The sequence below is a fragment of the Streptomyces pyxinicus genome (assembly GCF_024753135.1).
GTDB lineage: Bacteria > Actinomycetota > Actinomycetes > Streptomycetales > Streptomycetaceae > Streptomyces > Streptomyces pyxinicus.
In genome coordinates, this window is record NZ_JANUGP010000002.1 from 1 (window position 1) to 457,097 (window position 457,097).

General features: G+C 72.4%; 402 protein-coding genes, 7 tRNA genes, 7 pseudogenes and 3 riboswitches (1 of these 419 running past the window's edge). Of the genes and pseudogenes, 173 read left to right on the forward strand and 243 right to left on the reverse strand.

From position 1 onward, the window contains the following. The coding region (locus NX794_RS02570) for a cell division protein PerM (RefSeq protein ID WP_428985838.1) at positions 1–1,562 on the reverse strand (1,562 nt) is incomplete at its 3' end. Between the two features lie 107 nt (positions 1,563–1,669). On the opposite strand from NX794_RS02570, the gene NX794_RS02575 reads away from it, so the two are divergent. Continuing rightward, positions 1,670–2,734 carry a transcriptional regulator gene (locus NX794_RS02575; RefSeq protein ID WP_258776415.1) on the forward strand — a complete coding sequence of 355 codons (1,065 nt, stop codon included), beginning with the start codon at positions 1,670–1,672 and terminating at the stop codon, positions 2,732–2,734. Positions 2,735–3,003: 269 nt separating this feature from the next. On the opposite strand, the gene sucD is transcribed toward NX794_RS02575, so the two are convergent. The 5 genes from sucD to NX794_RS02600 form a co-directional block, all read right to left on the reverse strand. Next, entirely contained in the window at positions 3,004–3,888 is an 885-nt protein-coding gene (gene sucD / locus NX794_RS02580) for a succinate--CoA ligase subunit alpha (protein WP_258776416.1), read from the reverse strand. A gap of 26 nt (positions 3,889–3,914) precedes the next feature. Next, a complete protein-coding gene (gene sucC, locus NX794_RS02585) occupies positions 3,915–5,093 on the reverse strand; it encodes an ADP-forming succinate--CoA ligase subunit beta (protein WP_258776417.1) in 1,179 nt (392 codons plus the stop codon). A gap of 908 nt (positions 5,094–6,001) precedes the next feature. Continuing rightward, entirely contained in the window at positions 6,002–7,180 is a 1,179-nt protein-coding gene (locus NX794_RS02590) for a VWA domain-containing protein (RefSeq protein WP_258776418.1), read from the reverse strand. Further along, on the reverse strand, positions 7,177–9,708 hold the full coding sequence (locus tag NX794_RS02595; protein WP_258776420.1) for a DUF5682 family protein: 2,532 nt from the start codon (positions 9,706–9,708) through the stop codon (positions 7,177–7,179). The genes NX794_RS02590 and NX794_RS02595 overlap by 4 nt, the downstream gene beginning before the upstream one ends. Further along, the gene (locus NX794_RS02600) at positions 9,705–10,835 is read right to left on the reverse strand and encodes an ATP-binding protein (RefSeq protein WP_258776421.1); all 1,131 of its coding nucleotides are present in this window, start codon (positions 10,833–10,835) and stop codon (positions 9,705–9,707) included. Before NX794_RS02600 ends, NX794_RS02595 begins: the two co-directional genes overlap by 4 nt. Positions 10,836–10,967: 132 nt before the next feature. Here NX794_RS02600 and NX794_RS02605 point away from each other — a divergent pair, with 132 nt between their 5' ends. Together NX794_RS02605 and NX794_RS02610 are read left to right on the forward strand one after the other, a co-directional pair. Next, positions 10,968–12,323 carry an SWIM zinc finger family protein gene (locus NX794_RS02605; protein ID WP_258776423.1) on the forward strand — a complete coding sequence of 452 codons (1,356 nt, stop codon included), beginning with the start codon at positions 10,968–10,970 and terminating at the stop codon, positions 12,321–12,323. 250 nt (positions 12,324–12,573) lie between these two features. Beyond that, a complete protein-coding gene (locus tag NX794_RS02610) occupies positions 12,574–14,331 on the forward strand; it encodes a DUF5691 domain-containing protein (RefSeq protein ID WP_258776424.1) in 1,758 nt (585 codons plus the stop codon). Here NX794_RS02610 and icmB read toward each other — a convergent pair. Next, positions 14,307–14,729, reverse strand: coding sequence for a coenzyme B12-dependent isobutyryl CoA mutase small subunit (icmB, locus tag NX794_RS02615; RefSeq protein ID WP_258776426.1), 423 nt, complete (start codon positions 14,727–14,729; stop codon positions 14,307–14,309). The two genes, NX794_RS02610 and icmB, sit on opposite strands and share 25 nt — an antisense overlap. 224 nt (positions 14,730–14,953) lie before the next feature. On the opposite strand from icmB, the gene NX794_RS02620 reads away from it, so the two are divergent. After that, positions 14,954–15,835, forward strand: a complete 882-nt coding sequence (locus tag NX794_RS02620; RefSeq protein WP_258776427.1) for an esterase/lipase family protein — start codon at positions 14,954–14,956, stop codon at positions 15,833–15,835. A gap of 211 nt (positions 15,836–16,046) precedes the next feature. Next, positions 16,047–17,585 (forward strand): M23 family metallopeptidase, encoded by a 1,539-nt coding sequence (locus tag NX794_RS02625; RefSeq protein ID WP_258776428.1) that lies wholly within the window; start codon positions 16,047–16,049, stop codon positions 17,583–17,585. Positions 17,586–17,711: 126 nt separating this feature from the next. Here the strand turns inward: NX794_RS02625 and pcrA are convergent, their stop codons facing one another. Beyond that, the gene (gene pcrA / locus NX794_RS02630) at positions 17,712–20,201 is read right to left on the reverse strand and encodes a DNA helicase PcrA (RefSeq protein ID WP_258776429.1); all 2,490 of its coding nucleotides are present in this window, start codon (positions 20,199–20,201) and stop codon (positions 17,712–17,714) included. A 263-nt stretch (positions 20,202–20,464) separates the two neighbouring features. Next, positions 20,465–20,634, forward strand: a riboswitch (cyclic di-AMP (ydaO/yuaA leader). Positions 20,635–21,731: 1,097 nt separating this feature from the next. Between pcrA and NX794_RS02635 the strand changes: the two are divergent. Together NX794_RS02635 and NX794_RS02640 are read left to right on the forward strand one after the other, a co-directional pair. After that, positions 21,732–22,256, forward strand: a pseudogene (locus tag NX794_RS02635) (C40 family peptidase); the annotation flags it as partial. A gap of 112 nt (positions 22,257–22,368) precedes the next feature. Continuing rightward, positions 22,369–23,334 carry a tellurite resistance/C4-dicarboxylate transporter family protein gene (locus NX794_RS02640; protein WP_258776430.1) on the forward strand — a complete coding sequence of 322 codons (966 nt, stop codon included), beginning with the start codon at positions 22,369–22,371 and terminating at the stop codon, positions 23,332–23,334. Positions 23,335–23,337: 3 nt separating this feature from the next. Here NX794_RS02640 and NX794_RS02645 read toward each other — a convergent pair whose 3' ends face one another. Next, positions 23,338–23,691, reverse strand: coding sequence for a hypothetical protein (locus tag NX794_RS02645; RefSeq protein WP_258776431.1), 354 nt, complete (start codon positions 23,689–23,691; stop codon positions 23,338–23,340). A gap of 438 nt (positions 23,692–24,129) precedes the next feature. Here NX794_RS02645 and NX794_RS02650 point away from each other — a divergent pair, with 438 nt between their 5' ends. Further along, positions 24,130–25,188: a C40 family peptidase gene (locus tag NX794_RS02650; RefSeq protein WP_258776432.1), complete on the forward strand. Its 1,059-nt coding sequence runs from the start codon at positions 24,130–24,132 to the stop codon at positions 25,186–25,188. A gap of 7 nt (positions 25,189–25,195) precedes the next feature. Here NX794_RS02650 and NX794_RS02655 read toward each other — a convergent pair whose 3' ends face one another. Beyond that, a complete protein-coding gene (locus NX794_RS02655) occupies positions 25,196–26,194 on the reverse strand; it encodes a GlxA family transcriptional regulator (protein WP_258776433.1) in 999 nt (332 codons plus the stop codon). Positions 26,195–26,344: 150 nt separating this feature from the next. On the opposite strand from NX794_RS02655, the gene NX794_RS02660 reads away from it, so the two are divergent. Next, positions 26,345–26,932, forward strand: coding sequence for an isochorismatase family protein (locus NX794_RS02660; RefSeq protein ID WP_258776434.1), 588 nt, complete (start codon positions 26,345–26,347; stop codon positions 26,930–26,932). A 258-nt stretch (positions 26,933–27,190) separates the two neighbouring features. Here NX794_RS02660 and NX794_RS02665 read toward each other — a convergent pair whose 3' ends face one another. Both NX794_RS02665 and NX794_RS02670 read right to left on the reverse strand, forming a co-directional pair. Then, positions 27,191–27,904: a LuxR C-terminal-related transcriptional regulator gene (locus tag NX794_RS02665; protein ID WP_258776436.1), complete on the reverse strand. Its 714-nt coding sequence runs from the start codon at positions 27,902–27,904 to the stop codon at positions 27,191–27,193. Next, positions 27,901–29,193, reverse strand: a complete 1,293-nt coding sequence (locus NX794_RS02670; RefSeq protein WP_258776437.1) for an ATP-binding protein — start codon at positions 29,191–29,193, stop codon at positions 27,901–27,903. The genes NX794_RS02665 and NX794_RS02670 overlap by 4 nt, the downstream gene beginning before the upstream one ends. Positions 29,194–29,405: 212 nt before the next feature. On the opposite strand from NX794_RS02670, the gene NX794_RS02675 reads away from it, so the two are divergent. Both NX794_RS02675 and NX794_RS02680 read left to right on the forward strand, forming a co-directional pair. Next, the gene (locus tag NX794_RS02675; RefSeq protein ID WP_258776438.1) at positions 29,406–30,881 is read left to right on the forward strand and encodes a PspC domain-containing protein; all 1,476 of its coding nucleotides are present in this window, start codon (positions 29,406–29,408) and stop codon (positions 30,879–30,881) included. Continuing rightward, entirely contained in the window at positions 30,868–31,068 is a 201-nt protein-coding gene (locus NX794_RS02680; RefSeq protein ID WP_258776439.1) for a hypothetical protein, read from the forward strand. Before NX794_RS02675 ends, NX794_RS02680 begins: the two co-directional genes overlap by 14 nt. A gap of 54 nt (positions 31,069–31,122) precedes the next feature. Here the strand turns inward: NX794_RS02680 and NX794_RS02685 are convergent, their stop codons facing one another. From NX794_RS02685 to NX794_RS02695, 3 genes are all read right to left on the reverse strand, one after another. Then, a complete protein-coding gene (locus tag NX794_RS02685) occupies positions 31,123–31,653 on the reverse strand; it encodes a DoxX family protein (RefSeq protein WP_258776440.1) in 531 nt (176 codons plus the stop codon). 318 nt (positions 31,654–31,971) lie between these two features. Beyond that, a complete protein-coding gene (locus tag NX794_RS02690; RefSeq protein ID WP_258776441.1) occupies positions 31,972–33,252 on the reverse strand; it encodes a hypothetical protein in 1,281 nt (426 codons plus the stop codon). Positions 33,253–33,771: 519 nt separating this feature from the next. After that, the gene (locus NX794_RS02695) at positions 33,772–34,566 is read right to left on the reverse strand and encodes a class II aldolase/adducin family protein (protein ID WP_258776442.1); all 795 of its coding nucleotides are present in this window, start codon (positions 34,564–34,566) and stop codon (positions 33,772–33,774) included. 161 nt (positions 34,567–34,727) lie between these two features. Between NX794_RS02695 and NX794_RS02700 the strand changes: the two genes are divergently transcribed. Continuing rightward, entirely contained in the window at positions 34,728–35,195 is a 468-nt protein-coding gene (locus NX794_RS02700; protein WP_258776443.1) for a pyridoxamine 5'-phosphate oxidase family protein, read from the forward strand. 10 nt (positions 35,196–35,205) lie between these two features. Here the strand turns inward: NX794_RS02700 and guaA are convergent, their stop codons facing one another. Continuing rightward, on the reverse strand, positions 35,206–36,786 hold the full coding sequence (gene guaA / locus NX794_RS02705) for a glutamine-hydrolyzing GMP synthase (protein WP_258776444.1): 1,581 nt from the start codon (positions 36,784–36,786) through the stop codon (positions 35,206–35,208). A gap of 289 nt (positions 36,787–37,075) precedes the next feature. Between guaA and NX794_RS02710 the strand changes: the two genes are divergently transcribed. Then, complete coding sequence (locus tag NX794_RS02710) at positions 37,076–37,387, forward strand: chorismate mutase (RefSeq protein ID WP_258776445.1); 312 nt, start codon at positions 37,076–37,078, stop codon at positions 37,385–37,387. Positions 37,388–38,119: 732 nt separating this feature from the next. On the opposite strand, the gene NX794_RS02715 is transcribed toward NX794_RS02710, so the two are convergent. From NX794_RS02715 to NX794_RS02750, 8 genes are all read right to left on the reverse strand, one after another. Beyond that, complete coding sequence (locus tag NX794_RS02715) at positions 38,120–39,967, reverse strand: GMC oxidoreductase (RefSeq protein WP_428985839.1); 1,848 nt, start codon at positions 39,965–39,967, stop codon at positions 38,120–38,122. Between the two features lie 64 nt (positions 39,968–40,031). Next, a complete protein-coding gene (locus tag NX794_RS02720) occupies positions 40,032–41,645 on the reverse strand; it encodes a succinic semialdehyde dehydrogenase (RefSeq protein WP_258776446.1) in 1,614 nt (537 codons plus the stop codon). A gap of 136 nt (positions 41,646–41,781) precedes the next feature. Beyond that, entirely contained in the window at positions 41,782–42,732 is a 951-nt protein-coding gene (locus NX794_RS02725; RefSeq protein ID WP_258776447.1) for a serine/threonine-protein kinase, read from the reverse strand. 67 nt (positions 42,733–42,799) lie between these two features. Further along, entirely contained in the window at positions 42,800–44,515 is a 1,716-nt protein-coding gene (locus tag NX794_RS02730) for a serine/threonine-protein kinase (protein WP_258776448.1), read from the reverse strand. Positions 44,516–44,669: 154 nt separating this feature from the next. Continuing rightward, entirely contained in the window at positions 44,670–46,430 is a 1,761-nt protein-coding gene (locus NX794_RS02735; RefSeq protein WP_258776449.1) for a serine/threonine-protein kinase, read from the reverse strand. A 129-nt stretch (positions 46,431–46,559) separates the two neighbouring features. Next, entirely contained in the window at positions 46,560–49,067 is a 2,508-nt protein-coding gene (locus NX794_RS02740; protein WP_258776450.1) for a protein kinase, read from the reverse strand. A gap of 163 nt (positions 49,068–49,230) precedes the next feature. Continuing rightward, entirely contained in the window at positions 49,231–51,294 is a 2,064-nt protein-coding gene (locus NX794_RS02745) for a serine/threonine-protein kinase (protein WP_258776451.1), read from the reverse strand. Between the two features lie 220 nt (positions 51,295–51,514). Next, positions 51,515–53,221 (reverse strand): glycerol-3-phosphate dehydrogenase/oxidase, encoded by a 1,707-nt coding sequence (locus NX794_RS02750; protein WP_258776452.1) that lies wholly within the window; start codon positions 53,219–53,221, stop codon positions 51,515–51,517. Positions 53,222–53,503: 282 nt separating this feature from the next. Between NX794_RS02750 and NX794_RS02755 the strand changes: the two genes are divergently transcribed. Together NX794_RS02755 and NX794_RS02760 are read left to right on the forward strand one after the other, a co-directional pair. Beyond that, complete coding sequence (locus NX794_RS02755; protein WP_258776453.1) at positions 53,504–54,712, forward strand: nucleotide sugar dehydrogenase; 1,209 nt, start codon at positions 53,504–53,506, stop codon at positions 54,710–54,712. Between the two features lie 209 nt (positions 54,713–54,921). Further along, positions 54,922–55,479, forward strand: a complete 558-nt coding sequence (locus NX794_RS02760) for a hypothetical protein (RefSeq protein ID WP_258776454.1) — start codon at positions 54,922–54,924, stop codon at positions 55,477–55,479. A gap of 67 nt (positions 55,480–55,546) precedes the next feature. Here the strand turns inward: NX794_RS02760 and NX794_RS02765 are convergent, their stop codons facing one another. From NX794_RS02765 to NX794_RS02780, 4 genes are all read right to left on the reverse strand, one after another. Then, positions 55,547–56,671: a GuaB3 family IMP dehydrogenase-related protein gene (locus tag NX794_RS02765; RefSeq protein WP_258776455.1), complete on the reverse strand. Its 1,125-nt coding sequence runs from the start codon at positions 56,669–56,671 to the stop codon at positions 55,547–55,549. A gap of 115 nt (positions 56,672–56,786) precedes the next feature. Continuing rightward, complete coding sequence (guaB, locus tag NX794_RS02770; RefSeq protein WP_258776457.1) at positions 56,787–58,292, reverse strand: IMP dehydrogenase; 1,506 nt, start codon at positions 58,290–58,292, stop codon at positions 56,787–56,789. 155 nt (positions 58,293–58,447) lie between these two features. Next, the gene (locus tag NX794_RS02775; RefSeq protein ID WP_258776458.1) at positions 58,448–59,035 is read right to left on the reverse strand and encodes a sigma-70 family RNA polymerase sigma factor; all 588 of its coding nucleotides are present in this window, start codon (positions 59,033–59,035) and stop codon (positions 58,448–58,450) included. Positions 59,036–59,668: 633 nt separating this feature from the next. Then, complete coding sequence (locus NX794_RS02780) at positions 59,669–60,280, reverse strand: response regulator transcription factor (protein ID WP_003948568.1); 612 nt, start codon at positions 60,278–60,280, stop codon at positions 59,669–59,671. Positions 60,281–60,661: 381 nt separating this feature from the next. On the opposite strand from NX794_RS02780, the gene NX794_RS02785 reads away from it, so the two are divergent. Beyond that, positions 60,662–60,991, forward strand: a complete 330-nt coding sequence (locus tag NX794_RS02785) for a WhiB family transcriptional regulator (RefSeq protein ID WP_258776459.1) — start codon at positions 60,662–60,664, stop codon at positions 60,989–60,991. Positions 60,992–61,058: 67 nt separating this feature from the next. On the opposite strand, the gene NX794_RS02790 is transcribed toward NX794_RS02785, so the two are convergent. Continuing rightward, a complete protein-coding gene (locus tag NX794_RS02790; protein ID WP_258776460.1) occupies positions 61,059–61,958 on the reverse strand; it encodes a LysR family transcriptional regulator in 900 nt (299 codons plus the stop codon). An 80-nt stretch (positions 61,959–62,038) separates the two neighbouring features. Here NX794_RS02790 and NX794_RS02795 point away from each other — a divergent pair, with 80 nt between their 5' ends. After that, positions 62,039–62,707: an MOSC domain-containing protein gene (locus NX794_RS02795; protein ID WP_258776461.1), complete on the forward strand. Its 669-nt coding sequence runs from the start codon at positions 62,039–62,041 to the stop codon at positions 62,705–62,707. A gap of 63 nt (positions 62,708–62,770) precedes the next feature. Then, a complete protein-coding gene (locus tag NX794_RS02800; RefSeq protein WP_258776462.1) occupies positions 62,771–63,544 on the forward strand; it encodes an SDR family NAD(P)-dependent oxidoreductase in 774 nt (257 codons plus the stop codon). A gap of 437 nt (positions 63,545–63,981) precedes the next feature. Here the strand turns inward: NX794_RS02800 and groL (NX794_RS02805) are convergent, their stop codons facing one another. From groL (NX794_RS02805) to NX794_RS02820, 4 genes are all read right to left on the reverse strand, one after another. After that, the gene (gene groL / locus NX794_RS02805) at positions 63,982–65,610 is read right to left on the reverse strand and encodes a chaperonin GroEL (RefSeq protein WP_258776463.1); all 1,629 of its coding nucleotides are present in this window, start codon (positions 65,608–65,610) and stop codon (positions 63,982–63,984) included. A gap of 123 nt (positions 65,611–65,733) precedes the next feature. Further along, entirely contained in the window at positions 65,734–66,042 is a 309-nt protein-coding gene (gene groES / locus NX794_RS02810) for a co-chaperone GroES (RefSeq protein ID WP_004955293.1), read from the reverse strand. A 255-nt stretch (positions 66,043–66,297) separates the two neighbouring features. Continuing rightward, positions 66,298–67,056 (reverse strand): polysaccharide deacetylase family protein, encoded by a 759-nt coding sequence (locus NX794_RS02815; RefSeq protein ID WP_258776465.1) that lies wholly within the window; start codon positions 67,054–67,056, stop codon positions 66,298–66,300. After that, a complete protein-coding gene (locus NX794_RS02820) occupies positions 67,053–67,982 on the reverse strand; it encodes a polysaccharide deacetylase family protein (RefSeq protein ID WP_258776466.1) in 930 nt (309 codons plus the stop codon). Before NX794_RS02820 ends, NX794_RS02815 begins: the two co-directional genes overlap by 4 nt. Positions 67,983–68,073: 91 nt before the next feature. On the opposite strand from NX794_RS02820, the gene NX794_RS02825 reads away from it, so the two are divergent. Then, on the forward strand, positions 68,074–69,246 hold the full coding sequence (locus NX794_RS02825; RefSeq protein ID WP_258776468.1) for a class I SAM-dependent methyltransferase: 1,173 nt from the start codon (positions 68,074–68,076) through the stop codon (positions 69,244–69,246). A gap of 416 nt (positions 69,247–69,662) precedes the next feature. Here NX794_RS02825 and NX794_RS02830 read toward each other — a convergent pair whose 3' ends face one another. The 6 genes from NX794_RS02830 to tsaB all read right to left on the reverse strand — a co-directional run bounded on the left by NX794_RS02830 (position 69,663) and on the right by tsaB (position 73,517). Next, a complete protein-coding gene (locus NX794_RS02830; protein ID WP_258776469.1) occupies positions 69,663–70,730 on the reverse strand; it encodes an LCP family protein in 1,068 nt (355 codons plus the stop codon). A gap of 136 nt (positions 70,731–70,866) precedes the next feature. Then, positions 70,867–70,939: transfer RNA gene (locus tag NX794_RS02835), tRNA-Arg, on the reverse strand. Between the two features lie 74 nt (positions 70,940–71,013). Further along, positions 71,014–71,271 (reverse strand): hypothetical protein, encoded by a 258-nt coding sequence (locus NX794_RS02840; RefSeq protein ID WP_258776470.1) that lies wholly within the window; start codon positions 71,269–71,271, stop codon positions 71,014–71,016. After that, positions 71,268–72,377, reverse strand: coding sequence for a tRNA (adenosine(37)-N6)-threonylcarbamoyltransferase complex transferase subunit TsaD (gene tsaD, locus NX794_RS02845; RefSeq protein WP_258776471.1), 1,110 nt, complete (start codon positions 72,375–72,377; stop codon positions 71,268–71,270). The genes NX794_RS02840 and tsaD overlap by 4 nt, the downstream gene beginning before the upstream one ends. Next, a complete protein-coding gene (gene rimI, locus NX794_RS02850; RefSeq protein ID WP_258776963.1) occupies positions 72,370–72,843 on the reverse strand; it encodes a ribosomal protein S18-alanine N-acetyltransferase in 474 nt (157 codons plus the stop codon). The genes tsaD and rimI overlap by 8 nt, the downstream gene beginning before the upstream one ends. A 17-nt stretch (positions 72,844–72,860) precedes the next feature. After that, on the reverse strand, positions 72,861–73,517 hold the full coding sequence (gene tsaB, locus NX794_RS02855; protein ID WP_258776472.1) for a tRNA (adenosine(37)-N6)-threonylcarbamoyltransferase complex dimerization subunit type 1 TsaB: 657 nt from the start codon (positions 73,515–73,517) through the stop codon (positions 72,861–72,863). Between the two features lie 148 nt (positions 73,518–73,665). Here tsaB and NX794_RS02860 point away from each other — a divergent pair, with 148 nt between their 5' ends. Further along, positions 73,666–74,220: a hypothetical protein gene (locus NX794_RS02860; protein WP_258776473.1), complete on the forward strand. Its 555-nt coding sequence runs from the start codon at positions 73,666–73,668 to the stop codon at positions 74,218–74,220. Positions 74,221–74,243: 23 nt separating this feature from the next. On the opposite strand, the gene NX794_RS02865 is transcribed toward NX794_RS02860, so the two are convergent. From NX794_RS02865 to NX794_RS02890, 6 genes are all read right to left on the reverse strand, one after another. Beyond that, positions 74,244–74,414: a hypothetical protein gene (locus NX794_RS02865; protein ID WP_258776474.1), complete on the reverse strand. Its 171-nt coding sequence runs from the start codon at positions 74,412–74,414 to the stop codon at positions 74,244–74,246. Positions 74,415–74,581: 167 nt separating this feature from the next. After that, complete coding sequence (gene tsaE / locus NX794_RS02870) at positions 74,582–75,112, reverse strand: tRNA (adenosine(37)-N6)-threonylcarbamoyltransferase complex ATPase subunit type 1 TsaE (RefSeq protein ID WP_258776475.1); 531 nt, start codon at positions 75,110–75,112, stop codon at positions 74,582–74,584. Next, positions 75,069–76,331, reverse strand: a complete 1,263-nt coding sequence (locus NX794_RS02875; RefSeq protein WP_258776476.1) for an alpha/beta fold hydrolase — start codon at positions 76,329–76,331, stop codon at positions 75,069–75,071. Before NX794_RS02875 ends, tsaE begins: the two co-directional genes overlap by 44 nt. A 174-nt stretch (positions 76,332–76,505) precedes the next feature. Then, positions 76,506–77,672: an alanine racemase gene (alr, locus tag NX794_RS02880; RefSeq protein WP_258776477.1), complete on the reverse strand. Its 1,167-nt coding sequence runs from the start codon at positions 77,670–77,672 to the stop codon at positions 76,506–76,508. Positions 77,673–78,023: 351 nt separating this feature from the next. After that, entirely contained in the window at positions 78,024–79,463 is a 1,440-nt protein-coding gene (locus NX794_RS02885) for an NAD(P)H-hydrate dehydratase (RefSeq protein ID WP_258776478.1), read from the reverse strand. 100 nt (positions 79,464–79,563) lie between these two features. Beyond that, entirely contained in the window at positions 79,564–79,935 is a 372-nt protein-coding gene (locus NX794_RS02890) for a holo-ACP synthase (RefSeq protein ID WP_258776479.1), read from the reverse strand. A 40-nt stretch (positions 79,936–79,975) separates the two neighbouring features. Here NX794_RS02890 and NX794_RS02895 point away from each other — a divergent pair, with 40 nt between their 5' ends. Further along, positions 79,976–80,755 (forward strand): SDR family NAD(P)-dependent oxidoreductase, encoded by a 780-nt coding sequence (locus NX794_RS02895; protein ID WP_258776480.1) that lies wholly within the window; start codon positions 79,976–79,978, stop codon positions 80,753–80,755. A 340-nt stretch (positions 80,756–81,095) separates the two neighbouring features. Here the strand turns inward: NX794_RS02895 and NX794_RS02900 are convergent, their stop codons facing one another. Then, positions 81,096–82,487 (reverse strand): cystathionine beta-synthase, encoded by a 1,392-nt coding sequence (locus NX794_RS02900; protein ID WP_258776481.1) that lies wholly within the window; start codon positions 82,485–82,487, stop codon positions 81,096–81,098. A 161-nt stretch (positions 82,488–82,648) separates the two neighbouring features. Here NX794_RS02900 and NX794_RS02905 point away from each other — a divergent pair, with 161 nt between their 5' ends. The 3 genes from NX794_RS02905 (at position 82,649) to NX794_RS02915 (ending at position 86,155) form a co-directional block, all read left to right on the forward strand. Next, entirely contained in the window at positions 82,649–83,671 is a 1,023-nt protein-coding gene (locus NX794_RS02905) for an SGNH/GDSL hydrolase family protein (RefSeq protein WP_258776482.1), read from the forward strand. A gap of 193 nt (positions 83,672–83,864) precedes the next feature. Beyond that, positions 83,865–85,085, forward strand: a complete 1,221-nt coding sequence (locus tag NX794_RS02910; RefSeq protein WP_258776484.1) for an acetyl-CoA C-acetyltransferase — start codon at positions 83,865–83,867, stop codon at positions 85,083–85,085. Positions 85,086–85,372: 287 nt separating this feature from the next. Then, the gene (locus NX794_RS02915) at positions 85,373–86,155 is read left to right on the forward strand and encodes a hypothetical protein (RefSeq protein ID WP_258776485.1); all 783 of its coding nucleotides are present in this window, start codon (positions 85,373–85,375) and stop codon (positions 86,153–86,155) included. An 18-nt stretch (positions 86,156–86,173) separates the two neighbouring features. Here the strand turns inward: NX794_RS02915 and NX794_RS02920 are convergent, their stop codons facing one another. Then, on the reverse strand, positions 86,174–86,485 hold the full coding sequence (locus NX794_RS02920; protein ID WP_258776487.1) for a hypothetical protein: 312 nt from the start codon (positions 86,483–86,485) through the stop codon (positions 86,174–86,176). A 99-nt stretch (positions 86,486–86,584) separates the two neighbouring features. Here NX794_RS02920 and NX794_RS02925 point away from each other — a divergent pair, with 99 nt between their 5' ends. Then, positions 86,585–86,815 (forward strand): DUF4287 domain-containing protein, encoded by a 231-nt coding sequence (locus tag NX794_RS02925; protein ID WP_258776488.1) that lies wholly within the window; start codon positions 86,585–86,587, stop codon positions 86,813–86,815. A gap of 118 nt (positions 86,816–86,933) precedes the next feature. Here NX794_RS02925 and NX794_RS02930 read toward each other — a convergent pair whose 3' ends face one another. Beyond that, positions 86,934–87,794 carry a Bax inhibitor-1/YccA family protein gene (locus NX794_RS02930; protein ID WP_258776489.1) on the reverse strand — a complete coding sequence of 287 codons (861 nt, stop codon included), beginning with the start codon at positions 87,792–87,794 and terminating at the stop codon, positions 86,934–86,936. A gap of 307 nt (positions 87,795–88,101) precedes the next feature. Then, positions 88,102–88,185: transfer RNA gene (locus NX794_RS02935), tRNA-Leu, on the reverse strand. A 392-nt stretch (positions 88,186–88,577) separates the two neighbouring features. Here NX794_RS02935 and NX794_RS02940 point away from each other — a divergent pair. Together NX794_RS02940 and NX794_RS02945 are read left to right on the forward strand one after the other, a co-directional pair. Beyond that, positions 88,578–89,348: an ABC transporter ATP-binding protein gene (locus tag NX794_RS02940; RefSeq protein WP_258776495.1), complete on the forward strand. Its 771-nt coding sequence runs from the start codon at positions 88,578–88,580 to the stop codon at positions 89,346–89,348. Further along, positions 89,348–91,876 carry an ABC transporter permease gene (locus tag NX794_RS02945; protein WP_258776497.1) on the forward strand — a complete coding sequence of 843 codons (2,529 nt, stop codon included), beginning with the start codon at positions 89,348–89,350 and terminating at the stop codon, positions 91,874–91,876. Before NX794_RS02940 ends, NX794_RS02945 begins: the two co-directional genes overlap by 1 nt. A 71-nt stretch (positions 91,877–91,947) precedes the next feature. Here NX794_RS02945 and NX794_RS02950 read toward each other — a convergent pair whose 3' ends face one another. Both NX794_RS02950 and NX794_RS02955 read right to left on the reverse strand, forming a co-directional pair. After that, positions 91,948–93,240, reverse strand: coding sequence for a class I SAM-dependent methyltransferase (locus NX794_RS02950; RefSeq protein ID WP_258776498.1), 1,293 nt, complete (start codon positions 93,238–93,240; stop codon positions 91,948–91,950). Between the two features lie 204 nt (positions 93,241–93,444). After that, positions 93,445–94,827 (reverse strand): NAD(P)/FAD-dependent oxidoreductase, encoded by a 1,383-nt coding sequence (locus tag NX794_RS02955; RefSeq protein WP_258776500.1) that lies wholly within the window; start codon positions 94,825–94,827, stop codon positions 93,445–93,447. Positions 94,828–95,318: 491 nt separating this feature from the next. On the opposite strand from NX794_RS02955, the gene NX794_RS02960 reads away from it, so the two are divergent. Then, positions 95,319–95,591: a type II toxin-antitoxin system Phd/YefM family antitoxin gene (locus NX794_RS02960; protein ID WP_258776501.1), complete on the forward strand. Its 273-nt coding sequence runs from the start codon at positions 95,319–95,321 to the stop codon at positions 95,589–95,591. Continuing rightward, entirely contained in the window at positions 95,588–95,857 is a 270-nt protein-coding gene (locus tag NX794_RS02965; RefSeq protein WP_258776503.1) for a type II toxin-antitoxin system RelE family toxin, read from the forward strand. The genes NX794_RS02960 and NX794_RS02965 overlap by 4 nt, the downstream gene beginning before the upstream one ends. 4 nt (positions 95,858–95,861) lie before the next feature. Here the strand turns inward: NX794_RS02965 and NX794_RS02970 are convergent, their stop codons facing one another. The 12 genes from NX794_RS02970 to NX794_RS03025 form a co-directional block, all read right to left on the reverse strand. Continuing rightward, positions 95,862–96,803 carry a Ppx/GppA phosphatase family protein gene (locus NX794_RS02970; RefSeq protein ID WP_258776504.1) on the reverse strand — a complete coding sequence of 314 codons (942 nt, stop codon included), beginning with the start codon at positions 96,801–96,803 and terminating at the stop codon, positions 95,862–95,864. Then, positions 96,800–97,330, reverse strand: coding sequence for a DUF501 domain-containing protein (locus tag NX794_RS02975; RefSeq protein ID WP_258776505.1), 531 nt, complete (start codon positions 97,328–97,330; stop codon positions 96,800–96,802). The genes NX794_RS02970 and NX794_RS02975 overlap by 4 nt, the downstream gene beginning before the upstream one ends. A 47-nt stretch (positions 97,331–97,377) precedes the next feature. Beyond that, positions 97,378–97,854: an FtsB family cell division protein gene (locus NX794_RS02980; RefSeq protein WP_258776506.1), complete on the reverse strand. Its 477-nt coding sequence runs from the start codon at positions 97,852–97,854 to the stop codon at positions 97,378–97,380. 122 nt (positions 97,855–97,976) lie between these two features. After that, positions 97,977–99,257 (reverse strand): phosphopyruvate hydratase, encoded by a 1,281-nt coding sequence (gene eno, locus NX794_RS02985; RefSeq protein ID WP_258776507.1) that lies wholly within the window; start codon positions 99,255–99,257, stop codon positions 97,977–97,979. 343 nt (positions 99,258–99,600) lie between these two features. Next, a complete protein-coding gene (locus NX794_RS02990) occupies positions 99,601–100,320 on the reverse strand; it encodes a LysM peptidoglycan-binding domain-containing protein (RefSeq protein WP_258776508.1) in 720 nt (239 codons plus the stop codon). Positions 100,321–100,324: 4 nt separating this feature from the next. Continuing rightward, positions 100,325–100,498: riboswitch (cyclic di-AMP (ydaO/yuaA leader) on the reverse strand. A gap of 182 nt (positions 100,499–100,680) precedes the next feature. After that, entirely contained in the window at positions 100,681–101,742 is a 1,062-nt protein-coding gene (locus tag NX794_RS02995) for a LysM peptidoglycan-binding domain-containing protein (protein WP_258776509.1), read from the reverse strand. Between the two features lie 157 nt (positions 101,743–101,899). Then, positions 101,900–103,270 carry a cytochrome P450 family protein gene (locus NX794_RS03000; RefSeq protein ID WP_258776510.1) on the reverse strand — a complete coding sequence of 457 codons (1,371 nt, stop codon included), beginning with the start codon at positions 103,268–103,270 and terminating at the stop codon, positions 101,900–101,902. 154 nt (positions 103,271–103,424) lie between these two features. Then, positions 103,425–104,447 (reverse strand): nucleoside triphosphate pyrophosphohydrolase, encoded by a 1,023-nt coding sequence (locus tag NX794_RS03005; protein ID WP_258776511.1) that lies wholly within the window; start codon positions 104,445–104,447, stop codon positions 103,425–103,427. A 107-nt stretch (positions 104,448–104,554) separates the two neighbouring features. Further along, positions 104,555–105,208: a SurA N-terminal domain-containing protein gene (locus tag NX794_RS03010; protein WP_258776512.1), complete on the reverse strand. Its 654-nt coding sequence runs from the start codon at positions 105,206–105,208 to the stop codon at positions 104,555–104,557. 219 nt (positions 105,209–105,427) lie between these two features. Continuing rightward, positions 105,428–106,051 (reverse strand): hypothetical protein, encoded by a 624-nt coding sequence (locus tag NX794_RS03015; RefSeq protein ID WP_258776513.1) that lies wholly within the window; start codon positions 106,049–106,051, stop codon positions 105,428–105,430. A 57-nt stretch (positions 106,052–106,108) separates the two neighbouring features. Beyond that, entirely contained in the window at positions 106,109–106,435 is a 327-nt protein-coding gene (locus NX794_RS03020; protein WP_258776515.1) for a hypothetical protein, read from the reverse strand. Between the two features lie 53 nt (positions 106,436–106,488). Next, on the reverse strand, positions 106,489–107,319 hold the full coding sequence (locus NX794_RS03025; RefSeq protein ID WP_258776518.1) for a glycoside hydrolase domain-containing protein: 831 nt from the start codon (positions 107,317–107,319) through the stop codon (positions 106,489–106,491). Between the two features lie 396 nt (positions 107,320–107,715). Between NX794_RS03025 and NX794_RS03030 the strand changes: the two genes are divergently transcribed. Further along, positions 107,716–108,084, forward strand: a complete 369-nt coding sequence (locus NX794_RS03030) for a hypothetical protein (RefSeq protein ID WP_258776519.1) — start codon at positions 107,716–107,718, stop codon at positions 108,082–108,084. A gap of 91 nt (positions 108,085–108,175) precedes the next feature. On the opposite strand, the gene NX794_RS03035 is transcribed toward NX794_RS03030, so the two are convergent. From NX794_RS03035 to NX794_RS03075, 9 genes are all read right to left on the reverse strand, one after another. After that, positions 108,176–109,270, reverse strand: coding sequence for a hypothetical protein (locus NX794_RS03035; protein ID WP_258776520.1), 1,095 nt, complete (start codon positions 109,268–109,270; stop codon positions 108,176–108,178). A gap of 416 nt (positions 109,271–109,686) precedes the next feature. Next, complete coding sequence (locus NX794_RS03040) at positions 109,687–110,124, reverse strand: SUKH-3 domain-containing protein (protein ID WP_258776521.1); 438 nt, start codon at positions 110,122–110,124, stop codon at positions 109,687–109,689. A gap of 132 nt (positions 110,125–110,256) precedes the next feature. Continuing rightward, complete coding sequence (locus NX794_RS03045) at positions 110,257–110,421, reverse strand: hypothetical protein (protein WP_258776522.1); 165 nt, start codon at positions 110,419–110,421, stop codon at positions 110,257–110,259. A 62-nt stretch (positions 110,422–110,483) separates the two neighbouring features. Next, complete coding sequence (locus NX794_RS03050) at positions 110,484–121,406, reverse strand: LamG-like jellyroll fold domain-containing protein (protein WP_258776523.1); 10,923 nt, start codon at positions 121,404–121,406, stop codon at positions 110,484–110,486. Between the two features lie 237 nt (positions 121,407–121,643). After that, complete coding sequence (locus NX794_RS03055; RefSeq protein WP_428985840.1) at positions 121,644–122,393, reverse strand: HNH endonuclease family protein; 750 nt, start codon at positions 122,391–122,393, stop codon at positions 121,644–121,646. Positions 122,394–122,691: 298 nt separating this feature from the next. Continuing rightward, on the reverse strand, positions 122,692–122,871 hold the full coding sequence (locus tag NX794_RS03060) for a hypothetical protein (RefSeq protein ID WP_258776524.1): 180 nt from the start codon (positions 122,869–122,871) through the stop codon (positions 122,692–122,694). Positions 122,872–122,927: 56 nt separating this feature from the next. Beyond that, positions 122,928–126,461 carry a transcription-repair coupling factor gene (gene mfd / locus NX794_RS03065; protein ID WP_258776525.1) on the reverse strand — a complete coding sequence of 1,178 codons (3,534 nt, stop codon included), beginning with the start codon at positions 126,459–126,461 and terminating at the stop codon, positions 122,928–122,930. A gap of 334 nt (positions 126,462–126,795) precedes the next feature. Continuing rightward, complete coding sequence (locus NX794_RS03070) at positions 126,796–129,378, reverse strand: ABC transporter permease (protein ID WP_258776526.1); 2,583 nt, start codon at positions 129,376–129,378, stop codon at positions 126,796–126,798. After that, positions 129,375–130,163: an ABC transporter ATP-binding protein gene (locus NX794_RS03075; protein WP_258776527.1), complete on the reverse strand. Its 789-nt coding sequence runs from the start codon at positions 130,161–130,163 to the stop codon at positions 129,375–129,377. The genes NX794_RS03070 and NX794_RS03075 overlap by 4 nt, the downstream gene beginning before the upstream one ends. A gap of 515 nt (positions 130,164–130,678) precedes the next feature. On the opposite strand from NX794_RS03075, the gene NX794_RS03080 reads away from it, so the two are divergent. The 3 genes from NX794_RS03080 to NX794_RS03090 all read left to right on the forward strand — a co-directional run bounded on the left by NX794_RS03080 (position 130,679) and on the right by NX794_RS03090 (position 134,452). Beyond that, complete coding sequence (locus tag NX794_RS03080) at positions 130,679–132,184, forward strand: MFS transporter (RefSeq protein WP_258776528.1); 1,506 nt, start codon at positions 130,679–130,681, stop codon at positions 132,182–132,184. Between the two features lie 196 nt (positions 132,185–132,380). Further along, positions 132,381–132,833, forward strand: coding sequence for a DUF485 domain-containing protein (locus NX794_RS03085; RefSeq protein ID WP_258776529.1), 453 nt, complete (start codon positions 132,381–132,383; stop codon positions 132,831–132,833). A 44-nt stretch (positions 132,834–132,877) separates the two neighbouring features. Next, positions 132,878–134,452, forward strand: coding sequence for a sodium/solute symporter (locus NX794_RS03090; RefSeq protein WP_258776965.1), 1,575 nt, complete (start codon positions 132,878–132,880; stop codon positions 134,450–134,452). Between the two features lie 18 nt (positions 134,453–134,470). Here the strand turns inward: NX794_RS03090 and NX794_RS03095 are convergent, their stop codons facing one another. The 3 genes from NX794_RS03095 to NX794_RS03105 all read right to left on the reverse strand — a co-directional run bounded on the left by NX794_RS03095 (position 134,471) and on the right by NX794_RS03105 (position 139,155). Continuing rightward, positions 134,471–135,355 carry a DivIVA domain-containing protein gene (locus tag NX794_RS03095; RefSeq protein WP_258776530.1) on the reverse strand — a complete coding sequence of 295 codons (885 nt, stop codon included), beginning with the start codon at positions 135,353–135,355 and terminating at the stop codon, positions 134,471–134,473. A 166-nt stretch (positions 135,356–135,521) separates the two neighbouring features. Beyond that, on the reverse strand, positions 135,522–138,146 hold the full coding sequence (locus NX794_RS03100) for an SUKH-4 family immunity protein (RefSeq protein ID WP_258776531.1): 2,625 nt from the start codon (positions 138,144–138,146) through the stop codon (positions 135,522–135,524). 10 nt (positions 138,147–138,156) lie between these two features. Further along, on the reverse strand, positions 138,157–139,155 hold the full coding sequence (locus NX794_RS03105; RefSeq protein WP_258776532.1) for an SMI1/KNR4 family protein: 999 nt from the start codon (positions 139,153–139,155) through the stop codon (positions 138,157–138,159). Positions 139,156–139,417: 262 nt separating this feature from the next. Here NX794_RS03105 and NX794_RS03110 point away from each other — a divergent pair, with 262 nt between their 5' ends. Continuing rightward, positions 139,418–139,933 carry a YwqJ-related putative deaminase gene (locus NX794_RS03110; RefSeq protein WP_258776533.1) on the forward strand — a complete coding sequence of 172 codons (516 nt, stop codon included), beginning with the start codon at positions 139,418–139,420 and terminating at the stop codon, positions 139,931–139,933. 48 nt (positions 139,934–139,981) lie between these two features. Next, a complete protein-coding gene (locus NX794_RS03115) occupies positions 139,982–140,476 on the forward strand; it encodes an SUKH-3 domain-containing protein (RefSeq protein WP_258776534.1) in 495 nt (164 codons plus the stop codon). A gap of 13 nt (positions 140,477–140,489) precedes the next feature. Here the strand turns inward: NX794_RS03115 and NX794_RS03120 are convergent, their stop codons facing one another. Continuing rightward, positions 140,490–141,803, reverse strand: coding sequence for a sensor histidine kinase (locus NX794_RS03120; protein ID WP_258776536.1), 1,314 nt, complete (start codon positions 141,801–141,803; stop codon positions 140,490–140,492). 166 nt (positions 141,804–141,969) lie between these two features. Between NX794_RS03120 and NX794_RS03125 the strand changes: the two genes are divergently transcribed. The 7 genes from NX794_RS03125 (at position 141,970) to NX794_RS03155 (ending at position 147,661) form a co-directional block, all read left to right on the forward strand. Continuing rightward, positions 141,970–142,842, forward strand: coding sequence for a terminase gpP N-terminus-related DNA-binding protein (locus NX794_RS03125; RefSeq protein WP_258776537.1), 873 nt, complete (start codon positions 141,970–141,972; stop codon positions 142,840–142,842). 12 nt (positions 142,843–142,854) lie between these two features. Next, positions 142,855–142,926, forward strand: a tRNA-Gln gene (locus NX794_RS03130). Positions 142,927–143,048: 122 nt separating this feature from the next. Then, on the forward strand, positions 143,049–144,497 hold the full coding sequence (gene glmU / locus NX794_RS03135) for a bifunctional UDP-N-acetylglucosamine diphosphorylase/glucosamine-1-phosphate N-acetyltransferase GlmU (RefSeq protein ID WP_258776538.1): 1,449 nt from the start codon (positions 143,049–143,051) through the stop codon (positions 144,495–144,497). A 152-nt stretch (positions 144,498–144,649) separates the two neighbouring features. Further along, complete coding sequence (locus tag NX794_RS03140) at positions 144,650–145,630, forward strand: ribose-phosphate diphosphokinase (protein ID WP_258776539.1); 981 nt, start codon at positions 144,650–144,652, stop codon at positions 145,628–145,630. Between the two features lie 198 nt (positions 145,631–145,828). Next, positions 145,829–146,428 carry a 50S ribosomal protein L25/general stress protein Ctc gene (locus NX794_RS03145; RefSeq protein ID WP_258776540.1) on the forward strand — a complete coding sequence of 200 codons (600 nt, stop codon included), beginning with the start codon at positions 145,829–145,831 and terminating at the stop codon, positions 146,426–146,428. 71 nt (positions 146,429–146,499) lie between these two features. Beyond that, positions 146,500–147,102: an aminoacyl-tRNA hydrolase gene (pth, locus tag NX794_RS03150; protein WP_258776541.1), complete on the forward strand. Its 603-nt coding sequence runs from the start codon at positions 146,500–146,502 to the stop codon at positions 147,100–147,102. A 52-nt stretch (positions 147,103–147,154) separates the two neighbouring features. Then, positions 147,155–147,661 carry a hypothetical protein gene (locus NX794_RS03155; protein WP_258776543.1) on the forward strand — a complete coding sequence of 169 codons (507 nt, stop codon included), beginning with the start codon at positions 147,155–147,157 and terminating at the stop codon, positions 147,659–147,661. 63 nt (positions 147,662–147,724) lie between these two features. Here NX794_RS03155 and ppc read toward each other — a convergent pair whose 3' ends face one another. After that, positions 147,725–150,469 carry a phosphoenolpyruvate carboxylase gene (gene ppc / locus NX794_RS03160; RefSeq protein ID WP_258776544.1) on the reverse strand — a complete coding sequence of 915 codons (2,745 nt, stop codon included), beginning with the start codon at positions 150,467–150,469 and terminating at the stop codon, positions 147,725–147,727. Between the two features lie 301 nt (positions 150,470–150,770). Here ppc and NX794_RS03165 point away from each other — a divergent pair, with 301 nt between their 5' ends. Genes NX794_RS03165 through NX794_RS03180 form a run of 4 tightly spaced genes read left to right on the forward strand, consistent with a single transcriptional unit; the run spans position 150,771 to position 153,009 of the window. Beyond that, a complete protein-coding gene (locus NX794_RS03165) occupies positions 150,771–151,778 on the forward strand; it encodes an acyl-CoA desaturase (RefSeq protein ID WP_258776546.1) in 1,008 nt (335 codons plus the stop codon). Beyond that, on the forward strand, positions 151,775–152,452 hold the full coding sequence (locus NX794_RS03170; protein ID WP_258776547.1) for a TetR/AcrR family transcriptional regulator: 678 nt from the start codon (positions 151,775–151,777) through the stop codon (positions 152,450–152,452). Before NX794_RS03165 ends, NX794_RS03170 begins: the two co-directional genes overlap by 4 nt. Positions 152,453–152,506: 54 nt before the next feature. Further along, a complete protein-coding gene (locus NX794_RS03175; protein WP_258776548.1) occupies positions 152,507–152,761 on the forward strand; it encodes a type II toxin-antitoxin system Phd/YefM family antitoxin in 255 nt (84 codons plus the stop codon). Then, complete coding sequence (locus NX794_RS03180; protein WP_258776549.1) at positions 152,758–153,009, forward strand: type II toxin-antitoxin system RelE family toxin; 252 nt, start codon at positions 152,758–152,760, stop codon at positions 153,007–153,009. Before NX794_RS03175 ends, NX794_RS03180 begins: the two co-directional genes overlap by 4 nt. A gap of 1 nt (position 153,010) precedes the next feature. Here the strand turns inward: NX794_RS03180 and NX794_RS03185 are convergent, their stop codons facing one another. After that, a complete protein-coding gene (locus NX794_RS03185; protein ID WP_258776550.1) occupies positions 153,011–153,823 on the reverse strand; it encodes a trans-aconitate 2-methyltransferase in 813 nt (270 codons plus the stop codon). A gap of 89 nt (positions 153,824–153,912) precedes the next feature. On the opposite strand from NX794_RS03185, the gene tamR reads away from it, so the two are divergent. Beyond that, positions 153,913–154,410, forward strand: coding sequence for a MarR family transcriptional regulator TamR (gene tamR, locus NX794_RS03190; protein ID WP_258776551.1), 498 nt, complete (start codon positions 153,913–153,915; stop codon positions 154,408–154,410). On the opposite strand, the gene NX794_RS03195 is transcribed toward tamR, so the two are convergent. From NX794_RS03195 to galT, 5 genes are all read right to left on the reverse strand, one after another. Next, positions 154,369–155,136, reverse strand: a complete 768-nt coding sequence (locus NX794_RS03195) for a helix-turn-helix transcriptional regulator (RefSeq protein WP_258776552.1) — start codon at positions 155,134–155,136, stop codon at positions 154,369–154,371. The two genes, tamR and NX794_RS03195, sit on opposite strands and share 42 nt — an antisense overlap. Positions 155,137–155,438: 302 nt before the next feature. Further along, positions 155,439–155,867 (reverse strand): hypothetical protein, encoded by a 429-nt coding sequence (locus NX794_RS03200; RefSeq protein WP_258776553.1) that lies wholly within the window; start codon positions 155,865–155,867, stop codon positions 155,439–155,441. 28 nt (positions 155,868–155,895) lie between these two features. Continuing rightward, the gene (galK, locus tag NX794_RS03205; RefSeq protein WP_258776554.1) at positions 155,896–157,050 is read right to left on the reverse strand and encodes a galactokinase; all 1,155 of its coding nucleotides are present in this window, start codon (positions 157,048–157,050) and stop codon (positions 155,896–155,898) included. Beyond that, positions 157,050–158,012, reverse strand: coding sequence for a UDP-glucose 4-epimerase GalE (galE, locus tag NX794_RS03210; protein WP_258776555.1), 963 nt, complete (start codon positions 158,010–158,012; stop codon positions 157,050–157,052). Before galE ends, galK begins: the two co-directional genes overlap by 1 nt. Then, entirely contained in the window at positions 158,012–159,070 is a 1,059-nt protein-coding gene (gene galT, locus NX794_RS03215; RefSeq protein WP_258776557.1) for a galactose-1-phosphate uridylyltransferase, read from the reverse strand. The genes galE and galT overlap by 1 nt, the downstream gene beginning before the upstream one ends. 177 nt (positions 159,071–159,247) lie before the next feature. Here galT and NX794_RS03220 point away from each other — a divergent pair, with 177 nt between their 5' ends. Both NX794_RS03220 and NX794_RS03225 read left to right on the forward strand, forming a co-directional pair. Continuing rightward, complete coding sequence (locus NX794_RS03220; RefSeq protein ID WP_258776558.1) at positions 159,248–160,939, forward strand: sodium:solute symporter family protein; 1,692 nt, start codon at positions 159,248–159,250, stop codon at positions 160,937–160,939. Between the two features lie 21 nt (positions 160,940–160,960). After that, on the forward strand, positions 160,961–161,287 hold the full coding sequence (locus NX794_RS03225; RefSeq protein ID WP_258776559.1) for a hypothetical protein: 327 nt from the start codon (positions 160,961–160,963) through the stop codon (positions 161,285–161,287). A 222-nt stretch (positions 161,288–161,509) separates the two neighbouring features. On the opposite strand, the gene NX794_RS03230 is transcribed toward NX794_RS03225, so the two are convergent. The 4 genes from NX794_RS03230 to NX794_RS03245 form a co-directional block, all read right to left on the reverse strand. After that, the gene (locus tag NX794_RS03230; RefSeq protein ID WP_258776561.1) at positions 161,510–162,187 is read right to left on the reverse strand and encodes a helix-turn-helix transcriptional regulator; all 678 of its coding nucleotides are present in this window, start codon (positions 162,185–162,187) and stop codon (positions 161,510–161,512) included. Positions 162,188–162,365: 178 nt separating this feature from the next. Further along, positions 162,366–164,135 carry an outer membrane protein assembly factor BamB family protein gene (locus tag NX794_RS03235; protein ID WP_258776562.1) on the reverse strand — a complete coding sequence of 590 codons (1,770 nt, stop codon included), beginning with the start codon at positions 164,133–164,135 and terminating at the stop codon, positions 162,366–162,368. A 77-nt stretch (positions 164,136–164,212) separates the two neighbouring features. Beyond that, entirely contained in the window at positions 164,213–165,955 is a 1,743-nt protein-coding gene (locus NX794_RS03240; protein WP_258776563.1) for an outer membrane protein assembly factor BamB family protein, read from the reverse strand. Positions 165,956–166,179: 224 nt separating this feature from the next. Then, a complete protein-coding gene (locus tag NX794_RS03245; RefSeq protein ID WP_258776564.1) occupies positions 166,180–167,988 on the reverse strand; it encodes an ABC-F family ATP-binding cassette domain-containing protein in 1,809 nt (602 codons plus the stop codon). A gap of 149 nt (positions 167,989–168,137) precedes the next feature. Between NX794_RS03245 and NX794_RS03250 the strand changes: the two are divergent. After that, a pseudogene (locus tag NX794_RS03250) lies at positions 168,138–168,494 on the forward strand (Uma2 family endonuclease); the annotation flags it as partial. A gap of 39 nt (positions 168,495–168,533) precedes the next feature. Here the strand turns inward: NX794_RS03250 and NX794_RS03255 are convergent. The 6 genes from NX794_RS03255 to rsmI form a co-directional block, all read right to left on the reverse strand. Beyond that, positions 168,534–169,427, reverse strand: a complete 894-nt coding sequence (locus tag NX794_RS03255) for a 4-(cytidine 5'-diphospho)-2-C-methyl-D-erythritol kinase (protein WP_258776565.1) — start codon at positions 169,425–169,427, stop codon at positions 168,534–168,536. 109 nt (positions 169,428–169,536) lie between these two features. Beyond that, entirely contained in the window at positions 169,537–170,403 is an 867-nt protein-coding gene (rsmA, locus tag NX794_RS03260; protein WP_258776566.1) for a 16S rRNA (adenine(1518)-N(6)/adenine(1519)-N(6))-dimethyltransferase RsmA, read from the reverse strand. Between the two features lie 82 nt (positions 170,404–170,485). Next, complete coding sequence (locus NX794_RS03265) at positions 170,486–171,922, reverse strand: resuscitation-promoting factor (protein ID WP_428985841.1); 1,437 nt, start codon at positions 171,920–171,922, stop codon at positions 170,486–170,488. Positions 171,923–172,068: 146 nt separating this feature from the next. After that, the gene (locus tag NX794_RS03270; protein WP_258776567.1) at positions 172,069–172,971 is read right to left on the reverse strand and encodes a TatD family hydrolase; all 903 of its coding nucleotides are present in this window, start codon (positions 172,969–172,971) and stop codon (positions 172,069–172,071) included. 58 nt (positions 172,972–173,029) lie between these two features. Further along, a complete protein-coding gene (locus NX794_RS03275) occupies positions 173,030–173,461 on the reverse strand; it encodes a hypothetical protein (RefSeq protein ID WP_258776568.1) in 432 nt (143 codons plus the stop codon). 290 nt (positions 173,462–173,751) lie between these two features. Continuing rightward, positions 173,752–174,600 carry a 16S rRNA (cytidine(1402)-2'-O)-methyltransferase gene (rsmI, locus tag NX794_RS03280; RefSeq protein ID WP_258776569.1) on the reverse strand — a complete coding sequence of 283 codons (849 nt, stop codon included), beginning with the start codon at positions 174,598–174,600 and terminating at the stop codon, positions 173,752–173,754. Between the two features lie 207 nt (positions 174,601–174,807). Here rsmI and NX794_RS03285 point away from each other — a divergent pair, with 207 nt between their 5' ends. The 3 genes from NX794_RS03285 (at position 174,808) to NX794_RS03295 (ending at position 180,111) form a co-directional block, all read left to right on the forward strand. Further along, complete coding sequence (locus NX794_RS03285; protein WP_258776570.1) at positions 174,808–176,565, forward strand: dolichyl-phosphate-mannose--protein mannosyltransferase; 1,758 nt, start codon at positions 174,808–174,810, stop codon at positions 176,563–176,565. 153 nt (positions 176,566–176,718) lie between these two features. Further along, positions 176,719–178,356 carry a penicillin-binding transpeptidase domain-containing protein gene (locus NX794_RS03290; RefSeq protein ID WP_258776571.1) on the forward strand — a complete coding sequence of 546 codons (1,638 nt, stop codon included), beginning with the start codon at positions 176,719–176,721 and terminating at the stop codon, positions 178,354–178,356. A gap of 96 nt (positions 178,357–178,452) precedes the next feature. Next, positions 178,453–180,111, forward strand: coding sequence for a penicillin-binding transpeptidase domain-containing protein (locus NX794_RS03295; RefSeq protein WP_258776572.1), 1,659 nt, complete (start codon positions 178,453–178,455; stop codon positions 180,109–180,111). A 15-nt stretch (positions 180,112–180,126) separates the two neighbouring features. Here NX794_RS03295 and NX794_RS03300 read toward each other — a convergent pair whose 3' ends face one another. After that, the gene (locus tag NX794_RS03300; protein ID WP_258776573.1) at positions 180,127–180,465 is read right to left on the reverse strand and encodes an SsgA family sporulation/cell division regulator; all 339 of its coding nucleotides are present in this window, start codon (positions 180,463–180,465) and stop codon (positions 180,127–180,129) included. 148 nt (positions 180,466–180,613) lie between these two features. Here NX794_RS03300 and NX794_RS03305 point away from each other — a divergent pair, with 148 nt between their 5' ends. From NX794_RS03305 to NX794_RS03320, 4 genes are all read left to right on the forward strand, one after another. Next, on the forward strand, positions 180,614–181,663 hold the full coding sequence (locus NX794_RS03305; RefSeq protein WP_258776574.1) for an energy-coupling factor ABC transporter permease: 1,050 nt from the start codon (positions 180,614–180,616) through the stop codon (positions 181,661–181,663). A 1-nt stretch (position 181,664) separates the two neighbouring features. Beyond that, complete coding sequence (cbiQ, locus tag NX794_RS03310) at positions 181,665–182,426, forward strand: cobalt ECF transporter T component CbiQ (RefSeq protein WP_258776575.1); 762 nt, start codon at positions 181,665–181,667, stop codon at positions 182,424–182,426. After that, complete coding sequence (locus NX794_RS03315; RefSeq protein ID WP_258776576.1) at positions 182,414–183,199, forward strand: energy-coupling factor ABC transporter ATP-binding protein; 786 nt, start codon at positions 182,414–182,416, stop codon at positions 183,197–183,199. Before cbiQ ends, NX794_RS03315 begins: the two co-directional genes overlap by 13 nt. Positions 183,200–183,304: 105 nt before the next feature. Beyond that, positions 183,305–184,465, forward strand: coding sequence for a serine hydrolase domain-containing protein (locus NX794_RS03320; RefSeq protein ID WP_258776577.1), 1,161 nt, complete (start codon positions 183,305–183,307; stop codon positions 184,463–184,465). A gap of 12 nt (positions 184,466–184,477) precedes the next feature. Here NX794_RS03320 and NX794_RS03325 read toward each other — a convergent pair whose 3' ends face one another. From NX794_RS03325 to NX794_RS03355, 7 genes are all read right to left on the reverse strand, one after another. After that, a complete protein-coding gene (locus NX794_RS03325; RefSeq protein ID WP_258776967.1) occupies positions 184,478–184,753 on the reverse strand; it encodes a DUF1876 domain-containing protein in 276 nt (91 codons plus the stop codon). A gap of 95 nt (positions 184,754–184,848) precedes the next feature. After that, on the reverse strand, positions 184,849–185,724 hold the full coding sequence (locus tag NX794_RS03330; protein WP_258776578.1) for an NAD(P)-dependent oxidoreductase: 876 nt from the start codon (positions 185,722–185,724) through the stop codon (positions 184,849–184,851). 88 nt (positions 185,725–185,812) lie between these two features. Then, positions 185,813–186,658 (reverse strand): DMT family transporter, encoded by an 846-nt coding sequence (locus tag NX794_RS03335; protein ID WP_258776580.1) that lies wholly within the window; start codon positions 186,656–186,658, stop codon positions 185,813–185,815. Next, on the reverse strand, positions 186,655–186,858 hold the full coding sequence (locus NX794_RS03340; protein ID WP_258776581.1) for a DUF397 domain-containing protein: 204 nt from the start codon (positions 186,856–186,858) through the stop codon (positions 186,655–186,657). Before NX794_RS03340 ends, NX794_RS03335 begins: the two co-directional genes overlap by 4 nt. Beyond that, positions 186,855–187,703, reverse strand: coding sequence for a helix-turn-helix domain-containing protein (locus tag NX794_RS03345; protein ID WP_258776582.1), 849 nt, complete (start codon positions 187,701–187,703; stop codon positions 186,855–186,857). Before NX794_RS03345 ends, NX794_RS03340 begins: the two co-directional genes overlap by 4 nt. A gap of 146 nt (positions 187,704–187,849) precedes the next feature. After that, positions 187,850–190,066 (reverse strand): MMPL family transporter, encoded by a 2,217-nt coding sequence (locus NX794_RS03350; RefSeq protein ID WP_258776583.1) that lies wholly within the window; start codon positions 190,064–190,066, stop codon positions 187,850–187,852. Positions 190,067–190,199: 133 nt separating this feature from the next. Beyond that, positions 190,200–190,802 carry a TetR/AcrR family transcriptional regulator gene (locus NX794_RS03355; RefSeq protein ID WP_258776584.1) on the reverse strand — a complete coding sequence of 201 codons (603 nt, stop codon included), beginning with the start codon at positions 190,800–190,802 and terminating at the stop codon, positions 190,200–190,202. A 268-nt stretch (positions 190,803–191,070) separates the two neighbouring features. On the opposite strand from NX794_RS03355, the gene NX794_RS03360 reads away from it, so the two are divergent. Then, positions 191,071–194,361: a S41 family peptidase gene (locus NX794_RS03360; protein WP_258776585.1), complete on the forward strand. Its 3,291-nt coding sequence runs from the start codon at positions 191,071–191,073 to the stop codon at positions 194,359–194,361. 152 nt (positions 194,362–194,513) lie between these two features. Here NX794_RS03360 and NX794_RS03365 read toward each other — a convergent pair whose 3' ends face one another. The 4 genes from NX794_RS03365 to NX794_RS03380 all read right to left on the reverse strand — a co-directional run bounded on the left by NX794_RS03365 (position 194,514) and on the right by NX794_RS03380 (position 198,273). Beyond that, positions 194,514–194,762 carry a hypothetical protein gene (locus tag NX794_RS03365; RefSeq protein ID WP_258776586.1) on the reverse strand — a complete coding sequence of 83 codons (249 nt, stop codon included), beginning with the start codon at positions 194,760–194,762 and terminating at the stop codon, positions 194,514–194,516. 87 nt (positions 194,763–194,849) lie between these two features. Beyond that, a complete protein-coding gene (locus tag NX794_RS03370) occupies positions 194,850–195,734 on the reverse strand; it encodes an SDR family oxidoreductase (RefSeq protein ID WP_258776587.1) in 885 nt (294 codons plus the stop codon). After that, on the reverse strand, positions 195,731–196,696 hold the full coding sequence (locus NX794_RS03375; RefSeq protein ID WP_258776588.1) for an alpha/beta fold hydrolase: 966 nt from the start codon (positions 196,694–196,696) through the stop codon (positions 195,731–195,733). The genes NX794_RS03370 and NX794_RS03375 overlap by 4 nt, the downstream gene beginning before the upstream one ends. Beyond that, positions 196,693–198,273 (reverse strand): flavin-containing monooxygenase, encoded by a 1,581-nt coding sequence (locus NX794_RS03380; RefSeq protein WP_258776589.1) that lies wholly within the window; start codon positions 198,271–198,273, stop codon positions 196,693–196,695. Before NX794_RS03380 ends, NX794_RS03375 begins: the two co-directional genes overlap by 4 nt. Positions 198,274–198,463: 190 nt before the next feature. Between NX794_RS03380 and NX794_RS03385 the strand changes: the two genes are divergently transcribed. Beyond that, the gene (locus NX794_RS03385; RefSeq protein ID WP_258776968.1) at positions 198,464–199,093 is read left to right on the forward strand and encodes a MerR family transcriptional regulator; all 630 of its coding nucleotides are present in this window, start codon (positions 198,464–198,466) and stop codon (positions 199,091–199,093) included. Position 199,094: 1 nt separating this feature from the next. Here the strand turns inward: NX794_RS03385 and NX794_RS03390 are convergent, their stop codons facing one another. Then, complete coding sequence (locus NX794_RS03390) at positions 199,095–199,898, reverse strand: exodeoxyribonuclease III (RefSeq protein ID WP_258776590.1); 804 nt, start codon at positions 199,896–199,898, stop codon at positions 199,095–199,097. Positions 199,899–199,976: 78 nt separating this feature from the next. On the opposite strand from NX794_RS03390, the gene NX794_RS03395 reads away from it, so the two are divergent. Further along, positions 199,977–200,453, forward strand: coding sequence for a GNAT family N-acetyltransferase (locus NX794_RS03395; protein ID WP_258776591.1), 477 nt, complete (start codon positions 199,977–199,979; stop codon positions 200,451–200,453). A gap of 54 nt (positions 200,454–200,507) precedes the next feature. On the opposite strand, the gene NX794_RS03400 is transcribed toward NX794_RS03395, so the two are convergent. From NX794_RS03400 to galU, 7 genes are all read right to left on the reverse strand, one after another. After that, positions 200,508–200,581, reverse strand: a tRNA-Ala gene (locus NX794_RS03400). Positions 200,582–200,671: 90 nt separating this feature from the next. Further along, positions 200,672–201,910, reverse strand: a complete 1,239-nt coding sequence (gene sepX / locus NX794_RS03405; protein ID WP_258776592.1) for a divisome protein SepX/GlpR — start codon at positions 201,908–201,910, stop codon at positions 200,672–200,674. Between the two features lie 198 nt (positions 201,911–202,108). Continuing rightward, positions 202,109–202,726 (reverse strand): GNAT family N-acetyltransferase, encoded by a 618-nt coding sequence (locus NX794_RS03410; RefSeq protein WP_258776593.1) that lies wholly within the window; start codon positions 202,724–202,726, stop codon positions 202,109–202,111. Positions 202,727–202,746: 20 nt separating this feature from the next. Beyond that, positions 202,747–203,247: a MogA/MoaB family molybdenum cofactor biosynthesis protein gene (locus NX794_RS03415; protein ID WP_258776594.1), complete on the reverse strand. Its 501-nt coding sequence runs from the start codon at positions 203,245–203,247 to the stop codon at positions 202,747–202,749. Next, complete coding sequence (gene moaC / locus NX794_RS03420) at positions 203,244–203,723, reverse strand: cyclic pyranopterin monophosphate synthase MoaC (RefSeq protein WP_258776595.1); 480 nt, start codon at positions 203,721–203,723, stop codon at positions 203,244–203,246. The genes NX794_RS03415 and moaC overlap by 4 nt, the downstream gene beginning before the upstream one ends. A gap of 124 nt (positions 203,724–203,847) precedes the next feature. Further along, complete coding sequence (gene glp, locus NX794_RS03425; RefSeq protein ID WP_258776596.1) at positions 203,848–205,170, reverse strand: molybdotransferase-like divisome protein Glp; 1,323 nt, start codon at positions 205,168–205,170, stop codon at positions 203,848–203,850. After that, complete coding sequence (gene galU / locus NX794_RS03430) at positions 205,167–206,078, reverse strand: UTP--glucose-1-phosphate uridylyltransferase GalU (protein ID WP_258776597.1); 912 nt, start codon at positions 206,076–206,078, stop codon at positions 205,167–205,169. Before galU ends, glp begins: the two co-directional genes overlap by 4 nt. 161 nt (positions 206,079–206,239) lie before the next feature. Between galU and NX794_RS03435 the strand changes: the two genes are divergently transcribed. Further along, on the forward strand, positions 206,240–206,797 hold the full coding sequence (locus tag NX794_RS03435; protein WP_428985842.1) for a 5-formyltetrahydrofolate cyclo-ligase: 558 nt from the start codon (positions 206,240–206,242) through the stop codon (positions 206,795–206,797). Positions 206,798–206,890: 93 nt separating this feature from the next. Here the strand turns inward: NX794_RS03435 and NX794_RS03440 are convergent, their stop codons facing one another. Next, positions 206,891–209,719 (reverse strand): penicillin acylase family protein, encoded by a 2,829-nt coding sequence (locus NX794_RS03440; RefSeq protein WP_258776599.1) that lies wholly within the window; start codon positions 209,717–209,719, stop codon positions 206,891–206,893. Between the two features lie 214 nt (positions 209,720–209,933). Between NX794_RS03440 and NX794_RS03445 the strand changes: the two genes are divergently transcribed. The 6 genes from NX794_RS03445 (at position 209,934) to NX794_RS03470 (ending at position 215,816) form a co-directional block, all read left to right on the forward strand. Beyond that, positions 209,934–211,493, forward strand: a complete 1,560-nt coding sequence (locus NX794_RS03445) for a potassium/proton antiporter (protein ID WP_258776600.1) — start codon at positions 209,934–209,936, stop codon at positions 211,491–211,493. A 293-nt stretch (positions 211,494–211,786) separates the two neighbouring features. Next, the gene (locus tag NX794_RS03450) at positions 211,787–213,082 is read left to right on the forward strand and encodes an MFS transporter (protein ID WP_258776601.1); all 1,296 of its coding nucleotides are present in this window, start codon (positions 211,787–211,789) and stop codon (positions 213,080–213,082) included. Between the two features lie 67 nt (positions 213,083–213,149). Further along, a complete protein-coding gene (locus tag NX794_RS03455; protein WP_258776602.1) occupies positions 213,150–213,461 on the forward strand; it encodes an FmdB family zinc ribbon protein in 312 nt (103 codons plus the stop codon). Positions 213,462–213,561: 100 nt separating this feature from the next. Then, the gene (locus tag NX794_RS03460) at positions 213,562–214,395 is read left to right on the forward strand and encodes an S-methyl-5'-thioadenosine phosphorylase (RefSeq protein WP_258776603.1); all 834 of its coding nucleotides are present in this window, start codon (positions 213,562–213,564) and stop codon (positions 214,393–214,395) included. Between the two features lie 191 nt (positions 214,396–214,586). Further along, positions 214,587–215,201 carry a hypothetical protein gene (locus NX794_RS03465; RefSeq protein ID WP_258776604.1) on the forward strand — a complete coding sequence of 205 codons (615 nt, stop codon included), beginning with the start codon at positions 214,587–214,589 and terminating at the stop codon, positions 215,199–215,201. Between the two features lie 138 nt (positions 215,202–215,339). Then, positions 215,340–215,816: an MscL family protein gene (locus NX794_RS03470; protein WP_258776605.1), complete on the forward strand. Its 477-nt coding sequence runs from the start codon at positions 215,340–215,342 to the stop codon at positions 215,814–215,816. 19 nt (positions 215,817–215,835) lie between these two features. Here the strand turns inward: NX794_RS03470 and NX794_RS03475 are convergent, their stop codons facing one another. Further along, positions 215,836–216,012 carry a hypothetical protein gene (locus NX794_RS03475; protein WP_258776606.1) on the reverse strand — a complete coding sequence of 59 codons (177 nt, stop codon included), beginning with the start codon at positions 216,010–216,012 and terminating at the stop codon, positions 215,836–215,838. 124 nt (positions 216,013–216,136) lie between these two features. Here NX794_RS03475 and NX794_RS03480 point away from each other — a divergent pair. The 4 genes and pseudogenes from NX794_RS03480 to NX794_RS03495 all read left to right on the forward strand — a co-directional run bounded on the left by NX794_RS03480 (position 216,137) and on the right by NX794_RS03495 (position 220,158). Next, positions 216,137–216,708: pseudogene (locus tag NX794_RS03480) on the forward strand (low temperature requirement protein A). Between the two features lie 101 nt (positions 216,709–216,809). Next, on the forward strand, positions 216,810–217,835 hold the full coding sequence (locus NX794_RS03485; protein WP_258776607.1) for a P1 family peptidase: 1,026 nt from the start codon (positions 216,810–216,812) through the stop codon (positions 217,833–217,835). Positions 217,836–218,033: 198 nt separating this feature from the next. After that, positions 218,034–219,254: a L,D-transpeptidase gene (locus NX794_RS03490; protein WP_258776608.1), complete on the forward strand. Its 1,221-nt coding sequence runs from the start codon at positions 218,034–218,036 to the stop codon at positions 219,252–219,254. A 157-nt stretch (positions 219,255–219,411) separates the two neighbouring features. Beyond that, on the forward strand, positions 219,412–220,158 hold the full coding sequence (locus NX794_RS03495) for a DUF6227 family protein (protein WP_258776609.1): 747 nt from the start codon (positions 219,412–219,414) through the stop codon (positions 220,156–220,158). 52 nt (positions 220,159–220,210) lie between these two features. Here the strand turns inward: NX794_RS03495 and NX794_RS03500 are convergent, their stop codons facing one another. The 5 genes from NX794_RS03500 to NX794_RS03520 all read right to left on the reverse strand — a co-directional run bounded on the left by NX794_RS03500 (position 220,211) and on the right by NX794_RS03520 (position 226,455). Beyond that, positions 220,211–220,462 carry a hypothetical protein gene (locus NX794_RS03500; RefSeq protein WP_258776611.1) on the reverse strand — a complete coding sequence of 84 codons (252 nt, stop codon included), beginning with the start codon at positions 220,460–220,462 and terminating at the stop codon, positions 220,211–220,213. Between the two features lie 122 nt (positions 220,463–220,584). Continuing rightward, complete coding sequence (locus tag NX794_RS03505; protein ID WP_258776614.1) at positions 220,585–222,813, reverse strand: PTS fructose transporter subunit IIABC; 2,229 nt, start codon at positions 222,811–222,813, stop codon at positions 220,585–220,587. 209 nt (positions 222,814–223,022) lie between these two features. Beyond that, positions 223,023–223,970, reverse strand: coding sequence for a 1-phosphofructokinase (gene pfkB, locus NX794_RS03510; protein WP_258776615.1), 948 nt, complete (start codon positions 223,968–223,970; stop codon positions 223,023–223,025). Beyond that, a complete protein-coding gene (locus tag NX794_RS03515) occupies positions 223,967–224,728 on the reverse strand; it encodes a DeoR/GlpR family DNA-binding transcription regulator (protein ID WP_258776617.1) in 762 nt (253 codons plus the stop codon). The genes pfkB and NX794_RS03515 overlap by 4 nt, the downstream gene beginning before the upstream one ends. A 176-nt stretch (positions 224,729–224,904) precedes the next feature. Further along, complete coding sequence (locus tag NX794_RS03520) at positions 224,905–226,455, reverse strand: MFS transporter (protein WP_258776618.1); 1,551 nt, start codon at positions 226,453–226,455, stop codon at positions 224,905–224,907. A gap of 62 nt (positions 226,456–226,517) precedes the next feature. Here NX794_RS03520 and NX794_RS03525 point away from each other — a divergent pair, with 62 nt between their 5' ends. Further along, positions 226,518–227,504 carry a helix-turn-helix transcriptional regulator gene (locus NX794_RS03525; RefSeq protein WP_258776619.1) on the forward strand — a complete coding sequence of 329 codons (987 nt, stop codon included), beginning with the start codon at positions 226,518–226,520 and terminating at the stop codon, positions 227,502–227,504. Between the two features lie 574 nt (positions 227,505–228,078). On the opposite strand, the pseudogene NX794_RS03535 reads toward NX794_RS03525, so the two are convergent. From NX794_RS03535 to NX794_RS03550, 3 genes and pseudogenes are all read right to left on the reverse strand, one after another. Then, positions 228,079–228,478, reverse strand: a pseudogene (locus NX794_RS03535) (TetR/AcrR family transcriptional regulator); the annotation flags it as partial. 615 nt (positions 228,479–229,093) lie between these two features. Continuing rightward, positions 229,094–230,092, reverse strand: coding sequence for a sigma-70 family RNA polymerase sigma factor (locus tag NX794_RS03540; RefSeq protein WP_258776622.1), 999 nt, complete (start codon positions 230,090–230,092; stop codon positions 229,094–229,096). Positions 230,093–230,565: 473 nt separating this feature from the next. Further along, positions 230,566–231,333: a dioxygenase family protein gene (locus NX794_RS03550; protein WP_258776969.1), complete on the reverse strand. Its 768-nt coding sequence runs from the start codon at positions 231,331–231,333 to the stop codon at positions 230,566–230,568. A 240-nt stretch (positions 231,334–231,573) separates the two neighbouring features. Here NX794_RS03550 and NX794_RS03555 point away from each other — a divergent pair, with 240 nt between their 5' ends. After that, positions 231,574–232,083, forward strand: a complete 510-nt coding sequence (locus NX794_RS03555; protein ID WP_258776624.1) for a MarR family winged helix-turn-helix transcriptional regulator — start codon at positions 231,574–231,576, stop codon at positions 232,081–232,083. A gap of 205 nt (positions 232,084–232,288) precedes the next feature. Here NX794_RS03555 and NX794_RS03560 read toward each other — a convergent pair whose 3' ends face one another. Further along, entirely contained in the window at positions 232,289–233,833 is a 1,545-nt protein-coding gene (locus tag NX794_RS03560; RefSeq protein WP_258776625.1) for an MFS transporter, read from the reverse strand. A gap of 149 nt (positions 233,834–233,982) precedes the next feature. Next, positions 233,983–234,630 carry a TetR/AcrR family transcriptional regulator gene (locus NX794_RS03565; protein ID WP_258776626.1) on the reverse strand — a complete coding sequence of 216 codons (648 nt, stop codon included), beginning with the start codon at positions 234,628–234,630 and terminating at the stop codon, positions 233,983–233,985. A gap of 382 nt (positions 234,631–235,012) precedes the next feature. On the opposite strand from NX794_RS03565, the gene NX794_RS03570 reads away from it, so the two are divergent. The 6 genes from NX794_RS03570 (at position 235,013) to NX794_RS03595 (ending at position 239,137) form a co-directional block, all read left to right on the forward strand. After that, positions 235,013–236,248, forward strand: coding sequence for a M6 family metalloprotease domain-containing protein (locus tag NX794_RS03570; RefSeq protein ID WP_258776628.1), 1,236 nt, complete (start codon positions 235,013–235,015; stop codon positions 236,246–236,248). A 626-nt stretch (positions 236,249–236,874) separates the two neighbouring features. Next, a tRNA-Arg gene (locus tag NX794_RS03575) sits at positions 236,875–236,950 on the forward strand. Between the two features lie 215 nt (positions 236,951–237,165). Next, the gene (locus NX794_RS03580; RefSeq protein WP_258776631.1) at positions 237,166–237,456 is read left to right on the forward strand and encodes a hypothetical protein; all 291 of its coding nucleotides are present in this window, start codon (positions 237,166–237,168) and stop codon (positions 237,454–237,456) included. An 81-nt stretch (positions 237,457–237,537) separates the two neighbouring features. Continuing rightward, positions 237,538–237,610 (forward strand) — tRNA-Arg (locus NX794_RS03585). 73 nt (positions 237,611–237,683) lie between these two features. Then, the gene (locus tag NX794_RS03590) at positions 237,684–238,193 is read left to right on the forward strand and encodes a glutathione peroxidase (protein WP_258776632.1); all 510 of its coding nucleotides are present in this window, start codon (positions 237,684–237,686) and stop codon (positions 238,191–238,193) included. A gap of 62 nt (positions 238,194–238,255) precedes the next feature. Further along, entirely contained in the window at positions 238,256–239,137 is an 882-nt protein-coding gene (locus NX794_RS03595; RefSeq protein WP_258776633.1) for a MerR family transcriptional regulator, read from the forward strand. 123 nt (positions 239,138–239,260) lie between these two features. Here the strand turns inward: NX794_RS03595 and NX794_RS03600 are convergent, their stop codons facing one another. The 3 genes from NX794_RS03600 to NX794_RS03610 form a co-directional block, all read right to left on the reverse strand. Next, positions 239,261–239,452 carry a DUF397 domain-containing protein gene (locus NX794_RS03600; protein ID WP_258776634.1) on the reverse strand — a complete coding sequence of 64 codons (192 nt, stop codon included), beginning with the start codon at positions 239,450–239,452 and terminating at the stop codon, positions 239,261–239,263. A gap of 190 nt (positions 239,453–239,642) precedes the next feature. Then, positions 239,643–240,500, reverse strand: a complete 858-nt coding sequence (locus NX794_RS03605) for a helix-turn-helix domain-containing protein (protein WP_258776635.1) — start codon at positions 240,498–240,500, stop codon at positions 239,643–239,645. A 265-nt stretch (positions 240,501–240,765) separates the two neighbouring features. Continuing rightward, a complete protein-coding gene (locus NX794_RS03610) occupies positions 240,766–241,521 on the reverse strand; it encodes a GOLPH3/VPS74 family protein (RefSeq protein ID WP_258776636.1) in 756 nt (251 codons plus the stop codon). Positions 241,522–241,702: 181 nt separating this feature from the next. On the opposite strand from NX794_RS03610, the gene NX794_RS03615 reads away from it, so the two are divergent. The 5 genes from NX794_RS03615 (at position 241,703) to NX794_RS03635 (ending at position 248,991) form a co-directional block, all read left to right on the forward strand. Further along, complete coding sequence (locus NX794_RS03615; RefSeq protein WP_258776637.1) at positions 241,703–244,459, forward strand: D-alanyl-D-alanine carboxypeptidase; 2,757 nt, start codon at positions 241,703–241,705, stop codon at positions 244,457–244,459. A 187-nt stretch (positions 244,460–244,646) separates the two neighbouring features. Continuing rightward, complete coding sequence (locus NX794_RS03620) at positions 244,647–246,515, forward strand: MFS transporter (RefSeq protein ID WP_258776638.1); 1,869 nt, start codon at positions 244,647–244,649, stop codon at positions 246,513–246,515. Positions 246,516–246,673: 158 nt separating this feature from the next. Continuing rightward, the gene (locus NX794_RS03625) at positions 246,674–248,245 is read left to right on the forward strand and encodes a sodium:solute symporter family protein (RefSeq protein ID WP_258776639.1); all 1,572 of its coding nucleotides are present in this window, start codon (positions 246,674–246,676) and stop codon (positions 248,243–248,245) included. 55 nt (positions 248,246–248,300) lie between these two features. Beyond that, entirely contained in the window at positions 248,301–248,684 is a 384-nt protein-coding gene (locus NX794_RS03630) for a hypothetical protein (RefSeq protein ID WP_258776640.1), read from the forward strand. A gap of 142 nt (positions 248,685–248,826) precedes the next feature. Continuing rightward, on the forward strand, positions 248,827–248,991 hold the full coding sequence (locus NX794_RS03635; RefSeq protein WP_258776642.1) for a hypothetical protein: 165 nt from the start codon (positions 248,827–248,829) through the stop codon (positions 248,989–248,991). Positions 248,992–249,002: 11 nt separating this feature from the next. Here NX794_RS03635 and NX794_RS03640 read toward each other — a convergent pair whose 3' ends face one another. Further along, positions 249,003–250,115, reverse strand: coding sequence for an ADP-ribosylglycohydrolase family protein (locus NX794_RS03640; RefSeq protein WP_258776643.1), 1,113 nt, complete (start codon positions 250,113–250,115; stop codon positions 249,003–249,005). Positions 250,116–250,285: 170 nt separating this feature from the next. On the opposite strand from NX794_RS03640, the gene NX794_RS03645 reads away from it, so the two are divergent. Next, positions 250,286–250,798, forward strand: a complete 513-nt coding sequence (locus tag NX794_RS03645) for a DUF2165 domain-containing protein (protein WP_258776645.1) — start codon at positions 250,286–250,288, stop codon at positions 250,796–250,798. On the opposite strand, the gene NX794_RS03650 is transcribed toward NX794_RS03645, so the two are convergent. The 3 genes from NX794_RS03650 to NX794_RS03660 all read right to left on the reverse strand — a co-directional run bounded on the left by NX794_RS03650 (position 250,791) and on the right by NX794_RS03660 (position 255,186). After that, a complete protein-coding gene (locus NX794_RS03650) occupies positions 250,791–251,357 on the reverse strand; it encodes a hypothetical protein (RefSeq protein WP_258776648.1) in 567 nt (188 codons plus the stop codon). The genes NX794_RS03645 and NX794_RS03650 overlap by 8 nt on opposite strands. An 83-nt stretch (positions 251,358–251,440) precedes the next feature. Next, entirely contained in the window at positions 251,441–254,026 is a 2,586-nt protein-coding gene (locus NX794_RS03655) for a bifunctional FO biosynthesis protein CofGH (RefSeq protein WP_258776649.1), read from the reverse strand. Between the two features lie 314 nt (positions 254,027–254,340). After that, complete coding sequence (locus NX794_RS03660) at positions 254,341–255,186, reverse strand: TIGR03619 family F420-dependent LLM class oxidoreductase (RefSeq protein ID WP_258776650.1); 846 nt, start codon at positions 255,184–255,186, stop codon at positions 254,341–254,343. A gap of 140 nt (positions 255,187–255,326) precedes the next feature. Between NX794_RS03660 and NX794_RS03665 the strand changes: the two genes are divergently transcribed. From NX794_RS03665 to NX794_RS03680, 4 genes are all read left to right on the forward strand, one after another. Continuing rightward, positions 255,327–256,709, forward strand: a complete 1,383-nt coding sequence (locus NX794_RS03665) for a CehA/McbA family metallohydrolase (protein WP_258776970.1) — start codon at positions 255,327–255,329, stop codon at positions 256,707–256,709. 267 nt (positions 256,710–256,976) lie between these two features. Further along, positions 256,977–257,387, forward strand: coding sequence for a hypothetical protein (locus NX794_RS03670; RefSeq protein WP_258776653.1), 411 nt, complete (start codon positions 256,977–256,979; stop codon positions 257,385–257,387). A gap of 222 nt (positions 257,388–257,609) precedes the next feature. After that, positions 257,610–260,576, forward strand: coding sequence for an SARP-family global regulator AfsR (afsR, locus tag NX794_RS03675; RefSeq protein ID WP_258776654.1), 2,967 nt, complete (start codon positions 257,610–257,612; stop codon positions 260,574–260,576). Positions 260,577–260,781: 205 nt separating this feature from the next. Further along, positions 260,782–260,949: a hypothetical protein gene (locus NX794_RS03680; protein ID WP_258776655.1), complete on the forward strand. Its 168-nt coding sequence runs from the start codon at positions 260,782–260,784 to the stop codon at positions 260,947–260,949. A gap of 86 nt (positions 260,950–261,035) precedes the next feature. Here the strand turns inward: NX794_RS03680 and NX794_RS03685 are convergent, their stop codons facing one another. From NX794_RS03685 to kbpA, 3 genes are all read right to left on the reverse strand, one after another. Beyond that, positions 261,036–261,569 (reverse strand): hypothetical protein, encoded by a 534-nt coding sequence (locus tag NX794_RS03685; protein ID WP_258776656.1) that lies wholly within the window; start codon positions 261,567–261,569, stop codon positions 261,036–261,038. A gap of 45 nt (positions 261,570–261,614) precedes the next feature. Beyond that, positions 261,615–263,972 carry a protein serine/threonine kinase AfsK gene (gene afsK, locus NX794_RS03690; RefSeq protein WP_258776657.1) on the reverse strand — a complete coding sequence of 786 codons (2,358 nt, stop codon included), beginning with the start codon at positions 263,970–263,972 and terminating at the stop codon, positions 261,615–261,617. Between the two features lie 169 nt (positions 263,973–264,141). Continuing rightward, positions 264,142–264,816 (reverse strand): AfsK-binding protein KbpA, encoded by a 675-nt coding sequence (gene kbpA / locus NX794_RS03695; protein WP_258776658.1) that lies wholly within the window; start codon positions 264,814–264,816, stop codon positions 264,142–264,144. A 266-nt stretch (positions 264,817–265,082) separates the two neighbouring features. Here kbpA and NX794_RS03700 point away from each other — a divergent pair, with 266 nt between their 5' ends. After that, positions 265,083–265,718, forward strand: a complete 636-nt coding sequence (locus NX794_RS03700) for a TetR/AcrR family transcriptional regulator (RefSeq protein ID WP_258776971.1) — start codon at positions 265,083–265,085, stop codon at positions 265,716–265,718. 95 nt (positions 265,719–265,813) lie between these two features. Here the strand turns inward: NX794_RS03700 and NX794_RS03705 are convergent, their stop codons facing one another. Next, positions 265,814–266,272, reverse strand: a complete 459-nt coding sequence (locus NX794_RS03705; RefSeq protein ID WP_258776659.1) for an Lrp/AsnC family transcriptional regulator — start codon at positions 266,270–266,272, stop codon at positions 265,814–265,816. Between the two features lie 82 nt (positions 266,273–266,354). Between NX794_RS03705 and NX794_RS03710 the strand changes: the two genes are divergently transcribed. The 3 genes from NX794_RS03710 to NX794_RS03720 all read left to right on the forward strand — a co-directional run bounded on the left by NX794_RS03710 (position 266,355) and on the right by NX794_RS03720 (position 269,044). Continuing rightward, positions 266,355–266,990, forward strand: a complete 636-nt coding sequence (locus NX794_RS03710) for a LysE family translocator (protein ID WP_258776660.1) — start codon at positions 266,355–266,357, stop codon at positions 266,988–266,990. Between the two features lie 79 nt (positions 266,991–267,069). After that, positions 267,070–267,738: a pyridoxine/pyridoxamine 5'-phosphate oxidase gene (locus NX794_RS03715; RefSeq protein ID WP_258776661.1), complete on the forward strand. Its 669-nt coding sequence runs from the start codon at positions 267,070–267,072 to the stop codon at positions 267,736–267,738. 127 nt (positions 267,739–267,865) lie between these two features. Then, entirely contained in the window at positions 267,866–269,044 is a 1,179-nt protein-coding gene (locus NX794_RS03720; protein WP_258776663.1) for a flavin-containing monooxygenase, read from the forward strand. Positions 269,045–269,092: 48 nt separating this feature from the next. Here NX794_RS03720 and NX794_RS03725 read toward each other — a convergent pair whose 3' ends face one another. Both NX794_RS03725 and NX794_RS03730 read right to left on the reverse strand, forming a co-directional pair. Next, on the reverse strand, positions 269,093–270,052 hold the full coding sequence (locus tag NX794_RS03725; RefSeq protein ID WP_258776664.1) for an SDR family NAD(P)-dependent oxidoreductase: 960 nt from the start codon (positions 270,050–270,052) through the stop codon (positions 269,093–269,095). Between the two features lie 47 nt (positions 270,053–270,099). Continuing rightward, entirely contained in the window at positions 270,100–271,404 is a 1,305-nt protein-coding gene (locus NX794_RS03730) for an MFS transporter (protein WP_258776665.1), read from the reverse strand. 71 nt (positions 271,405–271,475) lie between these two features. Here NX794_RS03730 and NX794_RS03735 point away from each other — a divergent pair, with 71 nt between their 5' ends. Continuing rightward, complete coding sequence (locus NX794_RS03735; RefSeq protein ID WP_258776666.1) at positions 271,476–272,522, forward strand: GlxA family transcriptional regulator; 1,047 nt, start codon at positions 271,476–271,478, stop codon at positions 272,520–272,522. A 264-nt stretch (positions 272,523–272,786) separates the two neighbouring features. Here the strand turns inward: NX794_RS03735 and NX794_RS03740 are convergent, their stop codons facing one another. The 3 genes from NX794_RS03740 to NX794_RS03750 all read right to left on the reverse strand — a co-directional run bounded on the left by NX794_RS03740 (position 272,787) and on the right by NX794_RS03750 (position 274,902). Then, on the reverse strand, positions 272,787–273,260 hold the full coding sequence (locus NX794_RS03740; RefSeq protein WP_258776667.1) for an ATP-binding protein: 474 nt from the start codon (positions 273,258–273,260) through the stop codon (positions 272,787–272,789). 565 nt (positions 273,261–273,825) lie between these two features. Further along, complete coding sequence (locus NX794_RS03745) at positions 273,826–274,338, reverse strand: EF-hand domain-containing protein (protein ID WP_258776668.1); 513 nt, start codon at positions 274,336–274,338, stop codon at positions 273,826–273,828. Between the two features lie 183 nt (positions 274,339–274,521). Further along, the gene (locus NX794_RS03750) at positions 274,522–274,902 is read right to left on the reverse strand and encodes an STAS domain-containing protein (protein WP_258776669.1); all 381 of its coding nucleotides are present in this window, start codon (positions 274,900–274,902) and stop codon (positions 274,522–274,524) included. Positions 274,903–275,300: 398 nt separating this feature from the next. Between NX794_RS03750 and NX794_RS03755 the strand changes: the two genes are divergently transcribed. Continuing rightward, positions 275,301–275,873 carry a sigma-70 family RNA polymerase sigma factor gene (locus tag NX794_RS03755; protein ID WP_258776670.1) on the forward strand — a complete coding sequence of 191 codons (573 nt, stop codon included), beginning with the start codon at positions 275,301–275,303 and terminating at the stop codon, positions 275,871–275,873. Then, a complete protein-coding gene (locus NX794_RS03760; protein ID WP_428985843.1) occupies positions 275,870–277,174 on the forward strand; it encodes a maleylpyruvate isomerase N-terminal domain-containing protein in 1,305 nt (434 codons plus the stop codon). Before NX794_RS03755 ends, NX794_RS03760 begins: the two co-directional genes overlap by 4 nt. Before the next feature lie 206 nt (positions 277,175–277,380). Here NX794_RS03760 and purU read toward each other — a convergent pair whose 3' ends face one another. After that, positions 277,381–278,262 carry a formyltetrahydrofolate deformylase gene (purU, locus tag NX794_RS03765; protein ID WP_258776671.1) on the reverse strand — a complete coding sequence of 294 codons (882 nt, stop codon included), beginning with the start codon at positions 278,260–278,262 and terminating at the stop codon, positions 277,381–277,383. A gap of 46 nt (positions 278,263–278,308) precedes the next feature. Next, the gene (locus NX794_RS03770; protein ID WP_258776672.1) at positions 278,309–278,809 is read right to left on the reverse strand and encodes an SCO4402 family protein; all 501 of its coding nucleotides are present in this window, start codon (positions 278,807–278,809) and stop codon (positions 278,309–278,311) included. Positions 278,810–278,926: 117 nt separating this feature from the next. On the opposite strand from NX794_RS03770, the gene NX794_RS03775 reads away from it, so the two are divergent. After that, a complete protein-coding gene (locus tag NX794_RS03775; RefSeq protein WP_258776673.1) occupies positions 278,927–280,246 on the forward strand; it encodes an ABC transporter substrate-binding protein in 1,320 nt (439 codons plus the stop codon). Positions 280,247–280,264: 18 nt separating this feature from the next. On the opposite strand, the gene NX794_RS03780 is transcribed toward NX794_RS03775, so the two are convergent. Together NX794_RS03780 and NX794_RS03785 are read right to left on the reverse strand one after the other, a co-directional pair. Continuing rightward, positions 280,265–281,965, reverse strand: coding sequence for a hypothetical protein (locus NX794_RS03780; RefSeq protein ID WP_258776674.1), 1,701 nt, complete (start codon positions 281,963–281,965; stop codon positions 280,265–280,267). A 200-nt stretch (positions 281,966–282,165) separates the two neighbouring features. After that, positions 282,166–283,551 carry an NsdA family TPR-like regulatory protein gene (locus NX794_RS03785; RefSeq protein ID WP_258776675.1) on the reverse strand — a complete coding sequence of 462 codons (1,386 nt, stop codon included), beginning with the start codon at positions 283,549–283,551 and terminating at the stop codon, positions 282,166–282,168. A gap of 257 nt (positions 283,552–283,808) precedes the next feature. Here NX794_RS03785 and NX794_RS03790 point away from each other — a divergent pair, with 257 nt between their 5' ends. The 3 genes from NX794_RS03790 to NX794_RS03800 are packed head-to-tail and all read left to right on the forward strand — an operon-like array spanning position 283,809 to position 286,867. Beyond that, a complete protein-coding gene (locus tag NX794_RS03790; protein ID WP_258776676.1) occupies positions 283,809–284,474 on the forward strand; it encodes a bifunctional DNA primase/polymerase in 666 nt (221 codons plus the stop codon). A 30-nt stretch (positions 284,475–284,504) separates the two neighbouring features. Further along, positions 284,505–285,281, forward strand: a complete 777-nt coding sequence (locus tag NX794_RS03795) for an ABC transporter ATP-binding protein (RefSeq protein ID WP_258776678.1) — start codon at positions 284,505–284,507, stop codon at positions 285,279–285,281. Beyond that, complete coding sequence (locus NX794_RS03800; protein ID WP_258776679.1) at positions 285,278–286,867, forward strand: transporter; 1,590 nt, start codon at positions 285,278–285,280, stop codon at positions 286,865–286,867. The genes NX794_RS03795 and NX794_RS03800 overlap by 4 nt, the downstream gene beginning before the upstream one ends. 421 nt (positions 286,868–287,288) lie before the next feature. On the opposite strand, the gene NX794_RS03805 is transcribed toward NX794_RS03800, so the two are convergent. After that, on the reverse strand, positions 287,289–288,611 hold the full coding sequence (locus NX794_RS03805) for a UDP-glucose dehydrogenase family protein (RefSeq protein WP_258776680.1): 1,323 nt from the start codon (positions 288,609–288,611) through the stop codon (positions 287,289–287,291). A 254-nt stretch (positions 288,612–288,865) separates the two neighbouring features. Between NX794_RS03805 and NX794_RS03810 the strand changes: the two are divergent. After that, positions 288,866–289,483: pseudogene (locus NX794_RS03810) on the forward strand (transcriptional regulator); the annotation flags it as partial. 224 nt (positions 289,484–289,707) lie between these two features. Here NX794_RS03810 and NX794_RS03815 read toward each other — a convergent pair. The 3 genes from NX794_RS03815 to NX794_RS03825 form a co-directional block, all read right to left on the reverse strand. Then, positions 289,708–290,541 carry a class I SAM-dependent methyltransferase gene (locus NX794_RS03815; RefSeq protein WP_258776681.1) on the reverse strand — a complete coding sequence of 278 codons (834 nt, stop codon included), beginning with the start codon at positions 290,539–290,541 and terminating at the stop codon, positions 289,708–289,710. Next, on the reverse strand, positions 290,538–291,407 hold the full coding sequence (locus NX794_RS03820) for an alpha/beta fold hydrolase (protein ID WP_258776682.1): 870 nt from the start codon (positions 291,405–291,407) through the stop codon (positions 290,538–290,540). The genes NX794_RS03815 and NX794_RS03820 overlap by 4 nt, the downstream gene beginning before the upstream one ends. A 285-nt stretch (positions 291,408–291,692) precedes the next feature. After that, positions 291,693–292,385: an iron-dependent transcriptional repressor DtxR gene (locus NX794_RS03825; RefSeq protein ID WP_258776683.1), complete on the reverse strand. Its 693-nt coding sequence runs from the start codon at positions 292,383–292,385 to the stop codon at positions 291,693–291,695. A 230-nt stretch (positions 292,386–292,615) separates the two neighbouring features. Here NX794_RS03825 and NX794_RS03830 point away from each other — a divergent pair, with 230 nt between their 5' ends. Continuing rightward, positions 292,616–293,371, forward strand: a complete 756-nt coding sequence (locus NX794_RS03830; RefSeq protein WP_258776684.1) for an SIS domain-containing protein — start codon at positions 292,616–292,618, stop codon at positions 293,369–293,371. Between the two features lie 20 nt (positions 293,372–293,391). Here NX794_RS03830 and NX794_RS03835 read toward each other — a convergent pair whose 3' ends face one another. The 3 genes from NX794_RS03835 to pdxH all read right to left on the reverse strand — a co-directional run bounded on the left by NX794_RS03835 (position 293,392) and on the right by pdxH (position 296,196). Next, positions 293,392–294,801, reverse strand: coding sequence for a PAS domain-containing protein (locus NX794_RS03835; RefSeq protein ID WP_258776685.1), 1,410 nt, complete (start codon positions 294,799–294,801; stop codon positions 293,392–293,394). Positions 294,802–294,891: 90 nt separating this feature from the next. Further along, complete coding sequence (locus tag NX794_RS03840) at positions 294,892–295,173, reverse strand: GNAT family N-acetyltransferase (protein WP_258776686.1); 282 nt, start codon at positions 295,171–295,173, stop codon at positions 294,892–294,894. A 384-nt stretch (positions 295,174–295,557) separates the two neighbouring features. Further along, positions 295,558–296,196 (reverse strand): pyridoxamine 5'-phosphate oxidase, encoded by a 639-nt coding sequence (gene pdxH / locus NX794_RS03845; RefSeq protein ID WP_258776687.1) that lies wholly within the window; start codon positions 296,194–296,196, stop codon positions 295,558–295,560. A gap of 227 nt (positions 296,197–296,423) precedes the next feature. Between pdxH and NX794_RS03850 the strand changes: the two genes are divergently transcribed. After that, entirely contained in the window at positions 296,424–297,518 is a 1,095-nt protein-coding gene (locus NX794_RS03850) for a citrate synthase 2 (protein WP_258776688.1), read from the forward strand. A gap of 53 nt (positions 297,519–297,571) precedes the next feature. Here the strand turns inward: NX794_RS03850 and NX794_RS03855 are convergent, their stop codons facing one another. The 14 genes from NX794_RS03855 to NX794_RS03920 all read right to left on the reverse strand — a co-directional run bounded on the left by NX794_RS03855 (position 297,572) and on the right by NX794_RS03920 (position 317,062). Further along, positions 297,572–298,597: an isopenicillin N synthase family dioxygenase gene (locus NX794_RS03855; RefSeq protein WP_258776689.1), complete on the reverse strand. Its 1,026-nt coding sequence runs from the start codon at positions 298,595–298,597 to the stop codon at positions 297,572–297,574. A gap of 250 nt (positions 298,598–298,847) precedes the next feature. After that, positions 298,848–299,468, reverse strand: coding sequence for a TetR/AcrR family transcriptional regulator (locus tag NX794_RS03860; protein WP_258776690.1), 621 nt, complete (start codon positions 299,466–299,468; stop codon positions 298,848–298,850). Positions 299,469–299,472: 4 nt separating this feature from the next. Continuing rightward, complete coding sequence (locus tag NX794_RS03865; protein ID WP_258776691.1) at positions 299,473–300,240, reverse strand: enoyl-CoA hydratase family protein; 768 nt, start codon at positions 300,238–300,240, stop codon at positions 299,473–299,475. After that, on the reverse strand, positions 300,237–301,805 hold the full coding sequence (locus NX794_RS03870; protein WP_258776692.1) for a 4-coumarate--CoA ligase family protein: 1,569 nt from the start codon (positions 301,803–301,805) through the stop codon (positions 300,237–300,239). The genes NX794_RS03865 and NX794_RS03870 overlap by 4 nt, the downstream gene beginning before the upstream one ends. Before the next feature lie 22 nt (positions 301,806–301,827). Further along, positions 301,828–302,988: an acyl-CoA dehydrogenase family protein gene (locus NX794_RS03875; RefSeq protein WP_258776693.1), complete on the reverse strand. Its 1,161-nt coding sequence runs from the start codon at positions 302,986–302,988 to the stop codon at positions 301,828–301,830. Between the two features lie 82 nt (positions 302,989–303,070). Continuing rightward, positions 303,071–304,912, reverse strand: a complete 1,842-nt coding sequence (locus tag NX794_RS03880; protein ID WP_258776694.1) for an ATP-binding protein — start codon at positions 304,910–304,912, stop codon at positions 303,071–303,073. 5 nt (positions 304,913–304,917) lie between these two features. After that, entirely contained in the window at positions 304,918–306,516 is a 1,599-nt protein-coding gene (locus tag NX794_RS03885; RefSeq protein ID WP_258776695.1) for an acyl-CoA carboxylase subunit beta, read from the reverse strand. Then, positions 306,513–308,192: an acyclic terpene utilization AtuA family protein gene (locus NX794_RS03890; RefSeq protein WP_258776696.1), complete on the reverse strand. Its 1,680-nt coding sequence runs from the start codon at positions 308,190–308,192 to the stop codon at positions 306,513–306,515. Before NX794_RS03890 ends, NX794_RS03885 begins: the two co-directional genes overlap by 4 nt. Then, entirely contained in the window at positions 308,189–308,983 is a 795-nt protein-coding gene (locus tag NX794_RS03895; RefSeq protein WP_258776698.1) for a TIGR03084 family metal-binding protein, read from the reverse strand. Before NX794_RS03895 ends, NX794_RS03890 begins: the two co-directional genes overlap by 4 nt. 95 nt (positions 308,984–309,078) lie before the next feature. Further along, complete coding sequence (locus NX794_RS03900; protein WP_258776699.1) at positions 309,079–310,800, reverse strand: NAD-dependent malic enzyme; 1,722 nt, start codon at positions 310,798–310,800, stop codon at positions 309,079–309,081. Positions 310,801–310,948: 148 nt separating this feature from the next. Continuing rightward, positions 310,949–311,893 carry an EamA family transporter gene (locus tag NX794_RS03905; RefSeq protein ID WP_258776700.1) on the reverse strand — a complete coding sequence of 315 codons (945 nt, stop codon included), beginning with the start codon at positions 311,891–311,893 and terminating at the stop codon, positions 310,949–310,951. A gap of 150 nt (positions 311,894–312,043) precedes the next feature. Next, positions 312,044–313,165: a lipid II:glycine glycyltransferase FemX gene (locus NX794_RS03910; RefSeq protein ID WP_258776702.1), complete on the reverse strand. Its 1,122-nt coding sequence runs from the start codon at positions 313,163–313,165 to the stop codon at positions 312,044–312,046. Positions 313,166–313,379: 214 nt separating this feature from the next. Beyond that, a complete protein-coding gene (locus tag NX794_RS03915) occupies positions 313,380–314,156 on the reverse strand; it encodes a metallophosphoesterase family protein (RefSeq protein ID WP_258776703.1) in 777 nt (258 codons plus the stop codon). Positions 314,157–314,161: 5 nt separating this feature from the next. After that, positions 314,162–317,062, reverse strand: a complete 2,901-nt coding sequence (locus tag NX794_RS03920) for an FAD-binding and (Fe-S)-binding domain-containing protein (protein WP_258776704.1) — start codon at positions 317,060–317,062, stop codon at positions 314,162–314,164. 170 nt (positions 317,063–317,232) lie between these two features. Between NX794_RS03920 and serC the strand changes: the two genes are divergently transcribed. Further along, positions 317,233–318,351, forward strand: coding sequence for a phosphoserine transaminase (gene serC / locus NX794_RS03925; RefSeq protein ID WP_258776705.1), 1,119 nt, complete (start codon positions 317,233–317,235; stop codon positions 318,349–318,351). A 58-nt stretch (positions 318,352–318,409) separates the two neighbouring features. Here serC and NX794_RS03930 read toward each other — a convergent pair whose 3' ends face one another. Both NX794_RS03930 and NX794_RS03935 read right to left on the reverse strand, forming a co-directional pair. Continuing rightward, the gene (locus NX794_RS03930; RefSeq protein WP_258776706.1) at positions 318,410–318,691 is read right to left on the reverse strand and encodes a hypothetical protein; all 282 of its coding nucleotides are present in this window, start codon (positions 318,689–318,691) and stop codon (positions 318,410–318,412) included. A 36-nt stretch (positions 318,692–318,727) separates the two neighbouring features. Beyond that, positions 318,728–318,979, reverse strand: a complete 252-nt coding sequence (locus NX794_RS03935) for a DUF4351 domain-containing protein (RefSeq protein ID WP_258776708.1) — start codon at positions 318,977–318,979, stop codon at positions 318,728–318,730. A gap of 456 nt (positions 318,980–319,435) precedes the next feature. On the opposite strand from NX794_RS03935, the gene NX794_RS03940 reads away from it, so the two are divergent. Next, positions 319,436–319,918, forward strand: coding sequence for a hypothetical protein (locus NX794_RS03940; RefSeq protein ID WP_258776709.1), 483 nt, complete (start codon positions 319,436–319,438; stop codon positions 319,916–319,918). On the opposite strand, the gene NX794_RS03945 is transcribed toward NX794_RS03940, so the two are convergent. After that, complete coding sequence (locus tag NX794_RS03945) at positions 319,915–320,094, reverse strand: DUF397 domain-containing protein (protein ID WP_258776710.1); 180 nt, start codon at positions 320,092–320,094, stop codon at positions 319,915–319,917. The genes NX794_RS03940 and NX794_RS03945 overlap by 4 nt on opposite strands. After that, entirely contained in the window at positions 320,091–320,960 is an 870-nt protein-coding gene (locus tag NX794_RS03950; RefSeq protein ID WP_258776711.1) for a helix-turn-helix domain-containing protein, read from the reverse strand. The genes NX794_RS03945 and NX794_RS03950 overlap by 4 nt, the downstream gene beginning before the upstream one ends. Positions 320,961–321,136: 176 nt before the next feature. On the opposite strand from NX794_RS03950, the gene NX794_RS03955 reads away from it, so the two are divergent. Continuing rightward, a complete protein-coding gene (locus NX794_RS03955; RefSeq protein ID WP_258776713.1) occupies positions 321,137–321,559 on the forward strand; it encodes an ATP-binding protein in 423 nt (140 codons plus the stop codon). Positions 321,560–321,801: 242 nt separating this feature from the next. On the opposite strand, the gene NX794_RS03960 is transcribed toward NX794_RS03955, so the two are convergent. Beyond that, positions 321,802–322,650: a helix-turn-helix domain-containing protein gene (locus NX794_RS03960; protein WP_258776714.1), complete on the reverse strand. Its 849-nt coding sequence runs from the start codon at positions 322,648–322,650 to the stop codon at positions 321,802–321,804. Between the two features lie 18 nt (positions 322,651–322,668). Continuing rightward, entirely contained in the window at positions 322,669–323,436 is a 768-nt protein-coding gene (locus tag NX794_RS03965) for a DUF6879 family protein (RefSeq protein ID WP_258776715.1), read from the reverse strand. Positions 323,437–323,631: 195 nt separating this feature from the next. Between NX794_RS03965 and NX794_RS03970 the strand changes: the two genes are divergently transcribed. Continuing rightward, positions 323,632–323,856: a DUF397 domain-containing protein gene (locus tag NX794_RS03970; protein WP_258776716.1), complete on the forward strand. Its 225-nt coding sequence runs from the start codon at positions 323,632–323,634 to the stop codon at positions 323,854–323,856. An 81-nt stretch (positions 323,857–323,937) separates the two neighbouring features. Beyond that, entirely contained in the window at positions 323,938–324,426 is a 489-nt protein-coding gene (locus NX794_RS03975) for a hypothetical protein (RefSeq protein ID WP_258776717.1), read from the forward strand. Here NX794_RS03975 and NX794_RS03980 read toward each other — a convergent pair. Further along, on the reverse strand, positions 324,409–325,371 hold the full coding sequence (locus tag NX794_RS03980; protein WP_258776718.1) for a TolB-like translocation protein: 963 nt from the start codon (positions 325,369–325,371) through the stop codon (positions 324,409–324,411). The two genes, NX794_RS03975 and NX794_RS03980, sit on opposite strands and share 18 nt — an antisense overlap. 98 nt (positions 325,372–325,469) lie before the next feature. Between NX794_RS03980 and NX794_RS03985 the strand changes: the two genes are divergently transcribed. Further along, positions 325,470–326,144: a GDSL-type esterase/lipase family protein gene (locus tag NX794_RS03985; RefSeq protein WP_258776719.1), complete on the forward strand. Its 675-nt coding sequence runs from the start codon at positions 325,470–325,472 to the stop codon at positions 326,142–326,144. A 122-nt stretch (positions 326,145–326,266) separates the two neighbouring features. Then, positions 326,267–326,866 carry a Uma2 family endonuclease gene (locus NX794_RS03990; RefSeq protein WP_258776720.1) on the forward strand — a complete coding sequence of 200 codons (600 nt, stop codon included), beginning with the start codon at positions 326,267–326,269 and terminating at the stop codon, positions 326,864–326,866. On the opposite strand, the gene NX794_RS03995 is transcribed toward NX794_RS03990, so the two are convergent. Continuing rightward, positions 326,835–327,782, reverse strand: a complete 948-nt coding sequence (locus NX794_RS03995) for a pyridoxamine 5'-phosphate oxidase family protein (protein ID WP_258776721.1) — start codon at positions 327,780–327,782, stop codon at positions 326,835–326,837. The genes NX794_RS03990 and NX794_RS03995 overlap by 32 nt on opposite strands. Before the next feature lie 77 nt (positions 327,783–327,859). Beyond that, a complete protein-coding gene (locus NX794_RS04000; RefSeq protein WP_258776722.1) occupies positions 327,860–328,582 on the reverse strand; it encodes a hemerythrin domain-containing protein in 723 nt (240 codons plus the stop codon). A 252-nt stretch (positions 328,583–328,834) separates the two neighbouring features. Here NX794_RS04000 and NX794_RS04005 point away from each other — a divergent pair, with 252 nt between their 5' ends. After that, positions 328,835–329,041, forward strand: a complete 207-nt coding sequence (locus NX794_RS04005) for a hypothetical protein (protein WP_258776723.1) — start codon at positions 328,835–328,837, stop codon at positions 329,039–329,041. Between the two features lie 9 nt (positions 329,042–329,050). On the opposite strand, the gene NX794_RS04010 is transcribed toward NX794_RS04005, so the two are convergent. After that, complete coding sequence (locus NX794_RS04010) at positions 329,051–332,113, reverse strand: AfsR/SARP family transcriptional regulator (RefSeq protein WP_258776724.1); 3,063 nt, start codon at positions 332,111–332,113, stop codon at positions 329,051–329,053. 167 nt (positions 332,114–332,280) lie between these two features. Between NX794_RS04010 and NX794_RS04015 the strand changes: the two genes are divergently transcribed. Further along, positions 332,281–333,273 carry an aldo/keto reductase gene (locus NX794_RS04015; RefSeq protein ID WP_258776725.1) on the forward strand — a complete coding sequence of 331 codons (993 nt, stop codon included), beginning with the start codon at positions 332,281–332,283 and terminating at the stop codon, positions 333,271–333,273. 195 nt (positions 333,274–333,468) lie between these two features. Here NX794_RS04015 and thpR read toward each other — a convergent pair whose 3' ends face one another. Continuing rightward, the gene (gene thpR / locus NX794_RS04020; protein WP_258776726.1) at positions 333,469–334,041 is read right to left on the reverse strand and encodes an RNA 2',3'-cyclic phosphodiesterase; all 573 of its coding nucleotides are present in this window, start codon (positions 334,039–334,041) and stop codon (positions 333,469–333,471) included. Positions 334,042–334,087: 46 nt separating this feature from the next. On the opposite strand from thpR, the gene NX794_RS04025 reads away from it, so the two are divergent. Beyond that, a complete protein-coding gene (locus NX794_RS04025; RefSeq protein ID WP_258776727.1) occupies positions 334,088–334,240 on the forward strand; it encodes a hypothetical protein in 153 nt (50 codons plus the stop codon). Positions 334,241–334,465: 225 nt separating this feature from the next. Here the strand turns inward: NX794_RS04025 and NX794_RS04030 are convergent, their stop codons facing one another. Next, on the reverse strand, positions 334,466–335,815 hold the full coding sequence (locus tag NX794_RS04030) for an MFS transporter (RefSeq protein ID WP_309505958.1): 1,350 nt from the start codon (positions 335,813–335,815) through the stop codon (positions 334,466–334,468). 73 nt (positions 335,816–335,888) lie between these two features. Next, the gene (locus tag NX794_RS04035) at positions 335,889–336,326 is read right to left on the reverse strand and encodes a MarR family winged helix-turn-helix transcriptional regulator (RefSeq protein WP_258776728.1); all 438 of its coding nucleotides are present in this window, start codon (positions 336,324–336,326) and stop codon (positions 335,889–335,891) included. 154 nt (positions 336,327–336,480) lie between these two features. Between NX794_RS04035 and NX794_RS04040 the strand changes: the two genes are divergently transcribed. Beyond that, complete coding sequence (locus NX794_RS04040; protein WP_258776729.1) at positions 336,481–336,663, forward strand: BrnA antitoxin family protein; 183 nt, start codon at positions 336,481–336,483, stop codon at positions 336,661–336,663. A 14-nt stretch (positions 336,664–336,677) separates the two neighbouring features. On the opposite strand, the gene NX794_RS04045 is transcribed toward NX794_RS04040, so the two are convergent. Next, complete coding sequence (locus tag NX794_RS04045) at positions 336,678–338,129, reverse strand: NCS2 family permease (protein WP_258776730.1); 1,452 nt, start codon at positions 338,127–338,129, stop codon at positions 336,678–336,680. Positions 338,130–338,307: 178 nt separating this feature from the next. On the opposite strand from NX794_RS04045, the gene NX794_RS04050 reads away from it, so the two are divergent. After that, complete coding sequence (locus NX794_RS04050) at positions 338,308–338,592, forward strand: DUF2530 domain-containing protein (RefSeq protein WP_258776731.1); 285 nt, start codon at positions 338,308–338,310, stop codon at positions 338,590–338,592. Between the two features lie 71 nt (positions 338,593–338,663). Continuing rightward, a complete protein-coding gene (locus tag NX794_RS04055) occupies positions 338,664–341,060 on the forward strand; it encodes a cation-translocating P-type ATPase (protein ID WP_258776732.1) in 2,397 nt (798 codons plus the stop codon). Between the two features lie 10 nt (positions 341,061–341,070). Here the strand turns inward: NX794_RS04055 and NX794_RS04060 are convergent, their stop codons facing one another. The 5 genes from NX794_RS04060 to NX794_RS04080 all read right to left on the reverse strand — a co-directional run bounded on the left by NX794_RS04060 (position 341,071) and on the right by NX794_RS04080 (position 347,584). Continuing rightward, positions 341,071–341,850, reverse strand: a complete 780-nt coding sequence (locus NX794_RS04060; RefSeq protein WP_258776733.1) for a hypothetical protein — start codon at positions 341,848–341,850, stop codon at positions 341,071–341,073. Between the two features lie 157 nt (positions 341,851–342,007). After that, a complete protein-coding gene (locus NX794_RS04065) occupies positions 342,008–342,766 on the reverse strand; it encodes a calcium-binding protein (RefSeq protein ID WP_258776734.1) in 759 nt (252 codons plus the stop codon). A gap of 113 nt (positions 342,767–342,879) precedes the next feature. Beyond that, positions 342,880–346,017: a sacsin N-terminal ATP-binding-like domain-containing protein gene (locus NX794_RS04070; protein ID WP_428985844.1), complete on the reverse strand. Its 3,138-nt coding sequence runs from the start codon at positions 346,015–346,017 to the stop codon at positions 342,880–342,882. 173 nt (positions 346,018–346,190) lie between these two features. Next, positions 346,191–346,661, reverse strand: coding sequence for a GNAT family protein (locus tag NX794_RS04075; protein WP_258776737.1), 471 nt, complete (start codon positions 346,659–346,661; stop codon positions 346,191–346,193). After that, the gene (locus NX794_RS04080; protein ID WP_258776738.1) at positions 346,658–347,584 is read right to left on the reverse strand and encodes a DUF3027 domain-containing protein; all 927 of its coding nucleotides are present in this window, start codon (positions 347,582–347,584) and stop codon (positions 346,658–346,660) included. Before NX794_RS04080 ends, NX794_RS04075 begins: the two co-directional genes overlap by 4 nt. 288 nt (positions 347,585–347,872) lie before the next feature. Between NX794_RS04080 and NX794_RS04085 the strand changes: the two genes are divergently transcribed. From NX794_RS04085 to NX794_RS04100, 4 genes are all read left to right on the forward strand, one after another. Beyond that, positions 347,873–349,273: an MFS transporter gene (locus NX794_RS04085; RefSeq protein WP_258776739.1), complete on the forward strand. Its 1,401-nt coding sequence runs from the start codon at positions 347,873–347,875 to the stop codon at positions 349,271–349,273. Positions 349,274–349,379: 106 nt separating this feature from the next. Beyond that, complete coding sequence (locus NX794_RS04090; RefSeq protein WP_258776740.1) at positions 349,380–349,853, forward strand: DUF2771 domain-containing protein; 474 nt, start codon at positions 349,380–349,382, stop codon at positions 349,851–349,853. Further along, positions 349,826–350,596: a futalosine hydrolase gene (locus NX794_RS04095; RefSeq protein WP_258776741.1), complete on the forward strand. Its 771-nt coding sequence runs from the start codon at positions 349,826–349,828 to the stop codon at positions 350,594–350,596. Before NX794_RS04090 ends, NX794_RS04095 begins: the two co-directional genes overlap by 28 nt. Continuing rightward, positions 350,586–351,464 carry a 1,4-dihydroxy-6-naphtoate synthase gene (locus NX794_RS04100; RefSeq protein WP_258776742.1) on the forward strand — a complete coding sequence of 293 codons (879 nt, stop codon included), beginning with the start codon at positions 350,586–350,588 and terminating at the stop codon, positions 351,462–351,464. The genes NX794_RS04095 and NX794_RS04100 overlap by 11 nt, the downstream gene beginning before the upstream one ends. A gap of 24 nt (positions 351,465–351,488) precedes the next feature. Here the strand turns inward: NX794_RS04100 and NX794_RS35865 are convergent, their stop codons facing one another. Beyond that, on the reverse strand, positions 351,489–351,872 hold the full coding sequence (locus tag NX794_RS35865; protein WP_309505959.1) for a cold-shock protein: 384 nt from the start codon (positions 351,870–351,872) through the stop codon (positions 351,489–351,491). Between the two features lie 172 nt (positions 351,873–352,044). On the opposite strand from NX794_RS35865, the gene NX794_RS04110 reads away from it, so the two are divergent. Next, a complete protein-coding gene (locus NX794_RS04110) occupies positions 352,045–352,299 on the forward strand; it encodes a hypothetical protein (protein WP_258776743.1) in 255 nt (84 codons plus the stop codon). Here NX794_RS04110 and NX794_RS04115 read toward each other — a convergent pair. Further along, complete coding sequence (locus tag NX794_RS04115; RefSeq protein WP_258776745.1) at positions 352,275–352,919, reverse strand: HAD family hydrolase; 645 nt, start codon at positions 352,917–352,919, stop codon at positions 352,275–352,277. The genes NX794_RS04110 and NX794_RS04115 overlap by 25 nt on opposite strands. Positions 352,920–353,185: 266 nt before the next feature. Next, positions 353,186–354,229, reverse strand: a complete 1,044-nt coding sequence (locus NX794_RS04120; protein ID WP_258776746.1) for a hypothetical protein — start codon at positions 354,227–354,229, stop codon at positions 353,186–353,188. An 87-nt stretch (positions 354,230–354,316) separates the two neighbouring features. Here NX794_RS04120 and NX794_RS04125 point away from each other — a divergent pair, with 87 nt between their 5' ends. Further along, positions 354,317–356,869, forward strand: a complete 2,553-nt coding sequence (locus NX794_RS04125) for a helicase C-terminal domain-containing protein (RefSeq protein ID WP_258776747.1) — start codon at positions 354,317–354,319, stop codon at positions 356,867–356,869. A gap of 16 nt (positions 356,870–356,885) precedes the next feature. On the opposite strand, the gene NX794_RS04130 is transcribed toward NX794_RS04125, so the two are convergent. After that, positions 356,886–357,443, reverse strand: coding sequence for a hypothetical protein (locus NX794_RS04130; RefSeq protein ID WP_258776748.1), 558 nt, complete (start codon positions 357,441–357,443; stop codon positions 356,886–356,888). A 152-nt stretch (positions 357,444–357,595) separates the two neighbouring features. Between NX794_RS04130 and NX794_RS04135 the strand changes: the two genes are divergently transcribed. Beyond that, positions 357,596–359,245, forward strand: a complete 1,650-nt coding sequence (locus NX794_RS04135; protein ID WP_258776749.1) for a DNA repair helicase XPB — start codon at positions 357,596–357,598, stop codon at positions 359,243–359,245. Here NX794_RS04135 and NX794_RS04140 read toward each other — a convergent pair. Further along, a complete protein-coding gene (locus tag NX794_RS04140; RefSeq protein ID WP_428985850.1) occupies positions 359,197–360,312 on the reverse strand; it encodes a glycosyltransferase 87 family protein in 1,116 nt (371 codons plus the stop codon). The two genes, NX794_RS04135 and NX794_RS04140, sit on opposite strands and share 49 nt — an antisense overlap. A gap of 129 nt (positions 360,313–360,441) precedes the next feature. After that, the gene (locus NX794_RS04145; RefSeq protein WP_258776750.1) at positions 360,442–360,624 is read right to left on the reverse strand and encodes a hypothetical protein; all 183 of its coding nucleotides are present in this window, start codon (positions 360,622–360,624) and stop codon (positions 360,442–360,444) included. Between the two features lie 295 nt (positions 360,625–360,919). Here NX794_RS04145 and NX794_RS04150 point away from each other — a divergent pair, with 295 nt between their 5' ends. Both NX794_RS04150 and NX794_RS04155 read left to right on the forward strand, forming a co-directional pair. Then, positions 360,920–363,019 carry a HelD family protein gene (locus NX794_RS04150; protein WP_428985845.1) on the forward strand — a complete coding sequence of 700 codons (2,100 nt, stop codon included), beginning with the start codon at positions 360,920–360,922 and terminating at the stop codon, positions 363,017–363,019. A gap of 206 nt (positions 363,020–363,225) precedes the next feature. Beyond that, a complete protein-coding gene (locus tag NX794_RS04155; RefSeq protein ID WP_258776751.1) occupies positions 363,226–363,885 on the forward strand; it encodes an LppU/SCO3897 family protein in 660 nt (219 codons plus the stop codon). A gap of 6 nt (positions 363,886–363,891) precedes the next feature. Here NX794_RS04155 and NX794_RS04160 read toward each other — a convergent pair whose 3' ends face one another. Both NX794_RS04160 and NX794_RS04165 read right to left on the reverse strand, forming a co-directional pair. Then, entirely contained in the window at positions 363,892–364,257 is a 366-nt protein-coding gene (locus tag NX794_RS04160) for a darcynin family protein (RefSeq protein ID WP_258776752.1), read from the reverse strand. 78 nt (positions 364,258–364,335) lie between these two features. Next, positions 364,336–365,229 (reverse strand): NAD(P)H-binding protein, encoded by an 894-nt coding sequence (locus tag NX794_RS04165; protein WP_258776753.1) that lies wholly within the window; start codon positions 365,227–365,229, stop codon positions 364,336–364,338. Positions 365,230–365,333: 104 nt separating this feature from the next. Here NX794_RS04165 and NX794_RS04170 point away from each other — a divergent pair, with 104 nt between their 5' ends. Then, positions 365,334–366,296, forward strand: coding sequence for a LysR family transcriptional regulator (locus tag NX794_RS04170; protein WP_428985851.1), 963 nt, complete (start codon positions 365,334–365,336; stop codon positions 366,294–366,296). A gap of 283 nt (positions 366,297–366,579) precedes the next feature. Here NX794_RS04170 and NX794_RS04175 read toward each other — a convergent pair whose 3' ends face one another. Further along, positions 366,580–367,299: a copper homeostasis protein CutC gene (locus NX794_RS04175; protein WP_258776756.1), complete on the reverse strand. Its 720-nt coding sequence runs from the start codon at positions 367,297–367,299 to the stop codon at positions 366,580–366,582. Positions 367,300–367,392: 93 nt separating this feature from the next. Further along, on the reverse strand, positions 367,393–368,064 hold the full coding sequence (locus NX794_RS04180; protein ID WP_258776757.1) for a maleylpyruvate isomerase family mycothiol-dependent enzyme: 672 nt from the start codon (positions 368,062–368,064) through the stop codon (positions 367,393–367,395). 94 nt (positions 368,065–368,158) lie between these two features. Between NX794_RS04180 and NX794_RS04185 the strand changes: the two genes are divergently transcribed. Beyond that, complete coding sequence (locus NX794_RS04185) at positions 368,159–368,803, forward strand: HD domain-containing protein (protein ID WP_258776758.1); 645 nt, start codon at positions 368,159–368,161, stop codon at positions 368,801–368,803. A 26-nt stretch (positions 368,804–368,829) separates the two neighbouring features. Next, on the forward strand, positions 368,830–369,906 hold the full coding sequence (locus NX794_RS04190) for a GNAT family N-acetyltransferase (protein ID WP_258776759.1): 1,077 nt from the start codon (positions 368,830–368,832) through the stop codon (positions 369,904–369,906). Positions 369,907–369,961: 55 nt separating this feature from the next. On the opposite strand, the gene NX794_RS04195 is transcribed toward NX794_RS04190, so the two are convergent. Both NX794_RS04195 and NX794_RS04200 read right to left on the reverse strand, forming a co-directional pair. Beyond that, entirely contained in the window at positions 369,962–370,240 is a 279-nt protein-coding gene (locus NX794_RS04195) for a DUF4031 domain-containing protein (RefSeq protein WP_258776760.1), read from the reverse strand. Further along, positions 370,237–370,620 carry a hypothetical protein gene (locus tag NX794_RS04200; protein ID WP_258776761.1) on the reverse strand — a complete coding sequence of 128 codons (384 nt, stop codon included), beginning with the start codon at positions 370,618–370,620 and terminating at the stop codon, positions 370,237–370,239. Before NX794_RS04200 ends, NX794_RS04195 begins: the two co-directional genes overlap by 4 nt. 56 nt (positions 370,621–370,676) lie before the next feature. Here NX794_RS04200 and NX794_RS04205 point away from each other — a divergent pair, with 56 nt between their 5' ends. The 4 genes from NX794_RS04205 (at position 370,677) to NX794_RS04220 (ending at position 374,576) form a co-directional block, all read left to right on the forward strand. Next, positions 370,677–371,582 (forward strand): MurR/RpiR family transcriptional regulator, encoded by a 906-nt coding sequence (locus NX794_RS04205; protein WP_428985846.1) that lies wholly within the window; start codon positions 370,677–370,679, stop codon positions 371,580–371,582. 54 nt (positions 371,583–371,636) lie between these two features. After that, positions 371,637–372,560, forward strand: coding sequence for an N-acetylmuramic acid 6-phosphate etherase (gene murQ / locus NX794_RS04210; protein WP_258776762.1), 924 nt, complete (start codon positions 371,637–371,639; stop codon positions 372,558–372,560). A 16-nt stretch (positions 372,561–372,576) separates the two neighbouring features. Next, positions 372,577–373,992: a PTS transporter subunit EIIC gene (locus NX794_RS04215; RefSeq protein WP_258776763.1), complete on the forward strand. Its 1,416-nt coding sequence runs from the start codon at positions 372,577–372,579 to the stop codon at positions 373,990–373,992. Positions 373,993–374,072: 80 nt separating this feature from the next. Further along, the gene (locus NX794_RS04220; RefSeq protein WP_258776764.1) at positions 374,073–374,576 is read left to right on the forward strand and encodes a tetratricopeptide repeat protein; all 504 of its coding nucleotides are present in this window, start codon (positions 374,073–374,075) and stop codon (positions 374,574–374,576) included. Between the two features lie 92 nt (positions 374,577–374,668). Here NX794_RS04220 and NX794_RS04225 read toward each other — a convergent pair whose 3' ends face one another. The 6 genes from NX794_RS04225 to NX794_RS04250 all read right to left on the reverse strand — a co-directional run bounded on the left by NX794_RS04225 (position 374,669) and on the right by NX794_RS04250 (position 379,474). Continuing rightward, complete coding sequence (locus tag NX794_RS04225) at positions 374,669–376,003, reverse strand: MFS transporter (RefSeq protein ID WP_258776765.1); 1,335 nt, start codon at positions 376,001–376,003, stop codon at positions 374,669–374,671. Positions 376,004–376,091: 88 nt separating this feature from the next. Next, positions 376,092–377,381, reverse strand: coding sequence for a dTDP-4-dehydrorhamnose 3,5-epimerase family protein (locus NX794_RS04230; protein WP_258776766.1), 1,290 nt, complete (start codon positions 377,379–377,381; stop codon positions 376,092–376,094). 111 nt (positions 377,382–377,492) lie between these two features. Further along, entirely contained in the window at positions 377,493–377,828 is a 336-nt protein-coding gene (locus NX794_RS04235; protein WP_258776768.1) for a hypothetical protein, read from the reverse strand. A 160-nt stretch (positions 377,829–377,988) separates the two neighbouring features. Next, the gene (locus tag NX794_RS04240; protein WP_309505962.1) at positions 377,989–378,882 is read right to left on the reverse strand and encodes a LysR family transcriptional regulator; all 894 of its coding nucleotides are present in this window, start codon (positions 378,880–378,882) and stop codon (positions 377,989–377,991) included. 143 nt (positions 378,883–379,025) lie between these two features. Next, complete coding sequence (locus tag NX794_RS04245) at positions 379,026–379,187, reverse strand: hypothetical protein (protein WP_258776770.1); 162 nt, start codon at positions 379,185–379,187, stop codon at positions 379,026–379,028. A 149-nt stretch (positions 379,188–379,336) separates the two neighbouring features. Continuing rightward, complete coding sequence (locus tag NX794_RS04250) at positions 379,337–379,474, reverse strand: hypothetical protein (protein WP_258776771.1); 138 nt, start codon at positions 379,472–379,474, stop codon at positions 379,337–379,339. A gap of 277 nt (positions 379,475–379,751) precedes the next feature. On the opposite strand from NX794_RS04250, the gene NX794_RS04255 reads away from it, so the two are divergent. Continuing rightward, complete coding sequence (locus tag NX794_RS04255; protein WP_258776977.1) at positions 379,752–380,321, forward strand: hypothetical protein; 570 nt, start codon at positions 379,752–379,754, stop codon at positions 380,319–380,321. 3 nt (positions 380,322–380,324) lie between these two features. On the opposite strand, the gene NX794_RS04260 is transcribed toward NX794_RS04255, so the two are convergent. The 3 genes from NX794_RS04260 to NX794_RS04270 form a co-directional block, all read right to left on the reverse strand. Continuing rightward, positions 380,325–381,449 (reverse strand): NADH:flavin oxidoreductase, encoded by a 1,125-nt coding sequence (locus tag NX794_RS04260; RefSeq protein ID WP_258776774.1) that lies wholly within the window; start codon positions 381,447–381,449, stop codon positions 380,325–380,327. A 234-nt stretch (positions 381,450–381,683) separates the two neighbouring features. Continuing rightward, the gene (locus NX794_RS04265; RefSeq protein WP_258776985.1) at positions 381,684–381,899 is read right to left on the reverse strand and encodes a hypothetical protein; all 216 of its coding nucleotides are present in this window, start codon (positions 381,897–381,899) and stop codon (positions 381,684–381,686) included. Next, positions 381,896–382,093 carry a hypothetical protein gene (locus tag NX794_RS04270; RefSeq protein ID WP_258776775.1) on the reverse strand — a complete coding sequence of 66 codons (198 nt, stop codon included), beginning with the start codon at positions 382,091–382,093 and terminating at the stop codon, positions 381,896–381,898. The genes NX794_RS04265 and NX794_RS04270 overlap by 4 nt, the downstream gene beginning before the upstream one ends. A 114-nt stretch (positions 382,094–382,207) precedes the next feature. Between NX794_RS04270 and NX794_RS04275 the strand changes: the two genes are divergently transcribed. The 4 genes from NX794_RS04275 (at position 382,208) to NX794_RS04290 (ending at position 385,111) form a co-directional block, all read left to right on the forward strand. After that, the gene (locus NX794_RS04275; RefSeq protein ID WP_258776776.1) at positions 382,208–383,047 is read left to right on the forward strand and encodes a helix-turn-helix domain-containing protein; all 840 of its coding nucleotides are present in this window, start codon (positions 382,208–382,210) and stop codon (positions 383,045–383,047) included. Beyond that, entirely contained in the window at positions 383,031–383,288 is a 258-nt protein-coding gene (locus tag NX794_RS04280) for a DUF397 domain-containing protein (RefSeq protein WP_258776777.1), read from the forward strand. Before NX794_RS04275 ends, NX794_RS04280 begins: the two co-directional genes overlap by 17 nt. A gap of 264 nt (positions 383,289–383,552) precedes the next feature. Beyond that, positions 383,553–384,371: a hypothetical protein gene (locus NX794_RS04285; RefSeq protein ID WP_258776779.1), complete on the forward strand. Its 819-nt coding sequence runs from the start codon at positions 383,553–383,555 to the stop codon at positions 384,369–384,371. Positions 384,372–384,430: 59 nt separating this feature from the next. Further along, on the forward strand, positions 384,431–385,111 hold the full coding sequence (locus NX794_RS04290; RefSeq protein ID WP_258776780.1) for a Uma2 family endonuclease: 681 nt from the start codon (positions 384,431–384,433) through the stop codon (positions 385,109–385,111). Positions 385,112–385,195: 84 nt separating this feature from the next. Here the strand turns inward: NX794_RS04290 and groL (NX794_RS04295) are convergent, their stop codons facing one another. From groL (NX794_RS04295) to thrC, 4 genes are all read right to left on the reverse strand, one after another. Beyond that, on the reverse strand, positions 385,196–386,818 hold the full coding sequence (gene groL, locus NX794_RS04295) for a chaperonin GroEL (protein ID WP_258776781.1): 1,623 nt from the start codon (positions 386,816–386,818) through the stop codon (positions 385,196–385,198). Between the two features lie 319 nt (positions 386,819–387,137). Next, on the reverse strand, positions 387,138–387,341 hold the full coding sequence (locus NX794_RS04300; RefSeq protein WP_004929928.1) for a cold-shock protein: 204 nt from the start codon (positions 387,339–387,341) through the stop codon (positions 387,138–387,140). 450 nt (positions 387,342–387,791) lie between these two features. Next, a complete protein-coding gene (locus tag NX794_RS04305; RefSeq protein WP_258776783.1) occupies positions 387,792–388,070 on the reverse strand; it encodes a MoaD/ThiS family protein in 279 nt (92 codons plus the stop codon). After that, positions 388,067–389,350 (reverse strand): threonine synthase, encoded by a 1,284-nt coding sequence (thrC, locus tag NX794_RS04310; RefSeq protein WP_258776784.1) that lies wholly within the window; start codon positions 389,348–389,350, stop codon positions 388,067–388,069. The genes NX794_RS04305 and thrC overlap by 4 nt, the downstream gene beginning before the upstream one ends. Before the next feature lie 17 nt (positions 389,351–389,367). Further along, positions 389,368–389,524, reverse strand: a riboswitch (SAM riboswitch). 155 nt (positions 389,525–389,679) lie between these two features. Here thrC and NX794_RS04315 point away from each other — a divergent pair. Continuing rightward, positions 389,680–390,624, forward strand: a complete 945-nt coding sequence (locus NX794_RS04315; protein ID WP_258776785.1) for a glucosyl-3-phosphoglycerate synthase — start codon at positions 389,680–389,682, stop codon at positions 390,622–390,624. 104 nt (positions 390,625–390,728) lie between these two features. Continuing rightward, positions 390,729–392,156, forward strand: a complete 1,428-nt coding sequence (locus NX794_RS04320) for an alpha,alpha-trehalose-phosphate synthase (UDP-forming) (RefSeq protein ID WP_258776786.1) — start codon at positions 390,729–390,731, stop codon at positions 392,154–392,156. 645 nt (positions 392,157–392,801) lie between these two features. Here NX794_RS04320 and otsB read toward each other — a convergent pair. The 3 genes from otsB to NX794_RS04335 form a co-directional block, all read right to left on the reverse strand. Next, positions 392,802–393,635 (reverse strand): trehalose-phosphatase, encoded by an 834-nt coding sequence (gene otsB / locus NX794_RS04325; RefSeq protein ID WP_428985847.1) that lies wholly within the window; start codon positions 393,633–393,635, stop codon positions 392,802–392,804. 78 nt (positions 393,636–393,713) lie between these two features. Next, positions 393,714–393,938 (reverse strand): DUF3263 domain-containing protein, encoded by a 225-nt coding sequence (locus NX794_RS04330; RefSeq protein WP_258776788.1) that lies wholly within the window; start codon positions 393,936–393,938, stop codon positions 393,714–393,716. Positions 393,939–393,972: 34 nt separating this feature from the next. Continuing rightward, positions 393,973–395,256: an extracellular solute-binding protein gene (locus tag NX794_RS04335; protein ID WP_487416671.1), complete on the reverse strand. Its 1,284-nt coding sequence runs from the start codon at positions 395,254–395,256 to the stop codon at positions 393,973–393,975. 112 nt (positions 395,257–395,368) lie between these two features. On the opposite strand from NX794_RS04335, the gene NX794_RS04340 reads away from it, so the two are divergent. From NX794_RS04340 to NX794_RS04350, 3 genes are all read left to right on the forward strand, one after another. Continuing rightward, on the forward strand, positions 395,369–396,361 hold the full coding sequence (locus NX794_RS04340) for an ROK family protein (protein ID WP_258776978.1): 993 nt from the start codon (positions 395,369–395,371) through the stop codon (positions 396,359–396,361). Continuing rightward, positions 396,361–397,503 (forward strand): N-acetylglucosamine-6-phosphate deacetylase, encoded by a 1,143-nt coding sequence (gene nagA, locus NX794_RS04345; protein ID WP_258776790.1) that lies wholly within the window; start codon positions 396,361–396,363, stop codon positions 397,501–397,503. The genes NX794_RS04340 and nagA overlap by 1 nt, the downstream gene beginning before the upstream one ends. Positions 397,504–397,624: 121 nt before the next feature. After that, complete coding sequence (locus NX794_RS04350; RefSeq protein WP_258776791.1) at positions 397,625–398,554, forward strand: 1-phosphofructokinase family hexose kinase; 930 nt, start codon at positions 397,625–397,627, stop codon at positions 398,552–398,554. 12 nt (positions 398,555–398,566) lie between these two features. Here the strand turns inward: NX794_RS04350 and NX794_RS04355 are convergent, their stop codons facing one another. Then, entirely contained in the window at positions 398,567–399,484 is a 918-nt protein-coding gene (locus NX794_RS04355; RefSeq protein WP_258776792.1) for a carbohydrate-binding protein, read from the reverse strand. Positions 399,485–399,597: 113 nt separating this feature from the next. Next, positions 399,598–401,256 carry a diguanylate cyclase CdgB gene (gene cdgB, locus NX794_RS04360; RefSeq protein ID WP_258776793.1) on the reverse strand — a complete coding sequence of 553 codons (1,659 nt, stop codon included), beginning with the start codon at positions 401,254–401,256 and terminating at the stop codon, positions 399,598–399,600. A 335-nt stretch (positions 401,257–401,591) separates the two neighbouring features. Here cdgB and NX794_RS04365 point away from each other — a divergent pair, with 335 nt between their 5' ends. Both NX794_RS04365 and NX794_RS04370 read left to right on the forward strand, forming a co-directional pair. Then, the gene (locus tag NX794_RS04365; RefSeq protein WP_258776795.1) at positions 401,592–402,164 is read left to right on the forward strand and encodes a flavin reductase family protein; all 573 of its coding nucleotides are present in this window, start codon (positions 401,592–401,594) and stop codon (positions 402,162–402,164) included. A gap of 231 nt (positions 402,165–402,395) precedes the next feature. Then, positions 402,396–402,854 (forward strand): GNAT family N-acetyltransferase, encoded by a 459-nt coding sequence (locus NX794_RS04370; RefSeq protein WP_258776796.1) that lies wholly within the window; start codon positions 402,396–402,398, stop codon positions 402,852–402,854. Positions 402,855–402,872: 18 nt separating this feature from the next. Here the strand turns inward: NX794_RS04370 and NX794_RS04375 are convergent, their stop codons facing one another. Next, a complete protein-coding gene (locus NX794_RS04375) occupies positions 402,873–403,331 on the reverse strand; it encodes a MarR family winged helix-turn-helix transcriptional regulator (protein WP_258776797.1) in 459 nt (152 codons plus the stop codon). A gap of 122 nt (positions 403,332–403,453) precedes the next feature. On the opposite strand from NX794_RS04375, the gene NX794_RS04380 reads away from it, so the two are divergent. Next, the gene (locus NX794_RS04380) at positions 403,454–403,846 is read left to right on the forward strand and encodes a nuclear transport factor 2 family protein (RefSeq protein ID WP_258776798.1); all 393 of its coding nucleotides are present in this window, start codon (positions 403,454–403,456) and stop codon (positions 403,844–403,846) included. Between the two features lie 12 nt (positions 403,847–403,858). On the opposite strand, the gene arfB is transcribed toward NX794_RS04380, so the two are convergent. After that, positions 403,859–404,296 carry an alternative ribosome rescue aminoacyl-tRNA hydrolase ArfB gene (arfB, locus tag NX794_RS04385; RefSeq protein WP_258776979.1) on the reverse strand — a complete coding sequence of 146 codons (438 nt, stop codon included), beginning with the start codon at positions 404,294–404,296 and terminating at the stop codon, positions 403,859–403,861. A 184-nt stretch (positions 404,297–404,480) separates the two neighbouring features. Here arfB and NX794_RS04390 point away from each other — a divergent pair, with 184 nt between their 5' ends. Further along, the gene (locus NX794_RS04390) at positions 404,481–405,056 is read left to right on the forward strand and encodes a TerD family protein (protein ID WP_258776799.1); all 576 of its coding nucleotides are present in this window, start codon (positions 404,481–404,483) and stop codon (positions 405,054–405,056) included. A 106-nt stretch (positions 405,057–405,162) separates the two neighbouring features. Here NX794_RS04390 and NX794_RS04395 read toward each other — a convergent pair whose 3' ends face one another. After that, the gene (locus NX794_RS04395; RefSeq protein WP_428985852.1) at positions 405,163–406,449 is read right to left on the reverse strand and encodes a M1 family metallopeptidase; all 1,287 of its coding nucleotides are present in this window, start codon (positions 406,447–406,449) and stop codon (positions 405,163–405,165) included. Positions 406,450–406,659: 210 nt separating this feature from the next. Here NX794_RS04395 and NX794_RS04400 point away from each other — a divergent pair, with 210 nt between their 5' ends. After that, positions 406,660–407,160 carry a hypothetical protein gene (locus tag NX794_RS04400; RefSeq protein WP_258776800.1) on the forward strand — a complete coding sequence of 167 codons (501 nt, stop codon included), beginning with the start codon at positions 406,660–406,662 and terminating at the stop codon, positions 407,158–407,160. A 13-nt stretch (positions 407,161–407,173) separates the two neighbouring features. Here NX794_RS04400 and NX794_RS04405 read toward each other — a convergent pair whose 3' ends face one another. From NX794_RS04405 to NX794_RS04415, 3 genes are all read right to left on the reverse strand, one after another. Then, on the reverse strand, positions 407,174–407,872 hold the full coding sequence (locus NX794_RS04405; protein WP_258776801.1) for a pentapeptide repeat-containing protein: 699 nt from the start codon (positions 407,870–407,872) through the stop codon (positions 407,174–407,176). A 148-nt stretch (positions 407,873–408,020) separates the two neighbouring features. After that, positions 408,021–409,427 carry an NAD(P)/FAD-dependent oxidoreductase gene (locus tag NX794_RS04410; protein WP_258776802.1) on the reverse strand — a complete coding sequence of 469 codons (1,407 nt, stop codon included), beginning with the start codon at positions 409,425–409,427 and terminating at the stop codon, positions 408,021–408,023. A gap of 10 nt (positions 409,428–409,437) precedes the next feature. After that, complete coding sequence (locus NX794_RS04415) at positions 409,438–410,091, reverse strand: rhomboid-like protein (protein ID WP_258776804.1); 654 nt, start codon at positions 410,089–410,091, stop codon at positions 409,438–409,440. Here NX794_RS04415 and NX794_RS04420 point away from each other — a divergent pair. Further along, positions 410,090–411,013 carry an aminoglycoside phosphotransferase family protein gene (locus NX794_RS04420; RefSeq protein WP_428985848.1) on the forward strand — a complete coding sequence of 308 codons (924 nt, stop codon included), beginning with the start codon at positions 410,090–410,092 and terminating at the stop codon, positions 411,011–411,013. The two genes, NX794_RS04415 and NX794_RS04420, sit on opposite strands and share 2 nt — an antisense overlap. A 148-nt stretch (positions 411,014–411,161) precedes the next feature. Further along, positions 411,162–412,073, forward strand: a complete 912-nt coding sequence (locus NX794_RS04425; RefSeq protein ID WP_258776807.1) for a hypothetical protein — start codon at positions 411,162–411,164, stop codon at positions 412,071–412,073. Positions 412,074–412,227: 154 nt separating this feature from the next. Here the strand turns inward: NX794_RS04425 and NX794_RS04430 are convergent, their stop codons facing one another. Next, complete coding sequence (locus tag NX794_RS04430) at positions 412,228–414,855, reverse strand: P-loop NTPase family protein (RefSeq protein WP_309505960.1); 2,628 nt, start codon at positions 414,853–414,855, stop codon at positions 412,228–412,230. 730 nt (positions 414,856–415,585) lie between these two features. Between NX794_RS04430 and NX794_RS04435 the strand changes: the two genes are divergently transcribed. After that, positions 415,586–415,870: a hypothetical protein gene (locus NX794_RS04435; RefSeq protein WP_258776809.1), complete on the forward strand. Its 285-nt coding sequence runs from the start codon at positions 415,586–415,588 to the stop codon at positions 415,868–415,870. Between the two features lie 32 nt (positions 415,871–415,902). On the opposite strand, the gene NX794_RS04440 is transcribed toward NX794_RS04435, so the two are convergent. Beyond that, positions 415,903–417,648: a zeta toxin family protein gene (locus NX794_RS04440; RefSeq protein ID WP_258776810.1), complete on the reverse strand. Its 1,746-nt coding sequence runs from the start codon at positions 417,646–417,648 to the stop codon at positions 415,903–415,905. Between the two features lie 149 nt (positions 417,649–417,797). Here NX794_RS04440 and NX794_RS04445 point away from each other — a divergent pair, with 149 nt between their 5' ends. Together NX794_RS04445 and NX794_RS04450 are read left to right on the forward strand one after the other, a co-directional pair. Beyond that, complete coding sequence (locus NX794_RS04445) at positions 417,798–419,591, forward strand: Scr1 family TA system antitoxin-like transcriptional regulator (protein WP_258776811.1); 1,794 nt, start codon at positions 417,798–417,800, stop codon at positions 419,589–419,591. A 334-nt stretch (positions 419,592–419,925) separates the two neighbouring features. Continuing rightward, positions 419,926–420,864, forward strand: a complete 939-nt coding sequence (locus tag NX794_RS04450) for a helix-turn-helix domain-containing protein (protein ID WP_258776812.1) — start codon at positions 419,926–419,928, stop codon at positions 420,862–420,864. 67 nt (positions 420,865–420,931) lie between these two features. Here the strand turns inward: NX794_RS04450 and NX794_RS04455 are convergent, their stop codons facing one another. Next, positions 420,932–421,741 carry an SAM-dependent methyltransferase gene (locus NX794_RS04455; RefSeq protein WP_258776813.1) on the reverse strand — a complete coding sequence of 270 codons (810 nt, stop codon included), beginning with the start codon at positions 421,739–421,741 and terminating at the stop codon, positions 420,932–420,934. A gap of 276 nt (positions 421,742–422,017) precedes the next feature. Then, on the reverse strand, positions 422,018–422,242 hold the full coding sequence (locus NX794_RS04460) for a DUF397 domain-containing protein (protein ID WP_258776815.1): 225 nt from the start codon (positions 422,240–422,242) through the stop codon (positions 422,018–422,020). 457 nt (positions 422,243–422,699) lie between these two features. Between NX794_RS04460 and NX794_RS36015 the strand changes: the two are divergent. Both NX794_RS36015 and NX794_RS36020 read left to right on the forward strand, forming a co-directional pair. Continuing rightward, a pseudogene (locus NX794_RS36015) lies at positions 422,700–423,002 on the forward strand (ATP-binding protein); the annotation flags it as partial. A gap of 33 nt (positions 423,003–423,035) precedes the next feature. Beyond that, a pseudogene (locus NX794_RS36020) lies at positions 423,036–423,548 on the forward strand (tyrosine-type recombinase/integrase); the annotation flags it as partial. Positions 423,549–423,629: 81 nt separating this feature from the next. On the opposite strand, the gene NX794_RS04475 reads toward NX794_RS36020, so the two are convergent. Beyond that, positions 423,630–423,703: transfer RNA gene (locus tag NX794_RS04475), tRNA-Thr, on the reverse strand. Between the two features lie 217 nt (positions 423,704–423,920). Here NX794_RS04475 and NX794_RS04480 point away from each other — a divergent pair. The 3 genes from NX794_RS04480 to NX794_RS04490 all read left to right on the forward strand — a co-directional run bounded on the left by NX794_RS04480 (position 423,921) and on the right by NX794_RS04490 (position 426,592). Beyond that, a complete protein-coding gene (locus tag NX794_RS04480) occupies positions 423,921–425,060 on the forward strand; it encodes an ABC transporter ATP-binding protein (RefSeq protein WP_258776817.1) in 1,140 nt (379 codons plus the stop codon). Positions 425,061–425,261: 201 nt separating this feature from the next. Next, positions 425,262–425,750, forward strand: a complete 489-nt coding sequence (locus NX794_RS04485) for a hypothetical protein (RefSeq protein WP_258776818.1) — start codon at positions 425,262–425,264, stop codon at positions 425,748–425,750. A 110-nt stretch (positions 425,751–425,860) separates the two neighbouring features. Then, entirely contained in the window at positions 425,861–426,592 is a 732-nt protein-coding gene (locus NX794_RS04490) for a nucleotidyltransferase family protein (RefSeq protein ID WP_258776819.1), read from the forward strand. 79 nt (positions 426,593–426,671) lie between these two features. Here NX794_RS04490 and NX794_RS04495 read toward each other — a convergent pair whose 3' ends face one another. The 7 genes from NX794_RS04495 to NX794_RS04525 all read right to left on the reverse strand — a co-directional run bounded on the left by NX794_RS04495 (position 426,672) and on the right by NX794_RS04525 (position 433,777). Beyond that, positions 426,672–428,366 carry a DoxX family membrane protein gene (locus tag NX794_RS04495; RefSeq protein WP_258776820.1) on the reverse strand — a complete coding sequence of 565 codons (1,695 nt, stop codon included), beginning with the start codon at positions 428,364–428,366 and terminating at the stop codon, positions 426,672–426,674. Positions 428,367–428,494: 128 nt separating this feature from the next. Next, the gene (gene rlmB, locus NX794_RS04500) at positions 428,495–429,433 is read right to left on the reverse strand and encodes a 23S rRNA (guanosine(2251)-2'-O)-methyltransferase RlmB (protein WP_258776821.1); all 939 of its coding nucleotides are present in this window, start codon (positions 429,431–429,433) and stop codon (positions 428,495–428,497) included. Between the two features lie 138 nt (positions 429,434–429,571). Beyond that, a complete protein-coding gene (gene cysS, locus NX794_RS04505; protein ID WP_258776824.1) occupies positions 429,572–430,972 on the reverse strand; it encodes a cysteine--tRNA ligase in 1,401 nt (466 codons plus the stop codon). 60 nt (positions 430,973–431,032) lie between these two features. Next, positions 431,033–431,437 (reverse strand): PPOX class F420-dependent oxidoreductase, encoded by a 405-nt coding sequence (locus NX794_RS04510; RefSeq protein ID WP_258776825.1) that lies wholly within the window; start codon positions 431,435–431,437, stop codon positions 431,033–431,035. A 105-nt stretch (positions 431,438–431,542) separates the two neighbouring features. After that, a complete protein-coding gene (gene ispF / locus NX794_RS04515; RefSeq protein WP_258776826.1) occupies positions 431,543–432,091 on the reverse strand; it encodes a 2-C-methyl-D-erythritol 2,4-cyclodiphosphate synthase in 549 nt (182 codons plus the stop codon). Continuing rightward, a complete protein-coding gene (ispD, locus tag NX794_RS04520) occupies positions 432,081–432,854 on the reverse strand; it encodes a 2-C-methyl-D-erythritol 4-phosphate cytidylyltransferase (protein ID WP_258776827.1) in 774 nt (257 codons plus the stop codon). The genes ispF and ispD overlap by 11 nt, the downstream gene beginning before the upstream one ends. Positions 432,855–433,294: 440 nt before the next feature. After that, entirely contained in the window at positions 433,295–433,777 is a 483-nt protein-coding gene (locus tag NX794_RS04525; RefSeq protein ID WP_003953493.1) for a CarD family transcriptional regulator, read from the reverse strand. Positions 433,778–434,391: 614 nt separating this feature from the next. On the opposite strand from NX794_RS04525, the gene NX794_RS04530 reads away from it, so the two are divergent. After that, positions 434,392–435,069 carry a DUF461 domain-containing protein gene (locus tag NX794_RS04530; RefSeq protein ID WP_258776830.1) on the forward strand — a complete coding sequence of 226 codons (678 nt, stop codon included), beginning with the start codon at positions 434,392–434,394 and terminating at the stop codon, positions 435,067–435,069. 253 nt (positions 435,070–435,322) lie between these two features. On the opposite strand, the gene phoP is transcribed toward NX794_RS04530, so the two are convergent. Then, entirely contained in the window at positions 435,323–436,003 is a 681-nt protein-coding gene (gene phoP, locus NX794_RS04535; RefSeq protein ID WP_014673455.1) for a two-component system response regulator PhoP, read from the reverse strand. After that, on the reverse strand, positions 436,000–437,250 hold the full coding sequence (gene phoR / locus NX794_RS04540; RefSeq protein ID WP_258776831.1) for a two-component system sensor histidine kinase PhoR: 1,251 nt from the start codon (positions 437,248–437,250) through the stop codon (positions 436,000–436,002). The genes phoP and phoR overlap by 4 nt, the downstream gene beginning before the upstream one ends. 190 nt (positions 437,251–437,440) lie before the next feature. On the opposite strand from phoR, the gene phoU reads away from it, so the two are divergent. From phoU to NX794_RS04555, 3 genes are all read left to right on the forward strand, one after another. Next, positions 437,441–438,130 (forward strand): phosphate signaling complex protein PhoU, encoded by a 690-nt coding sequence (gene phoU, locus NX794_RS04545; RefSeq protein WP_258776832.1) that lies wholly within the window; start codon positions 437,441–437,443, stop codon positions 438,128–438,130. A gap of 230 nt (positions 438,131–438,360) precedes the next feature. After that, positions 438,361–438,516 (forward strand): hypothetical protein, encoded by a 156-nt coding sequence (locus tag NX794_RS04550; protein ID WP_258776833.1) that lies wholly within the window; start codon positions 438,361–438,363, stop codon positions 438,514–438,516. Positions 438,517–438,593: 77 nt separating this feature from the next. Then, complete coding sequence (locus tag NX794_RS04555; protein WP_258776834.1) at positions 438,594–439,130, forward strand: hypothetical protein; 537 nt, start codon at positions 438,594–438,596, stop codon at positions 439,128–439,130. Between the two features lie 30 nt (positions 439,131–439,160). Here the strand turns inward: NX794_RS04555 and NX794_RS04560 are convergent, their stop codons facing one another. Beyond that, positions 439,161–439,886: a TetR/AcrR family transcriptional regulator gene (locus NX794_RS04560; RefSeq protein ID WP_258776835.1), complete on the reverse strand. Its 726-nt coding sequence runs from the start codon at positions 439,884–439,886 to the stop codon at positions 439,161–439,163. A 140-nt stretch (positions 439,887–440,026) separates the two neighbouring features. On the opposite strand from NX794_RS04560, the gene NX794_RS04565 reads away from it, so the two are divergent. Further along, positions 440,027–441,481, forward strand: coding sequence for a serine hydrolase domain-containing protein (locus NX794_RS04565; protein WP_258776836.1), 1,455 nt, complete (start codon positions 440,027–440,029; stop codon positions 441,479–441,481). 96 nt (positions 441,482–441,577) lie between these two features. On the opposite strand, the gene NX794_RS04570 is transcribed toward NX794_RS04565, so the two are convergent. After that, complete coding sequence (locus NX794_RS04570) at positions 441,578–442,339, reverse strand: phosphoglyceromutase (protein WP_258776837.1); 762 nt, start codon at positions 442,337–442,339, stop codon at positions 441,578–441,580. Positions 442,340–442,482: 143 nt separating this feature from the next. Between NX794_RS04570 and NX794_RS04575 the strand changes: the two genes are divergently transcribed. Continuing rightward, positions 442,483–443,760, forward strand: a complete 1,278-nt coding sequence (locus tag NX794_RS04575) for an MDR family MFS transporter (RefSeq protein WP_258776838.1) — start codon at positions 442,483–442,485, stop codon at positions 443,758–443,760. Positions 443,761–443,778: 18 nt separating this feature from the next. On the opposite strand, the gene NX794_RS04580 is transcribed toward NX794_RS04575, so the two are convergent. Next, positions 443,779–444,222: a DUF2000 domain-containing protein gene (locus NX794_RS04580; protein ID WP_258776839.1), complete on the reverse strand. Its 444-nt coding sequence runs from the start codon at positions 444,220–444,222 to the stop codon at positions 443,779–443,781. A 49-nt stretch (positions 444,223–444,271) separates the two neighbouring features. Between NX794_RS04580 and NX794_RS04585 the strand changes: the two genes are divergently transcribed. Together NX794_RS04585 and NX794_RS04590 are read left to right on the forward strand one after the other, a co-directional pair. Further along, positions 444,272–445,069 carry a helix-turn-helix transcriptional regulator gene (locus tag NX794_RS04585; protein WP_258776840.1) on the forward strand — a complete coding sequence of 266 codons (798 nt, stop codon included), beginning with the start codon at positions 444,272–444,274 and terminating at the stop codon, positions 445,067–445,069. A 131-nt stretch (positions 445,070–445,200) separates the two neighbouring features. Next, positions 445,201–445,803, forward strand: a complete 603-nt coding sequence (locus NX794_RS04590; RefSeq protein WP_258776841.1) for a hypothetical protein — start codon at positions 445,201–445,203, stop codon at positions 445,801–445,803. 21 nt (positions 445,804–445,824) lie between these two features. Here NX794_RS04590 and NX794_RS04595 read toward each other — a convergent pair whose 3' ends face one another. Together NX794_RS04595 and mshA are read right to left on the reverse strand one after the other, a co-directional pair. Continuing rightward, positions 445,825–446,334, reverse strand: a complete 510-nt coding sequence (locus NX794_RS04595; protein WP_258776842.1) for a type III secretion system chaperone family protein — start codon at positions 446,332–446,334, stop codon at positions 445,825–445,827. After that, a complete protein-coding gene (gene mshA / locus NX794_RS04600; RefSeq protein ID WP_258776843.1) occupies positions 446,327–447,664 on the reverse strand; it encodes a D-inositol-3-phosphate glycosyltransferase in 1,338 nt (445 codons plus the stop codon). Before mshA ends, NX794_RS04595 begins: the two co-directional genes overlap by 8 nt. Positions 447,665–447,904: 240 nt before the next feature. Between mshA and NX794_RS04605 the strand changes: the two genes are divergently transcribed. The 3 genes from NX794_RS04605 to NX794_RS04615 all read left to right on the forward strand — a co-directional run bounded on the left by NX794_RS04605 (position 447,905) and on the right by NX794_RS04615 (position 451,775). Further along, positions 447,905–448,717, forward strand: coding sequence for a class I SAM-dependent methyltransferase (locus tag NX794_RS04605; RefSeq protein ID WP_258776844.1), 813 nt, complete (start codon positions 447,905–447,907; stop codon positions 448,715–448,717). Between the two features lie 307 nt (positions 448,718–449,024). Further along, a complete protein-coding gene (locus tag NX794_RS04610; RefSeq protein WP_258776845.1) occupies positions 449,025–450,122 on the forward strand; it encodes a C40 family peptidase in 1,098 nt (365 codons plus the stop codon). A gap of 360 nt (positions 450,123–450,482) precedes the next feature. Next, positions 450,483–451,775 carry a PP2C family protein-serine/threonine phosphatase gene (locus NX794_RS04615; RefSeq protein ID WP_258776846.1) on the forward strand — a complete coding sequence of 431 codons (1,293 nt, stop codon included), beginning with the start codon at positions 450,483–450,485 and terminating at the stop codon, positions 451,773–451,775. A gap of 31 nt (positions 451,776–451,806) precedes the next feature. Here NX794_RS04615 and NX794_RS04620 read toward each other — a convergent pair whose 3' ends face one another. From NX794_RS04620 to NX794_RS04630, 3 genes are all read right to left on the reverse strand, one after another. Beyond that, a complete protein-coding gene (locus tag NX794_RS04620) occupies positions 451,807–452,151 on the reverse strand; it encodes a DUF2516 family protein (RefSeq protein WP_258776847.1) in 345 nt (114 codons plus the stop codon). A 104-nt stretch (positions 452,152–452,255) separates the two neighbouring features. Continuing rightward, complete coding sequence (locus NX794_RS04625) at positions 452,256–452,843, reverse strand: hypothetical protein (RefSeq protein WP_258776848.1); 588 nt, start codon at positions 452,841–452,843, stop codon at positions 452,256–452,258. 98 nt (positions 452,844–452,941) lie between these two features. Further along, positions 452,942–453,400, reverse strand: a complete 459-nt coding sequence (locus tag NX794_RS04630) for a helix-turn-helix domain-containing protein (RefSeq protein ID WP_258776849.1) — start codon at positions 453,398–453,400, stop codon at positions 452,942–452,944. Between the two features lie 260 nt (positions 453,401–453,660). Here NX794_RS04630 and NX794_RS04635 point away from each other — a divergent pair, with 260 nt between their 5' ends. The 5 genes in view from NX794_RS04635 to NX794_RS04655 are tightly spaced (at most 18 nt apart) and all read left to right on the forward strand, a layout consistent with a single transcriptional unit that may run on beyond the window. Beyond that, positions 453,661–454,443: a TnsA-like heteromeric transposase endonuclease subunit gene (locus NX794_RS04635; RefSeq protein ID WP_428985853.1), complete on the forward strand. Its 783-nt coding sequence runs from the start codon at positions 453,661–453,663 to the stop codon at positions 454,441–454,443. Then, positions 454,409–455,176: a hypothetical protein gene (locus tag NX794_RS04640; protein WP_258776851.1), complete on the forward strand. Its 768-nt coding sequence runs from the start codon at positions 454,409–454,411 to the stop codon at positions 455,174–455,176. Before NX794_RS04635 ends, NX794_RS04640 begins: the two co-directional genes overlap by 35 nt. After that, positions 455,161–456,495, forward strand: a complete 1,335-nt coding sequence (locus tag NX794_RS04645; RefSeq protein ID WP_258776852.1) for a Mu transposase C-terminal domain-containing protein — start codon at positions 455,161–455,163, stop codon at positions 456,493–456,495. The genes NX794_RS04640 and NX794_RS04645 overlap by 16 nt, the downstream gene beginning before the upstream one ends. Beyond that, positions 456,486–456,632: a hypothetical protein gene (locus NX794_RS04650; RefSeq protein WP_258776853.1), complete on the forward strand. Its 147-nt coding sequence runs from the start codon at positions 456,486–456,488 to the stop codon at positions 456,630–456,632. The genes NX794_RS04645 and NX794_RS04650 overlap by 10 nt, the downstream gene beginning before the upstream one ends. An 18-nt stretch (positions 456,633–456,650) precedes the next feature. Then, positions 456,651–457,097, forward strand: the 5' portion of a protein-coding gene (locus NX794_RS04655) for a TniB family NTP-binding protein (RefSeq protein ID WP_258776854.1). The gene runs 444 nt beyond the window's last position; the window shows 447 of its 891 coding nt (coding positions 1–447); it begins with the start codon at positions 456,651–456,653; the stop codon falls past the right edge of the window.

Consider the following 457,097-nt stretch of genomic DNA (forward strand, 5'->3'; position numbering starts at 1 on the left):
CAGTCGGGGGCGGGGAACGGATTCTCGGCGGGCAGGATGTCGTACCGGTCCTCCTCGGCGGGCTCGACCGCGTCCCGTACGACGTCGGGGCGGGCGGCCGTGAGGGGCTTCGGCGACCTCGGTGCGGGTGCGTCGGTGCGGCCGGCACCCGTCCCGTGCGCCCCGCGCTCCCCGTGGTCTCCTTGGTGCCGGCCGCGCAGCCGCCAGACCCGTACCACCAGCGCCACCGGCAGCGCGCACACCGCCGTCCACACCCCGGCCGCCGGCCCGGTCTGCCACCACACCGGGCCGAAGCGGGCCAGCGCCGCCACGCCCAGCGGGCCGCCCGCCAGGCCGGCGAGGAGGGCGAGGGCCGCCGCACAGACCGCCCCCGTCAGCAGGACGACGCCGGCGGTGCGGGCCGCCGTCCAGCGGGCCCGGGGCGGGTGTCCCGTCTCCCGCCGGACCGCCGCCCGGGCCACGAACCAGCCCGCCGTCATCCCGGCGGCCACCGGCACCAGTACCGCCAGCTTGTTGGTCAGCGTCCCGGTCCCGGCGTCCGGCACCGCCGCCAGCAGCGGGAAGGGCGGCAGCATCGGGGCCGGGTCGGAGGCGAGCGGATGCACCAGGTGCCCGGTGCCGAGGACGAAGCCGGGGCCGAGGGCGTAGGAGGCCGCCCACACCGCCGCGTTGGGGATCAGCGCGATGCCGAGCAGCAGGACGGCGAACCGCCCGGTCCAGCCCTCCGTCAGCTGGAGGAAGGACGCCCGCGCCAGGTCGCCGTGCCACACCAGCGAGGTGCCGAGCAGCAGGGCTCCGCCGCCGAAGAGGACGGCCGTAGCGGCACCGGCGGCGCGCACGGCAGCGGCGAGCCGGGCGCGGGCCTCGGCGTCCGCCGGCACCAGCCGCCCCACCGGACTCAGCAGACCCACCGCACTCAGCAGACCCAGCGGACCCGGCGGACTCAGCAGGTTCATGGTCCCGGGCGCCTGCTCCGTTCGGGCCGTGGTCTGTCCCCCGGGCGGGCGGCCCTGCGCCGACCACACCCCGGCTCCCGCGGTGACCGCCGCCACCAGCGGCAGACACACCGTCACCCAGGGCCATGACGGGCGCAGTTCACCGCCCGCGCAGTACACGACCGCGGCGGCGGCGACACCCAGATAGCCGAGGACGACACCCGTCCAGACGGTGGCGGCCGGCACCGGCGGCGGCGCGTCGGGCTCGGCGGAGACGTCGGCGGCGTCGCGCGCGGCCCGGTAGAGCAGCCACACCGGCAGCGCGAGCAGCAGTAGCGGGGTCACCCCGACGGGCAGCGGCGCGCCCGACAGCGTGTCCGTGCGCACCAGTTGGACCCCGTGCGCCAGCAGCCAGAGCGCGGCGGCGACATGCAGCGCGCCACCCGGACCGCTGTCCGGATAGGGCGAGCTGATCCACATCGCGAGGACGAGCACGGCGAGCGAACCGAGGCCGAGCCCGGCCGCGACCGCACCGCCGAACAGGCAGGCGGCCAGCCCTGGCGAACGGTCGCGCACCCGCGTGAGCAGCGGCGGGGACGGCGGTCGGCGAGCGGTCATCTGGGTCACGCGGCCATGGTCCCAACGACACGCGCCTTCCCGCCGTAACAGGCGAACCCCCGCTGTGTCGCTCAATATACGTTTATGTTCTTTTTCGTACGAAAGGGTGCATGGTGATGACGCAGAGTACTGCCACCCCGCTGCCACCACCGAGGGAACGCCGACGCCTGCGCGAGGCCCACGCGCTGACGCGGGATCAGGTCGCCGAGCGGCTCGGCGTGAGCCGGTCCACGGTGCGCGCCTGGGAGTCCGGGCACCGGGTCCCCGAGGGCGAGGAGGGCGCCGCGTACGCCGGACTGCTGGCGGCGCTCACCCGGCCGGCCGACACCACCACCGGTCCTGGCCCGGGTCCCGGTCCCGGTCCCGGCCTCCTGGGGGCGCAGCCGCTGACGCCCGCTCAGGCCTTCGACGCGCTGTACGCGTTCTGCGCGCCCGCCCTCGTACGGCAGACCTATCTGCTCACCGGACGCCGGGACCTGGCCCGCGAGGTCGTGGAACGGGCCTTCCAGCTGGCCTGGCAGCGCTGGCCCGAGATCGCGCAGGACCGTGACCCGGCGAGCTGGGTGCGGGCGATGGCGTACGACTGCGCGCTTTCGCCCTGGCACCGGTTCCGCCCCCGCTACCGGCATCCGGAACCGCCGCCGGCCGACCCGGCGGACCGCGCGCTGCTGCACGCGCTGCTGGAGCTGCCGCCGGCGTACCGGCGCACGGTCGTGCTCTACGACGGGGTGGGCCTCGACCTGCCGGAGACGGCGGCGGAGACGGAGGCCAGCACACCGGCGGCGGCCAGCCGGCTCACCCACGCGCGCGAGGCCCTGGCCGCGTGCCTGCCGGAACTGGCCGACCCCGCCGAGCTGCACCGCCGGCTGCTCGGGCTGGCCTCGGCGGAGCGGCTGCGGGCGGAGCGGCCGACGGTGGTGCGCGTGTGCGGCGAGCGGCGAAACGTTTTTTGGACGCGGGCCGCCATCGCCTTCACGGTGACGATCATCGGCGCGACGACCCTGACCCTGCGGACGGCACCCACCCACTACGAGCCCCCGGTCGCCCCCGCCCAGGCGGTCCAAGGCGTCCCGCCCCGAGCGGCCCTCGGCCCCCTCTCCCACGAGGAACAGGCCCTCCAGGCCAAGCTCCGGCAGGAGGCGGCGAGCGGACCGGAGCGCCTGGCCCCGGACGACCGGTGAGCGCCCCCGAAGGGGCGCGGGGAACTGCGCGACCAGCCACGACGGGCCCGCAGCCGCCAACGGACCACGCCCCTAGGGCGAGGCGGCGCGGCCTTTAGGGGCGCGGGGAACTGCGCGACCAGCCACAACGGGCCCGCAGCCGACGTAGAACGACGGCAGGCCCGCGCAGCCGGCGTAGAACGACGGCAGGCCCGCGCAGCCGGCGTAGAACGACGGCAGGCCCGCCCCGGAAGTACGCGGGGCGGGCCTGCCGACAGGTGGCTGAGAGGTCAGCCGGCCAGGATCTCGCGGGCGAGCTTGGCCGTCTCGGTCGGCGTCTTGCCGACCTTGACGCCCGCGGCCTCCAGGGCCTCCTTCTTCGCCTGGGCGGTGCCGGACGAACCGGAGACGATGGCGCCGGCGTGGCCCATGGTCTTGCCCTCGGGCGCGGTGAAGCCCGCGACGTAGCCGACGACCGGCTTGGTCACGTTCTCCTTGATGAACGCGGCGGCCCGCTCCTCGGCGTCGCCACCGATCTCACCGATCATCACGATCAGGTCGGTCTCGGGGTCCGCCTGGAACGCGGCGAGCGCGTCGATGTGCGTGGTGCCGATGATCGGGTCGCCACCGATGCCGACGGCGGTCGAGAAGCCGATGTCACGCAGCTCGTACATCATCTGGTACGTCAGCGTGCCGGACTTCGACACCAGGCCGATACGGCCCGGCTTGGTGATGTCGCCCGGGATGATGCCGACGTTCGACTGGCCCGGGGTGATGATGCCGGGGCAGTTCGGGCCGATGATCCGGGTCTTGTTGCCCTTCTTGCCGGCGTACGCCCAGAAGGCCGCCGAGTCGTGCACGGCGATGCCCTCGGTGATCACGACGGCCAGCGGGATCTCGGCGTCGATCGCCTCGTCGACCGCGGCCTTGGTGAACTTCTCCGGCACGAAGATGACGGAGACGTCGGCGCCGGTCTTCTCGATGGCCTCCTTGACGGTACCGAAGACCGGTACCTCGGTGCCGTCGAAGTCCACGGTCTGACCCGCCTTGCGCGGGTTCACGCCGCCCACGACGTTCGTGCCGTCACCGAGCATGAGCTTGGTGTGCTTCATGCCGGTGGCGCCGGTCATGCCCTGGACGATGACCTTGCTGTCCTTGTTGAGCCAGATAGCCATGGTGGTGTGAGTCCTCGTCCTCGTGCTTACTTGGCGGCGGCCAGCTCGGCGGCCTTGTCGGCCGCGCCGTCCATGGTGTCGACGCGCTGCACCAGCGGGTGGTTGGCGTCGGTGAGGATCTGCCGGCCCAGCTCGGCGTTGTTGCCGTCGAGCCGGACGACCAGCGGCTTGGAGACGTTCTCGCCGCGGTCCTCCAGCAGCTTCAGGGCCTGCACGATGCCGTTGGCGACCTCGTCGCAGGCGGTGATGCCGCCGAAGACGTTCACGAAGACGGACTTGACGTCCGGGTCGCCCAGGATGATCTCCAGGCCGTTCGCCATGACCTGGGCGGAGGCGCCACCGCCGATGTCCAGGAAGTTGGCGGGCTTGACGTTGCCGTGCTTCTCACCGGCGTACGCGACGACGTCCAGGGTGCTCATGACGAGACCGGCGCCGTTGCCGATGATGCCGACCTCACCGTCGAGCTTGACGTAGTTGAGGTTCTTCTCCTTGGCGGCGGCCTCCAGCGGGTTGGCCGCGGCCTTGTCGTGGAGTTCCTCGAAGTCGGGGTGGCGGAACTCGGCGTTGTCGTCGAGCGACACCTTGCCGTCCAGGGCGATGACCTGGCCGGAGGCGACCTTGGCCAGCGGGTTGACCTCGACCAGGAGGGCGTCCTCCTTGATGAAGGTGTCCCACAGCTTGACCAGGACGTCGGCGACCTGGTCGGCGACCTCGGCCGGGAACTTGGCGGCCTCGACGATCTCGCGGGCCTTCTCCGGGGTCACACCGTCGATGGCGTCGATCGGCGTCTTGGCGACGGCCTCCGGACGGGTGGCCGCCACCTCCTCGATCTCCATGCCGCCCTCGACGGACGCGATGGAGAGGAAGGTGCGGTTGGCACGGTCGAGGAGGAAGGAGACGTAGTACTCCTCGACGATCTCCGGAGCGGTCTCGGCGATCATGACCTTGTGGACCGTGTGGCCCTTGATGTCCATGCCGAGGATGTCCGTCGCCCGGGCGACGGCCTCGTCCGCGGAGGCGGCCAGCTTGACGCCACCGGCCTTGCCGCGACCACCGACCTTCACCTGCGCCTTGACGACGGACTTGCCGCCCAGGCGCTCGGTGATCTCGCGCGCCGCCTCAGGCGTGTCGATGACTTCACCGGCCAGCACCGGTACATCGTGCTTGGCGAAGAGGTCCCTCGCCTGGTACTCGAACAGGTCCACGCGCTTCCGTCCCTATCAGTGATCTCGCGGTTCGTTGGATGCGTGGGCGTGCCGCGAAGGGCAACGTGACGTCCGCTTGTCACTAGGGGGGCGCACACGGTGTCCGAGCGCGCGGCATGTCCGTCTCGCAGGTTATCGCCGCTTGCGGGGCCTCCCTAAATCGAGGGTCGCACGCGAGCGGTGATACCTGTCACATGATGCCGGTTTCCCTGGCACGCCGTGCCGCGAAGCGGCGGTCGCCGGGCGCCGTGTGAAGCTCCACCGGGCTGGGGTGCGCCCGGTGGAGCCCCTGAGCGGCTCCGGTGCGATCCGGAGCCCGGGCGGGCGGCCACCACCCCGACGGCGGCCGTCCCGCCCCTGTCCCGCGGGTACCGGACCGGACGCACCGACGGCGTTCGACCGACCGACCCGACAGCCCGCGGAATCTTGTCGCGCCCCTGTCACTTACCTCGCCGCCGGGGGCGTACGCCGGGCACCTGGGATGTTTTGGTGGGCTAGAGCGCCGGGACGGGCTAGTGGGGGAAGAGCGGGACGAAGGTGCCGACGTACGCCGGGGCTCCGACAGGCGCGGAGTGCGCGGGGGTGGAGTGCGCGGCAAGGACTCCGACGGGAGTGGAGTGCGCGGAAGGTGGGAACGCCGCGGGCCGGCCCGGGTGCGGCGCGGGGGCCGCCGCTGCCCCGAGGCGTGCGGGTACGGCCGTACGCCCGCCCGCGTGACCCTCGGCGGAACGGCTCCCCGCGCGCGCCGGCAAGGCGAGTCGCAGCGGGGTGGCAGGCAGGGGCACGTGGGGCAGGGGCACGTGGGGGCTCCCTCGGGTCGGTGCGGGAGGCGTTGATCCTCGCACGGTGGGCCCGAGGTGGCGCAAGACCCTGTTACCGAAGGGTAGCCATTTCCCTCTCCTGGCGCGTCACGCGGTGTCCGGTATCGGCAGGGGCCGCTTCTCCAGTGCCGCCGCCATCACCTCCGGGAACAGGTCGGGCGTGCAGGCGAAGGCGGGTGCGCCGAGCGCGGCCAGCGCCGCCGCGTGCTCCCGGTCGTAGGCCGGTGCTCCCTCGTCGGACAGGGCGAGCAGCGTCACGAACTGCACCCCGGACGCCTTCATCGCGGCCACCCGCTTGAGCATCTCGTCCCGGATGCCGCCCTCGTAGAGGTCGCTGATCAGCACGACCACGGTCTCCGCCGGCCGGGTGATCTGGGACTGGCAGTAGGCGAGCGCCCGGTTGATGTCGGTGCCGCCGCCGAGCTGGGTGCCGAAGAGCACGTCGACGGGATCGTCCAGCTGGTCGGTGAGGTCGACGACCGCCGTGTCGAACACGACCAGCCGGGTGCTGATCGACCGCATGGAGGCGAGCACCGCGCCGAACACGGACGCGTAGACCACGGACGCGGCCATCGAGCCGGACTGGTCGACGCAGAGCACGACCTCCTTCTTCACCGACCGCGCGGCCCGCCCGTATCCGATCAGCCGCTCCGGCACCACCGTGCGGTACTCGGGCAGGTAGTGCTTGAGGTTGGCCGCGATGGTGCGGTTCCAGTCGATGTCGTGGTGGCGGGGCCGGCTGACCCGGGCGCTGCGGTCGAGGGCGCCGGTGAGGGTGGCCCGGGTGCGGGTCGCGAGCCGCTTCTCCAGGTCCTCGACCACCTTGCGCACCACCGCGCGCGCCGTCTCCTTCGTCGTCTCCGGCATCGCCTGGTTGAGGGAGAGCAGCGTGCCGACCAGGTGCACGTCGGCCTCCACCGCCGCCAGCATCTCCGGCTCCAGCAGCAGCGCGGAGAGCCCGAGCCGCTCGATGGCGTCGCGCTGCATGACCTGGACGACGGAGGTCGGGAAGTAGGTGCGGATGTCCCCGAGCCAGCGTGCCACCGAGGGCGCCGACGCCCCGAGCCCCGCCGAACGCTCCCGTCCCGTCCGCTGCTTGTCGCCCTTGCCGTAGAGCGCGGCGAGCGTGCCGTCCATCGCCGCGTCCCGGCCGGACAGCGCGCATCCGGTGCCGTCGGCCTGGTCGCCGCCGAGGACCAGCCGCCAGCGCCGCAGCCGCTCCGCCGCCGGGTCCCGGGGTTTTGTCGGTGCCGAGCCGTTCGTCATGCGCCCACCCCCGCGAGGTTGTCGTGTCCGGTCGTCTCCCGCCCGTCACCGTCGGGCAGGCCCAGCAGCAGTCGCAGCACCGGCAGTACGGCGTCGGCGCGCGCGGTGTCCGGTTCGGTGCCGAAACCGGGCGTCGCGGGGGCATGGCCACCAGGTCCGGTGCCCTGGCCCGGTCCGCGCCGGACCAGCTCGCCGAGGGTTCTGCGCACCCCCGGCTCGTACGCCGAGAACGTGCGCCGCAGCAGCGGCAGTACGTCCGTGAACGCCTCCGCCGGCACCGACGTCAGCCACGCGTCGACCAGGCCGAGCAGCCGTTCGTCGTGGACCAGCAGCAGGCCGCCCCCGCCGCCGACGAAGCCCTCGATCCAGGCCGCCGCGGCGGCCGGCGGGGTCCCCGGCGACAGCGCGAGCCCCATCAGTCGCGCCGCCTCCGCCGCGTCCAGGGCGCCCTCGTCGAGCAGCAGCCGCGCGGACCGCCCCCGGATCACGCCGGGCGCGGTGTCCCGCAGCGACAGGGCCCGCAGCACGCCCCGCCAGCGATCCCGCAGGTCACCGCGCCGGCGGCCCCGCAGGTCACCGCGGCCGATCGCGCCATCGGAACCCCCGGCCGCTCCGCCCCCACCGGAACCGGCCGCCTCCCCGGCGCCTGGGACCGCCCCGCCCGCCGGTGTCTCCGCCAGCAGGTTCACCGCCTGGTGCACGGCGTCCACATGGCCGCGCATCTCGTCGGCCGCGTCCGTGTCGAGCCCGGTGCAGGCCGGGGGCAGACCGACGAAGACGCGCTCGGCGAGGCCCGCCGCGACCTCGGACAGCGCTCCGGTGTCGGTGCCGCGCACGTCGCCGTAGCGCAGGGAGCGGACCAGCGCGGGCAGCGCCTGGGTGAGCCGGCCGACGTCCGTGTCCAGGGCCGCGCGGTCGGCGAGCACCCGCATGACCACGGGCAGCGAGTCCGGCAACCCCGCCAGCAGGCACTGTTCGGCGAGCGCGGTCACCTCGGCCAGGGCGGTCGCGGCGGTCGCGTCCGCCTCGGCCTTGGCCTGCGCGGCGGCGAGCACGGTCGTCCCCCACACGCCCGCCTCGGCGACCCGCACCGACAGCTCGGGCTCCCAGCGCAGCCGCCAGGTCTCCCGGAACGTACCGGTGCTCCCCCGGGACTCGGCCGGCTCCCCCCAGTGGACGCCGAGCAGCCGCAGCCGGTGCAGCAGTCTCCCGCGGCCCGCGTCGGTGGGGCCGCGCAGGTCCAGCTCCAGCTCGCGTTCCAAGGCCTCCGGCTTGAGCCGCAGCGAGCGCTGCTGCCGGGCGAGATCGCGCTGCAGGGGCACCGCGGGGGCCGACTCCGGGACCTCGCCCAGGACGTCCCCGACCACGAGCCGGTCGTGCACCAGCGCCAGCGGCACGTCGGAGCCGTCGCACATCACCGCCCGCACCGCGTCGGTGGTCTCACCGAGGCCCGGCAGCGGGCGCCCGCGCATCGCGGCCAGCGTGTCCGCGAGCCGTACCGCCTCGATGACGTGCGCGGAGGACACGATCCGGTCCTCCTCGCGCAGCAGTCCGGCCACCTTGGTCAGCCAGCGCTCGACCGGCCGGTCGGGGGCACAGAACAGATGCCCGTACCAGCCCGGCGAGTCGACGCCGGCGCCGTAACCGCTGGACCGGGCCAGCCTGCGGTGCGTCCAGGGCACCCAGGTCAGGTCGGCCTTGACCTTGGGCAGCCCCTTGAGCAGCGCCCGGTCGGCGCTGACGGTGGTCCGCTCGCGCAGCGCCGGCACGTGCCAGGCCCCGCACACCACCGCCACCGCGTCCCCGAACTCCTTGCGGGCGTCGCGCAGCCGCAGCCGCATGTGCGCCTCCCGCACGGCGTACCGGGTGTGCCCGCCGTCGCCGAACCGCTCACGCAGCGCCCCCATGGCCTCCGCCAGGGCCGCGAAGGGCGCGAAGGGGTCGCGCTCGCCGGGTCCCCGGTGCTCCACGACGTCCTCCCACCACCGCTCGGGGTCGTCGTATCCGGCGGTCTCCGCGAGCACGGCGAGGGGATCGACCCGGACCCGCTCGCCCTCGCCGCCGTCCGCCCCCTCGCCGGCGTCCGTGTCCTCACCGGCGTGCTTGCTTTCGGCGGCGCCGGTGGGCTCGGCGTCGCCGGTGGGCTCGGCGGGCTCCGCCGTGTCCGTCCGCTTGTCCCAGGCCAGCGAGTGCGTGGCCGGCAGGTCGATGAAGCGGGCCGGGACGCCGTGCTCCAGGGCCCAGCGGATCGCGACCCATTCGGGGCTGAACTCGGCGAACGGCCAGAACGCCGAGCGGCCGGGCTCGTCCACGGCGTGGGCGAGCAGCGCGACCGGGGGCCGCAGCTCCGGGTCGGCGGCCAGCGGGATCAACGGGTCGGCCTCGGGCGGCCCTTCGATCAGCACGGCGGCGGGCCGGGCGGCGTCCAGGGCGGCCCGCACCGCGCGTGCCGAGCCGGGCCCGTGGTGCCGTACGCCCAGGAGCAGCGGCCCGGAGTCGTGGGCCCCGCTCCGGGCGGCCGCTGTCATGCGGTCACCTCCCGGCAGGCGCGGTAGAAGTCCGTCCAGCCCTCGCGCTCGCGCACGACCGTCTCCAGGTACTCCTGCCAGACGACCCGGTCGGCCGCCGGGTCACGGACGACGGCGCCGAGGATGCCGGCGGCGATGTCGCCCGGCCGCAGCACGCCGTCCCCGAAGTGGGCGGCGAGAGCCAGGCCGTTGGTGACGACGGAGATCGCCTCGGCCGTGGACAGGGTGCCGCTCGGCGACTTCACCTTGGTGCGCCCGTCGGCCGTGATGCCGTCGCGCAGCTCGCGGAACACGGTCACGACCCGGCGGATCTCCGCGATGCCGTCGGGCGCGGCCGGCAGGTCGAGGGAGCGGCCGAGCTGGTCGACGCGGCGGCTGACGATGTCGACCTCGGCCTCGGCGCTTTCCGGCAGCGGCAGCACGACGGTGTTGAAGCGGCGGCGCAGCGCGCTGGAGAGGTCGTTGACGCCCCGGTCGCGGTCGTTGGCGGTGGCGATGAGGTTGAAGCCGCGCACCGCCTGGACCTCCTCGCCCAGTTCGGGGACGGGCAGGGTCTTCTCGGACAGGATCGTGATCAGCGTGTCCTGCACGTCGGCCGGGATACGGGTCAGTTCCTCGACGCGGGCCGTCATGCCCTCGGCCATGGCGCGCATGACGGGGCTGGGCACGAGGGCGTCCCGGCTCGGGCCGTGGGCGAGCAGCCGCGCGTAGTTCCAGCCGTACCGGATCGCCTCCTCCGGGGTGCCGGCGGTGCCCTGCACGAGCAGGGTCGAGTCGCCGCTGACGGCGGCGGCGAGGTGCTCGGACACCCAGGTCTTGGCGGTGCCGGGCACGCCGAGCAGCAGCAGGGCGCGGTCGGTGGCGAGGGTGGTGACGGCGACCTCGACGATGCGGCGCGGGCCCACGTACTTCGGTGTGATCACCGTGCCGTCCGGCAGGGTGCCGCCGAGCAGGTACGTCGCCACCGCCCACGGCGAGAGCTTCCAGCGGGCCGGGCGCGGGCGGTCGTCCTGCGCGGCCAGCGCGGCGAGTTCGGCCGCGAAGGCCTGCTCGGCGTGCGGCCGCAACGCCTCGCTCTCGGCGTCGAGGCTCGGTTCGGCGATCGTCGGTTGCACGGACACAGACATGGCTGAGGCCCCCTCCAGCTCGGCCGGTTCGGATCTGTGCACTACGGTGCACCACGCCACTGACAATCGCTCTGACCTGCACGAACGCGCTCGCCGGGCCGATTGTCAGTGGCGGGACCTACCGTCGTTGGCATGACTGAGCAGGGGGTGCGCTGGACCGCGGACCAGGTGCTGTCACTGGCGCCTGACGCCGCGTCACGCAAAGCGGGAGGCAAACTCGGCACGGCCGGGCCGTGGTCTGGGGCGGGCAGTGGAGAGGGGGCGGTGTGGGGCCTGTGCAAGGGCAGCGGAAGCAAGCCGTACCAGACGGTGGTGGACCTGGCCGGCGGTGCCGGTCCGGCGTGCAAGTGCAGTTGCCCGAGCCGTAAGTTCCCGTGCAAACACGCCCTCGGCCTGCTGCTGTTGTGGGCTGGCGGCGACGGCTCGGTGCCGGAGCCCGAGCAGCCGCCGGACTGGGCGGAGCAGTGGCTCGGGGGCCGGCGCAGACGCGCCGAGAGCGAACAGGCACCGGCATCGGCGGACACGGCGAGCGGCGGCGCGGATCCGGAGGCGGCGCGGCGCCGGGCCGAGCGCCGCGCCGAGCGGGTCACGGCGGGCGCGACGGAGCTTGAGCAGCGCCTCGCCGACCTGCTGCGCGGCGGCCTGGCCGGTGCCGAGCAGGCGGGGTACGGGCTGTGGGACGAGACCGCCGCCCGCATGGTCGACGCCCAGGCTTCCGGACTGGCCGCTCGGGTGCGGGAGTTGGGGGCGATACCGGCGTCGGGGCCGGGCTGGCCGGCGCGGTTGCTGGAGGAGTGCGCGCTGCTGCACCTGCTCGACCAGGGCTGGCTGCGCCGCGCCGACCTGCCGGAGGCCCTCGTGGTCACCGTCCGCTCCCGGCTCGGCCTGTCCGCCACGCCGGAGAGCCCGCCGGTGCGCGACCGCTGGCTGGTCCTCGCCCAGTACGACACGGCCGACCCGAAACTGACGACACGGCGGATATGGGTCCACGGCGCCGAGTCGGGCGGCACCCGGCTGCTGCTGTCCTACGGCGCGGCCGGTCGGGCACCCGAGCTGGCGCTGCCGGTCGGCCTGGCCCTGGACGCGGAGCTGTCCGCCCACCCGGGGGCCGCCCAGTTCCGGTCGGCGCTCGGCGAGCGGTTCGCACCACCGGCCCCGGCGGACTTCCGGCCGCCGGGCGTGACGACGGCCGAGGCGGCGGCCCGCTACGGCGACGCCCTGCGCGACGACCCATGGCTGGAGTCGGTCCCGGTGACCCTGGGACGGGTGACACCGGTGCCGGACGGCGACGGCTGGCAACTGGCCGACGCCGACGCGGACTCGGCCCTCCCGCTGAGCCGCGCGGCCCGTTCCCGTCCCGGCCTGTGGCGTCTGGTGGCCGTGTCCGGCGGCGCCCCGGTCACGGTCTTCGGCGAACACGGCCACCGCGGTTTCACCCCGCTCACGGCCTGGCCGGTGGCCCCGGGCGAGGCGGTGCCGCTGTGCTGACCCGAGCGAGTACGAGGGGCGGCCCGGCAGCGGCGGTGACCACGCTCGGCAGCCACCGGGCCACGCCAGCCGAACCGGTGCGGCCCGATCAGCCCGGTCAGCCCGCTCAACCGCGTCAGCACGGGCAACCCGGTCAACCAAGTCAGCCCGTGCGGCCCGGCCAACCCGTCCAGTCCCCCGGCACCCGTATCGCCCGGCCCCGAACCGCTGCCCCGCACCCCCTCGGCCACCGCACCCGGAAGGAACGGTCATGAACGTCAGTCCGGCCCCGCCACCCGCACCCGCCACCATCCCTCCGTCCGGCACCGCCGCACCCTCCTGGGAGGACCTGGTCACCCACGCCCTGCTGGGCACCGACCGACGGCCCTCGGGATACGGGACGGCAGACCGGCCGGCACCCCTCGCGCTGCTGGACGCCGCCGCCGTGGCGACCGTACGGCGGCGGGCCGGACTGCGGCCCGCGCCCGCGGCCCGGCGCCCGGAACCCGCGCCCGGGGATCCGCGCCCGGCACTGCCCGCCGCGGCGGCCCGCAGACTCGCCCTGCTGCTGGCCGACCGTTCCGGCGGCACCGGCGGCGGCCGGCGGGGCAGCGCCCCGGACCTCACGGAGTTGCTCCCGCAGTGGCTCGCGGCGGCCAACGCGCACGGCTACGCGGCGCCCTCGCACACGCTCCCGGCGCTACTGGACGCGGCCCGGGGCCGTACGGACCTGCGCCCGGCGGCGCTGGCGTTCGCCGGTCCGCGCGCGCTGTGGCTGGCCCGGCTGAACCCGGACTGGCGGTTCGCCCTGCGCGCGGCCCCCGGCGGCGGCACGGCCCTGCCCGGCCCCGAGGACGGCGAGGCGGTGCGCCGGCTGTGGCAGGAGGGCCTGTTCGCCGAGCGGGTCGCGCTGCTGGGCGCGCTGCGCGGCCGTACCCCCGCCCTCACGCGTGACCTGCTGCTCTCGACCTGGTCGACGGAGCGGGCGGAGGACCGGCTGATGTTCCTGGACTCGCTGCGCGCGGGCCTGTCCGGTGCCGACGAGCCGTTCCTTGAACAGGCCCTCGGCGACCGCAGCCGCAACGTGCGGGCGACGGCGGCCGAGCTGCTGGCGGCGCTGCCGGACTCGGCACTCGCCGCGCGCATGGCCGTACGGGCGGCGGCGTGTGTGGCCCTGGACCGGACGGGGAACTCGCCGGCCATCGTGGTCGAGCCGCCGCCCGAGTGCGACTCCGGTATGGAGCGCGACGGTGTGGTGGTCACGCCGCCCACGGGCAGAGGAGAACGGTCATGGTGGCTGGGTCAGTTGGTGGAGGCCGCACCACTCGGCACCTGGTCGCGGCGGCTCGGCGGGCGGACCGTACCGGAGATCGTGGCGCTGCCGGTGGCCGACGGCTGGCAGGGCGAGCTGCACGCGGCCTGGTGCCGGGCGGCCGTACGGCAGAAGGACCCCGTCTGGTCGAGAGCACTGCTCGGCTCGCCCTCGGCACCGGAGGCGGGCGGCCCGGGAGCGGTCTCGCTGGCGGAGCGGGCCAAGCTGCTGGCCGCGCTGGAGCCGGCCGAACGCGCCGCCTGGGTCGCCGGGTTCATCGCGGCGCACGGCCTGTCGGAGGCGTTCCAGCTGCTCGGCAGCTGCGCGGTGCCCTGGGCCGCGCCGCTCGGCCGCGCGGTCGTGGACGCTCTCAACATCGCGCGGGACGCGGGGAGTTATCCATGGAGCTTCAGTGGCGTGATGGGACTCGCGGAGCGCTGTCTGGACCCGGCGGAGACGGCCCGGCTGGAAGCGCTGCTGGCGATACCCGACGAGCGCGAGGACGCGGCCCCCGGCGCCGGCGGCTACTGGGCGGAGGCCTTCCAGCGTCTGGTCACCACACTGCGCCTGCGCGCGGAGATGACCGCCGAACTCACACCCGCGCCACCGCGACCCGATGCGCCACCGCGACCCGATGCTTCACCGCGGCCCGTCGCGCCACCGCGGCCCGGTGATCAGTCGCGGCCCGGGGATCAGCCGCCCGAGGCGGCCGGCTGACGGACGTTGCCGCGGACCCATTCCACGATGGACGTGGTGGTCGCCCCGGGCGTGAAGATCTCCGCGACGCCCTTCTCCTTCAGCGGCGCGATGTCCTCCTCGGGGATGATCCCGCCGCCGAAGACCAGGATGTCGGCGGCGTCGCGCTCCTTGAGCAGCTCGATGACCGCGGCGAACAGCGTGTTGTGCGCGCCGGAGAGGATGGAAAGGCCGATCGCGTCGGCGTCCTCCTGGATGGCGGTGCCGACGATCTGCTCCGGCGTCTGGTGGAGACCGGTGTAGATGACCTCCATACCGGCGTCGCGCAGGGCGCGCGCGATGACCTTGGCCCCGCGATCGTGGCCGTCGAGCCCCGGCTTGGCGACCACCACGCGGATCGGACCGGCTGCCACACCCATCACTGCCTCCAACAAGCGACCACGGAAGCGTCCGCTTCCGTCCGTAACGACAAGTACCGCACTTCCGGTGCGACCCGCCACCCGTCGCGAAGTGAACGAACGTTATCTCCAGCATCCCGCAACCGGCGGTTTTACGGTGCGCGGCGAGGGGGAAATCACATGGTGGGACATCAAGGCACACGGGGGACAGAGCCGTCCTTCCGCGTGCCGACAGGAGGTCGGCCATGAAGGTCACCGGAGTGCTGCCGCCGCTCTTCCTCCCGCTCTGCCGCCGTCTGTGGCCCGGCAGACTGGCCGGACTCTCCCTGACGCTGCTGAAGGCGACCGCCCTGGAAGCCGCGATCCTCACCGGTCACCTGCTGCTGTACCCGACGGGCCTGGTGCAGGAGCGGCGCGGTCCCGGCGACCCGCCCGCACCGGCCGAGCGATCAGGCGACGGGCCCGTCCCGCTGCCGGTCAGGCCCGGTCCCCCGGTGGTGCTGCTGCACGGGTTCATCGACAACCGTTCGGTGTTCGTGCTGCTGCGCCGCAGTCTGGCCCAGCACGGCAGGTGCCGGGTGGAGTCGCTCAACTACTCCCCGCTCACCTGTGACATCCGCTCCGCCGCCGAACTGCTCGCCCGGCACGTCGAGGAGATCTGCGAGCGCACCGGCAGCACCCGGATCGACATCGTCGGGCACAGCCTCGGCGGCCTGATCGCCCGGTACTACGTGCAGTGTCTCGGCGGTGACCTGCGGGTGCGCACCCTGGTCACGCTGGGCACCCCGCATTCCGGGACCCGGGTGGCACGCCTGGCGGACGCGCACCCGATCGTGCGCCAGATGCGGCCCGGCTCCGAGGTGATCGCGGAGCTGGCTCGCCCGGCGCCCGGCTGCCGTACCCGGTTCGTCAGCTTCTGGAGCGACCTGGACTCGGTGATGGTCCCGCTGGAGACGGCCTGCCTTGAGCACCCCGACCTCGACGCGCGCAACGTCCGCGTGACCGGTATCGGCCACCTCGCCCTGCCCGTGCACCCCGCCGTGGCGGCCGGGATACGCGAGGTTCTCGACGCCGAGGAGCCAGCCGGGCCCGCCGAGCGGCGTTCCGGAGGCTTGACGGTCGCCTGACGGGGCACCCGAACGGCGTCTCTGACGCCTCTCACAATCAAACAGTCTTCGAACACAAGGCCAAACTCGCGCCCGCCGTTCCCCGAAACACGGCCGAATGCCCGTTTACGGGCCGCGCGGAACCGGTCGAAGATTGTCGCGCCCGCATACCGCCGGGTACAGTCGCCGCACTGCTCTCGCAGCCCCTGTTGTCGAGGCGAAAGAGAAGTTGGTGAACGACCGTCACCCGTCGGGGACCCTGACCACCCCGGCTCCGGCTTCCGACGCCTCCGCTCCCTACGCGCAGTACGGCGTGGCCCCGGAAGTCTCGTACGACGACCTCACCACCCAGGGCGGCCACGACGCCACCGGTTTCCCTGGCGGCGCCGCCGACGCCACGGCCTTCCACGCCGACCCGCTCTTCGGCAGCCTCCCGGACAACGGCCCGGCCACCGGCACGTACGAGACCACGCAGTGGCAGACCGGAACCGGTCAATTCCCGCCGCACGACCCGTACGCGGCCCAGCACCAGGCCGCCTACGGCACCGGCGCGTACGACACCGGCGCCTGGACGGTTCCGGCCCAGGCGACCGCGAACGACACCAGCGGCCAGTGGGACACGGGCACCTGGAGCCAGGCCGGCCAGGCCGCCGCGCCGGATGCCACCCAGCAGTGGGAGTGGGGCACCCAGGCCTTCGACACGGGCGCGTACGACGCCACGCAGTGGAACTCCGCCGGGCACCCGGTGACCGCGGAGACCGAGGCCGTTCCGTTCGACCAGCAGGCCACCGCCACCTTCGAGCAGGTGTCGTACGAGGAAGCCGGCTTCGGGCAGGCGCCGTACGAGGAGACCGGCTTCGCGGGAACCGGCCTTGAGGAGACCGGCTTCGAGGGCTTCGACTTCGAGGCGGGCCAGGGTGATATCGAGGGCGGGCCCGGTGACACCGGTGAACTTCCCGTCGTGACCGAGCTGTTGGACGGCCAGGAGGAAGTGGTCCCGGCCCCGGTGCCTCGCGCGGGCGCACGCGGTGGGGCGCGCTCCCGGCGCCGTACGCCCGCCAAACGCTCCGCGCTGCTGACCGTCGCGGTGCCCTCGGTCTGTGTGATGGGGGTCGCCGGGATCGCGGCGGCCTCGGTCAGCGCGCTGACCAACGACTCCCCGGAGACCACCGCCAGCGCCTCGGAGGCCCACGCGGTGCAGCCGTCGGCCGCCAACAGCAGGCTGGACTCCCAGCTCAAGACGCTGTCCGCCGGGGCCGACGACTTCGCCGACCGGGCCAGCCGCACCCAGGAACGAATCGACCTCAAGACGCAGAAGGCGCAGGAGGCGAAGAAGGCGGCGGCGGAGGCCGCGCGGAAGGAGCGGCTGCGCCCCAAGTTCGCGCTGCCGGTCACCCAGCGCGGGCTCAGCGCCTACTTCGGCCAGGCGGGCGTGAACTGGATGTCGGTGCACACCGGCATCGACTTCCCGGTCTCCTACGGCACCACGGTGATGGCCGCCACCGACGGCACCGTCACCACCAAGTGGAACAGCGCCTACGGCAACATGCTGATCGTGACGGCCAAGGACGGCACGGAGACCTGGTACTGCCACCTCTCCAGCTACCGGGTGGCCTCCGGTACGACCGTCAAGGCGGGCCAGCCGGTCGCCTACTCCGGCAACTCCGGCAACTCCACCGGTCCGCACCTGCACTTCGAGGTGCGGCCGGCGGGCGGTGCGGCCATAGACCCGCTGCCGTGGTTGCGCAGCCACGGGCTCGACCCGACCTGAGCCCGCTCTCCCCTCGTGCGTGACGAGTGAGCCCCGCCGGTTCCGCTTCCGGCGGGGCTCGTCGCGTTCACTCTCCGGCGTCTCGGCTGGCCACAGCCTCGCGGTCGGCCACAGCTTCTCGGCCGGCTACAGCTTCTCGACCGGCGCGTACCGCAGCAGCAGGCGCTTCGGCTTGGTGTCGCCGAAGTCGACCGTCGCCTCCGTGTTCGCGCCCGTGCCCTTCACGCCGACGACCGTGCCGAGCCCGAACTGGTCGTGCGTGACCCGGTCCCCGACGGCCAGCGAGACCACCGGCTTCTCCGAGGTGCGCCGGGTGGCGAACCCGGAGGCGCCCGAAGCCGAGGAACGCGAGCGGGACGAGGACAGCGAGGCCGCGATCCCCGAGGCCGGCCCGGAGGACACCGGCGCCGCCGCACCCGTGCGCTTCCAGTCCACATGGGTGGCCGGGATCTCCTCCAGGAAACGGGAGGGCGGGTTGTACGACGGCTGCCCCCAGGCACTGCGCATCGCGGACCGGGTGAGGTACAGCCGCTCCCGCGCGCGGGTGATGCCGACGTAGGCCAGGCGCCGCTCCTCCTCCAGTTCCTTGGTCTGGCCGAGGGCGCGCATGTGCGGGAAGACGCCGTCCTCCATGCCGGTGAGGAACACCACCGGGAACTCCAGGCCCTTGGCGGTGTGCAGGGTCATCAGCGTGATGACGCCGTCGCCGTCCTCCTCGTCCGGGATCTGGTCGGAGTCGGCGACCAGGGCGACCTGCTCCAGGAAGTCGGCCAGCGTGCCCGACTCCCCCTCCGCGCGCTCCTGTTCGAACTCCAGGGCGACGGCCGCGAGTTCCTGGAGGTTCTCGATGCGGGTCTCGTCCTGCGGGTCGGTGGAGTTCTGCAACTCGGCCAGGTACCCGGTGCGTTCGAGTATGGCCTCCAGCACGGTCGCCGGTCCGGCACCGGACTCCACGACCGTGCGCAGGTCCTCCATCAGCGTGTTGAAGCGCTTGACGGCGTTGGTGGAGCGCGCGGCCATGCCGTACGCCTCGTCGACCCGCCTGAGCGCCTGCGGGAAACTGATCTTCTCGCGCTGGGCGAGGGCGTCGATCATCGCCTCCGCGCGGTCGCCGATGCCCCGCTTGGGCACGTTGAGGATGCGGCGCAGCGGCACCGAGTCCTCCGGGTTGGCGAGGACCCGCAGGTAGGCGAGGACGTCCCGGACCTCCTTGCGCTCGTAGAAGCGGACGCCGCCGACGACCTTGTAGGGCAGGCCGACGCGGATGAAGATCTCTTCGAAGACACGGGACTGGGCGTTGGTGCGGTAGAAGACGGCGACGTCGCCGGCCTTCGCGTCGCCCGCATCGGTGAGGCGGTCTATCTCGTCCGCGACGAACTGGGCCTCGTCGTGCTCGGTGTCGGCGACGTAGCCGGTGATCCGGGCGCCGTGGCCGGCGTTGGTCCACAGGTTCTTCGGACGGCGGGACTCGTTGCGCTCGATGACCGCGTTGGCGGCGCTGAGGATGGTCTGCGTGGAGCGGTAGTTCTGCTCCAGCAGGATCGTCGTCGCGTTCGGGTAGTCCTCCTCGAACTGGAGGATGTTGCGGATCGTCGCGCCGCGGAAGGCGTAGATCGACTGGTCCGCGTCACCGACCACGCACAGCTCGGCGGGCGGCAGGTCGGCCTCGCCCGGGGGCACGTCGGCGTCCTCGGGGGCGCGCTCGCCGGTGCCGACCAGCTCGCGCACCAGCGCGTACTGGGCGTGGTTGGTGTCCTGGTACTCGTCGACCATGACGTGCCGGAAGCGGCGGCGGTAGTGCTCGGCGACGTCCGGGAAGGCGCGCAGCAGGTTGACCGTCGTCATGATCAGGTCGTCGAAGTCGAGGGCGTTGGCCTCGCGCAGTCGTGACTGGTAGAGCGCGTAGGCCTGGGCGAGGGTCTTCTCGAAGCCGTCGGTGGCCTGGGCGGCGAAGTCCTCCTCGTCGATCAGCTCGTTCTTCAGGTTGCTGACCTTGGCGCTGAAGGACTTCGGCGGGTAGCGCTTGGGGTCGAGGTCCAGATCGCGGCAGACCAGGGCCATCAGGCGCTTGCTGTCGGCGGCGTCGTAGATCGAGAAGGACGAGGTGAAGCCGAGCTTCTTGCTCTCCCGGCGCAGGATGCGCACGCACGCGCTGTGGAAGGTCATCACCCACATCGCGCCCGCGCGCGGGCCGACCAGCTGCTCGACGCGCTCCCTCATCTCGCCCGCGGCCTTGTTGGTGAAGGTGATCGCGAGGATCTGGCCCGGGTGCACATGGCGCTCGGCCAGCAGGTGGGCGATGCGGTGGGTGAGCACCCGGGTCTTGCCGGAGCCGGCGCCGGCCACGATGAGCAGCGGGGAGCCGGCGTGCACGACCGCCGCGCGCTGGTTCTCGTTGAGCCCCTCCAGCAGCGCCGCCGCGTCGATCACGGGGCGGGGCGCGCCGTCGCGGTAGTGGGTGTCCCGGTCCGGCGGCGTGTCGAACTTCCCGCCGAACAGATCGTCCGGAAGCGGCTCCGGGGTGTGATCGTCCTCGGGCGGCGGCGGGTGCTCGTCCTCCTGCCCGCGCGGGGGCTGGAGGTCCGCCAGGAAGCTGTCGTCAAAGAGGCTGCTCATCGCTCTCCGAGTCTAGGGGGCCCCACCGACAACCGGTCGCCGTCCACCCAACCCGGCCGGTTCGCACGGCGTTCGATGTCCGCCCCGCGCGACCCGATCAGGCCCTCACGCTGCGAAAGCATCCGCTCACGAGGAGGGGAAACCTCCCGCAGGTCACGGAAATGTATCGGACAAAGCGCGCACCAACCTTCACAGAAGACACACGAGTTGGCTAGGTTTCCCTCCAGGCCGCACGACCCCCTACCGGCGAACGTCGCCGGGCCGCACGGCCTCCGCCGAGTCCGGCGCGCCCGCGCGGTGCCCGGAGCCGGGGACCCACCGATCCTGGGGTGAATCGGCCGACTCCCGCCCGGGACGACGCCGTAGGGCAACCCTTCCGAACCACCCGCCCGAACCCGACAGCTAACCCGGTAGGCGGCACGTTGGAAGGAGTCGCCTCCCTTGGCGTCGCACCGCAAGCACCCCGCCGGCACCCGAGGACCGGGTCTGCGCGGCCCCGCCCTCGCCACCGCCGCCTTCACCTCCGTGGCGGTCCTGTCCCAGTCCTCCGCCGCCCAGGCGGCCGAGGCCGCGCCCGCCGACGACGGCCGGCCGAGCCTGGAGGAGATCGAGCGGAAGATCGACGAGCTGTACCGCCAGGCCGACGCGGCACCGGACGAGGAACCCGCCGCCCGGCAGCGGGCGCGCGTCCAGCACCAGGCCCAAGAGGAGGCCCGGCGCGCGCGACAGCTGGCCAAGGCGCGCGAAGGCCAGGAGGGGCGCGCGCCGCTCACGGCCGACCCGGACTCGGCCGCCTCCCTGCTCGCCGAGTTCCCGCGCGACCACTTCGCCCCCAGCAGCGTGCTGAACCGCCTGGCCTCCCGCGTGAAGGACGCGGCGGAACGCGGCGAGCGGGGCAGGACGGCGGGGAGGACGCAGGACACGCCGCCGGCCGGCGCGGCGTACGGCGGGGGCGCGGGGTCGGTTCCGCGGTACGCCGGGGACACCGGGGCGGTTACCCGGTACGACGGGGACGCCGGGGACACCGGGGCGGTTAGCCGGTACGGCGGCTACCCGGTCGCGTCCTCGCGGTACGACGGCGGCGCGGGGGCGCCCGAGGCAGCGCGCGGTGCCCGGGTGGGGATTCCCGCGCCGCGTGACGGCGCGACGGACGCGGGCGCCCTGCCGGCGGGCGCCGTCGGCGCGTCGTACGACGCCCGTGCCGGGGTACGGCGTGCGGGCGTGGGCTCCGTCTCACGCGAGGGCGGCCCGGTTGCCGGTACGTCCCCCGAAGCCGTCGGCTCGCCCCACGGCCGTACGGTCGGCTCGCCCTACGGCGGCACGGTCGGCTCGCCCTACGGCGGCACGGTCGACTCGTCCCACGGCCGTACGGTCGGCTCGTCCCACGACGCCACGGTCGGCTCGCCCCACGGCCGCACAGTCGGCTCGCCCTACGGCGGCACGGTCGGCCCATCTCAAGGCGGCACAGTCGGCTCGTCCCACGCGGTGGACGGCTTCTCCCCTGCCGCGACGATCGGCTCGTCCTCCTACGACGTGCGGGCGGCGAAGGCCACCGTGCAGCGCAAGCTCGGCACCGCGCGGGAGCTGCTTTCCCGGCTCCCGGCCGCCGAGGAGGCCCCGTCGGCCGGGCGGGGCGGGCCCCGGCACGCGGCGCCCGCTTCGGCGCCGTACGCCGCCGCATCGCCCGCCCGGCCGGTCACCAAGGCCGCGAAGGCGATCGCCTTCGCCCGCGCCCAGCTCGGCAGACCGTACGTGAGCGGTGCCAGCGGGCCCGGCTCCTACGACGCCTCCGGTCTCACCCAGGCCGCCTGGAAGGCCGCCGGGGTCACGCTCCCGCGCGCCGCCCGGGACCAGGCCTTCGCCGGCACCCCGGTGCCAGTGGCCGACGCCCGCCCCGGTGACCTGGTCTTCTTCGGGGAGGACGACGGCCATGTCGGACTGTGCACGGGTGACGGGACGATGATCCACGCTCCGGGGCCGGGCGCGTACGTCCGGGAGGCGCTCGTGGACCGCGGCGGCGAGTCGGCCGTCCACCGGGTGGTCAGGCCGGTCTGACGGACGGGCGACGGCTCCCCGTTCCGCCCGGCACGCGCGCGTAGGGCGTTTTTGTGCTCCACGCGCGCGTGCCCTGACCGTTCCGGTGCGGCCGGCTGCCTAGCATCGGCGCATGCCCGGCATCTCAGCTCTGCGCGCGTGGTGGGCGGGGCGCTCTCCCGTGGCCGGGTCCGCCGTCATGGCGACCGGCATCGTGTCGGTGGGCCTGCGGTCGGCCGGCGCCGAGACGCTCTCTCTGGTGGTGCTGGCGGTGGCCTGCGGTGCCTGGGTGGTACTGGCCGCCGGCTTCGTCCTGCGGTTGGTCGGTGAGCGGTCGCGCTGGCTGGCCGAGGCGCGCGGTCCGGGCGCGCTGACCGCCGTCGCCGCGACGACCGTACTGGGCACGGCCCTCTCCCTGGCGGGCGGGCAGACCGCGGCCGGGGTCCTGCTGGCGCTGGCCGCGCTGCTCTGGCCGGGGCTGCTCGTCCTCGCCGTACGGCATGCCGGGGCCCTCATGCCGGGCTCGGTGTTCCTGTGCTGCGTGGCCACGCAGGGGCTCGCGGTGCTGGGGGCGACCCTGGCCGCGGCGGTGCAGACGGCGTGGCTCGCGCACACCGCGCTGGTGCTGTTCTGGCTGGGCCTGCTGCTCTACGGCTTCGCTCTGACCCGTTTCGACCGGCGGCAGGTGCTGGAGGGCCCCGGGGACCACTGGGTGGCGGGCGGGGCGCTGGCGATCTCGGCGCTGGCCGGGTCGAAGCTGCTCGCCGCCGCCGACGGGAGCATGTACCTGTGGGACGCCGACGACCGCGGCGTCCTGCGCCTCGTGACGAGCGCGCTGCTCGTGCTGTCCCTGGCCGGCTATGTCCTGCTGCTGGCGGCCGAGGCGTTCCGGCCGCGCCCCGGTTACGACTTCCGGCGGTGGTCGACGGTGTTCCCGATGGGGATGACGGCGGCGGCGACCCTGTCCGCCGCGGCCGTGCTGCCCGTGCCCTGGCTCAGAGTGCCGGGAGAGGTGCTGGTGTGGGTGGCGGTGGCGGCGTGGCTCGTGGTGGCCGCCGGTGCGGTGCGCGCGGTCCGCGCGGGCGAAAACGCCGGGTGACCGTCAGGTCCACAGGACGGCGATGAAGATGTTGACCGTCGTCAGCAGGCCGACCAGCCCGAAGAGGCTCTTGTCGACGTGCTCGTCGTCCCGCTTGACGTAGACCAGTCCCAGGATCACGATCAGCAGCGCCAGCTTGACGCCGATCTTGACGGTGTTGACCGGGTAGTCCTGGGCCTGGTTGAGGCCGACCAGGACCACGCCGGTGACCAGCATCGTCGCGGCACCGTGCAGCATGGCCGGGACGAAGCGGGCGGTGCCCTGTCCTATGGCCTTCATCTGGGTGAGGAAACCACCGAGCAACGCGGCGATGCCGACGATGTGCAGGCCGACGAAGAGGTGGATGAGTACGTCCATGGGGCTGGAGCCTAACGAGGGGCGCCCGAGCCCCTGTGCGAGGGTCCGAACGCTCCTCGTTTCGGCAGGCCGGAGTCACGGAGCGTGAGGCTCTCGCGCACATGCGGTCCATAGCAGCCCACGACTCCCAGTGGTCCCGATTTCCGTGCTTCGGTCAGCACGCTACGTGAAGACGGCGGTCCAGCGTGATCAAGCCGATCGCACCCGGACACGACTCGACACGCCACAGCCAGTTGTGGACACCGCGTTACCGAACCGTCACAGTCCGTTCTAGCGTCCTCCCCCAGGTGACCGGCTCCCCAACGCCGCCCGGACCAGGGGCTGCGGTCGGCCACCTCCGCCGAGAACGGCCCGGCGGCGGCCCCGCTCCCCCGTGCGGGCCGCCGCCGGGCTCCGCACCGCTCGGCCGTAGGAGTCCCGGAAGGACGGACGATCCAGGTGGCAGCGCACCGCAAGCCCCGGCAACGCTCGCTCGGCGGCCATACGGCCCGTACGGCCGCCACGCTCGCCCTGGCCGGCGCGGCCACCGCGACGGTCTTCGACGGGACGGGGCAGGCGGCGCCGCGGCTCACGGCGGCGCAGGTGAAGGCCAAGGTCGAGACGCTGTACCGGCAGGCGGAGGCGGCCACCGAGAAGTACGACGGGGCCAAGGAGCAGGCGGACGCGGGCGAGCGGCGGGTGAGCGCGCTGCAGGACCAGGCCGCCCGCAAGCAGCAGCGGCTGAACTCGGCCCGGGACGCGCTCGGTTCCGTGGCGACGGCGCAGTACCGCGCGGGTGGCATCGACCCGGCCTGGCAACTGGCCCTGTCCAGCGACCCGGACCGGTATCTGGACGGCGCCGCGTTCGCCGAGCGGGCCGGTGACCGGCAGGCCGCCGCCGTGTCCCGGGTGCGCGGGCAGCTCCGGGAGATCGAGCGGCTACGCGGTGCGGCGCGCGTCGAGCTGACGTCCCTGCGCGCCCGGCAGGCCGAACTGCGGCGGCAGAAGAAGACCGTCACCGGCAAGCTCGCCGAGGCCCGGCGGCTGCTGGCCCGGCTCACTCCCCGGCAGCGGGCCGCGGTCACCGGCGACGGCAGCCCGGCCGCGCACGCCTCCCGCTCGGCCGCCGGCGCCCGGCAGACGCTGGACGCGTCCACGGTGGCCCCGAACTCCCGCGCGGCGGCGGCCGTCTCCTACGCCTACGCCAAGCTGGGCAGCCCCTACGTGTGGGGCGCCACCGGCCCCGACGCCTTCGACTGCTCGGGCCTCGTCCAGGCCGCCTACCGCTCGGCCGGCGTCTCCCTGCCGCGCACCACCTACGCCCAGATCAACGTGGGCCGCCGGGTCGCCCGCTCCGCGCTCCAGCCCGGTGACCTGGTGTTCTTCTACTCCGGGATCAGCCATGTCGGCCTCTACGTCGGGCACGGCCAGATGATCCACGCCCCCAACCCGTCGGCCCCGGTGCGGCTGGCGCCGGTCGACGAGATGCCGTTCGCCGGCGCGGCCCGGGTCGCGTGAGGTGCCGTCAGCCCATCCGCGGGGTCCGGAACCTGCGGCGGTACTCCGTCGGCGTGGTGTCCAGGCGCCGGCGGAACGCTCGTACCAGGGTGTCCGTCGTGCCGAACCCGCACACGGCGGCGACCCGTTCGAGAGTGGCGTCGGTGGTCTCCAGTTCGCCGCGCGCCTTCTCGACGCGGACGGACTCGATGTAGGCGTACGGGGTCATGCCCAGCTCGGACTTGAACAGCCGGGTCAGATGCCGGTCGCTGACGTGGGCGTGTGCGGCGATGGCGGCGATGGTGAGCGGTTCGGCGATGTGGCACAGGATGTACTGCCGCAGGTCCTCGATGCGCCGGGTGGCGGAGACCTGCTCCAGCGGCACACTGAACTGGCTCTGCCCGCTGGGTCGTTTGAGGTACATCACCAGTTGCCGGGCCACCCGCAGGGCCACGGCCTCACCGAGGTCCTCGGCGACGAGGGCGAGGGACAGGTCGAGACAGGCGCTGATCCCCGCGCCGGTCCAGATGTTGCCCTCGCGGATGAAGATCGGGTCCGCGTCGACCTCGACGGCCGGGTGGTCGGCGGCCAGTCGGGGCGCGGTCGACCAGTGGGTGGTGGCGCGCTTGCCGTCCAGCAGGCCGGCGGCGGCGAGGACATGGGCGCCGACACACACCGAGGCGATCCGGTCCGTGGTGCCGGCCAGGGTCTTCACCCAGGTGACGACCACGGGATCGACCAGCGGGTGCACGCGGCGCTCACTGTCGACCTCGACCGCCCCGGGGACGACGAGCGTGTCGATACGGCGTCTGGCGGCCTGCTCGAAGGTGACGTCCGGCAGGACGCGGACGCCCGCGCCGGTGGTGACCGGGTCCGTGGACTCGGCCGCCAGCAGGACCTCGTACCCCGCGGCGTCGTTCGTCTCCCGCCGGGCCAGGGCGAACACCTCCGGCGGCCCGGTGACGTCGAGGAGGTCCACGCCGTCGAAGAGGACGATGACGATGAGCCGTCTGATGCTGCCCGGCACGCTTCCCCCTCACGCCAACGGCATGTCTGTATCTGCATGTTAGCCGTCATTGCCGACACGAGGCGGGGTGCATAGCGTGGTGATCCGCAGCCCGGCCCACCGCACCGGCCGGGCAGCGGAACCCACCCCACCTCCGAAGGCGGCACACCCATGTCCCGTACGACCCTGCGCCGGCTCAACGGCTTCGACGAGACCCCGGCCACGCTCACCGGCTCGACACTGCTCCTGATCGACTTCCAGAACACCTACACCCGGGGCGTGATGGAGCTGGACGGCTGGGAGGCCTCCCTCGACGCCGCGGCCGAACTGCTGGCTCGGGCCCGCGCGGCCGGCACGAAGGTCGTGCACGTGATCAACGACGGCGGCGCGGGCACCCCGTACGACATCCGGGCCGAGATCGGCCGGATCCATTCCCGCGTCGCCCCCGCCGACGGCGAGCCCGTCGTCGTCAAACAGACCCCGGACGCCTTCCACGGCACCGACCTGGACACCCATGTCCCGGAGGGGCAGGACGTCATCATCGCCGGCTGGATGACCCACATGTGCGTGGCGTTCACGGCGCAGGGCGCGTTCCTGCGCGGCAACCGGCCCACCGTCGTCGCCGACGCCACCGCGACCCGGTCGCTGCCGATGGCGGGCACCGACCTGGACGCCCGCCAGGTGCACTACAGCGCCCTCGCCACCATCGCCGACCTCTTCGGTGTCGTCGTCGGGTCGCAGCAGGAGATCGCCCGCTGAGCCCACGCCGTCGGACGGCCACACGCTCGACGGCGACGAGCCGCCCGTGGTGGCCGACGCCTCCACCCTCCAGCCCGGCCGCTGACGGACAACCCGGGGGCACTCCGCCGCGAAGCAGGTCGACGAGGCCGCTCTCGCCACGATCCGGGACCCGGTCCGCACAGGATCGGCACCGCCGGACGCGCTGGTCCCGGTCGCTCCCCCTCCAGGCCGCGAGGGCCCTGGCCGGCACGTGCCCACCGAGTCGCGGACGAGGCGTCAGACCAGACGGCGCGCGGTCGCCCAGCGCGTCAGCTCGTGACGGTTCGACAGCTGGAGCTTGCGCAGCACCGCCGAGACATGGGACTCGACCGTCTTCACCGAGATGAACAGCTGCTTGGCGATCTCCTTGTAGGCATAGCCCCGGGCGATCAGCCGCAGCACCTCGCGCTCGCGCTGGGTGAGACGGTCCAGGTCCTCGTCCACGGGCGGGGCGTCGGTGGAGGCGAAGGCGTCCAGGACGAACCCCGCCAGCCGGGGGGAGAAGACGGCGTCGCCCTCCTGCACCCGGAAGATCGAGTCCACCAGGTCGGCGCCCGTGATCGTCTTGGTGACGTAACCGCGCGCACCGCCCCGGATCACCCCGATCACGTCCTCGGCCGCGTCCGACACGGACAACGCGAGGAAGCGCACCGGCCGCTCGGCGTCGGCGGTCAGCGCGGCGCACCGGCGCAGCACCTCGACCCCGCCGCCGCCCGGCAGATGCACGTCCAGGAGGACCACCTCGGGCCGGGTCGCGGTGATGACCGTGACGGCCTGGTCGACGTCCGCCGCCTCTCCGACCACCTCGACACCGGTCTGCGCGGTCTGGCCGATCTCGGCCTGGACGCCGGTCCGGAACATCCGGTGGTCGTCCACAAGCACCACCCTGACGTGCCGCCCGGCCGTCTCCGCCGCTGCCGGCGTGCCGTTCCCCTCGGTCGCGTCGCTCATGACGTCTTCTCCGCCCTCTCCATCTCCAGCTCGACCTCCGTGCCGCCGCCCGGCACCGCCCGCAGCCGGGCCGTGCCGCCGTTGCGCTCCATGCGGCCGATGATCGATTCTCTGACGCCCATGCGGTCGGCGGGTATGGAATCGAGGTCAAAGCCCGGCCCGCGGTCGCGCACGGACACGAACACCGCCCTCCCCTCGACCTCGGCGTAGACCTGCACGGCGCCGCCCTCGCCACCGTACTTGGCGGCGTTCACCATCGCCTCGCGCGCCGCCTGCATCTGCGCCGCGGTCCCCTCGTCCAAGGGGCAGTCGCCGACTATGACGACCTCGATGGGCACACCGTGCTTGTCCTCCACCTCCGCGGCGTTGCGCCGCACCGCCTCCGCGACGGTGTCCGGCTCGTCGGCCTCGGCCTTGCCGGTGCCCTCCGGTTTGTACAGCCAGGTGCGCAGGTCCCGCTCCTGGGCGCGGGCGAGGCGGCGAACCTCGCCCGCGTTCTCCGCGTTGCGCTGGATCAGGGTGAGGGTGTGCAGCACCGAGTCGTGGACGTGCGCGGCGACCTCCGCCCGCTCCTGGGCGCGGATACGCATCAGGCGCTCCTCGGACAGGTCCTGCGTCATACGGACCAGATAGGGGCCGGCGAGCAGCGTGATACCGACGAGGACCGCGAGGGCGGCCTGCAGCACCGCGCCGAGATGAGCGGCCGACCCTTGCAGGACGAAGATCGCGGTGGCACCGGCCGTTACCAGCAGGACACCGCCGGCCGCGCGGACCAGGGTGAGCGTGCGGCGGCGCCGGCCGACCTCGACCCAGCGTGCCCGGCGGGCGTTGTCCGCCTGCCGCCAGACCAGGGCGACACCGGCCGCGACCAGGACGGTGGGCAGCAGGTAGGCCTTGGCCGCGCTGCCCAGGTTGACGCTGCTCACGAAGACGACCGACACGACGACCATGAGGAGCAGCGCGACGATCTGTCCCCGGTCCGGTTTGCGGGCCACCAGTCTGCGGCGGCCGTCCGGGAAGGTCTCCGTGCCGACCAGCGTCGGCGGCTTCTGGTCGCCCACACCGCCGATGCCGAGGGGCACGAAGAACCAGAACGCGGCGTACAGCAGCGCTCCGAGGCCGTCCGCCATGAACAGGCCGACGAAGACGAGCCGCACCCAGACGACGGGCAGCCCGAGGTGCCCGGCGAGGCCCCGCGCCACCCCGCCGAGCCAGCGTCCGTCGCTGCTGCGGTAGAGCTTGCGCGGCGGCCGCGGGTCTTCGAGTGGCAGGCTTGCGGCTTCCGGCATGCCAACGATGGTCACACGGCCGGAGGGGCCGGGCATCAGGGTCGGTCCCGGAGACGCCCCTGATCTTCGCCAGGGTCGGCTCGGGGAGCCCCGGAACCCGGCGGTCCGCGGAGGCTCGAACACTTCCCCGCTCCCTGTCAGGGCCGATTTCAGGGTTCGCCCAGGGTCGTCCCGACTGCCGCGGCGAGGGCCGGGCCGTCACCATGGAACGCATGACGGATCACGAGCACGCCGCGACGGGTCCGGGATCCGGCACCGGCCCCCGCCCGGCACCGGGCACCGGGCCGACGGATGCCGGGCCCGCCGCGACACCGGGGACGGGGGCGGCCGGCACGGACACCCACGCCCACCGGCACGAGCGAGAACAGAGCGGGGAGTCCGAGCACGAGCCGACACTCGGCACCGCCGGGGCACCGGCACCGCATCGGTTCCGGCGCGACCGCCGGCACAAGCTGATCGCGGGTGTGTGCGCGGGACTCGGCCGGCAGACCGACATGGACCCGGTGATCTTCCGGATCACCCTGGCCGTGCTGTCGGCGACCGGCGGCATCGGCCTCATCTTCTACGGCTTCGTCTGGCTCCTCGTGCCGTACGCGGACGAGGAGGAGAACGAGGTCCGCAGGCTGCTGACCGGCCGGGTCGACGGCCAAGCCTTGGCCGCGGTGCTGTTCGCCCTGGTCGGCTGCGGGATCTTCCTGACCATGCTGAGAAACGGCGGGATGCTGACCTTCGCCGTGGTGCTCTCCCTGCTGCTGGCGGGCGCCGGGTACTGGTCGCGCCGGCGCGGTGCCCCGGATCCCGACCCGCTCGCCGCGCAGGCCGCCGCCGACGCCCCGCCGGAGGCCCAGGCGCCGCCGGTCTCCACGTACTTCCCGTCGTGGTGGCGGGACCCCATAGTCAAGGACGGCACCCATGTCGGCGACACCGGTTATCTGTGGGGTCCCGGCGACGCCCGGCAGCCGGACCTGGTCTCGGCCCTCGATGTCGGCATCGCCACTCCTTGGACGCACCCGGGCGCCGTGCCGCCGCCGAAGGCCCCGCCGGCGAGACCGCCCGGCCCGCGCTGGATCGGCGGCTGGGTGTTCCTGCTGGCGCTGGTGGCGGGCGGACTGGGCACCGGACTGACCTGGAGCACACACCCGCTGGGCACCAGCCTCCAGGCCGGACTGGCGTGTGCGCTCGCGGTGTTCGGACTGGGCGTCGCCGTCAGCGCGTTCCTGGGCCGCACCGGCGCCGGGACGGTGTTCCTCGCCCTCGTCACGGCGGCCCTGTTGGCCGGGGCGTCGGCCATGCCGAAGGACATCACCACGCACTGGCGGGACACGTCGTGGCGGCCGGCGGCGACGGCGCAACTGCGGCCCACGTACGAACTGGGCACCGGCCGGGGCACCCTGGACCTGTCCCGGGTGCGGCCGGCCGAGGGCCGGGAGATAGCCACGAGCGCCCATGTGGGCGCGGGCAGTCTGAAGGTCGTCGTGCCGCCGGACCTGACCGTGCGGATGAGCATCGACGTGGGAGTGGGCGACATCCGGTTGCCCGGTGACAACAGAAAGGACGTGGACGTGCAGCCGGGCAAGCACAAGGAGGTGACCCTGACACCGGCCAAGGGTGCCGAGGCCTCGGGCACACTGGACCTCACCCTAGGGGTCGGCGCGGGGCAGGTGGAGGTCAGCCGTGCTGCGTCATGAGTTCCAGCCCGGGAAGCTGGTCGCCGGGCTCTTCCTGACCGCCGCCGGTGCCGTGTACGCGGGCGACTCGGGCGGCCTGTGGGACACCCCGTGGTTCGTGGGAGCCCCTTTGGTGGTGGGCGGTCTCTGTCTCTCCGGGGTCGTGGCGGCGGTGGCCCGCGCGGTCCGGGACCGGGGCGGCACCTGAGGCGTCACCGCCTCCGGGCGCCCGGCGCATGTGGCGTCACAGCTCTTTGACACCTCAATAGTGGTAGCCGACCGAGTGCCGGCGGCGTGAGCGCCAGGCGGCGTCCAGGGACAGGTAGGGGGTGCCGGCGAGGATCAGGGGGAGCCACGCCATCAGGTAGGCGAGGTCGTTGCCGTAGTAGTAGGGGCTCGTCGCCCAGCTGACCGTCAGCCACAGGCTGAGGGAGATCAGCGCGCCGCCGAGCGCGGCCAGCCGGCCCAGCAGCCCGACCAGGATGCCGACACCGACGGCCAGTTCGCCCAGGGCGATGGCGTAGCCGAAGCCGACCGGGCTCTTGAGGGCCAGGTCGATCAGGGCGGGGATGGCGGCGGACTCCTTGGCCGCGCGCATGGTCTCGCCGATGGAGCCGGCGCCGGAGGCCTTCATGAAGGCGCTGTCGGTCAGCTTGTCCAGGCCGGCGTAGCCGAAGGTGACGCCGAGGAAGAGGCGCAGCGGCAGCAGGGCGTAGTGGGCGGCGGTGTCGCGCAGGCCTCGGTGGCCGTCCAGCCGGGTGGTGCGGGTGTCCGTCCGAATGCCGTGAGTCATCGCTGCCAGCCGCCTCTCGCCCGCGCCATGCCGCCTCGTCAGTCCATACGTATGGCGTGACGGCCCCGTTCAATCCTCTCCCGAATGATTTTCCGGATTTCGGGTCTTCCTGCCAGCGGCGCGACGGCCGCGAGTCACCTGCACGGGTCACCTGGCCCTGGGTCTCATGTCCCTGCGTGGGTCACCTGTCCCGCCATCCCGGCCGGTGCGTCACCTGCCCGGCCCGCCCGCCGAGTTCGCCGAGGCTCCGCGCCGCCCCTCCGCCTCCACCCCACCCCTGCCCCGGAGCCTCGCCCCTGCCCCGGAGTCTCGCCCCCTTCACTCGGTCACCGTGACGATGCACCGATTGGTGGCCACCCCCGCCGCCGTCACCACCTGGACCTCCGCCGAGCCGGGTTCGACCTCGGCCGGTACCGGCACCGTCAGGACCGTGTCGGTGGGGTTGCGGAAGCCGCCCGGGACGGGGACGAGCGGGACGTGCACGTCGACCGTGCCGATGCGGACGACCAGGCGGGAGAGCCGGTCGGCACCATGGGCGCCGGGCGGCACGAAGCCGGAACCCCGGATCTCGATGTCGTCACCGGTGCGGATCGGCCCGTCCAGGTCGCCGGGTTCCCGGGCGCGGACCACGGAGAGGACAACCGGACGGCCGCCCTCGGCGTACTTGCCGGCCAGGTAGGTCGCGGACGAGATCAGGACGATGACGGCCAGACCCCAGGGCAGGTCGGGCAGTTGGTAGGGCCGGCGGGCGAGCCGGACAGCGGCGAAGACGAGGGCGACGGCGCTGACGACGACGTACTGGATGTCGGTGAAGGCGCCCCGGCCGGAGTCGTCGGTGAGCAGGTCGGCGGCGTGCGGCCGGTGCGCGGGCACCTTCTGCAGCCGCTGGGCGAGGACACGCAGGCCCACCACCCTGCGGACGAGGACGGCGATGCCGCTCACCACGAACAGCACGGTCACCACGCCGGCGCCGCGCGCGAGGTCGAGCCCGGCGATCAGCGCGTCACGTTCGGTATGGCCGGAGGCGGCGGCGAGACGGGCGGCCAACAGCAGGACCGCGTAGGCGACGAACAGCACCCAGCAGGCGGCGACGGTGCGCGAGGTGGACATGCGGTTGTCCTCGCCGATGACCGGCGCGAGCACTCCACCGCGCGTCCGGTGCAGCCGGCCGGCGGCGGTCAGCGCGCCGGCGACGGCCAGCGCGGCGAGCAGGGCCGCCGTGCGGGCGTCGGTCCATCCGGTGCCGATCGCGGTGAGCGCCTCGGCCAGCAGCAGCGCGGTGACCGCGCCCCACACCACGCACACCGTCCGGGGCCACAGCCGGGCGAACCAGGCGACGCCCTCCGTCCGGCCGCGCTCGGCGACGGCCTCCGCGTGCTGGGTCAGTTCCTCGGACACCCACTGGCGGGACGCCGAGGCCGAGTGCGCCACGGCCGTCGGCAGTCCCTCCCCGGCGGCGAACTCGTCCCGTCGGCGCAGGAACGCGGCGACGGCCCGCCGATGTCCCTCACGGGCGCCGTGCGGACAGTCCCCGCAGGTGCAGCCGCCCTCGTGGACCCCGTCCGGGCCCACGCCCCCTCTCGCTTCCTGCACCGCCACGCCCGACGCCCGCCTTCCCGCGACCTTTCGGCACGGCGGCCGGCACCGCACCCGGGACGGGCGGGCCGGAGCCGTGCAACTCCCCTGCGACGAGAGCGCATTGTGCCCTACATGGGGGCCTGGCGGACGCCGGTCCGGGTCATCGGGGGTGAAGCGGGGGCCGCGCGGTTGACCGGGCCCTCCGGCACCGGCGCACGCGAGACCGTGTGCGGGCGGGACCTGCCCGCCACGGAAGCCGGCCCACCACCCGACACCCACCGGCCCGGCACACCCCGCACCCCGCACCCGGCACCCGGCACCCGGCACCCGGCACCCGGCACCCGGCACCCGGCACCCGGCACCCGGTACACGCTGCCCCGGCATACCCCCGCCCGGGACCCATCGGTCGGCACACCCCACCCGGCACCCACCGGCCCGGCACGCCCCGCCCGATACCCACTACCCATGGACCGGCACGCCCCGGCTCCGCACCCAACACCGGCCCGTCGCACCCCGACGACCCCGGTCCGGCCGAAAGGCTCAGCTCAGCAGGTCCGGTTCGCTGCGGCTGATGTCCTGCCACAGGGGCTGGTAGTTGATCCAGGCCACCAGGTCGCCGCCGAGTTGTTCCCGGGTGGTGACGGCCTGGCGGTGGTCGATGAGGACCGGTCGGCCGGCCGCCTTGGCCATCAGCTGGACCTGGCAGGACCGCTCCAGGGACAGGAACCACCAGGCCGCCGCGTCCACCGAGTCCCCGACGGTGAGCAGGCCGTGGTTGCGCAGGACGAGCGCCTTGCGGGAGCCGAGCTGCGCCGCGATCCGGCGGCCCTCCTCGGCGTTGATGGTGACTCCGCTGTAGGCGTCGTAGAGGGCCAGGTCCTCGTAGAAGGCGCAGCTCTCCTGGGTGATGGGGTCGATGAGGTCGCCGAGCGCGGCGAGGGCGCGGCCGTGCACGGAGTGGCAGTGGGCGACGGCGACGACGTCGGGGCGGGCGGCGTGCACCTGGGCGTGCACGGCGAAGGCGGCCTGGTTGACGTGGTAGCGGCCCTCGACGACCTGCCCGTCCTGGTTGGCGAGGACGAGGTCGCTGACGGTGACGTGCCGGAACGGCATGCCGAAGGGGTTGACCCAGAAGCAGTCGGAGAACTCCGGGTCGCGGGCGGTGATGTGCCCGGAGACCCCCTCCTCGAAGCCGTTGCGCCCGAAGATCCGCAGGGCACCGGCGAGACGTTCCTTGCGGTGCCGGCGTTCGTCCTCGACCGAGTCGTGCATCGGCGGCATGGCGAACCGCAGCTGATCGGTGGGCAACGGCAGGGGCGGGGTCGGCCCGTGCATAGGTCCTCCAGCGTGCAGATGGTCGTACCTGGCGGAAGTTACCGCCGGTCCAGCGGGAAAGGGCAGTCCTGATCCGTACAGCGGTCCTGATTTCCGTGAAGATGACCTCCGTTCCGCATACCCGACAGAGGATGTCGGTATTGGCCGCGAGGCTGGTGGGCATGAACTGGGCAGCTTTCACCATCGCCGCACCCGAGCTGGCGGCGTTCACCGAGGAGCGCTTCGGCGCCCACCGGCACCACGTCCTCGCGACCCTGCGCGCGGACGGTTCGCCGCGCACCAGCGGCCTGGAGGTGCAGTTCCGGGACGGGGAGCTGTGGCTCGGCATGATGCCGGACTCCCACAAGGCCCGGGACCTGCTGCGCGACCCGCGCTTCACGCTCCAGGCCAACCCGGGGGCGGGGACGGACATGAGCGGTGGGGACGTACGGATCGCCGGGCGCGCGTACGAGGTCGAGGACGGCGCGGTGAAGGCCGCGTACGCCGAAGAGGTGGAACCGCCGGGGCCGTTCCACCTCTTCCGCACCGAGCTGACGGAGGTCGTGCGGACCTTCGTCGAGGACGAGACCTACCTCGTCGTCCAGTTCTGGAGGCCCGGAGAGCCGGTGCGCACTCTCCGGCGGACCTGAGCGGGCGGGACTACTCCCACTCGATGGTGCCCGGCGGCTTCGAGGTGACGTCGAGCACGACGCGGTTGACGTCGCGGACCTCGTTGGTGATGCGGGTGGAGATCCGGGCGAGGACGTCGTAGGGCAGCCGGGACCAGTCGGCGGTCATGGCGTCCTCGGAGGAGACCGGGCGCAGCACGATGGGGTGGCCGTAGGTGCGGCCGTCGCCCTGGACGCCCACGCTGCGGACGTCGGCGAGCAGGACCACCGGGCACTGCCAGATGTCGCGGTCCAGGCCGGCCGCGGTCAGTTCCTCGCGGGCGATGGCGTCGGCGTCGCGCAGCAGGTCGAGGCGCTCCTTGGTGACCTCGCCGACGATGCGGATGCCGAGGCCGGGGCCGGGGAAGGGCTGGCGCTGGACGATCTCCTCCGGCAGGCCCAGTTCCTGGCCGACCATGCGGACCTCGTCCTTGAACAGCTGGCGCAGCGGCTCGATCAGCCGGAACTCAAGGTCCTCGGGCAGACCGCCGACGTTGTGGTGCGACTTGATGTTGGCGGTGCCGGTGCCGCCGCCGGACTCGACCACGTCCGGGTAGAGGGTGCCCTGGACCAGGAACTCCACGGCGGGGCCCGCGTCGGCGATGATCTCGACCTGCGCCTGCTCGAAGACGCGGATGAACTCACGGCCGATGATCTTGCGCTTCTCCTCGGGGTCCGAGACGCCCTTGAGGGCGTCCAGGAAGCGCTGCTCGGCGTCGACGACCTTCAGCTGCACGCCGGTGGCGGCGACGAAGTCCTTCTCGACCTGCTCGGTCTCGCCCTTGCGCATCAGGCCGTGGTCGACGTAGACGCAGGTGAGCTGGGAGCCGATGGCCTTCTGGACGAGGGCGGCGGCGACGGCGGAGTCCACGCCGCCGGACAGACCGCAGATCGCGCGCTTGTCGCCGACCAGCTCACGGATCGCGGTGACCTGCTCCTCGATCACGTTGCCGGTGGTCCAGGTGGGCTCCAGGCCGGCACCACGGTAGAGGAAGTGCTCCAGCACCTGCTGGCCGTGCGTGGAGTGCATGACCTCGGGGTGGTACTGGACGCCGTAGAGCTTCCGCTCGTCGTTCTCGAAGGCGGCGACCGGGACGACGTCCGTGGACGCGGTGACGGTGAAGCCCTCGGGGGCGGCGGAACAGGCGTCGCCGTGCGACATCCACACGTGCTGCTCGGCCGGGGTGCCCTCGAAGAGGGTGGAGGAGTTCCGGGAGACGTGCAGGTCGGTGCGGCCGTACTCACGGGCGCCGGAGTTGTCGACGGTGCCGCCGAGGATCTGCGCCATCAGCTGGAAGCCGTAGCACATGCCGAAGACGGGGACGCCGGCCTCGAAGAGCGCGCGGTCGAGGCGGGGGGCGCCCTCCTCGTACACGGACGAGGGGCCGCCGGAGAGGATGATCGCCGCGGGGTTCTTGGCGAGCATCTCCGGGACCGGCATGGTGCTCGGCACGATCTCGCTGTAGACCCGCGCCTCGCGGACGCGACGGGCGATGAGCTGGGCGTACTGCGCGCCGAAGTCCACGACCAGAACGGTGTCGGGGGTGGCGGCAGTGGAAGTCGCTGATGACACGGGGTGCCTTCTGGTGGTCGGGCGGGGGTCTGTGCTACCGAGTCTAACGGTGCGGGTGGCCGCGCTTCCTCCGTCGGCGGCAGCGGGCCGTGGCATACTGGCGGCATGCTCGCGCACTCGACCTTCCTCTTTACCTATGGCACCCGGCCCGCCGGCTGCCATGGTCGTGCCGCTTGAGCTGAGCCAAGCGACTTCCCAGGCGCCCCGGGCCGACAAGGCCCGGGGCGCCTGTCGTACTCCCGGGTTCCGCCGTCCCAGGGCCTCCACCTTCCCGAGCAAGGAGCCCGACGTGACCACCACCACCCCGGAAGCGACCGCCGCCCCGCACGCGACCACCGCACCAGACGCGACCACCGCCCCGGACGGGGCCATCGCCGAAGCCAGGGAGCGCATCGACGTGCTCGACGACCGGATCATCGGTCTCATCCAGGAGCGGATGGCCGTGTCCGCCGTCGTCCAGCAGACCCGGATCGCCTCCGGCGGCCGGCGCGTGCACCTCTCGCGCGAGATGGAGATCCTCGGCCGCTACCGCGACGCGCTCGGCCGGCCGGGCACCCCGCTCGCCATGACGCTGCTGGAGCTGTGCCGGGGCCGTATCTGAGTTCGGTGCCGCTCTCACCCGTACGGGCGCGTGACCGGCTCGCGCACCGCTTCGTTGAGGGGAATGTCCGTGCCAGCCAGGGGCGGGCCCGACAGAACCACGCGTGGCTCGCTGGAGCGATGAGGCGTACGGGTCGTGCCGCACGCCGTGGGACCTCGTTCCAGGAAAGTGACCGGACGGCAGGGGACAGCAGCCCGGTCACCCAAGAGAACGGCCGGCTCCGGGGACGCCCGGGGCCGGCCGGCGGGACAACCGCACAGGTGCACCACTGCCGGCCGGACAGGTGCGGACGCCCGCACCGCATCCGGCACACTGCGCAGCCGTCCCGGGTCCCGGCGCAGATCAGCAGGCCAGTAGCCGATAGCCAGTAGGCCGACGGGCCAGTGGCGCACACCGCACGGCAGCACGCATCGGGCGGCACACGAGCAAGCGGCGCGACCCCTCGGCGCCGTTCCCCGGGCACCGGCGCCGCCCTGACGCCGGTGCCGGTCGGAAGAAGGGCCCCGCGGTCTCTCCGTCCCGCGGGGTCCTTCGCCGTGTCCGGTGACCGGCGGCGCACGCCCGGAACGAACGCCACCGGTGTGACCCATTCCACATCGCGGACCGGGGTGTCGAGGGCAACCCTTCGGGCTTTTCGCTGATCAAACCTGCAGATCAAGGAAACGGCGAGAGGGAGCTGCCTTCGGAGGGGGAGGCAGCTCCCTCTTCGCCGTCAGGGTCCCGGCCCCCGGTCTACTTCTTCGCCGGCACCGTCGGCATCCCCAGGAACGGCAGCCGCAGCGCGCCGAAGGCGTCCGCCGGCACCGCCGGGGACACCGGTTCCACCGGCTTCAGCCGCTCGTAGACCGCGCCCGCGGCCGGACGCGGGTCCTCCTCGCCCTTGTTCGGCCAGAAGGACATGGCCCGCTCGGCCTGCGCGGTGATGGTCAGCGAAGGGTTGACGCCCAGGTTCGCGGTGACCGCGGCGCCGTCCACGACCGAGATGCCGGGATGGCCGTACAGCCGGTGGTACGGGTCGATCACGCCGGTGTCCGGGGAGTCGCCGATGGGGCAGCCGCCGAGGAAGTGCGCGGTGAGCGGGGTGCCCATCAGCTCGCCGACGTTGCTGCCGGCGAAGCCGTTGATCTCGGCGGCGAGTACGGAGGCGGCCTCGGTGGCGGCACGGATCTGCTTCGGATTCGGGGCGCCGTGGCCCTGCCGGGCGGTCAGCAGGCCCTTGCCGACGCCGCCGGGCTTCAGGTAGGTGGTCAGGGAGTTGTCCAGCGACTGCATCACCAGGCCGATGATGGTCCGCTCCGACCAGCGCCGGTTGGACAGTGAGCGGGCGACCAGCATCGGGTGCCGGGCCGCGTTCGCCAGCCAGCCCAGCACCCGGGAAGAACCCTCGGTGTACGGCACCTGGAGGATGGAGAGGCCGCCCATGGAGTTGGAGCCCTTGCCGTAGCGGACGGGCTCGATGTGGGTGTTCTCGTCCGGGTGGATCGAGGACGTGATGGCGACACCGCGCGTGAAGTCGGCCCGGGGCTCGCCGGTGGCCTTGCGGTAACGGCGGTTGTCGGTCTGCGCGCCGACCAGCGCCTCGGAGTTGGTGCGGGTCAGGTCGCCCAGCCGGGCCGACAGGTAGGGCAGATGACCGGCCGCCTTCATCCGGTGCAGCAGGGTCTGGGTGCCGTAGGTGCCGGCGGCGAGCACGACCCGGCGGGCGGTGAACAGGCGGCCCGCGCCCTTTTTCCGGCGGTCCGTCGGCAGGGTCGCGACCGCGTACCCGCCGCGCGAGTCGTCCGTGACGGACACGACCGTCGTCAGGGGGTGGACCACCGCGCCGGCCCGCTCGGCGAGGTAGAGGTAGTTCTCGTTCAGGGTGTTCTTCGCGCCGTGCCGGCAGCCGGTCATGCACTCGCCGCACTCGGTGCACGCGGTGCGGGCGGGTCCGGCGCCGCCGAAGTACGGGTCGTTGACCTCGCCGCCGGGCCGGGCCGTCGCCTTGCCGTCGGCGTCCGCGTCCTTGCCGTCGCCGAAGAAGACGCCGACCGGGGCGAGATGGAAGGTGTCGCCGACGCCCATCCGCTCGGCCGCCGCCTTCAGGTGCACGTCGGAGGGGGTCATGGTGGGGTTGAGCCGCACCCCGAGCATGCGCCGGGCCTGGTCGTAGTACGGCTTCAGCTCCTCCTGCCAGTCGGTGATGTCCTTCCACTGCGGGTCCTCGAAGAAGGGCGCAGGCGGCACATAGAGGGTGTTGGCGTAGTTGAGCGAGCCGCCGCCGACGCCCGCGCCGGCCAGCACCATGACGTTGCCCAGCAGGTGGATGCGCTGGATGCCGAACATGCCGAGCTTCGGGGCCCAGAGGTAGTTCTTCAGGTCCCAGGAGTTCTTCGGCAGGGTGGCGCGGGTGAAGCGGCGGCCGGCTTCGAGCACGCCGACCCGGTAGCCCTTCTCGGTCAGGCGGAGGGCGGACACCGAGCCGCCGAATCCCGATCCGACCACGATGACGTCGTAGTCGTACCCGTCCCCGTGGGCGTACCCGTCCCCGTGGCCGTACCCGTCCTCGTCCCGGGTCTGGACAGACTTCTCCTGCGACACGTGCTCTCCTCGTCGAGAACGGGTGTTCCCCGTGCGATGCGGTAAGGCCCCCAACGGGGGGTGTCTAGCGGAAGCGGAACGTCTTCATCAGGCGCAGGCTCGTGCTCATGAACCGGGCGTACGCCTCGTCGTCCATGCCCAGCGAGGGCGCCATCGGCAGCAACCGCTGCCGGGCCACCGTCTGGACCTCGGTGTACTTGAGGATGCCCTCGGAGCCGTGGCGGCGGCCCAGGCCGGAGTCCTTCATGCCGCCCATCGGGGACTGGACGCTGCCGTAGGCGGGCGCGTAGCCCTCGTTGACGTTGACCGTGCCGGTGCGCAGCCGGGCGGCGACGGCCAGGCCGCGCCGGGCGTCACGCGTCCACACGGAGGAGTTGAGCCCGTACGGCGTGGCGTTGGCGCGCTCGATCACCTCGTCCTCGTCGCGGAAGCGGTAGACCGAGACGACCGGGCCGAAGGTCTCCTCCGCGCACACCGCCATGGAGTCCCCGACGCCGTCGAGGATGGTGGGCTCGAAGAAGTAGGGGCCGATGTCCGGGCGGGCCACCCCGCCCGCGACCAGCGTCGCGCCCTTGGCGACGGCCTCGCGCACATGGCGTTCGACGGTCTCCAGCTGGCGTGCGCCGACCAGGGAGCCCATGTCGGCGCCGTACGCGAGGGAGGTGCCGAGCCGCAGGGCGCGGGTGCGGGCGGCGAAGCGCTCCAGGAAGGTGTCGGCGACCGACTCGTGGACGTAGAGCCGCTCGATGGAGATGCAGAGCTGTCCGGCCGAGGAGAAGCAGGCGCGGACGGCGCCGGCGGCGGCCTTCTCGACGTCGGCGTCCGCCAGCACCAGCATGGCGTTCTTGCCGCCGAGTTCGAGGGACACCCCGACCAGCCGGGCGGCGGCGCCCTGGGCGACCTCGCGGCCGGTGCGGGTGGAGCCGGTGAAGGAGACGTAGTCGGCGTGCCGGACCAGTTCGGGGCCGACGACCGGGCCCTCGCCGAGCACGACCTGGAAGACACCTTCGGGCAGCCCGGCCTCGATCAGCAGGTCACGGGCCCACAGGGCGGTGAGGCAGGTCTCGGTGTCCGGCTTCATCACCACCGCGTTGCCGGCGGCGAAGGCGGGCAGCGCGTCGCCGACGGACAGCTCCAGCGGGTAGTTCCAGGGGGCGATCTGGCCCACCACCCCGCGCGCGTGGCGCAGTTCGGTGACCCGGGTCAGGGCCGGCACGGCGCCCGCGTGCCGCTTGGGGCGCAGGTAGGCGGCGGCCCGGCGGCCGTAGTGGCGGGCCGCGACGGCGACGGCCTGCACCTCCTCGTGCGCGTGCAGCCGGGCCTTGCCGGTCTCCAGCTGCACCAGGTCGAGCACCTCGGCCTGCCGCTCCAGGAGCAGGTCGTGGAAGCGCAGCAGGACGGCGGCGCGCCGCCGGACCGGGGTCCGCTCCCAGGCGCCCTGCGCGGCACGGGCCGCCTCGAAGGCGCGCCGGACGTCCTCGGGGGTGGACTCGGGCAGGTCGGCCAGCTTCTCGCCGGTGAACGGGGTGTGGTTGGCGGTGCGGCCGGAGCCGACGACGCCCTTGGTCAGCTGGGCCACCAGTTCCGGGGTGACCACGTGGGCGGCGGTACGAGCGCCCTCGGGAGCGGGCGCGAGGGGGTTGGTACCGGCGATGTCCGGGGCCTGCGTGTCCGTCATGACGCGCAGGGTATTCCGGTGGGCAGCCTTTGTGTACCCGTCGGTAACGGGGTTTCACGGCCCGTCCACACGCTGCCAGTGATCACTGGCAGCGAATGCGCTGATCAGGGGCTTGACGGGCGGACGGCGCGGTTGATCACTCGGCGCCGGGTTTTTTCGCCAGCAGCAGGGCGAGGGCGGCGAGAGGGGTACGGCGACGGGGATCGGCCTCCGGTTCCGGCATCGCCTCCGACTCACCGGCCAGGTCACCAGCCCTCTCACGAACCGGTGCGTCCGGCACCTCACGCCCCAAACGCTCCGGCTCCGGCTCACCCGGCACCTCATGCCCCAGCGCGTCCGGTACGGCCTCCGGCCCCGCGCACGCGCGCAGCTCCGCCTCCGCCTCCTCCGCGCCCGGGCGGGCCTCCGGTTCGTCCGCGAGGAGCCGGTGCAGCAGGGGGCCGAGCCGGCCGGGGTCCGTGTCGCCGAGGGCGGTGCGGAGCAGGGCGCCGAGGGACCACAGGTCGGAGGCCGGTCCGGCACCGGGTCCGGCCGCCCGCTCCGGGGCCGTGAAGCCGGCCGGCGTCCCCTCCGCGTGCCCGTCGCCGATGCCGAAGTCGGTGAGGACGACCCGCCCGGTGCCGGACTCCAGCAGGACGTTGGCCGGCTTGAGGTCCCGGTGCACGATGCCGACGGCGTGGGCGGCGCGCAGGGCACCGAGGACGGCGAGCCCGATCCGGGCGGCCTCGGCGGGCGGCAGCGGACCGCGCCGCAGCGCCTCGCGCAGGGATTCGCCCGCCACCAGCTCCATGACGATCCACGGGACCCCGGCCTCGGTGACGACGTCGTACACCGTGACGGCGGAAGGGTGCCGCACCCGGGTGGCGGCGCGCGCCTCCCGGTAGCGACGGTGGGCGAGCCGGCCGCTCTCCTCGTCGTCGGCCGGATCGCCGGGCAGCGAGGGCTCCTTGACGGCGACCTCCCGCCGCTCCTGCCGGTCCAGCGCCCGCCAGACCGTGCCGCCCGGGCCGGACCCGATCCGCTCGCGCAGCAGGTACCGGCCGCCGATCAGACGTGCGTCGGGCGGGTGTTCGCCGTCTTCGGTCATGTCACATGAGTACCGTGCGCACCGCGCCGTTGTCGAAGCGGGCGGTCAGACGGCCCGGCCGAAGCGGTCAGGGACCCGTGACCGAGAAGGTGCCGACCGCCACGTCGAAGTACTCGCGTGCCGCCCGCAGTTCCCCGACCGGCGCGGACACCCACACGTCGTACAGCCGCCCGGCCTCCTCCCAGCACAGGTCGTAGGTGTGCCGGGGTCCCTCGGCCGCGCTGAAGCCGTCCCAGGTGAACTCCCAGAGCGCGGCGGGCCGGCCCCGGTGCGTGGTCGGCACGACCCGGCCGCCGCGGTAACCGGGGTTCGTGGCGGGCCCCCTGGCGGCCGAGCGGTCCAGCACCCCCTGCGGGCCGCCCGGTTGGGGCAGGGTGACCTTGACCCCGAGCCGGAAGGTGTCCCCCGGCGAGAGGTAGTAGACGCGCTCACCCCGGAGGCTGCGGGTGAACCCCACCGGGACGGCGAGCGAGTACCCGGACGGGTCCCGGGTGGTGCGGTAGCCCGACGGCGCGGGCAGGGTCTTCGGGGTGAGGGTGAGCGTGGGGACCGGGTCGGTACTCGTGCCGGTTCCGGGTGCCGTGTCGGTGCCGGGGGCCGGCCCGGTGCCGGGGGCCGGGGTCGACGTACCGCCCGGGGTGCCGCCGCCCCCGTCCCCGTCGCCGTGCAGCAGCAGCGCGGCGGTCGACACCCCGGCCCCGGCCAGTGCGGCGACCAGCAGGGCCGCGACGATCAGCCCGCGCGGGGAGCCACGCCCCGGCACCTGCGCCGCCGTCACGGAGCCGGCGGGCGGGAACGGCCCGTACGGGGTGCTCCGTTCGGCCGTCGGGTACGGCACCCCTGCCGACCCGGCCACCCGGTGTGCCAGGCCGCCGAGCAGTGGGGGGCGGGGCTCCGGATACCCGTAGGGGCCCGGGGTGCCCGGAGCCCCGCCGGGGCCGGGCGGGGTACGGCCGGTCTCCAGATAGGTCCGCAGCATCCGCTCGGCGTCGGTCGCGTCGAGCCGCCGGTCGGGGTCGCGGTCCAGCAGGCCCCGTACGACGGGCAGCAGCGGCTCGGCCTCCACAGGCGGCCGGATGTCGTCGGAGACGACGGCGTGCAGGATGCCGCCCAGCGAGTCGCGCCGGAACGGGGACTCGCCGCTGAGCACCGTGCACAGCAGCGCGCCCACCGACCACAGGTCGGACTCCGGGCCGGTGCGCAGCCCGGACATCCGCTCCGGCGCGGTGTACTCGGGCGAGCCCACGAAGGACCCGGTCTCGGTGAGCGTGGTGGCGCCCTCGACCTGCGCGATGCCGAAGTCGGTGAGCACCACCCGGTCGGTACCGGACTCGATCAGGACGTTCGCGGGCTTGATGTCCCGGTGCAGCACCCCCGCCGCGTGCGCGGTGCGTACCGCGCTCAGCAGGGCGACGCCGATCCGCGCGGCCTCGGCGGCGTCGACCGGGCCCCGCCGGGCCACCCGGTCGGCGAGGGAGCCGCCGTCCACCAGCTCCATGACGAGGTAGGGCCGACCGTCCCGCTCCACCACGTCGTGGACGACGATGATGTGCGGGTGCCGCAACTGGGCGACCGCGCGGGCCTCACGGAAGGTGCGGTCCCGGCGCCGGCGCGCGTCGTCGTCCGGGAGCGCGTCGTCCGGCAGGAGTTCCTTGACCGCGACCATGCGGCCCAGCACCAGGTCGGTGGCCCGCCACACGACGCCCATGCCGCCGCGCCCGATGCGGGCCTCCAGCCGGTACCGGCCGGCGATCACCCGGAAGTCGGCGCCCTCGGTCCCCATGAGGGCCATCATGCCGCACCGGACCCGCGCACTCCGGGACACCGATCGGCCAAGCGGGCGGCTCAGCCTGCCATTTTCAGCCGACTGTGCGTCACGGTCCCGGCCCGCCGCGCCGCGTGGGACCGGCCGACCGCACCGCGCGGAACCGGCCGGCTCAGCCCGCGTCGGGCTGCCGCCAGCTCTGCAGCACCTGCTTGAACTGCCGGGCGGTCGTGGCCCAGTCGGCGGCCGGCGAGGACATGTAGATGACGTATTCGGTGCCCCCGCGCGAGAAGTACGTCTCCTCGATGGCGTGCCGGGGCCCGTCGACGTACGGCGCGTCCTTCTTCAGCGCGTGCCAGGTGTACTCCCACACCGCGCCCTCGCGGTCGCGGTAGATGTTCTGCTTCAACTGCACGCGTCGGTAGTCGACGAGGCGCTGCTGGAGCTGCTGCTCCAGATCCTTCTGGTGGGAGATCGGGTCGGGGAAGTCCGGCGAGGCGTCCATGGCGACGCGCACGAAGTGCAGGCCGTTGTCGGGCGAGTAGTCGATCTGCTTCAGGTCGCCCTTGATGCCGTAGACCGTGCGCTTCCAGCCCTTGGGCAGGGCGATGCCGAAGCCGAGCGGATCGTCGTACTTCTGCCAGCCCTCGGGGGTGGTGCCCTGCGCAGCGCTGCCGGAGGGGTCGGGTGCCGGGCCCGCGCCGCCGGAGCCGCTGCTGTCCCGCGTCCGGTGGTCCCACTGCTGGTATCCCACGGCCGCGCCGGCGCCGAGCACCACGGCGACGGCGACGACCAGCGCGAGGGTGCGCAGCCGGCGCCGGGGCCGGGCGGCACCGGGCGCGACGGCGGTCGGACCGGTTCCGGTACGGCCCGGACCGTAGCCCTGGGCCGAGGTCCCGGGGCCGTAGCCCTGGACCGGTGTGCCGGAACCGTAGCCGTGAACCGGCGTCCCGGAAGCGTAGCCCTGAACCGGCGTGCCCGAGCCGTAGCCGGAGGCACCCGTCACCGGACCGGTGCCCGGCGTCCCCGTGCCGTACCCGGCGTCACCGGCCCCCGGTCCGCCGTGCGAGTGCAGGCCCGAGCCCTGCGTCGGCACGAACGCCTGGGCGGCGCTGGGCCGGCGGCCCTCCGCGGCTTCGGCGAGCAGTTGCTCCGCCTCCTCCGCGCTCGGCCGCCGCTCGGGCTCCTTGCGCAGCAGCGCGGCGATGACCGGTCCGAGCGCGCCGGCGTGCCGCGGTTCGGCCGCCTCCTCCTCGACGACCGCCTGCATGGTGCCCAGCGGCGAGGTGCGGCGGAACGGGGACCGGCCCTCGACCGCCGTGTAGAGGGTGGCGCCGAGCGCCCACAGGTCCGAGGACGGGCCGGGGTCGTGGCCGCGCACCCGCTCGGGCGCGAGGTAGTCGACCGAGCCGACGACCTCGCCGGTGCGGGTGATGGTGGTGTCGCCCTCGATCTGGGCGATGCCGAAGTCGGTGAGCAGGACCCGGCCGTCGCGGCCGAGAAGGACGTTGCCGGGCTTGACGTCGCGGTGCAGGACGCCCGCGGAGTGCGCGGCGCGCAGGGCCCGCAGCACCCACATCCCGATCCGGGCGGCCTCCCGGGGCTCGACCCGGCCGCGCTCCTTGACCGCGTCCGCCAGCGAGTTGCCCTCGACCAGCTCCATCACGATCCACGGCCGGCCGTCGTGCTCCAGCACGTCGTGCACGGTGACGACGGCGGAGTGGTTGATGCGCGCGGCGGCCCGCGCCTCGGCGCGGGTGCGGGCGAGCAGGACCGCCTGGTCGCTGTCGGAGACGTAGAGCGCGGCGGTCAACTCCTTGACGGCGACCTTCCGGTGCAGCACCTCGTCGTGGGCGCGCCACACCCGGCCCATGCCGCCGCTGCCGATGGAGTCGGCGAGCCGGTAGCGGCCCGCTATGAGCAGGCCCTGCATCTGATTCACGTTGCCCCGCAATGCTCTTGACAGGGTCAGACTAAGGACCGCCCCGCACCCTGGGAACACGCGGGGTCCCAAGGTGACAGTCCTGTGACGGTTGCCGCCGCGGCCTGGCGCCCGGGACGCTCAACCCGGGTAGCGGTACGTCGTGGTGGCCTCCTCGTACAGCCGGGTGACCTCGTCCCGGTCGGACTCGGGGCCGCGCACCTGGACGATGTGGTAACGGCCGTTCAGCAGGATCGCCATGTTGCGCACGAACAGGTCGCGTCCCTGTCCGTCGGTCCAGGTGTACTGCCCCTCGGCCATGGTGCGTCCGCCGACCTGGATGGTCTTGAGGCCGGTGGCGGTGGACCAGCTGGAGTCGCGGTAGGGCTGGAGTTCGCGCTCCTTGTCCTGCTGGTAGGCCATGGGGTCGTCGCCGCCCGCGGAGGCGGAGTCCCGGCCGGGTACGACGATCAGCTCGAAGTCGCCGTGGGCGTAGACGACCTGGCCGCTGCCGTTCTTCGGGGTGCGGGTCCAGCCCTTGGCCACGGCGACCCGGAAGCCGTCCGGGTCCTTGCGCAGCGTGAAACCGTCGGGGACGGACGGGCCGCCGCCGGTCTGCGTCTCGGTGGCGGGCGCGGAGGCGGAGGGGTCGCCGCCGGGTGTGCCCTGCCCCGTCGAGGGCCCGTCGGACGGTTCGGCGGACCGGGAGGGCACCGGGTTCGCCTGGCCGGCGTTGTCGCTGTCGCCGTCGGTCTGCTTCGGCATGAACAGCATCGCGTAGGCGATCGCCCCGGCCAGCAGGAGCAGCACCAGCACGAGCAGGACCCGGCCGAGGCTGTGCGGCGAACGGCCGCCGTCCCGGCCGCGTTTGTGCCGGCCGTGCGGGTGATTCGCGGGCACTCGGGCACGGCGCCGTCGCACCAGCTCGCCGCGTCGCCGCACGATCGGCAGCCGGCGCGGATCGGCGGGCGGTACGGGGACGACATGCGCGCCGGCGTCGGGTTCGGGCGCGGACCGCACCAGCGAGCGCAGCCAGCCGCTCAGTTCCTCGAAGTCGAGCCGGTCGGTGGGGTCCTGACGCAGCAACGACTCGACGACCGGGCGCAGCGGGCCGCACTCCTCGGCGAACGCGGGCGGCTCGGCGCACACCAGCTGCACCAGCTCCGCCGTGGACTCCTCGGGGTACGGCGCGTGTCCCTGCACCGACCGGAACAGCAGCGCGCCGAGGGCCCACAGGTCGGTGGCGGGCCCGACCGGCGCCGCCAACTGCCAGTTCTCGTGCATCGGTCCGGCCTGCTCCGGCGCCCACCGCTCGGTCACCGGCCCGACCACGGTCATCCGCACCTGCCGCGCCCGCTCGGCCGCGAGCGCGGTCCCGGGCCCACGCCGCCCACCACCGCCGTGCCCGCCGTCGTCCCAACGGCCGGTGCCCTGCGCGGGCAGGGCGGGGGGCGGGGTGCCGCGCGTCGGGTCCCCGGCGGCGGGCCCCCCGGGGAGGGGCAGGCGGTGCCCGGTGGCCGCCGGCGGCAGGCCCGGGCGCTCGGTGCCGGACGGTTCGGCGGAGTCGGGGCGTGGTGCGGCGCCGTGCCAGGGAGCGCCCTGGACGCCGTACGGCTCGGCGATCCGGCCGGAGGGCGGCGTGCCGTACGGCGGCTGCCCCGCTCCGGTGTCGCCCTCGGCGGGGGTGCGCGCCCCGGGCAGGGCGGCCCGGCCGTCCCGCCCGGCCTCCTGCACCCGGGCGGCGGCGCGGGCGCCCGCGCGGTAGGCGGCGATGGCACCGGCCCGGGCGGCCCGGACGTCCGCGCCGCTCTCCAGGGCGCGGGGCCCCGCCGGAGCCGGCGCGCCGGCCGCTCCCGGTGCCGGCAGGCCACCGGCCGCCCGCGCCTGGATCGCGGCCCGCCGCGCGGTCTCGGGGTCGACGGCGGCGTCCGGGGCGCCGCCCTCCGCTCCCGACGCCTGCGGAACCTCCGTGTCCCGGTACCGGGGAGACCCTTCCCCGGCACTGTCCCCCGCTTCCTCCGCGTCTTCCGGGGCCGGCACCGGGTCGTACCCGCACAGTGCCTCCTGGGCCGCGCCGACCGCCAGGCCCGTCAGCAGGACGCGGCCGTCCTCGCAGACCAGCACCGTGCGAGCGGTGATGTTGCGGTGGACCCAGCCGTGGGCGTGCAGCACCCGCAGGGCCATGAGGACGTCGGCGGCGACCTCGGCCGCCCGGTACGGCGTCAGGGGGTGCTCGGTGAGCAGCGCGCTGAGCGGGCGGGCGGCGACCAGTTCGCTGACGATCCACAGCGAGCCGCCCTCGGCGAACACGTCGAAGACCTGGTCGAGACGCGGGTGGTCGGGTATGCGGGCCGCCGCCTGCACGGCCTCCACGGCGCGTCGCACCGCGGGGTCGGCGGGGCGCCGGGACGCGCCGGGGGCCGCCGGGACCGCCCGGGTACCGCGCCCGCGGGCCGTGAACCCGTCGGGCAGGCCCTCCGCGTCGAGCACCTCCGCCTCGACGACCTCCGGCAACGGCACCTGCCGTACCAGCACTTCCTGACCGCTGTAGGTGTCGAAGGCCGGGGTCTCGGTGAGTTCGTACTCGTCGGAGGGCGGCAGCGGCAGCCGGTAGCGGTCGGCGAGCACCCGACCCGCGTACTCCTCCACGTTGCCTCCCCCGGCCGCCCGGTCGCTCACTTCCGCTCGCCCCGCGACCCGTTTCGCACCCGCTTCCGGCCGCGTACGGTCCGCAACCATTCACGATACGTGCCGGAGGCAACCCGCATTGAGAGGATGACGGATTCTCAGGCGCCAAACCGGCGGCGTACGCCTAGGACTTGGGCTTGAAGGACTCCGTCAGCGTCTTCCAGGTGTCCTTGCGCAGGGCGCTGTCCCAGTTCGCGGCCTTCGCGCTGTACATCAGGCCGTAACCCTGGTGCCCGTTGACCACGAACCCCCGGTCGATGCTGCGGTATCCGGTACCCCCGTCGGTGTAGGTGAACTCCCAGTCGGCGGTGTTCCAGTCGCGGTAGTCCACCTTCTCTATGCGGATCTTCCGGTAGTGGGGGCGTCGCATGTCGCGCTCCTGGTTCCGCCAGTCCGCCACCGGGTCGGACTTGGGCGTGCTCGTCCACCCGATGAGCAGCCGCTGTCCGTCCGGACCGGTGTAGCGGTCGCCGGCGCCGCCGGACGACTTGAACGACCACCCCTTCGGCAGCCCGATCGAGTAGCCCTGGCCGCCCTTGCGGGTCGAGACGGCCGGCGCGGCGGACTTGTCCTCGTCGCCGGACGACGTGGCGGACTTCTCGGGGGTGCCGGTGCTCGCGTCCGTCGCGTCGTCCGTGCCCGAGCCGGTGCTCGCCGTGGCGGTGCTCGCTCCGTCGGTGCGCGTGCCGCCGCCCGCGCCCTTGGTCTTCTCGTCGTGCTTCGTCGTCGCCTTGCCGCCGGCCACCGCCTTGCCGCCGTCGCTCGTGCCGCCGGCGTTGTCGTCACCGCCGCCGAGCGTGAGGGCCAGCACGGTGCCGAGCACCGCGAGGACGACCACCACGGCGATGACCAGCAGCGTCCGCTTGGACACCACATCGGTCAGCGGCGCCTTCGGCACCGGCCGGGGCCGGATGTCGAGGTCCGGCGGCGGTACCACGGGCCACCCGGAACTCTGCTTCCGCGCGGCCGGGTCCGGCGTGCCGGGGGCAGCCGGGGCGGAACCGGCGGGCCGGCCCGCTCCGGACGCGGCGGAGGACGCGGGCCGCGCTCCACCGGCCGCCGCTGCCGACGCGCCGCTGCCGGAGTCGGTGCCGGTACGTGTGCCGCTGCCGGTTCCGGCGCGCGTGCCGCTGTCGCTCGCGGTGCCGGTGCCGTTCTTCGTGCGCGCCGTCGCCGCGGCCGAGGCCGCCCCGGCCGCCTTGCGCACCGAGCGCAGCGCGCCGCGCAGCTTCTCCCCGGCCTCCTCGCCCCGCCGGCTCTCGGGCGGGCCGGGCTGGGCGGGCAGCGGCACCACACGCGTGGCGTCCAGCGCCTCCCGCTCGGGCGCGTGGATGACCGCGTTGAGCATGCGCCGGGCCCCGGCGTCGTCGAGCCGCTGGGCCGGGTCCTTGGTGAGCAGGCCGTAGATGACGTCCCGCAGCGGGCCCGCGTTCTTGGGCTCCTCCAGTTGCTCGGTCATCACGGCGGTGAGGGTGGCGATCGCCGAGCCCCTGTCGTACGGCGGCGCGCCCTCGACCGCCGCGTACAGCAGGCCGCCGAGCGACCACAGGTCGGCCGCCGGGCCGGGCTTGTGGCCGCGGGCCCGCTCGGGCGAGATGTAGGAGGGCGCGCCGACGAGCATGCCGGTGGAGGTGATGGACGGGTCGCCCTCGACCTGTGCGATGCCGAAGTCGGTGAGGACGACCCGGCCGTCCTCGGCGATGAGCACGTTGGACGGCTTCACGTCGCGGTGCAGGATGCCCTCGCGGTGCGCGGAGCGCAGCACGTCGAGGACGGCGAGCCCGACCTCGGCGGCGCGCTTCGGCTCCAGCAGGCCGTCCTCGCGGATGACCTCGGCGAGGGACTTGCCCTCGACCAACTCCATGACGATCCAGGGCCGGTCGTCCTCGTCGACCACATCGAAGACCGTCACCGCGCTGTTGTTGCGGATCCGGGCGATCGCCTTGGCCTCACGCAGGGTGCGCGTGATCAGACGCCGCTTCTCCTCCTCGTCGATGTTGGTCGGGAACCGCAGCTCCTTGACCGCCACCGTGCGGCCCAGGGTCTCGTCCTCGGCGCGCCAGACCGTGCCCATGCCGCCCCGGCCCAGCACGTCTCCCAGCCGGTACCGACCGGCGAGGAGACGCCGCTCGCCCTTGCCCTGCCGAGTCTCCTGACGGGAAGTGCCCGCCCGCTCCGCCTCCGACATGCGTCCCCTCAAACAACCCGCCCTGACCGAGGCTCCATTGTCCCTCACCCCGCAAGTGCCCGGCGCCCAGGGGGCCCCTGCCCTCCGGGCGCCCCCGACCTGTCGGAAGTGTCTGTTCCGCTTACCGGGATGAGGGGCCGTAAGAGGGGAGGAACCGGTCGATGCCGCACCGGATCCGCCTGTTCCACAGTCGCCTTGACCCTTTTTCAGGCGCCCGGCCCTACCGCTGCACGATGTCCGGCGCCCCCAGCCGGGCCGCGTCCGCCGTCAGGTCGTCGGGCTGGAGCTGGGACTCCCGCTCGGCCTCCACCCGCTTCTCGTAGTGCTCGACCTCGCGCTCGACGCGGTCCTTGTCCCAGCCGAGGACCGGGGCCATCAGCTCGGCCGCCTCACGGGCGCTGCGGGTGCCCCGGTCGAAGGTCTCGATGGAGATGCGGGTGCGGCGGGTGAGCACGTCGTCCAGGTGCCGGGCGCCCTCGTGGGAAGCGGCGTAGACGACCTCGGCGCGCAGGTAGTCGTCGGCCGCGGCCAGCGGCTCGCCGAGGGAGGGGTCGGCGGTGATGAGGTCAAGGAGTTCCTCGGCCATCGAGCCGTAGCGGTTGAGCAGGTGCTCCACGCGGACCACGTGCAGTCCGGTGCGGGCGGCTATCCGCGCCCGCGCGTTCCACAGCGCCTGGTAGCCCTCGGCGCCGAGCAGCGGGGTCTCCTCCGTCACGCAGTCGGCGACGCGGGTGTCGAGGCCGTGCACCGCCTCGTCCACGGCGTCCTTGGCCATCACCCGGTAGGTCGTGTACTTGCCGCCCGCCACGACCACCAGACCCGGCGCCGGGTGGGCGACCGTGTGCTCGCGGGACAGCTTGCTGGTGGCGTCCGACTCGCCGGCCAGCAGGGGCCGCAGGCCCGCGTAGACCCCCTGCACGTCGTCGCGGCCGAGTGGGACCGCGAGCACCGAGTTGACGTGTTCCAGCAGGTAGTCGATGTCGGCGCTGGACGCGGCCGGGTGGGCCTTGTCGAGGTCCCACTCGGTGTCGGTGGTGCCGATGATCCAGTGCCGGCCCCAGGGGATGACGAAGAGGACGGACTTCTCGGTGCGCAGGATCAGACCGGTGGTGGAGTGGATCCGGTCCTTGGGCACGACGAGGTGGATGCCCTTGGAGGCGCGGACGTGGAACTGGCCGCGCTCGCCCACCATGGCCTGGGTGTCGTCGGTCCACACACCGGTGGCGTTGACGATCTGCTTCGCGCGGATCTCGTACTCCCCGCCGCCCTCGACATCCCGCACCCGGGCGCCGACCACCCGCTCGCCCTCGCGCAGGAAGCCGGTCACCCGCGCCTGGTTGGCCACCCGCGCGCCGTAGGACGCCGCCGTGCGTACCAGGGTGGCGACGAAGCGGGCGTCGTCCATCTGGGCGTCGTAGTACTGCAGGGCGCCGACCAGGGCGTCCTTGCGCAGGCAGGGGGCGACGCGCAGGGCGTGACGGCGGCTCAGGTGCCGGTGCGCGGGCAGGCCCCGGCCGTGTCCGCGGGCCATGGACATCGCGTCGTAGAGCGCGACGCCCGAGCCGGCGTAGAACCGCTCCCAGGCCTTGTGCTGGAGCGGGTAGAGGAACGCCACCGGTTTGACCAGGTGCGGGGCGAGCCGCTCCAGCAGCAGGCCGCGCTCCTTGAGGGCCTCGCGCACCAGGGCGAAGTCGAGCATCTCCAGATAGCGCAGGCCGCCGTGGATCAGCTTGCTGGACCGGCTGGAGGTGCCGGACGCCCAGTCGCGGGCCTCGACCAGGCCGGTGGACAGGCCCCGGGTGACCGCGTCGAGCGCGGTGCCGGCGCCGACCACTCCGCCGCCGACCACCAGCACGTCCAGCTCGCGTTCCGCCATCGCCGCCAGTGCCTCGGCCCGCTGGACCGGCCCCAGAGTCGCTGTCCTCACCGCTGCCTCCCGCTGTCGCTGACCCGCTCACGTCGGCCGCACCCCGTGGGTGACGCCCGGTTCATCCACTCCTCATGCCCAAATTCTGACCGGGCTGCCCGGCTTCGGCCACCACGGCCTCCCGAGCCTGTGGACAACTCGCGCACAACCCTTGCAAGACACACGAACACAATCACACATAACGGTCATATAGGTACCTAGTCTGACATTGCGCTCGCTCATCCTGTCCACAGCGGTTGCGCACCTGTCCCGCTTCGGTTACTGGGAAGGACGGCTCACGCCATGCCCGCAGACCTCGCCGTCATCGGACTCGGTCCCTACGGCTCGCCGCTCGCCCAGGCCGCCGTAGCCGCCGGCGTCCACACCATCGGCTTCGCCACCGGCCCGGAGGCGTCCTCGCTCAGCCCCGCCGAGCTGCGCCGGATGCACGCCACCGGCTTCCGGCCGGGCACCGACCCGGCACAGCTGGGCCGGGTGCGCACGGCGGTGATCTGCGTGCCGACCCCGCGCGGCGCCGACGGGGCGCCCGACCTGGGCCAGGTCGAGGCCGCCGCCCGCGCCCTCGCCGAGCACCTGCGCCCGCACACCACGGTCATCCTGGAGTCGCCGGTACTGCCCGGCACCACCGAGGAGTTCCTGCGCCCGCTGCTGGAGAAGGGCTCGGGGCTCCGGGCCGGCCGCGACTTCCACCTCGCCTACTCCCCCAGCCGGGTCGACCCCGGCAACCGCGAGCACACCCCGGCCAACACCCCGAAGGTCATCGGGGGCCTCACCCCCGCGTGCACCGAGTCGGCCGCCGCGTTCTACGGCCGGCTCACCGACAAGGTCGTCCGCGCGCGCGGGCTGCGCGAGGCGGAGACCGTGCAGTTGCTGGAGGCCAACTTCCGGCACGTCAACATCGCGCTGGTCAACGAGATGGCGGTGCTCTGCCACGAGCTGGGTGTGGACCTGTGGGACGTCATCCGGTGCGCGGAGACCAAGCCGTTCGGCTTCCAGGCGTTCCGGCCGGGCCCCGGCGTCGGCGGCCACGGCGTCCCGCACGACCTGACCGGCCACGCCACCCGCACCCTGCGGATGGTGGAGCTGGCCCAGCAGGTCAACCACCGCATGCCCCGCTACGTCGTCCAGCGCGCCGCCGCCCTGCTCAACGAGCACGGCAAGTCCGCCCGCGGCGCCCGCGTCCTGCTCCTCGGCGTCACCTACAAGCCCGACCTCGCCGACCAGCAGGGCACCCCGGCGCAGGAGATCGCGGTCCGGCTGATGGAACTGGGCGCCTCCGTCAGCTACCACGACCCCTACGTGCCCGCCTGGAACGTCCTGGACCGCCCGGTCCCGCGCGCCGACTCCCTGTACGAGGCCGCCGCCGACGCCGACCTGACGATCCTGCTCCAGCAGCACCGCACCTACGACCTCCAGGGCCTGTCGGTGAAGGCCCAGCTCCTGCTGGACACCCGCGGCGCGGCCCCGACCGGGGCGGCCCACCGGCTCTGACCGGGACACGGACCGGGACACGGACCGGGACACGGACCGGGTCACGAACGAAAAACAGCCGGGGGCGTTGTCGCCCCCGGCTGTTAGTCTCCCCCGGACTCGTCGCACCGGTGTGCGCGAGCCTCTTCCGTTTCTCTTTTCGCGATCCAGCTGTGCCATATCCGGTTGTGCCCCATCCGGTGGTGCCACAGCACGGGGGGTTTTCTGTCATGAGCCAGTCAGTTCCACCAGCGCAGCCGCCGCAGCCGGCCCCGGTCGACGGCAATCCGTACGCCCAGCAGGCGCCCGCCCCGGCCGCCCCCGGCGTGCCCCTCCCGCCGGGGCCCGGCGCCTTCGCCGCCCCGCCGGCGCCGCCCGCGCCGGTCCGGAACAACGTGGTGCTCGGTCTGCTGGCCGCCCTGGCCGCCGCCGTCGTGGCGGGCGCCCTCTACGGCCTCGTCATCGGCGCCACCAAGCACGAGATCGGCTGGGCGGCCGTCGGCGTCGGCTTCGTCGTCGGCCTCGCGGCCGGCAAGACCGGCGGCCGCAACCCCGCCCTGCCGGTCCTCGCCGCCGCCCTGGCGCTCGGCTCCGTCTACCTCGGCCAGCTGGTCGGCGAGGCGATGATCGTCGCCGACCACTTCCACGTGGGCTTCGGCGAGGTCTTCTTCCACCACCTGGACACGGTCCAGAAGATCTGGAAGGAGGACGCCGACCCGCTCACCTTCCTCTTCTTCGCCATCGCCGCGTTCGCCGCGTTCTCCGGCAGCAAGAAGGCCGCCCTGTAAGGCGCCCCACGGGACGCGAAGGGCCCGGCCACCGATGCGGTGGCCGGGCCCTTCGCGTCGTACGGCGTCAGCGGCGGTGCTGGCTGTCCGCGACCGTCACCTCGACGCGCTGGAACTCCTTCAGCTCGCTGTAGCCGGTGGTGGCCATCGCGCGGCGCAGGGCACCGAAGAAGTTCATCGAGCCGTCGGGGAAGTGGGACGGGCCGGTGAGGATCTCCTCGATGGTGCCGACCGTGCCGAGGTCGACCTTCTTGCCGCGCGGCAGCTCCTCGTTCACCGCCTCCATGCCCCAGTGGTGGCCCTTGCCCGGCGCGTCCGTGGCCCGGGCGAGCGGGGAGCCCATCATCACCGAGTCGGCACCGCAGGCGATCGCCTTCGGCAGGTCGCCGGACCAGCCGACGCCGCCGTCCGCGATCACGTGCACGTACCGGCCGCCGGACTCGTCCATGTAGTCCCGGCGGGCCGCCGCCACGTCGGCCACCGCGGTGGCCATCGGGACCTGGATGCCCAGCACGTTGCGCGTGGTGTGCGCGGCGCCGCCGCCGAAGCCGACGAGGACACCGGCCGCGCCGGTGCGCATCAGGTGCAGGGCGGCGGTGTAGGTGGCGCAGCCGCCGACGATCACCGGGACGTCCAGCTCGTAGATGAACTGCTTCAGGTTCAGCGGCTCGTGCGAGGACGAGACGTGCTCCGCCGAGACCGTCGTACCGCGGATGACGAAGATGTCCACGCCCGCGTCGACGACCGCCTTGGAGAACTGGGCGGTGCGCTGCGGGGAGAGCGCCGCGGCGGTGACCACGCCGGAGTCGCGCACCTCCTTGATGCGGGCGCCGATCAGCTCCTCCTTGATGGGCGCCGCGTAGATCTCCTGGAGCCGGCGGGTGGCCCGCTCGGCGGGCAGGGCAGCGATCTCGTCCAGCAGCGGCTGCGGGTCCTCGTGCCGCGTCCACAGACCTTCGAGGTTGAGCACGCCGAGGCCGCCCAGCTCGCCGATGCGGATCGCGGTGGCCGGGGAGACCACCGAGTCCATGGGAGCGGCCAGGAACGGCAGCTCGAAGCGGTAGGCGTCGATCTGCCAGGCGATCGAGACCTCCTTCGGGTCCCGCGTACGGCGGCTGGGGACGACGGCGATGTCGTCGAAGGCGTACGCCCTGCGCCCGCGCTTGCCGCGCCCGATCTCGATCTCAGTCACGTCTTGGCCTTTCCCTGATGCGTTTCAGCGCCTTCCAGTATCCCCGACGGGTACGACAACGGCGGCCCCGGATGCTCCGGGGCCGCCGTCGGGCACGCTCACGCGCGCGGGGACGTCACTTCTTGCTGCTGTAGTTCGGCGCCTCGACCGTCATCTGGATGTCGTGCGGGTGGCTCTCCTTGAGGCCGGCGGAGGTGATCCGCACGAACCGGCCCTTGGACTCCATCTCCGCGACGGTGGCGGCGCCGACGTAGCCCATGGTCTGGCGCAGGCCGCCGACCAGCTGGTGCAGGACGTTGGCGAGCGGGCCGCGGTAGGGCACCTGGCCCTCGACGCCCTCGGGCACCAGCTTCTCGTCGGTGGTCACCTCGGCCTGGAAGTAGCGGTCCTTCGAGTACGACTTGGCCTGTCCGCGCGACTGCATGGCGCCGAGCGAGCCCATGCCCCGGTACGACTTGAACTGCTTGCCGTTGATGAACAGCAGCTCGCCCGGGGACTCCTCGCAGCCGGCCAGCAGGCTGCCCAGCATCACGGTGTCGGCGCCGGCGGCGAGCGCCTTGCCGATGTCACCGGAGTACTGCAGGCCGCCGTCGCCGATCAGCGGGATGCCGGCCGGACGGGCCGCGAGGGACGCCTCGTAGATGGCGGTGACCTGCGGGACACCGATACCGGCGACGACGCGGGTGGTGCAGATGGAGCCGGGCCCGACACCCACCTTGATGCCGTCCACGCCGGCGTCGATCAACGCCTGGGCGCCGTCGCGGGTGGCGACGTTGCCGCCGACCACGTCGACGTTCACGCTCGACTTGATCTTCGACATCCAGCTCAGGGCGTTGCTGTTGTGGCCGTGCGAGGTGTCGACGACCAGGAAGTCCGCACCGGCCTCGGCGAGCGCCTGGGCGCGCTCCAGCGCCTCGGGGCTGGCGCCGACCGCGGCACCGACGAGCAGCCGGCCCTCGGCGTCCTTCGCGGCGTTGGGGTACTTCTCGGCCTTGACGAAGTCCTTGACCGTGATCAGGCCCTTGAGGACGCCGTCGGCGTCCACCAGCGGCAGCTTCTCGATCTTGTGCTTGCGCAGCAGCTCCATGGCCTCGGGCCCGGAGATGCCCACCTTGCCGGTGACCAGCGGCATCGGGGTCATGACCTCGTGCACGCGCCGGGTGCGGTCGCTCTCGAAGGCCATGTCACGGTTGGTCACGATGCCGAGCAGCTTGCCGGCCGGGTCGGTGACCGGGACGCCGCTGATGCGGAACTTCGCGCACAGCGCGTCCGCCTCGGCGAGCGTCGCCTCCGGGTGCACCGTGATCGGGTCGGTGACCATGCCGGACTCGGACCGCTTGACCAGGTCGACCTGGTTGACCTGGTCCTCGATGGAGAGGTTGCGGTGCAGCACGCCGACACCGCCGAGACGGGCCATGGCGATGGCCATCCGGGATTCGGTCACCTTGTCCATCGCCGCCGACAGCATCGGGATGTTCACCCGGACGTTGCGGGAGATACGGGACGAGGTGTCGGCCGCGTTGGGGAGCACCTCGGATGCGCCCGGCAGCAGCAGCACGTCGTCGTAGGTCAGCCCGAGTGTCGCGAATTTTCCGGGCACTCCGTCGACGTTCGCAGTCATGACACCTTCCCCAAACGGCCTTGATCGGTGCGGATGTCCATGCTAACGGGAAGCGTCGCTAGCAAATTCCACGGTACGGGGCGCTCCCGGCTTCGTACGTTCGTACAGAACCGTGGGCGGACTTGTACGGATACGGGAGGCGGGGAAGGGGTTCGTCACTGCTCCGCGAGGGCCCTGAGACGGCTCAGGGCGCGGTGCTGGGCGACCCGGACCGCACCTGGTGACATTCCCAACATCTGCCCCGTCTCCTCTGCGGTCAAGCCCACGGCGATCCGCAGCAGCAGCAGCTCGCGCTGGTTCTCCGGCAGGTTGGCCAGCAGCTTCTTGGCCCACGCGGCGTCACTGCTGAGCAGGGCGCGCTCCTCGGGGCCGAGGGAGTCGTCGGGGCGCTCGGGCATCTCGTCCGAGGGCACGGCCGTCGACCCGGGGTGGCGCATCGCGGCGCGCTGGAGGTCGGCGACCTTGTGGGAGGCGATGGCGAACACGAACGCCTCGAAGGGCCGGCCGGTGTCGCGGTAGCGGGGCAGCGCGAGCAGGACGGCCACGCAGACCTCCTGGGCGAGGTCCTCGACGAAGTGCCGCGCGTCGCCCGGGAGCCGGGACAGCCGGGTCCGGCAGTAGCGCAGCGCCAAGGGGTGGACGTGGGCGAGCAGATCGTGCGTGGCCTGCGCGTCGCCGTCGACCGCGCGGTGGACGAGGCCGCCGATCGCCCCCTGGGCCTTGCCCGCCTCGTCGTCGCGCATCGGACCATGGTGCCCTGCGGCCGTCCGGTCCGTCGCATCGTGTCCGTGGTTGTGCACCGAAGCGTTATGAGCAGGTGCGCCGGCACTCATCCCCTGCGCCCTCCCCTTCCGCTCGACCGACTCGTCCCCGAGAGACTCCACACCTCAAGGATGCGGCATCCGCGCCGAAACGAGCAGCGCGCGTCCGGCGGGTCGCCTTGCACCCCGCCCACCAGCCCGTCCGGCGGGATCGTGCGCCCGGCGCGCGGCCGACTGTCGCGCACGCTCCCCGGCGCCCGGGAAGCGCTCGCCACCCGGGCGTCTCCGGCGGTGCCGGACACGGCAGTTGACCAGCACCGCACCGGCGACGGCAGGCGACGGCGCGGTGCCGCAGGGCGGCGGACGGCACCGGGTGCGAACTGTCCGCCAACTCCCGGAGCGCCCCACTCGACACCATGTGACGCACACCTCCCGGAAAACGCCCGGGAAGACGCACACGTTCATGCGGGGCGCGCCCACCTGAGGAGGACGTACGGCCCATCAGTGAGAGACGCACGGCCCGTCCGTGGCAGACCTACGGCGAGGCGGGGCCGTCCCCGGTGCCGGGAACGGCGGCCCGTGCGGGACGAGACCCGCGCCTCGCGGGGCCCGCGGTCAGCGGACCAGGCCCCAGCGGAAGCCCAGCGCCACCGCGTGGGCGCGGTCCGAGGCGCCGAGCTTCTTGAACAGGCGTCGGGCGTGCGTCTTGACGGTGTCCTCGGAGAGGAACAGCTCGCGGCCGATCTCGGCGTTGGAGCGGCCGTGGCTCATGCCCTCCAGCACCTGGATCTCCCGCGCGGTGAGCGTGGGCGCGGCGCCCATCTCCGCCGAGCGGAGCCGGCGCGGGGCCAGCCGCCAGGTGGGGTCGGCGAGCGCCTGCGTCACCGTGGCCCGCAGTTCGGCGCGCGAGGCGTCCTTGTGCAGATAGCCCCGGGCACCGGCGGCGACCGCCAGGGCCACGCCGTCGAGGTCCTCGGCGACGGTGAGCATGATGATGCGGGCACCCGGGTCGGCGGACAGCAGCCGGCGGACGGTCTCCACGCCGCCCAGGCCGGGCATGCGCACGTCCATCAGGATGAGGTCGGAGCGGTCGGCGCCCCAGCGGCGGAGGACTTCCTCGCCGTTGGCCGCCGTCGTCACACGCTCGACGCCGGGCACGGTCGCTACCGCGCGGCGGAGCGCCTCTCGGGCAAGCGGGGAGTCGTCGCAGACGAGGACGGAAGTCATGACCGCCCTCCGCAGCTGATGCGCGTCACCTTGAGCCTCCAGGCTGGTACGGAATCGTCACCTGTGCGGTCGACCGTCTCGGACGCCTGCCCGAGCTCTTGTGTTTTCAACCGCCTCCGCACTCTCAACGACGGTCACTCGAAAGAGTTACGGGGCCGTGTGCCGTCTTCGGCACTCTATGTGAGGGCCTCGACACGGCACAGACATGCCCGTCGGACCCACAACTTTTCATCACAACCTATGCCCCATTCAGCCCTTTTTCTTCCCGTTTCGCAGTGTCCGGGGCTAGATTCGCAATGAGTCATATTTTCATCTCCTTAGACCGGAGATGTACGGTCGTTGGCACCGTATCCGCCCAGAACGGCTACAAGGGGTCACGTAATGGCAGATTTCTCCCGCCTTCCCGGACCGAACGCGGACCTGTGGGACTGGCAGCTGCTGGCAGCCTGCCGCGGGGTGGACAGCTCGCTCTTCTTCCACCCGGAAGGCGAGCGCGGGGCGGCTCGGAGCGCTCGTGAGAACTCGGCCAAGGAGGTCTGCATGAGGTGCCCGGTCCGCGCGGAGTGCGCGGCACACGCCCTGGCGGTGCGCGAACCGTACGGCGTCTGGGGCGGCCTCACCGAGGACGAGCGCGAGGAGCTGATGGGACGGGCCCGCAACCGGCTGGTCTCGGCATCGGCCGGTGGCGGGGACTCCGCCCCGCATCACTGAAGGAACGTTTCTTCATATCGGGCACGCACGCGCGTGCCCGCGACTTCGCCGGTCTCCGCCGGGCCCGCTACGGCCGCCGGGCGGCCCGGGCCAGTTGTTCCAGCGTCGCCGCCACCGTCGGCACGGGTGCCAGGTCGGGCAGGGTGAGGGCGACGATCTTCCGCCGTACCGCCGGTTCCAGGCGCACCGCGCGCACCCCCCTCGGCCGTACCGACTCCACGGCGAGCTGCGGCAGTACGGCGACTCCGAGTCCGGCGCCGACCAGGCCGACCACCGCCGGGTAGTCGTCGGTCGCGAAGTCGATGCGCGGGGTGAAGCCGGCACCCTCGCAGACCTGCACCAACTGGCCGCGGCAGCGCGGGCAGCCGGCGATCCACGGTTCGCCGGCCAGCTCCCCGATGGCGACGCTCTCCGCGCGCGCGAGCGGGTGCCGCTCGGGCACCAGGGCCACCAGACGGTCGGTGAGCAAGGGCCGTACGACCAGGTCGTCCCAGTCCTCCGCGGTCGCCGCGCCCTCGTAGCGGAAGGCCAGGGCCAGATCGCAGTCGCCCTCGCGGAGCAGTTCGACGGACCTCGGCGGCTCGGCCTCCTCCAGGGAGACGCGGGTGCCGGGGTGGGCGGCGCGCAGGGCGGCGAGGGCGGCGGGGACCAGGGTGGAGCTGCCGCTCGGGAAGGAGACCAGCCGGACCCGGCCGGCCCGCAGGCCCGCGATGGCGGCGACCTCCTCCTCGGCGGCGGTGAGTCCGGCGAGGATGCCGGACGCGTGTCTGACCAGGGCCTCCCCGGCCTGCGTGAGGCGCATCTCGCGGCCGGCGCGGACCAGCAGCGGGGTGCCGACCGAGGTTTCGAGGGCCTTCATCTGCTGGCTGACGGCGGGCTGGGTGCAGCCCAGTTCGCGCCCCGCCGCCGAGAAGGACCCGGTGGTGGCGACGGCGCGCAGGACGCGGAGATGACGGGCCTCGATCACCCTTCGAGCATAAGCCATCCTTGGAGTGATCTCTAAAAATTCGCTCGACGCTTTGAGGGCGGCTCCCGTACCGTGCGGTCATGAAGCTTCTCTCGGTCAATCTGGGCACCGCGCGGCCCGTGCCGTTCACGGACCACCCGGACGGCGTGACGGGCATCGACAAGCGGCCGGCCGACGGGCCGGTGCGGGTGGCGGCGCCGGGCCCGAAGGGGACGGGCGGCAGCGGGCTGGCCGGGGACACGGTGTGCGACCTGCGGCATCACGGTGGAGCGGACCAGGCGGTGTACGCGTTCGCGCGCGAGGATCTCGACGCGTGGGAGCGCGAACTCGGCCGGCCGTTGGCCAACGGCTGCTTCGGGGAGAACCTGACCACGGACGGCCTCGACGTCTCGGGCGCGCTGATCGGCGAGCGCTGGCGGGTCGGTTCCGAGGTGGTGCTGGAGGTGACGTCCGGGCGGATTCCGTGCCGGACGTTCCAGGGCCATCTGGGCGAGCCGGGGTGGGTGAAGAGATTCACCCGGAAGGGCGTGACGGGTGCCTACCTGCGGGTGATCGCACCGGGGGCCGTCCAGGCGGGCGATCCGATCGAGATCGTGCACCGGCCGGGGCACGGGGTGACGGCGGCGACGCAGTTCCGCGCGGTCACCACCGAGCGGGAACTGCTGCCGGGGCTGCTCGCCGCGGGCGACGCGCTGCATCCGGAGGCGCTGGCTGCGGCCCGTAAGCACGTGGCGCGGTACGGCGGCTGAGGGGGCGTCGGCGGGCCCGCGCGGCCGACGGGCGCTGTCGGCCGGGGTCACTACGCTTGGTCCATGACAACGGCTCTGATTACGGGATCGACCGCGGGGATCGGCGCCGCGTTCGCGCGGCGGCTCGCGGCTGACGGGCACGACCTCGTCCTGGTGGCGCGGGACACCAGGCGCCTGCGCGAGCAGGCGACCGAACTGCACGACCGGCACGGTGTCGAGGTCGAGGTGCTGACCGCCGACCTGGCCGAGGACAAGGGGATCGAGGCGGTCGCCGACCGGCTCGGCGACCGGCGCAACCCGGTCGACCTGCTGATCAACAACGCCGGTTTCGGCAACAAGGGCCGCTATCTGGACGTGCCCATGGCCGACGAGCTGCGGATGCTCAAGGTGCACTGCGAGGCGGTGCTCCGACTGACCTCGGCGGCGACGGCGGCGATGCGCGAGCGCGGCCGGGGCGGGGTCGTCAACGTCGCCTCGGTGGCCGCGTTCGTCCCGCGCGGTACCTACGGGGCGTCCAAGGCGTGGGTCGTGCAGTTCACCCAGGGCGTGGCCAAGGACCTGGCCGGCACCGGGGTGCGGCTGATGGCCCTGTGCCCGGGTTTCGTGCGCACCGAGTTCCACGAGCGGGCCGGGATGGGCACGGAGAGCATCCCCGGCTGGATGTGGCTGGACGCCGACAAACTCGTCGCGGCGGCCCTCGCGGACCTGGCCCGCGGCAAGTCCCTCTCTATCCCGGACCCCCGCTACAAGGCCCTGATGGGCCTGGTGAAGATCACCCCGCGCGGCTTGCTGGGCGGCGTCACGTCCCGGACCGGGCGCAAGTACGGGCCGCAGTAGGGGGGCGAGGGCGAGATATGGGCGGGGCCCGGTGGGCCGTTGCCGGACGGGGCATCGCCGGGCGGGAGCGCAGACGGACGGGACCGTTGACGGGGGCGCGCGGCCGGCGCTTCCGGTGCGGCCTGGCCGCGTTCGTGGTGCCCGGCGGTGGCCGACCCCGCCTGACGGCGTTCACCGCCGGTCATGACCTCGGCACCAGAGCTGCCGCGCACGCCGTCGCGGCCACCGATTCCCGCACCGGGGCATGGGCGCGGGTGACTTCCGAGGACGCCGACCGGGGTAGCGACCTGCGGTTGCGGGTGCGGGGCGGCTCGGGCAGGCAGGTCTGCCGGACGGGGGCCACTGGGGCACAAAACACGGCCGGACCGCCGCCGACCCCGGACACGGCAAGGGCCCGGCGCCCCCGAGGGGTGCCGGGCCCTTGGCCGAATGGTGGGTCAGTGGGCGTGGCCGTGGCTGTGGCCGTGGCCCGCCTCGGCCGGCTCCTCTTCCTTCTTCTCGACGACCAGGGTCTCGGTCGTGAGCAGCAGGGAGGCGATGGAGGCGGCGTTCTCCAGGGCGGAGCGGGTGACCTTGACCGGGTCGATGACGCCGGCCTTGATCAGGTCGCCGTACTCGCCGGTGGCGGCGTTGTAGCCCTGCCCCTTGTCCAGGTCCTTGACCTTGGACACGATGACGTAGCCCTCCTGGCCGGCGTTCTCGCCGATCCAGCGCAGCGGCTCGACCACGGCGTTGCGGACCACGGCGACACCGGTGGCCTCGTCGCCCGACTTGTCGAGGTTGCCGTCCAGCACCTTGGAGGCGTGGACCAGGGCGGAGCCACCACCGGAGACGATGCCCTCCTCGACCGCGGCGCGGGTCGCGGAGATGGCGTCCTCCAGACGGTGCTTCTTCTCCTTCAGCTCCACCTCGGTGGCGGCGCCGACCTTGATGACGCACACGCCGCCGGCCAGCTTCGCGAGGCGCTCCTGGAGCTTCTCGCGGTCCCAGTCGGAGTCGGTGGTGTCGATCTCGGCCTTGATCTGCGCGACGCGGCCGTGCACGTCCTCGGAGTTGCCGGCGCCGTCGACGATCGTGGTGTCGTCCTTGGTGACGGTGACGCGGCGGGCGGAGCCGAGCACGTCGAGACCGACCTGGTCGAGCTTGAGGCCGACCTCCTCGGAGATGACGGTGGCGCCGGTGAGGACGGCCATGTCCTGGAGCATCGCCTTGCGGCGGTCGCCGAAGCCGGGGGCCTTCACCGCGACGGCGTTGAAGGTGCCGCGGATCTTGTTGACGACCAGGGTGGACAGGGCCTCGCCGTCGACGTCCTCGGCGATGATCAGCAGCGGCTTGGAGGCGCCGGCCTGGATGACCTTCTCCAGCAGCGGCAGCAGGTCCGTGATGGCGGAGATCTTGCCCTGGTTGATCAGGATGTACGGGTCGTCGAGGACGGCCTCCATACGCTCCTGGTCGGTCACGAAGTACGGCGACAGGTAGCCCTTGTCGAAGGCCATGCCCTCGGTGAAGTCCAGCTCCAGACCGAAGGTGTTGGACTCCTCGACGGTGATGACACCGTCCTTGCCGACCTTGTCCATGGCCTCGGCGATCAGCTCGCCGACCTGCTGGTCCTGGGCGGACAGCGCGGCCACGGCGGCGATGTCGGACTTCTCGTCGATCGGGCGGGCCGTGGCGAGCAGGTCCTCGGAGACGGCCTTGACGGCGGCGTCGATGCCCTTCTTCAGGGCGGCCGGGGAGGCACCCGCGGCGACGTTCCTCAGACCCTCGCGCACCAGGGCCTGGGCGAGCACGGTGGCGGTGGTGGTGCCGTCACCCGCGATGTCGTTGGTCTTGGTCGCCACCTCCTTCACGAGCTGCGCGCCGAGGTTCTCGTACGGGTCCTCGATCTCGACCTCGCGGGCGATCGTGACACCGTCGTTGGTGATGGTGGGGGCGCCGAACTTCTTGTCGATGACGACGTTGCGGCCACGGGGACCGATCGTCACCTTCACCGTGTCGGCAAGCTTGTTGACGCCGCGCTCGAGGGCGCGACGGGCGTCCTCGTCGAACTTCAGGATCTTCGCCATGACAGCGGGAGCCCTCTCGAAATCTGTGGGTGTAAAAGACGAACTGCGCCCCGGACGCCCGGCTTCGTTATCGGTCGCGGGGGCCAGGGGCGCAGCTCAAAGCAAAGGTTTGCTCGGGGTGAACTACTTCTCGATGATCGCGAGCACGTCGCGAGCCGAGAGGACGAGGTACTCGTCGCCGTTGTACTTCACCTCGGTGCCGCCGTACTTGCTGTACAGAACGACGTCGCCGACCTTGACGTCGAGCGGCAGGCGCTCGCCGTTCTCGAATCGGCCCGGGCCCACGGCGAGGACGGCGCCCTCCTGGGGCTTCTCCTTCGCGGTGTCCGGGATGACCAGGCCAGAGGCCGTGGTCTGCTCGGCGTCCAGCGGCTGGACCACGATGCGGTCCTCGAGCGGCTTGATGGCAACCTTGGAGCTGGCGGTCGTCACGATCCGACCTCCCCCTTCGGAGATCTCACGGGGTTAACTGTCTGAGGTGGCGACCAGGTCGATCCGTCGTCGCGGGTGCCGGACCTGCCCGTCGCGTTGTTGGCACTCTCCTGGGGGGAGTGCCAGAGCCGAGACTATGACCGCGATTAGCACTCGGTCAAGCGGAGTGCCAATGCCGTGCGGCGCGTCGGCGATCTTTCGGGTGCGGGGAGCTGTGCCGGTACCCGGTGTTCACCCCTCCGTGACCGGAGGTCCCTACAGGTAGTCCTCCAGGTGGGCCGGTGTCAGGCCCTCCCCCTGCGCTCCGCGGAGGACGGCGGCCGTGCGGTCCGGCAGAGGCGGGGCGGAGTCGATCTGGACGATGTCGCCGGGGCGGAGCCGGTGGGGGCCGTGGGTGTAGGTCAGGGCGCCGGCGGGGGTGAGGGTGGCGCGGGACAGGACGAGTGCCGTGATGCCGCAGTCGGCCGCCGCGCGCAGGGCGCTCGGGTCGTACCCGCCGCCGAGCGGGCGCAGGAGGCGGGGGCGGGTGCCGAGGCGGGCGGTGAGGTGGCGCTGTCTGCCGCAGATCTCGGCGCGCCGGCCGGCGGGGGCGCCGTTCTGGAGGCCGGCGCCCAGGCGGTGCAGGCGGGCGGGGTCGCCGTGGCCGGGGGCGGCGAGGAACAGGGTGACGGGCAGCCGGAGTTCGCGGACCATGTCGGCGAAGCGGGGGTCGCGCCCGGCGCCGTCGTCGTAGGTGAGGAAGACGACCCGATCGCGGGTGGGGACGCGGTCCACGACCCGGGGCGGGGTGCCGAGGGCGAGGGTGCGGGCGGCCGGGTGGGGCGGGGCGGGCAGGGGCGCGGTCAGGCCCCAGTGGCGGTAGGCGGTGGGGAGGGCGGGGCGGTGGGGTCGTACTCCTTCGGCCGCCTTCTTGCCGAGGCGTTCGATGGGGTCCACGGACTGCGCGCAGCCCGTGAGGAGGAGGGCCGAGGCGAGGACCGCCCCGGCCAGGCCCCGCGCCCGCGCCCGCCTCACAGGTAGTCTTCCAGGCGGGCCACGGCGTAGCCCTCGCGCGTGACCTTGTTCAGGAAGCGGCGCATGTCGTCGACCATGGTGCCGTTCCAGTCGTCGCGCCCGCGGAAGTGGGTGAGCACGATGTCGCCTCGGCGCAGTTGCTGGTCGTCCTCGCGGAACTCCCAGTGGTCGACGAAGACCTCCTCGTTCCAGATCGGCGCGTATTTGATGCCGCAGGACTTGGCGGCGACCAGGGTGTCCTGGTTGTAGTTGCCGTACGGCGGCCGCATGACGGTGGGCGCCTTGCCGAACTGCTTCTTCATGATGTCCTGCATGCCGCAGATCTCGGCCTTCTGCTCCTCGTAGGACAGGCCCGGCAGGTACGGGTGGTGCAGGGTGTGGTTGTTGAGGGTGTTGCCGTAGGACTTCATCCTGCGGAAGTAGGCGTAGTCGTCCTTCACCAGGTAGTTGCTGAGGAAGGCGGTGTACGGGATCTTCAGGTCCCGCATCATCTCCAGGAACTTCGGGTCCTTCTCGGCGCCGTCGTCGATGGTGAGGAAGACGACCTTCTGCTCGGTGGGCACGGTCGTGAAGACCGGCGGCAGGCCCCAGTCCTCCTGGTGGTCCACCTCGAAGCCGTCACGCGCCGTGATCCTGGGCTTCACGGCGGGCGGCGGCGGGGCCGTCAGCGGGGGTTCCGCCAGGTTCCAGCGCCGGGCGGCGGCGACCAGGCGCTCGTGCTCGGCGGCCTGGCGGGCCTCGGGGGTCAGCGGGCGGGCGGGGGCGGGGGCACCCGGGGCGCTCGTGGCGCGGGTGCCGTCGGGACCGGCGCAGCCGGAGAGCAGGGCGGCGGTGGCCAGCGTGGCGGCGCCGCAGCAGCGGACCAGGCGTCGGGCGCGGGCACCGGAACGTGTCCTGTTTTTGTCATTTTGTACTACTGCTCGCATGGAGCCGGATCCTCGCAGGCCGGGGCCCCGATCCCGGCCCGACAGCACCGCCGTGACGCGCACCATCCACCGACTGGCCCACAATGTCCCGGTGAACGACCTCGACCTCCTCCTCACCCCCGAAGGCCGCGCCCTCCTCGACGAGGTGCGCGACACCGCGCCCGCGCGCGAGCTGGCCGTGGCCACCCGGCTGCGTCGCGACCATCCGGCCGAGCTGGTGTCGGCGGCGCTCGGTCAGGCCCGGCTGCGGCAGCGGGCGGCGGCGAAGTTCGGTGCCGAGGACGCCGGGCGGATGTTCTTCACGCCCAACGGGGTCGAGCAGTCGACGCGGAGCAGCGTGGCGGCGTACCGGGCGGGGCGGATGGCGGAGCTGGGCGTGACCTCGGTCGCCGACCTGTGCTGCGGGATCGGCGGGGACGCGATCGCGCTGGCCCGCGCCGGGATCCGGGTGCTCGCCGTGGACCGGGACCCGCTGACGGCGGCGGTGGCGCGGGCCAACGCCGAGGCGCTGGGCCTGGCGGAGCTGATCGAGGTGCGCGAGGCCGACGTCACGGAGGTGGACACCGCCGGGTACGACGCGGTGTTCGTGGACCCGGCCCGGCGCGGCGGACGGGGCCGGATCTTCGACCCGGAGGCCTACTCGCCGCCGCTGTCCTGGGCGGTCGGCGCGGCCCTCGCGGCACCCCGCGCGGCCCTGAAGATCGCCCCGGGCATCCCGCACGAGGCGGTGCCCGCCGAGGCCGAGGCCGAGTGGATCTCCGACGGCGGTGACGTGAAGGAGGCGGTGCTGTGGTTCGGCACCGGCGCGCCGGGCGCCGTCCGGGCCACGCTGCTGCCCGGCCCGCGCCGCCTGCTCGGCCGGGGGCTGCCCGATCCCGCCGCACGGCCGGTGGGGCGGTACCTGTACGAGCCGGACGGTGCCGTGATCCGGGCGCATCTGGTCGCGGAGGTGGCCGAGGAGGTCGAGGGCGGCCTGATCGACCCGACGATCGCCTACGTCACCGCCGATGAACTCCGCCGCACGCCCTACGCCTCCGCCTACGAGATCACCGACCGGCTGCCCTTCAACGTCAAGAAGCTGAAGGCGCTGCTGCGCGAGCGCGAGGTCGGCGTCCTGACCGTCAAGAAGCGGGGCTCCGCCGTCGAACCGGAGGAACTGCGCCGCAAGGTCAGACCGCAGGGCCCGAACGCGGCGACGGTGTTCCTCACCCGGGTCGCCGGCGCACCGACGATGCTGATCGGGGCTCCGGCGACGGCGGGCTGACGCCCCCGCGCCGGCGGAAGCCGGTAGCCGGTAACCGGTCGGCGCCGGGCGGTGGCTGGGGCAGGTCACGGCTGTCCGTCGAGAGACGGCCGGCGGGGGCGCAGGCGGCCGGCGGATGCCCCGCAGCGGGCGGCACCGGGCGGGCTCCGGCGACCGAGGACCGGCGGCTCCGCGCCGCCCGGCGTGCCCTGGCAGGTGCCGCTCCCCTTCGGCGCGGGTCGGTTCCGTCGCCCGCTCCGGCTCGGCCCGCCTCTCTGCCGTGCGGCCGGGACGGGAACGCGGACGGGCGGGAGCGGGGGTGGTCGCGGCGGGCGGGTCGGCGGCCAGGGTGCCGTCCGGCGGCGCGGGCTCTCGGCGGGGCCGCCGGCCCGCGACCTGGCGGACGCGCGGTTCAGTTCGGCCACCGGGGACGAGGCCTACCGCAGCGACGCCCACAGGTCGCCGGCCGCCGGTTCCTTCGCGATCACGCGGTTGGGGTCGGAGGGTGCGGTGACGACCGGCATCATCACCGTCTTCACCCGGTCGGCCGAGAGGTCCCGGAGACTGCGGCCGAGGTCCGTCAGCCCGGTCAGGGAGTCGAGGCCCGTGTCGGTGGTCAGGCTGGCGGTGACCGCGTCGGCGACCCGGTACAGCCGGGTCGGGTCGGTGAGCAGGTCGGTGTCGCCGATGCGCTCCAGCAGCGCCTTGACCAGCTTCTGCTGCAGTCCTATGCGGCCGAGGTCGCTGCCGTCGCCTATACCGTGCCGGGTGCGGGCGAGCGCGAGGGCCTTCTTGCCGTCGAGGTGGTGGGCGCCGGCCTTCAGGTGGAGGTGGCTCCGGTCGTCGTCGATGTCCTGGTCGGTGGTGACGTCGACGCCGCCGAGCGCGTCCACCAGCTTGGCGAAGCCGGAGAAGTCGATCTCGATGTAGTGGTCCATGCGGACGCCGGTGAGCGACTCGACGGTCTTCACCGCGCACACCGGCCCGCCCAGCGAGTAGGCGCTGTTGAACATCGCGCTGTACGCCACCGCCGTCGAGCCGCCCGAGGCGAGCGGGCAGGACGGGCGGGTGACGAGGGTGTCGCGCGGGATGCTGACGACGGTGGCCGTGGTGCGGCCCGCGTCGACGTGCACCACCATCGCCGTGTCGGAGCGGGCGCCCGAACTGTCCCCGCCGCCGAGCGCCTTGTTGGCCTTGCCGCTGCGCGAGTCGGAGCCCAGGACCAGGATGTTCAGGGCGCCGGTCGGCAGCGGGGCGGCGGACGCGGTCGGGCTCGGCACCGCGCGGGCGGGCCGGTTGTCGCCGAGCGCGCTGTCGATGTCGACGCTGTGGATGTTGTCGTTGAGATGCCAGTACGCCCAGCTCGCGCCGGCCGCGCACAGCACCAGGGCACCGGCCAGGGCGATACCGGCGATCTTCAGCGTCCTCGATCGCCGCACCGGCCGTCCGCCGGCGTCGACTTGCTCCTCGTGTCGCGTCACGGCAGGAACATAAGTCCGAATCATCAGGGACTTGTCAGCGGAAGCGGTGCGAGTCGGTTTTCTTGGGGAATTCTCATCCGGAACCGTCGTTTGCCGTGCGCGCCGGGGAGGGCCCCGAAACGACGAATCCCGCCCCCGGAGACCGGGGGCGGGATTCGAGTGGAGCGCCGGGCAGGCCTTGCACCTGCATCTCCCCGCAGGAAGCGGGACGTCTTTCCTTGGACCACCAACGCACTGCGTCCGGGCCGGTGTTCCGGCCGTTCGCTGTGTGATGATCATAGCCCATGCGGGGCGGGTACGCGCAAGTTCAGTGCTCCGGCAGCGCCTCGAAGCGCCACCGGTGCACCGCCCGGGTCACCAACTCGGCATCCGGCTCGGGGAGTTCGGGGAGGTCGGCGTCGTACGGCGCGTCCCACCAGGTGATCACCAGCACCCGGTCCTGCGGCGCCCGCAGGACGTCCCGCCGCAACGGCTCGTCGGCGAGCGGCTGTTGCCGTACCCAGGCGAGCAGGTCCGCGCCGCGGCCCTCGACGGCGCGGGCCTCCCACATCAGCGCGACCGTCACGAGTACAGGTTCTCCTTGCTGACCTCGTGCACATGATCGTGGTCATGGCTGTGGCCGTGACCGCGTCCGGGGACGTGCGGGTCGGTCACCGGCAGGGACGAGTCAGCCGACAGGTCCCAGTCGGAGGCGGCGCGGTTGCGGGCGACCATCTCGGCACCGAGCGCGGCCACCATGGCGCCGTTGTCCGTGCACAGCTTGGGGCGCGGCACGCGCAGCCGGATGCCGGCCGCCTCGCAGCGCTCCTGGGCGAGGGCGCGCAGCCGGGAGTTGGCGGCCACGCCGCCGCCGATCATCAGGTGGTCGACGCCCTGGTCCTTGCAGGCCCGGACGGCCTTGCGGGTCAGCACGTCGACCACGGCCTCCTGGAAGGACGCGGCCACGTCCCGCACCGGCACCTCCTCGCCGGCCGCCCGCCTGGCCTCGATCCAGCGGGCCACGGCGGTCTTCAGACCGGAGAAGGAGAAGTCGTACGCCGGGTCGCGCGGGCCGGTCAGACCGCGCGGGAAGCTGATTGCCGCCGGGTCGCCCTCGCGCGCGTACCGGTCGATGACCGGGCCGCCGGGGAAGCCCAGGTTCAGCACCCGGGCGATCTTGTCGAAGGCCTCGCCGGCCGCGTCGTCGATGGTCGCGCCCATCGGACGGACGTCGGAGGTGATGTCCGCCGACAGCAGCAGCGAGGAGTGGCCGCCGGACACCAGCAGCGCCATCGTCGGCTCGGGCAGCGGGCCGTGCTCCAGTTGGTCCACGCAGATGTGGGAGGCGAGGTGGTTGACGCCGTACAGGGGCTTGCCGAGGGCGTAGGCGTACGACTTCGCGGCCGAGACGCCGACCAGCAGGGCGCCCGCGAGGCCGGGGCCCGCGGTGACCGCGATGCCGTCGAGGTCGCGCGCCGAGACGCCCGCCTCCTTCAGCGCGCGGTCGATGGTCGGGACCATGGCCTCCAGGTGCGCGCGGGACGCCACCTCCGGGACGACGCCGCCGAAGCGGGCGTGCTCGTCCACGCTGGAGGCGATGGCGTCGGCCAGCAGGGTGGTGCCGCGCACGATGCCGACGCCGGTCTCGTCGCAGGAGGTCTCGATGCCGAGGACGAGCGGTTCGTCAGCCATTGATCTCGGTTCCTTGTACGGATGATGAGGGGTCGGTGAGGCGCATGACCAGGGCGTCGACGTTGCCCGGCTGGTAGTAGCCGCGCCGGAAGCCGATGGGCTCGAAGCCGAAGCGCTCGTAGAGCTTCTGGGCGCGGATGTTGTCGACCCGGCACTCCAGCAGCACCTCGCGGGCCTCGAAGGCGGTCGCCGCGCCCAGCAGCTCGGTCAGCAGCCGGCCGCCGAGGCCGGTGCCCTGCTGGTCCCGGGCGACGGCGATGGTCTGCACGTCGGCCTGGTCACCGGAGGCGACGAGGCCCGCGTAGCCCACGACCCGGCCGCCGGACTCGGCGACCAGGTAGCGCCGGCTGGCCTCGGCGCCGCGGGCGTGGGCCAGCTCGGACCAGAACATGCCCCGCGACCAGGCGTCCTCGGGGAACAGGTCCCGCTCCAGCTCCAGGACCGGGTCGATGTCCCACCAGCGCATCTCACGCAGTCGTGCGGTCACTTCGGCGTGACCACCTTGTAGTTCTTGGGCACCTGGGCATCCGGGCGGCGCAGGTACAGCGGCCGGGGCGCGGGCAGTTCCTCGCCCGCGGCCAGCCGCTCGGCGGCCAGGGCGGCGAGGGCGGCGGCCGACACGTGCTCCGGCTCGTGGGCGCTCGGGAAGGTGTCCGGGTAGAGCAGGGCGCCGGCTCCGACGGCCGGGAGCCCGGCGACCCGCTCGGCGATGTCCGCGGGGCGGTCCACGGCGGGGTCGGTGAGGCGGGTGCGGGAGTCGGCGTAGGTGGCCCAGTAGACCTCCTTGCGCCGGGCGTCGGTCGCGACGACGAAGGGGCCCTCGGCGATGTCGGCGGCGTAGGCGAGGCCGTCCAGGGTGCACAGGCCGTGCACCGGGACGCCGAGGGCGAGGCCGAAGGTGTCGGCGGTCATCAGGCCGACCCGCAGACCGGTGTAGGGGCCGGGGCCGATGCCGACGACGACGCCGGTGACCGCCTCCAGCTTCAGTCCGGCCTCGGCGAGGACCCGGTCGACGGCCGGCAGCAGCAGCTCTCCGTGCCGGCGCGCGTCCACCTGGCTCGACGAGGCGATGACGTCCGTACCGTCGTGCAGGGCGACGGTGACGGCGGGCGTTGCGGTATCCAGAGCGAGCAAGAGCACGCGAACAGCCTACGGCGCCCGCGCCGCCCGCATCGCCGTACCGGCCGGGCGGTCACCGGCTGCTACGGTCTGTACGAAGTACGACATATCAGTACGACATATCGCGCGGGGCGATCGCGCGGGACATCCGGGACAGAGGAGGGCGCAGGTGGCAGGGACCAGCTCGGGAATCGTGGCCGGCCTCACCGCCGCCGCCGTCGGAGCGGTCGGCTTCCTCGCCTTCCAGGCCCGGGCGACCGTCCCGGCGGGGCTGGGCGGCAAGCCGTCGGCCAGTGCGTCGGCCGCCTCCAAGGCGCCCCGGGACCGGCGCAATCCCACCGCTCTGCCGCACGGTTCCGGCACGGGAGAACGGGTCGTGTACTCGCTGGACGACGACCGGGTCTGGCTGGTGTCCGCGCGCGACCGGGTGCAGCGCACCTTCCGGGTACGGCCCGGCAACCTGGACCCGCTGCCGGGCACCTACTGGGTGTCGTCCCGCTCGAACGCGGTCACCGGCTCCGACGGGGTGCCGATCGAGCACGTCGTGCGGTTCACCACCACCGCGGACGGCATCGCGATCGGCTTCAGCGCGGCGGTCGGCGACGGCTCACCGGTGGCCGCCGACCCGGGCGTGAAGACGGGCGGCATCCGCGAGAGCCGATCGGACGGCGACGCGATGTGGTTGTTCGCGACGATCGGGGTGCCGGTGGTGGTGATCCGCTAGGCACTGTCGCCGGCCGCCTCCGCCTATGCGGCCGCGCGCTGCTGGGGGGCCGGTTCGGTTGCCGTGCGTGGCCGGGGTTCGGGGGCCCGCGGCGGCAGGGAGACGGCGGCGGCAGCGGCGCACGCCGCCAGCAGGTCTCGCATCGACGGCGCGGCCGGGCGGCGGAGCTCTTCCCGGGAATCGGCAGCACTCATGAACGCCTCCTGAAGTGCGGGGGCGGCGAAGTTAGGTTCACCTAACCAGGCTCTGACCTCCATGTCACCATGCCGGGCCCGTCCGGCGCAATATCGTGCCGACGGCTTGTCGGAAAAACGCGGGCTGGGCCGGGGCGGAGGCCAGGCCGGCAGTCCCGGGGGGGGGTTCAGCCCGTCAGGTCGGTCAAGGAGGGGAGGTCCGCTGTGGACCAGCGGGAACCCAGGCCTGTCAGGGTGACGTGGCGGAGTTCGTCCGTGGTGTCGCCCACCGCGCGGTGGATGGTGATCTGGAGGCGGTCGTCGGTGAGCTCCTCGACCTTGCCCTCGCCCCACTCCACGACGATCACGGAGTCGGGCAGCGAGACGTCCAGGTCCAGGTCCTCCATCTCGTCCAGGCCGCCGCCGAGCCGGTAGGCGTCCACGTGGACCAGGGGCGGGCCGTCGCCGAGGGAGGGGTGCACCCGGGCGATGACGAAGGTGGGGGACGTGACCGCGCCGCGCACGTTCAGGCCCTCGCCGAGGCCCCGGGTCAGTGTCGTCTTGCCCGCGCCCAGCTCCCCGGAGAGCATCACCAGGTCGCCCGCGCGCAGCAGCCCGGCCAGCCGCCGGCCCAGCTCGCGCATCCGCTCGGGCGAGGTGATCGTCAGACGCGTCTCAACGGGGTCCTGCGCTGTCACTGGTGCTGCCGGATGTTCCATAGCCACTTACGGTAGCCCCTGCCGGCACCGCGCCCGCGCGGGTGAGCAGGTCGGCGAGGCGGTCGGTGACCACTTCCGGGTGCTCCAGCATCACCAGGTGCCCGGCGTCCGGCACCAGCACCAGCTCGGCCTCCGGCAGCAGGTCGGCGATGGCCTCGCTGTGCTCGCTCGGCGTCACCAGGTCCCGCACCCCGGCCAGCACCAGCACCGGCATGTCCCGGAAGCAGGGCAGCGCCTCGGTCTTGTCGTGGTCGGTGAAGGCCGGATAGAACTCGGCGACCACGTCGATCGGCGTGGACTCGATCATCCGCTCCGCGAACCGCTCTATGGCCGGGTCCACGTCCCGCCCCGCGAACGAGTACCGCTTGATGATCCCGGCGAACAGGTCGGCGGTGGCCCGGCGCCCCTTCTCCACCAGCTCGGCCTGCTGTCCGAGCGCCCTGAGCACCCCCGGCAGGATCCGGCGCACCGCGTTGACCCCGGCCACCGGCAACCCGAAGTTGACCTCGCCGAGCCGCCCGGACGAGGTGCCGACGAACGCGGCGGCGACGACCCGGTCCCGGATCAGCTCCGGGTACTGGGCGGCCAGCGCCATCATCGTCATCCCGCCCATGGAGTGCCCGACCAGGACGACGGGCCCCTCCGGTACGGCGGCGTCCAGTACGGCCTTCAGATCGCGGCCGAGCTGGTCGATGGTGAGCGGCACCCGGTCCCGGCTCTGGGCCACGCCCCGCCCGGAGCGGCCGTGGCTGCGCTGGTCCCAGTGCACGGTCCGCACGACCCCGCGCAGGGCGGCCCGCTGGAAGTGCCAGGAGTCCTGGCCGAGGCAGTAGCCGTGGCAGAAGACGACGGTGACGGGGGCGGGCGCCTTGCGGCCGAAGAGCCGTCGCCGGCGCGGGGAGACCTGGGCGCCGGTGTCCGGTTCGGTCTCGTCCACCTCGTAGTACAGCTCGGTGCCGTCGTCGGCGTACGCCTTGCCCGGGGTGCCGCGCAGGGTGCCGTAGGGGCCGGCCGCGTCCAGCGCCAGCCGGGCCTTGCGGCGCACCCCGCGCCCCACCGTCATGCGCTCGACGGCGACGCCGGCCGCCGCGCCGGCGGCCAGCACGCCTATCGCGGCACCGGCGATACCGGTGGCCCGGCGCCAGGCCCCGGCCGCCTCCGCGGCGGAGGTGGCGGAGGCGACGACGCCCGCCACGGCCTCCGCGCTGCTCTCGCTCACGTACCGCTCCTCTTCGCCTTACTGCAGTTCGCTGGGTGGGCTGAATCCGGGTGAGTCCGGAGGAACTCAGGTGCTACCGGGTGGTGCCGGGTCGTGCCGTTGCGGCCGGGGCGGGTGCCGGACGGACACGGGTATGGCGCGCGTCGGCGGCCGGTTACCCGTGATCGCGTCCGTTCACCCGGCTTCTTCCTCGTTGACGTGGACGCGGGGCACCCGGGTTCCGATGCGCGTGACGATCTCGTACGCGATGGTGCCGCAGGCCCCCGCCCAGTCCTCGGCGGTGGGCTCACCGCGGTCGCCGGGCCCGAACAGGACGGCCTCGGTGCCGACCGGGAGTTCGTCGCCGCCGAGGTCGACCACGAACTGGTCCATGGCGACGCGTCCGGCGACCGTACGCCACTTGCCGCCGATCAGCACCGGGCCGGTGCCGGAGGCGTGTCGCGGGATGCCGTCCGCGTAGCCGACCGGCACCAGGCCGAGGGTGGTCTCGCCGGGGGTGACGTAGTGGTGGCCGTAGCTGACGCCGTGTCCGCCCGGCACCTGCTTGACCTGCGCCAGCGAGGCGCTCAGCGTCATCACCGGGCGCAGCCCGAAGTCGGCCGGGGTGCCCAGTTCGGGGCTGGGCGAGATGCCGTACATCGCGATGCCGGTGCGGACCAGGTCGAAGTGGGTCTCGGGCAGGGTGAGCGTGGCCGGGGAGTTGGCGATGTGCCGTACCTCGGGGCGCACTCCCCGCTCCTCGGCGTAGGCGACCAGGTCCCGGAACAGGTCGAGCTGGGCGGCGATGGAGGGGTGGCCGGGCTCGTCGGCGCAGGCGAAGTGGGACCAGAGGCCGGTGATCCGGACCAGCCCCTCGGCCTGCGCGCGCAGGGACTCGGCGACCAGTTCGGGCCAGTCGGCGGGCTGGCAGCCGTTGCGGCCGAGGCCGGTGTCGGCCTTGAGGTGAACGCGTGCGGTGCGGCCGGCGGCGCGGGCCGCACCGACGGCCTCGCGCAGCGCCCACACGCCGCTCAGGGAGACGTCGATGTCGGCCTCGATCGCCTGCCGCCAGGGGCCGCCCGGTACCCACAGCCAGCACAGCAGCCGTCCCGGCAGGCCGGCCGCGCGCAGCGCGAGGGCCTCCTCGGGCGTGGCCGTGCCGAGCCAGGTCGCCCCGGCGGCGCGGGCCGCGCGGGCGCACGGTACCGCCCCGTGGCCGTAGGCGTCGGACTTGACTACGGCCATCAGGGCCGCGCCTCGTGCACGGGCGCGGAGGGCATGCACGTTGGCGCGCAGTGCGGCCAGGTCGATCTCGGCGCGGGCGCGCAGGGGGGCGGTCGGCACAGTTGAAGTCTCACTCATGGCGCCCTCAGTCTCTCAGAGGCCGGTACGGGGGCCTCCGGCTGCCGGGCGGGAGAGGTTCCGTTGTTATACGGCTGCGGGCACGCCGTGGCTGGTCGCGCAGTTCCCCGCGCCCCCAGGGAACTGCCGTGCCGTCGGCTTCCACGGCAAGGTCCCCCGGGGCGGCCGGGCAGCCCCCCGCGTCCACGATGACACGGAACCCCGGCCCACCGAGGGTGGCGGGTGGGTCCGTCGTCATGCGGCCGCGAGCACGCCGTGGCCGGGCGCGCAGTTCCCCGCGCCCCTGGGGAACTGCCGTGCCGTCGGCTTCCACGGCTGGGGTTGCGCGAGTGCCCCGCCGGGGTGCGCCGCTCACTCGCACACGTCTTGCCAAGCCTGCGGGATGTGGGCCGCGATGTCGTGGGCGCCGGTTGGGGCGCCGTGTGCTGCGAAGCGGCCCGCGAGGCCGTGGAGGTAGGCGCCCGCGCTGCCCGCGTCCAGTGCGGACAGGCCGGCTGCCAGCAGGGAGCCGGCGAGGCCCGACAGCACGTCGCCGCTGCCGGCCGTGGCCAGCCAGGAGGTGCCGGTCGGGTTGACCCGGACCGGGCCGCCCGCGCTGTCCGCGACCAGCGTCGTCGAGCCCTTGAGCAGCACCGTCGCCCGGTACGCCGCCGCCAGTTCCCGCACCGCCGCCAGCCGGGCCCCCTGGACCTCCTCGCGGGCCACCCCCAACAGCGCGGCGGCCTCGCCCGCGTGAGGTGTCATCAGGGTCGGCGCCGTCCGCCCCCGTACCGTGTCCCGCTCGGCCAGCCGCAGGCCGTCCGCGTCCAGCAGCACCGGCACGTCCGAGGCGAGCACCTCCGCGACGGTCGCCGCGTCCTCCCCCGCGCCCGGACCCGTCACCCAGGCCTGCACCCGCCCCGCCTTGGCCGGCCCGGCGTCGGACACGAGCGTCTCCGGGAAGCGGGCGAGGACCGTGTCCCCGGCCGGACCGACGTACCGCACGGCACCCGCGCCGCCGCGCAGCGCGCCGGAGACGGCCAGCACGGCGGCGCCCGGATAGCGCGCCGACCCGGCGGCGATCCCGACCACACCCCGCCGGTACTTGTCGCTCTCGGCCGCCGGCACCGGCAGCAGCCGCGCCACCTCCGCGTGCTGCAGGGCCTCCAGCTCGCCCTCGGCGGCCAGTTCGAGCCCGATGTCCACGAGCCGGACCACCCCGGCGTACTCCCGCGCGGGATCGACCAGCAGGCCGGGCTTGTACGTGCCGAAGGTGACCGTCAGGTCCGCCCGCACCGCCGCCCCGCGCACCTCACCGGTGTCCGCCTCGACCCCGCTGGGCAGGTCGACCGCGACCACGGCGGCCCGGGACCGCCCGGCGACGGCCGCGAGCCGCTCGGCGTCCGGCCGCAGCCCGCCCGTGCCGCCGATCCCGACGACGCCGTCCACCACGAGGTCGGCCCGCTCGATCAGCTCCTCGGCGGTGCCGGCCGTGCCGTCGGCGGCCACCGTACCGCCGGCCCGGCGCAGAGCCGCCAGGCCCCCGGCGTGGGCCCGGTCGGGGGCGAGCAGGACGGCCGTCACCCCGGCGCCTCTGCGGGCCAGCCGCGCGCCGGCGTACAGGGCGTCCCCGCCGTTGTCCCCGCTGCCCACCAGCAGCACCACCCGGGCGCCGTACACCCGGCCGAGCAGCTCGGCGCAGGCGGCGGCGAGTCCGGCGGACGCGCGCTGCATCAGCGCGCCCTCCGGAAGCCGTGCCATCAGTGTCCGTTCCGCCGCCCGGACCGTCTCCACGCTGTACGCAGTTCGCATGGCTTCGAGTCTGCCCCGGACCCCCCGCCCGTCACATCCGGGGACTCACCCCGACGTCACCCCGAGCTCCCGTCGAGCGCGCCCCCCACCCGACCCTGACTCACCCCTCGGCCACCACCACCGCCGAGGCCACCCCCGCGTCATGGCTCAGCGACACGTGCCAGGACCGCACCCCCAGCTCCGCCGCCCGCGCGGCCACCGACCCGCGCACCCGCAGCCGGGGCCGTCCGCTGTCCTCGACGTACACCTCCGCGTCGGTCCACAGCAGCCCGGGCGGCGCGCCCAGCGCCTTGGCCAGCGCCTCCTTGGCCGCGAAGCGGGCCGCGAGCGAGGCGATCCCGCGCCGCTCGCCGCTGGGCAGCAGCAGCTCCCGCGTCACGAACAACCGGTCCGCCAGCCCCGGCGTCCGCTCCAGCGACGCCCGGAACCGATCGATCTCGGCCACGTCGATCCCGACTCCGATGATGCTCATGGGCCGCAGCCTACGGTTCGGGGCGATCTAGGCTCCCGGCATGACTTCAGGTGCCTATCTCTCCGGGTTGTTCGCGCTGGACGGCCGGGTCGCCGTCGTCACCGGCGGCAGTTCCGGCATCGGCCGGGCCGTCGCCGGGGCGCTCGCCCGGGTGGGGGCGCGGGTGGTGGTCGTGGCCCGGGGAGAGGAGCGACTTGTCGAAACGGTGGAGGAGTTGCGGGGCGCGGGGTGTGAAGCGGCCTGGGTGAGCGGGGATCTGGGCAGCCGGGGCGGGGTGCGCGCGGTGGCCGAGGCGGCGGCCGGGGTGTTCGGGGAGCCGGACATCCTCGTCAACTGCGCCGGGATCAACCTCCGTCCGCCGCTGGGCGAGCTGGGCGAGGACGTGTGGGACGCGACCATGGCCGTGAACCTGGAGGCGCCGTTCCTGCTGGGGCAGCGGTTCGGGCCGGGGATGGCCGAGCGCGGCTACGGCCGGATCATCCACGTCACCTCCCAGCAGGCGCACCGGGCGTTCGTGAGCAGCGGCGCGCACGGCGTCTCGAAGGGGGCGCTGGAGTCGCTGGCCCGCTCGCAGGCCGAGGCGTGGTCGCGGCACGGGGTCACCTGCAACACGCTGGTGCCGGGGTTCGTGATGACGCCGCTGAACGCGCGCCTGTCGTCCGACCCGGGGCGGGTGGCGGCGCTGGCCGCGCGGACCATGGTGGGCCGCAACGGGCTGGCGGAGGACTTCGCGGGCGCGGCGGTGTTCCTGGCGGGCCCCGCGTCGGCGTACGTCACCGGGCAGTCGGTGTTCGTGGACGGCGGTTTCTCCGTCCACTGACGCGACACGGCAGGAGGGGGTTGCGCGGGGACCGCCGCACCCCCGTTGCCGGGGGGCGGGACGACGGCGGTCCCCGCGAGGGACGCGGGCCGGGTCAGGGCCGGGCTTGCGCGTCCGTGGCGTCCAGGGAGGTCCGGGAGCCGCTCCGGAGGTCCTTGACGCCGTTCGGCGCCGGCCTGGCGGGGAGCCGCTCCCGCCCTGCCGACACCCACCAATCTGCCGGACGCGTGTTAAGCCTGTGCTGCGCGCACGTGACACCCTCGTACCAGTTGCGCGGCGACCCGATCGGCCGGGGTCACCGGGTGTTCGCCGAGGTCACGGGCGGTTCACCGGGCGTTCGCTAGCGGTTGCCGCCCTTGGCCAGGAAGGCCAGCAGGTCCTGCCGGCTGACGACGCCGGTCGGCTTGCCGTCGACCAGCACGATCGCGGCGTCCGCGGCGCCGAGCACCTGCATCAGGTCGGCCACCGGCTCACCGGAGCCGACCTGGGGCAGCGGGGCGCACATGTGCTTCTCCAGCGGGTCCTCCAGGGAGGCGCGCTGGCTGAACAGCGCGTCCAGCAGCTCGCGTTCCACGACCGAGCCGACGACCTCGGCGGCCATCACGTCCGGGTGGCCGGCGCCGGGCTTGACGACGGGCATCTGCGAGACGCCGTACTCGCGCAGCACCTCGATGGCCTGGCCGACGGTCTCCTCGGGGTGCATGTGCACCAGGGACGGGATGGAGCCGCCCGCCTTGTGGCTGAGGACGTCGCCGACGCGGGCGCTGGGGCCCTCGTCCTCCAGGAAGCCGTAGTCGGCCATCCACTCGTCGTTGAAGATCTTGCTGAGGTAGCCGCGGCCGCTGTCGGGCAGCAGCACGACCACGACGTCGTCGGGGCCGAGGCGCTCGGCGACCCGCAGCGCGGCGACGACGGCCATGCCGCAGGAGCCGCCCACCAGCAGGCCCTCCTCCTTGGCCAGGCGGCGGGTCATCTGGAAGGCGTCCTTGTCGGAGACGGGCACGATCTCGTCGGCCACGGTCCGGTCGTAGGCGCTCGGCCAGAAGTCCTCGCCGACGCCCTCGATCAGGTACGGCCGGCCGGAGCCGCCGGAGTAGACCGAGCCCTCGGGGTCGGCGCCGATGACCTTCACGGCGCCGTCGGAGGCGTCCTTCAGATAGCGGCCGGTGCCGGAGATGGTGCCGCCGGTGCCGACGCCCGCCACGAAGTGGGTGATCTTCCCCTCGGTCTGCTCCCACAGCTCGGGACCGGTGGAGTGGTAGTGGGAGAGCGGGTTGTTGGGGTTGGAGTACTGGTCGGGCTTCCACGCGCCCGGGGTCTCACGGACGAGGCGGTCGGAGACGTTGTAGTACGAGTCCGGGTGTTCGGGGTCCACGGCGGTCGGGCAGACGACGACCTCGGCGCCGTACGCGCGCAGCACGTTGATCTTGTCGGTGCTCACCTTGTCGGGGCACACGAAGATGCACTTGTACCCCTTCTGCTGGGCCACGATGGCCAGCCCGACGCCGGTGTTCCCACTGGTCGGCTCGACGATCGTGCCGCCGGGCTTCAGCTCCCCGCTCTGCTCGGCGGCCTCGATCATGCGCAGGGCGATGCGGTCCTTCACGGAACCGCCCGGGTTGAAGTACTCCACCTTGGCCAGGACGGTGGCCTGGATGCCCGTGGTCACGTTGTTGAGCCTCACCAGCGGGGTGTTGCCGACGAGGCTGATCATCGAGTCGTGGAATCGCACCGTTGTCTCCGGTTGCTTGCAAAAAACAGTGGTCGTAGTGGTCCCGCCAGCCTACGGCCCCCGGGTGACGGGGGAAGGTCGTTCACTCCCCGTCGAGATTGACGCACGGTCCGTACGGGGCAAGGAGTGGGTGTACGGCTACGAGGAGGTGGCGGCGACGCATGACGAGCATGTCGAGGGCGCGAGTGGCCCGGCGCATCGCGGCCGGAGCGGCGTACGGCGGTGGCGGGGCCGGACTGGTCGGGGCCGCCGCGGTCGGGCTGCTGCTGGCGGAGCTGCGGCTGGCCCGCCGCCGGGTGGGCAATGGCGGCGGGGGCGGCCGGGTGCCGGGGGCCGACGGGGTGTACGGCCACGCGTACGACGTCCCCGGTGAGCACCCGCTCCGGCTGACCGTCCTGGGCGACTCCACGGCCGCCGGGCAGGGTGTGCACCGGGCGGGCCAGACCCCGGGCGCGCTGCTGGCGTCGGGGCTCGCGGCGGTGGCGGAGCGGCCGGTGGAGCTGCGGAACGTGGCGCTGCCCGGTGCCCGCTCGGACGACCTGGACCGCCAGGTGGCGCGGGTGCTGGCGGGGGCGGACCCGGCCCCCGACATCTGCGTGATCATGATCGGCGCGAACGACGTGACCCACCGGATGCCCCCGACCCGCTCGGTACGGCACCTGTCGGCGGCGGTACGGCGGCTGCGGACGGCCGGCGCGGAGGTGGTGGTCGGCACGTGCCCGGATCTCGGCACCATCGAGCCGGTGTGGCAGCCGCTGCGCTGGCTGGCCCGGCGGGCGTCCCGGCAGCTGGCGGCGGCGCAGACGATCGGGGTGGTGGAGCAGGGGGGTCGCACGGTGTCGCTGGGCGACCTGCTGGGCCCGGAGTTCGAGGCGAACCCGCGCGAGCTGTTCGGTCCTGACAACTACCACCCCTCGGCGGAGGGCTACGCCACGGCGGCGATGGCCGTCCTGCCCACCCTCTGCGCGGCCCTCGGCCTGTGGCCGGCGGAGGAGGAGCGCCCGGATCTGACCCGTCGCGAGGGCTTCCTGCCGGTGGCCCGGGCGGCCGCCGAGGCGGCCTCGGAGGCCGGCACCGAGGTCGCGGCGGCCATGCCCGCCGGCCCCCGGGGCCCCTGGGCCCTCCTCAAGCGCCGGCGGCGGCGCCGGGTGCCGGAGGCGGAGCCGGCCACCCGGTCCCTGTGACCCTCCCCCCGGCCCCACGGTCGCTGTGACCGCCCCCGGCCAGCCGCTCCGGGTGGCCGGGCGCCCCCCTGGAGGCAAGCAAGCGCTTAGACAACTGCGGTGAGTGTCACACCGCGACACCGGTGACCCGGACCATACGTGCGGGTAACTTCCGAACCGGCCCTGCCCGCAGAACCGTCCACTGGAGCCCGTGATGCCCGAAGCCGTCATCGTCTCGACCGCCCGCTCCCCCATCGGCCGAGCCGTCAAGGGCTCCCTGAAGGACCTCCGCCCCGACGACCTGACGGCCACGATCATCCAGGCCGCCCTCGCCAAGGTCCCCGAGCTGGACCCGCGGGACATCGACGACCTGATGCTCGGCTGCGGCCTGCCCGGCGGGGAGCAGGGACACAACCTCGGCCGTGTCGTCGCCGTGCAGATGGGCATGGACCACCTGCCGGGCTGCACCGTCACCCGGTACTGCTCCTCCTCCCTCCAGACCTCCCGCATGGCCCTGCACGCCATCAAGGCCGGCGAGGGCGACGTCTTCATCTCGGCCGGTGTCGAGACCGTCTCCCGCTTCGGCAAGGGCAGCTCCGACGGCCTCCCCGACACCCACAACCCGCTGTTCGCCGAGGCCGAGGCCCGCACCGCCGCCGTGGCCGGCTCCGAGGGCTCGACCTGGCACGACCCGCGCGAGGACGGCCTGCTCCCCGACCCCTACATCGCGATGGGCCAGACCGCCGAGAACCTGGCCCGCCTCAAGGGCGTCACCCGGCAGGACATGGACGAGTTCGGCGTCCGCTCGCAGAACCTCGCCGAGCAGGCCATCAAGAACGGCTTCTGGGAGCGCGAGATCACCCCGGTCACCCTCCCCGACGGCACGGTCGTCAGCAAGGACGACGGCCCCCGCGCCGGCGTCACCCTGGAGGGCGTCTCCGGCCTCAAGCCCGTCTTCCGCCCCGACGGCCTGGTCACCGCCGGCAACTGCTGCCCCCTCAACGACGGCGCCGCCGCGCTCGTCATCATGAGCGACACCAAGGCCCGCGAGCTGGGCCTGACCCCGCTCGCCCGCATCGTCTCCACCGGCGTCTCCGGCCTGTCCCCCGAGATCATGGGCCTCGGCCCGGTCGAGGCGAGCAAGCAGGCACTGCGCCGCGCCGGCCTGACCATCGACGACATCGACCTGGTCGAGATCAACGAGGCCTTCGCCGCCCAGGTGATCCCCTCCTACCGCGACCTCGGCATCGACCTGGACAAGCTGAACGTGAACGGCGGCGCCATCGCCGTCGGCCACCCCTTCGGCATGACCGGCGCCCGCATCACCGGCACGCTGATCAACTCCCTCCAGTGGCACGACAAGCAGTTCGGTCTGGAGACCATGTGCGTCGGCGGCGGCCAGGGCATGGCCATGGTCATCGAGCGCCTCAGCTGACCGCGCCCGCCTGACACACCGTCCGTAGCGTTTCGGACACTTTGCGTCGGACAAAGACCCGGAACCCCGCCATCCCCGGGGTTTCGGGTCTTTCCGTGATCGAATCTCCCCCAGGATGTGACCTATCTCCCTCGCGGGAGGCATCTGCCCAGGTCAGCGCCCACGCCCCCGGAACCCCGCGACCAAAGTCCTGTCCGTTTCGTGATGTTACGCACTGACAGATGGTTAGTCCGCCCTTCAAGCTGATGTAGGAAGTCGGGGGTCGACTTTGAACCGGGAGTACGTCAGTGAGCGCCATGCCGATCGCCCTGCTGCTCACCACGGCCGCCACGGGCGCCGTGGGCGTCGCCGTCCTGCGCACCGTCCTCAAGCTGCGCCGGCAGATCGCGGAGCTGCACACCCAACTCGCCGAGAACGACGCCGCCACCGCGCGCGCCCTGCTGCCGCACGCCCGCGGCACAGCCGACACCGAGCGGATACGCGCGGCCGTCGCCGAGGCGCTGGCGGAGGAGCGGGAGCGGGAGCTGGCCGAGGCGCGCGCCTTCTGGGCCGCCCAGGAGAGCCGTGACACCGCCGACGCGCCGACGCTGCTGGGGCTGTCGGACGCCGAGCTGTTCCTGCCGCGGCAGAGCGACTTCGTGGGCCTGGAGCCGGTGTCCGAGCCGAGTGCCGACGCCGACGAGTTCGCCGGGGACTCCCCGGAGCTGGCCGCGGCCCGCCGCCGGCACCCCTCGCACCCGGACTTCGTGCCGGCGCAGCCGTCCGCCGTCAACGACCACGAGCGCACGGTGACCACCCTGGAGCAGCTGGCCGCCGGGCAGGTCCGGCTCTCCGACGTCCGCCCGGGCCCGCTCGGCACCCTCGACGTCTACGTCTTCGCCGACGGCACCACGCTGTGCATGACGCCGGGTCACCGGGAGACGGCCGAGCGGCTCGCGGCGGCCCTGGAGACGGGCGAGACGCCCTACCTGCTCGGCGGCTCGGGCGTCTCCGGCGCCTACACCCTCACCTTCGCCTGCGGCGAGGACACGGTCTACATCCTGGCCGACCGCGTCATCGCCTCGCTGTAGCCGCAGCCCGCCCCCGCCTCACACGCCGGCGCGCTGCCGGGCCTCCTCCACCCGGCGCACCGCCTCGGCCACCTGGTCCTCGCTGTCCAGCACCAGCGCCAAGTCGTGCGCCGCGACCAGGATTTGGTCGGCCGCCGCGAACATCCCCGCCTCGGGCATCTCCCGGGGCTCGCTCCCCGGCTCCTCGACGCCCTGCGTCCACCGGGCGAACTCCCGGGCCAGGGCCAGTGCCTCGGCCGCCGCGCCGCGCTGGAGCCGGCTCTGCGGGGCCGCCCGCAGCCGGTCGGCGAAGTGATCCACTGCTTGGGTCAAGGGAGTCGTATCCACCACGCGCCGAGCGTAACGTGCCGCACTGTTGCCAATACGCGAACGCTCAGGCACGGTGACGTGAAGGACCGGCTCACATCCCCTTTGCGTTCGGAGGCGCCGATGTCCCAAGTCTTCTCCGCCGAGACCCATCGCAACATGCTCGCCCGCATCCCCCAGTGCACCGGTCGTGAGGTCGCCGACTGGCTGCGCACCGTCGACGAAGGCCCGGCTCTCTTCCGCTTCGAGGAGAAGGTCAGCTGGCTCCGCCACGAGTACGACCTCGCGTACGGCCACGCGAAGGCGCTCGTGCACGAGTACGACCTGCGGCGGGCGGCACGCAAGCTGCTCTGACCGCGCGTCCTGGACGCCGGACGCGGCGCGGTGCGCAGTACGCGGCAGGGCCCCGGGTCGCTCACCCGGGGCCCTGTCTGACGACCGGTGCGGACACTGGTCGCTACTGCTGCGGACGCTAGTCGTTACTGCTGAAGATCGCGACCAGCCGCAGCATCTCCACGTAGATCCACACCAGGGTCATGGTGAGGCCGAACGCGGCGAGCCAGGACTCGTTGCGCGGCGCGCCGTAGGCGATGCCATCCTCGATCTGCTTGAAGTCGAGGGTCAGGAAGAACGCGCCGAGCAGGATGGCGATGATGCCGACCAGCGCGCCGAGCGGGCCGAAGCTGCGCAGGCCGCCGTCCTCGGCGACACCGAAGGCGACCAGCAACAGGTTGACCACCATGACGGCGACGAACGCCATCGCGATGGTGAGGCCGATGCGGGCGTAGCGGGCGGTGACGCGGATCCAGCCGGCCTTGTAGACCAGCAGGGTGGCGCCGGAGACCGCCATGGTGCCGAGCACCGCCTGGAAGGGGGCGCCGCTCCAGCGGCTGTTGTACATCTCGCTGAGAACACCGAGGAAGACGCCCTCGAAGGCGGCGTACCCGAGGATCAGGGCGGGCGACGGGGTGCGCTTGAAGCTCTGCACCATGGCCAGCACGAACGCGATCAGCGCGGAGCCGATCGCCAGTCCGTAGCTCGTCGTCGACACCGGCAGCAGCGCCCACGCGAGGACGGCGCCGACGGCGACCGTGCCGAGCGTGAGGGCCGAACGCGTGACGACGTCGTCCATGGTCATCCGGTCGGTGGTGACCGGTGTCTGCGGCGGGGCGCCCGCCTGCACGCCCTGCTGGGCGTACGGGTTCTGGGCGTAGGGGTTCTGCGCGTAGGGGTTGCCCTGGGCGGACCCGGCCTGCGGCGCGGTGCCGAAGCCGGCGTAGCCGTTGTCGCGGCTGAACCCCCGTCGCGAGAAGACCGGGTTGCTGCTCCTCATTTCACTCCTCCATGGCCACCCTGCGCGGCCTTGGCTCAAGAGTAATGGATTGGCAAAAGAACGTCTCTCATGCCTGGGGAGGATCTTCCCCGCACCGTGCTGATCAACACGCTAGCCCGACGGCTGATTCCCGACCATGCCGGAGCCGACTCCGTGACGAATCCGCAGCACAACGGTGTCAGGTCCGGCGGAAGCGGGCACGAGGGGTGATGTGGCCGTCGGAGCGGCCGAGGAAGGCGGGGAAACCTTTCGGCTGACCGGGGGGCGCTTCCCGGGACCCTGCCCGGAAGACGGCAGGCGTGGGAAGTGCCCGGAGCCGGACTTGAACCGGCACGCCCGCGAAGGGGCAGCGAGGTTTAAGCTCGCCGTGTCTGCATTCCACCATCCGGGCAGGCCATGGGCTCCGCTGCGAGTGATCCGAGCCTATCGGGAGGCATCCCCCGAACAGGTGTCGGGCGGACCGATGTTGTCTTATTTTATTGGCGTCTGAGGGTGCATCAGCCCATGGAACAGGCCATCCGCACTTGCCAGTAGCGTGACCCGGCGCAACCGTGGCCGTACGGGGAATGACGGAATTTCACCTACTGAACGAGGTCATCCCACCTGTTCTGACCACGTCCGGCGTCAGGGGCGCCTGTCCTCCCCAGGTATGACACGGACCCACTCCGTCCGACCGGAGTCGCCCCCGGGAACGAGAGCTGCGACTGACTCGCCGCGCTCTCCCGGCAGAGACGATGGAGCGGTCCCCACGAACCGATGTCGTCCCGACAGGAGCACGCCCCCGTGACCACCACACCCACCGCCGGCCGGACCACCGCCGTGGCCGCTCGCGCCACGGAGCTGTCGAAGATCTACGGGCAGGGTGAGACCCGGGTGGTCGCCCTGGACCGGGTCTCCGTCGACTTCCGGCAGGCCGAGTTCACCGCGATCATGGGCCCCTCCGGCTCCGGCAAGTCCACGCTGATGCACTGCGTGGCCGGACTGGACACCTTCTCCTCGGGCTCCGCGCGCATCGGCGACACCGAGCTGGGCGCCCTGAAGGACAAGCAGCTCACCAAGTTGCGCCGGGACAAGATCGGCTTCATCTTCCAGGCCTTCAACCTGCTCCCCACCCTGACCGCGCTGGAGAACATCACCCTGCCGATGGACATCGCCGGGCGGAAGCCGGACAAGGCGTGGCTGGATCGCGTGATCGAGATGCTGGGCCTGTCCGGGCGGCTCAGCCACCGGCCCGCCCAGCTCTCCGGCGGTCAGCAGCAGCGCGTGGCCGTCGCCCGCGCCCTCGCCTCCCAGCCCGAGATCATCTTCGGTGACGAGCCGACCGGAAACCTCGACTCGCGCTCCGGCGCCGAGGTCCTCGGCTTCCTGCGCAACTCGGTGCGCGAACTGGGCCAGACCGTCGTCATGGTGACCCACGACCCGGTCGCCGCCGCCTACGCCGACCGCGTCGTCTTCCTCGCCGACGGGCGGATCGTGGACGAGATACTCGCCCCCACGGCCGACTCCGTCCTCGACCTGATGAAGCAGTTCGACGCGAAGGGCCGGACCAGCTGATGTTCCGCACCGCCCTGCGCAACGTCCTCGCGCACAAGGCCCGGCTCCTGATGACCGTGCTCGCCGTCATGCTCGGCGTCGCCTTCGTCTCCGGGACGCTGGTCTTCACCAACACCATCTCCGACGCCTACCAGAAGAGTTCGGCCAAGGGCTTCGACCACGTCGACGTCGCCGTCACGGCCGCGTACCAGGACGCCGAGGGCAACAAGGTCGGCAAGTACGCCGAGCTGACCCCGGCGCTGCTCGCCAAGGCCGCCAAGGTGCCCGGCGCCGCCTCCGCCACCGGTGTCGTCAGCGGCTTCACCGCCGTCGCCGACAAGGACGGCAAGCTGGCCGGCGGCGACTGGCAGTCCAGCGGCGGCAACTACTGGGGCACCAGGGACGCCCGCTACCCGCTGGTCTCCGGGCACGCCCCGCACGGCAAGGGCGAGGTGCTGCTCGACGCGAAGACGGCCGAGCGCGCCGGCTACCGGGTCGGCGACACCGTACGGCTGTCCGTCGACGGTCCCGTCCTGACCCCGAAGGTCGTCGGCATCTTCACCACCGACGACGGCAACGTCGCCGCGGGCGGCAGCCTCGCCCTGTTCGACACCCCGACCGCGCAGGCCCTGTTCGACAAGAAGGGCACCTACGACGAGATCGACGTCCAGGCGGCGGCCGGAACCAGCCAGTCGGCGCTCAAGGCCGCGGTCGACAAGGCGCTGCCGTCCTCTCTGGTGGAGACCACCACCGGTCAGCGGCTCGCCGACGACCAGGCCACGTCGATCGCGGCCTCGATGAGCGGCATGAAGCAACTGCTGCTGACCTTCGCCGGCATCGCCCTGTTCGTCGGCACGTTCATCATCGCCAACACCTTCACCATGCTGGTCGCCCAGCGCACCCGGGAACTGGCCCTGATGCGCGCGGTGGGCGCCTCCCGCCGCCAGGTCACCCGCTCGGTGCTGATCGAGGCGTTCGCGGTCGGCGCGGTCGCCGGTGTGACCGGTCTGGCGGCCGGCATCGGCATCGGCGCGGGCCTGCGCTCGCTGCTCGGCTCCTTCGGCGCGAGCATGCCCGACGGGCCGCTGGTGGTCAGCCCCGGCACGGTGGTGACCGCCCTGGCGGTCGGCACCCTCATCACCGTGCTCGCCGCCTGGCTGCCCGGCCGCCGGGCCGCGAAGATCCCGCCGGTGGCGGCGATGAGCAGCGTGCACGCCAAGGCGACCACCAAGTCGCTGGTGCTGCGCAACACGCTGGGCGCGCTGTTCTCCGCGGCCGGTGTCGCGGTGGTCCTCGCCGGTACGACCATGAACGCCGACTCCGGCCAGGGCGCGATGGGCCTCGGCGCCGCCCTGCTCATCATCGGCGTGTTCATCCTGACCCCGCTGCTGTCCCGCCCGCTGATCGCCGCCGCCGCTCCGCTCCTGCGCGTGTTCGGGGTCTCGGGCAAGCTGGCCCGGCAGAACTCGGTGCGCAACCCGCGCCGTACCGCGGCCACCGCGTCCGCGCTGATGATCGGCCTCACCCTGATCACCGGCATGACCGTGGTGGCGGGCAGCCTCCAGACGTCCATCGACAAGATGGCCAGTGCCGCGATCCGCGCCGACTACGTCGTCTCCATGGCCAACCGCGGTCCGCTCTCCCCCGAGGTGGCGAAGAAGATCGCCGCCGACGACGACGTCACCCTGAGCAGCCCGCTGCGCAACGCCGAGTCCCGCATCGACGGCAAGAGCGACTATCTGACCGGCGTCGACGGCGCGGCCATCGGCAAGCTGACGGACCTGAAGATGGCCAAGGGCTCCTTCACGGTCGGCGGCTCGCGGGTCGTCGTGGACGAGGACCGGGCGAAGGAGTACGGCTGGCAGCCCGGCTCGGAGTTCACCGCGCACTTCGAGGACGGCAAGGCCCGGAAGCTGACGGTCGCCGGGATCTACGAGGGCAACGACCTGATCAGCGGGATCATGCTCGACAACAAGGTGCTGAACCCGCACGTGTCCGACCCGACCGACAGGCAGGTCATGGTCAAGACGGCCGGCGGCGCCTCCGACGCGGTCAAGGACCGGCTGGCGAAGACGCTCGGCACCAACCCGGCGATCAAGATCCAGGACCGGCAGGACATCTCCGACGACATCGCGAAGATGTTCACCCTGATCCTGAACATGGTCTACGGCCTGCTCGGCATGGCGGTGCTCGTCGCGGTGCTCGGCGTCATCAACACCCTGGCGATGTCGGTCTTCGAACGCGCCCAGGAGATCGGCATGCTGCGCGCCATCGGCCTGGACCGCAAGGCGGTCAAGCGCATGGTGCGCCTGGAGTCCCTGGTGATCTCCCTGTTCGGCGGCGTGCTCGGCATCGGTCTGGGCGTGTTCTTCGGCTGGGCGGCCGGTGAGCTGCTCGGCACGAAGATGCCGACCTACGAACTGGTCCTGCCCTGGGGCCGGATGGCGGTCTTCCTGCTGCTCGCCGGGGTGGTCGGCGTCCTGGCGGCGCTGTGGCCGGCCCGGCGCGCGGCCCGGCTGAACATGCTGGCGGCCATCAAGGCCGAGTAGCGCGCGGTCGTACGACGACGCCGGGGCTCCGTGGCGGCACGGGGTCCCGGCGTCGTCGTACCGCGCCTCGCTCAGCCGTGCCAGGTACGGGGGCGCGGCGGAAGGCCGGAGGCGCCGGACTCGGGGGTGCGGACGGCGAGGACCTGGTTGACGCCGATGCGATTGCGTTCGAAGGCGAGCGCGGAGGCGGCCATGTACAGCCGCCAGACCCGGGCCCGGCCGAAGCCGGCGAGCCGGACCGCGCGGTCCCAGTCCGCCTCCAGGTTGACGACCCAGCGGCGCAGGGTGCGGGCGTAGTGCTCGCGCAGGGCCTCCACGTCCCGGACCTCGAAGCCGGCCCGCTCCAGCTGGGTGACGGTGGTGCCGAGGGGGGCGAGTTCGCCGTCCGGGAAGACGTAGGAGTCGATGAACCGGTCCACCTCGTACGCCGTCTCGTCCCGCTCGGGGCGCCGGGCGATCTGGTGGTTGAGGAGCCGGCCGCCGGGCTTCAGCAGGGCGTACAGCCGGCTCGCGTACTCCAGGTAGCGGGCGGCGCCGACGTGTTCGGCCATGCCGATCGAGGAGACGGCGTCGAAGGGGCCGTCCACCACGTCCCGGTAGTCCTGGACGCGGATCTCCACCCGGTCGGTCAGGCCCTCGTCGGCGACGCGCTTACGGGCGTGGGCGGCCTGTTCCTGGGAGAGGGTGACCCCGACGACGCGCACGCCGTGCTCGCGGGCCGCGTGGATGGCCATGGAACCCCAGCCGCAGCCGACGTCCAGCAGCCGCTGACCCTCCTTCAGGCCCAGCTTGGCGCAGACGAGTCCGAGCTTGTCGCGCTGGGCGGACTCCAGGGTGCCGCCGTCCTCCCAGTAGGCGCAGGAGTACACCATGGAGGGGCCGAGGACGATCTCGTAGAAGTCGTTGCCGACGTCGTAGTGGTGGCTGACGGCGCGTCTGTCGGTGCGCCGGGTGTGCAGGCGCCGGCGGGGTCTGCGGATCTCCTCGCGCGGCGGTGCGGGCGGCAGCGGCGGTCCGGCCAGCTTCAGCAGGTCGCGGGCGGCGGCCCGGACGGCGGGATCGCGCACCGCCTGGGCCAGGGTGCGGGCGTCGTCCCCGCGCTCCCACACCAGGCCGGCCACCGCCTCCAGCGCGGTGTACAGGTCGCCGTCGATGTCCAGGTCACCGGAGACCCAGGCGCGGGCCAGGCCGAGTTCGCCCGGCTTGAACAGCAGGCGGCGCAGGGCGCGGCGGTTGTGGAACACGAGTGCCGGGGCGTCCGGCGGTCCGGCCTCGGACCCGTCCCACGCCCGCACCCGCACGGGCAGCGGCGTTCCCAGCACCTGCTCGGCAAGACTCCTCAGCCGCGACGCGGCGTCGGCCATGACGCACACCTCCAAGACGAGATCCCGGATGTCCGATGACCACGTAAACACCGTGCGGCTCCCGGCACAGTCCCGCAACGGGGTCACGACTGGGCAAAAAGCTGTATCCCACACGTACTTTGGCGGTGCGCCGGCACGCCGAAGGGGCCGCCCGCACCACGGATGGCGGACGGCCCCTTCGGGCGGTACTCGGGTGACCTGGGGTCAGGAGGCCTTGGCCTTCTCCTCGGTCTTGCTCGCGGCGGCGACCGGCGCGGGCTTGGCGGCCTCGAAGAACTCCTCGCGGGGGTTCTCCATGGCGCCGAGGGAGACGACCTCGCGCTTGAGGAACACGGCGAGCGTCCAGTCGGCGAAGACGCGGATCTTGCGGTTCCAGGTCGGCATGGCCAGACCGTGGTAGCCGCGGTGCATGTACCAGGCGAGGCGGCCCTTGAGCTTGATCTTCATCTTGCCCATGACGATCATCGCCACGCCCTTGTGCAGGCCGAGGCCGGCGACCGCGCCCTTGTTGGCGTGCTCGTAGTCCTTCTGCGGGAAGCCCCGCATACCGGAGATGACGTTGTCGCCGAGGATCCGGGCCTGGCGCAGCGCGTGCTGGGCGTTCGGCGGGCACCAGGCGTTCTCGTTGCCCGCCTTGCGGCCGACGAGGTCCGGGACCTGGGCGTTGTCACCGGCGGCCCAGATGTAGTCCGTGCCCTTGACCTGGAGCGTCGGCTCGCAGTCGACGTGGCCGCGCGGGCCGAGGGGCAGGCCGAAGCGGGCGAGGGCCGGGTTCGGCTTGACGCCGGCCGTCCAGACGATCGTGTTGGAGTCGACCTCAAGGCCGTTCTTCAGCACGACGTGGCCGCCGACGCAGGAGTCCATCGAGGTGGAGAGGTAGATCTCCACGCCGCGGCTCTCCAAGTGCTCCTTGCCGTACTGGCCGAGCTTGGGGCCGACCTCGGGGAGGATCTTGTCGGCGGCGTCGACGAGGACGAACCGCATGTCCTCGCGGGACACGTTCTTGTAGTACTTGGCCGCGTCCCGGGCCATGTCCTCGACCTCGCCGATGGTCTCCGCGCCCGCGAAGCCACCGCCGATGAAGACGAAGGTGAGCGCCTTGCGGCGGATCTCCTCGTCGGTCGTGGAGTCGGCCTTGTCCAGCTGCTCCAGGACGTGGTTGCGCAGGCCGATGGACTCCTCGATGCCCTTCATGCCGATGCCCTGCTCGGCGAGGCCGGGGATCGGGAAGGTGCGGGAGACCGCGCCCATCGCGATGACCAGGTAGTCGAACGGCAGCTCGTACGCCTCGCCCACCAGCGGGGCGATCGTGGCGACCTTGCGGTCCTGGTCGATGGTGGTGACCCGGCCGGTGAGGACCTCCGCCTTCGGGAGCACGCGTCGCAGCGGGACGACGACGTGCCGAGGGGAGATGCTGCCGGCGGCGGCTTCGGGGAGGAAGGGCTGGTAGGTCATGTACGACCGGGGGTCGACGACCGTGACGGTCGCCTCGCCGTAGCGCATCTTCTTGAGGATGCGCCGAGCTGCGTACAGGCCTACGTACCCACCGCCTACTACGAGGATCCTGGGACGCTCCGTGGTGCTCATGCCATCGAGTATCCACCTGCCTCAGGGGGGCTGCTCGTGCGCCCCTTCACAAGGTCCGAGGGGCCCTGTGCTAAACTCCGCGGCCCGCGTGACGCAGATCATGGCCGGTCATCGGAACCATGGGGTGGTTCGACCCGTTGTCAAGGGCGTGTGAGCTGCTCGTCTCCTCGAACGCACCCTCCGTCGCGACACCCGGACACCGACGCGGGGCCCTCTCTCGGGCCCGCTTCACACCCCCCATCTGAACATGTTCAAACGGTTCCGGCACCCCCGGAAGGGCCAACCGGCCCTGTTTACGGCTCCCACGGGACGGAATTCCTTGTGAAGAACTTCACGAACTTTCCCGAGGGGCCGTCACCGAGGGCCCCGGAAGGGCCCCTCGCCCCCGCTCAGACGTTATCCGACCTGCTCAGCGGAGGCTACCTGCGGGTAACAAAAAGCGTCACACACCAGGGCGGGCCCGTGTACACGATCATGCGTACACCGGTCACATGACGGAGAACACCGTGACCGTACGGGAAGCACGCGCGCACCTCGCCGACCACATCAACCGAGCCGAGGAAGGCGTGCCGACCGTGATCACTCGTAACGGTTCTCCGGTGGCAGCCGTAGTCCCGATCGCGGACTTCGAGGCACTGGAGGAAGCGGCCGACGTCATGCTGGCGCGCGAAGCCGAAGCCGTGCTGGCCGAGGGCGGCCCCACGGTGACGATGGCGGAGCTGCTGGCGGACCTGTTCACCGAGCGGAACGGCGATGCGGCGTGAAGTACGCCTTCCGGTTCACCACAGCGGCGCAGCGTCAGCTCCGGGCCGTCAGCCGACCCGACGCCATGCGCGTCCTGACCGCGCTGACCGGCCTCGGTGACGACCCGTACCGCGAGGGCGCCGATGACAAGAAGCTCGCCGGCCCGTCCGGGCTCTACCGGCTCAGGGTCGGGAACTACCGGATCGCCTACCAGATCAACGAGGGTGAACTGGTCATCCTCGTCGTCAAGGCAGGCGACCGGCGGGACGTGTACCGCAACCTGTAGCCGGTCAGGCCACCGACCACGCGATGCCGTCGAGGATGTCGTGTTCGCTCACCACGACCTCCCGGGCGCCGGTGCGCTCCATGATGGCGAGGAGGACGAGGGCGCCCGCGCCGATCACGTCGACCCGGCCCGGGTGCAGGGACGGGATCGCGGCGCGCTCGGGGTGGGTGGAGCGCAGCAGCCGCTCGGTGATCTCGCGGACGCGGGCCGCGGAGACGCGGGAGTGGTGGATGCGCGTCGAGTCGTACTCCGGCAGGTCCTGGGCGATGGCCGAGATCGTGGTCACCGAGCCGGCCAGGCCGACCAGGGTGCGCGCCTCGCGCAGCGGGACCGTCCGCTCGGCCAGGTCGAGGGCGGCCTCGATGTCGGCGCGCAGGGCGGCGATCTGCTCCGCGGTGGGCGGGTCGCTCACCTCGCCGTCGTGCGCCAGGTGCCGTTCGGTCATCCGTACGCAGCCGACGTCCACCGAGCGCGCCGCGCGGACGTGGTCGTCGCCCACGACGAACTCGGTGGAGCCGCCGCCGATGTCCACGACCAGGTAGGGCCGGGCGAGGCCGGAGCGGCCGGTCAGCTCCTTGGTGGCGCCGGTGAAGGAGAACTCCGCCTCCTGGTCGCCGGTGATGACCTCCGGCTCCACGCCGAGGATGTCCACGACGCCCCGCACGAAGTCGTCGCGGTTCTCGGCGTCGCGGGAGGCGGAGGTGGCGACGAAGCGGAGCTTCTCGGCGCCGTGCCGCTCGATGGCGTCCGCGTACTCGCGGCACGCGGCGAAGGTGCGCTCCAGCGCCTCGGGGGCGAGCCGGCCGGTGCGGTCGACGCCCTGGCCGAGCCGCACGATCGTCATCCGCCGGTCCAGGTCGGTCAGTTCACCGGTCGCCGGATCGGCGTCCGCGACCAGCAGCCGGATGGAGTTGGTACCGCAGTCGACGGCGGCGACCCGGGTCACTGCTCGTCCTCCCCGGGGAGGATCACGCAGGCGCCCTTGCGCCACCACTCCGGCAGCATCGCGAGGGCCTCGTCGCCGAGCGGGTTCACGCCCGGTCCGGCGGCCAGCGAGTGGGCCACCAGGACGTGCAGGCACTTCACCCGGTCCGGCATGCCGCCCGCGCTCGGGAAGTCCTTCAGCTCCTCGATCTCGTCCCGGCGCCGGAGGTAGTCCTCGTGCGCGGCCCGGTACGCGGCGGCCAGCTCCGGGTCCCGCCCCAGCCGCTCGGTCATCTCCTTCATCACCCCGCCCGCCTCCAGCGTGCCGATGGCGGAGGACGCCTTCGGGCACGTCAGGTAGTACAGCGTCGGGAAGGGGGTGCCGTCGGGCAGCCGGGGCGCCGTCTCCACGACGTCCGGCTGGCCGCAGGGGCAGCGGTGCGCGATGGCCCGAAGGCCCCGCGGCGGGCGGCCGAGCTGCTGCTTGAAGGCCTCGACGTCCGCGTCGGTGGGCTCGGTGCGGACGGTGGGCGGCGGAGGGGTTTCCATGACTGCTTTCAGCGTGGCTTTCTGTCGTGTCGCCGGCGCGGGGCCGGTCACTGGTCGGAGGCGTCGGACTTGTCGACGCCGTCCCAGACGTTCGCGTACCAGGGCCGGTGGGCGGCCCGGAGGTCGGCGCGGGACTGCTTGGCGGCGCCGGGGTCGACGACCACGTACCCGGTCTCGCCCGGCAGCACGTAGTGCAGCCGGCGCCGGATCTGCTGCTCGGCGTAGGAGTCGTCCTGCCAGCGCGCCTTGAGGTCGCGCAGCTGCTCCACCCGCTGCCGGGCCTGCTGCTGCTCCCGCTGGAGGTCGGCGATCTGGGCGCGCTGGGAGACGTACTGGCGCATCGGATACGCGAGCGCGACGACCATCGAGCACAGCACCAGCGCGAGCAGCGCCGCGCGCCCGGTGAGCCGGGAGCGGCGGGCCTGCCGTTTGGTCTGGGACCGGTAGACCCGGGCCGCCGTCTGCTCGCCGAGCAGCCTGAGCCTGGTCGCGGTGGAGAACCGGTCCCGGTCCTTCACGGCCATCTCCGCCTCCCCATCACACGTGCGTACGTCCCCGCACACGGTACGGGACCGGGTACGGGGACGTACGTACGACTGGCTACGGCATGCCCCGATAACTATGGCTGGGGCATGCTCCTCGTCGGCTAGCCCTTGAAGCGCGGGAAGGCCGAACGGCCCGCGTAGACCGCCGCGTCGTCGAGGATCTCCTCGATGCGCAGCAGCTGGTTGTACTTGGCGACGCGCTCGGAGCGGGCCGGGGCGCCGGTCTTGATCTGGCCGCAGTTGGTGGCGACGGCCAGGTCGGCGATGGTGACGTCCTCGGTCTCGCCGGAGCGGTGGGACATCATGCACTTGAAGCCGTTGCGCTGGGCCAGCTCGACGGCGTCCAGGGTCTCGGTCAGCGAACCGATCTGGTTCACCTTGACCAGCAGGGCGTTGGCGCTGCCCTCCTCGATGCCGCGGGCGAGGCGCTCGGGGTTGGTGACGAACAGGTCGTCGCCGACGATCTGCACCCTGTCGCCGAGGCGGTCGGTGAGGACCTTCCAGCCGTCCCAGTCGTCCTCGAACAGCGGGTCCTCGATGGAGACCAGCGGGTAGGCCGCGACCAGCTCCTCGTAGTACTCCGTCATTTCGGCGGCGGAGCGCTCCTTGCCCTCGAAGAGGTACGTGCCGTCCTTGTAGAACTCGGAGGCGGCGACGTCGAGCGCGAGGGCGATCTGCTGGCCGGGGGCGTAGCCGGCTTCCTTGATCGCTTCCAGGATCAGGTCCAGGGCCTCGCGGTTGGAGCCGAGGTTCGGGGCGAAGCCGCCCTCGTCGCCGAGGCCGGTGGCCAGGCCCTTGCTCTTCAGGACCTTCTTCAGCGTGTGGTAGACCTCGGCACCCCAGCGCAGCGCCTCGGAGAAGGACTCCGCGCCGATCGGAGCGATCATGAACTCCTGGATGTCCACGTTGGAGTCCGCGTGCGAGCCGCCGTTGAGGATGTTCATCATCGGCACCGGCAGCAGGTGCGCGTTGGGGCCGCCCAGGTAGCGGAAGAGGGGGAGGTCGCTGGCCTCGGAGGCGGCGTGCGCGACGGCCAGGGAGACGCCGAGGATGGCGTTGGCGCCGAGCGAGCCCTTGTTGTCGGTGGCGTCCAGGTCGAACATGGCCTGGTCGATCAGGCGCTGCTCGGTGGCGTCGTAGCCGACCAGCTCCGGGCCGATCTGCTCGATGACGGCGAGGACGGCCTTCTCGACGCCCTTGCCCTGGTAGCGGTTGGGGTCACCGTCGCGCAGCTCGATGGCCTCGAAGGCACCGGTGGAGGCGCCGGACGGGACGGCGGCACGACCCGTGCTGCCGTCGTCGAGGCCGACCTCGACCTCGACCGTGGGGTTGCCTCGGGAGTCCAGGATTTCCCGGGCTACGACGACGTCGATGGACGGCACGAGCATCTCCTTCTTGGATGTGACGCTGGAAGTGCGGGGCTGTGTGCCTTACGGCTGTGCCTTGCGACTAGAGCCTAACCGTCCCCGGGGCGCCGGCCACCGACCGACCGTCCCGTGGACGGGAGGGGACATGCAGACGGTACCCATTGTTCACCGCCGGAACAAAGGGGGTCCGGACACTGGCTCCTGAAAAACGGTCGCGGGGCGTGAAAAACCCCGCCCCGGCGCGTACGGGGGAACACGCGCCGGGGCGGGGAGCCCGTGGGGACGGGGGCGGCCCTCACGAGGCCTTGGGGGTGGACTCCGGGGGGTGAGGGCGCGGGGGCCGGGTGGCGGCCGCGGACTACTTCAGGTGCAGCTGCTGGCCCGGGTAGATGAGGTCGGCGTCCTCGACGATGTCCTTGTTCAGGTCGAACAGCTTCGCCCAACCGCCCTGGACGTGGTGCTTCTGGGCGATGGTGCTGAGGGTGTCGCCGGCGGCCACCTTGTACTCGCCGTCGCCCTTCTTGACCTTCTTGCCGGTCGGGGTGGTGACGGTCTTGCTCGTGGACGCGGCCGGGCGCTCGGCGGAGCGGGAGGCGGCTTGGTCGTCACCGGAGCGGGTGGTCGTGCTCGGCGCGGTGCTCTTCGAGGCGGTGCTGTCCGAGGAGGTGCTGCCGGACGAGGTGCTCGGCGCGGAGCTGTCGTTAGGGGTGCTCGACAGGCCCGTGCCGCAGACCGGCCAGGCGCCCTTGCCCTGCGCGGCGAGGACCTTCTCGGCGACGGCGATCTGCTGCGCCTTGGAGGCCTTGTCGGCGGTGGAGGCATAGGCGGTGCCGCCGTACGCGGCCCAGGTGGAGGCGGAGAACTGCACGCCGCCGTAGTAGCCGTTGCCGGTGTTGATGGACCAGTTGCCGCCGGACTCGCACTGGGCGACGGCGTCCCACTGGGAGGTGGTGGCGGCGGAGGCGTTGCCGGCCGCCATCAGCGGGGCGGCGACGGCGGCGCCGGTGACACCGGCCAGCGCGACGGCGCGGACGGCCTTGGACGGACGACGGTGCTTGCCCTTGCCGGAAAACAGCATGGATCGATCCCCTCACCGACGCCTGCGAGGTGAGCTGTCGGGTTCGGGCCGGTTGAGTTGCCCGGCCGCACTCCCGCTTGCGCGAGGTGCGGCTCCACCCCAAGCCGCCGCCGGCTCGACTGCCCGGCTACGGCACTTACCTTGGGTCCCCCGCTCCTGCCTTCGGCGCTTGACGCGACGACTGTTCCCGGGCGGCCGCTGGCAGGATTCGGCGTTGCGGCTGCCGGGGCTCGTGGTGACGAGCGATCACGACGGTAGACACGCGATCGACGGAATTTCAAAGACGATCAGGGCTTCTGAGACTCATCCCACACTTTCACCAAACCGGACATCAGTGATCAAGTGGGGCGTCAACTCGGCCTATTCCGCGCCCGTTTCGCCACTGACTTTCAGGGTCTGACCGGCACTGATGTGATTCGGGTCGGACCCGATCGCCTTCTTGTTGTCGGCGTACAGCGCACGCCACCCGCCGTCGACGTCAAGGGAGTCGGCGATGGAGCAGAGCGTGTCGCCCGCGTGGACGGTGTAACCCTCCGACGCAGGGGAGGCGTGACGCCCGGAAGAGTTCTCCTTCTGACCGTTTGTCACGCTTTCGTCGGCACTCCCGCCCCGGTGACGGCCACCGCTGCTGAGGTCGCCGGTGTCGACCAGGCTCCAGGAACCGACGCTCTGGGTGGGATTGTCCGACTCGTCGAGCCCTGGCGTGGTGGTGGGCGTGCTGTCGCTCCCTTCCGTGTCACCTGTGTCCGGGGTGGTGGACTTGTCGGACTCGGGGGTTTCGGCACCCTTGGAGCCGGAGTGCTTCTCGTCCTGCTTGCCGTGCCCGGACCCGGACGTCTCGGTGGAGCCGGCGGGCTTGTCCGTCTCGGAGTCCGAGCCGGACCCCTTGCCGGAAGCGGACCCGGAGTCGGAGGGGGTCGAAGATTCCGGCGTACCGGACGAGTCGGATGAGTCGGGTGAACCGGCCGAGTCGGTTGAACCGGATGAGTCGGTCGAACCGTCGGTGTCGCCGGAGCCGACGCCCGTGTCCACGTCCACGGAACCGGAGTTGGAGCTGAGGCCGGACAGCACGGCACACGTGGCCCAGGGGGTGGTGCCCTGGTCGGCGAGCATCTTCTCGGCGACGGCTATCTGCTGCGAACGGCTGGCCTGGTCGGCGCTGGCGGCGTACTGGTCACCGCCGTACTTGTTCCAGTCCTCCTGCGAGATCTGGAGGCCGCCGTAGTAGCCGTTGCCGCTGTTGGCGCTCCACGACCCACCGCTCTCGCACTCGGCGACCTTGTCCCAGGTCGTGCCGTCGGCGGCGTTGGCGCTCGCCGCGCCGAGCAGCGGGATGGCGATGGCGGAGCCGGTCACTCCGGCCGCGACGAGGAGTGCCGGAGCCTGACGGGGGCGACGGTGACGACCGTTCCCGGAGAGCATGCGGGAGCCTTTCGTGCGACAGCGGGGACCGGCGCGGCGCATGGTGCCCGCCGCGCGTTGATGGGTGAACGTATCGGCATACGATCACTTGTCACAAGTTCATGCCGCAGAGATCACGTGAAGATCACAGAGTTGAACGCCGGTCCTATTGACCGTTCTACGGCTGTTCCCCACCCCTTGCCCCGCCTTCTGTCCCGCGCTCTGCCGTACCCCCTGCACCGCCCCCGGCCGGCTCCGCGGTGAACGTCACGGGCAGCGTCCGCAGCCCGCGCATGATCAGCCCGCCGCGCCAGCGAAGTTCCTCCGGATCCACGCCGAGCCGCAGGTCGGGCAGGCGGCCCAGGAGGGTGGCGAGCGCGGTCTGGCCCTCCAGCCGGGCGAGCGGGGCGCCCAGGCAGTAGTGGATGCCGTGGCCGTAACCGAGGTGCTGGTTGTCCCGGCGGGCGAGGTCCAGCGCATCGGGGTCGGCGAACCGCTCCGGGTCCCGGTTGGCCGCGGCGAGCACGACCAGCACCGGGTCGCCGGCGGCGATGGCCTGCCCGCCGATGGTGAGCGGCTCGGTGGCGAACCGCCAGGTCGCCAGCTCCACCGGCCCGTCGAAGCGGAGCAGTTCCTCCACGCCGGTCGCCAGCAGGTCCCGCTCCCCGCGGGCCAGGGACTCCTGGAGCCGGCCGCGCTGCTCGGGGTGGGTGAGCAGCGCGTAGGTGCCGTTGCCGATGAGGTTGACCGTCGTCTCGAAGCCGGCGAACAGCAGGATGAAGGCCATCGCCGCCGCCTCGTTCTCGGTGAGGTGCTCACCGTGGTCCGAGGCGCGGATGAGCGCGGAGATCAGGTCCTCGCCGGGCACGGGCTCGGCGGGCAGCGCCGCGCGCTTGCGGTGGATCAGCTCGGCGAGATAGCCGCGCATCTTCTTCACCGACCGGGCGACCCCGCCCCGGGGCCCGCCCCCGTGCCGGATCATCATGCCCGCCCAGTCCCGGAAGTCGTCCTGGTCCTCGCGCGGGACGCCGAGCAGGTCGCAGATGGCGTAGATGGGCAGCGGGAAGGCGAACTCGTGGATGAGGTCGGCCGAGCCCCGCTCCGCGAAACCGTCGATGAGGTGATCGGTCAGTTCCTGCACCCGGGGCGCGAACTCGGCGACCCGGCGGGGCGTGAACGCCTTGCTGACCAGGCGGCGCAGCCGGGTGTGGTCCGGCGGGTCGATGTTCAGCAGATGCGTCATCAGCTCCGCCTTGCGCTCCCCCGGGATACCGGTCTTGCCCTTGGCGTGCGCCGGCTCGTCGTGATGCGCCGGGTTCTTGCTCAGCCGCTGGTCGGCCAGCGCCTGCCTGGCATCGCCGTACCGCGTGACCAGCCAGGCCTCCACCCCGCTGGGCAACCTCGTCCGGTGCACGGGCGCGTGCTCGCGCAGCCAGGCGTAGGCGGGGTACGGGTCGGCCGCGAACTCCCAGGTGAAGAGGTCGGGTGCGGGGGTGGTGGCGGGGGGCTGCGGGTGCTGCGGCTGCGGGGTGTGGGGCTGGTCGGTCACCTCACGACGGTATCCGGGTGGGGGCTCGGCGGTATCCGGGTGGGGGCTCGGGGGGAGCGGGCGCCCGGGTCGGACGCGGTGTGCCTCCTTGTCACTCCTCTCCTGGTGATCGCTCCTCTCCTGATGGTCCTGATGGCCGCGCCTTCCCTGGTGGTCACTCCTCCCCTCGTGCCGGGCCCGTGCCCTCCGTGGCCTTTATCGCGTCCCGGTAGGCCCGGGCCGCCGCCCGCAGGGCCGCTTCCGGGTCCACGCCGGCCGCCTCGGCGCGGACGGCCAGGGCGAGGAGTTCGTAGCCGATGCCGTCGCCCTGGGGCAGGGGCACGGCCAGGCCGGCCGTGCGGGCGCGGGAGGCGAGCTTGGCGGCGAGGGCGAGACCGGGCTGGCCGACGGGGATGCCCTCGGTGACCGAGGTGCGCCGCTTCTCCTCCGCCTTGGTGCGCAGCCAGTGCGCCTTGACGTCTTCCGGGGTCTCGGCCGTCTCGTCGCCGAACACGTGCGGATGACGGTGGATGAGCTTGGCGACGATGCCGGCGGCCACGTCGTCCACGGAGAACGGTGTGTCCGGGTGCTCCTCGGCGATCCGGGAGTGGAAGACGACCTGGAGGAGGACGTCGCCCAGCTCCTCGCGCAGTTCCTCGCGGTCGCCGGCCTCGATCGCCTCGACCAGTTCGTACGCCTCCTCGATGCCGTACTTGGCCAGGCCCTCGTGGGTCTGCCGGGAGGACCACGGGCACTCGGCGCGGATGCGGTCCATCACCTGGACGAGGTCAAGGAGGCGGGCGCCCGGCAGGTCGTAGGAAGCGGGCAGCAGCTCCAGCTCGGGCATGGCGACCCGGCCGGAGCCGGCCAGCCGGGCCAGGCCGTCGGTGAGCGCGGGCTCGCCGTCGCCCGTCGCCACCACGACCACCGTGCGCCCGCCGGCGCAGGCGTCCACCAGCTCCCGCGCCGTGGGTGCCGTGTGCTCCACCGCTATCCCGGCCTCCCGCAGATACGGCAGCTGCGGATGCGCTCCGTCCGCGCACAGCACGGTGTCGGCCGACCGCAGGGCCTGCCAGGCGGGCCAGGACAGCAGGCCGGGGGCGACGCGGTGGCTAGTGGTGAGCAGGACGACGCGGCCGGCGGCGGACTCGTGACCCGCGGGGCCGGGGGCGGTGGATTCGGGGCTGGATGCGTTCACGCTCCGAACGTAGCCCACGGCGACGACGAGCGGATTTGGTTATCCACAGGGGCGCTGGATCGTGTGATCGTATGCCCCGCCCGTCCGGTGACTCGCCCGTCCGGTGGCTAGGTGGTGATCGGCTGCCCCGCCGTCGCCGTCGTGACCTCCCGCACCCATGGCGTCTTTGCATCCACCCGGCTGCTCTTCTGCACGTCCCAGGAGCCGTAGCGCGGGTTGAGGTCGACGTGGAGTTCGGCGGACGCCTTCGACAGGGCCTTCCAGAAGGGCGGCTGGCTGGTGTCGGTGCCGAGCTTGGCCGCGAGCTTCTGCGCCTCCAGTTGCAGCCGCAGGTTCTCGTCGAGGCGGGCGGGCGCGATCCCGTACTTCTGGAGCCAGGCCGTCTCCAGGCCCTTGGTGCCGCCGGCCTGCTTCTCCAGGTCGGTGCGCATGCCCTGGATCTCCTTGCGGGTCACCGTGATGCCCTCCTCCCGCGCGGCCCGGTGCAGCACCCGGTCCAGGACCATGTTGTGCAGGGTGTCGCGGGTGAGGCCGCCGGTGGAGGCGACCACCTGCTGGTACTGGGTCTCGTCCGACACCGCGGCCCGCTGGGCCTCGCGGACCTCGCCGACCCGGCTCTCCAGCTGGGAGACGGTGATCCGCTGCCCTCCGACGACGGCCGCCGCGCCCGGGTGCGCGTCGTTTCCGCAGGCGGTGAGTGCGGGTGCCGCGGCGGCGATCGCGGCGGTGAGGACGAGCGCGGTGCGACGGCGGCGGTGCAAGGAGACCTCCAAGGGGAGCTTGTGCGGCGGTGCACAAAGTCTTGCGGTGATCGATGGTAGGCAGCGGCCGGGCTCCGGCCAACCCATTCGACCAACGATTCCCGGGTGATTCGGGTACTGCTCCTCGGGACGGCCCCTGGGCGCAGCCCTTCGCCTCCGTCGGCGCCGGCCGTTCGGACCCGGCCCGTCCCCGTCCGGCCCGAACCGGGGTCCGACCCGTCAGACCCGGCCGTTCACCGCCCGCTCGACGGCCGCGGCCACGTCGTGCCGCAACCCGTCACCGGTCCCGACCGTGGTGACGTTCGCGCCCGCGTGAGCGCCCCCGACCAGCACGAATCCGACCTTGCCGTACCCGGACGCGCTCTGGGCCGCCGCCGTGACCTCGGGCTTGCCGACGGCCAGGACGACATCGCAGGAGCGCTGGAGCATCCCGTTGAGGAACGGACGCGCGTTGCCGGTGCTCTGCTCGCCGGTCACCTGGGCGTAGCTGACGCGGGCGTGGGTCGTGAGGGAGGCGTCCTGCATGCCTCGCCAGACGTCGGCGGCGGCGCCCGTGGTGATGCCGTTCTCACCGGTGAGCAGACAGGCGTCGGTCTCGGTGTAGTGCCGGGCGCGGGTGTCGGGGACCGGCGGACGGTCGTCGTGCCGGGAGAGCAGGACCCCGGTCACCACCAGCGCGCCGACGACGGCCACCGCGCCCGCCGTGAGGGCGATGGCGCGCCCGCTCAGGGCGCGCAGCCACGCGACGGCGGCCCGTCCCACGACGGCGAGCCGCCCACCCGCCGACGGCGCCGCCGCCTTCGCCGGACGCCCCTGCGTCACCTGTCTGACCTGCTTGGCCACGTCCTACCCGCTTCCTTGCCTTGCGCCGTCACCGGTTCTCGCCGTCCGTCCCCCGGCTCAGGGGCGGCCGGACCGCCGTGGCCACGCCGTCCACGCGTGCACCGAGGCGCCCGCGGTGGACAGCAGGATCAGCAGCAGGTCGGCCGCGAACAACGCACCGTGGGTGTCCTCCGGGGTCAGCGCCAGATCGGTGCACCAGGCAGTGAGGACCGCGCTGAACGCCAGGAAGGGCCACCAGCCGGCGCCGCCGCGTCCGCGCAACGCCATCACCAGGGACGGCACGGGACACAGCAGACCGAGACTGACGACGGGGAGCGCCGTGAGCACGGCCCGCACGAGGTACGGCCGCGGTCCGGCGGCCCTCGCGATGCTACCGATCCTCATCCCGCCGTCCTTCCCCTGCTGCCGTGGGTGCCGTGATGGTCGCCGTGCGCGGGTCAGCCGGTGATGGCGACCGGTGCGTCCCAGGTGTCGCGGTCGACGGTGAGCGTGACACCGCCGCGCGTCTCCTTGCTGTTGACCTTGTACTGGTGGGCCCGGCTGTGGTCGGTGAACTGGCTCGCGCCCCAGGGCCAGTCGGAGGTGGTGGTGTCCTTGCCGTCCCACAGGGCGTACCAGAGGTTGCCCGGCAGGTCGGTCTTGTCGCCGGCGGTGGCGATCGCCTTGGCGCTGGAGCTGGTGAAGCCGTAGAAACCGGCCCGGTAGGTCTTGGCGCGCAGCTGCTTGCCGAAGGAGCGCACGTACGTCAGCACGGCGTCGTCGCACGACTTGTTCGTCGTGTCGTACGGCTCCATGTCGAGGTAGATCGCGCTGCCGGCCTTCATGCCGAGCGCGGACGCCTTGGCCACCGCGTCGTTGGCGTCGCTGGTGCCGAGGGAGGCGGCGGTGGAGGGGCTGAGCTTCTCCGGGTTGGAGCCGGTCTGGCAGGACGGCTGGGCGCCGACGTAGATCGGGACGAGCTTCCAGCCGAGGGAGCTGACCGACTTCACCCAGGAGGCGGTGAGGTTCGGCTGGGCGCAGCCGCGGTTCTTGCCGCCGACGTAGACGGCCGCGGCGCCGTAGTACTTGTCGGTGTGCCAGGCCTTCATCGCGGTGAGCGACGGCGCGGTGCAGGTGTCGAAGGCGCGGCCGGTGAACGTCTTCTGCGCCGGCCAGGTGGTGGCGGCCATCGACGTCTGCGCCGCGATCCCGGCGCCCGCGAGGACGGCGGCCCCGACGGCTCCCCACGTGATGTACCTGCGCTTCTTGGACTGCCGGTGCTCGGCCATCCCCACCCCTGAAGTTTCTCTGCGTGCGCGCGCGTGTGTGCGCGTGCACATGGATGCGTATAGAGCGGCGTACGACGGCGATCGGCGCGTGGCGTACGTCCGCTGGAAAGTGCTGGGCCCCTGGTACGGCGCGTGCGAGTCCGTCTCGGTCCGTCTCGACGGCACTCTTCCCGGCGCCTGGAGCGGATCGCAAACTAACCGACGGCGTTCCTGTGAACGGGAAACGGAGTCCCTGGATCAGCACATGATCACACCAACTCCTGGCAAAGATCGCCCGCTTGTCCGTTTCCGCCTGATGCGCGGAGGGCCGGTACCGGGGTGGCCTTCCCTACGGGACGCCATGGTGCCGCCCCCGTGACCTAGTCTTTGCCCCCTGTGCTGCCTTGGGGGGTAGAGATGGAAAAGCGTCTGGAGGCCGGCTGGTTCCAGCGGATCGCCTGGTCGGTCCTGGCGTGGGGGTCGCTGGGTCTGCTGGTCTGGGTCCCGTTCCTGTACGTGGCGATACGCCGCCGGCGGGGGTCGGACTGGGGGGCGTTCGCGGCGTTCGCCCTCTACGAGTGCGTGACGTTCCCGTGGGCGGTCTGGAAGACCGACCAGAGCGATCCGGTGCTCGGCGGCGTCTTCCTGCTGTGCCTGCTGATAGCGACGGCGATGCTGCTGTTCGCCATGTTCGACCGGCGGCCGACCACACAGGCGCCTCCACTGGCATACGGCGCCCCGACACCGGCCCAGGGCCATCCGTACGGCGCCCCTTACGGGCGCTAGACGACCACACCAGCGCCGACCGGACGTCTGTGCTTGTGGCAGCTGAGCACCACGAGGGCGCCGTAGGCGGACAGGCGGCCCGCCGCATGGTTCACGCGCCCGGACGGCCGGCCCTCTCCCATTCCACGAACGTGTTGGTGCGGGCGTGGACGAACTGCTTGGCGGGGTCCGTGAAGTAGATCCACGGGATACTGCCGATGTGGCCGCCGAGCGCGTGGAACTGCTCGACACCCTCCGCGTAGCGCTCCGTGCGGAACAGGGAGTAGGCCAGCAGATGGCGTACGAAGGACACTCGGTGGTGGTCGCGCGGCATGTGGGCGGCCGCCTCCAGCGTGGCGTCGATGGCCGGGTTCACGAACGGTTGCCGGTAGACCGTCACGTCGTTGTCCTGGAACTGTTGCTCGAAGATCGCGTACAGCCGCAGCACGGGCAGCGGGCTTCCGGGCGGGGCCGTGGCCGCGGCCTGCTCCGCGAAGGCGTACATCAACTCGTGGGAACCCTGCCACTTGGCGCACCAGTACTGCAGGGCGCGCGCGTGGGCGCCGAAATGGTACGGGTCGCGCGCCACGATCTCGGCCCACAGCGCCCGGAAGTCGTCGTACGACCAGCCGAGGCCCTGGGCGACCGCAAGCTGTACGACCCAGGGGCTGGGGTCCTCAGGGGCCATCCGCGCGGCCTCCTGGGAGACGGGCAGCGTCTCGGTCAGCAACCGGCGGTACCCCTCGAACTGCTCGGCCGTGGTGTACCGCGCCCGCAACGCGCCCCGCGCCTTGGCCGCCAGCATGACGAGCGCGTCGGCGTGGACCAGGGTGGCGGCCGGATCGTGCGGGTACTCGGTGCGCCACGCCTTGACCCAGGCGTCGTCCTCGACGGCCGCGTCGGCGAGGATGCCGAGCCGATACCACCTCAGGTCCCAGTCCCTGCCCGCTCCCGCGAGGTACGCGGCCGCCCGGCGCCAGTCACCGGCCAGGGCCCCGGAGGCGACGGCGTCGGCCTCCGGATCGGGCCCCGCCGAGCGCGCGTCGAGCTGGTCGCCCGGGACGAGCCCGTAGGCGGCGGCGTCGATGACGATCGGCTTCTTCGCCACCGCGGCGCGCTTGGCCCGTGCCTTGCGGGCGTTGACGGGAATGGAGACTGCGGCATAGCCGAGCAGGCCGGTGCCGGCTATGGCGACGAGAGGGTTCATCGGTGGCTTCCTAGGACGGTTGGGGAAAAGCTGGCGTAGTAGCTGCCACCACTGTCTGTGATCATCAGGGCCCCTGAATGTTGACCGATATGGACGAATAGTCCGGCAGATGCAAACTGGAGCTCCCAGACGTGATCCGGGTTCATACCTCCGAAGATCCTTCGTCGAGCACGGTTCGGTTTCCGGCGCACTCGCCTGGGGAGATCAACTCGACATCCTTCAGATCGCCGCTCTCGGCACCGACATCGTGCCGACCGCTCAGGCGGCCACCACCCATGTGGCCGACGTCCGCCTACGCCCTTGAACAGCCCCTGTTCTGCCGACCCCGGCAGGGCCGCGACGGCCACCGTCCTGCCCCTTGAAACGGGTCCGCCGTCAACCGGCGGAGACCTCGTGCGGGGCTGGCGCTACGCCCCTCAGAAGAAGGTCTTGTCCCAAGTTCCAGAAATCAGAGCCCGCATGGATTGCACAAACCCATTCCCGACGTATTGCATTCCAGCATCTCCGGCGATAAATACATCTCCGTCACTTGCGATCAGGACCACTTCTTCGGTGGCGAACGCAGAGCCAATGGGCACCAGAGGGCGCCCCACCTTGCGGGAGAATACACGAACATTGCCAGGGTAAAACGAAAGGGCCTCTTCTGCGTCGATCCGCACGCTCACCTCCATTTCGCGATACCTCCACGAAATGGAGAGCTCTCGATACTCTTCGAGAAACTTGCGCAGTTCCACCCCTACGTCGTATCCAGCCTCTTCATAGAGCCTGGATACGTGATCGACAGAAGCCGACCCCAGATCCAGCAGAGAGGCGTCGGGGAAAGTATCACGCAGCCTCTGCTGCCGAGAAGGCACACACGCTCCCTACTGCACGGAATGGCACCCCGTCCGCTCCATTCTGCTCCTGCTCCTGCTCCTGCTCCTGCTCCTGCACCTTCAGTGATTTTTCAAGAGCAGAGAAGTACCGAGGCCCTCCCGACTGCGTTCCTACTCAGGGATCCATTCGATCTCCCACTCGGAAGACTCCACGAAAGACGTGAGCTCCGCACTGTCCGCCACCCAGTAGTCACCCCCGTCCGTCGGTGCGGACAGGTCGTCGACCAGGTAGATGTAGTACCCGCCGGTGACCTCGGAGTCGTCGTGGAGTTTCACGAAGTACCCCTCGTAGAACCCCGACAGAATGCGTCCGTATCGCTCCAGTTCAACCCTTGTCATCACGGCTCGGCAAGGGGGACGTGGTTGTTGGCCAATGGTTTCCCTGCCTCGTCGAAGATCTCGAAGTGGACGTGCGGCACATCGGGCCAGTGGCCCCCTGCAAGGGAATCGGGGTCGATACGGAAGCCACGGAGGTTGTCGGCGCTCCGGAAGATTCCTCGCCCCCTGGCCACGTCGCGCATTCCCTCACCGAGGAATTTGCTTCCGGTAGCCATGGCATCCTCCATGGTGATCGTGTGCCCGCTGATGAGGCTCGACTTGCGCTTGTGCGGCACGATGTCGACATTACTTTCGGCCGTCGCCCTCGTCTCGTCGAGGATGTCATCGCGGGCAGTACCGCAGTTGTGCACGAGGACCGGCGTGTCCCCCGCTACGACGTAATACGTATGCAGGCTGCCGACAGTCAGGTCGTACGTCGTGGTGTTCGCCCGGTACAGGCGGACGCCGGTGACCTCGGTGGTTCCCGTCGGTGTCTGGAGGACGTCGCCGGGGTGCAGGTTCTTCGCCTCGACGAAGGCCGACCGGGTCTCGTCGTAGAAGGGGTGGTGGAAGGTCGTCGTCAGGTGGGCGTCGTGCGTGGTTGAAGTGACCGCCGCCACCTGCTGCTGGTCGGCACCGTGGTCGTGGCCGCCCGAGAGGGCGCCCAGGAGCGCGGCCGAGGCCGCCAGGCCGAACGCCGCCTTGCGGGCCGCCTTCCTGACTACTGATGTGGCCGCGGCCTTCGCCGAGCCCTTGCCCGTGTTCTTGACCGTGACGTCCACGAAGTCGTGGTCGGTGTGCGTCACGATCACGTCGGTGACCTCGTGCGCCTGCGTACCCGCCGCACCCGGCACCGCGTTGGCGACCGTGTCACCGATGCGGATCTGGTCGATGGCCTTGGTCGTGCCGTCGGCCATCAGGACCCGGGTCGCCCCCGCGAAGCTGTGGGGCAGGCCACTGCGGCATCCAGGCGACGACTCCTCCGAGTGCGACTGGGCGCGTGTTCCGGCCCCCTGCGACTCCGCCACCGAAGTCGCTTCCTCCGTGGCGTCCGCCGTGCCCGACTCGGCTGCTTCCGTGACTCCCTTGCCGAACAGGCCGCCGACGACCTTCATCGCCTTGGGGGCCGCCTTCGCCAGGAGGGAGCCGCCGATCTTGCCGAGGAGGCCGCCGGCCGCGCCGGCGACGGCGCCTTCGACCGCCGAGCCCGCGAACGCGCCCGCGCTGCAGTCGTCGCCGCCGTTCTCGGCGCACGCGAATCCCTGTTCGACCAGGGAGCCCGCGGCGCCCGCGGCCGCCGCGCAGCCGATGGAGCCGACGCCGCCGGTGATCGCCTCGCAGCCCGCGAACACGGCTGTGGAGACCACGAACGAGGTGATCGCGGCGGCGTGGTGCTTGACGAACTTCGCGGTCGACTTCGCCGCCGTGACCGTGGCGTGGTACGCGGTCCTCGCCGCGTGCGCCACCGCGTGCGCGGCCTTCTTCACCGTGTGCGCGACCTTCTTGGCCGCCTTCTTCACCGCGTGCACCACGCGGTGTACGGCGTGCGAGACCTTGTGGTAGGCGGAGTGGACCGCGTGGACCACCCGGTGATACGCGTGTCTGACCCTTCGGACCGTGTAGTGGTACACGCGCCGCACGACCCGCACGGTGGCGTGGTAGACGTCCCGCACCTTGTGCACGATCCTGTGGGCCACGTGCTTGACCGCGTGGACGATCTTGCGGGCCACGTGCTTGACCGCGTGGTAGACCTTGTGCGCCGCCCGCTTGACGGCGGCCTTGGCGTGGTGGACGACCTTCTTGGCGCCGCACACCAGGTCGTAGAAGGAGCAGTTGCCCGACTCGTCGGTGCCCGCCATCGGGTTGTCGTCGACGTAGGCGAAGGGGTTCGCCGCCACCGAGTTGGGGACCGCGTCCAGCGAGACGCTGTCCTTGTTCAGGAACTGTCCGGTGCCCGGGTCGTACCAGCGGGAGGCCGTGCCCACGTCACCGGTGCCGGGCTCGGTCCAGCCGGACTGGAAGCCGAGCCGGCCCTGGACCGTGTCGGTGGGCGAGACCACCTTGCCCAGCGGGTCGTAGGACGCCGAGCCCGCCAGCGAGGTCGCCCCCGCGGTGAAGGTGCCGACCACGTCACTGTGCTGGTCGGTCAGGGCCAGCACCCCGGTGCCGCCCGACGGCTTGATGCCGAGGAGGCCGCCGGCCGGATCGTAGGTGTAGGTGGTGTCGCCGTCCGAGGCGACCGTGTTGTCCGCGCCGGAGTAGGCGAACGTCCGCGTGGCGCCCGGCGTCGAGGTGTCCCGGTCGGTGATGTTCCGGCCGGTGGCGTCGAGCGTGTACGACTGGCCGCCGGCGACGATCTGGCCGCCGAAGGCGTCCGTCCGGTACGCCACCGTGCCGCCGGCCGTGGACGACTCCCGCGTCATGGTGCCGCGCGCGGAGTAGTCGTAGGAGTGCACACCGTCGGACGTGAGCTGGTCGCGGGCGTCGTAGGTGTAGACGTCCGAGCCGTTGCGGATCCGGTTGCCCGAGGCGTCGTAGGCGTACGACGTGGTCTTCGTGCCGTTGTCCCAGGACGTGAGGCGGTTGGCCCAGTCGTAGCCGTAGGTGTTGGCCGACGCGCCCGAGACGCCCGTCGTCTTCTTGGAGGTGAGGTTGCCGTTCTTGTCGTAGTCGTAGGCGAAGCTCGCCAGCGTGGTGCCGCCCTGTGCCAGCACGTCGCTGGTCAGTTCGTGCGCGCTGTTGTAGCCGAAGGTGCGGAGCTGGCCGGTCGAGCCGTACCTGACCGTCTTCAGCTCGTTCAGCGATCCGTACGAGTACGTCAGCTGGGTGCCGGTGGCCGCGTCGTTCAGGGTCGACAGCCGGCCGGCCCGGTCGTAGCCGTACGACGTCGTGCCCGCCGCGTCGGTGCGCGAGGTCATCGCGCCGTCGTCGTCATAGGCGAAACCGGCGGAGCCGGCCGAGCCCGACGCCGTCAGCAGGTCGCTGCGGTCGTCGTAGGTGAACGCGTCGTGGGTGGCGTCCTGGTGGTCGGCCGCGCCGGTGACGCCCACGGCGTCGGTGTCCGCCGACTTCACGCGGCCGTCCGCGTCGTAGTCGAAGCTCCGCGTGGCCGTGGCCGCGTCGGCGCCGGTGCCGGACATCGTCTTCAGCCGGCCGTCGGTGTCGTACGTCATCGCCGTCGTGACACCGCCCGGCAGCGTCACGTTCGTCAGCCGGCCGTCCGCGTCGTAGGCGTAGGCCGTGGTCGAGTCGGCCGCCGAGGTGTACGTCGCGGTGGTCGGCTCGGTCACCTTCTCCTGCTGGCCCCACGGCGTGTACGCGTAGCGCCAGGAGTTGCCGCGGCCGTCGGTGAAGCGGGTCCGGTTGCCGGCCGCGTCGTAGCCGAAGGTCGTGGTGATCGACGTGGCGGCGTCGACCGGCTGGACCTCCTGCGTGATGGTGCCGGCCGCGTCGTAGGTGAAGCGGCTGGTGTGGCCGTTCGCGTCGGTGGCGGCGGTCATGTTGCCGACGCCGTCGTAGGCCTGGGAGGTCTCCCAGAGCTTGGTGCCGATCGGGTCGTAGGACCGGGTGGCCGTCGGGTCGCCGTCGGCGTTGTACTCGGACGTGGTGTAACTGCCGTCCGCCAGCGTCGTCTTCGCGCGGTTGCCCTCGAAGTCGTAGGCGTAGCGGGTGGTGTTGCCCGCGCCGTCGGTGACGGCGGTGGTCTCACCGGCCCGGTCGTAGGCGTACGTCGTCGTGACACCGCCCGGGGTGGTGGAGGTGGCGGCGTGGGCGCCGTAGGGGTTGCCCGGGGTGACCGCGTAGGAGGTGGTGGACGTCAGCGTCCGGGTGGACGGGTAGCGCTCCAGCGTCGTCTGCGTCAGCTGCCGGCCCAGGAAGTCGTACGTGGCCTGGGTCTGCGCGCCGGTCGGGTCCGTCGCCGAGAGCTGTTCGCCGTTCGGGTCGTAGGAGGCGTGCGTCTTGGCGCCGTCCGGCGCGGTGGTCTGGGCGAGGTTGCCCAGCTGGTCGTACAGGTACGACGTGGTCTTCCCGCCGGGCGAGGTGACGGAGGTCTGGTTGCCCTCGCTGTCGTAGGTGTAGACGGTCGTGCCCGCGTCGGGTGTCGAGGCGCCCGCCGGGGTGTAGGGCGGCAGGGTCTCGGAGACCTTGTTGCCCTCCGCGTCGTAGGCGGTGCTGGTGACCAGGCCGTTCGGGTCCTGCTCCTCGACGGCCTCGCCGAAGGTGTTGAAACCGCTGGTGGTGACCGGGCGGACGGTGGCGGCGGTGCCGTCGGGCTCCGCCTGGACGGCGGGCGCGGTGGTGACCGCGAGGTTGCCCGCCTCGTCGTAGGAGTAGTCGGTGGTGTGCTGCTCGGCGTCCGTCATGGACGTCGGCAGGCCCCGCTTGTCGTAGGCGTACCTGGTGGTCTGCGCGTCGGAGGAGCCGACGGTGCCGCCGCCACGCCCCTTGCCGTACAGCGAGGACACCTCGGTGGCCGACAGCGCCCGCTGGTACACCTGAACCCCGGAGACCGCGCCGGGCAGCGGGTCGCTGCTCGCGCCGGCGTACTTGTCCTGCCCGATGGTGAGCGGGCCGGTGGCGTTCCACGGCGTGGTGTTGGTGCCCGAGCCGGACAGCGTGCCGTTGACGTACAGCTTGATCCCGCCGGAGGCGGAGTCGTACACGCCCACCAGGTGCGTCCAGGCCCCGGTGGCCGGCACGGCCGTGGCGTAGGCGGCCGGGAAGGCGGGACTCGTGGCGTCCTTGCTGGTGTCCAGCATGCTCCACATCGGCGCACCGGTGTGCGCGTAGTTGTACTGGAGCATGAACGCGCTGTTGGTGGTGCCGGTCTGCGCGACGACGGCCGCGTTGTGGGCCGGCAGCGAGCTCATCTTCACCCACGCCGACACCGTGTAGGACGTGGAGGTGTCCAGGACCGGGCCGTTGGTGGTGACGCCCTGCGTCGAGGCGGTGCCGGCGAAGTCGGCGGCGCCGTCGCTCCAGGTGACGCCGGAGGCGTTGGCGGAGTTGCCGGTGCCGGAGGCGTCGGTGACATGGGTGCCGGAGGGCTGGTCGAGCTTCCACCAGCCCGCGGGATGTCCGGAGGCGTCCCCGTACAGCGTCTCGCCGAGCAGGTTGCCCATGTCGTCGTAGCTGCTGGTGGTGGTGCGGTCGTAGCCCGAGGCGTCGTGGTCGTTCTCGGTGGCGACCTCGTCGTCCGGGGTGTACGAGAGGGTGGTGACCCGGTCGACGCCGGTCGGGTCCAGTTCGGTGGACGTGGTCCGGGAGGCGGCGTCCACGGTGTACTTGCTGACCGTCTCGCCGTTGTCCGTCGTGGACTGGAGCAGGTTGCCGGCCGCGTCGTAGGCGTCCGACTCCAGCGCGTAGGTGCTCTTGCCGTCGGGGCTGGTCCGCTTCACCGTCGAGGTCAGACCGTCGTCGGTGTAGGTGTACGACGTGGTGTCGCCCATCGCGTCGGTGATCGACGCGAGCCGTCCGGCCGGGTCGTAGGCGCGGGAGGACTCGGTGAGCAGGGCCGGCGCCTTGGGGTCGGTCGGGTCGCCGGTGTACATCACGCCCTGCGTGAGCAGGTCGCCGTTGTCGTCGTAGGTGTACCGCGTCTCGTTCCCGGCGCTGGTGACCTCCTTGTTCTTGTTGCCGGAGGTGTCGTAGGAGTACGTGGTGGTGTTGCCGTAGGGAAGGTGGTCGGCGGCGTTGGCGTCGGACTCGGTCAGGACGTGGTCGTAGTCGTCGTAGGTCCAGGTCTGGGTGCGCGACCGGTCGCCGCCGCTCGCGTCGGAGACGGTCTGCGAGGTGGTGTTGCCGTCCTCGTCGAAGACCGTGCTGGTGACGGCGGCGTGGGTGGCGCCGGTGACGCGGTCGGTGAGCCGCGGGTCGTGCTCCTCGACCACCTGGCCGGCCTTGTCGTACGTGTACGACGTCACCAGGCCGTCCGGGTAGGTGTCGGAGACGACCTTCTGGGTGGTGACCTGGCCGAGGCCGTCGTAGGTGTAGCGGGTGACCAGGCCGATGGCGTCGGTGGTGGAGGCCACGTCGCCGTTCTTGAAGTACGACACCTGGTTGACGGCGCCGCCCGGGCTGACCGTCTTCACCGGCAGGCCCTTGGGCACCACACCGCCGTCGGCGGCGGGGTAGGCGCTGGTGCCGTCGCTGTAGACGGTCGTGGTGGCGCGGCCGTTCGGGAAGCCGGGCACCGCGGGGCCGGTGATGGTGGTCTGGTTGCCGGCCGTGTCGTAGGCGTAGGACGTCAGGTAGGTGGTGTCCGTGGCGGACGTGGAGCGGCCGTCGCGCTCGGTCAGCAGCTGGTCGTTGCGCGGATCGGTGGTGGTCAGCTGCGCCGTGGTGTCGTCCGGGTAGTACGCGTAGTACTCGGTGTCGCACTTGTTCGCGGCCTGGTCCTGGCAGGACGTGGACGAGACCACGTTGCCGCGGACGTCGTGGCCGGTGACGGTCGTCGCCCCGTTGGGGTCGGTGACCGTGTGCTCGAAGCCGGAGGTGTCGTAGCCGAAGCTCGTCCTGTTGCCCAGGCCGTCGGTCTCGGTCAGCGCGCGGTTGCCGTTGGTGACGTCGTAGGTGTACGTCAGCGTGGAGTTGGTCGGCGAGACGACCTTGACGGTCTTGACGGGCAGCAGGCCGGTGGAGTTCTTCGCCGCCTGGAACTGCGCGGCGACGTCCGCCGCGGTCAGCTCCGAGCGGTAGAGGGAGACATCGGCGACGGAGCCCTTGAAGTAGGTGGCGTAGCCGGTGTTGTCCGAGGTGCTGTGGTGCGCCTCGTCGGGCCAGTTGCCGCCGAGGAAGCCGGCGCCGACGTAGGTGTTCGGCTGGCCGGACATGGCCGCGGCGCCGCTCTGGGTGCCCACGAGGGCACCGTCGAGGTACAGCGACTGGCTGCTCGCCGAGGCGGAGATCACCGCGTGGTGCCACTTGCCGTCGGTGACGGTGGTGGTGGAGGCGAGCGGCTTGGTGGAGCCGCCGGAGAAGTAGAACTCGCCGTTCAGCTTGCCGCTGCTGCCGACGTACAGGACCGGCGTGTACGCGGAGGTGGTGGTGCCGCCACTGGTCAGCGGGTCCTTGGACGTGGCGAGCAGGACGCCGCCCGCCGTGGAGGTCTTGAACCACAGTCCGGCCGACTCGGCGCCCGAGCCGGGTACCGAACCGCCCGGCAGCGTCAGCGCGGAGGCCGTGCCGTCGAAGGCGGCCGCCTTGTGGTCGCTGAACGGGCCGGCCCCGCCGAGGGTGACCGCGTTGTAGGTGCCGTCGCCGCCGCGCACCTCGTCCAGCGCGGCGGACGCGCCGGCTGCCTCACCGAGGCGGAAGTACCGGCTGGGCGCGTCGCCCAGTACCGCGCCCCGGTAGGTGTCGCTGGAGCCGGTGACGGTCGGCGCGCCGAGCTTCCACCCGCCGCCGTTCTCGTCGGTGAGCTGGGTCAGCGTGGTGGAGTCCGGGTCGTACGACATGGCCGCGAAGGTCTTGCCGGAGGGCCGGGTGATGCCGTTGAGCAGACTGGTGCCGTGCGTGCCGTAGGTGTAGAGGGCGCTCACGTCGGCGGCGACGAGCGGGCGGCCGTACCAGGCGACGTCGGCGATGGAGCCCTTGAAGTAGGTGGCGTAACCGTCCGGTTCGCTGGTGGAGTGGTGCGGGTTGTCGGGCCAGTTGCCGCCGAGGAAGCCGGTGCCGAGGTAGTTGAACGACTGGTTCTTGCCGAAGGCGACCGCGCTCTTGATGGAGACGGTGCCGGTGCGCGAACCGACCTTGGCGTTGTCCAGGTACAGGGTCTGGGAGTCGCCGGCGGCGGACAGCACCACGTGGTGCCACTTGCCGTCGGCGACGGAAGCGGTGGACACAATCGGGTTGATGCCGCCGCTGTACCAGAACTCGGCGTTCAGCTTGCCGTCGGTGCCGACGTAGACGGACGGGGTGTAGAAGCCGGCGGCCTGCCCCGAGCCGATCGGCTGGGAGGCGTAGGAGTAGAGGACGCCGGGGCCCTGCGAGGTCTTGAACCACAGGGAGATCGCGCCGGAGTCGGTGTCGTTGCCGAGGTTCTTGGGCAGCGCGACGTCGGAGTCGGTGCCGTTGAACGTGGCGGCCTTGGCGGTGGAGCCGGTCAGCGGCCCGGCGCTCTGGCCGAGGGTGACGTTCTCGTAGGTGGCGTCGGTGGTGCCCTCGTTGTCGAGGACGGCGTCCTTGGCGCCGGTGCCGGAGGTCTCCGACAGCGGCCAGAAGGTGTGCGGGTCCAGGTCCAGGGCGGCGTTGCGGTAGCCGGATCCGGAGTCGTAGCCGTAGGCGGTGCACTTGGTGGACGACAGCGGCGAGCACACCTGGGTGAGCCGGTCGCCGCTGTAGCCGTACGTCCAGGTCTGGACGGTGCCGGTGTCGCCCGGGGTGACCGGGTCGGTGACCACGCTCGCCACGTGCGCGGCCTGTGCGCCGGAGGGCGTCTGCCAGGCCAGGGAGAGGGAGCGGCCGGAGACGGCGGAGGCCATCTTGGTGATGTGGCCGCCCGTCCAGGTGAGGTTGACCGACCGGCCGTTGGCGTCGGTCACGGAGGTCAGGCCGTAGCCGCCGGAGCCCAGGGACTGGGTGAAGGTGTAGAGGGTGTCGTCCTTGTCGGTCAGCGTGTAGCCGCCGGTGACCGTCTTGAAGGTGGCGAACCGTCCGTTGCCGGGCGTGAAGCTGCCGTCGGCGTTCTTGCCGTAGCCGACCTGTGAGCCGTCCGGGTAGGTGACGACGACGCTGGAGACCGCGCCGGCGGCGGTGTACTGCTCGGTGGCCCGGGAGTCGAAGATGCTGGACCAGCCCGCGCCGAACGCGCCGGTCCAGCGCGGATCACGGGAGTTGTAGTCGCGCTCGACGTCCAGGGACGGGCCGACGGTGGAGACCGAGGCGTCGGTGTCGGAGGTCGTGTAGTTGCCGATGGACGCGTCGAAGCCGTGGTCGCTGCTGTTCTGCGACAGCCCGGAGGTGATCACGGGCTGCGGGACCTGCACGGACAGCGCGTACAGGTCGGCCGGGGAGTACAGCTTGGTGGTGGCGTCGTAGGCCTGGACGGTCCAGGTGTAGGACGTGCCCCAGGCGAGCTTGCCGGCGGGCACGGTCCAGTCGCCGGTGGCGATCAGGCCGGAGTCGGCGAGCTTGGTGGTGCCGGTGGCGTCGAAGACCTGGAACTTGTACTGGTTGTTCTCGCCGCCGCTGGAGTTGGCGCCGCCGGCCCACGCGGTCAGCTCGGGCTGGGTGGTGCCCACGACCGCGTTGTCCTGCGGGAACTGCTCGTACAGCTGCGGCGCGGTGTTGCCGGTGTAGGTGACGGACAGCACCGGGCCCTTGCCCGGGTCGTTGAAGGAACCGAACTGCTTCCAGTGCAGGCCGTCGCTGGTGGACGCGTACACCGCCAGGCCGTAGTCCTTGGTGGTGCCGTTGAACCAGCCCTGGACGGCGGAGGTGGAGAGCGGGACGCTCACCGAGTCGCCGACGGTGCGGTCGGCGGCGGTGTTGGCGCACGCGTGGGGCACGCTGGGCGTGGCGTTGCCGATGGAGGCGCCCTTGGCCGGGCCCGGGTAGGCGGTGACGGACTCGGGGGTCCAGGCACCGGTGACCAGCGCGACGTCGAACCGCTCGGCGGTGCAGGTGGCGGCCCAGGTGTCGAAGAGCTTGAGGGAGGCGGAGGTGACGGTGGCGCCGCTGCCGTCCCAGGCGGTGTCCCAGTGGTTGACGAAGCCGATCGCGGAGTGGCTGCCGGAGTCGTACGAGCCGATCTTGATGGTCTGCTCGTAGGAGTGGTCGCCGGCCGCGCCGGACTCGGCGTAGGTGGTGGTCCAGCCGTCGCTGACGGTGGGGTCGACGGTGACCGGGAAGACGCGGCGCGGGTCGTGCAGCCAGCGGCTGTCCAGGGTCACCTTCAGGGCGTAGCCGTCCTTGGCGTGGACCAGCTCGGTGGTGACGTGGTGGGTGGTGGCGGGGTCTCCGGTGCGGCGGTTCACCTTCGCGTCGTACGCGTACGCCGGGGGTATGCGCTCCCGGGTCCCGCCGGTGGCGTCCCGCAGGTCGGTCCAGCCGTTCCTGCCGTGCTGGACGGGGGTGAGGCCCTTGAGGGTGAGCGGGAAGGTCCAGGAGTCGCCGGCGTCCGCGGAGTGCAGGACGACCGACTCCTTCACACCGGTGGCGGTGGGGGAGACCGACAGGTCGGTGGCGTCGAGGACGCCGTCGTAGGTGACGGTGGAGCCGTGCGCGGTGCCCTTGACGGGGGCGGCGCCCTTGAGCGTGTAGGCGACGCGGTGCCGGGAGTCGGCCGCGAGGGAGGCGAGGGCGGGGTCGGTGGCCTTGCGGGCGAAGTCCACGGCGACCGAGTTGGCCTTCTCGTGCCAGCGGCCGTCCGGTCCGGCGCGTACGTCCACATCGATCGGCGCCCATCGCCCCTTGCCGGTCCGGTAGTTGACGGGCGTGGGGGACAACTGGCGGGTGGTGGACCCGTCGGCGTTGCGGTAGACGGTCGCGGTCCGGGTGGACTTGGCGGCGTCCCGCTTGCTGGTGCGGGCGTTGAAGACGCCGCCGTGTCCGCTGCGGCCGCTCTTCACGGCCGGCTTGTGCGGGTGGTAGGCGGACAGCTCGCCGCGGCCCTTGCCGGGTGCGTGCCCCGCGCCGCGGTGCGCGGCGGTGGCGTCGGCGGAGACGTGGTGCCGCTTGCCGGCGGCCGTGCCGGACCGCTGGTGCGGCAGCTTGCCCCAGTGCGGGTCGGTGAACCAGGACGCGATCGAGGACGGGCTCATGTTCGGCAGCTCGACGCGGCCCAGTTCCAGGCCCTCGGCGAGGGCCTGGTCCGTCGTCAGCGCCAGCACCAGTGCGGTGAGCACCAGCACGGCGACGGAGCGCCGCGCGCGGCGGGCACGGCGTAGGGGGCGCGCTGTCCGCGTGGGGCGCGGACGGCGGCTGAGCGGCCACAGAGGCACGGCTTCGACTCCAGCGATCAAGAACGGCACAAAACGCGCTGATCTTGCCTGCTGTGAACACACTGTGGACAGATTCGCGGGGCTACCTTGCCCCTACCTTGACCGCGTCTTGCGGAACCTGACCGGTTTGCCAGTGGCCGTCCGTTTGCACCTTGTGAACGTCTTTACCGCTCCGTCATCGCACCCGTATCGTTTCTTCACCTGACGGTTACTCATGCGGAGGCCCTGCCACCGCTTTCACCCCCCGCACTGCCTCAGCATCGCCTCCTTGTCGGACGGCGTGACCGGCAGGTCGTACTTCACGGAGACCTGGGCGACACGGACCGCGTAGGAGCACCGGATCCGCTGGTTCGGCGGCAGCCAGCTCGCCGGGCCCGAGTCGCTCTTGGCGCCGTTGGTCGGCCCGTCCACCGGGATCAGGTTCAGCGGGTCGTTGGCGATGTCCTCCCGCTTGCCCTTCGACCAGTGGGCGGCGCCCATCTGCCAGTCGTAGGACAGCGGCATCACATGGTCGATCTGCACCTTGGTGGCGTGCGCCTTCGTCCAGGCGATCGTCCTGCCGGTGTACGGGTCGTGGAGAGTCAGCGAGACGACGACGCAGGTGGACCCGCCGCGGAAGCGGACGTCCTCGCCGTCACGTTTCAGCAGATCGTTGCGCGAATCGCAGCCGTTGTGGGAGAAGGGGACGCCGCCGGGGGCGGAGTCCATCCAGGCGTAGCCGAACTCGTCGCGGGCGTAGCCCGTCTTGGGGCCGCGTCCCTTCGTGGCCACCTTCTTGATCAGGGCACGGGCCTCGGCCTTGTCCCCGGCCGAGGTGATCGCCGCCAGCCCCGGCTTCGTCCCGTCCGGATTGTCCAGCGGGCTGACGGCCCGTCCGTCACCGCCGGCCGGGCCGACCGGACCGGCGGTGCCGCCCGCGGCGGGCGGGGCCACCTCCTTGCAGCCACCGAGCGCGAGCCCGGACGCCAGCAGCACGGCGGACGCCACCAGAGCACGCCTGCTCCGGGCGCCACGCCCCGTATCCCTCAGACGCGTCACGATGCGCCCCCCTCTGTCCACCCTGGTCCGCCCTCGGATACGGGCGGATCGTCCCGGCCCCACGGTATCCGCCGCCGCGACGGCGGCAGCGGGGTCCCGAAGAGTGATACAGGGTTACGAGGTGCCCCGTCGGAGTCACTTGACGCACCGGGACCGGGGACGGGGGAGCACGAGCGGCGGGCGCGTGCCCCGGCTCACACCGGGCACCCACCCGCCACCCCTGCGACCCGGGGACCGGCCCCGAGGGCTACGACCCCAGGACGGACGCCAGGAACTCCCCCACCCAGCCCAACAGTTCACGTCCCACCAACGGCTTGCCGCCGACCTTCGCGGTCTTCGGGCGAGGCACGAGAATCTGCCGGACGGACGGTTTCATGACCGTACCCGGGTACAGGCGCTTGAGCCGCAGCTCCGCGGACACGGGCACCGGCCCACACCGGCACCCGCCCGCCACCCCTGCGACCCGGGGACCGGCCCCGAGGGCTACGACCCCAGGACGGACGCCAGGAACTCCCCCACCCAGCCCAACAGTTCACGCCCGACCAACGGCTTGCCACCGACCTTCGCGGTCTTCGGGCGAGGCACGAGAATCTGCCGGACGGACGGTTTCATGACCGTACCCGGGTACAGGCGCTTGAGGCGCAGCTCCTGCGACTCGCGTAGTTCGACCGGCGCGAAGCGGATGTTGGTGCCCTGGAGCACGATCTCGCCGACGCCGCACGCGCGGGCGAGCATCCGCAGGCCGGCCACCAGCAGCAGGTTCTCCACCGGTTCGGGCAGCTTGCCGTAGCGGTCGGTGAGTTCCTCGCGGACGGCCTTGATGTCGTCCTCGGAGTTGGCGGAGGCGATGGCCCGGTAGGCCTGGAGGCGCAGGCGCTCGCCCGGGGCGTAGTCGTGCGGGACGTGCGCGTCGACGGGCAGCTCGATCTTGACTTCCAGCGGCGCCTCTTCCTCGATCTCACCGGTCTCCAGCTGGCGCCGGTAGTCGGCGACGGCCTCGCCGACCATGCGGACGTACAGGTCGAAGCCGACGCCGGCGATGTGCCCGGACTGTTCGCCGCCGAGTAGGTTTCCGGCGCCGCGGATCTCCAGGTCCTTCATCGCCACGTACATGCCGGCGCCCATCTCGGTGTGCTGGGCGATGGTCGCGAGCCGTTCGTGCGCGGTCTCGGTCAGCGGCTTCTCCGGCGGGTACAGGAAGTAGGCGTACCCGCGCTCGCGCCCGCGGCCGACCCGTCCGCGCAGCTGGTGCAGCTGGGAGAGGCCGAAGTTGTCGCCGCGCTCCACGATCAGGGTGTTGGCGTTGGAGATGTCGATGCCGGACTCCACGATCGTGGTCGACACCAGGACGTCGAACTTCTTCTCCCAGAAGTCGACGACGACCTGTTCGAGCGCCGACTCCGACATCTGGCCGTGGGCGGTGGCGATGCGGGCCTCGGGGACGATGTCGCGCAGCCGTGCCGCCGCGCGGTCGATGGACTCGACGCGGTTGTGGATGTAGAAGACCTGGCCCTCGCGCAGCAGTTCGCGGCGGATGGCGGCGCCGATCTGCCGCTCCTCGTACGGCCCGACGAAGGTCAGCACCGGGTGCCGCTCCTCGGGCGGGGTGGTGATGGTGGACATCTCGCGGATGCCGGTGACGGCCATCTCCAGGGTGCGCGGGATGGGGGTGGCGGACATGGTGAGCACGTCCACGTTGGCGCGCAGCTTCTTCAGCTGCTCCTTGTGCTCGACGCCGAAGCGCTGCTCCTCGTCGACGATGACCAGGCCGAGGTCCTTGAACTTGGTCTCCGAGGAGAACAGCCGGTGGGTGCCGATGACGACGTCCACCGCGCCGTCCTTCAGGCCCTCAAGGACGGCCTTGGCCTCGGTGTCGGTCTGGAACCGGGACAGCGCGCGCACGTTGACCGGGAACTGCGCGTACCGCTCGGAGAAGGTGCCGAAGTGCTGCTGCACCAGCAGCGTGGTGGGGACGAGGACGGCGACCTGCTTGCCGTCCTGTACGGCCTTGAAGGCGGCCCGCACCGCGATCTCGGTCTTGCCGTACCCGACGTCGCCGCAGATCAGGCGGTCCATGGGGACGGTCTTCTCCATGTCCTCCTTGACCTCGGCGATGGTGGTGAGCTGATCCGGGGTCTCGGCGTACGGGAACGCGTCCTCCAGCTCGCGCTGCCAGGGCGTGTCGGTGCCGAAGGCGTGGCCGGGGGCGGCCATGCGCGCGCTGTAGAGCTTGATCAGGTCGGCGGCGATCTCCTTGACGGCCTTCTTCGCGCGGGCCTTGGTCTTGGTCCAGTCGGCGCCGCCGAGCCGGTGCAGGGTGGGGGCCTCGCCGCCGACGTACTTGGTGATCTGCTCCAGCTGGTCGGTCGGGATGTACAGCCGGTCGCCGGGCTGGCCGCGCTTGGCGGGCGCGTACTCCACGACCAGGTACTCACGGGTGGCGCCCTGGACGGTGCGCTGCACCATCTCGATGTAGCGGCCGACGCCGTGCTGCTCGTGGACGATGTAGTCGCCGGCCTCCAGGGTGAGCGGGTCGATGGTCTTGCGGCGGCGGGCCGGCATCCGGGCGCCGTCGCGGCCGGCGGCCTTCTGGCCGGTGAGGTCGGTCTCGGTGAGGACGGCGAGCTTCCGGGCGGTGTCGATGAAGCCGTGGTCGATGCAGCCGCAGGAGACGTGGACGACGGAGGGGCTCAGCTCGCCGAGGTCGATGTCGAGGCGGGCGGCGATGCCTTCGCCGCCGAGCACCTCCACCGTGCGGGCGGCGGGGCCGTGGCCCTCGGTGACGAAGACGGTGCGCCAGCCGTCGGCGAGCCAGCCCTTGGTGTCGGCGAGGGCCCGCGCGGTGTCGCCGCGGTAGGTCTCGGGGGCGCGCATGCCGAGTTTGAGGGTGTCGGCGTCCAGTTCCTCGTCGGCGGCGAACGGGGAGACCGACCACCACATCATGTCCAGCTCGCGCGCGCGGTCGCGGACGTCGGCGATGGACCACAGGGAGGCCGCGCCGACGTCGATGGGCGCCTCGCCGCCGCCGGCGGTGGCGGCCCAGGAGGCCTGGAGGAACTCCTGGCTGGTGGCCACCAGGTCGGCGGCGCGGGTGCGGACCCGCTCGGGGTCGCAGACCACGGCCATGGAGCCCTTGGGCAGCACGTCGAGCAGCAGCTCCATGGCGTCCACGAGGACGGGGGCGAGGGACTCCATGCCCTCCACGGCGATGCCCTCGGCGATCTTGCCGAGCAGTTCGCCCAGCTCGGGGTGGCTCTCGGCGAGGGCACGGGCGCGGGCCCGGACGTCGTCGGTGAGGAGCAGCTCGCGGCACGGCGGCGCCCACAGGCCGTGCTCGGCGACTTCGAGGGAGCGCTGGTCGGCCACCTTGAAGTAGCGGATCTCCTCGATGTCGTCGCCCCAGAACTCGACGCGCAGGGGGTGTTCCTCGGTGGGCGGGAACACGTCCAGGATGCCGCCGCGGACGGCGAACTCGCCGCGCTTCTCGACCAGCTCCACGCGCGCGTAGGCGGCCGCGGCGAGGGCTTCCACGATCTGGTTCAGGTCGGCGCTGCGGCCGGTCCGCAGGGACACCGGCTCCAGGTCTCCCAGGCCCTTGACCTGGGGCTGGAGCACGGAGCGCACGGGCGCGACGACGACGGAGAGGGGGCCGGTCTCGGGGTCGTCGGTGCTGGGGTGGGCGAGGCGGCGCAGGACGGCGAGGCGGCGGCCGACGGTGTCGCTGCGGGGGCTGAGGCGCTCGTGCGGAAGGGTCTCCCAGGAGGGGTACTCGGCGACGCTCTCCGGGGGCAGCAGCGAGCGCAGGGCCGCCACCAGGTCCTCGGCCTCGCGGCCGGTCGCGGTCACCGCGAGGACCGGGCGGGCGGCCTCGCGGGCCAGGGCGGCGAGCGCGAAGGGGCGGGCGGCCGGGGGGCCGACGAGGTCGACGTGCATGCGGTTGCCGTCCGCGGCCGCCGTGATCGCTTCCGCGAGGGCGGGATCCTTGACGACGGCGTCGAGCAGACCATGCAGGCTCATGAGGGCTTTTTCCGTCCGGGGTGGGCAACGCGAAGAACCCGGTGCGGGAAGCGGCCGGGGGTGTCCAGCGTACGACGCGGGCGGGGTCCGGTGTCGGCCTGTGGACAACCCCGCGGACGGTCTGTGGACAACCTCGCCGACGGGTTCTGTGGACAACCTCGCCGACGGGTTCTGCGGACAATCCCGCCGACGGGTCCGTGGACAACCCCGGACGACGCGGAACAGCGCGCGACCCGGTGCCGGGCAGCCCCTCGGGACTGCCCGGCACCGGGTCCTTCCCCCGCAACCCCCGTGTGCGGTGGCTCTGGGACCGGCCGGTACGGCGCAGGTACGGCTACTCGGTCGCGATGGCGTTCAGGACGTTCATGCGGCCGGCGCGGAAGGCCGGGACGAGCGCGGCGAACAGGCCCACGAAGGCCGAGCCGATGAACACGGCGATGATCGTCGGCCAGGGGATGTCCAGCACGTTCAGGCCCTCCAGCGCGAGAAGCTTCTGGGCGGTCGCGCCCCAGCCCATGCCCAGGCCGAGGCCGAGCAGGGCACCGAAGACGGCGATCACCACGGACTCCAGGCGGATCATGCGGCGCAGCTGGCGGCGGGAGAGGCCGATGGCCCGCATGAGGCCGATCTCCCGGGTCCGCTCGACCACCGACAGCGCCAGGGTGTTCACCACACCGAGGACGGCGACGATGATCGCGAGGGCGAGCAGGCCGTAGATCATGTTCAGCAGCTGGCCGATCTGGTCCTTCAGCGCCTTCTTGTAGTCGGTCTGGTCGCGGACGGTCAGCGCCGGGTCCGCGCTCAGCGTGGACTTCAGCGCCTTGTAGGCGGCTGCCTGCCGGCCGTCCTCGGCGGTCGCGAAGACGAGCTGGTCCAGGGGCATGTGGCCGGCCGGCACGGACTTCGCGGCGGTGCTGATGGCGACGTACATCGCGCCCTTGTCGACGACGGCCTCGTCGCTGGTGATGGCCCGGACGGTCAGCCTGGCCGTCCCGCCGTCCTTGAAGTCGACCGCGACGGTGGAGCCGAGCTTGATCCCGTGCCGGTCGGCGAAGCCCTCGAAGACGGACATGGAGCCGGGCCGGTACGCGTCGGCGAGGTTGCCGGCGACCGTCTTGGTGCGCACGTCCCGGGCGTAGGTCGGGTCGGCCGCGTTGATGGTCTCGCTCGTGGAGACGTGGCCGTCCGGTGTGGTCAGGGAGGCGTCGAGCAGTTTGTACTCGGTGACCCGGGCCAGGCCGGGCGTGTCCTTGATCTTCCGCACCATCTGCTGGTCGATCATCTTGTATTCCTGATCGCCCTGGATGATGAAGTCGGTGCCCACGGTCTTGTCGAGCTGGTCGGTGGCGGAGGCCACCATGGAGGAGCCGACGACCGACAGGCAGGCCACCAGGGCGAGGCCGATCATCAGGGCGGCGCCGGTGGCACCGGTGCGGCGCGGGTTGCGCAGCGCGTTGCGCTCGGCCATCCGCCCCACGGGCCCGAAGACCCGCAGGATGACCGCGGCGAGGACGCGGACCAGCAGACCGGCCAGCAGCGGGCCGATGACGACGAAACCGATCAGGGTCAGCACCACGCCCAGGCCCAGCCAGCCGGACCCGGTCGTGGCCTTGTCGGCCTCGGTGGCGACGTACAGGCTCCAGCCGCCCGCGCCGGTCAGGAGCAGGCCGATCACCGCCCGGACGATGCCGGCCTTGGCGTCGGCCGGGGTGCCGGCGTCGCGCAGGGCGGCCATCGGGGAGATCCGGCCGGCACGGCGGGCGGGCAGATAGGCGGCGAGGACGGTGACGACGACGCCGAGGAGCAGGCCGAGGGCCGGGGTGGTCCAGGCGACCGTCAGGTCACTGGTGGACAGGTGCATGCCTATCTGGCCCATGAGCTTCATCAGGCCGACCGCGATGCCGATGCCCGCGCCGACGCCGAGCACGGAACCGAGCACGCCGAGCAGCAGCGCCTCGATGAGCACGGACCGGTTGACCTGCCGGCGCGAGGAGCCGATGGCGCGCATCAGGCCGATCTCGCGGGTGCGCTGGGCGACCAGCATGGAGAAGGTGTTGATGATCAGGAAGATGCCGACGAGGAAGGCGATCCCGGCGAAGCCGAGCATCGCGTACTTCATGACGTCCAGGAAGCTCTCGACGCTCTTCTGGTTGGCGTCGGCGACCTCCTTGGCGGTCTGCACCTTGTAGCCGTGTCCGAGGGCTGCGGTGACGTTCTTCTTGAGCCGCGCGTCGCTCACGCCCCGCGCGGCGGTGACGTTGACGTTGGTGTAGACGCCGGAGCGGCCCACGAGGGTCCGCTGGGCCGTCGCGGTGTCGAGGTAGAAGATGGCCGTGCCGGGGTTGGTGACCCGGAAGGCGGCGATGCCGGACACGCGCGCGTGGTGCGTGCCGAGGGCCGTGATGACGCCGATCTCGTCGCCGAGCCGCAGGTGGTGCTTGTCGGCCGTGTCGGCGTCCACCATCACCTGTCCGGGGCCCTTGGGCGCCGTACCGGAGGTGATCTTCATGGTGCGGGCGTCGTTGTGGTTCCAGCTGCCGACGATGGTGGGCGCGCCGCTGCTGGGTGACAGCTTGTCCTTGCCGGCGTCGACGACGGTCACCGAGGTGGAGAACACCGTGCCCTCGGCGGACCGTACGCCCTCGGCGCCGCGGACCCGGCCCACCACGGAGGCGGGCACGGTGGGCGGCCGGCCGGTGCGGGAGGTGGTCTCGCCGGTGTCGGAGGAGCCCTTGGCGCTGACCGTGACGTCCGAGGAGGTCGCCTGGAACAGCTTGTCGAAGGTGGTGTTCATGGTGTCGGTGAACACCAGCGTGCCGCACACGAACGCCACCGACAGCAGCACCGCCACCGCCGACAGCGCCATCCGGCCCTTGTGCGCGAGGAAGTTGCGCAGGGAGGTCTTCAGGACGGTCATGACGTACGCCCCCGGGCGTCGAAGTCCTTCATGCGGTCCAGGACCTGGTCGGCCGTCGGCTGGCGCATCTCGTCCACGATCCGGCCGTCGGCCAGGTACAGCACCCGGTCGGCGTAGGAGGCGGCGACCGGGTCGTGGGTGACCATCACGATGGTCTGGCCGAGTTCGTCCACGGAGCGGCGCAGGAAGCCGAGAACCTCCGCACCCGCGCGCGAGTCGAGGTTTCCGGTCGGCTCGTCCCCGAAGATGATCTCCGGGCGGGCGGCGAGGGCCCGCGCCACGGCGACGCGCTGCTGCTGGCCGCCGGAGAGCTGCGTCGGCCGGTGCTTGAGGCGCCCGGCGAGCCCGACCGTCTCCACGACCCGGTCCAGCCAGGCCCGGTCCGGCTTGCGGCCGGCGATGTCCATGGGCAGCGTGATGTTCTCCAGCGCGTTCAGCGTCGGCAGCAGGTTGAACGCCTGGAAGATGAACCCGATCCGGTCCCGGCGCAGCCTGGTGAGCTTCTTGTCCTTCAGACCGGTGATCTCGGTCTCGTCCAGGTGGATCTGACCGCTGGTCACGGTGTCGAGCCCGGCGAGGCAGTGCATCAGGGTGGACTTGCCGGACCCCGAGGGGCCCATGATCGCGGTGAACTCCCCGCGGGCGATGTCCACGTCCACGTGGTCCAGGGCGACGACCCGGGTCTCCCCCGACCCGTACGCCTTCACGACCTGCCGCGCCCGCGCGGCGACGGCCGTACGCCCTCCAGTGCCCCCGTGCCTGGGAATGGTCACAGCCGAAGTCACGGTATGTCTCCTCTATCGGTTCGCGGATGGGTGCGGACCGCTCCGTGCGGAGCGTCGTCCTGGGTACGCCTGGGTACGCCTTGAGTACACCTGGGTACGTCTTCGGTACGTCGATGAGTCTTCCGGCCGGCGGGGCCGTCCGCGCTGGTGCGGAGCCCCGTCCTGCCCGGGGGGTAAACCCCACCTCCGCCGGTGTGGCCGGCCGCCCCCCATCGGCCTGGAGCCGGGTCGCCGGCCACCCCCGTCGGCGTAAAGCCAGGTTAAGGAACGAGCTCCGGCCGCCTCCTCCTCCGCCGGGACGAACCCTCCCCGAGCCGTAGTACGGAGAGACCCTTAGGGGACCTCCACCGCCGGGTGGAGCCGCCCTCGGGGTCGTGTCCACCCTCCGGTGCGCCCAGCCTCCACCCTCACGTCACGTCAGGATCAAGTGGCGCGGGCGTGGGAAGCTCTTTCGGCGGAGATGCATGCAAGGGGCACGGAAAGCGTCAACGGGCGGATACGGGAGGGGATTTGCGGTGGGCGGTACGACACCCGCGATACGCGGCGGCACGGCCGGACGGCAGGACACCCGGCGGCGCGGGGCGGTCGTCGCCGCGCTGATGCTGGCGATGGCGCTGGCGGCCCTGGACTCCACCGTCGTCTCCACGGCCGTACCGCAGATCGTCGGCGACCTCGGCGGCTTCTCCGTCTTCTCCTGGCTGTTCTCGGGCTATCTGCTCGCCGTGACCGTCTCCCTGCCGGTGTACGGCAAGCTGTCCGACACCTTCGGCCGCAAGCCGGTGCTGGTGATCGGCGCTGCGGTGTTCCTGGCGGGCTCGCTGCTGTGCGCGGTGGCCTGGAACATGGGGGCGCTGATCGCGTTCCGGATCGTGCAGGGCCTGGGCGGCGGCGCGCTGCAGGGCACCGTGCAGACCCTCGCCGCCGATCTGTACCCGCTCGCCGAGCGCCCGAGGATCCAGTCCAAGTTGTCGACCGTGTGGGCGGTGTCGGCGGTCGCCGGGCCCGGACTCGGCGGGGTGCTCGCCACGTACGCCGACTGGCGCTGGATCTTCCTGCTCAACCTGCCGATCGGCGCCGCCGCCCTGTGGCTGATCAGCCGTCACCTGCACGAGCCGCAGCGGCCGGGTACGGAGAACGGCCGCCACGCGCGCGTGGACTGGCGCGGCGCGCTGACGGTGTTCGCGTGCGGCGGGGTGCTGCTGACGGCGCTGGTGCAGGGCGGCGTCGCCTGGTCCTGGCTGTCCGCGCCGTCGCTGGCGCTGTTCGCCGCCGGCCTGGCGCTGGCCCTCGCGGTGGTGTGGGTGGAGCGGCGGGCCGCCGAGCCGATCATCCCGGGCTGGGTGTGGCGGCGCCGGACGATCGCGGCCGTCAACCTGGCGCTCGGCGCGCTGGGGCTGCTGATGGTGGCCCCGAGCGTGTTCCTGCCGACGTACGCCCAGTCGGTGCTCGGACTCGCGCCGGTGGCCGCCGGTTTCGTGCTGTCGGTGTGGACGCTGAGCTGGCCGCTGTCGGCCGCCCTCAGCCAGCATGTCTACCGGCGCATCGGTTTCCGGGACACCGCCCTGCTCGGCATCGGCCTCGCGGCCCTGATCCTCGGCGCGTTCCCGTTCCTGCCGTATCCCGGCTCGTGGTGGCAGCCGACCCTGCTGATGCTGCTGCTCGGCGGGGCGCTCGGCCTGTTCCAGCTGCCGCTGATCGTCGGGGTGCAGTCCACGGTGGGCTGGTCGGAACGCGGCACCACGACCGCGTCCGTCCTCTTCTGCCGGCAGACCGGGCAGACCCTGGGCGCCTCCCTGTTCGGCGCGGTCGCCAACGGCGTGCTGGCCGCGCGCCTGGGCGGCGCGGGCGACCTCGACTCCGTCACGCGCGCGTGGGACGCCGGTACGGCCCCCGAGACGACCCGGCGGGCCGTCGCCGCGGCGGTGCACGCGGTGTACCTCGGCGCGGCCGGCGCGGCGGCCCTGGCCTTCGTCGTGCTGCTGCTCGTGGCGCCGCGCAGGTTCCCGGTACTGAACGACTGAACCAGTCCCGAAGGCCCCCAGGTCAACACGGAGTTGACCACAGGACCACCGGGACCCGGCAGGTGAGCGCGGACCGGCCGGCCCGTTGGGGAAAAACGCCCCGCCCATCCCGAACTCGCGAGTAACGTGCGGGCTCCGCGCCCCCACCTCCCTGTGGTCCGCCGCCACGGACCCGAGCCGCGCGAGGAGCCCCGGGATGTCCCACGAGCCGCCGCACCCGCCGTACACCCCGCCACCGCCGCCGTACGGCCCCACCCCATACGGCCCCACCCCGTACAGCTACCCCTGGCAGCCGGTCGCGCCCGAGCCGCCGCGCCCCGTGCACCACCCGCACCGCGAGCCCCTCGGCCGCCGCGACGACCTGCGGATGCTGCGCGACGCCTGCCGGCGGCAGCGCGGCACCGCCACCCTCACCACGCTCGGCTGCTTCACCCTCTTTCTCCTCCTGTCCGCGTACGCCCCCGGCGCCCTGTCCCGCACCGTCGCCGGCGGCGTCCCCGCCGGACTGCTGCTCGCCCTCCTCCAGGTCCCCGTCACCTGGCTCGCGACCGCCCGGTACGAGCGCACCGCGCGCCGGCGCGTCGACCCGCTCGCGGACCGCGTCCGCAGACGGGCCGAACTGGACGCGCGCCGGGGGGTGCCGCGGTGACGGCCGCCCCCGGACCCACCGGTTTCAGCGACTCCGCGCAGAGCATGTCCCTGGTCGCCTTCTCCACCGTCGTCACCGTGACCCTGCTGCTGTGCGTGATGACCGGACCCGACCGCGACGACCTCGACGCGTTCTACACCGGCTACGGCTCCCTCTCCCCGCTGCGCAACGGGCTCGCCATCGCCGGCGACTACCTCTCCGCCGCCACCGTCCTCGGCACCGGCGGGGTGATCGCCCTGTGCGGCTACGACGGGGTCGTCCTCGCCCTCAGCACCGCGCTGTCGCTGATGCTGCTGATGTTCCTGCTGGCCGAACCGCTGCGCAACGCGGGCCGGTTCACCCTGGGCGACGCGCTGGCCCGCCGACTGCCGGACCGCTGTGTGCGCGTCACGGCCTGCGTGGTGACCATCGCCACGCTGCTGCCGCTGATGCTGGTCCAACTGGCCGCGACCGGACAGCTGATGGCCTTCGTCCTCGGCTTCTCGGACGAGTCCCTGAAGACCGGCTGCGTCATCGCCCTGGGCACGCTGATGATCGCCTACGCCGCGATCGGCGGCATGCGGGGCACCGCGCTCGTCCAGATCGTGAAGATCGTGCTGCTGGTCGGCTCCGGTGCCGTCGTCGCCCTGCTGACGCTGCGCCGCTTCGACTGGGAGCCGGGCGCCCTGATCAGCGCCGCCGCGCAGCACAGCGGCACCGGACCGGACTTCCTGCGCTCCGGTCTCCAGTTCGGAGCCGGGCCGCTCTCCCGGCTGGACATGATCGCCTCCGAGCTGACGGTGGTCCTCGGCGGCGCCTGCCTGCCGCACGTCACCATGCGCGTGTACACCGCCTCCAGCGCCCGCCAGGTGCGCCGCTCGATGTCCTGGGCGGTGACGGTCGTCGCCCTGTTCACCCTCGTCGTCACCGTGGTGGGCTTCGGCGCCACGGCCCTGGTCGGACGCCCGGCGATCGCGGCGGCCGACCCGCAGGGCAACACGGCGTACCTGCTGGGCTCCCGCGCGGTGCTCGGCACCGGGGTGTCCACCCTGGAAGCGTTCCTCTTCACCCTGGTCACCACCGCGATCTTCCTGACCCTGCTCGCCTCGGTCGCCGGGATGATCCTCGCCTGTGCCAACTCCCTCGCCCACGACGTCCTCGCGACCCGCGCGCGGGAGATGCCGGCCCGCCGCGAGCTGGCCCTGGCCCGGCTGTCCGCGCTCGCCATAGGGGTGCCGGCCGTCCTGCTGGCCACCCTGGCGCAGCGCTACAGCCTTCAGCCCCTGGTGACGCTCTCCTTCTGCCTGGGCGCCTCCGCCCTCGCCCCGGCCCTGGTCTACGGCCTGTTCTGGCGCCGCTACACCCGCGCCGGACTGCTGAGCACGCTCATCGGCGGCACGCTGACCGTGCTGCTTCTGATGCCGGGCACCAGGCTCGTCTCCGGCTCGCCCGCCGCGGCCTTCCCGCACGCCGACTTCGACTGGTTCCCGTTCACCACCACCGGCATCGTCTCCATCCCGGCCGGTTTCCTCCTCGGCTGGCTGGGCACGATCGCGTCCGGCCGCGCGCAGGCGGAGCAGCAGCGGCGCCGGTACGAGGCGGTGGAGGGCCGGATCCTGGCGGGGGCGGTGCGGCGGTAGCAGGGACCGGGTCCCGCGCTACTCAATGGCCCGGCCCGTCAGCGAGGACAGGCTGCTGCGCACGCTGTCCATGTGCGCCCGCACGTCGTCCCAGGTCTCACTGTGCTCGCACAGCAGTTGCTCCGTCTCCCCGGCGATGCGCTCCTCGCGCGCGCGGGCGTCCGCGACGATCTCGTCGGCACGCGCGCGTGCCTCCTCCTGGCAGCGGCCCGTGAACTCCTGCGCCTCGCGAAACTCCCGCTCGGCCTCGGCCAGCGCCTGCTCGGCCCGCCCCGTCCGCTCGGCGATACGGGCGTCGGCCGCGGCGGCCCGCTCGGCCTCCTCGTCTTCGGCCCGCGCGTCGCGCTCGGCGTGCTCCCGGGCCTGCTCGGCGATCAACCCCTCGGTGTACTGCCGCGCCTCGCGCACCGCGGAGAGCGCCTGCGCGCGCTCCCCCTTCACCGCGCGCCGGGCGGCGACGCGCAGTTCGTCGGCCTCGGTGCGCGCGGCGAGCAGCAGCCCTTCGGCGTGTTCGTCGGCTTCCGCACGGAGCGCGTCCGCCGCTTCCCGCGCCGCCCGGCGCACGCCCTCCGCGTGCGCCTCCGCCCGCGCGGTCTGCTCGCGCGCCGCACACCGCGTGCGCTCGCGGATGTTCTCCGCTTCCTCCCGCACGACCTGGAACACCCGCTGCGCGCTCTCGCCGAGCGTCTCGTACGTCTGCGGCGGCAGCGCGGCGAGGACCTCGCGCAGCCGTGCCGCCTCCGCGCCCATGTCCTTGGCGAGCACCGTCAGCCGGGCGGCCCGCTCCCACGCCGCGTCCCGGTCGAGCGACAGCGCCGCCAGGAAGGCGTCGACCTGCTCGGGCCGGTAACCGCGCCCCCGGACCGTCTCGAAGTCGTACGGCGGCATCGCTGCGCTGCTCACCTGGGGACCCCTCTCCACCGGACGGACACGACAGGATGATTCCGCGCACATCTTGATGGATCAGACGTAAGTGTGCATAACGCGACACTCCGCAGCGAAGAACCCACCGTGCGCGAGGCGCTGACGGTGGGTTCTCCGCGTGCTCACCCGGGCGGGGGCGTCTCCTCTACAACAGGCCGTCCCACAGCTGCTCCAGCAGCACCGACCACCAGCTCTCCGGCGAGCCGAGCGCCGCCGGGTCCAGGGAGGCGAGCTGCGCCTGGAAGTCGACGGTCCAGCGGCCCGCCTGCTCCTGGTTCAGCCCGTACCGCAGCCGCCACATCCGGCCCAGCAGCGCCAGGCAGCGCGTGAACTCCGGCAGGCCGCTGTTGACGAACTGCGGCGGCACCGGAGCACCGCCCGGACCCGCCTCCACCGGCACGGCCACGATGTTCGCCGTCCCGTACTGCACACACAGCGCCTTGCCGAAGTCCGTACCCATCACGAGGTACGACCCCGCGTCCGCCGCCGGCCGCACCCCGCGCTCGGCCGCCAGCTCCGCCAGCGTGGGCACCGGACGGCCCGGCTGCGCCTGCGCCCAGAAGAACGGGCCCAGGTCCACCGGCAGCCCGGCCACGACCAGCGTGTGCGCCACGACCGGCGGCACGCCCTGCCGCGACACCGCCTGGTGCTCGAACCGGAACACCCCGGGCCCGAACACCGCCGCCAGCTCCTGCGCGATGCCCTCCGGCGGGATCGCCGGGGCGGCCTGCACCGGCGGCAGCGGCGCCCGCACCGGCGCCGGCCGCGCGGGACCGTCCGCCACCTGGTGCAGCTCACCCTGGTGCGCCAGCAGCTCCCGCATGCCCTGCTGCCGGCTCGCGTGATCCGTGCCGTACGGCGCGATGCTCGCGATCCGCGCCTGCGGCCACTGCTCCCGGATCATCCGCGCGCAGTAGGCACCCGGCAGCTCGCACGACTCCAACTCCGTGTGCAGCTCCAGCACCTGGTCCGGCGGCACGTTCATCGCGCGCAGCTCGTGGAAGATCTGCCACTCCGGATGCGGCATACCCGGCGCCGAACGCCGGATCAGCTGCTGCTCCGAACCGTCCTGCGCCCGATAGCGCAGCACCGCCTGATAGCCGGGGCCGACGGTCGGCCGCCCCTGCTGCGGATACCCGTACGCCGGAACCTGCCCCGGCACCGGGCCGGCGGGCGGCATCGGCTGCGGGGGGCCGACGGGCGCCGGGGCGCCGGGGGCGCCGGGCACGGGCGGCGGCATGCCGGGGGCGCCGGGAGCCGGCGGCGAAGGGGGTGTGCCGGGGCCGGGCACCGGGGGTCCGGACAGCACGGTCTCGGCGTGGTGCACGGCACCGGGGGCACCGGGAACGCCGGGGGCACCGGGAGCGTTCGGGATTGCCGGCGCGGCAGGGGCGTTGGGCGTGCCGGGAGCGCCCGGGAAGGCGGGGGCGCCCGGCGGGTTCGGCGCACCCGGGGCTCCCGGGCCGCCCTGCGCGCCGCCGCCCAACTGGTTCGGATCGGCCAGCACCGTCGCCGCGTGGTGCACGCCGGCCGGGGGCGTACCGGGCGGACCGCCCGCCGGCGTACCCGGCGACTGAGGCGCGCCCGGCGCCTGCGCTCCTTCCGCGCTCCCCGGAGCAGCCGGGCCGCCGGGCCCCTCGGACCCGAGCGACGACACGAGCTGGGTCGGCACATACCCGCCCGCCGGCGCACCCGGCGCGGGCGGAGTCACCGCATCACCCGGGCGCACACCCGGCGCGCCGGGAACACCAGGCGGCGGAGGCGGCGCGCCCACCGGACCGCGCGCCCGCTTCGGCGGCGGCGCGGCCTTGCTCGTCGCGGCGTCCGCGATGTCCCCGGCGTGCGGCGCGAGCCGTCGCTCCGCACCATCACCCGTGTCCGTCCCGGGCCGCGCAGCGTGCGGCACACCGCCGGGCGGCTGCGGGTAGCCGTAGCCCGGAGCCGTCTGCGGGTAGCCGTACGGCGGCGTGCCGGGCGGCGGCGGAGGCGGCGGGCTGCCCTGCGGCACACCCGGCGCCTGTGCAGGATCGAGCGCCGGCGCCACCGCCGTCGGCGGCAGTTGGCTGCCGCCCGGCAGCAGCGCCGTCCTCGCCTCGGGCGTGGCCGCCGGCGGGTGCGGCGCCTCGTCCTCGGAATCGCTCAGCGGCGGCGCGAACACCGTCGCGGGCAGCGGCACGGAACGGTCGTCCTCACCGCCGTCCGCGTTCGTGTCCGTACCGGCCCAGGGCGTCGCCCCCTCCGGCACCTCCGGCACCTCGGCCGGAGCAGCCGCACCACCGGACACCCCGCCCGCCACCGGCACCCCGGCCTGCGTCTCCGCCAGCCCGGCACCACCGGAGGAAGCCCCGGAACCGGCGGCCGAACCCTCCGACGCCGCCGGGCGCCGCTCCCCGATCCCCAGCTTGTCCGCCGCCTCCTGCAACCACTCCGGAGGAGACAGCAGGAACGACGTCTGGTTCAGGTCGACCCGAGCCGCAGCGGGCGCCGGCACCGCGTCCTGCGGCCCGTCCGGACGGCCGTACTCCTCCTCGTACCGGCGGATCACCTCACCCACCGGCAACGCCGGCCACAGCGTGGCCTCACCGCTGTCCCGGGCGATCACCAGCCGCTGCGCACCCGCGTCCGACCGCGGACCCTCCGCACGGTCCTCGCCCCACACCACGAAACCCAGCTCGAACTCCCGCACCCGCACCTCACGGTGCTGATAGGCCGGGACATCCCCGTTGACCCACTCCTCGGCGCGCTCCTGCGCCTGCGCGTACGTCACCATCGCGTGCAGCTCACTCCCCCACCGGACCGGAAGACACCGGGACGACACGGGCGAAACCGCCGTCCACCATCAGACTGGCCACCGTCTCCAACTCCGGCGGATTGCCGGCCAGACGGGACAGGAAGCCATCGAAGTCGTCACCGCACGGCAGCAGCAGACGCTCCACCCGCTCCGCCGGCGACCACGAGGGATCCACGTCCCGGGCATCGTCGTACGCGCAGAACCACACCGAACCGACCCGCTCGCCCCGCACCTTCACCGCGAGCAGACCGCCCTGCACGAACGCGACGGCCAGGTAGTCCTTCGTCAGGTGGTCGCGCAGACACTTGTTGACGTACACCAGGTCGTTGACCGCCGCCTCCTCACGCACCGTGAAGAACGGCTGGTCCACCAGCAGACCCAGCTCCGCGTCCAGCGCCGCGCCCACCGGCGCACAACCACCGGCCGCCTTCAGGAACGAACGGTAGGCACCCGGCAGCCGGTACCCGAGGTCCTCCTCGACCCCCTGCACCTGCGCCTCCGTCACCGCCACCCCCAGCTTCGGCAGCCCGAAGTGCGCCGGACGCGTCTCCCGCAACGGCCGCGTCCCCCGCTTGCCGTGATCCACCCCCGCCGTCGCCACCCCGCCGTGATGCCGCAGCAACGCCTTCACCTCGACCGGAACCAGCTCCAGCCGCCGCGCCCCCACCACGTGATGCCACGTCCAGCCGTGCGGCGTCGCCACATCCGGCACCGTGTCCCACAACTCGTGCCCCGCCGCCGCCAACGCCGCGTTCGCCGACACGAAGTCCGTCAGCCGCAGCTCGTCGACACCGAAACCCTCCGGCGGCTCGGCGATCTCCACCGCCACGCGCGCGTAGGGAGCGAAATCCGGGTAACCGCCCTCATCGACCCGTACCCCTCTCGGGTGACGTGCCGCCCGGACCGGATCCGGAAAATGCACGACCTGCCCGGCATAGGCCACATTGGGCGGCGCGGCCTGTCGCTGCCCCAGCCGACCTGTCGTCATGGCGGTGCCCCCTGCGGCGTTCTCTCTGGCCTGAACGGCGTGTCGTACGCGGATGGCGACAGCCTATGCGGAACCCGAACCCCGGTCACCGGCCCACCAGGACCCCACCCACCCCACCCCTCCCGACTCCGTGACCAGCCGTCACCCCACCGTCACCACCACCCCCGACACGGGCGTGTCGCGGCGCCCCAGCTTCCGCACGAGCCACGGCATTTGGCACCCTGTGTCCTTCGGGGGGATGCCCGGGGAGGGAACAACGACCATGAAAACCATGCGGACCGGAGGTACCGACGTGCGGTCCGGCGACCCTCGCATCGACTGGAGCGGCACCGACACACCCCCCGCCCCCACGCTCCGGCACCGCCGCGACGGCATCCTGCCCGCCGTCGCCGCGGCCCTCTCCGTCCGCGGCACCACCCTCACCGGCACCGCCGCCCGCGGCGAGGAACCCCCCACCCTGCACCCGCTCGTCCAGGACTTCCTCGACGCCCTCACCAGCGCCCAGCGCGACCGCTTCACCGGCCGCTGCGCCGAGACCATCCTCATCTCCCGGCACCTCACCGCCGCCGACACCGCCCGCAGCAAACGCGCCGCCCGCAGACCCATGACCAACGGCGAAGGCCGCCGGGCCCTCAAACACGCCAAACTCACCGCCCGCCGCATACGAGAGGACGGCGACCCCCTCCACGGCAGCTTCGCCGCCCCCTGCCGCGCCTGCACCGCCCTCACCGCCCACTTCGGCATCCGCGTCGTCGACCCCACGGCAACCGACAGCTAAGACCGACAACACCCGCACCACCACGCCGGAACGACGAACGAAGGGCAGATGCACCCCGACCGCGCCTCCACCACCCGCTTCCCCGTCACCGTCGACGCCGCCCTGCGCGCCGCCGGCTGGCAACCCGGACGCTGGGACATACAACAGGCCGAGATCTGGGCCGACACCCTGCGCGAGCACGCCTCACCCGCGGGCCACCGGCACAGCGTCTTCCCCGCCGCCGTCGAGGCCTGGGCCGAATTCGGCGGCCTGCGCGTCGCCCCCTCCGGACCCGGCCGCCAGATCGCCCCCGCCCACCTCCACCTCGACCCCCTCCACGGCCTCCACCACGCCCGCACCCTCGGCGACCTCGGCCGCGCCCTCGGCACCGAACTCAGCCCCCTCGGCGAGGAGACCGACACCGCCGCCCTCCTCGCCATCGACGCCGAAGGCCGCGTCTACGCCCTCGACCACACCGGCGACTGGTACGTCGGCCCCGACATCGACCACGCCCTCGCACTCCTCGTCACCGGCATAGAACCCGCCCGCCTCACCGCCGGCTGACCTCCCGGGCGCGCTAAGCCGCCGGAATCACCGCCGACACCCGGAAACCCCCCGCGTCCGTCGGCCCCGACACGAACACCCCGCCCAGCCCCACGACCCGCTCCCGCATCCCCACCAGGCCGTTCCCACCCGACGGCAGACCCGCCGCCGACGCCGACCGAGGCTCCGGCGGCGGCTCGTTCTCCACCTGCATCGCGATCTCCGCCGCCCGATGCGCCAACCGCACCCGCGTCTTCGCCCCCGCGGCGTGCTTGTGGACGTTCGTCAACGCCTCCTGCACCACCCGGTACGCCGTCTGCTCGACCTCCGCCGCATACCCGCGCACCTCCCCCTGCACCGACAGCTCCACGACCATCCCCGCCGCCGCCGACTGCCCGACCAACTCCTCCAGCTCCGACAGACACGGCCCCTCCACCGCGACCTCCTCACCGGCCGCCCGCGAAGCCGCCGCCGCGGCCGCCTCCCCCACCGCCGCCAACGGCACCGACGCCGCACGCCGGCCCGCCTCCTCCCCCGCCCGCAGCACCCCCAGCATCTCCCGCAGCTCCGTCAACGCCTGCCGGCCCATGTCCCCCACCAGCGCGGCATTGCGCACCGCCTTCTCCGGATCCTTCCGCGCCACCGCCTGCAACGCCGCCGCGTGCACCACCATCAGACTCACCCGGTGCGCCACCACGTCGTGCATCTCCCGCGCGATCCGCGTCCGCTCCTCGTTACGCGCCCACTCGGCCCGCTCCTCCGCCCGCTCCGCCAGCAGCTGAAGCTCCCGCTCCAACGAGTCCGCCCGCTCCCGCAAGCTCTCCATCAGCCGCCGCCGCGCCCCCACGTACAACCCCAGCAGCACCGGCGGAGCCGTCAGCCCCAACGCCGTCGTCACCGCCGCGAACGGCACGAACCAGTCACCGAGCGTCAGATCGCCCCGCGCCATGTCCTGCCGCACCCGCACGAACGTCACGACCGCCGTCGCCACCAGCGACATCCCCGACAGCGCAACGATGATCCGGCGCGGCAGCTCGCACGCCGCCAGCGTGTACAGGCCGACGACCCCCATCAGGAAACCCATCTCGGCCGGCGTGACCGCGATCGCCACCAGCACGACCGCGATCGGCCACCGCCTGCGCACCAGCAGGACCGAACCCGCGATCAGGCCGAACACGACCCCCACCGACACCGGCACGCCCGCGTCCCGCGCGAACGGAACCCCCTCGGCGGCACACTCCGCGGCCGACACCAGCGCCAGACCCCCGTCGAGCACCGCGCTGCGCCACCTGCTCCACCACCACGGGCCGGTCAGGCCCGCGGCATGCTCTTCCCCCGTCATGGTCATACACCCAGCCTACGGGCGCCGGGTGCGGCTTTTCCGGTGACTTTCCCCGACCTCCACACACTACACGCCGTAACCGAACGCCCTCGAAACCCACCGAAATCCCCCGAACTGGTGAACCACCCCCGTTCGACCCCGGAACCTGGCATTCCACCCGGACGGTGGAGGCATGGCACAGACATCCGGCCCCTACGCCGACCTCGAAACCCTGCGCGAACAAGCCGTCGCACTGCGCCGCGCCGGGCACAGCCTCCGGCAGATCCGCGACGAACTGAAGATCTTCAACAACGACCTCCTCAACCACCTGGTCAAGGGCGAACCCCCACCCGCCTGGACCAAGCGCCCCCGCGCCAAGGACGACCTCCGCGCCCAGGCCCGCGCCTTACGCCTCCAGGGCTGGACCTACGACCAGATCGAGACGGAACTCGGCTGCTCCCGCAGCTCGATCTCGCTGTGGGTACGGGATCTGCCCAAGCCCGAGCGCCGCCGAACCCCCGAGGAGGCGTCGGCGATCGCACGTAAGGGCTGGGAGGAGAAGCTGCGCCTGCGGGACGAGGAACGCCGGCACACGAAGGAGGAAGCCAAGCGGGCGGTCGGCGGCCTGTCCGCCCGCGAGCTGTTCCTGTTGGGAGTCGGCCTCTACTGGGCCGAGGGCGGTAAGGACAAGCCGTACGCCCGCCGGGAGAACGTCTGCTTCGTGAACAGCGACCCCGGCATGATCGAGGTCTTCCTGGCCTGGCTTGACCTGCTGGAAGTGGAGCGGAGCCGACTGCGGTTCACGGTGATGATCCACGAGACGGCGGACATCGCGGCGGCCGAGCGCTACTGGGCCGAGTTGGTCGGCGCGTCTCCCGACTCCTTCAACAAGACCACCATCAAGCGGCACAACCCGAAGACGGTCCGCAAGAACACCGGCGACGGCTATCGCGGCTGCCTCGTGATCAAAGTCCTGAGGGGTGCCGACTTGTACCGTCGCATCGAAGGCTCTTGGTACGGCATAGTGTTGGGAGCCACCCAACCGATCGGCAAGATGTCCGATTAGACGGGTTTGCTATCCCCTGTGGTGTAATCGGCAACACAGTCCACTTTGGATGGATCATTCCAGGTTCGAGTCCTGGCAGGGGAGCGCATGCTCACTCGGGCCCTCACCGGCAACCCCCGGTCAGGGCCCGCATTCATACCCCCCGAAACTCCCCCCGGTATCCTGCGGCTGTCACCCCCACCCATTCAGAGCCGAAGGGCAACTCCGTGAGCGCCATCCGCCCGGCAGCCGTCGTCGTTCTCGCAGCGGGTGAGGGCACCCGTATGAAGTCCGCCACCCCGAAGGTCCTGCACGAGATCTGCGGCCGTTCCCTCGTCGGTCATGTGCTGGCCGCCGCCCGGGAGTTGCGGCCGCAGCAGCTGGTCGTGGTCGTGGGCCACGCCCGTGAGCAGGTGACCGAGCACCTGACCGCCGTCGACCCGGACGCGCGTACGGCCGTACAGGCGAAGCAGAACGGCACCGGGCACGCGGTGCGGATGGGCCTGGAGGAGCTGGGCGGTGCCGTGGCCGGGACCGTCGTCGTGGTGTGCGGGGACACCCCCCTGCTGACCGCCGACACGCTGAAGCGGCTCGCCGAGACGCACCAGGCGGACGGCAACGCCGTGACCGTGCTGACCGCCGAGGTGCCGGACGCGACCGGTTACGGCCGGATTGTGCGGGACGAGGCGACCGGCGCGGTGACGGCGATCGTGGAGCACAAGGACGCGACGGAGGCGCAGCGGGCGCTCCGGGAGATCAACAGCGGTGTGTTCGCGTTCGACGGGGCGCTGCTGGCGGACGCGCTGAAGAAGGTGCGGACTGACAACAGTCAGGGTGAGGAGTACCTGACGGACGTGCTGGGGATTCTGCGGGCGGCCGGGCATCGGGTGGGGGCGTCGGTGGCGTCGGATCACCGGGAGATCGCGGGGATCAACAACCGGGTGCAGCTGGCGGAGGCGCGCCGGATCCTGAACGACCGGTTGCTGACGCGGGCGATGCTGGACGGTGTGACGGTGGTGGATCCGGCGACGACGTGGGTGGATGTGACGGTGACGTTCGGGCAGGACGCGGTGGTGCATCCGGGGACGCAGCTGACGGGTTCGACGCATGTGGCGGAGGGTGCGGAGGTCGGTCCGAACAGCCGGCTGAAGGACACGAAGGTGGGTGCGGGGGCGCGGGTGGACAACACGGTGTCCGAGGGTGCCGTGGTGGGCGAGGGGGCGAGTGTGGGGCCGTTCGCGTATCTGCGGGCGGGGACGCGGCTCGGTGCGAAGGGCAAGATCGGTACGTACGTGGAGACGAAGAACGCGCGGATCGGTGAGGGTACGAAGGTGCCGCATCTGTCGTATGTGGGGGATGCGACGATCGGTGAGTACTCGAACATCGGTGCCGCGAGTGTGTTCGTGAACTATGACGGTCAGGACAAGCATCACACGACGATCGGGTCGCATTGCCGGACCGGTTCGGACAACATGTTTGTGGCTCCTGTCACGGTGGGGGACGGCGCGTACACCGCTGCCGGGTCCGTGATCACGAAGGATGTGCCGCCCGGTTCGCTGGCCGTGGCCCGTGGCCAGCAGCGGAATATCGAGGGTTGGGTGGCGCGGAAGCGTCCGGGGAGTGCTGCGGCGAAGGCGGCCGAGGCGGCGTCCGGGCGGGGCGAGAGCGAGGACTGACCGGACTCGTGTGCGCCAAACACGGCGTACCGTGATAAGTGCACATCCGCACGAGTGCATCCGCACCCCTACCAGCTGGTATCGGCCTCTCACGCCCAGCCGAGAGGTCGTCGAGCAGCCGGCTGGCTGACAACCTCTGAGGAGACAGTGCTGTGACCGGGATCAAGACGACCGGCGAGAAGAAGATGATGTTCTTCTCCGGCCGCGCCCACCCCGAGCTTGCCGAGGAGGTCGCCCAGCAGCTGGGTGTCGGGGTTGTCCCGACGAAGGCCTTCGACTTCGCGAACGGTGAGATCTATGTCCGTTATCAGGAGTCGGCGCGTGGTGCGGACTGCTTTCTGATCCAGAGCCACACGGCTCCGATCAACAAGTGGATCATGGAGCAGTTGATCATGATCGACGCTCTGAAGCGGGCGTCGGCGCGGTCGATCACGGTGATCGTGCCGTTCTACGGTTACGCACGGCAGGACAAGAAGCACCGTGGCCGTGAACCGATCTCGGCGCGGCTGATCGCGGATCTGATGAAGACGGCGGGTGCCGACCGGATTCTGACCGTGGATCTGCACACGGACCAGATCCAGGGCTTCTTCGACGGTCCGGTGGACCACCTGTTCGCGCTGCCGCTGCTGGCGGACTACGTGGGCGGCAAGGTGGGCCGGGAGAAGCTGACGGTGGTGTCGCCGGACGCGGGCCGGGTGCGGGTGGCGGACCGGTGGTGCGACCGGCTGGGTGCGCCGCTGGCGATCGTGCACAAGCGGCGTGACAAGGACGTGGCGAACCAGGTGACCGTCCACGAGGTCGTGGGTGAGGTCAAGGGCCGGGTGTGTGTGCTGGTCGACGACATGATCGACACGGGTGGCACGATCTGTGCGGCGGCGGACGCGTTGTTCGCGCACGGCGCGGAGGACGTCATCGTGACGGCGACGCACGGGGTGCTGTCAGGTCCGGCGGCGGACCGGCTGAAGAACTCGCGGGTGAGCGAGTTCGTGTTCACGGACTCGCTGCCGACGCCGGCGGAACTGGGCCGGGACCTGGACAAGATCAAGGTGCTGTCGATCGCTCCGACGATCGCGAGCGCGGTGCGCGAGGTGTTCGAGGACGGCTCGGTGACCAGCCTCTTCGACGAGCAGTGAGGTTCTGCACCCCCTCGCCCGGCATTAACTGAAGATCCTTTTGGTGCGGCCTCCCCCGCCGAGTAGACTGCTCAAGTTGCTCGGCGAGGGAGGCCGTACGCGTGCGTACGGCGGTCCGTTATCGACGCGCTCTTCGTAGCAGGCCGTTCGTGGCCGGGTGACCACGTCCGTACCCAGTTACTACGAGGAGTGATCCCCATGTCCGAGGTGAAGATCGCCGCCGAGTCCCGCACCGAGTTCGGCAAGGGTGCCGCGCGCCGCATCCGCCGCGAGGACAAGGTTCCGGGTGTTCTCTACGGCCACGGTTCCGACCCGCTGCACCTGACCCTGCCGGGCCACGAGCTGCTGCTCGCGCTGCGTACGCCGAACGTCCTGATCTCGCTGGACATCGACGGCAAGACCAACGAGCTGGCGATCCCGAAGTCCGTGCAGCGCGACCCGCTGAAGGGCTTCCTGGAGCACGTCGACCTGCTGCTGGTCAAGCGCGGCGAGAAGGTCACGGTCGAGATCCCGGTCCAGGCCGAGGGCGAGCTGGCCCCGGGCGGCAACCTGCTGGAGCACGTCCTGGCCGCCCTGCCGGTCGAGGCCGAGGCCACGCACATCCCCGAGGCCGTCACGGTCTCCGTCGAGGGCCTGGAGGCCGGTGCCTCGGTCCACGCCAAGGACATCAAGCTGCCCAGCGGTGTGACCCTGGCCGTGGACGAGGACGCGGTCGTCCTCCAGGTGCTGCAGGCCCAGGTCGAGGAGACCGAGGGCGAGGAGTCCGAGGAGGGCGAGGAGCAGGCCGCCGAGGCCTGATCCTCTTCGTCATCATCTGTTCAGCCGCCGTCTCCGCACCGGAGGCGGCGGCTGGCGCGTATCGAGGAGACATGGACGTGACCACCCCCGCCAACGCCCCCTGGCTGATCGTCGGGCTCGGCAATCCCGGGCCGGAGTACGCGATGAACCGGCACAACGTCGGTTTCATGGTGGCCGACCTGCTCGCGCACCGGATCGGGGGGAAGTTCAAGCGGGCCGGCAAGGCGCAGGCGCAGGTCCTGGAGGGCCGGATCGGTCCGGTGGGGCCGGCGAACCGGCGGGTGATCGTGGCGAAGCCGATGTCGTTCATGAACCTGTCCGGCGGCCCGGTGAACGCGCTGAAGGACTTCTACAAGGTGCCGGTGGCGAACGTGGTGGCCGTCCACGACGAGCTGGACATCGACTACGGCACGCTGCGGCTGAAGCTGGGCGGCGGCGACAACGGGCACAACGGCCTGAAGTCGATGACGAAGGCGATGGGCGCGGAGTACCACCGGGTGCGGTTCGGGATCGGCCGGCCGCCGGGGCGGATGCAGGTGGCGGACTTCGTGCTGAAGGACTTCTCGTCCGCCGAGCGCAAGGAGCTGGACTACTTCGTGGACCGGGCGGCGGACGCGGTGGAGGCTCTGGTGACGGAGGGCCTGGAGCGGGCGCAGGGCGCGTACAACTCCTGACTTGTACGGCTTTGGCGCGGCGGTGAGTTGACCCGCCGTAGCGGTATGGCCAATGATCCCGGCCATGCCTGCCTCCGCCTCCCCCGCCCGTCGGTCGTCCGTGTCCGTGCTGCGGTTCGGGCGGGTCGCGGTCATGGGCGCGCTCGCCGTCGTGATCCTGTTCGGCGGGGTGTGGGGCTCCTGGGGGACCGCGCAGCACGTGATGCTGTCCAAGGGCCGCGAGGAGGGCACGGTCCGGGTGACGGCCTGCGCGGGCGACAGCTGTTCGGGGCCGTTCACGCCGACGTCGGACGGGGCACGGGCACGCGCGCGCGTGACGCTCGACAAGTCGGTCGCGGTGCGCAAGGGGGAGACGTACGCCGTCGTGCTGAAGCCGCAGTCCTCGCACGCGGTGCGCTCGGGCCCGGCGGGGATCCTGTACGCCTGGGTGCCGTTCGGCGGCGCGCTGCTGCTGGCGTCGGTGGTGGTGGCGGGCGGGATGCGGCTGACCCGGATGGCGTGGGCGCTGGGCCTGGCCGGGGCCGCGCTGCTGACGTCGGCGTTCCTGGCGGTGCGGTAGGACGCTGAGATGACGGGTGCCCCCGGGGTCGTACGACCTCGGGGGCACCGGTGTGTCAGGGGGTCAGCCGGTGTTGCGCAGGCCGGCGGCGACGCCGTTGACGGTGAGGAGCAGGGCCCGGGAGAGCAGCGGGTCGGGGCTCGCTCCGGCGGCGGCCGCGTCGCGCTGGCGCTTGAGCAGGGTGACCTGGAGGTAGGAGATGGGGTCCAGGTAGGCGTCGCGGATGGCGAAGGTCTGCTTCAGGACGGGCGTGGCGGCGAGGAGTTCGCTCTCGCCGGTGATGCGCAGCACCTCGGCGACGGTCAGCTCGTGTTCGGCCCTGATGGTGTCGAAGACGTGCTTCAGCTCGTCGGGGACGAGGGTGTCGACGTAGTGCTGGGCGATCCGCAGGTCGGTCTTGGCGAGGGTCATCTCGACGTTGGAGACGAAGTTGCGGAAGAAGTGCCACTGTTCGTGCATCTCGGCGAGGACGGTGTCCCCCTCCTGCCGCAGGCCCGCCTCGCGCAGGGCCTTGAGGCCGGAGCCGACGCCGAACCAGCCGGGGACGATCTGCCGGGACTGGGTCCAGCCGAACACCCAGGGGATGGCGCGCAGTCCGTCGAGCGAGACGCCCGAGCCGGGGCGGCGCGAGGGCCGCGAGCCCAGGTGCAGCTCGGCGAGCTGGTCGACGGGCGTGGAGGCGAGGAAGTAGTTCGGCAGATCGGGATCCTCGACGAGCCGGCGGTAGGCGGCATGGGCGGCGTCGGAGACGACGTCCATCGCGGCGTCCCAGCGGGCGAGCGCATCGTCGGACTGGCGGGGCGCGGTGTGCAGGGCGGAGGCCTGGAGGGTGGCCGCGACGGTCAGTTCCAGGTTCTCGCGGGCCAGCGAGGGGATGAGGTACTTGTCGGAGATGACCTCGCCCTGTTCGGTGACCTTGATCTCGCCTTCCAGGGTGCCCCAGGGCTGGGCGAGGATCGCGTCGTGGGAGGGGCCGCCGCCGCGGCCGACGGTGCCGCCGCGGCCGTGGAAGAGGCGCAGGCGTACGCCGTAGCGGTGGGCGACGTCGCGCAGCCGGCGCTGGGCGCGGTGGATCTCCCACTGGCTGGTGGTGATGCCGCCGAACTTGGAGGAGTCGGAGTAGCCGAGCATGACCTCCTGGACGTCCCCGCGCAGCGCGACCAGGCGCCGGTAGGACGGGTCGGAGAGCATGTCCTCCAGGATGGTGTCGGCGGCCTTCAGCTCGTCGGTGGTCTCCAGCAGCGGGACGATGCCGATCTTCGCCCAGCCGGCGTGCAGGTCGAGCAGGCCGGCCTCGCGGGCGAGGACGGCGGCGGCGAAGACGTCGTCGGCGCCCTGGCACATGGAGATGATGTAGGACTCGATGACCTCGGGGCCGAAGACCGCGAGGGCCTTCTTGACGGTCTCGAAGACGCCGAGGGTCTTGGCGCCGGCCGCGTCGACGGGCGCGGGGGTGGGCGCGAGCGGCCTTCTGGAGCGCAGTTCCTTGGCGAGCAGCCGGGCCCGGTACTCGCGGGGCATGTCGGCGTAGCGCCAGGACTCCTCGCCGAGGCGGTCGAAGAGCTGGCCGAGGGCGTGGTGGTGGGCGTCGGCGTGTTCGCGGACGTCCATGGTGGCGAGCTGGAGGCCGAAGGCGGCCAGGGTGCGCAGGACGCGGCTGAGCCGGCCGTCGGCGAGCAGGGCGCCGCGGTGGGCGCGCAGCGAGGTCTGGAGGATGCGCAGGTCGGCGAGGAGTTCGGCGGTGCCGAGGTAGTCGCGGCCGTCCTCGTGGGCGCTGCCCCGGGCGAGGCGCAGCTTGGTGTTCTCCAGCTTCTGCCGGACGCAGGTGGCCTTGAGCCGGTAGGGCTCCTCGGCGTTGAGGCGCTTGTAGCGGGGGCTGATCTCGGGCAGCCGGTCCAGGTCGGCCCGCAGGGACTCCAGGAGTTCCTCGGTGGCGCCGGTGTAGCGGATGGAGTTGGAGAGCAGGCCGCGCAGCTCGTCGACCATCTCCAGGGCGTCGTTGATGCCGTGCTCGTGCTGGAGGATGAGGACGTCCCAGGTGACCTGGGGGGTGACGTTGGGGTTGCCGTCGCGGTCGCCGCCGATCCAGGTGCCGAAGGTGAGCGGGCGGGTTTCGTCGGGCAGCTTGACGCCGACCCGCTCCAGCTCCGCCGTCAGGTCCTCCAGGACGTCGCCGACGGCGTCGGCGTGCAGTTCGTCGAGGTAGTAGATGGCGTTGCGGGCCTCGTCGGCGGGCTCGGGGCGGACCACGCGCAGTTCGTCGGTCTGCCAGACGAGGTCGATGTTCTCGGCGAGGCGGACGTCGTGCCGGCGGCGGTCGGAGTCGAGGACGGGGGTGTCCAGGAGTGCGGCGACGCGCCGGAGCTTGTTGAGGACCGACCGGCGCGCGGCCTCGGTGGGGTGGGCGGTGAAGACCGGGCGGACGTTGAGGTTCGCCACGCTCTGCCGCACGTGCTCGGGGTCGGCGTCCTTGAGCCGGTCGGCGGTGCGGGCCAGCAGGCCGCCCTCGGCCGCGCGGCGGGCGCGCAGCTCCCGGCCGCGGTGCACCTGCTCGGTGACGTTGGCCAGGTGGAAGTAGGTGGAGAAGGCGCGGACCAGCTTGGCCGCGGTCTCCAGTTCGGTGCCGCGCAGCAGCTCGGCGGCGGCCTCGCCGTCCTCGCGGGTGAGGCGGCGGACCTTCTCGACCAAATCGAGGAGTTCGGGCCCCTCCTGCCGGACGAGGGTCTCGCCCAGGAGGTCACCCAGCCGGCGGATGTCGGCGCGCAGCTCGCTGCCGGTCGTGGTGGTCTGGTCGTCGGCACTGCTCACAGGTGCGGCTCCTTGCAGTGTTGAAGCTCGTCTGGGAGGGAACCCGGGCCGCCTGCCACGCGGCGGGGCCCGCATACGGGCCGGAGCGTCCGGGAAGAAACGTCAGCGGACCGCGCTGTCCGACCGACTCCAAGGATAGGTGGCCACGGTGACGCGCAGGCTCTCGGGCTCTTGCCGCCGCCCGGCACGCTGCCATACTTACGTCGCCGTAGGTTACGGAACCGTAGGGACGTACCGTCGAGTCCCGTCCGGTCCCGGCGTACGGCGTCTGTCTTGACCCTCGACCCCACAGGGGACGCGCATGACCTCAAGGTCCGATGTGATCGAAGAAGCCGGCAAGGCCACCGACACACCTCCTCCCTCCGCCACGCTGGGCGGCGAGCAGAAGCGGTCGCTCGAACAGATCACGCTGCTCCTGTTCATCGTCGTGCCGTTCCTGGCACTGGTGGCGGCCGTGCCGCTGGCCTGGGGCTGGGGGGTGAGCTGGCTCGACCTGGGCCTGCTGGTCTTCTTCTACTACCTGGGGTGCCACGGCATCACGATCGGTTTCCACCGGTACTTCACGCACGGCTCGTTCAAGGCGAAGCGGCCGCTGCGGATCGCGCTGGCCATCATGGGCTCGATGGCGGTCGAGGGGCCGTTGGTGCGCTGGGTGGCCGACCACCGCAGGCACCACAAGTTCTCCGACGCCGAGGGCGACCCCCACTCGCCGTGGCGGTACGGGGAGACGGTCCCGGCGCTGATGAAGGGCCTGTGGTGGGCGCACATCGGCTGGATGTTCGACGAGGAGCAGACCCCGCAGGACAAGTACGCGCCGGATCTGATCAAGGACCCGGCGATGCGCGCGATCTCCCGGCAGTTCATTCTGTGGACGGGCGTGTCGCTGCTGCTGCCGCCGCTGATCGGCGGTCTGGTGACGATGTCGTGGTGGGGCGCGTTCACGGCGCTCTTCTGGGGGTCCCTCGTCCGGGTGGCGCTGCTGCACCATGTGACGTGGTCGATCAACTCGATCTGTCACGCGGTCGGCAAGCGGCCGTTCAGGTCGCGGGACCGCTCGGGCAACGTGTGGTGGCTGGCGGTGCTGTCCTGCGGCGAGTCCTGGCACAACCTGCACCACGCCGACCCGACCTCGGCCCGGCACGGGGTGATGCGCGGCCAGATCGACTCCTCGGCGCGGTTCATCCGCTGGTTCGAGCAGCTGGGCTGGGCGTACGACGTGCGCTGGCCGTCACGCTCGCGTATCGATTCGCGCCGTAACAGCGACGACGGCGGCTCCCGGCGCCGGGCGGAGGCGGCCGAGGCGGCATGATGGACGCCGTGGCGACCGATTCCAGCAGCACCCCCGGACATGACAAGCAGCGGCGGGCCCGCCGGACGCGGATGACCGGTGCCGAGCGCCGCCAGCAGCTGCTGGAGATCGGTCGCACCCTCTTCGCGGCGAAGGGTTTCGAGGGCACCTCGGTGGAGGAGATCGCGGCGAAGGCCGGGGTGTCCAAGCCGGTGGTGTACGAGCACTTCGGCGGCAAGGAGGGGCTGTACGCGGTGGTGGTCGACCGTGAGATGCGGCGCCTGCTCGACATGGTGACCGGCTCGCTGACCGCCGGGCACCCGCGGGAGCTGTGCGAGCAGGCGGCGTTCGCGCTGCTGGACTACATCGAGGAGTACACGGACGGTTTCCGCATCCTGGTCCGTGACTCCCCCATCCCGCAGTCGACGGGCACCTTCGCCTCGCTGATCTCGGACATCGCCACGCAGGTGGAGGACATCCTGGGCCGCGAGTTCAAGTCCCGCGGCTTCGACTCCAAGCTCGCCCCGCTGTACGCGCAGGCCCTGGTCGGCATGGTCGCGCTGACCGGCCAGTGGTGGCTGGACGTACGCCGCCCGAAGAAGGCGGAGGTCGCGGCGCACCTGGTGAACCTGGCGTGGCACGGCCTGGACGGCCTGGAGCAGAAGCCGCGGCTGATAGGGCACCGCAAGAGCTGAAGCAACAGCGCTGAACCAACAGCGCACTGGATCAACCTTGTGTAATCTTCCTGCATGACCGAGATCACGATCAGCGCGGCCCGAGCCCAGCTGGGCGACCTGGTCCGCCGGGCGGCCCACGGCCGCGAGACCATCGCCCTGACCGACCACGGACACGTGGCCGCGCTGCTGGTGTCTCCGCAGGTGATAGAGGATCTTGAGGACGCCCTGGCCGTGGCCGACTATCAGCGGCGCAAGGCGGAGGGGACGCTCGGACCCGGCATCCCGATGGCGGAAGTGCGCAAGCGGCTGGGGCTCGAACAGAAGTGACCTACGAGATCGTCTTCGAACCGCACGCCCTGGACGCCGCGGCGCGGTTCCTCGCGGAGGACCCCGGCGGCCTCACCGTACTCCTGGACACCATCGACAAGCTGGCCGACGACCCCCGCCCGGCGGGGTCGACGCCGTACGGGTCGCCCGATCTGCGGCGCCTGCGCGTAGGTGACCACCGCGTCCTGTACGCCATCGAGTCCGACGCCATCCGGATTCTCGTCACCCACCTGGGGCGCACTCCTTAGGTCATCGCCCCGTACGGGCCACGGCGAACAGCCGGCGGAAGGGCAGGACGGTGCCGTAGGGGGCGCTCGGGTAGGCCGTGCGGAGCAGGTCGCGGTACTCGGTGAGAAAGGCGTCGCGGGCCTCGGGGTCGTCGCCGAGGGCGGTCAGGACGGGCCGCAGTCCGGTGCCCTTCACCCAGTCCAGCACCGGGTCCGGGCCGGGCAGGACGTGCAGGTACGTCGTCTGCCACACGTCGGCCGCGCAGCCGAGGCGGGCGAGCCGGTCCAGGTAGACGGCGGGGGTGTGCACGGAGTCGGTGCGGCGCGGCACGTCGGCGAGGCGGGTCTTCCAGCGCGGGGTGGCGGCGAGTTCCCGCATCAGGGCGTGCAGCGGGGCGTCGGTGTTGTCGGGGACCTGGAAGGCGAGGGTGCCGCCGGGCCCGAGGGCGGCGGTCCAGTCGGCGAGGCGGTCGAGGTGGCCCGGCACCCACTGGAGGGTGGCGTTGGAGACGATCAGGTCGCAGGGCTCGGCGGGCGTCCAGGTGCGGGCGTCGGCGTGGGCGAAGTCGAGCCGGCCGCCGCCGGGGGTGGGGCCCTCGTACTCGGTGTGGGCCCGGTCGAGCATCTCGGGCGAGTTGTCGTAGCCGGTGACGTGGGCGGTGGGCCAGCGTTCGGTGAGGTGGACGGTGACGTTGCCGGGACCGCAGCCGAGGTCGGCGATGCGCGGGGGCTCTCCCGGCAGGTCGGGGACGCGGGCGAGCAGGTCGGTGAAGGGGCGGGCCCGGTGCCCGGCGTGCCGCAGGTACTGGGCGGGATCCCAGCTCGGATTCGTCATGCCGACCACTTTCCCCGGCGATTTATCTTGATGTCAAGAGACTCGACATCAAGAGACTTCACATCGACACAACCACTACACTGATCTCCATGGAGGACGAGGTCGATCGGCTGGTCGCAGCGTGGCGCCGGGAGCGCCCGGACCTCGACGTGGAACCGCTGGAAGTGCTCAGCCGGGTGAGCCGACTCGCCCGGCACCTGGACCGCGCGCGCCGGCTCGCGTTCGCCGAGCACCAGTTGGAGCCCTGGGAGTTCGACGTGCTGACCGCGCTGCGGCGCGCGGGCACGCCGTACCAGCTCTCCCCCGGGCAGCTGCTGACCCAGACCCTGGTCACCTCGGGCACGATGACCAACCGCATCGACCGGCTGGCCAAGAAGGGCCTGGTCGAGCGGCTGCCCGACCCCAGCGACCGGCGGGGCGTGCTGGTGCGGCTGTCCGACGAGGGCCGGGACCGCGCCGACCAGGCGCTGGCGGGCCTGCTGGAGCAGGAGCGGGCGCTGCTCGGCGAGCTGTCCCGCGCCCAGCGCGCGGAGCTGGCCGGGCTGCTACGCCAGCTGACCGCCCCGTTCGACAACATCCCCGGCTAGCTCGGCCGGTCCGACGCCGGCCCGGCGGGCGAGCGCGACGGCGGCCAGCGTGGAGTGGACGCCCAGCTTGCCGAGGACGTTCTGCATATGGGTGCGGACGGTGTGCGGGGAGAGGAACAGCCGCTCGGCGACGGCCTTGCGGCCGAGCCCCGCGACCATGCAGCGCAGCACCTCCCGCTCCCTGGGCGTGAGGGACTCCACCAGCCGCTCGCTCTCGGTGCGGTGCCGGCGGGCGGCCGTCAGCTCCTTCAGCACGCCGGTCAGCAGGGCGGGCGGCAGATGCGTCTCGTCACGCAGCACACCGCGGATCACCGTCAGCAGCCGCGACAGCGAGCAGTCCTTGGCGACCCAGCCGGAGGCGCCGGCGCCGAGCGCGAGGGCGGCGCGGCGCGGCTCGTCCTTCCCGGCCAGGACGACGATCCGGACGCCCGGCTGCGCGGCCCGTACCCCGGCGACCAGCGAGAGCCCGTCCACCAGGCCCTCCTCGTCACCGGCCTGCACGGGAACGGCGGGACGGGTCCCGGGCAACGCCCCGCCCAGGTCGGCGTCCACGAGCAGCACGTCGTAGCGGCGGCCCTCGCCGGCCGCGCGCTCCAGGCAGCGCAGCGCGGCCGGGCCGCTGCCGGCGGCGGAGACGTCGACGTCGGGCTCGGCGGCCAGGGCGGCGGCGAGCGACTCGGCGAAGATGCGGTGGTCGTCCACGACCAGGACTCGGATACGCACCACGAAACCCCCTTCCCCAGGCTCCACGCGGAGCAGGGGATACCCAAGGCCGGAGAAGACGACGCGCACGGGTACGACACCCGGTGGAAGGAAGGCCTCCGCCCCGGCCGCCGCCGTCGCGGGGAGTGCTACCCCCACCGCGGGCGCCGTACCCGCCTGTCTCGCCCCCTGATCAGCACCGGCCCCCACCGGTGCTGCTCCACAGAGTACGGACCCGGCCCCGCCGGGGAAGCGGATTCCCGGAACTCCCCTTCTCCCGTGTGACCGGTGTGCCAGGGGACGGCCAACGGGACGGAAGCGGACGCTCAGCGAGCGCTGCCGGGCGGGGGCGGTGGTGGTGGGTAGGGCGGCCGCGGCGGAACCCTGGGACCGGGCGGCCCCACCGGCGGCGGAGGCCGCGGCTCCATCGACCGCCGGGGCCGCGGCGCCGGCGGCCGGCGGGTGGGCGCCGGCGGGGGCGCGGGCAGAGGCGGCGGCACCTCCCGATCGTCAGCGAGCACAGGTCCCCCGGCACGCAGCCGCTCGACGGTCCGCTCGGCCCTGCGGCGGGCCCGGGGGTCGTCGTCGCGCTGGAAGACGTGCCGGTAGGTCCACCGGCCGATGTGGTCGCGCGACAGCAGCCGATACCCGAGCGCGTGCGCGACCCTCTCGGCACGCGCGCGCTCGGCCAGGCCGAGCCGGATCTCGACCTGTCCCCGCCCGTCGAACCGGGCCCGTATCTCGTCGTCGTTCATCAACAGCCATTGCAGCAGGCCGCTGCTGTCACACCAGCCGCCGAGCCCCCTCCCCCGGGACCGCCTCGAAGACGCGGGGCTGGGTGAAGGCGGCGGCCGTGAAGGCTTCCTGGACGGCCTTGGTGAGGGGGTCGATGTCCGTGGCCTCCGCCAGGACGATGGCCGAGCCGCCGAAGCCGCCGCCGGTCATGCGGGCGCCGAGGGCGCCGTGGGTGAGGGCGGTGTCGACGACCAGGTCCAGCTCCGAGCAGGAGATGCGGAAGTCGTCGCGGAGCGAGGCGTGGCCCTCGGTGAGGACGGGGCCGATGGCGCGGGTCTCGCCGGCGTGCAGCAGGGCGACGGTGCGTTCGACCCGCTCGTCCTCCGTGACCACGTGCCGGACCAGGCGGACGATCTCCTCCTCGTCACCGAGCCGGGCGAGGGCGGCGTCCAACCCGCCGTAGGGGATGTCCCGCAGGGCGTCGACGCCGAGCAGCGCGGCGCCCTTCTCGCAGCCGGCCCGGCGCTTGCCGTACTCGCCGCCGCTGTGCGCGTGCTTGACCTGGGTGTCGACCACCAGCAGCCGCAGCCCCTCGGCGGCGAGGTCGAAGGGGATCTGCCGCTGGGACAGGTCCCGGGTGTCGAGGAAGAGCGCGTGCCCGGCCTCGCAGCAGGCCGACGCCGTCTGGTCCATGATGCCGGTCGGCGCGCCGACGTAGACGTTCTCGGCGCGCTGGCACAGCCGGGCCAGCTTCCAGCGCGGGAGGCCGAGTTCGTACAGGTCGTTCAGGGCGAGCGCGATGACGACCTCCAGCGCGGCGGAGGAGGACAGGCCCGCGCCGGTCGGCACCGTGGAGGACAGGTGGATGTCGGCGCCGGTCAGCGGGTGGCCGGCCTCGCGCAGCGCCCACACCACGCCTGCCGGGTACGCCGTCCAGGTGGTGTCCGAGCCGGGGGTGAGGCCGGCGAGGCGGAGTTCCCGCGCGCCGCCTCCGGCGTCCGCCGAGTGCAGGCGCAGGACCCCGTCGTCGCGGCGGGCGACCGCCGCGACCGTGTGGTGCGGCAGGGCGAACGGCATGACGAAGCCGTCGTTGTAGTCGGTGTGTTCGCCGATCAGGTTGACCCGGCCCGGTGCCGCCCACACCCCCTCCGGGCCCGTCCCGTACAGCTCGGTGAAGCGCTCCGCGACCTGCTGTGCCCCCACTAGTGCTCCTTCGCGATGCTCTGCGCGAACCGCCAGGCGTCCGCGACGATCCCCGCGAGGTCCGCGCGGGACGGGTTCCAGCCCAGCCGCTCGCGGGCCGCGTCGGCCGAGGCGACCAGGACCGCCGGGTCGCCGCCCCGGCGCGGGGCGACCACCTCGGGGATCGGGTGCCCGGTGACCTCGCGGACCGTCTCGACGACCTCGCGCACGGAGAAGCCGCTGCCGTTGCCGAGGTTGCAGATCAGGTGCTCGCCCGCGCGGGCCGCGGTCAGCGCCAGCAGGTGGGCCTCGGCCAGGTCCGCGACGTGGATGTAGTCGCGCACGCAGGTGCCGTCGGGGGTCGGGTAGTCGTCGCCGTAGACGGAGATCGCGTCGCGGCGGCCCTGGGCGACCTGGAGGACCAGCGGGATGAGGTGCGACTCGGGGTCGTGCCGCTCGCCGCGGTCGCCGTACGCGCCCGCCACGTTGAAGTAGCGCAGCGACACCGCGGCCAGGCCGTGCGCGTGCGCCTCGCTGGTGATCATGTGGTCGACGGCGAGCTTGGTGGCCCCGTAGGGGTTGGTCGGCCGGGCCGGGGCGCTCTCCGGGATCGGGACCTGCTCGGGCTCGCCGTAGGTGGCCGCCGTGGAGGAGAACACCAGTGTGCGCACGCCGGTCTCGCGCATCGCGGCGAGCAGGGCCATGCTGCCGCCGACGTTGTTGTCCCAGTACTTCTCCGGCTTCACGACCGACTCGCCGACCTGCGAGGACGCGGCGAAGTGCAGCACGCCGTCGTAGGAGGGGTCGAGCCACTTGGCGGCGTCGCGGATATCGCCCTCGATGAACACGGCCCCGGCCGGGACGCCCTCGCGGAAGCCGGTGGAGAGATTGTCGAGGACGGTGACCTCGTGTCCGGCCTCCAGCAGATGCTGCGCCACGACACTGCCGACATAACCCGCGCCACCCGTCACCAGGTACTTCATCAACTCGCTACCTCTCGCAGTCGCTCGGCCGCGCGTTCCGGCGGCACGTCGTTGATGAACACGTTCATGCCGGACTCGGAACCCGCGAGAAACTTCAGCTTGCCGGAAGTGCGGCGGACGGTGAAAAGCTCAAGGTGCAGCGCGAAGTCGCCGCGCGTCACGCCGTCGAACTCCGCCGGCGGTCCGAACGGGGCCTGGTGCCAGGCCGCGATGTAGGGCGTGGGCGGCTCACCTTCGCCGAAGATCCGGTCGAAGCGCCTCAAGAGTTCCAGATAGACCTGGGGGAACTCTGTGCGTGCCGCCTCGTCGAGCGCGAGCAGGTCGGGCACCCGGCGCTTGGGGTACAGGTGGACCTCGTACGGCCAGTGCGCCGCGTACGGCACGAAGGCCGCCCAGTGTTCACTCTCAAGGACGACCCGCTCACCGGCGAGTTCCCGCTCCAGGACGGCGTCGAAGAGGTTCTCCCCGCCGGTGGCCTCCTGGTGCGCGGCGAGCGAGCGGAGCATCAGGGCGGTGCGGGGGGTGGTGAAGGGGTAGGCGTAGATCTGGCCGTGCGGGTGGCCGAGTGTCACCCCGATCTCGGCGCCGCGGTTCTCGAAACAGAACACCTGCTCGACGGAGGGCAGATGCGACAGCTCGGACGTGCGGTCGGTCCAGGCGTCCAGCACCAGCCGGGCCTGGCTCTCGTCCAGGTCGGCGAAGGAGGCGTCGTGGTCGGAGGTGAAGCAGACGACCTCGCAGCGCCCGGAGTCGCCGGCCAGCGAGGGGAAACGGTTCTCGAAGACGACGACGTCGTACGACGCGTCCGGGATCTCGCTCAACCGCCCGCCCCGCGTCGGGCACAGCGGGCACTCGTCGGCCGGCGGATGGTAGGTGCGGCCCTGCCGGTGCGAGGCGACGGCGATCGCGTCGCCGAGCAGTTCGTCGCGGCGGATCTCGGACGTGGTGACCGTGGGCTCCAGCGGACGGTGGTCGGCGGCGTCCCGCACGATGTCGTCCCGGAGGTCGTAGTAGATCAGCTCACGGCCGTCCGCCAGCCGTGTCGAGGTCTTCTTCAACGCCGGACTCCTCTAGGTGCCACCCGATCACTCAACACAATCAAACATAACAAACCACAAGTCGACAACATCGGCGACCATCACAATCAAACAAAGAACACCAACAGGAGTGTTCAATTCTCGAACGTGTCGGCGTAGGTTCCGCTTGGATCAGTTCGCGCAACGAAGCGAGTTCTCATGCAAACGCCCGCAGAAGCCCCGACCTACCTGGCGGCGGAGCTAAGACTCCCCACCAACTGGCTGGACTACACGATCCTGGCGATCTACTTCGTCGTCGTGCTCGGCATCGGGTTCGCGGCCCGGCGCTCGGTCAAGACCAGCCTCGACTTCTTCCTCTCCGGTCGCTCGCTGCCCGCCTGGATCACCGGCCTGGCCTTCATCTCCGCGAACCTGGCCGCCACCGAGATCCTGGGCATGGCCGCGAACAGTGCCCAGTACGGCGCCTACACCGTGCACTGGTACTGGATCGGCGCCATCCCCGCCATGGTCTTCCTCGGCCTGGTGATGATGCCCTTCTACTACGGCAGCAAGGTCCGGTCGGTCCCCGAGTTCCTGCTGCTGCGCTTCGACCGGGGCGCCCACCTGCTCAGCTCGATCCTGTTCGCCTTCGCCGCCATCCTGATCGCGGGCGTCAACCTCTACGCCCTCGCGATCGTCGTCGAGGCGCTGCTCGGCTGGCCGCAGTGGGTCGCCATCGTCGTCGCCGGCGCCTTCGTGCTCGCCTACATCACCCTCGGCGGCCTGTCCTCGGCGATCTACAACGAGGTGCTCCAGTTCTTCGTGATCCTGGCCGCCCTCATCCCGATCACCATCCTCGGCCTGAAGAAGGTCGGCGGCTGGGACGGCCTGACCGACAAGCTCACCGCCACCCACGGCGGGAACTTCACCACCGCGTGGGGCGGCACCGGCATCGGCAGTACCAACCCGCTCGGCGCCAACTGGCTGACCATCGTGCTCGGCCTCGGCTTCGTGCTGTCTTTCGGCTACTGGACGACCAACTTCGCCGAGGTGCAGCGCGCCCTGTCCGCGAAGAACCTCTCCGCCGGACAGCGCACCCCGCTGATCGCGGCCTACCCGAAGATCTTCATCGTCTTCCTGGTGATGATCCCGGGCCTGGTCGCCGCCGCGCTCATCCCGAACTTCGGCACCGCCGCCTCCGGCTACCAGTACAACGACGCCATCCCCTACCTGATGCAGGAACTGCTGCCCAACGGCGTGCTCGGCATCGCGGTCACCGGTCTGCTGGCGGCCTTCATGGCGGGCATGGCGGCGAACGTGTCGTCGTTCAACACGGTCTTCACGAACGACATCTGGGCCAAGTACGTGAAGCGCGGCCAGGAGGACGCCTACTACGTCCGCTTCGGCCGGCTGATCACCGTGATCGGCGTCTGCGCGTCCGTCGGCACGGCGTTCCTGGCGTCGTCGTTCTCGAACATCATGAGCTACCTCCAGACGCTGTTCTCCTTCTTCAACGTGCCGATGTTCGTGGTCTTCATCGTCGGCATGTTCTGGAAGCGGGCGTCCGCCAAGTCCGGCTTCTGGGGCCTGCTCGCCGGCACCACCGCGGCGATGGTCAACTACTTCGTGTTCTACAAGAAGGGGATCATCTCCCTCCCCTCCGACCAGGGCGCCAACTTCGTCTCCGCGATCGCCGGGTTCGTCGCCGGCGCGGTCGTGATGTTCGCCGTCTCCCTGTTCACCAAGCCCAAGCCGGTGGCCGAACTCCAGGGGCTGGTCTACGGCACCCGGTCCCCCGGCATGTCCGAGGCGCCCGCCGCGGGCGACGACGCCTGGTACCGCAGGCCCGCCCTGCTGGGCTGGGGCGCGGTCGCCCTGGCCGCCGTCTGCTACATCCCGTTCTCGTTCTGATCGCGGGAGGATGAGGAAACCATGACCGAGAACCCCGACCGCCGACCCGAGTCCGCGGGCTACTCCGAGTACGACGTCCAGCGCGAGGTCACCGAGCTGGAGGGCAGGTCCGCGACCGCGGCACGCATCTTCGACCTGCGCCGGATCATCGGCGGCCTGTTCGTGCTGTACGGCGTCATCGTCACGATCACCGGCATCACCGACTCCCAGTCCGCCATCGACAAGGCGCAGGGCGTCAACATCAACCTGTGGACCGGGATCGGGATGCTGCTGCTGGGCGTCTTCTTCCTGGCCTGGCTGAAGCTGCGCCCGACGGTCGTCTCCGACGGCTCGGCCGACGAGGAGTGAGGGCCGGCTTCCCGGGCGCGGGCGCGTGGGGGCTGGTCGCGCAGTTCCCCGCGCCCCTACGGGGCACGGCCCCGGCTACCCCGTCCGACAGAACCCGGCGCCCGGCTTCATCGCCCGTGACAGGCCCTCCACCTGGTGCGGGTCCGTCGGGGCCGGTCGCGCAGTTCCCCGCGCCCCTACGGGGCGCGGCCCCCGTCCACTCCGTGCGGTAGGAGCCCCCGTCTACTCCGTACGGTAGGAGCCCGCGCGGTCCAGGAGGCCGGTGCGGGCCGCGAGGGCCGCTGCCTCCAGGCGGGAGCCGACGCCCAGTTTCATCAGGACCCGCTGCACATGGGTGCGGGCGGTGCTGGGGGCGATGCCCATGCCGGCCGCGATCACCCGGGTGTCCTCACCGTCGGCCACCCGGACCAGCACCTCGACCTCACGCGGCGTGAGCATCTCCAGCAGCCGCTGCGCCTCGTCGTCGGGCTGGGCGGCGGGGTTGAGCAGATCACCGAAGGCGCCCTGGAGCAGTTGCGGCGCCACCGCCGCCTCGCCCGCCCGGGCCTTCATCATGGCCCGCTCGACGCCCTCGATCCGCTCGTCGTGCCGCACATACCCGGACGCACCCGCCGCGAACGCCGCCGCGATCCCGCGCGGTGACGGCACGGGTCCCAGCACCAGCACCGCCACCTGCGGGCGCTCCCGCTTGATCTTCACCACCGGGTCGAAGATCCCCGGCTCGGCCGGCGCCGCCGTACCCAGCAGGCACACCTCCGGTGCCCGCGCGATCACCAGGTCCGCCGCACCGGCGGCCGGCGCCGCCGCGGCCAGTACCCGGTGCCCGCGCAGCTTGAGGGCCGACGCCAGCGCTTCCGCGAGCAGGCGATGGTCGTCCACGACCACGAGCCGTACTCCCATAGAACCCCCCAGTCCCCCGACGGATGCCCCACTATGGACGCCCGCCGGTCCTCAAGGACAGAGGGCCCCCCGGCACCCGTCCTTCATGCCCCCGGAAGCTACACGCTTGTTCGACCTCGCGCCGCCCGTATCTCGGTATGTCAGTCCTTCGGGGGAGGCGGGCGGTATGGCCGGCCCGTCAGCCGTCCGTACCGAACGCCATGACGAGGTACTCCTTGTCGGACCCGGACGTGTACGGCTTGTGCGCGTACACGGCCGACATGTACAGCCGTCCGCGCGCGTACCGCATCTCCGCGTACTCCGGCAGCAGTTTGGTCTCGGCGTTGCGCACGCTCGGCGTGGCCGGGTTCTCCAGCAGCCTGGTCTCCTTGAAGCCGGCGCCGCCGAGGCTGACGATCTGTCCGCCCTTGTTGTACGGCGGCTGCTTGTAGGCGAGCAGACTGGCGCCGTCCATGCGCAGCGGGGAGAGCGTGTAGTTGTCACCGGCCTCCGCACGCTGGCCGGTCTGCTTGCCGGTCTTCAGGTCGAAGGCGATGATCTCGTTGGTCCTGCCGTACGACTCGCCCTTGCCCTCGTGCTCCACGGTCGGCAGGAACAGCCTGCCGTCGCCGGCGACGACCTCGTTGCAGCCGTCGATGCGCGAGTTGCCGTCGCAGCGACCCCCGTAGGTGTCGTCGGGGGCGGGGATGCGGGCGAGCAGCCGGCCGGTTCTGCCGTCGATGGAGAAGTAGTCCCGGACGTTGGTGCCCTTGCCCGCGACCACCAGCGGGTCCGTGGAGACGAGGGCGGCGTAGTCGACGCCGTCGGGCATCCGGTACTCGGAGATCACCTTCCCGCTCTTCGGGTCGATGGTCTGGATGTGCAGCTGCGGGTTGTCGTACGCGCCGCACCGGCGCACCGCCACCAGTCTGGCGCCGCCGCCGTAGCCGTCGTCACGGCAGCTGTCACCGGGCTTCGGCTGCCACAGCGACGCACCGGAGTCGACGTCGAACGCGGCGCCGCCACTGGTGCCGCCGACCGCGACGGTGTGCTGGGAGACCGTCACGTCCTGGAGGCTGACCGGGTAGTCACCGGACTTGACCGTCTTCGTCCACAGCTTCTTGCCCGCGTCGAGGTCGATCGCGGCGACCTGGGTGCATCCGGCGGAGGAGTTCTTCGCGGGCATCCTCGGCTGGAAGACGACCGCCGTCTTGTCGTCCTCGGTGACGTGGTCGCTGGCCGAGCACACCGGGCCCGGCAGCTTGACCGTCCACAGCTTGGTGCCCTTGGCCGGGTCGTAGCCGACGATCTCGGCGATGCCGCTCTTCGCGTACACCTTGTCCGTCAGCCACGAGCCGGAGGTGACGACGGTGTCGTCCGTCTTCGGCAGCGGCACCTGGAACAGCACCCGGGAGGCCGGGTCGGACGGCGCCTTCTCCGTGCCGCCACCGCCGCTCGTGTCCCCGGAGCCGGAGCCGCCCTTGCCGCCGCCGGAGGAGGCGGTGCCGTGCCGCGTGCCGTCGTCCCCGGAGGACTTGGCGTACAGGACGCCGCCGCCGACGATCAGCGCGATGGCGACGACCGCCGCGACGACGATGAACAGCGCGGTGTTGTTCCGTCCGCCGCCCGGTGCCGGGTGCGGCCGCATCGGCACGGTGGGCTGCTGGCCCGGGTAGCCGTAGCCCGGCTGCGGGTACGGGTTCTGCGGCTGCCCGCCGTACGGGGGCTGGGTGGCGTACGGGGGCTGGGTGGCGTACGGGTTCTGCTGCGGGCCGGGGTAGCCGTAGCCGGGCCCGGGAGGCGTCTGCGGGTAGCCGTAACCGGGGCCCGGCTGCGGGTAGCCGTAACCGGGGCCCGACGGTGGTGCGGGCGGGCCGGCGGGGGGCGGGGGCGGTGTGGCCGGCTGGTCCTGGGGGCCGGTGCCTCCCTGCGGGGGCTGGTTCGGCGGCGGTGGGGGCGGCTGGGTCATGGGAGCGGACACCTCGGGGAAGCGGCTGAGGGCGTAAAGGGGCAGGGGGCGGAGCGCGACGGGGCCTTGTGTCCGGCTCAGTTGCCGAAGGCCATCATCAGCTTCTCCTTGCTGTCGTCGTTGCCGGACAGCCGCCCGGCGGAGATGTAGAACCGCCCGTCGGCCCAGTCGACCTGGCCGCTGTAGAAGGTGTTCTCGATCCGGGCGGTGCCCTGCGGGTTCTGGAGCAGCTTGGTCGTGGTGTGGGAGGAGCCGGTGAGCGGGACGGACACCACCTGGCCGCCCGCGTCGTACGACGGCTGCACATAGGCGATGAGCTTGCCACCCTGCACCTTGATCGGCACCATCGGCTCGGCGGCCGGGGACTTGACCCGCCACTTCGCCTTGCCGTCGGAGAGGCTGATCGCGACGATCTCGTTGGCGCTGCCGACGGTGCTGGTGGGCAGGTAGAGCGTGTCGGCGTCGGCCGCGACGCCCTGGCAGCCCTGGAGGGCGCGCTGGAGGACCGCCCAGCCGCAGCTGGAGGCGAACTTCTCGTCGACCTTCACCTCGGAGCGGAAGTTGCCGTCCTTGGTGAAGGTGGTGATGTTCCAGGCCTTCTTGTCCTGGTTGGTCAGGTAGACCACGAGCGGGTCGACGGAGTACGTCCGCGCCACCCGCCAGCCCTTCTTGACCGGGTCGGTCCACCGCACCTTGCCGGTGGCGGGGTCGAGTTCGGAGATCTCGTCGTGTTCCTTGGCCGTGCCGGCGGCGCAGGAGGCCACCTGCACGAGCCGTCCGGTGCCGCCCGCGAACGCGGTCGGGAAGCAGGCCGCGCCGTACTTCTTCTTGTCGTACAGCTCCTTGCCGGTCTCGATGTCATACGCCGTGCCCGACTGCGACCGGCCCACCATCAGCGTCCGGCCGCTCACGGACAGCTCGACATCGAGCGTGCTGTCGAACAGTTCGCCGTCGGCGACCTCGGCGTGCCAGCCCTTCGTGCCGGTCGCCAGGTCGAGCTGCTGGAGCTGGTTGCACTTGGCCCGTGAGGTCGCGCCGTCCATGTACGCCACGACGATCTTGCCGTCAGCCGACTGGTACGGGGTGGCCGCGCAGATCTTCTGCGGGAAGTCGACGGGTCCCCACGCGGCGCCGCCACTGGCGGGTTCGTAGGCGAAGACCTGCTTGTACGCCGCCTTCACCGCGGCCTTGCCGGTGATCCACATGCCGGGCGCGTCCGCGCCGGAACCCGGGGCGTCCGGGGCCGACTTGTACCAGAGCACCTTGGCCTCGCCGGACTTCCGGCCCTCGTTGAGGTTCTCGGGGTCCTCCCCGCCGCCGCTGCCGCCGGACGCGTTCGGGGACGCGGAGGAGGACTGCTTGGCGTCGTCGCTCCGCCCGGCGACGGGCTTCTTCCCGCCGCCGTCGTCGTCACCACCGCCGGTCAGCGCGAGGACGGTGCCGCCGATGACGAGCAGCGCGGCCACGGCGGCGCCGACGATCAGCGCGGTCTTCTTCCGGCCGCCACCAGGGCCACCAGGGCCACCAGGACCGCCGGCGGAGGGCCCGCCGGGGTAGGGGCCGCCGGGGTAGGGCGGCTGCTGCGGATAGCCCGGGTAGCCGTAACCGGGCGGCTGGGGCAGCGGGGGCGGCGTGCCGTAGGGGCCGGGGCCGGGCTGCTGCGGGTAGCCGGGGCCCGGCTGGGGCGGCGGGGGTGCCTGGGGGGCGCCGAAGCCACCCTGGGCCGGTGGCGGCGGGGGACCGAATCCCCCGCCCTGCGGCGGCGTGCCGGGCGGTGCTCCGTAGCCGTCGTGCGGCGGCTGGTCGGGCGGCTGAGTCATCAGCGTTCTTCCCCCTCGTTCACTGATTTTTAGCCACGCCCCGAGGTTCCCGAGGGACCCAAGGACGTATTCAGAGAGTTCTCAGACGGCTCTTTCTACCACCCGGCACCGACAGCCCACGGTGCCGCGTTCGCCGCTGTACCCAAGGGAGAACCGGCCTGTGATGCGGCCGTTACGCGCCCTCGTACTCCTGCCCGCCCTGCGCGCCGAGCTGGTACGCCTCGCTACGCGTCCTCCGCCAATTCCAGCCAGCGCATCTCCAGTTCCTCCCGCTCCCCGGCGAGATCGCGCAGCTTGGCGTCCAGTTCGGCCACCTTCGCGAAGTCGGTCGCGTTGTCGGCGATCTGGGTGTGCAGCTTGGCCTCCTTCTCGGAGACCTTGTCCAACTGGCGCTCGATCTTCTGGAGTTCCTTCTTGGCGGCGCGCTGGTCGGCGGCGCTCTTCTCCGTCGTGGCCGGCTTGGGCGTCGCGGCGGCGGTCTGCGCGGCGGCCGCCTCCTCCATCCGCCGGCGCCGCTCCAGGTACTCGTCGATACCGCGCGGCAGCATCCGCAGGGCGCCGTCGCCGAGCAGGGCGAAGACGCGGTCCGTGGTCCGCTCGACGAAGAAGCGGTCGTGGGAGATGACGACCATGGAGCCGGGCCAGCCGTCGAGGACGTCCTCCAGCTGGGTGAGGGTCTCGATGTCGAGGTCGTTGGTGGGCTCGTCCAGGAAGAGGACGTTGGGCTCGTCCATCAGCAGCCGCAGCAGCTGGAGCCGGCGGCGCTCACCGCCGGAGAGGTCGCCGACCGGCGTCCACTGCTTCTCCTTGCCGAAGCCGAACGTCTCGCAGAGCTGGCCGGCGGTCATCTCGCGCCCCTTGCCGAGGTCGACGCGCTCGCGGACGCGCTGCACCGCCTCCAGGACCCGCCAGGTGGGGTCGAGTTCGGCGACCTCCTGGGAGAGGTAGGCGAGCTTCACGGTCCGGCCCACGGCGATGCGTCCGCCGACCGGCTGCTCCTCGCCCGCGCTGCGGGCGGCGTCGGCCATGGCGCGCAGCAGCGAGGTCTTGCCGGCGCCGTTGACGCCGACGAGGCCGATGCGGTCGCCCGGCCCGAGCTGCCAGGTGAGGTGCTTGAGCAGCACCTTGGGGCCGGCCTGGACGGTGACGTCCTCCAGGTCGAAGACGGTCTTGCCGAGACGCGAGGAGGCGAACTTCATCAGCTCGCTGCTGTCGCGAGGCGGCGGCACGTCCGCGATCAGCTCGTTGGCGGCCTCGACCCGGAAGCGCGGCTTGGAGGTACGGGCGGGCGCACCGCGCCGCAGCCAGGCCAGCTCCTTGCGGATCAGGTTCTGCCGCTTGGTCTCCTCGGTGGCGGCGATGCGTTCGCGCTCGGCACGGGCGAAGACGTAGTCGGAGTAGCCGCCCTCGTACTCGTACACGTCGCCGCGCTGCACGTCCCACATGCGGGTGCTGACCTGGTCGAGGAACCAGCGGTCGTGGGTGACGCACACCAGCGCCGAGCGCCGGTTGCGCAGGTGCTCGGCCAGCCAGGCGATGCCCTCGACGTCGAGGTGGTTGGTGGGCTCGTCCAGGACGAGCAGGTCCTGCTCCTCGATGAGCAGCTTGGCCAGGGCGATCCGGCGCCGCTCGCCACCGGACAGCGGCCCGATGACGGTGTCCAGCCCCTTGGGGAAGCCCGGCAGGTCGAGCCCCCCGAACAGTCCGGTCAGCACGTCCCTGACCTTGGCGTTGCCCGCCCACTCGTGGTCGGCCATGTCGCCGATGACCTCGTGCCGGACGGTGGCGGCGGGGTCGAGGGAGTCGTGCTGGGTGAGGACGCCGAGCCGCAGCCCGCCGGAGTGCGTGATCCGCCCGGTGTCGGCCTCCTCCAGCTTGGCGAGCATCCGGATGAGGGTGGTCTTGCCGTCGCCGTTGCGCCCGACGACCCCGATCCGGTCCCCTTCCGACACACCGAGCGAGACGCCGTCCAGCAGGGCACGGGTGCCGTACACCTTGCTGACGTTCTCGACATTGACCAGGTTGACGGCCATTTCACTCCTGCACGGCGGGGATCGGTCAGCCTTCAAGCGTAGGCCCTCCGGGGCGGGGGGCGGCGCGCGAGGGGTTCGTCACTCTTTGTGATGACGTGACCGGTACCGGACCCGTTGCCCGGCGGACGTGCCGGAGGATCCCGTCCCTCTTCCATGCCGACGCGATCGACCTGCTGGGCAGCGGCCTGAGGCGGAAGCTCCGTCGGAGATCAGGGTCGTACGCCAGATGACCGTCGTCCTCGACGAACGCGACGCCCCTGAGCCGGACCTCTCCGTGATCCGAGCCGAAGCCGTCCTCGACCGGCGTCAGACCCACTTCAAGGCGGCCGACGTCCTGCTCGCCGTCGAAGTCGTCTCACCCGACTCGGCGGCTCGTGACCGCAACGCCAAGCGAACGCGGTGAGGTCACCGGCACCTACGCGCTCACCGGCATCCACCACGACCACGTCAAGATCCGTGTCCCCTACGGCATCGACATCGACCTGACCGGGATCGACGCCCTCTGACCGCCCCCGAGGCCGCCCCGCGGTCGCCCTACAGAACCGTCACAGAACCGTCGCCCCCGCCACCGGCCCCGCCGCCGTCCGTACCGTGCGGCAGGTGCCGGAGGCGTGGAGGGCTTCGGCGACCTTGGCGGCCGAGTCGGCGTCGCGGGTGAGGAAGGCTGTCGTGGGGCCCGAGCCCGAGACCAGGGTGGCGAGGGCGCCCGCCGCGCGGCCGGCCGCCAGGGTGCCGGCGAGTTCCGGGAAGAGGGAGAGGGCGGCGGGCTGGAGGTCGTTGGAGACGGCCGCCGCGAGTGCGTCGGCGTCGCCCTTGGCCAGCGCGTCCAGCAGGTCCGCCGAGGCCACCGGCTCCGGGATCGCCCGGCCCTCGGCCAGGCGGTCGAACTCGCGGAAGACCGCCGGCGTGGACAGTCCGCGCCCGGCCATCGCGAACACCCAGTGGAAGGTGCCGCCCACGTCGAGGCCGGTCAGCCGCTCGCCTCGGCCGACGCCGAGGGCCGCCCCGCCGACCAGGCTGAAGGGCACGTCGCTGCCCAACTCGGCGCAGATGTCGAGCAGTTCGGCACGGGAGGCGCCGGTGTTCCACAGCGCGTCGCAGGCGAGCAGCGCGCCCGCGCCGTCCGCGCTGCCGCCGGCCATGCCGCCGGCGACCGGGATGTCCTTGGCGATGTGCAGGTGGACGGCCGGTTCGATGCCCCGGCGCGCGGCCAGCGCGAGCGCGGCGCGGGCGGCGAGGTTGGTGCGGTCGAGGGGGACCTGCGCGGCGTCCGGGCCCGCGCAGGTGATCCGCAGCTCATCGGCCGGGGTGACGGTGACCTCGTCGTAGAGGCCGACGGCGAGGAAGACGTTGGCGAGGTCGTGGAAGCCGTCGGCGCGCGCGGCGCCGACCGCGAGCTGGACGTTGACCTTGGCGGGGACGCGGACCGTGACGCTCACTGCTGACCGGGCTCCTCGGGAGGTACGGGGATGTACGGGCGGTGTCGAGGCGACGCGCGGAGCCGCTCGGAGACTCCCGGCGCCCCGCACGTCACGCGAGTCACACGCGTCACACGCGGGGCGCGTGTTCGGCGATGCGGGCGAACTCCTCGACCGTCAGGGACTCGCCGCGGGCCTGCGGCGAGACCCCGGCCGCGACCAGCGCCGTCTCCGCCGCGGCGGCGGACCCGGCCCAGCCGGCGAGCGCGGCCCGCAGGGTCTTGCGGCGCTGCGCGAACGCGGCGTCGACCACCCGGAAGACCTGCGCCTTCGTGGCCGTCGTCGGGATCGGCTCGGTCCGCCGGACCAGGGCGACCAGCCCGCTGTCCACGTTCGGCGCGGGCCAGAAGACGGTGCGGCCGATCGCCCCGGCCCGCTTGACCTCGGCGTACCAGTTGGCCTTGACCGACGGCACGCCGTACACCTTCGAGCCCGGCGCGGCGGCGAGCCGGTCGGCGACCTCGGCCTGCACCATCACCAGCGTCCGCTCGATGCTCGGGAAGGTGTCGAGCATGTGCAGCAGCACCGGCACGGCCACGTTGTACGGCAGGTTCGCCACCAGCGCGGTCGGCGCGGGGCCGGGCAGCTCGGTGACGTGCAGGGCGTCGGAGTGGACCAGCGCGAACCGGTCGGCGCGCTCCGGCATCCGCGCGGCGACGGTCGCGGGCAGCGCGCCGGCCAGCACGTCGTCGATCTCGACGGCGGTGACCCGGTCGGCGGCCTCCAGCAGCGCGAGGGTGAGGGAGCCGAGCCCGGGGCCGACCTCGACCACCGTGTCGTCGGGGCGGACCTCGGCGGTGCGGACGATGCGCCGGACCGTGTTGGCGTCGATCACGAAGTTCTGGCCGCGCTGCTTGGTGGGGCGGACACCGAGCGCGGCCGCGAGTTCGCGGATGTCGGCCGGGCCGAGGAGGGCGTCGGGGATGGGGCTGCTCACGGGACAAGGGTACGGGGGCGCCGGGGGGCGGATCGCCGGGCGCCCCGGTGCCGGGCTCGGCCGGCGTGCGGTCGGGATCCCGCTAGCTGTGCAGCCGAGGCCCGCAGTGCGGCCAGGGGGCGGCGCCCTGGCGTACGTACAGCTTCTTCGCGCGGTACGTCTGCTCCCGTGCCGAGGCGTCCTGCGGGCGTCCGCTGCCGCCGAGGCTGTGCCAGGTGCGGGCGTCGAACTGGTACAGCCCGCCGTAGGTGCCCGAGGGGTCCACGGCGTGCGGACGGCCGCCGGACTCGCAGGCGGCCAGCGCCTGCCAGTTGAGGTGGTCGGCGCCGTGCACGGAGTCCGGCCGGGGCTTGGTACCGAACCTCACCAGCTGTTCGCGGGGCCGGCGCACCACCTCGGTGCGCTCCCGGCGCGGCTTCTGCCGGACGCCGTTGACGGTCCGCTGGAGGTAGGTGGTGCGGCGCAGGCCGGGCCGCCCGGGGCGGTCGACCACCTCGGTGCCCCGGAAGAGAGTGGGATCGGCGGTGCGCTCGACCGCGAAGGGGATCTGCTCCTCGTACACCCGCCGGGCGCCGGTGACGCGCAGCACGGTCACCGTCTGTCCGTCGCGCGGGAAGCTGCCGAGCGGCACCGAGGTGGTGTCCTGGCCGCGCAGCGTGATGCCGGCCTCCCGGACCGCCTCGCCGACGTTGGCGGCGTTGGTGCGCAGGGTGCGGGCACGGCCATCCGCCATGATCGTCACGGCGCGTTCGGTGCGCACGTCGAGCGCGAGCCCGGCGCGGCCGATGCTCCGGGAGCGTGAGGCGGACAGGTACGCGCCCTGGGCGCGCACGCCCAGCTCGTCCAGCGCGCCCTCGACGGTGTGCGCCGTCGTCCACACCTCGCGCCGGCTGCCGTCCAGGGTGAGGCGTACGGGGCGGCCGTAGCGGACGGCCACCTCGTCGCCGCTGGCGAGGGCCGCGCCGGGGGCGGGCGCGACCATGTCGTGCTCCCCCATCGGGACGCCCTGCTCGGCGAGGAGTTCGCCGACGTCGCCGGCGAAGGTGTGCAGGGTGCGCTGATGACCGTCGACGCTCAGCTCGATCGCCTTGTCCTCGGCGACGAAGGCGGTGGTGCCGCCGGCCAGGAAGGCGACGACCAGCGCCTGCGGCAGCAGCCGGCGCAGAGCGGACTCCGAGCGCTCACCCGGGCGCCCCTTGCGCCGGCGCGCGGCACGCCCGTCCACACCCTCCTCGCCGACGGCCCCGCCGGGCATCGCGGGCACCGTGGGCAGGGGCGGCATCACGGGCACCGTGGGCAGGGGCGGCATCGCGGGCAACGTCGGCGCGCTCCCGCTCTGCCGCGGCAGCGGGCGCTCGTACCCGGGCCGGTACGTGTCCGCGTACATCACCCCGTACGTCAGCGTCTCCGAGTCGTGGCCGCCGTACCGAGGGGTGCCGTACCAGGGGGCGCCCGGCGGGCCGGACGGCGCACAGTAGGGGCCGTACGCCTGAAAGGGCTCGTACTGCGAGTTGCTCACGCCGACACGCTCCAGAGGGCCACGGGGGTCCGGATCGGGCCGAACCTAGCGGAGCGACTGTCACTCTCCAAAGCGGCACGACCACGCGGCGTCACGCTCGAACCCGAGCGCGATCCCGTGGCCGTTATCGCCTGGTTACGCTTGCTCTACGCTCCGTAGTCGAAGGCGCGGGCCGTGTTCGCGGCCAGGGCCGTCGCCAGCGCGTCTTCGCCGATGCCGCGTACGGCGGCCATCGCGCGGACCGTGACCGGAACGAGATACGGCGCGTTGGGCCGTCCGCGGTACGGGGCGGGGGTGAGGAAGGGCGCGTCGGTCTCCACCAGGACCAGCTCCAGCGGGGCGACGGCGAGCGCGTCCCGCAGGTTCTGGGCGTTCTTGAAGGTGACGTTGCCGGCGAAGGACAGGAAGTAGCCCTCGCGCGCGCAGAGCGCGGCCATCTCGGCGTCGCCGGAGTAGCAGTGGAAGACGGTGCGCTCGGGAGCGCCCTCCTCCTTCAGCACGCGCAGCACGTCGGCGTGCGCCTCGCGGTCGTGGATGACGAGCGCCTTGCCGTGCCGCTTGGCGATCTCGATGTGAGCGCGGAAGGACCGCTCCTGCGCGGCCTTGCCCTCGGGACCGGTACGGAAGTAGTCGAGCCCGGTCTCGCCGACGCCCCGCACCTGGGGCAGGGCGGCCAGCCGGTCGATCTCGGCGAGGGCCTCGTCGAGCGCGGCGTCACCGCCCGGTTCGCGGGCGCCCTGCCGTGACCAGCCGTCGGGGTCGCCGTGCACGATGCGCGGGGCCTCGTTGGGGTGCAGGGCGACGGCGGCGTGCACACCGGCGTGCGCGGCGGCCGTCTCGGCCGCCCACCGCGAGCCCTTGAGGTCGCAGCCGACCTGCACGACGGTCGTCACCCCCACCGACGCCGCCTTGGCAAGGGCCTCCTCGACCGTGCCGGACTGCATGTCGAGATGGGTGTGCGAGTCGGCGACGGGCACCCGGAGGGGTGCCGGCAGCGGCGGGGCCGCGTTCTTGTCGTCCTTGGGGCTCGGACCGGCGTGCGAAGACATGCCCCGATCCTACGGAAGGGGCATGTCCCGTCCGTGGGATCGGGGGCCGCCGATCCGTTCAGCTCGCCCGGCGCTGGAACGGGTGGAAGAGGTCCGACAGGTGCCAGTGGTGCGGCTCACCGGCCGGCCCGGGCACCGCGGACGCCTCCGGCACCACGGGCGCCTCCGGCACCTCGACCGGTCCCGCGAGCGGCACGTGGTGGTCGTGCCGGCGGCCCGCGCCGCGCACCGAGGAGACCTGACCCGCGCGCATGATCCGCACGATGTGGCCGTCGCAGTTCTGGCAGCTCGGCCGGCTCAGCGGCGAGGGCACGACCAGGCCCTCGGCCACGTAGCGCACGCACTCGCGCCCGTCGGTGTCCTTGTGGTGCTCTATCTCGTACGACTGCTCCCAGCCGTGCCCGCAGCGCATGCAGGCGAACGAATACGACTCGTGAACGACGGCTGTGGCCGTACCGCGAAGACCGGTCCGCCCTGCGATGTCACTCATGCCGGCTCCCCATGTCCGCTGGACAAGCACCCCGTACGGGACTCCCCCTGGAACCCCCGAGGTGCGGGACGGGTGCGTCCCTCCGACCAGTGGACTCTTCCGGCGGGGCGAACGCAGCAGGGCTGTCGAGTGTTGGAGGCGATTTGGCCGTTCCTTGCAGAAACGACCCTCTTCACCCCTCGCGGGCTTTGCTTTCGACGCCGGCCTTTTGCCCTCCCATGGGGCGCCCGCTCATGCGAGAACATCCCTGCTCAGCGGGCATATTCAAAGGGGCCGGAGTGCGCCCCGGCTCACTCGCCCGCGCGCTTCGCGGCGACCACCGCGTCGAACACCACCCGCTTGGGCAGCCCCGCCTCCACCGCCACCGCCGCGATGGCCTCCTTGCGGCGTTCGCCGGCCTCCTCGCGCACCCGCACCCGGCGCACCAGCTCCGTCGCGTCGAGTTCCTCGGGGCCGGTCTCCGGGGCGCCCTCGACCACGACGGTGATCTCGCCGCGCACCCCCTCGGCGGCCCACCGGGCCAGCTCGGCCAGCGGACCGCGCCGTACCTCCTCGTACGTCTTGGTCAGCTCGCGGCACACGGCCGCCCGGCGGTCCGCGCCGAAGGCCTCGGCCATGGCGGCGAGGGTGTCGTCGAGCCGGTGCGGGGCCTCGAAGTAGACGAGGGTCCGCCGCTCGGCCGCCACCTCGCGCAGCCGGGACAGCCGCTCGCCCGCCTTGCGCGGCAGGAAGCCCTCGAAGCAGAACCGGTCGACCGGCAGCCCGGACAGCGCGAGCGCGGTCAGCACGGCGGACGGCCCGGGTACGGCGGTGACCCGGACGTCCTTCTCGACGGCGGCGGCGACCAGCCGGTACCCGGGGTCGGAGACGGACGGCATCCCGGCGTCGGTGACGAGCAGCACCCGGGCGCCGCCGAGCAGCTCCTCGACCAGCTCGGGCGTGCGGGCGGACTCGTTGCCCTCGAAGTACGACACCACGCGGCCCCGGGTCTGCACGCCCAGGGCCTGGGTGAGCCGGCGCAGCCGCCGGGTGTCCTCGGCGGCCACCACGTCGGCGCCGGCCAGCTCCTCGGCCAGCCGGGGCGGCGCGTCCGCGATGTCGCCGATGGGGGTTCCTGCGAGGACAAGGGTTCCAGTCACGCCCCCATCCTCGCAGGAGGGCCGGACACGCCGGAAAACGCCCGTACGACCCCGACCGCACCCGGACCCACGCCCCTGACCGCCCCGCACCCGCGCCCCCGCCTGACCCCGCGGACACGCCCCGCCTCCACCCCACGAACGCGCCCGCCTCCCCACCGTTACCCACATGCGCGGGACTCCCACAGAACGGTTCCCTACGATGGCGCGGTGACCAGTACCGCGTCCTCCATGGACCTCCGGCAGGGCCAGACGCCGCACGACCGGCGGCCGTCGTGGCAGCAGCGGCTGCGCCGATTCGGGTACACGCCGTCCAAGGACGCGCCCGAGGCCGACGTGCGCGACCGGCTGGTGCCGCCGTTCACCGAGCCGAGCCCCCGGCTGTGGCAGGCGTTCGGCCTGTCGCCGGTGCTCACCGACCGGATCAGGCGCTGGTCCGGCTGGGGCGGCCCCCTGCTGGTGACCCTGATGGCGGGCCTGATGCGGTTCTGGAACCTGGGCAGCCCGCGCGCGGTGATATTCGACGAGACGTACTACGCGAAGGACGCCTGGGCGCTCGTCCACCACGGCTTCGAGGTCAGCTGGGACAAGTACGGCAAGAACGCCAACGACCTCGTCCTGTCGACGCACGGACACCTGTCGGTGCCGACGGACGCGGCGTACGTGGTGCACCCGCCGGTGGGCAAGTACGTCATCGGTCTCGGCGAGCTGGTGTTCGGGTTCGACCCGTTCGGGTGGCGGTTCATGACGGCGCTGCTGGGCACACTGAGCGTGCTGCTGCTGTGCCGGATCGGGCGCCGGATGTTCCGCTCGACGTTCCTGGGCTGTCTGGCGGGCGCGCTGATGGCGGTGGACGGCCTGCACTTCGTGATGAGCCGGACCTCGCTGCTCGACGGCGTGCTGATGTTCTTCGTGGTGGCCGCGTTCGGCTGCCTGATCCTGGACCGGGACCGCTCCCGGGCGCGGCTCGCCGCCGCGCTGCCGGCCGACGCCGACGGCCGGGTCCGGCCGGACGCGCGGGTCGCGGACACGTTCCGGTCCGGTCTGCGCCCCTGGCGCTGGGCGGCCGGTCTGATGCTGGGCCTGGCCATCGGCACGAAGTGGAACGGCCTGTACATCCTGGCCGCGTTCTGCGTGATGACGGTGCTGTGGGACGTGGGCGCCCGCAAGGTGGCCGGCGCCCGGCACCCGTACACGGCGGCCCTGAAGTACGACACCGGGATCGCGTTCCTGGCGACGGTCCCGGTGGCCGTCGTCGTCTACCTGGCCTCCTGGACGGGCTGGATCCTCTCCGCCTCCGACGGCACCGGCGGCTACTACCGCAACTGGGCCGCCACCGACGGCAAGGGCGGCAGCTGGACCTTCCTGCCGGACTGGCTGCGCAGCCTGTGGCACTACGAGCACGAGGTCTACAAGTTCCACGTCGGGCTCACGTCCCCGCACACCTACCAGTCCAACCCGTGGAGCTGGATCGTGCTGGGCCGCCCGGTGTCGTACTTCTACGAGTCCCCGAACCCCGGCGCCGACGGCTGCCCGGCGGACGCGGGCGAGAAGTGCGCCCGCGAGGTACTGGCGCTCGGCACACCGCTGCTGTGGTGGGTGGGCTGCCTGGCCCTGGTGTACGTGCTGTGGCGCTGGGCGTTCCGCCGCGACTGGCGGGCCGGTGCCATCGCGTGCGGGATCGCGGCCGGTTACCTGCCCTGGTTCATGTACCAGGAGCGGACGATCTTCCTCTTCTACGCCGTCGTCTTCCTGCCGTTCCTGTGCCTGGCGGTGGCGATGCTGCTCGGCGCCCTGATCGGCCCCGCCGGCTCCACCGACACCCGCCGCCTGATCGGCGCCTCCACGGCGGGCGTCCTCGTCCTGTTGATCGCCTGGAACTTCATCTACTTCTGGCCCCTTTACACCGGCACCGCGATCCCGATCGACAGTTGGCGGTCGCGGATGTGGCTGGATACGTGGGTTTAGCGGACACGATTGGTTGCCGTTCGGACAACAATCGGCAACTGCGGTCACAGGAGTGGCGCAACCGCTTACAGTTCTCCACGCCCTGGAGTTGAACGCGTTCAGACGCGTGCAGGCGACGGGACGTGTCACGGGGAACGGGGAGGGGTGCGCGGGATGCGCAAGGGAGTCAAGGGCGCCGTCATAGCCGGTGTGTGCGTGACGGTGTTGGGCGGGGCCGGGTACGGCGCCTACAACGTGCTGTCCGCGCTGGCCGGTGAGGAAGGGACCACGGGCGCGGCGACCGTGAAGTCCGGGCCGCCGGACCGGGACGAGGTCGGGAAGGCCACGGCCGCGTTCTTCGCGGCCTGGGAGAAGGGCGACGCGGCGACCGCGGCGTCGTACACGAACTACCCGGACCGGGCACGGCAGTTGCTGACGGCCTTCGCCGAGGACGCGCACATCGGCAAGGTGCGTATCACGCCGGGCAAGGCCGGCGGGCGGACCGTCCCGTACACCGTGCGGGCGACGGTGTCGTACGGCGGTGCCGCCAAGCCGATCACCTACCGCAGCAAGGTCACGGTGGTGCGCGGGGAGACCTCGCACCGCGCGCTGGTGGACTGGCAGCCCGCTGTCGTGCACCCCCGGCTGCGCAACGGCGACACCCTCGTCACCGGCGAGTCCGCCGCCCCGCCGATCGAGGCCGTGGACCGCGACGGCGGCGTACTGACCAGGGAGAAGTACCCGTCGCTCGGGCCTCTCCTGGACGACCTGCGCAAGCGCTACGGCGGCCGGGCGGGCGGCCGGGCCGGCGTGGAGCTGGCCGTGCGGCACGGCGGCGGGGTGAACGCGGACGGCACCGGCGAGGCCGACACTCCGCTGCTCACCCTCGTCAAGGGCCGCCCCGGCAAGCTGCGCACGACGCTCAGCGCGAGCGCGCAGGCCGCGGCCGAGACGGCCGTGGGGAGGTACGGCAACTCGTCCGTGGTCGCCGTCAAGCCCAGCACCGGTGAGATCCTGGCCGTCGCCAACAACCGCGTGGACGGCTTCGACGCGGCCCTCCTCGGCGAGCGCGCCCCCGGCTCCACGATGAAGATCATCAGCGCCGCGACCCTCATCGACAACGGTCTGACCACCGCGAACGGCAAGGCCCCCTGTCCCCCGGCGGCGGTGTGGCAGAGCCAGACCTTCCAGAACCTCACGGGCCTGGCCCCGAACGAGGACGCCACCCTCTCCGAGAGCTTCGCCCGGTCCTGCAACACGGCGTTCGTGAAGTTCGCCGACGAGGTGAAGGCGGACTCGCTCACCAAGGAGGCCGAGGAGCGGTTCGGCATCGGGAAGACCTGGCAGATCGGCGTGGCCTCCTTCGACGGCAGCGTGCCCGCGACCGGTGGCCCCGACACCGCCGCCGCCCTGATCGGCCAGGGCCAGGTGCAGATGAGCCCGCTCGACATGGCCTCCGTGACGGCGACCGCGAAGACCGGCGCCTTCCGTCAGCCGGTGCTCGTGCCGCTCTCCCTGGACAAGCGGGAACCGGCCCGCGCGCGTGGGCTGTCGCCGAGCACGGTCGCGCAGCTGCGCGCGATGATGAACCGCACCGCGACCAGCGGCACCGCGGCGCGCACCATGGCGGGCCTGAGCGGCAGCGTCGGCGCGAAGACCGGCTCGGCGGAGGCCGACGGGCAGGCACGGTCGGACAGCTGGTTCACCGGCTACCGCGACGACGTCGCCGCGGCGGCGATGGTGCAGGACGGCGGCCACGGCGTCGACGCCGCCGGTCCGATTGTCGCAAGCGTGCTACGGAACGCCGGCTGAGATCACCCGGCGCGGCGGGGACTTTAAGGTGATGGGCGTCGTCGGGGCTGGTGAGGGTCCCGGGGATCCTGGGGAAGGTGCGGAGGAACTGAGGACGTGGGCAAGAGAAGGCGCGTCGCCGAGCGACGGAGAACCAGACCCGCGGTGCTGGGCGCGACGATAGCCGTGGTCGCCGTCGGCGCCGGGGTCGGCGGGTACGCGCTGTACGGCCGGGGCGCCGAGGCCGACGACCGGACCACCGCCGCCCGCACCGTGAAGACCGGCCCGCTCAGCGCGGCGGAGGTCCGGACGGCCGCCACGCGCTTCCTCACCGCCTGGCAGCGGGGCGGCGTCACCGAGGCCGCCGCCGGCACCGACGACCCGGCCGCCGCCACCCGGCTGCTGACCGGCTACGCCAAGGACGCCCACCTCAAGGGCGTCACCCTCACCCCGGCAGCGGCGAAGGGCGCGCACGTCCCGTTCGCCGTGAAGGCGACGGTCGCCTACCGGGGCCTCACCAAGCCGCTGTCCTACGGCAGTTCGCTCACCGTCGTGCGCCGCGCGAGCGACGGCAAAGCGCTGGTCGACTGGCACGCCTCCGTCGTCCACCCCGAGCTGAAGGACGGCGACACGCTCGTCACGGGCGAGTCGGGCACCCCGCCGGTCACCGCGCTGGACCGCGACGGCGGCGAGCTGACGGCCACCCGGTACCCGTCGCTCGGCACGGTGCTGGACGGGCTGCGGGAGAAGTACGGCAAGACGGCGGGCGGCAAGGCGGGCGTCGAGCTGCGCGTGCTGCGCGGCAAGGCGTCGAAGGCGGCCAAGCTGTCCGACAAGACGCTGGTGGAGCTGAGCAAGGGCACGCCGGGCACGGTGAAGACGACGCTGAGCCCCACCCTCCAGGCGGCGGCCGAGCGGCAGGTCGACAAGCGGGACCGCGCCTCCGTGACCGTCGTACGGCCCTCGACCGGCGAGATCCTCGCGGTCGCCAACAGCGGGCACGGCTTCAACACCGCTTTCCAGGGCTCCCTCGCGCCCGGCTCCACGATGAAGATCATCACCTCGTCGCTGTTGATCGACAAGGGCCTCGCGTCGGCCGACAAGAAGCACCCGTGTCCGAAGACGGTCACCTTCGGCGGCTGGAAGTTCCACAACGACGACGACTTCGAGATCAAGGGCGGCACCTTCAAGGCGAGCTTCGCCCGGTCCTGCAACACCGCCTTCATCAGCCAGGCCGAGAAGCTGAAGAACGACGACCTGACCAAGCAGGCGCAGCAGGTCTTCGGCCTCTCCAGGAACAACTGGGCGATAGGCGTGCCCACCTTCGACGGCTCGGTGCCGGTGCAGTCGGCGGCGCAGATGGCGGCCTCGCTGATCGGACAGGGCGGGGTGCGGATGAACCCGCTGAACATGGCCTCGGTGGCGGCCACCGTGAAGTCGGGCACCTTCCGCCAGCCGTACCTGGTCGCGCCGTCCGTCGACCACCGCACCCTGGCCACCGCCTCCCGGACCCTGTCGGGCAGGACACTGTCCCAACTGCGCGACCTGATGCGGTACACGGCCGCCTACGGCACCGCCGCCGAGGCGATGTCGGGGCTCGGCCCCGACTACGGCGCGAAGACGGGCTCGGCGGAGGTCGACGGCCAGAAGAAGCCCAACGGCTGGTTCGCCGCCTACCGGGGCGACCTCGCCGCTGCGGGCGTGGTGCAGGCGGGCGGGCACGGCGGCGACACGGCCGGCCCGATCGTGGCGTCCCTGCTCAAGCTCGGAGGCTGAGACGCGGGGCCTCGTTCAGGTGCGGACCGGCTCGACGGTGTAGGTCCGGCGCAGGAATCTGACCAGCGCCTTCGACTCGAACTGGACGACCTCGACCCCGTGGTCCGTGTGGAACTCCACCACGGCCTGGACCCGGCCGCAGGGCCAGACGCGGACGGCGCCGCTCTCGGCCGGTGCCCGCAGTCCTCGTTCCAGCAGCGCGCGGGAGAAGGTCCACTCGTGCGGTCCCGGCAGGCCGAACCGCACCGACCGGGGATCGGAGTCGGGGTCGTACCGCAGTACCACGGGTACGGCTCCCGGGTCCTCCTCGTCCGTGACGATGTGGGCGCGGGCGTACTGCTCGACCACTGACATCGGATCGCCCTCTCACGCTCTGTGACGTATGCGAAAGACGTCCATTCCGCTTGCTATCCAATGTCGCACATTTCCCCGGAGCCGCCCGGCGAACCCGAAACCGCCTCTCTCTTGCAAAGGATTTGCAAGAACGGTCTAAAATCGCCCCGTGCATGTACCTGACGGATTCATAGACGCCCCCACCTCCGCGGTCGCCGGAGTGGTCGCCGCCGGCGCCCTCGCGGTCAGCCTGCGCGGTGCCCGCCGTGAGCTCGACGAGAAGACGGCCCCGCTGGCCGGTCTCGTGGCGGCGTTCATCTTCGCCGTGCAGATGCTCAACTTCCCCGTCGCCGCGGGCACCAGCGGCCATCTCCTGGGCGGTGCGCTCGCCGCCATCCTCGTCGGGCCCTATACCGGCGTGCTGTGCGTGTCGGTCGTGCTGCTCATGCAGGGCGTGCTGTTCGCCGACGGCGGCCTGACCGCGCTCGGCGTGAACATCACGGACATGGCGATCGCCACCACGGTCGTGTCGTACGCCGTCTTCCGCGGGCTGCTCGCCGTGCTGCCCCGCAAGCGGCGCTCGGTGACCGTGGCCTCCTTCGTGGCCGCGCTGGTGTCGGTGCCGGCCGCCGCGGTGGTGTTCACGCTGATCTACGCGATCGGCGGCACCACGGACGTCTCCCTCGGCAAGGTCGCCACCGCGATGATCGGTGTCCATGTGCTGATCGGTATCGGGGAGGCGGTCATCACCGCGCTCACCGTCGGTGCCGTCGTCGCCGTGCGCCCCGACCTCGTGCACGGCGCGCGCGGCTTGCGGCAGCGCCTGCGGTTGCGCGTGAACGGCGCGCTGGTGGACGCGCCCGCCCCGGCGCCCACGGCGCCCGTCGCGGCGCGCACCTCGCGGCGCACGCTGTGGGTGACGGGTCTGGTCACCTCGCTCGTCCTCGCCGGCTTCGTCAGCTTCTACGCCTCGGCCAACCCCGACGGCCTGGAGAAGGTCGCGCACGACAAGGGCATCGACAAGAAGGCCGAGGAGCACGCGTCGGCCGACTCCCCGCTCGCCGACTACGGCGTCAAGGACATCTCCGACGCCCGGCTGTCCGGCGGTCTCGCGGGCGTGATCGGCGTGGGCGTCACGGTCGTGGCGGGCAGCGCGGTGTTCTGGGCGGTGCGCCGGCGCCGGACCACGGACGTCTCCCCGGCCTCCACGGGGCTCTGAGGTGGGAGCGGGGCACGCGCATCGGCTGTACCGGCACGGGCACTCGCCCGTGCACGGGCTGCCGCCGCACACCAAGCTGGCTGCCACCTTCTTGTTCGTCGTGGTCGTCGTCTCGACACCGCGCGAGGCGATGTGGGCGTTCGGGGTGTACGCGGTCCTGCTCGCCGTCGTCGCGTACCACGCGCGCGTGCCCGCCGGTTTCCTGCTCAGGCGGCTGCTGATCGAGGTCCCGTTCGTCGCGTTCGCGGTGCTCATGCCGTTCGTCGCGGAGGGCGAGCGGGTGCACGTCCTCGGGCTGTCGCTGAGCGAGAGCGGCCTGTGGGGCGCCTGGAACGTGCTCGCCAAGGGCACCCTCGGCGTCGCCGCCTCCGTGCTGCTCGCCGCCACCACCGAGCTGCGCGAACTGCTCCTCGGGCTCCAGCGGCTGAAGCTGCCGCCGCTGCTCGTGCAGATCGCCTCCTTCATGATCCGCTACGGCGACGTCATCACCGACGAGATGCGCCGGATGCGGATCGCCCGCGAGTCGCGCGGCTTCGAGGCGCGGGGCGTGCGCCACTGGGGCGTGCTCGCCAAGTCCGCCGGTGCCCTGTTCATCCGCTCCTACGAGCGCGGCGAGCGCGTCCACCTGGCCATGATCAGCCGGGGGTACGCCGGCTCGATGCCCGTCATCGACGAGGTGACCGCGTCCCGGGCGCAGTGGTCCCACGCCCTCGCCCTCCCCGTCGCCGCCCTCGCCGTCTGTCTGCTGGGATGGGCCCTGTGACTACACCTGCCTCACCTGCCTCGCTGGAGGTCTCCGGCCTCGCCTTCGCCTACCCGGACGGCCACCAGGCCCTGTTCGGCGTCGACTTCCGCGTCACGCGCGGCGAGCGGGTCGCGCTGCTCGGCCCGAACGGCGCCGGCAAGACCACCCTGGTGCTGCACCTGAACGGCATCCTCGGCGGCGGCACCGGCACGGTGACCGTGGCCGGGCTGCCCGTCGGCAAGCGGCACATGGCGGTGATCCGGCAGAAGGTCGGCATCGTCTTCCAGGACCCGGACGACCAGCTCTTCATGCCGACCGTGCGCGAGGACGTGGCCTTCGGACCGGCCGCCGCCGGACTCAAGGGGGCCGCGCTGGAGGAGCGGGTACGGCACGCCCTGGAGCTGGTCGGCATGGCGGACTTCGCCGACCGGCCGCCGCACCACCTCTCCTTCGGCCAGCGCCGGCGCGTCGCCGTGGCGACCGTGCTCGCGATGGAGCCGGAGATCCTGGTGCTGGACGAGCCGTCCTCCAACCTCGACCCGGCCTCCCGGCGCGAACTCGCCGACATCCTGCGCTCCCTGGACGTGACCGTGCTCATGGTCACGCACGACCTGCCGTACGCCCTGGAGCTGTGCCCGCGCGCGCTGGTCCTCAGCGAGGGAGTGATCGCGGCGGACGGCCCGACCGGCGCACTCCTCTCCGACGAGGAGCTGATGCGGGCGCACCGCCTGGAGCTGCCGTTCGGCTTCGACCCGCGCACGGTGGCACCGCCCGCCCGGGAGCGCGCGTGACCGGGCACGGGCCGGGGCGCGCGTGACGGGGTGCGCGCCGGGGAATCACCGGCCGGCAGGCTTTGTTGCAGCGTCTGTCGCAGGTGACGGGAAGGGACGGCGGGCGTGGACGTGAACGGCACTGTGGCCGAGGGCTTCGAGCCGGTCAGGGAGGCGTTCGCCGCGAACTTCGCGCTGCTCGGCGAGCGCGGCGCGGCCGTCGCCGTCTACCGCGACGGGCACCGGGTCGTGGACCTGTGGGCCGGCACCGGGGACGTGGACGGGGAGACGCCGTGGGAGCGCGGCACCGCGCAGATCGTGCGTTCCGCCACCAAGGGCGTCGCCGCCGCCGCGCTGCTGCTCCTGCACCAGCGCGGCGACCTCGACCTGGACGCGCCGGTCGGCACGTACTGGCCGGAGTACAAGGCGGCCGGCAAGGAGCACACGCGCGTACGGCACCTGCTCTCGCACCGCGCGGGCGTGCCGGTGCTGGACCGCCCGCTCACCCCGCAGGAGGCCGCCGACCCGGACCTGACCGCTGCCGCCGTCGCCGCGCAGGCACCGGTGTGGGAGCCGGGCACGGACCACGGCTACCACGCCCACACCTACGGCTGGCTCACCGGAGAGCTGCTGCGACGCGTCACCGGCCGCCCGATGGGCGAGTGGATCGCCGAGGAGATGACCGGACCGGTCGGCGCCGACCTGTGGCTGGGGCTGCCGGAATCGCAGCACGCGCGCGTGGGACGCGTCGGCCCCACCGAGGCCCCGCACAGCGCGGGCGCCCTGAAGACCCGCCCCAAGCGTGCCGTCACCGAGGCCTACGCCGACCCGGCATCACTGACCCGGCGCGCGTTCGCCGCGATCACCCCGGCGCCCGACGAGAACTCCCCCGCCTACCGCGCGGCCGTCCTGCCCGCCTCCAACGGCATCGCCACCGCCGACGGCCTGGCCCGCCTCTACGCCTCGCTCATCGGCGAGGTGGACGGCGGCGCCCGCCTGTTCACGCCGGACACGACGGAACTGGCCCGCACCGAGCAGTCCGCGGGACCGGACCGGGTGCTCGTCGTGGGCACCCGGTTCGGCCTCGGGTACATGCTGCACGGCGCCGCGTCCCCGCTGCTCTCCCCCGCCTCCTTCGGCCACCCGGGCCGGGGCGGCGCGCTGGCCTTCGCCGACCCGGAGACGGGCGTCGCGTTCGGCTACGTCACCAACGGCTTCCGCAAGAGCGTGACGGCCGACCCGAGGGCGCAGTCCCTGGTACGGGCGCTGCGCACGGCGCTGGCGTAGCCACTGTTCGGCTCACATGTGGATCGGATGCGACGTCCGCCCCGAGTCCGCGTCGATCTCGTCGTGGGCCTTGCCCAAAAGCTGCCGCGCCAGGTCGTCGAGGGCACGGGCGCCCGCGATCTCCTCACCCACCCTGGGCTGGTTGACGTCGACGTCGTGGCGGCTGGCGTGCCCGTGCGACCGCACCTCGGTGCCGTCGGGCAGGCGCACCAGGGCCGCCGCGCGCGTGTGCTGATCGTCCTCCTGGAACTCCAGCTCGATGTGCCATCCGACAGCGGTGTGCGTCACCGTCATCTCGACCACCTCCGGAAGACGCCTGGTCCCGCCACCTCCCAGGGTCCTCCCACGCGCGCTGAACGTCATCTCGGCGCCCTCGGCGGCGGTCAGTCGAAGCTGGCGAAGTACGCCGCCGCCATGTCCTCGTCCGCGTGCCCGCGCGCGGCGGCACGGGCGAACCGCTCGGCGGCCGCGGTGGCCACGTCGAGCCGTACGCCGTTGCTCTCCCCCGCCTCGACGATGAGCCGGGCGTCCTTCTCGGCGGTGGACACGGCGAACGCGGCCGGGGTGAGCCCCCCGTCGAGCACCAGTGCCGCCTTGGCCCGCAGATAACCCATGTCGAGCGGCCCACCCTCGATGAGGTCGAAGAAGTCCTGCGGCGCTACGTCGAGAGCCTTGGCCAGGGCCAGCACCTCGCCGGTCGCGGCGGTGGCGGCGAGCACCCAGCTGTTGGCGACCAGCTTGAGCCGGCTGGCGCTGCCCGCGCCGCCGTCGTCCCCGGTCCACAGCGTCTTGGCGCCGACCGCGTCGAAGACCGGCGTCACCGTCGCCCGGCCCTCCTCCGGCCCGGCGGCCAGCACGGTCAGCTGGCCGGCCTCGGCGGGCTCACGGGTGCCGAGCACGGGGGCGTCGTAGAAGATCAGCCCGTGCTCGCGCGCGAACGCGGCCAGCGCTTGGACGAGTTCGATCCCGGCGGTGGTGGACTGCGCCCACACCGTGCCGGGGCGCAGCGCGGGGGCGGCCTCGCGCAGCACGTCGAGGACGGTGTGGCCGTCGTAGAGCATGGTCAGGACGACGTCGGCGCCCTCGACGGCCTCGGCGGGGGTGTCGCAGATCCGGGCGCCGTCGGCGGCCAGCGGCTCGGCCTTGTCGCGAGTGCGGTTCCAGGCGCGGACGCCGAGCCCGGCACGGCACAGGTTGCGGGCCATCGCGGCCCCCATGATGCCGGTGCCCAGAACACTGACGGTCGGCTGGTCGGTCATGGACGGCTCCCTGTCGTGTGGTGGCTGTGCCTCGTACTCCGACGCCATCCTCGTACGCCGAGGCCCGCAGCACACCGTCCACCGCGCGCTATCCGGCGTGCAGCATCAGCCCGATCCCGACCACCAGCAGGCCGGCCGCCGCGATCCGGGGCGCGCCGAAGCGCTCCTTGAACAGCAGCGCGCCGATGGCCGCGCCGACGATGATCGAGGACTCGCGCAACGCGGCCACGGGCGCGAGTTCGGCACGGGTCTGCGCCCACAGGACGAGGGCGTACGCGGCGACGGACAGGGCGGCGCCGAGCAGGCCGAGGGCGGCGTAGGGGCGGAGCAGGCGGACGGTGTCGGCACGCGCGCGTGCGTACATGTAGGCGGGGATCGCGGCCCCCTGGACGGCCATGAGCCAGGCGATGTACCCGAGCGGAGAGTGCGCGGCGCGTACGCCCAGGCCGTCGACGACCGTGTACGCGGCGATGGTGAGCCCGGTGGCCAGGGCGGCGCCGACGGCCGCCCAGTTCGGCCGGCTGCCGCGCAGCCCCCACAGTCCGACCCCACTGAGCCCGAGGCACGACACGCCGATCCCGGCCAGCATCCAGGGACCGGGCACCTCGTGGGCGAAGACGGCGGCGAGCACGGCGACGACGAGCGGCGCGCTGCCGCGCGCGAGCGGGTACGTCTGCCCGAAGTCACCGAGCCGGAAGGACGTCATCAGCAGCGCGTAGTAAGCGATGTGGACCACCGCCGACACCATCAGATACGGCCACGCCCCCGCCGCCGGAACCCCCACGAACGGCACCACCGCCAGCCCGATCAGCAGACCCCCACCGGAGATCAGCGTGAACCCGACCAGCTTGTCGGTGATCCGGTGCGCGATGGCGTTCCAACTGGCATGCGTGATGGCGGCAAGCAGAACGGCGGCCGCGACGAGCGGCGTCATACGGCGCGTTCGTCGCCCTCCCCGGTGAGGGCGAGGAAGTTCGTCCAGGTGGAGGGGGCGACCGTCAGGCGGGCGGTGTCGGGGGTTTTGGAGTCGCGGATGTGGATGGTGGCGGGGGTGGTGGCCACTTCCACGCAGTCGTTGATGTCGCTGCTGTCGCTGTAGCTGCTCTTGAACCAGTGGAGCTCCGACGTCGTCATAGTCTCCCCATCACGTGCTCGATGAAAGCCAGCGACTCCCGCGGTGTGAGAGCCTGCGCACGGATCATGCCGAAGCGCAGTTCAAGGATACGAAGGTCTTTCGGGGTTTGGACCGGACGGCCGTTGAAGGCACCTGCGGACCGGCCGACTCCCGTGCCATCGGCGAACTTCAGCAGATGGATCATGCCGTGCTGGGCTCCGGCGTGCTCGGCGCAGTCGGTCGGCATGACCTGGATGCTGACGTTCCGCAACTGCGAGACCGCCAGGAGATGTTCCAGTTGACGCCGTAACACCGCCCTTCCTCCGAGGGGTCGTTCCAGGGTCACCTGCTCCTGGACGAAACTGAGTGACGGGGCGGGATCCCGTTCGAAGATCGCCTTCCGGGCCATGCGAGCGGAAGTGCCCCGTTCGATCTCGTCCTCCGAGTAGGCGGGTTGTGCCATCTCGAACAGCGCCCGCGCGTACTCCGAGGTCTGTAGCAGCCCTTGGATGTTGTGGTTGCTGTACACAAGGACCTCCGCCGCACGGTCCTCCAGAGCCTTCAGCTCCCGCACTTTCTTGGGATAACGCGCCTTCCTCATGTCCTCCATGAACGCCCGCAGATGCCCCCGCGCCCGCAGGACCTGGTCCGCGCGGTCCAGGAACTCCGGGCGGGGAATCCTCGTGCCGTTCTCCATCTTGCGGATCATGTCCTCGCCGTAGCCGGTGAGTTCGGCCAGATCGGCGACCCGCATCCCGGCCGATTCCCGGCACACCTTCAGCAGGCGCCCCACCGCCTGCACCACCGGCTCGATCTCGTCCCCGGGTTCGACGTCCCAGCCCGCCTCGTCCACGTCCTCGTGCATCTCCACCTCCGTCGGCAGCCGTACCCGTACAACGCCCGGGACAGCCGGGACAGCACGGGACAACCCCCGGACAAGACAAAGCCGGTGAGGGTGCAGCCCCGTCCCCACGGGCACCCTCACCGGCGGCTCTGTCAGGAGCGGTGGCGTCAGACGCGTACCAGCTCCCGCTCGTCCTCCCTGCCGTCCGCCGAGGACAGCGCGCGCAGGCCCTCGCCCTCCACGTCGACGTTGGGCAGCACGCGGTCCAGCCACTTCGGCAGCCACCAGGCCCGCTTGCCGAGCAGGGCGAGGACGGCCGGCACGATGGCCATGCGGACGATGAACGCGTCGAAGAAGACGGCGATCGCGAGGCCGAAGCCGATCATCTTGACCATGGACTCGCTGGAGCCGATGAAGCCGGAGAACACGGCGATCATGATGACGGCGGCGGCGGTCACGACGCGCGCACCGTGCCGGAAGCCGGTCACCACGGCCTGGCTCGGCTTCTCGCCGTGGACGAACGCCTCCCGCATCCGGGTGACGAGGAAGACCTCGTAGTCCATCGCGAGGCCGAAGACGACGCCCACCATGAAGATCGGCATCATCGACATGACCGGCCCGGTCTGCTCGACGTTCATCAGGCCGGACAGCCAGCCCCACTGGAAGACCGCGACGACGGCGCCGAGGGCCGCGAGGACGCTGAGCAGGAAGCCGAGGGCCGCCTTCAGCGGGACGAGGACCGAGCGGAAGACCACGATCAGCAGCAGGAAGGCCAGACCGACCACCAGCGCCAGGTACGGCAGCAGGGCGTCGTTCAGCTTCTGCGAGACGTCGATGTTCATCGCCGTGGAGCCGGTGACGAGCACCTGGGAGCCGGTCCGTTCGGCGGCGTCCGAGCCCTTGTCACGGATCGCGTGGACCAGGTCCTCGGTGGTCCTGGAGGACGGCTGGGACTTCGGTACGACGGTGATGGTCGCGGTGTCGCCCGCCTTGTTGGGCGCCGCCGGGGTGACCGTGACGACGTCCTTCAGACCCTTGATCTCGTCGCGGACCTCGGTGAAGGCCTTCTTCGGGGCATCGCTGCCCTTGGCGTCGACCACGACCATGAGCGGGCCGTTGAAGCCGGGCCCGAAGCCCTCGGAGAGCAGGTCGTAGGCGCGCCGCTGGGTGGTCGAGGTCGGCTGCGAGCCGTCGTCGGGCAGACCCAGTTCGAGGGAGGCGGCCGGGACGGCGGCGGCGCCGAGGCCGATCACACCGAGCAGCAGGACGGCGACCGGACGACGGACGACGAAGCTGGCCCAGCGGGTGCCCATGTTGGGCCGGGCCGGCTTCTTCGCCGCGCGCCCGCCACCGAGCAGCCGGCTCTTCTCACCGGCCGGCTTGATCTTGCGGCCGGCGTAGCCGAGCAGTGCCGGGATCAGGGTGAGCGCGATGAGGACCGCGATGGCGACGGTGCCGGCGGCGGCGACGCCCATCTTGGTGAGCATCGGGATGTTGACGACGGACAGGCCGACCAGGGCGATGACGACGGTCAGGCCCGCGAACACCACCGCCGAGCCCGCCGTACCGACGGCGCGTCCGGCCGCTTCCTCGCGCTCGCGGCCCTCGGCGAGTTCGCCGCGGTAGCGGGAGACGATGAACAGGGCGTAGTCGATGCCGACGGCGAGGCCGATCATCGAGGCCAGTGTGGAGGTGGTCGTACCGAGGTCCAGGGCGCTGGCGAGCGCGGTGATCGTGGAGACGCCGATGCCGACGCCGATGAGCGCGGTCAGCAGCGGGAACCCGGCCGCGAGCAGCGAGCCGAAGGTGATGACGAGGACGACGGCCGCGATCGCGATGCCGATGACCTCGCTGGAGCCGGTCTCGGGGGTCGCGCTGAGCGCGTCACCGCCGACCTCGACGGTCAGCCCCTGGTCGCGCGCGTCCTGCGCGGCCTTCTTCAGCGCGTCGCGCGAGGAGTCCTCCAGCTCCATGCTGGAGACCTTGTAGCTCACCGAGGCGTAGGCGACCGTGCCGTTCCTGCTGACCGCGTGCCCGGTGTAGGGGTCGGCGACGGAGGCAACCTCGGGTGAGCCCGCCTTCAGCTCCTTGACGGTCTTCTCGACGGTCTTCTTGTTGACGGAGTCCGTCATCTTCTCGCCGGCCGGCGCCTTGAAGACGACCCGCGCGGTGGCGCCGTCGGCGCTCATCCCGGGGAAGCGCTGTTCCAGCAGGTCGAAGGCCTTCTGGGCCTCGGTACCGGGGATGGAGAAGGACGAGTTGCCGGCGGCCGGCGCGGAGGCGGCGCCCACCCCGGCGAGGGTGAGCAGCGCGACCCATATGAGGGCGACGAAGTGCCGTCGCCGGAAGGCGAGCCGGCCGATCTTGTAGAGGAACGTGGCCACGGAGGCGTACTCCCGGTCAGGTCGTGGGGTTCTTCAGGGCAGGGGCGATCAGCCCGACGACGTGAGCGGTGACGTCAGGTGGTGGGCTTGCTGGGGAGGTGGGAGCGGCCGGCGGTCGGGGCGACCGGGCCGGTCAGCTGGTGGACACGCCGAGGGCGGGGAGGACCACGGCGTCGATGTACGACAGGAGGAAGGACCGGGTGGGCGGCTGGTCGTCGAGCAGGGCCCGGGTGGTGAAGCCGCCGACCATCATGTGCAGCAGGAAGTCGAGCGCGGGACAGTCCGCGCGGACCTCACCCCGGTCGATCGCCCGCTGGGTCACCTGATGGAATCCGGACATCTCCGGCTCCACGAGCTGCGCCCGGAACGCCTCGCGCAGATCGGGGTTGCTGTGCATCGCCATGGCGACGCCCCGCATGAGCGCGGAGTTCTGCTCGATGGTGCAGTCGTCCTCCAGCTGCACCAGGGCGTGCAGGTCGCCGCGGAGGCTGCCGGTGTCGATCTCGCCGAGCCGGTCGGGTTTGCCGTGCCGGATGGCCCGGACGACCAGCTGTGCCTTGCCGCCCCACTGGCGGTAGAGCGTGGCCTTGCTCGATCGGGTGCGGGCGGCGACGGCGTCCATGGTGAGGGCGTCGTAGCCGACCTCGCGGAGCAGGTCGAGCACGGCCTCGTACAGCTCGGCCTCGCGCTCGGGCGTGATCCGACTGCGACGCGCCGTTGCGACGACCTCGGTCATGCCAGTCACCTTCCCGCTCCGGTGCTTTCCGCTTCGTACATACCAGAGGTTACCCTGCCACCAAGCGAAACGAAACCGTTTCGTACGTGGGTTGGGTCACGCCTGTCGGATTCTCATAAGCGGCGCGTGACCGGTGAGCGGCGCATGACCAGTGAGCGGCGCGTGACCGGGGAGCGGCGCATGACGGGGATATCCACAACCGCCCCGTTTTCCACAGGCCCCCGGTAACCGACTTGCCCGGACCCTCCACCCGGAAAAGCATGGGGAGGTGAGCTATCTGCGCCATCCCCACCTCAACGGCGACCTGCTGTGCTTCGTGGCCGAGGACGACCTCTGGCTGGCCCCCCTCGAAACCCCGGGCCGGGCCTGGCGCCTCACGGCCGACCGCACCAAGACCGCCCACCCCCGCTTCTCCCCCGACGGCCGCCGCATCGCCTGCACGACCTGGCGCAGCCTGGTCCCCGAGATCCACCTCGTGGACGTCGACGGCGGGCCCGCGCGCCAGTTGACGTACTGGGGCAGCGCCGACACCCAGGTCCGCGGCTGGACCCCCGAGGGCGACATCCTGGCCGTCGCCTCCCACGGACAGCCGTTCTCGTACTTCACGTGGGCCTACAAGGTGAGCTGCGACGGCGACCCGGGCGGCCGGCTGCCCTGGGGCCCGGTCACCGACCTCCAGGTCGCCGACCTGGACGGCGAGCGCAGGAGCCTCCTGCTCACCGGCACCCCACCGCACGAACCGGCCTCCTGGAAGCGCTACCGGGGCGGGGCCACCGGCCGCCTGTGGCTGCACGGACAGCGCCTGCTGCCGGACCTCCGCGGCCATCTGGCCTGCCCCATGTTCGTCGGCGGCCGGATCGCCTTCCTCTCCGACCACGAAGGCGTCGGCAACCTCTACTCGTGCGCCCACGACGGCTCCGACCTGCGCCGCCACACCGACCACGACGCCTTCTACGCCCGGCACGCCGCCTCCGACGGCACCCGCGTGGTCTACCAGTGCGCGGGTGACCTGTGGCTGGTCGACGACCTCTCCCCGGCCGGCACCCCTCGCAGGCTCGACATCCGCCTCGGCGGCCCCGCCACCGGGCGCCGCCCGTACCAGGTGCCGGCCGCGCAGCACGTGGACGGCGTCTCCGTGGACGAGACCGGCCGGGCCAGCGCCGTCGTCGTACGCGGCAGCCTGTACTGGCTCACCCACCGCGACGGCCCTGCCCGTACGATCGCCGACACGCCCGGCGTCCGCGTGCGGCTGCCGGAGATGCTGGGCTCGACCGGGCGGATCGCCTATGTCACGGACGCGGCGGGCGAGGACGCCGTCGAGATCGCCCAGCTCCCGCGCGCCACCGGCGACCACCCCCCGCGCGCGGTCGCCTCCGGAGAGCTGGGCCGGGTCCTGGAGATGGTGTCCGACCCGCTCGGCGAACGGCTGGCGATCGCCTCGCACGACGGCCGGCTGCTGCTGCTCGACGTGGCGGAGGAGGACGACACCACGGCCGCCGCGAGCGAGCCGGAGCCGACGGACGCCCCGGACACCGCTCCCGCCCCGCCCTCCACTGTCACCGAGCTGATCCGCTCCGCCAACGGCCCCGTCCGCGACCTCGCCTTCTCCCCGGACGGCTCCTGGCTCACCTGGTCGCACCCGGGCGTCGGCCGTTCGCTGCGCCAGATCAAGCTGGCCCGCATCAAGGACCGGCTGACCGTGGACGTGACCGACGGCCGCTTCGAGGACGAGAACCCCGTCTTCACCCGCGACGGCCGCTATCTGGCCTTCCTCTCCTGGCGCGGCTTCGACCCGGTGTACGACGTCCACACCGGCGACCTGTCCTTCCCGCTCGGCTGCCGCCCGTACCTCGTCCCGCTGAACTCGGCGACCCCCTCGCCCTTCGCCCTGAACCCCGAGGGCCGCCCCGCCGCCGGTGGCCTGGACCCGGCGGAGGAGGGCACGGGCGAGGCCGGCGCGGTGACCGTCGAGGTGGAGGGCCTGGCCAGCAGGGTCACGCCGTTCCCGGTCATCGCCTCCAAGTACTCCGCGCTGTCCCCGGTCGCGGGCGGCGGACTGGTCTGGCTGCGCTGGCCGATCTCGGGCGCGCTCGGCGAGACCTTCGCCAACCCGGACGACACCACGGGCCGCCCGACGCTGGAGCACTTCACCATCAGCAAGGCGAAGAAGTCCGAACTCGTCGGTCACCTGGACTGGTTCGGGCTCAGCGGCGACGGCACCCGGCTGGTCGTCGTGGACGAGGGCGACCTGCGGGCCGTGCCCTCGACCGAGCTGGGCGACAGCGACTCGACCGTCTGGATCGACCTGCGCCGCGTCCTGCACGAGGTCGACCCGCCCGCCGAGTGGCGCCAGGCCTACGAGGAGGCCGGCCGGCTCATCCGCGCCTACTTCTGGGACCCCGGCATGTGCGGCATCGACTGGGACGCGGTCCTCGCCCAGTACCGCCCGCTGGTCGAACGCGTCGCGTCCCCGGACGAGTTCGCCGACCTGCTCCGCGAGGTCCTCGGCGAACTGGGCACCTCGCACGCCTACGTCACCGCCGCCCGCCGCAACGAGGGGCCGCCCCACTACCAGCGCCGACAGGGCCTGCTCGGCGCCGACCTGGTGCGACGCGACGGCGGCTGGGCGGTCAAGCGCATCCTGCCCGGCGACTCCTCCGACTCCAAGGCCCGCTCACCCCTGGCCGGCACCGGCATCCGCGAGGGCGCCGTCCTGACCCACGTGGACGGCCGCCCCGTCGACCCGGTCACCGGCCCCTACCCGCTGCTGGCCGGCTCGGGCGGTACGACGGTGGAGCTGACGTTCACCCCGGCGGAGGGCGAGCCCGGCCGCCCCCGGCGCGTCGCCGTCGTCCCGCTGATCGACGAACGCCCGCTGCGCTACCAGCACTGGGTGGCCAGACGCCGGGCCGTCGTCCGGGAGTTGAGCGAGGGCAGGTGCGGCTATCTGCACATCCCCGACATGGGCGGCTCGGGCTGGGCCCAGTTCAACCGCGACCTGCGCCTGGAGGTCTCCCGGCCCGCCCTGATCGTGGACGTGCGCGGCAACGCCGGCGGCCACATCAGCGAACTCGTCATCGAGAAGCTCACCCGGACGATCCTGGGCTGGGACCTCACCCGCGACGCCCAGCCGGTCTCGTACACCTCCAACGCGCCGCGCGGCCCGGTGGTCGCCCTCACCGACGAGGCGACCTCCTCGGACGGCGACATGATCACCGCCGCCTTCAAGCTGCTCAAGCTCGGCCCGGTCGTCGGCCAGCGCACCTGGGGCGGCGTCGTCGGCATGACCGGCCGCCACCGCCTCGGCGACGGCACCGTCATCACGGTCCCGATGAACGCGGCCTGGTTCGACGCCTACGGCTGGTCCGTCGAGAACCACGGCGTCTCCCCCGACCTCGACGTCCTGCGCACCCCCCTCGACTGGGCCGAGGGCCGCCACGTCGAAATGGACGAGGCCATCCACCTGGCCCTCACCCTCCTCGACACCACCCCCGCAGCCACCCCACCCACCTACTCCAACACCCCGAACCACACCCGCCCACCCCTCCCACCCCGCTAGGGAATGCGGGGCAACTGAACGCGCCCCAAAGGGGCGCGGGGAACTGCGCGATCAACCCCAACGAACCCGCACCCAACCCCCAACCCCCAAACCAAAAACGCAGGGCACCCCCCAACAAAGGAGGGCACCCCACGTCAAAGCCGAGCGCAGCGCTACGCGTCGTAGTCGTCGTCGAACCGCTCGTTCATCTCCCGCTCCGCGTCGTCCGCGCCCCGCGGGTTCTGACGGCCGCGCTCGGACTCGGGCTGGTGCTGCCCGCCACGCTGCGGCTGGTGCTGGCCACCGCGCTGCGGCTGCTGCTTGCCGCGCTGGCCGGCCCGCTCACGCGCCTGACCGATCTTGTCCTGGCCCTGGTCCTGCCACTCGTTGGCCTTGTCCTGCATCTGGTCCTTCATACCCATGTGGGTTCACCTCTGTGAGGATCGTGGGGCGGCCCCTCGGTGGGGCCTCGACCAGATTCACACGGCCCAACACGGAGCGCATGTGGATCAGTTACGGTACGTAGCGCGGGCCGCCTCATCCGCCGCCCCACCTGCGCCGACGAGCCCGGAACTCATCCCCTGGAGCCGGGGGGCGAACCGCTTCATCTCCCGCTGGCCGACGGTCCCGATGAGCGCCGGCAGGTACCCGCGCACGCCCTGCATCCCGCGCAGCCACCACTGCCCGTACACGTGCGCCGAGCGCCGCTCGATCCCGGCCACGAGCCGGTCCACGGCGGGCCCGAGCGGGTACGTCTTGTTCGACGGCCAGGGCAGCCGCTGCCGCAGCTCCCGCATCACGTCGTCCTGGTCGGCGCCGCGCACCATGTCGGTGTCGGTCCAGGACAGGTAGCCGACGCCGACGCGCACGCCCTGGTAGCCGACCTCGGCGCGCAGACTGTGCGCGTACGCCTCCACGCCGGACTTGGACGCGCAGTACGCCGTCATCATCGGCGCCGGCGTGATCGCGGCGAGCGAGGCGATCTGGAGCAGATAGCCCCGGCTCTCCACCAGCACCGGCAGGAACGCCCGCGCGGTCACCGCCGATCCGATGAGGTTCACCTCGATCACCCGCCGCCAGGCCGCCGGGTCGGAGTCGGCGAACGGACCGCCCGTCGCCACACCGGCGTTGGCGACCACGATGTCGACCTTCCCGAACCGCTCCTTCACCTCCCGCGCGACCCTGGCCATGGTCTCGTGGTCGGTGACGTCGGCGTACCAGTACGCGCTCTCGCTGTGCAGCCGCCCGGAGACGTCCTTGAGCGCCTCCTCCTCCAGGCCGACCAGCGCCACCTTCACCCCGCGCGCGGACAGCTTGCGCGCCAGCAGCTCACCGACGCCGCGCGCCGCCCCGGTGACGACCGCGACCTGCCCCTCCAGACTGACCTTGCTCATGCGCCCTCCCTGATCTGCGCGGGGATGGAACCGGGCCCGGATTCCTGCCCGGAACCGGCCCCGGTGACATACGTGGTGACGAGTTCCCGGATCTTCCCGGCCACCGGCTCGGGGGCCTCGATCGGGGTCATGTGGCCGATGCCGGGCAGCTCGGTGAGCCCGACGCAGTTCGGCAGCGCGGCGACCAGCGCGCGGGCGTGCACGGGGGGCGTGAGCCGGTCGGACGTGCCGTGCACGATCGCGGTGGGCACGCGCAACTCCCGTACGCCGTGGTCGAGATCGAGCGCCTCCAGGACGGCGCCCCACGCATGGCGCGCGGCGCGCGGGCAGGCGTGCACGATCCGCGCGCACGCCTCCACCATGTGCGGGGCGGAACCGGCGCCCATGGTGGCGTACTTGAGGACGCTCTTGGCGACCGGCGTGACCGGCCCGAGCGGAGCGCTCGAACCGAGGATGCGCCCCGTGACCCAGGTGCGCACCCGCCCCGCGCGCAACGGCAGCACGCGCGCCTCCGCCACCAGCCGCGAGCTGCCGGTGCTGCACAGCAGGACGGCGGCGGCGTGTGCGCGGAAGACGGGCCGCGTGGCGGCGGCCATGACGGTCATGCCGCCCATGGAGTGGCCGACAATCAGCGCCTTCTCCCCGGGCGCGAGGGTCTCCACGAGCACCGCTTCCAGGTCGTCCGCCAGCGCATGGGTGGTGCACGCCGGGCTCGCGGGACTGCGCCCGTGCCCCCGCTGGTCGTACGTGATCACCCGGTGGTCGGCCGCCAGGTCCCGCAACTGCGCGGCCCAGAAGGCGGTCGAGCAGGTCCAGCCGTGGGAGAGGACGACCGGGGGCGCGCCCTCGGGGCCGTGCACCTCGACGTGCAACCGCGCGCCGTCGGCGGAGACGACGGTGAGTTCACGGGCGGGGGCGGGCGGGGCGTACGGGCCGGAGGCGACAGGCGTGATCCGGCTCACGCGGCGCCCTCGCCCGACTGAGCGCCCCCGGCGCGCACCGGCTCCCGCTCCGTACGCCCGGCCGCACCCGCCGCCGCGTGCGCACCGGAGCCGGCGTCCTTCGCGCCGGGCTTGCGGACGACCTCGTACTCCCCGAGGTCCACCCGCCGCGTCGCGCGCCGGAACTCGGTCGTCGTACCGGGCCAGATGGTGGTGTTGCGCCCGCTGGCGTCGAGGTACCAGCTGGTGCAGCCGCCGGTGTTCCACACGGTCCGCTTCATGCGCTCCTGGACCTTGTGGTTCCACGCCTCGACGGCCGCCGGCCGGGCATCGAGGGCCGCACGGCCGCCGAGGACGTCCAGTTGCCGCAGATAGTCGGCCAGGTAGTTCAGCTGGGACTCGATCATGAGGATCATGGAGGAGTTCCCGAGACCGGTGTTGGGCCCGATGATCGTCATCCAGTTCGGGAACCCGGCGGCCGAGGCACCGCGCAGCGCCCGCATGCCGCTCTTCCAGGAGTCGGCGAGCGTGATTCCCTCCGCGCCGACCACGCGCTCGGCGATGGGCATGTCCGTGACGTGGAAGCCGGTGCCGAAGATGATCGCGTCGACCTCGGTCTCCGTACCGTCGGCCGCGACGACCGTGGACCCCCGCACCTCGCTGAGCCCGCTGGTGACGACGTCCACATTCGGCTTGGCCAGCGCCGGGTAGTAGGTGCTGGAGAGCAGGATCCGCTTGCAGCCGATGCGGTAGCCGGGGGTGAGCTTGGCGCGCAGGGCCGGGTCCTTGATGGCGCGGGCCATGTTGCGCTTGGCGAGCTGTTCGACGAGGCCGAGTTCGTCGGGACGCTTGGTGAACGCCTGGACCTGGAGTTCCCGGATGCCCCACAGCAGCCCGCGCCGCAGCTGGGTGGTGAGCGGCACGGCCCGGTGCAGCCGCCGCTCGGCGCCGCTGATGGCCCGGTCGACGCGGGGCATCACCCACGGCGGGGTGCGCTGGAAGAGGGTGAGCCGGCCGACCTGGGGCTGGATGGCGGGCACGATCTGGATGGCCGAGGCGCCGGTGCCGACCATGGCGACGCGCTTGCCGCGCAGGTCGTAGTCGTGGTTCCAGCGCGCGGAGTGGAACACCTCGCCGGGGAACGAGTCCAGTCCCGGGATCTCGGGGACCTTCGGGTCGGACAGCGGCCCGGTCGCGGAGACCACGACGTCGGCGGAGTACGAGCCGCGCGTGGTCTCGATGTTCCACCGCAGGTTGTCGGCGTCCCAGCTCATCAGCTTGACCTCGGAGTCGAGCCGCAGGTGCGGACGCAGCCCGAACAGGTCGGTGACGTGCTCCAGGTAGGCGCGGATGTGCCGCTGCCCGGAGAAGGTGCGCGGCCACTCGGGGTTGGGCGCGAAGGAGAAGGAGTACAGATGGGACGGGACGTCGCAGGCGCACCCCGGATAACTGTTGTCCCGCCAGGTGCCGCCGACGCTGTCGGCCCGCTCCAGGACGACGAAGTCGGTGATCCCCTCGCGGCGCAGCCGCACGGCCGCCCCCAGCCCGCCGAATCCGGACCCGATCACCGCCACCCGTACATGCTCGTGCTCGGCCATCCCGTAAGCCTCCACGCATCACCTCGGACTCTGCCAGTGAACACTGGCGCAATGGGACTGTAGAGCAGCTCCGTACCGAGCGGTAGGGGGCGGGGGAAGGAAAGTTACCGGCGGTACGCCATAGGCTGCGGGTGTGGCAGAGGACGTGACAGCGGACGCAGAACACCCCGCACCCGGGCGCGAGTACCGCATGGAGGAACTGGCCGGCCTGGCCGGCATCACCGTGCGCACCCTGCGCTTCTACCGCGAACGCAAGCTGCTGCCGCCACCCCGCCGCGCGGGCCGCATAGCCTGGTACGACGACCATCACCTGGCCCGCCTGCGCACCATCGCCGCCCTGCTGGAGCGCGGCCACACGCTGAACGGCATCGCGGAGCTGGCCGAGGCCTTCGACCACGGGCGCGACGTCGCCGACCTGCTCGGCGTCGGCACCCCCACCGAGGAGGAGCCGGTCCGCCTCACCCCCGAGGAACTCGCCGCGCGCTTCGAGGGCGAGGTCACCCCCGAGAACCTCGCCGCCGCGATGGACCTCGGTTACCTCGGCACGGACGGCGACGAGATCGTCCACATCAGCCGCCGCCTGCTGGACGTCTCCTCCGCGCTGGTCCGCGAGGGCATCCCGCTCGGCGAGGTCCTCGCGGCCGGCGCCCGCGTCCGCGAACACGCCGACGCCCTGGCGGAACTCTTCGCCGACCTGGTCCTGCGCCACGCGCCCGAGGAGGACCTCCACCGGCTGCGCCCGCTGGCCCGCAGCGTGGTGGAGGCCGAGCTGTCCCTGGCCCTGGACCGGCGGGTCACCAAGGACGGGACCGGCCGGTGACCTACAGGTCGTAGACGACGGTCACCGGCGCGTGGTCGGACCACCGCTCGGCGTGCGTCGCCGCCCGCTCCACGAACCCCTTGACCGCCCGGCCGGCCAGCCCGGGAGTGGCGACCTGGTAGTCGATACGCCACCCCGTGTCGTTGTCGAAGGCCCGCCCGCGGTACGACCACCAGGTGTACGGCCCCTCGACCCCGGGGTGCAGGGCACGTACGACGTCGACGTAGCCGCCCTCTTCCGGAGTGAACACCCGGCCCAGCCACTCCCGTTCCTCGGGCAGGAAGCCGGAGTTCTTGGTGTTGCCGCGCCAGTTCTTGAGGTCGGCCTGCTGGTGGGCGATGTTCCAGTCACCGCAGACGACCACCTCGCGCCCGTCGGCCGCGGCCCGCACGCGCAGTTCCTTGAGGTGGGCGAGGAACTCCCCCATGAAACGGAGCTTCTCGTCCTGCCGCTCGGTGCCCACCTCGCCGGAGGGCAGATAGAGGGAGACGACCGTCACACCGGGCAGGTCGGCCTCGACATAGCGCCCGCTCCCGTCGAACTCCCGCGAGCCCCACCCGATCCGCACCCGGTCGGGCTCGCGCCGCGTGTACAGCGAGACCCCCGCCCGCCCCTTGGCGGCGGCCGGCGCGTGCACGACGTGCCAGCCCGCGGGCTCCCTGACCTCCTCGGGCAGTTGGTGCGGCTCGGCGCGCACCTCCTGCAGACAGACGACGTCCGCGGAGGTCCGGGCGAGCCACTCCACGAAGCCCTTCTTGGCGGCGGCCCGCAGTCCGTTCACGTTCACCGAGGTCACAGTCAGCACCAGGGCACGATACCGGCACACTGGACGGAGTCCTGAACGCCCGGGACCCCCGCCACGCATAGAAGTACGATATCCAGCATGATTATTCGCCGCGTCCGCTTCGACCACCCCGACGCCCTGAAGCTCAACGACGAGGTCCAGGCCGAGTACCACCTGCGCTACGGCGACGGCGGCGACGCCACAGCCCTCGGCCTCACCGACTTCGACCCGCCCCGGGGCGTCTACCTGATCGCGTACGACGAGGACGACCACCCCGTGGCCACCGGCGGCTGGCGCAGCCAGGACCACAACGACGAGGGCAACGCGGACGGCGACGCCGAACTCAAGCGCATGTTCGTGATCGACCGCATGCGCGGCCGGGGCCTCGCGCGCCGCATCCTGGCGGAACTGGAAGAGGACGCCCGCACGGCCGGCCGCCTCCGCATGGTCCTGGAAACCGGCACCAAGCAGCCGGAAGCCGTCGCCCTCTACACCTCCAGCGGCTACGAACCGTGCACCAAGTTCGGCTACTACCGCCACCACGCGGAGAGCCTCTGCTTCGCGAAGCAGCTCTGAGGCGCACACGATGAAGCCCCTGTCGACTACTGCCGACAGGGGCTTCATGCTGCGTGGACCTGAGGGGATTCGAACCCCTGGCCCCCTCGATGCGAACGAGGTGCGCTACCGGACTGCGCCACAGGCCCTTGCAACGAGTGAAACTTTAGCATCCCGATCGAGGTGCTCGGAAATCCGCTCCCTGACTGGTCAGGGCCGGGGCCGCGAAGGGGGGCCGATCACTCGTTGGCCGCGCGCGGCCGGTCGTCCTCCTCGAACTGGTCGAACTGGTCGAAGAGCGGCGTGCGGCCGCGCTCGCGGGCCCGGCGCGCCGAAGCCGCGCGGCGCGCGTCGCTGCGGTCGTCCGCCGGCTTGTCCCCGGACGCGGAGGGCTCCTCGGAGGTCCCGGCCTGCGGCGCCCGGTCCGCCTCGTGCTCGGGGGCGACGGCGCTGGAGCGCGCCGAGCTCCACGTGTCCGGCGCCCCCAGGTCCACACCGGAGGTCGCTCGCGGGGCGACCGGCGCGGTCACGTACGTCGGCAGCGGTACCGGCACCGGGTCCCAGCTGTCGCCGTGCCCGGGCCGCCGCTGCCGCTCGCGCTGCTGGTCGACCCACTCGGCGTGGTCGGTCTGCTCCACGAGGGCGCGCCGGTCGGCGGCGAGCGCGGAGAGCCCGGTGTCCGTGTCGACGGCCGGTCCGTCCTCCGGTTCGTCGGCGCCGGCGTCGGTTTCGAGGGGTGCCCGTCGGCGCGGCTGGCGCTCCCGCAGCCGCTGGGCCGCGACCTCGGCGCTCCGCCGGTCCATCTGGTACGCGAAGCGACGGCGCTCCTGGGAGCGCAGATAGGCGATGTAGCCGCTGAGCAGGACAGCCGGCACGCCGGGCGCCCAGAGGAAGGCCAGGCCGCCCACGGCGGCGACGACCGCGCCGAGGGTGAAGGCGACGAAGAGCACCACGGTGGTGCGCCGACGGCGCGCGAGTACCTTCATGCGCTGGGCACGCGCTGCCGCCGCCTCCGCCGAGGCGGGGCGCCGCGCCGCGGGCACGCGCTTCCGGGCCGGCCCTGACCCCGCCGCGGGTGCGGTCGCGGAGCGGGACGCGGGCACGGACGCGGACCTGGGCGGCGCCGGGGCGGCGGTCTGCTCGCGCGCCGCCTCCCCGGCCGGGGGCGTCTCCAGCCCGATGTCCGCGTTGACCTGACGGCGGGTCGGAGGCATGGCGAAGGCCCGGACGTCCACCGAATCGGTGACGACGTCCGGCTCCCCGGCGTCCGGCTCCCCCTCCTGGGAGGAGCGCGCCCGCAGGTCCTTGGCGTATCGGCGCTCCATGCCCGCCCGTCCGGACAGCAGCCGGATGGCGGTGCTGAAGCGTTCCGTCGGACGGGCCTCGTTCAGCTCGTCCTGCCTACGGAGCCACATCGGCACCAAGTAGGCGGCCCAGGCCCCGACGATGACTGCGTAGATGAGGCCGCTGCTGCTCACGTCTCACACCGTAGAGGGGTTTGCATGAGGCCATCCGCCAATTGGGCCGGTGTGTCGCACGATCTGGCTGATATTTCCAGCTTTTTTTGCGACCGATGCGATCAGCGGACTGCCACGGTGGCGCATTTACCCGCCCCAAGACGGTCATTCGTCGGCGGTCGACCCCTAAAATTCGAACACCTATTCAATTTCGGTGGGCTAGCCGGGATTCCCCTCGCGTTGCGCGTCCCGCGCGCGTGCGCGCTGCCAGCGCGTGAGGAGGCCGTCCGGTACCTCTTCCGCGGTGAGCGCGAAGACCAGGTGGTCGCGCCAGGCCCCGTCGATGTGCAGATAACGCGGCCGGAGCCCCTCCTCGCGGAATCCGAGTTTCTCCACGACACGGCGGCTCGGCCGGTTCTCGGGCCGAATGCAGACCTCGATACGGTGCAGCCCGACCGCGCGGAAACAGTGGTCCACAACGAGCGCGACGGCCGTCGGCATCACACCGCGCCCGGCCACCGCCTCGTCCACCCAGTAGCCGATGTGCCCCGAGCACATCGACCCCCAGGTGATCCCCGCGACCGTCAACTGCCCGACGAGGCGCCCCTGGTGCTCGATGACGAACGGCAGCATCCGGCCCGCGCCCGCCTCGGAACGCAGGTGCCTGACCATCTGCCGGTAGGTCGGCCGGTGCGTGATCGGTCCGCTCGGCGTGGGCGGCGGAATGGTCGCCTCCCAGGGGCGCAGCCAGTCCCGGTTGCGCCGGTTCACCTCGCGCCAGGCCCGCTGGTCGCGCAGCTTTATCGGCCGGAGGACGACATCGCCGTCCGCCAGCACGGCGGGCCAGGAAGAGCCGTTCAGCTCGCACCCCCACCACTGGGTCTGCGGTGGTCGCCGCCGCGCAGCTGGTCGACGGCGTGGGTCAGGAGCGGCTCCAGCACCGCGAGACCGTCCTTCACCCCGCCCGTGGAACCCGGCAGGTTGACGATCAGCGTCCGCCCCGCCACACCGGCGAGGCCGCGGGACAGCGCCGCCGTCGGCACCTTCTCCCGGCCGAACGCGCGGATGGCCTCGGCGATGCCCGGCACCTCGTGGTCGAGCACCGCGCGGGTCGCCTCGGGCGTCCGGTCGGTGGGCGAGACACCGGTACCCCCGGTGGTCACGATGACGTCGTAGCAGGCCGCCACGCCCGCGCGCAGCGCCTCCGCCACGGGCTCCCCGTCCGGGACCACCCGGGGCCCGTCGACGGCGAATCCGAGGCCCTTGAGGCCGTCGGCGACCATCGGGCCGCCCCGGTCCTCGTAGACCCCCGCGGCGGCCCGGTTGGAGGCGGTGACCACCAGCGCGCGGTAGGTCATGACCGGCTCCAGTGGCCCGACTTGCCGCCCGTCTTCTCCTCCACGCGCACGTCCGTGATGACCGCTCCCTTGTCGACCGCCTTCACCATGTCGATCACGGTGAGCGCGGCGACCGTCACCGCGGTGAGGGCCTCCATCTCGACACCCGTGCGGTCCGTCGTCTTCACGGTGGCCAGGATCTCGACGGCGTCGTCCGCGACCGACAGATCCAGTCTCACACCCGACACCGACAACGGATGGCACAGCGGGATCAGGTCCGGGGTCCGTTTGGCGCCCATGATGCCCGCGATACGCGCGGTGGCCAGGGCGTCACCCTTGGGCACCCCCTCGCCGCGCAGCAGCTCGACCACGCGCGGGGAGACGAGGACCCGGCCGCTGGCACGGGCGGTGCGCGCGGTCACGTCCTTCCCGGATACGTCGACCATGCGGGCCGCGCCCGCCTCGTCGATGTGGGTCAGTCGGTCCTGCGTACTCATGATGTGCGGCGCTCCCGGTCCGGGCCCGTCGCGGTGCGGCGCACGGGCCTGTGTGCGCGACACGGTACCGCCAAGCGGACGCGCGTACCGGACCAGGATCGCCCCGGTGCCCGGCGGGCGCGCGTCAGCCGAGCAGCACGACCTCCAGCTCGGTGCCGGATTCGACGGTCTCCACGTCCTCGGGGACGATGATCAGCGCGTCCGCGTGCGCCAGCGCGGCGACCAGGTGGGAGCCCGCGCCCCCGACGGGGATCACCTCGCCGTCCGCGTACGCCCCGCGCAGGAACTGGCGGCGCCCCTTGGGCGAGCGCAGCGTCCTCTCCGCCTTCACGACGGCCCGCGCGCGGGGGCGGTGCACGTCCGGCAGGCCCATGAGCGCGCGGATGGCGGGGCGGACGAACAACTCGAAGGAGACGTACGACGACACCGGGTTGCCGGGCAGCGCCAGCAGGGGGGTGTGGTCCGGGCCGATGGAACCGAAGCCCTGGGGCTTGCCCGGCTGCATGGCGAGCTTGCGGAAGTCGATGCCCGCGCCCGCCTCGTCCTCGTCGCCGACGTGCGCCAGCGCCTCCTTGACGACGTCGTACGCGCCGACGCTCACCCCGCCCGTGGTCACCATCAGGTCCGCGCGGACGAGCTGGTCCTCGATGGTGGAGCGCAGCGTCTCCGCGTCGTCCGCGACGGCGCCCACCCGGTAGGCGATGGCGCCGGCATCGCGCGCGGCGGCGGTGAGGGCGAAGCTGTTGGAGTCGTAGATCTGGCCGTGGGCCAACGCCTCGCCGGGCTGCACGAGTTCACTGCCGGTGGAGACGACGACCACGCGCGGGCGCGGGCGCACGCGGACCGTGCCGCGGCCGATCGCGGCGAGCAGCGCGATCTGCGGCGGGCCGAGGATCGTCCCGGCCTCCAGGGCGCGTTCGCCGGCCCGCACGTCGCTGCCCTTGTCGCGCACGTGCGCGCGTGCCTCGGCGGAGCGGTGCACGCGCACCTGCCCCTGCGCGCCCTCGGGAGCCAGGCTGCGCGCGCGCATGCCGCTGACCGGGCCCTCGCCGAGGCCGCCGTCGGTCCACTCGACCGGTACGACGGTTTCGGCGCCCGGCGGCAGCGGTGCGCCGGTCATGATGCGGACCGCCTGGCCGGGGCCCACCCGCGCCGGGTCGGCCGCGCCCGCCGCGGCGTCCCCGACGACGTCGAGGACGGCCGGGAACTCCTCGCCGGCGCCCGCGATGTCCGCGACCCGCACCGCGTACCCGTCCATGGAGCTGTTGTCGAACGGGGGCAGCGACACCGGCACCAGCACGTCGTCGACCAGGACACAGCCCTGGGCGTCGAGGAGTTGCAGCTCGATCGGCTCCAGGGGGCGCACGGTCGAGAGGATGTCCTCCAGGTGCTCGTCCACCGACCACGGCTGGTCGGGGTCGTGCGGGCGGGTCGCGGCGCTGCTCAAGACTGCTGCATCTCCTCGGCTACGTAACTGCGGAGCCAGGTCCGGAAGTCCGGGCCCAGGTCTTCACGTTCGCATGCGAGTCTGACAATGGCACGCAGATAGTCGCCACGGTCTCCGGTGTCATAGCGGCGGCCCTTGAAGACGACACCGTGCACCGGGCCGCCGGTCTTCTCGTCCTGGGCGAGCTGCTGGAGGGCGTCGGTCAGCTGGATCTCGCCACCGCGGCCGGGCTCGGTCGTGCGCAGTATGCCGAAGACGTGGGGGTCGAGGACATAGCGGCCGATGATCGCGTAGTTCGACGGGGCGTCCGCCGGGTCCGGCTTCTCCACCAGGCCGGTCACCTTCACCACGTCGCCGTCGGCGCCGGGTTCGACCGCCGCGCAGCCGTAGAGGTGGATCTGCTCGGGCGCGACCTCCATGAGCGCGATCACGCTGCCGCCGTGCCGCTCCTGCACCTCGATCATGCGCTGGAGCAGCGGGTCGCGCGGGTCGATCAGGTCGTCGCCGAGCAGGACGGCGAAGGGCTCCTGGCCGACGTGCGGCTCGGCGCACAGCACGGCGTGGCCGAGGCCCCTGGGGTCGCCCTGGCGCACGTAGTGCATCGTGGCCAGATCGCTGGACTCCCGCACCTTCGAGAGGCGTTCGGCGTCGCCCTTCTTCTCCAGCGCCGACTCCAGCTCGTAGTTGCGGTCGAAGTGGTCTTCGAGGGGGCGCTTGTTGCGACCGGTGATCATGAGCACGTCGTCGAGCCCCGCCGACACGGCCTCCTCGACCACGTACTGGATCGCCGGCTTGTCCACGACCGGCAGCATCTCCTTGGGAGTGGCCTTGGTGGCCGGCAGGAACCGGGTGCCGAGGCCCGCTGCGGGAATGACAGCCTTGCTGATCCTGGGGTGCGACTGAGTCATGCCCGCAACCTTATCCGGTGCCTTTGTGGGTTATCTGTGGCTCCGATTTGGTTGACCCTTGTATGGCTGCAATGAGTAGAAGGGCGCGGGAACGACCCGTGGAACACGTAGGACGCAGCGGCGAGCCTGACAAGCGATGGTTGCGCCGGGAGTTCCTCTCGATGAGGAACAGGTTGACGGACGATGACGTCCGCGAGGCGGGACGCGCGCTGGCCGGACACGCCCTGCGGCTGCCCGAGCTGGCGCGGGCGCGCACGGTGGCGGCGTACGTCTCGGTGGGCGGCGAACCGGACACCCGCGCGCTGCTGGACGCGCTGCGCGCGCGAGGGGTGCGTGTCCTGCTCCCCGCGCTGTTGCCCGACAACGACCTGGACTGGGGCGAGTACACCGGCCCGGACTCCCTGACGGAGATCCGGCACGGCGGGAAGATGGCGCTGTTCGAGCCCGCCGGCGCCCGCCTCGGCCCGAGCGCCGTGACGCGGGCGGACGTCGTCCTGCTGCCCGGGCTCGCGGTGGACGCGCGCGGGATGCGGCTGGGGCGCGGCGGCGGCTCGTACGACCGCGTGCTGGACCGGCTGGAGCGCGCGGGGGCACGCCCCCGGCTCGTGGTGCTGCTGTACGACACGGAGGTCGTCGTCCGCGTCCCGGCGGAGGCGCACGACAAGCCGGTGCACGCGGTGGTGACGCCCTCCGGCACCCGCCACTTCACCGGCGACTGACCGGGCGGCGACGCGAAACGGCCCTCCACGCGCGCGTGGAGGGCCGTTTCGATGATCCGCCGGTTCGCCGGTGAGCCGGTTCGGCTCAGCGGCTCACGGCTTGAGGACGAGGGTGTCGCTCGTGCTCTTGCCGACCGCCTTGGCGGAGAAGGACCAGGGAAGCAGCTCGCCCTTGGCCCACTTGCCGGTCTGGTCCGTGTAGTGCGCGCTGAAGGCGTGCCCCGAGGCGCCGGTCAGGTTGATCCACTTGGACTTGTCGAGGTCGGCGAGGTTGACGACCATCCGCATGGACGGCACCCAGACCACGTTGTAGCCGCCGGCGGCGTTCCAGCCGGTCGCGTTCACGGTGGCCTCGCCGCCGCTGAGCTTCCAGGGGCCGCGGTTGAGCACGTACTGGAGGATCTCGGGGCCCTCGGTGCCGAGCGTCTGGTTCTTCAGGAACAGGCGGTGCAGCCGGCCCCAGCTCCAGGTGTCGATGTCCTTGCCGAGCTTGGCGGTCAGCTCCCAGCGGGCGTCGATCATGGCGCGGGCGAAGAGCTGGTCGCGGTTGTTCGCGGCCGGGCGGGTGCCGGACTTGGGCGTCTTCCACCAGTCGCTGTCCGGCTTGTCCATCAGGGTGCGCACGACCTCGAACCAGCGGTCGCCGCCGTCCGGCTGCGCCTGGTCGGCGTCCCGCTCACCGCACTCGCGGACCTTGGTGTCCTCGTCCACCGGGCCGGTGCTGTCGATCTTGTCGACCCGCAGGCACTGGCCCTTGACGCGCAGTTCCTTGGGCAGCTTGTTGCCGAAGGCGAGCTTCAGGATGTTGCGCCAGACGGCGTTGAAGTACGCCGCCGCGCCGGAGTCGGCTTCCTGGGTGTAGTCCCAGCCCTCCAGGAGCTTCTGCGCCTCGCGGACGTCCGGGTCCTTCAGGTTGAGCTTCAGCAGCTTGGGCACCAGGAGCTTGGCGATCTCGCTGCTGTTGTCCAGCTGCATCTGGCGCATGTCGTCGGTGGAGATCTTGCCGCCGTCCTTGATCTTGGACTCGATCAGGTCGGTGATGCGCTGGCTGCGGGTGCCGTAGCCCCAGTCGGTGGTGAGGGTGTACGGGTACTTGTCCTTGTCGACCACGGCCTGGTTGGCGGTGACGATGTAGCCGCGCTTGGGGTCGTACTCGTAGGGCAGCTCGTCCTGCTTGATGAAGCCGGTCCACTTGTACTTCGAGTCCCAGCCCGGTGCCGGGATGGAGCCGTCGTCCGCTGCGGAGCGGGTGGGGATCTTGCCGGGCAGGGTGTAGCCGATGTGCTCGCTGTCGGCGTAGACCAGGTTCTGCGAGGGGACGTCGAACAGTGCGGCCGCCTGCCGGAAGTCGCTCCAGTCCGCGGCCTTGTCGAGCGCGAAAACGGCGTCCATGGAGGTGCCCGGGTCGAGCGCGGTCCACCTCAGGGCGATGCCGTAGCCGTCGCCGCGGTCGGGCGCGGCCGTGTTGACGGTGGCCTTCTTGCCGACCTGCACGAGTTCGTCGTCGCGGTCGGAGAGCAGCGGCATCCCGTCCCGGGTCTGGCGGACGACGATCGACTTGGACGTGCCGCCGGCGACCTTGATGGTCTCCTCGCGGGTCGTGAACGGCCGGATCTTGCCGTCGGACAGATACCCGTTCGCGGTCACCTTCTCCAGGTACAGGTCGGTGACGTCGACCCCGGAGTTGGTCATGCCCCAGGCGATCTTCCCGTTGTGCCCGATGATCACACCGGGCATGCCGGCAAAGGTGTAGCCGGTGACGTCGTACTGGCACTTGCTGGAGACGGTCCGGCAGTGCAGGCCCATCTGGTACCAGACGGACGGCAGGGACGCCGACAGGTGCGGGTCGTTGGCGAGCAGCGGCTTGCCGGTGATGGTGTACTTCCCGGACACCACCCAGGAGTTGGAGCCGATGCCCTGGCCGTTCACGCCGACGGCGGTCGGCAGGTCGTCCAGGACCTTGTAGAGGCCCGACAGCTGGCTCGTGAGGCCCGATCCGGTCCCGCCCGAGGCGGACGAGCCGGTGGTGCCCTGCGTACCGGTCGTGCCCTGCGTGCCGGTCGTGCCCTGCGTGCCGGTCGTGCCCTGCGTGCCCGTGGAGGTGCTCGTGGAGCCGCCCTGCCGGAAGGTCTTCGTCAGCTCGTCGTACTGGCCTTCCTGCACGATCGGCTTGTTGCGGCTCGCGGGGTACTGCGGGTACAGGTCCTGGATCTGCTGCGGGCCGAGCCGGCTGGTCATCAGCGCGCGGTCGATCTCGTCCTGCATGTTGCCGCGCAGGTCCCAGGCCATGGCCTTGAGCCACGAGACGGAGTCGACCGGGGTCCACTTCTGCGGCTTGTAGTCGTTGGTGAAGCCCAGGGCCGCGTACTCCAGGGAGATGTCCTTGCCGTCCTTGCCCTGGAGGTAGGCGTTGACTCCCTTGGCGTACGCCTGGAGGTACTTCTTCGTGGCGGCCGACAGCTTGGTGTCGTACTCCTTCTCGGCGACCCGGTCCCAGCCGAGGGTGCGCAGGAACTCGTCGTTCTTGACCTGCCCCTGGCCGAACATCTCCGACAGGCGCCCGGAGGTCATGTGCCGGCGCACGTCCATCTCGTAGAACCGGTCCTGCGCCTGGACGTAGCCCTGTGCCATGAACAGGTCCTCGTCCGAGGAGGCGTAGATCTGCGGGATGCCGTAGCCGTCCCGCTTCACGTCGACCGGGCCGGACAGGCCCTGGAGCGAGATCGAGCCGGTGGTCTGCGGGAGGGAGGCGCGGACGGTGCTGATCGACCAGTAAGCGCCGTAGGCGATGCCTCCGATGATGGCCAGGACCAGCACGAGCACGAGGAGTCGGGCTTTGCGCCCCTTCTTCCTGCCTGACGTGACGGACGTGGCACCGGTGGTGGCGGTGTCACCCGTTGTGGCGGTGGTGTTCGGGGGCATCGCTGTCCTTGCTGTCCTAACGCGAGCGGCAGGTCGGGCTGTGACTTTGAATGAGCGCTGGAGCAACCATAGGCGCAGGGCCCTGTCCCCCTTGACGCGGAGTCGGGAACCGGCGTGCACGAGCGTTCGATCTTGCCCCGCCGAGCGTCAAGAAAGCGTCAAGAGTTAGGTAAGGTAACGAAGTACTTGGGTGCGGTGCGCCGCAGCCTCGGGCTTGTGTACGTGCGTTCGCGCGCCCCCGCGCGCGGGCCAAGGAAGGGAACCGCCGCTGACTGTCCACCACCTCAACCAGCTCCTGCTCGTCTGCTCCGTCGTCCTGCTCGTCGCCGTCGCGGCCGTCCGGATCTCCTCCCGCAGCGGGCTCCCCAGCCTGCTCGTCTACCTGGCCATCGGCGTCCTCATGGGCCAGGACGGCATCGGCGACATCCGGTTCGACAGCGCCGAAGTGACCCAGGTCATGGGATACGCGGCCCTGGTCGTCATCCTCGCCGAGGGCGGCCTGGGCACGAAGTGGAAGGAGACCCGGCCGATCCTGGCGTCCGCCTCCGTCCTGGCTACCGCGGGCGTCGCGATCAGCGTGGGTGTCACGGCCGCGGGCGCGCACTATCTGGTGGGGCTGGAATGGCGGCAGGCACTCATCATCGGTGCGGTGGTGTCGTCCACGGACGCGGCGGCGGTGTTCTCCGTCCTGCGCAGAATTCCCCTCCCCGCGCGCGTGACGGGCACGCTGGAGGCCGAGTCCGGCTTCAACGACGCCCCGGTGGTCATCCTGGTCGTCGCCTTCTCCACCGCGGGGCCGGTCGAGCACTGGTACGTCCTGCTGGGCGAGATCGTCCTGGAGCTGGCCATCGGCGCGGCCATCGGGCTCGCGGTGGGCTGGTTCGGCTCCTGGGGGCTCAAGCACGTGGCGCTGCCCGCCTCCGGTCTGTACCCGATCGCCGTGATGGCCATCGCCGTCACCGCCTACGCCGCCGGCGCGCTCGCCCACGGCAGCGGCTTCCTCGCGGTCTACCTCGCCTCGATGACGCTCGGCAACGCGAAACTCCCCCACTGGCCCGCCACGCGCGGGTTCGCCGAGGGGCTCGGCTGGATCGCCCAGATCGGCATGTTCGTCGTCCTCGGCCTGCTCGTCACCCCGCACGAGCTGGGCGACGACGTCTGGCCCGCCCTGGTCATCGGGCTCGTGCTGACCATGCTGGCCCGTCCGCTGAGCGTGATCCTCAGCCTGGCGCCGTTCCGCGTGCCGTGGCAGGAGCAGACCCTCATGTCGTGGGCCGGTCTGCGCGGTGCCGTGCCCATCATCCTGGCGACCATCCCGATGGTGAACGGCGTCGCCGGCAGCCGCCGCATCTTCAACATCGTCTTCGTCCTGGTCGTCGTGTACACCCTCGTCCAGGGGCCGACGCTGCCCTGGCTGGCGCGCAAGCTGCGCCTGGGCGAGCAGGGCGAGGCCTCCGACCTCGGCATCGAGTCGGCGCCCCTGGAGCGGCTGCGCGGCCACCTGCTGTCCGTCACGGTCCCCGAGGGCTCGCGGATGCACGGTGTGGAGGTCAACGAGCTGCGGCTGCCGCCGGGCGCCGCCGTCACCCTGGTGGTGCGCGAGGGCGAATCGTTCGTCCCGCTGCCCACGACGGTGCTGCGCCGGCGCGACGAGCTGCTGGTCGTCGCCACGGACCCGGTCCGCGACGCGGCGGAACGACGCCTGCGCGCGGTGGCCCACGGCGGCAAGCTGGCGGGGTGGCTCGGCACCGACGGGCAGGAGCGGGTGCGGTGAGCGCGCGCCGGGCAGGCCCGAGTCACCGGGGTGTTGCGGGGCCCTCACACGGGCACCGAACACAGGTGTCCGCGCCCCATGGTGCTCGTTTTCACAGGAGCGCAAACCCCGCCCCCTGTATTATCAAGGCACCCTGATCGAACCAACTCTGCCTGACGCAGAGCTGGCGCGACCCGTATGGCGGCCGGTACGCCCTCCGCAGTGGCCCCGGTATCTACCGCAGTTCCGCGCAAGAGGACAGCTCTCGGCGCCCCCGCACGGGCGCGCTACCAGGCGGTAGAAAGGCACGGGCCGTGGCGTCCACGGTCACCCCCGAGCCGGCGGAGAACTCGCCGGCTTCGTCCCGCCCGGGATACGGACAGCTGCTGCGCACCCGCGGCGCCTGGACGTTCCTGCTTCCCGGCTTCGCGGCGCGCCAGCCGTTCGCGATGCTCACGATCTCGATCGTGCTGCTCGTGCAGCACACCACCGGCTCGTACGGCGCCGCGGGCGCCGTCGCGGCCGCCACCGGTGTCTCCATGGCGGTGTTCGCGCCGTACAGCGGGCGCCTCGCCGACCGCTACGGCCAGCGCGCCGTGCTGCTTCCCGGCGTCCTGGTGCACGCGCTGGCGGGCCTGTCCCTGACGGCGCTCGCGCTGGCGCACGCCCCGTTGTGGGCGCTGTTCCTCGCCGCCGTCCCCACCGGCGCCTCGGTACCGCAGGTTGGCCCGATGGTGCGGGCGCGCTGGGGCGTGAAGCTGCAGGGCTCGCCCCTGATGACCACCGCGGCGGCGTTCGAGTCGGTCACGGACGAGCTGACCTTCGTCTTCGGCCCCCTCCTGGCCACCGCGCTGTGCACCGCGGTGGCGCCGTCGGCCGGTCTCCTCACGGAGGCCGGACTGACGCTGGTCGGCGGCCTGCTGTTCGCGGCGCAGAAGAGCACGCAGCCGCCGGTGAGCGCCGAAAGCGGCCACGCGCGCGCGGAGCACACCTCCGCGCTGCGCGTCCCCGGCGTGCGCGTGCTCATCGTCACGTTCCTGGGCATCGGTTCCGTCTTCGGCGGCATGCAGGTGTCGCTGGCGGCGTTCACCGAGTCGATCGGCGAGCCCGGCCTGAACGGCGTCCTGTACGGCGTCTTCGCGGCCGGCAACATGCTGTCCGGCGTGGTCTGCGGCGCGATCGCCTGGAAGGCCGCCCCCCAGCGGCGCCTGGTCGTCGGCTACACGGCGCTCGCGCTGATCGCGTCCGCCCTGTGGACGGCGCACTCGGTGCCGCTGCTCGCCGGGCTCGGCCTGCTGGTCGGCATGTGCATCGCGCCGGCGCTGATCACCGGTTACACGCTGGTCGACGGCCTGGTTCCGGCCGGCGCCCGCACCGAGGCCTTCACCTGGCTGACGGGCGCCGTCGCGCTCGGTCAGGCGGCCGCCGTCACCATCGCCGGACAGCTTGAGGACCGGCTGTGGGACGGCGCCGGATTCCTGGTGCCCATGGCCGGTACGGTGCTGGCGCTGGTGATCCTTCTCGCGCTGCGATCCGCGCTGGTCGCACCGGCGCGGAACCGTACCGTCGCGCGTGGCGTCGGTCACCGCGTGCCGGTCACGGTGGACTGATCCCCGGGAATACGTCACTATGGACCGTCGTTAGCACTCATCGAGTGAGAGTGCCAGGAGGAAGACAGTGCCGACCTACCAGTACCAGTGCACCGAGTGCGGCGAGGGCCTTGAAGCGGTGCAGAAGTTCACCGACGACGCGCTGACCGAGTGCCCCAGCTGCGGTGGCCGCCTGAAGAAGGTGTTCTCCGCGGTCGGCATCGTCTTCAAGGGCTCCGGCTTCTACCGCAACGATTCGCGCGGCTCCTCGTCGAGCAGCAGCCCCGCCTCGAAGCCGAGCACGTCGTCGTCCGACGCGAAGTCGTCCGAGTCGAAGCCGGCCTCGTCGGCCCCGACGTCGTCGTCCTCGACGAGCTCCGCCAGCAGCCCCGCCGCCTGAGGCCTCTCACTCCGGGCCCTGCCGTCGTACGACGGCAGGGTCTTCGGCATCTCCGGGGACCGTCTCCCCCGCGCCCACGCGGACAGCTAATGTGCTGGTCATGGCGAACGCAGAGATCGGTGTAATCGGCGGCTCGGGCTTCTACTCGTTCCTCGACGACGTGACCGAGGTCGAGGTGGACACCCCCTACGGGCCGCCCAGCGACTCCCTCTTCCTCGGCGAGATCGCCGGCCGGCGGGTGGCCTTCCTGCCCCGGCACGGCCGCGGCCACCATCTGCCGCCGCACCGCATCAACTACCGCGCCAACCTGTGGGCCCTGCGCTCGCTCGGCGTCCGCCAGGTCCTCGGCCCGTGCGCGGTGGGCGGACTGCGGGCCGAGTACGGCCCCGGCACGCTGCTCGTGCCCGACCAGTTGGTGGACCGCACGAAGTCCCGGGCCCAGACGTACTTCGACGGGCTGCCCCTTCCCGACGGCTCCGTGCCGAACGTCGTCCACGTGTCCGTGGCCGACCCGTACTGCCCCGGCGGCCGGTCCGCCGTGCTGAAGGCGGCACGCGGGCGGGACTGGGAACCGGTGGACGGCGGCACGCTCGTCGTCGTGGAGGGGCCCCGCTTCTCGACCCGCGCCGAGTCGTTGTGGCACCAGGCGCAGGGCTGGTCGGTGGTGGGGATGACCGGCCACCCCGAAGCGGCGCTCGCCCGGGAGCTGGAGCTGTGCTACACCTCGCTGACCCTGGTCACCGACCTGGACGCGGGTGCCGAGACCGGCGAGGGCGTCTCCCACGAAGAGGTGCTGCGGGTGTTCGCGGCCAACGTGGACCGGATGCGCGGGGTGCTCTTCGACGCGGTGGCGGCCCTGCCGGAGACCGCGGCACGGGACTGCCTGTGCGTGAACGCCCTCGGGGGCATGGACCCGGGCTTCCCGCTGCCGTAACGGACCGTGTGCCGGGCCGCCTCGGGCGGCGGTACGGCTGGGGGCGGGGGCCGGGCAGGTGAGCGGAATTGCCCGTTCGGGTGGCCGAGTTGTCCACAGCCCGTCGGTGATCCACCGGCTCCGGCGGAATCCGGCGCGAGGCCTCATCGTGGCAGCGACAGCCGAACTCCTCGCCGCAGGCGGTGCTTGCCATGATCTTGCCCTCGTCGTCCCCGACCCCCTCCTCTCTGCCCTCTCTTTCGGAGCCGCCCGGCCGTTCCGCCTTCTCTCCGCCCCTGCGACTGCCGCGTCCGCTCGGCACGGACGCCCCGGCCACGTGCGAGGTTCCGCGGTTTCCGCCGGTGCGGGTGCGCGGCGGGCGGTACCGGCTGCAACGGCTCGTACGGCATCGCGGGCGGGCCCTCGCGGCCGGTCTCGCGGTGACGGCCGCCGCGCTCGTGGCCGCCGGGCCGCGAGCCGGTACCGAACCGCACCGGGCGGAGCGGGTCCGGGGGCACCCGGTCGCGGAGCCGGTGCGCAGGCCCGCCGTCCCGGACGTGGTGACGGCGCCGGTGCGGATCGCCGACGCCGCCACCGTCCGGCTCCTGCGCGCCGGTGACCGCGTGGACGTCATCGCCGCAGAGGACCCGGCGAGCGGAGGTGGCGCGCGGGTGCTCGCGCGCGGCGCGAGGGTGACGAGGGTTCCGGCGCCCGTCGAAGGCAGCGTCGAGAGCGGGGCCTTGGTCGCCCTGTCGGTACCGCGGGCCACGGCGGCACGGCTGGTCGGTGCGAGCGCGACAGCCCGTCTGGCGGTGACGCTGTGCTGAGCCGCCTCGTCAAAACCCTCGGAAACGTGTTGTCAAGTCGCTCGATCGAGCGATCGAATTGGACACAATGGCCTGACCGTGACGTAGGTTGCGGAGCGTTTCGTTCCACACCCTGTGCAGACGAGGAGAGGCCCCGAGGTGAGTGCGAAGAGGGAACCGAACATCCTGCAGGGCTTCAAAGCCTTCCTGATGCGCGGCAACGTCGTCGATCTGGCAGTCGCGGTGGTCATCGGCGCGGCCTTCACGAACATCGTCAGCTCGGTGGTGAAGGGGATCATCAACCCGCTGGTCGGCGCGATCGGCACCCAGAACCTCGACAACTACACCACGTGCCTGAAGGGGCCCTGCAAGGAGGCCAAGGACGGCACCGTGCAGAGCGGGGTGCGCATCCTGTGGGGCTCGGTCCTCGGCGCGACGCTCACCTTCGTGCTCACCGCGGCGGTGGTGTACTTCCTGATGGTCCTGCCGATGTCGAAGTACCTGGCCCGGCAGGCCGCCCGCAGGGCCGCGCGCGAGGGCACCAAGGAGGTCATGGAGGTGACCGAGCTGGAGGTGCTCAAGGACATCCGCGACGCGCTGGTCGCGCAGCGCGGACCGGGGCACGACGGGCGTTAGCGGCCCTTGTGCGAGCCGCTCACAGGTGGTGGGGCGGCTTCTCGTCGAGGAAGCGCTTCAGGTCGGCGGCGCTGTCGCGGTCCGGGCGCTCGCCCCACCCGCGGTCGGTGTCGTCCGAGGACTGCTGGTCCAGCGGGTCGTCGAAGACCAGCGCGGGCCTGGGGGCGCGGGGCTCGGATTCCGGGGCGGTGCTCATGCCACCAGGGTACGGCGCCGCCCCGGACGGGCCGGCGAGTGTCCGCCACCGCCAGACACTGGAGGAGCGCGATTGTGAATGGCTTTCCAAGATTTCCGGGTGCCTTTCTGCTCTTCCGCGTGGCATGACATCCAGTTCCGCTTCGGCGCCCGCCCAGCCGAGCGGACCCGGGCCCGTCCGGAGTCCTGAGAAGGCTCACCGCGCGCGGGCGCGACGAAGGGACCACCTGCTGATCTGGCTCGGCTACCTGATCACGCGGCTGGCGATGGCCGGCCAGTGGCTGAGAGCGGCGAGATCGACGGCGGGCACGGAGCGGACCACGGCGCTGCGGTACGCGTTCGGTGTGCTGCTGTGCCAGGTCGGCCGGCTCGGCCTGAACCTGTTGCCCGCGCCGGGCCGGCCGGGGGGGGGCCTGGTGATGGCCGTCCTGGAACTGTCCCTGCCGGTGTACGCCGAGAAGGACCGGCAGACCGGCAGACCTCCTGGCATCCGCGTCACATCGCCGAGCGGTACGGCCTGTTCACGATCATCGTGCTCGGCGAGACGGTCGCGGCGGCCACGGTCGCCGTGCGATCGGCCGTGGACGAACCCGACGCGCTGGGTGAGTTGCTGCCCATCGCGGCGGACGGACCGCTGGGGACTGGGCCGTGCCGGCTGCGGGACTCGTGTCCTCGGCCGCGGTGGCGACCGGTGTGACCCTGAGCGCGCTCAGGACCGGGCGGATGCGCCCGTCCCACACCACCGCGCCCGCGGGCTGCCCCGGGGAAGCCGGCCCGGGCTGCGCCAGACTGGCGGTCATGACAGTCGACGCATTGACGGACGTCGCCGGACTGCGGGTCGGGCACGCCACCCGCAGGGGCGACGGTTGGCTCACCGGCACCACGGTCGTCCTCGCCCCCGAGGGGGGTGCCGTCGCCGCCGTGGACGTGCGCGGCGGCGGGCCGGGCACCAAGGAGACCGACGCGCTCGACCCCCGCAACCTGGTGCGGAGAGTGGACGCCGTCGTGCTGTCCGGGGGCAGCGCGTACGGACTCGACTCCGCCTCCGGGGTGATGGCCTGGCTGGAGGAGCGGGGGCGTGGGGTGCCGGTGGGAGCGGACCCGGCGCACGTCGTGCCGGTCGTGCCCGCCGCGTGCCTCTTCGACCTGGGGCGCGGGGGAGACTTCCGTGCCCGGCCGGACGCCACGACCGGGCGCGAGGCGGTGGAGGCCGCGGCGGCGACCACACCGGGTACGCGGGTACCCGAGGGCAGCGTGGGCGCCGGTACGGGCGCCGTGGCCGGAGGACTCAAGGGCGGGGTGGGCACCGCGGGCGCGGTGCTCGACTCGGGGATCACCGTGGGGGCACTGGTGGTCGTGAACGCCGCGGGGGCCGTACTGGATCCCGAAACAGGGGCGCTGTACGGGGAGTTGTCCGGCGGCCGGGTGACGTATCCCCCGGATCACGTGCACCAGGCCGCGCGCCGCCGGCTCGCCGAGAGCACCGCCCGGAACGCGGCGCCTCAGCTCAACACCACGCTGGCGGTGGTCGCGACCGACGCGGCGCTCTCCAAGGCACAGGCGCAGAAGCTCGCGGGTACGGCCCACGACGGGATCGCGCGTGCCGTACGGCCCGTGCACCTGCTGCACGACGGGGACACGGTGTTCGCTCTGGCCACCGGCGCGCGCCCCCTCGACGCGCACCCCCTGGCGCTCAACGAGATCCTCGCCGCCGGCGCGGATCTCGTGACGCGCGCGATCGTACGCGCGGTGCGCGCCGCCGAGTCCGTCGAGGGACCCGGGGGACTCTGGCCGTCGTACGGGGACTTGTACGGCGGGAAGTAGCAAGGCCTCCCGGGCAGGGCGGTGTTCACCAGGGCACGCGATGGCGCGATGCCGGGCACGGGCCTCGGACCTGCAATGTCGCGGTTCTGTCACGTAATGGCGCTCATGGTGTACGGACGGAACCCCGGCGGGGGCCGGTGCCCTCTTTCCTGACGCACTGGAACGGATCACGCACATCACACGAACCTGGAGCAGCCTGTGGCAACGCCGGACATTGCAGCGCGGCGCGCACTGGTGGCCTGTGCCGCCATGATGGTCGGCACCCTCGCCCTGACCGCCTGCGGAGGCGACGCCAGCGCGGACAACAGCGATGGCAAGGGCGGTAAGGACTCGCCCAAGACGTCGGCGGCGAAGATAGCGATCTCCTCGAAGGACGGTTCGACGGACGCGTCCATCAACGCGACCGGCGTCAAGGTCAGCGACGGCAAGCTGACCGACGTGAAGATGACCGAGGCGGAGTCGGGGCAGACCGTGGCGGGGGCGATATCGGCGGACGGCAGGAGCTGGAAGCCGAAGGAGCAGCTGGAGCGCGGGACGAAGTACCGGATAGGCGCGACCGCCAAGGACGCCGACGGGCGGACGGCGGCGGCCAACTCGATCTTCACCACCGTCACCAAGGCCAACAGCTTCATCGGCACCTACACGCCGGACAACGGCTCGACGGTGGGCGTGGGCATGCCGGTGTCGTTCACCTTCGACAAGTCGATCACCGACAAGAAGGCCGTGCAGTCCCACATCCAGGTCACCAGCAGCAGCGGGCAGCAGGTGGTGGGGCACTGGTTCGAGGACCGGCGACTGGACTTCCGGCCGCAGGAGTACTGGAAGGCCGGCTCCAAGGTCACGATGCGGATCGACCTGGACGGCGTGCAGGGCGCGAAGGGTGTCTACGGGGCGCAGAAGAAGACCGTCTCCTTCACGGTCGGGCGGTCGCAGGTCTCCACGGTCGACGCGCACACGCAGACGATGACGGTGGTCCGGGACGGCAAGACGCTCAAGTCGGTGCCGATCTCCGCGGGCAGCGCGGAGCACACCACGTACAACGGCCAGATGGTGGTCTCCGAGAAGTTCACGCAGACCCGGATGAACGGCTCCACGGTCGGGTTCGGCGGGGAGTACGACATCCCGGACGTGCCCCACGCGATGCGGTTGACGCAGTCGGGGACGTTCATCCACGGCAACTACTGGTACAACAAGGGCAACCCGCCCTTCGGCCGTCAGGGCACGAGCCACGGCTGTGTCGGGCTCGCGGACGTCCAGGGAGCGCAGGGCGCCACGTCGGCCAAGTGGTTCTTCGACAACACGCTCGTCGGGGACGTCGTGATCGTCAAGAACTCCCCCGACACGACGGTGTCGCCGGACAACGGCCTCAACGGCTGGAACATGTCCTGGAGCGCGTGGACGGCGGGAAGTGCCGTCTGAGCGGCCATTCCTGACCGTACGACGGGCCGCGCGGGAACTTTTCGCGCGGCCCTCGCGTTTTCCCGGCAGACGTTTTCTCGGTTCGCGAGCACGATGTCCGACCGAGGGGCTACGGTATGCACCCACTAGGTGACATGCAGCAACGCCGGGAGAAACCTTGAGCGTTCCGTACGAGACCGCAGCGTACGAACCAGCCGAGTCGCCCGAGTCTCCGGAGGAGCATCTCGCGCGACTCCTCGGCCGTGCCCTGAACTCCTTCGAGCTGCCCGACGACGTGATACAGCGTCTCGACAGCGCGCTGGCGCACGACAGCTCCCTGCACTCGGCCCACCACAGCGCGGGGCTGCACCGCGAGACCTACCGGCACACCTGGCTGCTGGCCGACGGTTCGGCGGTCACACTGTGGGAGCTGGCGCACAACCCCACGCCGGGCAGCGCTCCGGAGCACGAGGTGTACCTCGACCAGGAGGAACTGCAAACCGCCGCCGAGCGGCTCGGAGTGCCCCCGGAGTCGCCGGAGTTCGAAGTACCCGCGCTGATGCGGCTGTGGGCGATCCCCGAGCCCCGGCACGTCTTCGCCGACGACGACTCGGCGGACCACGCGCGCCGGCTCCTGCGCCGCGCGGAGAACCCCGACCGCCCCGGCGAGGAGACGGCGGCGCTGCTGGCGACGGCGACCGCGCACGAGATCACGCAGGCGTTCGGACGGCCGGGCCGGGCAGGGCGCGCGGGGCTGAGTTTCGCGCTGTACGAGCACGCGTTCCTGCTGCCGGACGACAGTGAGACGTCCCTGTGGGAGGTCGAGCACACGGCGACCCCCGACGGGCGGCACATGTGCGAGGTGTACATGTCCGAGGACGCGGCCCGGGACGCGATGGAGCGGCGCGCGGCGCGGCAGGGGTAGTGCGGAGCGCCTCCGGTGGGCGCGGGAGGCGCGGGGCGACTCGCGCCGCCGGTCAGCCTTCGGCGAGCCGTCGTACCAGGCCGGCGAACGCGTCCTGTTCGGCGGGGGTCAGTTCGACCGACTCCAGCGGGTGGCCGAGCCGGCGCTGACTGGGCAGCGCCGGGAGGGGTGCGGCAGGGCGGCGGGCCAGGGCGGGGAGTCCGGCACGGCGCAGCACGCGCCACAGGACGACCGTCCAGGCGACGGCCGCCGCGGCCAGGACGGCCATGCCGATCAGCTGGAGGGTCGGGGCGTGCTCAAGCATGTCCTCCAGTACACACCACGGTCCGGGACTTCGGACCCGGACCGTGACGTATCTCGCAGGTGCCGTGAACAACTCACAGCGAACTAAAGGGACAAGAGTGTGCGCGGAGGGTGCTGCGTTCCTCAGGCCGCCACCGGCTGGCGGCCGTCCTTCCGGATGGTGGCCGGGTCGGTCGGGGCGGGCTCTACGGTTCGCCCGCGCAGTCCCTTGAGAAGGATCACCAGGGCCGTGGTGGCACAGACGCCGGCCGCGATGGCGATCAGGTAGAGGAACGGGTTGCCGATCAGCGGGACCACGAAGACGCCGCCGTGCGGGGCGCGCAGGGTGGCGCCGAACGCCATCGACAGGGCGCCGGTGAGGGCGCCGCCGGCCATGGCGGACGGGATGACCCGCAGCGGGTCCGCCGCGGCGAACGGGATCGCGCCCTCGGTGATGAAGGACGCGCCCAGTACCCAGGCCGCCTTGCCGTTCTCGCGCTCGGCGGGGGTGAAGAGCCTGCCGCGCACGGTCGTGGCCAGGGCCATCGCGAGCGGCGGGACCATGCCGGCCGCCATCACCGCTGCCATGATCTTCATCGCCGAGTCGCTGGGGTCGGAGACGGCGATACCGGCGGTGGCGAAGGTGTAGGCGACCTTGTTGACCGGGCCGCCGAGGTCGAAGCACATCATCAGGCCGAGCAGGGCGCCGAGCAGGACCGCGTTGGCACCGGTGAGGCCGTTCAGCCAGTCGGTGAGGGCTTTCTGGGCACTGGCGATGGGCTTGCCGATCACGACGAACATCAGGAAGCCGACGACCGCGGAGGAGATCAGCGGGATCACCACCACCGGCATGATTCCGCGCATCGCCGCCGGGATGTTCACCTTCTGGACCGCCATCACCACGCCGCCGGCGAGGAGACCGGCCGCCAGGCCGCCGAGGAAGCCCGCGTTGATGGTGAGGGAGATGGCTCCGCCGACGAAACCGGGGACCAGGCCGGGGCGGTCGGCCATGCCGTAGGCGATGTAGCCGGCGAGGACCGGGACGAGGAACCCGAAGGCGACCCCGCCGATCTGGAACAGCAGGGCACCCCAGCTGTCCGCCTGGGTCCACACGAAGTGGTCCATCACCGACGGCGCCTTGTTGATCTTGTAGCCGCCGATCGCGAACCCGAGCGCGATGAGCAGCCCGCCCGCGGCGACGAACGGGACCATGTAACTGACACCGGACATCAGCCACTTGCGGAGCCTGGTGCCGTAGCCCTCGGTGGAGTCGCCGGCGCGGTCGACCGGCGTACCGGCGTCGGAAGCCGGAGCGGTCGTCTCGCCGCGCGCCGCCTTCTCGCGTACCTCGGTGATGAGTTCCGTGGGGCGGTTGATGCCCGCCTTCACTCCGACGTCGACGGTCGGCTTGCCCGCGAAGCGGTCCTTCTCGCGTACGGGCACGTCGTGCGCGAAGATCACGCCGTCCGCCGCCGCGATCGACGCCGGTTCCAGGCGGGTGAAGCCTGCCGAGCCCTGTGTCTCGACGGTCAGTTCGACGCCCGCCTCCCGGCCCGCGTTCTCCAGGGACTCGGCCGCCATGTAGGTGTGGGCGATGCCGGTCGGGCAGGAGGTGACGGCGACGATGCGGAAGGGGCGCTCGTCGGAGGGTGCGGCCGTGTCCGGGCCGGCGCTCGTGGGAGTCGCCTGCGCCGGGGCGGACGCGCCCGCCGTGCGCGCCGTACTGCCCGCTGCGGCGCCGGTGGAGGCCGCCACCGGCGCCGCAACGGTGTCCTCGGGGGCGTGGGAGTCGCCCACGGCGCTCTGAGCAGCGCTCGAAGTCAGGTGCGCGCCCGGCGCGTTCACGTCCTCGCCGACGCCCGGGCCATCCGCCCCCTCACCACCGGCGCCCTCGCCGGAGCCACACGCCGCCGTCTCCTCCCCCGGCGGCACCGCGTCCCCCCGGATCAGCGCCGCCGCCGTCTCCGCGTCCTTCGTCGCCCGCAGCGCCGAGGTGAATGCGGCGTTCATGAGCCGGCGGGCCAAGGAGGAGAGGATCGTCAGGTGGGCGTCGTCGGCGCCGGCCGGAGCCGCGATCAGGAAGACGAGGTCGGCCGGGCCGTCGGCGGCTCCGAAATCGATGCCGGCGGCGCTGCGTCCGAAGGCGAGGGTCGGCTCGGTGACATGGGCGCTACGGCAGTGCGGGATGCCGATGCCGCCGTCGAGGCCGGTCGGCATCTGGGCCTCACGGGTGGCGACGTCGGCGAGGAAGCCCTCCAGGTCGGTCACCCGGCCCTGGGCCACCATGCGCTCGGCGAGGGCGCGCGCCGCCGCTTCCTTGGTGTCGGCGGACAGGTCGAGGTCGACCAGGTCCGCGGTGATCATGTCGCTCATCGCGGGCTCCTATGCACGCGTATCGCCCGGGGGAAGGCAGGGGCGGGTGGGGACGGGGACTCGCGGTGGGTGTGGACGGCTCCGGCCGGCCGGAGCCGTCGTACGCGGGCCGGGCTCGACCGCGATGACGTCGGCTCCAGGACGAGCGCGGCGTCCGTGGTGACCGGTGCCGCAGAGCGATCGAGGTCGGCCGGGACGGCAGCGTGCCGTCATGACGCCGGCTCCGTCAGCTCGCGGTCGAGCGGGATGTCCGTGGTGACTGTGACGGCGGACGGGTCGAGGTCGGCCGGGGTGGGCATGACACTGCCGGGCAGCCCTACCGCGGCGGCGCCGTGGGCGACGGCGGAGGCGAGGGCGTCCGGGCCGCTGCCGCCCGCGATGAGGAAGCCGGCCAGGGAGGAGTCGCCGGCGCCGACGTTGCTGCGGACGGTGGCCACGCGCGCGGTGCCGAACCAGACGCCGGTGTCCGCCACCAGGAGCTGGCCGTCGGCGCCCAGGCTCGCCAGTACGGCGCGCGCGCCCATCCCGCGCACCTCCTCGGCCGCCTTCAGCGCGTCGCCCACGGTCGTCAGCGGGCGCCCGACGGCCTGCGCGAGTTCCTCGGCGTTGGGCTTCACCACGTCGGGCCGCGCGGGCAGGGCCTCCAGCAGCGCACGCCCCGAGGTGTCCAGGGCGATGCGCGCGCCCCCGGCGTGCGCCCGCGTGACGGCGTCGGCGTACCACGAGGCCGCGAGCCCCCGGGGCAGGCTGCCGCAGCACGCGATCCAGTCGGCGTCGCGGGACTGCGCGCGCACGGTCTCCAGGAGGCGTTCCTGCTCGGCCGACGACAGTTCGGGACCCGGGGCGTTGATCTTCGTGAGCACCCCGTCGGCTTCGGCGAGCGCGATGTTGGAGCGCGTGGCGCCCGCGATCTGGACCGGCGCGACCTCGATGCCCTGCGCGTCGAGCAGTTCGGCGACGAGCGCCCCCGGCGCACCACCCAGAGGCAGGACAGCGACCGTGCGCCGCCCCGCCGCCGCGACGGCGCGCGAGACGTTCACGCCCTTGCCGCCCGGGTCCATGCGCTCGGTCTCGGCGCGGATGACCTCGCCGCGCTGGAGGGACTGGACCTCGTAGGTGCGGTCGAGGGAGGGGTTGGGGGTGACGGTGAGGATCATGCGCGCGCTACTTCCGTGCCGCCGCGCTCGATGGCGGCGGTGTCTTCGGGGTTCAGCCCGCTGTCGGTGATCAGCAGGTCCACATCACCCAGGGCGCCGAAGCGGGCGAAGTGCTCCTGGCCGTGTTTGGCGGAGTCGGCCAGCAGCACCACCCGGCGGGCGGCGGCGACGGCGGCTCGTTTGACGGCGGCCTCGGCGAGGTCGGGGGTGGTCAGACCGTGCTCGGCGGAGAAGCCGTTCGCCGCGACGAACAGCACGTCGGCGCGGATCTCGCCGTACGCGCGCAACGCCCAGGCGTCCACGGCGGCGCGCGTACGGTGCCGTACGCGCCCCCCGACCAGATGGAGCTGGATGCCCGGGTGGTCGGCGAGGCGGGCGGCGATGGGCAGGCTGTGGGTGACGACCGTCAGGGAGGCTTCCAGCGGGATCGCGGCGGCGACCCGGGCCACGGTGGTGCCGGCGTCGAGGATCAGCGTGCCCTCGGTGGGCAGTTCGGCGAGGGCGGCCTTGGCGATGCGGTCCTTCTCGTCGGCGGCGGTGGACTCGCGCTCGGCGAGATCCGGCTCGAAGTCGAGACGGCCGGCGGGGATGGCGCCCCCGTGCACCCGGCGGACGAGACCGGCACGGTCGAGGGCCTTCAGGTCGCGGCGGATCGTCTCCGCGGTGACCTGGAACTCCTCGGCCAGCGACAGCACGTCCACCCGGCCGCCGTCGCGGGCGAGCCGGAGGATCTCCTGCTGCCGCTCCGGTGCGTACATGTCCGTTCGCCTCCGACTGATGCCCGAACGTGTGGTTTCAGAGGGAGGCTACGTCGGGATCTCGGAGAAGTAAACAGGTTCGGGTCACATTCGGGCACGAACGGACCCCAGTGGGCGACAGCAAAACGGCCCGGTGCCCGCCCGCACCAGCCCGTTCGCCGAGACGACGCAGCCGCTCAGTGCACCAGCTCGCCCTCCCGCTCCCCCTCCTTCTCCGGCGCCGCTTCCGTACCGGTGCCGGCCGCGCCCTCCACGTGCTGGGCGGGGCGCTTCGGCAGGGCGGACATGAGCAGGAAGATCACGGCCATGACCCCGGCCACCCACCACAGCGCGTGCTGGAAGGCGTGCACGAAGGCCGGGCCGGTCTGTTCCCGGGTCAGCCGGGCGGGGATCTCCCCGAAGAAGAGGACCGAGACCAGGCCGAGTCCGAGCGCGTTGCCCATCTGCTGCACGGTGTTGATCAGTCCGGACGCGGAACCGGCGTGTTCGCGCGGCACCTCGGAGAGCACCGCGTCGGTCAGCGGGGCGACGATCAGCCCCATGCCGGCGCCCATCACGACCAGCGGCAGGGCCATCTGCCAGGGCGCGATGGCGAGTCCGTAGCGGTGGGCCTCCCACAGGTAGAGCAGGACACCCGTGCCCATCACCAGCGCGCCGGCCTGGAGCACCTTGCGGCCGAAGCGCGGGACCAGTTGCTGCACCGACAGCCCGGCCGCCGTGGACACCGCGAGCGAGAACGGTACGCCCGTCAGGCCGGCGCGCAGCGGGCTCCAGCCGAGGCCGATCTGCATGTACAGCGTCCAGACCAGGAAGAAGATGCCGAGCGCGACGCCGAAGACAGTCTGGACGGCGATGCCCGCGGCGAAGCTCTTCACCTGGAAGAGGGACAACTCGATGAGCGGGGAACCGTCCCTCGCCGCCTTCCGTTTCTCGTACGACAGCAGCGCGACGAAGACGACGAACGCACCGGCCATGCAGAGGTATCCCCACAGCGGCCAGCCCAGCTCGCGGCCGCGGGCGAGCGGGTAGAGCAGCATCAGCAGGCCGAGCGAGACCAGGGCGACGCCGACCAGGTCCAGCTTGAGTGCCTTGGGGGCCCTGGACTCGGTGATGAAGCGGCGGCCGAGCAGCCAGGCGAGGACACCGACGGGGAGGTTGATGAGGAAGATGGGCCGCCATTCGAGGCCGAAGAGGTTCCACTCGGTCAGCAGCGCGCCGAGCAGCGGACCGGAGACCGCGCCCAGACCGACGATCGCCCCGAACAGCCCGAAGACCTTGCCGCGTTCGTGTGCGGGGAAGGTGGCATGCACGATCGACAGCACCTGCGGCACCATCATCGCCGCCATACCGCCCTGCAGGATGCGCGAGGCGACCAGCATCTCCGGGTTGGCGGCGAAGCCGCACAGCGCGGAGGCGAGCGTGAATCCGCCGATGCCGATCAGGAAGAGACGGCGGCGCCCATGGATGTCGCCGAGCCGGCCGCCGGTGATCAGACCCGCGGCGAAGGCGAGGGCGTAGCCGGCGGTTATCCACTGGATCTGGCTGACCGAGGCATGGTCGTCACGCTGGATGGAGGGGAGGGCGATATTGACGATCGTCACGTCGACCAGGTCCATGAAGGCGGCGGTCATGACGATGGCCAGGGCCAGCCAGCGGGTGCGGTCGGGGGCGGGGACGAGCGTCGCGGCGGCGGATCCCTTGAGGGCGTCACGGTCGTTGTCGGTCATGAGAGGAAGGTAGGACCGCATTAGGTCAGATCGTGGCCTAGTGGTGCGTCATGCTCGGACGCATGACGACAGACACACCGGCGCGGCTGTTGCAGCTCCTCTCGCTTCTCCAGACCCCCCGGGAGTGGCCGGGCGGTGAGCTGGCCGGCCGGCTGGGGGTGTCGCGCCGTACCGTGCGGCGGGACATCGACCGGCTGCGTGAACTCGGCTATCCGGTACAGGCGACGAAGGGAGCGGACGGAGGGTACCGGCTGGTGGCGGGCAAGGCGATGCCGCCACTGGTGCTGGACGACGAGGAGGCGGTGGCGATCGCGGTCGGGCTGCGGGCGGGCGCCGGGCACGCGGTGGAAGGCGTGGACGAGGCGTCGGTGCGCGCCCTGGCCAAGCTGGAGCAGGTGCTGCCGTCCCGGCTGCGGCATCGGGTGGCCACGCTGCAGGCGGCGACCACGCCGTTGACCAGCGGGGACGGGCCGAGCATCGCGCCGGAGACGCTGACCGTGATGGCCTCGACGGTGGCGGGCCACGAGCGGCTGCGGTTCGCCTACCGCGACAAGGACGGCGGTGAGTCGCGCCGGCTGACCGAGCCGCACCGGCTGGTCTCGACCGGCCGGCGCTGGTACCTGGTGGCGTACGACCTCGACCGGGCCGACTGGCGTACGTTCCGGGTGGACCGGGTGAGCGCGCCGTTCGCCACCGGAGTGCGGTTCGAGCCGCGAGAGCCGCCCACCGGCAGCGCCGCCGAGTATCTGCGGCAGTCCATCAACGGGCGGCAGGAGACGTACGCGTACGAGGTGCGGTTCGCCGCGCCGGCTGCGGAGGTCGCCGCGAAGGTCCCGGCCTGGGCCGGGACGCCCGAGGACGACGGGCGGGGCGGCTGCGTGCTACGGGGCTCGACCGGCGACCCCGTCGAGTGGCTGGCGGTGCGGATGGTGATGGTGGGGTGTGAGTTCGCGGTCAGGGAGCCCCCGGAACTGGTCGCGTCCGTGCGTGAGTTGGGAGGCCGGCTGAGCCGTGCGGCGACGGATGAGTTCCCTGGAGGGGGCGGCTAGCGTTCGGTTTCCTCCACAGACGCTGTGCTCCGCGTGTCCTCCCAGTCGAAGTCCCGCAGGGCGCGCAGGTTGTGCAGGGCCAGGGCTCCGGGGCCGGCCGGACCGGTGGGCGCAGCCGTGGTCGCGGCCCAGGACTCCACGGCCACGCGGACGGCGGCGCCGGCCACGGCCGCGGCGAAACGGAGGGCCGGAGTGAGTTCGCCGACGGCGGGGGCGCTCGGGGAGGCGGAGGCAACGTTGTCGGAGCCGTCCTGCGAGCCGCCGCTCCGGGGATTTCCCGGCGGATCGACCGGCGGGTCACCTTCTGAGCCGCGGTGAGGCTCGGTGGCGCCCTGAGGCTCGGCGTCTCGGTGAGGCTCGGTGGCGCCCTGAGGCTCGGTGGCGCCCTGAGGACCGGTGGCGCCCTGAGAACCGGCGTTTCCGTGAGGCTCGGCGACGCCCTGAGGCTCGGCGCCACCGTCAGGCGCCGCGCCACCGTCCCGCCCGGCGTCGCCGTCAGGCGCCGCGCCACCGTCAGGCCCAGCGTCGCCGCCAGGCCCGGCGTCGCTCTCAGGCCCGCCAGTGTCGTGGGACTTGGCCAGCCGCTCCGCCAGGGTTTCCGCCAGTGCCGCCTCCGAGGCCTGGCAGACCTCTGCCCAGACCTTGCGCAGGGCGGGGCTGGTGTCGGCCAGGCGGATCAGCGTGCGGACCCACTCCCAGGACGAGGCGGAGACACCCACTCCGGGGCTCAGCATGTGGCGGACGGCGTGTTCGAGTGCCTCGGGGATGCCGAGATGCGCCGGGGCGGCGCGGACGGCTTCGGCCCAGCGCTGGGCGCCGGCCGCGTAGAGGGGGGCCACCGCCTCTTCCTTGGTGGCGAAGTAGCGGTAGAAGGTGCGCGGGGCGATGCCCGCCGCCTGGGCGATGTCCTCGGCGCGGGTGGCCCGCAGGCCCTGGTGGACGAACAGACCAGCCGCTGCCCGGGCGATCACCATCCGGGTCTCGGCCTTGCGGCGTTCGGTGAGGGACACCGGCGCCGAGGCGGAAAACGGCTGGTGAGGGCTGTTGCGGGTCGTGCTCATCTCGGCAGGCTATGCCCATGTGGCAGAATCTGCCATCCGGCGGTCCACCCCGGGGTTCAGGTACGGGGTGGGTCGCCGGTCGCGTTGCACCAGCCGGCTCGTCGGCCCTCAGGAAGGGAAAAAGCCGGGCCCCGACGCCTGGGGGGGTTAGGCGCCGAAGCCCGGCTCTGGGAGGTCCCGGCGCCGGGGGGATTGCGTCGGGACGTGGTTCGCGTGGACCGGCGCGGGGGGTGCGCCGGGCTGGGGGGTGGTTCCGGTGGGCCCGATGCGGGGCCCGCAGAGGTTGTTCCCTGAGGGTCGGAACTTGAAGCGATCGGACTGCGCCATGTTTGCGCCGTCTTTCGCCACCGGGCGTACGCATCGCGCGTGCCGGACGCCTCGCCGGTGCCACCCCGCCGAGACGGCCGGGTCGACCGGGTCGACCCGGCCAACCGGGGTGCCGCGCCGAGCGACCGTCAGGGTCACTCCGTCACTCCGTCACTCCCGGCCCGACCTCGGCCGCCCCGTCCCGCTCCGCCCCGCCCGGCATCACGCCGCCGCGTCGAACCCGGTGTCCCGGGCGAGCTTCTTCAGCTCCAGCAGGGCGTGCTTCTCGATCTGGCGGATGCGCTCGCGGGTCAGACCGTGCTCCTTGCCGACCTCGGTCAGGGTGCGCTCGCGGCCGTCCTCGATGCCGTAGCGCATCTTGATGATGGAGGCCGTGCGCTGGTCGAGGCGGCCGATCAGGTCGTCCAGTTCCTCGCTGCGCAGCAGGGTGAGGACCGACTGCTCGGGGGAGACAGCGGAGGTGTCCTCCAGCAGGTCGCCGAACTGGGTCTCGCCCTCGTCGTCCACCGACATGTTCAGCGAGACGGGGTCGCGGGCCCAGTCGAGGACGTCGATGACGCGCTCCGGTGTCGAACCCAGCTCCGTGGCGATCTCCGCGGGCTCCGGGTCGCGGCCGTTCTCGCGGTTGAACTCGCGCTGCACACGGCGGATGCGGCCCAGCTCCTCCACCAGGTGGACGGGGAGCCGGATCGTGCGGGACTGGTCGGCTATGGAGCGGGTGATGGCCTGACGGATCCACCAGGTGGCGTAGGTCGAGAACTTGAAGCCCTTGCGGTAGTCGAACTTCTCGACGGCGCGCACCAGGCCGGCGTTGCCCTCCTGGATCAGGTCGAGCAGAGGCAGACCGCTGCGCGGGTAACGCCGGGCGACCGCGACGACCAGCCGGAGGTTGGAGCGGATGAAGACGTCCTTGGCCCGCTCGCCGGCGGCGACCAGCGCCTCCAGCTCCTCGCGGGTGGCGTCGGACTTGGACGCCTCCTCGCCGTCGAGGACCTGCTGTGCGAACACCCCCGCCTCGATGGTCTGGGACAGCTCGACCTCCTTCGCGGCGTCGAGCAGCGGCGTGCGCGCGATCTCGTCGAGGTACATACCGACCAGATCGCGGTCGGCGATCTCGCCGCCATGGGCGCGAACACTGCTTGCCGAGTCGGCCGTCTCGCCGGTGGCGGACTGACGACGGGCGACGGCACGGGTTGCCATGCTTGCTCCCTTGCGATGGTGGGCTGGCGGGTGTTCCTGAACGCTCGGCACTCCGGAGTTCTGTCTTGCGGACCCTCTCCGGGTGCCCTGCATCCGTGGGGAACAACGACTGGAATCAGGACAGAATTCCCAACCCGCCCCCCGATTTTTCTGATCATGCAGTACCCTGTCGGCCACGCCGGGAGGCGAGAGGGCGTCGGCACTCACAGAGGTGCAGGTCAGGCGGCGAGTGGAGGGTGATCTCCAGGCCCTCACCGGCCTCCGCGACCCCCGCGACCTCTGTGTGCGTGAGACGGCCGTCACGTTCGGCGCAGCGGTCCTCACTCCGGGAGAGCGCCGGCTTCGGCCGCCCTCCCACCCGGAAGACGGCCCGCACCGGCCGAAGGTTGCCACGGGCCCGCACCCGGTCTCGGACTCACAGCCGAATCAGGGGTACGCCACACCCAGCCCTTACCCGTACGCGCGTACAGCCCTTACCCGAACTGCACCGACCGCTTCGCCATGCCCATCCAGAACCCGTCGATCACCGACTTCTGCGCGGCCGGCTCGCCGCCCGCCTCCGCGGCGCCCATGGTGACGAAGAGCGGGGCGAAGTGCTCGGTGCGCGGGTGGGCGTAGCGGCCGGCCGGGGCCTTGTGGAGGAAGTCGAGCAGGGCGTCCCAGTCGCGGGCCTCCAGGGCGCGCCGTCCCCAGTCGTCGAACTCGGCGGACCAGCCGGGCACGCCGGGGCCGGTGTGGCGGAGGGCGGCGAGGTTGTGGGTGAAGAAGCCGGAGCCGATGATCAGCACGCCCTCGTCGCGCAGCGGGGCGAGCCTGCGGCCGATGTCCATCAGGCGGACCGGGTCGAGGGTGGGCATGGAGATCTGGAGGACGGGTATGTCGGCGGCCGGGAACATCTCGACGAGGGGGACGTAGGCGCCATGGTCCAGGCCGCGGTCGGGCATGTCCTGGACGGGGGTGCCGGGGGCGCGCAGCAGCTTGCGGACGGACTCGGCCAGCTCCGGCGCGCCCGGGGCGTCGTAGCGGACCCGGTAGTAGTGCTCGGGGAAGCCCCAGAAGTCGTACACGAGCGGGACGGGCATGACCGCGCCGAGGGCGAGCGGGGCCTCCTCCCAGTGGGCGGAGACGATGAGGACGGCCCGGGGCCGGGGCAGGGCGGCGGACCAGGCGGCGAGCTGGCCGGGCCAGACGGGGTCGTCGGCGAGCGGGGGCGCGCCGTGACTGAGGTACAGGGCGGGCATGCGCTCCGGGGTGACGGGCGCGGCGGCCTCGGCGGCGGACTCCGCCGACTCGACGGAAACGGCGGATCCGGCCGATTCGGCGGACGCGGCGGACGCGGCGGACGCGGCGGCGGGGGTGACGGTCATGAAGCGGCTCCCGGCGAGGCGGACTGCTGTAACTGCTTTAACTCTCAAGCTTTCATCCGGACCCTACGCCCGACTTGTTCAAGTTTCAAGGAGACGCCTCGTACAGTGGACAGCATGAACACGGCACCCGACCCGGCCGCGGAACACCGCTGGCTCACCGACGAGGAACAGCGCGTCTGGCGCGCGTACCTGCACGCCACCACGCTGCTGGAGGACCATCTCGACCGGCAGTTGCAGCGCGACGCGGGCATGCCGCACATCTACTACGGCCTCCTGGTGAGCCTCGGCGAGGCACCGCGCCGCCGGCTGCGGATGACCGAGCTGGCGATGAAGGCGAAGATCACCCGCTCCCGGCTGTCGCACGCCATCGCCCGCCTGGAGAAGAACGGCTGGGTGCGCCGCGAGGACTGCCCCTCCGACAAGCGCGGCCAGTTCGCGGTGCTCACCGAGGAGGGCGTGGCGGTGCTGGGCCGTACCGCGCCGGGCCATGTGACCGCCGTACGGCAGGCGCTGTTCGACCGGCTCAGCCCCGGACAGCAGAAGGCCCTCGGCGAGATCATGGAGATCGTCGCCGAGGGCCTCCAGCCCGATGAAGCGGGTGCCGACCTGCCCTGGCTCCGCTAGGTCCTGTCGTCAAACTCCCGCCGTTCGCCCGGAGGGCGGGCTTCGCGGCGTCAGGTGCGTGCTCTCGGCGTGCCGGGCCCTGACCCTCGTACTGGACGTACTTGGGTCAGGGCCCGGTGCGGCGAGAGTGCGTGCATGGCGTCGCGGAGCAGGCGGGAGTTTGACGACAGGGCCTAGGGCCCCGGGCAGGTCACCGTACGGGCGCTCAGTGGGCGACCACCGGCACCGGCAGCTCGTCCTCGACGCCCTCGCCCGAGGTCACGGCCGGACCGCTGCCCGGCCGCCCGGCGTTGACGAAGGTGAAGGCGATCAGCGAGGCGAGCGCCAGGATGCCGACGGCGAACCAGATGGCCGAGCTGTAGCCGTGCACCATGCCCTGGAGCTGCACCAGCTGCAGCTGCGGCTTGGCGGTGGCACCGGCGATGTGGTCCTTGATGTACGACGTCTGCGCCGAGGCGGCGATGGTGTTCAGCAGGGCGGTGCCGATCGCGCCGCCCACCTGCTGCGAGGTGTTGACCATCGCGGAGGCGACACCGGCGTCCCGGGGCTCGACGCCCTGGGTGGCCAGCGACATGGCCGGCATGAACGCCGTACCCATGCCGAGGCCGAGCAGCACCATCGCGGGCAGCAGCGTGGTGGTGTACGAGGAGCCGATCTCCAGCTGGGTCAGCAGCAGCATGCCGATGCCGGCGACCAGGAAGCCGGGGCCCATCAGGAAGCGGGCCCGGACCCGGGTCATGAGGCGGGCGCCGATCTGGGTGGAGCCGGTGATCATGCCGGCCACCATCGGCAGGAAGGCGAAACCGGTCTTGACCGGCGAGTAGCCCTTCACGATCTGGAGGTAGTAGGTCAGGAACAGGAACAGACCGAACATGCCGATGATCGCGAGGCCGAGCGAGAGGTAGATACCGCCGCGGTTGCGGTCGGTCACCACGCGCAGCGGCAGCAGCGGGGCCTTGACCCGGGACTCCACCAGCACGAACACGACCAGCAGCACGGCGGAGGCGACGAACATCGACACGGTGACCGCGTCGCTCCAGCCGTCGGACTCGGCGCGGGTGAAGCCGTAGACCAGCGAGACCAGGCCGAGGGTGGAGAGGATCACGCCGGGGATGTCGAGCGGGGAGCGGTTGCGGCCGCCCTCCGGCTCACGGATGACGAACCAGGCGCCGAGGGCGGCGACGACGGCGAAGGGGACGTTGACGAAGAAGGTCCAGCGCCAGTCCAGGTACTCGGTGAGGAAGCCGCCGAGGATGAGGCCCACGGCACCGCCACCGCCGGCGATCGCGCCGTAGATGCCGAACGCCTTGGCACGCTCCTTGGCGTCGGTGAACATCACGGCCAGCAGGGAGAGCGCGGCCGGCGCGAGCAGAGCGCCGAAGACGCCCTGGAGGGCGCGGGCGCCGAACATCATCGAGCCGGTGGTGGCGGCGCCGCCGAGCGCGGAGGCGGCGGCGAAGCCGGCCAGGCCGAGTAGGAAGGCGCGCTTACGGCCCCACAGGTCGGCGATACGGCCGCCGAACAGCAGCAGACCGCCGAAGGCGAGGGCGTAGGCCGTGACGACCCACTGCCGGTTGCCGTCGGATATGCCGAGGTCCTGCTGGGCGGAGGGCAGGGCGATGTTCACGATGGTGGCGTCCAGGACGACCATCAGCTGGGCGAGCGCGATGAAGACGAGCGCCTTCCAGCGGTTGGCGTCGCCGGCCGGTGCGGCGGCGACGCCGGGAGCCTTGAGGGCTGTTTCGGACATGGGGATACCCACTTCGGGACTTCGTGACGGAAAAATGTCGAGAAAACGGCGTACTGGTCGAGAAAACGGCGTACTAACAGTGCGCTGAGGGCGTGCTACGAGGTGGAGGGAGCTGCGGGCCGCGGCGGTCGCCGCTGGTCAGGGTGCGGTCAGGACGGGCGCAGCTCCTTGATCGTGACGGCCGTGCCCGGCAGTGCGGAGCGGGCGGGTGCCCGCAGGCCGTCGAGGAAGAGTTGAAGGTGCCGGTGCACGAAACGGTCGCCGCGCAGACAGTCCGTACCGGCCGGCGGCCGGCTGAGCTGGGCCACGACGATCATCAGGTCGCCGACGCCGACGTCCGCCCGGAGCTGCCCGGCGGCCCTGGCCCGGTCCATGACCTCCTCGACGAGCCGCTCGACGCGCTCGCGGGAGGCCACCAGGTCCGGGTGGTGCTGGTCGAAGGTCTCGGAGATCATCGGGCACAGCGCGCTGATCCGGTCGTCGGCGGCGGCGTGCACGAAGCGCTCCAGGGCGGCGAACGCGTCCCCGGTCTCGGTGAGGGCCGCCTCGGCCGCCTCGGCGGTGCGGTCCATGACCGAGCAGACGACCTCGCGGACGAGCGCCTCGCGGTCGGGGAAGTTGCGGTACACCGTGGCGTTGCCGACGCCGGCCCGGCGGGCGATCTCGTCGAGCGGCACGTCCGGGCCGTGCTCGACGAACATCTCCCGGGCGGCGCTGACGATCCGCTCCCGGTTGCGCACGGCGTCGGCCCGGGGCCGGGTCACCTTGCGCTGCGCGGGGGAGGTCGCGGTCGGCACGGCGTACTCCTTGAAGAGGTGGAGGGTGATCCGGGGAACTGCTCCCCGTTTCACGCGGACACTGATCCAAACGGGGAAACGGTCCCCGCTTATTTCCCGTCCCGGCAAAGAATCACTGTGACCTGAACCACACTCACTCTCCCTCGGGTTTCACCCCCTTGCGGGCCGCCCTTCGCACGTTCGGCTCCGCCAGCGCGCGCCCGCCACCCCGTCGACACAGGGTGATCGCAAGGGTGCAGCCGGAGACGGCGGCTGCCGTGGAGCGAGAGGTCCATGCATGCAGCCGCAGTCGCCTCGCCGCCGCATACGCCCGCAGTCACGGCACTCGCTCCGCCGCCGCATACGCCCGCGCCCGCCCCGCCGCCGCATACGCCCGCGCCGGGTGGCCGCTCTCGCCGCCGTGACCGCGCTGACCCTCGCGGTCGGCACCTCGGCCGGGACCGGACCACCGACGGCGCGCACCACCGCCGGGCCGACCGGTCTGACCCGCCCCTCCGCCCTCTCCCCCTGCATGATCCGCAGCGGCCTCGACGTCCAGATGACCGAGGGCCTGCCCACCCCGCGCGGCTACTCCCGCTCCACCGGCACCGTCCACGCCCTGACCCTGATGATCGACTTCTCCGACGCGCCCGGCAGGGGCAGCGCCATGGACCGCTTCCACGAGTTCTTCCCGCAGACCCAGGAGTGGTTCCGCAACGCGTCGTACGGCCGGCTCGACTACCGCCCCGAGACCCCGATCACCGGCTGGCTGCGGATGCCGAAGTCCTTCGAGGAGTACGGCATCGAGCGCGGCGCCCCCTTCGACCCCGGCTACCGGGACCTGGTGCAGGACATCGTGACCGCCGCCGACCCGAAGGTCGACTTCAGCTCCTACGACCTCCTCAACGTCCTGGTCACTCCGAACGCCGGCCCCTCCGCCCTGGACACCGTGCTCTCGGTGACCTTCGCCGGCAACACGGACGCCCCGGTCGCCGATGGGGTGCCCGTCGCCAACGCGTCCTTCGTCTACTCCCGCCAGGACGACGGCTCCGGCACCTACTCCCGCACCGGCTACCGGGTACTCCCCCATGAGAACGGCCACACCTTCGGCCTGCCCGACCTCTACACCCAGGAGGGCGGGGGCGCGGTCGGGCACTGGGACATCATGAGCGAGGACTGGGGGGCCAACAACGATCTGCTCGGCTGGCACAAGTGGAAGCTGGGCTGGCTGGACGGCAGCCAGGTCGGCTGCGCGGCGACCCGGGGCACGGTGGACTACGTCCTCTCCCCCCTCTACCGACCGGGCGGCGGCAAGCTGATCCTCGTCCCCGTCGACACCCGCACCGCCTACGCCCTCGAACTGCGCGCCCAGGGCGGCAACGACGAGTCCGTCTGCCGCCCGGGCATCCTCGTCTACAAGGTCGACGCCACGGTCGACACCGGCCGCGGCCCGGTCAAGGTCTACGACAGCCACCGCGACACCGGCGGCTGCACCCGCAACCCCAACGTCCAGGCGGAACTCTCCGACGCGCCCTTCTCCCCCGGCGAGACCTTCCGGGACCCCCGGCACGGGATCACGGTGAAGGTGGTGGGGGTGGAGGGGGAGGGGGACTACCGGGTGCGGATCACACGGAGTTGAGGGCACGCCGCCCCGGGCTCTCCGAGCGTTCAGCCGAGCCGGGCGCCCGGGGTCTTCCTCGTCCTCCCCGGAGGGCCGGACCGTGGCGAAGGTGACGGGAGCTTCGCGAGAAGTTACGCGATCTGCTCGTCGGCGGTCACCTCATGCCTCCGCCCGACCAGTTACCCGACCTCACCCCGCTTCCGCTCCGCGGCAGCCAGGAAGCTGTCCAACCGATTCCCTTCCCTGACAGCCGTTGCTGGGGCCTCCTCCAAGCCTTCGACGGCTGTCGCACACCTTGGCGATCACCAGCACGGCCGTGCAAGAACCTGAGGCGGCAGACGAGTTGTCGGCATCCGACCACTTGGGGCGGGGCGATGCCGATGACCGTACTCGATCACAACTGTCCTCCCGTCCAGGCTGGGGCAAGCGGTCGTCCGCTCAGTCGGCGAACGCGGTCCGCCGCCTTGCCCGCGCAACAAGGCCCGTGGATCCGCTCCCGACCGTCGCGCAGCCACAGGCCGCCCCACGGCCCGTCCCTGATCCGCTACCCTGTCAAGGTCCGCCCTGAGTGGCGGACCCGATCCTTGCAGTAGCGCGAGTGGATAGTCACAGAGGGTATTCACCAGCGTCTCCCGCGAGGCCCCGCCTTCGTAGCTCAGGGGATAGAGCACCGCTCTCCTAAAGCGGGTGTCGCAGGTTCGAATCCTGCCGGGGGCACCAGCGCAAAGGCCCCGGACCGATCACGGTCCGGGGCCTTTGACGTCGACGCGGGCGGTCGGCCGCGACCGGGGCGTGCTTCTTCTGGCTTCGCCCGGTCTGACGTTGTACGACATCTGGTCGCACTTCAACCACTGATCCGGTGACGGGTTCGTCCGGTCCGCGGGCGGCAGCGGGTTCGCTACCGTTCAGCGGGCTGGACGGCCGCAAGGAAGCGCATGGTGAACGAACAAGTCGAAGACGCGCAGGGCAGAGTGACCGAGGGCACCTGGGGTATGCCCCTGCTGGTGCTGGTCCCGGCGGCCCTGATCCGCATTCTCACCGGTCTCTCCACTCCCTGGCTCATGGCGGCCTGGGTGCTCTGGGGGCTTGCCGCGTTGCTCGCGGTGGTGGGCTGGGTGCAAGTCGTCCGGTACGGGCCGCGTAATGCCTCGGGCTGGTCGACCTGTCTTCCGCTGCACTGTGTACTGGTGTGGCTGGGGGCTCAGCTGGTGGTCGCGTCGTCCTGAGGGTGTACAGGCGGGCGGGGGTGGCCGGCCGCCTGTGCGTCGCGGTGCGTCATGTAAGGTTTCGTGTGTTGGCGTGAGCAGGCACTCGTAGCTCAACGGATAGAGCATCTGACTACGGATCAGAAGGTTGCAGGTTCGAATCCTGCCGAGTGCACAGGGTGAGGGCCCGGGGAGTGATCCCCGGGCCCTCTGCCGTGTCGGTGGGGTGGCGGGGCTAGCATCCGGGCATGACGTCTGCTGATCTGAACGAGTCCGTGCTGAACACCGAGATCGGGGCCCTGAAAGGTGGGGCCGCGGAGCTGGGGCAGTACGCGGGCAAGGTCGTGCTCATCGTGAACGTGGCCTCCCAGTGCGGGCTGACCCCGCAGTACGCGGGGCTGGAGAAGCTCCAGGAGCGGTACGCGGGGCAGGGGTTCACCGTGCTGGGTGTGCCCTGCAACCAGTTCCTCGGGCAGGAGCCGGGCAGTGCCGAGGAGATCGCCGAGTTCTGCTCGGCGACGTACGGCGTGACCTTCCCGCTCACCGAGAAGGTGGAGGTGAACGGCGAGGGACGGCACCCGCTGTACGAGCGGCTCGTCGGGGTCGCCGACGCCGAGGGGCACAGCGGTGACATCCGGTGGAACTTCGAGAAGTTCCTCGTCGGGCGGGACGGCGCCGTCGTCGGGCGGTTCTCGCCGCGGACCGAGCCCGAGTCGGACGAGGTCGTCGGTGCGATCGAGGCGCAGCTCGCTCGGTAGTGGTTGACCTTGCCCCTGGGGCAGAGGGGAGCGTCCTTCGTGCCGGGCGGAAGGGCCGTCCGGTGACGGAGGAGGGCGTCGTGCGCGAGGAGCTGCTCACCATCGGCGCGTTCGCCGCGCGGGCCCGGTTGTCGGCCAAGGCGCTGCGGCTGTACGACCGGCTGGGCCTGCTGGCGCCGGCGTACGTCGACGAGGTCAGCGGTTACCGCTACTACCGCGCCGAGCAGGTCGAGCGGGCCCGGCTGGTGGCCCTGCTGCGGCAGTTGGACATGCCGCTCGGCCGGGTCGCCGAGGTGCTCGGGGCGGAGGGTCCCGAGGCCGCCGAGCGGCTCGCCGGCTACTGGGCGGACGTGGAGGCCCGGGTCGCCGGGCAGCGGACCCTCGCCGAGTACCTCCGTGGACGACTGTCGGGGAGGAGCTCCGAGATGTACGAGAAGTTCGTGGTCGGGATCGTGGATGTGCCGGCGCGGGTGGTGATCACCGAGTCGCGGCACACGCTGGCGGACGAGTTGCCGGCCTGGATCGGTGCCTCCCTCGGGCGGCTGGAGGAGGCGGCCCGCGAGTGCGGGGGTGTCGCGGGAGCGCCGTTCGTCGTCTACCACTCCGAGGTGTCGACGGAGAGCGACGGGCCGACCGAGTCCTGTGTGCCGGTGGCCGACGAGGCGGCGGCCCGGGAGTGGGCGGCGCGGGTCGGACGGGCCTGGGAGTCGGCGGTGCGGGTCGAGCCGGCGGTGCGGCTCGCTTACACCCGGATCACCAAGGCGCAGGTGGCGCATCCGCAGATCCTGGCCGCCTTCGAGGCGGTGGAGCAGTGGGTCGCCGCGGAGGGGCTGGAGGTGGCCGGGCCCTGCCGGGAGGTGTACTTCGCGGACTGGGAGGCGGCCGGGGCCCAGGACCCGGTGTGTGACGTCGCGTTCCCCGTGCGCTCGGCCTCGCGGCCGTAGACAGGGTGAGCCCTCTCGGCAAGGACGGCGTCTGGTCGAGAGGGCTCTCCTGGTGGTGCTTGTGCAGTTGTGGTGGCCGGACCGGTCCGGCCGGCGTGTCTAGCGGGGGCCGGTGCGGGCCCCTTACGCCTTGACCGACGCGACGAAGGCGTTCCACGCGCCGGCCGGGAAGGCCAGGGCCGGGCCCTCGACGACCTTCGAGTCACGCACGGCGAGTCCGGCGTCGGTGGGTGACTTGACCTCGACGCAGGCGCCGTTGCCCGCGGAGTAGGAAGACTTCATCCACGTCTGCGAAGCGCCCTGAATCAGTGCCATGTCCACTCCTGTTGCGAGTTGCGGTAGTGCGGTTCACGCCAACCTTCACCGACTGGCTGGCGTGATCGACGCTACCGGTCAACTGCGCTGGGTGGGGCGGCCGTTCACTCGACCGGATGGCATATTCCAGGTGAGCCTTCCAATGGAGTGGACCGGCGGTGTACGATCCGGCGCCCTCTGCGACGGGAGTTCATTCCGCGTAGGCTTTGGCCGCTTCTGCGATGACATGCCGGGATTGCTCCACATTGAGGGACTGTGCCCGCAGATGCTCGTACATCACGGCGTACCTCTGCACGTCCGGCGCCTTCTCCAGGTACAGGTCGCTGGTGACGCCCTCCAGGTAGACGACGCTGGAGTCGGCCGCGTCCGTGAACTCCAGGATCGCGTACTGGCCGTTGAGGCCCGGATGCGCGCCCGCCTCGAAGGGCAGCACCTGTACGGTCACGTGCGGCAGCTGGGACATCTCGATGAGGTGCTCCAACTGCTCGCGCATCACCAGCTTGCTGCCCACGACCCGGCACAGCGCCGCCTCGTCCAGCACCACCCACAGCCGCAGCGGGTTGGTCTCGGCGGTGATGCGCTCCTGCCGCCGCATGCGCACCCGCACCCGCTTCTCGATCTCCGCCGTCGACGTCTCCGGCAACGCGCCCCGCACCAACGCCTCCGCGTAGGCAGGTGTCTGCAACAACCCGGTGACCAACTGGGGTTCGTACACCCGCAGCGACTCCGCGTCGGTCTCCAGACCGATGTAGACGCTGTACGGGATGTCGCCGAACGTGTGCCACCAGCCCTGCTGGCGCGAGTCGCGGGCCATCTCCATCAGCGAGTCGACGATGCGCTGGTCCTCGACCTCGTACACCCCGCAGAGATCGCGTACGTCGCGCTGACTGATGCTTCTGCGGCCGTTCTCCAGCCGGCTGATCTTCGACTGCGACACGAGCAGTCGCTCCGCGACCTCTTCGGCCGTCATGCCCTTGAGCTCGCGGAGCCTGCGCAGCTCCTGGCCCAGTCGGCGCCGCCTGACGGTGGGATTGACACTGGACGCCACGGGACGTGCACCTCCGGCTGCCTGCCTGTTACTTGGCACTTTGCGTATCTGCTGTTGAGCAGACTGCCACCAAGATGCTCATCACCGCTGGCAAACCGTGGATATGCGGCGGCGCGTACCCCTCGGTTCGGAAACAGGTCGAGAAGCGGTTCGGGGAACAGGTCGAGCGGGGTAGCGGGATCATGATGATCCCGCTACCCCGCTCGACCGGCGGCTCCCGTACCGGGTCTGTGCGAACCGGGCCCCGGTGAGACGGGGTTGCGGCTCAGTGGGCCACGGCGCGTGCCATGGACCCGTGGTGCGGCTGCATCGGGACCCCGCGCGCGGGTTCCGTCACCGGCCTGGATCCGGCCGCGGCCGGCCGGCCCGCCGGGGCACCGCCCCGCCGGGCCTGAGCGCCCGCGCCGTTCTGGACGTCCATCACGGCGTGCGCGACGAGCCCGCCCATCGGGTCGTGCCGGATCAGGTCCCGCAGCCGGGACCTGGACGAACGACCCTCGTTGCCGGGGTAGAGATGCTTGCCGAGGCCGACGGCGTGCGCCAGGGCGGCGAGCGCGGCGGTCCGCGGGTCCGGCGGTACGCCGGTGCGGATCGCCGAGTCCAGCCGAGCACGGATCTCCCGGCTGATCTCGTTGTCCGTCGCCTGGTAGCGCGTCGTCGGCAGCACCCCGCACATCTGGCCGGCCACGGCATGCACCATGCCGCACCGCTCCAGGTGCGAGAGGTAGGTCTGACGGAGCCCCAGCCGGGGTCCGCCGATCCAGTGGACGGCCCGTACCGGAGCGCCGCGCCTTCGCAGCAACTCCAACGCGCAGTCCAGTGTCGGATCTCCTGTCGGCCGTGGCACCACCACGGCGATACGATCCCCGTCTGGGGCTATCCGTCCGGCCAGCGCCAGCTCCACTAGCTGTGCACCGGCCAGACCGAGGTCGAGCGACTGCGGCTGCGCAGTGGTACCCGTGGTCGGGTCCAGTGCGAGCAACAGCAGCTCCTCCGGAAGTGTTCTGCGGCTCCTGCCCATCCATGCCTCCCCGCGTGGATGAATGACAGGGTGACCCCTCTCACATTGGTCTGTCGAGGGCACGTGACCGGTTCGTGAGGGAACCGGTAGGTATGTCGTTCTCGTCTACCACGGGGGCCAAGCCCCCACACAGGACACTGGTACATGGTTCGGACAGGGCGCGCGGAGACGCGCGCGGCGCATGGAGGAGGCATCGGTGGCGGGCGAGTCCCCCGACAGGTCCAAGCAGCGCGAGTCGTCGGCGGAAGCGACGTCGGGGAGCGGTGGTTCGGTTCCCGAGGCACGCGATCCCCGTCTCGGGGTGTCCCGCGAGAAGGATTCCGCGGATGCCGCCGGCGCCGCGTCGGACACGGCCACCCGGGTCTTGTCCCTGCGGGGCGCCGACCGGGAGCAGGCGTCCACGGACACCCCTCGCGAGGACGCCGCGCTGCGCGACGCGGTCTCGGCGTGGGTGCGGGGGGCGGACTCCGACGGGGATTCCGGCGCGGATTCCGACGGGAATTCCGGCTCCGGTGACGGGGAAAGGGGTCCCGGCGAGAAGGACGCGGGTTCGGGTGCGGGTGCGGGTGCTGCCGCGGACGCCGAGGGCGTGAGCGACACCGACGCTGACGACGACGCCAGCGCCGAAGCCGAGGCGGACGGCAAGCCCGAGGCCGGTGCCGAGTCCCCAGCGGGGGCCGAGTCCCAGGCGGACACCGGGCGCCGTGCCGACGCGGAGACGGGCGCGGAGCCTGCGGCGGAGGCGAAGGCGAAGGCTGACGAGTCCGACGCGGACGCGGGTGCAAAGCCCGCCGCGGAGGGGAAGGGGGCCGCCGGTCTCGCCGCGAAGGCCGCCGGCGCGGCCGCAGCCGAGGACCGGGTGGCTGAGGCCGACGCCGGTACGGCGAAGCCGGACGCGCGGGACGCGAAGCCCGGCGCCAGTACGGCCGAGCCCGACGCGGAGGACGCCAACCCGGAGCCCGAGAACGCCAAGCCCGGCACCGGTACGGCCGAGCCCGACGCGGAGGACGCCAACCCGGAGCCCGAGAACGCCAAGCCCGGCACCGGTACGGCCGAGCCCGACGCGGAGGACGCCGACCCCGAGCCCGAGAACGCCAAGCCCGGCGCCGGTACGGCCAAGCCGGACGCGGAGGACGCCAAGCCCGGCACCCAAGGCGCCGAGGCCGACTCGGACGAGGTTGCCGCTGCCGCGGAGGCCGCTGACGCCACCCCCGAGGCCCCCGACACCCCCGACACCCCCGTCGATCAGCCCACCGCCGTCTTCAAGGCCGTACCGCCCAAGAGCGGCGGCACCGGTGTCGATCAGCCCACCACCATGCTGAAGCTGGGCGGCGACGCCCCGAAGGCGCCCGAGACGCCCGAGGCGCCCGAGTCGGAAGCCGAGCGCACCAGCAAGTTCGTCGCGCTGAAGAACGACATGCGCCCCCCGGCGAAGCCGGACCCGAAGCCCGGCGCCAAGCCCGACCCGAAGTCCGACCCGAAGCCCGGCGTCAAGTCCGACCCGAAGCGCGACGCCAAGTCCGGCGCCAAGCCGCAGACGAAGCCGGGCGAGAAGCCGCAAGCCGAGCCCGCCGCCGACGCGCCCGCCACCGCCACCGCGACCACCGCCATCCCGCAGGTCGGCCCGGAGTGGACGACGCAGCAGCCGTTGCCGCCCAAGCCGCCGCTGGATCTGCTGGCGGAGCTGACGAACACGCCGCCGCCCCCGGAGACGCCGGTCCGGACCCTCGTGCGGCGGGTCAAGATCTGGACGCCCCTGGTCCTGCTGCTGGTGATCGTCTTCGCGGTCGTACAGACCCTGCGTCCCCTCCCGGCGCCGACCCTCGACCTGACCGCGAAGGAGACCTACACCTTCCCGGGCGGCAAGATCGACGTCCCGTGGCCCGCCGACGGGCAGGCCGCGCTCGACGTGCAGGGCATCGGCAGCTTCGGCTCCTCCGGGGCGCAGAAGTCCGTGCCGATCGCCAGTGTCGCCAAGGTGATGACCGCGTACATCATCCTGCGCGACCACCCGCTGAAGAGCGGCGCCAAGGGGCCGAAGATAAAGATCGACAAGGCCGCCGAGCAGCAGGCGGACGCGGGTCAGGAGTCGACGGTCCCCGTCACCGCCGGTGACTCGGTCAGCCAGCGCGAGGCGCTGGAGAGCATCCTGATCGCCTCCGCGAACAACATCGCCCGCCTCCTCGCCCGCTGGGACGCCGGCTCGGAGAAGGCGTTCGTGTCGAAGATGAACGCCACCGCCAAGAGCCTCGGCATGACGAACACGACGTACACCGACCCCTCGGGCCTGCACGACACCACCGTCTCCACGGCCGTGGACCAGGTGAAGCTGGCCAAGGCCGCGATGACGAAGCCCGCCTTCCGCGAGGTGGCGGCGATGATGTCGTACGACGACTACAAGGGTGTCAACCACTCCAACTGGAACCAGCTCGTCGGCCACAACAACGTCGTCGGCATCAAGACCGGCACCACCACCTCCGCCCTCGGCAACCTGGTCTTCGCGGCGAAGCAGCAGGTCGGCGGGGAGACGCGGACCGTGATCGGCGCGGTGCTGCGCCAGCCGGCGGGCGGCCCGGAGAACACCATCCTCAGCGCCGCCCTGGACCACAGCGACAAGCTGATCCGAACCGCGCAGGGCGCGTTGAAGTCGGCGACGATCCTGAAGAAGGGCGAGGTCGTCGGTTACGTGGACGACGGTCTGGGCGGCCGTACCCCGGTCGTGGCGACGAAGGACGTGACGGCGGCCGGCTGGTCCGGGCTGAAGGTGAAGCTGTCGTTCAAGGCCGACGCGGTGCCGCACACCGCGAAGGCCGGCACCAAGGTGGGCTCGCTCACCGTGGGCGACGGGTCGTCCGCCGGCGCCGTGCAGGTCCCGGTCGCGCTCCAGAAGGATCTGGCCGAGCCCGGTTTCGGCGCGAAGCTGACCCGCCTGGGCTGACCGCACCCGCCCCGCGCACCCCGTCGCCGGCGCCCCACCCGGGAGCCCGTCGGCGGGGTGCGTGCTAGCGTCACGAAACGGGGCAGGTCGCCGGTCCGGGGAAACCGCTGCGAACTGGACGAGAAGCGGCCGGTAACACCGAGGGACGCGGCCGAGAACAGAAGACGGGACACGGGGAGTGCCTTCAGTGGCCACAGCGGAGCCGACACGCGCCGACGACGCCGATCCGGGCCCGGGTTCGGGCCCGCGAATACGTCTGTCCGCGACCGGCCGGGAGCAGTACCGCCCGGCCGGTGCGGACCCGCGTCCGGACACCCGGCGCGGGCGGCTGCTCGCCGCCGCCGAACCGCTGCGCCGGCGCCTCCTGCGGCACCCCGTGGTGTCGATGACGGCCCTCGCGGGCGTCCTGCACATCATCTGGTTCTTCACGTTCGCGAACAGCGGTGGCGATCTCGCGGCGCAGGACGCCTGGGCCGAGTTCGTCGGCCGGCATCCCGACTCGGCGTACAACCTCGCCTGGTACGGCGGTATGCACCCGGTGTCGTACAGCGTGGTGTCGCCGTACCTGATGTCGGTCCTCGGGGTCCGTACGACGATGATGATCGCCGGGACCGTGTCGGCGGGCCTGCTGACCCTGGTCCTGATCCGCAGCCGGGCGGTGCGCAACCCGCTGTGGGCCTCGCTGGCCGGTGTCCTCGCGTTCCTGTGCAACGCGGTGTCGGGGCGGGTGACCTTCGGACTCGGCACGGCGTTCGCGCTCGGCGCGGTCGCGGCCGTCTTCTGCTGGCCGCACCGCTGGCGGTACAAGCGCTGGGCGAAGGCCCTGGTCGCCGCCCCGCTGGCGGCGCTGGCCACGATGGCCTCGCCGGTCGCGGGCCTGTTCGTGGGCCTGGTCGCGGCGGCGCTGTTCCTCCAGAAGCGGCGGCCGGGCGCGTGGGCGCTGGGGCTCGCGCCGACGGCCGTGGTGGCGCTGTCGGCCTGGCTCTTCCCGTTCTCCGGCACGCAGCCGATGACGTTCGGCTCGGTGGTCATGCCGCTGCTGTACGGCCTGCTGTGCCTGTTCCTGGTGCCCAGGGAGTGGGTGACCGTCCGGCTCACGGCCGGCGTCTACAGCCTGGCCGTCGTGCTGGTGTGGCTGATCAGCTCGCAGATCGGGTCGAACATATCCCGGCTGCCGATGCTGTTCGCCGGGGCGACGCTGATCGCCGCGCTGCCGTACACCGTGCCGAGGTCGCGCAAGTGGTACGTGACCGTCCTGGCGTTCCTCGGCTTCGTCGGGTGGATCGGCTTCAAGACGGTGGACGACATCGTGCACACCACGCCGGCCGCGTCCTGGGCGCGGGAACTCGCCCCGCTGGTCAACCAGCTCCAGAAGGCCGGTGCGGAGAAGGGGCGCGTCGAGGTGGTGCCGGTGCGCTCGCACCGGGAGGCGTCCGCGCTCGCGCCGTACGTGAACCTGGCGCGGGGCTGGAACCGGCAGGCCGACATGGAGCGCAACCCCCTCTTCTACGACGACACGCTCAACTCGGCGAACTACCACGAGTGGCTCCAGCGCTGGGCGGTGCACTTCGTGGTGCTGCCGAAGGACGACCCGGACGGGGACGGCGGGGTGCGCGAGCGGCAGCTGCTGCGGCGCGGGATGCCGTATCTGACGCAGGTGTGGGGCGACGCGAACTGGCAGCTGTTCAAGGTGACCGATCCGGCGCCGATGGCGGAGCCGGACGCGGTGGTGGACCGGGCCGAGCAGGGTGAGATGACGCTCCGGGTGCGCAAGGCCGGGAAGATCCTCATCCGCATCCCCTACTCGCCGTGGCTGAGCGTCGTCGACGAGCACGGCAAGAGCCTGAAGGCGCCGCAGGAGACGGAGGCCTCGAAGCACCGGGCGCCGGGCACGGCGAAGTCGTACGCCAACGTCAACGGCTGTCTGATGGAGACGCCGGAGGACGGCAACGGGGACAAGTGGACGGCGCTGCTCGCGCCCCACTCCGGTACCTACCGGCTGGCGGCGCCCTACCAGTTCCCGCGCGGCACGCCCTGCCCCGACGAGCTGAAGTAGGAGCCGGGGCAGGACCGCTGATGCGTTCACACATCTGAACCGAGGTCACGACAACGAACGATTTTACGTCCTCTTGACCTTCGGCGTCCTTGCCGTGCGTCCGCCCCCGAAACCAGAGTTCACATGCCTGACCCGGCTGCGAACCCTGAGGGGGACACATGAACGGTCTCGACTGGGCCGTGCTGATCGGCTACTTCGGAGTGATGGTCGCGATCGGCGTCTGGTCGCACAAGCGCGTGGACAGCGTCTCCGACTTCTTCACGGCCGGCGGCCGGATGCCCTGGTGGCTGTCCGGCATCTCGCACCACATGTCGGGCTACAGCGCGGTGATGTTCACCGGGTACGCGGGCATCGCCTACACCTACGGCGTCACCTCCCTCGTCACCTGGTCCTTTCCGATCGCGCTCGGCATCGCCATCGGCTCGAAGCTGTTCGCGCCGCGCGTCAACCGGCTCCGCTCCCGGCTCCACGTGGCCTCCCCGCTGGAGTACCTGAAGAACCGCTACGACCTCTCCACCCAGCAGGCGCTCGCCTGGTCCGGGATGCTGCTGAAGATCGTGGACGTGGGCGCCAAGTGGGCGGCGATCGCGACGCTGCTGTCGGTGTTCACGGGCGTGTCCCTGGACCAGGGCATCCTGATCACCGGCGCGATCACCGCCGTGTACTGCACGATCGGCGGGCTGTGGGCGGACGCGCTGACCGAACTCGGCCAGTTCGTCATCCAGTTGCTGGCCGGCGTCTCGATGTTCGTCGCGGTCGTGCTGAAGCTGGACGACAAGGGCATCGGGTTCGTCGGTGCCTGGGACGAGCCGGCGCTGCACGGCCACGGCAAGCCGCTGGTGGGGCCGTACGGCACGGTGTTCCTGCTCGCGTTCCTCTTCATCAAGCTGTTCGAGTACAACGGCGGCATGCTCAACCAGGCGCAGCGCTACATGGCGACGGGCAGCGCACGGCAGGCGGAGCGTTCCGCGCGGCTGTCGGCGGTGCTGTGGCTGGTCTGGCCGGTGGTGCTGTTCTTCCCGATGTGGATGTCTCCGCTGCTGGTGCGCGCGCGGCAGCCGGATGGCTCCGACTCCTACGCGCTGATGACCGAACAGCTGCTGCCGCACGGGCTGTTGGGCCTGGTCGTGGTGGGCTTCTTCTCCCACACGATGGCGATGTGCTCCTCCGACGCCAACGCGATCGCGGCGGTGTTCACGCGGGACGTGGCGCCGGTGCTGTCCGCGCGGGCACGGGCCTGGGGTGAGCGGTCGGGCCTGGTCGCGGCCCGGGTGACGACGGTCGTCTTCCTCGGCCTGTCGATGGCGGTGGCGACCCAGGTCGACTCCCCCGCGTTCAAGGACATCATCACGGTCGTCATCAAGTGGGTGGCCGGTCTGATGGGCCCGATCGCGATCCCGATGATGCTGGGCCTGCTCCGCCCGTTCCGCCGCTCCGGCCCGACGGCCGCGCTCGTCAGCTGGGCCGCCGGTCTGCTCGCCTTCTGGCTGGTCAACTATCCCATCAGCTGGAGCGTCGCCGGCGGTGTCCCACTCCAGTACCAGGTCTCGGTCCCGCTCGCGGTCTCCCTGCTCCTGTACGTCGGCATCGGCTACCTCAGGCCCGAGGACACCCCGGAGCGCCTGGCCGTCATCGAGACGGTGAACACGGACGGCGGCGTCGCGCATTCGCCTACACCGACGGATTCGGCGCGAGGGCAGCGTATCCACCGAGGGATCGAATCCGACTAGCCCGCTAGTCTCAAAATTGCTCGAAAATCCTCACACTCGTTGCTACGATGACAGCATGACCAACAACATCGCTGTCGCGGACGCCACCTTCGCCCAGGTCAACCTCCTGGCGCGCGCATGGGGTGTGAGTCCCGGCCAGGCAGTCACCAGACTGGTCGAACACTTTCAGCTACCCGACGCGGCGCGTATCACCGAACCAAGAGGGGAGCGCGTGGCGGTTCACGCCATCTACAACAGCGAACGATTCGAGGGCGAATACGACCCCGTAACGCAAGCACTCTCCGTGACCAGCGGCAAGGCGGCCGGGAACTACCGCACCCCTAGCGGCGCGGCCAGCGCCGTACTACAAGCAGCGAACCCCGACGTGAAGCCCAATCGAAACGGCTGGGGGTTCTGGACGGTCAGCGAGACCGGGAAGCTTCTACAGTCGCTGAGGTAAGTGTGACTCAGACTGCTCAAAATCCTAGGTCGAGGGGCTTGACATGCGCGAGTAGTTTCTCTTATCATCGACGGCCGGACGGCGGGCCGCCGTCCGGCCGTCGACGTAGGGGAGCATGTACTTGCCACACGATCCCGATCCCTTGTTCACACAGCGATCCGCTCTCATCCTGCTGCTCGGCACACTTGCCGGCAGCGTGGTCGCGATTCTCACCGTGCGGACAGGATCCGGACCCGACGCGGCGATGCTCGACGGCGGCGGCGCCTTCGCGGGTGCCGTCATCTTCTTCAACGCCACCATCTCCTGAGCTCTCCGGGCTCAACGGGGATATCTCCGCAGCCAGGCCGGGGAGGAGGATGCGGGGCCGTGGAGGGCGGGGCCCTGGGTCAGTTCCATGGCGTAGTCGTCGGCCAGTTCGAGGATCGTCGGGCGGCCCTCCAGTTCGGCGATCCAGGCCGGCGAGAGGGCCGTCTCGCCGTGCAGGGCGCCCAGGAGGCCGCCGGTGAGGGCGCCCGCGGCGGCCGAGGGGCCGCTCTGGTTCACCGCCAGGCACAGGCCGTGGCGGACGTCCTCGCCGACCAGGGCGCAGTAGACCGAGGCCGCGAGGAGGCCGTCGGCGGTGCCGTCGCCGGCCAGTTCCTCGACCCGGGCCGGGGTCGGCAGGCCCTGCCGCACCGCGCCGAGGGCGTGTCGCAGGGCGTCGGAGACGGGCTGGTGGCCGGGGCGGACGGCGAGCAGGGTGAGGGCCTGGTGCACGGCACCGTCCAAGGCCTCGCCACGGGCCAGCGCGTGCACGATCGCGGCGTACGCGCCCGCCGCGAGGCAGGCGAGGGGGTGGCCGTGGGTCTGGGCCGCGCACTCCACCGCCAACTGGACGACGAGCTGCGGCTCCCAGCCGACCAGCAGGCCGAAGGGCGCCGAGCGGGCCACCGCCTCCGGGCCCAGCTCGCCGGGGTTCTTCGGCGCCTCCAGTGTGCCCATCCTCGCGTCGCCGAGCCCGAGGAGCAGGGCCCGGGTCGGCTCCCGGCGGGCGTACAGCCACTCCTCGCGGGCCAGCCAGCCGTCGTCCTCGCGGCGCTCGTCCGGGCCCCAGTCCCGCTGGGTGGCCGCCCACCGCAGATACGCCCGGTGCAGGTCGGTCGGCGGGTGCCAGGCGCCGGTGTCCCGGCGTACCTGGGCGCGGATCAGGCCGTCCACCGTGAACAGGGTGAGCTGGGTGTGGTGGGTGACCGTGCCGCGCCGGCCGGCTCCGGGGGCGAGGTCGAGCAGTCCTCCGGGGCCGTGGGCCGCCCGGATCTCCGCCAGGGACAGCGCGTCGGCCGGTCCGCCCAGCGCGTCGCCGACGGCGGCGCCGAGCAGGGTGCCGCGCACCCGGCCGCGGAAGTCCTGCTGTTCGGCACGGCCCCAGACGGCGCCGGACGTCGTCCCCACCAGACCTCCCGACACCGCGTGCCCGTACGACGCTAGGCACTGTAATCGACCGGAACAGACCGTTCAGCGGGGCAAACCGGACCCGGACCGGCATTTCCGCACAGGCGGGCGGGCTCGGGTTGGCTCAATGCCCGTGCGAAAGGCCGGTGTTCGTCGGGGAGAATCCAGCCATGACCACCACCCCCACGCGCCACAGCGGCCACAGACTCGCCGCCGGCGTCCTCACCGGCATACTCGCCCTCTACATCACCCTGGTCGCCCTGGGGAACATCACGGACTTCGACACGAACCAGCAGTTCGTCCGGCATGTGCTCGCGATGGACACCACCTTCAAGGACGACGACCTGATGTGGCGCGCCGTCACCAGCACCGCCCTCCAGGACACCGCCTACGTGCTGATCATCGCCTGGGAGACGGCGGCGGCCCTGGTCCTGATCGCGGGCACCTGGCTGTGGGCGGCGCGCAAGGACGCGGACCTCGCCCGCCGGGTGTCCACCTACGGGCTGCTGATGCTGCTGCTGCTCTTCGGCGCCGGGTTCATCGGCGTCGGCGGCGAGTGGTTCTCGATGTGGCAGTCCAAGAACTGGAACGGACTCGACGCGGCCACCCGGATCTTCCTGCTCGCCGGAGTGGCGCTGGTCGTGAACCAGTTGCCGGGCGGCGGCCGGCGCGAGGCTAGCTGACCACGGCCACCTTGGTGCCCTGGTCGCCGAAGGACCACAGCGCGGCTCCGTCCTCCTTGCGGAGGCGGATGCCGCCCAGCTTCTTGCCGTCCGCCGGCGGCGGGGAGGCGCCGTCCAGGGCGTTGGAGAAGGCTATGTTCACGCCGGACGCCTTGGTGAAGTACATGACGTGCTCGATCTCCACGCCGTCCGAGCCCTGGAGGGACTGGGTGCGCACGGTGATCGAGTAGCGGCCGGGCCCGGGGTCCACCGTGCCCGGCCACACCGTGAACGTACGGACCGCCTTGCCGGTCGCGTCCACCAGCCACAGCCGCTTCGCGCCGAGCGAGTAGACGATCCGGCGGCCGTCGCCCGAGTCCCCGGGCAGCTCCGGCGGCCCGGCCGGCGTCTCGGGCTTCGCGGAGGCGTGGGCGCCGGCCGACGCGGACGCGCTCGGCTTGCCGGCGGCGGCCGCGGGATGCGGCCCGTGGTCCGCCTGGACGGCGAGGAAGACCACGGCCGCGGTCGCTCCCACGGTCAGACCGGTGACCCAGGCCCACGAGGGCAGTCGGGCAGCCACGGGTACGCATCTCCTCCGCTATGGGGCCCCTGCTCGGATCGGGGGTCGGATCATCGTACTCAGTCCCCTGCCCGCCGCCGACCTCAGTCCAGCACCGGCAACAGGTCCGGCAGATGGCCGTCGGAGGCCGCGGCCGCCCGCTGCCGTTCCTCGGGGACCTCGCCGTAGAGGGTGGTGCGCGGGCGGGCGGGGCGGCCGGCCGTCTCGGCCACCTCGACCAGGTCGCGGACCGACTTGTACGAGCCGTAGGAGGAGCCCGCCATCCGGGAGATGGTCTCCTCCATGAGCGTCCCGCCGAGGTCGTTGGCGCCGGAGCGGAGCATCTCCGCCGCCCCCTCGGTGCCGAGCTTGACCCAGCTCGTCTGGATGTTGGGGATCCAGGGGTGCAGCAGCAGCCGGGCCATCGCCGTCACCGCGCGGTTGTCCCGCATGGTCGGGCCCGGCCGCGCGATGCCCGCCAGGTACACCGGGGCGTTGGTGTGGATGAACGGCAGCGTCACGAACTCCGTGAAGCCGCCGGTCTCCCGCTGGATGCCGGCCAGGGTGCGCAGGTGGCCGAGCCAGTGCCGGGGCTGGTCGACATGGCCGTACATCATGGTCGAGGACGAGCGGATGCCCAGCTCGTGGGCGGTGGTGATGACCTCGATCCAGGTGGCCGTGGGCAGCTTGCCCTTGGTGAGCACCCAGCGGACCTCGTCGTCGAGGATCTCGGCGGCGGTGCCGGGGACGGAGTCGAGGCCCGCCTCCTTGGCCGCCGTCAGCCACTCGCGGATCGACATGCCGGTGCGGGTCGCGCCGTTGACCACCTCCATCGGCGAGAAGGCGTGCACGTGCATGCCGGGGACGCGCTCCTTGACCGCCCTGGCGATGTCGAAGTACGCGGTGCCGGGCAGGTCGGGGTGGATGCCGCCCTGCATGCAGACCTCGACCGCGCCCACGTCCCAGGCCTGCTGGGCGCGGTCGGCGACCTGGCCGAGGGAGAGGGTGTAGGCGTCGGCGTCGGTCCGGCGCTGGGCGAAGGCGCAGAAGCGGCAGCCGGTGTAGCAGACGTTGGTGAAGTTGATGTTGCGGGTGACGATGTACGTCACGTCGTCGCCGACCGCCGACTTCCGTACGTCGTCGGCGACGTGGCAGAGCGCGTCCAGCGCGGGCCCGTCCGCGTGCAGCAGGGCGAGCGCCTCGGCGTCGGTCAGTCTCGTGGGGTCGGCGGCGGCGGTGCGCAGCGCCTGCCGGACGTCGGTGTCGATCCGCTCCGGGGCCATGCCGGGGGCGGCGGCCTCGCGCAGGGCGTCCCAGTCGCCGTACACCTCGTCGAAGTCGTCGCGGCGGTCGCCGGTGCGGCCCTCGGTGTCGATGGTGCGGTGCAGGTCGGTGCGGCCGGCCGGGACGAAGGCCTCCTCGGGCTCCTGCCAGGGCAGGCCCTCGGGCAGCGCGCCGGCGCGGGCGAGGCCGGTCTCCGGGTCGGCGAGCGCGGCGACGTGCGGGCGCAGCCGGGGGTCGAGCCAGGGTTCGCCCCGGCGGACGAACTCCGGGTAGACGCACAGTCGTTCCCGCAGCTCGAAGCCGGCGGCGCCGGACTTCGCGGCCAGTTCCTCGATCTGCGGCCAGGGGCGCTCGGGGTTGACGTGGTCGATGGTGAGCGGGGAGACCCCGCCCCAGTCGTCGATCCCGGCGCCGATCAGCCGCGCGTACTCGGCGTCGACCAGGTTCGGCGGGGCCTGGAGGCAGGCGGCCGGGCCCATGATGTGCCGGGCGACGGCGATGGTGGCGACCAGGTCGTCCAGCTCGGCGTCCGGCATGCCGCGCATCGCGGTGTCCGGCTTGGCGCGGAAGTTCTGGATGATCAGCTCCTGGACGCCGTGGTAGGCGCGGGCGACCTTGCGCAGCGCGAACAGCGACTCCGCGCGCTCCTCGTACGTCTCGCCGATGCCGATCAGCAGCCCGGAGGTGAACGGCACGGACGACCGGCCCGCGTCCTCCAGCACCCGCAGCCGTACGGCGGGTTCCTTGTCCGGGGAGCCGTGGTGCGGGCCGCCGGGCTCGGACCACAGGCGGGTGGCGGTGGTCTCCAGCATCATGCCCATGGACGGCGCGACCGGCTTCAGCCGCTGGAAGTCCGTCCACGTCATCACCCCCGGGTTGAGGTGGGGCAGCAGGCCGGTCTCCTCCAGGATGCGGATGGAGATCGCGCGGACGTAGGCGATGGTGTCGTCGTAGCCGTGCGCGTCGAGCCACTCGCGCGCCTCCGGCCAGCGGTCCTCGGGCTTGTCGCCGAGCGTGATCAGCGCTTCCTTGCAGCCGAGGGCCGCGCCCTTGCGGGCGATGTCGAGCACCTCGTCCGGCGACATGAACATCCCGTGTCCCGCGCGGCGCAGCTTGCCGGGGACGGTGACGAACGTGCAGTAGTGGCACTTGTCCCGGCACAGCCGGGTGAGCGGGATGAAGACGCTCTTCGAGTACGTGATGACACCGGCCCGGCCCGCCTGTTCGAGCCCCGCGTCACGCACCCGGGCGGCCGACGCGGCGAGATCGGTGAGGGCCTCGCCGCGAGCCTGCAACAGCACCGCCGCCTCACCGACGTCCAGGGCGACACCGTCCCGGGCACGTTTGAGCGCACGACGCATGGAGTTCTCGGTCGGTCCGGGTCCGGGGGTCGCGGAAGTGGTCATCCTTCGAGCGTAGACCAGGGAGATCACGGGGTTGTGGCGCGTACGGGAGCGCGGACCCCGGGGGTTGGGGGCAGGTGGGGGCGCGGGGGTTCGGCTTCGGGCGGCTGGGGGTTGGGGGGGCGGCGTACGCGGCGCGCCTGTGGGGGGCGGGGCTCGGCGTATGCGGCGCGTGCGTCGGCCGCGGGCGCCCGGTGTCCGGACGCGTGCGTAACCGCGGCTGCTCGGCGCACCCGGCGCCTGCGTCGGCCACAGACGCCCGGCCCACCCGGCGCGGGCGTGGCCGCGGGCGCCCGGCGCTCGCGTGCCGCCCGCGGCTACAGATACTCCGCGTAGGCGTCCAGAACCCGCAGCACCTCCGTCTCGCCCGCCGGGGGCAGTTGGAGGACGGCCTCCTCGATGCCCAGCTCCGCGTAGTGGGCGAGCTTGCCCGGGGTGGGGGCGACCGCGTAGGGGACCACTTGGAGGGCGGACGGGTCGCGGCCCGCCTCCTCCCAGGCCGCGCGCAGCACCGGCAGGGACTCGGTGAGGCCCCGGCCGCCGATCGGGAGCCAGCCGTCGGCGTACTCGGCGATGTGCGCGAACAGCTTGGGGCCGGCCGCCCCGCCGAGCAGGGTGCGGGGACCGGTGACGGGCCCGCGCGGCTTCCGCACCGGCTTGGGGTACGCGTGGCTGGCCCGCACCCGCGCGAACTCCCCCTCGTACGGCGTCGGTTCCCCGGTCCACAGCGCCTGCATCAGGCGCACGCGGTCCCGGACCAGGTCCCTGCGGGTGCGCCACTCGACCCCGTGGTCGGCGGCCTCCTCGACGTTCCAGCCGTAGCCGACACCGAGGGTGAGGCGGCCTCCGGAGAGATGGTCGAGGGTGGCGGCCTGCTTGGCCAGGCCGATCGGGTCGTGCTGGGCCACCAGGGTGATGCCGGTGCCGAGGCCCAGGCGCTCGGTGACGGCGGCGGCCTGGCCGAGGGCGACGAAGGGGTCGAGGGTACGGCCGTACTCGCGGGGCAGGTCGCCGCCGGCCGGGTACGGGGTCGCCCGTTCCGTGGGGATGTGGGTGTGCTCGGGGAGGTAGAGGCCCGCGAAGCCGCGCTCCTCCAGCTCTCGCGCGAGGCGGGTCGGGGTGACTGTCTCGTCCGTGAGGAAGATCGTGACCGAGATGCGCATGGGTCATCTGTACCGGGTGCGGGGTGCGGTGTCCATACCGACTGGTCGGGATCATGGGAAGGGGACGCCACGGCGTGGGTTGGCTTGGCAGGCGGTTCCCCGAGCCCCTCCGGGACGCCTACCGTGGGCCTGTGGCGACCATGCGCGGCACCCTGGCCCCCGGTTCCCCCGACTACGTGTACCTGCCCTTCGAGGTGCCGCCCGGCACCCGCGAGGTGCGGGTCTCCTACACCTACGACAAGCCCCCGACCCCGCCCGGCACCCCCGGCAACGCCCTGGACATCGGCCTCTTCGACGAGCGCGGCACCGAGCCGGGCGGGGACGGGTTCCGGGGCTGGTCGGGGGGTGCGCGCGCCGAGTTCTTCGTACGGGCGGACGAGGCGACGCCCGGCTATCTCACCGGGCCACTGCGCCCCGGCACCTGGCACATCGCGCTCGGCCCCTACACCGTCGCCCCGCAGGGACTGTCGTACGAGGTCACCGTCACGCTCACCGAGGGGGCGGCCGGGCCGGTCACCGAGCCGGTGTACCCGCCCGAGCGGGCCGCCGGCCGGGGCCGGGACTGGTACCGGGGCGACTGCCACCTGCACTCCTGGCACTCCGACGGGCGCCGCACCCCGCAGGAGATCGCGGCGCTGGCGCGGGCGGCCGGGCTGGACTTCGTCAACAGCTCCGACCACAACACCAGCGCCGCGCACCCGCACTGGGCGGACACGGCCGGCGCCGACCTGCTGGTGCTGCTGGGCGAGGAGGTCACCACCCGCAACGGGCACGTGCTGGCCCTCGGCACCGATCCGGGCACCTTCACGGACTGGCGCTACCGGGCGCGGGACCACCGGTGGCCGCACGTCGCGCGCGGGGTGCGGCGGGCCGGCGGGCTGGTGGTGCCGGCCCACCCGTACGGGGACTGTCCGGGCTGCTCCTGGAAGTTCGGGTACGGCGAGGCGGACGCGGTGGAGGTGTGGAACGGGCCCTGGACACCCGACGACGAGCTGGCGCTGGCCACCTGGGACGGGCTGCTCGTCGCCTGCGCGCGCGAGGGCGGGGCGTGGCTGCCGGCGATGGGCAACAGCGACGCGCACCGGGACCCGGACGTGGTCGGGCATCCGCAGACGGTCGTCCTGGCCAACGAGTTGAGCCGGGCGGCGATCCTGGCGGGGCTGCGGGCCGGACGGTCGTACGTCGCCGAGTCGCGGGCCGTCTCGCTGGACCTGTCCGTGAGCGCGGAGAGTGGCGAACAGGCCGGGATCGGAGAGCGGTTGGCGGTGCCGGGCGGGACACCGGTGACCGTCCGGCTCGCGGTCTCCGGCGCCCCGCGCTGCGCGGTCCGGCTCGTCACCGACCAGGGGGTGCTGTACACGGGCGATCCGCTGCCGGTGTCCGGTGCGGGGGTGCTGGAGTGGCGTACGTCCCCGGCCCGGTCGGCCTACGTACGCGCCGAGGTACGGCACGCGACGGCGCTGGGCCCGGTACCGGGGGCGATGGCCGCGCTCACCAACCCGGTGTTCCTCGGCGCTACGTGATCCGCCGTCCCGGGCGCTACGTGATCTGCCGCTCGGCCCACTCGCGCCGCATGGCGTTGAAGCGCGGGCCTGCTCGGGCGGCAGGACGCCGAGGAAGCCGGTGGCGCGGCTCGGCCAGTCCGGTGTGAAGATGATCAAGAAAAGACCTCCAGCGCCCGCGCCAACCGTTCCCGGCGCGGCGTGGAAGGCTCCGACGTCCGCACCGGGATGCCGGACCCTCGCCTGATCTCGGGCGCCGGAACATCTACGAGAAGAAGGAGATCCCACGTGAACACCCGGCGTACCGCCATCCGCACCGCCGTGCCCGCGGCCCTGCTCGTCCTCGCGCTGGCGGCCTGCTCCGGCGAGGCCCCCGGGCAGTCCGCCATTCCGGACAAGTTCCCCAGCTCGGGCAACAGCGCGGCCATGACCCGGGGCGCCGAACAGCTCCGCGTGTACGGCGAGGATCATGACAAGGCCCGGATCACCGACACGGTCGACCGGGTCCTCGGCCGCGAGGACGGACACGTCCTGATCAGCACCCGCATCGGCACCGATGACGACGCCACCACGACGGCCCAACAGGTCGCCGGCGTCTACCGCGCCTACGCCGCCGACACCTCCGAGTCCACCTCGGTGACCGTCTACAACGTCCTCAACGACGCCCTCGTCACCCGGCAGCTCCACAAGGAGAAGTAGGCGGCCGCCCAGAGCGGGCCGAGCCGGTGCCGATTTCGCCGGCCTGGCCGCCGGACACGGCGAACACCGTCGCGGTACTGGGCGTCGTCCGGTGCGAAGGGTATGTGAGGGGTTCGTGTGGGCGGTCCGGCCGCTTGTGATCGGCGTCTCCCACGGCTGACGCGATCCGCCGGGACAAGGCAGACTGACGGGGTTGTTCATGATGCCGAGGGGGGCGAACGCATGGACGGTGGGCCGCGAGTGCCCGAGCAGCGGCGTCCTGGCTCCGTGACCGGTACGGAGGCGCAGGCGCTGCGGTTCGGTGTGCTCGGTCCGGTGCGGGCCTGGCGCGGACCGGAGACCCTGAACACGGGCTCCCCGCAGCAGCGCGCGCTGCTGGCCGCCCTGCTGCTGCGCGAGGGCCGTACGGCCACGGCGGCGGAACTCATCGACGCCCTCTGGGGCACCGAGCCGCCCTCGCAGGCGTTGGCGGCGCTGCGCACGTACGCCTCCCGGCTGCGCAAGGTGCTCGACCCCGGTGTCCTGGTCAGCGAGTCCGGCGGCTACGCGGTGCGGGGGCTCGGCGAGGGCGCGCTGGACCTGGCGGTGGCGCAGGAGTTGGCGGCCGACGCGGAGAAGGCACGCGGGACGGGCGACCTGGGCCGGGCCCGCGCGCTGCTCGGCGACGCCCTCGCGCTGTGGGACGGCGAGCCGCTGGCGGGTGTGCCGGGGCCGTACGCGGAGGGCCAGCGGGCCCGTCTTGAGGAGTGGCGGCTCGGACTGCTGGAGTCCCGCCTCGACATGGACCTGGAGCAGGGCTGCCACGCGGAGGCCGTCTCCGAGCTGACCGCGCTCACCGCCGCGCACCCCCTGCGGGAGCGGCTGCGCGAGCTGCTGATGCTGGCCCTCTACCGGGGCGGACGCCAGGCGGAGGCCCTCGCGGTCTACGCCGACACCCGGCGCCTGCTGGCGGAGGAGCTGGGCGTCGACCCGCGCCCGGGGCTGCGGGAGCTGCAGCAGCGCATCCTCCAGGCGGACCCGGCCCTCGCGGAACCCTCGGCCCCGGCAGGCGAGCCGTCCGCCACGCCCGTCCGCCCGGCGCAACTCCCGGCCTCGGTCCCCGACTTCACCGGCCGCTCGGCCTTCGTCACGGAGCTGAGCGAGGTGCTGGCCTCGGCGTCCGAGGCGGAGGGCCGGGTGATGGCCGTCTCCGCGCTGGCCGGCATCGGGGGCGTCGGCAAGACGACGCTGGCGGTGCACGTCGCCCACCGGGCCCGGACGGCGTTCCCCGACGGCCAGCTCTACGTGGACCTCCAGGGCGCCGGCCCCCGCCCCGCCGAACCGGAGACGGTCCTCGGCTCCTTCCTGCGCGCCCTCGGCACCCCCGAGTCGGCGATCCCCGACTCCCCGGCGGAGCGGGCGGCCCTGTACCGCTCGGTCCTGGACGGCCGCCGGGTCCTCGTGCTGCTGGACAACGCCAAGGACGCGGCCCAGGTACGGCCCCTGCTGCCCGGCACCGAGGGCTGCGCGGCGCTGGTCACCTCACGGGTGCGGATGCTGGACCTCGCCGGGGCGCACCTGGTCGACCTGGACGTGATGTCCCCCGAGGAGGCGCTCTCCCTGTTCACGAAGATCGTGGGCGCGGAGCGGGTGGCGGCCGAGCGCGAGGCGGCCCTCGACGTGGTGGCGGCCTGCGGCTTCCTGCCACTGGCCATCCGGATCGCGGCCTCCCGGCTGGCGGCCCGGCGCACCTGGACGGTCTCGGTGCTGGCGGCCAAGCTGGCGGACGAGCGGCGGCGCCTGGACGAGCTGCAGGCGGGCGACCTCGCGGTCAAGGCGACCTTCGAACTCGGCTACGGCCAGCTGGAGCCGGCCCAGGCCCGCGCGTTCCGCCTGCTGGGCCTGGCGGACGGCCCCGACATCTCCCTGCCGGCCGCGGCGGCGGTCCTCGACCTGCCTCCGGAGGACACCGAGGACCTGCTGGAGTCGCTGGTCGACACCTCCCTCCTGGAGTCGGCGGCGCCCGGCCGCTACCGCTTCCACGACCTGGTCCGCCTCTACGCCCGCGCCTGCGCCGAACGCGACGAACAGCCCCCCGGCGAACGGGAGTCGGCCCTCTCCCGGCTCCTCGACTTCTACCTGGCCACGGCGGCGGGCGTCTACGCCATCGAACGCCCCGGCGACCGGCTGGTGGACCACCTGGAGCCGACGGAGTACCCGGCTCTGGCGTTTGCCGACCGGCACGAGGCGCAGGACTGGCTGTACGCGGAAGCGATCTGCCTGCTGGCCTGCGTACGGCAGTCGACGCGGACGCGGCTGCTGCGGCGGGCGGTGGACCTGCTGTGGGCCGCGATCGACCTCGCCGAGTCGGGCGCCAACTCGAAGGACTACGAGGCGACCGGCGTCGCCGTCCGCGACGCCGCGCAGGCTGCCGGCGACCGACGGACGACGGCGCGCGCACTGCTGACCCTGGCCAACAACCACCATGTCTCCGGCCGCTTCGAACTGGCGGACCAGGACGCTCTCGACGCCGTGCGCCTGGCGGAGGCCGCGGGTGACCCGCTGCCGCAGTGCTGGGCGTCCAACATGCTGGGCGTGATCGCGCTGTACCAGAGCCGGTACGACAGCGGGGAAGCCCATCTCATCCGGGCGATCGAGAGCTTCCGCGCGTGCGGCGACCGGCCCGGTGAGGCGAGCGCCCTGTGCAACCTCTCCCGCATCCACCTGGCCACGGGCAAGACGGACAGCGCGGTGGCACTGGCCCAGCAGGGCACCGACATGTACGACGCCATGGGCCACGCCCTCCGGGGCGCCAACGGACGCTACGCCCTGGGGCTCGCGCTCACCAAGAGCAGCCGGCTCGATCTGGCGACCGAGCGGCTCGAAGAGGCACTCGGTGTCTTCCGGGACAGCCGGCAACGGCTGTGGGAGGGCATGACGCTCTTCCGCCTGGCGGAGGCAGACCTGGCCGCACAGCGTCAGCCGGAGGCGGCGGTGAAGGCCGAGTCGGCGCTGGCGCTCCTCCGCGGCATCGGCGGGGACTGGCGGCGCGGCAACGTCCTCACCGCGCTCGGCCGGGCCCTGAGCGGCATGGGCCAGAGCGGTCGTGCCCAGGTCTGCTTCCAGGAAGCACTGACCATCTACGAGACGCTGGGCGCACCGGAGTCGAGCGAGGTGCGGGGTCTCCTCGCGTCGCTGACGGTCACCTGAGCCCGGAGCGCTGCGCGTTCATCGTTCGTTTATCGCCGGACGGCAGTCTCTCTCCTGTCGTTCCGTCGCGTCGGGGGGCAGGCGGAGCGTCATAGGGCCCGCACCTTAGGGTGTAGCGGCCCGGAGGCGCCGTCCGGCAGCCGCTCGGGGGAGCAGCCGGACGGTGCCTCCAGACCACCACCACAAGGACTTCAGGGGAGCAGTCATGAGCGACGCCAAGAAGACGAACGAGGTCGAGGCTCCGGCCACCGACGTGACCACGCTGAACACGCACGCCACCAGTGAGCCGATCAAGCCGGTCAAGCTCGCCGCGGGCGAGGACGGCGGCGTCGCCACTCCGGACAACACCCACGCGACCGACGAGAAGGCCTGACCAGACCTTCTTCCGACGGGGATCGGCCGCGGCGGCGCGGAGGGGGCGCCGTCGCGGCCGAGGTGTGTCCGGGGGCGGGTCGTCGGTCAGGGGGTGGCCGCGGCCCCCGGTGCCGCCCGGCAGTGGTCGACCTTCAGGCGCGGGCGGGCGCCGGCCTCGACCCGGGTGGTGGCCTTCCCCTTCGCCGACACCCGGACCGTGGAGTGGCTGTCGAGGAGCAGGGCGCCCTGGTCGTCGTAGAAGGTGACGTCGGCGCGGAACTCGGCGGTGCGGCTGTTGGGGTTGGTGATCTCGACCGTGGCGTACGGCCGCTTCGGGGTGGCGCAGCTCAGCAGGCGTGCCGTCCCGTCCCGCAGCGTCCTGCCGTGACCCCCGGAGGACGGCGTGGCGGTGGCGCGGTGCGTGGGCTGACGGTACGTGCCGCCGCCGTACGACCCGCCCGAACCGGACGAGGACGAGGACGACGTGTCGTGGTCCTGGTGGGAGCTGCCGCACCCGCCGCCCCCGCCGCTGTGATGGCCGCCGTGCCGTCCTCTGGAGAAGCCGGTGAGGGCGAGGACCAGCAAGGTCAGTACGGCCGTGAACCTGAGCGCGCGGCGCGTCCGTGTCTGCGTGAGCATGTCAGCCACCCTATCCAGCCACCCGACCCCGGGCCACGGCCCGCGTCACGCCGTACGCGCCGTCCCCGTGCCCTTCTCCGCGTCCAGCGCGTACACGCACCGGTCCTTGCTGCACGCGTACACCACCCCGTCCTTGACCACCGGTGAGCCGGTGATCTCGCCGCCGGTGGCGAGCTTCCAGCGCAGCCGGCCGTCGTCGGCCTTCAGGGTGTACAGCAGGTGGTCGGTGGAGCCGAAGTGGATCCGGCCCTCGGCGACGGCGGGCGCGCCCACCACGTCACCGCCCGCCTGGAACCGCCACTTGGGCGTGCCGGTGACCGCGTCCAGCGTGTACAGGCCCTTGCCGCTGCCGACGTGGACATGGCCGGCGGCGACCAGCACCGGGTCGATGGCGGAGCGGGCCTCGGTGGCGATGCGCCAGCGGTCGCGGCCGTCGGTGGCGTCGAGGGCGTAGACCGTGCCGAGGTAGTCGGCGAGGTAGACACCGCCGCCGGTGACCGCCGGGCCCGGTGCGAAGGCGGGCGGGCACAGGAAGACCGCCGGCGCCTCGAAGTGCCAGCGCACCCGCCCGCTCGCCGCCTCGATCGCGAGCACCCGGGTGCCGGCGGAGACGTACACACAGCCGTCGTCGGCCGGGGACAGCCGGACCGGGACACCGCCGCAGGAGGCCGCGTCGCCGACCGGGTACGACCAGCGCTCCTCACCGGTGCGGGCCTCCAGGGCGCGCAGCCGGGCGTCCTGCCAGACGTACACGGTGCCGTCGTGGACCAGCGGGCCGGCCTCGGGGGTCTCGAAGTCGGTCTGGCAGCCGGTGATCTCCCACAGCTTCTGCCCGCCGGTCGCCTCCCAGGCCTGGACGCCGCCGCCCCGGGTGCCGGTGACGACGGTGCCGCGGTCGGCCTTCAGCGCGTACACCCACGCGTCCGTGGACAGCCGCCACAGGTCACCGCCCTCGCGGGCGTCCAGCGCGAACAGGGTGGGCCCGTCGGAGGCGTGGATACGGCCGTCCGCCACCGCCATCGACCAGGCGACGTCCCGGGTCTTGAAGCGGCGTCTGCCGGTACCCACGTCCAGCGCGTGCACCTCGAAGGAGGTGACGTAGACGAGGTCGCCGTCGACCGAGGGCGTGCCCCAGACGTCGTTGGACATCCGGAACCGCCAGGGCCGCCAGCCGCTCGACGTCTCCGGTGGCGGCGGCACCGGCGGTACGGCGGGGTCGACGCCGCCCACTCCGGGGCGCGGCCGGGACCAGCTCGCGACCAGGCCGGCCTCGGGCGGGGGCGCCTTGACGGCGGCGGCGCGGGCGTCGGCGACGCGCGGGCCGGGACCGATGGGCACCGGGGCGCCGGCCAGCCGGACCGGGCCGGTGTCGGGGGCGCCGTGCGGCGGGCCGGCCGGCATCGGCGGGTCGTACCGGGGCGGCGGGTCGTACGGCGGCGGTGGGGGCACCGCGGGGCGGCCGGCGCTGCGCGGGCCGGGCGCGGTGGGCGCGGGCTTGACGGCGGTACGGCCGCCGCGGCGGGTCTCGATGAGGCCGACGGCCTTCTCGGGCAGCCAGGCGGAGGCGGTGCCGCTGTCGTCGGAGCCGGAGCCGAACAGGTGCGGGGCGAGCTGGGACTGAAGGTCGGCCGGGCTCGGCCGGCCGGTCGCCTCCATCTGCATACAGGCCTCGATGAGCGGGCGCAGCTCGTCCGGCAGGCCGGTCAGGTCCGGGCCCTCGCGCAGCAGCATGAAGACGGTCTCGACCGGGTTGGCGCCGTGGAAGGGCGGGTGCCCGGTGGCCGCGAAGACCAGGGTGGAGCCGAGCGAGAAGACGTCGCTGGCGCCGGTGACGCTGCGGGAGTCCTTGGCCTGCTCGGGCGACATGTAGGCGGGGGTGCCGACGGCGACGTTGGTCATGGTCAGCCGGGTGTTGGAGACGCCGGAGGCGATACCGAAGTCGATCACCCGGGGGCCGTCCTCGACGACCAGCACGTTGGACGGCTTGAGGTCGCGGTGCACGAGACCGGCGCCGTGGATGGACTGCAGGGCCTCCGCGACCCCCGCCGCCAGCCAGCGCACGGCCTGGGCCGGCAGCGGCCCGCAGTCGTTCACTATCTCTTCCAGCGAGGGCGCGGGCACATAGGCGGTGGCCAGCCAGGGCACCGCCGCGCGCGGGTCGGCGTCGACCACGGCCGCCGTGTAGAAGCCGGAGACCGCGCGGGCCGCCTCCACCTCGCGGGTGAAGCGGACCCGGAACAGCTGGTCCTCGGCGAGTTCGGTGCGCACCGTCTTGATCGCCACGCGCCGGCCGGACGCCGAGCGCGCGAGATAGACCAGCCCCATGCCGCCGGCACCCAGCCGGCCCAGCACCTCGAACGGCCCGATCCGCCGCGGATCGTGCTGCGTCAGCTGATCCACCACCTGCCTGCCACCTCCCCGTACGATCCGCGCCACCCACGTATGTACGCGGCCGAAGTGCAGCGTCTCACCACCGCCCCGCCCTGGCCGTACGCACCCCGATTCTTCCTAACCGGGCGGCAGGTTGCGAACCCGGGAATGAATCGGGGTGTCTCACCCCAAAGCGGACGGCTCAGCGCTGTAGCAGCGCGAAGGACGCCCCTTGATTGTCGGTGACGACGGCCACCCGTCCGTACGACGTCTCGAGAGGCGGCGCCTGCACCCGGCCGCCGAGCCGCTGGACGGCCCCGAGCGCGTCGTCCAGGTCCGTGACCCGGAAGTGGGCGAGGAAGTGGGAGGGCATCTCGGCCGGGAAGACGTCGGTGACGGCGGCCCGCCCGAAGTCGGGTTCGCTGCCGTCACCGAACAGGGCCTCGTGGAAGAGGCCGCCGTAGAAGGCGTTGGCGGTGGCGGTGTCCCGGGTGTACAGCTCCGCCCAGACGAAGGTGCCGGGCTCGTGCCGGCGCCCGAAGCCGGGGTGCCGGCCTGCCTGCCACAGCCCGAAGACCGCGCCCTCGGGGTCGGCGGCGAGGGCGGCCGTGCCGAGATCGCCCACCGGGAAGGGCGCCATGACCATCTGTCCGCCGGCCGCCGTGATCCGCCGGCCGAGGGCCGCGGCGTCGTCGGCGGCGAAGGAGACCGTCCACACGGTGGGCATCCGGCCGTCCGACTTCGGGGCGAGCGAGGCCACCCGGTCGCCGTTCAGCAGGGCCCACACCGAGGAGCCGTACGCCTCCTCGAAGGACCATCCGAACAGCTCGCCGTAGAACCGCCTGCCCGCCGCCACGTCGGGCAGCTCGGCGTCCACCCAGCAGGGGACGCCCTCCCCGTACGCCTCGTCGTTCCGCGATGCGCCTTCGATCCCGGATGCGCCTTCGTTCCCCGATGCGCCTTCATTCCCCGATGCGCCTTCATTCCCCGATGCCCTGTTTTCGGCCATGCCGTCAAAGTAACCGGGCCGCGCGCACCGCGCAGACCAGGCACACCACGCTCAGATCACCTGTGCACCCCATTTGCAGTCGGCCGAATCGCGCTCGGATCACCCGTCGGTAAGCTGACGGCATGACAGGACAAGTGCGTACCGTCGACGGCCGCGTGGCCGGTCGGCGTGGGCAGGCGACCCGGCAGAAGCTGCTCGACTGCCTCAGCGAGATGCTCAGCTCCTCTCCTTACCGGGACGTCAAGGTCATCGACGTCGCCCGGCGTGCGGGCACGTCGCCCGCCACCTTCTACCAGTACTTTCCGGACGTCGAGGGCGCCGTCCTGGAGCTGGCCGACCACATGGCGGCCGAGAGCGCCGGACTGACCGACCTGCTCGCGGGGCGCAGTTGGGCCGGCAAGTCCGGATGGGCCACCGCACAGGAACTCGTGGACGGTTTCCTGGAGTTCTGGCGGAAGAACGACGCGATCCTGCGCGTGGTCGACCTCGGCGCGGCCGAGGGGGACAAACGGTTCTACAAGATCCGCATGAAGATCCTGAACACGGTCAACAGCTCCCTCGCGGACTCCATCACGGAGTTGCAGTCCAAGGGCCGGGTCGACAAGGACGTGAACCCGGCGGCGATCGCGGGTTCGCTGGTCGCGATGCTCGCGGCGGTGGCCGGACACCAGAAGGGCTTCTCGTCCTGGGGCGTGAAGCAGGCCGAACTCAAGCCGAACCTCGCGCTGTTGGTCCACCTGGGTGTGACCGGGAAGAAGCCCAGCAGGTAACAGACCTTCCCCGCACCCCCCTTTTCCAGGGTCCAAGTCCTGTCTGGCAGGCGGTGGTTGGCCGGTACCTCACCGGCGGACCACCGCCTGTCGCGCTATGTCCGGGCGGGCAGCGGCCGGTCCCGTACGACGTGCTTCATCACCAGGGTCGACGTCAGCCGCTGCACCCCGGGCAGGGTCGCGAGCCGCTCGTCGTACAGCCGCTGGAAGGCGGCGAGGTCGGCGGTGGCGATCCGCAGCAGGTAGTCGGGCTCGCCGAACAGCCGCTGGGCGTCCAGCACATGGTCCAGCTCGCCGACCGCCCGCTCGAACTCGGCGACCGTGTCCCGGTCCTCCTGCCGCATGGACACGAAGACCAGCGCCTCGAAGGTCAGCCCGAGCGCCGCCGCGTCCACCACCGCGCGATAACCCTGGATGGCGCCGGAGCGCTCCAGCTCGCGCAGCCGCCGGTGGCAGGGCGAGACGCTCAGGCGCACCCGGGCGGCCAGCTCGGTCACGGTCAGCCGCCCATCCAGCTGCAGCTCGGCAAGGATTTTCCGGTCCACATCATCCATGAAGAAGATATTTGCGCAGAACACGCGATCATGAGCAAACTTCGGAAACACTTTCGGGCCATTCGCGCCTAATGTCCCCAGCATGGACTCGGGACTGCTCTTCTCCTTCCTCGCCGTGGACCTGCTGCTGGTGTGCGTTCCGGGCGCCGACTGGGCGTACGTCATCTCGGCGGCCCTGCGCACCGGCTCGGTGACCCGCGCGGTGGCGGGCCTGGTCAGCGGGTACGCCGTGCACACCGCGCTGGCGACGGCGGGCCTCGCGGTACTGGTGGCGGGCTCACCCCGGCTGCTGACGGCTCTGACCGTGGCCGGCGCCGGGTATCTGCTGTGGCTGGGCTGGTCGGTGCTGCGGCGGCCGGCTGTGCCGGGGGCGGGGACCGGGACCGCACCGAGCTGGGCCGACGAGGCCACCCCGCGCCTCTTCCTGCGCGGGGCCACGATCAGCGGCCTGAACCCCAAGGGTCTGCTGCTCTACCTCTCGGTCCTCCCCCAGTTCCTCACCCTGCGCGGCGCCCATCTCCCCGTCCCCGTGCAGACGGCCGCGCTCGGTCTGCTCCACATGGCCTGCTGCGCCGCCGTCTACCTGAGCGTCGGCGTCCTCGCCCGCGCCCTGCTCGCCGCGCGCCCGGCCGCGGCCCGCGCCGTGACCCGCACCTCCGGCGCGGCGATGCTGGGCATCGGCGCGTTCCTGCTGGTGGAACGGCTGGCGACGCTCTAGGGTTCCCGCGGCCGGCCGCCGGGTCACGCCCCCGGGGCCGGTGCGGGTTCCGACGGCGATCTCGGGCAATACTCGGCCCATGGCACACCAGGATCTCCACGAACTGCTCAGGTCACTGCGGGTCTGGACCCCCGGCGAGACGGAACTGCGCCCCTTCGACCCGGAGACGGCACCGCCCACCCCGCTGGCCCTGTTCACGAGCTGGCTGGCGGAGGCGGTGGCGGCCGGGCAGCCGGAGCCGCACACGATGTCGCTGGCCACCGTGGACGAGGAGGGACTGCCGGACGCGCGGATCGTGATGCTGCACGGCGCCGACGCCGACGGCTGGTCCTTCGCCACGCACGCCACGAGCCGCAAGGGCCGGGCACTGGCCGCGCACCCGCACGCGGCCCTCGTCTTCTACTGGCCGGCGCTGGGCCGCCAGGTCCGGCTGCGCGGTCCGGTCACCTCGGCGCCGTCGAAGGAGAGCCAGGCCGATCTGCACGCGCGCTCGACGGGCGCGCTGGCGGCGGCGCTGACGGGCCGGCAGAGCGAGGAGCTGGCCTCGCTCGAAGAGCTGCGGCAGACCTCGGAGGCGGCCTGGCGGCGGGCCCGCGAGAACCCGTCCGAGCCGTCCCCGACCTGGACGCTGTACCGACTGCGCCCGGAGACGGTGGAGTTCTTCCAGGGCGACCCGCACCGCCGGCACGTCCGCCTGGAGTACCGCAGCACGGGGTTCGGCTGGAGCCGGGCGCTGCTCTGGCCGTAGCGGCGGACGGAAGATGTGTGGGCGAGATCACGACCTACGCTCGTTTCTCCCCACACGTGATCAATCCGCAACCAATTCCGGTCTTGACCGAGACCCATCAAGCCGACGCGTGGTTACGCTCCCGCTCATGGCCGCCTCCCGTACCGCCTCCGTACACCTCTCCCCCACCCCAGCGGACCGCCCGGTCTACGTCATCGGCGCGGGTCCCGGCGGTCTCGCCGCCGCGTACGCGCTGCGGGCCCGGGGCGTGCGGGCGGTGGTGCTGGAGAAGGCCGACCGGGTGGGGGCGTCCTGGCGGCGCCACTACGACCGGCTCCATCTGCACACCACCCGGCGGCTGTCCGCGCTGCCGGGCCTCGCGATGCCCCGCCGGTTCGGGCGCTGGGTGTCCCGGGACGACATGGTGCGCTACCTGGAGAAGTACGCCGAGCACCACGAGCTGGAGATCGTCACCGGTGTGGAGGTGCACCGAATCGAACGCACCGGGGACGGCACCGGCTGGCTGCTGCACGCGTCCGGCGGGCGCGAGCTGACCGGCAGCGCGGTGGTCGTCGCCACCGGCTACAACCACACCCCGCGCATCCCCGACTGGCCGGGCCGCGCGTCCTACACCGGCGAGTTCCGGCACGCGGGCGAGTACCGCGACGCCGAGCCGTACGCCGGGCGGGACGTGCTGGTCGTCGGCATCGGCAACACCGGCGCGGAGATCGCCGTCGACCTGGTGGAGGGCGGGGCGGCCCGGGTCCGCCTGGCGGTACGCACCGCCCCGCACATCCTGCGCCGGTCCACCCTCGGCTGGGCGTCCCAGTACTCGGGCATCCTGGTACGACGACTGCCGGTCCCCCTCGTGGACCGCCTGAGCCGCCCGCTGGCCCGCCTCAGCACCCCGGACCTGACCGCCCAGGGCCTGCCCCGCCCCGAGGCCGGCCTCTACACCCGGGTACGGCAGGGCGCCATCCCCGTCCAGGACGTCGGCCTGATCGACGCCGTCCGCAAGGGCACGGTGCAGATCGTGCCCGCCGTCGCCTCCTTCGAGGACGGCAAGGTCGTCCTCGCCGACGGCACCCGCGTCACCCCGGACGCGGTGATCGCGGCCACGGGCTACGTCCGCGCCCTGGAGCCCCTGGTCGGCCACCTCGACATCCTCGACCAGCGCGGCCGCCCGACGACCCACGGCGCCCGCTCTCCCAAGAACGCCCCCGACCTGTACTTCACCGGCTTCACCAACCCCATCAGCGGGATGCTCCGGGAGACGGCCCTGGACGCGACGAAGATCGCGAAGAGGGTGGCGAAGCGTCTGCGGTGACGGCGGGCAGGAGGGGCGAGAGGTCGACGCGCGTCTCGGGACGCCCGGTCAGGACGCGAACGCGTCCACCCCCGTCAGCTCCGCCGACAGCCGCCACAGCCGCGCCGCCTCCTCCGGGTCGGTCGCCCACGGCTTGACGCCGGTTCGGGAGTTCTCGGTCGCCGGTTCGGCGATGTCGCAGTCCTCCAGGTAGAGGCCGCCCAGGCCGGTGAGGCGGGGGGAGGTGGCTGCCCAGACCTGGGTGGCGGCGCCCTGGGGCGGGGTCTTGAAGCCCTCGGGGTTCAGGGGGTTGCCGTGGTCGTCGATCCAGCCGCGTTCGACCATCTCCGCCTTGGGCAGGTGCCGTTGGAGCGGGGTCATGATGCCGCCGGGGTGCAGGGCGAAGGCGCGGACGCCGGCGTCGCGGGCGAGGCGGTCGAGGTGGACGGCGAAGAGGACGTTGGCGGTCTTGGCCTGGCCGTAGGCCGCCCACTTGTCGTAGCCGTGCCGCCAGTGGACGTCGTCCCAGCGGATGCCGGAGAGGTGGTGGCCCCGGGAGGAGACGGAGACGACCCGGGCGCCGCCCGCCGCGAGGGCCGGCCACAGGCGGTTGACGAGGGCGTAGTGGCCGAGGTGGTTGGTGGCGAACTGGGCCTCCCAGCCGGGGCCCACCCGGGTCTCCGGGCAGGCCATGATCCCGGCGCTGTCGATGACGATGTCGATCGCGCGTCCGGTGCTGAGGAAGCGGTCGGCGTAGGCGCGGACGCTGTCCAGGTCGGCCAGGTCCAGTTCGTCCGTCTCGGCTCCGGGGGTGCCGGCCAGCGCCTCCTGGGCGGTGGCCGGGCGGCGGGCCGGTACGACGACGTGGGCGCCGGCCCGGGCCAGCGCGCGGGTGGTCTCCAGGCCGATGCCGGAGTACCCGCCGGTGACGAGGGCCAGCTTCCCGGTCAGGTCGACGCCCCGCAGGACGTCGTCGGCGGTGCTGGTGGCGCCGAAGCCGGATCCGATCGCGTGCTGTGCAGTAGCCATGTCCGGCACGCTACGGATTCGAGTGCGCTCGAAGTCAAGCACCGCCCTCACGACACGGCCGGCAGCCGCACCGCCGGCGCCCGGCGGATCACCAGGGACATCAGGGCCGCCGCCGCGCACAGGGCGCCGGAGGTGTACCAGACCATGTCGTAGGAGCCGAAGACGTCCCGGGCCAGGCCGCCGAGGTAGGCGACCAGGGCAGCGCCGACCTGGTGGGCGGCGAGCACCCAGCCGAAGACGATCGCGCTGTCCTCGCCGAACTGCTCCCGGCACAGCGCCAGGGTCGGCGGCACCGTGGCCACCCAGTCGAGGCCGTAGAAGACGATGAAGAACAGCATCGGGACGTGGATCGAAGGGCCCAGCAGCATCGGCAGGAAGAGGAGGGACAGGCCGCGCAGGGCGTAGTAGACCGCCAGCAGCCGGCGCGGCTCGAAGCGGTCGGTGAACCAGCCGGAGGCGATCGTGCCGGCCACGTCGAACACGCCGATCACCGCGAGCAGCGAGGCCGCCGTCGTGACCGGCATGCCGTGGTCGTGCTCGGCCGGCACGAAGTGGGTCTGCACCAGGCCGTTGGTGGAGGCGCCGCAGATCGCGAAGGCGCCGGCCAGCAGCCAGAAGGTGCCGGTGCGGGCGGCGGTCGACAGGACGTTCAGGGTGCGGCGGGCGGCGCCGGTGACCGGGGGCGGCTTCGGCACGAACGCGCTCGCGCCGTACGGTGCCGTGTCCACGTCGGCCGGGTGGTCGCGCAGCAGGATCCACACGAAGGGCACCACCGCGAGGGCGGCCAGCGCGACGGTCACCGCGGCCGGGCGCCAGCCGTGCCGCTCGACGATCCAGGACAGCAGCGGCAGGAAGATCAGCTGGCCGGAGGCGGAGGCCGCGGTGAGGATGCCGCTGACCAGGCCGCGCCGCTCGGTGAACCAGCGGTTGGTGACCGTGGCGGCGAAGGCCAACGCCATCGAGCCCGAGCCGAGGCCGACCAACAGGCCCCAGCACAGCCACAGTTGCCAGGCCGCCGTCATCCACACGGTCAGCCCGGAACCGGCCGCTATCACCGTCAGCGCGACCGCCACCACCCGCCGGATGCCGAAACGGTCCATCATCGCGGCGGCGAACGGCGCGGTGAGCCCGTACAGCGCGAGGTTGATCGAGACGGCCGCCCCGATCGTGCCGTGCGACCAGCCGAAGTCGGCGTGCAGCGGGTCGATCAGCAGTCCGGGCAGTGAGCGGAACGCGGCGGCTCCGATGATCGTGACGAAGGTGACGGCGGCGACCGACCAGGCGCGGTGGAAGCGCCGGCGCCGGACGGGCGGGGCCTGGACAGGGGCTGCGGCTGGGCTTGTCTGAGTCACGTCGTACAGCCTCCGGGCCCGCGCCTGCCGCAGCGAGTGGCCCGGAAGACAGTGTTCGCTAGGATCGGGCCATGACCGACGCCGAGGAGTTCCGTCCGCACCGGGTCGCCGTCCTCGCCCTGGACGGGCTGCTCCCCTTCGAACTGGGCATCCCGCACCGCATCTTCGGCCGCCCGCGGGGCGCCCGGGGCCGGCCCCGGTACGAGGTCGTGACCTGCTCGGTACGGCCGCCCGGGCTGGTCGAGACGGACGCCGACTTCGCCGTCCGGGTGCCGCACGGCCCGGAGGCGCTGGCCGCGGCGGACACGGTGATCGTCCCGGCGTCGTACGAACACGGCCTCGTCTTCGAGCAGGGCCGGCTCACCGGCGAACTGGCCGCCGCCTTCGCCCGCATCCGGCCCGGCACCCGCCTCGCCTCCATCTGCACCGGCGTCTACGTCCTCGCCGCCGCCGGGATCCTCGACGGCCGCCCGGCGGCCACGCACTGGGCGGACGCCGACCGTTTCCAGCGGATGTTCCCGCGGGTCCGGGTGGACGCGGACGTGCTGTTCATCGACGACGGCGACGTGCTCACCTCGGCCGGGGTGGCCGCCGGCATCGACCTGTGCCTGCACATGGTGCGCCGCGACTTCGGCACGGCCGTCGCCAACGAGGTCGCCCGGCACGCCGTCGTCCCGCCGCACCGCGACGGCGGCCAGGCCCAGTACATCCACCGCCCGGTGCCGGAACCGGGGCTCGCCACGACGACCGCCGCGCGCGCCTGGGCGCTCGGCCGGCTGCACGAGCCGATCCAGCTGCGCGACATGGCCGAGCAGGAGGCGATGTCGGTGCGCACCTTCACCCGCCGGTTCCGCGAGGAGGTCGGCGTCAGCCCCGGCCAGTGGCTCACCCGGCAGCGCGTGGAGCGCGCCCGGCATCTGCTGGAGTCCACCGGCCTGTCGATGGACCAGGTGGCCCGGGACGCGGGGTTCGGTACGGCGCAGTCGATGCGCCAGCACCTTCAGCAGGCGCTCGGGGTGACGCCGACGGCCTACCGGCGGACGTTCCGGACAGCAGTGACGGCGACGGGGACGGAGGCGGGGACGGGGACGGGGGCGGGGATACCGACGGCTCCCTGAGCTCTGCCGGCGCGCCCGGGGCCCGGTCCGGCCGGTGGCGCGCCTCCCCCCACCGCGTGCGGACGCGCCGCCGGCCGGTGCGACCCACACTCGACGAGGACCGTCGTCGCGTCGGCCCTCGTCGTCCCCTCGCGGCGAATCGACGTCCACCAGCGTGATCAGACGGGCACGGCACGTCAACGCCCGTACGGGGATTTGTTGCTCACGCCCGCTCTCCCGGCACCCGCGCACGGTGGCACCCCCGGCGCATCCGGGCGCCGGGTGCTACACGGCCTCGAAAGCGAGATCCTCGTACGCGGACAGTCCGCATCCGTACGCCGTCGTCGCGCTCTGGCGGGGGGCCGAACAGCGGTCCAGCTCGCACCAGATGCTCTTGCCGGCACCCTCGGGGCTCCAGCCCCAGCGGTCGGCCAGGCAGTCCACCAGGGCGAGGCCCCGGCCGCCGGTGGCGTCCCCGCCGGCGCACCGCGGCACGGGGGCGCGCGCACTGGTGTCGGCCACCTCCACGCGCACCGTGGCCGACGGTGCGGCGGGGGCCGCCGGGCCGGGCAGCCGCAGCCGCAGCACGGCGGGCCGGCCGGTGTGCACCACCGCGTTGGTCACCAGCTCGGAGACGAGCAGGATCAGGGTCTCGGCCAACGGCTCGTCGGCCTCTATCCCCGACCCGGCGAGCCGCGAACGGGCCCATTTCCTGGCCCGCCCCACTTCTGCGGGGTCGGGCCGGATCTCCAGCTGCACTTGAAGCACCTGCACCGCTCACACCATCCGAACCGGCGGACTCATGACCCGACGCCTCCCGGACGTCTCGGCGGCTGCCGGGACCACAGGTGCGGCGAGGGCCACGATCGTAGCCATTTTCTGCATGGCCAGGACAACGGCCAGAGCAAGGGTCACGGACCGTGATTCCCTTACGCGACAGCATGGTTGACGTACAGTCACCCCAACAAGCGCTTCGGGCATATTCCAGCGCGAAGGAGTACGCCTGCGGCATACTGTGCGACGCTCGTGCCGGGGAGTCGAACAGGCGGGCTCCGACATCTCGACCGCCTCGCGAACAGCGACGCGCATCGCGCGGACCGGCACCACCCGGGGGGCGCCGGCGGCACGGCTCGTGCTCGCAGCCACTCGCATCCCACACAAGGTACCGGAGCGGACCCCCGACTCCAGGCCGTGACGAGTCGCGAGAAGGACACAACCCGGTATCGACGCTCCGTGATTCCGTCGTGCCACGATCCGTTACATCGTGGGCCATGGATTCCCCCGGGCCGCGGGCGGATCTACTCGGGCACGGTGAAGTGGCGATCTACTCGGGCACGGTGAAGTAGCGGGCGAAGGCCGGCACGATCTCCGTCTCGGCCACCTTGCCGTCGCCGTCGGTGTCGAGGCCGGCCGCGATCGCCTCGGCCAGTTCCGCAGGGACCCGCAGCACCTTCAGGACGCGCACGGTGTCGGCGAGGGGGACCCGGCCGTCGTCGTCGGCGTCGGCGACCGCGAGGGCCGCGTGCAGGAAGGGGCGGGCGATCTCGGCGAAGCGGTCGGGGTTGTCGCGCAGCCGCTTGACCGCGCCGGTGACGAACTCCTCGCGGGTGATGCGCTGGTCGCCGTCCCGGTCGGCGATGCCGGCCATGCCCTGCCAGAAGGCCTCGGCACCGGCGTAGAGCGCCTGCCCCTTGTCCGAGCGGGCGGGTACGGCGAACTCGGCGAGCACCGCCTTGGCCGCGGCGCTGAAGTCCTCGCGGTCGATGGAGCCGTTGCCGTCCTGGTCGAACGTGGCGAACCGGGCCGCGATCCGGCGCTCGTACTCGGTGCTGACCATGTCGTGGTGCCCGCCTTACCTGTGTGGGGACGATCGGACCCTGTGTGGGGACGATCGGACAGGGAGCGTACGACGCGGGCGGGCGGCGGACGACGGAAAACCGTCGGTTGTGCCCGGACCGGGGACATCCCGCGACCGCGCCGTGGCGTTGTCGCGAAGGCGCCCGGTGCGGCGTGACCGGGCTCAGGCCGAGAGGGGGCCCGCCTCGTCGGTGGTCGCGGAGTCGAGATCGGGGTGGACGTCGAACAGACGGCGCACGCCGAGCGCGCCGAGCACGCGGTTGACGTGCGAGCCGTCCTCGGCGCCCCGGTCGGGCAGGATGAGCCGCAGGCTGCCCTGGCAGGAGCGGATCAGACGGCGGGCGGCGATGAGCACGCCGACCCCGCTGGAGTCGCAGAAGAACACGTCGGAGAGGTCCACGACGAGGCTGTGACCGCCCTCGGCGACGACGTCGTGCACCCGTTGCCGCAGCACCGGCGAGGTCATCAGATCCAGCTCCCCGGAGACCCGGAGCACGCACCACCCGCCCTGTTCGACGTCGGTCACCTTGAATGTCACGGCCACGCCCCTCCGCTCGCCGGATCGCCCGGAACCGCCCGGAAGTGGAGCAAGTTCCTACGCTTCTTTCCGCGCGGCTGCCCAGCGGCCGTTCCCTGAAACGCCGGGCCACAAACCGGCGATGATCGACAAGGGGCTTGTTTCGGTCACTATCGATCGTGTTCGATCAGAGGTGGCCGCGCCTCGCGTGAAGGTTGTGTGAAGAGGGCACTATCACCTGCGGTGCCACGGGGGGCGCACATTGTCACAAAGGGGCGTGCGCTGTCGGACGTGCCGACTACATTCGAGAGGACGGCGCGGAGAGGCTGGACGCCGGAGCACGGAGTACGGAGCGCGGAGTACAGGGCACGGAGCACGGAGTACAGGGCACGGGAGTACGCAGCACGGGCGAGGGGAGGGACCGTATGGCCGGGCAGGACGCACCGCCCCGCGGGGACCGCAAGATGCAGCAGCGGCTGGCGCGCGGGGAGGCGGCGGCCCTGGGCGAGCTGTACGACCGGTACGCCTCGCTGGTGCACAGCCTCGCCCACCGGGTCCTCGGCGAGGAGAAGGCCGCCGACACCGTCACCCGCGAGGTCTTCGCCCACGTCTGGGAGCACCCCGAGACCTACGACCCGCGGCAGGGCCCGCTGCGCACCTGGATCACCACCGTCACACGCCGGCTCGCGGTCGGGCGGCTGCGCGACAGCGAGGCCGCCGCGCTGGGCCACGGCCTCGGCGGCGATGCCGGGGAACTGGAGCGCAAGGTGCGCCACGCCTCGGTCGCCGCCCGCGCCTACGACATCGTCCACGCCATGCCGGCCCCGCTGCGCGCCGCCCTGGAACTGGCCTACGTCCAGCGCCGGGACTACCGCCAGACCGCCACCGACCTGAACGTCACCGAGGACGAGGCCCGCCGCCGGCTCCGGCTCGGCCTGCAACTGCTGTCCACCGCCCACGACGCCGGAGTCCCTCCGGAACCGGGAGGTGCGCGGTGAGCGGCGCGGGCGGACACGGGGCGCACGACGACGACCGCGAGGAGGACGGGCGGCAGCGATCAGAGGACGAGCGGTACCCGTCCCGGGACGCGCCCGACCCCGTCGAGCCGCCCCGCATCCCGCTGCCCCGCGCCTCCGTCGAGGACGGCGAACGCGCGCTGCCCGACCCGGACGACGTGCTGCCCGCCCCGCTGGACCTGCCCCACGATGTCCTGAAATCGCTGCTCGGCGCGTGGGCGCTGGCGGCCTGCTCGGCGGCGGAGACGGCCGCCGTGGAGGATCACCTCGGCGGTTGCGGAGCCTGTGCCGACGAGGCACGGCGGCTGCGCGAGGCGGTCGGGCTGCTGCACCAGCCGGAGAGCCTCGACCTGGACCCGGGGCTGCGCACCCGGGTGCTGGCGACCTGCCTGCAGCGCCGGCCGCCCCGCGTCCCGGTCCCGGACTGGGCGGCGGCGTACGACACCGAGACCGCGCGGCTCGACGCGCTGCTCCAGGACTTCGGGGACGCGGAGTGGCACGCGCCGGTGCGGCTGCGCTGGTTCGAGGCCGACGCGCCCGCGCACCGGCGGACGACCGTCGCCGGGGTGATCGCGCACCTGCTGGCGGTGGACGGCCTGATCGCTCGCGCCCTGGGCCTGCCGGACCCGGTGGCCGAGGGCGCGGAGGCGGCCGGGCCGACCGGGCGCACCGAGGCGTTCTGGCGGGCCTCGCGCGTGCCGCCGACCGCCGCGGTGCGCGGACCCTGGCGGGAGCAGAGCCACGCCCTGGTGCGGACGGTGTCGTTCACCGGCGGCCACGCGGGCGGCCTCGGGGTGCCGTACGGCGGGATCGAACTGCCGCTGCACGACGCGATGCTGGACCGCGCCTTCGAGTGCTGGGTGCACGCGGAGGACATCGCGGTGGCGGTGGACTACCCCTACGACCCGCCCGCGCCGCGCCAGCTGCACCGGATGATCGACCTCGCGGCCCGGCTGCTGCCTGCCGCACTCGCCGAGCGCCGCCGGGCCGGCCTGTCCGCGCCCGGTACGGCCCCGCACCTGGTCAGCGCCGGAGCGCCCGGGCAGAGCCTGCGGCTGGAGATCGAGGGCGCGGCAGGCGGCCAGTGGCTGATCCCGCTCGACTCACCGGGCGCGGTGGGCTCGGCCGCGCACGAGGTGGCCCATGTCGCCCTGGACGGCGTGGAGTTCTGCCGCCTGGCCGCGGGCCACCTGCCCCCGGAGGAAGCGGCGGCGGGCCAGGACGGCGACCGCGAGGCCATCAGAGACGTGCTCTACGCGACGGCGGCCCTGAGCCGCCTGTGACTCCCGGGCCCCAAAGGGGCGCGGGGAACTGCGCGACCAGCCACCACGAACCCGCAGCCGACGGCCACGCCTCCGCGCCCGACAGGGGCGCGGGGAACTGCGCGATCAACCCCCACGCGCCCGCAGCCGCCGACACACCCCTCGCGCCCAGCCGCTAGACGAACACCACCCGTCCAGCCGCTAGACGAACACCACCCGCCGAGCCGCTACGCGAACACGACCGTCCGGCGCCCGTTGAGCAGAATCCGCCGCTCCGCGTGCCACTTCACGGCCCGCGCCAGCGCCTGGCACTCCACGTCGCGGCCGACGGCCACCAGCTGGTCCGGCGTCACGTCGTGGCCGACGCGCTCGACCTCCTGCTCGATGATCGGCCCCTCGTCCAGGTCGGCGGTGACGTAGTGCGCCGTCGCCCCGATCAGCTTCACACCCCGGGCGTGCGCCTGGTGGTACGGCTTGGCGCCCTTGAAGCTCGGCAGGAACGAGTGGTGGATGTTGATGATCCGCCCGCTGAGCCGCTTGCACAGGTCGTCGGAGATGACCTGCATGTAGCGCGCGAGCACGACCAGCTCGACGTTCTCCTCGCGCACGATCTCCAGCAGCCGCGCCTCACCCTCGGACTTGGTGTCCTTGGTGACCGGGATGTGGTGGAACGGAATGCCGTAGGAACCCACCAGCTCCTCGAAGTCCGTGTGGTTGGAGACCACGCCCACGATCTCCACCGGCAGCGCGCCGATCCGGGCCCGGAACAGCAGGTCGTTCAGGCAGTGCCCGAACTTGCTGACCATCAGCAGGATCCGCATCCTCGTGTCGGCCCCGTCGAGCTGCCAGTCCATGTGGAAGGAGTCGCCGATCGCGGCGAAGCTGGCCCGCAGCTTCTCCAGCGTCACCGGCGCCTCGGCCGAGAAGTGCACGCGCATGAAGAACAGACCCGTGTCGTGGTCGCCGAACTGCTGGCTGTCCTCGATGTTGCAGCCGGTCATGAAGAGATAGCTGGAGACGGCGTGCACGATGCCCTGCTTGTCCGGGCAGGACAGGGTCAGGACGTACTGGTCGGCCGGGGCGGCGGCGGGCGCGGACTGCTCGTTCATGCACCACAGAATCCCACACCCGGCCCCGGCCGAGGGCCGCCGTCCGCTACCCGGACCGCGTCACGATCCGCAGGATCTCCAGGCTGCGCGGCGGCACGTCGGGGTCGTCGCCGTCGCTCGCGGCGAGCCGCACGTGCGCGTCCCGTGCCGCCCGCACCGCCTCCGGCCACGCCTCGTGCTCCAGGTAGGCGGCGACCGGCGCGTCCGGCCCGACCTGGTGCATGATCCGCAGCACCCGCAGGACGGCGGTGTCGACGAGCGCCGCCTCCTGGGAGTCGCGGAAGATGGTGCCGACGTACTTCTCCGCCGACCAGTTGTCCAGCCAGGTGTCCTCCACCAGCCGGTAGACGGCGTCGGTGACGTCGCCGTACCCGTCCACGCCGGCCAGCCAGACGTCCCGCTGGAACACCGGGTCGGAGAGCATGTGCAGCGCCGAGCGCACGTGCGTGCGCCAGCGCCACCACGGCATGTCGTTCAGGGGCATGCCGCCCATGGTGGAGGAGCGACGGCCGCGACGGGAAGAGTTCTCCGAACCTTGCACGGTCATCGATCGTACGTTCCCCGGCACAGAAGCCTCACATGCCCCGGTAATTCACCCCGGTGTCACCTTTCGTCGACCGAGGGTCACTCCCGGGTTCGCGGCGCCCGGGAATCGTGCGGGTGTATGACCGGCAGGCGACGCACCCGTACCCTCCCCGTACTCTCCCGTCCCGTCCGGCGCACGGCCCTGGCCGCGGGCGCCCTGGCCCTGTGTACGTCGTTCACCGCCGGGTGCGGGCTCGTGCCCGGCGGCGCGGGGGGCGCCGCGGGCGACCCGGTCAAGGTGATGACCTGGGCGCCGCAGGACACCGACGCCACCAACAAGCCCGGCATGCCCGCGATGGCGCTCGCCTACGCGAAGTGGGTCAACGCGCAGGGCGGTATCGCCGGGCACCGCCTTGAGGTCCTCACCTGCAACGACCACAACGACAGCGTGGGCGCCGCGAAATGCGCCCGGCGCGCGGCGGCCGAGGGCGTGGTCGCGGTCGTCGGCTCCTACAGCCAGTTCGGCGACTCCTACCTCGCCCCGCTGGAGAGCGCCGGCATCCCCTACATAGGCGGCTACGGCGTCACCAACGACGAGTTCACCGGCAGCATGTCGTACCCGGTCAACGGCGGCCAGCCGACCCTGCTGGCCGGTCTCGGCAAGGCCCTCGCCGGCACCTGCGGCACGGTCGTGCTGGTCCGGCCCGACAGCATCGCCGGCGACGAGCTGCCCGCCATGCTCGACTCCGGGCTGAAGGCCGGCGGGCACCCGGACGCGGCCGACCAGCTCGCCGCCGAGGACGCCACCGAGTACGGCGGCCAGGCCGAGCGGGCGCTGCGCGCGGCGACCGGGAACCCGGCGAAGGAGGGCTGTGTGGTGCCCGCGCTCGGGGACCGCACCGACACCTTCATGGACTCCTTCCGGCGGGCCCGCGCCGGGTACCCGGCGGTGCGCACGGCGACTGTGCTGGGCAGCGTCGACCAGACGGTGATCAACACCACCGGCGGCGCGTCCTCGCCGTACGAGGGCGCGTACATCACCGGCTGGTACCCGCCCGCCTCGGACGCGCGCTGGGACGGGATGAAGAAGGTGATCGACGAGGAGGCCTTCGGCGACAACCGCATCGACCCCGCGGACGCCGGTGTGCAGACCACCTGGATCGCCTACACCGTGCTCAAGGCCGTCCTGGAGAAGATCGGGGACGGCGAGGTCGGCGCCGACAGCGTGCGCCGGGCCCTCAACGGCGGGCTGCGGGTCTCCACCGGCGGCCTCACCCCGGACCTGCGCTGGCCCTACGAGGGCAAGCTGGCCGGGGTCGGCTTCTCCCGCCTGGTCAACGCCGACGTCACCCTCCAGGTGGTGAGGGACGGCAAGCTGGTCGCGGCGGGCAAGGGCATCGGCGGCCCCGACGGCATCGCCGACATGACCGCCACCCTCCAGCACGCGGATGTGCAGTGAGCGCCGGGCGTCGGCCCGTCAGAGCTGGGTCGGCTGGCGCTGGGTGAGGCCGTACTCGCGGGCGATGGCGTTCCAGAGCTGGGCCGCCTGCGCCTTCTGCGCGCTCGCGGTGCCGCTCTCCCGGTTGCCGGCCTGGGTCTCGCCGGTGGTCCGGGCGTGGCCCTTGCGGCAGACCTTCTGGTTCTTGGCCTGTCCGGCCCAGGCCGCGTAGTGGTCGTCGGCCGCGGCGGAGGCCTGCCATGCCTTGGTCAGCGCGGCGGTCAGCTCGCCGTGGGAGGGCAGCTTGTCCACGGTCAGCTGCCCGAGCCGGGTCACCAGCCGGCCGCGCTGCTTGGCGGCGTCGCGCAGGTTGCCGGCGGCCTGGTCGAGGTTGTCGCACTGCTTGACGTCGGCGACCGCCTGGATCACCGAGGCGCGGCTGCTGCCGCTGTCGCCGAGCAGCTTGTCGAGCGCGACCGCCTGCTGCCGGGCCGGGTCGGCGTCGGGTGCGGCGGAGGATTCGCCCGCGGCCGGGGAGGTGGCGGAGACCGTCTTGCCGTCGTCGGCCGCCTTCTTGTCGCCCCCGCCGCTGAGCAGCGCGCCGGCCCCGAGTCCGAGGGCGACGATGACGACGCCGACGGCCGCGATCAGCGGCACCTTGGACCGGCCGCCGCGCCGCCCGCCGTCGTCTCCCGCGTCGTAGTCGTCGTAACCGCCGTGACCGCCGTGACCGCCGTGACCGTTGTGCGAGGGGCCTGCCGGGGTGTACGACGCCCGCGCCGGGCCGGTGTCCGACTGCGGGACGCGCGGGAGCTGCTGGGTGGACCCGGCCGGGGCGCCCTCGCCGCCGGGGCCCCGGAAGAGGTTGTCGAACTCGGCCGGGGGCTGCCGCTCGCCGTCCTGGGCCTGTCCGGCGTAGGGCGGGAGGTACTGGGTGGCCTCCGCGTCGGCGGACCCGGGCTGCTGCGCCTGCGCCTGCGGCTGCTGCTGCTGCTGGGAGCGGTGGCCGAGGTACCGCGTCTCCTCACCGGCGGACTCCGGCGGCAGCGCGCCCCCGGTCACCGGCGGCAGGTACTGCGTGGCGCCCTCGTCGGCGGGGGCGGCCGGGACGGGCGGGAGGTACTGGGTGGCGCCCTCGTCCGCGGGCCCGCTCGGCACCGGCGGTATGTACTGGGTGGCGCCGTCGGCCGTCGGGGGCAGCGGGCCACCGGCGACCGGGTACGGCTCCTGCGGGTACGGCTGCTGCTGATAGGGCTGCTGGGGGTACGACTGCTGCGGGTACGCCTGCTGCTGGTGGGGCTGGGGCTGCTGCTGGTACGGCTGCTGATAGGGGTCCGCGCCGCTGTAGCCCGGCTGCGGGGCGCCGTAGCCGGGCTGGGGGGCGCCGTAGCCGGGCTGGGGGGCGACGCCGCCGTACTGCGCCTGCCCGGCCGCCTGCCCGCCGCCGTAGGACGGGGCCGGGGCGCCCTCGGGGGGCAGCGGGCCCGGGTTCGCCGGGGCGCCGGGGCCGCCCCACTGCGGGGCCGCCGCCGGGGGCCGGCCCTGGCCCTGCCGCGCATCCCGCGGCTGCTGCTGTTCGGGGCCCCAGGAGCCGCCCCAGGCCTGGCCGCCGGCCGGGGCCGCGGGGGCGGGCGTACCGGTCTGGCCCGGCAGCAGGGGCGCGCTTCCGTCGGAGGGCAGCACGACGCCTTCGCGCGCGTTCCGCTCCGAGGGCTCCTCGCCCTGTCCACTCTGCGTCACCGGGACTCCTACCAATGGGGGACCTTGTGAATCGTCGGCTCACGCTACCGGGTCCCCGGAGCCGGGTGCCACGCAGCTCTGGGCGCCATCTCCTTCCCTGTGACAGCGGTGGCAAAACGCCCCGCGCCGCGCTGTCGAGGGCACCCGGTGGCCGTACGGGTGCCGTTCGCCTGGTGTTCACGCGCGCGCGGGGCCGTTGTTCAGGCGGCCTCCTGAAGATCGAGACGCGCCCCGAACTCCCTGACCACCGCCTCGTCACGGAAGGGCTCCAGGCGGTGCTGGAGATCCTCCAGATACTCGGCGCCGCGGTTGGAGCGCAGCGTCTCCAGCAGCTCGACCGCCTTCACGCCGGTGGCGCAGGCCTGCTCGACCTCGCGCTGCTGCACCTGGGCCGTGGCGAGCAGCACATAGCCGATGGCGCGTCTCCGGGCCCGGGTCTCGGGGTGGCCGGCCAGCGCCTGCCCGGCGTACCGGGCCGCCGCCTCGGGCTGGCCGAGGTCGCGGTGGCAGTGCGCCAACTCGTCGGCTAGGTAGGCCTCGTCGAAGTGCCGGATCCACACCGGGTCGTCCCCGGAGGAGGTGTCCGCCGCCTCCATCGCGGTGAGCGCCCGGCCGGTCGCCGCCTGCGCCGCGCGTCCGTCGCCGAGCAGCGCGTGTCCGCGGGCCTCGGCCGCGTGGAACATCGCCTCCACGCGCGGGGTCACCTGCCCGCGCGCCCCTTCCTGCGCCGCCCGCGCCAACTGGGAGATCTCGCGCGGGTTCCCGAGCTGCGCGGCCAGGTGGCTCATCGACGCGGCGAGCACATAGCCGCCGTACCCGCGGTCCCCGGCGGCCTGCGCGAGGCGCAGCGACTGGATGTAGTACCGCTGGGCGAGGCCCGGTTGGCCGGTGTCGACCGCCATGTATCCGGCCAGCTCGGTCAACCGGGCTACGGCGGCGAACAGTTCGCGGCCGACCGCCTCCCGGTAGGAGCCGGCGAGCAGCCCGGAGACGACGCTGTTCAGGTAGTGCACGACGACCGGGCGCACGTGCCCGCTGCCGTACTGGTGGTCGAGGTCGGTCAGCGCCTGGGTCATGGACCGGACGGCCGCCACGTCGGACTGGCCCACGCGCGGGCCGGCCTGCCGGGCCACCTGGGCGTCCGGCGCGGAGATCAGCCAGTCGCGGCTGGGCTCGACCAGCGCGGAGGCGGCGACGGAGGAGCCGGACAGGAAGTCCCGGCGCCCCACGTCGCTGCGCCACAGCTCGCAGACCTGCTCGATGGCCCCCAGTACCGTCGGCGAGAACTGGAGACCGACCCCCGAGGCGAGGTTCTTGCCGTTGGCCATGCCGATCTCGTCGATCGTGACCGTACGGCCGAGCTTGCGCCCGAGCGCCTCGGCGATGATCGCAGGCGCCCGGCCCCGCGGCTGCTGGCCGCGCAGCCAGCGGGCCACGGACGTCTTGTCGTAGCGCAGGTCGAGACCGTGCTCCGCGCCGCACATGTTGACCCGCCGGGCCAGCCCGGCGTTGGAGCATCCCGCTTCCTGGATGAGTGCCTGCAGCCGTTCGTTCGGCTGCCTCGCCACTAGAGGCCTTGCGGCCATGTGCTTACCCCCTGTTGCGATCCCCTGGAGCGTGTCGGGAAGATCACTGCCCAGCCGACATACCGTCAATGCGCGACATGTGCGATTTGCCGGGGTAACGACTGGAGCCACCCCCACCCCTGACTACCCGCTTCACCTCCCGCCTCCTCCTACGCGCCCCCAGGCGTGCACCCATGCGCCCCGGTTGCGGAAGCGATGCTCCTCCCCCGCGCGCGATAGAGCCGTAACTCCCGTTGGACGCGGGAGTTGAGTGGGGCGTGGAAGAGACGATCGCGGGCGCCCAAGACATCCAGACTGCCGGCCGGATTCCGCAGCAGCGCGGGGAATCACTGCTGGACAACGCCGTACGGTACGCCGAGGAGCGGCACTGGGACGTGGTCCCGGGCACCTGGCTGGAAGCGGCCGTCGGAACGCAGCGCTGCTCGTGCGGGGACGCCTCCTGCCCCGCGCCGGGTGCGCACCCCGCGCGCCCCGACTGGGCGGCCCAGGCGACCGGCAGCGCGACCGTCGTACGCCGGCTGTGGCAGAAGCAGCCGGGCGCCTCGATCCTGCTGCCGACCGGGCGGAGCTTCGACGCGCTGTCCGTCCCGGAGAGCGCGGGCTTCCTGGCGCTGGCCCGGATGGAGCGGCTGGAGCTGACGCTCGGCCCGGTGACGCTGGCCCCGGACCGGCGGATGCACTTCTTCGTACTGCCGGGCGCGGCCGCGAAGCTGCCGGACCTGGTGCGCAGGCTCGGCTGGTCGCTCGCCTCGCTCGACCTGGCCGTCCTCGGCGAGGGGGCGTACGTGGCCGCGCCGCCCACCCGCTTCGGCTCCCGGGGCGCCGTGCAGTGGGCCTGCCGGCCGACGCCCGCGAACCGGTGGCTGCCGGACGCGGAGGAGTTGGTCTCGCCGCTGGCCTACGCGTGCGGGCGGGACCGGTAGCGGTCCGTCGCGGCCCCGTAGCCTTCGGGTATGACCGAAGCGGCAGTACGTGTACGGGGGCTCTGGAAGCGGTTCGGGCAGCAGGTGGCTGTCGGGGGGATCGATCTGGAGCTGCCCGCGGGCCGGTTCGTCGGCCTGGTGGGGCCGAACGGGGCGGGCAAGACCACCACCCTCTCCATGGTGACCGGGCTGCTGCGGCCCGACGAGGGCACCGTGGAGATCGCCGGGCACGACGTGTGGCGGGACCCGGTCGCCGTGAAGGCGCGGATCGGGGTGCTGCCCGAGGGGCTGCGCCTGTTCGAGCGGCTCTCCGGACGCGAACTGCTCGCGTACTCGGGGCGGTTGCGCGGACTGCCCGGCGCCGAGGTCGACAAGCGGGCCACCCAGTTGCTGGACGTCCTCGACCTGGCCGGCGCCCAGCACAAGCTGGTCGTGGACTACTCGACCGGTATGCGCAAGAAGATCGGGCTCGCCGCCGCCCTGCTGCACAACCCCGAAGTGCTCTTCCTGGACGAGCCGTTCGAGGGGGTCGACCCGGTGTCCGCGCAGACCATCCGGGGCGTGCTGGAGCGGTACACCGCCTCCGGCGCCACCGTGGTGTTCTCCTCCCACGTCATGGAGCTGGTCGAGTCGCTGTGCGACTGGGTCGCGGTACTGGCGGCGGGCCGTATCCGCGCCACCGGCACGCTCGCCGAGGTGCGCGGCGCCCATCCGACGCTCCAGGCCGCGTTCCTCGAACTGGTCGGCGCGCACGACCGGCACACCGGCTCCGACCTCGACTGGCTGGGCGGCGGTGCGGTCCGATGACGAGCGTGACCTCCACCGTCGTACGGCTGAAGCTGTCCCTCCTGCGCAACGGGCTGCGCCAGTCCGGCGGCCGGCGGGCCGCGTTCGTCTTCTCGGCGGTCGCCGCGGTCCTGTTCGCCCTGGCGCAACTGCTGGGCCTGCTCCTGCTGCGCGGGCACGCGCACGCCGACGTGGCGGCCGTGACCGGCACGGCCGTGCTGGCGCTGGGCTGGGCGGTGCTGCCGCTGTTCTTCCCGAGCGGCGACGAGACCCTCGACCCGACCCGCCTGGTGCTGCTCCCGCTGCGCCCCCGGCCACTGATCCGATCCCTGCTCGCCGCCTCCCTGCTCGGCATCGGCCCGCTGTTCACGCTGCTGATCCTGGCGGGCTGCGTCCTGGCCCCGGCGCACGGCCCCGCCGGGTACGTGGTCGCGCCGGTCGCCCTCGTCCTGGTCCTGCTGAGCTGCGTGGCACTGGCCCGGACCGTGGCCACCGCCAACGTACGGCTGCTGACCAGCAGGAAGGGCCGCGATCTGGCCGTCCTGAGCGGACTGGTGATCGCGGTCGGCGCCCAGGCGGTCAACTTCGGCGCCCAGCGCCTCGGTTCCTCCGGCCTCGGGCAACTGCGGCCGGTCGCGGACGTGCTGTCCTGGATACCGCCGGCGTCGGCGGTAGCGGCGGTACGCTCCGCGAGCGAGGGCGCGTACGGCACGACACTGACCCAACTAGCGCTTTCTGCATTGGGATTGACGCTACTGCTGTCGACCTGGTCCCGGGTCCTGACCCGCCTGATGACCGCACCGGACGGCTCCACGCTCCAGCCGGCCGACGCGGGCACCCGGGACCGGGCCGGGACCGGCGGCCTCGCGCGACTGCTGCCGGGCGGCCGCATCGGCACGGTCATGGAACGCAGCCTGCGCTACATCTGGCGCGACCCCAAGACCAAGGCGGCCTGGGTGACCTCGCTGGCCATCGGCCTGATCGTGCCGGTGTTCAACGCGGTGCAGGGCACCGGGTCGGTCTACTTCGCGTGCTTCGCCGCCGGGATGCTCGGCATCCAGATGTACAACCAGTTCGGGCAGGACACCTCCGCCTTCTGGATGGTGGCCACGACCATTTCCTCGCCCCGGGACGCCCACGCCGAACTGCGCGGCCGGGCCCTGGCCCTGCTGCTGATCGCCCTTCCCTACTCCGTCCTCGTGACCGTCGTGACCTCGGCGCTGCTGGGCGCGTGGAGCCGGCTGCCGGAGGTGCTGGGCCTCTCCCTCGCCCTGCTCGGGGCGATGCTGGCCACCGGCGCGTGGACCTCGGCCCGCTTCCCGTACTCCATCCCGCAGGAGGGCCACAAGAACATCGCCGCCGGGCAGGGCAGCCTGGCCTGGATCTCCATCCTCGGCGGCATGATCGCTGCGGCCCTGCTGTGCGCCCCGCTCATCGCCCTCACCATCACCCTCCACGTCACCGCGGGCGGCACCACCTGGACCTGGCTCCTCCTCCCGACCGGCACGGCCTACGGCACGACGCTCACCTGCACGGGCCTACGCCTGTCGGCCCCGCGCACGGCGTCCCGGCTGCCGGAGATCTTGGGGGCGGTGAGCAAGGGGTAGGGCCCGAGCTTCGGACACCGGAGGAAGAGGCGGTCGGCCTCCGGCGGGGGTCGCAGGCATCCGTTCCGGGGACGTGGCGTCAGCTTGAGGGCGGGAACGGCGTCCAGAGCCGTGAAGCGCCGGTTGCTCTCACGGCGGACCGGCCTCGGGGCCTCAGCCTCTTCGGCCTCGTCGTCCTCCGACTCCGGGCCCTCCACGGCCGGCCATGCCCTCTGAGCTGACTCACTCCGTCAGCCGTGACGACGCTCAGCCGATCTGTGTCCCGCCCTCGCGGGCACGAACTGCGGAACGAGGACGCGTACGAGGACGCGGACGAATCAGGACTCGCAGAAGCGCAGCCATACGTCGGCCGCGGACGCGGGCGCCCGCGTCCGCGGCGCGGTGAAGAAGTACGTCATCGCTGGTCATGGCCGGGCCCGTGCTACTTTCCCGGGCGGCCGAGTTGGTGGACGGTCCAGCCTGCCGCCCGCCAGGGCTCGGCGTCGAGGGTGGTGCGGCAATCGACAAGCAGGGCGACGGCCGGACGGCCGGCCAGGGCCCGGGGGTCGGCCTGCCGGTACTCGGACCACTCGGTGGCCAGGACGACGATGTCGGCGCCGTCGAGGGAGGCGGCCAGGTCGTCGGTGTAGTCCAATTCCGGGTTGCGGACCATCGCCGTGGGTACGGCCTGCGGGTCGTGCACGGTGACGCCCGCGCCGGCCTGTTGGAGGGCCTGGGACAGGGCGAGGGCCGGGGACTCGCGCACATCGTTGGTGCCCGGCTTGAAGGCGGCACCCCACACGGTGATCCGGGACCCGCTGACGGGCCGCTCGCCGAGGGCGCGCTCGATGAGTCGGAGTGCGACGTCGGTGCGCTGTTCGTTGATCACCTCCGCGGCCCGCAGGAGGGAGACGGCGCCCTCGGCGCTGAGGGCCCGCGCGGAGGCGGTGAAGGCGCGTACGTCCTTGGGCAGGCATCCGCCGCCGTAGCCGATGCCCGGCTGCATCCCGCCGCTGCCGATTCGCGGGTCGATGCCGAGGATGTCCACGATCTGGGCGATGTCGCCGCCCGCGGCCTCGCACATGTCGGCGACGGCGTTGATGTACGAAATCTTGAGGCCGAGGAAGGTGTTCGCGGCGCCCTTGGCCAGCTCGGCTGTCTGCGGGTCGGTGATGAAGATCGGGACACCGGCGTCGATGATCCTGGCGTACACGGCGCGGATCGTCTTCTCGCCCTCCGCCGTGGTGACGCCGGCGATGAGGCGGTCCGGGCGCAGGGTGTCCTCCACGGCGTGGCCCTCGCGCAGGAACTCGGGGTTCCACACGACCTCGACCCCGTCCCCGGCCGGGGCGAGACGCTGGGCGAGGGCGGTGACCTTCATGGTGGTGCCGACGGTGACCGTGCTCTTGCCGACGATGGTGCACGGCTGGTCGAGGTGGGGGGCGAGCTGGCGGATCGCGCCGAAGACCTGTGCGGTGTCGTACGAGCGGCCGTCGGCGTCGATGGGGGTGCCGACGCCGATGAAGTGCAGCTCGGCGAAGGCGGCGGCCTCGCTGATGTCGGTGGTGAAACGCAGGCGCCCACTCGCGGTGTGCCGGGCGAGCAGTTCCGGCAGCCCGGTCTCGTAGATGGGGCACTTGCCGGCGTTGAGCCGGTCGACCTTGGCCCGGTCGACGTCCACGCCGACGACCTCATGGCCGAGTTCGGCCATCGCTGCCGCGTGCGGGATGCCGAGGTGTCCGCAGCCGATCACAGAAACGCGCATCGCGGGTCGTCCTTGTCTGGTCGGGTGCCCACCGAACTCGGTCGGCCCCCGCACGGTACCGGTTCTCGGACAGGGCCCAAGTCGGGCCGCACGCCTGTTCGTTGGGGTGTTCGACCGGTGCGGTGCGGGGAAGAACACGTTGTGCGACTCGGCGGCCTCCACGACGGGCCAGAGCGAGCCCGCTGTCACCTCCACGCCGTAGCGGAAGCCCAGCTCACGCACTTCCTTGACGGGGCCGGTGCCGGTCAGGTGCTTCGCCGCTCGCCGCCGCCGCGGCGGCCCGGGAGCTGAGCATCGTGCTGCGGCACCAGGACCAGCCCGCCGCAGCCGAGCGACACATCCTCGACGCCGTGACCCAGGTCGAGGGGACCGGGCTGCGGACCGATGCTCAGCGCTCGGCGTACGCGCAGATGCTGTGCACGACCTCGTACACCGCGGCGCGCGCCGGGGACCGTGACCAGGCCCTGGCGATGATGGGTGACGCCGTGCGGGCCGCCCGCGACCTCCCCGACGTCGCGCCCGAGGGGCGGTTGTTCCCCATCACGCCGGCGGCAGTGGACCTGTACTCCGTCGGCGTCCACTGGGCACTCGGGGACGCGGGCGCCGCGCTGGAGGCCGGCCGTGAGCTGCGCGAGGGCCAGTTCGCCACGGCCGAGCGCAGGGGAAGGATGCATACCGACCTCGGACGGGCGTGGTGGCAGTGGGGCAAGGCGGAGCAGACGGCTGCCGAGCTGCTGGCCGCAGTGCGCGTCTCCCCGGGAGAGGTCCGCGACCGGCCCGCGATCCGGCAGATCGTCAGCGACCTGCGGTCCCGTCACCCGAGGGTGGCGGGCGTGCGCGAGTTGGCAGGGGCCGTGGGCTCGGCGGCCTGAGCAGCTGCGGCCCATCCTTTCGCCCGGTGTACGCCCAGCGGCACCTTTGACGGCGGATCCGCCTGCCCGGCCGAGTGCGGCCGGTCGTACACAGTGTCCGTCGTGGACCCGGCGCTCGGCGGCACGGCTCGCGGAACCGGCGGGGCCGGCCCGTCGCCGTCCGGCGCGACCTGTCGCGCCAGGGCAACCCGGGGTCGTACGGCGTTCCCGGGCGCCCAGGGGCCTCACTGCCGGTCGGGGGACGCCGTGGTGACGTGCACGCGGAAGTGGCAGGGCAGGGCGCCGGACGGGGTGGTGCGGTCGGTGGCGTGGGTGAGGAACTGCTCGCGCAGGGCGGTCAGGGCGGGGGTGTCCAGGGCGGCGAAGTCGTAGAGGCCGGACAGGGCCGTCCAGACGTGCTCCGGTGGGGCGCTCAGGTCGAGGGGCACCGTCTGCTGGTCGGGGGCGGCGAATCCGGCCGTGGTGAGCAGGGAGGCGAGGTGCTCGGGGTGTCGGGTGCGGCGGTCGCCCAGGGTGGGCATGCGGCGGGCGGGCGGTGTTCGTTCGAGGGCCGTGGGGAGCAGTTCGCCGAGCAGTTCGTAGCCCGCGCCGCCCCCGCCCGCACCGGTGACGCAGGCCAGCAGGCCGCCGGGGACGAGGACGCGGGCCAGTTCCGCGACGACCCGCTCGATGTCGGCCATCAGCATCAGGGCCAGGTGGGAGACGCAGGCGTCGAAGCCGTCGTCCGGGAAGGGCAGGTACTGGGCGCGCGCCTCCGCCAGGGCCGCCGTCGACAGGGCCGGGCGGCGGCGGGCCAGGGCCAGCGAGTCGGGCGAGAGGTCCACCCCGGCGAGCCGGCGACCGGGGGTGGCGGCGAGCAGTTCCAGCAGGGAGCCGTCGCCGCAGCCCAGGTCCAGGACGCGGCGGCGGCCAGCCACCAGGTCCCGCAGGATCGCGTAGCTGGAGCGGCCGTCGGCGGCGCGGGCACCGGCGAACGCCTCGGTCGTCACGGCCGGGTGGCGCGCGTGGAAGGCCTTCAGGAACGCTTCCTGGCCGGTCTGGCAGATCTGGCCCGTCATGCCGTCAGCACCCGGTCCAGGAAGGGTTCCACCACCGAGCGCCAGGCCTCCGGCTGGGCGTAGTGGACGAGGTGGCCGGCGTCGGTGATCTCCGCGTACTCGCCGTGGGGCAGGACCCGGACCATCTCCTGGGCCTCGGCGCGGCCCAGTTCGCCGTCCAGGCCGCGGACGACCAGGGTGGGGCAGCGGACCTGGGCCAGTTCCTCCCAGTGGGCGTCGTACACCCAGGTCTCGCGGGAGGCGAGCATGCGGTCGGGGGAGAAGACCGGACGCCAGCCGTCGGGGCCCTCCTGCATGACCTCGGCGTAGAAGGCGCCGCGGGCCGGGTCGGGGCGCTCCAGCCAGGGGTCGTCCTCGCCGAACCACCTGCGGACGTCGGCGAGCGTGGCGAAGGGGACCGGCCAGGAGCGGAACCAGTCGGTCCACTCGCGCTGGGAGGCCGCGCCGAGCGCGGAGGCCCGCATGTCGCAGACGACGAGGCCGCGCACCAGGTCGGGACGCTTGGCGGCGAGCTGCCAGGCGGTCAGCGCGCCCATCGCGTGGCCGACCAGGACGGCGGGGGCGAGGCCGAGCTGTTCGATGGCGGCCTCGGCGTCCGCGACGTAGGCCTCCCGGGTGTACGCGTCCTCGGCGGGCTTGGCGCTCTGGCCGTGGCCGCGCTGGTCCAGGGCGACGGCGCGGTGCCGTTCGGCGAGCCGGCGGGCGCTCGCGGCCCAGTGCGAGGCGCGGCCCATCAGACCGTGGAGTAACAGCAGGCCCGGAGTGCCGGGACCGGCGCCGTCCGGGTCCTCCTTCGGAGGGTCGGCGAACTCCCAGGCGGCCAGCCGTGCGCCGCCCGCTCCCGTGACCTCGATACGCCGTGCCATGGGCCTGGCACCCCCCAGCTCCGCCTGCTTCGTACCGGTGTTCTGCCGTCGTACTGCCGCCCGCAGACTATCGAATGCGCTTTCGAGAACTCCGTCTCTGGAGACAACACCCCTCCTTCGAGTGACACCCGCCGAGGAATGATCGCCGTCTTCGAGGGGATCTTTCAGGCGGGAGGCGGACCGCTCGGGGAAAAACGGTCCGAAGGGGATGACCCTGGGAGCTCGGGGCTCCGGGTCAGCACAGGGGAGGACAGGCCCCGGCGCCGCAGGCGCCGGGGCTCTCTGTCAGCGCTTGGCGACGAACACGTGCGAGGCGACGTCCGCCGCCAGCTCGGCCGCCTCACCGCCGCTGCCCACCAGCACCCCGCCCGCCGACTCCGTCACGCTCACCACCGAGCCGGGCTGCACGCCCGCCCGCCGCAGCGTGTACATCAGCTGGGCGTCGGTCTGGATCGGCTCCCCGATCCGGCGGACCACGACCGTCTTGCCGTCCGAGCCCGCGTCCAGGTCGGCCAGCGAGACCATGCCCGCGTCCAGGAACGGATCGGCGCCGTCCTTCTCGCCCAGCTCCTCCAGACCCGGGATCGGGTTGCCGTACGGCGACTCGGTCGGGTGCCGCAGCAGCTCCAGCACCCGCCGCTCCACCGCCTCGCTCATCACGTGCTCCCACCGGCACGCCTCCGCGTGCACCTGCTCCCACTCCAGGCCGATGACGTCGACCAGGAGACACTCGGCGAGGCGGTGCTTGCGCATCACGCGCGTCGCCAGCCGGCGCCCCTCGTCCGTCAGCTCCAGGTGGCGGTCACTGGCCACCGAGACCAGACCGTCGCGCTCCATCCGCGCCACCGTCTGGCTCACCGTCGGCCCACTCTGGTCCAGCCGCTCCGCGATGCGCGCGCGCATGGGGACGACGCCTTCCTCTTCGAGTTCGAGGATGGTGCGGAGATACATCTCCGTGGTGTCGATCAGTCCGGACATACGTGCCCCTCGATTACCTCTGCCGGTGAAACCCGGCCGCGTGCGCTGGCCCTGACACCAATTCTGCCGGATCCCACCGACAACCGGGGGGCACCGGCCGAACCGGACCCTCCCGGGCGGGTGTCCGTCCACATCCCGGAACGCCCGGCCGCGGCACCCGGCCGTATTGACACCGCACTGGTCCAGACCGCACGGTGATCCGCGACACAGACGCTGCGAAGGGGCACCGCATGAGCGACGGCACGCCTGCCGACCTGTTCTTCGACGCGGCCATCGGCCTGCTGCGACGGGTCCGCGAGGAGGAGGCCGGGGCGATCACCGCGGCCGGCGCCCTGCTCGCCGACACCGTCGCCGCCGGCGGCCGGCTGTTCGCGTTCGGCGCCGGGCACTCCTCCCTGGCCGCCCAGGACGTCGTCTACCGCGCCGGCGGCCTCGCCCTGATGAACCTGCTCGCCGTGCCCGGCGTCGTCGGCGTCGACGTCACCCCCGCCACCCTCGGCTCCGCGCTCGAACGCGTCGACGGCCTCGCGGGCGCCGTCCTCGACACCGCCCCGATCCGGTCCGGCGACGCCCTCGTGATCATCTCCCTGTCCGGGCGCAACGCCCTGCCCGTGGAGATGGCCACCGGCGCCCGCGCGCGCGGCGTCAAGGTCATCGGCGTCACCTCGGTCGCCTACGCCGCCGAGACCACCTCCCGGCACTCCTCCGGCACCTTCCTGAAGGACCACTGCGACGTCGTCCTCGACTCCAAGATCGCGGTCGGCGACGCCGAACTCACCCTCGACACCATCCCGGCGCCCTTCGCCCCCGCCTCCACCGTCGTCACCGCCGCCCTCATGCAGGCGGTCCTCGCCACCACCGCCGCCACCCTCGCCGAGCGCGGCATCGAGCCCCCGCTGCTGCGCTCGGGCAACGTCGACGGCGGCCACGAGTGGAACAGGCGCGTGATGACGGAGTACGGCGACCGGATCTTCTACCGCCACTGAGCGACGGTCGGCCGGCGAGGCTACCCCCGTGCGAGGTCCGCCAGGTCCAGGGCCACCGCGATCCGGCCGGCCACGTCCTCCGCGTACGCCGCGTCGGACCGCTCGAACCGGCTCCGGCTCGCCCCGCGCAGGAACGTCACCACGCCCAGCGTCCGCCCCCGGCTGCGCAGCACCGTGCACAGCGCGTGCACCGCGTCCGGCGGCCACTGCCGGTGCAGGGCCCACTCCCGAGCCCGCTCCGGCGGCACCGAACCGGCGTCCGCGCGCACGGTCCCGGCCCGCTGCACGCACTGGAGGGCGGGATGCCCGTCCGCGTAGCGCAACGGCAGCCCGGCGGCCCCGGCCAGCCGGCTCGGCCCCGGCGCCCCGGCGGGCGTGGCGGCGAACCGTACGAGCCGTACCGGCTCCGTCGATTCCGTCGGCCGGGACGGCTCGGTCGCCGCCTCGCCGCCCGCGTCCGCCACCCGGTCCACCAGCGCGTGGTCGGCGAAACCGGCGAGCGCGAAGTCGAGGTGCACGGTGGCCGCCTCCGCCGGGTCCTCGCACTCGGCGGCGGCCCGCGCCGCCCGGTGCAGCTGGTTCGTCCGGAACCGCAGCAGCGCCGCCTCCTGCTCGCCCTGCCGGGCCTCGGTGACGTCCTGGAAGAGCCAGCCGACCCCGAGCGGCACCGGCTCCTCCGCCAGCGGCGAGGCCAGCCGTACGAAGCCGCTGCGCCAGCACCGGCGCCGCTCGCCCTCCGCCGTCCGCACCGTCACCCACATCTCGGCCGGCGCGGGCGGCGCGCCCTCGGCGAGTACGTGCGTGAGCGTGGCCTCCAGCTCCTCCACGCCCTGGGCCAGCAGCTCACCGAGCGGCCGGCCCAGCACGGCGCTGCGCCGCAGGCCGAGCGCGCGGGCCGCGTGCGCGTTCACCACGGCCGGCCGCAGGTCCGCGTCGACGAGGACGACACCCCAGGACGCCTTCTCGAACAGCGCCTCGCTCAGCGCGATCGAGCGCTCCAGGTCGATCTGCGCGTGCACCTCGCTGAAGGCACAGTACACACCCGCCGGCTTGCCGTCCGGTCCCGGTACGGCGGCGGACTGGGTGCGCACCAGCACCCGGCCGCCGTCCTTGGTGACGAGCGCGAACTCGTGCACCTGCCGGCCCGGCGCGTGCGTCGCCGACATCAGCCGGGCCTGCACCTCCTCGGCGTCGGCGCTGCGCACCGCCCAGCCGGCGAACCCGGGCCGGCCGACCGCCTCGGCGGCGCTCCAGCCGAGGATCCGCTCCGCCTCCCGGTTCCAGTGCGTCACCACCCCGTCGGCGTCGAAGGCGCACAGGGCCGCGTCCATGCCGTCCAGCAGCGCGGCGAGCAGATCGGAACCGCCGGGCTCGCCGGGCTCGTCCGGCCCCAGCTCGTCCGTGGTCCCACTCCGCCGCGAAGCACTCACCTGGACCCCCTGGAGGCACTGGCCATCACTGGCCCCCATTCAACTCGAACGTGATGCAGCACACATCATGTTCCGGCAAGTCCGCAGGAATCAATCCCGGGCTCCCGCCGGCCGAAGCCGCAGGTCGACCCACTCGTCCCGCTCCCCGTCCAGCACATACCGCTCGATCTCCACGAACCCCCGGCGCCCGGCGAACCGCAGCCCGTCCTCGTTCACCGCCGGCACACACGTCTCGACCACCTCGGCCCCCAGCCCACGCGCGTGGGCCAGCCCGCTCTCGTACAACACCGTCCCGAACCCCTGCCCCCGGAACCCGGGCAGCACTCGCGCGATGACGGTGGCGACCCGCTCCTCCCCCACCGGCGGCCGCACGGTCGAACACCCCACGAGCCGGTCCCCGGCATACGCGTTCTCCAGCGTCGCCGTCGACGGTGGCGAGCCGGAGTTCGGTCACGCGCGGAAGGTACCGAAAAACAGTTGAGCCCTTCCCGGGGGGTTCCTTAGGGTGGCGAGTACACGAGAAGGGAGGTGGTTCGGCAGATGTATGAGAACCGGACGCGTGAGGTGGCTGCGGGCTAGCGGTCCGCCACCACATCCAGTGCGGTGCCGGACCCGCACGTGAACGACGCGTGCACCCGGCCCAATCCCCAGCAGTCACCCGACCCGCGAGTCCGCCGGTACGTCCGGCCGGCTTCGATGCCGTGAGGCGGAGAACCTGGACTCGCGGGTCGTCTGCGTGTGTGGGGCCCCCGGGGGTCAGGGGCTGAGGCGGTCGAGGGTCCAGGTGGCGTCGGGGTGGGACGTGTAGCGCAGGCGGTCGTGGAGGCGGTTCTCGCGGCCCTGCCAGAACTCGACCGTGTCGGGGGCGACGCGGAAGCCGCCCCAGTGGGGTGGCACCGGGACCTGTTCGCCCTCGGGGTAGCGGGCCTCCAGGTCGGCGTAGGCGGTGTCGAGTTCGGTGCGTGAGGTGATCACCGTGGACTGGGCGCTGGCCCAGGCGCCGAGCTGGGAGCCGTGCGGGCGGGTACGGAAGTAGGCGGCGGTCTCCTCGCGGCCGGTGCGGCGGGCGGTGCCGGTGACGATGACCTGGCGGGCCAGCGGGTGCCAGGGGAAGAGCAGCGAGACGTACGGGTTCTCCGCCAGGTCGCGGGCCTTGCGGGAGCCGAAGTTGGTGTAGAAGACGAAGCCGTCGGTGTCGAAGTGCTTCATCAGGACCGTGCGCGAGCTGGGCCGGCCGGCGGCGTCCGCGGTGGAGACGACCATCGCGTTGGGCTCGTGGACCGTGCCGTGCAGGGCGGCGCGGGCGGTGTCCTCGAACCAGCGGGCGAACTGGTCCATCGGATGCGCGGCCGCGTCCTGTTCGGCCAGGCCCGCGGCCCGGTACTGCTTGCGCATGGCACCCGGATCCAAGAGGGGGTCCGGCTGAGGGTCCGTTACGGGCTCGCGGTCGGTCACGCGGTCATCTTGCCGTATCGAACGTATCTGGCACTCAGTGTCGCGTGGTCTCCCCAACTGTGGCACCGAGGGTTATCGTGCTGGTTCCCTTGCGGTTTGGGTGACCACCGGTCGATCGGGGCATCACCGGGGTGACCGCCGCCGTCCACTTCACGAGGAGCCGCCTGATGTCCGATTTCGTACCCGGACTCGAAGGAGTCGTCGCGTTCGAGACGGAGATCGCCGAACCCGACAAGGAGGGCGGTGCCCTGCGCTACCGGGGCGTCGACATCGAGGACCTGGTGGGTCACGTCTCCTTCGGCAACGTGTGGGGGCTGCTGGTCGACGGCGCCTTCAACCCGGGTCTGCCGCCCGCCGAGCCGTTCCCGATCCCGGTGCACTCCGGTGACATCCGGGTGGACGTGCAGTCGGCGCTCGCCATGCTGGCCCCGGTGTGGGGCCTGAAACCGCTGCTGGACATCGACGTGGAGCAGGCGCGTGCCGACCTGGCGCGGGCCGCGGTCATGGCGCTGTCGTACGTCGCCCAGTCCGCGCGCGGGCAGGGGCTGCCGATGGTGCCGCAGCGCGAGATCGACAAGGCGCAGTCGGTGGTGGAGCGGTTCATGATCCGCTGGCGCGGGGAGCCGGACCCCAAGCACGTCAAGGCCGTCGACGCGTACTGGACCTCCGCCGCCGAGCACGGCATGAACGCGTCCACCTTCACCGCCCGGGTCATCGCCTCCACCGGCGCCGACGTGGCCGCCGCCCTGTCGGGCGCGGTCGGCGCCATGTCCGGGCCGCTGCACGGCGGCGCGCCGTCCCGGGTGCTCGGGATGATCGAGGAGATCGAGCGCACCGGGGACGCGGAGGCCTACGTGAAGAACGCCCTGGACCGGGGCGAGCGGCTGATGGGGTTCGGGCACCGGGTGTACCGGGCGGAGGACCCCCGGGCCCGGGTGCTGCGGCGTACGGCGCGCGAGCTGGGGGCGCCGCGGTTCGAGATCGCGGAGGCGCTGGAGAAGGCCGCGCTGGAGGAGCTGCACAACCGCCGCCCGGACCGGGTGCTCGCGACCAACGTGGAGTTCTGGGCGGCGATCATGCTGGACTTCGCGGAGGTGCCGGCGCACATGTTCACGTCGATGTTCACGTGCGCGCGGACCGCCGGCTGGTCGGCGCACATCCTTGAGCAGAAGCGGACCGGGCGCCTGGTGCGGCCCTCGGCCCGGTACGTGGGGCCGGGGCCGCGCAAGCCGGAGGAGATCCCCGGGTACGTCGCCCAGTAGCGGCGGAGGGGGAGGCGGGCGCGGGTCGGTCGTGGCCGGGCGCGCCGCCTTCCTCACGCCGGGGTCAGCAGGTTTCCGTGGTGGCGTTCCGCGACCAGGGGGTGGGCCCTGAGCTTGCCCTTCAGCTCGTTGTAGCCGTACTCGGCGTACAGCGGGTTGGCGGGGTCCGTGGTGATGCCCGGGGCCTCGGACGCGTGCGGGAAGGGCAGCGGGGCGACCCTGGCGTCCAGGCGGGGGTTGTAGAAGAACGGGACGGAGTGGCGTTCGGTGGCTCCGGGCGGGCTGACCACGCGGTGGTTGGTGGCGAGCAGGTAGCCGTTGGTGGCGACCTCCAGCAGTTCGCCGAGGTTGACGACGAAGGCGCCCTCGATGGGCGGTACGTCGTGGAAGCGACCGTCCTCGCGCAGCACCTGGAGGCCGCCGACGGTGTCCTGGAGGAGCAGGGTGAGGAAGCCGTAGTCCTTGTGCGCGCCGACGCCCTGGTCGGTGCCGTCGCCCGCGCTGCCGGGGTAGCGGACGAGCTTGAGGTGCGGGTGGGCGTGGGCGCCGAAGACCGGGTCGTAGAAGCCGGCCGGGGCGCCGATGGCGGTGAGCAGTTCGCGCAGCAGGCGCTCGGCGACCTGGCTGAGCCGGTCGATCCAGGCGAGGGCGGCGGCGCGCAGTCCGGGCAGCGCGGCCGGCCACTGGTTGGGGCCCTGGAGCCACCAGTACGGGGGCTCCCCGGGGCCGGGGACGCGGGCGGGGCGTTCGGCGCCTATGTCGAGCTGGTCGCGCCAGTCGCGGGCGCCGGCGGTGCGTTCGTCGCCGGTGCGGGTGTAGCCGCGGAAGTGCGGGGAGTTGACGTTGTCCAGGGCGAGCCGGTCGGCCTCGGGGAGGGCGAAGAAGGCGCGCATGGCGGTGAGCAGGGCGTCGGTCTCGGCCCGGGTGACGCCGTGCCCGACGAGCTGGAAGAAGCCGACGTCGTGGGCGGCGCTGTGCAGCTGCGCGTGGAGCAGCGTGCGGGCCTGGGGTCCACGGTCGGCGGCCGACAGGTCGATGATCGGAAGCTGGTCGTACGACGTCGCTGTGTGCGTGGTCATGGGTGCGTCCGCGGGTGTACGGGGCACGGGTGGCCGCCGAGGGGTGTGGGCGGCCCCCGGGTGCCGAAAGGAAAGAAGAGAAAGCGAGAAAAAAGGGGGCTCGTCAGGCGGAGAGGCGCCGACAGCCCATGCTCGTGACGCGCACGTAGTCCACGTGGCGGCGTCGGACGAGCATCGGAAGCATGGGGCAAGGGTACTGCCCCGGGCCGGATACGGGTGTGGCCCGCGTCACTGGCCCGGTCGGCCCGGCTTATCCGAGGGCGTCGTCGAGCAGCGCGGCCCACTGGGTGACGACCCGGGCGCGGCGGGCGGTGTCGTCGGTGAGGAGGTTGGCGAGGCCGAGGCCGCGGGCCATGTCCAGCAGTCCCTGCACGCTCTCGCGCACCCCGGGGCGTGACTCGTCGGCACCGAGCAGGTCGACGGCGATGCGGTGCGTCTCCCGGCCGACGCGCGCCTCCAACTCGGTGACGCGGGCGCGCAGTTGCTCCTCGTTGGAGGCGGCGACCCACAGGTGCAGGGCGGCCCGGAAGAGGGGACCGGTGAAGAGGTCGACCAGGGCGGCGACGACGGCGCGGCGGTCGGCGGCGCCCTCCGGGAAGAGGTCGCGCAGGGCGGTGGAGCGCTCTTCGGCGACGTACTCGACGGCGGCGGTGAACAGGTCCTCGCGGGTCGGGAAGTGGTGCTGGGCGGCGCCCCGGGAGACCCCGGCGCGTTCGGCGACGACGGCGACGGTGGAGCCCGCCCAGCCGTGCTCGGCCAGGCAGGCCACGGCGGCCTCCAGCAGCCGCTGCCGGGTGGCCCTGCTCCGGTCCTGCTTGGGGCTCCGGTCCGGCCGGGAAGCGGGGCGGTCGTGTTCCGCCGTCGTGCTCACGTCCTCACACCACCCATGCCGCGTCCCGTTTCTCCAGGAAGGCCGTCATCCCCTCCCGGGCCTGCTCGGAGGAGAACAGCCGGGCCGAGAGCGCGGTCAGCTCGCCCGCGTCCCGGTCGAATGTCTCCAGCACCCTAGCCGTGAGGAGCCGCTTGGTCTCCGCCAGGGCCCCGGGCGCGGAGCGGCGCAGGCCGTCCAGGATCGGGGCGAGGGCGTCGTCCACGTCGTCGGCGCTGGTGGTGAGCAGACCGAGGCGGACGGCCTCGGCGGGGCCGAAGCGTTCGCCGGTGAGGTAGTAGCGGGCCAGGGCGCGCGGGTCGGTGCGCGGCAGGACCGGCAGGGAGATGACGGCGGGGGCGACGCCGATGCGGACCTCGGTGAAGGCGAAGGTGGCCGTGCTGGAGGCGGCGGCCAGATCGCAGGCGGCGAGCAGTCCGAGGCCGCCGGCCCGTACGTGTCCGGTGATCCGCGCGACGACGGGCTTGGGCAGTTCCACGAGCTGCCGCAGCAGGCCGACCAGGGCGTCGGGGTGCGGCGGGTCGCGCAGGTCGGCGCCGGCGCAGAAGGTGGTGCCGGTGTGGGTGAGGACGACAGCCCGTACGTCCGGGTCCTTCGCGCAGTCGGCGAGGGCTTCGGCGAGGGCGGTGACGAGGGCGGCCGACAGGGCGTTGCGGGTGCCGGTGGCGTCCAGGCTGAGGGTCTCGACGCCGCGTGTGCGCGTGCGGCCGACGGGAGCCGCGGCGGCGGGTGTCGTCGGGGCAGCGGATGTCATGGCAGCTCCCTGAGTTCCCGGCGCAGGATCTTGCCGGAGGCGGCGCGCGGGACGGTGTCGGTGAAGGTGACCTTGCGGACGCGTTTGTAGGGGGCGACGCGCTCGGCGACGTGGAGCAGGACGTCGTTCTCGGTCGGCTCCTCGGCGCCGGGGCGGCGGACGACGAAGGCGTGCGGGACCTCGTTGCCGTCGGCGTCGGGGGTGCCGATGACGGCGGCGTCGGCGATGCCGGGGTGGGTGAGCAGCAGGGCCTCCAGTTCGGCGGGGGCCACCTGGAAGCCCTTGTACTTGATGAGTTCCTTCACGCGGTCCACCACGAAGAGCCAGCCGTCGGCGTCGACGCGGCCGACGTCCCCGGTGTGCAGCCAGCCGTCGGGGTCGATGAGTGCGGCGGTGGCGTCGGGGCGGCCGAGGTAGCCCTTCATGACCTGCGGGCCGCGGATCAGAATCTCGCCGCTCTCACCGGTACCGAGGTCCTTTCCGGGGTCGTCCAGGGAGACGATCCGCATCTCGGTGCCGGCGACGAGGCGGCCGACGGTGCCGGCGGGGGCGTCGTGCAGGCGGTCGAGGGGGACGACGTGGGTGCCGGGGGACAGTTCGGTCATGCCGTAGGCCTGGCCGATCGGGGGCAGTCCGAGGCGCTCGGCGCAGGCGCGGGCGAGCTGGGCGTCCAGCGGGGCGGCGGCGCTGATGACGTACTTCAGCGAGGACAGGTCGTAGGCGCCGACGGCCGGGTGTTTGGCGAGGGCGAGGACGATCGGCGGGGCGACGAAGAGGCCGGTGATGCGGTGTGTCTGGATCGCGGCGAGGAACGTCTCCAGCTCGAAGCGGGGCAGCACGACGACGGTGGCGCCCTGGCGCAGCGGGGCGTTCATGAGGGCGGTCAGGCCGTAGATGTGGAAGAAGGGCAGGACGGCCAGGATGCGGTCGCCGGGTCCGGCCGGGACGGCGGGGGCGAGCTGGGCGAGGTTGGTGGCCAGCTGCCGGTGGGTGAGCATGACGCCCTTGGGCACGCCGGTGGTGCCGGAGGAGTACGGCAGCGCCGCGACGTCCTCGGCGGGGTCGAGGCCGACGTCCGGTTCGGGGGCGGTGGTGGCGAGCAGGTCGATGAGCGAGCGGTGCCCGGGGGCGCTGTCGCACACCAGGATCTCCCTTACGCCGCCCGCGAGTTCGGCGGCCCGGCGGGCGGTGACCAGCAGCGGGGAGACGGTGACGATCCAGCGGGCGCCGCTGTCGGCGAGCTGCTTGGCGAACTCCTCGGCGGTGGCCAGCGGGTGCACGGTGGTGACGGCGGCGCCCGCGCGGGTGGCCGCGTAGAAGGCGGTCGGGAAGGCGACGGTGTTGGGGCTGTGCAGGGCGAGGACGTCACCCTTGCGGACGCCGGTCTCGGCGAAGGCGGCGGCCAGGCGCCGGTGGAACCGGTCCACCTGCTCGTACGTGAGCGTGGTGCCGTCCGTGCCGTCGACGAGGGCGGGCCGGTCACCGAAGCCGGCCGCGTGGCCGAGGACGGCGTCGTGGATGGGAAGTGCTACGGGCGGGACGTCTGCGTACGCGCTGCGGAACACGGCTCCTCCAAGCGGCGGCGGCTCAGTACGACTTGGGCAGGCCGAGACTCTGGTGGGAGACGTAGTTGAGGATCATCTCCCGGCTCACCGGCGCGATCCGGGCCACCCGCGCGGCCGTGATCAGCGAGGCGAGCCCGAACTCGCGGGTGAGGCCGTTGCCGCCGAGGGTGTGCACGGCCTGGTCGACGGCCCGGACACAGGCCTCGCCGGCCGCGTACTTGGCCATGTTGGCGGCCTCGCCCGCGCCGATGTCGTCGCCGGCGTCGTAGAGGTGGGCGGCCTTCTGCATCATCAGCCGGGCCAGCTCCAGGTCGATGTGGGCCTGGGCGAGGGGGTGGGCGATGGCCTGGTGGGCGCCGATGGGGGCCTTCCAGACGGTGCGGTCGCGGGCGTACTCGATGGCCTTGCCGAGCGCGTACCGGCCCATGCCGATCGCGAACGCGGCCGTCATGATCCGCTCCGGGTTCAGCCCGGCGAACAGCTGGAGCAGTCCGGCGTCCTCGTCGCCGACGAGCGCGTCGGCGGGCAGCCGTACGTCGTCCAGGACCAGCTCGAACTGCTTCTCCGCGGCGCTGAGTTCCATGTCGATCGGCCGCTTCTGGAAGCCCTCGGCGTCCGTCGGCACGATGAACAGGCAGGGCTTGAGGCGTCCGGTGCGGGCGTCCTCGGTCCGGCCGACGATCAGCACGGCGTCGGCCATGTCCACCCCGGAGATGAACACCTTGCGGCCGGTCAGCAGCCAGTCGGCGCCGTCGCGGCGGGCGGTGGTGGTGATGCGGTGGCTGTTGGAGCCGGCGTCGGGCTCGGTGATGCCGAACGCCATGAGACGGGTGCCGTCGGCGAGGCCGGGCAGCCAGGTCCGCTTCTGCTCCTCGGTGCCGAAGCGGGCGATCACCGTGCCGCAGATGGCCGGGGAGACGACCAGCATGAGCAGGGGGGAGCCGGCGGCGCCGAGTTCTTCGAGGACGATGGAGAGTTCGGCTATGCCGCCGCCCCCACCGCCGTATGCCTCCGGCAGGTTGACGCCGAGATAGCCGAGCTTGCCCGCCTCGGACCAGAGTTCGGTGAGGGGTTTGCCTTCGGCGACGGTGCGGGTGAGGTATGCGCGGCCGTAGCGGTTGCCGAGGGCGGATACGGCGGCTCGTAGGGCTTTGTGTTCTTCGGGTTCGATGAGGGTGGGCATGGGATTCCTTTCGGGTGCGGGTTGGGTGTGGTTGCTCGCGCTCACGCGGCGGCAGCCGCATATCGATACAGCCCCGCGCCCCTCAGGTCTGCCGCACCACCGCCAGCAGGAAGCCGGGCTCCACCTGCTGTCCCGGCTTGGCGTGCAAGGTGGTGAGGGTGCCTTCGGTGGGTGCCGAGATCTGGTGCTGCATCTTCATCGCCTCCAGCCAGATCAGGGGCTGTCCGGCGGTGACGGCGGTGCCCTCGGTGAGGCCTTCGGCGACGCGTACGACCGTGCCGGGCATCGGGGCCAGCAGGGAGCCGGGGGCGAGTTGTTGCTCCGGGTCGGGGAAGCGGGGCAGTGCCGTCAGGCGGGTGGTGTTGACGTGGATCCGGTCGCCGTAGCGGGCCACCTCGAAGCGGTGGCGTACGCCGTCCGCTTCGAGGACGACCGTGTGGGCGGAGACGTGCACGACCCTCGCCCCTTCCACGGCGAAGCCGGTCCGGGTGGGGCGGTAGCGGACCTCGGTCTCCTCGCCCCCGACCTCGTAGCGCTTGATCTGGGGCTGGGAGGGGAGGTTGCGCCAGCCGCCGAAGCGGGAGCGGCCGTGGGCGGCGGCGAGGGCGGCGGCCAGCGGGGCGAGCGGGTCGGGGGCGGGCTCGGTGAGGGCGGGGAGGTGGCGGTCGTAGAAGCCGGTGTCCATGCGGGCGGAGGTGAACTCCGGGTGGCGCAGGGAGCGGACGAGCAGGTCGCGGTTGGTGACCGGGCCGTGGAGCGCGGCGGCCTCCAGGGCGCCCGCCAGCTTGCGGATCGCCTCCGCGCGGGTGGGCGCGTGGGCGACGACCTTGGCGAGCATCGGGTCGTAGTGGACGCCGATGGGGTCGCCGTCGGTGTAGCCGGTGTCCAGGCGGACGCCGGCCGGTACGGCGAGGCGGTGCAGGGTGCCGGTCTCCGGGGCCCAGTCACGGGCCGGGTCCTCGGCGTACAGGCGGGCCTCGACGGCGTGGCCGCGCGCGGGGGGCGGTTCCGGCGCCAGCGCGTGGCCCTCGGCGACGCGGAGCTGCTCGGCGACCAGGTCGAGGCCGAACACCTCCTCCGTCACCGGGTGTTCGACCTGGAGGCGGGTGTTCATCTCCAGGAAGTGCGCGCGGCCGTCGGCGACCAGGAACTCGACGGTGCCGGCGCCCACGTAGGAGACGGCGCGGGCGGCGCGTACGGCCAGCGCGCGCAGCTCCTTCGCGAGCCCCTCGGTGAGTCCGGGCGCCGGGGCCTCCTCGATCACCTTCTGGTGGCGGCGCTGGAGGGAGCAGTCACGGGTGCCGAGCGGCCAGACGGTGCCGTGGGTGTCGGCGAGGATCTGCACCTCGACATGGCGGCCGTGCTCCAGGTACGGCTCGACGAACACCTCGCCGTCCCCGAAGGCGCTCACGGCCTCGGCACGCGCGCCCTCCAGGGCGGCGGGCAGCTCTTCGAGGCGGCGTACGATCCGCATCCCGCGCCCCCCGCCCCCGGCCGCCGCCTTCACCAGCACCGGCAGGTCGGCCTCGGTGACGTCGGTCAGCGGGGCGAGGCCCATGAGCTGCTTGGCGCGGGTCTTGGACGCCATCGCCTCGATGGCCTCCGGCGGCGGGCCGATCCAGGTCAGGCCGGCGTCGAGGACGGCGCGGGCGAAGCCGGCGTTCTCGGAGAGGAAGCCGTACCCGGGGTGCACGGCGTCCGCGCCGGCGGCGAGGGCGGCCTTCACCACCAGGTCGCCGCGCAGATAGGTGTCGGCGGGGGCCGCGCCCGGCAGCCGTACGGCGGTGTCGGCCACGCGCGCGTGCAGCGCGTTCTCGTCCGCGTCGGAGTGGACGGCGACGGTCCGGATTCCCGAGGCGGCGCAGGTGCGGAAGATCCGGCAGGCGATCTCGCCCCGGTTGGCGACCAGCAGTGTCTGGATCATGGACCTCACATCCGGAAGACGCCGAAGCCGCCGCGCGCGCCCTCGAAGGGGGCGGTGTGCAGGGCGGACAGGCACAGGCCGAGGACGGTGCGGGTGTCGCGCGGGTCGATGACGCCGTCGTCGTACAGCCGCCCGGACAGGAACATCGGCAGCGACTCGGACTCGATCTGCTGCTCGACCATGGCGCGCAGCGCGGCGTCGCCCTCCTCGTCGTACGGCAGTCCCTTCGCCGCCGCCGACTGCCGGGCGACGATGGACAGCACGCCGGCGAGCTGCTGCGGGCCCATGACGGCGGACTTGGCGCTGGGCCAGGCGAACAGGAAGCGGGGGTCGTAGGCGCGCCCGCACATGCCGTAGTGCCCGGCGCCGTAGGACGCGCCCATGAGGAGGGACAGGTGCGGGACGCGGCTGTTGCTGACCGCGTTGATCATCATGGCGCCGTGCTTGATGATGCCGCCCTGCTCGTACTCCCGGCCGACCATGTAGCCGGTGGTGTTGTGCAGGAACAGCAATGGGATGTCCCGCTGGTTGGCAAGCTGGATGAACTGGGCGGCCTTCTGCGACTCGGCGCTGAACAACACGCCCTGCGCGTTGGCGAGGATGCCGACGGGATAGCCGTGCAGGGCCGCCCAGCCGGTCACCAGGCTGGTGCCGTAGAGCGGTTTGAACTCGTCGAAGTCGGAGCCGTCCACGATCCGGGCGACGACCTCGCGCGGGTCGAAGGGCGTCTTCAGGTCGCCCGGGACGATGCCCAGCAGCTCCTCGGGGTCGTACCTGGGCGGCTCGGCGAACCCCGGATCGGGGTACGCCTTGCGGTGGTTGAGGCGGGCGACCACCCGCCGGGCCTGCCGCAGCGCGTCCCGCTCGTCCACGGCGAAGTGGTCCGCGAGGCCGGACACCCGCGCGTGCATCTCGGCGCCGCCGAGGGACTCGTCGTCGCTCTCCTCGCCGGTGGCCATCTTGACCAGCGGCGGCCCGCCGAGGAAGACCTTGGCGCGCTCCTTGACCATGATCACGTGGTCCGACATGCCGGGGACGTACGCGCCGCCCGCCGTCGAGTTGCCGAAAACGACGGCGACCGTGGGGATGCCGGCGGCGGAGAGCCGGGTGAGGTCCCGGAAGATGGCGCCGCCGGGGATGAAGATCTCCTTCTGGGAGGGCAGGTCGGCGCCCCCGGACTCGACCAGGCTGACGCAGGGCAGCCGGTTGGCGAGCGCGATGTCGTTGGCGCGCAGGGCCTTCTTCAGGCTCCACGGGTTGCTGGCGCCGCCGCGCACGGTCGGGTCGTTGGCGGTGATCAGGCACTCCACGCCCTCGACCACGCCGATGCCGGTGACGAGGGAGGCGCCGACGGTGTACTCGCTGCCCCAGCCGGCCAGCGGCGACAGCTCCAGGAACGGCGTGTCCGGGTCGAGCAGCAGCTCGATGCGCTCCCGGGCGAGCAGCTTGCCGCGCTTCCGGTGCCGCTGAACGTACTTCTCGCCGCCGCCCGCGAGCGCCTTGGCGTGCTCGGCGTCCAGTTCGGCGAGCTTGGCGAGCATGGTCTCGCGGTGCGCCCGGTGGTCGGGAGCGGCCGGGTCGAGGGCCGAGGTCAGGGTGGTCACAGCAGGGCCTCCGGGATGTCCAGGTGGCGGGAGCGCAGCCATTCGCCGAGAGCCTTGGCCTGCGGGTCGAAGCGGTGTTGGGCGGCGACGCCGGCGCCGAGGATGCCGCCGACGGTGAAGTTCAGGGCGCGCAGGTTCGGCAGCACGTGCCGGGTGACGGGCAGGTCCCGGCTCTCCGGGACCAGCTCCCGGAAGCGCTCCTCGGTCAGCTCGTGCGCGAGCCACCGCCAGGCGTCCTCGGTCCGCGCCCACACCCCGACGTTGGCGTCCCCGCCCTTGTCCCCGCTGCGGGCCCCGGCGACCAGCCCGAGCGGCGCCCGCCGGGTCGGCCCGCCGGGCGGCAGGGGCTCGGGCAGGGGCGGTGCCGGTACGGCCTCCAGGGGCCGCGTCTCCCGGGACGGCGCCACCACCACCCGGCGCCCGTCCGGAAGGACGGCCACCTGCTCCACGGCGGTCTGGGGGACGTAAGCAGCCTCGAACACCCCGTACGGCTCGCCCCTTCCGGGTGGCGCGAGCACGTGGAAGCCCGGGTAGCTCGCGAGGGCCAGCTCGATCGCGGCCCCGCTCAGCGCCCGCCCGACGACCTCCTGGTCCGGGTCCCGTACGACGAGCCGCAGCAGGGCGCTGGCCGTCTCCTCGGTGCCGGCGTCGTCCCGGTCGGTGCGCACCAGGTCCCAGCGGACCTCGGCGGGCGGCGACTTGGCGAGGGCGTCGGCGAGCTGGTCGCGCACGAGGTCCGCCTTGGCCTCGATGTCGAGGCCGGTGAGGACGAAGGCGACCTCGTTGCGGAAGCCGCCGAGCCGGTTGACCCCGACCTTGAGGTCCGGCGGCGGCGCCTCCCCGCGCACGCCCTCGATCCGCACCCGGTCCGGCCCGTCCTGGCGCAGCCGGACACTGTCCAGCCGGGCGGTCACGTCCGGCCCCGCGTACCGGCCGCCAGCGGTCTCGTACAGCAGTTGGGCGGTGACGGTCCCGACGTCCACGAAGCCGCCGGTGCCGGGATGCTTGGTGATCACGCAGGTGCCGTCGGCGCCCACCTCGGCCAGCGGGAACCCCGGCCGCCGTACGTCACCCTCCCGGAAGAAGGCGTAGTTCCCGCCGGTGGCCTGCGTCCCGCACTCCAGCACATGCCCGGCGACGACGGCTCCCGCGAGCCGGTCCCACTCCCCCGGCTCCCACCCGAAGTGGGCGGCGGCGGGCCCGGTGACGAGCGCCGCGTCCGTCACCCGCCCGGTGACGACGACGTCCGCGCCGCCGCGCAGGCACGCGGCGATCCCGAACCCGCCGAGGTAGGCGTGGGCGGCGAGGGCGCCGGGGTGGGCGGCGGTCAGGTCGTCGCCCTCGACATGGGCGACGCGCACCGGCACGCCGAGCCGCCCGGCCGCCTCCCGGATCCGCTCCGCCAACCCGGCCGGGTTGAGCCCGCCCGCGTTGGTGACGATCCGCACGCCCCGCTCGTGGGCGAGGCCGAGGCAGTCCTCCAACTGGCGGAGGAAGGTGCGGGCGTACCCGGCGCCGGGGTCCTTCAGCCGGTCGCGGGCGAGGATCAGCATGGTCAGCTCGGCGAGGTAGTCGCCGGTGAGGACGTCGAGTTCACCGCCGGTGAGCATCTCGCGCAGGGCGGCGGCGCGGTCGCCGTAGAACCCGGAGAAGTTGCCGATGCGCAGGGGCGTCACCGCTCGCCTCCCGTCGGCGGGCGGCCGGCTCCGGGCGGTCCGGCGAAGGCCTGGGCGAGGTCCAGCCAGCGGTCCGCGTCCGGGCCCTCGGCGGTCAGGGCCAGGTCGGCGCGGTGGGCGCGCTGGGTGACGAGGAGGCAGAAGTCGAGGGCGGGACCGGTGACGCGCTGGGCGGCGTCGGGCGGCCCGTAGCTCCACACCTCGCCGGAGGGCCCGTCCAGCTCGACGCGGAACTCCGTTTGCGGCGGCGTGAGTCCGTGCACGCCGTACGCGAAGTCCCTGGTCCGCACCCCGAGTCGGGCCACGTGCCGGAGCCGGTCGGTGGCCGGCCGGACGGCGCCCAGGGCATCGGCCACGTCCAGGGAGTGGGCCCAGGTCTCCATGAGACGGGCGGTGGCCAGGGAGGCGCCGGACATGGGCGGCCCGTACCAGGGGAAGCGGCTGCCGGGCGGCGCGGCGCGCAGGGCCCGCTCCAGGGCGTCCCGGCCGGCCCGCCAGCCCGACAGCAGCTCGGCGGGCGGGAGTCGGGCCCCCTCCTCGGCACCCTCGTCCACGAAGGAGCCGGGGGCGGTGAGCGCCTTCTCCACCAGCGCCTGGAAGGCCCCGGCGTCCGTGACGGCCAGCAGGGCGGAGTGGTCGGTCCAGGCGAGGTGGGCGATCTGGTGGGCGACGGTCCAGCCCGGGGCGGGGGTGGGCCGGGCCCACTGCTCCGGGTCCAACTCGGCCACGAGTCGGTCGAGTTCGTCGCTCTCGGCACGCAGGTCGTCGATGACGGGCGTCGGGTCGGCCATGGAGGGAGCATGGCAGCGGGGGTGGAAACAATCAAGCGTGCTTGCATTAATTGGCTGGGCGGCAAGGACTCAGCCGTTCACACCGGGTGGGGAGTTCACACCGCGCGGATCGGCGGATAGACGGCTTCCCACACCGCCGCCCGCACGGCCGCCTCCGGGTCGTCCAGACCGTCGGCACGGGCGACCCCGTCCTCCACCGCCGCCCTGACCACGGCGACGGCGACGGCCGTGGAGGTGCTCCGCAGGTCGCGGATCGGGGGCAGGACGGGCGCGTTCCGCTCGGCCACGTCCGCGTCGCCGGTCTGCCGGGCCACGGCGTCGGCCGCCGCGCGCAGCATGCGGTCGGTGACGCGGGAGGCGCGGGCGACGATCGCGCCGAGGCCGAGCCCGGGGAAGACCAGGGCGTTGTTGGCCTGCCCGATCTCGTACGTCGTCCCGTCCCGCTCGACGGCCGGAAAGGGGCTGCCGGTGGCGACCAGGGCCTTGCCGTCGGTCCAGTCGAGCAGGTCGGCGGGGGTGGCCTCGGCGAGGTCGGTGGGGTTGGACATGGGCAGGATGATCGGGCGTTCGGTGTGGGCCGCCATCTCGCGGACGATGTCCCGGGTGAAGGCGCCGCCCTGCCCGGAGGTGCCGATGAGGAGGGTCGGGCGGACCCGCCGGACGACCTCGGCGAGCGGGATGCCGGGCAGGCTCTCGTCCCGGCTCCAGCCCTCCGTCTCGCCGGCCGGGCGGGCGTAGGGCACCTGGAAGTCGCGGAGCTTGTCGCCCTGGTCGTCGGTGAGCAGGCCGTACCGGTCCACGCACCAGAAGCGGGCGGTCGCCTCGTCGGCCGGCAGCCCCTCGGCCACCAGGGCGTCGCGGAGCTGGTCGGCGACGCCGATGCCGGCCGTGCCCGCGCCGAAGACCACGATCCGCTGCTCGGTCAGGGGCAGGTCGGCGGCCCGCACGCCGGACAGCACGGCGGCGAGGTTGACGGCGCCGGTGCCCTGGATGTCGTCGTTGAAGGTGCAGACCCGGTCGCGGTAGCGGTTCAGGATCCGGCGGGCGTTGGCGGTGCCGAAGTCCTCCCAGTGCAGCAGGGCGCCCGGGAAGAGCTTGGCCGCGGTGGTGACGTAGGCGTCGATGAAGGCGTCGTAGCTGTCGCGGTCGGCGCGGGGGTGGCGGTTGCCGAGGTAGAGGGGGCTGTCGAGGAGTTCCTGTCGGTTGGTGCCGACGTCGAGCATGACGGGCAGGGTGCGGCGCGGGTCGATGCCGGCGGCGGCCGTGTAGACGGCGAGCTTGCCCACGGCGATGTCGATACCGCCGACGCCCCAGTCTCCGATGCCGAGGATGCCCTCGCCGTCGGTGGCGACGATCAGGTCCACGTCGTCGGCGCCGAGTCCGCTCGCCCGCAGCGAGCGCTCGATGTCGTCGGGGGCGTCCACGGAGAGGTAGACCCCGCGGGGGCGGCGGTACTCGGTGCTGTAGCGGCGGATCGCCGTGCCGACGGTCGGCGTGTAGACGATGGGCAGCATCTCTTCGAGGTGATCGCCGACGAGCCGGTAGAACAGCACCTCGTTGCGGTCGTGCAGGGCGGTCAGGTACACGCTCTTGGCGAGATCACCGCTCTGCTCCCGGAACTGCCCGTACGCCCGCTCGGCCTGCCCGTCCTGATCGAGCACCCGCGGCGGAATCAGCCCGACGAGATCCAGCGCGCGCCGCTCTTCGTCGGTGAACGCGGTCCCCCGGTTGAGCCGGGGGTCGGCGAGCACGGCCCGGCCGCGCGCGCTGATCTCCAGGGGCCGGTTCTCCCTGTCACCGCTACCGTCACCGCTCACGATTCCGCCTTCCGCTCGCCGCTGTGCCTTTCCCTTCTGGAGTGTGCCGGAGGGGGACGGGGTTCGCAGGGTGGGCTGGGTGCTTGGTGCTGGGCGCTTGGTGCTGGGCGCGCGGGGTGGGGCCGTACCGGTGGCGGCCCGGGTCCCGTCAGGCCTCCGGCGGCCGGGCCGGGACTCTGGCGCCCCGGCCTATCTGGGTGCGGACGGCACCGATGCTGGCCGCGATGACCAGGGCGATGGCCGCCGCCTCCGTGGGCGAGAGGGACTGGCCGAGGATGAGGAAGCCGGCCGTGGCCGCGATGGCCGGTTCCAGGCTCATGAGGATCGCGAAGGTGTGGGCCGGGAGACGGCGCAGGGCGAGGAGTTCGAGGGTGTAGGGCAGGACCGAGGAGAGCAGGGCCACCGCCGAGCCGAGGGCAATGGTGGTGGGGTCGAGGAGGCGGGTGCCGGAGGCGGCGATGCCGAGGGGGAGGAAGAGCAGCGCGGCCACCGCCATCGCGAGGGCCAGCCCGTCCGCCTGCGGGAAGCGCCGGCCGGTACGGGCGCTGAAGACGATGTACGCCGCCCACATCGCGCCCGCCCCCAGCGCGAAGGCCACGCCGGTGGGGTCGAGGTCGCCGAAGCCCCCGCCGCCGAGCAGGAAGACGCCCGCGAGGGCGAGGGCCGCCCAGACGGCGTTGACCGCGCGGCGGGAGGCCAGCACCGAGAGGGCGAGGGGGCCGAGGACCTCCAGGGTGACCGCGGGACCCAGCGGGATGCGCGCCACCGCCTCGTAGAACAGGCCGTTCATCGCGCCCATGGCGACGCCGAACGCCAGCACCGTGCCCCAGTCGGCACGGGAGTGGCCGCGCAGACGGGGCCGGCAGACCAGGAGCAGGACGACGGCCGCGGCCAGCAGCCGCAGGGTCACCACGCCCAGCGCGCCCGCCCTCGGCATCAGGGTCACCGCGACGGCGGCGCCGAACTGCACCGAGATGCCGCCGGCCAGCACCAGTCCGACGGGGCCGAGCGAGCCGAAGCGGCGCGGGGCCCCTGCCGGGGATGCGGGGGCGGCGGCCGGATTCGCGGAAGGGGTGGCGCTGCGGGTGCTCACGGGCGGTCCTGGCTGTCGGTCGGGGAGGCGGGGCGGTTCGTGTTCATTGTGATGCACTGGTGAGTCCAGGTTAGTAAACCTCGTCAGGAGTGTGAAGTGCTTTTGGGGCTGTCCTGAAGGGTGAGACAGCGGCTGCTCGGCCCGGGTACGTCAGCGGCGGGACAGGTAAACGTCCAACGCCTTGTGCAGCAGGCGGTTCAGCGGGAAGTCCCACTCCCCCACGTACTCCACCGCCTCGCCGCCCGCGCCCACCTTGAAGCGCAGCAGCCCCAGCAGGTGGTTCGACTCCTCCAGGGTGTCGGTGATGCCCCGGAAGTCGTAGACGTGGGCACCCAGTTCGTAGGCGTCGCACATCATGCGCCACTGCATCGCGTTGTTCGGCCGCACCTCCCGTCTGCGGCTGGTCGAGGCGCCGTACGAGTACCAGACGTGGCCGCCGACGACCAGCATCGTGGCCGCCGCCAGCACCTCCCCGTCATGGTGCGCGAGGTACAGCCGCATCCGGTCGGGGTGCTCCGCGGTGAGCGCGCTCCACATCCGCTGGAAGTACGGCAGCGGACGCGGCAGGAAACGGTCCCGCTCGGCGGTCTCCGTGTAGAGGCCGTAGAACACCGGCAGGTCCTCGGCGCCGCCCCGCACCACCTTGACGCCCGCCTTCTCGGCCTTCTTGATGTTGCGCCGCCACTGCTGGTTGAGCCCGCCGCGGATCTCCTCCAGCGAGCGGCCGGCGAACGGGACCTGGCACACGTACCGCGGCTGCCCGGCGGCGAAGCCGTCCTCGCCGCCCGGCTCGGTCCGCCGCCAGCCCATCCGGCGCAGCCGGTCCGCCAGGTCGAGTGCCCTCTGCTCGCACGACGTCGGCGGCACATCACCCAGCCGGTGGGCGCCCGGGTCCGCGATCGCCGCCTTGACCGCCTCCGGGTTCCAGCGCCGCGCCACCACGGGCGGCCCCATCTTCACCGAGAAGGCGCCCCGGCTCTTCAGATACGCCGGCAGCGGTTCCAGCCAGCGCTCCAGGTCGGGCGCGGTCCAGTCGATCACCGGGCCCTCGGGCAGATAGGCCAGGTACCGCTTCAGCCGGGGCAGGGGCCGCAACAGCACCAGGCCCACCCCGACGAGCCGCCCGTCCGCCTCGAACCAGCCCAGGCTCTCCGCCCGCCAGTCCGGCTTCACGTCTCCCCAGGACGGCAGCTGGAGGTGGCTCGCGGAGGGCCGGGCGTCGACGAAGGCGAGATGCTCGGCGCGGCTGATCGGGCGGAGGGTGAGGGTCATGCGCGAACTCCTTGGGTGGGGGTCATGCGCGGGCTGTTTGGGTGGGGGCATGCGCCGACTCCTTGGGTGGGGGCATGCGCCAGTTCCTTGGCTGAGGGTCGTGCGCGGGCTCCATGGGTGAGGGTCTTGCGCGGGCTCCTTACGGGTCGGGCACCGGCGGGGTGGGCTGGTCGCCCGGGGGTGCGGGCCGTCCGGGGCACGGGTCGTCCCCACCCTAGGAATCACCCCGCCCGTCCTTCGGACCCCACGCCGCCAGCACCTCCGTATCCGTCGCCCGCGCGCGGAGGAAGTAGTCGGCCCACTCGGCGATCCCCGGGTAGGCGCAGTCGCGGACCAGCCGGGTGATCGCCGCCGGTATGTCGTACGGCGTCACGCGCAGGTCGGTGCCGGGGCCGAGCAGGCACCAGTGGGCGCCGGGGCGGCCGTAGGGCATGCCGACGCTGCCGGGGTTGACCACCAGGCGGCTGTGGGCGAGGCGGACGTAGGGCATGTGGGTGTGCCCGCAGACCACGGTGCCGATGCCGGGGTCCAGGCCGGTGAGGACCTCCGCCCAGCGCTCGGGGCGGGAGTCGACCAGCACCATCTCCTCGTCGTCGCGCGGGGTGGCGTGGCAGAACAGGACCCGGCCGAGGCCGCGCACCCGCAGGGTGAGGGTCGTGGGGAGCGTGGCGAGGAACGCCACCTGTTCGTCGGTGAGGGCCTCGGCCGCGTAGGAACCGATGGGGTCGGGGATCTCCGGGCGCTCGCCCCGCCGGTACTCGACCGGTTCCCGGTCCGCGTTCCCCGCCAGCCACAGCACCCGGTCGCCCTGGGCGCGCAGCAGGTCCAGCACCTCGGCGGGTTGCGGGCCGGCCGTGATGTCGCCGGTGAGGACGATCCGGTCGGCGGCGGCCACCTCGGGTTCCGCCAGCACCGCTTCCAGGGCGGGCAGCACGCCGTGGATGTCGGAGAGGACGGCCAGGCGGTCGTACGCGCCGGGTTCCTCCCTCACCGCCGTCATCGTGCCTCCCCCGTCCGCCTCGGCCGCCCCGGTTGACCCGGCCGCGCGTCCAGCCCCTCCGCCAGCACCTCCGCCAGGTGCCGGCCCCGCACCCCGGCCAGCTGCTCCAACTGCGTCCGGCAGGAGTAGCCGTCCGCCAGGACCACCGCGTCCCCCGGTGCCCGACGTACCGACGGCAGGAGCTGGTCCTCCGCGCAGGTGCGGGACACCTCGAAGTGGCCTTTCTCGAAGCCGAAGTTGCCCGCGAGGCCGCAGCAGCCTCCGCTCAGGTCGCCGGTGAGGCCCGCGGCATCGCGCAGCCGGCGGTCGGGGGTGTCGCCCAGTACCGCGTGCTGGTGGCAGTGGGTCTGGCCGGTGACCGGACGGTTCAGGGCGGGCGGGGTCCAGCCGGGGGCGTGCTGCTCCAGGGTCTCGGCGAAGGTGCGTACCGCCTTGGCGAGTTGGGCTGCGCGGGGGTCGTCCGGCAGCAGTTCGGGCAGGTCGGAGCGGAGGGCGGCGGCGCAGCTCGGTTCCAGGACGACGACCGGGACGCCGGCCCGCAGCACCGGTTCCATCAGGTCCAGGGTGCGGCGCAGCACCGCACCGGCGCGGTCGAGCTGGCCGGTGGAGAGGTAGGTGAGGCCGCAGCAGACGCGGGCGCGGCGGGCGGTGAGCAGGGCGGTGGCGGCCCTGGTCCTGCCGTCGGCGATGGCGCCGCCGCGTGGGAGCAGGGTCGGCGGCAGTGCCACGCGCAGTCCGGCGGCCTCCAGGACGCGCACGGCGGCTCGGCCGACGGACGGGGACAGGTGCTCGGTGAAAGTGTCGGGCCACAGCACGACCAGTGCGCCCGTGCCCGGTGCGGGGGGCCGGCGGCGCCACCAGGCGGTGAACGTCCAGGTCGCCAGCCGGGGAATCCGCCGCTCGGGTGCGATGCCGCCAATCCGCTTGGCGAGCCGACCCAACGGGCCCACCGAGACTAGGGCGTTGAGCAGCCGGGCGGTGCGGGTGCGGGCGGCCAGACGCAGCCATTCCGGGAGGCGGCCCATGCTGCGGTGGGCGGCGGGGCGGCGGCGGCCGGCGTAGTGGTGGTGCAGGAACTCGGCCTTGTAGGTGGCCATGTCGACGCCGACCGGGCAGTCCGAGCGGCAGCCCTTGCAGGACAGGCAGAGGTCGAGGGCGTCGCGGACCTCCGTCGACCGCCAGCCGTCGGTGACGAGTTCACCGGCGAGCATCTCGTGCAGCAGCCGGGCCCGGCCCCGGGTGGAGTGCTCCTCCTCGCCGGTCGCGCGGAAGGAGGGGCACATCACGGCGGGGCCCGCCGCCGTGGCCGTGCGGCACTTGGCGACGCCGACGCAGCGGCGGACAGCGGCGCGGAAGTCGCCGCCGTCCGCCGGGTAGCCGAAGGCGACGTCGACCGGGCGGCTGGGCAAGGCGGCGAAGCGGAGGTTCGTGTCGAGGGGTGCCGGGCGGACGAGCATGCCCGGGTTGAGCAGGTCGTCGGGGTCCCAGACGGCCTTGGCCCGCTCGAACAGCCGGACCGTCTCGGTGCCGTACATCCGGGGCAGCAGCTCGGCGCGGGCCTGTCCGTCGCCGTGCTCCCCGGACAGGGAGCCGCCGTGTGCCACCACCAGGTCGGCGAGGTCCTCGGAGAAGTGGCGGAAGCGGGCGACACCGGCCTCGGTGAGCAGGTCGAAGTCGATGCGGACGTGGATGCAGCCGTCTCCGAAGTGGCCGTACGGGGTGCCGCGCAGGGCGTGGGACGTCAGCAGGGCCCGGAAGTCGCGCAGGTACGCGCCGAGGCGGGCGGGCGGCACCGCGCAGTCCTCCCAGCCGGGCCAGGCCTCGGAGCCGTCGGGCAGGCGGGTCGCCGTGCCGGAGGCGTCCTCGCGGATGCGCCACAGGGTGCGCTGGGCCGCCGGGTCGGTGACCACGGACGCGTCGAGGACGTCGGCGGCGCGGACGATGTCCTCCGCCCGCGCCCGCGCCTCGGCCGGTGTCGAGCCACCGGTCTCCACGAACAGCCAGGCGCCGCCCCTCGGCAGGCCGGCCGGTGAGCGCACCAGGTCGGCGGCCATGCCCTCCACCGTCAGCGGGCCGTGGGGCAGCAGGCCGGCGGCGGCTTCGGCGGCGGCACTCTCCTCGCCGTACCCCAGCACCGCGAGGGCGCGGGCGCGGGGGGCCTCCACCAGCCGCAGGACGGCCTCGGTGAGGATGCCGAGGGTGCCCTCGGAGCCGCAGAAGGAGCGGGCGACGTCGGCGCCCCGCTCGGGCAGCAGGGCATCCAACGCGTACCCCGAGATGCGGCGGGGCAGGTCGGGGAAGCCGGTGCGCAGTCTGGCCAGCTCGCCCTCCGCCAGCTCCCGCAGCCCCGCCGGGGCACCGGTCCAGTCCCGCCCGAGCCGCAGCCGCTCACCCCGCGCGGTGAGCACGGACAGCTCCCGGACGCTGTCGGCGGTGGTGCCCCAGGCGACCGAGTGCGAGCCGCAGGAGTTGTTGCCGATCATCCCGCCGAGCGTGCAGCGGCTGTGGGTGGAGGGATCGGGGCCGAAGCGCAGACCGTGCGGGGCGGCGGCCTCCTGGAGGCGGTCCAGCACGAGCCCCGGCTGCACGACCGCCGTACGGCTGCCCGGATCCAGTTCCAGCAGCGCGTCCATGTGCCGGGTGAAGTCCAGCACCACGCCGGTGCCCGTGGCCTGCCCCGCGATCGACGTGCCCCCGCCGCGCGCCACCACCGGCACCCCGCGCGCCCGGCACACCTCCAGCACGGCGGCCACGTCGGCCGGGTCCCGGGGCGCGACCACGCCCGCCGGGACCCGGCGGTAGTTGGAGGCGTCCATGGTGGCCAGCGCCCGGGCGGTGACACCGAAGTCCACCTCGCCCCGGACGGCCCTGCGCAGCTCACCCGCGAGTTCTGTCATGCGTCCAGGATGCATCCGCTCACGGACAGTCACCGAAAGTTTTCCACAGCCCCGCCCATATCGTCGTACAAAGCGTCGTACAAGTTCACGAGCGCAGGGGGCCGGCGTTCTCGTCTCATCCGACGGACATGGTTTCCGCCCCGTTTCGCGCAGCGGATACCCTCCGACTCGTGGCCGACATCCAGATCCCCGCTGACATCAAGCCCGCCGACGGACGCTTCGGCGCTGGCCCCTCCAAGGTGCGCGTCGAGGCGCTGGACGCCCTCGCCGCCACCGGCACGTCCTTGCTGGGCACGTCCCACCGCCAGGCACCCGTGAAGAACCTCGTCGGCAAGGTCCGCGAGGGCATCTCCGAGCTGTTCTCGCTGCCCGAGGGCTACGAGGTGATCCTCGGCAACGGCGGCTCCACCGCCTTCTGGGACATCGCCACCCACGGTCTGATCGACGGCAAGTCCCAGCACCTCAGCTTCGGCGAGTTCTCCTCGAAGTTCGCCAAGGCGGCCAAGCTCGCCCCCTGGCTGGCCGAGCCCACCGTCATCTCCGCCGACCCCGGCACCCACCCGGAGGCGCGAGCCGAGGCGGGCGTCGACGTGTACGCCTTCACCCACAACGAGACCTCCACCGGTGTCGCCATGCCCATCCAGCGGGTGGCCGGCGCCGACGAAGGTTCACTCGTTCTGGTGGACGCGACGTCCGGCGCGGGCGGCCTCCCGGTCGACATCGCCCAGACCGACGTCTACTACTTCGCCCCGCAGAAGTCCTTCGCCTCCGACGGCGGCCTGTGGATCGGCGTCTTCTCCCCCGCCGCCATCGAGCGCGCCGAGCGGATCCACGCGAGCGGCCGGCACGTCCCGGAGTTCTTCTCCCTGCCGACCGCGATCGACAACTCCCGCAAGAACCAGACGTACAACACCCCCGCCCTCGCCACCCTCTTCCTCCTCAACGAGCAGTTGGAGTGGCTCAACGGCCAGGGCGGCCTGGACTGGTCCACGGCCCGCACCAAGGACTCCTCGACCCGGCTGTACGGCTGGGCGGACGAGTCCAAGTACGCGACCCCGTTCGTCACCGACCCGGCCAAGCGCTCGCAGGTCATCGGCACGATCGACTTCTCCGACGAGATCGACGCCGCCGCCGTCGCCAAGGTGCTGCGCGCCAACGGCATCGTGGACACCGAGCCGTACCGCAAGCTCGGCCGCAACCAGCTGCGCGTCGCGATGTTCCCGGCGGTCGCTCCGGCGGACGTCGAGGCGCTGACGAAGTGTGTCGACTACGTGATCGAGAAGCTGTAGGCGTTCCGCGTACGACTGTGAGGGGCGCCCGGCGGATCTGTCGCCGGGCGCCCCTTCGTCATGGCTCCGTCTTCGTACAACTCTCAAGGAGCAGTTCCCCGCCGTTCGTCACGGCCAGGGAGAGGTCGAGCGGGGTTTCCAGCATCCTCTGGTCGGAGCAGTCCATGATCTGGTTGCGGACGCCTTCGGAGATCTTGAGGCGGCCCGCGTCAAGGACGCGCAACACGGCCTTCGCCATGCCCCTGGCCTCGCCCCTCACCTCACCGGCGCCATGGACCTTGATCCACGTCTCCTCCATCACCGTGCCGTTGCCAGGGAATAGCGGTTTGTACACGCCCATTCGGCTTCCTCCAGTACGACGCCGTTGACTGCGGACTCACTCCTCGCCGAACAGTTCCTCGGCGCTCGTCACCGACAGGGAGCGGTCGAGCCAGGTCTCCAGCGTCTCCAGGTCGAGGCAGGCCATGACGCGGTCGCGGACGGAGTCGGAGACCTCGATGCCACGGCGGCCGAGGACACGGAGGACGAACTTCGCCTCGCCCTCTGCCTCCCCGGCGGCGTAGACCTTGCGCCACGTCTCCTCCATCACCGTGCCGTTGCCGGGGAGTACGGGGGTGTATGCGTCCATCAGCTTCCTCCAAGCGGCAGGAGGGCCGGCATGTCCAACTCCTGGCAGAGGATCTGGTGCGGCGTGTCGTGCGGTGAACTGACCATATGCCGGAATGTAGTGGGGTGTTCACGGCTCCGACGGCCGTACGGGGGTGAGGTCAGCCGGTCGGGTGAATATGCCGATGGAGTATGACGACCGGGGTAAACAGAAGGGCGTCCTCTGTCCGTCCGCTCTCGCCCTCACCCCACCCATCACCCGTCGCCCGTCACCGGCCCACCCGATCCGCAGCGGGCACACCAGCCGGACCCGCGGCTCCGCTGCCTCCCACGCGCCGCCGTCCCCTCCGGGGTCCTCCCGTATGCATGCTCAAGGCAAAGCTCTGCGCGACCGCTTGAGTCCCCTTCGCCGCGAGCCCGAGACTATGACCCCGACGCGCTCAGAACGAGCCAGTCGACCAAGGGGGGACGACCGTTCATGAACAGACCGATACCGGGGACCGTCGAGGTCGCCGTGCGGCACATCCTCAGCGACCGGGTGACCGGAATCCTCGTCCGGACCCGCCGGACCACCTGGCGGGACAGCCTGTACCGGGTGCGCCGGCCGCAGACCGGCAAGCAGACGGTGGAACTGACCTGCCCCGTGTGCGACGCCTCCCTGCTGGCCGAGGTCCGCACCGAAGAACGCACCCGCAGGACCAAGCTCGTCCTGCGGGTCCTGGCCGCCCTGTCAGCGATCGTCTTCTTCGCGGCCTTCGCCTACGCCGTCCACGAGGGCGGCCGCACCCTGCCCGAGGGCCAGTCGCTGCCGCTCCTGTTCCCCGTCAGCGTCGTCGCGATCTGCGTCATGTTCATCGCCGCCCCGACGTTCTTCGTCCGCGGCCGCGCCTACAACGGCGTCAGCCTCCTCGACGCGCCCAAACCACGCCGGGTGCACGGGATCAAGTCAGTACGCGCCTAAACGAACTGGCGGAGGAAGGCCTGCCAGGTCTCTCGGGAGACGGTCAGGAGGGGGCCGTTGTCCTGCTTGCTGTCGCGGACGGCTCGGCCGGCGGGGGCCGTGTCGGCGACTTCTACGCAGGCGTTCTCTTGCCCCGAGTACGACGACTTCCAGAAGGGGCTTACGACCTCGGTCACGGTGTGTCTTCCTTCAGGCTCCGGAGTATGCCCCGGATGAGCTTCATGCTCGCGTCCGGTGTCAACGCAGCCGATCGTAGTACGTCGTATGCATTGGCGTAAGCGGCAAGATCCTCGGCTCCTTCCAGGACCGAAGTGCCACGCAGGTTGTCCATGGCGACCGCTTGGACCGTCGGCTCCTCGTCGAAGCTGAAAGAGGAGAAGGCACAGGAGTAGCCGGCCAAGGCGCCGACGCTGAACGGCAGCACTTGAATCGTGACGTTCTTCCGCTGCCCGACTTCGAGGATGGCGGTCAGCTGTTCCCGATGAATTTCAGTGCTCACCAATGGGTGCGTGATGACTGACTCCCAGAGGATGGCCGTGTACGACGCCCCTCCCTCCTGGATCTTGGCCTGCCGCCCTACTCGCACCTTTACCAACTGGGCGACGCGTTCAGGCTCGATGTAGTGCGGTCCACCACCGATGACTGCTTCCGCGTAAGCGGAGGTTTGCAGAAGTCCCGGCATCATGACGGGCTGCCACTCGCGAATGTAGGTCGCGTCGTCCTCCAGCGCAATGTGGTCGACATAGTCCGGCCGGAGGTGCGCCGCGTGTTCGAGCCACCAGCCTCGACGCTTCGCCTGTCGAGCCAGCTCCTCCAACTTGACCCGTACTTCGGGGTCGTTCACCCCGTACGCATCGAGCATTGCCCGGATCTCCAGTGGGCGAGCGGATACGTGACCGGTCTCGATGCGGCTGACTCTGGTCTGGTGGGCGGCGATCACCTCGGCCGCCTGCACTTGATCCATTTTCGCCGCCAGCCGGTACGTCTTGAGCGCAGCGCCAAGTCGCCTACTGCGTACGGTCGGTCGACCACCTACAGGCATCCCGATCCCCTCTCTGTCGCGGGGAAACTGTAGAGCATGCCGCACCCGAACATACGTCCAGCAGCATGTATGCACCTCTTTTGATTGCCGCACTCCTCATTGCGTCCCTACTCTCATGGGCAGTCGGTCTATACAGATCCGCATCTTGACGGCACGTCAGGAGGTACGGCACCCCCATGCCCGAATCCGAAACCTTCCGCATCCCCAAGCACAGGCGGCACGTCCCCGGTGCTCGCCAGCAGGTGGGCAAAGCCCTCGCGGACTGGGGTGTCACCGAGCCGCTCGCCGGCTCCGTGATCCTGCTCGCGAACGAACTCGTCACCAACGCCGTGGCCCATTGCCGCATCCCCTACGCCCAGGTCGAGGTGAAGCTGACCCTCCACGACGCCCAGTTACTCCTTGAGGTGTCCGACCCGGACCGGCTCCGACTCCCCCGGCTACGCGACTCCGCGCCGGACGACGAGGGCGGGCGCGGGCTCGCACTCGTCGCCGCGCTGGCCGATGCGTGGGGGTGCCGACAGGACCCGTACACGAAGTGCGTGTGGGCCGTGTTCGCGCTCACGGAGACGGAGAAGGCCCTTGTTCCGGCGGCTCTATGACGCGCTCGTCCGCCGGTCCGGCTCCGACGATTCACACCTGGCCGGGGAGGTGAGGGAGCCGGACCCGTACGTCTGGCGGCTCCCCAGCCCCCGTGACGCCCGCTGGCGCCGCTGGGCCCGGCGCAACCGCGCGGCCGGCCATCGTCTGCCACTTCCCCGTGAGGAGGAGTGCTGGTCTACGGCGGCCACACCACCGGTGCCGGTCTGGGACGCCGGGGACGATGTCGTACGGCCGTACGTCCTCAGACCTTGAGGCTTCGCCGGACTCGGGCGATCACCTGTTGGGCGTCGGTGCCGAAGACGGCGGGCTCGGCGAAGGTGTCCCAGACGCGGCGGTAGAGGGCGATCGTTTCTGCGTCCTCCAGCCAGAGTTCGGCGTGCCAGTTCTCCACTACGACCAGACGGTCGTCCAGCAGGTTGAACGAGTTACCCAGAGCCAACGGCAGCGCGGCTTCCAGTGGCAGGATCCCCAGGCGGACCGTGTCCAGGCCCACCACACCGAGCAGCCGGTCGAGTTGGGCCGCGAGTGTCTCCGGTGGGCAGATCCGAGCCCACAACACACTCTCGGGCATGATCAGGTTCAACCGCTTGCCCGGTCGGTACAACCACTCCTGTCGCTTCATGCGAGCCCGTACCGCGGCATCCGTGTCCCTTGGCGACTTCCGGAGTGCGGCGTGCCGCTCGAAGATGTGCCGAGCGTAATCGGCAGTTTGCAACATGCCGTTGACAGCGGTGCCGCTCAGAGCGTGCACTGTCGTGGCGTTGGAGACGAGGGTGTTCCAGGTTTCCTGAACAGGGGCGTGACCCGCGGCAAGCTGGCGTTGCCAGGAACGGATGTGGCTTTCGAAGCCCTTCAGCCGTGCTCTCAGCTCCGGGAACGCGGCAGGCCTCCCCACAGCCTCGGCCCATGCCCGCAGGTCGGCGTCCGTAGGCGTCTGCCTGCCGTTCTCCAACTTACTGATCTTCGACTGCTGCCAACCCAGCCGCTGGGCGAGCTGGGCACCGGTGAGCCGGCCTTCAGGGCTTTCGACACGCAGTGCCCGGAGTTGGCGGCCGAGTTCTTCGCGCGCTCTCTGATAGTCCGTGCTCACCGATACCCGTTCTAGCTCCTACGCTTCGCTGCGCATCTCCGCCGTGAACTGCTCCCACCGTACGGCGTGATGCCAAGCAGCATCCCGGATCATGGCGCAGCGCACCACCTCCGCGGGCTCGGTGATCAGGTCCACGTGTGTGAGCTGATCGTCGTCATCGAACCGGAGAAGCGCGATGAGGCGGCTGTCGAAGAGCCAGAAGTCCTCGGCTGGGAGTTGGAGTCGGTCGGCGTCGGCACGCCACATGTTGCGGATGTCCTCACCGGACTCGATGTTCCACCTCGCACCGTCGAGGAGATACCGCTGCCCGGCGGTGGGGGGCTGGTCCACGATGCGCACCCGCTCGATGCGTTTACCCTCCGCGGTCTGCGCGCGGATGATGTCGCGGAATGCGTTGCCCGACGAGCCTTCCGGCCAGTTCTCGACGACACGTCCGGTCTCGATGAAGCCCTGCCAGCGGTCGCCGGCCTCATCACTCGCGTACCGCCGACGAGTTTCCAGGCGCCAGGCCGTGTGTTCGAACTTGCTGAACAGGCCCCTGAACTCGTCCAGGTCGATCGTCCGCACCTGCCGCGTACCGCCCTTCGGCGCCCAGTCCACCAACAACTCACGTGGCACCACGACCGCGACCTCTCCTTCCGACAAACGCTGGAGCTGAGCCACGTCTTCGGGGTCGGTCAGCGGGGGACCGTGCACGATCACCTCCCCGCTGTCCAAGTCCTCATGCACAGCCGGGCATCCGTCGATGTCACTCCCCGTCCCGTTGAACCGCAACCTACGCGCCATCTACGACCCACCCCTTGAGGCTTGACGATGTTGGTGGCCCCAGCATGTCGGTGCCTCTGAGTGAATGTCCATGCATCCAGAGTCACCACGCGAGAATATTCGAGAATAGCCGCGCCCCACCCGACCCCTCCCCGCCTACGGTCCCCCCAAGACCAACCACCCGGCCCTGACCAGGCCCAACGGGAAGGCACAGCCATGCCCAAGTCGAACGATCTCTACGCACTCGACCTCACCACCGTCACCTTCGTGCAGGCCTGCGGTGGCCCCTGCACCGAGGGGTGCGTCGTGCTCGCCCGCCTCGGCGACAACGCCTGGGCCCTCGGTGACAGCAAGCGGCCCGACCTCGAACCGCTGCGGTTCAGCTCGGAGGAGCTGAGCGCGGCCGGCATCGACCCGACCCGGTTCGGCCTCGCCCTCTGAACCAGTCACCCCACCCGGCCGGTCCTGAACCCGGGACCGGCCACCACGCCACCTCGAACAGAGCCCCCGAACAGGACCCCCGTGCACCACCACGGCTACCTCTGGCACGGCCCCAAGTCCCGCTTCGACCAGGACGCCCTCCGCCGCCCTCCCCACCCCCAGCCACCCCCCGCCGAGAGCCCACCCGAGCTGATCCAGCGGTATCGGGAAGTGGCCTCCGCTTTCCCCGCCTCCGAGCTGCCCCCGCTGGAGACCGCGTACTGGCTCGTCAAGCCGCCCTCACTCGTCCGGGGCACCTGGACGGAACCGCAGGAAGCAGCAGCCTGGCTGAGCGCTCAACTAGGGCAGTACGCACACCGGTTCGCCGTCGCGCGTCAGCGTGACGCAAGCCACCGTGCAGCCCTCGTCACCTCCGCGGAACAGCGAATGACCGCCGGACAGGACGTGTCGCTCGGGTTCTATCTCGAACGGCCCGCCTATCTCTCCGTAGCCCTCGTGACCTGTTCGCCGAACCGGGGCCGGCCTCAGCTCACCTGCCCCACCGTCCCGGCGTCAGCCCCTGCGCCGTAGCCTCCGCAGGCCGAACAGGGCCGCCAGGCCCACGATGACGATCACCGCGCCGTATTTGACCCCCGAGTCGGTGGAGGAATCCGTTGAGCCGGAACCACCCGCAGCAGAAGGGGACTTGGCGGCCGGCGCGTCCGGGGCGTCCTTCGCCTGGACCGGGCTGTTCGTGCCCTCGCTGCCGTACATCAGCTTCGTGCCGTCGGCCGAGTACGTCAGGGACTCGCCCTGGCCCTGCAACGGCACCTCCAGGCGCGACTTGCGGTGGAGGTCGCCGCCGTTCCAGTCGTAGTAGATGCCGCCGAAGTAACCGCGGACGGCGAGGTGGCGGCCGTCCGGGGAGAACGCGGCGTCCGTCGTCCACAGGTCGACGGGGGCGATCGGCTTGAAGACGTTCGCGCCGGAGGTGGACAGCGTCGCCGGGCCCTCGTACAGGTGACCGCCGTCCTCCTTCTTGTCGATGATGTAGACGCGCCCGGTCTTCGGGTGCACGAGCAGCGACTCGGCGTCGCGCGGGCCGTTCTCGTACTTCACCACGTACTGCGTCGCCGTCACCGTCGCGTCCTTCAGCGTCTTCGGCTCGGGCAGGCGGTAGATCCAGACGTACGGCCACTTGCCGCCGAGGTTGTCGCCGATGTCGCCCACGTAGATCTCGTTGTGCGGGCCGATGGAGATGGCCTCCACGTCACGCGGGGCGCCGATGCCGCGCAGGGTGATGCGGGCGACCGTCCTGCCGGTCGCGCTGTCGACGGCGTAGAGGTAGGGGCCGTCGTCGCTGTCGTTGTGCGTCCAGTAGATGCCGGGATGCAGACGCGAGGCGGCCAGGCCGCTGGACTCGGTGATCCGGGGGTCCCTGATGGTGAACCCCTCGTCACCGTCGGCGGCGGAGGCGGGCACCGCGAGGGCACCCGTGAGCAGAACCCCGGCAAGCAGGGCGACCGGTCGACGCATGCCCCAAGCCTGCCATCCCGGCCGTCCTTTCAGCCGGGGTGGCGGGCTTCACACCCCACCGGTACCCGCCGCTCCCCGTGATCGTCCATCATGAGCGCATGCTCAGGTTCATGCCCGTAGGGGACTCCATGACGATCGGGAGCGCGGGCGATCACACCTGGCGTCACCGTCTGTGGCGGCACCTGTGCGAGACGTACGGCGGCCCCTTCACCTTCGTCGGCCCGCGCGAGGAGTTGTACGACAAGAACGCCGAGGCGCCCGTGTCGTACGCCTACGCCGAACCCGACTTCCCCCGCGCCCACCTGGCCGGCTGGGGCGAGGGCTGGCTGCACATGGCCCCCGTGATCGGCGACGCGGTCCGCGCGCACCGCGCCGACGTGCTGCTCGTCTCCCTCGGGCTCATCGACCTCGGCTTCTACACCAACGCCGAGCAGACCGCCGAGAACGTCCGCGCCTTCGTCGCCGGTGCCCGCGCCGCCCGCTCCCGCGTCCGCATGGTGATGCTGCCGGTGATCCCCAACGTCCGCGCCCTCACCGACCCGCCCTTCGCCACCCAGGTCGCCCTCTTCAACGAACTCCTCGCCAAGGCCGTGGCCGACCTGGACGACCGGGTCTCCCCGCTCCTGCTGGCCTCCGTCCCGGAGTCCTGGGACATCGACACCGACACCTACGACGGCACCCACCCGAACGCCCACGGCGAACACAAGCTGGCCGGCGCGTTCGCGGGGGCGATGTGGGAGGCGTGGGGGCTCGGACACCCCTACGAGGCCTGACCGGGCTGACCGACACGAGGCCTGGACCGGGCTGACCGAATTCCGGCGTCTCCTGACTACCGTGCGTATCGTTGCACCGCGCGGCTGCTCCTGTGCGCGGGCGGCCGAGGAGTAGCGCCACGATGACCGTCCTGGAAGACAGGATCGAGATGGCTGACACCGACGACGCCAACACCGAGCGCCTGGACGAGTGGTTCGAGCGCCTTGAGCGGATGCCCGTCCCGGAAGGATTCAGGGTCGAGATCGTCGGGGGTGACGTCTTCATGACGCCGCAGCGGGAGGTTCACTGGGAGATCATTCGTAAGTTCTTGCGGGCTCTCGAAGGCAGGTTCGGGAGGAAGGTGACGATCTTCTCGGACGTCCGCATCGATTTCCCGGGCTTCGGCAACGGCTTCTGCCCCGACATCGCCCTGCTCAAGGACTCCGCGGCGAAGGACGACACCGGCCACTGGCGTCACCAGGACGTCGAGTTCGTCGCCGAGGTCATCTCCAAGGGCACGGCCCACAACGACTACGGCCCGAAGAAGTCCGCGTACGCCGTCGCCGAGGTCCCCCTCTACGTCGTCGCCGACCCCTACCAGGGCCGCTGCTGCGTCTACACGCACCCCAAGGACGGCGACTACGCCATGCGGACCTCGGTCGACTTCGGCACCGACGTCGACCTCACCGGCACCGTCGTCGACCTGGTCCTCAAGACGGGCGACTTCCCCCGCGAGAAGTAGCACCCTCCTCCGCCAGCGCCCGGTACGCCGCCCAGTCCACCCGTGGCCGCGTCAGTTCGTGGTCCCGGAGGTAGCGGGCCGTCGCGCGGCGGGCCGTGCGCAGGGTGCGGTAGGCGTCCCGGGGGCGGCCCGAGCCGGCCGGTTCGGTGACCTTGCGGGGGAGCAGGGTCCAGTGGTCGTCGTCGGTCCCCACCAGTTCCCCGGTGATCAGGGCGTTGTGCATGCCGTTGAGCCGCTCGTCGTGGCGGTGGACGAGGAGGCTGGCCCGGCCGGGGGCCGCGTCCCCGAGCGCGGCCCGGGGTACGGCGAAGCCGTCGGGCGTGACACGGGGGCGGACACGGGTCAGCAGCGGGGAGCGGTAGGTGTCCCGGGTGCCGAGGACCGCGCTGGGGTAGCGGGCGACGAGCGCGGCGCCGGGGAGGCCGGGGGCCGGCACCGATCCGGGCTCGGCGGGCCGGAGTTGGCTGAGCGGCGGGCGTACCTCCACGCGCTCCGGGGTGATGGTGATGAACAGGCGCAGGTAGTACCAGTCCATGAACCACTTGCCGGGCGCGCTGACGAACGGCCGTGAGTGCGGCTGGCGTTGGAACATGCGGCGCCAGTACTCGGCCGCCTCGTCGGGTGCCGTGCGGATCTCCTCCGGACAGCTCGCGGTGCCGCTGACGAAGACCTGGGGGGCGTCGGAGTCGCCGCTCCCGGTGGGGTCGGAGAAGAGCAGGGCCACCCGGTCGTCCCGGCGGACGTTGAACGCCTTCTGCGCGAAGGCCAGGCACGTGGTGACCAGGAAGGTGCCGTCCGGCCGGCGCCAGGCCGCGGTGGGCCAGGTCAGCGGGGTGCCGGCGGTGCCGAGCGTGGTGAACTCGCAGGTGCGGTAGGCGTCGATGGTGGCGCCGAGCGCCGCGTCGATTCCGGTCATCGTTCGGTGAGCCTCGATCGGGGGAGGGGGAGGAGGGGAGAGAAGGGGCCAGGGGAGGGCCGAGGGCGCGGGCACGGTCAGGCCACCAGGGGTGCGCGCAGGGCCCGGCAGCGGGACGCGTACTGGCGGCGGCCGACCAGGCGCCACAGCAGGCGGCCGGCCAGCGGGGCCCGGCCCAGGAAGTAGGCGCGCTCCGCGGGCGTGGCGTCCTCCAGGATGGCGCCGAGGGCCAGCAGCACCTTGTTCTTCGGCAGGGTTTCGAGACCCCGGCGGCCGACCTCGTCCCACTCGGCGACCGTGAGGTGTTCGGCCACCAGCGGCAGCACCAGCCGCTCCTCGTCGTCCAGGTGCTCGGTCAGCGCGTCCCGGTGGGTGTCGAGCACGTCCGCCAGGCGCAGGGCCGTGTCGGGGTCGGCGGTCTCGCGCCAGGTGGTGAGCAGGACGGCCGCCTGGTTCAACGTCGTGTCGATCGTGCCGTGTTGGTCCTCCATGCGGGCCACCAGGGCGTCCGAGGCGGAGGACTGCCCCGCGCGCTCGCGCAGCAGGGGCCAGATCAGCTCGTCCTCCAGGTGGTGGTGATGGTGCAGGCCGTGCGCGTACTCCTCGGCGTACTCGGCGACCGTCCGTGCCCGCGCCACGTCACCCGCCGGTACGGCCCGTACCAGCCGGGGCAGCAGGGCGGACTCGCGCCGGAACACCCGGTGCACGACGACCATTTCGTGGGTGTACGGCCGTCCGGGGTCGGCAGGCGGCAGGCCGGGGGCGGCGGTGCTGTCGGTGCTGTCGGTGCTGGGGGCCACGGGTCCTTCTCCAAGCGGGGTGCGGTTCCCGGTCAGAGTGGCAGGGCTGCGTCGACGGCGGATCGACAACGGCCCGGCAGTGGCTCTACGGACGGAATAGGCTGCCCGAACGTCCCGTGAACCGGCCGTAGATCAGCCGTAGATCACCCTCTCCCACACTGGTCCCCGTCCACACCGAACCACGCGCCGGTGACCTCGACCGCACCCGACCTCACCCGCGCGCGCACCGCAAAAAAAAGGGGGCTCGGACCCATGTCCGACCGCAACCGTCCCGGAACTCGTCTCGGGACCCGTACCGGTATCCGCACGACCGTGCCGCTGCTCACCGCCGGTCTGCTCGGCGTCGCCGCGCTGCTCGCCGCCGGCGTTTCCCCTCACGCCCCCACCGAGGTCCGCGCCAACGGCGCCGTGGTGTGGAACAGCATGGCGACCGGCGGTCCCGCCGGCGCCACCTCCTGATTCTCCGCCTCAGCCGGCCGGTACGGCGGCCAGCAGCGCGGTGACCTCGGCGGTGTCGGGCAGTCCGAGCCGGACGCAGGTGTCCCGGGCCCGCTCCAGGCAGTCCCGGGCCGCCGCGAACTCGCCCAGGCCGATACGGATCCGGCCCAGCACCACCAGGCAGTGCGCCGTGTCCCGGGCGGCGCCCGCCTCCTGGAGGTCGTCCAGCGCCCGCCGGGCCTGCTCCAGCGCCGGCCGCAGCGCGCCCAGCGCCCGCAGGCTGTCGGCCATCCGGAACCGCGCCTGCGTGCCGTGGCCGCGCAGGCCCGCCTCCTCGGAGACCCTCAGGCAGGCGGTGAACCGGTCCACCGCCTCCTCGTGACGGTGCAGGGCCTGCAGGGCCAGGCCGAGGGCGTAGAGCGTGAACGCCTCGACCACGGCGTCGGGGCGGGTGCGCAGGTCGGCCAGGACCGCCTCGCACGCGGGGACCGCCTCGGCGGCCCGGCCGCTGCGGGCCCGCGCGATGGCCGCGTTGACCGTGGTGACGCGTTCGCCCGAGCGGTGTCCGAGCCGGCGGGCCAGGGCCAGCGCCTCGTCGTACTGGCCGACGGCCTCGTGCGGGCGGCCCAGGTACGAGGTGATCAGGCCCAGGTCGTTGTGGGCCTGGCGCAGGACGACCAGGTCACCGGCCGCCCGGCAGGCCTCGGCCGCCGCCCGGGTGTGCGCCTCGGCGTCGGCGGGCTGCCCGGCGGCCAGGCAGTAGGTGCCCAGCAGGAACCGCGCCCGGCCCTCGCCGTGCCGGTCCCCGGCCCGTACGGCCGCCTCGACCAGCCGGTGCGCGGTGGGCAGCACCTGCCCGAGCCGCGGGTCGGGGCCGGACGGCGACAGGGCGATCAGCAGGTCCACCGCGCGCCTCAGGGCGGCTACGGCGATGCCGGAACCGGCGGCGTTGTCGGAGCCAACGGTGCCGTCGGCGATCCGGGCCGCGAGCGCGAGTGCCGTCTCGCACTCGTCCACCGCCCATTCCCGGGCGAGCCGGAGACTCGGGAAGCTGCGGCCCTCCGTGCCGGCGGTGCCGGCCAGCGCCCCGGCGACCGGGTCGCCCGGCACCGCCCACCGGAACGCCTCGCACGCCGTGGCGAGCAGGAAGTCGAGCTGGCGGGAGAGCACCCGGTCCGCCTCCGCCGGATCGTCGGCCGCCGACTTGTGCCGGGCGAAGAGCCGGAGCAGATCGTGGAAGCGGTACCGGTCGGGGCGCGGCGACTGGAGTACGGCCAGGTCGACCAGGCTCTCCAGCAGGTCCCCGGCGTCCGGCTCGGACAGGCCGAGCACCGCGGCCACCGTCGGCACCGGGAGCACCGCCCCCTCCAGCAGCGCCGCCTGCCGGAACGCCCGCGCTTGCTCCGGGGTCAGCTGCCGGTAGCCCAGCTCGAACGTGGCCCGCACCGCGAGGTCCCCGGTGCGCAGTTCGTCCAGGCGCCGGTGCTCCACCAGCAGCCGTTCGCCGAGCGTGCCGATGCTCCAGGCGGGCCGGGCCGACAGCCGGGCGGCGACGATCCGCACGGCCAGCGGCAGGTACCCGCACGCGTCGAGCACCTCCCGCGCGGCCACCGGCTCGGCGTCGACGCGCCCCGGGCCGCTCGTGCGGGCCAGCATCCGCAGCGCCTCCACCTCGGTCAGCACGTCCAGGTCCCGCTGGAGGACCGTCGGCAGCGAGGTCAGCCGGGTCCGGCTGGTCACCAGCACCGCGCAGCCGGCCGAGCCCGGCAGCAGCGGCCGTACCTGGGCGGCGTCCCGCGCGTCGTCCAGGACCAGGAGCAGCCGTCTGCCGTCCGCCTCCGACCGGAACCGGGCCGCGCGCGCGTCGAGCGTCTCGGGCAGGGTGCGCGGGTCGGCGCCCAGCGCGGTGAGGAAATCGGCCAGTACCGCGTCCGGGGCGGCGGGGCGGCCGTCGTTGCCGCGCAGGTCGGCGTAGAGCTGGCCGTCCGGGAAGGCGGCCCGCACCCGCTGGGCCGCCTGCACGGCCAGCGTGGTCTTGCCGACCCCGCCCATCCCGGACAGCGCGACGACGGCCGGCCCGGACCGGCCCTGCTCGGTCAGCACCGGGACGAGCTGCGCCAGCAACTCCTCCCGGCCGGTGAAGTCCGGGAGCGCGGCGGGGAGTTGGGCGGGTGCGGCAGGGTTGCGGTGACCAGCGGGCCGGTGCGGTACGACGACCTCGGCCGCCGCCTTCCGGGCATCCGCGGCCCCCTTCTCCGGACGATTGCCGGTACGACCGGCAGCCCCCACCGCCCCCACCGAACCGGCCATCCCCGCCGGCTCCCCCGCGACGGCGACGCCCACCCCCTCCCCCCGCAGCATCCGCTGATGCAGCGCCACCAGCTCCGCCCCCGGTTCGACCCCCAGCTCCTCCGCCAGCACCTGCCGCGCCCGCCGGAACGCGGTCAGCGCGTCCGCCCGTCGCCCCGCCTGGCCGAGCGCGCTCATCAGCAGGGCGTGGAACCGTTCGCGCAGCGGGTCCGCATCGACCAGCTCGGTCAGTTCCGGTACGCAGCTCTCGCCGCGCCCGTCCCGCAGGTCGAGCGTGAGCCGGCGCTCCAGCAGGTCCAGCCGGAGGGCGCGCAGCCGCTGCCGGTGCCGTTCGGCGAACGGACCCGGTATGCCGCGCAGGGGCTCGCCGGTCCACAGGTCCAGCGCCCGGGTCAGCAGCGAGCGCGCCGCGTCCCGGTCGTCGGTGCGCAGCGCGTCCCCGGCTTCGCAGGCCAGCCGTTCGGCCGTCAGCGCGTCCACGGACTCGGCCGGTACCGCCAGCCGGTAGCCGTCGCCGCAGGAGACCAGTACGGCCGGGGAGGCGGGGTCGGGCTCCAGCAGCCGGCGCCAGCGCCAGGCGTAGGTGCGGACGGTGTTCACGGGGCGGCCCGGCGGGCGGTCGCCCCACAGCGCGTCCAGCAGTTCGTCCGCGCCCGCCGTCCTGTTCCGGCTGAGCAGCAGCACCGCCAGCATGGCCTGCTGCTGGGGCGCGCCGACGTCGAGGGCGTCCGTCCCGCGCCGCACGCTCAGGCCCCCGAGCACCGAGAACCGGTATGTCCCCACCCGCGCCTCCCCAAGGCTTCTCCGGGCCCGGTCGCGGCCCTCGATCGGCAGAGCCTACCGATGGCCGGAAAACGACCCCAACGGGTCGCGGTGCGACGGCGGGTCGCGCGGCCCGCTCCCGGGATGCCCTTGCTTCGAGCGCACTCCAAGCCGTTGGCTGGGGAACCATGGAGTACACGCAGCTTGGACGCACGGGACTCAAGGTCAGCCGACTCGTCCTCGGGACGATGAACTTCGGGCCGCAGACCGACGAAGCCGACAGCCACGCGATCATGGACGCGGCGCTGCACGCGGGCATCAACTTCTTCGACACCGCCAACGTGTACGGCTGGGGCGAGAACAAGGGGCGGACCGAGTCGATCATCGGCAACTGGTTCGCGAAGGGCGGCGAGCGCCGGGACAAGGTGGTCCTCGCCACCAAGGTGTACGGCAACATGGGCGCGGACGGGGCGGCCTGGCCGAATCACGACAAGCTCTCGGCGGTGAACATCCGCCGGGCCGTGGACGCCAGCCTGAAGCGGCTGAAGACCGACCACATCGACCTCTACCAGTTCCACCACATCGACCGGGACACCTCCTTCGAGGAGATCTGGCAGGCGATCGACGTCCTGGTCCAGCAGGGCAAGATCCTCTACGCCGGCTCCTCGAACTTCCCCGGCTACAAGATCGCCCAGGCCAACGAGATCGCGGCCCGGCGCGGCGGCACCATCGGGCTGGTCAGCGAGCAGTGCCTGTACAACCTCGCCGAGCGGCGCGCCGAGATGGAGGTCATCCCGGCCGCCCAGGACTACGGGCTCGGGGTCATCCCCTGGTCGCCGCTGCACGGCGGGGTGCTCGGCGGGGTCATCCGCAAGCAGGTGGAGGGCGGTCGCCGCGCCTCCGGCCGGGCGGCCGACGCCCTCGCCGACCCGGCCACCCGGGCGCGCGTGCAGTCGTACGAGGACCTGCTCGACAAGCACGGCCTGGAGCCCGGCGAGGTGGCCCTGGCCTGGCTGCTGACCCGGCCCGGCGTCACCGGCCCGATCGTCGGCCCGCGCACCGCGGGCCAGCTGGAGTCGGCGCTGAGGGCCGTGGAACTGGAGCTGAGCGAAGACCTGCTCACCGAGCTGGACCAGATCTTCCCGGGCCCGGGACCGAGCCCGGAGGCCTTCGCCTGGTAACCCGCCCGCATCAGGCGCCCGAAGGGGCGCGGGGAACCGCGCGACCGGCCACAGCGAACCCGCAGCCGCCACCCGGCTGTGCCCCGCGGGGCCACGCGTCACTTCACGGCCGACGCCAGGGCCACCACGACGAAGAGAACGACAAGCGCACCGGCCATGATCCGGTTCCGGGTTTTCGGGTCCACGTATGCGAGGTTAACCGGCCCCGCCGAGCACCCAGCGCCCGACCACCTCGTACCGCGGCTGTTCCCCGCGCACGCCCGACCTCGGCAGGTGGCTCCGGACCAGTGCCAGGTCGCCCACGGTCCAGGCCGGGCCGGTGAACTCGGCCAGCAGCTCGACGTAGGGCCGCAGGTCCACCGCGTCCCGGCCGCGGGCCAGCGTCAGGTGGGCCTGGTAGCGGCGGTGCTCCCCCGTGTCGATCCCCGCCTTGCGGCCCGCCGCCTCCGCCCGGTCGGCCAGCAGCCGCAGGGACTCCACCGCGCCCGTGGCCCCGGTCCACAGCGCGCGTCCCTGTCCGAACCGGCCGCCGCCGGACAGGGCGAGCGGGAAGGCCGCCGTACGGTGGGCCGCGCGGGCCAGACGGTCCGAGAGGGCGGGGACGAGGTCGTCGGGGACCTCGCCGTAGAACGCGAGGGTGAAGTGCCAGCCGGGTCGGGCCGTCCAGCGGAGCCCCTCGGCGCCGGGCAGCCGCCGCAGCCGGTCGACCTCGGCGGCGAGCCGCCCGGTGACCTCGTCCGGGGGCAGGACGGCGGCGAAGAGTCTCATCCCTTCACCCTCCCAGACGGGCGGCCGGGTCGGGCACGATGCCCGGATGACGATCACCGTCCGCGCAGGCGGCCCCGCCGACGTCCCGCTGATCCTCGCCATGCTCGACAGCTCGGTGGCGGTGGTCGAGCGGTACGTGTACGAGGGCACCCCGTACGTCGTCGAGATGGACGGCACCCCGGCCGCGACCTCGCCCTGACCGACGCCCCGGGGCCGTACCTGGAGCCGGCCGACGAGACCGAGCGGACATCCACCTGCCGGCCTCCGATCGCCGTTTCAAGGGCCGGGGCGCTGGTCGCCTGCTACGAGCGCCCCGGCTTCCACCGGACCGAGCCCTTCCGCCACGGCCCGGACGCGTGGCCGGGGCAGGTGCCGGCCCGGAGGGTGCGGTAGCGGGTCCTCCGGGCGCAGCGGGCAGGGGCCGTCAGGCGGCCGGTGCCAGTTCCTCGCGTTCGCGCGGGACGAAACGGACCTGCGGATGGCCTCGGTGCCAGGCCACCGACAGGCGCAGCCCGCCGACCCGGGCCAGGACCAGGCCGATGACGGCGGCCGCGGCGGCGGAGACGATGCCGCCGAGGGCGAAGCCGACCTGGGGGCCGTAGGTGTCGGTGACCCAGCCGATGAGCGGGGCGCCGAGCGGGGTGCCGCCCATGAACACCATCATGAACAGGGACATCACCCGGCCGCGCATGGCCGGGTCGGTGGCCAGCTGCACGGTGGTGTTGGCCGTGACGTTGACCGTCAGGCCGGCGATCCCGATCGGGACCATGAGCAGCGCGAACAGCCAGTACGCGGGCGTCAGCGCGGCCACGATCTCCAGCGCGCCGAAGACCAGCGCGGCACCGATCAGCAGCCGCATCCGGGCCGTGCCGCGGCGGGCGGCGAGCAGGGCGCCGATCAGGGAGCCGGCGGCCATCAGGGTGTTGAGGAGGCTGTAGCCACCGGCGCCGACGTGGAAGACGTCGTCGGCGTAGGCGGACAGCCACACCGGGAAGTTGAAGCCGAAGGTGCCGATGAAGCCGACCAGGACGACCGACCAGATCAGTTCCGGGCGCCCGGCGACATAGCGCAGGCCCTCCCGGAGCTGGCCCTTGCCGCGCGGGGTGCGGGTGACCGGGCGCAGGTCGCGGGCCCGCATCAGCAGCAGGCCGGCGATCGGCGCGGCGAAGGACAGGCCGTTGGCGAGGAACGCCCAGCCGGTGCCGACACCGGTGATCATCAGGCCCGCGACGGCGGGGCCGACCAGCCGGGCGGACTGGAAGTTCGCCGAGTTCAGGCTGACCGCGTTGTGCAGTTGGTCGGGGCCGACCATCTCGGAGACGAAGGACTGCCGGGCCGGGTTGTCGACCACCGTGGCGAGGCCGACCGCGAACGCGGCGACGTAGACGTGCCAGACCTGGACGTGTCCGGACAGGGTGAGCGCGGCGAGCGCGATCCCGCTGAGGGCCATCGACGACTGGGTGACGAGCAGAGCCGGGCGCTTGGGCAGGCGGTCCACGAGGACGCCGCCGTAGAGGCCGAACAGGAGCATCGGCAGGAACTGCAGGGCCGTGGTGATGCCGACGGCCGCGGAGGAGCCGGTGAGGCTGAGGACGAGCCAGTCCTGGGCGATGCGCTGCATCCAGGTGCCGGTGTTGGAGACGACCTGGCCGAGGAAGAAGAGCCGGTAGTTGCGGATCCTCAGCGAGCTGAACATCGAGGACGTGCGGGGCGGGTCGGTGGTGGTAGTGGCGGTCGGTGCGGGGGCGGAAGGTGTTCCGGGTCCCGAACTCAAAAGTGCTCGCCTCCTCGGCTTGCTTGTCGACATGCGGCAGCGGGCACCCGCTCGGTGCTCCCGGATGTGCCGCTCACAGGTGGGCGAGCTTCTCCAGCACGGGGGCGGCGGCGCGCAGCCTGGCCCACTCATCCTCGTCGAGGCCCTCGGCGAGGTCCGCCAGGAACGCGTTGCGCTTGCGGCGGCTCTCTTCGAGCATGGCCTCGGCCTGCTCGGTCTGGGTGACGACCTTCTGCCGCCGGTCCTCGGGGTGCGGCTCCAGCCGGACCAGCCCCTTGGCCTCCAGCAGCGCCACGATGCGGGTCATCGACGGCGGCTGGACGTGCTCCTTGCGCGCCAGCTCGCCCGGTGTGGCCGAGCCGCAGCGGAACAGGGTGCCGAGCACCGACATCTCGGTGGGGCTCAGCGACTCGTCGACCCGCTGGTGCTTGAGCCGACGGGACAGCCGCATCACGGCGGAGCGGAGGGCGTTCACGGCGGCAGCGTCGTCGCCATGGGTAAGGTCCGGCATGTTCTTTAGCGTAACTCATTACTCTGGCTAAAGACCACTCGACACGCACGCCGGGCCCGTGACTCCGGCCACTGAACCCCAAGACCACCCGAACGAGTGAGTCGTATCCGAAAAGTGACGCATCGATCGGCCGGGTGTGGCGACCCTCATTGCCATGGGGACCAGTGTGCTCAGCCTGCGGATGGACGGGGAGCTGCTCGAACGGCTCCGGCACCACGCGGCGAGAAGAGGAATGAGCGTGCAGGACTATGTGGTCCGCACGCTCATCCGGGACGACTTCGACGAACGGTTCCAGGCCGCCGTCGAGGAGACGGAGAGGTTCTACGGCGTCCCGTGACGACGCCGTACCGGTCAGGTCAGGCCGAGGGCCGGCATCAGGTAGTAGAAGGCGAAGACCGCCGAGACGACGTACATCGCCACCGGGATCTCCCGGGCCCGCCCGGCCGCGAGGCGCAGCACGGTGAAGGTGATGAAGCCCATGCCGATGCCGTTGGTGATCGAGTAGGTGAACGGCATCATCAGCATCGTCACGAAGGCCGGGATCGCGATCGTGTAGTCGGCCCAGTCGATCTCCTTGACGGAGTTCGACAGGATCAGGAAGCCGACCGCGACCAGCGCCGGGGTGGCCGCCTGGGACGGCACCATCGTGGCGATCGGGGTGAGGAACAGCGCGACGGCGAAGAGGCCGCCGGTGACGACGTTCGCGAGGCCGGTGCGGGCGCCCTCGCCGACGCCCGCCGTGGACTCCACGAAGGCGGTGGTGGCCGAGGAGGAGCTGGCGCCGCCGGCCGCGACCGCGAGGCCGTCCACGAACAGGACCTTGTTGATCCCGGGCATGTAGCCCTGGGCGTCGGTCAGCTTGGCCTCGTCGCCGACGCCCATGATCGTGCCCATCGCGTCGAAGAAGCACGACAGCAGGACCGTGAAGACGAACAGGATGCCGGTCAGCACGCCGACCTTGGAGAAGCCGCCGAACAGGCTGACCTGGCCGACCAGGCCGAAGTCGGGGCTGGCGACCGGGTTGCCGGGCCACTTCGGGACGGTCAGGCCCCAGGACGGGACGGTCGCGACGGCGTTGACGATCACCGCGAGGACGGTCATGCCGACGATCGAGATCAGGATCGCGCCCGGCACCTTGCGGACGATCAGGGCGAAGGTCAGCAGCGCGCCCAGGATGAAGATCAGCACCGGCCAGCCGGTGAGGTGGCCGCCGGTGCCGAGCTGGAGCGGGACGGTGGTCTGGGCGGCGTCCGGCATGCGGGTGACGAAGCCGGAGTCGACCAGGCCGATCAGCAGGATGAACAGGCCGATACCGATGGAGATGGCCTTGCGCAGGCCGAACGGCACCGCGTTCATCACGCGCTCGCGCAGCCCGGTGGCGACCAGCAGCATCACCACGAAGCCGGCGAGGACGACCATGCCCATGGCGTCCGGCCAGGACATCCGGGGCGCGAGCTGGAGCGCGACGACCGAGTTGACGCCGAGGCCGGCGGCGAGCGCGATCGGCACGTTGCCGATGACGCCCATGAGCAGGGTGGTGAAGGCGGCCGTCAGCGCGGTCGCGGTCACCAGCTGGCCGTTGTCCAGGTGGTGCCCGTACATGTCCTTCGCGCTGCCGAGGATGATCGGGTTCAGCACGATGATGTACGCCATCGCGAAGAAGGTCGCGAGACCGCCCCGGATCTCGCGGGCGACGGAGCTGCCGCGCTCGGAGATCTTGAAGTAGCGGTCGAGGGCGCCGTGGGCCGGCGTACCGCCCGGCATCTCGGGGGTGGGGGCCTTGGCGGGTGCCGAGGTGGGCATGCGGGTCCTCATCACCAGCGGGGTTCCCCCGAGCCTCGCTGGAGTTTCATCCTGGGAGTCTCGTACTTGTGGTTTCGTACGAGAGAAAGTGGTCACAGACAAACGGTTTCAGTATGAACGTATGAGGGCGAGAGCGCTATCTCCGCGCGTAGAGCGCTGCGGCGCATAAGCTGTGCCCATGGCTAAGTGGACCCCTCAGCACGAGGCGCCGGAGCCCCTGGAGGGGCCCGTGGTCGCCACCATCACCGGCGGCACCCTCGTGTGGTTCGTCCTCTTCCTCGTCCAGCTCCCCTTCTACGGCCGGCTCCAGGACCACGACCGGGGCTGGTGGCTGTGGACCTGCCTGGCCGGGGCCGGCCTGGGCCTGATCGGCATCTGGTACGTGCGCCGCCGGGACGCGGCGATCAAGCGGTCCGCCGCCGCGTCCCAGGCCCCGGACGGGGAACGCGTCCCGCACAGCTGAGGCTCCCGGGGCGCGCGGGACTGGCCAGAACGGGTGGGCGCCCGGGCAAACCGCCACGTACCGTCGAATGCATGACCCATATCGACGCCGGCTCGGAACTCGACCCCGTGCACCCGGTGGCCCTGCCCGAGAGTCCGCCGGCCGGGCTGACCGGCGCCGAGGTCGCGGAGCGCGTCGCGCGCGGCCAGGTCAACGACGTGCCGGTGCGCAGCAGTCGGTCGCTCGGCGAGATCGTCCGCGCCAACGTCTTCACCCGGTTCAACGCGATCATCGGCGTGCTGTGGCTGGTGATGCTGTTCGTGGCACCGATCCAGGACAGCCTGTTCGGCTTCGTGATCATCGCCAACACCGGGATCGGCATCGTCCAGGAGTGGCGCGCCAAGCAGACCCTGGACTCGCTCGCCGTGGTCGGCGAGTCCCGGCCGACGGTACGGCGGGACGGCACCGCGGCCGAGGTGGCGACCAGCGAGATCGTGCTGGACGACCTGATCGAGATCGGGCCCGGCGACAAGATCGTGGTGGACGGGGTGTGCGCCGAGGCCGAGGGCCTGGAGATCGACGAGTCGCTGCTGACCGGTGAGGCCGACCCGGTCGTCAAACGCCCCGGCGACCCGGTGATGTCCGGCAGCTTCGTGGTCGCGGGCGGCGGCGCCTACAAGGCCACCCGGGTCGGCCGCGAGGCCTATGCCGCGCAGCTCGCCGAGGAGGCCTCCCGGTTCACGCTGGTCCACTCCGAGCTGCGCACCGGCATCTCCACGATCCTGAAGTACGTCACCTGGATGATGGTCCCGGCGGCGGCCGGGCTGGTCGTCACGCAGCTCGTCGTGAAGAACAACGGCCTGAAGGACGCGGTGGCCCGCACGGTCGGCGGGATCGTGCCGATGGTCCCGGAGGGGCTGGTGCTGCTGACCTCGGTCGCCTTCGCGATCGGGGTGATCCGGCTCGGCCGCAAGCAGTGCCTGGTGCAGGAGCTGCCCGCGATCGAGGGCCTGGCCCGCGTGGACACCGTGTGCCTGGACAAGACCGGCACGCTCACCGAGGGCGGCATGGACGTCACCGACCTCAGGACGCTGGACGGCGCGGACGAGCGGTACGTGCGCAAGGTGCTCGGCGCGCTCGGTGAGTCCGACCCGCGTCCCAACGCCTCCCTCCAGGCGATCATCGACGCCTATCCGGACAGCGAGGAGTGGCGGTGCGTGGAGTCGCTGCCGTTCTCCTCCGCGCGCAAGTACAGCGGGGCCGCGTTCAGCGAGGGCGACGGCGAGACCAGCACCTGGCTGCTGGGCGCCCCCGACGTGCTGCTCGGCGACGGCGACCCGGCGCTGGCCGAGACCGAGAAGCTGAACGAGCAGGGGCTGCGGGTGCTGCTGCTGGCCCGCGCCCGCCGCGACCTGGACGAGCCCGAGCCGGCCAAGGGGGCCCGCCCCACCGCGCTCGTGGTGCTGGAGCAGCGGCTGCGGCCCGACGCCTCCGACACCCTGCGCTACTTCGCCGACCAGGACGTGCGCGCCAAGGTGATCTCCGGGGACAACGCGGTGTCGGTCGGCGCGGTCGCCGCCAAGCTCGGCCTGGACGGTACGGCGGTGGACGCGCGGCGGCTGCCGGACGGCCGGGACGGGATGGCGGACGCGCTGGACTCGGGCACGGTGTTCGGGCGGGTCACCCCGCGGCAGAAGCGGGACATGGTCGGCGCGCTCCAGTCCCGCGGGCACACCGTCGCGATGACCGGTGACGGCGTGAACGACGTGCTGGCGCTGAAGGACGCCGACATCGGCGTGGCGATGGGCTCCGGGTCGGAGGCGACCCGGGCGGTGGCGCAGATCGTGCTGCTGGACAACAGTTTCGCGAGCCTGCCGTCGGTGGTGGGCGAAGGGCGCCGGGTGATCGGCAACATCACGCGGGTGGCGACGCTGTTCCTGGTGAAGACGGTCTACTCGGTGCTGCTGGCGCTGCTGGTGGTGTGCTGGGGCGTCGAGTACCCCTTCCTGCCCCGGCACCTGACCCTGCTGTCCACCCTCACCATCGGCGTCCCGGCCTTCTTCCTGGCCCTCGCCCCCAACAAGGAGCGGGCGAAACCGCACTTCGTGCCTCGGGTGATGCGGTACGCGGTCCCCGGCGGTGTGGTGGCCGGCGCCGCCACCTTCCTCACGTACCTCCTGGCCCGCCACCACTACACCGGCCCCGGAGCCCTGGACGCCGAGACCAGTGCCGCCACCCTGACCCTGTTCCTGGTCTCGATGTGGGTCCTCGCGGTCATCGCCCGCCCCTACACCTGGTGGCGCCTGACCCTGGTCGCCGCGATGGCCGCCGCCTTCTTCCTCGTCCTCGCCGTCCCGCCCCTCCAGACCTTCTTCGCCCTGAGGCTGATCGGCCTGACGATGCCGTGGACGGCGGTCGGCATCTCGGTGGCGGCGGCGGCCGTCCTGGAACTGATGTGGAAGTGGGTCGACCGCCGCTTCGCCGACTAGTGGCGGGGGGTCACTTCACGTCGACGTAGTCGCCCGCCGCGCTCACGGCGGACGTGGTGGAGGTGCCCGTGAAGGAGTAGCGGTAGTAGCCGTCGGTGGTGGCCGTGACCGTGGTCTTCAGGGCGCCCTTGGAGTCCGTCTTGAGGGTCTTCAGGGTGGTGTAGGTGCTGGTGCCCGCCTTGCGGAACTGGAGGCTGACCGGCTGGGCGGTGAAGGCGCCGTAGCTGCCGGACTCCCAGTTGGCGCGGGTCAGCTTGCCGGTGACGGTGAGGGTCTTGCCCTTCTTCACCGGCTCCGGGGCGGCGTCGACGGTGAGCTTGGCCGTGCGGCGCACCGGGAGGGTACCGAGGCCGCCCTGCCACTTGATGTGCTCGGCCTTGTCCACGGCGACGCCGCCCACGTTCCACGTCCCGGCGTCGGAGTTGTAGAGGTCCGAGGCCGGGATGGTGATGACGGCCGAGCAGTTCGCCGTGGTGGACGTCACCTTGGTGCAGGCACCGGCGTCGTCGCTGACGACCAGGGTGTCGGGGTTCGTCACCGAGGTGCCCCGGTAGAGGGCCGGGCCGCTCTGGAAGCTGGACAGCGACAGGGCGGCGGGGTGGGTCACGGTGTAGGTCGCCTTGACGGCGACCTGGGAGGTCGCGCCGATGGTGATCGCCTTGCCGGCGTTCACCTTCGCCTGCGAGAAGGTGACGTCCGGTGCCGTGCCCGCCGCGTGGGCGGCGGGCACGGCGAAGGCGGAGAGGGCCAGGGCGCCGGAGACGGCGGCCACGGTGGCACGAATGCGCATGTACGTTCCCCTGGAGGGATGAGTGCTCGGCGAGTCGGTCGACTCACGCGAGAAGATCATCGAGCCCCGGGACGGGTTGTACGGCGGCGCCGGTCTCCGGCGGGATTTTGCCCGTCGATTGCCCTCGGGTCACTTCACGCCGGTCGCTTCACGCCGGTCACTTCACGTCGACGAAGTCACCGGCGGCGCTGACCGAGCCGGTGGACGAGTTGCCGGCGAAGGAGAAGCGGTAGTAGCCGTCCGCCGTCGCGGTCGTCGTCGTCTTCAGGTTGCCCTTGGAGTCCGCCTTGACGGTCTTCAGCGTGGTGTAGGAGCTGGAATCCTTCTTGCGGAACTGGAGCTTGACGGACTGCGAGCCGTAGCCGCCGTACTTGAGCGACTCCCAGTCGGCGCGGGTGAGCGCACCCGTGACGGTGACGGCCTTGCCCTTCTTCACCGGCTCGGGGGAGGCGTTGGCGGTCAGCTTGGCGGCGCGCTGGAACCAGAAGGAGCCGGCCTTCTCCTGCCAGACGTAGTCGCCGTCCTTGGCGTCCACCATGGCGTCCACGTACCAGGTGCCCGCGCTCTTGTTGCCGAGGTAGTCCACCTTGGGCGCGATCTTCACCGAGGCGGAGCAGGTGGCGGTCGTGGCGTTGACCTTGGTGCAGGAGGGCTTGCCGGTCGACTCGTAGCCGAAGTCGGGTCCTGCGAGGCTGAACGGCTCGGCGCCCGCGATGCCGGAGTTGTCCGTCGCCGTCACGCTGACCTTGACGGTCACCGGCTCGGAGACGCCGATGGTCACCTTGTTGTCGCCGTCCACGACCACCTTGGTGATCTCGGTGTCGCCGGAGCCGCCGTCGGCCTGGGCGGCCGGGGCGGCGAGGGCGGACAGGGCCAGAGCGCCGCTCATGACGGCGACAGAGGCACGGATGCGCATGTGTGGTCCCCACGTTCGGATCCGTGGGGCCGGACGGCCCCACGGAGAGGAGACACGGGGAGACGGTCAAAGGTTGTACTACTCGTGAAGGTCGCGTGAAGGCGCGCCCGCGGTCAGTCGAACCACCGGTCCCTCGCCAGTTCCTCCGTGCGGGACTCGTCCTCCAGCAGAGCCGCCACCTCGAAGCGGCGGGGCCACTGGGCGGCTGCCCAGGCGAGGCCGGCGGCGACGCCCTCCAGGGTGGCCGCGTGCAGGACGCCGTCGGTGGTGAGGCGCCAGTCGATCTCCACGCCGTCCACGACCAGTTCCCCGTGCTCGACATACGTCCGCGGGGTGCGCGGGCCCAGCAGGGTCCGTACCGGGTCCGGGACGTCGTGTTCGGTGCCTTCCGAGTGGACCTCCCCGGTGACGGACTCGCTCAGGCGCCGCACCTGGAACAGCTCCGCCAGCTCGGCGGCCCGGGACGGGCGGACCGGGAGCAGCGGCACCCCGGCGGTGAACGGCAGCAGGTCGGGCGAGTCGACCACGACGGCGTCGGTGGCGTCCACGACCTCCACCCGGCCGTCGACCACGGCCCGCAGCTCCTCCGGCAGCGTCACCTGGTCCGGGTCCAGCTCGGCCAGCGCGCCGTAGAGACCGTGCAGTTGGGCGGCGGTGACCGGGCGCTCCGGGTCCGCGAGGCGGTCCAGCAGCTCGGCGGCGCCGCCCGGCTCGTCCAGCAGGGCCCCGACCGAGGTGCGCACGCCGAGCGCCCGCAGCACCTGCTCGTCCTCGAACCCGGTCGCGTCGGCCTCGTCGTACAGGCCGCGCAGCAGCGGGTCGCCGCCGGCCGCGAGGAGACCGGCGGGGCGGCGGCCGTCGAGCACCGGGTGCCCACGCAGCCACCACGCGGTGTACGGCCGGACGATCTCGTGGGTGCCGTCCGGGAGCAGGACGCGCACCGGCTGGATCAGGGCGTCGCGCAGCGGCGGCCTGGCGAGCAGCGCGAGGGCCTCGGGCCAGTGGGCGTCGTCCACGAGGTCGAGGTCGCGCACGGCGACGAGTTCGGTGGCGACCGGCGGCACCGGGCTGTCCGGGAACCGGTCGAGGATGTCCTCGCACCACACGTCCACGGCGTCCAGCAGCCCCGCGTCGTCCGGCTCCGCGAAGTCCCCGTCGCGCGGCTCCAGTTCGTCCGGGTCCAGGACCACGTCCGTGGCGCGGACGAGGGCGAAGTCGGCCAGCACCCCGCAGGCGGTCAGCGGCTGCTCGCCCCAGCGGTCCGCCAGCTCCCGGTCCACGGCGGCGAGTTCCCCCTCGCGGATCACCCGGGCGAACGCGCTGCCCGGGAGGACCAGTTCGCCCGCCGGGGCCGGCTCGCCGTCCTCGTCCGGCAGGGCCAGCGCGCCCAGCCACGGTTCGTCACCGGGCTCCAGAGCGGCGTCCCGCACCAACGACAGGACGGTGTCGGCCAGTTCCTCCGCGTCCGGCGCGTCCTCCTCCCAGCCGATGCCGCCCTCGTCGTCCAGGGAGGCGGCCACGGCGGCCCGTACCTGCGGGGTGGTCAGCACCGCGCGCGGGGTCGCGGGCAGCGCGCCCAGCTTCTCCAGCAGCGGGTGCACGGCGTCCTCGTGGGCCACCTTCAGGCCGAGCCGCCCGAGCACGTCGGCGGCCGGCCGGGCGCTGTCGGGGGTCGGTAGCAGCACCTGCCGGGGGCCGATCGTCGTCCGCCCGTCGGCCAGCGGCACCGGCAGCCCCGACAGCCGGTCCGGGTCCACCCCGGCGAGGCTGTCGTAGAGCCGCCACCACCAGTCCGGGTCCTTCTCCAGCCCGGCCAGCCGGTCGATCGCGTCGGCCAGCGGCAGCCGCGCCACCCCGAGGGAGCGCAGCTCGGCGCGCCGCTCAAGTCCGGCGGGCAGCAGCGTGGGCAGCACCTCGGCGAGCACCCGTACGGTGTCCGCGCCGGCGCCCTCCACGACCTCCGCCTCCCTCGGCCGCAGCGCCTCGGGCAGCTCGTCCGCCGCCTCCCCGGCGACCGCCGGCGGCAGGAACGCGGTACGCGGCAGCCGCTCCAGCACCGCCTGCCGCAGCGCTCCGTCCAGCTCGCCCTTGCCGAGCGGTCCGGGGACCAGGTCGATGATCCCGTCCGTCACCGGCCGCCAGCCGGCGAGGAGTTCGGTGTACGCCTCGGCGGCGCGCCGCACCAGGAAGTCGGTCAGCGGGCCGGGCGCGGTGTGGCGGCGCGTGGTGTCGAGCGGGAAGGACCCGATCAGCAGCGCGGGCACGCCGAGGGGTTCGTCGCTGGGCGTCGGCGCGTGCACCACGGCACTCGTCCGGGGGCGCGCCGGACGCCCGGCCTCGTCCTCCGGCACCGCCCAGGTCAGCGACCAGTGGGGCCGCAGCCGCTCCTCCACCGGCCGGTCCGCCAGCAGGTCGGGCGTGAGCGGCCCGTGCGCGGCGACGGTACGCCAGCGGGTCGTACCGTGCCGGGAATCCGCCACGACGGTGACGGCACCGTCCGCCGACCGCCGCAGGGTCCGTACCGCCGCGCCCTCGACGTCGACGACAACCTCTTCCAGCCCCGGCAGGGCGAGGAGCAGCGCGTCGTCCACGGCGTCGAGCAGCCGCTCGGTCAGATCGACGGCGGCGGCGTCCCGCAGCGGCAGGATGACGGCGGTGTCGTACGGCTCCGGCGCCGTCCCCTCGGCCGCGAACGGCAGCCGCAGCAGCGGTACGTGGCCCTCCCGGCGGCGGACCTCGTCACCGAGCCCGGGACTGTGCCGGGCCGTCTCGGCCGCCAGCTCCCGCGCCTCGCTCAGCGACCAGCGCACACCGCCGTGCCGGCCGACCAGCGCGGGCGTGTCCGTCACCGCGAGCACGGCCGCGAAACCGACCCCGAACCGGCCCACCGCGCCGTGCGTGGACTCCGCGTCCCGCTTGGCCGAGGCCCGCAGCGTCGACAGCGACTCGACACCGGTCGCGTCCAGCGGGGCGCCCGTGTTCGCGGCCACCAGCACGCCGTCGCGGAGGGTGAGCCGCAACCGCCCCGGCACGTGGGCCCGCGCGGCGGCGTCGGCGGCGTTCTGGGCCAGCTCCACGACGAGCCGGTCCCGGTAGCCGCCGAGCACCAGGTCCTCTTCGGCGTTGGCGTCCTCGCGGAACCGGGCGGGGCTGGTCGCCCAGGCGTCGAGCACACCGCGCCGCAGCCGAGCGGTACCGAAGGGATCGGCACCCTCGGCCGCCGGCCGCACGAACTTGCTGCTCACGTTCACTCCCTCGTCTACGTGAGGACGAAGGTACAGCGCGCCGGTACCCCGATCAGCGCCGGGCGAAGCCCGCGAACTCCGGCCGGCGGGCCCACGCGACGGTCAGGTCGAACCCGCGGATCGTGTTTCTCCCAGCAGGTGGCCGCCGCAGGCCGGCGACTCCCGAGGGGCGGGTCGGGTCAGGCGACCGTGCGGCGGTAGAGCTGTCGGGAGCCGCCCTCGGGGCCGGGGGCGGTCGGTTCGGCGGGGGTGAAGCCGAGGGTCTCGTAGAAGACACGGGCGCCGCTCGCCACCGCGCCCGGGTCGTCGGGGCCAAAGGTGACGACCTCGACGGTGGCCGGGGGGCTGACGTAGCGGCGGAGCGCGTCGGCCGGCAGCGCGCGGCCGACGCCCTCGCCCCGGGCCCGTTCCGCGACCACCAGCCAGTGGACCTCGTGGACGGGTGCCGTACCGCCGAAGAGGAGGCCGCCGAGGAGGCCGGGCGCGTCCGGGGCGGGCACCACGAGGGCCTGGGAGGCGCGGACGCGGTCCAGGACGGCCGCGTGGAAGGCGGGGTCGTCGACCATCGGGCCGAACCAGTGCTCCACCTCGGCGGCGAGCCCGAGGAACCCGGGGAGGTCGGACGCGCGCGCGAGGCGGACCCGGCTCACGAGTGACCGAGTTCCGCCGTCTCCTCGTCGGCCGTCGCGGGGACGGAGCCCGAGTCGGGGGCGGGGCGGAGCGGGAAGGGGTCGACCCGGGTCTCGTCGATGACCGGCGCGGGCGGCTGGGGCGGCTTCGGCATGACGGCGGCCTCGGAGTGGCCGCCGCAGCCGTAGGCGAGGGAGACGACCCGGCCGTCCGCCGGGGAGAACTCGTTGGCGCAGACGCCGAAGGCCTGGCCGAGGGAGCCGCCGATGGGGGCGAGGAAGCCGCAGCTGACGCAGGTGGCGGGGGCGGCCTGGGCCATCGGGGTCTTGGCGCCGAAGCCCTCCTCCCAGCGGTCGGCGGCGATGTGCAGGCCGTAGCGGGAGAGCACCCGGGCGCGGCGCAGGCCCAGTTCCTCGGCGACGGCGGCGATCGAGCCCCGGGAGGGCACGGTCGGCTGGGCGGCGGGCGTGCCGGGGGTGACGTCGGCGTCCTCGGCCTCCGCCAGCTCCACCATCTCCTCGGAGACCGGGGAGTTCGGTGCCGGGGCGTCCTCGGCGAGGTAGCCGGGCTCCAGGCGCAGGTCGTCCTGGTCGGTCGGGAGCAGGTCGCCGGGGCCGAGGTCGCCGGGGCGCAACCGCTCGCTCCACGGCACCCACTCGGGCGCGAGGAGGGCGTCGGGGCCGGGCAGCAGGACGACCTCGTCGAGGGTGACGAACTTGGCGCGGGAGGCGCGGGCCACGGTGACGGCCCAGCGCCAGCCGCGGTAGCCCATCTCCTTGCACTCGAAGAAGTGCGTGACCACACGGTCGCCCTCGGACACCAGGCCGGAGTGCTCGCCGACGACGCCGGGGGCGGCGGCCTCCTCGGCTGCGGCGCGGGCGAGGTCGACGGCCTCGGCGCACAGGCGGTCGGGGGTGCGGCTTCGCGTGGTCGCTGCGCTCACAGGTATCGCTTCTCTCCTACGCCGTCTCAATGCGGTGCGGCTGCCACCGGCGGGTTGGCGGACGGAGCGGACCAGGGGACCGCATCGACGTCATACCTCCGCGCGCTCGGGCGCACCTCTGCCATCCATTCTGCGTTATGGCTGAGATAGGCACGCTACACCGAACCCGATTCGTTGCCGCCACGCGGCAGGTCTTCCGGTCCGCCGACCCCCGCCGGGCGGGCCGTCGGTCACGGTGAGCCGCCACACGTGTCGGATCCGCACTACGAACCGGCGACACGGGGCACTATGAACGACGTGGCGACCACGGACAGGCGTGGAGTTCGGGGTGGCGGCGCGAGCCGGGTGGGCGGTGCCGTCCGCTCCGCCGCGCGTGCCCTGCACTTTCCGGTCACCGGCGCGGCGCGCGGCATCCGCCGGGTGACGCACGCGCACGGGGCCGGCGAGTCGGGCCTCGGCAAGCTGATCGAGCTGCACGCGGTGAACGGCGCCGGGGACGTGATGATCACCGTGGCGCTGGCGTCCACGGTGTTCTTCTCGGTGCCGACCGACGAGGCACGCGGGCGCGTCGCGCTCTACCTCGCCATCACCATGGCCCCCTTCACCGTCCTCGCGCCCGTCATCGGCCCGCTCCTCGACCGGCTGCCGCACGGCCGGCGGGCCGCGATGGCCGGGGCGATGCTGGCCCGCGCCCTGCTGGCCCTGATCATCTCGGGGGCGGTGGCGAGCGGCAGCCTGGAGCTGTATCCGGCGGCGCTCGGCGTGCTGGTGGCGTCCAAGGCGTACGGCGTGGTGCGCAGCGCCGTCGTACCGCGGCTGCTGCCGCCGAAGTTCTCGCTGGTGAAGGCCAACTCCCGGGTCACCCTGGCCGGCCTGCTGGCCACCGGTGCCGCCGCGCCGGTCGCCGCGGGCCTGCACGCCCTGGGCGATCCCTGGCCGCTCTACGGCGCCTTCGTGATCTTCGCGGCGGGTACGGTCCTCTCCTTCACCCTGCCGCCGATGGTCGACTCGGCCAAGGGCGAGGACGTGGCGCTGCTCGCGGCCGACGAGCGGCACCTGCACGGGCCGGGACGCAAACAGACCAGACGGCCGGGGCTGCGCACCGTCGGCCCCGCCGTCACGCACGCGCTCGGCGCCAACGCCGCCCTGCGCTGCCTGTCCGGTTTCCTGATCTTCTTCCTCGCCTTCCTGCTGCGCGAGCACCCGCTGACCGGGGAGAGCGCGGCGGTCTCGCTGGGGATAGTGGGGGTCGCGGCCGGCGCGGGCAACGCGCTGGGCACGGCCGTCGGGGCCTGGCTGCGCTCCCGCGCCCCGGAGATCATCATCGTGGCCGTGGTCGCGGTGGTCCTCGGGGCGGCGATCGTGGCCGCCGTGTTCTTCGGCGCCCTGCTGGTGGCGTGCCTCGCGGCGGTCGCCGGGTTCGCGCAGGCGCTGGCCAAGCTGGCGCTGGACGCGCTGATCCAGCGGGACGTGCCGGAAGCGGTGCGCACCTCGGCGTTCGCCCGCTCGGAGACACTGCTCCAGATGGCCTGGGTGTTCGGCGGCGCGGTCGGCATCGTGATGCCGCTGAACGGCACGGTCGGCCTGCTGGTGGGCGCCCTGTTCGTGGCCGTGGGCTGGCTGGGCACCCTGAAGGGGCTGCTCGCCTCGGCCCGGCACGGGGGCCGGGCCCCGGCCCGGGTGGCGTAACGGACAGGACCCGCCCAGGGCGGGCACAGGCGCACCTGGCGTAACGAACCGGGCACGCCGCACCCCGCGTGGGCGGCGGGACCGGGGGGCCCGATAGCCTTCGGCCATGACCACGCTGCAATCCGTTGTGCGACGCCGCCGCGCCGTCGCCGCCGCCGGCGCCGTTTCCGCCGGACTGCTCGTCCTGTCGGCCTGCGACAAGCCGTCGCCCGTCGCGACGGTGACCGTCGGCCGAAGCTCGGTCAACTCCGAGGCAGACTGCTACAACGACGGCGACAAGCTGGACGCCAAGACCACGGCGGAATGCGTCAAGAACGTCGGCAAGGCCAAGTCGATCACGGTGGACACGGACGACACGGTCCGCTTCGGCGTCGATCCCAAGATCGCGGACGCCGGCTGGGTCATCCTCGTGAACGGCCAGCAGTTCACCGACGTCAGCAAGAAGACGTACCGGACCATCCCGGGCAGCGCCTTCTTCAACTCGCAGTACGGCACCCAGGGCACCACCAACTCGGTGTCGATCCGCATGGGCAAGACCTCGGTCGAGGGCGTGTGGTCCTTCAAGCTGAAGAAAGCCTGATCACGACGTCCGCCGCCCGCCGCGTCCTCGTCGCCACCGCCGTCCCGGCCGAACGGGACGCGGTGGCGCGGGCGTTCCCGGGCCCGGCGGAGGACGTCCCCCTGCCGGGCGCCCCGCTCCGCCGTACGGCCACCGGCCGCCGTACGGCCACCGGACCCGACCTGCTCGCCGCCGGGGTCGGGCCGGCGCTCGCCGCCGCGTCCACCGCGAGCGCCCTGACCGCCGCCGCGCTCGCCGGCGACCCCTACGGCCTGGTCGTCTCGGCCGGGATCGGGGGCGGCTTCCCGCCCGAGGCGCCGCTCGGCTCCCTCGTCGTCGCCGACGCGATCACCGTCGCCGACCTGGGCGCCACGACCGCCGACGGCTTCCTGCCGGTCACCGAGCTGGGCTTCGGCACCGTCACCCACCGCCCGCCCGCGCCGCTCGTACGGGCCGCGGCCGAGGCCACCGGCGCCCGCGTCGGCACCGTCCTCACCGTCTCCACCGTCACCGGCACCTCCGCCCGCGCCGCCGAGCTGCGCGCCGCGCACCCGGACGCGCTCGCCGAGGGCATGGAGGGCTTCGGGGTGGCGGAGGCCGCCGCCGCGCACGGGGTGCCCGTGCTGGAGATCCGCGCCGTCTCCAACCCGGTGGGGCCCCGGGACCGGGCCGCCTGGCGCATCGGGGACGCCCTGGCCGCCCTCACGGAGGCGTTCGGGAAGCTGGCGCCCGTACTGGAGAGTTGGAACCCGCATGACGACTGAACCGCTGACCGCCGAGCCCCTGACGACCGAGCCGCTGAAGATCGCGTACTCGCCCTGCCCGAACGACACCTTCGTGTTCGACGCCGTCGCCCACGGCCGGATCCCCGGCGCCCCCGCGCTGGACGTGACCTTCGCGGACATCGACCTCACCAACGGCATGGCCGAGCGCGGCGAGTTCGACGTGCTCAAGGTGTCGTACGCGGTCCTGCCCTACGTCCTGGACGACTACGCGCTGCTGCCCTGCGGCGGCGCGCTGGGCCGGGGCTGCGGGCCGCTGGTGCTCACCCGGGAGCCGGACGCCGACCTGACCGGCCGTACGGTCGCCGTCCCGAGCGAGAAGTCGACGGCCTACCTCCTCTTCCGCCTGTGGGCGGCCGACACGCTGCCCGGCGGGGTCGGCGAGATCGTCGTCATGCCGTTCCATGAGATCATGCCGGCCGTGCGCGACGGCAAGGTGGACGCCGGTCTGGTGATCCACGAGGCGCGGTTCACCTACCAGAACTACGGCCTGCACAAGCTCGCCGACATGGGCGAGCACTGGGAGCTGACCACCGGGCTGCCGATCCCGCTGGGCGCGATCATCGCGCGCCGCTCGCTGGGCGCCGAGGCGCTGACCCGGCTCGCCGAGTCCCTCCGGGCCTCCGTGCGGGCCGCCTGGGACGACCCGCTGGCCTCCCGCCCCTACGTCATGGCGCACGCCCAGGAGATGGACCCGGCCGTCGCCGACCAGCACATCGGGCTGTACGTCAACGAGTTCACCGCCGGTCTCGGCGAGGACGGGTACGCGGCCGTACGGGGCCTGCTCACGCGTGCGGCGGCCGAGGGGCTCGTGCCTCCCCTCGGCCCGGACGCGCTCGCTTTTCCCTGAGCCAGGGAATCCGGATTATCCGGATCACACGTCCAACTGGTCCGCGACCGCGCGCAGCAGACCGGCGATCTTCTTGCCGGAGGTCTTGTCCGGATAGCGGCCCTTCTCCAGCATCGGGGTGATGTTCTCCAGAAGGGTCGTCAAATCCTGGACGATCGAGGCCAGCTCATCCGGCTTCCGGCGCTGGGCGGCGGCGACCGAGGGCGTGGGGTCGAGCACGGTCACCGACAACGCCTGGTCACCGCGCTGACCGGCGACGACACCGAACTCCACGCGCTGTCCCGGCTTGAGCGCTTCGACTCCGGCGGGGAGAACCGAGGAATGGACGAAGACGTCACCGCCGTCGTCACGGGAGAGAAAGCCGAAGCCCTTCTCGCTGTTGAACCACTTGACCTTGCCGGTAGGCACGTCTGTCCTCGTCCTCGTACTCGTCGGAAAACTGCTCGGAAACGGCTCTTGATAGCAATGGAGCGGGTCGCTCATGACCCGCCCCTACCAAGCGCTGTCAAGGCTAACGGTGTTCGGGCGGGTGACAAGACGTCCCCCGGTTGTTCTCTCGCGCAGGAACTACCCTGGTGGGGTGCGTGACAAAACCCAAACGAATTCCGCCGCCGCGCCCGGAGACGGGCTGATCCGCGCCGGTGCCGTCATCTTCTTCCTCGGCGCGCTGGCCACCCTCGTCACGGTGGCCCCGCTCTTCCTCCACGCGAAGCCTTTTCCGACCTACATGTTCGGCTTGAGCATGCTCATGGCCGTCGGCTTCCTCATCGCCGGAGCGGGGGTCCTCCGGTCGGTGGCGGCGGGGCGGCGTCAGGCGCGGGGCGCTTCTCGGTAGGGCGCTTCGCGGTAACCGGCCAGCCAGGCCGGGAAGGCACGCAGGTCGTCCAGGACGACGTCGGCACCGGCCGCGCGCAGCTCCTCGGCGGGGCAGGGGCCGGTCGCCACGGCCACCGACAGGGCGTCCGCGCTGCGGGCTCCGCGGACGTCTCCGACGTGATCGCCGACGTACACCGTCGCTCCGTGCTCGCGCAGGGCCACCGCCTTCTGCTCGGCCCACAGGTCGCCCACGACCACGTCCGGCTCGATGCCGAGGTGGGCCAGGTGCAGCTTGGCGTTCGGCTCGTACTTCGCCGTCACCACCATCGTCCGTCCGCCGGCCGCCCGCACCGCGTCGATCGCCTCCCGGGCGCCGGGCATCGCCGGGGTCGCGGTGACGGCTATCCCCGGGTACATCCCCCGGTACAGCTCGGCCATCGCCGGCACCTCCTGTGCCGGGAACCAGTTCACCAGCTCCTCCGCGAGGGGCGGGCCCAGCCGGGTCACCGCGAGATCGGCGTCGATGTAGGTGCCGGTCCGCTCCGACAGCGCCAGGTAGCAGGCGCGGATCCCTGGCCGGGAGTCGATGAGCGTCATGTCCAGGTCGAAGCCGACGGTGAGGGTAGCCATGGGGTTCATTGTGGGGGGTGCCGTGCGTTGCCGGGTGCGGGTGGGCTGTGGCTGGTCGCGCAGTTCCCCGCGCCCCTGGGCTGGGACCGGGCGCCGCGTGCCGGGAGGTGCGGGTTCTTCTGCGGCCGACGTCGCCTGCAACCCCGCCAGGGGCGCGGGGAACTGCGCGAGCGACCACGACGGGCCCGCACCCGAAAACGCACCTCCGCAACCCACGACCTCAGGGGCGCGGGGAACTGCGCGGCCAGCCGCCACGCGCCCGCAGCCGAGAGCGCTCAGCGGGCTCGTTGGGAGCGCCAGGCCAGGTATGCCGCCGAAGTGACGGCCGCCGCTCGGACCACCCAGGGCCAGGTCTCGGTGAGGGCGGCGGACATGTGGCCGTGGGTGATCGGGGCGCCCCAGCGCCCGGTGTCGCGGCCCCACAGCCACAGCAGGCCGCCGGCCACCGCCGCGCCCGGCAGGACCATCACCGCCCACTTGGTCTCGGCCGGGGTCAGCCGACGGGAGCCGTAGGCGATCGCCCAGCCCAGCAGCAGCGCGAACCAGTTGCCGAGCACCGCCCCGACGACCAGCGCGGCGGCGGCCAGCAGCAGGAGGGGGTTGGACCAGCCGGCGGCGGGGGCCGGCAGCAGCCGGCGGGAGGCGACGGCACCCTCGGCCGCCGCAGCCGACCCGCGTCGGAACAGGCCCCGGCGCGGCACCGCCACCGGCTCGGCCTCCGTGGGCTTCTCCTCCTTCTCGGCCACCTCGCGCGGCGGACGCCTCAGCAGTTCCGGGATCTCGACGCCCCCGACGAACCCGGGCACCTGGTCGATCTCCCCGAGGGGCAGCGTGCCGGAGCCACCGAGCCGCCACCAGTCGGGCGAGGCCACGCTGTCGCCCAGCTCGTGCGCGGCGGCGAGATGCGGCGGAGCCGTCGGCTCGGGCGGGGCGGGGGTGGCCGGCGGGCGGGGCCGCGGGACCACCCGGCGCAGGCCCTTCGGCCGCTCCGGCGCCGGCCGTTCCCGCGCCGGTCGTTCGCGTGTCGGCGGTTCCGGCTGGGCGGGGACGGAGGTGGAGGGCGCCACCAGGCCACCGCTCCCGGCGGTGCCCCTGCCGCCCGCCGCCTCGACCACGTCGTCCGGGCTGCCCAGGTGGTCCAGGATGCGCCGCACCGCGTCCGGCGAGTCCACGGTCGTCCGGGACCGCTGCCGGTCGATCTCGTTGCGCAGCTCCGAGACCAGCCGCATCCGGGTGCCCGAGGGCAACTGCCGCTGCTGGGCGATGTCCCCGACGCGGGACAGATACTCGTAGACGACCTGGTCGCTCTCAATCCCCACGGGACCCCTCCGGGGTGCGCCGACTGATACCCCGCTGAGGACCGTACCGTCTCCGGCCGGACAGGGTTGTCCGCTACCGTTGGCCGGATGAGCCAAGAGGCCCACTCAGCCCCCCGCTCCCTCGCCGAAGCGCTCCGCTCCCGGGACGACGCCTCGCTGGGCGCGCTGCTGCGCAGCCGTCCGGACCTCATCACCCCGGTCCCCACCGACCTCACGCAGCTCGCCACCCGCGCCGGCACCCGGGCCTCGGTGCTGCGCGCCCTGGAGCGCCTGGACCGGTTCGCGCTGCAGACGGCGGAGGCCCTGGCCGTGGCCCCGGACCCGGCGCCGTACCCGACGCTGCTCGGGCTGATGGCCGGGGACGCGGGGGACGAGACCGTGGCCGCCGCGCTGCCACGTGCCGTCGCCACCCTGCGCGAACAGGCCCTGGTGTGGGGGGACGACGAGCGGCTCCGGCTCGTGCGCACCGCCCGGGAACTGCTCGCGCCGTCGCCGCAGCACCCCTCCCCGACCGGTCTCGGGCCGACCGTGCAGGAGGCCACCTCGGGCATGTCGCCGGGCCGTATCCAGGAGATCGTGGCGGCGGCCGGGCTGCCCTCGACGCACGACTCGGTGTCCGCCGTGGCCGCGCTGACCGGCCTGTTCGGCCGGCGCAGGAAGATGGCCAAGCTGCTCGCCGGCGCCCCCGACGCGGCCCGCGAGGTGCTGGGCCGGCTGGTCTGGGGTCCGCCCTACGGCCAGGTCACCGCCGACCCGGCCGCCCATCTGCGCTGGCTGCTGGACCGGGGCCTGCTGCTGCCGACCGCGCCCGGCACGGTCGTCCTGCCCCGCGAGGTCGCCCTGCACCTGCGCGAGGGCCGCGCGCACCGGACGCCCGAGCCGCTGCCGCCCGCCGTGGAACCGGCCGCCGCGCACAGCCCCCAGGTGGTGGACGCGACGGCGGCCGGGCAGGCCTACACCGCGCTGGCCACCGTCGAGGAGCTGCTGAAGGACTGGGACGAGGGCGGTCCGGCGGTGCTGCGGGCCGGGGGTCTGAGCGTGCGCGACCTGAAGCGGACCGCCGTCGCCCTCGACGCGTCCGAACCCGTCGCCGCGTTCTGGGTCGAGCTGGCCTACGCGGCCGGGCTGCTGGCCTCCGACGGCGAGGCCGACGAGCGGTACGCCGCCACCCCCGTCTACGACGAGTGGCTGGAGCGGCCCCCCGCCGAACGCTGGGGTCTGCTCGCGGAGACCTGGCTGTCCGGCACCCGCACCCCGGGGCTGGTCGGCGGCCGGGACGCCAAGGACCGGGCGCTCTCCGCGCTCGGCCCCGGCCTGGACCGCTCGGCCGCGCCCGAGGTACGGCACCGGGTGCTGACCCTGCTGGCCGCGCTCGCGCACGGCACCGCCCCGGACACCGAGTCGGTCCTGGCCCGGCTGCGCTGGGAACGCCCCCTGCGCGGATCCCGGCGCGAGGACGACCCGCGCTCCCGGCTGGCCCGCTGGACCCTGGCGGAGGCGGAGCTGCTGGGCGTGACCGGACGCGGCGCCCTGTCCGCCCACGGCCGGGCCCTGCTCGGCGCGCCACCGGCCCCCGCGGTGACCGCGCCGGCGACGGCCGACGACGCTGCGACCGGCCCCGGCGACAAGCTTCCCGTGCACCACCACCGGGCACCCGCCCACGCCCCCGTCCTCGCACCCCTCTCCCCCGCCGACCAGGCCGTGGCCACCGGCGCGGCGGTACGGCTGCTCGCCCCGCTGCTGCCCGAACCGCTGGACCACGTGCTGCTCCAAGCCGACCTGACGGCGGTCGCGCCGGGCCCGCTGGAACGGCCGCTCGCCGACATGCTCGGGGTGCTCGCCGACGTCGAGTCCAAGGGCGGCGCGACCGTCTACCGCTTCACCCCCGCCTCCGTACGCCGCGCCCTGGACGCCGGGCGCACCGCCACCGACCTGCACGCCTTCCTCGCCGAGCACTCCCGCACCCCGGTACCGCAGCCGCTGGCCTACCTGATCGACGACGTGGCCCGCAAGCACGGCCGGCTGCGAGTCGGCGCGGCCTCGGCCTACGTGCGCTGCGACGACGACGCGCTGCTGAACGAGATTCTCGCCGACAAGCGCGGCGCCGCCCTGCGCCTGCGCCGTCTCGCCCCGACCGTGCTGGCCACCCAGTCCGACCCGGCGGCGCTGCTGGAGGGGCTGCGCGCCCTGGGCTACGCGCCGGCCGCCGAGTCCGCCGAGGGCGATGTCGTCATCACCCGGGCGCACGCCCACCGCACCCCGCCGCGCACCGCCCCCGAGCCGGTGCCGGACGGGCCCCCGCCGCCCGACGGCATCCTGCTCGCGGCGGCCATCCGCGCGATCCGGGCCGGCGACCTGGCCGCCACCACCCCACGCAAGGACACCGGCGCCCCCGCGGCCTCCGGCGAACTGCCGCGCACCTCCTCCGCCGAGACCCTGGCCACCGTGCAGGCCGCCGTCCTCACCGGCGAGTCCCTGTGGATCGGCTACGTCAACGCCGAGGGCACCGCCAGCCAGCGCGTCATCGCCCCGATCCGGGTCGAGGGCGGCTTCGTGACGGCGTACGACCACACGGCCGACGAGGTCCGCACCTACCCCCTGCACCGGATCACGGGCGTCGCCGAACTGGCCGACGACTGACGGCACCGGCCACTCCTCAGCAGTCCCGGACCGGTGCGTCCGCGGGCAGGCCGAAGTGGGTGCGGGCCGCGCGCTCCAGGCCGGCGGAGTCCATCGGCTCCTCCACCGCGTACCCGGCGGCCCGGCCGAAGTGCGCCTGGGTCCGGCTCGCGTTCCCGGCGCCGTCCGGTGCCTCCTCGCGGGCCGGCAGCCGGTAGCCGCCGTCCGCCTTCCGGGCCAGCCGCACCACCTGGGGCACCTGCTCGCCACCGCACCCCACCAGGGCGCCCCCGCGCACCCCGTACTCGACGCACAGCGTGTCGACGTCCGCCCACACCTCGGTGCCGTGCTCGCGCAGCGCGAGCGGCTCGGCCCGGCAGAACCAGCGGGCGCCGAGGCCGGGGTGCGTCCCGCCGTATCCGGAGCCCCGGTTCCCCGCTTCGAGCCCGGCCTCCAGCACCGGCCGTATCCCGCTCCACAGCCGGGCGTCGACCTGCCGGCCGGCACCGGTGTCCGCCGGCCACTTCGCCCAGGCCCCGGTGGCGGCCAGCACCACGAGGGCGCCCACCCCGACGGCCCATCTGCCCAGTGACATCCCTGCCCCCTCGTCCTCCCCCCGGACAAGACCCGCGAGAGAGGGTGGAGGTTGCGCGGGCCCCTTGTTCGCCGAGCCCCCGGTGATCGTCCGCCGATGAGGCACACTGGACGTTTGACCGGGCGCGGAATGCGCGGAAGGGAAGTGCGTAGGTGAACGGTCCTCTCATCGTCCAGTCCGACAAGACCCTGCTCCTGGAAGTCGACCACGAGCGGGCCGACGAGTGCCGTCGGGCCATCGCGGTCTTCGCCGAGCTGGAGCGGGCCCCGGAGCACATCCACACCTACCGGGTGACGCCGCTCGGTCTGTGGAACGCGCGGGCGGCCGGGCACGACGCCGAGCAGGTCGTGGACGCGCTCGTGCAGTTCAGCCGGTACCCGGTGCCGCACGCGCTGCTCGTGGACATCGCCGACACGATGGACCGCTACGGGCGGCTCACCCTCAGCAAGCACCCCGCGCACGGCCTGGTGCTCACCACCACCGACCGGCCGGTCCTGGAGGAGGTGCTGAAGTCCAAGCGGATCGCCCCGCTGGTCGGCGCCCGCATCGACCCGGACACGGTCGCCGTGCACCCCTCCGAGCGCGGGCAGATCAAGCAGACCCTGCTCAAGCTGGGCTGGCCCGCCGAGGACCTCGCCGGATACGTGGACGGCGAGGCGCACCCGATCGAGCTGCTGGAGGACGGCTGGAACCTCCGGCCGTACCAGAAGCAGGCCGTGGAGAACTTCTGGCACGGCGGCAGCGGTGTCGTCGTCCTGCCCTGCGGCGCCGGCAAGACGCTGGTCGGCGCCGGGTCGATGGCGCAGGCCAAGTCGACCACGCTGATCCTGGTCACCAACACCGTCTCCGCCCGGCAGTGGAAGCACGAGCTGGTGAAGCGGACCACGCTCACCGAGGAGGAGATCGGCGAGTACAGCGGGACGAAGAAGGAGATCCGGCCCGTCACCATCGCCACCTACCAGGTCCTCACCACCCGGCGGAAGGGCGTCTACCCGCACCTGGAGCTGTTCGACTCCCGGGACTGGGGTCTGATCGTCTACGACGAGGTGCATCTGCTTCCCGCTCCTGTCTTCAAGTTCACCGCCGACCTCCAGGCCCGGCGCCGGCTGGGACTCACCGCCACCCTGGTCCGGGAGGACGGCCGCGAGTCCGACGTGTTCTCGCTGATCGGGCCCAAGCGCTTCGACGCCCCCTGGAAGGAGATCGAGGCGCAGGGCTACATCGCACCCGCCGACTGCGTCGAGGTCCGGGTCAACCTCACCGACTCCGAGCGGCTCGCCTACGCCACCGCCGAGACCGAGGAGAAGTACCGCTTCTGTGCCACCACCGCCACCAAGCGGAAGGTGACGGAGGCGCTGGTGCGCCGGTTCGCCGGGCAGCAGATCCTCGTCATCGGGCAGTACATCGACCAGCTGGACGAGCTGGGCGAGCACCTCGGCGCCCCGGTGATCAAGGGCGAGACGTCCAACGCCCAGCGCGAGAAGCTCTTCGACGCCTTCCGTGAGGGCGAGATCAGCGTGCTCGTCGTCTCCAAGGTCGCCAACTTCTCCATCGACCTGCCCGAGGCGACCGTCGCCATCCAGGTGTCCGGCACCTTCGGCTCCCGGCAGGAGGAGGCCCAGCGGCTCGGCCGGGTGCTGCGCCCGAAGGCCGACGGACACCAGGCGCACTTCTACTCGGTCGTCGCTCGCGACACCCTCGACCAGGACTTCGCCGCGCACCGCCAGCGCTTCCTGGCCGAGCAGGGCTACGCCTACCGGATCGTGGACGCCGACGACATCCTCGCCGAGGGCACCGGCTGAGCCGTCGCGAGCGCCGCGCCCGCCAGCAGGGCGAGGCCCAGCAGCGGGTACGGCGACGCGAGCGGCTGCTGCCACCACGGCAGCCGCAGGTCGCGGTCGCCCTGGTGGGGCACCAGCCACAGGGTGCGGGCCGTGAACACCGCCGCGGTGAGGGCCGCGAGCAGCGTCCGGCGTTCGGCGAGCAGCACCGCCAGCAGCGGCACGCACCACACCCAGTGGTGGGACCAGCTGATCGGGCAGACCAGCAGGGCCGTGCCCGCGGTGAGCGGGACGCCGTACCGGTCCGCGCCCGAGCGGGCCGCCAGCCACAGCCCCGCCACCCCCACGGCCACCGCCGGAACCGCCCAGGCCGGCCCCGGCGCCGGGTCGTGCAGGACCCGGGCCAGCAGCCCCCGCAGGGACTGGTTGTCCACGATCCACCCCTTGCCGACGTGCCCGGTCTCGAACAGCCGCCGGGTCCAGAACTCGACGCTCGCCGAGGGCAGCGGCAGGGCGCCGAGCAGGACCGTGCCCGCGAAGGCCGCCGTCGCCGTGGCCGCCTCCCGCATCCGCCCCGTCAGCAGCAGGTACGGCACGAAGACGGCCGGGGTCAGCTTCACGCCGGCCGCGATGCCGAGGGCCACCCCGCGTCCCCGGGCGGTCGGGGGGCGGGTGAGGTCCCACAGCACCAGGCAGGTCACGGCCAGGTTGATCTGTCCGAACAGCAGGGTCTGGAAGACCGGTTCCAGCCACAGGGCGAGGGCCGTGGCCGTGCACAGGGCGGGCAGGGCGATCGTGCGGCCGGCCAGCCGGGCGGAGAGGGCGATCAGCCACGCGAGCAGGAGCGCGTTGCCCGCGAGGAAGATCGCCTTCAGCAGCGGCAGCGGGAGCCAGGAGGCCGGGACGAAGAGGATCGCCGCGAAGGGCGGATAGGTGGCGGGGAGGTGCCACCGGGTGACCGTGAAGCCGTACAGATCGGTGCCGTGGGCCACGGCGGCGCCCTCGGCGCGGTAGACGAGGAGGTCGGCCATGGGTGCGCCGCGCAGGACGCACAGCGTGGTGAAGCCGGCGAGGGAGAGGGCGAGCAGGGGGAGTGAGAGGGACGGGGAGAGAGTGAGGGTGAGGAAGCGGGCGCGGGTGGGTGGGAGCCGGGCAGGGCCGGTGGCCGACAGGGCAGGCAGCGCCGTCCGTTTCCGCACGGACGCGACCCTATGCGGTCACCCGCGGCGTATGCCCGCCTCCTCGCCGTACTCACCGAGGATCACGACACCGAACGCGGCCTCCGCGAACACCTTGACGGCGCGCAGGGCGTTGCCCAGGAGGTGACGAGGGGGGTCGACCACGGCGGTGGCACCCGACGGGGGACGACCGGAAGCTGGTTGGAAGGTTGCGGCGCTCATGACTCCATGGTGGAACTTCGGGCGGCAGAGGGGTATCGGTCTCCGGGTCCAATTCCGGGGCCATTCCTCTGCGCCTGCGGGTGGAGCCGGCCGCTACACCGCCCGGTCCCCGTCCCCTAGGGGTCGCGCGGCCCGCGGCTACCCGGCCGTAAATCCATTGGCTTTCCGCGCCGCCCCTCACCTAAGATCTCCGCTCTTGCCCGCCTCCCTCCCGGAGCGCCGCCGCCCGGCCGGAAACCGGACGGCACCGTCGTCACAGCCGCGCAGCAGGCCCCACGGAGGCACCCCCTTGTCCATGCCCGCCCAGGACACGCCCGTACACGGCCCGACCGGCCACGACCCGCTCGACGACCCGCTCGACGACCCCAAGGGCCCGCTGTCCCGAGAGCGCTCCCACCTCGCCGCCTCCCGTTCCGCCCTGCGTGCCATGCGCGAGGACGTCGAGGCGCTGGACATCCGTGACGTCACCGCGAACTGGGTGAACGCCGAGGTGCTCTCCCGCCAGATCGAGGAGCGCGTCAAGGCCCTCGCCGACCTCAGCCACACCCCCCTCTTCTTCGGGCGGCTGGACTACCTGCACGCGCCCGGCGCCGAGCAGGCCGAGGGGGCCGGGGGCGAGCAGTTCTACATCGGGCGCCGGCACGTGCACGACGCCGGCGGCGACCCGATGGTCATCGACTGGCGCGCGCCGGTCTCGCAGCCGTTCTACCGGGCGTCCAGGAAGGACCCGATGGACGTCGGGCTGCGCCGCCGCTTCGGGTACACCGGCGGCGAGCTGACCGCCTACGAGGACGAGCACCTGTCCGACCCGGCGGAGGCGGCCACCACCAGCAAGCTGCTCCAGCGGGAGATCGAGCGCCCGCGCGTCGGCCCGATGCGGGACATCGTCGCCACCATCCAGCCCGAGCAGGACGAGATCGTCCGCAGCGGACTCGGCGGCACGGTGTGCGTGCAGGGCGGTCCGGGCACCGGGAAGACGGCCGTCGGCCTGCACCGGGTGGCGTACCTGCTGTACGCGCACCGGGAGCGGCTGGCCCGCACCGGGACCCTGGTCATCGGGCCGAACCGGTCCTTCCTGCACTACATCGAGCAGGTGCTCCCGGCGCTCGGCGAGCTGGCCGTGGCGCAGGCCACCGTGGACGACCTGGTCGGGCACGTGGAGGTGCGCGGCGCGGACGACGCCGCCGCCGCGGTCGTCAAGGGCGACGCCCGGATGGCCGAGGTGCTGCGCCGGGCCCTGTACTCCCACGTGCGTATCCCCACCGAGCCGGTCGTGGTGGTGCGCGGCTCCCGGCGCTGGCGGGTCCCGGCACACGAACTGGAGGAGCTGGTACGGGAGTTGCTAACCCGCGATATCCGGTACGGCGCCGCCCGCGAGGCCCTGCCACAGCGGATCGCGCACGCGGTGCTGGTGCGGATGGAGCGGGCCGGGGAGGCGCCGGACGACCGGGTGCAGGACGCGGTGGCCCGCAACAGCGCGGTGAAGGCGGCCGTCAAGGAGAGCTGGCCGCCCGTCGACCCGGCCAAGCTGGTGCTGCGGCTGCTGACGGACGCGGACTTCCTCGCCGAGCACGCGGACGGGATCCTGAGCGAGGACGAACGGAAGACGATCCTGTGGGCGAAGCCCGTGCGGAGCGTCAAGTCGGCCAAGTGGTCCCCGGCGGACGCGGTGTTGATCGACGAGGCCACCGACCTGGTCCAGCGCACGCACTCGCTCGGCCATGTGGTGCTGGACGAGGCGCAGGACCTGTCCCCCATGCAGTACCGGGCCGTCGGCCGGCGCTGCACCACCGGCAGCGCGACCGTCCTCGGCGACCTGGCGCAGGGCACCACCCCGTGGGCGACCCGGAGTTGGGACGAGGCGCTGGCCCACCTGGGCAAGCGGGACGGCCACATCGAGGAGCTGACGGCCGGTTTCCGCGTCCCCACCGACGTCATCGCCTACGCCTCCCGGCTGCTGCCGCACATCGCGCCCGGCCTCGCCCCCGTCGCCTCGGTCCGGGAGAACCCGGGCTTCTTCGAGGTCCGGGACGGCAGCGGGACGGCCGAAGTCATCGCCGCCTGCGAGGAGTTGCTGCGCCGCGAGGGCTCGACCGGTCTGATCGCCGCCGACGCCCGCGTCCCGGCGCTGGCCGAGGCCCTCGCCGCCGCCGGGATCGGTCATCTGGCGCCGGGTGAGGAGACCACCCGCGAGACCCGCCTCACCCTGGTCCCGGCCTCGCTCGCCAAGGGCCTGGAGTACGACTACGTGGTCCTGGACGAGCCGCGGGCGGTGGTGGACGGCGAACCGGACGAACGCACCGGGCTGCGCCGCCTGTACGTGGCGCTGACCCGCGCGGTGTCCGGCCTGATCGTCACGCACGCGGCGCCGCTGCCGAGGGAACTGGCCGAGTAAGGGGCGGGCGGCGCCGGGGGGCCGAGTAGGGTGCGGTGCCGGTCAGACGACCGGTGACCGAGCAGATCCCCTCCGAGAGGCCCCAGTTGAGCACGCCGCCGCCACCGCACCCCGGGTACCGGCACCCCGGGTACCAGCACCAGCCGATACCGGGGCCGTATCCGCCGGTGCCCGGGCCGTACCAACAGCCGTACGCGCCCTATCAGTTGCCGTATCAGTATCAGTACGGCGCCCCGCCGCCGGCGGCCTGCCAGCTGTGCGGGGCGGTGCCCGCCGCGCCGGTGACGGTGCGCGGGCACCAGGGCATGGTGGTGGTGATGCGGTTCCTGCGGCGGCAGGGCATGTTCTGCCGGCCCTGCGCGCTGGCCGTGTTCCGTCAGATGCAGGCCGACACCCTGGTCCAGGGCTGGTGGGGGCCGCTGTCGGTGGTGATCACACCGTTCACCCTGCTGGCCAACCTTGGCGCGCTGGCCGCGATCCGCCGGATTCCGGCGCCGGTCGCCGCCGGGCACCGGCCGCCGCTGGACCCGGGCAAGCCGGTGTTCAGGCGACCGCAGGGCATCATCGCGCTGATCCCGCTGGGCCTGGTCGCACTGGTGGTGCTCGCCGTGCCCGTGCTGCTGGTCATCGGCCTGGTGGCCGGTCCCGGCGACGGTTCGCCGGCGCTGACGGTCGGCTCCTGCGCCCGCAACGACGCCGACTGGCCGGAGCAGGACCTGAGCCCCGAGCCGTGCGGTTCGGCCGCCGCCCAGTACCGCGTGCTGGACCCGGACGACGACTCCTGCCCGGCCGGGGCCTACATCGCCTACCCCGAGTACAGCGCGACCGGCGAGCGGTCCCTCTGCCTCAAGCCGCTGAGGGACTAGCGTCCGTCAGGTGGTGACGGTGGCGACGGGGTCGACGCCATAGGTGCGGGCGTAAGCGTTCTCGGTGCCGACGAGGAGGTCGACGACCTCGAAGTAGCGGTCCCAGAAAGGGGTTTCGCGCAGCGCGTCGACGAGGAGCTGGTAGGCCTGGTGGTCGTCGGCCTCCCACACCCACACGTCGGTGACGCGGGCGGAGTAGAACTCGGTGTCGTAGAAGCGTGACCGCACGCCCTTGGTCTTGGCCTCGATGACCGGCAGGACCTGGGTGGTGAAGGCGTCGATACGCTGCTGGACGCTCAGGGCGAGCCATTCCTGCGTGGTCTTGACCAGCATGAACGCGGTGACCGGCGGAGCGGTTGGCGTAGTGGACATGGGGTTCCTCCGATGGGTGTCGCGGTTCCGGGACTCAGGAGAGACGGTCCCGGGGTTCAGGAGAGACGGTTCCGGGGTTCAGGAGCGGACGGCGGGCTTGAGGGTCTGGGCGCACCAGTGCTCGAAGTCGGTGGGCGAGGCGGTGTCAGGGGTGCGGGTGACGCCGGCGTCGAGGCCTTCGTCCTTGGCTCGCTTCATGTCGACGATGCCCTGGACGAACGTCTTGTCGAGGCCGTAGCCGACGAGGGTGGTGTACAGCTCGTCGAGCGGCTGGTGCGCGTAGCGGACGGGGCGGCCGAGCTGTTCGGTCATGATGCGGGCCAGGTCGTTCGGGGACAGGTCCCGCGGTCCGAGGACCGGGACGCTGCCGGTGCCGGTCCACGAGCGGTCCAGCAGCAGGCTCTCGGCGGCTGCCGCGATGTCGGCGGCGGCGACGAGCGGGGCCTTGCGGTCGGGGTCGACAAAGTCGGTGAAGACGCCGTTCTCGCGGATCGAGTCGGCCTCCTCCAAGAGGTTCTCGAAGAACGACGGGTTGGCCAGGGCGCGGTAGGCGGCCCCGCTGCCGGCGAGGAGGTCGTCCAGGGCGAGGGAGGTGGTGACCAGGCCGGCGCGGTCGGCGAGCGGGGTGCCGCGGCCGAGCGCGGAGACGCCGACGACATGGCCGACACCGTGCTTGGCGAGTGCGTCGACGGCGGGGCGGGAGAAGGTCAGGTACGCGTCGTGCGGGGTCAGGGCGGCGTCCGGGGGGACCAGCCAGAAGACGGCGTCCGCGCCGGCGAAGGCCCGGTCGACGGTCTCGGCGTCCCCGTGCGAGCCGGTGACCACCTCGACGCGGTCGCGCGCGCCGGCCGGCAGCCGGGCCGGGTCGCGCACGATCACGCGCAGTTCCTCGCCCGCGGCGGGGGCGGACTCCAGGAGCCGGGAGAGCAGGTGACGGCCGATGTTCCCGGTGGGAGCGGTGATGACGATCATGAATACCTCGCTGGACGTGCCGTTCGGTTACGTCCGTCATCCTGCTGAGGGCCGCTGTGCTGCCACAATGGGAACTTCGGCACGGAATCATTGACTGAAATGGAATAACGCTGGTGAGCAGCCCTGATCCGGTCATCGACGCCAATCTCGCCATCGCGCTTGACGCTCTGCTGACCGAGCACAGCGTGACCCGCGCCGCCGCGCGTCTGCACACCTCACCGGCCGCCATGAGCCGCACCCTCGCCCGGCTGCGCCGCGTCCTCCAGGACCCCCTCCTGGTCCGGGCGGGACAGGCCATGGTCCCCACCCCGCGTGCCCAGGCGCTGCGCGAGGAGGCCGCCGCGGTGGTCCGCAGTCTCGGCGCGCTGCTCAGTCCCGGTGCGAGCGTCGACCCCGCCGGTCTGCGCGGCACCTTCACCCTCCAGGCCGCGGATCTGGTCGGTGCGGCGCTGGCCCCCGGGCTGCTGGCACTGGGGCGGCGGGAGGCGCCGGGGGTCTCGTTCCGGATCCGGGCCGAGGAACTGGAGGCCGGGCCCGCGCTGCGTGACGGCCGGATCGACCTGGAGATCGGCGCCATCGACCACGTGGACCCGGAGACACAGGTCGAGGAGTTGGCCAACCTCCGCATGGTGGCGGCCGTCCGGGCCGGCCATCCGCTCACGGAGGGCACGCTGACCCCGGCCCGGCTCGCCGCCGCCCGGCACGTCGCCGTCAGCCGCCGCGGCCGGTTCAGCGGCCCGCTGGACACCGCGCTGGCCGAGCACGGCCTCCGGCGGCGGGTCGACGTCGTCCTTCCCGGGCACCTGGCCGCGATGACCCTCGCCGCCCGCAGCGACGTGGTCTGCCTCGTGCCCGCCGCGCTCCCCGGCGCCGCCCCGTCGCCCCTCACCCACGACGCCGACGCCCTCGGCCTGCGCCTCCTCGACATCCCCCTGACGCTGCCGCCCCTGACCATCGGCATGGCCTGGCACCCCCGGCACACGGCGGACGGTGCCCACCGCTGGCTCCGCTCCGCCGCCCGCCGAGCGCTCCGCACCCCCACGGCCGAGGCCGGCGACCCCGGGTGACACCACCCGCCGGACGCACCGCACCCCAACAGCCGAGGTCAACGGCCCTGAGTGACACCGCCCGCCGGGCACTCCGCACCCCAACAGCCGAGGTCAGCGCCCCCGAGTGACACCGCCCGCCCGGCGAACGCGCACTCGCCACGCACCACCGCACCCGTCACACAACACCCGACAGACTCGGCCACCCCACCACCGCACCCGTCACACGACACCCGACAGACGCGGCCACCCCACCACCGCACCCGCCCGGCGCACGCGCACTCGCCGTGCACCACCGCACCCGTCAGGCGACACCCGACGGACTCGGGGCCACCTCCGCGTCCAGCAAGGCCCGCCACTCCGCCACCGCCGCCGACGCGACCGGGCCCGACCAGCCCTCGGGGCGGGCCGCGCCGCCGATGTGGAAGGCGTCGATGCCCGCGTCGAGCAGGGACGGGACGTGGTCGAGGCGGAGGCCGCCGCCGACCAGGACCGTCTGGTCGTAGCCGGGCTCGCCGCGCCGGCCGGCCTCGGCGAGCAGGGTCGGCAGGCCGCTGTCCACGCCGGTGGCGGAGCCGGCCGTGAGGTAGGTGTCGAGGCCGGGCAGGCCCGCGAGCCGCCTGCGCAGCGCGGCCCGGTCGGCGGCCCGGTCGATGGCCCGGTGGAAGGTCCACGGGCAGCCGTCCAGCGCGCCGACGACCCGCTCCACCGCCGCCAGGTCCACCGCGCCGTCGGCGTCGAGGAAGCCGAGCACGAACTGGTCGGCGCCGGCCGCGCGCAGCTCGCCCGCGATGCCGACGAGCCGGTCCACGTCACCGGCCGCGAACCCGTCGGCCAGCCGGAGCATCACGCGCAGGTCGATGTCCACGGCCGCCCGGACGCCGGCGACGGTGGCCGGGTCGGGGGTGAGCCCGTCGGCCGCCATCTCGGTGACCAGCTCCAGCCGGTCCGCGCCTCCGGCCTGGGCGGCGACCGCGTCCTCGGCGTCGAGAGCGATCACCTCCAGGACTGCACGCTTGCTCATGGCTCCCCATTCGGTCGGCGTCCGCACACTCTTGCGCATACAGGTCTAGTCCAATTCAAGAGTACGCTGCCCAGTCCCGCCCCCGGTCACGCCTCAGCCGAAGATGTTCAGCTCCGCCTCCCGCGCCCCGGCCAGCTCGTACGCCGCGCCGTTCAGCGGACGCCCCGCGTACAGCCGTACGAGGGTGGGCGCGTCCCCGATGAAGCGCACGGGCGGGCCGGAGGCCGTCGGGGCGCCGAGCCGCAGCGGTTCGTCCACGTCGTCCAGGTCGGCGTGCAGGGACAGGTGCGCCTGCTCCCGGGTGACCCACGCCAGCAGCGCCAGCGCGTCCGGCAGCCCGGCACCGCCGTACGCGCCGGGCTCGCCGAAAACGTCCCGTACGTCCCCCGCGTGCACCCACTCCCCCAGCGCGATCATGTCGAGCCGCCCGTCCCACGCGGCGATCACCGGCCCGGCCTCGGTCATCCCGCGCTCCAGCTCGTCCACCACCCGGGCGTTGGTCCACTCCGCGCGCTCGGCGATGTCCCGCTCGTTGGACTCGGGCGAGAACACGCCCGGCTCGTACCGGCTCTCCACCACCCGCAGCAGCGCGGCCGAGCAGTGCGCCAGCACGTCCCGTACCGTCCACCCCGGACAGGCGGCGGCCGGCCGCGCGAAGTCCGCGTCCGGGCGGGAGCGCAGCAGCGGTATCAGCGCCTTCCGCTCGATCTCCAGGAGCCGGCCGGGCAGTTGGGGGTCGCGAGGTACGCGTACGTCATCGGTCATGGCGCCACGCTAGGCCGACACGGACCGGCCCGACAGGGCGCCTGCCGGCCGGGCTCGGGCCGCCGCGCGACCGGCGCCGGTGAAGAATGGACGCATGGCCGATCTCGACGCCCTGCGTCTCCGCTTCGTCCGCGCGCTTGAGGCAGCCCGCGCCTCCACCGGGGGCCCCGACCCGACGCCGTACGCCGACAACCTGCTCGTCCGCTGGCAGGAGCCGCAGCGCCGCTACCACACGGTGGCCCACCTGACCGCCGTCCTGGACCGGATCGACGTGCTGCGGGAGTACGCCGCCGACCCGGACGTGGTGCGGCTGGCCGCCTGGTTCCACGACGCCGTCTACCTGCCCGACCGCTCCGAGAACGAGGAGCGCTCCGCGCGGCTGGCCGAGCGCGCGCTGCCGGAGGCGGGCATGCCGGACGCGGTGACCGCCGAGGTGGCCCGGCTGGTCCGGCTGACCGTGACGCACGACCCGGCCGACGACGACCGCGACGGCCAGGTGCTGTGCGACGCCGACCTCGCGATCCTGGCCGCGCCCCCGTCGGCGTACGCCGTCTACACCGCCGAAGTGCGCGAGGAGTACCACTTCGTGCCCGGCGACGCCTTCCGGCAGGGGCGCGCGGCGGTCCTGCGCCAACTCCTGGAGCTGCCACGGCTGTTCCGCACTCCCTACGGGCGGGAGCACTGGGAGGCCACCGCCCGCTACAACCTCGCCGGCGAGCTGGAAATGCTGTCGACCTGAGGGGGTACGGCCCCTAGGGTGCGCCCATGCGAGCAATCAGCGGGGACGACGTGAACAGGGCCGTGGCCGGGTGCCTGGCGGCCCTGCGACCAGCGGTGGACCGGGACTGGACGGAGGTCGGCGCGGGCGGTCTTGAGTGGGACTGCCATGCCACCGCCGTCCATGTGGCCGACGACCTGGTGGCCTACGCCGCCAACCTGGCCGGCCGGGCCCAGGACGCCTACGTGCCCTTCGAACAGCGGCTGGACGAGGGCACCGGCAACGCGGGCCTGCTCCAGGTGATCGAGGCGACCGGCGCGCTGCTCGCCGCCGCCGTCGACACCGCCCCGCCCGGTGTCCGCGGCTTCCACAACTACCCCTTCGGCAGCGCCGACCGCCACGGCTTCGCGGCGATGGGCATCGCCGAAGTGCTGCTGCACACCCATGACATGGCCGAGGGGCTCGGCCTCGCGTACAAGCCCGCCGAGGAGTTGGCGGAGTCCGTGCTGTCCTGGCTCTTCCCGCATGTGCAGCCGGGGCCCGAGGCCTGGCCGACGCTGCTGTGGGCCACCGGGCGCGGCGAACTGCCCGGCCGGGCCCCGGTCACCGAGTGGCGCTGGCGCAACAACCTCGTCATCCCCGCCGAGCGTCTCACCCTCACCGGGCTGCGCCCCGCCGTCGCCCGCGACCTGCGCCTCGGCGGCGACGGCGGCCTCGACTGGCCGGCGGGCGGCCCCTACGACGGCACCCGGGAGGCCGCCGGCCTGCTGGTCAAGGCGTACGAAGCGGGCGTCCACCGACCGGAGTTCGGCGTCTTCGCCCTGGTCCGGCACGCGGACGGCCGCGCGATCGGCGGCATCGGCTTCCACGGCGCACCCGACGAGGACGGCCGCGTGGAGATCGGCTACGACCTGGTGCCGGACGCCCGGGGCCAGGGCTACGCGACGGAGGCACTGCGGGCGCTGGCCGCGTGGGCGCTGGCCCGCGAGGACGTCACCTCGGTGTTCGCGACCGTCGAGCGGGACAACGCCCCCTCGCACGCGGTCGTCACCCGGGCCGGTTTCCGGCTGGTCAGCGAGGCCGGCGACGGCGGCGCGGAACTGGCCTACGAGCTGCGCGGCTGAGGAAGACGGCGGACACGCCTACGAACTCCGCCGCTGAAGAAGTCGGAAACCCGGCCTACGGCTCCCGAGTCCAAGCGCTCCCCTTGCGCCGCCGCAACCCCGCCGCCCGTAGCAGCCGCACCACCTCGCGGCTGCTGACCTCCACCGCCCCGGCGGCCACCGCGTCCCGGTACCGGTGCGCGGGCAGGTCGTAGTGGTCGCGTTCGAAGGCCCGCCTCGGCACGCCCAACGAGTCGGCGAACGCGCGGAGTTCGTCGTACGACACGTCGCTCACCAGATGCGACCACATGCGCCCGTGGCCGGGCCAGGTCGGCGGGTCGATGTAGAGGGTCACGAGGAGGCCGTCCCGCCGGTGGCCGAGCCCAGCGCGCCGACGGCGGCGACCTTCACGCCCGCCTGGTGGCACACCCAGTGCGGGTCGGGGCCCAGCTCCGGCTCCACCTCCAGGGCGTGCGGGTCGCCCGAGCCGCACACCGGGCACAGCGGCCAGCGGCCGTACCGCTCCAGCAGCGCGTCCTGCACGTCCTGGGCGACCAGACCGGCGACGTAGGCGGCGCCGTCCGGCCACTGCTCGACCCACCAGCGGCGCTGCGCCACCGACTCCTCGACCAGGGAGACCACGTCCGCGTCGGCGACCCCGCGCGCCATCAGGTCGGCGAGCACCAGGGCGCGCGCGGCGTGCAGGGTCTGCTCCAGGGGGCTGACGGGTTCCATGCCACCCATTGTGCGCACTCTTGACCCCGCCACCGAACCGAAAATATCTTTCATCCGTGACCCAGGACATGAAGGAAATTTTCGGCAGTCCGGGCGGCACGCTCGCCGCCAAGGTGCGTACCCTCGCCCCCTCCATGACCCGGTCCATGCAGCGCGTCGCGGAGGCGGTCGCCGCCGACCCGGCCGGCTGCGCCGCGCTCACCGTCACCGGCCTCGCCGAACTCACCGGCACCAGCGAGGCCACCGTCGTGCGCACCGCCCGGCTGCTCGGCTACCCGGGCTACCGCGACCTGCGCCTCGCCCTCGCCGGGCTCGCCGCGCAGCAGCAGTCGGGCCGGGCGCCCGCCATCACGACGGACATCGCGGTGGACGACCCCATCGCCGACGTGGTGGCCAAGCTGGCGTACGAGGAGCAGCAGACCCTCGCCGACACCGCCGCCGGGCTCGACACGGGCCAGTTGGACGCGGCCGTCGTCGCGCTCGCCGGGGCCCGCCGCACCGACGTGTACGGCATAGGGGCGTCCGGGCTCGTCGCCCAGGACCTCACCCAGAAGCTGCTGCGCATAGGGCTCATAGCCCACGCGCACAGCGACCCGCACCTCGCGGTGACCAACGCGGTGCAGCTGCGCTCGGGGGACGTGGCCATCGCGATCACCCACTCCGGCTCGACGGGGGACGTCATAGAGCCGCTGCGGGTGGCCTTCGAGCACGGGGCGACCACCGTCGCCATCACCGGCCGGCCCGACTCGCCGGTCACCCAGTACGCCGACCACGTGCTGACCACGTCCACCTCACGGGAGACCGAGCTGCGGCCGGCCGCGATGTCCTCGCGGACCAGCCAACTGCTCGTGGTGGACTGCCTGTTCGTGGGAGTGGCACAGCGTACGTACGACTCGGCGGCGCCCGCGCTGGCCGCGTCGTACGAGGCGCTGGCCCACCGGCACCGCACCAACCCCAGGTGAACGAACCGCAGGTGCCGTAAGAGCCTGCGCCCGAACCGGAGAGAGCCGCACCTCATGACCTCCCCTGACCTGCGCAGTCAGCTGGCCTCCCTGACCACCGAGGCCTTCCGTCCCGAGCTGGCCGGGATCGACCGGCTGTCCACCTTCGACATCGCCCGCCTGATGAACGGCGAGGACGCGGGCGTGCCCACGGCCGTCGCCGCCCAGCTCCCCCGGATCGCCGCCGCCGTCGACGCGGTGGCGGCCCGGATGGCCCGTGGCGGACGCCTGGTCTACGCCGGGGCCGGTACCGCCGGCCGGCTCGGCGTGCTGGACGCCTCCGAGTGCCCGCCCACCTTCAACACCGACCCCGCCCAGGTCGTCGGCCTGATCGCGGGCGGCCCCGAGGCGATGGTGACCTCCGTCGAGGGCGCCGAGGACTCCGCCGAGCTGGCCCGGCGCGACCTGGACGCCCTGAAGCTCGGCCCCGACGACACGGTGGTCGGCGTCTCCGCCTCCGGCCGCACCCCGTACGCCGTCGGCGCCGTCGAGCACGCCCGTGCGCTGGGCGCCCTCACGGTCGGCCTGTCCTGCAACGAGCACAGCGCGCTCGCGGCGGCGGCCGAGCACGGCATCGAGGTGGTCACCGGCCCCGAGCTGATCACCGGCTCCACCCGCCTCAAGGCCGGGACGGCGCAGAAACTCGTCCTCAACATGATCTCGACGATCACGATGATCCGGCTCGGCAAGACGTACGGGAACCTGATGGTCGACGTCCGGGCCTCCAACGACAAGCTGCGGGCCCGCTCGCACCGGATCGTGTCCCTGGCCACGGGTGCGGGGGACGACGAGATCGAGAAGGCGCTCACCGAGACCGGGGGCGAGGTGAAGCACGCGATCCTCACCCTGCTCGCCGGGGTGGACGGCCCGACGGCCGCCCGCCTTCTGGAGGAGACCGGCGGCCATCTGCGCGCCGCGCTGGCGCGGGCGGCCGGCTGACCCGCACGCTCGGGTCGTGCGCAACGACCCCGCCTCCCTCGCCACCGCCGTCCTCGCCCGGGTCGGCGGCCCGGCCAACGTCACCTCCGCCGCCCACTGCATGACCCGCCTCCGCCTCACCCTCGCCGACCCGACGGCCGCGGACCCGGACGCGCTGCGCTCCGTACCGGGCGTGCTCGGCGTGGTGGACGGCGGGGACGGCACCTGGCAGGTGGTGCTGGGGCCGGGCGTGGTGGCGGAGGTGACGGCGGAGGTGACGGCGGAGGTGGACCGCCGGAGGCCGGCGCGGGCACCCGGCGCCCCTTCCGCGCCCGGCTCGGCACTGAAGGAGGAACTCCGACGGCGCAACGCGACCCCCCTCAAAACGGCCCTGCGCCGGATCGCGAACGTCTTCGTCCCCCTCATCCCCGCCCTGATCGGCTGCGGCATCCTGGCCGGCCTCAACGGCCTCCTCCTGAACGCGGGGTGGCTGCCGGGCCTCACCCCGGCCCTGTCCGCCATCGCCTCGGCCTTCATGGCACTGATCGCCGTCTTCGTGGGCGTCAACACGGCGAAGGAGTTCGGCGGGACGCCGGTGCTGGGCGGGGCGGTGGCGGCGGTGGTCGTCTATCCGGGGGTGGCGAAGGTGACGGCGTTCGGGATGCACCTGGCGCCCGGCCAGGGCGGGGTGCTGGGCGCGCTCGCGGCGGCGCTGCTCGCCACCCGGGTGGAGAAGTGGTGCCGGGGCCGGGTGCCGGGCGCGCTGGACGTCCTGCTCACCCCCACGGTCACGGTCCTGGTCTCCGGCCTGGTGACGCTGTACGGCCTGATGTACGCGGCCGGCACGGTGGCCACCGCGATCGGCACGGGCGCCGACTGGCTCCTCGTACACGCGGGCGCGGTCGCCGGGCTGGTCCTCGGCGGCCTCTTCCTGCCGCTGGTCATGCTGGGCCTGCACCAGGCCCTGATCCCCATCCACACCACCCTCATCGAACAGCAGGGCTACACGGTCCTGCTCCCGCTGCTGGCGATGGCGGGCGCGGGCCAGGTCGGCGCGGCGGTCGCGGTGTACGTCCGGCTGCGCCACGACACGTCCCTGCGTACGACGATCAGGTCGGCCCTCCCGGCGGGCCTGCTTGGCGTCGGCGAACCCCTGATCTACGGCGTCTCGCTGCCCCTCGGCCGCCCCTTCCTGACCGCCTGCGCGGGCGGCGCGGCCGGCGGCGCCTTCATCGGCTTCTTCGCCACCCTGGGCACCCAGGTCGGCGCCACCGCCATCGGCCCCTCCGGCTGGGCCCTCTTCCCCCTCCTCACCGGCAACGCCGGCCCGGCCGCGACGATGGCGGTCTACGGCGGGGGTCTGCTGACGGGGTACGCGGTGGGCTTCGCGGCGACGTACTTCTTCGGGCTGACGGGCGTCGGAGACCGTCCTCACGAAGCACCATCGTCATAAGAGACCGTCCTCGCCGCTGATTGGTGCCGGCGAAGGCTGCTCCGGCGGCCGGCTCCGTCTGCAAGGCTATGACGATGACCATGAAGACCACGACGGAGTGGGAACGGCGGTGCGCCGCCCTGTGGGACACGTTCCAGGACCGCGATGCGGCGGAGTTCCGATCAGCGATGAGAACGTTGGCCGGCGAACTGCCGGAGGGGCACACCGTCGCCGCGTTCGAGCTGGCCTCCGCCTATGACGCGACCGACCTGGGCGAGCAGGCCGTTCCCCTCTACCGGCAGGCCCTGGACGGCGGCCTGCCCGGTGACCGTCGGCGCCAGGCGGTGGTCCAGCTCGCGAGTACGCTGCGTGCCCTCGGCGACCCGCGGACCAGTGCCGAACTGCTGCTAGCGGAGCGCGGGAGGACGTCGGACCACCTCGACGACGCGGTCACCGCTTTCCTCGCCCTGTCGTTGGTCGACCTCGGGCGCGAACGGGAGGCCGCAGCACTCGCCCTCGGCGCGCTCTCCCGTCATCTGCCGAGCTACAACAAGTCGCTCGCCCACTATGCCGCGGCTGTGGCCGAGCCCATCCCGAACGGCTGAGGAACGGGACCGGCGCCCAGGCGTCTCCCCTGACGAACTGACGGCTCCGTACACCGAGGCGGTGCACGGAGCCGTCCCAGTCCGCCCGGCCGTCAGGACATCGAGGTCGCCGGGGCGGGGTGTGCCACGCCCGGGGACTCCAGCACTTCGAGCACCGACTCCTCGGGCTTCTCCACGACCTCGCCCGGCGGCCGCAGCGCGCTCAGGTCCACCCACCGCAGCGTCGCCAGTGTCATCAGCACCGGCAGCGTCCCGCCCAGCACGAACAGGACCACGACGAACACGCGGCCCGATCCCACCCCCGCGATCACCGCCGACAGCGGTACGAGCGCCAGCGAGCCCAGCCAGTCGATGCTGATGACACGACCGCGCACCGCGCTCGGCACGGTCTGGATCAACGTCGACCAGTACACGTTGCCGACGGTCGAGAAGCAGCCGTACATCACGGCCATGGGAAGCAGCAGCCAGAACGACGGTACGAACACCATCACCGCGAGCGGCGCGGCACCCGCCGTCCAGGCGAGCAGCATCCAGCGGGCGTAGTTCTCGGGGGGTTTGCGCGCGCCGAGCACGATGGAGGCGACCACGGCCGCGATACCGGTCACCGCGATGAGCAGACCGTAGTCGCGGGCGTCGCCGCCGAGCCGGTCGCTGATGAGGAAGGGCAGGAGCACCTGCCGGGGACCGGACTGGAGCAGCAGCACCACGCCGGACCACACGATGAGCACCCACAACCACCGCTCCCCGAACAGGTAACGCAGCGCCTGCCGGTACGGGACGGGTTCGGCCGACCCGGTCTCCTCCTCGGACACGGGGCCGGCGGACCCGCTCGGCCGGATGAGGGCCACGCACAGTGCCGCCACTCCGAAGCTCAGCGCGTTGAGCACGATGACGCTCATGGCGTCGAACAGCGAGATCAGCACTCCGCCGAGAGCCGGGCCGATCATCCGCATGGTGAGTGAACGCAGCGTGGCTTCGAGAGCGTTGGCGGAGTGCAGGCTCTCCTCGGGCACGAGGTCGGGCGTGAAGGCGTCGGAGGCGGGACCGCTGATCGCGGCGGATGCGCCGAGCACGAAGGCGGCACCGACCAGTTGCCACATCATCAGGTCCCCGACGACATGGAGGACGGTGAGCAGGGCGAGCACGGCGAAACTCGCCACGAACGACCAGCCGATGACCCGCTTACGCGGGAAGCGGTCCGCGAGCGCACCGCCCACCAGGACGCAGGAGATCAGGCCCACCGCCTCGGCGCCGACCACGATGGCGAGTTCGGAGCTGTCACCGCCCAGTTCCATGGCGACCCATGGCAGCGCGACCAGCCAGACCCCGTCGCCGAGCATGCTGATGAGGTACGAGAGGAAGAACAGACGGTAGTCGCGGTGCCGCAGCGGCGCCAACGACCGGTACAGGGCGAGGGACTTCGGCATGGGATTCAACTCCGTGGACGACTGATGACGCCTGGGGTACACGACAGAGGTGCGGCGGCCGTGTCGGCCGCCGCATGCCGGCTGTTTCTCAGGAGCCGGTCGTCGCCACCTTCCTGCGCAGCGCGACCCTGATCTCCTTGCCGTCCTTGCCCTTGATCATCATCACCGAGGGGGTGGAGTGGGTGACGGGCAGCGCTCGCAGGGCCTTCTGGTCGGCGACCTGGGCCTCGTAGTACTCCCGGCTCGCCGGCACCGTGTTGGGACGCAGCGCCGGGATCGGGCGCTTGGCGACCGGCCAGTCGATGACGTCGTTGCCCGGCTGGTACTCGCTGCCGTCCTCGGGCAGCAGGGTTCGCGGCCGGTTGACGGTGTACACGTTCTCCAGGTGCTCGAAGGCGTGGCCCACGCCCGGCGGGATGAGCAGGTAGCGCTCGGGATCCGGGTAGAAGGTGTACGTCACGTCCGCGCCGTAGGTCGGCGAGTCCACCCGGGTGTCGATGAGGTGCAGGGTGACCAGTTGCTTACGGGGGCCGGCGAACGTGAGCCGGTCCTCCTGGCCGAGGTGGATTCCGTAGGCGTCGTGGGTGTAGCCCGTCTCACCGTGGTCGATGAAATAGAGCGGGTGACGGTCCAGAAGGGCGGAGAAACCGGACTCGGCGCCGCTGCGGATCACCGGGTGGCGCACCCAGCCCACACCGAAGACATCGGCCAGCGGCTCCCAGTTCTTCCGGTCGTCCTTGGGCAGCGGGCGGCGCAGTTCGACCCGGCGGACCGTGCCGTCGGCGAGCTTCACGTCGCGTGTGACGGGGTACTCGTAGGCCACCTTGGGGATCATGGCGCGCTGCTGGGCAGCGACCATGTCGTACCAGAGCTCGCTGGCGGGATGAGAGTTGGGCTTGTAGAAGGGGACGTCCTCGTCGGCGATGCCGAGGGGAATGTTGATGATGTCCGCGTCGGGCTGCCAGTCGAGGCTGCCGTGGACCCATTCGGCGGGGTCCGGGAGGAACAGCTCGTAGGAGTTGATGGTATTGACGAACTCCAGGCCGTCGAAGGTGTGAGCCACCCCCGGCGGGATGTACAGCGCGCGGGCCGAGGTGGGCGACCAGGTCTGCTTCTCCCGCAGGCCGGCGGTGGGCGAGCCCTCTCGGCAGTCGATGAACCAGCCGGTGACCGTGCCGCTGCTCGGTCCCATGAAGGTGAGGACGTCCGCCTGGCCCAGGTGAATTCCGTAGTGACCGTAGCTGAATTCCGTCTCCCCATGGAAAACCAGGGTCGCCGGCCGCAGGGTCGGGAAGGGGACGACGTAGGAATCGTTCCCGTTCTCGATCCGCCAGTTCTCACGCCAGCCGAGTCCTTCGATGGAAAACGACTCACTCACGACGTTCCCTCTCTCTTTCTGCTCCGGTGGGGAGCGGAATGGAATTTCCGAGGGGGCGGCCCGCCCCCGGACACGGGTTCCGGGGTCGGGCCGCACCATCCCCTGTCGAGGTCAGGCGAGGATCTCGACCTCGTAGCCGGCGGCCTCGGCGGCGACGCGCAGGTCGTCGATGGAGGTGGTCGGCAGCTCCTCGAAGATCTCCGCGACGGCCGCCTGCTTGATGCCGGCGAGGGAGGCGGAGAGACGCGCGGCCTGGTCGGCGCCCTCGAACTTGCTGAACGCCAGGCTGGTGAGGAGCGACTGCAGCGCCTCGTCACCGGAGGCAGCGGCCTCGCGCAGCTTGGCGAGGGTGGCGTCGTCGACCTGGCTCCAGTCGGCGTCGAACTGGGCGCCGTCGGCGTACAGGCCGTTCATCATCTGCTGGGCCGGGGTGGAGACGTTGCTCATAGCAAACTCCTTTGATTTTCCCCCCATTTATTCTTTACCTGCTTCCGGGGGGATTCCCTGTTGGTGATCTAATTTCACCAATCGCGGCCGTCACGGTCAATGAATCCCTGATCGGCTTACCCGGAATGAAAATTCGGACATGCCGATGGGTCGGGTTTCGTCAGGCCGCGAGCTGGTCGTTCTCCTCGGCCATCAGGCTGCTCACCTGGTCGATGAACAGCCGCGTTTCCCGGTTGACCGGGGCCCGCCGGCGCCGTACGAGCTGCGCGTACACGGCGGACGGCGGGCGCCAGTCGAGCGGGACGAGCACACCGGCGGCGATGTCGTCGGCGACGGCCATTGCCGGGAGCAGTCCCACCCCCAGGCCGGCCGCGGCCCATCGCTTGGTCGACTCGACCGTGCCCGACTCCAGGATCGGCGCGGTCCGGCTGTCCGCCTCGCCCTCCAGAAGCCGCCGGTAGCCGCGTCCGGACTCCGGCGCGAGGATCGGCACCGAACGCAGCCGCTCACCGGTGACCGGTCGACGGCCGGCCAGTTCGTGGTCGGGTGCCACGACGGCGACGAGCGGCTCGGGCCCGAACACCGTGCTCTCCAGGCCGGGATGGAGTGTCGCGGTGTCGATCAGCAGGATCAGGTCCAGGGCGCCCTGCCGCAGACCGTCGAGGATCTCCGCCCCGCTTCCGGGCCGCAGCACCAACTCCAACTGCGGGCAGCGGTGGTGGAAGAACTCCAGCAGTGGCGGCATGCGGTACGTGGCGATGCTCTCCATCGTCCCGATCACCAGCCGCCCCGACGGCTCGGGCGAGCCGGAGGCGGCGCTGCGGGCCTCTTCGGCGAGCAGGAGCAGCCGTTCCGCGTACGGGAGCAGTCGCAGGCCGGCCGGGGTGAGCCGGACCCTGCGTCCGGAGAGCCGCTCGAACAGCGCGACACCCAGCGTGTTCTCCAAGCTCTTGATCTGCCCGGTCACACTGGACTGCGCGTAGTTGAGCTCGGTGGCTGTGCGACTGAAACTGAGCAGAGTGGCGGCTCTGTTAAAGGTCCTGAGCTGACGCATGTCCACGTGTCCTGTCCTCCGGAGTGTGGGAGATGGGGGGACTGACGGCCGGTGCGCGTGTGTGCGCCGTAAGACGGCATTCGCGGGCTGGTGCACGGCGGGGTTCGACGCGGGGGCCGGCATGGCGGTGTGGGGTTCGGGGGTCAGGGCGCGGGCCCGGACTCGGCGCGCGGCGACCGTCTGACGACGAGGCGTTCGGCGGCCTCGGCGGCACCCGCACCAGCTCTGCCGGCCTTGACGTCGATGGCCTGGTGGCCGCCCGCCCCCGCTGCCGTGCCGCGGAGTTCGCACCGCCCGGGGCTCACACTCGGCCTGCCGCGGCCGTGCCGCAGTTCACGCGAGGCCGCGCGGTTCCCCGACAGTCGCTGGTTCTGCGAGGTATCGACGCTCGGCCTCCGCCGGTGAGCCGCCCCCTCCGGCGCGAGCCGCATGCCTGCCCCGCCGCCCGGATAGCTCACGTGGGCCATGCGACGCTCGCGGGTGGCCCGCACGACGCGTTGCGCAGGGCCGATCCGTCGGTGAGATCGACGGCCTCGCGGACCAGCCGGGCGCGTGGCACCACCAGGTGAATGCGGTCGGGTCGAGTCTGCACGGTAAGGCTCCTCGGCAGTCTGGGCATCGCCTGCCGGGAGTCTGCACGGACCTCTTCCCGTTTCGTTCCCGTGCACGTCCGCCGGGCGGGAATCGAGGCCTCCGGATCCGCTCGCACCGCGAAGCCCGGCACCGTACCAGCCGTCGTTGATCAGTCCGCCGCCATCGGAGCCCTGCCTCTGGCGGTGGCCCGGGATACCGGCTGCGAGGCCGCCTGCCTGCCCGGACTCGGGATGCGACGGAACCCAGCTCCCCGGAACGCGCTACCGTCGGACACCATGAACCACGCCCAGCTCACCGCCCTCGGAAGGGCACTGCGGCTCCTCGGCGAGCACGGGGACGCGCTGTCCGCCGACACGCCCGACGCCCGGCTGCACGAGGTCGGGGCCGATCTGCGGCGGGCCCTGGACCTGCTGGAGGAGAGCGTCGGGAGCGGCGCGCCCGCGACCCGGTGCCCGGAGCATCCGCAGGGCCCGGTGGACGAGTCCGCCCCCGACCTGTGCCTGCTGTGCGAGACCCGGAGAAGGGCCGCCCGCCGCTCGGAGTACGGCGGCCGGCCCCACCCCGCCGGCCCCGCGCCCACCGCACCCTCCCGGTACGGCGTGCGCGGCGACCGTCCGCAGCCCCAGCAGCGCTGGCTGCCGGAGGCGTGGAACGGCCGCGAGTGGCAGCTGTGCGGCACGCCCCGGCGGGACCGGCGCGAGGCGGAGGCGTACCTCGCCGCCGAGCGCCGCTCGTCCCGGCCCGCCATGGCGTACCGGCTCGTGCACGAGTTCACCGACTACGAGGTGCTGCGCGTGTGGGGCACCCCGGTACGCGTCGACATCGAGCCGATGGGCAACCTGTAGTGGCTAGCTGAGGGTCTTCAGCGCCGCCGCGTCGTACGGCTTCAGCTCCTCGAAGCGGTCGGCCAGGACCTTGGCCGCCCACTCGGGGTCCTGGAGCAGCGCGCGGCCGACGGCGACGAGGTCGAACTCGTCCGCCTCCAGCCGGTCCAGCAGGTTGTCGATCCCGCTGACCTGGGACCCCTGTCCCTGGAAGGCGCCCATGAAGTCGCCGTCGAGACCGACCGAGCCGACGCTGATGGTCGTCTTGCCGGTGAGCTTCTTGGTCCAGCCCGCGAGGTTGAGGTCGGAGCCGTCGAACTCCGGCTCCCAGTAGCGGCGGGTGGAGGCGTGGAAGGCGTCGACACCGGCGGCGGCCAGCGGGGCGAGGATCGACTCCAGCTCGGCCGGGGACTCGGCGAGGCGGGCGGTGTAGTCCTGCTGCTTCCACTGCGAGTACCGGAAGATGACCGGGAAGTCGGCGGAGACGGCCGCCCGGACCGCCGCGACGATCTCCGCCGCGAACCGGGCGCGCGACACCGGGTCGCCGCCGTAGGAGTCGGTACGGCGGTTGGTGCCGGCCCACAGGAACTGGTCGACCAGGTAGCCGTGGGCGCCGTGGATCTCGACGCCGTCGAAGCCGATGCGCTCGGCAGCCGCGGCCGACTCGGCGAACGCGGCGATCACGTCGTCCAGGTCCTGCTGGGTCATGGCCTTGCCGGTGGGCTCGGCGCCGGCGGTGACCAGCCCGGAGGGTCCGACGGCGGGAGCCTCGGGGAAGGGCTGCTCACCCTCCTGCCGGACCATGCCGATGTGCCACAGCTGCGGCACGATCGTGCCGCCCGCCTCGTGCACGTCCGCGGCGACCTTGGCCCAGCCCGCGAGCTGCTCCTCACCGTGGAACCTCGGCACCCGGTCGCTGCCGCCGGCCGACTCGTGCCCGACGTAGGTGCCCTCGGTGACGATCAGACCGACACCGGCGGCGGCCCGGCGGGCGTAGTACGACCGCACGTCCTCACCCGGCACACCCCCCGGGGAGAACATCCGGGTCATCGGCGCCATCGCGATCCGGTTCGGAACGGTGAGGCCGTTGATCGCGATCGGGCGGGACAGAATCCGGGCCGCGCGGGAGGCGGTGGTCGTGACGGTCACGTGGGGCTCCTCGTGAAGGGCGGGGCAGGGCGGTGTAAACCGGTCGGTATGTGTGCACGCATTGTTGCACCTCCTTAAGTAATGCCGGACGTGCCGCCCGTATTCCTGCATCCGGCCCCGCGCCGCTACGGATTTTCGTCTGGGACTTGGCCCGGTTCCGCGCCCGCGGGGTCCGCTGCGCGGCCGAGCTGGACGAGCGAGCGGTCGATTTCCTCAGCTTGTAGGTCCGCTCCCCTACGTGACGCCGCTCGCGCTCCACCGGTTCAGTTGCCGCAGGCGCTCCCGCAGCACGTCGTCCTGCGTCGCGGGCTGGACCGACTCCGGTGGGCAGTCCCACTCCCGGCCGCCGCCAAGAGGCCGTAGCTGGATCTGTCCGCCGACGTGACCCATCACCTCACCGAGCTTTCCGGTCCGCCCGTCGACGGCGTACCTCTCCAGCCCCCCGGTCACCCCTCCGCCCCCGCCCGCCGCAGCACCGCCGCCAGCCGCGAGGCCACGCCCAGGTTGCAGCGGCCGAGGTCGACCAGGGCGTAGGGGTCCTCGGCCGAGACGCTCAGCGGGTCGATCCGCAGCGAGGGGAGGACGATCCCGACCTCCCGCAGCGCCTCGCGCAGGTGCTCCACGACTTCCTCGGTCGTGTCCATGTGTGCCTACCTCCACGTTGAGTTGGTGATTCGCAACACAGCGTGGTCGCAGCGCGGCTAGCCTGGCCAGATACGACACCCCAACAGCCGCCGCTGTCGGACAGGGAGTTGGCCATGCCCGGACCCAAGGACCTCGACCCGTCCTCCTCCCCCCGCGCCCTCCTCGGCGCCGAACTCCGCCACGCCCGCGAGAGAGCGGGCCTGAGCCAGGAGGAACTGGGCCAGCGGTTGTTCGTGAGCGGGTCGTTCATCGGGCAACTGGAGGCGGGTACGCGGCGGATGCAGCCGGAGTATGCGCGGTTGCTGGATGAGGTGCTGGGGACCGGCAACTTCTTCCAGCGCCATTGCCGTGCGGCGGCCAAGTCGAAGTATCCCGAGCACTTCGCGGAGGCCGCCGAGGTGGAGACCCAGGCGGCGGCCATCCGGGAGTACGCGCCGCTTCTCGTCCCGGGGCTGCTCCAGACAGCCGATTACGCGCGCGCAGTGTGCCGGGCCTATCAGCCCACCGCTCCGGAGGATGAGATCGAGAAGCTCGTTACGGCGCGAATCGAGCGCACCCGACTCCTCGACGATCCAACAGTCCCGTTGTTGTGGGCGGTGATCGACGAGGCGGCACTGCGCCGGGTGACGGGCGGTCGCGAGGTCATGGCGGAAGCGCTGCGCCACATCGTCGGCCTGGCGCGCCGCAGCCGCGTCATCGTCCAAGTGTTGCCATTCGGTGCCGGTGCCCACGCATCGATGGAGGGCTCCATCAAGTTGATGGACTTCGAGGACGCCCCGCCGCTGATCTACTTCGAGAGCGTCGGAACGGGTCGACTGGAAGACGACCCAGCCACCGTCAGGCACCAGCGCTTCACCTACGAACTCCTCACCGCCAGTGCACTGCCGCCACAGAAGTCTCTGGCCCTCATCGAGGGCATCGCGGAGGATTACCTGCATGAGGACCACCCCTGAGTACGACCTGGCCACGGCCACATGGTTCAAGTCCACTTACAGCGGCGGCAGCGGCGGCAACTGCTTGGAAGTAGCCCGCTGGCGCAAGTCGACGTACAGCGGAGGCAGCGGCGGCGACTGCCTGGAAGTTGCCGACGGCAGCCCCACCCTCGTCCCCGTCCGCGACTCCAAGACCCCCCGAGGCCCGAAGCTCTGCTTCAGCGCGTCGGCGTGGGAGGCCTTCACCTCCGCTCTCAAGTGACCGGGGCTCAAGTCCCGAGATCCGAGCGCTCTTTTCATGGAATGGGTGGAGGGTCTCAACCCGCCCTCCCACCCCGCCCGTTGACATGACGCGACCGACTTGCCACGGACAGTCACAAGGCTCTAGCGTGCCCGCATAACGAACAACCCCCGCCAGGTGCTGACAACACCTGCGGGGGTCTGACCACCGAGATCAAGAGGCGATCCCGTGGCTGACACCCACTTTAGCCCTGCCCCCACGCCCGCGCACGCGACCCCGCCCCCGATGGCCAATCCGGGGTACGGCAAACGCACCGCACCGGACCAACCCCGCCCCACCCCCCACGACTTCGCCCAGCTCCCGCCCCGCGAAGCAGCCATCGCCGCGTACCTGGACCGGCTCCCCGACGGCGCCGACATCTCCGTGAAGACGCTGGCCAAGACGCTCCCGTACGGGCAGTGCGCCTTACGGACCGTCCTCAACCGACTCCAGGCGGCCGGCCACCTGAGGCGGGGCCGCGAACGGCTGGACACCGACACCGGCGGCGCCCGCTGGATCACCCGATCGTGGTGGTCCCGTACCGCACGTGACGACGGCTGGTGGGCGGCGTTCACACGCGGCGACGTACCGCGGGATGCCCCACCCGATCGGCCGGGGCCCACCCGCAGCCGCGCGCACATCCTCCTCGCCGCCCTCGGACGTACCGCGCCCGTCCTGTCCCTCTCCGCCGCCGACTGCGCCGCGCTCGCCCCACTGCTGTCCGAGTGGTTCTTGCGGGGGGCCACCGACGCGTACGTGCTGCGGGCGCTGACCGAGGGCCTGCCCAGCCCGGTCCACCATCCCGCCGCCCTGGTCCGTCGCCGCCTGACCGACAAACTCCCGCCCGAACCGGCGCCCCGGCCACCCCGCCGGGTCCTGGAGTGCGCCGAGTGCGGCCTGCCGGGACGGCCGGAGGCCCTGCCGGGGGGCGTGTGCGGAGCCTGCCGAGGCGAACGCGCCCCCGCACACGCCCGTACGCCCCTGCCCGCCCCCGCGGTCCACGCCCGAGCGAGCGAGATCCGCGCTGCGATGTCCCTACGGCAACGAGAAAGGACACCCGCATGACTGCTTCGACGGTCCGACATGGCCGCTCAGGGGCACGATGGAGGGAAGGAGGCGACGCCATGACCCCTGACACCGAAGAACGCCCGCAGATGTCCGTCGAGGACTTCGAGGAACTCGTCCGCAGGGCTCCGAGGGAGCTGCGGAACCGGCTGGAGTTCCTCGGAGGGCGGCTGTGCGTCCGCCACGGCCCGCTCGATGTCGAGGAGTTCGAGGAGCTTGAGGCCGCCGCCCCGGAAACCGTGCGGCTGGAGTACATCAACGGAAAGGTAGTCGTCAAAGCCATGCCGGACGGCAATCACACGTCGATCTTCATGTGGTTGCTGCGCCAGTGCATGCAACAGCGGCCCGACCTCGATCTCGCGCCCGAGCGGGGCGTCAGGGCCGAGACCTACCGCAAGGGGCGCGCTCGAACGGACGGTTTCCTGGCGCCGGTGGATCACTTCGCCGGCGACGGCGAGTGGTCGCCCTCCGACGGCGCCCTCATGGCCGTGGAGATCACCTCCCACGATCGCGACACCGACCGGCGCGACCGCGTCGACAAGCCCATCGGCTACGCCGGTGCCGAGATCCCCGTCTACCTCCTCATCGACCGCGACAACAACACCCTCACGGTCTTCAGCGAGCCCAAGGACGGCCGCTACCGGCAGTCCTCGTCCCACCCCTGGGGCGCCACCGTCGTACTCCCGTCTCCCGTCGACATCACACTCGACACCGAGAGGCTGAAGGACTACGCCGACTGAACCCCCGTGAACGCCCGAGGGCGGCACCCCCGGCCAGAAGCCGGAGATGCCGCCCTCGGAGAAGGACAGGTGATCCGCGGGGGATCAGAAGTCCATGTCACCGCCCGGCATGCCGCCACCGGCAGGCGCGGCGGCCTTCTCCGGCTTGTCGGCGATGACGGCCTCGGTGGTGAGGAACAGCGCGGCGATGGAGGCGGCGTTCTGCAGCGCGGAACGGGTCACCTTCGCCGGGTCGATGATGCCCTCGCCGATGAGGTCGACGTACTCGCCGGTCGCGGCGTTCAGGCCGTGGCCCGGGGTCAGGTTGCGCACCTTCTCCACCACGACACCGCCTTCGAGGCCGGCGTTGACGGCGATCTGCTTCAGCGGGGCCTCAAGGGCGACGCGCACGGCGTTGGCGCCGGTCGCCTCGTCACCGTCGAGCTCCAGCTTCTCGAAGACCTGGGAGGCCTGGAGCAGGGCCACGCCGCCACCGGCGACGATGCCCTCCTCGACGGCCGCCTTCGCGTTGCGGACGGCGTCCTCGATGCGGTGCTTGCGCTCCTTCAGCTCCACCTCGGTGGCGGCACCGGCCTTGATGACCGCGACACCGCCGGCGAGCTTCGCCAGGCGCTCCTGCAGCTTCTCGCGGTCGTAGTCCGAGTCGCTGTTCTCGATCTCGGCGCGGATCTGGTTGACCCGGCCGGCGACCTGGTCGGACGAACCGGCACCGTCGACGATGGTGGTCTCGTCCTTGGTGATGACGACCTTGCGGGCGCGGCCCAGGAGGTCCAGGGTCGCGTTCTCCAGCTTGAGGCCGACCTCCTCGGAGATGACCTCGCCGCCCGTGAGGATGGCGATGTCGCCGAGCATGGCCTTGCGGCGGTCGCCGAAGCCCGGGGCCTTGACGGCGACGGACTTGAAGGTGCCGCGGATCTTGTTGACCACCAGGGTCGACAGGGCCTCGCCCTCGACGTCCTCGGCGATGATCAGCAGCGGCTTGCCCGACTGCATGACCTTCTCCAGCAGCGGGAGCAGGTCCTTGACCGAGGCGATCTTGGAGTTCGCGATGAGGATGTAGGGGTCCTCCAGCGAAGCCTCCATGCGCTCCATGTCGGTCGCGAAGTAGGCGGAGATGTAGCCCTTGTCGAAGCGCATGCCCTCGGTGAGCTCAAGCTCCAGACCGAAGGTGTTGCTCTCCTCGACGGTGATGACGCCTTCCTTGCCGACCTTGTCCATGGCCTCGGCGATCAGCTCGCCGATCTGGGTGTCGGCGGCGGAGATGGACGCGGTGGAGGCGATCTGCTCCTTGGTCTCCACGTCCTTCGCCTGCTCCAGCAGGGCGGCGGAGACGGCCTCGACGGCCTTCTCGATACCGCGCTTCAGGGCCATCGGGTTGGCACCGGCGGCGACGTTGCGCAGGCCTTCCTTGACCAGGGCCTGGGCGAGCACGGTCGCGGTGGTCGTACCGTCACCGGCGACGTCGTCCGTCTTCTTGGCGACTTCCTTGACCAGCTCGGCGCCGATCTTCTCGTACGGGTCCTCGAGCTCGATCTCCTTGGCGATGGACACACCATCGTTGGTGATCGTGGGGGCGCCCCACTTCTTCTCGAGGACGACGTTGCGACCCTTGGGGCCGAGCGTCACCTTGACGGCGTCCGCGAGCTGGTTCATGCCGCGCTCGAGGCCGCGCCGCGCCTCCTCGTCGAACGCGATGATCTTGGCCATGTGAAGTGGTCCCTCCAGGACTGGGGGTGATTCCTTCGGACCGCGCCCGCGCCCGCGACGGACGGTTCGCCGGCCTGTGGTTCCTTCCCCACGTGGCCCGCGGACCTCACCGACTCGGTCCTTCGTTGTCACTCTCACCTTCAGAGTGCTAACGCCAATGATTAGCACTCGGCATGGTCGAGTGCAAGCGCCTTGGCTGCGTGAGGGCGGCGGGTCAGCCGCGCGGGGACCGGGGCCGCGGGCACGGCGAAGGGCCCGCACCCTGTGCGTGGTGCGGGCCCTTCGGCCGAGAGACGTGCGAGAAACGTGCGAGAAACGTTCAGGCGCTGAGGCGAACCATGTCGGCCTGCGGGCCCTTCTGGCCCTGCGAGATCTCGAACTCCACCCGCTGGCCCTCTTCCAGGGTGCGGTAGCCGTCCATCTGAATGGCGCTGTAATGGACGAATACGTCCGCACCACCGTCGACCGCGATGAAGCCGTACCCCTTCTCCGCGTTGAACCACTTGACGGTGCCCTGAGCCATGCCTAACTCCCCTATTACTGGCCCTTGCACAGATCCGCACTTCGCGGACCCGGGTCAGACCTCACCCCCGGGCCGGAATCGGACGGGGGGCGTGCGCCGGAACGCGTCGACCGCCGCTGAATGTATCTGTCCAACTGCCGTCTGCAACAGGTCAATCGGACGAGAATTCCGGACGTGCCCGGTCCGGAATGTGCCGAGAATTCGGCTGAATTCAGGGCAAGTCGGGCCCCGTAAAAGGTGCAAACGCCGCATAAGACCGGGCGCTTTGGCTGTTTCTCGGCGGGTGACCCGGCAGGAATGCGGGGCCGGTGACCCGGGGGTCGCGACCGCGTTCCCCAACCCTACCGCGCTCAATCACGCAGAATTGCCCCCTCCGCTTCTCTCACGGAGGGGGCAATCCGATGAACAACGCGTTACCGGTGTTACCAACGGTAATGTTCGGTCATTCCGTCAGCAGCCGCCGGCGACCGCCGGAATGATGGAGACGCCGGCGCCGTCCGGGGTGGCGGTCTGAAGGCCCTGTTCGAAGCGGACGTCGTCGTCGTTGACGTAGACGTTCACGAACCGGCGCAGCTTGCCGTCGTCGTCCAGGACGCGGCCGGCGATGCCGCCGTGGTTCTTCTCCAGGTCCCCGATGACCTCGGCGAGGGTGGTGCCCTCGGCGCTGACCTCGGCCCGGCCGCCGGTGTAGGTGCGCAGGATGGTCGGGATGCGAACGGTCACGCTCATGCGAGGCCAGCCTTTCGGAAGGAGTCCAGGTTCGGTCGGATGGTGGCGGTGAGCCCGGTGCCGGCCACCGCGTCGAGGGTCTTGAGTCCGTCACCGGTGTTGAGGACGACGGTGGTCTTCGCCGGGTCCAGCGCGCCGGACTCGATCAGCTTGCGGGTGACGCCGACGGTCACGCCGCCCGCCGTCTCCGCGAAGATGCCCTCGGTCCGGGCCAGCAGCTTGATGGCGTCGACGATCTCCGCGTCCGTCACGTCCTCCACGGCTCCGCCGGTGCGGCGCGCGATGTCCAGGACGTAGGGGCCGTCGGCCGGGTTGCCGATGGCCAGCGACTTGGCGATGGTGTCCGGCTTCTGCGGCCGGACCACGTCGTGCCCGGCCTTGTAGGCGGTGGACACCGGCGAGCAGCCCTCGGCCTGCGCGCCGAAGATCTTGTACGGCCGGTCCTCGACGAGGCCCAGCTTGATCAGCTCCTGGAGCCCCTTGTCGATCTTCGTGAGCTGGGAGCCGGAGGCGATCGGGACCACGAGCTGGTCCGGCAGCCGCCAGCCGAGCTGCTCGCAGATCTCGTACGCCAGGGTCTTGGAGCCCTCCGCGTAGTACGGCCGCAGGTTGACGTTGACGAAGCCCCAGCCCTCGCCGGCCGGGTCGCCGATCAGCTCGGAGCAGAACCGGTTCACGTCGTCGTAGTTGCCCTCGATGCCGACCAGCTCGCCGCCGTAGACCGCGGCCATGACGACCTTGCCCTGCTCCAGGTCGTGCGGGATGAACACGCAGGAGCGGAAGCCGGCCCTCGCGGCGGCGGCGCCGACGGCACCGGCGAGGTTGCCGGTGGAGGAGCAGGACAGGGTGGTGAAGCCGAAGGCGCGGGCGGCCTCCAGGGCCTGGGCCACGACGCGGTCCTTGAAGGAGTGCGTCGGGTTGCCGGAGTCGTCCTTGACGAACAGGCCGCCGGTGACGCCCAGCTCGGCGGCCAGGTTGTCGGCCTTGACCAGCTTGGTCCAGCCGGGGTTGAGGTTCGGCTTGCCGGCGACGTCGGCGGGGACCGGCAGCAGGGGTGCGTACCGCCAGATGTTGGCGGGGCCGGCCTCGATGCTCGCGCGGAGCTTCTCGGTGTCGTAGGCGGAGAAGTCGTAGGCGATCTCCAGCGGCCCGAAACACTCCTCGCAGGCGAAGACCGGCCCGAGCGGCACCCGGTGGCCGCACTCGCGACAGCTCAGGGCGGCGGCAGGGCCGAGGTCGACGGTGGAGTTCGTGGTGCTTGCGACAGTCTGCACAGCCATGGAGGCGAGGCCCTTTCTCCTCATCTTCCTCACGACGCACCTCGCCGTGAGACGGATTTGGCACCTTCCCTAGCCGGGAGCCTCGCGGAGACGATCAGAAGTGATCTACGAGAATCGGCTGGAGGGTTGCCGGGGCTTCATCGGGCCGTGTCCCTCTGCCCCTCTGGATGAGCGGTATTCGGTTGTGAACGCGCGCGACCCCCGACATGCGATGGTCATCGGCGTTGTTCAAGACTGTAACCGAAGGCCAGGACAGTTGAGAGAGTCGTCCGAACCGCGAGATGGACCACACGGTGACGTGTGGCCGCGACAGTGAGGAGCCGCAGACCGTGCTGCGAGAAGTCGAGCGCTGGCTCACCACCCGTTCCTGGTCCCTGACCGACCGCCCGCCGCACCGGATTCTGGCCGCCAAGCAGCGCACCGGGCAGACGATCAGCGTCGTGCTGCCCGCGCTGAACGAGGAGGCGACCGTCGGCGAGATCGTCGCCGTCATCCGCCACGACCTGGTGGACCAGGTCCCGCTGGTCGACGAGATCGTCGTCGTGGACTCCGGCTCCACCGACCGCACCGCCGAGGTCGCCGCCGCGGCCGGTGCCCGGGTGGTGCACCGCGACGACATCCTGCCCCGCCTGCCCGCCGTCCCCGGCAAGGGCGAGGTGCTGTGGCGCTCGCTGCTGGTGACGAGCGGCGACATCGTCTGTTTCATCGACGCCGACCTCCGGGAGTTCTCCTCCGACTTCGTCACCGGGATCGTCGGCCCGCTGCTCACCGAGCCCGGGGTGGACCTGGTCAAGGGCATGTACGACCGGCCGCTCGGCGGCGCGGCCGGACAGGGCGGCCGGGTCACCGAGCTGATGGCGCGCCCGCTGCTGAACATGCACTGGCCGCGGCTCGCCGGTTTCGTGCAGCCGCTGGGCGGCGAGTACGCGGCCCGCCGCTCGCTGCTGGAGCAGCTCCCGTTCCCGGTCGGGTACGGCGTGGAGCTGGGCATGCTGGTGGACGCCCTGCACCTGGTCGGTCTCGACGCGCTGGGCCAGGTGGACATCGGGGTGCGCAAGCACCGGCACCAGGACGGTCAGGCGCTGGGCCGGATGGCCGCCGCCATCTACCGCACCGCGCAGCTCCGGCTGGCCCGCGGGCAGCTGATCCGGCCCTCGCTGACCCAGTTCGAGCGGGGCGAGGAGGGGTTCGAGCCGCGCACGTACTCGGTGGACACCGAGGAGCGGCCGCCGATGGCGGAGATCGCGGAGTACGCGGCACGCCGGGTGGCGTGACCCGGCGCGTGGATCGCGTGGATCCGGAAGAACGGCCGTATACAGCGCTCTTCCCGCGCGTTCCGTACGTTTGAGCGTTTCCGGGCCGGGCTAGGTTGAGGACCATGGCTTCCACGCACGGTGCTCAGGTGCTGGTCGCGTCCAACCGCGGCCCGGTTTCGTATCAGCAAGGTGAGGACGGCTCACTGCACGCCAAACGGGGCGGTGGCGGGCTGGTCTCCGGGCTGTCCGCGATCGGCCCGGACACCGACGCGGTGTGGGTGTGCGCCGCGCTCGGCGACGGCGACCGGGCGGCCGTACGGCGCGCGGAGGGCGGGCTGCTGCCGGCCGGGGAGACCGGCGGGCAGCGGGTGCGGATGCTGGACATCGACGCGGCCGTGCACGCGGACGCCTACAACGGCATCGCCAACTCCGTGCTCTGGTTCGTCCACCACATGCTGTACCAGACGCCGCTGGAGCCCGTGTTCGACGCGGAGTTCCGGCGGCAGTGGGCGGCGTACGAGGCGTACAACCGCGCCTTCGCCGAGGCGCTCGCGCAGGAGGCGGCCGAGGGCGCGGCGGTGCTGATCCAGGACTACCACCTGGCGCTGGCGCCCCGGATGCTGCGCCGGCTCCGCCCTGACCTGCGCATCGGCCACTTCTCGCACACCCCGTGGGCGCCGCCGGAGTACTTCCGGCTGCTGCCCGACGACATCGCGGCCGAGCTGCTGAGCGGCATCCTGGGCGCGGACCGGGCGGCCTTCCTCACCCAGCGCTGGGCGGACGCCTTCCGGGACTGCTGCCACGCGGTGCTCGGCCCCGGCATCCCGGCCGGCACCCGGCTCGGGGTGCACGGGCTCGGCGCGGACGCCGACTTCCTGCGCGAGCGGTCGCACCGCGCCGACGTGGCCGAGCGGATGGCCGCGCTGCGCGAGGAGATCGGCGAGGGCCGCAAGGTCGTCGTCCGGGTCGACCGCACCGAGCTGTCCAAGAACATCGTGCGCGGCCTGCTGGCCTACCGGCAGCTCCTGGAGGACCGCCCCGAGTGGCGCGAGCGGGTCGTGCACGTGGCGTTCGCCTACCCGTCCCGGCAGGACCTCGCCGTCTACCGGAAGTACACGGAGGAGGTGCAGCGGGTCGCCGAGGAGATCAACGCGCACTACGGCACGCCCGGCTGGACCCCGGTCGTCCTCCACGTCAAGGACGACTTCGCGCGCTCCCTGGCCGCGTACCGGCTCGCCGACGTGGCCCTGGTCAACCCGATCCGGGACGGCATGAACCTGGTCGCCAAGGAGATCCCGGTCGTCTCCGACGAGGGCTGCGCGCTGGTCCTGTCCCGGGAGGCGGGCGCGTACGAGGAGCTGGGCGAGGACGCGATCGTGGTCAACCCGTACGACATCACGGGCACGGCGGATGCCCTCCACACGGCCCTGACCCTCCCGCCCGCCGAGCGCGCGGAACGCTCGAAACGCCTCGCGTCCGCCGCGACCGCCCTGCCCCCGGCCCAGTGGTTCCTCGACCAACTGCACGCCCTGGACGACCGGACGAGCTGAGGGGCGAGCCGAGGAGCGGGGGCCCACAGCAGCGCCGCCACGCCCTGCGGGCCGCCGGGACTTCTCTTGCTACCGCCGCACACCGAGGACCCCGGACACCGGCACCGACGGATCAAGCCAGCTGCGCGACCGGGGCGGGCTGGTCGGCGGGCTCGGCGACATCCGGACTGACACTGCACACCGGTAGGGCCCCCGGCGCCTCGGCAGCGCGGGCGCGATACGCCCAGGTGGCCCGAGCTGCGAGGGCCCGCAGCGGTGCCGTCACGCCCTGCGGGCCGCCGGGACCCTCTTGGTGCCGCCGCGCACCGCAGGCCCCGGACACCCGGACCCGGCCGGTCAAGCCACCTGCGCAGCGAGGGCGGGGGCCACGCGCTCCGGGCCCGGGGCGGGCGACTCGGCGGCAGACGCTCAAAGGCAACCGCACCATCGAGCCTCGCAGCAGGGCGGCCACGCCCTCCGGGCGCGGGTCGGCGGGCTTGGTGGCCTCCGGGCTGGGGGTGGGCAGCGGTAGCCCCGGCCCGGCCCCGGGCGGTCAGGTCCATGGGGCCGCGAGGGCGTGCGGCAGCGCTGTCACGGCCTGGGAGCCGTCGGCGTCCGTCCGCTGCCGCCGCGCACCAGAGAACCCGGAGACCCGGACTCGGGCGGTCAGGCCAACCGCGCCGCGAGCTGCCGTAGGAGCGCCGTCACGCCCTCGGGACCGGCCACGACCAGGTCGGCTCGGGTGGCCAGTTCGGGGACCTCGGTGCTGCCGCTGCAGACCAGGAGGCCGGGGATGCCGTCGGAGCGGAGTTTGTCCACGGCGGCGAAGGCGGGGAGGTCGCCGAGGTCGTCGCCGGCGTAGAGGACGGACTCGGCGCCGGTCTCGCGGACGTACTCGGCGAGGGCCACGCCCTTGTCCATGCCCGGCGGGCGCAGCTCCAGCACCATCCGGCCGGGCTCCACGATCAGGCCGTGCCGGGTGGCGAGGTCGGCGAGGGGGGCGCGCAGCGCCTCGTACGCCGCCTGCGGGTCCTCGGCGCGGCGGGTGTGGACGGCGACGGCGCGGCCCTTCTCCTCGATCCAGGTGCCCTGCCAGGCGTCCACCCGGTCCAGCAGGCCCGGCAGCTCGGCGCGGACGGCGGCGACGCCGGGGTGCGGGGCGGGGGCGGTGACGGTGCCGGTGGCCGCGTCCCAGCGCTCGGCGCCGTAGTGGCCGAGGACGGTGAGGTGGTCGAGGCCGGGGACGCCGGCGAAACCGCCGTAGCGGACGGCGACGCCCGCCGGGCGTCCGGTGATCACGGCGACGTGCGCGATCCGGGGCGCGAGGGCGGTGAGCGCGGGCACCGCGTCCGGGTGGGCGCGGGCCTGCTCGGGGTCGGCGACGATGGGGGCGAGAGTGCCGTCGAAGTCCAGCCCGACCACCGCCGTACGGGGTCTGGCCAGCAGCGCGGCGAGTCCGTCCCGCCCGGCCTGCGTGACGGGGGTCGGCAGAGGGTCCATCGGGTTCGGCGTAGGGGTGCCCATGGATCGACCCTATCCGCGGGGGGCCTGGTCCACTCCTCGGCTCCTCAAAGCTCCTCAGCGTTCGTGTCTGCGGTCGTCCCGGACCCGGCGCAGGCGGTTGACGGTGACCGGGTCGTGCCTGAGGGCTCGCTCGTCGTCGAGGAGGGCGTTGAGGAGTTGGTAGTAGCGGACCGGGGAGAGGTTCAGCTCCTCCCGGATCGCCCGCTCCTTGGCGCCGGGGCCGGGGAAGGACCGGCGTTCCAGTGCGAGCACGGCCAGTTCGCGGGGGGCGAGTTCCATGCGGGCACCGTAACGCCGGGGTCGGACACCGGGCTCAGTTGGCGGCGCTGCTGTCGGCCGCCGTCGCCGTGGCCTGGAGGCGGGTCAGGACGCCGGAGGGGCTGCCGCCGGGGGCGACGGCCTGGCCGATGTCCTTCTTCACGGCCGCGCTGACCGAGGCCCAGGAGGTCTTGCCGACCGGGTACAGCTCGGAGGTGGGCAGCTGCTCCAGGAAGGGGTGCAGGGTCTCGTCGGCCTTGGCGTCCGACGCGGTCATGGTGTTGGAGGCCGAGCCGGTGACCGGCAGCAACCCGTACTCGCGGGAGAAGTCCAGGACGTTCTTCTGGCTGTAGACGAAGTCGAGGAAGTCGCCGACCTGGTCGGCGTGGCCGCCCTGCTTGAAGGCCATCATCCAGTCGGCGACGCCCATCGAGGCCCTGGCCGTGCCCTCGCGGCCCGGCATCGGGACCATGCCGAACTTCACGCCCTTCTTGGCGGCCTGCTGGATCAGCGTGGGGTGCCCGTTCAGCATGCCGACCTGCCCGTCCGCGAAGGCGGCGAAGGCGTCCGCGCGGTTGAGCTTGCCGGGCGCGACCGGACCGGTCAGGCCCTTGCCGACCAGGTCGTCCTTGAGCCAGGTGAAGGTGTCGACGTTCTGGGTGGAGTCGATGGTGTAGGTGCCGACGTCGTCGGTGTAGCCGGTGCCGGTGCTGGCGCCGCTGAGCATCCACTGCATGGTCTCGGCCTGCGCCTCCTCCGGGCCGAGCGGCAGCGCGTAGGGGAACTTCACGCCCTTGTCCTTGAGCGCCTTGGCGTCGGCGGCCAGGTCGTCCCAGGTGGTGGGCGGGGTGATGCCGGCCTTCGCGAAGAGCGTCTTGTTGTAGAAGAGGACGCGGGTGGAGGCGGCGAAGGGTATGCCGTACTGGACGTGCTTCCACTGCCCGGCGTCGGAGAGCTGGGAGAGGAGGTCGGCCTGGGTACGGATGGAGAGCAGCTCGGAGGCGGGGTAGAGCTTGCCGGCCGCCGCGTAGTCGGCGTAGGCGCCGATCTGCGCGAGGTCCGGGGCGTCGCCGGCGTCGACCATCGCCTTGACCTTGCTGTCGACGTCGTTCCAGGAGTAGACGCTGACCTCGACCTTCACGCCCGGGTGCTTCGCCTCGTACTCCTCGACCAGGCCGTCCCAGTACTTCTTGGAGCTGTCGTCGCGCGAGTCGCCGTAGTCCGCGGCGACGAGTCTGAGGGTCACGTCGGAGGAGCCCGAGCCCCCGCAGCCGCCGAGGGTCGCCGTCATGCCCAGTGCGGACACCACCGCGATCGTTCCTGCCGTACGCCGACGCACCGTCAAAGCCCCAACCCTGCTGTCTGACCGTTCTTCCTGTGGACGCATAAGGTCTACACCACGTGAGTGGACTAGACCTCTCCCGGGTGCGGGGGTCACACTAGGACCCGTGGTGAGACATGTCATCGCCCTCGACGTGGGCGGTACCGGGATGAAGGCCGCCCTCGTCGGCGAGGACGGCGCCCTGCTGTACCGCGCCCGCCGGGCCACCGGCCGCGAACGCGGACCCGACGCGGTGGTCGAGGGCATCCTCGACTTCGCCGCCGAGCTGCGCGCGCACGGCGTCGACCACCTGGGCGAGCCGGCCGCCGCGGCCGGCATCGCGGTCCCGGGCATCGTCGACGAGACGCACGGCACCGCCGTCTACGCGGCCAACCTCGGCTGGAAGGACGTACCGCTGCGCGCCCTGCTCGCCGAGCGGCTCGGGGTGCCGGTCGCCCTCGGCCACGACGTGCGCACCGGCGGCCTGGCCGAGGGCCGGATCGGCGCGGGCAAGGGCGCCGACCGCTTCCTGTTCGTGCCGCTCGGCACCGGGATCGCCGGTGCCATCGGCATCGACGGCCGGGTGGAGTCGGGCGCGCACGGCTTCGCGGGCGAGATCGGCCACATCGTCGTACGGCCCGGCGGGGCGCCCTGCCCCTGCGGGCAGTACGGCTGCCTGGAGCGGTACGCCTCCGCGTCCGCCGTCAGCGAGGCGTGGGCCGCGGCCTCGGACGACCCGGAGGCGGACGCGGCCGACTGCGCGCGGGCCGTCGCGGCCGGCGACCCGGAGGCCGCCCGGATCTGGCAGGGCGCGGTGGACGCGCTCGCCGACGGGCTGGTCACCGCGCTCACCCTGCTGGACCCGCGCACCCTGATCATCGGTGGCGGCCTGGCCGAGGCGGGGGAAGTGTTGTTCCGACCCCTGCGGGACGCCGTCCGGCACCGGGTCACGTTCCAGAAGGTGCCGTCGATCGTCCCGGCGGCACTCGGCGACACGGCGGGCTGCCTGGGCGCGGGGCTGCTCGCGCGGGACCTGCTCGGCTCCACCGGCCTCGGCCTCGACTCCGACCCTGGCCTCGACCCCGACTCCGACCCCACCGATCCCCCGGAGGTAACCGCCTGATGGCTCCCAGCTTGGTTCTCGCAGGTGCGCGGGTGGTACTGCCCGGCGGAGTGGTGGACGGCGGGCGCGTGGCCGTCGAGGGTACGGGGATCGTGGCCGAGGCCGCTCAAGACGCGCAGGTTATCGACGTGACCGGCCACTGGCTGGTCCCCGGCTTCGTCGACATCCACAACCACGGCGGCGGCGGGGCCTCCTTCTCCGGCACCCCCGAGCAGATCCTCACCGCGATCCGCACGCACCGGCTGCACGGCACCACCACCCTGGTGGCCTCCACCGTCACCGACGAGATGGACCTGCTGGTGCGCCAGGCCGGTCTGCTGAGCGAGCTGGCCGAGCAGGGGGACATCGCCGGCATCCACTTCGAGGGGCCGTTCATCTCCCCGTGCCGCAAGGGCGCGCACTCCGAGGCGCTGCTGCGCGACCCCGACCCGGCCGAGGTCCGCAAGCTGATCGACGCGGCGCGGGGCCGGGCGAAGATGGTGACGCTCGCGACCGAGCTGCCGGGCGGCGTCGACTCGGTGCGGCTGCTGGCCGAGCACGGGGTGATCGCGGCGATCGGCCACACGGACGCGACGTACGAGCAGACGGTGGAGGCGATCGACGCCGGTGCCACGGTCGCCACGCACCTGTTCAACGCGATGCCCACGCTGGGCCACCGCGCCCCGGGGCCCATCGCCGCCCTGCTGGAGGACGAGCGGGTCACGGTGGAGCTGATCAACGACGGCACGCATCTGCACCCGGCCGCGCTGGAGCTGGCGTTCCATCACGCGGGCGCGGAGCGGGTGGCGTTCATCACCGACGCGATGGACGCGGCCGGCATCGGCGACGGCCGCTACATGCTGGGCCCGCTGGAGGTCGAGGTCAGCGAGGGGGTGGCCCGGCTGGTGGAGGGCGGCTCGATCGCGGGCTCGACGCTGACGCTGGACCGCGCGTTCCAGCGGGCGGTGACGGTGGACGGGCTGTCGGTGCCGGACGCGGTGACGGCCCTCTCCGTCAACCCGGCCCGCCTGCTGGGCCTGTCGGACCGGATCGGCTCGCTGGAGCCCGGCAAGGACGCGGACCTGGTGCTGCTGGACGCGGACTTCGGCATCAAGGGCGTGCTGCGCCGGGGCGAGTGGGTGCTAGCTCCCCAACTGCCCTGATCTGTCTGCCTCTTCCTCCGTCGGCGGCCGGACCCGGACTGGGCCGGCCGCCGTCCGTTTGGCATGATCGTGGCCCCGGAAACCGATGCAGGCGCAGGGACTTCGAGGGAGGTCGGCCCGGGTGATCCTCACGGTCACACTGAACACCGCTCTTGACCTCACCTATCGCGTACGGTCGCTGCGGCCCGACACCTCGCACCGGGTCACGGACGTCCTGGAACGGCCGGGCGGCAAGGGCGTGAACGTGGCGCGGGTGCTGGCGGCACTGGGCCACGAGGTGACGGTCACGGGCCTCGCGGGCGGCGCGACGGGCGACCTGGTCCGCGCCCACCTCGCGCGGACACCCCGCCTGACGGACGCGCTGACCCCCATCACCGGCCCGACCCGGCGCACGATAGCGGTGGTCTCGGAACTCTCGGGCGACACGACCCAGTTGAACGAGCCGGGTCCGCAGGTCTCCCCCTCGGAGTGGGCCGCGTTCCTCGCCCGCTACGACGAACTCCTGCCCGGCGCCTCGGCGGTGGCCCTGTGCGGGAGCCTGCCGCCGGGGGTGCCGGTGGGCGCGTACGCGGGCCTGGTCCGCGCCGCTCGCACGGCCGGGGTGCCGGTCCTCCTCGACACCAGCGGCGAGCCGCTGCGCCGAGGGGTGGCCGCCCGCCCCGACATCATCAAGCCCAACGCCGACGAGCTGGCCGAACTCACCGGCTCCCACGACCCGTTGCGCGCGACGCGGGACGCCCGCCGCCGGGGCGCCCACTGCGTGGTCGCCTCCCTGGGCCCGCGGGGCCTCCTGGCGGACACCCCCGAGGGCCGCTGGCGAGCCACCCCACCCACCCTCCTGCACGGCAACCCCACCGGCGCCGGCGACTCAGCGGTGGCCGGCCTCCTCTCCGCCCTGACCGAACAACTCCCCTGGCCGACCCGCCTGTCCCGGGCGGTGGCGCTGTCGGCGGCGACGGTACGGGCCGCGACCGCGGGGGAGTTCGACAGGGGGGTGTACGAGGAGGTGCTGGGGCGGGTGGTGGTTACGGGGGAGGTCAGTGCGGCGTAGGAGCCGCGCGGGTCAGCTGTTGACCCAGCCCTTCACCAGCCACAGGCGGTCCACCAGGGCGTCGCACTGGTTGCCCTGGCCGCAGGAGAGGGAGACGGTGTTCCGGCCCTTCTTGAGCTGGAGCCAGTTGTACGTCTTCGTCCAGCCCTTCTCGTAGTCGCCCGAGGTGGCGTGGCTCCAGTTCTTGAACTTCACGGGATTCGTGGACGGGGTGTTGTTGACCACGAGGGTCGCGTCGCCGTCCTTGCCCGGAACGCTGTAGCCCACGTACACGCTGTACTTGCCGGCCTCGGGGATGCCGTCGAAGGTCCAGGTGATCGAGGAGCCGACGTTGTTCAGGCCCGTCACATAGCTGCCGTCACCGGACTGGGCGCCCTTGACGTCCGTGGCCTTCGTGGCGCCGCCCGCCAGCTGGACCGCGCCGTCCGTCGCGTCGACCTTCGGCAGGTCGCCCGTGGCCGCGCCGCTCCCCGAAGGGCTCGGCTCGCCGGTCTCGGACTGGGACTGGGTCGGGTCGGCCGTGTTGGCGGAGTTGTCGTCGTCCGAGTTGCCGTTGAGCATGGCGACGCCGATGCCGATGACGACCGCGGCGACCACCGCGATGGCGCCGATCAGGAGGCCCTTGGTGTTGGGGCCCCGGCGGGCGGGGGCCGGGGGGCGGCCGGGGGGCGGGGTGCCGCCGGGCAGCGTCTCCGGTGCCTGGTAGTGGGCGTTCGGCTGGCCGTAGCCGCCCTGCTGCTGCGGGACGTGGGGCGGCGCCTGCTGCTGGCTGTACTGGCGCTCGCCGACCGCCCGCACCCTGTTGACCGAGCCCGGGTAGCCGTAACCGCCGGACGGCGGCTGGGCCCCTCTGGCCTGGCCGTCCGCGTACAGGTAGCCGAACGGGTCGTCGTCCTCGGGCGTGCTCGCGCCGTTGTCGCCGGGCGTCATCCCTTGGTACTCCTCAACAGGTGCGGGTGTGGGGGTGTACGGAATGGCGAGCCTACCCGGTTCCGTCGGCCCAAACGGGTGACCCGGACCGCATCACTTCGCTGACCTGCGCCTCATCCCGCGCGACGATGTTGTTTGGGACGAGATCGTTTCTCGACGTACATCCGCTCGTCGGCGGATTTCAACACCTCGTCCGCCGTCATCCCGCAGTGCGCCCACCCGATGCCGAAGCTCGCGCCCACCCGCACCGCCCGCCCCTCGGCCCGGATCGGCTGGATGATCTCGTTGCGCAGCCGTACGGCGAGGTCCTGGGCGTCGGCCTGCCCCAGCCCGTCGGCGAGGATCACGAACTCGTCGCCGCCCAGCCGGGCCACCGTGTCGCCGTCCCGCACCCCGCGCGACAGCCGCCGGGCCACCTCGATCAGCACCGCGTCACCCGCGTTGTGCCCGAACCGGTCGTTGATCGACTTGAAGCCGTCCAGGTCGCAGAAGAGCACCGCGAGCCCCTTGGCCCCGTCGTCGCGGTCGTCCTCGGGGGCGGCGGTGTGCACGTGGTGGTCGTACCCGTCGTACGCCTCCGCGCCCGGCGCGAAGTCGAAGCCGTGGCCGCCGGGGAGGTCGTACGCGGGGTGGCCGTAGGCCGCGTCCAGGGAGCCCAGCGCGCCGGCGTGCGCCGGGCGCCCGCACAGCCGGGCCGACAGGCGGGCGCGCAGCTCGGCGGAGTTCGGCAGCCCGGTCAGCGAGTCGTGGGAGGCGCGGTGGGCGAGCTGCAGCTCGCGCCGCTTGCGCTCCTCTATGTCCTCGACGTGGGTGAGCAGGAAGCGCGGTCCGTCGGCCGCGTCCGCGACGACCGAGTTGCGCAGGGACACCCACACGTAGCTGCCGTCCCGGCGGGCGAGGCGCAGCTCGGCGCGCCCGCCCTCCGCCGAGGTCCGCAGCAGCGTGCCGATGTCCTCGGGGTGCACCAGGTCGGAGAAGGAGTAGCGGCGCATCGCGGCGGCGGGGCGGTTCAGCAGCCGGCACAGGGCGTCGTTGGTGCGCAGGATGCGGCCGTGCTGGTCGCCGCCCATCTCGGCGATGGCCATGCCGGAGGGGGCGTACTCGAAGGCCTGCCGGAAGCTCTCCTCGCTGGCCCGCAGCGCCTGCTGCTCGCGTTCCAGGCGGACCAGGGCGCGCTGCATGTTGGAGCGCAGCCGGGCGTTGCTGATCGCGATGGCGGCCTGGAACGCGTACATCTGGAGGGCCTCGCGGCCCCAGGCGCCCGGCCGGCGGCCGTTGCGCGGCCGGTCGACGGATATGACGCCGAGCAGCTCGCCGGAGGACGTCCCGCCCTGGAGGCCCGGGCTGTACATCGGCGCGAAGAGCCGGTCGGAGGGGTGCCACTCGTCCTCGAAGCGGGGCGCGGGGCCGTCGGTGAACCACTGCGGGACGTCGTCGTCGTCCAGCACCCAGCCCTCGGTGTGCGGTATGAACACGAGGTCGCCCCAGCGCTCGCCCATGTTCAGCCGCCGGTCCCAGGACGCCCGGGAGCCGGCCCGGCCGGTGATCAGGGCCTCGGCGGCGGGGTTCCCGGAGAAGGCGGCGACGACGAGGTCCCCGTCGGGCCGTACGAGGTTCACGCACGCCAGTTCGTATCCGAGGGCGCTGACGGCGCCGTCGGCGACGGTCTGGAGGGTGTCCGCGAGGCTGCGTGCCGTGTTCATGTCGGCCATGACCTGGTGCAGCTGTCGCAGGGACGCAAGACGGACATACGGCTCCGACTCGGTCTCCATGCTCGCCCTCCCCCCGAGACCTCGGCGCGAATCAAGGGTTGTGCCCGGCGCTTCTTCGCGGTGGCTCTTCCGGTCTGTCGCGGCTTCCCCGCCACTGAATCACAGCGCGCTGCCCACTCGGTACACAGGGTCAACAATTCCTGCCCCTTGTGACTCAAGTCACAGGCGAACATGAACAATTCAGTGAAGCTTCTGCATTTCGCCGGTGCGTTCCCGACCGCGGGACGTGTGGCCGTGCCCGCTTGCCGACCGCGGCGGATCGGCCGCTGGACCTAGGTCCCGGCTCCTCCGCGGGCCCGATGCGGGCCGCCGGGGCGGAGACTAGCGTTTCCGGCGTGCTGAACACCGCCTCTTCCACCACCCTCGCCGGTTCCGGGCATGCTGAGGGGGTGAGCGACGACGAGTTCCGGGCCGCGCTGTCCCGGCTGGCGGCGGGCGTGGTCCTGGTGACCGCGCAGGAACCCCCGCTGGACCCCGACGACCCCGGGGCTCCCGGTGTCGAGGACGTCGGCATGACGGCGACCGCGTTCATGTCGGTCTCGCTGGAGCCGCCGCTCGTCATGGTCAGCCTGCGCACCGGCTCCCGCATGGACGACCTGCTCGACGAGCAGCCGCTGTGGGCGGTGTCGGTCCTCGCCGAGAGCCAGCGGCACATCGCGGGCCGCTTCGCGATGAAGGGCCGCATCAGCGACCGGCTGCTCTTCGAGGACATCGCCCGCACGCGCGGCACCGCGACGGGCGCCCCGCTGGTGGGCGGCGCGCTCGCCACCCTGGAGTGCCGCACCGAGCAGCGGGTCACGGCGGGCGACCACACCCTCGTCATCGGCCGCGTGCTGACGGCCGCGGTACCGAGCACCGAGGGCGGCCCACTGCTGTACTTCCGGGGCAGGTACCGGCCGCTGGGCTGAGCACGGGCGCCCGCCGGGCCGAGCCCCGGGCCGCTGGGCTGAGCACGGGCCGCGGGCTGAGCACGGGCCGCGGGCTGAGCACGGGCCGCGGGCTGAGCACGGGCCGCGCCCGCGTGTTCGGTGGCCGCCGGGGCCGTCCGCCGCATACCCGGGGGCCGTCCGCCGCATATCCGGTAACCGTCCGCCGCATATCCGGTGGCCGCCGGCGGCCGTCCTCCCTAGGGTGACCCGATGCCGCCACGCCTGGACGAGATCACCCCCGCGAACCTCGACACGGCCCTCGCCGTCCGGGTCCGCTCCGACCAGGAGCACGCCGTCGCACCGGTCGCGAACTCCCTCGCGGAGGCGTACGTCCACCCGCCCGGCGTCGCCTGGCCCAGGCTGATCGTGGACGGGGACCGCGCGGTCGGCTTCCTGATGGCGTTCCTGGACATCGACTGGTACGGCGACGGCAGTGCCCGCCGCTCCGGGCTGTGGCGCCTCAACATCGCCGCCGGACGACAGGGCCGGGGCTACGGCCGGTTCGCCGTGGACCGCGTCGAAGAGGAGATCCGGCGCCGCGGCGGCACCCGGCTGTACGTCACCTGGCATCCCGGCCCGGACGGCCCCGAGGAGTTCTACCGCCGGCTCGGCTTCCGCGAGAACGGCGAGACGAGCGGCGGACAGACGGTGGCCGTAAGGGAGTGGTGACCGGTCCGGCCGGTCACGTCAGGCGAACGGCCCCTCCAGTGTGAAGCGACGGAGCTGGCGGGCGAAGGTCTCGGCCTCGCCCGGGGGCCACGCGGACAGGCTCGCCATGATGTGGGCGGCCAGCCGGGTGCGCAGCTCGGCCACGGCCTGCCGGCCCGGCTCGGTGAGCACCAGCAGCTGGGCGCGCCGGTCGGCGGGGTCGGGTTCGCGCCGGACGAGACCGGCGCCCTCCAGCCGGGAGGCCCGGCGCGTCACGCCGGAACGGTCGAGGCCCACCTCGGGCGCCAGGTCGGCCGCGCTGCAGGGGCCGTTCCGGGCGATCGCGCTGAGCACGGGGTAGGTCAGTTCGTCCACCGCCTCGCCCATGTCCTCGGTCAGCGTCTGATGCAGCCGGGTGCGGGTGGTGCGCCGCAGGAGCACGCCCAGCGCGTCCGCGATCTCCTGCCCGGCGTCCTTCTCGGTCTCCGATGACTCCACGGGTGACTCCCTAGATGACTTCACCCCCGAAGAATAGCGTGCGCTGCGCACGCAACTGGTGCTACAGTCAAGGCGAAGCGTGCGCGGCGCACGCATCTCGGATTCCGAGGAAGGAACCTGCCATGACCCGCACCGGCATCGAGGCCGCCCTGACCGACCTGCTCTTCAACGACGAGCTGACCCTCCAGGAGGCCGCCGACCGCCACTTCGCCCCGGAGTACCGCCAGCGCACGGACGGCGAGTGGGCCGACCGCGGCGAGTTCCTCGACCACATCGCCCACCTGCGCACCCTCGTCGCCGGCGGACACGTCGAGGTGCACGAGGAGCTGTACGACGGCAGCCGGTACGCCGACCGGCACACCGCCCACGTCACCAAGAAGGACGGCACGACCGTGCGGATGGAGGTGTACGTCTTCGCCGACCTGACGGCCGACGGCCGCTTCCGCCGCATCGAGGAGACCACCCTGATGCTCCAGGGCTCCAGCACGGACCGCGACCTGGGCAGCGCCCGCTGACCTCTCCGCCGCCTAGTCCCAGCTCCGCCCCGTACGTCCCCGCTTGGTGTCGGAGCGCTGCTTCTTCTCGCGCAGCCGGCGTTCGTTGATGCCGCGCGGGATGCGGGTGGGGCGGCGGGGCTTGGGCGGGGGCGCGGTGGCCTCGGCGAGCAGCGCGGCGAGGCGTACGGCGGCAGCCTCGCGGTTGCGCCACTGGGAGCGGTGCTCGGAGGCGCGCACGGTGACGACGCCGTCGGCGAGCCGCCCGGACAGCCGCGCCAGCGCCCGCTCCTTCCACACCGGAGGCAGCGCCTCGGTCCCCGCCAGGTCGAAGCGCAGCTCCACCTGGGAGTCGCTGGTGTTGACGTGCTGTCCGCCAGGCCCCGACGACCGCGAGAAACGCCACATCAGCTCGGCCTCGGGGAGCGAGACCGAGCCGCGGATGAGATAGGGCCCGGACATGCCCTCCATGTTCCCGGCCACGCCCCCGGCACGTCACCCGGTTTTCGAGGACTCGGGTAAAAAAGGTAAAGGGAGCCGGAACCATGGGGACCCCCCTCGACGTTGTGCGGGGTGACGGTAGCTTCAGCTTCGTCGGCATACACGTGCGGGGACATCCAAGCGTGCAGGGAAATCTAAGGAAGGGACTCCCAACATGGCTGTAAGCCTGTCCAAGGGTGGCAACGTCTCGCTCACCAAGGAGGCTCCGGGCCTGACGGCCGTCACCGTGGGCCTCGGCTGGGACGTCCGCACCACCACCGGCACGGACTTCGACCTGGACGCCTCCGCGATCGCGGTCAACGGCCAGGGCAAGGTCTACTCGGACGCGCACTTCGTCTTCTTCAACAACAAGCAGACCCCGGACAACACGATCGTCCACACCGGTGACAACCGCACCGGCGAGGGCGCGGGTGACGACGAGGCGATCAACGTCGACCTGGCCGGCCTCCCCGCCGACATCGAGAAGATCGTCTTCCCGGTCTCCATCTACGACGCCGAGAACCGCGGCCAGAACTTCGGCCAGGTCCGCAACGCCTACATCCGCATCGTCAACCAGGCGGGCGGCGCCGAGATCGCGCGCTACGACCTGTCCGAGGACGCCGCCACCGAAACCGCCATGGTCTTCGGCGAGCTGTACCGCAACGGCGCGGAGTGGAAGTTCCGCGCCGTCGGCCAGGGCTACGCCTCGGGCCTGGTCGGCATCGCCCAGGACTTCGGCGTCAACGTCTGACGGTCCTTCGGTGCCGGTACCGACGCCGGTACCGGCCCCGAGTGACCGGGGCGCCGTACACCGGCCCCCGGCCGTGCCGCGTCGCACGGCCGGGGTCCCCGGCTGTTCAGGGGCGGTCCGGCCGGCCGTCGCCGTACAGCCAGTGCTTCCAGATCCCGGTGAAGTCCGTGCCGGGGGCGCGCTTCTCGACGTACGCGGTGAAGTCGGCGGTGCTCGCGCCGCCGTGCCGGTGGGCGGCGGCCCAGCCGCGCAGCAGGGCCTTGAAGGCGCGGTCGCCGGTCTGCTGCCGGATCTTGTGCAGCACCATCGCGCCGCGCTCGTAGACGGGCCGGTCGGAGACGTGCGCGGCGCCGTCCGGCCGGGCCGGCGGGAAGGCCCAGAGGGCATCGTCGTCACGGTCGTCGTAGAGACCGGTGAAGATCTGCTGGGCGCTCCGGCCGCCGTGCTCCTCCTGGTACAGCCAGTCCGCGTAGGTGGCGAATCCCTCGTTGAGCCACATGTCCCGCCAGCTCCTCGGCGTGACCGAGTCGCCGTACCACTGATGGGCGAGTTCGTGGACGAGGGTGCCGGTCTCGGGGGCGCCGGGGAAGACGGGCCGGTTCTGCGTCTCCAGGGCGTAGCCCGCGTCACCGGGGCGGTCCACGATCACGCCGGCCGAGGAGAAGGGGTAGGGGCCGAAGGTCCGCTCCTCCCAGGCGAGGATCTCCGGCAGCCTGGCCAGCACCCCGGCGCTCGCCTTCGCCTGCTCCGGGTCCACGGCGGTGAGCAGCGGCAGCCCGTGCGGGCCCGTGCTCCGGGTGATGGTGTAGTGGCCGATCGCGAGCGTGGCGAGGTAGCTCGCCATCGGCTCGGCGGTGCGCCAGTGGTAGGTGGTGCGGCCGTCGTGGTCGTCGCTGCCGGTCAACTCGCCGTTGGAGACGGCCTGGAGCCCCTTCGGGACGGTGACGGCGAGGTCGTAGGACGCCTTGTCCGAGGGGTGGTCGTTGCCGGGGAACCAGGCCATGGAGCCGACGGGTTCGCCGAGGGCGAGGGCGCCGTCGGCGGTGGGCAGCCAGCCCTCCTCGGAGCCGTCGGGGTCGGTGAGGGTGCGCGGGGCGCCCGCGTAGCGGACGGTCGTGCGGAAGACGGCGCCCTTGCCGAGATCGTCGTGGGGGCGGACGGTCAGCTCCTGGCCGGTCCGGCTGACCAGGGCGTCCTTGCCGTCGACGGTGACCGAGTCGACGCGCAGTCCGGCGAGGTCCAGGTCGAAGGCGGACAGGTCGGCGGTGGCGCGGGCGGTGATGACGGCCGTACCGGTGAGCCGGCGGCCGGCCGGGGCGTAGCCGAGGGTGAGGGCGTAGTGCGTGACGTCGTAGCCGCCGTTGCCCGCCTTCGGGAAGAAGGGGTCACGCACGCCGGAGCCGCCGGGGACGCCGTGCACACCACCGTCGCATGCGCTGACGGTCAGGGCCAGGGCGAGCAGGGCGGCGCCGAGGGGGACGAGGCGCGCGGGTACGGGTACGAGGCGCGCGGGTACGGGTACGAATCCGGGCACGTCGGCGATCCTAGGCTTCCCCGGCCCACCGGGGCCGGGACACGGAGCCGGGCGTGACACCATCTGAGCGTGCTCGACATCGGCTACGCCCTCTCCAACCGGTTTCCGGACCCCCCGCAGACCGACTACCGCCGCGCGGACATCCACGCGCTGCGGCACGACCTGTTCAGCGGTGACGTCTACCTCGCGGACACCGAGACGGACCGGGAGCTGTCCACAGCCTGGGGATGGGTGCCGGTGCTGGACTTCGCGTGGGCGCTGTGCGACATCGCCGAGCAGTTGGACCGGGACCCGCTGGGCTCCCGCGCCGCCAAGCCGCAGCGGGCCGAGCTGGACTTCACCGAGTCGACCGACCGCATGCTCTTCGAGCGCCGCTTCGGCTGGGTCGAGATCGGCTCCGACTGGACCCCCGCCGAGGAACCCCCGCTGAGCTTCTCGCACGCCGAACTGCGCCGCGAGGCCCGCGACTTCCTGCACGACCTGCTCGCGGACCTCACCGACCTGCACGACGACCTCGCCGAGAACCCGGCGATCTGGACGCTCCAGGCCCGCTTCCCCCGCCTGCCCTGAGCGCCGCCCGGCCTCACTCCACCCGGATCCCCAGCTCGGCCGCCAGCGCCGGCGCCAGGTCGAGCAGCTGCCCGGTGCTGATCACCGCCCCGGACAGCCGGTCGAGGCCGCGCGCGACCTCCAGAGGGACGGCCCCGCGCAGGTCCACATCCTTCAGGGTGGCGTTGCCGAAGTCGGCCCCCCTCAGGGCACAGTCGACGAACTCCACCCGCTCCAGGCGCGCCCCCGAGAAGTCCGGCTCGACCAGCACACAGGACTCGAAGACCACGTCTCTCAGCCGGGCCTCGCGGAAGTTGAGGAAGTCCAGCTTGCCTCCCCGGACCACGACCCGCTCCAGCACCGAGCCGTGCAGCTGGGTGCCGCCCAGGCGGGCCTCGACCAGCTCGACGTCCCGCAAGGTGGCCTCGGCGAGCCGGGTGCCGACCCCGCGCAGCCCGGTCAGCACCGAGTCCAGCACCCGGGCCCGGCCCAGCGCCGTCTCGTCCACCGCGCAGCCCGTCAGCGCGCAGTCCATGAACCGGGCGCCCGCGCCGTCCTGCCCGGCCAGGTCCAGGTCCCGGAACTCCACCCCGTCGTAGTCACCGTCCGGCTCCAGCTCCCCGCCGGTCCACGGCTCCAGGGCCGGCAGCCGCACCTCCGGCCGCCGCGCCGCCTTCACCGCGGGCCGGACCGCCGGCCCGCCACTCACGCCACTCACCGCTCTCCTCGCCATGCCCCCATGCTGCACCTCGCCACTGACAGTCCCCGCCCTCCGCATCACGGGGGGGGCACCCATGCACGCCGTACGACTGCCCGCCTTCGGCCCCGCCGAGAACCTGACCCACGAGGAGGCCCCGGCCCCGCGCCGGCCACTCCAGCCGTCAGTGCCGTCCCGACACCCGGTCGGCCACCCGGGCCAGCCGCGAAGAGCGCAGGTCCGGGCGCAGGCGCTCGCGCCGGTCGGCGGTGCGGTACGTGGCGTACATGCCCTGCACCCCGAGCCAGCGCAGCGGCTCCGGCTCCCACTTGCGCACCCGGTGGTCCACCCAGGGCAGGTCCGTCAGCGCGGTCCGGCCGCCCTGCCCGGAGTCCTGCCGTACCAGGTCCCGCAGCGTCCGCGCGGCCAGGTTCGCGGTCGCGACGCCGGAGCCGACGTAGCCGCCGGCCCAGCCGAGCCCCGTCCCACGGTCCAGGGTCACCGTCGCGCACCAGTCCCGGGGCACCCCGAGGACACCGGACCAGGCGTGCTCCACCCGCACCCCGGCCAGCGCCGGGAAGAACCGGGTCAGCACCTCCCGGAGCGCCTCCACGGTCGCCGCCTGGGTACGGCCGTCGTTGTCGGTCCGCGAGCCGAAGCGGTACGGCACCCCGCGCCCGCCGAGCGCGATCCGGCCGTCCGCCGTGCGCTGCGCGTACATGTAGGCGTGCGCCATGTCGCCCAGCGTCTCCCGGCCCGCCCAGCCAATCGCCGCCCACTGCGCTTCCGTCAGCGGCTCGGTCGCGATCATCGAGGAGTTCATCGGCAGCCAGGTCCGCCGCTGCCCCTTCAGCGAGGCCGTGAAGCCCTCGGTGCAGCGCAGCACGTAGGGGGCGCGGACGGTGCCGTAGGGGGTGACGGCGTGCTTCGGCCGGATCTGCGTCACCGGCGTCGACTCGTGGATGGTCACCCCCAGCGCCGCCACGATCGCCGCGAGCCCCTTGACCAGCTTCACCGGGTGCACCCGCGCCCCGTGCGGCGTCCAGGCGGAGCCCACCGCGTACGCCACCCGGATCCGCTCCGCCGTCTCCCGCGCGCCGAACAGCTCCCGGTCCTGCTCGCCGTACGACACCTCGTGCTCGTGGAAGGCCCGCAGCCGCGCCCACTGCGCCGGCGTCGTCGCCACCTCCAGCACACCGCCCTTGTGCACGTCGGCGTCGATGCCCTCGGCCGCCGCGACCGTGATCACCTCGTCCACGGTGTCGTTCATCGCCCGCTGCAACCGCACGGCCGCCTCCCGGCCGCGCAGCTTCGCGTACCGGTCCCGGCCGGCGACGCCGTTGTACAGCCAGCCGCCGTTGCGCCCCGAGGCGCCGTACCCGCAGAACTTCTGCTCCAGCACCGTGATCCGCAGGAACGGAGACGATTTCTTCAGGTAGTACGCCGTCCACAGACCGGTGTAACCGCCGCCGACGATCACCACGTCCGCCGTCGCGTCCCCCGACAGCGGCTCCCGCACCGCCGGCAGACCGTCGTCCGCGTACCAGAAGGAGACCCCGCCATTCACGGCACCGCTCGCCCAACTGCTCATGGGCCGGACGTTAACCCCTCAGGGTGGCCAGTGTCTCCTTCGGATTCCATGCTTTTCCGCGCCCCCTGACCAGCGGAAAACAGGCCAGCCCGCTCAGCACCGCCACGAAATGCCCGAAGTCCGTGAAGGTCGGCCCCTCCGTCAGCGGCAGCCCGAACGCCACGAGCACCGCCGCCAGATAGCCGTACCGCCACGGCACCGCGACCCGGTAACCGAGCACCGCGATCACCCCGGCCAACGCGTAACTCACCCCGATGTCCAGGGTGTTCACGGCAGCCGGCGGCGCCACACCGTCCCGGATCGCCATCAGCAGCACCCCCTCGCTGATCAGCGACGCCAGCACGTGCGCCGACGCGCACACCACCAGCCACCGCGCGGTCCCGAGCCATCGCTCCGCCGGCGCGTGGAACACCGAGTACAGGAACGCGTACGGCACCCAGTGCCCGCTCTCGATCCACATCGCGCTCGCCACCAGCACCCGCACCGGCGTCCGCGACAACTCGCTGATGTTGGTCGACCTGCGCCGCAGGAAGTACGCCTCGAACTCCGGCGACATGCGGTGCAGCGCCACCGTCGTGACGAACAGGACCCCCAGCCACACATACGTGCCGGGAGCACCGCGGACATACGCCCACACCACGCCCAAACCCCGGAATTTTCCCATGCCCCGATTCACGCACGCCGCTACCGTCCCGCCCGTGATCGACATTCCCCCCGAACTGGCCGAGGCCCAGCGGAGGCACAACGGAACCACGGGCGAGGCCTTCGTCAGGTCCCTCCCCCACCTCGCCGCCGACTTCCTGAACCGCTGGCACCTCACCCTTGACGGCCCCCAGATGCACGGCGTCAGCGCCCTCGTCCTCCCGGTCACCCGCACCGACGGCGCCCGTGCCGTCCTCAAACTCCATCTGCCCGACGAGGAGACCCGGGCCGAACCGGTCGCCCTGCGCACCTGGAACGGCGACGGCGCCGTACTCCTCCTCGACCACGACCCGGACACCGGCACCCTGTTGCTGGAACACTTGAGACGCCTGGGCGAGACCCGTCCCCTCACCCACACGCCCGACACCCGCACCTCGACGCTGGTCATCGCCCGCCTCCTGGCCCGCCTCACCTCCCACCCCGCCCCACCCGGCCTGCGCAGCCTCGGCGACATCGCCCCCGCCCTGCTCGACCGAACCCCCCGGGCCCTCGCCCACGCTCCCGACCCCGAGACGCGCCGGACCCTCACCGACTGCGCCGCCGCACTCCGCGAGATCGCCTACGACGACCCCGGCGACCGCCTCCTGCACGGGGACCTCCACTCCGGGAACGTCCTCGCCGCCGACCGCGCCGACTGGCTCGCCATCGACCCCAAGCCGCTCGCCGGCGACCCCGGCTTCGACCTCTGGCCCGCCCTCGCCAACCGCTTCGAGCCCACCGAGGTCCGCTGGCGCTTCGACGCCCTCACCGACACCCTCGCCCTGGACCGCCCCCGAGCCCGCACCTGGACCCTCGCCCGCCTCCTCCAGAACGCCCTCTGGGACCTGGAGTCCGGCCGCCCGGTCGAGCCACGGCACCTGGAGATCGCCCGCAGGCTGGCATGAGAAAGCGCGGGCGGGAGGAGCCCACCCGAGCGATCGGCATCGCCTCCCGTCCTGCGGTCGGTCACGGGCAACCCCCAAGGCGCTTTCGCCCTCTTCCCGGTCGGCCGAGCGGTCGGCGGGCCGGACCAGCCCAGCCGTTCGCAGGGAAATGGGGGGAACGTTGTTCCGCAACGCGGTGCGGGCGCTGAGCGCCACGGGCCTTGTCATCGTGGGCTCGCTGGGAGCGGCGGCCGGAGCATCGGCCACCGGGACGGACCCGGCGCGGGCGGGCGGCACGTCCGGCGCCGTCCGCCTGGAGTACTTCACGGCCCAGCACAGGCTTCTGGAAGCGGGCGACCCGCTCTGGTTCAGCGTCCGGGGGATGCGGCCGGGGTGGGACAGGGTCGAGGTCACTTCCCCGGCACTCCAGGAGCCGATCACCCTGGTCCCGGCGGAGCACGGCTCGGCGCGGTCCGCCCAGGTGGACGCCCCGGGGACGGACCACCGCGTCCGCTCCGGCCTGCGCGCGGGCACCTACCCGGTCACCGCGACCAGCCACGGCCGTACCGTCGCCACCGCACGGCTCAAGGTCGCCGCCGAGGGCTCCGCCGACATCGGCCGGTTCGTCATCGGCCCGGCGGACGCCGTCCCCGGCGGTGACACCCCCGCCTCCGTACGGCCCGGCAGTGACGTCCGGCTGGTCCTCACCGACCTGAGGGCGGCGGACCGGGAACACTCCCTGACCGTCACCTCGCCCGTCTTCGACCACCCGGTGACCATCCGGACCGACAGCCCGGACGACCCCGGCTGCAAGTGCGACGACGGCGGCACGGTCTACGCCGGCCACGCCCGCCTGCGGGCCGACGTGCCGCACGGCCGCTACCCGCTGACCGTGATCAGCCACCACGGCCGGCAGACCACCCGGCAGCACGTCACCGTCGCGGGCGACCCGGTCGCCCACGGCCCCTCCCCGGCGGCCATCGGCGCCCTCGCGGCCGCAGCGGTGGCTCTGGTCACGGGCGGCGGCGTGCTCGCGCTCCGCCGCCGTCGCCGCGCACGCGGGTCGACGACCACCGGGTAGCCCGCCGGCGTGGGCGCCAAGAAGGTCGTACATGCGCCCGGTCACCTCGACAAGGTCACGATGGTCGGCTCTCCCTCCAGCCACAACCCGGAGGACCACGCCGACCGCTGCCCGACCTGGCCGGACGCCGCTGTCAGGTCGGGTGCCCCTGCCTTTACTGCTGCTGATGGTTGCGCAGGCGGTACTGACGGGCAGTGACGAGGCCGCGCCATCGGGCGCGGGTGGCCTGTTCGCCGTCCAGCCACTGCGGGCCGGTATGGCCGGCGGGGAGGGGGAGGCCGGCCATGAACGCCGCGATATCGATGTAGTAGGCGTAGTCCCCGTTCCGGGTCTGTTCGCGCAGCCGGGTAACGGTCGCGGCGAGTGCTTCCTGGTCGTCGCGTACCGCCTGGTCGAATGCCGCGGCCAGTTCGAGGGTCGGGGTTATAGAGGTGAGGCCGGAGGCATCGATCTCGGTGCGCAGGGCGGGAAGGCGGTCGGCGAGCGCGGGATCGCCGGCATCGCGGAGCAGGGCGGCGATGGCCGCGTTGATCATGGTGGCGCGTAGGTCGAGACTGACGAGGAGCTGATGGGCGAGGTCGATCTCGTCGGCGGCCTGACGGGGGTCGTAGAAGGCGACGGCGAGGGCGCGCAGGGCTTGGTTGTGTGCGGCTTCACCGGCTTTGGCGTGCTGTTCGGCCTCGGTCCGACCGACGAGATAGGCGGCGGCAGCGCGTTCGGGTTCTCCTTGCAGCCACCATAGGTCGCCCAGGACGCGCCGGTGGCGTCCTTCCCATCCCAGGGTCTGTGCGGCGGCGTGCGCGGTAGGGAAGTCGCCGGTGAGCCGGGCGGCATGGGCGAGACCTCGCCGGGCGGCGGCGGCCAAGCGGCCGTTGTTGTCGGCGACCTGCTGGTAACCGCGACGTGCTGCCTCGCCATGTCCGGTGTCGCGGTAGGCCTTGGCCCGGTAGTACAGGGCGATTTCTTCGAGTCCGACAGGCAGGAGACGGCTGTCGAGGATGGTGGTCAGCCGGTCCACAGTGCGGGTGCGGTGTTCGTGCTGGCGGCGGGCGAGGGTGCTCAGGAGTTCGACCAGGGCGTCGGCGGCTGTGTCCAGGCGATCACTGGTTCCGGGTGGCGCGATCGGCTCCCAGACGCTGTCGCTGATATAGGCCCAGGCGGCGTCGGTGAGCCAGCCCAGTTCCAGGCGGTGGTCGCCGGCCAGACGCAGTCCTTGGCGCAGGCAGCCGGTCAGGAGGAGCCGGTCGCGGTCAGAGCCTGCTCGCCACTGTCGTCCCAGGGCGGTGAAGGCGCGTGCTGCGGCGCGCTGCCAGTCGGCGCGGCTCCATCGGTCGTCGGTATGGTCGTCGGCGTCGCGGATGGTGGAGCAGATCAGCCCGTGCAGGTGGTAGGGCCAGAGCCCGAAAGGGTTCTCCCGGACGAAGGGGCGTTCGATCAGCCGCATGGCCGGGGCCTCGTGGGGGAGGCCTGCTGCCTGCGTGGCGAGGGAAACGTCGAAAGCGTCCAGGAGGCTGACCGACCGCAGGACGTGACGCTCGTCCGGGGTCAGATCAGCCAGGGTCCGGGAGATCAGGGCAGGGAAGTCGTGGTCGAAGTCGCCGACGGTGGGGGTGCGTCCGGTGCGGCGGATCTCCAGGAAGCGCATCACCGACAGGTCGAGGTAGAGCGGCAGACCGTGGCTACGGCCGGTGATCACCATGCGCAGGTCGCCGGTGATGAGGGGCTGCCCGTCGCGGGAGAGCCGGCGGGCGAGGTAGTCGTCACAGTCCTCCGGGGCGAAGTCGCCGACCAGGACCTGCCGGCCGCCGCTGCTGGTGGGCAGCGGGGTGCGGGTGTAGGGAGTGTCAGCGGCGGCCAGGCCGGGCCACGCCTCGGGCCCGGTGAAGTCAAGCTGGCCCTGAAGGCCTTCGTCGGCCCATTGCAGCCTGCCACGCCCGGTGATCACCCACAACACGTTCGGCATCAGCCACACCACGCGCTGGATCAGCCGCTCCAGGTCTCGCCGGGTCCGATCCCCGACGTCCTCGAAGGTGTCGAGCAGGACGACGGGCGTGACGCGTTTACGTTCGGGCAGGCGGGCGATTTCCCAGGCGAGCAGGTGCGGGTAGTAGGAGAGGGCATCCAGATCAGGCTCGGCCACCAGCAGGTCGGCCAGCCGCGCGCATCCGGCGAGCGCGCGGACCGTCTGGCGCCGCTCGCGCAGCGCTCCCACCAGAGCGCCGGTGACCTGGCCGACGACCGATCCGACCACGCCGGGCAGCGCCAGTATGGAGGCCACCTCCTCAAGCACGGACTGCATCTGCTCCGGCAGGACCTGCCCGAACCGTGAGGTGAGGCCGCCGCGGCGCAGATATTCCTCGATCGGCTCACCCGGATGATTCGCCTCCCAATATCGGCGCAACGCCAGGTCGAAGGCGGGCAGCGGACGTCCGACATGAGCGGCAAGGGCAAGGCGGACCATGAGCACCAGATGCTCGAAGTCGGTGCCGGCGGAGCGGGCCAGGTCAATCCGCACCGGCAGGATCCGCCCGTCAGGCCAGCTGGGCTCACCCCACTGCGACGGCCGCTGCCCAGCATCGGCGAGAGCCGCCTCAAGCTTGCGGGACAAGGTCGTCTTGCCGATCCCACCGACACCGTGAAGCACGATCACGTTGTTCCGCGAGGCTTCCAGGTCTTCGACGTCGAAGCCAGGGGAGGTCACCCGCCGCAGGTGCTCGGTGAGCGCGTCGGCCACCAGGTCCCACTGTGCCTGCCGATTGGTGAACGCCTCCTGTGCCGTCACACTGCGGTCATTCGTACTGAACAGGTCCCTCAGATCACGGCCACCGGTCACGCCTACCCCCGAAAACGATCACGTGTGGGCTTCAACCTATGCCAAGGGGCCTGGGTTGGCAGCGGGCTCTGTCCAGTCTGGCCGACTTGATGCCACCCTGGGTGTCGTGCAGCATCTTTCGCCGATGAAGCCCGCTCCCGGGCCCTCGTACAGCACCACCCTCACCATCCGGTAGCCGGCAGGCGTACTCGTCACTGGCCTGACCTCACAAAAGCGATCGCCGCCGGGTGGCACCGTACGACCGGCCTCAGGCGCTGATTCACCGCCCGACTTCGGGAGATCGCCCCCGGAGGCCGGGCATGGCTCTCAGTTCGTTTCAGCCTGATGTCGCCTGCTTAGGGTTGCCGCCATGCTCGGTTCCGCTCGGGGGTTCCATGCCTGCCGAGGAACGCATGATTCGATTCATGCTTCCGGGTCGTACTCAGCCGGTTTTCAGCCCGGCAGTCGATGCTGCAACTGACCAAGTGGAGTGCACTCCTCGTCGCTCGCTCGGAGCGACCCGCAAATTCCGGTCAACCACGCCCAGACAAAAGCAGGCGACGTACCGCCTTGTCCCGGGCTCAGCGCGGCCGAGACCGCGTCATCCGCAGGAACGGGGCATAGCTATTCTTGGTCGTCAGGCGCATTGTCTACACAATGGGGCTCAACATGATGTCGAGGTCTAGGAAGTTGGCCGTTCATGTCCGAGTCCGAGCCCGTGCCTGCCCCCGTGGGGCAAGTAGAGTTCGAGTCTGCCAGGGACGCGGTCCTTGCCGTCCTCGCCCTCTATGCCCAGCGGATCGACGTCGAGGAGCGGCGTCCGGAGCCGGATGAGGCGCTGATCGCCAGCCTGGCCCGGGAGCGTGCCGCCTACGGCAGGGTGCTGCGAGAGCTGCAGAACGCTGACGCCGCCGGCGTCGCGCGCATCACCAAAACCGCGCACGCCCTTCTAGCCCGAACCGAAGAGGACGAGCTGCCTCACTGACTGTCGCTGGCGTCGTGCCGGGACGTTCCGGCTCAGCTGCTGGCATCTGGCGAAAAGGGCCTCGGCAGGAGGGGAGCCGCCAGAGCGGAGATGTCATCAAGCTCGGTTCGGTGTTGGGGAAGATGCGCGACGAGCTCTGCTTGCCGGCTTCGGAAGAGATGGGCCTCGGCCTGGGTGTACGGGCGCGTCCTTTCGGCGTTCAGAGCCGCGAGCGCGCTCGCCTTGGTGTGGGTGCCGGTGGCGGTGCCTGCCGGGGCGGCGAACAAGGAGCGGCCGTCGCGGTCGAGGACCTGAAGGGTGCTGACGGCCTGTTTCTCGACGGCGAGTGGGATGCATCTGGCGACCGCGTTGAAGCACCGGTCGTGACCGCTCACCGAAGTGAACCTCGCGGGTACCTGGTGGCGAACCTGCTCCATGTAACGGCAGGCGGTGGCCTGACGGCTGTCGGCGGCCCGTACGGCCACCACGACCAGTGAGATGCGGTAACCGGCGGCGGCGAAGCCAGCCACGCTGGAATGGAACTCCTCCGGTGTACTGGGCGCTGTCTCGATGACCGCGTCGCCCCGACGCTGCCGTACGTAAGCCTCTGCCTGCTCCTTCCAGAACCGGTAATCCGCGCGGATGATCGCTCCGGCCGTCCGCGGGTGGTCGTGCAGCAGCCTGCGGTAGTCCGGGTGGGCGGCCTTCAGGAAGTCGCTGGAGATCAGTGTCGGCACGCGGATGCCGTGCTGATTCAGGATCTCGCGCGAGCGTAAGCTCTTGTTCCCACCGGGCTGACTCATCACGTAGATGACGTGCGGGTCGTCGTGCGCGGTGACGTTGTCCAGATGGACCGGGACGATGTCCCGCTCGAAGATGCGCTGCCGCTGGCCGTGAGGCAGACACCCGAAGCCGTCACCCGTCTGCGTCTTCGGGTGCTGGCGGGCGGCGAGGACACGGACCGTCTCAAGGTCCTCGGTCCCCGTCTGCCGGCGCTGTGCGGTGAGCCGCTCCTCCCGCAATTCACATACCACCGCCGCCACGGCCCGCTCAAACCGGTCCTGGATCCGGTCCTCCCACAGCTGCTTCCGGATGACGGCCACCACTGCCGCCGCTCCCTGTGGCAGGGCCCAGGTCCCGTCGGTCAGGACATTGCTGTACAGGACTCGTCCCAGGTGCCCGATGACGGTGACACGATCGACGAGGCGCTCGGTCTCCACCACAGCGAGGGTGTCGGGCAGCCGGTCGGCGCAGGCGGCCCGGTGGGCGGCGGAAACGTAGCGCACAGCGCCGAGCTGCCGCGCGTGTTGCAGATGCCGGGCGGTGAGCCTGAGTTGCCCCACCGCATACGGTACGTCCAGAACAAGCAGATGGATGCGATAGCGGGCCAGGCGGTACGCCGCGCTCGACTGACGCAAGTCCTGCGGGTCGTCCAGCGCGATCTCCTCTACCACGTCGGCACCGAGGTCCCTTGCGCGGGCGGCGAGATCCCGGGCCCATTGACGGGTATCGGCGCGCACCGTGCCTCCGGCGTGCCGTTCGTCCGCAGCCAGGGCCGCGGCATACCCGGGATGTTCTGGCTTGAGGAGGTCGGCGCAGATCCGGACAGCGTTCGGGAGCACGAGGGGTTGGCGCTGGTCGGCCACTGTGGTCTTGCCGCTGCCGGGCGCTCCACCGACGAGCAGTACGCGCGGGCAGGAGGAGGGAACCACGCCGGCCAGGAACGTGGGCAGGACACGGTGCGACAGGATCGCATGCAGATCGTATGGCGACGGTGCCGTAACGGTCCTCGGACTCACGGGCCCTCCTGGCACGATGTGAGCGGGCGCGGGCGCCCCGGGAGGTCGTGGCACCGTGCCACCACACCCTACACTCGTTCCATCGACGCGAGAAAACAGAGCGAGAAAATATCGGTATGAGGTGCTGCCGACCGACAGGGGGTTCACTGATGCCACGTCCGGCCAAACCTGCGCAGGGCAAATACGCGGGCTTCGCGCGCTCCGTGCGCGCGCTGCGCGACGCCGCCGGACTGTCCGTGCAGACCCTCAGCGACGCGAGCGGCGTGCCACTCTCATCCGTCTACGCGGCCGAGAGCGGCACCCGCCTGCCTACCGAGGAGAACTTGGCGGCGATGGCCCCCGCGCTCGGTATCGAAGTCGAGGCTGCCGCCGAGATGCGCCGGTCGGCCGACCACGACGCACGGCTGGGCTCACCAGCTGCCGCCGATCCCCACACGCTGCGGACCGCCGCGGAGCTTGCCGACTGGCTATCCGCGCTACGCGCTCGTGCCGGTATGCCGACCCTGCGCACTCTGGCCTCGGTAACGGGTACGAGCCCCTCGAGCCTGAGCCGCCTGTTCAGCGGACACGTTCATCTGCGGCAAGACCAGCTGACTACCATTCTCGAAGCACTTGGGGCCACCGAGCGCGAGCGGGATGAGGCTGTGGCGTGCTGGCGGCGGCTGCAACGCGATCGCGGCAGCAGGCCCAGCTCGCGCACACTTGCCTTGCTGTACGGAGCCGCCACCTCGTGCGCCTATCCCGGCTGCACCGTCCCCCTGATCAGGCGAGACGGTGAACACTACCGAGTCGCCGTTGAGCTCGCCCACATTGAGCCCGGCGCCGATGCCGCGTACCGGGAGCACTTCGACAACCTCGTCTTGCTGTGCCCTCAGCACCACCGCAGCCACGGCAACGCCAGTCCCGAAGATCTCAGAGCTTGGAAGGCCGTCCAAGCCACCCGAGCCCGGGAAGTCGCCCACTCGCACGATCAGTTGCTCCTGGGCATCTTTGAAACGTTCTTCCTTCGCCGCCCTACCCTCTTCGTCGCAGAACCCGGCGACGGCGACGACCACAGGGCAAGACGTCGGGAACCGGCACGTTACCTCCAAGACGAGGTGGCACCGTCGGCAGCACGGATGCTGCTGGGTCGCGTCCTGCGCGACTGGCGCGAGGAACGCGGCCTGAAACAGCAGGAGGTGGCGCGCCGACTGGGCTTCTCGCCTTCGAAGCTGAGCCGGACCGAAAGCGGACACCACGAGATCAGAGAACAGGACCTGCACCGACTCCTCGCCCTATACAAGATCACCTCCTTGCGGGAGCAGCAGGCGCTCATCGACCTGGCCCGGATCGCCGGCCAGCCCACCTGGTGGCATCCGTGGTCGGCGGTGGCCCAGCGATACCTGCAGACCGTGGTGAGCTTCGAAGACCTTGCGGTACGCATCCGCTCCTTCGACGTCCTCTACCTGCACGGCCTGCTGCAGACGAAGACATACGCCCAAGCACTGATCGAACGCGGACGCGGCACTCGCGACACACACCTGCAACTGGTCGACCTCCGCAGCGAACGCCACACCAGGTTCACCACCGCAAAGCACAAGAAGATGATCTGCGTCATCCACGAGGGCGTACTACGCCACCCCGTCGGCACCCGCGAGGTCATGGCCGAGCAGATCGACCACCTGATCACCCTCTCCCAGGACGACAACCGCTTCCAGATCCGCCTGGCCGAATTCGACGGCTTCGACATGCCCATAGAACTGGGCGCCACCACCATCTTCGACTTCGAAGGCCGCGTCCCCAAGATCGCATACGCCGAAAGCCTCGACGGCGGACTCTTCATCCAGGACGAGACCATGGTGGAAAACCGGGAGAAGGCATTCGACAAACTGCTTGTCCGTTCCCTAAAACCCGAGGCCACACGGCTCAAGCTCCAGCAACTCGCCTCCGACCACTACACCTGAGACCAACAACGCGTGCAGGCCGGAGGAAGCAACAGCGAATCCGCGTCTGGACATCCCGAAGGACGCACAAGAGCCAAGAGAGCGTCCCCGAGGGGGAACACCGAGCCAGCACACACAGTTTCGGCCACCGACGAGCGAAGCCCTGACGGTGGCCTCGCTCAGGGCCGGGCGGCGAGCCATCCCCCGCCACGGCACGTTTGCGGTCGGACACAAGAACCACGATAAGAATCTTTTGCGATTACTCTCCCGGATACGTAGCGGTTGGGCACCATGGGCATATGGAGGGATCGCCTCCCTCTCACCCTCGAACTCGTATCGGCACAAGGAGCAAACGTTGGTCAAGCAGTTGCCAGGCATCGTTGAGCCTGACGATGGCGACGGCCACAGGACCGGACGTCGCGGGGTCGTGCGATACCTCCACGACGAAGCATCCCCCTCCGCACCCCGAATGCTGCTGGGTCGCGCCCTGCGCGACTGGCGCGAGGAACGCGGCCTGAAACAGCAGGAGGTGGCGCGCCGACTGGGATTCTCGCCTTCGAAGCTGAGCCGGACTGAAAGCGGACACCACGAGATCAAAGAACAGGACCTGCACCGACTCCTCGCGATCTACGAGATCACGGCTCCGCAGGAGCAGCAGGCGCTCATCGACCTGGCCCGGATCGCCGGCCAGCCCACCTGGTGGCATCCGTGGTCGGCGGTGGCCCAGCGATACCTGCAGACCGTGGTGAGCTTCGAAGACCTTGCGGTACGCATCCGCTCCTTCGACGTCCTCTACCTGCACGGCCTGCTGCAGACGAAGGCATACGCCCAAGCACTGATCGAACGCGGACGCGGCACTCGCGACACACACCTGCAACTGGTGAACCTCCGCAGCGAACGCCACACCAGGTTCGCCACCGCAAAGCACAAGAAGATGATCTGCGTCATCCACGAGGGCGTACTACGCCACCCCGTCGGCACCCGCGAAGTCATGGCCGAGCAGATCGACCACCTGATCACCCTCTCCCAGGACGACAACCGCTTCCAGATCCGCCTGGCCGAATTCGACTGCACCGACATGCCCATAGAACTGGGCGCCACCACCATCTTCGACTTCAAGGGCCGCGTCCCCAAGATCGCATACGCCGAAAGCCTCGACGGCGGGCTCTTCATCCAGGACGAGACCATGGTGGACAACCGGGAGAAAGCTTTCGACAAACTGCTTGTCCGTTCCCTGGAGCCCGAGGCCACACGGCTCAAGCTTCAGCAACTGGCCACTGACCACTACAGGTGACACGCCCCGCCAGGGAGCGGGAAAATTTCGAGTGGAGCCGGCGCTGTACGGGCTCCAGCCCCTTGAGTCAGCGTTTACGCGCCACGCCGGCGTAGAGGGAGACCTGCCGTTCGGTGAGCACGGCGGGCCCGCTGCCCGGCTCCGGGCGCCACTGGTGTGCGAGTACCAGGCCAGGATCGACCAGGTCCAGTCCTGTGAAGAACCGCTCCACCTCGGCGCGGTTGCGTACCTGGGCCGGCGTGCCGCGCTGGATGTAGGTGTCGATGATGGCCTGCCACGCCTCGGGAGCGTAGTCGCCGGTGCAGTGGGACAAACTCAGGTAGGAGCCGCTGACCAGGGGCTCCAGGAGGCGGGCGACGAGCTCGCGGGGGCGCCGGTCATCAGGGACGAAGTGCAGCAGGGCATGGAGGCTGAGAGCGATCGGCTGGTTGAAGTCGAGGACATCCTTCTCGACGACAGCGGCGATGACATCGTCAGGCTCGGTGGCGTCGGCCTGGACGTAGGCGGTCCGGCCCTCGGAGGTTCCGTCCAGGAGTTCGTCGGCGTAGACGAGGACGATCGGGTCGTTGTCGACGTAGACGACCCTGCAGTCGGCCGCTACATCCTGCACCACGTTGTGCAGGTTGGGCGTGGTGGGAATGCCGGTGCCGACGTCCAGGAACTGACGCACCCCCTGCTGCGCCAGATAGCGTGCGGCTCGGTGCATGTATGCCCGGTTCACGCGGGCCACGGTCTCGATCGCGGGGAAGACCTCGATGACCGCACGGGCGGCCTCCCGGTCCACGGCGTAGTTCGTCGTCCCGCCGAGGTAATAGTCGTACATTCGCGCGCTATGGGCCCTGTCCTGGCCTAAGTCCGTGCTCGGCTGCTCTCCCACAGCGCCCCCCAACTGGTCGCTACCGCCCGCCCTCTGAGAGAGCGGAGTGCACTTGCAGCACCCCTGTCCATACTGACCGCTCACCAGGGTTGTCCCATCCTGACCGCGACAGACCCGACGTACCGCAGGACGGCCTCGACGGACAGCCCGGCACACGATACGAACCGGTCGCAGGCAACCCTGGTGAGTCGACGATCTTTTCATCTCAGTACGAGAAGGGTCGACCGACCGTTCACCCTCAAGTGGGGACGCCCGGCCAACATCGAGCTGGAGCCTTCAGAGACGGCCGTGGCCAACTGCTGATGTGAAGGCGGCCGCTGCCTTTCCGGAGACCCGCATCACGGGTCCGTTGTGGATCTTGGAGTCACGGATGAACACCTGCGTTTCGGACGGCTGCGCCATTTCCACGCAGGCGCCCTCCGAGTAACTGTACGAACTCTTCCGCCAGGGCGTGCCGTGCCGGCCCAGATCCTGCTGCGCTGCGCGCGTGATCTTCTTCACCGGATACCTCCTACGGTGAACTCCCCGTTGTCCGGATGCAATTGCATCCGGATTGGACTAGGTAAGGATCGCCGCCCCACCAGTCGGCTATGCACACCCGGTGAACAATGTCTGATTTCAACCGTTCGTCGTGCCGGGGCCCGGCGCAGCCACCGCTCACCGCGGACCGCCCTTCGGGAGATGGCTGCCGGGATGCGCGAGCTGGAAGACGGCTCCCGGTAGCGGCCGGCATATCTCATGCCAGGACGCTCCTCTCGGCCGCCGGAGTGATCGCCATACGGCGAGCTGTCCCGTTCGACGGCGGTGCTGGAGGTGAAGCTGCGGCGGCGCGTCGAAGCCGACCTGACGGCGACCACTCGCTCGTCCACCGGTAGCAGCCAGGAACCTGGATGCATGAAAACCCAGGTCAGGGGCCACCCGACCTGAGTTTCACCGGAGCCCCCTGTCGGATTCGAACCGACGACCTTCGCTTTACAAGCTCAGCCGAGGGCTCGGCATCGCGAACCTGATGGTGATCCACAGGCTGTCGGACCTGCTCTCGGCGGGCGACGCCGGCTCGCGCGGCCGAGTCCTGGCCGAGGGCCTGCTGGCCGACTGCAGCACTCGAATCATCTACCGCCAGGAGCCCGATCAACTCGCCGCAGCCGCATCCCTGCTCGGCCTGACCGGCGTGGAGACGCAGGCGGTCTCCGCTCTGACCAAGGGCCGGGGCCTGTGGAAGGTCGCCGGCCGCTCCTCCATCACGCAGCACATCCTGTAGCTGTTCGACACCGACGCCCGCATGGCTGCCTAGCTAGGGCTTCGCTGGTCGGACGTGGACCTCGAACATCGGGTGCTGCGGATCAGCAAGCAGGTGCAGCGCGTGGGCGGGGAGCTGTACGAGGACACCACCAAGAGCGGCCGGGCGCGTCCCGTGCCCCTCCCCCTGATCTGCCTAGCAGCGCTCCGTTGGCACCGGATGCGGCAGACGGAGGCTGCGCGGCTCAAGGGAGAGGAGCTGTCGCCGTCCTCCTACGTCTTCACCACCCGCACCGACCGCCCGATCGACCCGCAGAACATCAACCGGTCGTTCTTCCGCATCACCGCCGCCGCCGGCCTTCGCCGCATCCGCCTTCACGACGCCCGGTACGGCTGCGCCACGCTCCTCACCGCCGCCGGTATCGCGCCCCGCTTCGTGATGGAGCTCCTGGGGCACAGCCAGCTCAGCATCACCATGGGCGTCTACACGCACGTGACCTCCGACACGCAGCGCGAGGCCATCAGCCACACGGATCGCCTGCTCAGACGCCGGGTCGACCGTAAGTGACCGTCCGCGTTGAGGTCACCCGTGGATGCCGAACGCCCCGAACCGATCACCGGCCGAGGCGTTCGCGCTGCTCAGAAAAAGAGCCCCCTGTCGGATTCGAACCGACGACCTTCGCTTTACAAGAGCGGCGCTCTGACCAGCTGAGCTAAGGAGGCGTGGGCGCGGCCGGTGCGGCCGTGCCTGTGCAGTGTACCCACCGAGCGGCGGGGGCCTGTCGAAAATTTCCTCGAAGTTCACTGGTGTCCGGGTACTGACAGGGCGTACGGGCGACAGGTAGCGTCTCGGTCCAGTTCACCTCGGTGGACTGGACCAACCACCTTCCTACAACGGATCGTCCGGCACGTTCCTGCCGGTAGAAGGGGGCCCTTCACCATGGCCACTGTCACGTTCGACAAGGCGACCCGGGTCTACCCGGGTTCCACCAAGCCCGCCGTCGACGGCCTCGACATCGCGATCGAGGACGGCGAGTTCCTCGTCCTGGTCGGCCCGTCGGGCTGCGGCAAGTCCACCTCGCTCCGGATGCTCGCGGGCCTGGAGGACGTCAACGGCGGAGCCATCCGCATCGGTGACCGCGACGTCACGCACCTGCCGCCCAAGGACCGGGACATCGCCATGGTGTTCCAGAACTACGCCCTCTACCCGCACATGTCGGTCGCCGACAACATGGGCTTCGCGCTCAAGATCGCCGGCGTGAACAAGGCGGAGATCCGGCAGAAGGTCGAGGAGGCCGCGAAGATCCTCGACCTCACCGAGTACCTGGACCGCAAGCCGAAGGCCCTCTCCGGCGGTCAGCGCCAGCGGGTCGCGATGGGCCGTGCCATCGTGCGCGAGCCGCAGGTCTTCCTCATGGACGAGCCGCTGTCCAACCTGGACGCCAAGCTCCGCGTCTCCACCCGTACCCAGATCGCGTCGCTCCAGCGCCGCCTCGGCATCACCACCGTCTACGTCACCCACGACCAGGTCGAGGCCATGACGATGGGCGACCGGGTGGCCGTACTCAAGGACGGTCTGCTCCAGCAGGTCGACTCGCCGCGGAACATGTACGACAGGCCCGCCAACCTCTTCGTCGCCGGCTTCATCGGCTCCCCGGCCATGAACCTGGTCGAGGTCCCGATCGCCGACGGCGGCGTGAGGTTCGGCAACAGCGTGGTGCCGGTGAACCGGGACGCGCTGAAGGCCGCCGCCGACAAGGGCGACCGCACCGTGACCGTGGGCGTGCGCCCCGAGCACTTCGACGTGGTCGAGCTGGGCGGCGGCGCCGCGGCCACCACGCTGACGAAGGACGCCGCCGACGCCCCGGCCGGCCTCGCCGTCTCCGTGAACGTCGTCGAGGAGCTGGGCGCCGACGGCTACGTGTACGGCACCGCCCAGGTCGGCGGCGAGCAGAAGGACCTGGTGGTCCGCGTGAACGGCCGCCAGGTGCCGGAGAAGGGCGCGCAGCTGCACGTCGTGCCGCGGCCGGGCGAGACCCACGTGTTCTCGACCTCCACGGGCGAGCGCCTCTCCGACTGAGCCGGAATCCCCGACGGAACGAAAGGGTCCCGCAGTCGCAGCGGGGCCCTTTCGCGTGGGCGGATCCCGAGCGGAAATACCCCGGCACAGCGATCATTTCGGGTGGGCCGTCAACCCCCTACCCAGAAAGTGCCACCAGTTCATCCCCCAATAGGGTGACTAAATGTCGCCAAATCATCACCCCGCGCTACCCTCACGTCCGTGAAGCACTCCACCACCCCTCAGACGCGACGTGGCCACCGGGGCGGCCCTGCCCGCCACATCGGCCGCACTCTCGCCCTCGTCCTGCCCGTCGTCCTGGTGCTCTCCGGGACCCTCGCGGTCACCCGGGTCAACTGGACGGGAAGCCCCTCCAGCTCGGTGCTGGCCGCCTCCGACATCTCCACGGTCGAGGCGCCCGCCACGGCCGCCAAGGCCGCCCAGCCCGCCAGGGCGGACAGCCGCGCCCCGCAGGACGTACTCCGCGACCGGCTGATGTCCGAGCTGCAGGCGAAGAACCCGGGCGTGGTCCTCACCCACCTCCAGCAGGCCGTGAACGGACACCCCTCGCTCGCCCGGCACTGCTCCTCCATCGCCCGCGCCCTCGGCAAGGCGGCGGTGCACATCTACGGCGCCTCGCGCGCCCAGTCGTACGCCCGCCCGGTGTGCGACACGTCCTTCGCCTCGGGCGTGCTGGCCGCGCACAGCTGAGCCCCAGCCACCTGACGCCGGTCGCCGGGCCGGTGACGGCTCCCCGCGGAGCACGCGCGGAGCACGTCGCGGCCGGCGACCGGCGCGCGGGCGCCACGTACAGTGCGGTCATGACCCATCCGAACGCCGCGTCGCGCCCCACTCAAGCCGTGATCCTGGCCGGTGGCCAGGGGTCACGGCTGCGTCCGTACACCGACGACCGGCCCAAGCCGATGGTCGAGATCCCGGGCACGGGCACTCCGATCATCGGCCACCAGCTCACCTGGCTCGCCGAGGAGGGCGTCACGGACGTGGTGGTCTCCTGCGGCCACCTCGCCGACGTCCTCCAGAAGTGGCTGGACTCGGCCGACCTGCCGGTCTCCGTCACCACCGTCGTCGAGACCGAGCCCCTCGGCCGCGGCGGCGGCCTGCGCTACGCGGCCGCCCGTCTCCCGCACCCCGAGCGGTCCTGGTACGCCACCAACGGCGACATCTGGACCCACTTCTCGCTGCGGGACATGGCCGACTTCCACACCGAGCGGGACGCGGTGGCGACGCTCGCGCTGGCCCGGCCGCGGATTCCCTGGGGCGCCGTGAAGACCGACGGCTTCGGGCACATCACCGACTTCATCGAGGCACCGCCGTCGACGTTCGAGATCAACGCCGGTGTGTACGTGTTCTCCGCCGAGTTCGCCACGCTGCTGCCCGAGCGCGGCGACCACGAGCGGACGACGTTCCCACGGCTGGCCCGGGAGCGGAAGCTCGCCGGGTTCCCGCTGCCGCAGGGGTCGTACTGGCGGGCCATCGACACCGCCAAGGACCTGACGGAGGCCGCCAAGGAGCTGTCCGCGCTGGGCCGGTAGCCCCGGCGACCGGAACAGAAGGGCCCCGTACCCGCCGCTCTGCCGCGGGTACGGGGCCCTTCGCCGTCGTACGGCCGGTTCAGCCCAGCAGGCCGCCCACCAGGCCCGGCTGGCCCGTGGAGGTGCTGCTGCCGCCGCCGGACGAGGTGCCGCCGGTGCCGCCCGTCGAGGAGCCGCCGGTGCTGCCGCCGCCGCCCGTGCTGGTCGGGCCCGCCGAGGTGCTCGGGGCGCCGCCGACGGGGGCGGACCGGCGGGGCGGGACCTGGCCCGTGGTGCCCTGGGTCTGGGTGGGCGTGGTGGCGGTCGCACCGCCGGCCGAGCGGGTCGCGCCGGGGGTGGCCGAGCCGGAGGGGCTCGCGCCGGCCGTGGCGCCGCCGGTGGGCGAGCTGGGGGCCGAGGGGGTGGCGCTGTGCCGCCCGCCGGGCTCCGGGAGCGGGGAGCCGGGCATGTTGTTGCGGGGGGCCTCACCGGGGCCGGGTACGACGACCCGGCTGGAGTCGCGGACCGCGCCGCCGAGCACGGAGCCGACGACCAGGGTGAGGCCGACGGTGACCAGCGTGACCAGGGCGCCGCGGCGCAGGACGTACCGGCGCAGCTCCCAGATGTCGGAGCGGGGGCCGAGGCGCCGCCAGGCACCGCCCGCGAGACGGCCGTCCACCGAGTAGACGGGGGCGCCGGCGATGATCAGCGGGGACCAGGCGGCCAGGTAGATGATGTCGGGGGCGTCGTAGGCGGGGACCGTCTTCCAGCTCACGGTGACGATCAGCGCGGCCGAGAGCAGGACGCCGAACACCGCCGCCACCCGCTGCCAGCAGCCCAGGACCGTGAGCACGCCCACGACGACCTGGAGGAAGGCGATGACCAGCCCGGAGCCCACGGGGTGGTGCAGGGCGAACTGGCGCATCGGCTCGGCCACGTCCCACGGGTGCAGGGTGTTGAGCCACGTGACCATGGAGCCGCGCTTGCCGCCGTCGAAGTAGACGGGGTCGCACAGCTTGCCCATGCCGGCGTAGATGGAGATGAAGCCGAGGAAGATGCGCAGCGGCAGCAGGACGACGCCGAGGTTCATCCGGCGGCCGGGGTAGTAGGCGTGCCGGGCGGGGTCGTCGCCGTGGCGTCGGCCGGTGCGCGGCCGGCCGTCGGCGTCGGCGGACTCCGCGTAGGCGCCGTAGTCGTCGTACTCGCCGTAGCCGTCGTAGCCGTCGGAGTTTCCGTAGGCCTCGAACTCGCCCGTGTCGTACGGCGGTTCGTCGTAGGCGCTGCCCGCCGTGCGCATCTGGGGCAGCAGGCGGGTGCCGGCGGCGTCGGGGGCGGTGCGCTGGTGGCCGACGAGGGGGGTCTCGACCGTCTGGTCCGGCCGGCCGCCGGTCCCGACGCGCGGGATGACCTGGGTGGCGCCCGCCGCGGACTCCTCGGTGTGGCGGACGCTGCTGCCCCGCACGGCTTGGAGCAGCCGGTGGGCGCCGGTGTCGTCGGGGGCGGACCTGCCGCTCCACACGACGGGGCGGCGCCGGCCGGGCGCGCCGCCGGAGCGGCCCGCGGTGCCCAGGACCGGGGTACGGGCGGTGTCCTGGCCGGCGCTCGGATGCCGGGCGATCCGCGGGGAGAGGCCGCGCCTCGCCGACGCGCCGAGCTGCACGCGGAAGCTGGCGTGATTGACGATGACCTGCGCCGGATCGCTCGGCACCTTCACCATGCTCAGCGCGGGAGCGTCGTCGAAGCCCGACGGGCGCTCCCCCGTGAATGTGCGGGGTGTTCTGGTGTCCACACTCATCTAACCGAGTGATGTGGAGTTAGGACACTGCCTTGACCGCCCGGATGTGTCCGGACCGCGTCAAAGCAGCCCCAGGCGCCACGAGGACCCCCGAATCACCCCGCAGGGGGTAGCTTTCGCACGCGCGTTCAGACGCGGCGGCGAGCCGCCTCGTACAGCACGATCCCGGCCGCCACACCGGCGTTGAGGGACTCCGCGCCGCCCGGCATCGGGATGCGGACGCGGAAGTCGCAGGTCTCGCCGACCAGCCGGGACAGGCCCTTGCCCTCGCTGCCGACGACGATGACGACCGGGCCGCCGAGCGCCTCCAGGTCGCCCAGCTCCGTCTCGCCGTCCGCCGCGAGGCCGACGACCGTGATGCCGGCCTTCTTGTAGGCCTCCAGGGCGCGGGTGAGGTTGGTGGCGCGGGCGACCGGGGTACGGGCGGCCGTACCGGCGGAGGTCTTCCAGGCGCCGGCGGTCATGCCGGCCGAGCGGCGCTCGGGTACGACGACGCCGTGGCCGCCGAAGGCGGAGACCGAGCGGACGACGGCACCGAGGTTGCGCGGGTCGGTGACGCCGTCGAGGGCGACGACCAGCGGGTCCTCGCCGTCGTCGTGGGCGGCGGCGACCAGGTCCTCCGGGTGCGCGTACTCGTACGGCGGGACCTGGAGCACCAGGCCCTGGTGGTTCAGGCCGTTGGTCATGCGGTCCAGCTCGGGGCGCGGGGCCTCCATGAGGTTGATGCCGCCGCGCTCGGCGGCGAGCTGGAGGGCCTCGCGGACCCGCTCGTCGCTGTCGATGAACTGCTGGACGTAGAGGGTGCTGGCGGGCACGCCCTCGCGCAGCGCCTCCACCACCGGGTTGCGGCCGACGACCAGCTCGGAGGCGGACCTGCCGCCCCGGCGCTGCGGGGTACGGCCCTGGGCGCGGCGGGACTTGGCCGTGGCGGCGCGCTGCTTGGCGTGGCCCTTGCGCATCTCGGCGGGCGGGGTGGGGCCCTTGCCCTCCAGGCCCCGGCGCCGCTGGCCGCCGCTGCCGACCTGCGCGCCCTTCTTACCGGACATGCGACGGTTGTTCGCGGCCATGAGGTACCTGTCTCTGCTCTCTCGGGGAAGCTCGCGGTGAGCTTGTCGTACGGACGTCTACGGATGTCTTATGCAGACGGGTGTCTTATGCAGTGTGCCGCCCGGGGGCCCGGGCGGCACAGTCGATCAAGGATTCGGTCAGCGGGCGCCGAGGCTCCAGCGCGGACCCTGGGGGCTGTCCTCGATGGCGAGGCCGGCCTGGCCGAGCTGGTCGCGGATGGCGTCGGCGGTGGCCCAGTCCTTGCGGGCGCGGGCGGACTCGCGCTGGTCGAGGACGAGGCGGACCAGGCTGTCGACCACGCCGTGCAGGTCCTCGCCGCGATCCGACTCGCCGGCCCAGTGCGCGTCGAGCGGGTCGAGGCCGAGGACGCCGAGCATCGCGCGGACCTCGGCGAGGCGGGCGACGGCGGCCTCCTTGTCGTCGGCGGCCAGCGCGCTGTTGCCCTGCCGGACCGTGGTGTGCACGACGGCCAGGGCGCCCGGGACGCCGAGGTCGTCGTCCATGGCCTCGGCGAAGGCGGGCGGGACCTCGGCGGCGGGCTCGACGACCCCGCCGGCCAGCTCGACCACGCGCTGCGCGAAGCCCTCGATCCGGGCGAACGCGGACTCGGCCTCGCGCAGCGACTCCTCGCTGTACTCGATCATCGAGCGGTAGTGCGGGGTGCCCAGGTAGTAGCGGAGCACGATCGGGCGCCACTGCCGGACCATCTCGCTGACCAGCACGCTGTTGCCGAGCGACTTGGACATCTTGTCGCCGGCCATGGTGACCCAGGCGTTGTGCACCCAGTACCGCGCGAAGTCGTCGCCGTAGGCCTTGGCCTGGGCGATCTCGTTCTCGTGGTGCGGGAAGATCAGGTCGAGGCCGCCGCCGTGGATGTCGAAGGCGCTGCCCAGGTACTTGTGGGCCATCGCCGAGCACTCCAGGTGCCAGCCGGGGCGGCCGGGGCCCCACGGGGTCGGCCAGGTCGGCTCGCCGGGCTTGGCGGACTTCCACAGCGCGAAGTCGCGCGGGTCCCGCTTGCCGGTCTCGCCGTCGCCCGCGGGCTGGAGCAGGTTGTCCAGTTCCTGCCGGGACAGCTCCAGGTAGCGGGGGAAGGAGCGCACGTCGAAGTAGACGTTGCCGTCGGCCGCGTAGGCGTGGCCGCGCTCGATGAGGCCCCGCATCATCTCGGTCATCTCGGTGATGTGGCCGGTGGCGCGGGGCTCGTAGGTGGGCGGGAGGCAGCCGAGGGCGGTGTAGCCGTCGTTGAAGGCGCGCTCGTTGGCGTAGCCGATCGACCACCAGGGGCGGTTCTGCTCACGGGACTTGGCGATGATCTTGTCGTCGATGTCGGTGACGTTGCGGACGAACGTCACCTCGTAGCCGCGGTACTCGAACCAGCGGCGCATGATGTCGAAGTTCAGGCCGGAGCGGATGTGCCCGATGTGGGGTGCCGCCTGCACGGTGGCGCCACAGAGGTAGATCGAGACGCAGCCCGGCGTGAGCGGGGTGAAGTCACGGATCTGCCGGGCGCTGGTGTCGTACAGGCGAATGGTCACGCCTCCAGAGTAGTGGGCGCGGGGCAGTGCCATGCGCCCACCGCCCGGGATTCCCGGGCCTCAGAGCATCCCGACCACCTTGCGCGCCGAGATCCGTACGACGACCCGCTCGGCGTCCTGCCCGGAGGCCGGGTTGAAGTCCGCGTACTTCTTGCCGGTGTACTTCACGCTCAGCTCGTCGATGAGGTCCTGGCCGCCCTCGGTGGTGGTCTCGGCGGTGCCGCGGATCTCGGCGTACTCGTAGGGCTGCCGGGGGTCGGTGACGACGACGGTCACCCGGGGGTCGCGCTCCAGGTTCTTGTACTTGCGGCGGTCGACCGTGGTGGAGAAGAGGAGGGTGTCACCGTCGCGCTTCACCCAGACCGGGGACATCTGCGGGCTGCCGTCGGGCTGGACGGTGCCGACGACGATGAACACCTTCTCGTCGAGCAGGGACTTGAGCCGGTCGGACAGGGCGGCGGGCATGGGTACCTCCGGGGCCTGGTGGCAAGTGCACGGTCTCGCTGTGCGGGTGGTCACTGTGCGGGTACCCTCGCACGCTCTCGGCTCACCCGCACCCCGGGTTCCCGCTCAGCCCGCGCGCACCACCAGGGCCGTCGCCACCGCCATCAGCCCTTCTCCGCGGCCGGGGAAGCCGAGGCCGTCGGTGGTCGCGCCGGAGACGGAGACGGGGGCGCCGGCCGCCGCGGAGAGGACCCGCTGCGCCTCGTCCCGCCGCTTGCCGATCTTCGGGCGGGGTCCGACCACCTGGACGGCGATGTTGCCGATGGTGAAACCGGCCGCGCGGACGATCCGGGCCGCCTCGGTGAGCAGGACGGTGCCGGAGGCGCCGGACCACTCCGGGCGCCCGGTGCCGAAGTGCTGCCCGAGGTCGCCGAGCCCCGCGGCGGAGAACAGCGCGTTGCAGGCGGCGTGCGCGACGACGTCCGCGTCCGAGTGCCCGGCGAGTCCGGGGCCCTCGCCTTCCCACTTCAGGCCGGCGCACCACAGCTCGCGGCCGTCCTCGAAGGCGTGGATGTCGGTGCCGATGCCGACCTGCGGCAGCACCGGAACGGGCGGCACGGGCGCGGACGGCACCGGCACGGGCGGCAGGGGCGCGGGCGGCTGCTCAGAAGCCATCGTTGAGCCTCCTGCGGGCCAGGACCGCCTCGGCGAGGACCAGGTCGAGCGGGCGGGTCACCTTGAAGGCCTCCTCGTGACCGGGTACGGCGACCACGGCCAGCCCCAGCTGCTCCACCATGCTCGCGTCGTCGGTGACGTCGCCGGTGACGCTCTCATGGGCGCGCACCAGGGCCGCCCGGTCGAAGCCCTGCGGGGTCTGCACCGCGCGCAGCCGGGCCCGCTCGGGCGTGCCGAGGACCGGCTCGGGGTCGCCGGCCACCGCGGCGGGCTCGACCTCCTTTACGGTGTCGGCGAGCGGCAGCGCGGGGACGACGGCGCGGGCGCCGTCGCGTACGGCCTCGATGACGGCGTCGACCGTGTCGACGGGGACGAGCGGGCGGGCCGCGTCGTGCACGAGGACGACGCCGTACTCGGGCGGCAGCGCGTCCAGGCCGAGCTTCACCGACTCCTGCCGGCTCTCGCCGCCGGGCACCACCAGGAAGTCGGTGCGCTCGGGCAGCGCGTGCGCGTCCAGCAGGGACTTGACCTCGGCGGCGCCGTCCGGCGGGGCGGCGACGACCACCAGGGAGACATGGCGGGAGGCGGCGAGGGCGCGGATGGCGTGGATGAGCATCGGCGTGCCGTTCAGCGCGCGCAGCGCCTTGGGCGCGCCGGGGCCGAGGCGGACGCCGCGGCCGGCGGCGGGGATCACGGCGGCGACGGGTGGCTGCGCGGGCGAGGCGGGCGGCTGCGCGGACACGGGGCGCGTTTCGTCAGTCATCGGTTCCTGTCAGGTTTGTGTGCTCGACCCGGGTGGGTATGCGCTGAGGAGTGCCGGGCGCGACGCCTTGACCGGACCCCTTCCGTGACCCTGGTCGAGCCATCCGCCCGGGCCCGGCACGTCGAGTATCGGGGGGATCGGGAGCTTTCCTCGCGGGATTCGCGGACGCGGCGGGCCGCTGCGGATCCGGTGGCGCCGCGGAATCCGGTGGCGCCGCCGGGGGCGACGACGATGACGACGTCTCCCCGGGTCTTCCCGGGCCTCTCCGGACGATTACGACGTCTCTCCGGGGGAACCGGCACCGCATGCGCGGACGGACATGGGGACGAACATGCCGCAGCGCCCGGCGACAGGATCAGTGTCATCGGGCACCGCGGCATGTGCGTGAGCTGAGCGCGCTGAGCGTGCTGCGGGCGGCGAGGTGTCGCCGGCGCCGCGCGTCAGGAAGCGAGCACCTCGTCGAGCAGGGCCTCGGCCTTGTCCTCGTTCGTGTTCTCGGCGAGAGCCAGCTCGCTCACCAGGATCTGGCGGGCCTTGGCGAGCATGCGCTTCTCACCGGCGGAGAGTCCACGCTCGCGCTCACGACGCCACAGGTCACGCACGACTTCCGCGACCTTGATGACATCGCCGGAGGCGAGCTTCTCCAGATTTGCCTTGTAACGACGGGACCAGTTCGTGGGCTCCTCGGCATACGGCGCGCGCAGCACCTCGAAGACCCGGTCCAGCCCGTCCTGACCGACCACATCACGCACGCCGACGAACTCCGCATTGTCCGCTGGCACACGTACCGTCAGGTCACCCTGGGCGACCTTCAGCACCAAGTAGGTCTTGTCCACGCCTTTGATCTGGCGAGTTTCGATGGCCTCGATCAGCGCGGCCCCGTGATGGGGATAGACCACGGTGTCGCCAACCTTGAACGTCATGTGACAGGTACCCCTTCCGTGGCTATCCAGGGTAACACGGATACGGCGTCTTCTGAATGGCGTTTTCGCAGGTCAGGGCATATCTCGGGGCTTGACAACAGCAACCGGAACGTGCTGCGAGAGGCTCCCGGAAGCGGGTATTCGCAGGTCGGAGGGGCTCTACGGGCGGGACGAAACGCCCACGTCACACGCCCCGCGCACTCACCCCAAGTGGCGGAACATCCTGATATGTCCGCTTCCATACGTGCGACTTCCGCTACTCCGTTCGGTGGCCGGGGGCCGATGTGAGCCGTTTCCGGAATTGATCAACGGCAGTCGGCGGGGTGGCCGGTGATCAATATCGGGGGTGGCGGGCGCATTCCCTCACGGAAGTTTTGCGGGCGGTTTTACGAATGGCGCACGACGCCTCGTCAATGTGACGGGAGAGACATGGAGAGGCTCATGTGACAGGAGTGACGGGTGGTTCACGGGTACCCCCACCCGGAGGGATGGGCGCCGCTCGGGGAGGGTCGGGTGCGGTGGCGTCGGAACGGCTCGGTAACCTAGCGGCGCTGACAGACACTTAGGGTGGCTTTATAGGGAGCCGCCCGCGCGTTCAAGGAGATGCCGCCGCCGTGAGCAGCAGCCTTCGACGCGGCGCCCTCGCCGCCTCCGCCATCGTCTTCTCGATCGCCTCGCTCGCCGCCTGCGGCGCCGGCAACAACTCGCAGACCCTGGAGATCAAGCCGGACAACGCGGCCACCAGCGTCGGCCACATCAAGGTCCAGAACGCGCTGATCATCACCCAGCCGGACCTGAAGGCGACCGGCCCCGCGGTGGTCTCCGCGACCGTGTTCAACTCGGACAGCAAGCCCCAGACCCTCCAGTCGATCAAGATCGGCAGCACCTCCACGGAGCTGAAGCCGGCCAAGGGCCAGAGCCTGTCCATCCCCGCCTACGGCTCCCTGGTCATCGGCGGCAAGGACAACGCCTCCGCGGTGCTCTCCAGCGGCCGTGAGGCGGTCCAGGACGGCAACGCCCAGGAGATGACCTTCACCTTCAGCAAGACCGGTGACGTGGGTCTGAAGGCGTTCGTGGTCCCGGCCACCAGCTACTTCGACAAGTGGGGCCCGAGCGAGATCCCGTCCGCCCCGGCCTCCGCGTCGTCCTCCGCCTCCTCCTCGGCGTCCGGCGCCGCGGGCGCGACGGCCTCCGGCACCGGCAAGCCGGGCAAGAACACCCCGTCGGCCGGCGCCACCGGCGGGTCGGTCACGCCGAGCGATTCCGCGTCCGGGTCGGCCGCGGGTCACTGAGCGGCCGTACCGGCTGCGTCAGGTCGTACCGGCTGCAACGGTCGTACCGGCTCGTACCGGCTGCATCGGTCGTACCGGCTCGTACCGGCTGCATCGGTCGTACCGGCTGCCATTCGAGCCGCCGCACTCGCCGCAGGCCGCCGCATCCGCCGTAGGCCGCCGCATCCGCTGTACGCCGCCGCACCCGCCGTACGCCGAAGGGCGGCGCCCCCGTCGGGGTGCCGCCCTTCGGCATGTCTCGGAGAGGTTCGGCCTACGGCTCGAACTTGTACCCCAGACCGCGGACCGTCACCAGATAGCGCGGCGCGCCCGGGTCCGGCTCGATCTTGGCGCGCAGCCGCTTGACGTGCACGTCGAGGGTCTTGGTGTCGCCCACGTAGTCGGCGCCCCAGACCCGGTCGATAAGCTGCATGCGGGTGAGCACCCGGCCGGCGTTGCGCAGCAGCATCTCCAGCAGGTCGAACTCCTTGAGCGGCAGGTCGACCTTGGAGCCGCCGACGGTGACCACGTGCCGGTCGACGTCCATCCGGACCGGACCGGCCTCCAGCGCGGCCGGGGTGACCTCCTCCGGCTCGCCGCGCCGGCGCAGCACCGCGCGGATCCGGGCGACCAGTTCGCGGGAGGAGAAGGGCTTGGTGACGTAGTCGTCGGCTCCTATCTCCAGACCGACCACCTTGTCGATCTCGCTGTCCTTCGCGGTCACCATGATCACGGGGACGTTGGAGCGGCCGCGCAGCTGACGGCAGACCTCGGTGCCGGGCAGGCCCGGCAGCATCAGGTCGAGCAGGACGAGGTCGGCGCCGTTGCGCTCGAACTCGTCGAGTCCGTCGGGCCCGGTGGCCGCTACCGCGACCTCGAAGCCCTCCTTGCGGAGCATGTACGACAGGGCGTCGGAGAAGGACTCCTCGTCCTCGACGACGAGCACTCGGGTCACGGAAGGACCTCCGGGGCGGGAAGCGGTTCGTACGGGGATGACTCGGTGGTGCCGGCCTCGTCGTCGAGGTCGGGGTGCTGCTGCGCGCGGTCGCGGGCCGCGCCCGCCTCCGGCAGTCTGAGGGTGAAGGTGGAGCCCTGGCCCTCGGCGCTCCACACCGTGACCTCCCCGCCGTGCGAGGCGACCACGTGCTTGACGATGGCGAGACCCAGACCGGTGCCGCCGGTGGCCCGGGAGCGGGCCGGGTCGACGCGGTAGAAGCGCTCGAAGACGCGCTCCTTGTCCCGCTCGGAGATGCCGATGCCCTGGTCGGTGACGGCCAGCTCGATCAGATCACCGCCGGGGCCGCCGATCCTGCGGGCGGCGATGCCGACGCGGGTGCGGGCCGGGGAGTAGTTGACGGCGTTCTCGACCAGATTGCCGAGGGCGGCGGCGAGCTGGCCGCGGTTGCCCCACACGTGCAGGTCGGCGGTGCCGCCGGCGGCCATGGTGATCTGCTTGGTGCCGGCCTGGTGGCGGCAGCGGTCCATGGCCTCGGCGACCAGTTCGTCCACCCGGACCGGCTCGGCGTCCTCCAGCGGGTCGTCGTTCTGCACCCGGGAGAGGTCGATCAGTTCCTGGACCAGGTTGGTCAGCCGGGTCGCCTCGATCTGCATCCGGCCCGCGAAGCGCGTCACGGCCTCGGGGTCGTCCGAGGCGTCCATGACGGCCTCGGAGAGCAGGGAGAGCGCGCCGACGGGCGTCTTCAGCTCATGGCTCACATTGGCCACGAAGTCGCGCCGTACGGCCTCGATCCGGCGGGCCTCGGTCAGGTCCTCGACCAGCAGCAGGACCAGGCGGGAGCCGAGCGGGGCGACTCTGGCGGAGACGGCGAGGGCCTCGCCGCGTCCGGTGCCGCGCCGGGGCAGATCCAGCTCGACCTGGCGTATCTCGCCGTCGCGCCGGGTGTCCCGGGCCATCTGCAGCATGGGCTCGACGGCGAGCTTGCCGCCGCGCACCAGTCCGAGGGCGTAGGCGGCCGAGCTGGCCTTGACGACGGCGTCGGCCTCGTCGAGGACGACGGCCGAGGAGCGGAGCACGGACAACACGGTGTCCACGCCGGGCGGGAGTACGGGATCGGTGTGCAAGGAAGTCCTGGTGGGTCGCTTCTGGTCGCGTTCGCTCCAGCGGAACGCCAGCATGGCGATGACACCGGTGAGCACCCCGGCGATCGCTGCCGCTGCGGCGACCGCCGCGTTCACGTCCATGCCTCCAGGTTAGGCATGGGGTACGACATGCCCACAGCCGTCCGGGTGCGACCTCGAACACTCGTCGCCCAGAGTTCACCTGGGAGCCAGTGCTGGTTCATTTGGGGTGGCGGAAACGGACGCGTACGGAACCGAACGTGGGAGCGTGGGGAGCGCAGCCCCCGAAGCACACGTACGAGAGGGAGCCCTGATGCGGGACGCTTACCACGAGGAACTTGACTCGATCGGCGACGGACTGGTGGAGATGGCCCGCCTGACCGGGTCGGCGATCGGGCGCGCCACGACCGCCATCCTCGACGCCGACCTGAAGCTGGCCGAGAGCGTGATCGAGGCCGACCAGAAGGTCGACGAACTCCAGCACGACCTGGAGGCCCGGGCGATAGCCCTGCTCGCCCGCCAGCAGCCGGTGGCGACGGATCTCCGTATCGTCGTCACCTCGCTGCGCATGTCCGCCGACCTGGAGCGCTCCGGCGACCTCGCCCAGCACGTGGCGAAGCTGGCCCGGCTGCGCTTCCCGTCCCGGGCGGTCCCGCAGGACCTGCACGCCACCATCCTGGAGATGGGCCAGCTCGCGCAGCGCCTGATGGCCAAGGCGGCCGAGGTCATCATCACCAAGGACGTCGACCTGGCACTCCAGCTGGAGCAGGACGACGACGACATGGACCTGCTGCACCGCACCCTCTTCCAGCACCTGATCGACGAGCGCTGGAAGCACGGCATCGAGACGGCCGTCGACGTCACCCTCCTCGGCCGCTACTACGAGCGCTACGCGGACCACGCGGTGGCCGTCGCGAAGCGCGTCGTCTACCTGGTCACGGGCGAGCACGCGGACGAGCTGCAGGCGGGCATCGAGCCGGTCACGGGGGTGGAGGGGGCGTAGCCCTCCGGGGGCCGGCCGGGACGGAAGCCGGCCGGGACGGAAGGGACAGCTGCGTCGGTCGCGATCCCACCGTCCCACCGGAGTGGCCGCGGAACGGTCCGACGCCTCCGTGCGCTGCGGACGCGCTGCGGATGCGCCGCCGATGCGCTGCCGATGCGCCGTTGATGAGCCCGGGGAATTGGGCATCAACTGGGCGGGGGCACCCCTGCCCCCGCGTCGAGGAGGGACCCATGGCCGAATCCCCCAGCACCACGCCCGACCCCCAGCAGGAGCGCGAGACCGAGCAGCCTGCCGACGCCAGGAGCCTGCCGCTGTTCGGCGCGTGCGGCTGTGGCTCGGGCTGCGGCTGCGGCTGCCAGTCGGGCAACCCCTGCCAGTGCGGCTGACGCCACGCCCGCACGTCACGTCATAGGGCCGGTGGGGAAAGGATCCCTCACCGGCCCTATGCCGTTACGGTGCTCCGGTGTCCGCCTTCATACAGCAACTCCCCGCCCTGGTGGGCGTGGTCATCGGCTCCCTCGGCTCGTACGCGGCCGTCACCCTCGGCGACCGCGCCCGCTTCCGCCGCGAACGCGAGGTCCGCTGGGAGGACCGCCGCCTCGCCGCGTACGCGGAGTACGGCCGGGCCCAGAAGACGATCGTCACCCTCCTCTACCGCACCGCGGCGTTCCTGGACCTCGACCCCCACCCCCACCCGCTCCGCCCGGAGGACTCGGCCCCCCTCCTGACCACCGCCGCGGAGGCACGCGACCTGGCCTGGGAGGCGCTGCTCCTGCTGGGCGACGCCGAGGTGGCGGCAGCGGCCCACGACTGGGCCGGCGTGGTCACCACCATGGAATCCACCCTCCACACCGGCCCCACCACCCCGCCCACCTGGCAAGCCCTCCTCACCGACCAGCGCACGGCCCGCGACCGTTATTACGCGGCGGCCCGAACGGACATCACCTTGCCACCGAACCCCGCGGGGCACTTGCGTCTGGACCAGGGACATCGGGGCTGATGCCGGAGGCCGCATCCACTGCCTGTCCCCTCAGGGCGTGAGTCGGGCCGTCAGGCCATCGAGGACTCTGTCGAGCCCGTACGCGAAGTTGTCATCCCGGATCCGCTGCGGGTGCGCGTCCCGCTGGGCGGAGCTTCCCGCACGCAGCCGCGGATGCTCGCGCGTGGCATCGTCGAAGGCCGGCCGCAGGCCTGTCACCCACTCCTGCTCGGTCTTGCCGCTGCGAGCGATCTGTGAGAGGTACGCGGCCTCGGTGGTCGCGATCCCGATGACGTACGCCATGAGCGTGCCCGTGGCCTGATCCATCTCATGCGCGGGGAAGCCCGCCGCCTCGAACTGCGCGAGGAGTGCCGACGACATCCGCACGGCGTTCGGGCCGACGTGGACGAGACCGACCTGGCCCAGTTCGGGGGCGATCCATGGGTGGCGGAGCGTCATCGCCCGCAGTTCGGTCGCGGTGCGGGTGACGGCCGCGCGCCACCGGGTCCCCCCAGGGGCGGTCGGTACGTCCAGTTCGCCGTAGACCTCGTCCACGACCAGCTCGATCAGCTCGTCCTTGTTGGCCACGTGCCGGTACAGAGAGGTGGCCGCCGTACCCATGCGGGTGCCGAGCTTGCGCATGCTGAGCTCCCCGACGCCCTCCGCGTCCAGCAGGCGGATCGCCTCGGCGACGATCTGCTCGCGGGTCAGGTGTTCCCGCTGCCGAGGGCGCGGCCGGGTCCACACCGAGGTGGACGGCTTCTCGTCGGCTGGCATGCGGCCCTCATCTCTGCTCGTCCCACGTCCAGTCGTCTCCGCCACCCTAGCGCACGCTGTACGCCATTGCGTACGGTGTTAACTCATGCGTACAGTGTTCGCATCAACGGAATGCCGTACGCGACAGACAGGGGACCGCCATGCCGGAGAACGTGAGTTGGGGCGCGCTGGGCGGCTGGGAAGCCAAGGGCGAATGGGGGACCAGGGACTCGACGGGGAGGAAACTGGACCTCGTCCAATGGCAGAACCGCCTCGACGTACTGCGCGCCAAGCACCACGTTCCGGCCGCCTCACTCGCGGTCCTCGTGAACGGGACCGTCCACGAGTTGGCCAGTGGCACGCTCCACCGCGGCACGGGTGTGACGGCAACGACCGACTCGGTCTACCAGACGGGCTCGATCGCCAAGGTCTACACCGCCACCCTGATCATGCGGCTCGTCGAATCGGGCCGACTGGACCTGGACGCGCCGGTCACCGACGTGCTGCCGGAGTTCTCGGTCGCCGACCCCGAGGCGACCAGGGCGATCACCACACGCCAACTGCTCAGCCACACAAGCGGCCTCACCTGCGACTTCACCTACGACAGCGGGCGCGGCGACGACTGCCTCGCCAAGTACGTCGAGGCTGCCAAGGATGTGGCACTCGACTGCCCGCCCGGCACCGCGATCTCCTACAGCAGCGTCGGATACAACGTGCTCGGCCGGATCGTCGAGGTGGTGACCGGCCAGGTCTGGGACGAAGCCCTCAAAGACCTGCTCCTCACCCCGCTCGGCCTCACCCACACGATGACGCTTCCCGAGGAGGCGCTGCGGTTCCGTGCGGCGATGGGACACCTGGGCGAGGCGGGCCAGGACCCGGAACCGGCACCATCCTGGGACCTGATGCCGCGCTCGGCGGGCCCCTACGGCAGGATCATCGCCACGGCCGGCGACGTGGCGCGGCTCGCGCAGCTGCACCTCAACGGCGGCGTGGCGCCGGACGGCACGCGCGTGCTCTCCGAGGAGACGGTCGCGCTGATGCGGCAGCGGGTGGTCGACTCCCCCGACAAGTGGACCGTCAGCGCGGACGGCTGGGGACTGGGCTGGACCCTGTACGACTGGAACGGCGTCCAGGGATACGGGCATGACGGCGCCTCGATCGGGCAGTACGGCTACCTGCGCGTGGTGCCCTCGGCGGGCGTCGCGGTCGCGCTGCTCACCAACGGCGGCGGCGCGCGCGAACTGTACGCGGCGCTCTACCGGGAACTCCTCGCCGAGTTGGCCGGGGTGACGATGCAGGAGCCCTTCGCTCCGCCGGCCCAGCCGCCCGTGGTCGACTTCGCGCCATTCGTCGGCTCGTACCGGCGCGAGGGCGTGCTCATCACCGTGACCGAGCGGGACGGTGCGGGCCACATGGTCTACGAGTTCGTCGACGGCATGAAGGGCTTCTCCGAGCCCATGGACATAGACCTGCTACCCGTGACGGAGACGGTCTTCGCGGGCACCGGGGTGGGCGCGGCGTTCAGCGAGGGCTACATGCCCGTGGTCTTCTCCACCCTGGAGGACGGCACGCCCTGCGTCTACATCGGCATGCGCTGTGGCCCCAAGGTCGCCTGAGCCACTCCCGCACGGTGCTCTCCAGTCCGGCGCGGCAACGGGCCCCCTGTCAGCGGTAACACCGCAGGCAGGGGGCCCGGCAGAGGGAAGGGAAGGTTACTTCTTCTTGCCCTGGTTCCTGACCGCCTCGATCGCTGCCGCGGCCGCGTCCGCGTCGAGGTACTTGCCGCCCGGGGTGACCGGCTTGAAGTCGGTGTCCAGGTCGTAGGCCAGGGGGATGCCCGTGGGGATGTTCAGGCCGGCGATGTCGGCGTCGGAGATGCCGTCCAGGTGCTTGACCAGGGCGCGGAGGCTGTTGCCGTGGGCCGCGACCAGGACCGTGCGGCCGGTCAGGAGGTCGGGGACGATGGCGTCGAACCAGTAGGGGAGCATCCGGACGACGACGTCCTTGAGGCACTCCGTGCGCGGGCGCAGCTCCGGCGGGAGGGTCGCGTAGCGCGGGTCGTCGAACTGGGAGAACTCCGAGTCGTCGGACAGCGGGGGCGGCGGGGTGTCGTAGGAGCGGCGCCAGAGCATGAACTGCTCCTCGCCGAACTCGGCCAGCGTCGCCGCCTTGTCCTTGCCCTGGAGGGCGCCGTAGTGGCGCTCGTTCAGGCGCCAGCTGCGGTGGACCGGGATCCACTGGCGGTCGGCGGCCTCCAGGGCGAGCTGCGCCGTGCGGATCGCGCGCTTCTGGAGGGACGTGTGGACCACGTCGGGGAGGAGGTCGGCGTCCTTCAGGAGCTCGCCACCGCGGACTGCCTCCTTCTCGCCCTTCTCGTTGAGGTTGACGTCCACCCAGCCGGTGAACAGGTTCTTCGCGTTCCACTCGCTCTCGCCGTGGCGGAGGAGGATCAGCTTGTACGGTGCGTCGGCCATGGTTTCGAGCCTACCTAAGGTGCCATCGGTCGATTGACGGCGTCCGTTAAACCGCTGGTGGTGCGATCGGCCGTGTTTGTAAGGTGTCGGAGTCGAGTTAGCCACTTACCGCGCCGTCGTACGACACCCCGGGGGACCCAGCCATGCCGTCAGCCGTCCTGAGACGTGCCGTCCGTGAATCCGTCTCCGGGCTCCCCCGCGAGTTCTGGTGGCTGTGGACCAGCACCCTCGTCAACCGGCTCGGCGCCTTCGTGGCCACGTTCATGGCGCTGTACCTGACCCTGGACCGCGGGTACTCGGCGTCGTACGCCGGTCTCGTCGCCTCCCTGCACGGGCTCGGCGGGGTCGTCTCCTCGCTGGCCGGCGGCGTGCTGGCCGACCGGCTGGGCAGGCGGCCCACGCTGCTGATCGCGCAGACCGCGACCGCCGGTTCCGTCGCACTGCTCGGCTTCATGACCGACCCGGTCGCCATCGCCGCCGTCGCCTTCCTCGTCGGTATGGCCTCCAACGCCTCCCGGCCGGCCGTGCAGGCGATGATGGCCGACATCGTCCGGCCCGAGGACCGGGTGCGGGCCTTCTCCCTCAACTACTGGGCGATCAACCTCGGCTTCGCCGTCTCCTCCGCCGGCGCCGGGTTCATCGCCGAGTTCAGCTATCTCGCCGGGTTCCTGATCGAGGCCGGGATGACCCTGGCCTGCGCGTTCGTCGTCTTCCTCCGGGTGCCCGAGTCGCGGCCCGCCGCCTCCGCGAAGACGGACGGCGGCGCCGTCAGCCTCGGTACCGTGCTGCGCGACGGGCGGTACATGTCCGTCGTAGGACTGTCCTTCCTCGTCGCCCTGATCTTCCAGCAGGGCGCGGTCGCTCTGCCCGTGGCCATGGGGCGGGCCGGGTTCTCGGCCGCCGACTACGGCCTCGCCATCGCCGTCAACGGCGTCCTGATCGTCGCCCTCCAGATCCCCGTCACCCGGTTCATCGAGCACCGCGACCCGCGCAGCCTGCTGATCGTCTCCTCGCTCCTGGCCGGGTACGGCTTCGGGCTCACCGCGTTCGCCGGGTCGGTCGGGGTGTTCATGGTGACGGTGTGCGTGTGGACGCTCGCCGAGATCGTCAACGCCCCGACGCAGACCGGGCTCGTCGTCCAGCTCTCCCCCGTCCACGGGCGCGGTCGCTACCAGGGCGTGTACACGCTGTCCTGGTCCGTCGCCGCCCTCGTCGCCCCGCTGATGTCCGGCGCGGTCATCGACCGGTTCGGCGCGCGGTGGCTGTGGGCCATGTGCGCGGGGATCGGGACCGTGGCCGGGCTCGGCTACGGGGTGCTCATGCGGCGTCTGCCGGCAGGGACGGGGAGTGCCGGGCAGCAGAAGGCGGCCGTCACACCGGTCGCGGTGGAGGGAAGCGCGGACGCCGGGGCGCCCGCCTAGCCGGGCCGAGGTTCTTCGTCAGGGGTGCATGCGCGCCCCCTTGAGTACCTTGTCCACCCCGCTCCGCGGCCCGTACACCGCGAGGCCCGCCAGGTCCAGGTCCGCCGTCGGGACCGCGCGGACCGCCGCGCGGTTGTCGCGGTCGTTGCCGGTCGTGAAGAGGTCGGCCGTGAAGACCGCGCGGGGCAGGGCCCGGGACAGCGCCCGCGCGTGGGCGGCCTTCAGGGTCTCCTTGGTGCCCTCGAAGACCAGGACCGGCTGCCGGAACATCGGCAGATAGGCGACCCCGTCGGCGTCCTCGTACGGCTCCCCGACCACCTCGGGGACGGCCGGGCCCAGGCCGCTGACCAGGAACGCGGTGACGTTCAGGCGCTGCCAGGGCGCCAGGTCCGCGCGCAGCAGGACGGCGATCTTCGTGTCGAAGCGGACGGGGTCGCCGCGCTCCGTGCTCTCAGTGCTCATGGGGTGAGACTGCCGACCGGACGGCCGTGCGGTCTTGTACGTTTCTTGCATGGCCGCCCGGCAGGAAGTCTCCGCGTGGCGTCCCCGGGTCCCGGGCGTCACCGAGGTCTTCCACGCCCGCTTCACCGAGTACGCGTACCCGATGCACGTCCACGACGCCTGGACGCTGCTGATCGTGGACGACGGCGCCGTACGGTACGACCTGGAGCGGCACGAGCACGGCACCCCCGGCGACACCGTCTCGCTGCTGCCGCCGCACGTCCCGCACAACGGCTCCCCCGCCACCCCGGACGGCTTCCGCAAGCGCGTCGTCTACCTGGACAGCAGCCGGCTGGGCGAGGAGCTGATCGGGGCCGCCGTGGACGGGCCCGACCTGCGCGATCCGGAGCTGCGCCGCAGTGTGGGCCGGCTGCACGCCGCGCTCGCCCGGCCCGGGGACGAGCTGGAGGCGGAGAGCAGGCTGACCCTCGTCGGCGAGCGGCTGCGGGCGCATCTGCGGCGGCGCGCGGCCGAGCGGCCGGGAGCACCGCGCGATCCGGCGCTGGCCGGGCGGCTGCGGGAACTGCTGGACGCACGGGTGGTGGAGGGCGTCTCGCTGGAGGAGGCCGCCCGGCTGCTGCACGCCCATCCGGCGCACCTCGTACGGGCGTTCAGCGGGGCGTACGGCATCGCCCCGCACCGGTACCTGATGTCGCGCCGGGTCGGCCGGGCCCGCCGGCTGCTGCTCGACGGGCTGCCGCCGGGCGAGGTGGCGCAGGCGGCCGGGTTCTACGACCAGGCGCACCTCACCCGGCACTTCAAACGGCTGGTCGGGGTGACGCCGGGGCGTTACCGCGGCGCGCGCTGAGCAGCGTCGTACAGGCGGGGCGGGCGGGGCGGGAAGAGCCGCGCGGGAGGCCCGAGGAAGTCGCGCGGGAGTCTCGCTGAGTCGTGCGGAAGTCCTCCGTCCGCCGGCCGGCGCGGGCTAGCGTCCCCGGCATGGACGACATAGAGAACACACAGGATGAGCAGGCATCCCGCGGTCCCTCCGTCGCCAAGGGCCGTGCCCTGCCGCTCGGGCGTCTCACCAGCACCGTCGCGGGGGCGGTGGCCCTGGTGGCGCTGAGCGTCGGCGTGGCCCTGGCGGCGACCTCCGGCGACGACTCCGGTCCCCGGCACGGCGTCACGAGCACCGCCCCGCCGGACGGGGACTCGGCCGGCTCCTCCGACAGCGGGGGAACCGTGGGGGTCAACGGCTCCGACGGCGGAGGCACGGACGGCGGCTCCGGCGACGGGGGCACCGCCGTCGACGGGGGCACCACTGTCGACGGGGGCACCACTGTCGGTGGCGGCTGGAGCGGCGGCGGCACCGTCGGCGGTGATTCCGGCGACGGCGACACCAGCGGTGGTGCGACCCCGTCCCCTACCCCGACCCCGACGTCCACCCCCGCCGGCGACCTGGCCGAGATCAACCGGCGCATCACCGAGCTGGACAAGAAGGTCGACCGGCTGCCGACGAAGAAGGAACTCGCCGACGCCCTGCGGGCCTTCGCCGACGAACTCGACCGGAGCGGTACGACGCCGGCGCCCGACCCCTCCTGACGAGGCCGAGGCCGCCCGGGGTCAGTCGGCCGAGCGCCGGGTCAGGTGCGCGAACGCGTCCAGGTTCCGCGTCGACTCGCCCCGGGCCACCCGCCACTCGTACTCCTTGCGGATCGAGGTGGCGAAGCCCAGCTCCAGCAGGGTGTTGAAGGCGCCGTCGGCCGCTTCCAGGACCTGGCCGAGGATGCGGTCGACCTCCTCCGGGGTGACGGCGGCGAGCGGGAGGCGGGCGCTGACGTAGACGTCGCCGAGCCGGTCGACGGCGTAACTCACGCCGTAGAGCTTGAGGTTGCGCTCCAGGAGCCAGCGGTGGACGCCGGACTCGTTCTCGTCGGGGTGGCGGATCACGAAGGCGTTGAGCGAGAGGGAGTGGCGGCCGACGAGGAAGGCGACCGTGGTGGACAGCTTGCGCGTGCCCGGCAGCTTGACCACGTAGTGGCCGGGTTCGGGGCTCTCCCACTCCAGCTCGGCGTCCTGGAAGACGGCCTCCAGGACCTCCGGGGCCTGCCCGGTCTTCTCGACTTCAGCCATGCGGCGAGCGTACGCGACGGCGGTGGGACTGGGCCGCGGCCGTGTAGACGTCGGCGGTGGCGGCGGCCGAGGCGTCCCAGCCGAAGCACCGGGCGTGCCGGGCGGCGGCCTCCCCCATGCGCGCGGCCAGGGACGGCTCGTCGGCGAAGCGTTCCAGCACGCGCGCGTAGTCGGCGGGCCGGTGGCCGTCCACCAGGAAGCCGGTCTCACCGTGCCGCACGGCCACCGGCAGACCGCCGACCGAGGCCGCGAGCACCGGGGTGCCGGCTGCCTGCGCCTCGATGGCGACCAGCCCGAAGGACTCGCTGTAGGAGGGCATGACGAGGACGGACGCGGCCCGGAACCAGTCCGCGAGCTGCTCCTGGCCGACCGGCGGCCGGAACCGCACGACGTCCGCGATGCCGAGCCGGGCGGCGAGCTTCTGCAGCCCCTCCGGCTTGGCGAGGCCGCTGCCGCTGGGGCCGCCGACCACCGGCACGAGGACACGGGAGCGCAGCTCGGGCCGCTCGTCCAGCAGGGCGGCCACCGCGCGCAGCAGGATGTCCGGTGCCTTCAGGGGCTGTATGCGGCCCGCGAAGACCGGGATCAGGGCGTCCTGGGGCAGGCCGAGGCGGGCGCGGGCGGCGGCACGGCCGTCGGCGGGGCGGAACCGGTCCAGGTTCACGCCGGGGTGGACGACGGCGACCTTGCCGGGCTCGGCCGCGTAGTACCGGCACAGCTCGCCGGCCTCCTCGGCGGTGTTGGCGATGAGCCGGTCGGCGGCGGCGACGATCTGGGTCTCGCCGATGACCCGGGCGGCGGGCTCGGGGGTGTCGCCGTCGGCCAGGCTGGCGTTCTTGACCTTGGCCATGGTGTGCATGGCGTGCACCAGCGGGACGCCCCAGCGCTGGGCGGCGAGCCAGCCGACGTGCCCGGAGAGCCAGTAGTGGGAGTGGACCAGGTCGTAGTAGCCGGGGCGGTGGCCGGCCCAGGCCTGCATCACGCCGTGCGTGAAGGCGCAGAGCTGGGCGGGCAGCTCCTCCTTGGCCAGGCCCTCGTAGGGGCCCGCGTCCACGTGCCGGACCAGGACGCCGGGTGCCAGCTCGACGGTGGGCGGCAGGCCCCCGGAGGTGGCCCGGGTGAAGATCTCGACCTCGATGTTGATCGCCGCGAGGCGCTGGGCCAGCTCCACGATGTAGACGTTCATGCCGCCCGCGTCGCCGGTGCCGGGCTGGTGCAGCGGTGAGGTGTGGACGGAGAGCATGGCGACCCGGCGGGGCCTGCGGTGCAGCCGGAGCCGGGCGGGGGCCGACGGGGAGCGCCGCCCGAGCCTGCTGACGTACTGGCTCACGTGGCGTTCCTCCTCGCTGCGGGCATGCCTGCCGGAGGGCCGGCTCACCCCTCCGAGGGGGGACAACAGCGACGGGGCGGGTCGCCATTCCCTCCGGGGGTCTTTTGCTCAATCATTACCGGGACTCGCTCAACCCTGCGCAGCGGATCCGCCGCCGCAGGAGGTGCCGGGAAGGGGCGGCGCCGGGCACCGCGAAGAGGCGGCTCCGCGCACCGCATACCGCCGCATACCCTCGTACCCATGGCAGCCCGCGCGACGACCCGCCCCGTGGGAACGGTGACGCGCGGGACGACCAACCCCAACCGGCTGCGCCGGATGGACCGCTGGATCGCGGCCGTGCACGGCGCCGAGCTGCGGCGCGCCGCCGACCCGCTGGCGATCGACCTGGGCTACGGCGCCGCCCCCTGGACCGCCGTCGAGCTGCTCGGCCGGCTGCGTACCGTCGCCCCGCGCGCGCGGGTGGTCGGCGTGGAGATCGAACCGGAGCGGGTGGCGGCGGCCCGGCCGTACGAGCGGGACGGGCTGGTCTTCCGGCACGGCGGCTTCGAGATCCCGGTGCCGGGGCGCCCGCTGCTGGTGCGGGCGGCGAACGTGCTGCGCCAGTACGACGAGACCGAGGTCGCCGCCGTCTGGGAGCGGCTGTGCGCGCGGCTGGCCCCGGCGGACGGCGTCTCGCGCGGGGGGCTGCTGGTCGAGGGGACGTGCGACGAGATCGGGCGCCGGCACGTGTGGGTGGCGCTCGGTCCGGAGGGCCCGCGCACGGTCACCTTCGCGACCCGGCTGGGCTCCCTGGAGCGCCCCTCGGACCTCGCCGAGCGGCTGCCGAAGGCGCTGATCCACCGCAACGTCCCCGGCGAGCCCGTGCACGCCTTCCTGGCGGACTTCGACCGCGCCTGGGCCGCCGCCGCGCCCTACGCCTCCTACGGCGCCCGGCAGCGCTGGATCCGGGCGGTGCGGGACCTGGGCGCCGACTGGCCGGTGACGGACTCTCCGGCGCGCTGGCGGCAGGGCGAAGTGACGGTGGCGTGGGAGGCGTTGGCGCCCCGCGCCTGATGTCACCCGTTCGGGGAAGCGGCGGCGGAACGATCTCGCCGCGTCGTTCGTCACATCGACGAGGAGATCGTCATGGAGGGGGGTCGGCGGGGGGAATCGGGCTTACGGCGGCGGCTGCGACGGCGGCTGTCCGTACGACGGTGACCGCGGCTGTGGCTGCGGCTGCGGCTGCGGCTGCGGCTGCGGCTGCGGCTGCGGCTGCGGTGTCCATCGGCGCCTGCCGCCCTCTGTCACTTTGGGCGCGGCCGTGGCACGATCCCTCAGACGACCATAAGTTACTGACGGTAAATCAGTTGGGGGGACAGGTATGGGTACGGGCAAGCGAGGTCTGCTCACCGCCGCCCTGACCGTAGTCTGCGCGGCGACGGTGCTCGCCGTACCCGGTACGGCGTTCGCGTCCCCGGAACCCAGACCGACGGCGACCGGCTCCCCTTCCCCCTCACCCTCCCCCACCCCGACTCCGGTGACGAACAAGGAGCTTGAGCAGGTCCGCAAGCAGCTGGACACGCTCTACCACCAGGCGGCCGTCGCCACCGACGCCTACAACGCGGCCGAGGAGAAGGCGAAGGCGCAGTCCGCCCGGATCGACGCGCTGGACAAGAAGATCACCGAGGGGCGGGAGCGGCTGAGGCGGCTCAAGAACCAGGCGGGTGCCGACGCCCGGTCCCAGTACCGCACCGGCGGGCTGCCGCCCACCGCGCAGTTCCTGCTCAGCGACGACCCCGGACAGTTCCTGGACGGCGCCGGCCTGGTCCTCCAGGGCCAGCGCGCCACGAAGAAGCTGCTCGGCGAAGTGTCCCGCACCCAGGACGAGTTGCGGGAGTACGCCGACGACGCGGCCGAGCAGTGGAAGAAGCTGGAGGCGGGCCGCAAGGCCAAGGCCGCCGCCAAGAAGAAGATCGAGGAGCGGATCGACGCCGCCGAGAAGCTGGAATCGCGGCTGGAGAAGAAGGAGAAGGAGCGGCTCGCCAAGCTGGAGGAGGCCGCCGCCCGCAAGGCGCAGACCGCCTGGCTGGACACCGGCGTCCTGAAGGACGTCAAGGGCGAGGCGTCGGCCGAGGGCAAGAAGGCCGTGGCGTACGCCACCGCCCAGCTCGGCAAGCCGTACGTATGGGGTGCCGATGGCCCCGACTCCTTCGACTGCTCGGGGCTCACCTCCCAGGCCTGGGCGGCGGCCGGCCATCCGGTGCCGCGCACCTCCCAGGAGCAGTGGAAGCAGCTCAAGCACGTCGACATGGCCGACATGCGCCCCGGTGACCTGGTCATCTACTTCGACGACGCCAGCCACGTCGCGCTGTACATAGGCGACGGCACGATCATCCACGCCCCGCGTCCCGGCCGTACGGTGACGGTCGCGGGCGCCGGTTCCATGCCGATCCTGGGCGTCGTACGACCGGACGCGTGAGGCGCCCGGAGTGCTGGTGGAGGGGGGGCCGGGCGGGCCGGTGGAGGGGGTCCGGGCGGGCCGGTTCAGAGTGCCCGGACGAGCCGGTGCAGGGTGCCCGGGGGCCGGGCCGCCGCCCGGTGACGCGGGTCATGTGACCCACCGCACGCCAACTCGGCCCTGACGTGAGCTTCGTCATCCCCGACCGGCCGTCGGCCTGTCCAACTGCGGTATAGAACGCGGCATATGACAGCGGCCTGCGCGGGAGCGACGCGGCTCACACCATTCCATCGGGGCGGGCAATGCCGCTAGGGTCACCCGTCGGTGGGTCGAGACCCTCGACGCCGCCGTGCCCTCGGGGGGAGGGAAGGAACCCAGACGATGCCCGTACCCGTACCGCGGCAGAGAGCGATCCCGGCCGTGGAGAGTGGTCAGGCGCAGGCCGCCCCGCTGACCGGCGGCCCCCTCAAGGAAGAGGCCCACCGCGACACCACGTCCGCCGGCGCCACTCTCACCCTGCTGCTGATCGAGGACGATCCGGCGGGCTCGCCGGTCGTGCCCGAGATGTTCGACGCGGCCGGCAAGCCGATCCGGGTGCGCACCGCCCGCAACCTCACCGAGGCCGGGCGGCTGCTCACCGACGACGTCCACTGCATCCTGCTGGACCTGGCGCTGCCCGCCCCGGGCCGCGGCGACACCGACGACGAGCTGGCCGTGCTGCGGCACGTCCTCCAGCTCGCGCCCCGGCACGCCGTGCTCGCGCTGACCGCCTCCGCCGACGCCGAGCGCGGCGCCGAGGCCGTACGCGTGGGCGCCCAGGACTACCTCTTCCGGGACGAGCTGGACGGCCGGCTGCTCAGCCGCGCCATCCGGTACGCGGTGGAGCGCAAGCGCTCCGAGGGCGCCGAGCGGCGGCTCGCCGAAGGCCGGCTGCGCGCGCAGGAGAACCGCCGCCTGGAGCGCGGGCTGCTGCCCACGCCCCTGCTGGAGGGCTCCGCGCTACGGTTCGCCGCCCGCTACCGCCCCGGCCGCTCCCGGGCACTGCTCGGCGGTGACTTCTACGACGCCGTACGCACCCCCGACGGCACCGTGCACGCCATGATCGGCGACGTCTGCGGCCACGGCCCGGACGAGGCCGCGCTCGGCGTGGAGCTGCGCATCGCCTGGCGGGCGCTGACCCTGGCCGGGCTGTGCGGGGACGAGCTGCTGAACACGCTCCAGCAGGTCCTGGAGCACGAGCGCGCCGACGAGGAGATCTTCGCGACGCTGTGCACGGTCGACATAGCCCCCGACGGCCGCCGGGCGGGCCTGTGCCTGGCCGGTCACCCGGCCCCGCTGGTCGCCCGGCCGGGCCGGCCCGCGGGCCTGCTGCCGTACGACAACAACGGCCCCGCCCTCGGCCTGCTGCCCGGCGCCCGCTGGCCGCGGATGCAGGTGGAGCTGGGCCGTGAGTGGAGCCTGATGCTCTACACCGACGGGCTGATCGAGGGCCGGGTCGGCGCGGACGGGGATCGGCTGGGGCAGGACGGCATGGTGGAGATGATTCGCCGCCAGCTCGCCGAGGGCCTGCGCGGCGAGGAGCTGCTGCGCGCCGCCGTGCACGAGGTCCGGGACCTCAACGGCGGCGAGCTGACGGACGACGTGGCGGTGGTCCTGCTGGACCGCACGCCGTAGACCCTGCCTGGGGGGGTGGGGGCCGAGGGAGCTAGCGGCCGCCGTTGTAGGGGCCGTAGGGGCCGTCGCTGCTGCTGCCCCGGCCGCGGTTCCAGCCGTTGCCGCCGGAGACCTGGCGCAGGGCGGGGCGGACGTCGACGATGTAGACGATGCTCGCGACCGCGCCGGCGACGGGCAGGATGGAGAGGATCGAGAACAGGTAGCTGACCACGAGCGCGATGGCGAGGATGATCAGCCAGAAGACCTTGTTCTGCTTGTCGGCCGCCCGGAAGGCGTCCTCGCGCCGGAAGGCCGCGTCGAACAGCCCGAACGCGGCGAGGGCCATGAGGACGATCTTCAAGATGCCCATGAACCCCGCGAAGCCCAACATCAGCATGCTGCCACCGCCCGTGTCTCCCGATCCCTACGCGCCCACCGTACCCATAGAACGGACCGGACACCCCGGAGGTGCCCGGTCCGTATCCGCCTGGTCGGCCGTGCTCACTTCGCCGGCGGGGTGGTCTTCCTCGCCGTGGTGGTGGTCTTGCGCGGGGTCGGGGACTTCTTGGCGGCCGGCTCCGGCCTGACCGCGACGGGCTCGGCCGTGGGCTCCGGCTTGGCGGCGGCCGGCTCGGCCTTGCCCTCGACGGCGATGGCCAGGTCCTCGATCTCCTCGGCGGCCTCGCCGCGCCAGGTCTTCACGGCCTGCTCGCCCTGCTCGGCGACCTTCTCGTAGGCCTCGCGGGCCTTGACGGCGTACTCGGCGGCGACGCCGACACCGCGCAGGGCGAGGTCCTGGGCGTTCTCGCCGAGCTTCTTCAGGTCGAGGTCGAGGCTCCCGATGAACTCGTTGACCTTGGTCTGAAGGGTCTCCTGCGCCTCCTTGGCCCGGCCCGCGGCCCGCTCCTGCACGGCCTTCGGGTCGGTGTTGCGCACGGCCTCGATCCGGGCGGGGGCCTCGGCACGCAGCTGCTCGACCAGGCCGGGCACCTTGCGGGCCTGCTGGATCGCGAAGTCGGCGGTGCCGGCGGCGAAGTAGAGCGGCTTGGGGTCGCTGAGGGTCTTGCGCAGGTCGTCGGTGATGGCCATGGTGAGAGTCCTCCCGGATTCACGATTCGCGTTCGGTCTTCGGTCTTCGGTCGAGGTGGTGCGTCCGCGGTGTGACGGCCGTAAGCCCTGGTCCGGCGTCACCCGGCCGTCATCCGCGGACCGGCATCGCCGTCGCCGCCCGCCTCGAACCCGTACTCGCTGTGGTAACCGTCCTCGTCATCCTCGTCGGCGACGGGCTCGCCGCTCCCGAATCCGTTCTCTTTCCGGAACGACTCGTAGATCTGGAGCAGCACCTGCTTCTGCCGCTCGCTGAGCGAGGGGTCGGCGAGGATGACGGCACGCGTCTCCACCTCGTCCCGGTCCCGCTCGGCGTCGAGGATGCCGGCGCGGACGTACAGCGTCTCGGCAGAGATGCGCAGCGCCTTGGCGACCTGCTGGAGCACCTCCGCGCTGGGCTTGCGCAGCCCGCGCTCGATCTGGCTCAGGTACGGATTGGAGACTCCGGCGGCGTCGGCGAGCTGCCGCAGCGACAACTGCGCGTTGCGGCGCTGCTCGCGCAGGTACTCACCGAGATTGCCGACGTTGAGCGATGCCATGCCTCCACCATGCCCCACCCTCGCTAACAATTGCAAGCAAGCCGCTTGCAAGAGTTTCGGCGGGGTGGCGGCCGGGGTGAGACCGGCGCGTGCTGTCCTGTCTCTGCGATATGTAGGCAGTCCCGCTCTTCTGTAGGCATGTGCGGCTGCGTCCCGGTCATGTGTAGGCGACTTCCGGAGAGTTCCGGTCTTGTGTAGGTACGGCGATCACGGCGCTTCTACGGTCGAAGGTGCTGGTCGGCGTCGTACCGGAGGCCCGGATGGATGTGTGCGGGGTGTCGGCGGAGGACGTCGAGCTGGAGTACGTCAGCGCGGCTGGCATCCGTGAGCGGGGAGCCTTGGGACGTCTGTGGCCGGTGCGGTTCGAGTCGGTACGGCCCGAGCGCCGGTTCCCGGCGTTTCGCGGGCAGGGGAACTGGTGCGGCTGGTACTGGTCGGCGACGTGCGGCGGGCATGTGGGCTATGAGCCGTGGCTGGAGCGCGACCACTTGATGCTGTTCGACTTCGATCCGCTGGTGGCGGGCATGTCCTCGCAGCCGTTCAGGCTGTCGTGGACCGGGCCGGGCGGGAAGCGGGTGCGGCATACGCCGGACTTCTTCGTCCGCCGCGCCGACGGCACGGGTTTGGTGGTGGACGTGCGTACGGACGAGCGGGTCGGGCCGGAGGACGCGGTGAAGTTCGCCGTGACGGCGGCGGCCTGTCGGTCGGTGGGCTGGGACTTCGCGCGGGTGGGGACGCCGGATGCGGTGCTGATGGCGAACGTGCGGTGGCTGGCCGGCTACCGGCATCCGCGAGTGCACCGCCCTCAGGTCGCTGCCCGCCTGGTGGAGGTGTTCACCGACGGCGGCGGGTTGCTGGCCGGGGCCCTGCGGGTGGGTGATCAGATCGCGGTGCTGCCGGTGCTGTTCCACCTGCTCTGGCGCCGGGTCCTGGCCGTGGATCTGGAGGGCGGGCTGTTGTCGGCGGACACGCGGGCCCGGCTTGGCATTGTGCGGGAAGGGGGCCAGGATGCCGTCACGTCCTCGGCTGTTGCGAGCGGGTGACCTGGTCCGGTTCGACGGACGCCTGCACACGGTGGCCGCGCTGGAGGGGACCGCTGTCCGGCTGGTCGACGAAGGGCAGTCGGCGAGCGTGGTGATGCTGGCCCATCTGCTGTCCTCGGAGGGCTTCGAGGTGGTCACACCGGCCTCGGTGCGGACGGTGGTGCCGGCGGCCGGGGTGCTGGAGGGGCTTCCGGCCAAGGCGGTGGAGCGGGCCGAGTGGTGGCGGCGGCACCTAGTGGAGATGCTTACGGGCCGTCCGCTGGATGATCCGCAGGGGCCGGTGCGGGCCGAGTACGACCCGGCGGTGAGGTCGCTGCGGCAGCGCGAGCTGGCGAAGGCCGCCGAACTGGCCGCGGCCGGGCACAGTACGTCGCTGGCGCTGATCCAGAGGATGCGCCGCCGCTTCGAGAACGAGGGGGTGCTGGGCCTGGTCGACCCGCGCCTGAGGGCCGCCTCGGACGGCACGGGCCGCAGCGACCGGCGGGTGGTCGAGGCTTTGCAAAGGGTCGTGGACGAGCAGACGGACCGGTCCACGGTCTCCGCGCAGGTGCTGCGGCGCCGGATGGAACGCCTGTTGGAGGCCGAGCACGGTGCCGGAGTGGTGCCGCTGCCGTCGCGCACAGCGTTCTACCGGCTGCTGAAGTCGGTCGGTTCCGGCCGTCACACGCTGGGCTCGGCGCCCGCACCCGCCGCTCGCTGGCCAAGCAGCCGGACGGCATGTTCGGCCAGCTGACCGCGGCCCGGCCGGGTGAGGTGATGGAGATCGACTCCACGCCGCTGGACGTGCTGGTCGTTCACGACGATGGCACGGTGGACACCGTCGAGCTGACGGGCATCGTCGATATCGCCACCCGCACGCTGGCCGCGGCGGTGCTGCGGCCGTCGACGAAGGCGGTGGACGCCGCCCTGCTGCTGGCGCGGGCGATGACACCGGAGCCGATGCGGCCCGGCTGGGCGGACGCCCTGCGGATGTCTCGGTCGGTGCTGCCGCACGCTTCACTCAAGGCGCTGGACAAACGGCTGGCCGGCGCGGCGGCCGTCCCGGTGATCACGCCGGAGACGATCGTCTGCGACCGGGGCAAGGCCTACATCTCCGACACGTTCCGTTCGGCCTGCCAGTCGCTGGGCGTCTCCTTCCAGCCCGCTCATCCCGACACCCCGACGGACAAACCCCATGTCGAGCGGACACTTCAGTCGGTGGCCTCGTTGTTCGTCCAGCACCTTCCCGGCCACAAGGGACGCAGCACCGAACACCGCGGCACTGATCCGGCCGCGCAGGCGGTCTGGACGATCCACCAGCTCCAGGAACTGCTGCAGGAGTGGATCGTCCACTGGCAGAACCGGCCGCACGACGGGCTGCGGGACCCGCTGATGCCCGGCAAGGCGCTGACTCCGAACGAGAAGTACGCCGCCCTGGTCGCGGCGGCCGGGCATGTCCCGGTCGCGCTGAGCCCGCAGGAGTACATCGAGCTGCTCCCCCGCTGCCGGAGGAGGATCAACTCCTACGGCATCCGTGTGGGCCACCGCACCTACGACAGCGCGGAGTTGAACCCGCTCCGCCGCCAGCCGTCCGGAGCCGGCCCGGACGGGCGGAGCTGGGAGGTCCACTACGACCCCTACGACATCTCCCGCGTCTGGGTACGCAACCACCGTGACGGCGGCTGGATCACCGCCATCTGGCGGCACCTTCGCACCGCACCGACGCCGATGGGCGAACTCGCCTGGGACCACGCCCGCCGCATCCTGGCCCAGCGCGGCACGAACCCGGCCACCGAGGAGGAGATCGCCCAGGCCGCCACCGCGCTGCTGGACCGCGCCGCCGACGGCCCGGAGGACAAGCCCGCGAAACCGTCCCGCACGTCGCGCCGCACCGGCCGGGACCGCAAGGTCGCCGCCCGGACCCGGGCCACCGCCGAGCCGTCGTGGCCCCGGCCAGGTGAACCGGCCGGCGAGCCCGCCGCCGAACCAGTGGAGCCGGACGAGGACGAACTCGCCGACGTGATCCCGCTGGAGATCTTCGACGCACGCAAGGAGGCCGAACGGTGGTGGTGAACATGCCGGACCCGGGCGGGGAGGACGTGTCGGAGAGCGGCGAGGACCGCGCGGACCCGTCCACCCGGCTGGAGGGCTGGCGCCGGTTCGTCGAAGAAGACCCGGCCGTCTTCGAGCTGCTGCCCGAGCAGCAGTAGCAGGCTCTGAGCCCGCCGATGCGCGACGCCTACGACGAGGCCCGCATCGCCTACCACTCCGAACTCCAGGTCGTGCGCACCTCCACGGTCAAGGACATCGCCCACCAGGGGAGGCTGCTGACCCTGCTCAACCAGCGCGAGCACGGCGCCCGCCGCGGACTGATCGTCTCCGGGGAATGGACCACCGGGAAGACCACCGCGCTCAAGCAGCTCGGCCGCCTGCACGAACTGCGCGTCCGGCAGCGCTACCCGGGCAGCGACCGCATCCCGGTCGTCTACATCACCGCCCCGCCCAAGGGCTCCCCGCGCAAACTCGCCATGGAATTCGCCCGGTTTCTCGGCCTGCCCCTGATCGGCCCGAGGCACAACACCATCGACGTCACCAGCGCCGTCTGCCAGGTCCTCATCGAGGCCCGCACGGACCTGGTCCTGGTCGACGAGATCCACCTGCTCAACCACGCCACC

What these genes read in the sequence shown, in the direction of transcription:
- NX794_RS02575 (WP_258776415.1), top strand. Translation starts at nt 1,670, where the DNA reads ATGACGCAGAGTACTGCCACCCCGCTGCCACCACCGAGGGAACGCCGA.
- sucD (WP_258776416.1), bottom strand. Translation starts at nt 3,888, where the DNA reads ATGGCTATCTGGCTCAACAAGGACAGCAAGGTCATCGTCCAGGGCATG.
- NX794_RS02590 (WP_258776418.1), bottom strand. Translation starts at nt 7,180, where the DNA reads ATGACGAACGGCTCGGCACCGACAAAACCCCGGGACCCGGCGGCGGAG.
- NX794_RS02595 (WP_258776420.1), bottom strand. Translation starts at nt 9,708, where the DNA reads ATGACAGCGGCCGCCCGGAGCGGGGCCCACGACTCCGGGCCGCTGCTC.
- NX794_RS02600 (WP_258776421.1), bottom strand. Translation starts at nt 10,835, where the DNA reads ATGTCTGTGTCCGTGCAACCGACGATCGCCGAACCGAGCCTCGACGCC.
- NX794_RS02605 (WP_258776423.1), top strand. Translation starts at nt 10,968, where the DNA reads ATGACTGAGCAGGGGGTGCGCTGGACCGCGGACCAGGTGCTGTCACTG.
- NX794_RS02610 (WP_258776424.1), top strand. Translation starts at nt 12,574, where the DNA reads ATGAACGTCAGTCCGGCCCCGCCACCCGCACCCGCCACCATCCCTCCG.
- icmB (WP_258776426.1), bottom strand. Translation starts at nt 14,729, where the DNA reads ATGGGTGTGGCAGCCGGTCCGATCCGCGTGGTGGTCGCCAAGCCGGGG.
- NX794_RS02620 (WP_258776427.1), top strand. Translation starts at nt 14,954, where the DNA reads ATGAAGGTCACCGGAGTGCTGCCGCCGCTCTTCCTCCCGCTCTGCCGC.
- pcrA (WP_258776429.1), bottom strand. Translation starts at nt 20,201, where the DNA reads ATGAGCAGCCTCTTTGACGACAGCTTCCTGGCGGACCTCCAGCCCCCG.
- NX794_RS02640 (WP_258776430.1), top strand. Translation starts at nt 22,369, where the DNA reads ATGCCCGGCATCTCAGCTCTGCGCGCGTGGTGGGCGGGGCGCTCTCCC.
- NX794_RS02645 (WP_258776431.1), bottom strand. Translation starts at nt 23,691, where the DNA reads ATGGACGTACTCATCCACCTCTTCGTCGGCCTGCACATCGTCGGCATC.
- NX794_RS02660 (WP_258776434.1), top strand. Translation starts at nt 26,345, where the DNA reads ATGTCCCGTACGACCCTGCGCCGGCTCAACGGCTTCGACGAGACCCCG.
- NX794_RS02665 (WP_258776436.1), bottom strand. Translation starts at nt 27,904, where the DNA reads ATGAGCGACGCGACCGAGGGGAACGGCACGCCGGCAGCGGCGGAGACG.
- NX794_RS02670 (WP_258776437.1), bottom strand. Translation starts at nt 29,193, where the DNA reads ATGCCGGAAGCCGCAAGCCTGCCACTCGAAGACCCGCGGCCGCCGCGC.
- NX794_RS02675 (WP_258776438.1), top strand. Translation starts at nt 29,406, where the DNA reads ATGACGGATCACGAGCACGCCGCGACGGGTCCGGGATCCGGCACCGGC.
- NX794_RS02685 (WP_258776440.1), bottom strand. Translation starts at nt 31,653, where the DNA reads ATGACTCACGGCATTCGGACGGACACCCGCACCACCCGGCTGGACGGC.
- NX794_RS02695 (WP_258776442.1), bottom strand. Translation starts at nt 34,566, where the DNA reads ATGCACGGGCCGACCCCGCCCCTGCCGTTGCCCACCGATCAGCTGCGG.
- NX794_RS02700 (WP_258776443.1), top strand. Translation starts at nt 34,728, where the DNA reads ATGAACTGGGCAGCTTTCACCATCGCCGCACCCGAGCTGGCGGCGTTC.
- NX794_RS02720 (WP_258776446.1), bottom strand. Translation starts at nt 41,645, where the DNA reads ATGACGGACACGCAGGCCCCGGACATCGCCGGTACCAACCCCCTCGCG.
- NX794_RS02725 (WP_258776447.1), bottom strand. Translation starts at nt 42,732, where the DNA reads ATGACCGAAGACGGCGAACACCCGCCCGACGCACGTCTGATCGGCGGC.
- NX794_RS02730 (WP_258776448.1), bottom strand. Translation starts at nt 44,515, where the DNA reads ATGGGGACCGAGGGCGCCGACTTCCGGGTGATCGCCGGCCGGTACCGG.
- NX794_RS02735 (WP_258776449.1), bottom strand. Translation starts at nt 46,430, where the DNA reads ATGCAGGGCCTGCTCATAGCGGGCCGCTACCGGCTCGCCGACTCCATC.
- NX794_RS02745 (WP_258776451.1), bottom strand. Translation starts at nt 51,294, where the DNA reads ATGTCGGAGGCGGAGCGGGCGGGCACTTCCCGTCAGGAGACTCGGCAG.
- NX794_RS02755 (WP_258776453.1), top strand. Translation starts at nt 53,504, where the DNA reads ATGCCCGCAGACCTCGCCGTCATCGGACTCGGTCCCTACGGCTCGCCG.
- NX794_RS02760 (WP_258776454.1), top strand. Translation starts at nt 54,922, where the DNA reads ATGAGCCAGTCAGTTCCACCAGCGCAGCCGCCGCAGCCGGCCCCGGTC.
- guaB (WP_258776457.1), bottom strand. Translation starts at nt 58,292, where the DNA reads ATGACTGCGAACGTCGACGGAGTGCCCGGAAAATTCGCGACACTCGGG.
- NX794_RS02775 (WP_258776458.1), bottom strand. Translation starts at nt 59,035, where the DNA reads ATGCGCGACGACGAGGCGGGCAAGGCCCAGGGGGCGATCGGCGGCCTC.
- NX794_RS02780 (WP_003948568.1), bottom strand. Translation starts at nt 60,280, where the DNA reads ATGACTTCCGTCCTCGTCTGCGACGACTCCCCGCTTGCCCGAGAGGCG.
- NX794_RS02785 (WP_258776459.1), top strand. Translation starts at nt 60,662, where the DNA reads ATGGCAGATTTCTCCCGCCTTCCCGGACCGAACGCGGACCTGTGGGAC.
- NX794_RS02795 (WP_258776461.1), top strand. Translation starts at nt 62,039, where the DNA reads ATGAAGCTTCTCTCGGTCAATCTGGGCACCGCGCGGCCCGTGCCGTTC.
- NX794_RS02800 (WP_258776462.1), top strand. Translation starts at nt 62,771, where the DNA reads ATGACAACGGCTCTGATTACGGGATCGACCGCGGGGATCGGCGCCGCG.
- groL (WP_258776463.1), bottom strand. Translation starts at nt 65,610, where the DNA reads ATGGCGAAGATCCTGAAGTTCGACGAGGACGCCCGTCGCGCCCTCGAG.
- NX794_RS02820 (WP_258776466.1), bottom strand. Translation starts at nt 67,982, where the DNA reads ATGCGAGCAGTAGTACAAAATGACAAAAACAGGACACGTTCCGGTGCC.
- NX794_RS02830 (WP_258776469.1), bottom strand. Translation starts at nt 70,730, where the DNA reads ATGATTCGGACTTATGTTCCTGCCGTGACGCGACACGAGGAGCAAGTC.
- tsaD (WP_258776471.1), bottom strand. Translation starts at nt 72,377, where the DNA reads ATGGCTGACGAACCGCTCGTCCTCGGCATCGAGACCTCCTGCGACGAG.
- rimI (WP_258776963.1), bottom strand. Translation starts at nt 72,843, where the DNA reads ATGCGCTGGTGGGACATCGACCCGGTCCTGGAGCTGGAGCGGGACCTG.
- NX794_RS02865 (WP_258776474.1), bottom strand. Translation starts at nt 74,414, where the DNA reads ATGAGTGCTGCCGATTCCCGGGAAGAGCTCCGCCGCCCGGCCGCGCCG.
- tsaE (WP_258776475.1), bottom strand. Translation starts at nt 75,112, where the DNA reads ATGGAACATCCGGCAGCACCAGTGACAGCGCAGGACCCCGTTGAGACG.
- alr (WP_258776477.1), bottom strand. Translation starts at nt 77,672, where the DNA reads ATGAGTGAGACTTCAACTGTGCCGACCGCCCCCCTGCGCGCCCGCGCC.
- NX794_RS02885 (WP_258776478.1), bottom strand. Translation starts at nt 79,463, where the DNA reads ATGCGAACTGCGTACAGCGTGGAGACGGTCCGGGCGGCGGAACGGACA.
- NX794_RS02890 (WP_258776479.1), bottom strand. Translation starts at nt 79,935, where the DNA reads ATGAGCATCATCGGAGTCGGGATCGACGTGGCCGAGATCGATCGGTTC.
- NX794_RS02895 (WP_258776480.1), top strand. Translation starts at nt 79,976, where the DNA reads ATGACTTCAGGTGCCTATCTCTCCGGGTTGTTCGCGCTGGACGGCCGG.
- NX794_RS02905 (WP_258776482.1), top strand. Translation starts at nt 82,649, where the DNA reads ATGACGAGCATGTCGAGGGCGCGAGTGGCCCGGCGCATCGCGGCCGGA.
- NX794_RS02910 (WP_258776484.1), top strand. Translation starts at nt 83,865, where the DNA reads ATGCCCGAAGCCGTCATCGTCTCGACCGCCCGCTCCCCCATCGGCCGA.
- NX794_RS02925 (WP_258776488.1), top strand. Translation starts at nt 86,585, where the DNA reads ATGTCCCAAGTCTTCTCCGCCGAGACCCATCGCAACATGCTCGCCCGC.
- NX794_RS02930 (WP_258776489.1), bottom strand. Translation starts at nt 87,794, where the DNA reads ATGAGGAGCAGCAACCCGGTCTTCTCGCGACGGGGGTTCAGCCGCGAC.
- NX794_RS02945 (WP_258776497.1), top strand. Translation starts at nt 89,348, where the DNA reads ATGTTCCGCACCGCCCTGCGCAACGTCCTCGCGCACAAGGCCCGGCTC.
- NX794_RS02950 (WP_258776498.1), bottom strand. Translation starts at nt 93,240, where the DNA reads ATGGCCGACGCCGCGTCGCGGCTGAGGAGTCTTGCCGAGCAGGTGCTG.
- NX794_RS02955 (WP_258776500.1), bottom strand. Translation starts at nt 94,827, where the DNA reads ATGAGCACCACGGAGCGTCCCAGGATCCTCGTAGTAGGCGGTGGGTAC.
- NX794_RS02960 (WP_258776501.1), top strand. Translation starts at nt 95,319, where the DNA reads ATGACGGAGAACACCGTGACCGTACGGGAAGCACGCGCGCACCTCGCC.
- NX794_RS02975 (WP_258776505.1), bottom strand. Translation starts at nt 97,330, where the DNA reads ATGGAAACCCCTCCGCCGCCCACCGTCCGCACCGAGCCCACCGACGCG.
- NX794_RS02980 (WP_258776506.1), bottom strand. Translation starts at nt 97,854, where the DNA reads ATGGCCGTGAAGGACCGGGACCGGTTCTCCACCGCGACCAGGCTCAGG.
- NX794_RS02990 (WP_258776508.1), bottom strand. Translation starts at nt 100,320, where the DNA reads ATGCTGTTTTCCGGCAAGGGCAAGCACCGTCGTCCGTCCAAGGCCGTC.
- NX794_RS02995 (WP_258776509.1), bottom strand. Translation starts at nt 101,742, where the DNA reads ATGCTCTCCGGGAACGGTCGTCACCGTCGCCCCCGTCAGGCTCCGGCA.
- NX794_RS03020 (WP_258776515.1), bottom strand. Translation starts at nt 106,435, where the DNA reads ATGAGGATCGGTAGCATCGCGAGGGCCGCCGGACCGCGGCCGTACCTC.
- NX794_RS03025 (WP_258776518.1), bottom strand. Translation starts at nt 107,319, where the DNA reads ATGGCCGAGCACCGGCAGTCCAAGAAGCGCAGGTACATCACGTGGGGA.
- NX794_RS03030 (WP_258776519.1), top strand. Translation starts at nt 107,716, where the DNA reads ATGGAAAAGCGTCTGGAGGCCGGCTGGTTCCAGCGGATCGCCTGGTCG.
- NX794_RS03035 (WP_258776520.1), bottom strand. Translation starts at nt 109,270, where the DNA reads ATGAACCCTCTCGTCGCCATAGCCGGCACCGGCCTGCTCGGCTATGCC.
- mfd (WP_258776525.1), bottom strand. Translation starts at nt 126,461, where the DNA reads ATGAGCCTGCATGGTCTGCTCGACGCCGTCGTCAAGGATCCCGCCCTC.
- NX794_RS03070 (WP_258776526.1), bottom strand. Translation starts at nt 129,378, where the DNA reads ATGACCGTCCTGAAGACCTCCCTGCGCAACTTCCTCGCGCACAAGGGC.
- NX794_RS03085 (WP_258776529.1), top strand. Translation starts at nt 132,381, where the DNA reads ATGTCCCACGAGCCGCCGCACCCGCCGTACACCCCGCCACCGCCGCCG.
- NX794_RS03090 (WP_258776965.1), top strand. Translation starts at nt 132,878, where the DNA reads ATGTCCCTGGTCGCCTTCTCCACCGTCGTCACCGTGACCCTGCTGCTG.
- NX794_RS03100 (WP_258776531.1), bottom strand. Translation starts at nt 138,146, where the DNA reads ATGGTGACGTACGCGCAGGCGCAGGAGCGCGCCGAGGAGTGGGTCAAC.
- NX794_RS03105 (WP_258776532.1), bottom strand. Translation starts at nt 139,155, where the DNA reads ATGACGACAGGTCGGCTGGGGCAGCGACAGGCCGCGCCGCCCAATGTG.
- NX794_RS03110 (WP_258776533.1), top strand. Translation starts at nt 139,418, where the DNA reads ATGAAAACCATGCGGACCGGAGGTACCGACGTGCGGTCCGGCGACCCT.
- NX794_RS03115 (WP_258776534.1), top strand. Translation starts at nt 139,982, where the DNA reads ATGCACCCCGACCGCGCCTCCACCACCCGCTTCCCCGTCACCGTCGAC.
- NX794_RS03120 (WP_258776536.1), bottom strand. Translation starts at nt 141,803, where the DNA reads ATGACCATGACGGGGGAAGAGCATGCCGCGGGCCTGACCGGCCCGTGG.
- NX794_RS03125 (WP_258776537.1), top strand. Translation starts at nt 141,970, where the DNA reads ATGGCACAGACATCCGGCCCCTACGCCGACCTCGAAACCCTGCGCGAA.
- NX794_RS03145 (WP_258776540.1), top strand. Translation starts at nt 145,829, where the DNA reads ATGTCCGAGGTGAAGATCGCCGCCGAGTCCCGCACCGAGTTCGGCAAG.
- pth (WP_258776541.1), top strand. Translation starts at nt 146,500, where the DNA reads ATGGACGTGACCACCCCCGCCAACGCCCCCTGGCTGATCGTCGGGCTC.
- NX794_RS03155 (WP_258776543.1), top strand. Translation starts at nt 147,155, where the DNA reads ATGATCCCGGCCATGCCTGCCTCCGCCTCCCCCGCCCGTCGGTCGTCC.
- NX794_RS03165 (WP_258776546.1), top strand. Translation starts at nt 150,771, where the DNA reads ATGACCTCAAGGTCCGATGTGATCGAAGAAGCCGGCAAGGCCACCGAC.
- NX794_RS03170 (WP_258776547.1), top strand. Translation starts at nt 151,775, where the DNA reads ATGATGGACGCCGTGGCGACCGATTCCAGCAGCACCCCCGGACATGAC.
- NX794_RS03175 (WP_258776548.1), top strand. Translation starts at nt 152,507, where the DNA reads ATGACCGAGATCACGATCAGCGCGGCCCGAGCCCAGCTGGGCGACCTG.
- NX794_RS03185 (WP_258776550.1), bottom strand. Translation starts at nt 153,823, where the DNA reads ATGACGAATCCGAGCTGGGATCCCGCCCAGTACCTGCGGCACGCCGGG.
- tamR (WP_258776551.1), top strand. Translation starts at nt 153,913, where the DNA reads ATGGAGGACGAGGTCGATCGGCTGGTCGCAGCGTGGCGCCGGGAGCGC.
- NX794_RS03200 (WP_258776553.1), bottom strand. Translation starts at nt 155,867, where the DNA reads ATGAACGACGACGAGATACGGGCCCGGTTCGACGGGCGGGGACAGGTC.
- galE (WP_258776555.1), bottom strand. Translation starts at nt 158,012, where the DNA reads ATGAAGTACCTGGTGACGGGTGGCGCGGGTTATGTCGGCAGTGTCGTG.
- NX794_RS03220 (WP_258776558.1), top strand. Translation starts at nt 159,248, where the DNA reads ATGCAAACGCCCGCAGAAGCCCCGACCTACCTGGCGGCGGAGCTAAGA.
- NX794_RS03225 (WP_258776559.1), top strand. Translation starts at nt 160,961, where the DNA reads ATGACCGAGAACCCCGACCGCCGACCCGAGTCCGCGGGCTACTCCGAG.
- NX794_RS03230 (WP_258776561.1), bottom strand. Translation starts at nt 162,187, where the DNA reads ATGGGAGTACGGCTCGTGGTCGTGGACGACCATCGCCTGCTCGCGGAA.
- NX794_RS03235 (WP_258776562.1), bottom strand. Translation starts at nt 164,135, where the DNA reads ATGACCCAGCCGCCCCCACCGCCGCCGAACCAGCCCCCGCAGGGAGGC.
- NX794_RS03240 (WP_258776563.1), bottom strand. Translation starts at nt 165,955, where the DNA reads ATGACTCAGCCGCCCGACCAGCCGCCGCACGACGGCTACGGAGCACCG.
- NX794_RS03245 (WP_258776564.1), bottom strand. Translation starts at nt 167,988, where the DNA reads ATGGCCGTCAACCTGGTCAATGTCGAGAACGTCAGCAAGGTGTACGGC.
- NX794_RS03270 (WP_258776567.1), bottom strand. Translation starts at nt 172,971, where the DNA reads ATGTCTTCGCACGCCGGTCCGAGCCCCAAGGACGACAAGAACGCGGCC.
- NX794_RS03275 (WP_258776568.1), bottom strand. Translation starts at nt 173,461, where the DNA reads ATGAGTGACATCGCAGGGCGGACCGGTCTTCGCGGTACGGCCACAGCC.
- NX794_RS03290 (WP_258776571.1), top strand. Translation starts at nt 176,719, where the DNA reads ATGCGCAAGGGAGTCAAGGGCGCCGTCATAGCCGGTGTGTGCGTGACG.
- NX794_RS03300 (WP_258776573.1), bottom strand. Translation starts at nt 180,465, where the DNA reads ATGTCAGTGGTCGAGCAGTACGCCCGCGCCCACATCGTCACGGACGAG.
- NX794_RS03315 (WP_258776576.1), top strand. Translation starts at nt 182,414, where the DNA reads ATGGGCCCTGTGACTACACCTGCCTCACCTGCCTCGCTGGAGGTCTCC.
- NX794_RS03330 (WP_258776578.1), bottom strand. Translation starts at nt 185,724, where the DNA reads ATGACCGACCAGCCGACCGTCAGTGTTCTGGGCACCGGCATCATGGGG.
- NX794_RS03335 (WP_258776580.1), bottom strand. Translation starts at nt 186,658, where the DNA reads ATGACGCCGCTCGTCGCGGCCGCCGTTCTGCTTGCCGCCATCACGCAT.
- NX794_RS03340 (WP_258776581.1), bottom strand. Translation starts at nt 186,858, where the DNA reads ATGACGACGTCGGAGCTCCACTGGTTCAAGAGCAGCTACAGCGACAGC.
- NX794_RS03345 (WP_258776582.1), bottom strand. Translation starts at nt 187,703, where the DNA reads ATGCACGAGGACGTGGACGAGGCGGGCTGGGACGTCGAACCCGGGGAC.
- NX794_RS03355 (WP_258776584.1), bottom strand. Translation starts at nt 190,802, where the DNA reads ATGACCGAGGTCGTCGCAACGGCGCGTCGCAGTCGGATCACGCCCGAG.
- NX794_RS03365 (WP_258776586.1), bottom strand. Translation starts at nt 194,762, where the DNA reads ATGGGTATGAAGGACCAGATGCAGGACAAGGCCAACGAGTGGCAGGAC.
- NX794_RS03370 (WP_258776587.1), bottom strand. Translation starts at nt 195,734, where the DNA reads ATGAGCAAGGTCAGTCTGGAGGGGCAGGTCGCGGTCGTCACCGGGGCG.
- NX794_RS03380 (WP_258776589.1), bottom strand. Translation starts at nt 198,273, where the DNA reads ATGGCCGAGCACGAGCATGTACGGGTGGCGGTGATCGGGTCCGGATTC.
- NX794_RS03385 (WP_258776968.1), top strand. Translation starts at nt 198,464, where the DNA reads ATGGAGGAACTGGCCGGCCTGGCCGGCATCACCGTGCGCACCCTGCGC.
- NX794_RS03395 (WP_258776591.1), top strand. Translation starts at nt 199,977, where the DNA reads ATGATTATTCGCCGCGTCCGCTTCGACCACCCCGACGCCCTGAAGCTC.
- NX794_RS03415 (WP_258776594.1), bottom strand. Translation starts at nt 203,247, where the DNA reads ATGACCTACCGCGCGCTGGTGGTCACCGCCTCCAACCGGGCCGCCGCG.
- moaC (WP_258776595.1), bottom strand. Translation starts at nt 203,723, where the DNA reads ATGAGTACGCAGGACCGACTGACCCACATCGACGAGGCGGGCGCGGCC.
- galU (WP_258776597.1), bottom strand. Translation starts at nt 206,078, where the DNA reads ATGACTCAGTCGCACCCCAGGATCAGCAAGGCTGTCATTCCCGCAGCG.
- NX794_RS03435 (WP_428985842.1), top strand. Translation starts at nt 206,240, where the DNA reads ATGAGGAACAGGTTGACGGACGATGACGTCCGCGAGGCGGGACGCGCG.
- NX794_RS03440 (WP_258776599.1), bottom strand. Translation starts at nt 209,719, where the DNA reads ATGCCCCCGAACACCACCGCCACAACGGGTGACACCGCCACCACCGGT.
- NX794_RS03460 (WP_258776603.1), top strand. Translation starts at nt 213,562, where the DNA reads ATGGCGAACGCAGAGATCGGTGTAATCGGCGGCTCGGGCTTCTACTCG.
- NX794_RS03465 (WP_258776604.1), top strand. Translation starts at nt 214,587, where the DNA reads ATGATCTTGCCCTCGTCGTCCCCGACCCCCTCCTCTCTGCCCTCTCTT.
- NX794_RS03475 (WP_258776606.1), bottom strand. Translation starts at nt 216,012, where the DNA reads ATGAGCACCGCCCCGGAATCCGAGCCCCGCGCCCCCAGGCCCGCGCTG.
- NX794_RS03485 (WP_258776607.1), top strand. Translation starts at nt 216,810, where the DNA reads ATGACAGTCGACGCATTGACGGACGTCGCCGGACTGCGGGTCGGGCAC.
- NX794_RS03500 (WP_258776611.1), bottom strand. Translation starts at nt 220,462, where the DNA reads ATGCTTGAGCACGCCCCGACCCTCCAGCTGATCGGCATGGCCGTCCTG.
- NX794_RS03505 (WP_258776614.1), bottom strand. Translation starts at nt 222,813, where the DNA reads ATGAGCGACATGATCACCGCGGACCTGGTCGACCTCGACCTGTCCGCC.
- pfkB (WP_258776615.1), bottom strand. Translation starts at nt 223,970, where the DNA reads ATGATCCTCACCGTCACCCCCAACCCCTCCCTCGACCGCACCTACGAG.
- NX794_RS03515 (WP_258776617.1), bottom strand. Translation starts at nt 224,728, where the DNA reads ATGTACGCACCGGAGCGGCAGCAGGAGATCCTCCGGCTCGCCCGCGAC.
- NX794_RS03520 (WP_258776618.1), bottom strand. Translation starts at nt 226,455, where the DNA reads ATGACCGACAACGACCGTGACGCCCTCAAGGGATCCGCCGCCGCGACG.
- NX794_RS03525 (WP_258776619.1), top strand. Translation starts at nt 226,518, where the DNA reads ATGACGACAGACACACCGGCGCGGCTGTTGCAGCTCCTCTCGCTTCTC.
- NX794_RS03540 (WP_258776622.1), bottom strand. Translation starts at nt 230,092, where the DNA reads ATGGCAACCCGTGCCGTCGCCCGTCGTCAGTCCGCCACCGGCGAGACG.
- NX794_RS03550 (WP_258776969.1), bottom strand. Translation starts at nt 231,333, where the DNA reads ATGCCCGCCCTGTACCTCAGTCACGGCGCGCCCCCGCTCGCCGACGAC.
- NX794_RS03555 (WP_258776624.1), top strand. Translation starts at nt 231,574, where the DNA reads ATGAACACGGCACCCGACCCGGCCGCGGAACACCGCTGGCTCACCGAC.
- NX794_RS03560 (WP_258776625.1), bottom strand. Translation starts at nt 233,833, where the DNA reads ATGTCCGAAACAGCCCTCAAGGCTCCCGGCGTCGCCGCCGCACCGGCC.
- NX794_RS03580 (WP_258776631.1), top strand. Translation starts at nt 237,166, where the DNA reads ATGGTGAACGAACAAGTCGAAGACGCGCAGGGCAGAGTGACCGAGGGC.
- NX794_RS03590 (WP_258776632.1), top strand. Translation starts at nt 237,684, where the DNA reads ATGACGTCTGCTGATCTGAACGAGTCCGTGCTGAACACCGAGATCGGG.
- NX794_RS03600 (WP_258776634.1), bottom strand. Translation starts at nt 239,452, where the DNA reads ATGGCACTGATTCAGGGCGCTTCGCAGACGTGGATGAAGTCTTCCTAC.
- NX794_RS03610 (WP_258776636.1), bottom strand. Translation starts at nt 241,521, where the DNA reads ATGGGCAGGAGCCGCAGAACACTTCCGGAGGAGCTGCTGTTGCTCGCA.
- NX794_RS03615 (WP_258776637.1), top strand. Translation starts at nt 241,703, where the DNA reads ATGGAGGAGGCATCGGTGGCGGGCGAGTCCCCCGACAGGTCCAAGCAG.
- NX794_RS03625 (WP_258776639.1), top strand. Translation starts at nt 246,674, where the DNA reads ATGAACGGTCTCGACTGGGCCGTGCTGATCGGCTACTTCGGAGTGATG.
- NX794_RS03630 (WP_258776640.1), top strand. Translation starts at nt 248,301, where the DNA reads ATGACCAACAACATCGCTGTCGCGGACGCCACCTTCGCCCAGGTCAAC.
- NX794_RS03645 (WP_258776645.1), top strand. Translation starts at nt 250,286, where the DNA reads ATGACCACCACCCCCACGCGCCACAGCGGCCACAGACTCGCCGCCGGC.
- NX794_RS03655 (WP_258776649.1), bottom strand. Translation starts at nt 254,026, where the DNA reads ATGACCACTTCCGCGACCCCCGGACCCGGACCGACCGAGAACTCCATG.
- NX794_RS03660 (WP_258776650.1), bottom strand. Translation starts at nt 255,186, where the DNA reads ATGCGCATCTCGGTCACGATCTTCCTCACGGACGAGACAGTCACCCCG.
- NX794_RS03665 (WP_258776970.1), top strand. Translation starts at nt 255,327, where the DNA reads ATGCGCGGCACCCTGGCCCCCGGTTCCCCCGACTACGTGTACCTGCCC.
- afsR (WP_258776654.1), top strand. Translation starts at nt 257,610, where the DNA reads ATGGACGGTGGGCCGCGAGTGCCCGAGCAGCGGCGTCCTGGCTCCGTG.
- NX794_RS03680 (WP_258776655.1), top strand. Translation starts at nt 260,782, where the DNA reads ATGAGCGACGCCAAGAAGACGAACGAGGTCGAGGCTCCGGCCACCGAC.
- NX794_RS03685 (WP_258776656.1), bottom strand. Translation starts at nt 261,569, where the DNA reads ATGCTCACGCAGACACGGACGCGCCGCGCGCTCAGGTTCACGGCCGTA.
- NX794_RS03705 (WP_258776659.1), bottom strand. Translation starts at nt 266,272, where the DNA reads ATGGATGATGTGGACCGGAAAATCCTTGCCGAGCTGCAGCTGGATGGG.
- NX794_RS03710 (WP_258776660.1), top strand. Translation starts at nt 266,355, where the DNA reads ATGGACTCGGGACTGCTCTTCTCCTTCCTCGCCGTGGACCTGCTGCTG.
- NX794_RS03715 (WP_258776661.1), top strand. Translation starts at nt 267,070, where the DNA reads ATGGCACACCAGGATCTCCACGAACTGCTCAGGTCACTGCGGGTCTGG.
- NX794_RS03720 (WP_258776663.1), top strand. Translation starts at nt 267,866, where the DNA reads ATGGCCGCCTCCCGTACCGCCTCCGTACACCTCTCCCCCACCCCAGCG.
- NX794_RS03725 (WP_258776664.1), bottom strand. Translation starts at nt 270,052, where the DNA reads ATGGCTACTGCACAGCACGCGATCGGATCCGGCTTCGGCGCCACCAGC.
- NX794_RS03735 (WP_258776666.1), top strand. Translation starts at nt 271,476, where the DNA reads ATGACCGACGCCGAGGAGTTCCGTCCGCACCGGGTCGCCGTCCTCGCC.
- NX794_RS03745 (WP_258776668.1), bottom strand. Translation starts at nt 274,338, where the DNA reads ATGGTCAGCACCGAGTACGAGCGCCGGATCGCGGCCCGGTTCGCCACG.
- NX794_RS03755 (WP_258776670.1), top strand. Translation starts at nt 275,301, where the DNA reads ATGGCCGGGCAGGACGCACCGCCCCGCGGGGACCGCAAGATGCAGCAG.
- purU (WP_258776671.1), bottom strand. Translation starts at nt 278,262, where the DNA reads ATGAACGAGCAGTCCGCGCCCGCCGCCGCCCCGGCCGACCAGTACGTC.
- NX794_RS03770 (WP_258776672.1), bottom strand. Translation starts at nt 278,809, where the DNA reads ATGACCGTGCAAGGTTCGGAGAACTCTTCCCGTCGCGGCCGTCGCTCC.
- NX794_RS03775 (WP_258776673.1), top strand. Translation starts at nt 278,927, where the DNA reads ATGACCGGCAGGCGACGCACCCGTACCCTCCCCGTACTCTCCCGTCCC.
- NX794_RS03785 (WP_258776675.1), bottom strand. Translation starts at nt 283,551, where the DNA reads ATGGCCGCAAGGCCTCTAGTGGCGAGGCAGCCGAACGAACGGCTGCAG.
- NX794_RS03795 (WP_258776678.1), top strand. Translation starts at nt 284,505, where the DNA reads ATGACCGAAGCGGCAGTACGTGTACGGGGGCTCTGGAAGCGGTTCGGG.
- NX794_RS03800 (WP_258776679.1), top strand. Translation starts at nt 285,278, where the DNA reads ATGACGAGCGTGACCTCCACCGTCGTACGGCTGAAGCTGTCCCTCCTG.
- NX794_RS03805 (WP_258776680.1), bottom strand. Translation starts at nt 288,611, where the DNA reads ATGCGCGTTTCTGTGATCGGCTGCGGACACCTCGGCATCCCGCACGCG.
- NX794_RS03815 (WP_258776681.1), bottom strand. Translation starts at nt 290,541, where the DNA reads ATGACGGGCCAGATCTGCCAGACCGGCCAGGAAGCGTTCCTGAAGGCC.
- NX794_RS03820 (WP_258776682.1), bottom strand. Translation starts at nt 291,407, where the DNA reads ATGGCACGGCGTATCGAGGTCACGGGAGCGGGCGGCGCACGGCTGGCC.
- NX794_RS03825 (WP_258776683.1), bottom strand. Translation starts at nt 292,385, where the DNA reads ATGTCCGGACTGATCGACACCACGGAGATGTATCTCCGCACCATCCTC.
- NX794_RS03830 (WP_258776684.1), top strand. Translation starts at nt 292,616, where the DNA reads ATGAGCGACGGCACGCCTGCCGACCTGTTCTTCGACGCGGCCATCGGC.
- pdxH (WP_258776687.1), bottom strand. Translation starts at nt 296,196, where the DNA reads ATGCGCAAGCAGTACCGGGCCGCGGGCCTGGCCGAACAGGACGCGGCC.
- NX794_RS03850 (WP_258776688.1), top strand. Translation starts at nt 296,424, where the DNA reads ATGTCCGATTTCGTACCCGGACTCGAAGGAGTCGTCGCGTTCGAGACG.
- NX794_RS03855 (WP_258776689.1), bottom strand. Translation starts at nt 298,597, where the DNA reads ATGACCACGCACACAGCGACGTCGTACGACCAGCTTCCGATCATCGAC.
- NX794_RS03865 (WP_258776691.1), bottom strand. Translation starts at nt 300,240, where the DNA reads ATGACATCCGCTGCCCCGACGACACCCGCCGCCGCGGCTCCCGTCGGC.
- NX794_RS03875 (WP_258776693.1), bottom strand. Translation starts at nt 302,988, where the DNA reads ATGCCCACCCTCATCGAACCCGAAGAACACAAAGCCCTACGAGCCGCC.
- NX794_RS03880 (WP_258776694.1), bottom strand. Translation starts at nt 304,912, where the DNA reads ATGATCCAGACACTGCTGGTCGCCAACCGGGGCGAGATCGCCTGCCGG.
- NX794_RS03895 (WP_258776698.1), bottom strand. Translation starts at nt 308,983, where the DNA reads ATGGCCGACCCGACGCCCGTCATCGACGACCTGCGTGCCGAGAGCGAC.
- NX794_RS03910 (WP_258776702.1), bottom strand. Translation starts at nt 313,165, where the DNA reads ATGACCCTCACCCTCCGCCCGATCAGCCGCGCCGAGCATCTCGCCTTC.
- NX794_RS03920 (WP_258776704.1), bottom strand. Translation starts at nt 317,062, where the DNA reads ATGACAGAACTCGCGGGTGAGCTGCGCAGGGCCGTCCGGGGCGAGGTG.
- NX794_RS03930 (WP_258776706.1), bottom strand. Translation starts at nt 318,691, where the DNA reads ATGGGCGTGTACAAACCGCTATTCCCTGGCAACGGCACGGTGATGGAG.
- NX794_RS03935 (WP_258776708.1), bottom strand. Translation starts at nt 318,979, where the DNA reads ATGGACGCATACACCCCCGTACTCCCCGGCAACGGCACGGTGATGGAG.
- NX794_RS03940 (WP_258776709.1), top strand. Translation starts at nt 319,436, where the DNA reads ATGAACAGACCGATACCGGGGACCGTCGAGGTCGCCGTGCGGCACATC.
- NX794_RS03950 (WP_258776711.1), bottom strand. Translation starts at nt 320,960, where the DNA reads ATGCCTGTAGGTGGTCGACCGACCGTACGCAGTAGGCGACTTGGCGCT.
- NX794_RS03955 (WP_258776713.1), top strand. Translation starts at nt 321,137, where the DNA reads ATGCCCGAATCCGAAACCTTCCGCATCCCCAAGCACAGGCGGCACGTC.
- NX794_RS03965 (WP_258776715.1), bottom strand. Translation starts at nt 323,436, where the DNA reads ATGGCGCGTAGGTTGCGGTTCAACGGGACGGGGAGTGACATCGACGGA.
- NX794_RS03970 (WP_258776716.1), top strand. Translation starts at nt 323,632, where the DNA reads ATGCCCAAGTCGAACGATCTCTACGCACTCGACCTCACCACCGTCACC.
- NX794_RS03980 (WP_258776718.1), bottom strand. Translation starts at nt 325,371, where the DNA reads ATGCGTCGACCGGTCGCCCTGCTTGCCGGGGTTCTGCTCACGGGTGCC.
- NX794_RS03985 (WP_258776719.1), top strand. Translation starts at nt 325,470, where the DNA reads ATGCTCAGGTTCATGCCCGTAGGGGACTCCATGACGATCGGGAGCGCG.
- NX794_RS03990 (WP_258776720.1), top strand. Translation starts at nt 326,267, where the DNA reads ATGACCGTCCTGGAAGACAGGATCGAGATGGCTGACACCGACGACGCC.
- NX794_RS03995 (WP_258776721.1), bottom strand. Translation starts at nt 327,782, where the DNA reads ATGACCGGAATCGACGCGGCGCTCGGCGCCACCATCGACGCCTACCGC.
- NX794_RS04005 (WP_258776723.1), top strand. Translation starts at nt 328,835, where the DNA reads ATGTCCGACCGCAACCGTCCCGGAACTCGTCTCGGGACCCGTACCGGT.
- NX794_RS04015 (WP_258776725.1), top strand. Translation starts at nt 332,281, where the DNA reads ATGGAGTACACGCAGCTTGGACGCACGGGACTCAAGGTCAGCCGACTC.
- thpR (WP_258776726.1), bottom strand. Translation starts at nt 334,041, where the DNA reads ATGAGACTCTTCGCCGCCGTCCTGCCCCCGGACGAGGTCACCGGGCGG.
- NX794_RS04025 (WP_258776727.1), top strand. Translation starts at nt 334,088, where the DNA reads ATGACGATCACCGTCCGCGCAGGCGGCCCCGCCGACGTCCCGCTGATC.
- NX794_RS04035 (WP_258776728.1), bottom strand. Translation starts at nt 336,326, where the DNA reads ATGCCGGACCTTACCCATGGCGACGACGCTGCCGCCGTGAACGCCCTC.
- NX794_RS04040 (WP_258776729.1), top strand. Translation starts at nt 336,481, where the DNA reads ATGGGGACCAGTGTGCTCAGCCTGCGGATGGACGGGGAGCTGCTCGAA.
- NX794_RS04045 (WP_258776730.1), bottom strand. Translation starts at nt 338,129, where the DNA reads ATGCCCACCTCGGCACCCGCCAAGGCCCCCACCCCCGAGATGCCGGGC.
- NX794_RS04050 (WP_258776731.1), top strand. Translation starts at nt 338,308, where the DNA reads ATGGCTAAGTGGACCCCTCAGCACGAGGCGCCGGAGCCCCTGGAGGGG.
- NX794_RS04055 (WP_258776732.1), top strand. Translation starts at nt 338,664, where the DNA reads ATGACCCATATCGACGCCGGCTCGGAACTCGACCCCGTGCACCCGGTG.
- NX794_RS04060 (WP_258776733.1), bottom strand. Translation starts at nt 341,850, where the DNA reads ATGCGCATTCGTGCCACCGTGGCCGCCGTCTCCGGCGCCCTGGCCCTC.
- NX794_RS04065 (WP_258776734.1), bottom strand. Translation starts at nt 342,766, where the DNA reads ATGCGCATCCGTGCCTCTGTCGCCGTCATGAGCGGCGCTCTGGCCCTG.
- NX794_RS04085 (WP_258776739.1), top strand. Translation starts at nt 347,873, where the DNA reads ATGAACGACGTGGCGACCACGGACAGGCGTGGAGTTCGGGGTGGCGGC.
- NX794_RS04090 (WP_258776740.1), top strand. Translation starts at nt 349,380, where the DNA reads ATGACCACGCTGCAATCCGTTGTGCGACGCCGCCGCGCCGTCGCCGCC.
- NX794_RS04100 (WP_258776742.1), top strand. Translation starts at nt 350,586, where the DNA reads ATGACGACTGAACCGCTGACCGCCGAGCCCCTGACGACCGAGCCGCTG.
- NX794_RS04115 (WP_258776745.1), bottom strand. Translation starts at nt 352,919, where the DNA reads ATGAACCCCATGGCTACCCTCACCGTCGGCTTCGACCTGGACATGACG.
- NX794_RS04125 (WP_258776747.1), top strand. Translation starts at nt 354,317, where the DNA reads ATGAGCCAAGAGGCCCACTCAGCCCCCCGCTCCCTCGCCGAAGCGCTC.
- NX794_RS04130 (WP_258776748.1), bottom strand. Translation starts at nt 357,443, where the DNA reads ATGTCACTGGGCAGATGGGCCGTCGGGGTGGGCGCCCTCGTGGTGCTG.
- NX794_RS04145 (WP_258776750.1), bottom strand. Translation starts at nt 360,624, where the DNA reads ATGAGCGCCGCAACCTTCCAACCAGCTTCCGGTCGTCCCCCGTCGGGT.
- NX794_RS04150 (WP_428985845.1), top strand. Translation starts at nt 360,920, where the DNA reads ATGCCCGCCCAGGACACGCCCGTACACGGCCCGACCGGCCACGACCCG.
- NX794_RS04160 (WP_258776752.1), bottom strand. Translation starts at nt 364,257, where the DNA reads ATGTCCACTACGCCAACCGCTCCGCCGGTCACCGCGTTCATGCTGGTC.
- NX794_RS04165 (WP_258776753.1), bottom strand. Translation starts at nt 365,229, where the DNA reads ATGATCGTCATCACCGCTCCCACCGGGAACATCGGCCGTCACCTGCTC.
- NX794_RS04175 (WP_258776756.1), bottom strand. Translation starts at nt 367,299, where the DNA reads ATGAGCAAGCGTGCAGTCCTGGAGGTGATCGCTCTCGACGCCGAGGAC.
- NX794_RS04180 (WP_258776757.1), bottom strand. Translation starts at nt 368,064, where the DNA reads ATGACCGATGACGTACGCGTACCTCGCGACCCCCAACTGCCCGGCCGG.
- NX794_RS04185 (WP_258776758.1), top strand. Translation starts at nt 368,159, where the DNA reads ATGGCCGATCTCGACGCCCTGCGTCTCCGCTTCGTCCGCGCGCTTGAG.
- NX794_RS04190 (WP_258776759.1), top strand. Translation starts at nt 368,830, where the DNA reads ATGCGAGCAATCAGCGGGGACGACGTGAACAGGGCCGTGGCCGGGTGC.
- NX794_RS04200 (WP_258776761.1), bottom strand. Translation starts at nt 370,620, where the DNA reads ATGGAACCCGTCAGCCCCCTGGAGCAGACCCTGCACGCCGCGCGCGCC.
- murQ (WP_258776762.1), top strand. Translation starts at nt 371,637, where the DNA reads ATGACCTCCCCTGACCTGCGCAGTCAGCTGGCCTCCCTGACCACCGAG.
- NX794_RS04220 (WP_258776764.1), top strand. Translation starts at nt 374,073, where the DNA reads ATGAAGACCACGACGGAGTGGGAACGGCGGTGCGCCGCCCTGTGGGAC.
- NX794_RS04225 (WP_258776765.1), bottom strand. Translation starts at nt 376,003, where the DNA reads ATGCCGAAGTCCCTCGCCCTGTACCGGTCGTTGGCGCCGCTGCGGCAC.
- NX794_RS04235 (WP_258776768.1), bottom strand. Translation starts at nt 377,828, where the DNA reads ATGAGCAACGTCTCCACCCCGGCCCAGCAGATGATGAACGGCCTGTAC.
- NX794_RS04240 (WP_309505962.1), bottom strand. Translation starts at nt 378,882, where the DNA reads ATGCGTCAGCTCAGGACCTTTAACAGAGCCGCCACTCTGCTCAGTTTC.
- NX794_RS04255 (WP_258776977.1), top strand. Translation starts at nt 379,752, where the DNA reads ATGAACCACGCCCAGCTCACCGCCCTCGGAAGGGCACTGCGGCTCCTC.
- NX794_RS04270 (WP_258776775.1), bottom strand. Translation starts at nt 382,093, where the DNA reads ATGGACACGACCGAGGAAGTCGTGGAGCACCTGCGCGAGGCGCTGCGG.
- NX794_RS04275 (WP_258776776.1), top strand. Translation starts at nt 382,208, where the DNA reads ATGCCCGGACCCAAGGACCTCGACCCGTCCTCCTCCCCCCGCGCCCTC.
- NX794_RS04280 (WP_258776777.1), top strand. Translation starts at nt 383,031, where the DNA reads ATGAGGACCACCCCTGAGTACGACCTGGCCACGGCCACATGGTTCAAG.
- NX794_RS04285 (WP_258776779.1), top strand. Translation starts at nt 383,553, where the DNA reads ATGGCCAATCCGGGGTACGGCAAACGCACCGCACCGGACCAACCCCGC.
- NX794_RS04290 (WP_258776780.1), top strand. Translation starts at nt 384,431, where the DNA reads ATGACCCCTGACACCGAAGAACGCCCGCAGATGTCCGTCGAGGACTTC.
- groL (WP_258776781.1), bottom strand. Translation starts at nt 386,818, where the DNA reads ATGGCCAAGATCATCGCGTTCGACGAGGAGGCGCGGCGCGGCCTCGAG.
- NX794_RS04300 (WP_004929928.1), bottom strand. Translation starts at nt 387,341, where the DNA reads ATGGCTCAGGGCACCGTCAAGTGGTTCAACGCGGAGAAGGGGTACGGC.
- NX794_RS04305 (WP_258776783.1), bottom strand. Translation starts at nt 388,070, where the DNA reads ATGAGCGTGACCGTTCGCATCCCGACCATCCTGCGCACCTACACCGGC.
- thrC (WP_258776784.1), bottom strand. Translation starts at nt 389,350, where the DNA reads ATGGCTGTGCAGACTGTCGCAAGCACCACGAACTCCACCGTCGACCTC.
- NX794_RS04320 (WP_258776786.1), top strand. Translation starts at nt 390,729, where the DNA reads ATGGCTTCCACGCACGGTGCTCAGGTGCTGGTCGCGTCCAACCGCGGC.
- otsB (WP_428985847.1), bottom strand. Translation starts at nt 393,635, where the DNA reads ATGGACCCTCTGCCGACCCCCGTCACGCAGGCCGGGCGGGACGGACTC.
- NX794_RS04330 (WP_258776788.1), bottom strand. Translation starts at nt 393,938, where the DNA reads ATGGAACTCGCCCCCCGCGAACTGGCCGTGCTCGCACTGGAACGCCGG.
- nagA (WP_258776790.1), top strand. Translation starts at nt 396,361, where the DNA reads ATGGCTCCCAGCTTGGTTCTCGCAGGTGCGCGGGTGGTACTGCCCGGC.
- NX794_RS04355 (WP_258776792.1), bottom strand. Translation starts at nt 399,484, where the DNA reads ATGACGCCCGGCGACAACGGCGCGAGCACGCCCGAGGACGACGACCCG.
- cdgB (WP_258776793.1), bottom strand. Translation starts at nt 401,256, where the DNA reads ATGGAGACCGAGTCGGAGCCGTATGTCCGTCTTGCGTCCCTGCGACAG.
- NX794_RS04370 (WP_258776796.1), top strand. Translation starts at nt 402,396, where the DNA reads ATGCCGCCACGCCTGGACGAGATCACCCCCGCGAACCTCGACACGGCC.
- NX794_RS04380 (WP_258776798.1), top strand. Translation starts at nt 403,454, where the DNA reads ATGACCCGCACCGGCATCGAGGCCGCCCTGACCGACCTGCTCTTCAAC.
- arfB (WP_258776979.1), bottom strand. Translation starts at nt 404,296, where the DNA reads ATGGAGGGCATGTCCGGGCCCTATCTCATCCGCGGCTCGGTCTCGCTC.
- NX794_RS04390 (WP_258776799.1), top strand. Translation starts at nt 404,481, where the DNA reads ATGGCTGTAAGCCTGTCCAAGGGTGGCAACGTCTCGCTCACCAAGGAG.
- NX794_RS04405 (WP_258776801.1), bottom strand. Translation starts at nt 407,872, where the DNA reads ATGGCGAGGAGAGCGGTGAGTGGCGTGAGTGGCGGGCCGGCGGTCCGG.
- NX794_RS04410 (WP_258776802.1), bottom strand. Translation starts at nt 409,427, where the DNA reads ATGAGCAGTTGGGCGAGCGGTGCCGTGAATGGCGGGGTCTCCTTCTGG.
- NX794_RS04420 (WP_428985848.1), top strand. Translation starts at nt 410,090, where the DNA reads ATGCCCCGATTCACGCACGCCGCTACCGTCCCGCCCGTGATCGACATT.
- NX794_RS04415 (WP_258776804.1), bottom strand. Translation starts at nt 410,091, where the DNA reads ATGGGAAAATTCCGGGGTTTGGGCGTGGTGTGGGCGTATGTCCGCGGT.
- NX794_RS04425 (WP_258776807.1), top strand. Translation starts at nt 411,162, where the DNA reads ATGGGGGGAACGTTGTTCCGCAACGCGGTGCGGGCGCTGAGCGCCACG.
- NX794_RS04435 (WP_258776809.1), top strand. Translation starts at nt 415,586, where the DNA reads ATGTCCGAGTCCGAGCCCGTGCCTGCCCCCGTGGGGCAAGTAGAGTTC.
- NX794_RS04445 (WP_258776811.1), top strand. Translation starts at nt 417,798, where the DNA reads ATGCCACGTCCGGCCAAACCTGCGCAGGGCAAATACGCGGGCTTCGCG.
- NX794_RS04480 (WP_258776817.1), top strand. Translation starts at nt 423,921, where the DNA reads ATGGCCACTGTCACGTTCGACAAGGCGACCCGGGTCTACCCGGGTTCC.
- NX794_RS04490 (WP_258776819.1), top strand. Translation starts at nt 425,861, where the DNA reads ATGACCCATCCGAACGCCGCGTCGCGCCCCACTCAAGCCGTGATCCTG.
- NX794_RS04495 (WP_258776820.1), bottom strand. Translation starts at nt 428,366, where the DNA reads ATGAGTGTGGACACCAGAACACCCCGCACATTCACGGGGGAGCGCCCG.
- rlmB (WP_258776821.1), bottom strand. Translation starts at nt 429,433, where the DNA reads ATGGCCGCGAACAACCGTCGCATGTCCGGTAAGAAGGGCGCGCAGGTC.
- NX794_RS04510 (WP_258776825.1), bottom strand. Translation starts at nt 431,437, where the DNA reads ATGCCCGCCGCCCTGTCCGACCGGCTCAAGTCCCTGCTCGACGAGAAG.
- ispF (WP_258776826.1), bottom strand. Translation starts at nt 432,091, where the DNA reads ATGGCTTCTGAGCAGCCGCCCGCGCCCCTGCCGCCCGTGCCGGTGCCG.
- ispD (WP_258776827.1), bottom strand. Translation starts at nt 432,854, where the DNA reads ATGACTGACGAAACGCGCCCCGTGTCCGCGCAGCCGCCCGCCTCGCCC.
- NX794_RS04525 (WP_003953493.1), bottom strand. Translation starts at nt 433,777, where the DNA reads ATGACGTTCAAGGTTGGCGACACCGTGGTCTATCCCCATCACGGGGCC.
- phoR (WP_258776831.1), bottom strand. Translation starts at nt 437,250, where the DNA reads ATGGACGTGAACGCGGCGGTCGCCGCAGCGGCAGCGATCGCCGGGGTG.
- phoU (WP_258776832.1), top strand. Translation starts at nt 437,441, where the DNA reads ATGCGGGACGCTTACCACGAGGAACTTGACTCGATCGGCGACGGACTG.
- NX794_RS04550 (WP_258776833.1), top strand. Translation starts at nt 438,361, where the DNA reads ATGGCCGAATCCCCCAGCACCACGCCCGACCCCCAGCAGGAGCGCGAG.
- NX794_RS04560 (WP_258776835.1), bottom strand. Translation starts at nt 439,886, where the DNA reads ATGCCAGCCGACGAGAAGCCGTCCACCTCGGTGTGGACCCGGCCGCGC.
- NX794_RS04565 (WP_258776836.1), top strand. Translation starts at nt 440,027, where the DNA reads ATGCCGGAGAACGTGAGTTGGGGCGCGCTGGGCGGCTGGGAAGCCAAG.
- NX794_RS04570 (WP_258776837.1), bottom strand. Translation starts at nt 442,339, where the DNA reads ATGGCCGACGCACCGTACAAGCTGATCCTCCTCCGCCACGGCGAGAGC.
- NX794_RS04575 (WP_258776838.1), top strand. Translation starts at nt 442,483, where the DNA reads ATGCCGTCAGCCGTCCTGAGACGTGCCGTCCGTGAATCCGTCTCCGGG.
- NX794_RS04580 (WP_258776839.1), bottom strand. Translation starts at nt 444,222, where the DNA reads ATGAGCACTGAGAGCACGGAGCGCGGCGACCCCGTCCGCTTCGACACG.
- NX794_RS04585 (WP_258776840.1), top strand. Translation starts at nt 444,272, where the DNA reads ATGGCCGCCCGGCAGGAAGTCTCCGCGTGGCGTCCCCGGGTCCCGGGC.
- NX794_RS04590 (WP_258776841.1), top strand. Translation starts at nt 445,201, where the DNA reads ATGGACGACATAGAGAACACACAGGATGAGCAGGCATCCCGCGGTCCC.
- NX794_RS04595 (WP_258776842.1), bottom strand. Translation starts at nt 446,334, where the DNA reads ATGGCTGAAGTCGAGAAGACCGGGCAGGCCCCGGAGGTCCTGGAGGCC.
- NX794_RS04605 (WP_258776844.1), top strand. Translation starts at nt 447,905, where the DNA reads ATGGCAGCCCGCGCGACGACCCGCCCCGTGGGAACGGTGACGCGCGGG.
- NX794_RS04610 (WP_258776845.1), top strand. Translation starts at nt 449,025, where the DNA reads ATGGGTACGGGCAAGCGAGGTCTGCTCACCGCCGCCCTGACCGTAGTC.
- NX794_RS04615 (WP_258776846.1), top strand. Translation starts at nt 450,483, where the DNA reads ATGCCCGTACCCGTACCGCGGCAGAGAGCGATCCCGGCCGTGGAGAGT.
- NX794_RS04620 (WP_258776847.1), bottom strand. Translation starts at nt 452,151, where the DNA reads ATGCTGATGTTGGGCTTCGCGGGGTTCATGGGCATCTTGAAGATCGTC.
- NX794_RS04625 (WP_258776848.1), bottom strand. Translation starts at nt 452,843, where the DNA reads ATGGCCATCACCGACGACCTGCGCAAGACCCTCAGCGACCCCAAGCCG.
- NX794_RS04630 (WP_258776849.1), bottom strand. Translation starts at nt 453,400, where the DNA reads ATGGCATCGCTCAACGTCGGCAATCTCGGTGAGTACCTGCGCGAGCAG.
- NX794_RS04635 (WP_428985853.1), top strand. Translation starts at nt 453,661, where the DNA reads ATGGATGTGTGCGGGGTGTCGGCGGAGGACGTCGAGCTGGAGTACGTC.
- NX794_RS04640 (WP_258776851.1), top strand. Translation starts at nt 454,409, where the DNA reads ATGCCGTCACGTCCTCGGCTGTTGCGAGCGGGTGACCTGGTCCGGTTC.
- NX794_RS04645 (WP_258776852.1), top strand. Translation starts at nt 455,161, where the DNA reads ATGTTCGGCCAGCTGACCGCGGCCCGGCCGGGTGAGGTGATGGAGATC.